Annotated in this window: 415 protein-coding genes, 9 tRNA genes, 1 other RNA gene and 1 riboswitch (2 of these 426 running past the window's edge); of the genes, 195 read left to right on the plus strand and 230 right to left on the minus strand. The window is 72.6% G+C overall.

Translation table 11 applies throughout. The features are described from left to right. A protein-coding gene (locus J4G33_RS17900; RefSeq protein ID WP_372434951.1) for a putative leader peptide crosses the window boundary here: on the minus strand, positions 1-10 show its 5' portion. It extends 62 nt beyond the left edge of the window; 10 of the gene's 72 nt are visible here — the first part of the coding sequence; its start codon is at positions 8-10; its stop codon lies beyond the left edge, outside the window. Between the two features lie 66 nt (positions 11-76). Here J4G33_RS17900 and J4G33_RS00550 point away from each other — a divergent pair, with 66 nt between their 5' ends. The 4 genes from J4G33_RS00550 to J4G33_RS00565 all read left to right on the plus strand — a co-directional run bounded on the left by J4G33_RS00550 (position 77) and on the right by J4G33_RS00565 (position 6,313). After that, the gene (locus J4G33_RS00550; RefSeq protein ID WP_307793619.1) at positions 77-880 is read left to right on the plus strand and encodes an alpha/beta fold hydrolase; all 804 of its coding nucleotides are present in this window, start codon (positions 77-79) and stop codon (positions 878-880) included. A 160-nt stretch (positions 881-1,040) separates the two neighbouring features. Next, the gene (locus J4G33_RS00555; protein ID WP_208053956.1) at positions 1,041-1,511 is read left to right on the plus strand and encodes an FAD synthase family protein; all 471 of its coding nucleotides are present in this window, start codon (positions 1,041-1,043) and stop codon (positions 1,509-1,511) included. A gap of 141 nt (positions 1,512-1,652) precedes the next feature. Continuing rightward, positions 1,653-5,099: a PKD domain-containing protein gene (locus tag J4G33_RS00560; RefSeq protein ID WP_208053957.1), complete on the plus strand. Its 3,447-nt coding sequence runs from the start codon at positions 1,653-1,655 to the stop codon at positions 5,097-5,099. Positions 5,100-5,131: 32 nt separating this feature from the next. After that, complete coding sequence (locus J4G33_RS00565) at positions 5,132-6,313, plus strand: glycosyltransferase family 4 protein (protein ID WP_208053958.1); 1,182 nt, start codon at positions 5,132-5,134, stop codon at positions 6,311-6,313. Here J4G33_RS00565 and J4G33_RS17675 read toward each other — a convergent pair. The 10 genes from J4G33_RS17675 to J4G33_RS00615 form a co-directional block, all read right to left on the minus strand. After that, positions 6,274-7,491, minus strand: coding sequence for a glycosyltransferase (locus tag J4G33_RS17675; RefSeq protein WP_208053959.1), 1,218 nt, complete (start codon positions 7,489-7,491; stop codon positions 6,274-6,276). The genes J4G33_RS00565 and J4G33_RS17675 overlap by 40 nt on opposite strands. 13 nt (positions 7,492-7,504) lie before the next feature. After that, the gene (locus J4G33_RS00575; RefSeq protein ID WP_208053960.1) at positions 7,505-8,242 is read right to left on the minus strand and encodes a CDP-alcohol phosphatidyltransferase family protein; all 738 of its coding nucleotides are present in this window, start codon (positions 8,240-8,242) and stop codon (positions 7,505-7,507) included. A 2-nt stretch (positions 8,243-8,244) separates the two neighbouring features. Continuing rightward, the gene (locus J4G33_RS00580; RefSeq protein ID WP_208053961.1) at positions 8,245-8,907 is read right to left on the minus strand and encodes a hypothetical protein; all 663 of its coding nucleotides are present in this window, start codon (positions 8,905-8,907) and stop codon (positions 8,245-8,247) included. Positions 8,908-8,939: 32 nt separating this feature from the next. Then, a complete protein-coding gene (locus J4G33_RS00585; protein ID WP_208053962.1) occupies positions 8,940-10,289 on the minus strand; it encodes a hypothetical protein in 1,350 nt (449 codons plus the stop codon). Then, complete coding sequence (locus J4G33_RS00590) at positions 10,270-11,931, minus strand: GumC domain-containing protein (protein ID WP_208053963.1); 1,662 nt, start codon at positions 11,929-11,931, stop codon at positions 10,270-10,272. Before J4G33_RS00590 ends, J4G33_RS00585 begins: the two co-directional genes overlap by 20 nt. Before the next feature lie 26 nt (positions 11,932-11,957). Next, positions 11,958-13,220 carry an MATE family efflux transporter gene (locus tag J4G33_RS00595; protein ID WP_208053964.1) on the minus strand — a complete coding sequence of 421 codons (1,263 nt, stop codon included), beginning with the start codon at positions 13,218-13,220 and terminating at the stop codon, positions 11,958-11,960. Continuing rightward, complete coding sequence (locus J4G33_RS00600; RefSeq protein ID WP_208053965.1) at positions 13,217-13,975, minus strand: WecB/TagA/CpsF family glycosyltransferase; 759 nt, start codon at positions 13,973-13,975, stop codon at positions 13,217-13,219. The genes J4G33_RS00595 and J4G33_RS00600 overlap by 4 nt, the downstream gene beginning before the upstream one ends. Next, on the minus strand, positions 13,972-14,934 hold the full coding sequence (locus J4G33_RS00605; RefSeq protein ID WP_208053966.1) for a GDP-L-fucose synthase family protein: 963 nt from the start codon (positions 14,932-14,934) through the stop codon (positions 13,972-13,974). The genes J4G33_RS00600 and J4G33_RS00605 overlap by 4 nt, the downstream gene beginning before the upstream one ends. Then, entirely contained in the window at positions 14,931-15,971 is a 1,041-nt protein-coding gene (gene gmd / locus J4G33_RS00610) for a GDP-mannose 4,6-dehydratase (RefSeq protein WP_307793620.1), read from the minus strand. The genes J4G33_RS00605 and gmd overlap by 4 nt, the downstream gene beginning before the upstream one ends. Before the next feature lie 214 nt (positions 15,972-16,185). Further along, positions 16,186-16,259 (minus strand) — tRNA-Leu (locus J4G33_RS00615). A 122-nt stretch (positions 16,260-16,381) separates the two neighbouring features. Between J4G33_RS00615 and J4G33_RS00620 the strand changes: the two genes are divergently transcribed. Further along, positions 16,382-17,005, plus strand: a complete 624-nt coding sequence (locus J4G33_RS00620) for an ANTAR domain-containing response regulator (protein WP_307793735.1) — start codon at positions 16,382-16,384, stop codon at positions 17,003-17,005. Between the two features lie 261 nt (positions 17,006-17,266). Continuing rightward, positions 17,267-18,538 carry an ABC transporter substrate-binding protein gene (locus J4G33_RS00625; protein WP_208053968.1) on the plus strand — a complete coding sequence of 424 codons (1,272 nt, stop codon included), beginning with the start codon at positions 17,267-17,269 and terminating at the stop codon, positions 18,536-18,538. Positions 18,539-18,860: 322 nt separating this feature from the next. Here the strand turns inward: J4G33_RS00625 and J4G33_RS00630 are convergent, their stop codons facing one another. Genes J4G33_RS00630 through J4G33_RS00645 form a run of 4 tightly spaced genes read right to left on the minus strand, consistent with a single transcriptional unit; the run spans position 18,861 to position 22,958 of the window. After that, complete coding sequence (locus J4G33_RS00630; RefSeq protein WP_208053969.1) at positions 18,861-19,664, minus strand: ABC transporter ATP-binding protein; 804 nt, start codon at positions 19,662-19,664, stop codon at positions 18,861-18,863. Further along, on the minus strand, positions 19,648-20,616 hold the full coding sequence (locus tag J4G33_RS00635; RefSeq protein ID WP_372434935.1) for an ABC transporter ATP-binding protein: 969 nt from the start codon (positions 20,614-20,616) through the stop codon (positions 19,648-19,650). The genes J4G33_RS00630 and J4G33_RS00635 overlap by 17 nt, the downstream gene beginning before the upstream one ends. Next, entirely contained in the window at positions 20,606-21,592 is a 987-nt protein-coding gene (locus J4G33_RS00640; protein ID WP_208053970.1) for a branched-chain amino acid ABC transporter permease, read from the minus strand. The genes J4G33_RS00635 and J4G33_RS00640 overlap by 11 nt, the downstream gene beginning before the upstream one ends. Before the next feature lie 10 nt (positions 21,593-21,602). Then, on the minus strand, positions 21,603-22,958 hold the full coding sequence (locus J4G33_RS00645; RefSeq protein WP_208053971.1) for a branched-chain amino acid ABC transporter permease: 1,356 nt from the start codon (positions 22,956-22,958) through the stop codon (positions 21,603-21,605). 340 nt (positions 22,959-23,298) lie between these two features. On the opposite strand from J4G33_RS00645, the gene J4G33_RS00650 reads away from it, so the two are divergent. Next, positions 23,299-23,988 carry a GNAT family N-acetyltransferase gene (locus J4G33_RS00650; protein ID WP_307793621.1) on the plus strand — a complete coding sequence of 230 codons (690 nt, stop codon included), beginning with the start codon at positions 23,299-23,301 and terminating at the stop codon, positions 23,986-23,988. Here the strand turns inward: J4G33_RS00650 and J4G33_RS00655 are convergent. Continuing rightward, entirely contained in the window at positions 23,901-24,335 is a 435-nt protein-coding gene (locus tag J4G33_RS00655) for a PaaI family thioesterase (protein WP_208053973.1), read from the minus strand. The two genes, J4G33_RS00650 and J4G33_RS00655, sit on opposite strands and share 88 nt — an antisense overlap. Before the next feature lie 72 nt (positions 24,336-24,407). Between J4G33_RS00655 and polA the strand changes: the two genes are divergently transcribed. Further along, positions 24,408-27,038, plus strand: coding sequence for a DNA polymerase I (gene polA / locus J4G33_RS00660; protein WP_243758418.1), 2,631 nt, complete (start codon positions 24,408-24,410; stop codon positions 27,036-27,038). 69 nt (positions 27,039-27,107) lie between these two features. Here the strand turns inward: polA and J4G33_RS00665 are convergent, their stop codons facing one another. Then, a complete protein-coding gene (locus tag J4G33_RS00665) occupies positions 27,108-27,938 on the minus strand; it encodes a class I SAM-dependent methyltransferase (protein WP_208053974.1) in 831 nt (276 codons plus the stop codon). A gap of 172 nt (positions 27,939-28,110) precedes the next feature. On the opposite strand from J4G33_RS00665, the gene J4G33_RS00670 reads away from it, so the two are divergent. The 10 genes from J4G33_RS00670 to J4G33_RS00715 all read left to right on the plus strand — a co-directional run bounded on the left by J4G33_RS00670 (position 28,111) and on the right by J4G33_RS00715 (position 41,213). Continuing rightward, the gene (locus tag J4G33_RS00670) at positions 28,111-29,742 is read left to right on the plus strand and encodes an ABC transporter substrate-binding protein (RefSeq protein ID WP_208054618.1); all 1,632 of its coding nucleotides are present in this window, start codon (positions 28,111-28,113) and stop codon (positions 29,740-29,742) included. Positions 29,743-29,758: 16 nt separating this feature from the next. Further along, entirely contained in the window at positions 29,759-30,763 is a 1,005-nt protein-coding gene (locus J4G33_RS00675) for an ABC transporter permease (protein ID WP_208053975.1), read from the plus strand. Continuing rightward, positions 30,760-31,710: an ABC transporter permease gene (locus tag J4G33_RS00680; protein ID WP_208053976.1), complete on the plus strand. Its 951-nt coding sequence runs from the start codon at positions 30,760-30,762 to the stop codon at positions 31,708-31,710. Before J4G33_RS00675 ends, J4G33_RS00680 begins: the two co-directional genes overlap by 4 nt. After that, the gene (locus J4G33_RS00685; protein ID WP_307793622.1) at positions 31,707-33,458 is read left to right on the plus strand and encodes a dipeptide ABC transporter ATP-binding protein; all 1,752 of its coding nucleotides are present in this window, start codon (positions 31,707-31,709) and stop codon (positions 33,456-33,458) included. The genes J4G33_RS00680 and J4G33_RS00685 overlap by 4 nt, the downstream gene beginning before the upstream one ends. Before the next feature lie 137 nt (positions 33,459-33,595). Continuing rightward, entirely contained in the window at positions 33,596-34,621 is a 1,026-nt protein-coding gene (locus J4G33_RS00690; protein ID WP_208053978.1) for a 6-phosphofructokinase, read from the plus strand. 170 nt (positions 34,622-34,791) lie between these two features. Then, positions 34,792-36,294: a 30S ribosomal protein S1 gene (gene rpsA, locus J4G33_RS00695; RefSeq protein ID WP_208053979.1), complete on the plus strand. Its 1,503-nt coding sequence runs from the start codon at positions 34,792-34,794 to the stop codon at positions 36,292-36,294. Positions 36,295-36,485: 191 nt separating this feature from the next. Continuing rightward, entirely contained in the window at positions 36,486-37,118 is a 633-nt protein-coding gene (coaE, locus tag J4G33_RS00700) for a dephospho-CoA kinase (protein ID WP_208054619.1), read from the plus strand. Further along, positions 37,115-37,822: a pyroglutamyl-peptidase I gene (locus tag J4G33_RS00705; RefSeq protein WP_208053980.1), complete on the plus strand. Its 708-nt coding sequence runs from the start codon at positions 37,115-37,117 to the stop codon at positions 37,820-37,822. Before coaE ends, J4G33_RS00705 begins: the two co-directional genes overlap by 4 nt. 41 nt (positions 37,823-37,863) lie before the next feature. Further along, positions 37,864-39,969, plus strand: a complete 2,106-nt coding sequence (gene uvrB, locus J4G33_RS00710; protein WP_208053981.1) for an excinuclease ABC subunit UvrB — start codon at positions 37,864-37,866, stop codon at positions 39,967-39,969. 212 nt (positions 39,970-40,181) lie between these two features. Continuing rightward, complete coding sequence (locus tag J4G33_RS00715; protein ID WP_208053982.1) at positions 40,182-41,213, plus strand: TerC family protein; 1,032 nt, start codon at positions 40,182-40,184, stop codon at positions 41,211-41,213. Positions 41,214-41,319: 106 nt separating this feature from the next. Here J4G33_RS00715 and J4G33_RS00720 read toward each other — a convergent pair whose 3' ends face one another. Beyond that, entirely contained in the window at positions 41,320-41,670 is a 351-nt protein-coding gene (locus tag J4G33_RS00720; protein WP_208053983.1) for a YciI family protein, read from the minus strand. Positions 41,671-41,825: 155 nt separating this feature from the next. Here J4G33_RS00720 and J4G33_RS00725 point away from each other — a divergent pair, with 155 nt between their 5' ends. Next, positions 41,826-43,127 carry a serine/threonine-protein kinase gene (locus J4G33_RS00725; protein ID WP_208053984.1) on the plus strand — a complete coding sequence of 434 codons (1,302 nt, stop codon included), beginning with the start codon at positions 41,826-41,828 and terminating at the stop codon, positions 43,125-43,127. Next, positions 43,124-43,702: a hypothetical protein gene (locus J4G33_RS00730; RefSeq protein WP_208053985.1), complete on the plus strand. Its 579-nt coding sequence runs from the start codon at positions 43,124-43,126 to the stop codon at positions 43,700-43,702. Before J4G33_RS00725 ends, J4G33_RS00730 begins: the two co-directional genes overlap by 4 nt. 3 nt (positions 43,703-43,705) lie before the next feature. On the opposite strand, the gene J4G33_RS00735 is transcribed toward J4G33_RS00730, so the two are convergent. Continuing rightward, on the minus strand, positions 43,706-44,440 hold the full coding sequence (locus tag J4G33_RS00735) for an MBL fold metallo-hydrolase (RefSeq protein WP_208053986.1): 735 nt from the start codon (positions 44,438-44,440) through the stop codon (positions 43,706-43,708). A gap of 101 nt (positions 44,441-44,541) precedes the next feature. On the opposite strand from J4G33_RS00735, the gene uvrA reads away from it, so the two are divergent. Then, entirely contained in the window at positions 44,542-47,415 is a 2,874-nt protein-coding gene (gene uvrA / locus J4G33_RS00740; protein WP_208053987.1) for an excinuclease ABC subunit UvrA, read from the plus strand. A 43-nt stretch (positions 47,416-47,458) separates the two neighbouring features. On the opposite strand, the gene J4G33_RS00745 is transcribed toward uvrA, so the two are convergent. After that, the gene (locus J4G33_RS00745) at positions 47,459-47,965 is read right to left on the minus strand and encodes an OsmC family protein (protein ID WP_208053988.1); all 507 of its coding nucleotides are present in this window, start codon (positions 47,963-47,965) and stop codon (positions 47,459-47,461) included. A gap of 87 nt (positions 47,966-48,052) precedes the next feature. On the opposite strand from J4G33_RS00745, the gene uvrC reads away from it, so the two are divergent. The 9 genes from uvrC (at position 48,053) to J4G33_RS00790 (ending at position 57,141) form a co-directional block, all read left to right on the plus strand. After that, a complete protein-coding gene (uvrC, locus tag J4G33_RS00750; RefSeq protein ID WP_208053989.1) occupies positions 48,053-50,107 on the plus strand; it encodes an excinuclease ABC subunit UvrC in 2,055 nt (684 codons plus the stop codon). Positions 50,108-50,153: 46 nt separating this feature from the next. Next, entirely contained in the window at positions 50,154-51,092 is a 939-nt protein-coding gene (gene rapZ, locus J4G33_RS00755) for an RNase adapter RapZ (protein ID WP_208053990.1), read from the plus strand. Then, positions 51,089-52,081: a gluconeogenesis factor YvcK family protein gene (locus J4G33_RS00760; protein WP_307793624.1), complete on the plus strand. Its 993-nt coding sequence runs from the start codon at positions 51,089-51,091 to the stop codon at positions 52,079-52,081. The genes rapZ and J4G33_RS00760 overlap by 4 nt, the downstream gene beginning before the upstream one ends. A 16-nt stretch (positions 52,082-52,097) precedes the next feature. After that, on the plus strand, positions 52,098-53,078 hold the full coding sequence (gene whiA, locus J4G33_RS00765) for a DNA-binding protein WhiA (RefSeq protein WP_208053991.1): 981 nt from the start codon (positions 52,098-52,100) through the stop codon (positions 53,076-53,078). A 172-nt stretch (positions 53,079-53,250) separates the two neighbouring features. Then, positions 53,251-54,258, plus strand: a complete 1,008-nt coding sequence (gene gap / locus J4G33_RS00770) for a type I glyceraldehyde-3-phosphate dehydrogenase (RefSeq protein ID WP_208053992.1) — start codon at positions 53,251-53,253, stop codon at positions 54,256-54,258. Positions 54,259-54,378: 120 nt separating this feature from the next. Then, on the plus strand, positions 54,379-55,569 hold the full coding sequence (locus tag J4G33_RS00775) for a phosphoglycerate kinase (RefSeq protein WP_208053993.1): 1,191 nt from the start codon (positions 54,379-54,381) through the stop codon (positions 55,567-55,569). Then, positions 55,566-56,360, plus strand: a complete 795-nt coding sequence (gene tpiA / locus J4G33_RS00780; protein ID WP_372434952.1) for a triose-phosphate isomerase — start codon at positions 55,566-55,568, stop codon at positions 56,358-56,360. The genes J4G33_RS00775 and tpiA overlap by 4 nt, the downstream gene beginning before the upstream one ends. 172 nt (positions 56,361-56,532) lie before the next feature. Further along, a complete protein-coding gene (gene secG, locus J4G33_RS00785) occupies positions 56,533-56,778 on the plus strand; it encodes a preprotein translocase subunit SecG (RefSeq protein ID WP_208053995.1) in 246 nt (81 codons plus the stop codon). A 15-nt stretch (positions 56,779-56,793) separates the two neighbouring features. Then, positions 56,794-57,141 carry an RNA polymerase-binding protein RbpA gene (locus tag J4G33_RS00790; RefSeq protein ID WP_208053996.1) on the plus strand — a complete coding sequence of 116 codons (348 nt, stop codon included), beginning with the start codon at positions 56,794-56,796 and terminating at the stop codon, positions 57,139-57,141. A 36-nt stretch (positions 57,142-57,177) separates the two neighbouring features. Here J4G33_RS00790 and J4G33_RS00795 read toward each other — a convergent pair whose 3' ends face one another. From J4G33_RS00795 to tkt, 6 genes are all read right to left on the minus strand, one after another. Next, the gene (locus J4G33_RS00795; protein WP_208053997.1) at positions 57,178-57,876 is read right to left on the minus strand and encodes an O-methyltransferase; all 699 of its coding nucleotides are present in this window, start codon (positions 57,874-57,876) and stop codon (positions 57,178-57,180) included. Positions 57,877-57,890: 14 nt separating this feature from the next. Further along, on the minus strand, positions 57,891-58,640 hold the full coding sequence (gene pgl / locus J4G33_RS00800) for a 6-phosphogluconolactonase (protein WP_208053998.1): 750 nt from the start codon (positions 58,638-58,640) through the stop codon (positions 57,891-57,893). Beyond that, a complete protein-coding gene (locus J4G33_RS00805) occupies positions 58,637-59,557 on the minus strand; it encodes a glucose-6-phosphate dehydrogenase assembly protein OpcA (RefSeq protein WP_208053999.1) in 921 nt (306 codons plus the stop codon). The genes pgl and J4G33_RS00805 overlap by 4 nt, the downstream gene beginning before the upstream one ends. A gap of 31 nt (positions 59,558-59,588) precedes the next feature. Next, positions 59,589-61,130, minus strand: a complete 1,542-nt coding sequence (gene zwf, locus J4G33_RS00810) for a glucose-6-phosphate dehydrogenase (RefSeq protein WP_208054000.1) — start codon at positions 61,128-61,130, stop codon at positions 59,589-59,591. 40 nt (positions 61,131-61,170) lie between these two features. Next, positions 61,171-62,322 carry a transaldolase gene (gene tal / locus J4G33_RS00815; protein WP_208054001.1) on the minus strand — a complete coding sequence of 384 codons (1,152 nt, stop codon included), beginning with the start codon at positions 62,320-62,322 and terminating at the stop codon, positions 61,171-61,173. Between the two features lie 73 nt (positions 62,323-62,395). Then, positions 62,396-64,570: a transketolase gene (gene tkt, locus J4G33_RS00820; RefSeq protein WP_208054002.1), complete on the minus strand. Its 2,175-nt coding sequence runs from the start codon at positions 64,568-64,570 to the stop codon at positions 62,396-62,398. 232 nt (positions 64,571-64,802) lie between these two features. Between tkt and J4G33_RS00825 the strand changes: the two genes are divergently transcribed. The 17 genes from J4G33_RS00825 (at position 64,803) to J4G33_RS00905 (ending at position 80,629) form a co-directional block, all read left to right on the plus strand. Beyond that, positions 64,803-65,810 (plus strand): heme o synthase, encoded by a 1,008-nt coding sequence (locus J4G33_RS00825; RefSeq protein ID WP_307793626.1) that lies wholly within the window; start codon positions 64,803-64,805, stop codon positions 65,808-65,810. A 2-nt stretch (positions 65,811-65,812) separates the two neighbouring features. Next, on the plus strand, positions 65,813-66,769 hold the full coding sequence (xerD, locus tag J4G33_RS00830; protein WP_208054004.1) for a site-specific tyrosine recombinase XerD: 957 nt from the start codon (positions 65,813-65,815) through the stop codon (positions 66,767-66,769). Between the two features lie 103 nt (positions 66,770-66,872). After that, positions 66,873-67,748 (plus strand): ParA family protein, encoded by an 876-nt coding sequence (locus tag J4G33_RS00835; RefSeq protein WP_208054005.1) that lies wholly within the window; start codon positions 66,873-66,875, stop codon positions 67,746-67,748. Next, complete coding sequence (locus J4G33_RS00840; protein ID WP_208054006.1) at positions 67,732-68,649, plus strand: segregation and condensation protein A; 918 nt, start codon at positions 67,732-67,734, stop codon at positions 68,647-68,649. Before J4G33_RS00835 ends, J4G33_RS00840 begins: the two co-directional genes overlap by 17 nt. Continuing rightward, positions 68,646-69,284, plus strand: a complete 639-nt coding sequence (gene scpB, locus J4G33_RS00845; RefSeq protein WP_208054007.1) for an SMC-Scp complex subunit ScpB — start codon at positions 68,646-68,648, stop codon at positions 69,282-69,284. Before J4G33_RS00840 ends, scpB begins: the two co-directional genes overlap by 4 nt. Then, positions 69,281-70,066, plus strand: a complete 786-nt coding sequence (locus tag J4G33_RS00850) for a pseudouridine synthase (protein ID WP_250447157.1) — start codon at positions 69,281-69,283, stop codon at positions 70,064-70,066. The genes scpB and J4G33_RS00850 overlap by 4 nt, the downstream gene beginning before the upstream one ends. Positions 70,067-70,136: 70 nt before the next feature. Beyond that, on the plus strand, positions 70,137-70,499 hold the full coding sequence (gene aroH / locus J4G33_RS00855; RefSeq protein ID WP_208054008.1) for a chorismate mutase: 363 nt from the start codon (positions 70,137-70,139) through the stop codon (positions 70,497-70,499). Positions 70,500-70,523: 24 nt separating this feature from the next. Beyond that, entirely contained in the window at positions 70,524-71,654 is a 1,131-nt protein-coding gene (locus tag J4G33_RS00860; RefSeq protein ID WP_208054009.1) for a prephenate dehydrogenase, read from the plus strand. A 72-nt stretch (positions 71,655-71,726) separates the two neighbouring features. Beyond that, entirely contained in the window at positions 71,727-72,449 is a 723-nt protein-coding gene (gene cmk, locus J4G33_RS00865) for a (d)CMP kinase (protein WP_208054010.1), read from the plus strand. Positions 72,450-72,535: 86 nt separating this feature from the next. Continuing rightward, on the plus strand, positions 72,536-73,141 hold the full coding sequence (locus J4G33_RS00870; protein WP_307793628.1) for a lysophospholipid acyltransferase family protein: 606 nt from the start codon (positions 72,536-72,538) through the stop codon (positions 73,139-73,141). Between the two features lie 78 nt (positions 73,142-73,219). Further along, positions 73,220-74,734 carry a ribosome biogenesis GTPase Der gene (der, locus tag J4G33_RS00875; RefSeq protein ID WP_208054012.1) on the plus strand — a complete coding sequence of 505 codons (1,515 nt, stop codon included), beginning with the start codon at positions 73,220-73,222 and terminating at the stop codon, positions 74,732-74,734. Continuing rightward, positions 74,731-75,852 (plus strand): hypothetical protein, encoded by a 1,122-nt coding sequence (locus J4G33_RS00880; protein ID WP_208054013.1) that lies wholly within the window; start codon positions 74,731-74,733, stop codon positions 75,850-75,852. Before der ends, J4G33_RS00880 begins: the two co-directional genes overlap by 4 nt. A gap of 36 nt (positions 75,853-75,888) precedes the next feature. Next, positions 75,889-75,962 (plus strand) — tRNA-Pro (locus J4G33_RS00885). A gap of 126 nt (positions 75,963-76,088) precedes the next feature. After that, positions 76,089-76,748, plus strand: a complete 660-nt coding sequence (locus J4G33_RS00890) for an NADPH-dependent F420 reductase (RefSeq protein ID WP_208054014.1) — start codon at positions 76,089-76,091, stop codon at positions 76,746-76,748. Positions 76,749-76,878: 130 nt separating this feature from the next. Continuing rightward, complete coding sequence (locus J4G33_RS00895) at positions 76,879-77,943, plus strand: extracellular solute-binding protein (RefSeq protein ID WP_307793629.1); 1,065 nt, start codon at positions 76,879-76,881, stop codon at positions 77,941-77,943. Positions 77,944-78,011: 68 nt separating this feature from the next. Continuing rightward, positions 78,012-79,553 (plus strand): ABC transporter permease, encoded by a 1,542-nt coding sequence (locus J4G33_RS00900; RefSeq protein ID WP_307793630.1) that lies wholly within the window; start codon positions 78,012-78,014, stop codon positions 79,551-79,553. Then, positions 79,550-80,629, plus strand: coding sequence for an ABC transporter ATP-binding protein (locus tag J4G33_RS00905; RefSeq protein ID WP_208054015.1), 1,080 nt, complete (start codon positions 79,550-79,552; stop codon positions 80,627-80,629). The genes J4G33_RS00900 and J4G33_RS00905 overlap by 4 nt, the downstream gene beginning before the upstream one ends. A gap of 28 nt (positions 80,630-80,657) precedes the next feature. On the opposite strand, the gene J4G33_RS00910 is transcribed toward J4G33_RS00905, so the two are convergent. After that, positions 80,658-81,500, minus strand: a complete 843-nt coding sequence (locus J4G33_RS00910; protein WP_208054016.1) for a MerR family transcriptional regulator — start codon at positions 81,498-81,500, stop codon at positions 80,658-80,660. 78 nt (positions 81,501-81,578) lie between these two features. Between J4G33_RS00910 and J4G33_RS00915 the strand changes: the two genes are divergently transcribed. The 7 genes from J4G33_RS00915 to J4G33_RS00945 all read left to right on the plus strand — a co-directional run bounded on the left by J4G33_RS00915 (position 81,579) and on the right by J4G33_RS00945 (position 87,786). Continuing rightward, a complete protein-coding gene (locus J4G33_RS00915; protein WP_208054017.1) occupies positions 81,579-81,935 on the plus strand; it encodes a nuclear transport factor 2-like protein in 357 nt (118 codons plus the stop codon). 171 nt (positions 81,936-82,106) lie between these two features. Then, positions 82,107-83,375 (plus strand): PP2C family protein-serine/threonine phosphatase, encoded by a 1,269-nt coding sequence (locus tag J4G33_RS17680; protein WP_208054018.1) that lies wholly within the window; start codon positions 82,107-82,109, stop codon positions 83,373-83,375. Positions 83,376-83,566: 191 nt separating this feature from the next. After that, positions 83,567-83,734, plus strand: coding sequence for a CBS domain-containing protein (locus J4G33_RS00925; protein WP_307793632.1), 168 nt, complete (start codon positions 83,567-83,569; stop codon positions 83,732-83,734). Positions 83,735-83,749: 15 nt separating this feature from the next. Further along, entirely contained in the window at positions 83,750-84,025 is a 276-nt protein-coding gene (locus J4G33_RS00930; protein ID WP_208054019.1) for a hypothetical protein, read from the plus strand. A 48-nt stretch (positions 84,026-84,073) separates the two neighbouring features. Next, complete coding sequence (locus J4G33_RS00935) at positions 84,074-85,462, plus strand: UTP--glucose-1-phosphate uridylyltransferase (RefSeq protein ID WP_208054020.1); 1,389 nt, start codon at positions 84,074-84,076, stop codon at positions 85,460-85,462. 68 nt (positions 85,463-85,530) lie between these two features. Next, on the plus strand, positions 85,531-86,880 hold the full coding sequence (fucP, locus tag J4G33_RS00940; RefSeq protein WP_208054021.1) for an L-fucose:H+ symporter permease: 1,350 nt from the start codon (positions 85,531-85,533) through the stop codon (positions 86,878-86,880). A gap of 54 nt (positions 86,881-86,934) precedes the next feature. Next, entirely contained in the window at positions 86,935-87,786 is an 852-nt protein-coding gene (locus J4G33_RS00945; protein WP_208054022.1) for a hypothetical protein, read from the plus strand. A gap of 14 nt (positions 87,787-87,800) precedes the next feature. Here the strand turns inward: J4G33_RS00945 and J4G33_RS00950 are convergent, their stop codons facing one another. Continuing rightward, positions 87,801-89,036, minus strand: coding sequence for an APC family permease (locus tag J4G33_RS00950; RefSeq protein ID WP_256436030.1), 1,236 nt, complete (start codon positions 89,034-89,036; stop codon positions 87,801-87,803). A gap of 85 nt (positions 89,037-89,121) precedes the next feature. On the opposite strand from J4G33_RS00950, the gene J4G33_RS00955 reads away from it, so the two are divergent. The 4 genes from J4G33_RS00955 (at position 89,122) to J4G33_RS00970 (ending at position 91,970) form a co-directional block, all read left to right on the plus strand. Further along, positions 89,122-89,502 (plus strand): YchJ family protein, encoded by a 381-nt coding sequence (locus J4G33_RS00955; RefSeq protein WP_208054023.1) that lies wholly within the window; start codon positions 89,122-89,124, stop codon positions 89,500-89,502. An 83-nt stretch (positions 89,503-89,585) separates the two neighbouring features. After that, positions 89,586-90,104, plus strand: a complete 519-nt coding sequence (locus tag J4G33_RS00960) for a DUF421 domain-containing protein (RefSeq protein WP_208054024.1) — start codon at positions 89,586-89,588, stop codon at positions 90,102-90,104. A gap of 82 nt (positions 90,105-90,186) precedes the next feature. Beyond that, on the plus strand, positions 90,187-91,152 hold the full coding sequence (locus J4G33_RS00965) for an ATP-binding cassette domain-containing protein (RefSeq protein WP_208054025.1): 966 nt from the start codon (positions 90,187-90,189) through the stop codon (positions 91,150-91,152). Then, positions 91,149-91,970: an ABC transporter permease gene (locus tag J4G33_RS00970; protein ID WP_208054026.1), complete on the plus strand. Its 822-nt coding sequence runs from the start codon at positions 91,149-91,151 to the stop codon at positions 91,968-91,970. Before J4G33_RS00965 ends, J4G33_RS00970 begins: the two co-directional genes overlap by 4 nt. 10 nt (positions 91,971-91,980) lie before the next feature. On the opposite strand, the gene J4G33_RS00975 is transcribed toward J4G33_RS00970, so the two are convergent. Beyond that, complete coding sequence (locus tag J4G33_RS00975) at positions 91,981-93,483, minus strand: helix-turn-helix transcriptional regulator (protein WP_256436014.1); 1,503 nt, start codon at positions 93,481-93,483, stop codon at positions 91,981-91,983. 115 nt (positions 93,484-93,598) lie between these two features. Here J4G33_RS00975 and J4G33_RS00980 point away from each other — a divergent pair, with 115 nt between their 5' ends. Beyond that, positions 93,599-95,557, plus strand: coding sequence for a phosphoenolpyruvate carboxykinase (GTP) (locus tag J4G33_RS00980; RefSeq protein ID WP_208054027.1), 1,959 nt, complete (start codon positions 93,599-93,601; stop codon positions 95,555-95,557). A gap of 25 nt (positions 95,558-95,582) precedes the next feature. On the opposite strand, the gene J4G33_RS00985 is transcribed toward J4G33_RS00980, so the two are convergent. From J4G33_RS00985 to J4G33_RS00995, 3 genes are all read right to left on the minus strand, one after another. Next, positions 95,583-96,692, minus strand: a complete 1,110-nt coding sequence (locus J4G33_RS00985) for a carboxylate-amine ligase (protein ID WP_208054028.1) — start codon at positions 96,690-96,692, stop codon at positions 95,583-95,585. Positions 96,693-97,002: 310 nt separating this feature from the next. Then, positions 97,003-97,437: a DUF4395 domain-containing protein gene (locus J4G33_RS00990; RefSeq protein ID WP_256436015.1), complete on the minus strand. Its 435-nt coding sequence runs from the start codon at positions 97,435-97,437 to the stop codon at positions 97,003-97,005. Beyond that, the gene (locus tag J4G33_RS00995; RefSeq protein WP_208054029.1) at positions 97,430-97,936 is read right to left on the minus strand and encodes a thioredoxin family protein; all 507 of its coding nucleotides are present in this window, start codon (positions 97,934-97,936) and stop codon (positions 97,430-97,432) included. Before J4G33_RS00995 ends, J4G33_RS00990 begins: the two co-directional genes overlap by 8 nt. Positions 97,937-98,025: 89 nt before the next feature. Between J4G33_RS00995 and J4G33_RS01000 the strand changes: the two genes are divergently transcribed. Continuing rightward, the gene (locus J4G33_RS01000; protein ID WP_208054030.1) at positions 98,026-98,724 is read left to right on the plus strand and encodes a LiaI-LiaF-like domain-containing protein; all 699 of its coding nucleotides are present in this window, start codon (positions 98,026-98,028) and stop codon (positions 98,722-98,724) included. 23 nt (positions 98,725-98,747) lie between these two features. Here the strand turns inward: J4G33_RS01000 and J4G33_RS01005 are convergent, their stop codons facing one another. Beyond that, positions 98,748-100,358, minus strand: a complete 1,611-nt coding sequence (locus J4G33_RS01005; protein ID WP_208054031.1) for a M15 family metallopeptidase — start codon at positions 100,356-100,358, stop codon at positions 98,748-98,750. 295 nt (positions 100,359-100,653) lie between these two features. Between J4G33_RS01005 and J4G33_RS01010 the strand changes: the two genes are divergently transcribed. Continuing rightward, a complete protein-coding gene (locus J4G33_RS01010) occupies positions 100,654-102,060 on the plus strand; it encodes a threonine/serine exporter family protein (RefSeq protein ID WP_208054032.1) in 1,407 nt (468 codons plus the stop codon). Between the two features lie 3 nt (positions 102,061-102,063). Here the strand turns inward: J4G33_RS01010 and J4G33_RS01015 are convergent, their stop codons facing one another. Beyond that, positions 102,064-103,308: a sensor domain-containing phosphodiesterase gene (locus J4G33_RS01015; protein WP_208054033.1), complete on the minus strand. Its 1,245-nt coding sequence runs from the start codon at positions 103,306-103,308 to the stop codon at positions 102,064-102,066. A gap of 229 nt (positions 103,309-103,537) precedes the next feature. Between J4G33_RS01015 and J4G33_RS01020 the strand changes: the two genes are divergently transcribed. The 3 genes from J4G33_RS01020 (at position 103,538) to J4G33_RS01030 (ending at position 105,549) form a co-directional block, all read left to right on the plus strand. Continuing rightward, positions 103,538-104,167, plus strand: coding sequence for a PilZ domain-containing protein (locus tag J4G33_RS01020; RefSeq protein WP_208054034.1), 630 nt, complete (start codon positions 103,538-103,540; stop codon positions 104,165-104,167). A 72-nt stretch (positions 104,168-104,239) separates the two neighbouring features. Further along, on the plus strand, positions 104,240-104,881 hold the full coding sequence (locus J4G33_RS01025; protein WP_208054035.1) for a thioredoxin-like domain-containing protein: 642 nt from the start codon (positions 104,240-104,242) through the stop codon (positions 104,879-104,881). Continuing rightward, positions 104,878-105,549 carry a DUF305 domain-containing protein gene (locus J4G33_RS01030; RefSeq protein ID WP_307793634.1) on the plus strand — a complete coding sequence of 224 codons (672 nt, stop codon included), beginning with the start codon at positions 104,878-104,880 and terminating at the stop codon, positions 105,547-105,549. The genes J4G33_RS01025 and J4G33_RS01030 overlap by 4 nt, the downstream gene beginning before the upstream one ends. 11 nt (positions 105,550-105,560) lie before the next feature. Here the strand turns inward: J4G33_RS01030 and J4G33_RS01035 are convergent, their stop codons facing one another. After that, complete coding sequence (locus tag J4G33_RS01035; protein ID WP_208054036.1) at positions 105,561-107,405, minus strand: DEAD/DEAH box helicase; 1,845 nt, start codon at positions 107,403-107,405, stop codon at positions 105,561-105,563. A gap of 248 nt (positions 107,406-107,653) precedes the next feature. Beyond that, positions 107,654-109,201, minus strand: a complete 1,548-nt coding sequence (locus J4G33_RS01040) for an SDR family NAD(P)-dependent oxidoreductase (protein ID WP_208054037.1) — start codon at positions 109,199-109,201, stop codon at positions 107,654-107,656. Positions 109,202-109,327: 126 nt separating this feature from the next. Here J4G33_RS01040 and J4G33_RS01045 point away from each other — a divergent pair, with 126 nt between their 5' ends. Next, positions 109,328-110,401 carry a threonine aldolase family protein gene (locus J4G33_RS01045; protein WP_208054038.1) on the plus strand — a complete coding sequence of 358 codons (1,074 nt, stop codon included), beginning with the start codon at positions 109,328-109,330 and terminating at the stop codon, positions 110,399-110,401. 36 nt (positions 110,402-110,437) lie between these two features. Here the strand turns inward: J4G33_RS01045 and J4G33_RS01050 are convergent, their stop codons facing one another. After that, positions 110,438-111,595, minus strand: coding sequence for an App1 family protein phosphatidate phosphatase (locus J4G33_RS01050; RefSeq protein ID WP_307793635.1), 1,158 nt, complete (start codon positions 111,593-111,595; stop codon positions 110,438-110,440). A gap of 93 nt (positions 111,596-111,688) precedes the next feature. On the opposite strand from J4G33_RS01050, the gene J4G33_RS01055 reads away from it, so the two are divergent. Then, complete coding sequence (locus tag J4G33_RS01055; protein ID WP_208054040.1) at positions 111,689-112,699, plus strand: TIGR03885 family FMN-dependent LLM class oxidoreductase; 1,011 nt, start codon at positions 111,689-111,691, stop codon at positions 112,697-112,699. Continuing rightward, the gene (locus tag J4G33_RS01060; RefSeq protein WP_208054041.1) at positions 112,696-114,372 is read left to right on the plus strand and encodes an alpha-amylase family protein; all 1,677 of its coding nucleotides are present in this window, start codon (positions 112,696-112,698) and stop codon (positions 114,370-114,372) included. The genes J4G33_RS01055 and J4G33_RS01060 overlap by 4 nt, the downstream gene beginning before the upstream one ends. 74 nt (positions 114,373-114,446) lie before the next feature. Here J4G33_RS01060 and J4G33_RS01065 read toward each other — a convergent pair whose 3' ends face one another. Continuing rightward, positions 114,447-115,475: an LLM class F420-dependent oxidoreductase gene (locus J4G33_RS01065; protein WP_208054042.1), complete on the minus strand. Its 1,029-nt coding sequence runs from the start codon at positions 115,473-115,475 to the stop codon at positions 114,447-114,449. A gap of 155 nt (positions 115,476-115,630) precedes the next feature. On the opposite strand from J4G33_RS01065, the gene J4G33_RS01070 reads away from it, so the two are divergent. The 10 genes from J4G33_RS01070 to J4G33_RS01115 all read left to right on the plus strand — a co-directional run bounded on the left by J4G33_RS01070 (position 115,631) and on the right by J4G33_RS01115 (position 124,858). Then, a complete protein-coding gene (locus J4G33_RS01070; RefSeq protein ID WP_307793736.1) occupies positions 115,631-116,245 on the plus strand; it encodes a CDP-alcohol phosphatidyltransferase family protein in 615 nt (204 codons plus the stop codon). Then, positions 116,242-117,138, plus strand: coding sequence for a DUF881 domain-containing protein (locus tag J4G33_RS01075; protein ID WP_208054043.1), 897 nt, complete (start codon positions 116,242-116,244; stop codon positions 117,136-117,138). Before J4G33_RS01070 ends, J4G33_RS01075 begins: the two co-directional genes overlap by 4 nt. Then, positions 117,135-117,467 carry a small basic family protein gene (locus J4G33_RS01080; RefSeq protein WP_208054044.1) on the plus strand — a complete coding sequence of 111 codons (333 nt, stop codon included), beginning with the start codon at positions 117,135-117,137 and terminating at the stop codon, positions 117,465-117,467. Before J4G33_RS01075 ends, J4G33_RS01080 begins: the two co-directional genes overlap by 4 nt. A 121-nt stretch (positions 117,468-117,588) precedes the next feature. Beyond that, entirely contained in the window at positions 117,589-118,251 is a 663-nt protein-coding gene (locus tag J4G33_RS01085; RefSeq protein WP_208054045.1) for a DUF881 domain-containing protein, read from the plus strand. 82 nt (positions 118,252-118,333) lie between these two features. Further along, a complete protein-coding gene (locus J4G33_RS01090; RefSeq protein ID WP_208054046.1) occupies positions 118,334-118,822 on the plus strand; it encodes an FHA domain-containing protein in 489 nt (162 codons plus the stop codon). Positions 118,823-118,974: 152 nt separating this feature from the next. Then, positions 118,975-119,643, plus strand: coding sequence for a transcriptional regulator FtsR (gene ftsR / locus J4G33_RS01095; RefSeq protein ID WP_208054047.1), 669 nt, complete (start codon positions 118,975-118,977; stop codon positions 119,641-119,643). A gap of 102 nt (positions 119,644-119,745) precedes the next feature. Further along, positions 119,746-120,261 (plus strand): bifunctional nuclease family protein, encoded by a 516-nt coding sequence (locus tag J4G33_RS01100; protein WP_208054048.1) that lies wholly within the window; start codon positions 119,746-119,748, stop codon positions 120,259-120,261. Between the two features lie 191 nt (positions 120,262-120,452). After that, positions 120,453-121,040: a MerR family transcriptional regulator gene (locus J4G33_RS01105; RefSeq protein WP_208054049.1), complete on the plus strand. Its 588-nt coding sequence runs from the start codon at positions 120,453-120,455 to the stop codon at positions 121,038-121,040. A gap of 101 nt (positions 121,041-121,141) precedes the next feature. Then, complete coding sequence (locus tag J4G33_RS01110; protein ID WP_208054050.1) at positions 121,142-124,540, plus strand: pyruvate carboxylase; 3,399 nt, start codon at positions 121,142-121,144, stop codon at positions 124,538-124,540. A 147-nt stretch (positions 124,541-124,687) separates the two neighbouring features. Beyond that, a complete protein-coding gene (locus J4G33_RS01115; protein ID WP_208054051.1) occupies positions 124,688-124,858 on the plus strand; it encodes a hypothetical protein in 171 nt (56 codons plus the stop codon). Positions 124,859-124,924: 66 nt separating this feature from the next. On the opposite strand, the gene J4G33_RS01120 is transcribed toward J4G33_RS01115, so the two are convergent. Beyond that, a complete protein-coding gene (locus J4G33_RS01120) occupies positions 124,925-125,272 on the minus strand; it encodes a DUF8129 domain-containing protein (protein ID WP_208054052.1) in 348 nt (115 codons plus the stop codon). 78 nt (positions 125,273-125,350) lie between these two features. Further along, positions 125,351-125,617 (minus strand): hypothetical protein, encoded by a 267-nt coding sequence (locus tag J4G33_RS01125; RefSeq protein ID WP_208054053.1) that lies wholly within the window; start codon positions 125,615-125,617, stop codon positions 125,351-125,353. A gap of 43 nt (positions 125,618-125,660) precedes the next feature. Here J4G33_RS01125 and J4G33_RS01130 point away from each other — a divergent pair, with 43 nt between their 5' ends. The 4 genes from J4G33_RS01130 (at position 125,661) to J4G33_RS01145 (ending at position 129,560) form a co-directional block, all read left to right on the plus strand. Then, complete coding sequence (locus J4G33_RS01130; RefSeq protein WP_307793637.1) at positions 125,661-126,176, plus strand: GNAT family N-acetyltransferase; 516 nt, start codon at positions 125,661-125,663, stop codon at positions 126,174-126,176. A gap of 201 nt (positions 126,177-126,377) precedes the next feature. Further along, complete coding sequence (locus tag J4G33_RS01135; protein ID WP_208054055.1) at positions 126,378-126,881, plus strand: heme-degrading domain-containing protein; 504 nt, start codon at positions 126,378-126,380, stop codon at positions 126,879-126,881. Positions 126,882-126,912: 31 nt separating this feature from the next. Continuing rightward, positions 126,913-128,985 carry an ABC transporter ATP-binding protein gene (locus tag J4G33_RS01140; RefSeq protein WP_307793638.1) on the plus strand — a complete coding sequence of 691 codons (2,073 nt, stop codon included), beginning with the start codon at positions 126,913-126,915 and terminating at the stop codon, positions 128,983-128,985. Positions 128,986-129,215: 230 nt separating this feature from the next. After that, entirely contained in the window at positions 129,216-129,560 is a 345-nt protein-coding gene (locus J4G33_RS01145; protein ID WP_208054057.1) for an RNA polymerase-binding protein RbpA, read from the plus strand. A gap of 20 nt (positions 129,561-129,580) precedes the next feature. On the opposite strand, the gene J4G33_RS01150 is transcribed toward J4G33_RS01145, so the two are convergent. From J4G33_RS01150 to J4G33_RS01195, 10 genes are all read right to left on the minus strand, one after another. After that, a complete protein-coding gene (locus J4G33_RS01150) occupies positions 129,581-130,390 on the minus strand; it encodes a polyprenol monophosphomannose synthase (RefSeq protein ID WP_208054058.1) in 810 nt (269 codons plus the stop codon). Further along, on the minus strand, positions 130,380-131,948 hold the full coding sequence (lnt, locus tag J4G33_RS01155) for an apolipoprotein N-acyltransferase (RefSeq protein WP_208054059.1): 1,569 nt from the start codon (positions 131,946-131,948) through the stop codon (positions 130,380-130,382). The genes J4G33_RS01150 and lnt overlap by 11 nt, the downstream gene beginning before the upstream one ends. Positions 131,949-132,294: 346 nt before the next feature. Continuing rightward, positions 132,295-133,941, minus strand: a complete 1,647-nt coding sequence (locus tag J4G33_RS01160) for an amidohydrolase (RefSeq protein ID WP_208054060.1) — start codon at positions 133,939-133,941, stop codon at positions 132,295-132,297. A gap of 37 nt (positions 133,942-133,978) precedes the next feature. Beyond that, on the minus strand, positions 133,979-136,825 hold the full coding sequence (locus J4G33_RS01165; RefSeq protein ID WP_208054061.1) for a DEAD/DEAH box helicase: 2,847 nt from the start codon (positions 136,823-136,825) through the stop codon (positions 133,979-133,981). Between the two features lie 108 nt (positions 136,826-136,933). Beyond that, positions 136,934-137,851 carry a diacylglycerol/lipid kinase family protein gene (locus J4G33_RS01170; protein WP_208054062.1) on the minus strand — a complete coding sequence of 306 codons (918 nt, stop codon included), beginning with the start codon at positions 137,849-137,851 and terminating at the stop codon, positions 136,934-136,936. Beyond that, positions 137,851-138,585 (minus strand): twin-arginine translocase subunit TatC, encoded by a 735-nt coding sequence (gene tatC / locus J4G33_RS01175; protein WP_208054063.1) that lies wholly within the window; start codon positions 138,583-138,585, stop codon positions 137,851-137,853. Before tatC ends, J4G33_RS01170 begins: the two co-directional genes overlap by 1 nt. Positions 138,586-138,634: 49 nt before the next feature. Beyond that, positions 138,635-138,970, minus strand: coding sequence for a Sec-independent protein translocase subunit TatA (tatA, locus tag J4G33_RS17360; RefSeq protein WP_305852911.1), 336 nt, complete (start codon positions 138,968-138,970; stop codon positions 138,635-138,637). Positions 138,971-139,108: 138 nt separating this feature from the next. Next, the gene (locus tag J4G33_RS01185) at positions 139,109-139,435 is read right to left on the minus strand and encodes a hypothetical protein (protein ID WP_208054065.1); all 327 of its coding nucleotides are present in this window, start codon (positions 139,433-139,435) and stop codon (positions 139,109-139,111) included. Between the two features lie 29 nt (positions 139,436-139,464). Further along, the gene (locus tag J4G33_RS17685) at positions 139,465-140,424 is read right to left on the minus strand and encodes a helix-turn-helix transcriptional regulator (protein WP_208054066.1); all 960 of its coding nucleotides are present in this window, start codon (positions 140,422-140,424) and stop codon (positions 139,465-139,467) included. Continuing rightward, positions 140,417-141,427 (minus strand): helix-turn-helix transcriptional regulator, encoded by a 1,011-nt coding sequence (locus J4G33_RS01195; protein ID WP_208054067.1) that lies wholly within the window; start codon positions 141,425-141,427, stop codon positions 140,417-140,419. Before J4G33_RS01195 ends, J4G33_RS17685 begins: the two co-directional genes overlap by 8 nt. 34 nt (positions 141,428-141,461) lie before the next feature. Here J4G33_RS01195 and J4G33_RS01200 point away from each other — a divergent pair, with 34 nt between their 5' ends. Next, positions 141,462-142,613, plus strand: coding sequence for a DUF3866 family protein (locus tag J4G33_RS01200; protein WP_208054068.1), 1,152 nt, complete (start codon positions 141,462-141,464; stop codon positions 142,611-142,613). 11 nt (positions 142,614-142,624) lie between these two features. Here the strand turns inward: J4G33_RS01200 and J4G33_RS01205 are convergent, their stop codons facing one another. The 23 genes from J4G33_RS01205 to pyrR form a co-directional block, all read right to left on the minus strand. Continuing rightward, entirely contained in the window at positions 142,625-143,110 is a 486-nt protein-coding gene (locus tag J4G33_RS01205) for a PH domain-containing protein (protein ID WP_208054069.1), read from the minus strand. A gap of 19 nt (positions 143,111-143,129) precedes the next feature. After that, complete coding sequence (hisG, locus tag J4G33_RS01210; protein WP_208054070.1) at positions 143,130-143,978, minus strand: ATP phosphoribosyltransferase; 849 nt, start codon at positions 143,976-143,978, stop codon at positions 143,130-143,132. 96 nt (positions 143,979-144,074) lie between these two features. Then, positions 144,075-144,338: a phosphoribosyl-ATP diphosphatase gene (locus J4G33_RS01215; RefSeq protein WP_208054071.1), complete on the minus strand. Its 264-nt coding sequence runs from the start codon at positions 144,336-144,338 to the stop codon at positions 144,075-144,077. A gap of 88 nt (positions 144,339-144,426) precedes the next feature. After that, positions 144,427-144,894, minus strand: coding sequence for a 6,7-dimethyl-8-ribityllumazine synthase (gene ribH, locus J4G33_RS01220; RefSeq protein WP_208054072.1), 468 nt, complete (start codon positions 144,892-144,894; stop codon positions 144,427-144,429). Beyond that, positions 144,891-146,207, minus strand: coding sequence for a 3,4-dihydroxy-2-butanone-4-phosphate synthase (gene ribB, locus J4G33_RS01225; protein WP_208054073.1), 1,317 nt, complete (start codon positions 146,205-146,207; stop codon positions 144,891-144,893). Before ribB ends, ribH begins: the two co-directional genes overlap by 4 nt. Further along, positions 146,204-146,887 carry a riboflavin synthase gene (locus J4G33_RS01230; protein ID WP_208054074.1) on the minus strand — a complete coding sequence of 228 codons (684 nt, stop codon included), beginning with the start codon at positions 146,885-146,887 and terminating at the stop codon, positions 146,204-146,206. Before J4G33_RS01230 ends, ribB begins: the two co-directional genes overlap by 4 nt. Continuing rightward, entirely contained in the window at positions 146,887-148,026 is a 1,140-nt protein-coding gene (gene ribD, locus J4G33_RS01235; RefSeq protein WP_208054075.1) for a bifunctional diaminohydroxyphosphoribosylaminopyrimidine deaminase/5-amino-6-(5-phosphoribosylamino)uracil reductase RibD, read from the minus strand. The genes J4G33_RS01230 and ribD overlap by 1 nt, the downstream gene beginning before the upstream one ends. A 100-nt stretch (positions 148,027-148,126) precedes the next feature. Beyond that, a riboswitch (FMN riboswitch) is annotated at positions 148,127-148,269 on the minus strand. A 44-nt stretch (positions 148,270-148,313) separates the two neighbouring features. After that, positions 148,314-148,982, minus strand: a complete 669-nt coding sequence (gene rpe / locus J4G33_RS01240) for a ribulose-phosphate 3-epimerase (protein ID WP_208054076.1) — start codon at positions 148,980-148,982, stop codon at positions 148,314-148,316. Positions 148,983-148,986: 4 nt separating this feature from the next. Next, positions 148,987-150,492: an RsmB/NOP family class I SAM-dependent RNA methyltransferase gene (locus J4G33_RS01245; protein ID WP_208054077.1), complete on the minus strand. Its 1,506-nt coding sequence runs from the start codon at positions 150,490-150,492 to the stop codon at positions 148,987-148,989. Further along, on the minus strand, positions 150,489-151,421 hold the full coding sequence (gene fmt / locus J4G33_RS01250; RefSeq protein ID WP_208054078.1) for a methionyl-tRNA formyltransferase: 933 nt from the start codon (positions 151,419-151,421) through the stop codon (positions 150,489-150,491). The genes J4G33_RS01245 and fmt overlap by 4 nt, the downstream gene beginning before the upstream one ends. Positions 151,422-151,462: 41 nt before the next feature. Then, a complete protein-coding gene (locus tag J4G33_RS01255; RefSeq protein WP_208054079.1) occupies positions 151,463-153,652 on the minus strand; it encodes a primosomal protein N' in 2,190 nt (729 codons plus the stop codon). 84 nt (positions 153,653-153,736) lie between these two features. Further along, a complete protein-coding gene (gene metK / locus J4G33_RS01260; protein WP_208054080.1) occupies positions 153,737-154,939 on the minus strand; it encodes a methionine adenosyltransferase in 1,203 nt (400 codons plus the stop codon). A 70-nt stretch (positions 154,940-155,009) separates the two neighbouring features. Then, the gene (gene coaBC / locus J4G33_RS01265) at positions 155,010-156,224 is read right to left on the minus strand and encodes a bifunctional phosphopantothenoylcysteine decarboxylase/phosphopantothenate--cysteine ligase CoaBC (protein WP_208054081.1); all 1,215 of its coding nucleotides are present in this window, start codon (positions 156,222-156,224) and stop codon (positions 155,010-155,012) included. A 13-nt stretch (positions 156,225-156,237) separates the two neighbouring features. Further along, on the minus strand, positions 156,238-156,501 hold the full coding sequence (rpoZ, locus tag J4G33_RS01270) for a DNA-directed RNA polymerase subunit omega (RefSeq protein ID WP_208054082.1): 264 nt from the start codon (positions 156,499-156,501) through the stop codon (positions 156,238-156,240). A gap of 122 nt (positions 156,502-156,623) precedes the next feature. After that, positions 156,624-157,199, minus strand: coding sequence for a guanylate kinase (gene gmk, locus J4G33_RS01275; RefSeq protein ID WP_208054630.1), 576 nt, complete (start codon positions 157,197-157,199; stop codon positions 156,624-156,626). A gap of 60 nt (positions 157,200-157,259) precedes the next feature. Continuing rightward, positions 157,260-157,571: an integration host factor, actinobacterial type gene (gene mihF / locus J4G33_RS01280; protein WP_208054083.1), complete on the minus strand. Its 312-nt coding sequence runs from the start codon at positions 157,569-157,571 to the stop codon at positions 157,260-157,262. Positions 157,572-157,668: 97 nt separating this feature from the next. After that, positions 157,669-158,583: an orotidine-5'-phosphate decarboxylase gene (pyrF, locus tag J4G33_RS01285; RefSeq protein ID WP_307793641.1), complete on the minus strand. Its 915-nt coding sequence runs from the start codon at positions 158,581-158,583 to the stop codon at positions 157,669-157,671. Next, complete coding sequence (gene carB / locus J4G33_RS01290) at positions 158,580-161,933, minus strand: carbamoyl-phosphate synthase large subunit (protein WP_208054084.1); 3,354 nt, start codon at positions 161,931-161,933, stop codon at positions 158,580-158,582. Before carB ends, pyrF begins: the two co-directional genes overlap by 4 nt. Further along, the gene (gene carA, locus J4G33_RS01295) at positions 161,933-163,123 is read right to left on the minus strand and encodes a glutamine-hydrolyzing carbamoyl-phosphate synthase small subunit (RefSeq protein ID WP_208054085.1); all 1,191 of its coding nucleotides are present in this window, start codon (positions 163,121-163,123) and stop codon (positions 161,933-161,935) included. Before carA ends, carB begins: the two co-directional genes overlap by 1 nt. Further along, entirely contained in the window at positions 163,120-163,686 is a 567-nt protein-coding gene (locus J4G33_RS01300) for a PH-like domain-containing protein (RefSeq protein ID WP_208054086.1), read from the minus strand. Before J4G33_RS01300 ends, carA begins: the two co-directional genes overlap by 4 nt. Continuing rightward, a complete protein-coding gene (locus tag J4G33_RS01305; protein WP_208054087.1) occupies positions 163,683-165,023 on the minus strand; it encodes a dihydroorotase in 1,341 nt (446 codons plus the stop codon). Before J4G33_RS01305 ends, J4G33_RS01300 begins: the two co-directional genes overlap by 4 nt. Further along, on the minus strand, positions 165,020-166,006 hold the full coding sequence (locus tag J4G33_RS01310) for an aspartate carbamoyltransferase catalytic subunit (RefSeq protein ID WP_208054088.1): 987 nt from the start codon (positions 166,004-166,006) through the stop codon (positions 165,020-165,022). The genes J4G33_RS01305 and J4G33_RS01310 overlap by 4 nt, the downstream gene beginning before the upstream one ends. Further along, positions 166,003-166,617 carry a bifunctional pyr operon transcriptional regulator/uracil phosphoribosyltransferase PyrR gene (gene pyrR, locus J4G33_RS01315; protein ID WP_208054089.1) on the minus strand — a complete coding sequence of 205 codons (615 nt, stop codon included), beginning with the start codon at positions 166,615-166,617 and terminating at the stop codon, positions 166,003-166,005. Before pyrR ends, J4G33_RS01310 begins: the two co-directional genes overlap by 4 nt. Before the next feature lie 206 nt (positions 166,618-166,823). Here pyrR and J4G33_RS01320 point away from each other — a divergent pair, with 206 nt between their 5' ends. Then, positions 166,824-169,094, plus strand: a complete 2,271-nt coding sequence (locus J4G33_RS01320; protein WP_208054090.1) for a putative bifunctional diguanylate cyclase/phosphodiesterase — start codon at positions 166,824-166,826, stop codon at positions 169,092-169,094. Positions 169,095-169,104: 10 nt separating this feature from the next. Here J4G33_RS01320 and nusB read toward each other — a convergent pair whose 3' ends face one another. The 27 genes from nusB to J4G33_RS01455 form a co-directional block, all read right to left on the minus strand. Beyond that, complete coding sequence (gene nusB, locus J4G33_RS01325; protein WP_208054091.1) at positions 169,105-169,521, minus strand: transcription antitermination factor NusB; 417 nt, start codon at positions 169,519-169,521, stop codon at positions 169,105-169,107. Between the two features lies 1 nt (position 169,522). Continuing rightward, the gene (gene efp / locus J4G33_RS01330; protein WP_208054092.1) at positions 169,523-170,086 is read right to left on the minus strand and encodes an elongation factor P; all 564 of its coding nucleotides are present in this window, start codon (positions 170,084-170,086) and stop codon (positions 169,523-169,525) included. Between the two features lie 216 nt (positions 170,087-170,302). Next, positions 170,303-170,830: a hypothetical protein gene (locus J4G33_RS01335; protein WP_208054093.1), complete on the minus strand. Its 528-nt coding sequence runs from the start codon at positions 170,828-170,830 to the stop codon at positions 170,303-170,305. Continuing rightward, the gene (locus J4G33_RS01340) at positions 170,827-171,438 is read right to left on the minus strand and encodes a hypothetical protein (RefSeq protein ID WP_208054094.1); all 612 of its coding nucleotides are present in this window, start codon (positions 171,436-171,438) and stop codon (positions 170,827-170,829) included. The genes J4G33_RS01335 and J4G33_RS01340 overlap by 4 nt, the downstream gene beginning before the upstream one ends. Positions 171,439-171,476: 38 nt before the next feature. Further along, positions 171,477-171,929 (minus strand): type II 3-dehydroquinate dehydratase, encoded by a 453-nt coding sequence (locus J4G33_RS01345; RefSeq protein ID WP_208054095.1) that lies wholly within the window; start codon positions 171,927-171,929, stop codon positions 171,477-171,479. A 65-nt stretch (positions 171,930-171,994) separates the two neighbouring features. Continuing rightward, complete coding sequence (aroB, locus tag J4G33_RS01350) at positions 171,995-173,143, minus strand: 3-dehydroquinate synthase (protein WP_208054096.1); 1,149 nt, start codon at positions 173,141-173,143, stop codon at positions 171,995-171,997. Beyond that, a complete protein-coding gene (locus J4G33_RS01355; protein ID WP_208054097.1) occupies positions 173,140-173,700 on the minus strand; it encodes a shikimate kinase in 561 nt (186 codons plus the stop codon). Before J4G33_RS01355 ends, aroB begins: the two co-directional genes overlap by 4 nt. Next, entirely contained in the window at positions 173,697-174,917 is a 1,221-nt protein-coding gene (gene aroC, locus J4G33_RS01360; RefSeq protein ID WP_208054098.1) for a chorismate synthase, read from the minus strand. Before aroC ends, J4G33_RS01355 begins: the two co-directional genes overlap by 4 nt. 102 nt (positions 174,918-175,019) lie before the next feature. Next, on the minus strand, positions 175,020-175,829 hold the full coding sequence (locus tag J4G33_RS01365) for a hypothetical protein (protein WP_208054099.1): 810 nt from the start codon (positions 175,827-175,829) through the stop codon (positions 175,020-175,022). Position 175,830: 1 nt separating this feature from the next. Further along, complete coding sequence (locus J4G33_RS01370) at positions 175,831-176,523, minus strand: PilN domain-containing protein (protein ID WP_208054100.1); 693 nt, start codon at positions 176,521-176,523, stop codon at positions 175,831-175,833. Continuing rightward, positions 176,520-177,581, minus strand: coding sequence for a type IV pilus assembly protein PilM (gene pilM, locus J4G33_RS01375; protein ID WP_208054101.1), 1,062 nt, complete (start codon positions 177,579-177,581; stop codon positions 176,520-176,522). The genes J4G33_RS01370 and pilM overlap by 4 nt, the downstream gene beginning before the upstream one ends. Before the next feature lie 134 nt (positions 177,582-177,715). Beyond that, the gene (locus J4G33_RS01380; protein WP_208054102.1) at positions 177,716-178,537 is read right to left on the minus strand and encodes a prepilin peptidase; all 822 of its coding nucleotides are present in this window, start codon (positions 178,535-178,537) and stop codon (positions 177,716-177,718) included. 1 nt (position 178,538) lies between these two features. Beyond that, positions 178,539-180,143, minus strand: coding sequence for a DNA-directed RNA polymerase subunit beta family protein (locus J4G33_RS01385; RefSeq protein ID WP_208054103.1), 1,605 nt, complete (start codon positions 180,141-180,143; stop codon positions 178,539-178,541). Beyond that, the gene (locus tag J4G33_RS01390) at positions 180,140-180,760 is read right to left on the minus strand and encodes a PulJ/GspJ family protein (RefSeq protein WP_208054104.1); all 621 of its coding nucleotides are present in this window, start codon (positions 180,758-180,760) and stop codon (positions 180,140-180,142) included. The genes J4G33_RS01385 and J4G33_RS01390 overlap by 4 nt, the downstream gene beginning before the upstream one ends. Before the next feature lie 8 nt (positions 180,761-180,768). Then, complete coding sequence (locus tag J4G33_RS01395) at positions 180,769-182,613, minus strand: Ig-like domain-containing protein (protein ID WP_208054105.1); 1,845 nt, start codon at positions 182,611-182,613, stop codon at positions 180,769-180,771. 118 nt (positions 182,614-182,731) lie between these two features. Continuing rightward, entirely contained in the window at positions 182,732-183,190 is a 459-nt protein-coding gene (locus tag J4G33_RS16940) for a type II secretion system protein (RefSeq protein ID WP_307793646.1), read from the minus strand. A 174-nt stretch (positions 183,191-183,364) separates the two neighbouring features. Beyond that, on the minus strand, positions 183,365-184,594 hold the full coding sequence (locus J4G33_RS01405; RefSeq protein ID WP_208054106.1) for a type II secretion system F family protein: 1,230 nt from the start codon (positions 184,592-184,594) through the stop codon (positions 183,365-183,367). Between the two features lies 1 nt (position 184,595). Further along, positions 184,596-186,257: a type IV pilus twitching motility protein PilT gene (locus tag J4G33_RS01410; RefSeq protein ID WP_208054107.1), complete on the minus strand. Its 1,662-nt coding sequence runs from the start codon at positions 186,255-186,257 to the stop codon at positions 184,596-184,598. 127 nt (positions 186,258-186,384) lie between these two features. Then, positions 186,385-188,058, minus strand: a complete 1,674-nt coding sequence (locus J4G33_RS01415) for a GspE/PulE family protein (protein WP_208054108.1) — start codon at positions 188,056-188,058, stop codon at positions 186,385-186,387. A gap of 187 nt (positions 188,059-188,245) precedes the next feature. Continuing rightward, complete coding sequence (locus J4G33_RS01420; protein ID WP_208054109.1) at positions 188,246-189,175, minus strand: shikimate dehydrogenase; 930 nt, start codon at positions 189,173-189,175, stop codon at positions 188,246-188,248. After that, on the minus strand, positions 189,172-190,332 hold the full coding sequence (gene mltG, locus J4G33_RS17375; protein WP_307793647.1) for an endolytic transglycosylase MltG: 1,161 nt from the start codon (positions 190,330-190,332) through the stop codon (positions 189,172-189,174). The genes J4G33_RS01420 and mltG overlap by 4 nt, the downstream gene beginning before the upstream one ends. A 133-nt stretch (positions 190,333-190,465) precedes the next feature. Further along, positions 190,466-191,020 (minus strand): Holliday junction resolvase RuvX, encoded by a 555-nt coding sequence (gene ruvX, locus J4G33_RS01430; protein ID WP_208054111.1) that lies wholly within the window; start codon positions 191,018-191,020, stop codon positions 190,466-190,468. Between the two features lie 5 nt (positions 191,021-191,025). Next, a complete protein-coding gene (gene alaS, locus J4G33_RS01435) occupies positions 191,026-193,692 on the minus strand; it encodes an alanine--tRNA ligase (protein ID WP_208054112.1) in 2,667 nt (888 codons plus the stop codon). A 77-nt stretch (positions 193,693-193,769) separates the two neighbouring features. Further along, positions 193,770-194,108 carry a hypothetical protein gene (locus J4G33_RS01440; RefSeq protein ID WP_208054113.1) on the minus strand — a complete coding sequence of 113 codons (339 nt, stop codon included), beginning with the start codon at positions 194,106-194,108 and terminating at the stop codon, positions 193,770-193,772. Further along, entirely contained in the window at positions 194,108-194,470 is a 363-nt protein-coding gene (locus tag J4G33_RS01445; protein WP_208054114.1) for a DUF948 domain-containing protein, read from the minus strand. The genes J4G33_RS01440 and J4G33_RS01445 overlap by 1 nt, the downstream gene beginning before the upstream one ends. Before the next feature lie 153 nt (positions 194,471-194,623). Beyond that, positions 194,624-195,250: a 30S ribosomal protein S4 gene (rpsD, locus tag J4G33_RS01450; protein ID WP_208054115.1), complete on the minus strand. Its 627-nt coding sequence runs from the start codon at positions 195,248-195,250 to the stop codon at positions 194,624-194,626. Between the two features lie 130 nt (positions 195,251-195,380). Continuing rightward, complete coding sequence (locus J4G33_RS01455) at positions 195,381-196,748, minus strand: replication-associated recombination protein A (protein WP_208054116.1); 1,368 nt, start codon at positions 196,746-196,748, stop codon at positions 195,381-195,383. Between the two features lie 73 nt (positions 196,749-196,821). Here J4G33_RS01455 and J4G33_RS01460 point away from each other — a divergent pair, with 73 nt between their 5' ends. After that, complete coding sequence (locus J4G33_RS01460) at positions 196,822-199,056, plus strand: MMPL family transporter (RefSeq protein ID WP_307793648.1); 2,235 nt, start codon at positions 196,822-196,824, stop codon at positions 199,054-199,056. 68 nt (positions 199,057-199,124) lie between these two features. Here J4G33_RS01460 and J4G33_RS01465 read toward each other — a convergent pair whose 3' ends face one another. Further along, positions 199,125-199,838, minus strand: coding sequence for a GNAT family N-acetyltransferase (locus J4G33_RS01465; RefSeq protein ID WP_208054118.1), 714 nt, complete (start codon positions 199,836-199,838; stop codon positions 199,125-199,127). A 128-nt stretch (positions 199,839-199,966) separates the two neighbouring features. Continuing rightward, complete coding sequence (gene aspS, locus J4G33_RS01470) at positions 199,967-201,736, minus strand: aspartate--tRNA ligase (protein WP_208054119.1); 1,770 nt, start codon at positions 201,734-201,736, stop codon at positions 199,967-199,969. A 183-nt stretch (positions 201,737-201,919) separates the two neighbouring features. Here aspS and J4G33_RS01475 point away from each other — a divergent pair, with 183 nt between their 5' ends. Further along, entirely contained in the window at positions 201,920-202,384 is a 465-nt protein-coding gene (locus tag J4G33_RS01475; protein WP_208054120.1) for a PPOX class F420-dependent oxidoreductase, read from the plus strand. A 45-nt stretch (positions 202,385-202,429) separates the two neighbouring features. On the opposite strand, the gene J4G33_RS01480 is transcribed toward J4G33_RS01475, so the two are convergent. The 3 genes from J4G33_RS01480 to J4G33_RS01490 all read right to left on the minus strand — a co-directional run bounded on the left by J4G33_RS01480 (position 202,430) and on the right by J4G33_RS01490 (position 205,655). After that, a complete protein-coding gene (locus tag J4G33_RS01480; RefSeq protein ID WP_208054121.1) occupies positions 202,430-203,461 on the minus strand; it encodes an Rv2578c family radical SAM protein in 1,032 nt (343 codons plus the stop codon). A gap of 84 nt (positions 203,462-203,545) precedes the next feature. Continuing rightward, complete coding sequence (gene hisS / locus J4G33_RS01485) at positions 203,546-204,940, minus strand: histidine--tRNA ligase (protein ID WP_208054122.1); 1,395 nt, start codon at positions 204,938-204,940, stop codon at positions 203,546-203,548. 19 nt (positions 204,941-204,959) lie between these two features. Further along, complete coding sequence (locus J4G33_RS01490; RefSeq protein ID WP_208054123.1) at positions 204,960-205,655, minus strand: MBL fold metallo-hydrolase; 696 nt, start codon at positions 205,653-205,655, stop codon at positions 204,960-204,962. A 175-nt stretch (positions 205,656-205,830) separates the two neighbouring features. Here J4G33_RS01490 and J4G33_RS01495 point away from each other — a divergent pair, with 175 nt between their 5' ends. Both J4G33_RS01495 and J4G33_RS01500 read left to right on the plus strand, forming a co-directional pair. Further along, positions 205,831-206,556 (plus strand): peptidylprolyl isomerase, encoded by a 726-nt coding sequence (locus J4G33_RS01495; RefSeq protein WP_208054124.1) that lies wholly within the window; start codon positions 205,831-205,833, stop codon positions 206,554-206,556. Beyond that, the gene (locus tag J4G33_RS01500; protein ID WP_208054125.1) at positions 206,553-208,142 is read left to right on the plus strand and encodes a DUF349 domain-containing protein; all 1,590 of its coding nucleotides are present in this window, start codon (positions 206,553-206,555) and stop codon (positions 208,140-208,142) included. The genes J4G33_RS01495 and J4G33_RS01500 overlap by 4 nt, the downstream gene beginning before the upstream one ends. Here the strand turns inward: J4G33_RS01500 and J4G33_RS01505 are convergent, their stop codons facing one another. The 19 genes from J4G33_RS01505 to J4G33_RS01595 form a co-directional block, all read right to left on the minus strand. After that, the gene (locus tag J4G33_RS01505; RefSeq protein ID WP_208054126.1) at positions 208,143-210,461 is read right to left on the minus strand and encodes a RelA/SpoT family protein; all 2,319 of its coding nucleotides are present in this window, start codon (positions 210,459-210,461) and stop codon (positions 208,143-208,145) included. It lies immediately after the preceding gene. 105 nt (positions 210,462-210,566) lie between these two features. Continuing rightward, positions 210,567-211,115: an adenine phosphoribosyltransferase gene (locus tag J4G33_RS01510; protein WP_208054127.1), complete on the minus strand. Its 549-nt coding sequence runs from the start codon at positions 211,113-211,115 to the stop codon at positions 210,567-210,569. Then, complete coding sequence (secF, locus tag J4G33_RS01515) at positions 211,112-212,227, minus strand: protein translocase subunit SecF (protein ID WP_208054128.1); 1,116 nt, start codon at positions 212,225-212,227, stop codon at positions 211,112-211,114. The genes J4G33_RS01510 and secF overlap by 4 nt, the downstream gene beginning before the upstream one ends. Beyond that, positions 212,227-214,110 carry a protein translocase subunit SecD gene (secD, locus tag J4G33_RS01520; RefSeq protein WP_208054632.1) on the minus strand — a complete coding sequence of 628 codons (1,884 nt, stop codon included), beginning with the start codon at positions 214,108-214,110 and terminating at the stop codon, positions 212,227-212,229. Before secD ends, secF begins: the two co-directional genes overlap by 1 nt. 130 nt (positions 214,111-214,240) lie before the next feature. Next, complete coding sequence (gene yajC, locus J4G33_RS01525; protein WP_208054129.1) at positions 214,241-214,705, minus strand: preprotein translocase subunit YajC; 465 nt, start codon at positions 214,703-214,705, stop codon at positions 214,241-214,243. Between the two features lie 118 nt (positions 214,706-214,823). Then, complete coding sequence (gene ruvB / locus J4G33_RS01530) at positions 214,824-215,909, minus strand: Holliday junction branch migration DNA helicase RuvB (protein WP_208054130.1); 1,086 nt, start codon at positions 215,907-215,909, stop codon at positions 214,824-214,826. Continuing rightward, the gene (gene ruvA, locus J4G33_RS01535) at positions 215,854-216,477 is read right to left on the minus strand and encodes a Holliday junction branch migration protein RuvA (protein ID WP_208054131.1); all 624 of its coding nucleotides are present in this window, start codon (positions 216,475-216,477) and stop codon (positions 215,854-215,856) included. Before ruvA ends, ruvB begins: the two co-directional genes overlap by 56 nt. 85 nt (positions 216,478-216,562) lie before the next feature. Further along, the gene (gene ruvC, locus J4G33_RS01540; RefSeq protein WP_208054132.1) at positions 216,563-217,147 is read right to left on the minus strand and encodes a crossover junction endodeoxyribonuclease RuvC; all 585 of its coding nucleotides are present in this window, start codon (positions 217,145-217,147) and stop codon (positions 216,563-216,565) included. A 54-nt stretch (positions 217,148-217,201) separates the two neighbouring features. Continuing rightward, complete coding sequence (locus tag J4G33_RS01545; RefSeq protein WP_208054133.1) at positions 217,202-217,960, minus strand: YebC/PmpR family DNA-binding transcriptional regulator; 759 nt, start codon at positions 217,958-217,960, stop codon at positions 217,202-217,204. 12 nt (positions 217,961-217,972) lie between these two features. After that, positions 217,973-218,596, minus strand: coding sequence for a pyridoxal 5'-phosphate synthase glutaminase subunit PdxT (pdxT, locus tag J4G33_RS01550; RefSeq protein WP_208054134.1), 624 nt, complete (start codon positions 218,594-218,596; stop codon positions 217,973-217,975). A 19-nt stretch (positions 218,597-218,615) separates the two neighbouring features. After that, positions 218,616-219,152: an NUDIX hydrolase gene (locus J4G33_RS01555; RefSeq protein ID WP_307793652.1), complete on the minus strand. Its 537-nt coding sequence runs from the start codon at positions 219,150-219,152 to the stop codon at positions 218,616-218,618. 38 nt (positions 219,153-219,190) lie between these two features. Further along, positions 219,191-220,093, minus strand: coding sequence for a pyridoxal 5'-phosphate synthase lyase subunit PdxS (gene pdxS, locus J4G33_RS01560; protein WP_208054135.1), 903 nt, complete (start codon positions 220,091-220,093; stop codon positions 219,191-219,193). 148 nt (positions 220,094-220,241) lie between these two features. Further along, positions 220,242-220,865: a hypothetical protein gene (locus J4G33_RS01565; RefSeq protein WP_208054136.1), complete on the minus strand. Its 624-nt coding sequence runs from the start codon at positions 220,863-220,865 to the stop codon at positions 220,242-220,244. Further along, complete coding sequence (locus tag J4G33_RS01570; protein WP_372434937.1) at positions 220,862-222,076, minus strand: glycosyltransferase family 4 protein; 1,215 nt, start codon at positions 222,074-222,076, stop codon at positions 220,862-220,864. The genes J4G33_RS01565 and J4G33_RS01570 overlap by 4 nt, the downstream gene beginning before the upstream one ends. Further along, the gene (locus tag J4G33_RS01575) at positions 222,073-223,068 is read right to left on the minus strand and encodes a phosphatidylinositol mannoside acyltransferase (RefSeq protein ID WP_307793653.1); all 996 of its coding nucleotides are present in this window, start codon (positions 223,066-223,068) and stop codon (positions 222,073-222,075) included. The genes J4G33_RS01570 and J4G33_RS01575 overlap by 4 nt, the downstream gene beginning before the upstream one ends. Beyond that, positions 223,065-223,676, minus strand: a complete 612-nt coding sequence (pgsA, locus tag J4G33_RS01580; protein ID WP_208054137.1) for a phosphatidylinositol phosphate synthase — start codon at positions 223,674-223,676, stop codon at positions 223,065-223,067. The genes J4G33_RS01575 and pgsA overlap by 4 nt, the downstream gene beginning before the upstream one ends. Next, complete coding sequence (locus tag J4G33_RS01585) at positions 223,670-224,257, minus strand: HIT family protein (RefSeq protein WP_208054138.1); 588 nt, start codon at positions 224,255-224,257, stop codon at positions 223,670-223,672. Before J4G33_RS01585 ends, pgsA begins: the two co-directional genes overlap by 7 nt. Positions 224,258-224,259: 2 nt before the next feature. Next, complete coding sequence (thrS, locus tag J4G33_RS01590) at positions 224,260-226,260, minus strand: threonine--tRNA ligase (RefSeq protein ID WP_307793654.1); 2,001 nt, start codon at positions 226,258-226,260, stop codon at positions 224,260-224,262. Between the two features lie 238 nt (positions 226,261-226,498). Next, positions 226,499-226,570 (minus strand) — tRNA-Val (locus J4G33_RS01595). 191 nt (positions 226,571-226,761) lie between these two features. Here J4G33_RS01595 and J4G33_RS01600 point away from each other — a divergent pair. Further along, a complete protein-coding gene (locus J4G33_RS01600) occupies positions 226,762-227,151 on the plus strand; it encodes an SsgA family sporulation/cell division regulator (protein WP_243758359.1) in 390 nt (129 codons plus the stop codon). A gap of 12 nt (positions 227,152-227,163) precedes the next feature. On the opposite strand, the gene J4G33_RS01605 is transcribed toward J4G33_RS01600, so the two are convergent. Both J4G33_RS01605 and J4G33_RS01610 read right to left on the minus strand, forming a co-directional pair. Next, positions 227,164-228,018, minus strand: a complete 855-nt coding sequence (locus J4G33_RS01605; RefSeq protein WP_208054141.1) for an aminotransferase class IV — start codon at positions 228,016-228,018, stop codon at positions 227,164-227,166. A 54-nt stretch (positions 228,019-228,072) separates the two neighbouring features. Then, the gene (locus tag J4G33_RS01610) at positions 228,073-229,197 is read right to left on the minus strand and encodes a chorismate-binding protein (RefSeq protein ID WP_372434938.1); all 1,125 of its coding nucleotides are present in this window, start codon (positions 229,195-229,197) and stop codon (positions 228,073-228,075) included. Between the two features lie 139 nt (positions 229,198-229,336). Between J4G33_RS01610 and J4G33_RS01615 the strand changes: the two genes are divergently transcribed. From J4G33_RS01615 to J4G33_RS01625, 3 genes are all read left to right on the plus strand, one after another. After that, positions 229,337-229,408, plus strand: a tRNA-Gly gene (locus J4G33_RS01615). A 51-nt stretch (positions 229,409-229,459) separates the two neighbouring features. Continuing rightward, a tRNA-Cys gene (locus J4G33_RS01620) sits at positions 229,460-229,530 on the plus strand. 25 nt (positions 229,531-229,555) lie between these two features. Then, positions 229,556-229,630, plus strand: a tRNA-Val gene (locus J4G33_RS01625). Positions 229,631-229,757: 127 nt separating this feature from the next. Here the strand turns inward: J4G33_RS01625 and J4G33_RS17380 are convergent. The 3 genes from J4G33_RS17380 to J4G33_RS01640 form a co-directional block, all read right to left on the minus strand. Next, positions 229,758-230,945 carry a tyrosine-type recombinase/integrase gene (locus tag J4G33_RS17380; RefSeq protein ID WP_208054142.1) on the minus strand — a complete coding sequence of 396 codons (1,188 nt, stop codon included), beginning with the start codon at positions 230,943-230,945 and terminating at the stop codon, positions 229,758-229,760. 114 nt (positions 230,946-231,059) lie between these two features. Continuing rightward, complete coding sequence (locus J4G33_RS01635; protein ID WP_208054143.1) at positions 231,060-231,314, minus strand: helix-turn-helix domain-containing protein; 255 nt, start codon at positions 231,312-231,314, stop codon at positions 231,060-231,062. 577 nt (positions 231,315-231,891) lie between these two features. After that, a complete protein-coding gene (locus J4G33_RS01640) occupies positions 231,892-232,305 on the minus strand; it encodes a VOC family protein (RefSeq protein ID WP_307793655.1) in 414 nt (137 codons plus the stop codon). Between the two features lie 108 nt (positions 232,306-232,413). Here J4G33_RS01640 and J4G33_RS01645 point away from each other — a divergent pair, with 108 nt between their 5' ends. After that, a complete protein-coding gene (locus J4G33_RS01645) occupies positions 232,414-232,668 on the plus strand; it encodes a hypothetical protein (RefSeq protein ID WP_208054144.1) in 255 nt (84 codons plus the stop codon). A gap of 74 nt (positions 232,669-232,742) precedes the next feature. Here J4G33_RS01645 and J4G33_RS01650 read toward each other — a convergent pair whose 3' ends face one another. Then, positions 232,743-233,246 carry an SRPBCC domain-containing protein gene (locus J4G33_RS01650; protein WP_307793656.1) on the minus strand — a complete coding sequence of 168 codons (504 nt, stop codon included), beginning with the start codon at positions 233,244-233,246 and terminating at the stop codon, positions 232,743-232,745. Between the two features lie 127 nt (positions 233,247-233,373). Then, on the minus strand, positions 233,374-234,282 hold the full coding sequence (locus J4G33_RS01655; RefSeq protein WP_208054145.1) for a hypothetical protein: 909 nt from the start codon (positions 234,280-234,282) through the stop codon (positions 233,374-233,376). Positions 234,283-235,158: 876 nt separating this feature from the next. On the opposite strand from J4G33_RS01655, the gene J4G33_RS01660 reads away from it, so the two are divergent. Together J4G33_RS01660 and J4G33_RS01665 are read left to right on the plus strand one after the other, a co-directional pair. Further along, complete coding sequence (locus J4G33_RS01660) at positions 235,159-236,049, plus strand: L,D-transpeptidase family protein (RefSeq protein ID WP_208054146.1); 891 nt, start codon at positions 235,159-235,161, stop codon at positions 236,047-236,049. A 429-nt stretch (positions 236,050-236,478) separates the two neighbouring features. Then, positions 236,479-237,384, plus strand: coding sequence for a M15 family metallopeptidase (locus J4G33_RS01665; protein WP_208054147.1), 906 nt, complete (start codon positions 236,479-236,481; stop codon positions 237,382-237,384). Between the two features lie 21 nt (positions 237,385-237,405). Here J4G33_RS01665 and J4G33_RS01670 read toward each other — a convergent pair whose 3' ends face one another. Further along, positions 237,406-238,299, minus strand: a complete 894-nt coding sequence (locus J4G33_RS01670) for a LysR family transcriptional regulator (RefSeq protein WP_208054148.1) — start codon at positions 238,297-238,299, stop codon at positions 237,406-237,408. A 138-nt stretch (positions 238,300-238,437) separates the two neighbouring features. Here J4G33_RS01670 and J4G33_RS01675 point away from each other — a divergent pair, with 138 nt between their 5' ends. Continuing rightward, a complete protein-coding gene (locus tag J4G33_RS01675) occupies positions 238,438-241,911 on the plus strand; it encodes a bifunctional proline dehydrogenase/L-glutamate gamma-semialdehyde dehydrogenase (RefSeq protein ID WP_208054149.1) in 3,474 nt (1,157 codons plus the stop codon). Positions 241,912-242,003: 92 nt separating this feature from the next. Here J4G33_RS01675 and J4G33_RS01680 read toward each other — a convergent pair whose 3' ends face one another. Next, positions 242,004-242,861, minus strand: coding sequence for a formate/nitrite transporter family protein (locus J4G33_RS01680; RefSeq protein ID WP_208054150.1), 858 nt, complete (start codon positions 242,859-242,861; stop codon positions 242,004-242,006). A 139-nt stretch (positions 242,862-243,000) separates the two neighbouring features. Between J4G33_RS01680 and J4G33_RS01685 the strand changes: the two genes are divergently transcribed. Further along, positions 243,001-243,756: a SurA N-terminal domain-containing protein gene (locus tag J4G33_RS01685; RefSeq protein WP_208054151.1), complete on the plus strand. Its 756-nt coding sequence runs from the start codon at positions 243,001-243,003 to the stop codon at positions 243,754-243,756. Here J4G33_RS01685 and J4G33_RS01690 read toward each other — a convergent pair. After that, positions 243,746-244,249, minus strand: a complete 504-nt coding sequence (locus J4G33_RS01690) for a MarR family winged helix-turn-helix transcriptional regulator (protein WP_208054152.1) — start codon at positions 244,247-244,249, stop codon at positions 243,746-243,748. The genes J4G33_RS01685 and J4G33_RS01690 overlap by 11 nt on opposite strands. Before the next feature lie 127 nt (positions 244,250-244,376). Between J4G33_RS01690 and J4G33_RS01695 the strand changes: the two genes are divergently transcribed. Further along, on the plus strand, positions 244,377-247,481 hold the full coding sequence (locus J4G33_RS01695; protein ID WP_208054153.1) for an efflux RND transporter permease subunit: 3,105 nt from the start codon (positions 244,377-244,379) through the stop codon (positions 247,479-247,481). 12 nt (positions 247,482-247,493) lie between these two features. Here the strand turns inward: J4G33_RS01695 and J4G33_RS01700 are convergent, their stop codons facing one another. Then, positions 247,494-247,871 (minus strand): hypothetical protein, encoded by a 378-nt coding sequence (locus J4G33_RS01700; protein ID WP_307793658.1) that lies wholly within the window; start codon positions 247,869-247,871, stop codon positions 247,494-247,496. Positions 247,872-247,972: 101 nt separating this feature from the next. Between J4G33_RS01700 and J4G33_RS01705 the strand changes: the two genes are divergently transcribed. Continuing rightward, positions 247,973-249,511 carry an alanine/glycine:cation symporter family protein gene (locus J4G33_RS01705; protein WP_208054155.1) on the plus strand — a complete coding sequence of 513 codons (1,539 nt, stop codon included), beginning with the start codon at positions 247,973-247,975 and terminating at the stop codon, positions 249,509-249,511. Positions 249,512-249,575: 64 nt separating this feature from the next. Here J4G33_RS01705 and J4G33_RS01710 read toward each other — a convergent pair whose 3' ends face one another. Next, positions 249,576-250,415, minus strand: a complete 840-nt coding sequence (locus J4G33_RS01710; protein WP_208054156.1) for an SMP-30/gluconolactonase/LRE family protein — start codon at positions 250,413-250,415, stop codon at positions 249,576-249,578. 72 nt (positions 250,416-250,487) lie between these two features. Here J4G33_RS01710 and J4G33_RS01715 point away from each other — a divergent pair, with 72 nt between their 5' ends. Beyond that, positions 250,488-250,796 carry a hypothetical protein gene (locus J4G33_RS01715; RefSeq protein WP_208054157.1) on the plus strand — a complete coding sequence of 103 codons (309 nt, stop codon included), beginning with the start codon at positions 250,488-250,490 and terminating at the stop codon, positions 250,794-250,796. Between the two features lie 34 nt (positions 250,797-250,830). On the opposite strand, the gene J4G33_RS01720 is transcribed toward J4G33_RS01715, so the two are convergent. Further along, on the minus strand, positions 250,831-251,565 hold the full coding sequence (locus J4G33_RS01720) for a spermidine synthase family protein (RefSeq protein ID WP_208054158.1): 735 nt from the start codon (positions 251,563-251,565) through the stop codon (positions 250,831-250,833). A gap of 367 nt (positions 251,566-251,932) precedes the next feature. On the opposite strand from J4G33_RS01720, the gene J4G33_RS01725 reads away from it, so the two are divergent. Continuing rightward, entirely contained in the window at positions 251,933-253,390 is a 1,458-nt protein-coding gene (locus J4G33_RS01725; protein ID WP_208054639.1) for a SulP family inorganic anion transporter, read from the plus strand. Positions 253,391-253,527: 137 nt separating this feature from the next. Beyond that, complete coding sequence (gene glsA, locus J4G33_RS01730; RefSeq protein ID WP_208054159.1) at positions 253,528-254,535, plus strand: glutaminase A; 1,008 nt, start codon at positions 253,528-253,530, stop codon at positions 254,533-254,535. On the opposite strand, the gene J4G33_RS17690 is transcribed toward glsA, so the two are convergent. From J4G33_RS17690 to J4G33_RS01760, 6 genes are all read right to left on the minus strand, one after another. Continuing rightward, a complete protein-coding gene (locus J4G33_RS17690; RefSeq protein ID WP_208054160.1) occupies positions 254,422-255,480 on the minus strand; it encodes a GGDEF domain-containing protein in 1,059 nt (352 codons plus the stop codon). The two genes, glsA and J4G33_RS17690, sit on opposite strands and share 114 nt — an antisense overlap. A 117-nt stretch (positions 255,481-255,597) precedes the next feature. Continuing rightward, the gene (locus J4G33_RS01740) at positions 255,598-257,286 is read right to left on the minus strand and encodes a ribonuclease J (RefSeq protein ID WP_208054161.1); all 1,689 of its coding nucleotides are present in this window, start codon (positions 257,284-257,286) and stop codon (positions 255,598-255,600) included. A 176-nt stretch (positions 257,287-257,462) separates the two neighbouring features. Next, a complete protein-coding gene (locus J4G33_RS01745; protein ID WP_208054162.1) occupies positions 257,463-259,055 on the minus strand; it encodes a peptide chain release factor 3 in 1,593 nt (530 codons plus the stop codon). Then, complete coding sequence (locus tag J4G33_RS01750) at positions 259,052-259,465, minus strand: MerR family transcriptional regulator (RefSeq protein ID WP_208054163.1); 414 nt, start codon at positions 259,463-259,465, stop codon at positions 259,052-259,054. The genes J4G33_RS01745 and J4G33_RS01750 overlap by 4 nt, the downstream gene beginning before the upstream one ends. 118 nt (positions 259,466-259,583) lie before the next feature. Further along, positions 259,584-259,757: a CsbD family protein gene (locus J4G33_RS01755; RefSeq protein ID WP_208054164.1), complete on the minus strand. Its 174-nt coding sequence runs from the start codon at positions 259,755-259,757 to the stop codon at positions 259,584-259,586. A 76-nt stretch (positions 259,758-259,833) separates the two neighbouring features. After that, positions 259,834-260,676 carry a UbiA family prenyltransferase gene (locus J4G33_RS01760; RefSeq protein ID WP_208054165.1) on the minus strand — a complete coding sequence of 281 codons (843 nt, stop codon included), beginning with the start codon at positions 260,674-260,676 and terminating at the stop codon, positions 259,834-259,836. A gap of 93 nt (positions 260,677-260,769) precedes the next feature. Between J4G33_RS01760 and J4G33_RS01765 the strand changes: the two genes are divergently transcribed. The 7 genes from J4G33_RS01765 (at position 260,770) to J4G33_RS01795 (ending at position 270,858) form a co-directional block, all read left to right on the plus strand. Next, entirely contained in the window at positions 260,770-261,852 is a 1,083-nt protein-coding gene (locus J4G33_RS01765; RefSeq protein WP_208054166.1) for a type III polyketide synthase, read from the plus strand. Beyond that, entirely contained in the window at positions 261,849-262,388 is a 540-nt protein-coding gene (locus J4G33_RS01770; RefSeq protein WP_208054167.1) for an isoprenylcysteine carboxyl methyltransferase family protein, read from the plus strand. The genes J4G33_RS01765 and J4G33_RS01770 overlap by 4 nt, the downstream gene beginning before the upstream one ends. 7 nt (positions 262,389-262,395) lie before the next feature. Further along, complete coding sequence (locus tag J4G33_RS01775; protein WP_208054168.1) at positions 262,396-263,418, plus strand: NAD(P)/FAD-dependent oxidoreductase; 1,023 nt, start codon at positions 262,396-262,398, stop codon at positions 263,416-263,418. Between the two features lie 135 nt (positions 263,419-263,553). Next, positions 263,554-265,671, plus strand: a complete 2,118-nt coding sequence (gene glgX / locus J4G33_RS01780) for a glycogen debranching protein GlgX (RefSeq protein ID WP_208054169.1) — start codon at positions 263,554-263,556, stop codon at positions 265,669-265,671. Positions 265,672-265,673: 2 nt separating this feature from the next. Next, positions 265,674-268,226, plus strand: coding sequence for a malto-oligosyltrehalose synthase (gene treY / locus J4G33_RS01785; protein WP_208054700.1), 2,553 nt, complete (start codon positions 265,674-265,676; stop codon positions 268,224-268,226). Continuing rightward, positions 268,223-270,010: a malto-oligosyltrehalose trehalohydrolase gene (gene treZ / locus J4G33_RS01790; protein ID WP_208054170.1), complete on the plus strand. Its 1,788-nt coding sequence runs from the start codon at positions 268,223-268,225 to the stop codon at positions 270,008-270,010. Before treY ends, treZ begins: the two co-directional genes overlap by 4 nt. Continuing rightward, on the plus strand, positions 270,010-270,858 hold the full coding sequence (locus J4G33_RS01795; protein ID WP_208054171.1) for a PPK2 family polyphosphate kinase: 849 nt from the start codon (positions 270,010-270,012) through the stop codon (positions 270,856-270,858). Before treZ ends, J4G33_RS01795 begins: the two co-directional genes overlap by 1 nt. A 75-nt stretch (positions 270,859-270,933) precedes the next feature. On the opposite strand, the gene zapE is transcribed toward J4G33_RS01795, so the two are convergent. Further along, complete coding sequence (gene zapE / locus J4G33_RS01800) at positions 270,934-271,956, minus strand: cell division protein ZapE (protein WP_208054172.1); 1,023 nt, start codon at positions 271,954-271,956, stop codon at positions 270,934-270,936. Between the two features lie 49 nt (positions 271,957-272,005). Between zapE and J4G33_RS01805 the strand changes: the two genes are divergently transcribed. After that, positions 272,006-272,809, plus strand: a complete 804-nt coding sequence (locus J4G33_RS01805; RefSeq protein ID WP_208054173.1) for a dihydrofolate reductase family protein — start codon at positions 272,006-272,008, stop codon at positions 272,807-272,809. Here the strand turns inward: J4G33_RS01805 and J4G33_RS01810 are convergent. Continuing rightward, positions 272,783-274,441, minus strand: a complete 1,659-nt coding sequence (locus J4G33_RS01810; RefSeq protein ID WP_208054174.1) for a cation:proton antiporter — start codon at positions 274,439-274,441, stop codon at positions 272,783-272,785. The genes J4G33_RS01805 and J4G33_RS01810 overlap by 27 nt on opposite strands. A 120-nt stretch (positions 274,442-274,561) precedes the next feature. Here J4G33_RS01810 and J4G33_RS01815 point away from each other — a divergent pair, with 120 nt between their 5' ends. Then, the gene (locus tag J4G33_RS01815) at positions 274,562-275,047 is read left to right on the plus strand and encodes a hypothetical protein (protein WP_208054175.1); all 486 of its coding nucleotides are present in this window, start codon (positions 274,562-274,564) and stop codon (positions 275,045-275,047) included. A gap of 36 nt (positions 275,048-275,083) precedes the next feature. Here J4G33_RS01815 and J4G33_RS01820 read toward each other — a convergent pair whose 3' ends face one another. Both J4G33_RS01820 and gnd read right to left on the minus strand, forming a co-directional pair. Beyond that, the gene (locus J4G33_RS01820) at positions 275,084-276,409 is read right to left on the minus strand and encodes a carboxylate--amine ligase (RefSeq protein ID WP_307793662.1); all 1,326 of its coding nucleotides are present in this window, start codon (positions 276,407-276,409) and stop codon (positions 275,084-275,086) included. Then, a complete protein-coding gene (gnd, locus tag J4G33_RS01825) occupies positions 276,406-277,842 on the minus strand; it encodes an NADP-dependent phosphogluconate dehydrogenase (RefSeq protein ID WP_208054176.1) in 1,437 nt (478 codons plus the stop codon). Before gnd ends, J4G33_RS01820 begins: the two co-directional genes overlap by 4 nt. Before the next feature lie 123 nt (positions 277,843-277,965). Here gnd and J4G33_RS01830 point away from each other — a divergent pair, with 123 nt between their 5' ends. From J4G33_RS01830 to J4G33_RS01850, 5 genes are all read left to right on the plus strand, one after another. Further along, positions 277,966-278,547, plus strand: a complete 582-nt coding sequence (locus J4G33_RS01830) for a DUF3000 domain-containing protein (protein ID WP_307793663.1) — start codon at positions 277,966-277,968, stop codon at positions 278,545-278,547. An 86-nt stretch (positions 278,548-278,633) separates the two neighbouring features. Beyond that, positions 278,634-279,170: a helix-turn-helix transcriptional regulator gene (locus J4G33_RS17695; protein WP_243758360.1), complete on the plus strand. Its 537-nt coding sequence runs from the start codon at positions 278,634-278,636 to the stop codon at positions 279,168-279,170. Between the two features lie 65 nt (positions 279,171-279,235). After that, positions 279,236-280,489, plus strand: a complete 1,254-nt coding sequence (locus J4G33_RS01840; protein ID WP_208054177.1) for an HRDC domain-containing protein — start codon at positions 279,236-279,238, stop codon at positions 280,487-280,489. Positions 280,490-280,545: 56 nt separating this feature from the next. After that, on the plus strand, positions 280,546-281,769 hold the full coding sequence (locus J4G33_RS01845; RefSeq protein ID WP_208054178.1) for a thiolase family protein: 1,224 nt from the start codon (positions 280,546-280,548) through the stop codon (positions 281,767-281,769). Then, complete coding sequence (locus tag J4G33_RS01850; protein WP_208054179.1) at positions 281,766-283,934, plus strand: 3-hydroxyacyl-CoA dehydrogenase NAD-binding domain-containing protein; 2,169 nt, start codon at positions 281,766-281,768, stop codon at positions 283,932-283,934. The genes J4G33_RS01845 and J4G33_RS01850 overlap by 4 nt, the downstream gene beginning before the upstream one ends. A gap of 33 nt (positions 283,935-283,967) precedes the next feature. On the opposite strand, the gene pflA is transcribed toward J4G33_RS01850, so the two are convergent. The 3 genes from pflA to dxs form a co-directional block, all read right to left on the minus strand. Continuing rightward, positions 283,968-284,912 carry a pyruvate formate-lyase-activating protein gene (gene pflA / locus J4G33_RS01855; RefSeq protein WP_208054180.1) on the minus strand — a complete coding sequence of 315 codons (945 nt, stop codon included), beginning with the start codon at positions 284,910-284,912 and terminating at the stop codon, positions 283,968-283,970. Between the two features lie 178 nt (positions 284,913-285,090). Next, positions 285,091-287,364, minus strand: coding sequence for a formate C-acetyltransferase (gene pflB / locus J4G33_RS01860; protein WP_208054181.1), 2,274 nt, complete (start codon positions 287,362-287,364; stop codon positions 285,091-285,093). 135 nt (positions 287,365-287,499) lie between these two features. Next, positions 287,500-289,380 (minus strand): 1-deoxy-D-xylulose-5-phosphate synthase, encoded by a 1,881-nt coding sequence (gene dxs, locus J4G33_RS01865; RefSeq protein WP_208054182.1) that lies wholly within the window; start codon positions 289,378-289,380, stop codon positions 287,500-287,502. A 90-nt stretch (positions 289,381-289,470) separates the two neighbouring features. On the opposite strand from dxs, the gene J4G33_RS01870 reads away from it, so the two are divergent. From J4G33_RS01870 to J4G33_RS01885, 4 genes are all read left to right on the plus strand, one after another. Continuing rightward, positions 289,471-290,919: a GuaB1 family IMP dehydrogenase-related protein gene (locus J4G33_RS01870; protein ID WP_208054183.1), complete on the plus strand. Its 1,449-nt coding sequence runs from the start codon at positions 289,471-289,473 to the stop codon at positions 290,917-290,919. 4 nt (positions 290,920-290,923) lie between these two features. After that, positions 290,924-291,646 (plus strand): NUDIX hydrolase, encoded by a 723-nt coding sequence (locus tag J4G33_RS01875; protein WP_372434939.1) that lies wholly within the window; start codon positions 290,924-290,926, stop codon positions 291,644-291,646. A gap of 79 nt (positions 291,647-291,725) precedes the next feature. Continuing rightward, entirely contained in the window at positions 291,726-292,007 is a 282-nt protein-coding gene (locus J4G33_RS01880; protein WP_208054184.1) for a hypothetical protein, read from the plus strand. Then, entirely contained in the window at positions 292,000-292,704 is a 705-nt protein-coding gene (locus tag J4G33_RS01885) for a type 1 glutamine amidotransferase (RefSeq protein ID WP_208054185.1), read from the plus strand. The genes J4G33_RS01880 and J4G33_RS01885 overlap by 8 nt, the downstream gene beginning before the upstream one ends. A gap of 147 nt (positions 292,705-292,851) precedes the next feature. Here J4G33_RS01885 and acnA read toward each other — a convergent pair whose 3' ends face one another. The 3 genes from acnA to J4G33_RS01900 form a co-directional block, all read right to left on the minus strand. Next, on the minus strand, positions 292,852-295,671 hold the full coding sequence (gene acnA, locus J4G33_RS01890; RefSeq protein WP_307793665.1) for an aconitate hydratase AcnA: 2,820 nt from the start codon (positions 295,669-295,671) through the stop codon (positions 292,852-292,854). Positions 295,672-295,845: 174 nt separating this feature from the next. Beyond that, positions 295,846-297,084, minus strand: coding sequence for a class I SAM-dependent RNA methyltransferase (locus J4G33_RS01895; protein WP_208054187.1), 1,239 nt, complete (start codon positions 297,082-297,084; stop codon positions 295,846-295,848). After that, positions 297,081-299,135, minus strand: a complete 2,055-nt coding sequence (locus tag J4G33_RS01900; protein ID WP_208054188.1) for an APC family permease — start codon at positions 299,133-299,135, stop codon at positions 297,081-297,083. Before J4G33_RS01900 ends, J4G33_RS01895 begins: the two co-directional genes overlap by 4 nt. A 70-nt stretch (positions 299,136-299,205) precedes the next feature. On the opposite strand from J4G33_RS01900, the gene J4G33_RS01905 reads away from it, so the two are divergent. Beyond that, entirely contained in the window at positions 299,206-299,856 is a 651-nt protein-coding gene (locus tag J4G33_RS01905) for a potassium channel family protein (RefSeq protein WP_208054644.1), read from the plus strand. After that, positions 299,856-300,530 (plus strand): potassium channel family protein, encoded by a 675-nt coding sequence (locus J4G33_RS01910; RefSeq protein WP_208054189.1) that lies wholly within the window; start codon positions 299,856-299,858, stop codon positions 300,528-300,530. The genes J4G33_RS01905 and J4G33_RS01910 overlap by 1 nt, the downstream gene beginning before the upstream one ends. Here J4G33_RS01910 and J4G33_RS01915 read toward each other — a convergent pair. The 4 genes from J4G33_RS01915 to dut are packed head-to-tail and all read right to left on the minus strand — an operon-like array spanning position 300,457 to position 302,862. Then, complete coding sequence (locus J4G33_RS01915; protein WP_208054190.1) at positions 300,457-301,191, minus strand: DUF3159 domain-containing protein; 735 nt, start codon at positions 301,189-301,191, stop codon at positions 300,457-300,459. The two genes, J4G33_RS01910 and J4G33_RS01915, sit on opposite strands and share 74 nt — an antisense overlap. Before the next feature lie 7 nt (positions 301,192-301,198). Beyond that, complete coding sequence (locus J4G33_RS01920) at positions 301,199-301,597, minus strand: OB-fold nucleic acid binding domain-containing protein (RefSeq protein WP_307793666.1); 399 nt, start codon at positions 301,595-301,597, stop codon at positions 301,199-301,201. Further along, positions 301,597-302,301, minus strand: coding sequence for a DUF3710 domain-containing protein (locus J4G33_RS01925; protein ID WP_208054191.1), 705 nt, complete (start codon positions 302,299-302,301; stop codon positions 301,597-301,599). Before J4G33_RS01925 ends, J4G33_RS01920 begins: the two co-directional genes overlap by 1 nt. Positions 302,302-302,361: 60 nt before the next feature. Then, on the minus strand, positions 302,362-302,862 hold the full coding sequence (dut, locus tag J4G33_RS01930) for a dUTP diphosphatase (RefSeq protein WP_307793668.1): 501 nt from the start codon (positions 302,860-302,862) through the stop codon (positions 302,362-302,364). A gap of 56 nt (positions 302,863-302,918) precedes the next feature. Between dut and J4G33_RS01935 the strand changes: the two genes are divergently transcribed. Next, positions 302,919-303,422 (plus strand): DUF3093 domain-containing protein, encoded by a 504-nt coding sequence (locus J4G33_RS01935; RefSeq protein ID WP_208054193.1) that lies wholly within the window; start codon positions 302,919-302,921, stop codon positions 303,420-303,422. Here the strand turns inward: J4G33_RS01935 and J4G33_RS01940 are convergent. Together J4G33_RS01940 and J4G33_RS01945 are read right to left on the minus strand one after the other, a co-directional pair. Next, complete coding sequence (locus J4G33_RS01940; RefSeq protein ID WP_208054194.1) at positions 303,392-303,691, minus strand: DUF4193 domain-containing protein; 300 nt, start codon at positions 303,689-303,691, stop codon at positions 303,392-303,394. The two genes, J4G33_RS01935 and J4G33_RS01940, sit on opposite strands and share 31 nt — an antisense overlap. 146 nt (positions 303,692-303,837) lie before the next feature. Beyond that, complete coding sequence (locus J4G33_RS01945; protein WP_208054195.1) at positions 303,838-304,776, minus strand: inositol monophosphatase family protein; 939 nt, start codon at positions 304,774-304,776, stop codon at positions 303,838-303,840. A gap of 125 nt (positions 304,777-304,901) precedes the next feature. Here J4G33_RS01945 and sepH point away from each other — a divergent pair, with 125 nt between their 5' ends. Further along, the gene (gene sepH, locus J4G33_RS01950) at positions 304,902-306,065 is read left to right on the plus strand and encodes a septation protein SepH (protein ID WP_208054196.1); all 1,164 of its coding nucleotides are present in this window, start codon (positions 304,902-304,904) and stop codon (positions 306,063-306,065) included. A gap of 11 nt (positions 306,066-306,076) precedes the next feature. Here sepH and J4G33_RS01955 read toward each other — a convergent pair whose 3' ends face one another. From J4G33_RS01955 to J4G33_RS01970, 4 genes are read right to left on the minus strand one after another with little or no spacing between them, the layout of a single operon-like run. After that, the gene (locus tag J4G33_RS01955) at positions 306,077-306,727 is read right to left on the minus strand and encodes a thymidine kinase (protein WP_208054197.1); all 651 of its coding nucleotides are present in this window, start codon (positions 306,725-306,727) and stop codon (positions 306,077-306,079) included. 10 nt (positions 306,728-306,737) lie between these two features. Continuing rightward, positions 306,738-307,904, minus strand: coding sequence for an alkaline phosphatase family protein (locus J4G33_RS01960; RefSeq protein WP_208054198.1), 1,167 nt, complete (start codon positions 307,902-307,904; stop codon positions 306,738-306,740). After that, positions 307,901-308,476, minus strand: coding sequence for a DUF5998 family protein (locus J4G33_RS01965; RefSeq protein ID WP_208054199.1), 576 nt, complete (start codon positions 308,474-308,476; stop codon positions 307,901-307,903). The genes J4G33_RS01960 and J4G33_RS01965 overlap by 4 nt, the downstream gene beginning before the upstream one ends. A gap of 47 nt (positions 308,477-308,523) precedes the next feature. Then, complete coding sequence (locus J4G33_RS01970; protein ID WP_208054200.1) at positions 308,524-311,235, minus strand: bifunctional acetate--CoA ligase family protein/GNAT family N-acetyltransferase; 2,712 nt, start codon at positions 311,233-311,235, stop codon at positions 308,524-308,526. A gap of 146 nt (positions 311,236-311,381) precedes the next feature. Between J4G33_RS01970 and J4G33_RS01975 the strand changes: the two genes are divergently transcribed. Continuing rightward, entirely contained in the window at positions 311,382-313,826 is a 2,445-nt protein-coding gene (locus J4G33_RS01975) for a DNA gyrase/topoisomerase IV subunit A (RefSeq protein WP_208054201.1), read from the plus strand. A 15-nt stretch (positions 313,827-313,841) separates the two neighbouring features. On the opposite strand, the gene J4G33_RS01980 is transcribed toward J4G33_RS01975, so the two are convergent. Both J4G33_RS01980 and J4G33_RS01985 read right to left on the minus strand, forming a co-directional pair. Next, entirely contained in the window at positions 313,842-314,873 is a 1,032-nt protein-coding gene (locus J4G33_RS01980; protein WP_307793670.1) for a GNAT family N-acetyltransferase, read from the minus strand. Between the two features lie 64 nt (positions 314,874-314,937). Next, positions 314,938-317,064 (minus strand): DNA gyrase/topoisomerase IV subunit B, encoded by a 2,127-nt coding sequence (locus J4G33_RS01985; protein WP_208054202.1) that lies wholly within the window; start codon positions 317,062-317,064, stop codon positions 314,938-314,940. A gap of 131 nt (positions 317,065-317,195) precedes the next feature. On the opposite strand from J4G33_RS01985, the gene J4G33_RS01990 reads away from it, so the two are divergent. Next, positions 317,196-317,414: a DUF7455 domain-containing protein gene (locus tag J4G33_RS01990; RefSeq protein WP_208054203.1), complete on the plus strand. Its 219-nt coding sequence runs from the start codon at positions 317,196-317,198 to the stop codon at positions 317,412-317,414. 92 nt (positions 317,415-317,506) lie between these two features. Then, positions 317,507-317,995, plus strand: a complete 489-nt coding sequence (locus J4G33_RS01995) for a DUF456 domain-containing protein (protein ID WP_208054204.1) — start codon at positions 317,507-317,509, stop codon at positions 317,993-317,995. A gap of 16 nt (positions 317,996-318,011) precedes the next feature. On the opposite strand, the gene J4G33_RS02000 is transcribed toward J4G33_RS01995, so the two are convergent. The 3 genes from J4G33_RS02000 to J4G33_RS02010 form a co-directional block, all read right to left on the minus strand. Next, the gene (locus J4G33_RS02000) at positions 318,012-319,436 is read right to left on the minus strand and encodes an RNA polymerase sigma factor (RefSeq protein WP_243758362.1); all 1,425 of its coding nucleotides are present in this window, start codon (positions 319,434-319,436) and stop codon (positions 318,012-318,014) included. Between the two features lie 180 nt (positions 319,437-319,616). Further along, positions 319,617-320,015, minus strand: coding sequence for a universal stress protein (locus tag J4G33_RS02005; RefSeq protein ID WP_208054205.1), 399 nt, complete (start codon positions 320,013-320,015; stop codon positions 319,617-319,619). Between the two features lie 67 nt (positions 320,016-320,082). Continuing rightward, complete coding sequence (locus J4G33_RS02010; RefSeq protein ID WP_208054206.1) at positions 320,083-321,204, minus strand: DUF4192 domain-containing protein; 1,122 nt, start codon at positions 321,202-321,204, stop codon at positions 320,083-320,085. 140 nt (positions 321,205-321,344) lie between these two features. On the opposite strand from J4G33_RS02010, the gene J4G33_RS02015 reads away from it, so the two are divergent. Continuing rightward, complete coding sequence (locus J4G33_RS02015) at positions 321,345-321,932, plus strand: hypothetical protein (RefSeq protein ID WP_208054207.1); 588 nt, start codon at positions 321,345-321,347, stop codon at positions 321,930-321,932. A 43-nt stretch (positions 321,933-321,975) separates the two neighbouring features. Then, positions 321,976-323,121 (plus strand): polyprenyl synthetase family protein, encoded by a 1,146-nt coding sequence (locus tag J4G33_RS02020; RefSeq protein ID WP_208054208.1) that lies wholly within the window; start codon positions 321,976-321,978, stop codon positions 323,119-323,121. On the opposite strand, the gene J4G33_RS02025 is transcribed toward J4G33_RS02020, so the two are convergent. Further along, positions 323,118-323,513 (minus strand): Rv2175c family DNA-binding protein, encoded by a 396-nt coding sequence (locus J4G33_RS02025; RefSeq protein WP_307793673.1) that lies wholly within the window; start codon positions 323,511-323,513, stop codon positions 323,118-323,120. The genes J4G33_RS02020 and J4G33_RS02025 overlap by 4 nt on opposite strands. A 148-nt stretch (positions 323,514-323,661) precedes the next feature. Between J4G33_RS02025 and J4G33_RS02030 the strand changes: the two genes are divergently transcribed. After that, entirely contained in the window at positions 323,662-324,867 is a 1,206-nt protein-coding gene (locus tag J4G33_RS02030) for a lytic transglycosylase (RefSeq protein ID WP_208054209.1), read from the plus strand. A gap of 36 nt (positions 324,868-324,903) precedes the next feature. Continuing rightward, positions 324,904-326,907: a Stk1 family PASTA domain-containing Ser/Thr kinase gene (pknB, locus tag J4G33_RS02035; RefSeq protein WP_208054210.1), complete on the plus strand. Its 2,004-nt coding sequence runs from the start codon at positions 324,904-324,906 to the stop codon at positions 326,905-326,907. A 106-nt stretch (positions 326,908-327,013) separates the two neighbouring features. On the opposite strand, the gene J4G33_RS02040 is transcribed toward pknB, so the two are convergent. From J4G33_RS02040 to J4G33_RS02050, 3 genes are read right to left on the minus strand one after another with little or no spacing between them, the layout of a single operon-like run. Then, positions 327,014-328,366 carry a class II 3-deoxy-7-phosphoheptulonate synthase gene (locus tag J4G33_RS02040; protein ID WP_208054211.1) on the minus strand — a complete coding sequence of 451 codons (1,353 nt, stop codon included), beginning with the start codon at positions 328,364-328,366 and terminating at the stop codon, positions 327,014-327,016. Beyond that, a complete protein-coding gene (locus J4G33_RS02045; protein WP_208054212.1) occupies positions 328,363-329,583 on the minus strand; it encodes a pyrophosphate--fructose-6-phosphate 1-phosphotransferase in 1,221 nt (406 codons plus the stop codon). The genes J4G33_RS02040 and J4G33_RS02045 overlap by 4 nt, the downstream gene beginning before the upstream one ends. Positions 329,584-329,629: 46 nt before the next feature. Further along, positions 329,630-330,430: a lysophospholipid acyltransferase family protein gene (locus J4G33_RS02050; RefSeq protein ID WP_243758363.1), complete on the minus strand. Its 801-nt coding sequence runs from the start codon at positions 330,428-330,430 to the stop codon at positions 329,630-329,632. Positions 330,431-330,498: 68 nt separating this feature from the next. On the opposite strand from J4G33_RS02050, the gene J4G33_RS02055 reads away from it, so the two are divergent. After that, positions 330,499-331,101: a hypothetical protein gene (locus J4G33_RS02055; protein WP_208054213.1), complete on the plus strand. Its 603-nt coding sequence runs from the start codon at positions 330,499-330,501 to the stop codon at positions 331,099-331,101. 48 nt (positions 331,102-331,149) lie between these two features. Here J4G33_RS02055 and J4G33_RS02060 read toward each other — a convergent pair whose 3' ends face one another. Further along, complete coding sequence (locus J4G33_RS02060) at positions 331,150-332,097, minus strand: ROK family glucokinase (RefSeq protein WP_208054214.1); 948 nt, start codon at positions 332,095-332,097, stop codon at positions 331,150-331,152. 128 nt (positions 332,098-332,225) lie between these two features. On the opposite strand from J4G33_RS02060, the gene J4G33_RS02065 reads away from it, so the two are divergent. Further along, positions 332,226-334,046, plus strand: a complete 1,821-nt coding sequence (locus J4G33_RS02065; protein ID WP_208054215.1) for an AMP-dependent synthetase/ligase — start codon at positions 332,226-332,228, stop codon at positions 334,044-334,046. 84 nt (positions 334,047-334,130) lie between these two features. Here J4G33_RS02065 and J4G33_RS02070 read toward each other — a convergent pair whose 3' ends face one another. Beyond that, positions 334,131-334,334: a hypothetical protein gene (locus J4G33_RS02070; RefSeq protein ID WP_208054216.1), complete on the minus strand. Its 204-nt coding sequence runs from the start codon at positions 334,332-334,334 to the stop codon at positions 334,131-334,133. An 83-nt stretch (positions 334,335-334,417) separates the two neighbouring features. On the opposite strand from J4G33_RS02070, the gene J4G33_RS02075 reads away from it, so the two are divergent. Together J4G33_RS02075 and J4G33_RS02080 are read left to right on the plus strand one after the other, a co-directional pair. Continuing rightward, positions 334,418-336,175 carry a DEDD exonuclease domain-containing protein gene (locus J4G33_RS02075; protein ID WP_208054217.1) on the plus strand — a complete coding sequence of 586 codons (1,758 nt, stop codon included), beginning with the start codon at positions 334,418-334,420 and terminating at the stop codon, positions 336,173-336,175. A 31-nt stretch (positions 336,176-336,206) separates the two neighbouring features. Next, positions 336,207-336,488, plus strand: a complete 282-nt coding sequence (locus J4G33_RS02080; protein WP_208054218.1) for an Lrp/AsnC family transcriptional regulator — start codon at positions 336,207-336,209, stop codon at positions 336,486-336,488. Between the two features lie 31 nt (positions 336,489-336,519). On the opposite strand, the gene trpD is transcribed toward J4G33_RS02080, so the two are convergent. Further along, positions 336,520-337,575: an anthranilate phosphoribosyltransferase gene (gene trpD / locus J4G33_RS02085; protein WP_208054219.1), complete on the minus strand. Its 1,056-nt coding sequence runs from the start codon at positions 337,573-337,575 to the stop codon at positions 336,520-336,522. After that, positions 337,572-338,021, minus strand: coding sequence for a hypothetical protein (locus J4G33_RS02090; protein WP_243758364.1), 450 nt, complete (start codon positions 338,019-338,021; stop codon positions 337,572-337,574). The genes trpD and J4G33_RS02090 overlap by 4 nt, the downstream gene beginning before the upstream one ends. Before the next feature lie 159 nt (positions 338,022-338,180). Between J4G33_RS02090 and ctaE the strand changes: the two genes are divergently transcribed. The 5 genes from ctaE (at position 338,181) to J4G33_RS02115 (ending at position 343,156) form a co-directional block, all read left to right on the plus strand. Continuing rightward, on the plus strand, positions 338,181-338,819 hold the full coding sequence (gene ctaE, locus J4G33_RS02095) for an aa3-type cytochrome oxidase subunit III (protein ID WP_208054220.1): 639 nt from the start codon (positions 338,181-338,183) through the stop codon (positions 338,817-338,819). 103 nt (positions 338,820-338,922) lie between these two features. Then, positions 338,923-339,702, plus strand: coding sequence for a cytochrome bc1 complex diheme cytochrome c subunit (qcrC, locus tag J4G33_RS02100; protein WP_208054221.1), 780 nt, complete (start codon positions 338,923-338,925; stop codon positions 339,700-339,702). Beyond that, the gene (gene qcrA / locus J4G33_RS02105) at positions 339,699-340,733 is read left to right on the plus strand and encodes a cytochrome bc1 complex Rieske iron-sulfur subunit (RefSeq protein ID WP_208054222.1); all 1,035 of its coding nucleotides are present in this window, start codon (positions 339,699-339,701) and stop codon (positions 340,731-340,733) included. Before qcrC ends, qcrA begins: the two co-directional genes overlap by 4 nt. Continuing rightward, positions 340,730-342,427, plus strand: a complete 1,698-nt coding sequence (qcrB, locus tag J4G33_RS02110) for a cytochrome bc1 complex cytochrome b subunit (RefSeq protein WP_307793674.1) — start codon at positions 340,730-340,732, stop codon at positions 342,425-342,427. Before qcrA ends, qcrB begins: the two co-directional genes overlap by 4 nt. A gap of 102 nt (positions 342,428-342,529) precedes the next feature. Beyond that, entirely contained in the window at positions 342,530-343,156 is a 627-nt protein-coding gene (locus J4G33_RS02115; protein ID WP_208054223.1) for a superoxide dismutase, read from the plus strand. A gap of 446 nt (positions 343,157-343,602) precedes the next feature. Here the strand turns inward: J4G33_RS02115 and J4G33_RS02120 are convergent, their stop codons facing one another. Genes J4G33_RS02120 through ctaC form a run of 3 tightly spaced genes read right to left on the minus strand, consistent with a single transcriptional unit; the run spans position 343,603 to position 346,705 of the window. Next, positions 343,603-344,001, minus strand: a complete 399-nt coding sequence (locus tag J4G33_RS02120) for a cytochrome c oxidase subunit 4 (RefSeq protein ID WP_208054224.1) — start codon at positions 343,999-344,001, stop codon at positions 343,603-343,605. Beyond that, positions 343,998-345,815 (minus strand): aa3-type cytochrome oxidase subunit I, encoded by a 1,818-nt coding sequence (gene ctaD / locus J4G33_RS02125; RefSeq protein ID WP_208054225.1) that lies wholly within the window; start codon positions 345,813-345,815, stop codon positions 343,998-344,000. Before ctaD ends, J4G33_RS02120 begins: the two co-directional genes overlap by 4 nt. Next, positions 345,815-346,705 carry an aa3-type cytochrome oxidase subunit II gene (gene ctaC / locus J4G33_RS02130; RefSeq protein WP_243758365.1) on the minus strand — a complete coding sequence of 297 codons (891 nt, stop codon included), beginning with the start codon at positions 346,703-346,705 and terminating at the stop codon, positions 345,815-345,817. Before ctaC ends, ctaD begins: the two co-directional genes overlap by 1 nt. 166 nt (positions 346,706-346,871) lie before the next feature. Between ctaC and J4G33_RS02135 the strand changes: the two genes are divergently transcribed. Continuing rightward, positions 346,872-348,068 carry a cysteine desulfurase family protein gene (locus J4G33_RS02135; RefSeq protein ID WP_307793675.1) on the plus strand — a complete coding sequence of 399 codons (1,197 nt, stop codon included), beginning with the start codon at positions 346,872-346,874 and terminating at the stop codon, positions 348,066-348,068. Then, complete coding sequence (locus J4G33_RS02140; protein ID WP_307793676.1) at positions 348,065-348,331, plus strand: sulfurtransferase TusA family protein; 267 nt, start codon at positions 348,065-348,067, stop codon at positions 348,329-348,331. The genes J4G33_RS02135 and J4G33_RS02140 overlap by 4 nt, the downstream gene beginning before the upstream one ends. A gap of 86 nt (positions 348,332-348,417) precedes the next feature. Here J4G33_RS02140 and J4G33_RS02145 read toward each other — a convergent pair whose 3' ends face one another. Continuing rightward, the gene (locus J4G33_RS02145) at positions 348,418-348,768 is read right to left on the minus strand and encodes a HesB/IscA family protein (RefSeq protein WP_208054227.1); all 351 of its coding nucleotides are present in this window, start codon (positions 348,766-348,768) and stop codon (positions 348,418-348,420) included. Between the two features lie 88 nt (positions 348,769-348,856). Further along, the gene (locus J4G33_RS02150) at positions 348,857-350,047 is read right to left on the minus strand and encodes a glycerate kinase family protein (RefSeq protein WP_208054228.1); all 1,191 of its coding nucleotides are present in this window, start codon (positions 350,045-350,047) and stop codon (positions 348,857-348,859) included. 77 nt (positions 350,048-350,124) lie between these two features. Between J4G33_RS02150 and nadA the strand changes: the two genes are divergently transcribed. The 3 genes from nadA to J4G33_RS02165 all read left to right on the plus strand — a co-directional run bounded on the left by nadA (position 350,125) and on the right by J4G33_RS02165 (position 352,538). After that, positions 350,125-351,339, plus strand: a complete 1,215-nt coding sequence (nadA, locus tag J4G33_RS02155) for a quinolinate synthase NadA (RefSeq protein ID WP_307793677.1) — start codon at positions 350,125-350,127, stop codon at positions 351,337-351,339. A gap of 1 nt (position 351,340) precedes the next feature. Next, positions 351,341-351,940, plus strand: coding sequence for a DJ-1/PfpI family protein (locus tag J4G33_RS02160; protein WP_208054229.1), 600 nt, complete (start codon positions 351,341-351,343; stop codon positions 351,938-351,940). Between the two features lie 70 nt (positions 351,941-352,010). Beyond that, entirely contained in the window at positions 352,011-352,538 is a 528-nt protein-coding gene (locus J4G33_RS02165; protein WP_208054230.1) for an acyl-CoA thioesterase, read from the plus strand. Here the strand turns inward: J4G33_RS02165 and J4G33_RS02170 are convergent. Then, positions 352,492-353,895: a dipeptidase gene (locus J4G33_RS02170; RefSeq protein WP_307793678.1), complete on the minus strand. Its 1,404-nt coding sequence runs from the start codon at positions 353,893-353,895 to the stop codon at positions 352,492-352,494. The two genes, J4G33_RS02165 and J4G33_RS02170, sit on opposite strands and share 47 nt — an antisense overlap. Positions 353,896-353,934: 39 nt before the next feature. Between J4G33_RS02170 and J4G33_RS02175 the strand changes: the two genes are divergently transcribed. Further along, positions 353,935-354,534, plus strand: a complete 600-nt coding sequence (locus J4G33_RS02175) for a DUF3043 domain-containing protein (RefSeq protein ID WP_208054232.1) — start codon at positions 353,935-353,937, stop codon at positions 354,532-354,534. A gap of 49 nt (positions 354,535-354,583) precedes the next feature. After that, entirely contained in the window at positions 354,584-355,594 is a 1,011-nt protein-coding gene (locus J4G33_RS02180) for an aldo/keto reductase family protein (RefSeq protein ID WP_208054233.1), read from the plus strand. A gap of 14 nt (positions 355,595-355,608) precedes the next feature. On the opposite strand, the gene yczE is transcribed toward J4G33_RS02180, so the two are convergent. After that, entirely contained in the window at positions 355,609-356,247 is a 639-nt protein-coding gene (yczE, locus tag J4G33_RS02185; protein ID WP_307793679.1) for a membrane protein YczE, read from the minus strand. 224 nt (positions 356,248-356,471) lie between these two features. Between yczE and yczR the strand changes: the two genes are divergently transcribed. Beyond that, positions 356,472-357,941, plus strand: coding sequence for a MocR-like transcription factor YczR (gene yczR, locus J4G33_RS02190; protein WP_208054235.1), 1,470 nt, complete (start codon positions 356,472-356,474; stop codon positions 357,939-357,941). 9 nt (positions 357,942-357,950) lie between these two features. On the opposite strand, the gene J4G33_RS02195 is transcribed toward yczR, so the two are convergent. The 4 genes from J4G33_RS02195 to J4G33_RS02210 are packed head-to-tail and all read right to left on the minus strand — an operon-like array spanning position 357,951 to position 359,977. Continuing rightward, a complete protein-coding gene (locus J4G33_RS02195) occupies positions 357,951-358,172 on the minus strand; it encodes a hypothetical protein (RefSeq protein WP_208054236.1) in 222 nt (73 codons plus the stop codon). Continuing rightward, the gene (locus J4G33_RS02200; protein ID WP_208054237.1) at positions 358,169-359,197 is read right to left on the minus strand and encodes a quinone-dependent dihydroorotate dehydrogenase; all 1,029 of its coding nucleotides are present in this window, start codon (positions 359,195-359,197) and stop codon (positions 358,169-358,171) included. Before J4G33_RS02200 ends, J4G33_RS02195 begins: the two co-directional genes overlap by 4 nt. A 10-nt stretch (positions 359,198-359,207) precedes the next feature. Then, complete coding sequence (locus tag J4G33_RS02205) at positions 359,208-359,621, minus strand: hypothetical protein (protein WP_208054238.1); 414 nt, start codon at positions 359,619-359,621, stop codon at positions 359,208-359,210. Next, positions 359,618-359,977 (minus strand): hypothetical protein, encoded by a 360-nt coding sequence (locus tag J4G33_RS02210; protein WP_208054239.1) that lies wholly within the window; start codon positions 359,975-359,977, stop codon positions 359,618-359,620. Before J4G33_RS02210 ends, J4G33_RS02205 begins: the two co-directional genes overlap by 4 nt. 86 nt (positions 359,978-360,063) lie before the next feature. Between J4G33_RS02210 and J4G33_RS02215 the strand changes: the two genes are divergently transcribed. Beyond that, the gene (locus tag J4G33_RS02215; RefSeq protein WP_208054240.1) at positions 360,064-361,536 is read left to right on the plus strand and encodes a leucyl aminopeptidase; all 1,473 of its coding nucleotides are present in this window, start codon (positions 360,064-360,066) and stop codon (positions 361,534-361,536) included. Positions 361,537-361,581: 45 nt separating this feature from the next. On the opposite strand, the gene J4G33_RS02220 is transcribed toward J4G33_RS02215, so the two are convergent. Beyond that, complete coding sequence (locus J4G33_RS02220; protein ID WP_208054241.1) at positions 361,582-361,920, minus strand: oxidoreductase; 339 nt, start codon at positions 361,918-361,920, stop codon at positions 361,582-361,584. 238 nt (positions 361,921-362,158) lie between these two features. On the opposite strand from J4G33_RS02220, the gene lpdA reads away from it, so the two are divergent. From lpdA to J4G33_RS02235, 3 genes are all read left to right on the plus strand, one after another. Next, on the plus strand, positions 362,159-363,541 hold the full coding sequence (gene lpdA / locus J4G33_RS02225) for a dihydrolipoyl dehydrogenase (protein ID WP_307793682.1): 1,383 nt from the start codon (positions 362,159-362,161) through the stop codon (positions 363,539-363,541). 24 nt (positions 363,542-363,565) lie between these two features. After that, a complete protein-coding gene (gene sucB / locus J4G33_RS02230; RefSeq protein WP_208054242.1) occupies positions 363,566-365,398 on the plus strand; it encodes a 2-oxoglutarate dehydrogenase, E2 component, dihydrolipoamide succinyltransferase in 1,833 nt (610 codons plus the stop codon). Between the two features lie 160 nt (positions 365,399-365,558). After that, on the plus strand, positions 365,559-366,461 hold the full coding sequence (locus tag J4G33_RS02235; protein WP_208054243.1) for a TIGR01777 family oxidoreductase: 903 nt from the start codon (positions 365,559-365,561) through the stop codon (positions 366,459-366,461). On the opposite strand, the gene J4G33_RS02240 is transcribed toward J4G33_RS02235, so the two are convergent. The 3 genes from J4G33_RS02240 to J4G33_RS02250 form a co-directional block, all read right to left on the minus strand. Beyond that, positions 366,436-368,007, minus strand: a complete 1,572-nt coding sequence (locus tag J4G33_RS02240) for a protein kinase domain-containing protein (protein WP_208054244.1) — start codon at positions 368,005-368,007, stop codon at positions 366,436-366,438. The genes J4G33_RS02235 and J4G33_RS02240 overlap by 26 nt on opposite strands. Positions 368,008-368,105: 98 nt before the next feature. Then, complete coding sequence (locus J4G33_RS02245) at positions 368,106-369,137, minus strand: Gfo/Idh/MocA family protein (RefSeq protein WP_208054245.1); 1,032 nt, start codon at positions 369,135-369,137, stop codon at positions 368,106-368,108. Next, the gene (locus J4G33_RS02250) at positions 369,113-371,272 is read right to left on the minus strand and encodes an MMPL family transporter (RefSeq protein ID WP_307793683.1); all 2,160 of its coding nucleotides are present in this window, start codon (positions 371,270-371,272) and stop codon (positions 369,113-369,115) included. Before J4G33_RS02250 ends, J4G33_RS02245 begins: the two co-directional genes overlap by 25 nt. A 93-nt stretch (positions 371,273-371,365) precedes the next feature. Here J4G33_RS02250 and J4G33_RS02255 point away from each other — a divergent pair, with 93 nt between their 5' ends. Genes J4G33_RS02255 through J4G33_RS02270 form a run of 4 tightly spaced genes read left to right on the plus strand, consistent with a single transcriptional unit; the run spans position 371,366 to position 374,440 of the window. Then, a complete protein-coding gene (locus J4G33_RS02255) occupies positions 371,366-371,917 on the plus strand; it encodes a MarR family winged helix-turn-helix transcriptional regulator (protein ID WP_208054247.1) in 552 nt (183 codons plus the stop codon). Between the two features lie 9 nt (positions 371,918-371,926). Beyond that, entirely contained in the window at positions 371,927-372,634 is a 708-nt protein-coding gene (gene lipB, locus J4G33_RS02260) for a lipoyl(octanoyl) transferase LipB (protein ID WP_208054248.1), read from the plus strand. A 9-nt stretch (positions 372,635-372,643) separates the two neighbouring features. After that, positions 372,644-373,645: a lipoyl synthase gene (gene lipA / locus J4G33_RS02265; protein ID WP_208054249.1), complete on the plus strand. Its 1,002-nt coding sequence runs from the start codon at positions 372,644-372,646 to the stop codon at positions 373,643-373,645. 57 nt (positions 373,646-373,702) lie between these two features. Next, positions 373,703-374,440 (plus strand): DUF4191 domain-containing protein, encoded by a 738-nt coding sequence (locus J4G33_RS02270; protein ID WP_208054250.1) that lies wholly within the window; start codon positions 373,703-373,705, stop codon positions 374,438-374,440. A gap of 72 nt (positions 374,441-374,512) precedes the next feature. Here the strand turns inward: J4G33_RS02270 and J4G33_RS02275 are convergent, their stop codons facing one another. Further along, a complete protein-coding gene (locus tag J4G33_RS02275; protein WP_208054251.1) occupies positions 374,513-375,007 on the minus strand; it encodes an RDD family protein in 495 nt (164 codons plus the stop codon). 166 nt (positions 375,008-375,173) lie between these two features. Here J4G33_RS02275 and glnA (J4G33_RS02280) point away from each other — a divergent pair, with 166 nt between their 5' ends. The 10 genes from glnA (J4G33_RS02280) to J4G33_RS02325 all read left to right on the plus strand — a co-directional run bounded on the left by glnA (J4G33_RS02280) (position 375,174) and on the right by J4G33_RS02325 (position 390,268). After that, positions 375,174-376,598: a type I glutamate--ammonia ligase gene (gene glnA / locus J4G33_RS02280; RefSeq protein ID WP_208054252.1), complete on the plus strand. Its 1,425-nt coding sequence runs from the start codon at positions 375,174-375,176 to the stop codon at positions 376,596-376,598. Positions 376,599-376,883: 285 nt separating this feature from the next. Further along, the gene (locus tag J4G33_RS02285; RefSeq protein WP_208054253.1) at positions 376,884-377,315 is read left to right on the plus strand and encodes a DUF1801 domain-containing protein; all 432 of its coding nucleotides are present in this window, start codon (positions 376,884-376,886) and stop codon (positions 377,313-377,315) included. A gap of 174 nt (positions 377,316-377,489) precedes the next feature. Beyond that, the gene (locus J4G33_RS02290; RefSeq protein WP_208054254.1) at positions 377,490-378,860 is read left to right on the plus strand and encodes an MFS transporter; all 1,371 of its coding nucleotides are present in this window, start codon (positions 377,490-377,492) and stop codon (positions 378,858-378,860) included. A 255-nt stretch (positions 378,861-379,115) separates the two neighbouring features. Continuing rightward, complete coding sequence (gene nirB / locus J4G33_RS02295; protein ID WP_208054255.1) at positions 379,116-381,809, plus strand: nitrite reductase large subunit NirB; 2,694 nt, start codon at positions 379,116-379,118, stop codon at positions 381,807-381,809. Continuing rightward, positions 381,806-382,204 carry a nitrite reductase small subunit NirD gene (nirD, locus tag J4G33_RS02300; protein ID WP_208054256.1) on the plus strand — a complete coding sequence of 133 codons (399 nt, stop codon included), beginning with the start codon at positions 381,806-381,808 and terminating at the stop codon, positions 382,202-382,204. Before nirB ends, nirD begins: the two co-directional genes overlap by 4 nt. Beyond that, on the plus strand, positions 382,201-383,430 hold the full coding sequence (gene cobA, locus J4G33_RS02305) for a uroporphyrinogen-III C-methyltransferase (RefSeq protein WP_208054257.1): 1,230 nt from the start codon (positions 382,201-382,203) through the stop codon (positions 383,428-383,430). Before nirD ends, cobA begins: the two co-directional genes overlap by 4 nt. 20 nt (positions 383,431-383,450) lie before the next feature. Continuing rightward, on the plus strand, positions 383,451-384,566 hold the full coding sequence (locus J4G33_RS02310) for a uroporphyrinogen-III synthase (protein WP_208054656.1): 1,116 nt from the start codon (positions 383,451-383,453) through the stop codon (positions 384,564-384,566). Then, positions 384,559-385,332, plus strand: a complete 774-nt coding sequence (locus J4G33_RS02315; RefSeq protein WP_208054258.1) for a sirohydrochlorin chelatase — start codon at positions 384,559-384,561, stop codon at positions 385,330-385,332. The genes J4G33_RS02310 and J4G33_RS02315 overlap by 8 nt, the downstream gene beginning before the upstream one ends. 86 nt (positions 385,333-385,418) lie before the next feature. Further along, positions 385,419-387,338, plus strand: coding sequence for an HSP90 family protein (locus J4G33_RS02320; protein WP_208054259.1), 1,920 nt, complete (start codon positions 385,419-385,421; stop codon positions 387,336-387,338). Further along, positions 387,335-390,268 (plus strand): hypothetical protein, encoded by a 2,934-nt coding sequence (locus J4G33_RS02325; RefSeq protein ID WP_208054260.1) that lies wholly within the window; start codon positions 387,335-387,337, stop codon positions 390,266-390,268. Before J4G33_RS02320 ends, J4G33_RS02325 begins: the two co-directional genes overlap by 4 nt. A gap of 44 nt (positions 390,269-390,312) precedes the next feature. Here J4G33_RS02325 and J4G33_RS17905 read toward each other — a convergent pair whose 3' ends face one another. Continuing rightward, a complete protein-coding gene (locus J4G33_RS17905) occupies positions 390,313-390,699 on the minus strand; it encodes a transglutaminase domain-containing protein (RefSeq protein ID WP_243758367.1) in 387 nt (128 codons plus the stop codon). Here J4G33_RS17905 and J4G33_RS02335 point away from each other — a divergent pair. Next, on the plus strand, positions 390,698-392,704 hold the full coding sequence (locus J4G33_RS02335) for a S16 family serine protease (protein ID WP_208054262.1): 2,007 nt from the start codon (positions 390,698-390,700) through the stop codon (positions 392,702-392,704). The genes J4G33_RS17905 and J4G33_RS02335 overlap by 2 nt on opposite strands. 13 nt (positions 392,705-392,717) lie before the next feature. On the opposite strand, the gene J4G33_RS02340 is transcribed toward J4G33_RS02335, so the two are convergent. After that, positions 392,718-394,562 (minus strand): hypothetical protein, encoded by a 1,845-nt coding sequence (locus tag J4G33_RS02340; RefSeq protein WP_208054263.1) that lies wholly within the window; start codon positions 394,560-394,562, stop codon positions 392,718-392,720. 268 nt (positions 394,563-394,830) lie between these two features. On the opposite strand from J4G33_RS02340, the gene J4G33_RS02345 reads away from it, so the two are divergent. Both J4G33_RS02345 and J4G33_RS02350 read left to right on the plus strand, forming a co-directional pair. Then, positions 394,831-395,145: a DUF6343 family protein gene (locus J4G33_RS02345; protein ID WP_208054264.1), complete on the plus strand. Its 315-nt coding sequence runs from the start codon at positions 394,831-394,833 to the stop codon at positions 395,143-395,145. Positions 395,146-395,170: 25 nt separating this feature from the next. Then, a complete protein-coding gene (locus J4G33_RS02350) occupies positions 395,171-395,485 on the plus strand; it encodes a putative quinol monooxygenase (protein ID WP_208054265.1) in 315 nt (104 codons plus the stop codon). Between the two features lie 30 nt (positions 395,486-395,515). On the opposite strand, the gene J4G33_RS02355 is transcribed toward J4G33_RS02350, so the two are convergent. Together J4G33_RS02355 and ku are read right to left on the minus strand one after the other, a co-directional pair. After that, on the minus strand, positions 395,516-396,571 hold the full coding sequence (locus J4G33_RS02355; RefSeq protein WP_208054266.1) for a PHP domain-containing protein: 1,056 nt from the start codon (positions 396,569-396,571) through the stop codon (positions 395,516-395,518). A 3-nt stretch (positions 396,572-396,574) separates the two neighbouring features. Next, a complete protein-coding gene (ku, locus tag J4G33_RS02360; RefSeq protein WP_208054267.1) occupies positions 396,575-397,630 on the minus strand; it encodes a non-homologous end joining protein Ku in 1,056 nt (351 codons plus the stop codon). 207 nt (positions 397,631-397,837) lie between these two features. Between ku and ligD the strand changes: the two genes are divergently transcribed. After that, entirely contained in the window at positions 397,838-398,722 is an 885-nt protein-coding gene (ligD, locus tag J4G33_RS02365; RefSeq protein ID WP_208054268.1) for a non-homologous end-joining DNA ligase, read from the plus strand. 91 nt (positions 398,723-398,813) lie between these two features. Continuing rightward, entirely contained in the window at positions 398,814-399,242 is a 429-nt protein-coding gene (locus J4G33_RS02370; protein ID WP_208054657.1) for a CoA-binding protein, read from the plus strand. Positions 399,243-399,253: 11 nt separating this feature from the next. Here the strand turns inward: J4G33_RS02370 and J4G33_RS02375 are convergent, their stop codons facing one another. Both J4G33_RS02375 and glnA (J4G33_RS02380) read right to left on the minus strand, forming a co-directional pair. Then, positions 399,254-402,295, minus strand: coding sequence for a bifunctional [glutamine synthetase] adenylyltransferase/[glutamine synthetase]-adenylyl-L-tyrosine phosphorylase (locus tag J4G33_RS02375; RefSeq protein ID WP_208054269.1), 3,042 nt, complete (start codon positions 402,293-402,295; stop codon positions 399,254-399,256). Continuing rightward, positions 402,292-403,629: a type I glutamate--ammonia ligase gene (gene glnA, locus J4G33_RS02380; RefSeq protein WP_208054270.1), complete on the minus strand. Its 1,338-nt coding sequence runs from the start codon at positions 403,627-403,629 to the stop codon at positions 402,292-402,294. Before glnA (J4G33_RS02380) ends, J4G33_RS02375 begins: the two co-directional genes overlap by 4 nt. A 107-nt stretch (positions 403,630-403,736) precedes the next feature. Between glnA (J4G33_RS02380) and J4G33_RS02385 the strand changes: the two genes are divergently transcribed. Beyond that, positions 403,737-405,389, plus strand: coding sequence for an NAD+ synthase (locus tag J4G33_RS02385; RefSeq protein WP_208054271.1), 1,653 nt, complete (start codon positions 403,737-403,739; stop codon positions 405,387-405,389). A gap of 9 nt (positions 405,390-405,398) precedes the next feature. Then, entirely contained in the window at positions 405,399-406,229 is an 831-nt protein-coding gene (panB, locus tag J4G33_RS02390) for a 3-methyl-2-oxobutanoate hydroxymethyltransferase (RefSeq protein ID WP_208054272.1), read from the plus strand. Between the two features lie 30 nt (positions 406,230-406,259). On the opposite strand, the gene J4G33_RS02395 is transcribed toward panB, so the two are convergent. Beyond that, on the minus strand, positions 406,260-406,490 hold the full coding sequence (locus J4G33_RS02395; RefSeq protein WP_208054273.1) for an SPOR domain-containing protein: 231 nt from the start codon (positions 406,488-406,490) through the stop codon (positions 406,260-406,262). Between the two features lie 102 nt (positions 406,491-406,592). Here J4G33_RS02395 and map point away from each other — a divergent pair, with 102 nt between their 5' ends. Continuing rightward, positions 406,593-407,483, plus strand: coding sequence for a type I methionyl aminopeptidase (map, locus tag J4G33_RS02400; protein ID WP_208054274.1), 891 nt, complete (start codon positions 406,593-406,595; stop codon positions 407,481-407,483). Next, a complete protein-coding gene (gene ppgK / locus J4G33_RS02405; RefSeq protein ID WP_208054275.1) occupies positions 407,480-408,265 on the plus strand; it encodes a polyphosphate--glucose phosphotransferase in 786 nt (261 codons plus the stop codon). The genes map and ppgK overlap by 4 nt, the downstream gene beginning before the upstream one ends. A 48-nt stretch (positions 408,266-408,313) precedes the next feature. On the opposite strand, the gene J4G33_RS02410 is transcribed toward ppgK, so the two are convergent. Next, complete coding sequence (locus J4G33_RS02410) at positions 408,314-408,685, minus strand: STAS domain-containing protein (protein ID WP_208054276.1); 372 nt, start codon at positions 408,683-408,685, stop codon at positions 408,314-408,316. Positions 408,686-408,867: 182 nt separating this feature from the next. Between J4G33_RS02410 and J4G33_RS02415 the strand changes: the two genes are divergently transcribed. Beyond that, positions 408,868-409,002, plus strand: coding sequence for a chromosome partitioning protein (locus J4G33_RS02415; RefSeq protein ID WP_208054277.1), 135 nt, complete (start codon positions 408,868-408,870; stop codon positions 409,000-409,002). 41 nt (positions 409,003-409,043) lie between these two features. Here J4G33_RS02415 and rnpB read toward each other — a convergent pair. Continuing rightward, an RNA gene (gene rnpB, locus J4G33_RS02420) (RNase P RNA component class A) lies at positions 409,044-409,440 on the minus strand. Between the two features lie 97 nt (positions 409,441-409,537). On the opposite strand from rnpB, the gene J4G33_RS02425 reads away from it, so the two are divergent. Beyond that, complete coding sequence (locus J4G33_RS02425) at positions 409,538-410,338, plus strand: YaaA family protein (RefSeq protein ID WP_208054278.1); 801 nt, start codon at positions 409,538-409,540, stop codon at positions 410,336-410,338. 3 nt (positions 410,339-410,341) lie between these two features. Here the strand turns inward: J4G33_RS02425 and J4G33_RS02430 are convergent, their stop codons facing one another. The 7 genes from J4G33_RS02430 to J4G33_RS02460 all read right to left on the minus strand — a co-directional run bounded on the left by J4G33_RS02430 (position 410,342) and on the right by J4G33_RS02460 (position 414,651). Beyond that, positions 410,342-411,097 (minus strand): histidine phosphatase family protein, encoded by a 756-nt coding sequence (locus J4G33_RS02430; protein WP_208054279.1) that lies wholly within the window; start codon positions 411,095-411,097, stop codon positions 410,342-410,344. Next, positions 411,094-411,834 (minus strand): zinc ribbon domain-containing protein, encoded by a 741-nt coding sequence (locus tag J4G33_RS02435; protein ID WP_208054280.1) that lies wholly within the window; start codon positions 411,832-411,834, stop codon positions 411,094-411,096. Before J4G33_RS02435 ends, J4G33_RS02430 begins: the two co-directional genes overlap by 4 nt. Next, positions 411,831-413,057, minus strand: coding sequence for a Nif3-like dinuclear metal center hexameric protein (locus J4G33_RS02440; protein WP_208054281.1), 1,227 nt, complete (start codon positions 413,055-413,057; stop codon positions 411,831-411,833). Before J4G33_RS02440 ends, J4G33_RS02435 begins: the two co-directional genes overlap by 4 nt. A gap of 75 nt (positions 413,058-413,132) precedes the next feature. After that, positions 413,133-413,206: transfer RNA gene (locus J4G33_RS02445), tRNA-Val, on the minus strand. A 17-nt stretch (positions 413,207-413,223) separates the two neighbouring features. Then, complete coding sequence (locus tag J4G33_RS02450; protein WP_208054282.1) at positions 413,224-413,733, minus strand: Imm26 family immunity protein; 510 nt, start codon at positions 413,731-413,733, stop codon at positions 413,224-413,226. After that, positions 413,730-414,200 (minus strand): peroxiredoxin, encoded by a 471-nt coding sequence (locus tag J4G33_RS02455; RefSeq protein ID WP_208054283.1) that lies wholly within the window; start codon positions 414,198-414,200, stop codon positions 413,730-413,732. The genes J4G33_RS02450 and J4G33_RS02455 overlap by 4 nt, the downstream gene beginning before the upstream one ends. Before the next feature lie 19 nt (positions 414,201-414,219). Then, positions 414,220-414,651 (minus strand): DUF3052 domain-containing protein, encoded by a 432-nt coding sequence (locus J4G33_RS02460; protein ID WP_307793686.1) that lies wholly within the window; start codon positions 414,649-414,651, stop codon positions 414,220-414,222. Positions 414,652-414,981: 330 nt separating this feature from the next. On the opposite strand from J4G33_RS02460, the gene aceE reads away from it, so the two are divergent. Further along, positions 414,982-417,723 (plus strand): pyruvate dehydrogenase (acetyl-transferring), homodimeric type, encoded by a 2,742-nt coding sequence (gene aceE, locus J4G33_RS02465; RefSeq protein WP_208054284.1) that lies wholly within the window; start codon positions 414,982-414,984, stop codon positions 417,721-417,723. A 137-nt stretch (positions 417,724-417,860) separates the two neighbouring features. Here the strand turns inward: aceE and J4G33_RS02470 are convergent, their stop codons facing one another. Continuing rightward, complete coding sequence (locus J4G33_RS02470) at positions 417,861-418,544, minus strand: hypothetical protein (RefSeq protein ID WP_208054285.1); 684 nt, start codon at positions 418,542-418,544, stop codon at positions 417,861-417,863. Between the two features lie 148 nt (positions 418,545-418,692). Here J4G33_RS02470 and J4G33_RS02475 point away from each other — a divergent pair, with 148 nt between their 5' ends. The 5 genes from J4G33_RS02475 (at position 418,693) to J4G33_RS02495 (ending at position 423,679) form a co-directional block, all read left to right on the plus strand. Then, entirely contained in the window at positions 418,693-419,892 is a 1,200-nt protein-coding gene (locus J4G33_RS02475) for a PucR family transcriptional regulator (RefSeq protein ID WP_243758368.1), read from the plus strand. Between the two features lie 123 nt (positions 419,893-420,015). Beyond that, complete coding sequence (locus J4G33_RS02480; protein ID WP_208054287.1) at positions 420,016-420,999, plus strand: ACP S-malonyltransferase; 984 nt, start codon at positions 420,016-420,018, stop codon at positions 420,997-420,999. Further along, positions 420,996-422,000, plus strand: coding sequence for a beta-ketoacyl-ACP synthase III (locus J4G33_RS02485; protein ID WP_208054288.1), 1,005 nt, complete (start codon positions 420,996-420,998; stop codon positions 421,998-422,000). The genes J4G33_RS02480 and J4G33_RS02485 overlap by 4 nt, the downstream gene beginning before the upstream one ends. A gap of 97 nt (positions 422,001-422,097) precedes the next feature. Beyond that, a complete protein-coding gene (locus J4G33_RS02490; protein ID WP_208054289.1) occupies positions 422,098-422,346 on the plus strand; it encodes an acyl carrier protein in 249 nt (82 codons plus the stop codon). An 88-nt stretch (positions 422,347-422,434) separates the two neighbouring features. Then, positions 422,435-423,679 (plus strand): beta-ketoacyl-[acyl-carrier-protein] synthase family protein, encoded by a 1,245-nt coding sequence (locus J4G33_RS02495; protein ID WP_208054290.1) that lies wholly within the window; start codon positions 422,435-422,437, stop codon positions 423,677-423,679. A 51-nt stretch (positions 423,680-423,730) separates the two neighbouring features. Here the strand turns inward: J4G33_RS02495 and J4G33_RS02500 are convergent, their stop codons facing one another. Together J4G33_RS02500 and def are read right to left on the minus strand one after the other, a co-directional pair. Then, the gene (locus J4G33_RS02500; protein WP_208054291.1) at positions 423,731-424,231 is read right to left on the minus strand and encodes a DUF3145 domain-containing protein; all 501 of its coding nucleotides are present in this window, start codon (positions 424,229-424,231) and stop codon (positions 423,731-423,733) included. Positions 424,232-424,369: 138 nt separating this feature from the next. Next, the gene (gene def / locus J4G33_RS02505; RefSeq protein ID WP_208054659.1) at positions 424,370-424,861 is read right to left on the minus strand and encodes a peptide deformylase; all 492 of its coding nucleotides are present in this window, start codon (positions 424,859-424,861) and stop codon (positions 424,370-424,372) included. Between the two features lie 404 nt (positions 424,862-425,265). On the opposite strand from def, the gene J4G33_RS02510 reads away from it, so the two are divergent. Then, positions 425,266-425,571 carry a YtxH domain-containing protein gene (locus J4G33_RS02510; RefSeq protein WP_208054292.1) on the plus strand — a complete coding sequence of 102 codons (306 nt, stop codon included), beginning with the start codon at positions 425,266-425,268 and terminating at the stop codon, positions 425,569-425,571. A 99-nt stretch (positions 425,572-425,670) separates the two neighbouring features. After that, positions 425,671-425,862, plus strand: coding sequence for a hypothetical protein (locus J4G33_RS02515; RefSeq protein ID WP_208054293.1), 192 nt, complete (start codon positions 425,671-425,673; stop codon positions 425,860-425,862). A 39-nt stretch (positions 425,863-425,901) separates the two neighbouring features. Here J4G33_RS02515 and J4G33_RS02520 read toward each other — a convergent pair. Next, positions 425,902-425,975 (minus strand) — tRNA-Ile (locus J4G33_RS02520). Between the two features lie 112 nt (positions 425,976-426,087). Here J4G33_RS02520 and J4G33_RS02525 point away from each other — a divergent pair. The 3 genes from J4G33_RS02525 (at position 426,088) to J4G33_RS02535 (ending at position 427,904) form a co-directional block, all read left to right on the plus strand. After that, the gene (locus J4G33_RS02525) at positions 426,088-426,588 is read left to right on the plus strand and encodes a hypothetical protein (protein WP_208054294.1); all 501 of its coding nucleotides are present in this window, start codon (positions 426,088-426,090) and stop codon (positions 426,586-426,588) included. A gap of 113 nt (positions 426,589-426,701) precedes the next feature. Then, positions 426,702-426,774: transfer RNA gene (locus tag J4G33_RS02530), tRNA-Asn, on the plus strand. A 143-nt stretch (positions 426,775-426,917) separates the two neighbouring features. Further along, positions 426,918-427,904 (plus strand): glycosyltransferase family 2 protein, encoded by a 987-nt coding sequence (locus tag J4G33_RS02535; RefSeq protein WP_208054295.1) that lies wholly within the window; start codon positions 426,918-426,920, stop codon positions 427,902-427,904. A gap of 37 nt (positions 427,905-427,941) precedes the next feature. Here the strand turns inward: J4G33_RS02535 and dnaG are convergent, their stop codons facing one another. The 6 genes from dnaG to J4G33_RS02565 all read right to left on the minus strand — a co-directional run bounded on the left by dnaG (position 427,942) and on the right by J4G33_RS02565 (position 437,155). Continuing rightward, positions 427,942-429,906, minus strand: a complete 1,965-nt coding sequence (dnaG, locus tag J4G33_RS02540) for a DNA primase (protein ID WP_208054296.1) — start codon at positions 429,904-429,906, stop codon at positions 427,942-427,944. A gap of 83 nt (positions 429,907-429,989) precedes the next feature. Next, positions 429,990-431,273 carry a deoxyguanosinetriphosphate triphosphohydrolase gene (locus J4G33_RS02545; RefSeq protein WP_208054297.1) on the minus strand — a complete coding sequence of 428 codons (1,284 nt, stop codon included), beginning with the start codon at positions 431,271-431,273 and terminating at the stop codon, positions 429,990-429,992. A 58-nt stretch (positions 431,274-431,331) separates the two neighbouring features. Continuing rightward, the gene (locus tag J4G33_RS02550) at positions 431,332-433,224 is read right to left on the minus strand and encodes a glycoside hydrolase family 13 protein (RefSeq protein ID WP_208054298.1); all 1,893 of its coding nucleotides are present in this window, start codon (positions 433,222-433,224) and stop codon (positions 431,332-431,334) included. Between the two features lie 2 nt (positions 433,225-433,226). After that, a complete protein-coding gene (locus J4G33_RS02555) occupies positions 433,227-434,114 on the minus strand; it encodes a sugar ABC transporter permease (RefSeq protein WP_208054299.1) in 888 nt (295 codons plus the stop codon). A 1-nt stretch (position 434,115) separates the two neighbouring features. Next, positions 434,116-435,729 (minus strand): ABC transporter permease subunit, encoded by a 1,614-nt coding sequence (locus tag J4G33_RS02560; protein WP_208054300.1) that lies wholly within the window; start codon positions 435,727-435,729, stop codon positions 434,116-434,118. A 178-nt stretch (positions 435,730-435,907) separates the two neighbouring features. Next, positions 435,908-437,155, minus strand: a complete 1,248-nt coding sequence (locus J4G33_RS02565; protein ID WP_208054301.1) for a sugar ABC transporter substrate-binding protein — start codon at positions 437,153-437,155, stop codon at positions 435,908-435,910. A 196-nt stretch (positions 437,156-437,351) separates the two neighbouring features. Between J4G33_RS02565 and J4G33_RS02570 the strand changes: the two genes are divergently transcribed. Together J4G33_RS02570 and J4G33_RS02575 are read left to right on the plus strand one after the other, a co-directional pair. Next, a complete protein-coding gene (locus J4G33_RS02570) occupies positions 437,352-438,365 on the plus strand; it encodes a LacI family DNA-binding transcriptional regulator (RefSeq protein ID WP_307793688.1) in 1,014 nt (337 codons plus the stop codon). Positions 438,366-438,432: 67 nt separating this feature from the next. After that, entirely contained in the window at positions 438,433-440,205 is a 1,773-nt protein-coding gene (locus J4G33_RS02575) for a glycoside hydrolase family 13 protein (protein WP_208054303.1), read from the plus strand. A 40-nt stretch (positions 440,206-440,245) separates the two neighbouring features. Here the strand turns inward: J4G33_RS02575 and J4G33_RS02580 are convergent, their stop codons facing one another. Next, entirely contained in the window at positions 440,246-441,685 is a 1,440-nt protein-coding gene (locus J4G33_RS02580) for an outer membrane protein assembly factor BamB family protein (RefSeq protein ID WP_208054304.1), read from the minus strand. 37 nt (positions 441,686-441,722) lie between these two features. Continuing rightward, a complete protein-coding gene (dusB, locus tag J4G33_RS02585) occupies positions 441,723-442,886 on the minus strand; it encodes a tRNA dihydrouridine synthase DusB (RefSeq protein WP_208054305.1) in 1,164 nt (387 codons plus the stop codon). Positions 442,887-442,944: 58 nt separating this feature from the next. On the opposite strand from dusB, the gene J4G33_RS02590 reads away from it, so the two are divergent. After that, complete coding sequence (locus J4G33_RS02590; protein ID WP_307793689.1) at positions 442,945-444,183, plus strand: YibE/F family protein; 1,239 nt, start codon at positions 442,945-442,947, stop codon at positions 444,181-444,183. Here the strand turns inward: J4G33_RS02590 and J4G33_RS02595 are convergent. Both J4G33_RS02595 and J4G33_RS02600 read right to left on the minus strand, forming a co-directional pair. Then, complete coding sequence (locus J4G33_RS02595) at positions 444,113-445,285, minus strand: YibE/F family protein (RefSeq protein WP_208054307.1); 1,173 nt, start codon at positions 445,283-445,285, stop codon at positions 444,113-444,115. The genes J4G33_RS02590 and J4G33_RS02595 overlap by 71 nt on opposite strands. 35 nt (positions 445,286-445,320) lie before the next feature. Beyond that, entirely contained in the window at positions 445,321-446,709 is a 1,389-nt protein-coding gene (locus J4G33_RS02600; RefSeq protein WP_307793691.1) for a glycine--tRNA ligase, read from the minus strand. A gap of 149 nt (positions 446,710-446,858) precedes the next feature. Between J4G33_RS02600 and J4G33_RS02605 the strand changes: the two genes are divergently transcribed. Genes J4G33_RS02605 through J4G33_RS02625 form a run of 5 tightly spaced genes read left to right on the plus strand, consistent with a single transcriptional unit; the run spans position 446,859 to position 450,639 of the window. Next, positions 446,859-447,989, plus strand: coding sequence for a metal ABC transporter substrate-binding protein (locus J4G33_RS02605; protein ID WP_243758370.1), 1,131 nt, complete (start codon positions 446,859-446,861; stop codon positions 447,987-447,989). Continuing rightward, a complete protein-coding gene (locus tag J4G33_RS02610) occupies positions 447,986-448,768 on the plus strand; it encodes a metal ABC transporter ATP-binding protein (protein ID WP_208054310.1) in 783 nt (260 codons plus the stop codon). The genes J4G33_RS02605 and J4G33_RS02610 overlap by 4 nt, the downstream gene beginning before the upstream one ends. Further along, complete coding sequence (locus J4G33_RS02615; protein WP_208054311.1) at positions 448,768-449,679, plus strand: metal ABC transporter permease; 912 nt, start codon at positions 448,768-448,770, stop codon at positions 449,677-449,679. The genes J4G33_RS02610 and J4G33_RS02615 overlap by 1 nt, the downstream gene beginning before the upstream one ends. A 42-nt stretch (positions 449,680-449,721) precedes the next feature. Then, entirely contained in the window at positions 449,722-450,114 is a 393-nt protein-coding gene (locus J4G33_RS02620; protein WP_208054312.1) for a Fur family transcriptional regulator, read from the plus strand. After that, entirely contained in the window at positions 450,115-450,639 is a 525-nt protein-coding gene (locus J4G33_RS02625; RefSeq protein ID WP_208054313.1) for a DedA family protein, read from the plus strand. It abuts the gene before it with no gap. 17 nt (positions 450,640-450,656) lie between these two features. On the opposite strand, the gene J4G33_RS02630 is transcribed toward J4G33_RS02625, so the two are convergent. The 8 genes from J4G33_RS02630 to J4G33_RS02665 form a co-directional block, all read right to left on the minus strand. Beyond that, positions 450,657-451,484, minus strand: a complete 828-nt coding sequence (locus J4G33_RS02630; RefSeq protein WP_208054314.1) for an isoprenyl transferase — start codon at positions 451,482-451,484, stop codon at positions 450,657-450,659. Continuing rightward, on the minus strand, positions 451,484-452,215 hold the full coding sequence (gene recO / locus J4G33_RS02635) for a DNA repair protein RecO (protein WP_208054315.1): 732 nt from the start codon (positions 452,213-452,215) through the stop codon (positions 451,484-451,486). Before recO ends, J4G33_RS02630 begins: the two co-directional genes overlap by 1 nt. A gap of 43 nt (positions 452,216-452,258) precedes the next feature. Then, positions 452,259-453,965, minus strand: coding sequence for a 2-isopropylmalate synthase (gene leuA, locus J4G33_RS02640; protein ID WP_243758526.1), 1,707 nt, complete (start codon positions 453,963-453,965; stop codon positions 452,259-452,261). Between the two features lie 276 nt (positions 453,966-454,241). Then, a complete protein-coding gene (locus J4G33_RS02645; RefSeq protein WP_307793692.1) occupies positions 454,242-455,735 on the minus strand; it encodes an alpha/beta hydrolase family protein in 1,494 nt (497 codons plus the stop codon). A 58-nt stretch (positions 455,736-455,793) separates the two neighbouring features. Further along, positions 455,794-456,729 carry a GTPase Era gene (era, locus tag J4G33_RS02650; RefSeq protein WP_208054317.1) on the minus strand — a complete coding sequence of 312 codons (936 nt, stop codon included), beginning with the start codon at positions 456,727-456,729 and terminating at the stop codon, positions 455,794-455,796. Positions 456,730-456,787: 58 nt separating this feature from the next. Continuing rightward, entirely contained in the window at positions 456,788-457,240 is a 453-nt protein-coding gene (gene ybeY / locus J4G33_RS02655) for an rRNA maturation RNase YbeY (RefSeq protein WP_208054318.1), read from the minus strand. Next, positions 457,237-458,259, minus strand: coding sequence for a PhoH family protein (locus J4G33_RS02660; RefSeq protein ID WP_208054319.1), 1,023 nt, complete (start codon positions 458,257-458,259; stop codon positions 457,237-457,239). The genes ybeY and J4G33_RS02660 overlap by 4 nt, the downstream gene beginning before the upstream one ends. Beyond that, positions 458,256-458,376 carry the 3' end of an HIT domain-containing protein gene (locus tag J4G33_RS02665; RefSeq protein WP_208054320.1) on the minus strand. 248 nt of this gene lie beyond the right edge of the window, so only the last 121 of its 369 coding nucleotides appear in the window; the start codon falls outside the window, past its right edge; the stop codon is at positions 458,256-458,258. The genes J4G33_RS02660 and J4G33_RS02665 overlap by 4 nt, the downstream gene beginning before the upstream one ends.

A 458,376-nucleotide genomic window follows, 5' to 3' on the forward strand; every position in this document is an offset into this window, starting at 1 on the left:
CCAGAGGCATGGCAGCAGGTTACCCGCTCCGGCGCCCTGGGGCGCGCACCCGTCCGCCGTCCTAGGCTCGGTCCTCGTGAGCACCGCGACCGCACCCATCAGCACGACCGCCGTCGGTGACGCGGGCGTCCCCGTGGTGTTCCTGCACGGCCTCTTCGGCCAAGGGCGGAACTTCATGCAGATCGCGAAGGCCCTCCAGCCCGAGGCCCGGTCGCTGCTGGTCGACCTGCCCAACCACGGGCGCTCGGTGTGGACCGAGCGCTTCGAGTATGACGAGATGGCCGACCTCGTCGCGGAGGCCCTCGCCACGGGCATCGCCGCTGACGGGCCCGTGCACGTCGTCGGGCACTCGATGGGCGGCAAGGTCGCCATGGTGCTCGCGCTGCGCCACCCCGACCTCGTCGACCGGCTCGCCGTCGTCGACATCGCCCCGACGTCCGGCGGCTCGCTCGGGGAGTTCGCCCACCTGCTCGACGCCCTGGCCGCGATCGACACCTCGACCCTCTCCGGGCGCGTCGAGGCGGACGAGCGCCTGGCCGAACGGGTCGACGACCCGCGCGTCCGAGGGTTCCTCCTGCAGAACCTGCGCCCCGAGGGGGGGACCTTCCGCTGGCTGGCCAACCTCGAGCTGCTGCGGAACGAGCTCCCGGCCATCGGTGGCTTCCCCGCCACCGGTGGGGCCACGTTCGACCACCCGGTGCTGTGGGTCGCCGGTGAGCGGTCCGACTACGTCCGGCCCGAGCACGGCCCCCTCATGCGAGGGCTCTTCCCGCGGACGACTCTCGTGACCGTGCGGGACGCCGGGCACTGGGTGCACTCGGAGCAGCCGGAGACGTTCGTGTCGACCTTGCGTGCCTTCCTCGTCGCACCCGCACGGTGATCGTTCCGCCTGAACCTCCGGTCGATGAATCGTGACGAAGGCATGTTCTTCGGGGGCCTGGTGCATATACCCTGAAACGGACACATCAGGCAAACCCTGACAGAGGCCCTCGCGGACGCGGGCCTCAGGACGTCGTGTCAGGTCGGCAGCGGAGGGCCGCATGGTCCACTCGGAGGGCAGGGCGCGCACGGGCGTGGTCGGCTACGTCCCTGGTGGATTCGACATGCTCCACGTGGGCCACCTGAACATCCTGCGAGCCGCGCGTGCGCGCTGCGAGCGCCTGGTCGTCGGGGTGGCCACGGACGAGGCCCTCGTGGCCATGAAGGGTCGCGCGCCGGTGATCCCGCACCGCGAGCGCCTCGAGCTCGTCGCGAGCGTCAGGTTCGTCGACGACGTCGTGACGGACTTCTCGCAGGACAAGCGGATCGCGTGGCGTCACCATCCGTTCGACGTCCTCTTCAAGGGGGACGACTGGCTCGGCACGCGCAAAGGAGAGCGTCTTGAGGCAGAGATGGCCGAGGTCGGTGCTCGCGTGGTCTACCTGCCGTACACGCCGTCCACGTCGTCGACGATGCTGCGCCAGTTCCTGACGACGGACATCGCGGGGGGCGGCCGTGCGACCGGGGGGTGAGTCGACACGGCAGGGGCGACGGGGCGGCCCCTCCCGTCCTGGCGCGCGGCTGACGGCACGGACGAGATGTGCAGGACGACCGACCGACCGGCCGGCCGACCGAGGTGGACAGGTCGCGGCTGGCCGCGGAACGGAGTCGAGATGAATCCCTCACGGCAGCTCGGCAGTGCCCCGGCGGACGCGCCCCGGCGGAAGCTCGGTCACGCACGGCGGTGGTCTCGGCTCCGTCGGACCACGGTCCTGGCCATCGTCCTGGCCATGGCGGTCGTCGGCCTGCCCACGGTCGCCCAGGCCCAGGAGTCCACCGTCTCGGCCACGGCGTCGAGCCTCTGGCAGACGAACGGCATCGTCCGCACGGTGGCCTACGCGAACGGCAAGATCTTCGCCGGCGGAGAGTTCAGCACCGTGCGGCCCCCGGGGGCGAGTGCCGGGTCGCACGAGGTGCCCCGCCCGTTCCTGGCGGCGTTCGACGCGCAGTCCGGCGCCCTGATCGCGTCCTGGAACCCGGCTCCCAACGCCCGCGTGTTCTCCTTGGCCGCGTCGCCGGACGGGTCACGCCTCTACGTCGGCGGTGACTTCACGAGCATCGCCGGTGCGGGCCGTGGCCGCATCGCAGCCTTCGACACGAGCACCCTCGCGCTGCAGCCGAACTTCGCCCCGTACGTGAGCTATCGGGTGACCGCACTGGCCGCCGACGCCGACACGGTGTACCTCGGAGGCTCCTTCGGACTCGTCGCGGGGCAGACGCGCAACCGCCTGGCAGCGGTCGCGCGCAGCAACGGCAGCCTCCGCGCCTGGGACCCCAACGCCAACTGGGACGTCTACGACCTCGACGTGTCACCGTCCACCAGCACCGTCTACCTCGGCGGCAACTTCGACACCATCGGAGGGACCCCGAGCCGTGCCGTGGCGGCCGTCGACACCGACCTCGGTGCTCAGCGCGCGTTCCCCGCCAGGTCGGCGATGCCCCGCGTCACCTCCTCGTGCAACTCCAAGGTCCGCGACGTGCTCGTCGACCCCTCGGGCGTCTACTTCGCCGCGGCGGGTGACGGCGGGGGGTGCTTCGACGGCACCTTCGCCGCCGAGCTGGACGACGGGAGCCTGCGCTGGCGCAACGCGTGTCTCGGGGCGACCGAGTCCCTCGCCATGGTCAAGGGATCCCTCTACAAGGGTGCTCACGTGCACGACTGCAGCTCCGAGGGGGAGTTCGGGGAGTCCCGGCCGCACCGCTTCCTCATGGTCGCCGACCCCGCGACGGGCAAGAACGGCCCCTGGTGGCCGAACACCAACGCCGCGGGGTCCACCCAGGTGGGGCCGTTGGGCATGGCCACCGACGGGACCCAGCTCGTCGTGGGAGGTGACTTCACCCTCGTCAACGGCCAGGGGCAGCAGGGCCTGGCCCGGTTCGCCGCCGGTCCGGACACGCCTCCGCGTCGGCCGGCGACCCCGAGCGCCAGGACCGTCGGCGTCGGCAAGGTCAAGGTGGTCTTCCCCGCGACGCTGGACAACGACGACGAGAACCTCACCTACCGGCTGTACCGGGCGGGTCGGAGCACCCCGATCTGGACCACCACCATGCGCTCGATCTGGTGGCAGGTGCCCACGGCATCGTTCGTCGACACGGGGCTCACGCCGGGGACCGACGTCGCCTACCGTGTCGAGGCCACGGACGGCACCACGACCGTCCAGTCCTTCTGGACCAACTACCTCACGGTGTCCGCGACGGAGCCGACGTACCCGGAGCTCGTCGAGGCCGACGGCGCCGCCTCGCTGTGGCGGTTCGAGGACTCCTCGGGTCCGGTGCTCGACGCGATCGGCACCAACGACGCCACCGCGACCTCCGTCGTGCGTGGCACCGACGCGGGGGTCCTGGCCGGCACCTACGGGGGACGGTTCAGCTCGAGCAGCCGGGTCGTCGCGCAGCAGCGGATGGCGGGACCGCAGCAGTTCACCGCCGAGGGCTGGGTCAGGACGACCAGCACCCTCGGAGGCAAGATCCTCGGCTTCGGCAGCAGCGCGACCGGCAGCAGCTCGAGCTACGACCGTCACATGTACCTGGGGACCGATGGTCGGGTGACGGCGGGCGTGTACAGCGGGGCCACCCGCACCGTGCGGTCGACGGCGCGTGTCAACGACGGTCAGTGGCACCACGTCGCGATGACCTTCACCCCCGGGAGGCTCGAGCTCTTCGTCGACGGGGTCTCCCAGGGCACGACCCCGGCCCCGTCCGCAGAGAGCTACCAGGGCTACTGGCGCATCGGCAACGACAACCTGAACGGGTGGCCGAACGCCGGGGCCGTGAACGGGCTGAACGGCACCATCGACGAGGTGGCCGTGTACCCGCACGCCCTCTCGGCCGCCGACATCGCGCACCACCACCGTCTCGGAGCGGGCCTGCCCGCGCCGGAGAACGTGGTGCCGGTGGCCTCGTTCACCTCTTCGGTGGACGAGCTCACCGTGTCCGTGGACGGGTCGGCGTCGAGCGACCCCGACGGTCAGGTCGTCTCGTACGCGTGGTCGTGGGGTGATGGGCAGTCCACGCCTGCGTCCTCGTCCTCCACGGCGACCCACACCTACGCCGAGCCCGGTGAGTACGTCGTGCGGTTGACCGTGACCGACGACCGTGGGGGGACGGCGCAGCAGAGCAAGGACGTCGTGGTCACGGCGCCGGAGAACGTGGTGCCGGTGGCCTCGTTCACCTCCTCGGCGGACGAGCTCACCGTGTCCGTGGACGGGTCGGCGTCGAGCGACCCCGACGGTCAGGTCGTCTCGTACGCGTGGTCGTGGGGTGATGGGCAGTCCACGCCCGCGTCCTCGTCCCCCACGGCGACCCACACGTACGCCCAGCCCGGTGAGTACGCCGTGCGGTTGACCGTGACCGACGACGACGGGGTTACCGGGGAGGTCACCGAGGCGGTGGTCGTCACGGGCCCGCCCGCGACGACCACCCTCGTCGAGGACACCTTCGAGCGCACGGTGACCAACGGGCTCGGGTCCGCCGAGACCGGCGGTGCGTGGTCGGTCGCCGGGACGGTGTCGCGCTACGGGGTCGGCGACGGGCTCGGGTGGTTGTCGATGGCGAGCCCGGGCAACGCGCCCAACGCGTACCTGCGGGCCGCCGAGTTCGACACCGCGTCCATCGTCACGACGTTCCAGCTCGACAAGCCGGCGACGGGCGGCGGGGTGTACGTCTCCTTCGTGGCGAGGTCGGTGCCGGGGGCGGGCGACTACAGGGTCAAGACGCGGGTGATCGCCAACGGCAGCGTCTACGTGTCGATCAGTCGTGTGGTGGGTGGTGCCGAGGCGGTGCTGGTCTCCGAGCAGCGGGTCGACGGCCTGAGCATGACGCCCGGGGTCGCGATCCCGGTCCGCATCGACATCACGGGGGCTGGCACGACCACGATCAGGGCGGCGGTGGGTCCCGAGGCCCTGGCTGCCTCGCCGCAGTGGGTCGCTGAGACGTCCGACTCCCTGCCTGCGTTGCAGGTGGCCGGCAGCTTCGGGCTCGCGGCCCAGCTCTCCGGATCGGCCACGAATGCGCCGGTCCGGGCGTCCTTTACCGAGCTCCTCATCGGGAGGGCACCCTAGGCGGCTCGCACCACGGGACTGTGAGGCAGCGCATGAGGATCCTGGTCGTCCACAACCGGTACCGGACCGGTCAACCGAGCGGCGAGGACGTCGTCGTCGACCAGGACCTGCGCGTGCTCGCGGACGCGGGCCACGACGTGCGGACCTACCAGCGCGAGAGTGACGACATCGCGACGTGGGGCCTGGCGGCCCGGGGGGTGCTTCCCGCCCGCGTGCTGTGGTCCCCCGGGGATGCGGCGGCCGTCCGCCGGTCGATCGAGGACTCACGGCCCGACGTGATGCACGTGCACAACACCTTCCCGGTGATCAGCCCGTCCGTCCTCGGAGCGGCGCGACGGAGGGGCGTGCCCGTCGTCGCGACGCTGCACAACTACCGGCTCTTCTGCGCCTCCGGGACGCTGCTGCGCGAGGGGCGGCCGTGCACCCGGTGCATCGACCGCTCACCGCTCCCGGGACTGGTCCACGGGTGCTACCGAGGTTCCCGCCTCGCGACGGCGCCGGTGACGGCCTCCGTCGCCCTGCACGGTGCGCTGCGCACCTGGACCCACGGTGTCAACCGGTTCGTGGTGATGACCGAGTTCGCCCGGTCCATGGTCACCCGTGCCGGGCTCCCGGAGGCCCAGGTCGTCGTGCGGCCCCACGGGGTCTCCGAGGCGCCGCAGGTGCGGGACGGTGCGGGAGACGGGTTCCTGTACGTCGGTCGCCTGTCCCACGAGAAGGGCATCGACCTCCTGATCGACGCCTGGGACAACCGCCTCGGCCGGCTCGAGGTGATCGGGGACGGTGACCTCGCCACCGATCTCCGGCGCCGCGTCGCCGACCGTGCCCTGGACGTGGTCTTCCTGGGTTCGCTGCCGCAGGCCGAGGTGAGGTGCCGCATGGCCTCCGCGCGCGCTCTGGTGGTGCCCTCCCGCGCCTACGAGACGTTCGGCCTCTCCGCGGTGGAGGCGATGGCGGCGGGGGTGCCGGTGGTCGTGGCCGGGCACGGCGCCCTCGCGGAGCTTGCAGAGCGGACAGGGGCCGGGGTCACGCACCTGCCGAACGACGTCGAGGACCTTCGGCGAGCGCTCGGTCGGATGGACCCTGAGACCGCCGTCGCGCTCGGACGACGCGCCCGCGCGGCCTACCTGGCCCACTACTCGATGGCCGGGGCGGTCGGGGCCCTCGAGGCGATCTACCGGGACGTCGTCCGTGAGGGCGCGGAGGCTCGCTGAGCCAGCGCGTACCACGCGTCGAGGAGGGCAGGCAGGCGCGACTCGAGCCACCGGGTGGACCGGCGCCGTGGAAGCAGCGCAGCGGTGTCGAGTGCGCGGGCGAGGTCCTCGGTGACCCGTGGTCCCGGGGTCACGGCGACCCCGTACCCGTCCATCACCAGGGGAGGCCCCCCGATGTCGAGGCAGACGACCGGGGTTCCCAGGGTCACCGACTCGGCCGTGACCCACGAGGCCGAGTCGTGCATGGAGGGCAGGAGCAGGGCGTCGGCGCGGGCGATCTCGACGAGGGTGTCGGCCCGTGGCAGCGGTCCACGGAGCCGGACCCGGTTCGCGACCCCGGCCCGCGCTGCGCGTGCGACCAGGTGCTCGCGCTCCGGTCCGGCGCCGATGAGGTCGAGGGTCCAGCGGGGGTTGCGCGCGATCGCGTCGACGGCGAGCCGGGTGCCCTTCCACGAGACGAGCCTGCCGACGAAGACCGCGTGCAGCGACGCGGGGTCGCCGGAGGTGGCGCCCACGCGTGCGGCGTCGAGCTCCTGCGAGGTCAGGGCCGGGTTCGGCTCGACGAGGGTGGTCGCGTAGGCGAACCGCGTCGCGACGTCCTCGTTGTGGGTCACGACGAGGGCCGCGCGCCTCGCCGCGGCATCACCCCAGACCCGTCGGGCCACCCTGGTGGCACGCTCCCGGACGGCCTCGAGGAGGCGTGCGCGCCGACCCAGCCAGCCACGGACGGCGCGGGGGGTGTAGGTCGCGCCGCCGACGGGTCCCCAGACGATCGGCACGCCCGGCGGGAGCCGGAGCAGGCCCACCGGCAGCCAGTCGGAGGCGAAGGTGGCGTGGTGCGCCAGGTCGAGGTCCAGCTCGGCGTGCAGCTGGCGCGCGAGCCGCCCCAGCCGCCGTTGCCAGAGGACGTAGTACCAGTAGACGCCGAGGCTTCCGCGCTTGAGACGCAGGGCTCGGTCGCCGAGCTCGAGGTAGGTCACGTGCAGGTGCTGGGCGAGCGAAGGGTCGGTGCGTCGCTGCTCCTCGATCGCGGTCGCGAACCGGCGGCGCGTGACCAGCCAGACGTCGTTCGTCACCGCGGCCGCGCGGACGATCTGCCACCCGCTGCCGGGCTCCGACCCTTCACCCGGTCCGCAGGCGTACGCACTGATCAGGACGCGGCGTCGGCCGGCTCCCACCGTGGCCCCCTGCTCAGGCCGCGGGGTGCGCAGCGCCGAGCTCGCGCCACCACTTCCGCCAGGCAGCGAGCAGCACGAGCGTCGTGACGACGGCGAACAGACCGTAGAGCAGGGAGAACAGGGGACGTGCCCCGAAGGTGAGGAAGGCGAGGCACAAGGCGCCGTAGTCCGTCGGAAGGAGCAACCAGGGCCGCCAGGGGTTCTCACGGCTGGCGGTCCTGGGGCCCGCCGGAGCGCGACGGAGCTTCGGCGTGAGGATCAGACCGAAGTAGAGGACGGTGGCGACGAGCGTGTACGCCAGGGGCAGCAGCAGTGGGGCGTCGGGTGACGGGTGACGGTAGAAGCTCACGAGGACCGCCAGGTGGAGCGCGGTCGTCTTGACGCAGTCCACCGTGTGGTCGAGCCACTCACCGCGCGGGGATCCGGTCGCCGTGAGCCGGGCGAGCTGCCCGTCGACGGAGTCCCACACGTAGCCGGTCGCCAGCAGGAGCGCGATCCCGCCCCCCACGGCGGGCGTCGGGTCGGCGAGGGCGACCAGGGCGATCGCCGCCGTGGACAGGACCGCACTGATCGCCGTCGCGCCGTTCGGTGTCAGCCCGGCGCGGAAGGCGAACGCGGTGACGCGCCTGGCCAGCGGGCGGTTGACCCAGCGCGAGTACGCGGGGGTACCGGCCGACGGCTTCTGCGCCAGCCGCAGCGCCGCGATGACGTCGCGGGCCGGGGTGCGGCGCTCGAGGACGTGCTCGGCCATGGTCAGTCCTCGCCGCCGCTCGCGACGAGCTCGAGGAGTGCGGTGCCCTGCTCACGCGCCTCCCGGACCGAGGCCGGCAGGGCCAGCTCCCAGGTGACGACGGTGGCACCCAGGGCGACCTCCGCGGTGACGTAGCGCATGCTCCCCCCGGCGTCGACCACGATGACGATCGCGCCGTCGGCGATGTCGGGGCGGCTGACCTGGTCGTCGTCCGGCTGGGTCGCGACATAGGCGTCCCAGGTGGTGTAGTCCTCCGGCACCCGGGCGGTGACGCGACCGAACGTTCCGTCCGCCTCCTCCGGCACGTAGTCGCACTGCAGCTCGTCGGCCGCCTCGGCGACCGTGACCGGGATGTCCGTGATGGCCGTGAAGTCGGCAGCCGTCACCTGAGCGCACAGGGCCTCGGGGGAGGAGACCGCCGGTTCGACGTCCTCCGCGGCGCGGTCGTCGTCCTCGGCCGCCACCCTGTCCTGGCTCGCGGGCTGGTCCTGCCCAGGCTCGCCGCCGGGCGAGGCGGCCGGTTCTGCGACCGGGAGCTGCGGGGGAGCGGCCTGGACCGGCTCGTCGTCCCCGTCGCCCGCGGTCGGGAGAGTGGCGAGCAGCAGCCCGCCGACGGCGAGGGCCGCGACGCCCCCGCCCACGACGGCTGCTCGAGCTCTGCGCATGTGAACCTCACATTTCGCCCTGAACGGACAGCCTACGGTGCCGGGGACGGCCTGACGATCGGCACAACGGGTGATATCGGGCGGACGGTCTCGCCCGGCGCTGGTCGTCGTCGTCGCCCGTCCAGCTCGTCCTGCCGCCCCTGCCCGTGACGATCGGCGTGGACCGCGACGGCGGCGACCACCAGGGAGAGCGTCTGCGAGGAGACGTCACTGAGGCCGGACTCGCTGAACGTCGATCCGAGCACGAAGACCACGAGGAATGTGCTCGTCGCGCGGACATAGGCCCCCGGGCTCGTCACGGCGAGATACCCCAGCACGAGCACGGCCAGCACGATGAGCACGACGGCCACGACCCCGGCCTCCCAGTACGCGCCGAGCCAGGTGTTGTCGATGGCCATGACGTCGATGTCCCCCTCACCGCGACGGAGCACCACCCGCTTCTGGCCGAGGCCGCGGCCCCACCAGAGCTCCGACGCGGTGGTCTCTGACCTCGCGATGAACTCCCACACCGTGGTCCGGCCGCTCAACGTCGCGATCTGCTCGACGCTCTGGGCGCGCGTGAGCCAGCCCCCGACGAGCGGGGCGACCGGGATGGTGGCGATCGCCGTCACCGTGATGATCCAGAGGCCGCGCCGGCCCAGGGCGCTCCTCCTCGCGACGACGAAGGCCAGGAGGAGGGCGAGCACCAGGGCGACCGCGGCAGTACGTGTGCGACTCAGGACGAGGAGGGTCAGACCGGCCCCGACGAGCGCCACGCCGAGGGCCGGACGGACTCGCCTCCCGAGCACTCCGAGCACGGTGAGGCCGACGAGCACGGCGCCGATCTCCCCGACCCTCGGCGGCATCATCGGGAGGATGGCCCCCATGAGGCGGTCACCGCCGCTGCCTGTCGTCTGGTGCCAGGCACGGTCCGGGACGACCACGGCCCCGACGAGGACGAGTGCGGCGAGAAGGCTGTACGCCACGAGGTGGGCGTCGACCATCAGGGCCGGACGCCGGCGGACCAGGGGCCACGCCAGGATCGGGACGAGCATCGCGATCGTCAGCCGGGCGGCACGCACGACGGTCTCGCCCGGGTGGTCCAGGGCGATCGACGCCACCGTGAGCACTGTGCCGTAGACCATGTAGATCGCCACGAACGGGGGGACCCTGAACCGGGTGGTGGTCGTCGCGCGCGCAGCGAGCAGGCCGATGCACGCGAGCAGGAGAGCCCCCTTGAGGGCCCCTCCCGAGTCCGCGGTCGTGGAGCGCTCGGCGGAACCCGACCACGGCTGGACCGTGAGGACGACGAGGATCCAGGCGACGAGGAGCGGGGCGGCCGAGAACCGCGAGCGAGCCCCCGGGCGCGCACTGCGCTCGTTCTCAGCGCGAGCCGGGTGCATCGCTGCCCACCCCGGGCTCGACCAGAGGGCTGGCGGGATTCGTCACCGCTGCGTCCTCCGCGGCGGGACGCTCGGCCCTCGCCCTCGTCGTCGTGCTCCTGGCCTTCGTCGGCGTCTTCCGGGGAGTCTTCCTCTGCGTGGCCGTGGTGGTGACGTCGGGGCCGGCCTCCGGCGGGGCGACCGTCTCCGGCGGGGCGACGGTCTCCGGCGGGGCGACGGTCTCCGGCGGGGCAGCGCTGTCCTCGGGCGCCGGGGCCGCCTCGGCGCTCCCGTCATGCCTGAGGTTCGCCAGGGCCGCGGACACCCGGGGCCACCGGCGCGGACGGGGGACCAGTGCCACGGCGAGGACCTTGAGACCCGCCCCGTCGAGATCGTCGACCGTTGCGCGAAGGGTCACGGTCGAGTCGACGCCTCGCGTGACGACGAGGACGACCTCGTCGCCCCCGCCATGGCTCCGACCCTCCATGACGCACAGGGTCGGCACGTCCGGGTACTCCCAGAGGACGACGTCCAGCTCCTCGCCCTGCGCCGAGAGCGCGGGGCCCGCGGGGATGTGGGCGGTTCGGTGGCCGATGGCTCGGAACCCGGACGCCAGCCAGGCGCAGGTCTGCGCGACGTCCGACCCCGGTCGCGCCGGGACGACCGAGACCTCCCACGGCCCGGTGCGCCCCCCTGGTCCCTGACCCTGGGAGCGGTGCCACAGTCGACGGGCGTCGACGACGGGTACCTCGGTCGCGCCCGACCGCTCGATCGCGAGGTCGGTCGAGCTGACGGACAGGACGTCGTCCGCGGTGCGCACGGGGGAGCGGAGCCGCTCGACCACGAGGGCGGCGGCCAGCCCGAGCACGAGTCCGCTCAGCAGCCCCACGGCCAGCCATCGCCCGCTCGACGTGCCTCCGTCGACATCCGCGACGTTCGCCGGGCGCACGACGGTGCCACCGCCACCGAAGGTCTCCAGGGCCGTCGCGATCGCCGACCCCCGGGCGGACTCGGCGTTCGCGTCACGCAGGTGCTGCTGCTGCGCCTCCGTGAGGGTGGTCGCCTGCGTGCTCTCCTCTCCCTCGGCCGCGTCGATGCGTGACTGGAGGTCGGCGGCCGCTGCGGTGGCCCGCTCCGCGTTCTCCTGGGCGTCCACCTGCAGCGGCTCGAGCCTCTCGGCTGCGCGGCTGTCGCGGTACGTGAGGTACGAGGCGGCCAGCGCATTCGTCCGCTCGACGGCTTCTTCGGGCGTGCGACCGCTCGCTGAGACGGTGAAGACGTTGTCGGTGTTGGCGGTCGCCGAGACCGACCGCAGGAGATCGCTGCCCGCTGCCTGGTCCAGGTCGAGCGAGTCGATGGCGATCGAGACGACGGCGGGACTCACGATGATGCGGGCCTGGGTCTCCGCCGGGAGCTCGAGCCCGAGGGGCCCTGCGCCGTCGAGCGCGTCGCGGAGCCCGATGTCGAGCGGCAGGCTGTACGTGCCGGTGACGAGCTCGGCCGAGGCGCGATAGCTCGGCACGACCTGAGCGGCGTACGCGGCCGCGAGGGTCATGCCAAGGACGACAGAGGTCAGGACGAGGACCTTGTGACCTGCGACGACGCGCCGGATGACGTCGGCGACGCTCCATCCCTCGCCGACCGCGTCGTCCTGGTTCCTCATCGTTCCACCCCTTCGCTCGGTGTTCTTCAGGTACGGCCCGCCAGGGCGGTCGCCCTGTGCGCAGCGACCGTCCTCGCGTACTGGATCCACCACACGACCGTGTTGACGAGAGCGGCCCCCGCGAGCGCCCAGGCGGCGCCGAGGACACCCTCACCGAGAGCGACCGCCGTCGTCGGCGCGGCGACGAGCAGGCACGAGGTCGCGACCCGGGTGCGCAGGCTGCGCTGCGCGGCCTGCATCGCGCGGAGCCCGACGTGTGCCCCTGTGTTCGCGCCGTTGAGGATCTGGTGCAGGGACATCGGTGCCAGGATCGCTGCGGCGGCGACCCACCCGGCACCGGCGAGCCACGTCCACCAGTCGGCCGGTGTGAGCATCACGAGTGCCCCCCAGGCGAGCGCTCCGCCGGCGATCAGGCCCGAGACCAGCACCGCGTGCACGGTGAGCTGTCGGCGTCCACGGGCGAGCGCACGGACGCCCTCGGGCAGCGCGACGAGCCCGATGCCCTGGATGAGGACGTGGACGGGGCCCAGGACGATGAGGACGAGGCGGATCTGGCCCGCCGCCACGAGACCGGCGAAGGCGGCGACAGTGATCGCGTAGAGCTGGGGAGCCCCGGCGATCAGGATGCTCTCGCCGGCGAACCGCGGCCAGAGGTCGCGGTGCGTGCGCAACCAGGCGGCCGTCGCGCCCGGCTGCGGTGCGGTGCGCAGCTGCCAGCCGCCGACCAGGGCCGCGGCGGTGGCCGCTGCTCCCCACGCCAGGACGAGCCGGGTCGACGAGGTCTCCCCGGACCCCAGGGCCAGTGCGACGAGCGGGACCATGGCGAGCAGCCAGACGAGGTCGTTCACGAGGGCGCTGTGCCCCCGCCCCAGGCCGAAGAAGATCTGCCGCCACGCGTCCTGCACGAGGAGGCCGGGAAGGCACAGGCTCAGGGCCAGCAGCACAGGACGGACCTCCTCGGGCAGGAGGAACGAGGCGAGTGCTCCGAGGACCCCGACAACGACACCGAGGACGAGCGCGGTCCCCGCTGCACCTCGCGCCGCCGTCGACGACAGTGTCGCGGGGGTCGCCGAGAACCTCACGAGGAAGGGTTCGGTGGCCACGGCGCGTGACAGGCTGACCGCGATCGCGAAGAGGGCGAAGACGAGTGAGAACGCCCCGAAGTCGAGGGGTGACACCGACCGGGCGACGACGACGCCGACGGCGAAGTTGGTCGCGCTGCTGAGTGCCTGGTCGGAGATCCCCCACGCGAGTCGGCGGCTGCGACGGACACCAGGTGCGGTTCTCATCCGGGCACGATGCGCGGTCGTCGTCTCGCGACCCCCAGGAGGAACGCGGGGATGCCGAACACGTAGCGCCGCCAGAGCCTGCGCGGCTCCTGGAGGAGACGGTAGGACCACTCGAGGCCGGCGCGCTGCATCCAGCCGGGGGCGCGCGCGACCCGTCCGGCGTGCATGTCGAAGGCGGCTCCGACGCCCACGAGGAGTGCAGCGTCGAGACGGGACCGGTGCTCCGCCATCCAGCGTTCCTGCTTAGGTGCCCCGAGGCCGACCCACACGATGTCGGCGCGGCTCTCGTTGATCGTGCGGACGACCTCCTCGTCCTCCTGCGCGCTGAGGGTCCGGTACGGCGGGGACATGACTCCGGCCGTCGGGAAGGGGCCGATCAGCCTCGTGAGCCGCTCGACCATCTCGACGGCGACCCCGTCGGCGCCGCCGTAGAAGTAGGACCGCCACCCCTGCTCGAGGGCGACGGCGAGGAGGGAGGGGAGCAGGTCCGGGCCGCAGACGCGCTGCATGGGTGCACCGGCCCGTCGGCCGCTCCAGACCAGCGGCATGCCGTCGGGAAGGGTCAGGGTGGAGCTGTTGTGGATCTCGAGGAGGTCTGGGGAGCGCGAGGCGTTGAGGACGGCGTTCACGTCCGAGACGCACACGTAGCCCCGCTCGCCGCTCGCGATCAGCGCTGCCGCCACCTGCGCGACCTCCTCCTGCGAGGTCACGCTCACGTGCACGCCGAGGATGTCGACGCGGGTCCCGGCAGTCATCGGCGGGGCGCCCCTGCGTGGTCGCGATACCAGGCGTAGGTCGACCGGAGGCCGGCCTCCAGGGGGATCCGCGGACGCCATCCGAGGGTGGACAGCCGCGTGACGTCCAGGACCTTGCGAGGGGTGCCGTCGGGTCGCGAGGTGTCCCACTCGACGCCGCCCTCGTAGCCGACGACGTCGGCGACCATCTGCGAGAGCTGCCGGATGCTCACGTCCTGACCCCAGCCCACGTTGATGTGCTGGTCGGCGTCGTAGCTCTCGAGCAGGAGCACGCACGCATCGGCGAGGTCGTCGACGTGCAGGAACTCGCGTCGAGGGGTCCCGGTGCCCCAGTTGACGACGTGGTCGCTCGCGTGGGTGACCGCGTCGTCGAACCGCCGGATCATCGCCGGCAGCACGTGGGAGGTCGTGGGGGAGAAGTTGTCCCCGGGGCCGTAGAGGTTGGTCGGCATGGCCGCGATCCACGGGAGCCCGAACTCGCGCCGCACGGCCTGGACCTGGTGGATGCCGGCGATCTTGGCGATGGCGTAGGCGTCGTTGGTGGGCTCGAGGGGGCCGGTCAGCAGCGCCTCCTCGACGATGGGCTGCGCCGCGTGCTTGGGGTAGATGCACGAGGACCCGAGGAAGAGCAGTCGCTCGACCCGGTGCTCGAGTGCGGCGTCCAGGACGTTCGTCTGGATCCGGAGGTTGTCGGAGAGGAAGCCCACCGGGTGCCGCGCGTTGGCCAGGATCCCGCCGACGCGCGCGGCGGCGACGACCACGTAGCGGGGGCGGGTCTCGGCGAAGAAGTCGAAGGTGGCTTCCCGGTCGCGCAGGTCCAGCTCGGCGGACGAGCGCCCGACGACATGGGTGTGGCCCCGGTCCCTCAGGTGGCGCGCGACCGCCGAGCCGACGAGCCCGGTGTGGCCCGCGACGTAGAAGGTGGCGGTCGGGTCGAGGGGCCCGGGCCGCGAGGTCACGCTCCCACCCGCCAGGACGGGACGTCGGGCGTGTCGTGCCAGCTGCCGGCCTCGTGCTCGAGGGCCTTGAGGTCGGCGTCCACCATGATGCGGGCGATGTCGGCCGCACAGACCGTCGGGACCCACCCCAGCTCGGTGCGTGCCTTCGTCGCGTCCCCGACCAGCGCGTCGACCTCGGTGGGCCGCAGGTAGCGCTCGTCGAAGCGGACGTGGTCCTGCCAGTCGAGACCGACGTGGGAGAAGGAGGCTTCGAGGAAGTCACGGACCGTGACCCCGACACCGGTCGCGAGGACGTAGTCCTGGGGTGTGTCCGCCTGGAGCATCCGCCACATGCCCTCGACGTACTCCGGGGCGTACCCCCAGTCCCGGACCGCGTCGAGGTTGCCCATGAAGAGCTCCTTCTGCGTGCCCAGCGCGATCCGCGCGGCCGCCTGCGTGATCTTGCGCGTCACGAAGGTCTCCCCGCGTCGGGGGGACTCGTGGTTGAACAGGATGCCGTTCACCGCGAAGAGGTCGTAGGCCTCGCGGTAGTTGCGCGTCATCCAGTACGCGTAGACCTTCGCGGCGCCGTACGGCGACCGGGGGTAGAAGGCCGTCGACTCGTTCTGCGGGGGCGGGCTGCCCCCGAACATCTCGGAGCTCGACGCCTGGTAGTAGCGGCAGCTGATGCCGACCGCACGCACCGCCTGGAGCAGCCGCATGGAGCCCAGTCCCGTGGTGTCGCCCGTGTAGGTCGGTTCGTCGAAGCTCACGCGGACGTGCGACTGGGCCGCCAGGTTGTAGATCTCCGTGGGTCTGATCGCGGCGATGAGGGTGTTGAGCCGCGAGCCGTCCCCGAGGTCGCCGTAGTGGAGGGTCAGCCGGGGACCCACGTCGTGCGGGTCGACGTAGAGGTGGTCGATGCGGGCCGTGTTGAAGGTCGAGGCCCGGCGGATGATCCCGTGGACCTCGTACCCCTTCTGGAGCAGGAGCTCAGCCAGGTACGAGCCGTCCTGGCCGGTGATTCCGGTGATCAGCGCGACGTTGTTCGTAGTCACTTGGCGCTCCCTGTCCGGGGTGATCATCGGAGGGTCTCAAGCGAGAAGCGCCATGTCTAGGGAGCAAACGGGTGAACCGCCCATATCGCCCATGTCGGGACAGGACGGCCGAGAACGGACGGGTGTCGTGGGGACGCGCTCCCCGGCCTCGGCGGGCCGGGGTCGTGGGCGTGGGCGTGGTGGACGCTGCGTCGCGCCCGCACGCGGCGGTGGGTGCCCCGAGTGGGATTCGAACCCACACTGGATCGGGTTTGAGCCGAACGCCTCTGCCGGTTGGGCTATCGGGGCAAGCCGGGCCCTCGCGCGACCCGAGGGGTGGCGCCACAAGGAGCCCGGCACGCATTAGGCTAGCGTGCGTGAGCCAGAGCGACGCCCCGCAGACCCCAGACCTGGACCTTCCCCTCGGTGGGGTGGGCGAGGAGCAGCCGAGCGAGCCCCAGAGCTCGGGCCGACCCCAGCGACGCGCCGTCGTCGCCGAGGACGAGGCCCTGATCCGGATGGACGTGGTCGAGACCCTCCGCGAGGCAGGGTTCGACGTGGTCGGGGAGGCCGGGGACGGCGAGACCGCGGTGGACCTCGCGGTCGAGCTGCGGCCCGACATCGTCGTGATGGACGTGAAGATGCCCGTCATGGACGGCATCTCGGCCGCTGAGCGGATCGTCAAGGAGCACGCTGCCCCCGTCGTCCTGCTGACCGCCTTCTCCCAGACCGAGCTGGTCGAGCGCGCGCGCGACGCGGGGGCCATGGCCTACGTGATCAAGCCCTTCACCCCCGCGGACCTGCTGCCGGCGGTCGAGATCGCCATCTCCCGCTACAGCCAGATCAGTGCGCTCGAGGCCGAGGTCGCGGACCTCGCGGACCGGTTCGAGACCCGCAAGCGGGTCGACCGGGCCAAGGGGCTGCTGATGACCAAGATGGGCCTGAGCGAGCCCGAGTCCTTCCGGTGGATCCAGAAGACCTCGATGGACCGGCGCCTGACCATGCGCGAGGTGGCCGACGCGGTGATCGAGCAGGTCGGCGGCGCGGCCTCCTGACCTCACCCCGGGACCTCGTGCGGCTCGGCTGACCTCCCCGGGAGCGCTCGGGGGCCACTCTCTGAGACGCCGGGGCCGGCGCCCCGCCCCCGCGCTCGAGCTCCGAGTGGGACTTTGGTCACAACTCGGCAACGACCTTTGATGAGATGCCCGATGTCACACTTCGGACACACTCGGGGGGTACTTTCCTCAGCACAGTCCCTCGCCGGGCGCTGTTCCTCGGTGCGGGAGATCAGAGTGCTCAACACGAGGAGTGCCCGCATGAAGAGAACGACCCACGCGGCTCGCGCCGCTGCGCTGGCCGGAGCCGTCGCCCTTGTCCTGACGGCATGTTCGGGCGACGCAGACGAGAGCTCCGACGACGACGCCGCTGGCGGCGAGAGCGACGGCAGCCCCCTGGTCATCGGTTCGCTGCTGCCGGTCACCGGCAGCCTTGCCTTCCTCGGCCCGCCGGAGATCGCCGGTGTCGACCTCGCGATCGAGGAGATCAACGAGGCCGGTGGCGTCAACGGTGGGGACATCGAGGTGGTGCACGGTGACTCCGGCGACGCCGAGAACCTCGCCGTGGCGATCCAGACGGTGGACGACCTGCTCAGCCAGAGCGTCCACGTCATCGTCGGCGCGGCCTCCTCCTCGGTGACCTTCGGTGTGATCGACACCGTCACCGAGGCCGAGACCGTCATGTTCTCACCGGCCAACACCTCGCCCGGGCTGAGCGGCTACTCCGACTTCTACTTCCGCACCGCCCCGCCGGACTCCGTCCAGGGCAACGCCCTGGGCAACCTCGTCGCCGGTGACGGCCACGAGAGGGTTGGCATCCTCGTGTTCAACGACGACTACGGCACCGGGCTGCGGAACGTCGTCGAGGAGACCCTCGTCGCCGAAGGCGTCGAGGTGACCTACGGCGGGGCCGCCGACAACGAGGAGTTCGCTCCCAAGCAGAACAACTACGAGGCCGAGGTCCAGGCCGTCATGGCGACGGACCCCGACGCGATCGTGCTCATCGCCTTCGAGGAGACCGCGGTCATCGTCCCGCAGCTCTTCCAGGCGGGTTACGACACGTCGAACCTGTACTTCACGGACGGCAACACGGCCAACTACCCGGACCTCGACGGCGGGGTGCTCGAGGGCGCCAAGGGCACCATCCCGGGCGCCTTCCCGAGCGACGAGTTCCAGGAGCGGCTGCTCGGCGTCGACCCGGACCTGACCGAGTACTCGTACTCGGCCGAGTCCTACGACGCGGTGATCCTCTCGGCCCTTGCCGCCCAGCTCGGCGGTACGAACGACGCTGCGACCGTCCAGGCGAACCTGCCCGCGGTCTCGGGGGCAGAGGGGGGCACCGAGTGCACCTCCTACGCCGAGTGCGTCGAGCTCATCGATGGCGGCGAGGACATCATGTACGTCGGCCAGTCGGGCGTCGGTCCCTTCAACGAGGACAACGACCCGTCGTCGGCCTTCATCGGCATCTACGAGTACGACGCCGAGAACGCCATCACCTGGACCGAGGCCATCTTCGGTGAGGTTGCTGGGTGACGACAGCATGACGGGCCGCTGAGGCCCAGGTGAGGCCCGGCGGGGGATTCCCCGCCGGGCCTCACTGCTGTGCCTGGAGAGGGGCTGGCCGGGGGGCATCGGAGACTGCCGTGCCTGCCGTGCCTGCCGTGCTCGGGTGGGAGGACCCTGCTCGGGCGCCGGTGCGCGGGCCGTGCTCGCTCGTGCTGGTGGCCGACGAGGCCGTCTGGTCCGGCCTCGCTGTGCCGACCTGGCCGAGGGAGTCGTCAGCCCCGGGACGCAGAACGGCCGGCCATCCTCCGGAGAGGTGGCCGGCCGTGCTCCCGCGGCGACGCGCTGCGGATCAGGCGTGGTTCTCGTGCGCCGCGTCCTCGACGTCGGTCGCGAGGGTGCCCAGGTAGAGCTCGATCACCTTGGGGTCGTTCATGAGCTCCCGACCTGACCCCGTGTAGGCGTTGCGACCCTGGTCGAGGACGTAGCCACGGTCGCAGATCTGCAGGCAGCGCCGGGCGTTCTGCTCGACCATGATCACCGAGACGCCGGCCTTGTTGATGCGACGGGTGCGGATGAAGGTCTCGTCCTGACGGACGGGGGACAGGCCCGCCGAGGGCTCGTCGAGCAGGAGCACCGAGGGCTCCATCATGAGGGCGCGGGCCATCGCGACCATCTGCCTCTCGCCCCCGGAGAGGGACCCTGCTCGCTGCCGACGCCGCTCGGCGAGGTTGGGGAAGATGTCGGCGATGAAGGCGAACCGCTCGGCGAACGCCTTGGGACGCAGGTAGAGCCCCATCTGGAGGTTCTCCTCGATGGTCAGGCTCGGGAAGACGTTGTTCGTCTGCGGCACGAACCCGACCCCCTTGCCGACGAGCGCGTTGGGCTTGAGCCCGCCGATCTCCTGGCCCTCGAGGGTCACCGAGCCCGAGCGGATGTTCACCAGCCCGAACAGCGCCTTGAGCAGGGTCGACTTGCCGGCCCCGTTGGGCCCGATGATCCCGATGAGCTCGCCGGGGTACAGGTCCAGGTCGCAGTTGTTGAGGATGTTGACCCCGGGCAGGTAGCCCGCGACGAGGTCCGCGGCGCGCAGCAGCGGCTCGCCCCGGTCGAGCACAGCGGGCGCGCCTCCGGTGGCCTCAGGACTGCTTGCCATGGTGCTCCTCCTCCTCGACCTGGGCCTCGTGCTCGAGCTGTTCGATGACCTCGTCGGCCAGCAGGGCGTCGTCGCCCAGGTCGGTGTCGTGGTGCGCGCCGAGGTAGGCGTCGATCACCGCGGGGTCCGCCATCACACCCTCCGGGGGGCCTTCGGCGACCACGCGTCCCTCGGCCATGACGACCACCCAGTCCGAGATGTGCCGGACCATGTGCATGTCGTGCTCGACGAAGAGGACGGTCATCCCCTCGTCGCGCAGGGCCTGCACGTGACCGAGGAGGGACTGCGTGAGGGCCGGGTTGACCCCTGCCATGGGCTCGTCGAGCATGACCATGACCGGGTCGGACATCAGGGCCCGCGCCATCTCGAGGAGCTTGCGCTGACCCCCTGAGAGAGAGCCCGCGAACTCGTCCCGCAGGTGGTCGAGCTTGAAGCGGACCAGGAGCTCGTCGGCCTTGGCGGTGATCTCCTGCTCGCGCCGCCGCCAGAGGGGTCGGGCGAGAGCCGCCAGCATGTTCTCGCCGGGCTGGTCCCGGGCACCGAGCCGCATGTTGTCCAGGACGGTCATCCGGGACAGGGCCTTGGTCAGCTGGAACGTCCGGACCATGCCGGCCCGTGACGTCTTGGCCGCGTTGACGTTGGACATCGAGCGACCGTCGAAGGTCCAGCTCCCGCTGCTCGGACGGTCGAAACCCGTCACCAGGTTGAACAGGGTCGTCTTGCCGGCACCGTTGGGGCCGATGAGGGCAGTGATGACCCCGCGCTGCACCTCGAGGTGCTCGACGTCGACCGCCGTGAGTCCGCCGAAGCGCCTCTCGACGTCGTCGACCACGAGGATCGGGTCGGGCTTGGGTACGCCCGGTCGTGGGTCGAGGCCGACCAAGGCGGTCGACGGACTGGCCATCGCGGGGCTGCCGGGCCCCGAGGGCGCGGCGGTGGGGTCAGCGGACATGGAAGGTCAGCTCCTTCTTGTCGCCCATGATGCCTTGAGGTCTGAAGATCACCAGCAGCATGAGGAAGACGCCGATGAGGATCCCCGAGAGGGGCTCGATCTGGGCGGGGCCGAAGATGTCGGAGGGCAGCAGCTCGCGCATGCTCGTGCGGACCACGGAGAGGGCGACGAAGAAGATCATCGCCCCGAGGATCGGCCCGAAGATCGTCGCCGCTCCGCCGAGGAGCAGGACCGTCCAGACGAAGAACGTCATGGCTCTGCCCATCGCATCGGGTTGCACGGAGGTCGGGAGGACGTAGACCACACCACCGAGGGCTCCGAGCACACCACCGAGGACGAGAGCTTGCATCTTGTAGGCGTAGACGCTCTTGCCCAGCGCGCGGACGGCGTCCTCGTCCTCGCGGATCCCGCGCAGGACGCGTCCCCACGGGCTGCGCACCAGGAGATAGACCACCAGGACGGCCAGGAGCACCAGGGCCCAGGCGGCGATCCGCACCCACCACCCGTTCGAGAGGTTGTTGCCGTACTCGAACGGACCGATGGCCGTGGTGCCGTCGGGCAACGGGGAGAGCGCTTGGAAGGTCGCCTTGTACGTGTTGCCCCGCAACCCCGACGAGGCCCCGGTCAGGTCGGTGAACAGGGTCGACCTGCCCAGGAGCCGGATGATCTCGGCCGCGGAGATCGTGACGATCGCCAGGTAGTCCCCGCGGAGCTTGAGGGTCGGGATGCCGAGGATGAGCGCGAAGAGGATCGCGGCCACGATCGCCACGAGGAAGGCGAGCCAGAACGGCGCCCCGGCGATGGTCGAGATCGCGAACCCGTAGGCGCCCAGGAGCATGAAGCCGGCGTGGCCCATGTTGAGCAGCCCTGTGAAGCCGAAGTGCACGTTGAGTCCGATGGCGGCCAGGGCGAAGGCGGCCGTCTGGGGTGCGATGAGCTCGCCCGCGGCGAGCGTGAGCATTCTCTGCCAGTCCATGCTGAACCCCTTAACCGATCCGCTCAGCGCGTCCGAGGATGCCCTGTGGGCGGACCATCAGGACGAGGATGAGGATGACGAGGGCGGCCGCGTACTTGAGGTCGGTCGGGATCACCAGGTTGGCCATCTCGACCACCATGCCGATCACGAGGGACCCCACGAGGGCGCCGAAGGCCGTGCCGAGGCCGCCGAGGGTCACGGCGGCGAACATCAGCAGGAGCATCTGCATGCCCAAGGTCCAGTTCGCGCCGTTGAAGATCAGGGCGAGGAGGACTCCGGCGAGGCCGGCGAGGCCGGTGGCCATCACCCAGACGAGCCGGATGATCCGGTCCACGTCGATGCCCGAGGCCGCCGCGAGGGCGGGGTTGTCGGAGACCGCGCGGGTCGCCCGGCCGGTCCGCGTGCGCAGCAGGAACCACCCCACAGCCAGCAGGACGACGATCGAGATCCCCATCGAGTAGTAGCTCGGGATGTTCAGCCGCACCGGCCCCAGGGTCCAGGTCCCCGGGATGTAGCTGAGGATGCTGACCGTGCCGCCGCCGAAGACGAGCTGGAAGAGGTACTGCAGGGCCAGGGCGAGGCCGATCGTCACGATCATGCTCTGGACCAGTCCGACACCGCGTCGCCGGAGCGGTCGCCAGATCCCGACGTCCTGCAGCCAGCCTGTGCCCGCGCAGATGAGCACCGCGAGGATGATCGCCGGGACGAGCGGCCACCCCATGAGGGACACGAAGACGTAGGTGAGCAGCGCGCCCAGGGTGACCTGCTCGCCGTGCGAGAAGCTCGACAGCCCCGTCGTGCCGTAGATGAGCGACAGGCCGACCGAGGCGAGGGCGAGCACGAGCCCGAAGCGCAGGCCGGCGGCGGCCTGCTGGGCGACGCGCTCCGGGGTGATGCTCGAGGTGCTCACGTCGTCGCCGAGGATCACGTCCCCGCCGTCGTCCTCTCCTGCGAGGGAGTCGGTGCCGCCCTCGCCGCTCTCGGCGGAGGGGGCCTCGGCCTCGGGCTCGCCGAGCTCGAAGTTGACGGTCCGGGTCGCTCCCACGACCGCCCGCAGCTGCCGCGGGTTCTGGTCGGGGTCGGCGAGCTGCTCGCCCTCGGGCAGGGTGCCCACGTCGAGGGTGAGCGTGTAGCTGCCGTTGGCGGGGATCTCGACCGACCACGAGCCGTCATCGCCCGTGGTGATGGTCTCGGTCTCGCCCTCAGGGTCCTCGACGAGGATCACCACGCCGTCGGCTGGCCCCGCTCCGCCGCGCACGCTGCCGGACAGGCAGCCGAGCTCGGGGCTCGCCACGCACTCCTCGGCTGCGGCTGCGGCTGCGGCCGGTGACATGGCGAGCATCAGCCCGCCCAGTGTTGCGGCCATGATCGAGAGCGCTCCCGCACGGGCTCGCCATCGTCCGGCCCACGTCCCAGCTGGACCCACCGGGGGCCTCCATCCGCTCGTGTGGTTCAAGTCACACCTCTGTACTTGGGTCGGGAGCCTACTGGCCCGTCCGGAGTGGGGTGCGCACCGTGAGGGTAGGAGGTGCATGTGTCGACGACGTTTCGCGTCCTCGTGCGGCGCGGTGCCGAGAGCGCCTGTGCAGGTGACGCCCGCTATGTCCACGTTGGGCGGCACTTCACAGGCTCGGTCCTGGCCGTTATCGTTTCGTCATCTACCGGGCCGCACCCCCAGCGACCCGGAAGCATGTCGGAGGAGGCCCGTGGTCGTGCGCCCAGGCATCGTGGTCGGTCAGGCTCAGCCGGAGGACATCCAGGCGCTCGTCGCGCTCTGCCTCGCGGCGCGGCGTGAGTCGGTCGTCGGGCCCCAGGTCTGCAGCCCCGACGGGCGCGCGCTGGCCCAGCAGCTCGGCGCTCTCATGTCGGCCCCCGGGGGAACGGTCCTCGTCGCACGGGAGGACGGCGGTCCGACGGGCCTGCTGCTCGCCCGCGTGCTCGGCCCGACCCCGTTCGCCGACGACGTCAGCCTCGCGGTCGAGGCCGTGTACGTGGACCGGGCGCACCGGCGCCGAGGCGTCGGTCACGCGCTCATGGCAGCTGCGGCGCAGGTCGCCGTCGAGGCCGGGGCGGACGTCGTCTACGCAGCGCCCATCCCGGGTGCTCGCGGCATGCAGCGGTTCTTCGTCCAGCTCGGGTTCGCCCCCGCCGCCACCCACCGCGTCGTGACGACGACGGCCCTGCAGCGGCGGCTCGCGATCGACGCCACCGCGGCGAGCAGGGCGCCGGGGCGCGGCCTGGACGACCTGATCGCGCGCCGCCGGCACCTGCGCCTGGCCCTGCCGGGCGAGGAGCCCGGGGAGGGTCGTCAGTCCGCTCGTCGATCGATCAGCAAGCAGGTGAGGCGAGCCGTGCAGACCAGACGGGACGCCGAGTCCTCCACGACGATCTCGTAGGTCGACAGGGTCCGGCCGCGGTGCACGGCCCGCGCCGTCCCGGTCACGAGGCCGTCGCGCGCCGAGCGGTGATGGGTCGCGTTGATCTCGATGCCGACCGCCTGACGGTCCTCGCCGGCGTGGAGCATCGCGCCGTAGGAGCCGAGGGTCTCGGCCAGGGCCGCCGAGGCGCCACCGTGCAGCAGCCCGTAGGGCTGGGTGTTCCCCGCGACAGGCATGGTGCCGACCACCCGGTCGGCCGAGGCCTCGACGATCTCGATCCCGAGCCTCTCGATCAGCGTGCCGACGTTGGCCCGCCGGATGGCGTCGAGGTCGGCGAGGGCTGGGGCGTCGCTGGTGTCGGTCATGGCCGATAGGTTGGCACCGTGAGCGACCTGGCGCGAGACCGACCCCTTCTGCTCCTGATCGACGGCCACTCGATGGCGTACCGCGCGTTCTTCGCGCTGCCGGCCGAGAACTTCTCGACGAGCACCGGCGAGACCACCAACGCGGTGTACGGCTTCACCGCGATGCTGGCGAACCTGCTGCGGGACGAGGGGCCGACGCACGTCGCCGTGGCCTTCGACGTCGGTCGCACCACGTTCCGCACCGAGAGGTTCCCCGAGTACAAGGCCACGCGGGATGCGACGCCGAGCGAGTTCAAGGGCCAGGTGCCGCTGATCAAGGAGATCCTCACCACGATGCGGATCCCGACCCTCGAGCGCGCGGGCTTCGAGGCCGACGACGTCATCGCGACCCTGGTCACCGATGCGGTCGCGGCCGGCATGCAGGTCCTGGTCTGCACCGGGGACCGTGACGCCCTCCAGCTCGTGACCGAGGACGTCACCGTGCTGTACCCGCGCAAGGGCGTGTCCGACCTCGTGCGCTACACCCCCGACGCGGTCGTCGAGAAGTACGGCGTCCCGCCCGAGCGCTACCCGGACGTGGCGGCGTTGGTCGGCGAGTCGAGCGACAACCTGCCTGGCGTCCCGGGGGTGGGTCCCAAGACCGCGGCCAAGTGGCTCACGGCCCATGGCGACCTGGACGGCGTCCTGGCGGCCGCCCCCCAGCTGACGGGCAAGGCCGGCGAGAGCCTGCGTGCCCACCTGGACCAGGTCCGTCTCAACCGGGAGCTCAACGCCGCCGTCCGCGACGTGAGCCTTCCCCTCGGTGCGGCAGAGCTCACGGTCCAGCCCTGGGACCGCGAGGCGATGCACCGCGTCTTCGACGCCCTCGAGTTCCGGACCCTGCGTGAGCGGCTGTTCGCGATGGTCCCCGAGGAGGCCGGAGAGGCCTCCGGGTTCGAGCTCGACGTGAGCACGCCGCCCCCCGGGGGGCTGGCCGCGTGGTTGGCCGAGCGTTCGCGTACCACCCTCGCTGTCGACGTGACGGGGCGGGGCGCCCCTGCGGAGGGGGACGCCTGGGCCCTGGCCGTGGCGGACGGTGCCGACAGTGCGATCGCGCTCGACCTCGCCGCCCTCACCCCGGCGGACGAGCAGGCCCTCGCCGCCTGGCTCGCCGACCCTTCGGCGGGCAAGGCGGTGCACGGCGCCAAGGACGGCTGGCACGCCCTGGCCGGACGCGGGCTCGAGCTGGCCGGCGTGCGGTTCGACACCCTGCTGGCGGCCTACCTGTGCCACCCGGACCAGCGGTCGTACGACCTGGCGGACCTCTCGATCCGCCACCTACGACGCGAGCTGCGCACCGAGGGCACGTCGTCCTCGGGCCAGGGCGCTCTCGACCTCGACCTCGACGGCGGGTCCGAGGCGCAGCGCGCCGGCGTCCGCGCCGCTGCGGTCGCGGAGCTGTCGGAGGTCCTCGCGGCCGAGCTCGCGGACCGAGGGTCGGCGCACCTGCTCGAGGAGGTCGAGCTCCCTCTCGTGCAGGTCCTCGCGCGGATGGAGAGCACGGGGATCGCGGCGGACCTGGACTACCTCACCGAGCTCGAGGCGCACTTCGCCGCGGGGGTGGCTGACGCGGCCGCCGAGGCCTACGCGGTGATCGGACGGGAGGTGAACCTGGGGTCCCCCAAGCAGCTGCAGGAGGTGCTGTTCGACCAGCTGGAGATGCCCAAGACGAAGAAGATCAAGACTGGGTACACCACGGACGCCGCCTCCCTGACGGACCTGTTCGAGCGGACTCAGCACCCCTTCCTGGCGCACCTCCTGGCCCATCGTGACGCCTCCCGGCTGCGCCAGACGGTCGAGGGTCTGATGCGATCGGTCGGCGCCGACGGGCGGATCCACACCACCTTCCAGCAGACGATCGCTGCCACCGGGCGGCTCTCCTCCACCGATCCGAACCTGCAGAACATCCCGATCCGCACCGAGGCCGGCCGCCAGATCCGTCGGGCCTTCGTCGTCGGCGCTGGCTTCGAGACGCTGCTGACCGCGGACTACAGCCAGATCGAGATGCGGATCATGGCCCACCTGTCGGGGGACGCGGGGCTGATCGAGGCCTTCCGGTCGGGTGAGGACCTGCACAACTTCGTCGGGGCCCGGGTCTTCGGCGTCGGCACCGACGAGGTCACCCCGGCCATGAGGTCGAAGATCAAGGCGATGTCCTACGGTCTCGCCTACGGACTGTCCTCCTTCGGGCTGTCCAAGCAGCTGGCGATCTCGGTGGGTGAGGCCTCGGGACTCATGGAGGACTACTTCGCCCGCTTCGGCGGGGTGCGGGACTACCTGGCGGGCGTGGTCGACGAGGCGCGACGCACGGGGTACACGGCGACGATCCTCGGGCGCCGTCGCTACCTGCCGGATCTCACCAGCGACAACCGTCAGCGGCGCGAGATGGCCGAGCGCATGGCCCTCAACGCCCCCATCCAGGGCAGTGCGGCCGACCTGATCAAGGTCGCGATGCTCGGCGTGGACGCGCGGCTGCGCGAGGGAGGTCTGCGGTCCAGGGTGCTGCTGCAGGTGCACGACGAGCTCGTCCTCGAGGTCGCACCGGGAGAGCGGGAGCAGGTCGACACCCTTGTCCGCGCCGAGATGGGGTCGGCAGCCGATCTCTCGGTCCCGCTGGACGTCTCGGTGGGGACCGGGTCGAGCTGGCACGACGCCGGCCACTGAGCCCCGCTCGACGGACCCAGCCATCGCGCCATCGCCGCACGCGCGACACGTCTCGCAGGGCCCGGTCCCTCAGGTGCGGGCTCGGGCAACGGTGTCGGGTAGGCGACAGCGCATGATCATGGTTCCGGGAAGGTAGGCGCCGCGCACGGGCCCCCACCCTCCCCAGGTGCGGTCGTGGCCAACGGGCCAGGGGGGCTCGACGATCCCCTCGACGAGAAAGCCGGCTCCGACCACCTCGGCGACGTGGTCGCCGACCGTCCGGTGGTACTCGGCGTACGCGACACGCCCCTCGGCGTCGGTCTCGACGTAGGGGCGCCGGTCGAAGTAGGACCGGATCGCTGTCAGGCCGTGCCGCGAGGGGTCGTCCGGGAACGCCCACCGCAGGGGATGGGTGACGGCGAAGACCCACCTGCCGCCCGGCCGGAGCACCCGGGCGACCTCGGCGTGCACGGCAGCCGCGTCGGGGACGAAGGGGATGGCGCCGAAGGCCGTGAAGGCGGTGTCGACGCTCGCACCAGCGAGGGGCAGGGCGCGGGCATCGGCGACCACGGCCGGGGTGCGCACCCCGGCCGCTCGGTCCAGGTGTGCGCCGGCGGCCAGCATCCCCGGGGAGACGTCGCTGGCGACCACGTGGGCGCCCTGGGCGGCGAGCCAGCGTGAGCACTGAGCCGCACCCGCACCGATCTCGAGGACCCGGCGCCCGGCGACCGGCCCGAGCAGTCTCGCGTCGGCCTCGCGGAGCCCTTCGGGGCACCAGCAGAAGTCTGCGGGGCCCAGGAACTCGCCGTGCTCCTCGAGGTACCCCTGGGCGTTCTGGTCCCACCATCCGCGTGCGGCACGGCCGCCGTCCTGGTCGGGGACCTCGAAGAACCCGGCCTCGCTGGGCGGACGACGGGTCATACCAGTACCTTTCTCTGGGTCACGGCTGTCACGGCCCGGTAACACCCTGGACACAGGGTGCCCCTAGCCCCAGCCCAGTCCCGAGCTGACCAGCTCGTCGACGTGCACATCGACAACGGGAGATCGTGTGAGGACCATACTCAAGGTGACCGCGGTGACGGTCGCAGCCGCCATGGCGCTGAGCGCCTGCGCAGCGAGCGACCGGGACGAGCCCGAGGCCGAGGACGGGGGTGGGACCACCTCGTCAGGTCGGGACACCTTCATCTTCGCGGCGTCCGCGGACCCGGCCTCCCTGGACCCCGCCTTCGCCAACGACGGCGAGTCCTTCCGCGTGGCCCGGCAGATCTTCGAGGGTCTCGTGGGTACCGAGCCGGGCACGGCCGACCCGGCCCCCCTGCTCGCCGAGTCCTGGGAGGTGAGCGAGGACGGCCTCGAGTACGTCTTCGACCTCAAGCGGGACGTGACGTTCCACGACGGCACGCCCTTCGACGGCGAGGCGGTCTGCGCGAACTTCGAGCGCTGGAACAGCTTCACGGGCGTGCTCCAGTCCGAGAGCCTCTCCTACTACTGGCAGAAGGTGAACGGCGGGTTCGCGAGCAGCGACGTCGAGTCCCTCGACGGGACCGGCAAGTACGAGAGCTGTGCCGCGCCGGACGAGCACACCGCTGTCATCACCCTTGCCTCGCCCCTGCCGGAGTTCATCTCGGCCCTCTCCCTGCCGTCCTTCTCGATGCAGTCCCCGACGGCCCTCGAGGAGTACGGTGCGGACGACGTGGGCGGCGACTCCGCCGCGCCGGTGCTCCCCGAGTACGCCACGGAGCACCCCACAGGTACCGGCCCGTTCGTCTTCGACTCGTGGACCCGCGGTCAGGAGATCGTGCTCGCCGGGAACCCGGACTACTGGGGCGAGCAGGGCCAGGTGCAGCGGATCGTCTTCACGGTGATCGACGACCCGACCGCTCGTCGCCAGGCTCTCCAGGCCGGGGACATCGACGGCTTCGACCTCGTCGGGCCGGCGGACGTCGTCGCCCTCGAGGAGGAAGGGTTCCAGATCGTCGACCGGGAGCCCTTCAACATCCTCTACCTCGGCATGAACCAGGCCGACCCGGACCTGGCGGACCTCACGGTGCGCCAGGCGATCGCCCACGCGATCAACAAGGAGGCTCTCGTCGCGCAGACCCTCCCCGAGGGCACCGAGGTCGCGACGAACTTCGTCCCGCCGTCGGTGGCCGGGTGGAGCTCCGACGTCGAGACCTACGAGTACGACCCCGACCGGGCGCGCGAGCTCCTCGCCGAGGCGGGCAAGTCCGACCTCACCATCGACTTCAACTACCCGACCAACGTCTCGCGGCCCTACATGCCGACCCCTGAGCAGGTCTTCCAGTCGATCAGTGCTGACCTCGAGGAGGTCGGGATCACGGTCAACGCCGTGCCCGAGCCGTGGGCGCCGGACTACCTCGACCGCATGCAGGGCACGCCGGACCACGGCCTGCACCTGCTGGGGTGGACGGGTGACTACAACGACACCTACAACTTCATCGGCGTGTTCTTCGGTGCCGAGTCGAACGAGTGGGGCTTCAGCGACCCCGAGCTGTTCGAGATGATCGGCGACACCCGGTACCAGACGAGCGTCGACGAGCAGACCGCGGCCTACGAGGCGGCCAACGAGGCGATCCTGGAGCGCCTGCCCGGCGTTCCGCTCGCTCACCCCGTGCCCTCCCTCGCGTTCAGCCCGTCCGTCCAGGGATACCCGGCCTCGCCGGTCCAGGACGAGGTCTACAACGTGATCTCGCTCGACGACTGAGGGCCGGCCAGGATCGATGCTCCGTCTTGTCATGCAGCGCCTGGCGCTGCTGGTCCCGACCCTGCTCGGGTTGTCGGTCCTGCTGTTCCTCTGGGTTCGCGCTCTCCCAGGAGGGCCTGCCACGGCCCTCCTGGGCGAGCGCGCCACCCCTGACGCCGTCGAGCGCATCAACGCGCTCTACGGGTTCGACCGCCCCCTGGTCGAGCAGTACCTGACGTGGCTGGGCCAGCTCCTCCAGGGCAACTTCGGCACCTCGACCCGCACCGGGCGTCCGGTGCTGGACGAGTTCCTCGTCCGTTTCCCCGCGACGATCGAGCTCACGCTGCTGGCCCTGGTCATCGCGGTCGGGGTGGGGATCCCGCTCGGCTACCTCGCGGCACGGCACCAGGGACGGGCCCTGGACCACACCACGGTCGGTGCGTCCTTGCTCGGCGTGACGATCCCGGTCTTCTTCCTCGCGTTCCTGCTCAAGTACCTCTTCGCGGTGCAGCTCGGGTGGTTCCCCTCCGCCGGGCGTCAGAACCCCGCGATGATCTCGACGCATCCCACGGGCTTCTACGTCCTGGACGGACTGCTCACCCGCGAGTGGGACGCAGCGTGGGACGCGATGGCCCATCTGGTCCTGCCGGCGGTGGCCCTCGGCTCGATCCCTCTGGCGATCATCACGAGGATCACGCGCGCGTCGGTCATCGAGGTCCAGAACGCGGACTACGTCCGGACCGCGCGGGCCAAGGGGCTGCGGCCACCACGTCTGCGCCGACGGGTCGTGCTCCGCAACGCGATGCTGCCGGTCTCGACCACCATCGGCCTGCAGGTCGGACTGCTCCTGTCGGGGGCGGTCCTGACCGAGACCGTCTTCGCCTTCAACGGGATCGGCAGCTTCCTCGCCAACGCGGTCTTCAACCTCGACTACGCCGTGCTGCAGGGGTTCATCCTCTTCATCGCCGTGGTCTACGCCCTGGTGAACCTGGCCGTGGACGTGTCCTACGGCCTCATCGACCCGAGGATGCGAGTGCGATGAGCACCGACCCCAGCGCCCAGCCCCTCCTGCACGCGACGGCCGGAGCTGCGACAGGCTCACCCGGGCCCTCCGGCCGGGACGCGGGCGCCAGCATCTGGCGCGTGGCGGTCCGCAGGCTCCGCCGCAACCCGGGAGCGATCCTGGGGGGCGTCATCGTGCTGGTGTTCGTCCTGGTCGCGCTCCTGGCCCCGGTCCTTGCGGCCTACGGGCCCGAGGCGCTGCCGGGGCGTGCCGAGATCCGGCCGACCTACATCCCCGGGCCATCGTCCGAGTACCCGTTGGGGCTCGACCGCTACGGCGGGGACCTGCTCTCCAAGCTCATCTGGGGCGCCCGGGCCTCGTTGCTGATCGGCGTGCTCTCCACCCTGCTGGGGCTCCTCGGGGGCGCTCTGCTCGGCCTCGTGGCCGGGGCGTTCGGTGGCTGGGTCGACTCGGCCACGATGCGTCTGGTCGATCTGATGCTGTCGGTGCCTTCGCTGCTGCTCGCGGTCTCGATCGCCGCGGTGATCGGTCAGTCCTCGACCGCGGTGATCATCGCGATCGGCGTGGTGCAGGTGCCGATCTTCGCGCGCCTCCTGCGAGGCACGATGCTCGCCCAACGTGGGCAGGACTACGTCCTCGCGGCGCGCTCGTTGGGTCTGTCCCGCCGGACCGTGACGATGAGCCACGTGCTGCCCAACAGCCTCGGCCCGGTGATCGTGCAGGCCACCCTGATGCTCGCCACGGCGGTGATCGAGGCAGCTGCTCTGTCCTTCCTGGGTCTCGGCGGCGGGTCGCCCACGACGCCCGAGTGGGGTCGGATGCTCACCGCGGCGCAGAACGAGCTCGAGGTCGCGGCTCGCCTCGCCCTCCTGCCCGGGGCGTGCATCGCGGTGACCGCCCTGGGCTTCACCCTCTTCGGCGAGGCGCTGCGCGAGGCCCTCGACCCCAAGACCAGGAAGCGGTGACCACCGTGGCTGATCCGCTGCTGAGCATCCGCGACCTCGAGGTGACCTTCACGACCGAGGAGGGCCCGACGACGGCGGTCCGCGGGGCGCGCTTCGACGTGATGGCCGGCGAGACCGTCGCGGTGGTGGGGGAGTCGGGCTCGGGCAAGTCGACCACGGCCATGGCCGTCATCGGTCTGCTGGCCCAGAACGGCCGCGTCTCGGGTGGTCAGGTCCTGGTCGACGGCCACGACGTCGCGACCCTGGGCGGAGCCGGCATGGCGCGCATGCGCGGCCGCGTCATCGGCATGGTGCCGCAGGACCCGATGTCCAACCTCAACCCGGTCGCGCGGGTCGGGGACCAGATCGTCGAGGCCCTCGAGGACAACGGGGTGGCTCGCGGCGGTGCGGCGCGGCGGCGGGCGGTCGAGCTCCTCGAGGAGGCCGGCCTGCCGGACGCCGCCCGCCGTGCCGGCCAGTACCCCCACGAGTTCTCGGGGGGGATGCGGCAGCGGGCCCTCATCGCGATGGGGCTGTCCTGCCGCCCGAGGCTCCTCATCGCCGACGAGCCGACCTCGGCCCTGGACGTCACGGTCCAGCGCACCATCCTCGACCGGCTCGAGGCGTTGACCACCGACCTCGGGACGGCGGTCCTGCTCATCACCCACGACCTGGGGCTCGCCGCGGAACGCGCCGCCAAGATCGTGGTCATGTACCGCGGCGAGGTGGTCGAGGTGGGCCCCGCCGCCCAGCTGCTGACCGACCCTCAGCACGAGTACACGCGTCGGCTGCTGGCCGCGGCTCCCTCCCTCGCCTCGCGACGCATCCAGCTCGCGCGGCGCCTAGGAGCGACCTCGGCGGTCGGCGACGACCTGCTCGCCATGTCTGCCGAGACGCCTACGGACGAGAAGGCCGCGGTGGACGCCCGGGCAGGCGAAGCGTCCACGGAGCATGACGACTCACCGATCGTCGAGGTCAAGGACGTGAGCAAGGTGTTCAGCCTGCGTGGGTCGAGCCTGTTCTCCCGGGGGCAGCGCTTCACGGCCGTCGACGGCGTCAGCTTCCAGATCCCCCGGGGCAAGACCGTCGCGATCGTCGGTGAGTCGGGTTCGGGCAAGTCGACCGTGGCCCGGATGATGCTCGACCTGATCCCACCCACCTCGGGCGAGATCACGTTCAACGGCCGCGCGGTGGGGGGCACCGACCGCGCTGCCGAGGTGCGCTTCCGACGCCAGGTGCAGCCCATCTTCCAGGACCCCTACGCCTCGCTCGACCCCCTCTACACGATCCACCGGACGATCGAGGAGCCGTTGAGGGCGCATCGCTTCGGCACCGCAGCTGAACGGCGGGACCGGGTGCACGCCCTGATGGCGGACGTCGCGCTGCCCCTCGACCTGCTGGGCCGCTACCCGGCCGAGCTCTCGGGAGGCCAGCGCCAGCGGGTCGCGATCGCCCGGGCCCTCGCGCTGAACCCCGACCTCGTGGTGTGCGACGAGGCGGTCTCGGCCCTCGACGTCATCGTCCAGTCCCAGATCCTGCACCTGCTCGCGGACCTCCAGCACCGACTGGGCCTGAGCTACCTGTTCATCAGCCACGACCTGGCCGTGGTGCGTCAGATCGCGGACCATGTCTGCGTCATGGAGCGCGGCAGGATCGTCGAGCAGGGCACGGTCGACGACGTCTTCGACCGTCCGCAGCAGGAGTACACCCGGGTGCTCCTGGATGCGATCCCGGGCAGGGACCTCCAGCTCGGCCTCGAGGCGGGCTGAGTGCTCCGAGAGCCCGTTCCCTGCCGACGGTCGGGACCCAGGGCCTGATCGGCTCCCCGTCGAGTGGCTAGGGTGGGCATCACGGGCGCGCGACGACGCGTCAGACCCGGCCCCCGAGCGATGAAGGAGTGTCACGCGTGCGTGTCGGACTACTGACGGGTGGCGGGGACTGCCCCGGCCTCAACGCGGCGATCCGCGCCGTCGTCAAGCACGGCGAGGGGCGCTACGGCCACTCGATCATCGGGTTCCGCAACGGGTGGAAGGGCGTGGTCGACGGAGACGTCCTGCCCATGGGACGTCAGCACATCCGCAACGTCCTCCCGGTCGGAGGGACCCTGCTCGGCACGGCACGCTTCCACCCGAAGGCCGAGGACGGAAGCCTGGACGCCGTCATGGCGACCCTCGAGGCCGAGCGGATCGAGGCACTCATCTGCATCGGTGGCGACGGCACGCTGCACGCTGCGAGCAAGGTGGCCGAGGCAGGAGTCAAGATCGTCGCGATCCCGAAGACGATCGACAACGACGTCGCGGGCACCGACCTCTCGATCGGGTTCCACACCGCCGTCAACATCGCGACCGAGGCCATCGACCGCGTGCACACCACCGCCGAGAGCCACAACCGCGTCATGGTGGTCGAGGTGATGGGTCGACACGCGGGATGGATCGCGGTCAACTCCGGGATCGCCGGCGGGGCCGAGCTCGTCCTGGCCCCCGAGGAGCCCTTCGACATCGATCAGGTCGTCAAGTTCCTCAAGCACCGCCATCGTGCTCACGCCAACTTCTCGATCGTCGTGGTGGCCGAGGGGGCCGAGCCGCGCGAGGGCGGCTCGATGGACTACACCACCCAGGTGGGCAAGTACGGGGAGATCATCGCCGGGGCCATCGGGGACCGGCTCGCCCACGAGATCGAGCAGCGCACCGGGTTCGACACGCGCGTCACGATCCTGGGACACGTGCAGCGTGGCGGGTCACCGACGCCGACCGACCGGATCCTCGGCAGCCGCTTCGGTGTCGCGGCGATGGACGCCATCTCGGAGGGGCAGAGCGGCGTCATGACCGCTCTGCGGGGCGAGCGCGTCGAGCTGGTCCCGCTCGCCGAGGTCGCGGGCAAGGTCAAGCACGTCCCGCTGGACCTGCTCCGCGTGGCACAGACCCTCGCCTGAGCACCCGGCGGGCGGACGGTCGGCGGGTGCTTTGACCGTGGCTTCCTCTCGCGCCTAGGATGGGATGAGGCGTGGCACGTCTGCGCGCCCGGATCTCGATCCCATGATCCTGCATCCCGCACCACTCCCTGTCCGCACTACTCCCTGTCCGCATCGGAGCTCGAAACTCAATGACCATCTCCACCCCTACGAAGTCGAGCACGCCGCAGGTCGCGATCAACGACATCGGCTCGGCCGAGGACTTCCTCGCCGCGATCGACGCGACCATCAAGTACTTCAACGACGGCGACATCGTCGAAGGAACAATCGTCAAGGTCGACCGTGACGAGGTCCTGCTCGACATCGGTTACAAGACCGAGGGTGTCATCCCCTCGCGCGAGCTCTCGATCAAGCACGACGTCGACCCGGACGAGGTCGTCAAGGTCGGCGACGAGGTCGAGGCCCTGGTCCTCCAGAAGGAGGACAAGGAGGGTCGTCTGATCCTGTCCAAGAAGCGTGCGCAGTACGAGCGCGCCTGGGGCACGATCGAGAAGATCAAGGAGGAGGACGGCGTCGTCACCGGCACCGTCATCGAGGTCGTCAAGGGTGGGCTCATCCTCGACATCGGCCTGCGTGGGTTCCTCCCCGCCTCCCTCGTCGAGATGCGGCGTGTCCGCGACCTCCAGCCGTACGTCGGCAAGGAGATCGAGGCCAAGATCATCGAGCTCGACAAGAACCGCAACAACGTGGTCCTGTCGCGCCGTGCCTGGCTCGAGCAGACGCAGTCCGAGGTGCGGTCGACCTTCCTGCAGACCCTGCAGAAGGGCCAGGTCCGTCCCGGCGTCGTCTCCTCGATCGTCAACTTCGGTGCCTTCGTGGACCTGGGCGGCGTGGACGGGCTCGTGCACGTCTCGGAGCTGTCCTGGAAGCACATCGACCACCCCTCCGAGGTCGTCGAGGTCGGCCAGGAGGTCACGGTCGAGGTCCTGGACGTCGACTTCGACCGCGAGCGGGTCTCGCTGTCGCTCAAGGCGACGCAGGAGGACCCGTGGCAGGCGTTCGCCCGGACGCACGCCATCGGACAGGTCGTGCCCGGCAAGGTCACCAAGCTCGTCCCCTTCGGCGCCTTCGTGCGCGTCGAGGACGGTATCGAGGGCCTCGTGCACATCTCCGAGCTGGCCGTCCGCCACGTCGAGCTGCCCGAGCAGGTCGTCAACGTCGGTGACGAGACCTTCGTCAAGGTCATCGACATCGACCTCGAGCGTCGTCGGATCTCGCTCTCGCTGAAGCAGGCCAACGAGGGGCTCGACCCCACGAGCGAGGACTTCGACCCGGCCCTGTACGGCATGGCCGCGGAGTACGACGAGAAGGGGAACTACAAGTACCCCGAGGGCTTCGACCCCGAGACCAACGAGTGGCTCGAGGGCTACGAGTCGCAGCGCGAGGCCTGGGAGGCGCAGTACGCCGCCGCCCAGTCGCGTTGGGAGTCGCACAAGAAGCAGGTGCTCGAGGCTCAGCAGGCCGACGCCGACGCGGCCAACGCACCGGCCGCGACCGCCACGAGCAGCAGCAGCAGCTCGAGCTCGCCGGCGCCGGCGAGCAACTACTCCTCGGCTCCGGTCGACCAGGGGAGTGGCACCCTTGCCTCGGACGAGGCCCTCGCGGCCCTGCGCGAGAAGCTCACCGGGAACTGACGCTCGTCGTCACCCCCGGCTGCGGGCCGGTCACCTTCGGGTGGCCGGCCCGCAGCCGTCCCCGGGTGTCTCACGGGTCCCGCACCCGCGGCAGGCCGCCTACATCCGCGGGGTCGGGCGGTGGGGCGGGCATCGGCCACGACTAGGCTCGAGTCATGAGCACTCGGACTGGGCCCGGGCCCGAGCCCCACGTGCTGCGTGTGGGCCTCACCGGAGGGATCGCGTCGGGGAAGTCGACCGCCGCGGCGCGGCTCGTGGAGCTCGGGGCTGCGGTCGTGGACCACGACCTGCTGGCCCGTGAGGTCCTCGGGCCCGGGACGCGGGGCCTCCGTGCGGTGGTTCACGCCTTCGGCCCGGAGGTTCTCGACGCCGACGGAGCCCTCGACCGCGCGGCCCTCGCCGCCGTGGTCTTCGGTGACCCCGCTGCTCGTGAACGCCTCAATGCCGTGGTCCATCCGCGGGTGAGATGGTCGGCGGGGGAGCGCGAGGCCGAGCTCCTCGCCGGGGGGCACCACGTGGTCGTGCACGACATCCCGCTGCTCGTCGAGACCGGGCAGGCGGGGCACTTCGACGTCCTGGTCGTCGTCGACGCGCCGGCCGAGCTGCGGGTCGACCGCCTCGTGGACGGTCGAGGGCTGACCGAGGAGGACGCGTGGGCCCGGATCGCCGCCCAGGCCGCCGACGACGAGCGCAGGGCCGCGGCTGACGTCGTGCTGGACGGGTCACGGCGCATCTCGGACCTGCACGCGCAGGTCGACGAGCTCTGGCGAGGCTGGACCCAGCACGCCCCCGCAGGGCCCACGGCCCCCCACCCCCAGGCATGAGCGGCCACGAGCCGCGTGCTCGACCTGGCCCCGGGACGAGCACCTCCCGCATCCTCGTCACGGCCTTCGCGCCGTTCGGTGGTCGCGCCACGAACACCTCGGCCCTCGTGGCTGACGCGCTGGCCGCACGGTGGGCAGGGCCCGAGCCGCTGAGGATCGAAATCCTCCCGGTCTCCTTCGCGAGGGCACGTGCCGAGCTGACCGCCGTGGTCGAGGACCACCGCCCAGCGGTGGTCCTCTGCCTCGGTGAGGCCGGTGGACGGAGTCGCCTGGGACTGGAGCGGGTGGCCCTCAACCTCATGGACGCCAGGATCCCGGACGAGGACGGTCGCTCTCCGGTCGACCTCCCCGTCGAGCCCGGGGGGCCGCTCGCCCTGATGGGCTCGCTCCCGGTCAAGGCGTGCTTCGCCCGCCTGCGGGAGCGTGGGTTCCCGGTCGAGGTGTCGATGACGGCAGGCACCTACGTGTGCAACGCGACCTTCTACACCCTCATGCACCTCCTGGCCGGACGTCCCGAGACCCGGGGCGGGTTCGTGCACGTGCCTGCGTTGCCCGAACCGGACCAGACGCCCGGCGCCTCGCCGCAGCTCGCGACCTCGCCGGGGCGAGAGGTCGACGCCCTGGCAGAGGCTGTCGAGACGGTCCTGCTGACCTCGTTGTCCGTCGCGGAGGACCTCGCCCTCGCCACGGGCCGGGAGGACTGAGCCCGCGGGCCGGTGTCGGTGCTTGGACGTACGGTTGTCCCATGCGTCCTGTCACCGACCTGCAGCGTTCGGCCGCCCCGTTCGAGGTTGTCTCGGACTACTCGCCCTCGGGGGACCAGCCCCAGGCCATCCACGAGCTCACGCAGCGGGTGCAGGCGGGGGAGAAGGACGTCGTCCTGCTGGGTGCCACCGGGACCGGCAAGTCGGCCACGACCGCGTGGCTCGTCGAGAAGCTGCAGCGTCCGACGCTCATCATGGCGCCCAACAAGACCCTGGCAGCGCAGCTCGCGACGGAGTTCCGCGAGCTCCTGCCCCACAACACGGTCGAGTACTTCGTCTCCTACTACGACTACTACCAGCCCGAGGCGTACATCGCGCAGTCGGACACCTACATCGAGAAGGACTCCTCGATCAACGAGGAGGTCGAGCGTCTGCGTCACTCCGCGACGAACAACCTGCTGACTCGGCGGGACGTCGTCGTCGTGGCCTCGGTCTCGTGCATCTACGGCCTGGGTACCCCGCAGGAGTACGTCGACCGGATGGTGCACCTGTCCGTCGGCGACCAGATCGAGCGGGACCAGCTGCTCCGGCAGTTCGTCACGATGCAGTACACCCGCAACGACATGGCGTTCACCCGCGGGACCTTCCGGGTCCGGGGGGACACGGTCGAGATCATCCCGGTCTACGAGGAGCTCGCGATCAGGATCGAGTTCTTCGGGGACGAGATCGAGGCGATCCACGCCCTGCACCCGTTGACCGGTGAGGTGCTCCGGTCCCAGCAGGAGACCTACGTCTTCCCTGCCTCGCACTACGTCGCCGGCCCTGAGCGGATGGAGCGCGCGATCGCGAGCATCGAGGCCGAGCTCGAGGACCGGCTCGCTGAGCTCGAACGGCAGAACAAGCTGCTCGAGGCTCAACGACTGCGCATGCGCACCACCTACGACATCGAGATGATGCGGCAGGTCGGCAGCTGCTCCGGGATCGAGAACTACTCACGTCACATCGACGGGCGTGAGCAGGGCACCCCGCCGCACACGTTGCTCGACTACTTCCCCGAGGACTTCCTGCTCGTCATCGACGAGTCCCACGTCACCGTCCCGCAGATCGGAGCCATGTTCGAGGGGGACATGTCCCGCAAGCGGGCGCTCGTCGAGCACGGCTTCCGGCTCCCGAGTGCGATGGACAACCGCCCGCTGCGGTGGGAGGAGTTCGTCGAGCGGATCGGCCAGACGGTCTACCTCTCGGCGACCCCCGGCGCCTACGAGCTCTCCCAGTCCGACGGCGTCGTCGAGCAGATCATCCGCCCGACAGGGCTGATCGACCCGGAGGTCGTCGTCAAGCCGACGACGGGGCAGATCGACGACCTGCTCGAGGAGATCCGGCAGCGGGTGGACCGGGACGAGCGTGTCCTGGTGACCACCCTGACCAAGAAGATGTCGGAGGACCTGACCGACTACCTCCTCGAGAAGGACGTGCGGGTCCGCTACCTCCACTCCGAGGTCGACACCTTGCGACGCGTGGAGCTGCTGCGCGAGCTGAGGCTCGGGCAGTACGACGTGCTGGTCGGCATCAACCTGCTGCGCGAGGGCCTCGACCTCCCGGAGGTGTCTCTGGTGAGCATCCTGGACGCCGACAAGGAGGGGTTCCTCCGGTCGGGCACCTCGCTCATCCAGACCATCGGCCGCGCCGCACGCAACGTCTCGGGCCAGGTCCACATGTACGCGGACAAGATCACCCCGGCGATGGCGACCGCGATCGACGAGACCAACCGCCGCCGCGAGAAGCAGGTCGCCTACAACCTCGAGCACGGGATCGACCCGACGCCGCTGCGCAAGCGGATCAGCGACGTCACGGACATGCTCGCCCGGGAGGACATCGACACCGCCCAGCTCCTCGAGGGCGGCTACCGCAACGCGGGCAAGGGCAAGGCCCCGGTGCCGGGCGGCGGCAAGGGCAAGGCCGTCACCTCGGAGCGCGCCCGCATGGCGGCGGTCCCCGCGAGCGAGCTCGCCGATCTCATCCAGGAGCTCAGCGAGCAGATGCGGGGGGCCGCCGCGGAGCTCCAGTTCGAGCTCGCTGCGCGGCTCCGGGACGAGATCTCGGGGCTCAAGAAGGAGCTCAGGGACATGCAGGCCGCGACAGCCTGAGGTGCTCGGGGACACGGCCTGACGGGCGGGTGCCGTGCCCGGTCCCGGCGTGACCTATCGTGGGGGCCGTTGGAGGGGAGTACTCCCGTCGCGGTGGTGTCGTCATCACGGCCGACCCCGTCGTCGACCCGGTGCCATCGGTTCGCGCGTCCGTCGACGCCTGGGCGGAGGAGACCTCCGGTACCCCGTTGCTACGTACCGGAGGATCACCTGTGGACGTCCCCACCTGGATCTGGGCCGCGACCGTCGTCGGCGTGCTCGGCCTGCTCGTCTTCGACTTCTACGCCCACGTGCGAACCCCGCACGAGCCGACATTCCGCGAGTCGGCGACCTGGTCTGCGGTGTACATCGCTCTCGCCGTCCTGTTCGGGTTGGGGCTCCTGGTGGTCTGGGGGCCTGCGCACGGGGGTGAGTACTTCGCCGGGTACGTGACCGAGAAGAGCCTCTCCGTCGACAACCTCTTCATCTTCCTCATCATCATGACGAGGTTTGCCGTCCCGCGTCCCTACCAGCAGAAGGTCCTGCTCGTCGGCGTCGCGATCGCGCTGTTCCTGCGTGGGCTCTTCATCTGGGCCGGTGCCGCGGCCATCGAGCAGTTCTCCTGGGTCTTCTACGTCTTCGGGGCCTTCCTCGTGTACACGGCGGTCAAGCTCGCTCGTGAGCACCACCAGGACGACACCCCGGCCGAGTTCCACGAGAACCGGATGCTGCGCCTCGCGCGCCGCGTGCTCCCGACGACGACCGAGTACCACGGCGACCGACTGACGGTCGTCCAGCACGGTCGCCGCCTCGTCACCCCGATGCTCCTCGTGATGATCGCGATCGGCACGACCGACGTGCTCTTCGCCCTCGACTCCATCCCGGCGATCTTCGGCCTGACGAAAGAGCCGTACATCGTCTTCACGACCAACGCCTTCGCCCTGCTGGGGCTGCGTCAGCTGTACTTCCTGATCGGCGGGCTGCTCGAGCGCCTCGTGTACCTCTCGCAGGGGTTGTCGTTCATCCTTGCCTTCATCGGCGTCAAGCTCGTGCTCGAGGCGTTGCACACCAACGAGGTGCCCTTCATCAACGGCGGGGAGCACGTCGCGTGGGCTCCTGAGATCCCGATCTGGCTCTCGCTCACCGTGATCCTCGGCACGCTGGCCGTCGCGACCGCGGCGAGCCTCCTCTCCACCCGTCGAGCGCGGGTCGTGGCGGCCGCGCAGCGCCAGGCCGAGGAGCGGGGTCTCGGCACCCCTGTCTAGGAGCTCGACGGCCAGGCTCCCGTGCTGCCCGTGGGGGGCTCGGTGGAGGACGGGGCGGACGAGACGTCTCGTTGACCTGGCCGCCCCGCCCTCCGTCCGAGCCTGCTCAGCCCCAGGGGCCCAGCACGGGGTCCCAGGCACGGACGGTCCGTGCTGCGACCAGGCCCTCGACCCAGAACGGGTCGGCGTCCAGGAGCGCGGCCACCGCGGCCGTATCCGCCGCGCGCAGGACGAGGAGCGCTCCGGGGGCCTCGGCCCCGGGTGCGGCTGCGGGCGGCGCCGTCTCTGGACCGTCGTCGCGTCGGGTCGTCGGTTCGGCGGCCCCGACCCACGGCCCGCTCGCGAGGAGGTCGCCCGCATCGAGCAAGGTGCGCAGGTACTGCCGGTGGCGTGGTCGGAGCTCGTCCCGCAGGCCAGCGCGGTCGTCGTAGACGTAATGGACGCAGTAGGTCGTCATGGCGCCATTCTCCCGCCTCGGACGGGCGGGTGAACCTGGACCCGCCGGGGTGCGCGACCCGTCGCCCCGCTCTACCGTGCTGAGGAGCCGGAGGGGCGGCCCGCGATGCTCCGGGAACCCGCCTGGCCGCGCACGACGAGGACGAGGAGGCGATGGTGGGCTTGGTCGATGTCGCCCGTGGAGTCGTCCTCGACGGCAGGTACCGCGTCGAGGAGATCCTCGGCCAAGGGGGCATGGCCACGGTCTACCGCGCGCACGACGAGGTGCTCGGTCGGGACGTCGCCGTCAAGCTCTTCCCGCCCACGCCGGACGCCGACGAGGTCCTGCGGCACCAGGCGGAGATGCGGGTGCTCGCTCGCCTGAGCCATCCCGGACTGGTCACCCTGCACGACGCCGGATCGGCCTACGCCGGCGGGCCGATGCACCAGACGTACCTGGTCATGGAGCTCGTCCGCGGTCCTACCCTCGCGGACCGCCTGGTCGCGGGGCGGTTCCCTGCGACCCATGTGGCCAGGGCCGGACGTCAGCTCGCCGAGGCCCTCGCCACGGTGCACGACGCCGGGGTGGTCCACCGCGACATCAAGCCGGCCAACGTCCTGATGGTGGAGGCGGAGGAACCCGAGGACGAGTCTGCGGACGCAGCTGTCACGACGGGCCCGATCGTCAAGCTCGCCGACTTCGGGATCGCCCGGTTCGCGGACGGCGCCCGGCTCACGATGACCGGGACCACGCTCGGGACGGCCACCTACCTCGCCCCCGAGCAGGCCGCCGGTGCCGAGGTCGGCCCGGCCGCCGACGTGTACGCCCTGGGGCTCGTCCTCCTGGAGTGCCTCACGGGCCGCCGGGCGTTCACCGGGACGGTCGTCGAGGTCGCCGCCGCCCGCCTGACCACCTCCCCTCAGGTCCCCGGGGAGCTGGGGTCGGAGTGGGTGTCGCTGCTCGAGAGCATGACGGCGCGGCGCCCGGAGGACCGCCCGAGCATGTCCGCCGTCGCTGTCGCCCTCACCGCGCTCCTCGGGGAGTCCACCGGTGAGCTGTCCCTGGTGAGCGCGGACCTCGACAGCACGCGGGCGCACCCGGCCCCGACCGAGGGCCCGGCTGCCTCCGAGGAGCCGCGTCCGGCCGTCCTGCGCCCGGCAGGGCCGACCCGACGGCCCGAACCCGCGACGGAGACCCGGCCGCTGCGGACCGGCGACGTGGTGGCGGCCCAGATGCGCCGCACGCGCGAAGCCGGAGGTCCTGGCGCTCTGGAGCCGGGGGAGGAGCGGGTCGATCCGCCAGCCCGGTGGACGGCCGCCCACACCCTGCTCGCCGCTCTGGGGATCGTCGTGCTCCTCGGCATCGGGATGCTGCTCTCCCGGTCGACCACCTCGACCCCCGAGCCGCCGACCTACCCCGCCGTCGAGGGTTCGCTCGGGGACGCCCTCGACGACCTCGCTGCGAGCGTGTCCCCATGAGGCGTCGACTGCTCGGCCTCCTGCTCCCCGCCGCCCTGGTGCTGGGCGGCTGCGCAGCGCCCAGCGACCTGTCGGAGGACGCGGCCGGCGCCCTCCAGGCTGCTGTGCTCGACCTGCACCGGGCCGCGGCGGAGGAGCGCTACGACGCGGCCGAGGTGGCGGCGACCGAGGTCCGGGCCGCTCTGGACGCCGCCGCGGAGGCGGGCGAGGTCTCCGTCGCGCGCTACCGCCAGATCGACGCCGCGCTGGTCGCCGCCGAGGAGGAGCTCGCCGTGGTCGCAGGTCGCGGTGGGGAGGAGCGCGAGACGGACGAGGTGGCGACGGACGGGGAGAGGCCGACGGGCGTGCCCGCCCCGACGGAGGAGTCAGGACCGGCAGGGGACGAGCCGGCCCAGGCGCCAGCCACGGCCCCGGCGACGGACCCGGCGAGCGCTGTGGACGAGGTGACGCGGGAGGACGCCCCTGCTCCGGCGCAGGGCAACGGCGGCGGTGCCGGCTCGAACGGCCGCGACGGCGCGCCGGGCCAGCAGAAGGTGCCGCCGGGCCAGGAGAAGGGGCCGGGCAAGGCTCCCTGAGCCTCACCAGCCGCGAGATCGCCAGGCGTCGAGGTGCGGGCGCTCGGCGCCGAGCGTGGTGTCTGCGCCGTGGCCCGGATACACCCAGGTCCGGTCGTCGAACCGGTCGAAGACGCGCTCGACGAGGTCGGTCATGAGGCTGTCGAAGGCCTCCGGGTCCTCGGTCTTGCCCGGCCCCCCGGGGAACAGGCTGTCGCCCGTCAGCAGGTGCACCCGTCCTGCGACGGTCCCGGCTCGCCTCGTGCGCGCCGGCTCGCGGTAGGCCAGGGCGATCGAGCCCGGGGTGTGGCCGCGCAACCCGATCACCTCGAGGGTCAGGTGCCCCACGGGCAGCACCTCGCCGTGCCGGAGGGGACGCACCCCCGTGACGGGCAGGACGGCGGCATCCTCCTCGCCGGCGACGGCCTCGGCTCCGGTGACGGCCAGGATCGAGGCCAGGGCACCGGTGTGGTCCGGGTGGCGGTGCGTGGTCACCACCGTGGTGAGCCGGGCCGACCCCGAGCCCTCGCGGACCAGCTGGAGGAGGCGGTCGGGGTCGGCCGCCGCGTCGACGAGGACCTGGGAGCCACTGGCTCGGCAGGTGATGAGGTACGCGTTGTTGTCCATCGGCCCGACCGAGAGCTTCCGGATGACGACCTCGTCCAGCTCGCGGGTCTGGGTGGGGCCGCCGGTCAGGGTGCGGCCGTCGTAGGGCTGCTGCTCGGTGCTCGCCCCAGGCGTGCTCGGCGTCTGGTCCATCGCGCCAGTGTGGCGCGACGGCCACCCAGGCGCGCGCGGGCGCCGACCGGCCGATCTTCGAACAACTGTACGGATCCGTCACGGCGACCTACCATGGTGCGGTGAACGACCGTCTCCGCGTCCAGGGCGCCCGCGAGCACAACCTCCGCAACGTCGACATCGACCTCCCTCGGGACAGCCTCATCGTCTTCACGGGCCTCTCGGGCTCGGGCAAGTCGTCCCTGGCCTTCGACACGATCTTCGCCGAGGGGCAGCGACGCTACGTCGAGTCGCTCTCGGCCTACGCCCGCCAGTTCCTGGGCCAGATGGACAAGCCTGACGTCGACTTCATCGAAGGGCTCTCGCCCGCCGTGTCGATCGACCAGAAGTCCACCAACCGCAACCCGCGGTCGACCGTCGGGACGATCACCGAGGTCTACGACTACCTGCGACTGCTCTTCGCCCGAGCGGGCACCCAGCACTGCCCGGTCTGCGGCGAGCAGGTGAGCCGTCAGACGCCCCAGCAGATCGTGGACCGGCTCCTCGAGCTCCCCGAGGGCACCCGGTACCAGGTGCTCGCGCCGGTGGTCCGCGGCCGCAAGGGTGAGTACGCCGACCTCTTCACCGAGCTGCAGTCCAAGGGCTTCGCCCGCGCACGGGTCGACGGCGAGGTGGTGCAGCTGACCGAGCCGCCCACCCTCGAGAAGAAGCTCAAGCACACGATCGAGGTCGTGATCGACCGTCTGGTGGCCCGGGACGGCGTCCAGCGCCGACTGACCGACTCGGTCGAGACGGCCCTCTCTCTCGCGGGTGGCCTCGTCGTGGTCGAGCTCGTCGACGCCGAGGAGGGGGATCCTGAACGGGAGCGCCGGTTCTCCGAGCACCGGGCCTGCCCGAACGACCACCAGCTGGCCCTCGAGGAGATCGAGCCCCGCACCTTCTCCTTCAACGCCCCGTACGGCGCGTGCCCCGAGTGCACCGGTATCGGCAGCAGGCTCGAGGTCGACGCGGACCTCGTGATCCCTGACGAGGACGCGACCCTGGCCGACGGAGCGGTAGCCCCGTGGTCGCAGACCTCCTCGGAGTACTTCCAGCGGGTGCTCACGGCCCTGGCCGGCGAGCTCGGCTTCGGCATGGACGTCCCCTGGCGGGCGCTGCCCGAGCGTGCCCGGTCCGCGATCTTGTACGGCCAGGACCACAAGGTGCACGTCAAGTACAAGAACCGGTGGGGCCGGGAACGGCAGTACAGCACGGGCTTCGAAGGCGTCGTCACCTTCATCGAGCGTCGGCACTCCGAGACCGAGTCGGACTGGTCCAAGGAGAAGTACGAGGCCTTCATGCGGGAGGTGCCGTGCCCGGTCTGCGAGGGGGCCCGGCTCAAGCCCGAGGTGCTGGCGGTCCGCGTCGGCGGCCGCTCCATCGCGGACGTCTGCCGCATGCCGTTGCGTGAGGCACGGGACTTCCTCGACGCCCTCGAGCTCGGCTCCCGCGAGCGCGCGATCGCGACCCAGGTGCTCAAGGAGATCCAGGACCGCCTGGGCTTCCTGCTGGACGTGGGCCTGGACTACCTGTCCCTCGAGCGTCCCGCCGGCACGCTCTCGGGCGGCGAGGCCCAGCGGATCCGTCTCGCGACCCAGATCGGGTCCGGGCTCGTCGGCGTTCTCTACGTGCTCGACGAACCCAGCATCGGCCTGCACCAGCGGGACAACCGGCGACTGATCGACACCCTCACCCGTCTGCGCGACCTGGGGAACACCCTGATCGTCGTCGAGCACGACGAGGACACCATCCGCACCGCGGACTGGATCGTCGACATCGGTCCCGGCGCCGGGGAGCACGGTGGGCGCGTCGTCCACTCGGGTGACCTCGAGGGCCTGCTCGCCTCGGACGAGTCGGTCACCGGCGCGTACCTCGCGGGGCGTCGCTCGATCCCGATGCCGGCGGACCGCCGCATCCCGGACCCCTCCCGGGAGATCACCGTCGTCGGGGCGCGTGAGCACAACCTGCGCGGCATCGACGTGAGCTTCCCGCTCGGCTGCCTCGTCGCGGTGACCGGTGTCTCCGGGTCCGGGAAGTCCACCCTGGTCAACTCGATCTTGCACACGGTGCTGGCGAACGAGCTCAACGGTGCGCGGCAGGTGCCCGGCCGGCACACCCGCGTGACCGGCCTCGACCATCTCGACAAGGTCGTGCACGTCGACCAGGGCCCGATCGGCCGTACGCCGCGGTCCAACCCCGCGACCTACACCGGGGTGTGGGACCACGTCCGTCGCCTGTTCGCCGAGACGACCGAGGCCAAGGTCCGCGGCTACATGCCGGGGCGGTTCTCCTTCAACGTCAAGGGCGGGCGCTGCGAGGCGTGCTCGGGGGACGGCACCATCAAGATCGAGATGAACTTCCTCCCGGACGTCTACGTGCCCTGCGAGGTGTGCCACGGCGCGCGGTACAACCGCGAGACCCTCGAGGTGCACTTCAAGGGCAAGACGGTCGCCGAGGTGCTCGACATGCCGATCGAGGAGGCCGCCGAGTTCTTCGCGGCGGTCCCGGCCATCTCGCGGCACCTCAAGACCCTCGTCGACGTCGGGCTCGGCTACGTCCGGCTGGGCCAGCCCGCGCCGACCCTGTCCGGGGGCGAGGCCCAGCGGGTCAAGCTCGCCAGCGAGCTGCAGAAGCGGTCGAGCGGACGCACCATCTACGTGCTCGACGAGCCCACGACGGGCCTGCACTTCGAGGACATCCGCAAGCTCCTCGGGGTGCTCCAGTCCCTGGTCGACAAGGGCAACTCGGTCATCGTCATCGAGCACAACCTCGACGTGATCAAGAACGCCGACTGGGTGGTCGACATGGGCCCCGAGGGAGGCTCGGGGGGTGGTCTCGTCGTCGCCGAGGGGACCCCCGAGGAGATCGCGGCTGCTCCGGAGAGCCACACAGGACGCTTCCTGGCGGAGGTCCTGGAGCCGGCCAAGGACCTCGTGGAGGCCCGCGCGAGCGCGTGAGGCCGCCGACGAGCGGGTCGGTCCGCGGGACGGCCCGGGGAGGTCAGGAGGAGGCCTGCGCGACGCGCAGCGGTGCTGGGTCGTGGCGGACCGGGAAGCTGACGGACCGTGCGATGAAGCAGTGCTCGTGGGCCTTGGCGTGCAGGGCTGCCAGGTCATCCTCCGTCACCTCGCGGCCGTCCTCCCGGTCCGTGGTCGCGACGGTGACGAGGGGGTGCAGGACGACGTGGGTGAACTGCCCGGCCCCGGCCGCCTCCACCCGCATCGTGCCCACCGCGTTGTCCACGTAGCCCACCACCACGACGCCGTCGAGGCTGGCGAGATGCAGGAACCAGAGCATGTGGCACTGGGAGAGTGCGGTGACCAGGAGCTCCTCCGGGTTGAACCGGGCCGGGTCGCCGCGAAAGCTGGGGTCCGCGGAGCCCAGGAGCACGGGCTTGCCCTCGAGGGAGACCTCGTGATCTCGGCTGTAGGCGGTGTAGGTGCGGGTCCCGGCCTCACCCGCCCCGGTCCAGGTGACGGTGGCGTTGTACGTGTGCAGGAGGCCCATCCAGCAACGCTAGCGGTGCCGCGGCCGGACCACCATGGCCCCGTCTCGTGGCGCACGAGGTCGGTGGGCTGAACTACCCTCGACGGCATGGCCGATCCGGCGAGCTACCGTCCCCGCCCCGGTCAGGTGCCCGACTCCCCGGGGGTCTACCGCTTCCGCGACGAGCACGGCCGCGTGGTCTACGTCGGGAAGGCCAAGAGCCTCCGGTCTCGCCTCGCGAGCTACTTCCAGGACCTGACCGCCCTGCACCCGCGCACCCAGCAGATGGTGACCACCGCTGCCTCGGTGGAGTGGACCGTGGTGGGCACCGAGGTCGAGGCCCTGGCGCTCGAGTACTCCTGGATCAAGGAGTACGACCCCCGGTTCAACGTCAAGTACCGGGACGACAAGTCCTACCCCTACCTCGCGGTCACCCTGGGGGACCAGTTCCCTCGGGTCCAGGTGATGCGCGGGGCCAAGCGACCGGGAACGAGGTACTTCGGCCCCTACGCCCACGCCTGGGCGATCCGGGAGACGGTCGACCTGCTGCTCCGCGTCTTCCCGGTGCGGACCTGCTCGGCCGGGGTGTTCAAGCGGGCCGAGCAGGCCGGCCGGCCGTGCCTGCTGGGGTACATCGACAAGTGCTCGGCCCCCTGCGTGGGCCGGGTCTCTCCCGAGGAGCACCGGGGCCTGGCGGAGGACTTCTGCGACTTCATGGCGGGGGACACCGCCAAGTTCGTCCGTCGGCTCGAGCGACGCATGGCGGAGGCGGCCGAGAACCTCGAGTTCGAGGCGGCGGCACGGCTGCGGGACGACGTCGCGGCCCTCCAGCGGGCCACCGAGAAGAACGCCGTCGTGCTGTCCGACGGGACGAGCGCGGACGTCTTCGCCCTGGTCGGCGACGAGCTCGAGGCCGCCGTCCAGGTCTTCCACGTCCGGGACGGACGCATCCGGGGGCAGCGCGGGTGGGTGGTCGAGAAGGTCGAGGACATCGGTGACGCCGAGCTCATCGAGCACCTCCTCCAGCAGGTCTACGGCGACGGGCTGCCGGCCACGCCGGGGCGCAGCTCGCAGGGGTCGGCCCGCCCGGAGCGAGAGCTCGACCCGGGCAGTCCGGTCCCGCGCGAGGTGCTGGTCCCGGTGCTGCCCCCCGACGTCGAGCAGGTCCAGGACTGGCTGGGCTCGTTGCGGGGGGCGCGGGTCCAGGTGCGGGTGCCCCAGCGCGGGGACAAGAAGGACCTCGCCGCGACCGTGCGGCGCAACGCCGAGCAGGCCCTCGCCCTGCACCGGACCAGGCGCGCCGGCGACCTGACCACCCGGAGCCAGGCGCTCCGGGAGATCCAGGAGGCCCTCGACCTCCCGTCGGCGCCGTTGCGGATCGAGTGCTACGACATCTCGACCACCCAGGGGACCCACCAGGTCGGGTCGATGGTGGTCTTCGAGGACGGCCTGGCCCGCACCTCCGAGTACCGCCACTTCGTGGTGCGCGGGCCCGAGGGGGATGGTGCCCGTGACGATACCGCGGCGATGTACGAGGTGATCACGCGTCGCTTCCGGCGGTACCTCGAGGACCAGGCACGGGCCGCGGGTGCGGGGGAGGTGCCGCTGGGCGGCCCGACCACGGGGGAGGTCGGGGCCGAGGTCCCCGAGCAGAAGGGTCGCTTCGCCTACCCGCCCAACCTCGTCGTCGTCGACGGGGGGGCCCCCCAGGTCGCTGCCGCGGCCCGTGCCCTGGCCGACCTCGGGATCGAGGACGTCGCGCTCTGCGGGCTCGCCAAGCGGCTCGAGGAGGTCTGGGTGCCAGGAGAGGACTACCCGGTCATCCTGCAGCGGTCCTCCGAGGGCCTGTACCTGCTCCAGCGCCTGCGCGACGAGGCGCACCGCTTCGCCCTGCGTCACCACCGCTCGCGGCGCAGCAAGGGCATGACCTCCTCGGCCCTCGACGAGGTCCCGGGGCTGGGACCGACGCGGCGCGCAGCCCTGCTCAAGCACTTCGGGTCGGTCGCGCGCATCCGCGCCGCCGAGGTCGAGGAGATCGCCGCGGTCCGGGGCATGGGGCGGCGGACGGCCGAGACCGTGCTGACAGCGCTGCGACCTGCTCCGCCGGAGGACGCTGCCCCGGCCCCCGGCGCCGAGCCCACGGGGGAGCGGTCCTCCACCTGAGCCTGCCGAGCGGTCACGACGCCGCAGGGCCTGGCATGCTGGACGCATGACGCACGAGCCACCACCCGAGACGGTCCCGCGCGGCATCCCTGCCCTCGAGGCCACCACTCCCAGGCCCACCTCCGAGCCGCCCGAGCTCCTGGTCATCACCGGCATGTCCGGCGCGGGCAGGTCGCAGACGGCGACCGTGCTCGAGGACCTGGACTGGTACGTGGTCGACAACCTCCCCGCCCAGCTCCTCACCCAGATGGCCCGGATGATGAGCGCCGGCCCGGGCGGGGTCAACCGCCTCGCCGCCGTCGTCGACGTCCGGGGGCGTGAGTTCTTCGCCGACCTCGCCCACGTGATCGACGAGATCCGTGCAGCCGGGTACGCCTACCGCGTCCTGTTCCTCGACGCCTCGGACGCCAAGCTGGTGCAGCGCTTCGAGGCCGTCCGACGGCCTCACCCCCTGCAGGGCGACCGCGGCATCCTCGACGGCATCACGGAGGAGCGAGCGCTGCTCCAGGGCATCCGCGAGCGGGCGGACGTCGTGATCGACACGACCGAGCTCAACGTCCACGACCTGGCCCGGGAGGTCCGCATCGCGGTCACCGGCGGGGACGACGAGGCCCTGCGCCTGCACATCCTGTCCTTCGGGTTCAAGTACGGCCTGCCGCTCGACGCCGACCACGTCGTGGACATGCGATTCCTGTCGAACCCGTACTGGATCACCGAGCTGCGGCACCTCACCGGCCGGGACGAGCCGGTCCGGGACTACGTGCTGGCCCGGGACGGCGCGATGACCTTCATCGAGCGTTACGTCCTGGCTCTCGAGCCCGTGCTGGCGGGCTACCGCAACGAGAACAAGCGGTACGCGACGATCGCCGTCGGGTGCACGGGTGGCAAGCACCGGTCCGTCGCGGTGTCCGAGACCTTGGCGACCGAGCTGCGCGAGCGGGGGCACCGCGTCGTCGTCTCGCACCGCGACCTGGGGCGCGAGTGACCCTCCTGGACCCCGGTGGTCGCGGCCCCGCGGTGGTCGCGCTCGGGGGAGGGCACGGCCTGTTCGCGAGCCTCTCGGCCCTCCGGCTGATGTCTGACCGGCTGACCGCCGTCGTCACGGTCGCCGACGACGGCGGCTCCTCGGGGCGTCTGCGGGCCGAGATGGACGTCCTGCCCCCGGGCGACCTGCGGATGGCGCTGTCGGCCCTGTGCGACGACACCGAGTGGGGCAGGACCTGGCGCGACCTGCTGCAGCACCGGTTCCACTCGCAGGGGTCCCTCGACCAGCACGCGGTGGGCAACCTGCTCATCGTGGCGCTGTGGGAGCTCCTGGGGGACACCGTGACCGGTCTCGACTGGGTGGGCCGGCTGCTCGGTGCGCGCGGGCGGGTGCTGCCGATGGCCTCGGTGCCGCTGGCGATCGAGGCCGACCTCGTCGATGTCGCGGCCGGCCCCGAGGCGGCACCCCACGTGGTGCGGGGGCAGAGCGCGGTCGCCACGGCACCGGGACGGGTCCGGGAGGTCCGTCTCATCCCGGACGACCCACCGGCCTGCCCCGAGGCCGTCGCCGCGGTCGACGCCGCGGACTGGGTGGTGCTCGGCCCGGGCTCGTGGTTCACCTCGGTGATGCCGCACCTGCTCGTGCCCGAGCTCTCGGCTGCGCTGCACCGTACGACCGCCCGCCGGTGCCTGACCCTCAACCTGAGCGACGAGTCGGGCGAGACCCACGGCATGACGGCCAACGACCACCTGTCGGCCCTCCAGGCGCACGCCCCCGAGCTGCGGTTCGACGTGGTCGTCGCGGATCCGACCGTGATCGAGGACATCGAGCAGCTCCAGGCCCACTGCACCGCCCTCGGCGCACGCCTGCTCCTCCGGCAGGTCGGCGTCGGCGACGGAACGGCGCGCCATGACGCCCTGCGCCTGGCTGCCGCCTACCGCGACGCCTTCGAGGGATTCCTCGGCGACGTCGGCACCTCGGCCCGGTGACTGGCAGGATGACCGCATGGCGTTGACGGCACAGGTGAAGGACGAGCTCGCGCGGCTCTCCGTGGACAAGACGTCGTGCCGCAAGGCCGAGGTGTCAGCGATGCTCCGCTTCGCGGGTGGGCTGCACATCATCTCGGGTCGCATCGTCATCGAGGCCGAGCTCGACACCGGGGTCGCGGCCCGGCGGCTGCGCACCTTCGTCGCCGAGGTCTACGGGCACTCGAGCGACGTCGTGGTCGTGAGCGGGGGCGGCCTGCGCCGCGGCACCCGCTACGTCGTCCGGGTGGTCAAGGACGGCGAGTCCCTCGCCCGCCAGACGGGACTGCTCGACAACCGCGGTCGCCCGGTGCGTGGTCTCCCGCCCCAGGTCGTCTCGGCGGGCGTGGGTGAGGCCGAGGCCGCCTGGCGCGGGGCGTTCATCGCGCACGGCTCCCTGACCGAACCGGGGCGCTCGGCCGCCCTCGAGGTCACCTGCCCGGGCCCCGAGGCCGCGCTGGCGCTGGTGGGCGCTGCGCGGCGGCTCGGCATCGCGGCCAAGGCCCGCGAGGTCCGGGGCGTGGACCGTGTGGTGATCCGCGACGGCGACGCGATCGGTGCGATGCTCACGAGGCTCGGTGCGCACGACGCAGTCATGGTGTGGGAGGAGCGTCGGATGCGGCGCGAGGTCCGCGGGACCGCCAACCGGCTCGCGAACTTCGACGACGCCAACCTGCGCCGGTCGGCGCGGGCCGCGGTGGCGGCCGGTGCACGGGTCGAGCGGGCCTTCGAGATCCTGGGCGAGGACCTGCCCGAGCACCTCCGCGAGGCCGGGGAGCTCAGGCTCGCGCACAAGCAGGCCTCCCTCGAGGAGCTCGGCCAGCTCGCCGTGCCGCCCCTGACCAAGGACGCCGTCGCGGGGCGGATCCGTCGACTGCTGGCCACCGCGGACAAGCGCGCGCAGGAGCTCGGCATCCCCGACACCGAGGCCGGTCTGTCGGCCGACATGCTCGACGTCTGAGAAGGCCGCTGCCCGGGACGGACGTCCCTGCGCGCCATGTGTCAGGCGTGTAACCTGGCTCATATCTGGGGATCGAGAAGTTGCGGTCCGACCAGGCGCGTACAGCGCCGTACGCAACGTCAAGTGACCACATGAGCGTGTCGGCGATACCGGCGCGCCACGAGGAGGCATTGTGACCATCCGCGTCGGTATTAACGGCTTCGGTCGTATCGGACGTAACTTCTTCCGCGCTGTTGTCGAGTCGGGCGCTGACATCGAGATCGTCGGTGTCAACGACCTGACGGACACCAAGACCCTCGCGCACCTGCTCAAGTACGACTCGGTGATGGGAGTGCTCGCGCACGACGTCTCGTACACCGAGGACACCCTCACCGTCGGGTCCTCGACCTTCAAGGCCCTCGCCGAGCGCGACCCCGCCAAGCTCCCCTGGGGCGAGCTGGGCGCTGACGTGGTCATCGAGTCCACGGGCTTCTTCACCGACGGCACCAAGGCCAAGGCGCACATCGAGGCCGGCGCCAAGAAGGTCATCATCTCGGCCCCCGGCAGCAACGTCGACGCCGACTTCGTCGTCGGTGTGAACCACACCTCGTACGACGCGCAGAACCACAACGTGGTCTCCAACGCCTCGTGCACCACCAACTGCCTCGCCCCGATGGCCAAGGTCCTGGACGACGAGTTCGGCATCGTGCGCGGTCTCATGACGACCATCCACGCGTACACGGCCGACCAGAACCTGCAGGACGGCCCGCACAAGGACCTTCGTCGTGCGCGCGCCGCGGCCATCAACATGGTCCCGACCTCGACGGGTGCCGCCAAGGCCGTGTCCCTCGTGCTTCCCCAGCTCAAGGGCAAGCTCGACGGCTACGCCATGCGCGTCCCGACCCCGACCGGTTCGGCGACGGACCTGACCTTCACGGCCTCCCGTGAGGTCACGGTCGCCGAGGTCAACGCGGCGATCAAGGCCGCTGCGGAGACCGAGGAGCTCCAGGGCATCCTCGTCTACACCGAGGACCCGATCGTCTCGAGCGACATCGTCGGGAACCCGGCCTCGAGCATCTTCGACGCCGGCCTGACCAAGGTCATCGGCGACCAGGTGAAGGTCGTCTCCTGGTACGACAACGAGTGGGGCTACTCGAACACCCTCGTCAAGCTCACCACCTACATCGGTGAGCGTCTCTGAGCGAGGCACGTCCGACGAGCACGGCTCGATGACCGACGTCCGCGTGCGCCGCAGCCTCCGGGCCTGCGGAGCACGCGGACGTCGTCGCGTCTGACCCCTGACCAGACCTGAGGAAGGCACATGAAGACCATCGACGACCTGGGCGACCTGCGCGGCAAGCGCGTGCTCGTCCGCTCCGACTTCAACGTCCCCCTGGACGGCACGACCATCACCGACGACGGCCGTATCCGCGCCGCGCTGCCCACGCTCTCGGCCCTGCTCGAGGCGGGCGCCCGCGTGGTCGTGACCGCCCATCTCGGTCGCCCCAAGGGTGCACCCGAGGAGAAGTACTCCCTCGCGCCGGTGGCGGCCCGGCTCTCCGAGCTCCTGGGCCAGCCGGTCCCGCTCGCGCAGGACGTGGTCGGCGACTCGGCCAAGGCGACGGTCGCAGCGCTCGAGGACGGGCAGATCGCCCTCCTGGAGAACATCCGCTTCGACGCCCGCGAGACCTCGAAGGACGACGCCGTCCGCGGGGAGCTCGCCGACGAGCTGGCGGCCCTGGCCGACGCGTTCGTCTCGGACGGTTTCGGCGTGGTGCACCGCAAGCAGGCCTCGGTCTACGACGTCGCGCAGCGACGTCCGCACGCAGCCGGGTCCCTCGTGCTCGCCGAGGTCCAGGCGCTGCGCAAGGCTGTCGAGGACCCCGAGCGCCCCTACGTGGTCGTGCTCGGCGGCTCCAAGGTCTCCGACAAGCTCGGCGTCATCGCGAACCTGCTGACCAAGGCCGACAAGCTGCTCATCGGGGGCGGCATGGTCTTCACCTTCCTCAAGGCCCAGGGCCACGAGGTCGGCTCCTCGCTTCTCGAGGAGGACCAGGTGGAGGCGGTCAAGGGCTACCTCGCCCAGGCTGACGAGTCGGGCGTCGAGATCGTCCTCCCGGTCGACATCGTCGCCGCCGACTCTTTCGCCGCCGACGCGCCGCACGAGACGGTCGGCGCGGACGCCATCCCCGCGGGGAAGATCGGCCTCGACATCGGTCCGCGGTCGGGGGACCTCTTCCGCGAGGCGATCCTCTCCGCGAAGACCATCGCGTGGAACGGCCCCATGGGGGTCTTCGAGTTCCCCGCCTTCGCCGAGGGCACCCGCGCGGTGGCCCAGGCCCTGGTCGACACCGACGGCTTCTCGATCGTCGGCGGTGGCGACTCCGCCGCCGCCGTCCGCAAGCTCGGCTTCGACGAGGCCGGCTTCGGCCACATCTCGACCGGCGGTGGCGCGAGCCTCGAGCTGCTCGAGGGCAAGACCCTTCCCGGCATCGCAGTTCTGGAGGACTGATGGCACGCACACCGCTCATGGCCGGCAACTGGAAGATGAACCTGGACCACCACCAGGCCACGCATCTCGTCCAGAAGCTCGCCTGGACCCTGAAGGACGCCAAGCACGACTACTCCGCGGTCGAGGTCAGCGTGCTGGTCCCGTTCACGGACCTGCGCTCGGTCCAGACCCTCGTGGACGCCGACAAGCTCGAGCTCTCGTACGGTGCGCAGGACGTCTCCGCGCACACCGAGGGGGCGTACACGGGGGAGATCTCGCCCGTCATGCTCGCCAAGCTCGGCGTCACCTATGTGGCGGTCGGTCACTCCGAGCGTCGCCAGTACCACGGCGAGGACGACGCGCTCTGCGCCGCCAAGGTCGCCTCGGCCTTCGGTCAGGGGCTCATCCCGATCCTCTGCGTGGGCGAGGGCCTCGACATCCGCAAGGCGGGGGAGCAGGTCGCGTACACCCTCGCCCAGCTCGAGGGTGGGCTCGCCGGCCTCTCCCGCGAGCACGCCGCCCAGGTCGTCATCGCGTACGAGCCTGTGTGGGCCATCGGCACGGGTGAGGTCGCGACCCCCGAGGACGCCCAGGAGGTGTGCGGTGCGATCCGGCAGAAGCTCGCCGAGCTGTACGACGCCGAGCTGGCCGAGGGCGTCCGTGTCCTCTACGGCGGCTCGGTGAAGTCCGGGAACGTCGCGTCGATCATGAGCCAGCCCGACGTCGACGGCGCGCTGGTCGGCGGGGCGAGCCTCGACCCCGAGGAGTTCGCCAAGATCGCCCGCTACCAGTCCCACCAGGTGGGCCTGTAGCGGCCCCGGTCCCGTCCGACCACCGAGGTGCGTCCGCGTCCGTGCAGGGCGCAGGCGCACCTCGGTGGTCTCCGCAGGGTGGCGTGTTCGTCGGATCACACCCCTGTCGCCTATCCTTGACCGGGCGCCCGCCGGCGCCTGGCACGCGAGTCGAGTAAGGACGTACGAGCACGTGGACGCACTGCGCATCATCTTGCAGATCCTGCTGGTCCTGACCAGCTTCCTCGTCGTCCTCCTCGTGCTGCTGCACAAGGGCAAGGGTGGCGGGCTCTCGGACATGTTCGGTGGCGGTGTCACGAGCAACGCGAGCAGCTCGGGGGTGGCCGAGCGCAACCTCAACCGCATCACCATCGGCCTGGCAGTGCTCTGGGCCATCGTCATCGTCCTGCTGGGCCTGATCCAGCGCGTCAGCGCCTGACAACGGAGGTTCACCATGGCGAGCGGAAGTGCAATCCGGGGTTCCCGTGTCGGGGCCGGCCCCATGGGAGAGGCCGAGCGAGGGGACTCCGCACCGCGGTTCTGGGTGTCCTACTGGTGCGCCAACGGGCACGAGACCAAGCCGAGCTTCTCCCAGGAGGCCAACGCCGAGGCCCCTGAGACCTGGGACTGCCCGCGCTGCGGCTTCCCCGCCGGCCAGGACAAGGCGAACCCGCCGTCCCGCACGCGCAACGAGCCCTACAAGACGCACCTCGCCTACGTGAAGGAGCGCCGTAGCGACGAGGACGGTCAGGCGATCCTCGACGAGGCCCTCGCTGCGCTGCGCGCACGCCGCGGCTCCTAGGCCTGAGGGCGCCAGAGCTCCTCGAGCCGGGGGGGCTCAGCGACCGGAGAGGGCGTCTGGCCCCTCGTCCTCGTCGACGCGGACCAGCATGAAGCCGTCGTAGCCCTTGCTGCCGACGGTCTGCAGGACCGTCGCGCTGAGCCGAGGGTCGCTGGCGACGCGCTCGACGACCTCGCGGCTGCCGCGCACCCGTTCGTCGGTGCTACCGACGTCGGCGAGGGCACCCTGCCGGACCACGTTGTCCACCACGATCACCGCCCCGGGTCTCACCAGGCGCAGAGCGGCGTCGAGGTAGCGGGTGTTGGACGGCTTGTCCGCGTCCACGAAGACCAGGTCGAAGGGCTCGGTGCCCGACGCCTCGAGCTCGGCCAGGGTCTCGACGGCCGCGCCGACGCGGACCTCGACCACGTCACCCAGACCGGCCGCGTCGATGTTGGCCCGGGCGACCTCGGCGTGGTGGGGGTCACGTTCGAGGGTCGTGAGGTGGGGTTGCGGCCCGGACAGCCCGCGGGCCAGCCAGATCGTGCTGTACCCAGCCAGGGTGCCGATCTCCAGGGCGCGACGCGCCCCGTGGATCTGTGCGATGAGCTGCAGCATCCGCCCCTGCGGTGCGGACACCTGGATCGGTGGCAGCCCTTCCTCCCGGGCCCGGGCGTTGGCAGCCCGCAGCACCTCGTCCTCCTGCGTCAGAGGGGCGAGGTAGTCGTCGACCGCTGCCCACGTCGTCGGATCCATGCTGGTCCTCCTGGTCAGCCTGCGGCCGCGACGTCCATCAGCCACAGGGTCCGACGTCGGCCCAGGGCGCCCGCGGCGGGGGTGGTCCGCACCGCCTCGCCTGCCAGGGCTCGAGCTGCTGCGGGGGCCTTGTCAGCCCCGCCGACGACGAGCCACACCTCCTCGGCGGCCTCGATCGCGGGGAAGGTGAGACTGACGCGCTCCGGGGGAGGCTTGGGGGAGCCGTGCACGCCCACGGTGGTGGTGGCGGTGACCTCGAGGGCGTCGTGCTCGGGGAAGAGGGACGCGACGTGCCCGTCAGGCCCCATGCCCAGGAGCAGGACGTCGAACCGGGGAACTGCAGGTCCCGACTCGTCGCTCGTCCCGGGGGCATGGCGCGCGAGCTCGTCGGCGTAGGACCGCGCGGCTTCCTCAGGGCTCTCCGCCATGTCCGAGGGAGGCATCGCGTGGATGTTCTCCTCGGGCACGGGGAGCGCGTCGAGCAGGGCGGCCCTGGCCTGGGTCTCGTTGCGGTCGGGGTCCCCTGCGGGGAGGAACCGCTCGTCGCCCCACCACAGGTGAACGCCCGTCCAGTCGACGGCGTGGCGCAGCGGCGCCTCGGCGATCCGCGCCAGGGTCTTGATCCCGACCGTCCCCCCGGTGAGCCCCACGTGCAGCGGCCGGTGGGTCGACTGAGCGTCGAGCAGGTGCAGCAGCAGGCGCGCTGCAGTGGCCTCGGCGAGGGTCTCAGCGTCAGGATGGACGACGACGGTCCGTGTGCTCATGCGTCCTCCAGCAGGGCGAGGCCCTGGGCGAGGACCTCGCCGTAGACCTCGTCGGGGTCGAGACGGCGGAGCTCCTCAGCCAGGCAGTCCGTCAGCGGACGCAGGGGCAGCGCGGCCGTGCGCTCGGGCTGCCCCGGCTGGTTGAGGATGGCCACACGGCCGTCCGGTCGGTCGATCACGATGGGTCCGGAGGTGCGGTGCAGCACCACCCGGGTCACTCCCTGGACGCCCTGCTCGCGGTGCAGGTCCACGGGGGACTCGAGCATCATGCCCAGCCACGCCGCCAGCAGGGTCACCGAGGGGTGCGTGCCCTCCCCGTGGACCTCGACCGAGGTGACGGCCTCGTACGGAGGCTGATCCAGGGCGGCGGCCAGCAGTCCGCGCCAGGGCGTGATGCGCGTCCAGGCGAGGTCGGTGTTGCCCGCGGTGTGCCCGTCGCGCAGACGGTGCAGGGCAGCCACGGTGTCCGTGCAGGACACCGAGTCGGTGATCCTCCGCTGGGCCATCGACCCGATGGGGTGCTCGGCCGGTGCGGAGGGCACCTCCTGGGGCCACCACACGACGATCGGGGCGTCGGGGAGCAGCAGCGGCATGACGAGGGTGTCGGAGTGCTCGAGCATCTCGCCGGACGCGGTCAGGACGACGACCTCGCTCGCGCCGGCGTCGCCACCCACCCGGATCTGCGCGTCGAGGCGGGCGGTCTCACGCTGCTCGTCGCGGGCCAGGACGATCACCCGGCAGGGGTGCTCACGGCTCGCGATGTTGGCGGCCTCGACCGCCCGCTCGACATCGGAGGCCGAGGCGTCGATCACGAGGGTCAGCACGCGACCGAGCGCGACCGCGCCGCCCTCGTCGCGAAGACGGACGAGGGCCTTGGCCACGGCCGCGGTCGAGGTGTCGGGCAGGTCGGTGATCATCGGGTCCCCTCCGGAGCGGTCACGGGCGTGGTCATGGTCGGCGCCAGGACCGGCCGTCGCGGGCCATCATCTCGTCCGCCGAGTCCGGCCCCCAGGTGCCTGACCGGTAGGCCTGCGGCTGGCCCTGCTCGGCCCAGAACGCGGTGATCGGGTCGAGGATCTTCCACGAGAGCTCGACCTCCTCGTGCCGGGGGAAGAGCGGCGGGTCGCCCAGCAGGACGTCGAGGATGAGTCGCTCGTAGGCCTCGGGCGAGGTCTCCGTGAACGCGTGCCCGTAGCCGAAGTCCATCGTGACGTCCCGGACCTCCATGGCCGTTCCCGGCACCTTGGAGCCGAAGCGGATCGTCACCCCCTCGTCGGGCTGGACGCGGATCACGAGGGCGTTCTTGCCGAGCTCCTCGGTGGCCGTGGACTCGAAGGGGAGGTGCGGCGCGCGCTTGAAGACCACGGCGATCTCGGTCACCCGACGGCCGAGACGCTTGCCGGCCCGCAGGTAGAACGGCACCCCCGCCCAGCGGCGCGTGTCGATGTCGAGGCGGATCGCGGCGTAGGTCTCGGTGATCGACTCCGCGGCGATCCCGGCCTCGTCGAGGTACCCCACGACCTCCTCGCCACCCTGCCAGCCGGCCTCGTACTGCCCGCGTGCGGTGTGCACACCGAGGTCCTTGGGCAGGCGGACGGCCGAGAGGACCTTCTCCTTCTCGGCGCGCAGGTCGTCGGCGTCGAAGGAGACCGGCTCTTCCATCGCGGTCAGCGCCAGCAGCTGCAGGAGGTGGTTCTGGATGACGTCGCGCGCCGCTCCGATGCCGTCGTAGTACCCGGCCCGGCCGCCGATGCCGATGTCCTCGGCCATGGTGATCTGCACGTGGTCGACGTAGTTCGCGTTCCAGATCGGCTCGAACAGCTGGTTGGCGAACCGCAGCGCCAGCATGTTCTGAACCGTCTCCTTGCCCAGGTAGTGGTCGATGCGGAAGACCGACTCGGGGCTGAACACCTCCGACACCACGTCGTTGAGCTCGCGGGCGCTGGCCAGGTCGTGACCGAAGGGCTTCTCGATGACGACGCGGCGCCAGGCGTCCTCGCGCTGGTCCGACAGGCCGGAGCGGGCCAGCTGGCGGCACACGAGGGGAAAGGACCCGGGCGGGACCGAGAGGTAGAAGGCGTGGTTCCCGCCCGTGCCACGCTCGGCGTCGAGGTCGGCGACGGTGCGGCTCAGACGATCGAAGGCGTCGTCGTCGTCGAACTCTCCCTGGACGAAGCGGATGCCCTCGGCGAGCTGGTCCCAGGTGCTGTCCCGGAAGGTCGTGCGGGCGTTGGCCTTGACCGCCTCACGGACCACCTCGGTGAAGTCCTGGTCGTCCCACTCCCGGCGCGCGAAGCCCGTGAGTGCGAACCCCGGGGGCAGGAGGCCGCGGTTGGCGAGGTCGTACACCGCCGGCATGAGCTTGCGCTTGGCGAGGTCACCGGTGACGCCGAAGATGACGAGCCCGCAGGGGCCCGCGATCCTCGGCAGGCGGCGGTCGCGCGGGTCGCGCAGCGGGTTGTGCTGCTCGGAGAGCTCGGCGGGGCTCACCGTGCCCGCCCCGTGGTCGCGGCGGGGGTGCTCGGCTGGGTCACTGGTCGGGCTCCTGGTCGGTCGGGGACGGCGTGGCGCCGGCGAGCCCGTCGCGGACGGTGTCGAGGAGCTCCTGCCAGCTCGCCTCGAACTTGCTGACTCCCTCGGTCTCGAGGGAGGTGGTGACCTCGGTGAGGTCGATGCCGAGGGCGCCGAGGCGCTCGACCTGCTCGTGCGCGTCCTGGTAGCTGCCCGTCACGGTGTCGCCACGCACCTCACCGTGGTCGGCGACGGCCTCGAGGGTCTTGCCCGGCATCGTGTTGACGGTCCCGGCGGCCACGAGCTCGTCGACGTACAGGGTGTCGGGGTACGCGGGGTCCTTGACCCCCGTCGAGGCCCACAGCGGACGCTGCTCCTGGGCCCCGGCCGCCGCCAGCGCCTGCCACCGGGGCTCGGCGACCGTCCGGGCGAAGAGCTCGTGGGCGAGGCGGGCGTTGGCGATCGCGATGCGTCCGCGCAGCGCGGCCGCCTCGGGGGTCCCGATCTCGTCGAGCCGGGGGTCGATCGCCCCGTCGACGCGAGACACGAAGAACGAGGCCACCGACGCGATGGTCGACAGGTCCTTGCCGGCGGCCTGAGCGGCCTCGAGGCCGGCCTGGTGGGCGTCGAGGACCGCGGCGTAGCGCTCGAGGGAGAAGATGAGGGTCACGTTGACGCTGATCCCCTCGGCGAGCACGTCCCGGATCGCGGGGATGCCCTCGACCGTGGCCGGGATCTTGATGTAGAGGTTCGGTCGGTCGACGGTGGTCCACAGCCGCTTGGCCGTCTCGACGGTCCGGTCCGTGTCCCGGGCGAGGCCAGGGTCGACCTCGATCGAGACGCGCCCGTCCTGGCCGCCCGAGGCGCGGTGCACCTCGGCCAGGGCGTCGCAGGCCTCGCGGACGTCGTCCGTCGTGATGGTGAAGACCGCTTCGTCGACCGAGGTGCCGGCGGCGGCGAGGTCGCGGAGCTGGTCGTCGTAGGCCTCCCCCTGGGAGAGGGCCGAGGCGAAGATGGTGGGGTTCGTGGTCACGCCGACCACGCCGCGCTCGGAGACGAGCCGGGCGAGGTCGCCGCCGCGCAGCAGCTCGCGCGAGAGGTCGTCGAGCCAGATCGCGACGCCTGCGTCGCGCAGCTGGGCGATCGGGGTGGGCAGGGGGCTGACAGTCATCTCGGGCTCCTCAGGGTCGCCCTCCCCGGGCGGCCGTCGCGGGCCGCCCGGGGAGACGGATGGTGCGTGCAGATCAGACGTCGGCCGTGCCACCCGACGTCGGCTTGGCGGGACCGCCCGGGGCAGCCGGCCCGCTCGCGGCCGAGACGGACTCCTTGGCCGCGGAGACCACGGCCTCGGCGGTCAGCCCGAACTCGGTGTAGAGCCGCTCGTAGTCGGCCGAGGCGCCGAAGTGCTCGATCGAGACGATCCGACCGGCGTCGCCGACGATCTCGCGCCAGCCCTGGGCGACGCCTGCCTCGATCGAGACACGCGCCCGGACGGCCGGCGGCAGGACCGCAGAGCGGTAGTGCTCGTCCTGGTCGTCGAACCACTCGCGGCACGGCATCGAGACGACGCGGGTCCCGATCCCTTCGGACTCGAGGGTCGTGCGTGCCTCGAGGGCGATCTGGACCTCGGACCCCGTGGCCACGATGATCACCTGCGGCTCCCCGCTCCCGGCCTCGGCGAGGACGTAGGCGCCGCGGGCGGTGCCCGAGGCCGCCGCGAGGGTCGAGCCCTGCGCGTCACCCGCGCCACGCTCGAAGGTCGGTACGTTCTGCCGGGTCAGCACCACGCCGGCCGGCCGGTGCGTGCGCTCGAGGACGGTGCGCCAGGCCCAGGAGACCTCGTTGGCGTCCGCGGGGCGGACGACGTCGAGACCGGGGATCGCCCGCAGCGAGGCCAGGTGCTCGATCGGCTGGTGGGTCGGCCCGTCCTCGCCCAGCCCGATCGAGTCGTGGGTCCAGACGAAGGTCACCGGGATCTGCATGAGGGCGGCGAGCCGGACGGCGGGACGCATGTAGTCGCTGAACACCAGGAAGGTGCCGCCGTAGGGACGGGTGCCGCCGTGCAGCGCCATCCCGTTCATGATCGACCCCATGGCGTGCTCGCGGATCCCGAAGTGCAGGGTGCGGCCGTAGGGGTTGCCGGCGAACTTGTCGGTGCTGCGGTGGGCCGGGAGGAACGACGGCTCGCCGTCCATCGTGGTGTTGTTGGACCCCGCGAGGTCGGCCGACCCGCCCCAGAGCTCGGGCAGGACCGGAGCCAGGGCCGTGAGGACCTTGCCCGAGGCCGCACGGGTCGCGACGGCCTTGCCCGCGGGGAACTCGGGGAGGGCGTCCGTCCAGCCCTCGGGCAGGCTGCGCTCGGCCATGCGGTCGAAGAGCTCGGCACGCTCGGGGTTCGCCGCACGCCACCGGGAGAAGGTCTCGTCCCAGGCTGCGTGGGCCTCGGCGCCGCGGTCGACGATCTTGCGCGCGTGGGCCAGCACCTCGTCGGCGACCACGAAGCTCTGCTCGGGGTCGAAGCCGAGGAGCTCCTTGACGGCGGAGAGCTCGTCGCCGCCGAGGGCCGAGCCGTGGATCGCCCCGGTGTTCTTCTTGGTGGGCGCGGGCCAGCCGATGATGGTGCGCAGCGAGATGATCGAGGGCTTGCCGGTCTCGGCCTTGGCCGCAGCGAGCGCACCGGCGAGGGCCTGCACGTCCTCCACGTAGCCGTCCTTGCCCTCGGTCCAGTCGACCCGCTGGGTGTGCCAACCGTAGGACGCGTAACGGGCCAGGACGTCCTCGCTGAACGACACGTCGGTGTCGTCCTCGATCGAGATCTTGTTGTCGTCGTAGATCACGACGAGGTTGCCGAGCTCCTGGTGGCCGGCGAGGGAGGAGGCCTCCGAGGTCACGCCCTCCATCAGGTCGCCGTCGCTCGCGATGACCCACACCGTGTGGTCGAAGGGGCTCTGGCCCTCGGGGGCGTCGGGGTCGAGCAGACCCCGCTCGCGCCGCGCAGCCATCGCCATGCCCACGGCGGAGGCCAGCCCCTGGCCGAGGGGACCGGTCGTGATCTCGACACCGTCGGTGTGCTGGTACTCGGGGTGGCCCGGGGTCTTCGACCCCCAGGTGCGCAGGCTCGCGATGTCCTCGAGGGACACGTCGTAGCCGGACAGGAAGAGCTGGAGGTACAGGGTCAGCGAGGAGTGACCGGCCGACAGGACGAACCGGTCGCGCCCCGTCCAGTGCGAGTCACGCGGGTCGTGCTGGAGGAAGCGCTGGAAGAGCAGGTAGGCCGCGGGGGCCAGGCTCATCGCGGTCCCTGGGTGACCGTTGCCGACCTTCTGGACCGCGTCGGCCGCGAGGACGCGGAGCGTGTCGACCGCGCGTGCGTCGAGATCCGACCACTCGAGGTCGGGGGTGGGGGCGGACGCGTTCAAGTGGACCTCATTCCTGCCCGGGAGGTCGCCCGGGCCGTCGCCTGGTGCGTGCCGGCCGTCACCGCGGCGGGACTGGCCGGAGCCGGACACCGGTTTCCACCGGCGGCCACGCCAACGAGGAGCCTACCTGCGTCCGGCACCCGAGGAGCGGTGAGCCGACAGGTGGACGCCAGGTCCGGGCGACGGGGGCCGTACCATGGTCGGAGCCACCACAGAACGGAGCCGCCTCGCCGTGCGCACAGCCAGTCATGCCTCGACCGACGGACCGACCTCCTCGCGGGTCGTTGCCGAGGTCGGGGGAACTCCGCGGTCGGTCGAGCCCTCGGCCGTCGCGGTCCCGACCGGGCTGGCCCACGTGAGGTCGCGGGTCGCCGCCTACGTCGCACTGACCAAGCCCCGGATCATCGAGCTCCTGCTCGTCACGACGCTTCCCACGATGCTGCTCGCCGAGCGCGGGTTCCCGTCGGTCGGGCTCGTCCTGGCGACCCTCGTGGGCGGCGCCGCGGCGGCGGGGGCGGCGAACGTCCTGAACTGCTACCTGGACCGGGACATCGACGAGGTCATGAACCGGACCAAGCGCCGGCCCCTGGTCACCGGGGAGGTGACCCCGCGGGCGGCCCTGGTGTTCGGGTACGGCCTGGGGGCGTTCTCGTTGGTCTGGTTCGCGGCACTGGTCAACCTCGTGGCCGCAGGTCTCGCCCTGCTCGCGATCGTCCTGTACGTCGTGGGCTACACCATGCTGCTCAAGCGACGGACCCCGCAGAACATCGTGTGGGGAGGTGTCGCCGGCTGCATGCCCGTCCTCATCGGATGGTCGGCGGTGACCGAGGGGCTGGCCTGGGCCCCGGTCGCACTCTTCGGCGTCATCTTCTTCTGGACGCCGCCGCACTACTGGCCGCTGTCGATGAAGTTCCGGCGCGACTACGCCGCCGCCGGGGTGCCGATGCTGCCCGTCGTCGCGAGCGACGCGCGGGTGTCGCGCGAGATGCTCGGGCACACGCTGGCCATGGTCGCCTGCTCGCTGGTACTCGTTCCCCTGGCCTCGATGACGTGGGTGTACACCGCGGTCGCCGTCGTCCTCGGGGCATGGTTCCTGGGGGCCACGATCGCGTTGCTGCGACGGGCCCACCGCCCGCGGCCCGGGGTCCGGCTGGGCGAGATGCGCCTCTTCCACGCATCGATCACCTACCTGACCCTGCTGTTCCTCGCGGTGGGCATCGACCCGTTCCTGCCGCTCTGACCATGGCTCTCCCGGACGAGTCAGCAGTGGTGGCTGAGCTCGACCAGGCCATCGCCGGCTATCTCGACCACCTCGCCGTCGAGCGCGGCCTCTCCGGGAACACCCTGACGGCCTACCGGCGGGACCTGCAGCGCTACCGGTCCTACCTCGTCGCGCGCGGGAGGACCGCGGCTGACGAGGTCGAGGAGTCCGACGTCCGGGCCTTCGTCACGACCGTGCGCACCGGGACGGACGGCGGTGCACCGCTGGCTGCCTCCTCGACGGCGCGCATGCTCGCCGCTGTCCACGGCTGGCACCGGTTCTGCGCCCTCGAGGGGCTGGCCGACCACGACCCCTCCCTCGTCGTCCGGCCCCCCGCGCAGCCCCGGCGCCTGCCCAAGGCCATCTCGACCGACGACGTCGAGCGGGTCCTGCAGGCCGCGGCGCAGGGGGAGGGACCCGTCCCCCTGCGGGACGCGGCTCTGCTCGAGCTCCTCTACTCGACGGGTGGCCGCATCAGCGAGGTGGTGGGGCTCGACGTCGACGACCTCGAGCTCGACCCCGGGGCGGTCCGCCTGGTCGGCAAGGGCAGCAAGGAGCGGGTCGTGCCCGTCGGCTCCTACGCCTGCGAGGCTGTCGAGGCGTACCTCGTCCGCGGTCGCCCGGCCCTCGCGGGCGCGGGGCGCGGCGGCCCGGCCCTCTTCCTCAACACCCGAGGTGCCCGGCTGAGCCGGCAGACGGCATGGGCGGTGCTCCGCCAGGCAGCCCAGCGCGCGGGCATCCCGCGGGCCGACGACGTGTCCCCGCACACCCTGCGGCACTCCTTCGCGACCCACCTGCTGGCGGGCGGCGCCGACGTGCGGGTGGTGCAGGAGCTGCTCGGGCACGCCTCGGTGACGACCACGCAGATCTACACGCACGTGACCCCTGACACCCTGCGCGAGGTCTACGCCGCCGCGCACCCCCGGGCCCGCGCCTGAGGACGGCGGTCCACGGGGGGGACGGGGAGGGGCTCGATCAGCGGACCAGCCCTCACGGAGCGCGGGCACGGCCCGTGGCTGTTCCCTGCGGTAGCCTCGCCGCGTGACTCGCCAGGACCCGGACGGACCCACCACGCACCCCACGGACCCCGTCGGACGACCCCTGCCCGAGTTCGGCGACCCCGTCCCGCTCGCCTCGCACGGCCCGGCCCGGATCATCGCCCTGTGCAACCAGAAGGGTGGGGTCGGCAAGACGACGACCACCATCAACCTGGGTGCTGCGCTGGCCGCCTACGGGCGCCGTGTCCTGATCGTGGACTTCGACCCGCAGGGGGCGGCGTCCGTGGGCCTGGGCATCAGCCCGCACGAGCTCGACCGCACCGTCTACAACCTCCTCATGGAGCGCGGGGTCGACGTCGGTGAGGTCATCCAGGAGACGGCCGTGCCGGGCCTGGACCTGCTCCCCGCCAACATCGACCTCTCCGCGGCCGAGGTGCAGCTGGTGGGGGAGGTCGCCCGCGAGTCGATCCTCGCGCGGGTGCTGCGCGGGGTCGAGGACGACTACGACGTCGTCCTGGTCGACTGCCAGCCCTCGCTCGGGCTGCTGACGGTCAACGCCCTGACCGCGGCCCACGGGGTGCTGATCCCCCTCGAGTGCGAGTTCTTCGCCCTGCGCGGGGTGGCCCTGCTCGTCGAGACGATCGAGAAGGTGCGAGACCGCCTCAACCCGCGGCTCGAGGTCGACGGGATCCTGGCCACGATGCACGACCCGCGCACCCTGCACTCCCGGGAGGTGCTGGCGCGGGTGCACGAGGCCTTCGGGGACCAGCTGCTCCACACCGTCATCGGCCGCACGGTCAAGTTCCCCGACTCGTCGGTCGCGGCCGAGCCGATCACCACCTACGCCCCGTCGCACCCGGGGGCGACGGCGTACCTGCAGCTCGCCCGGGAGCTGGTGGCCCGTGGCGACGCGGCCTGAGGGCGCGACCGCCGCACCGGACGAGGTCGAGCAGGCCCGCAGCGTCAGCAGCCCCTTCGAGGTGCACCTGGAGAACTTCACCGGGCCGTTCGATCTGCTCCTGGGGCTGATCTCGAAGCACAAGCTCGACATCACCGAGGTCGCCCTGGCCCAGGTCACCGACGAGTTCATCGCAGCGGTCCGGGCCGCCGAGGCCGGTGACGAGCCGTGGGAGCTCAACCGGATCAGCGAGTTCCTCGTGGTCGCGGCGACCCTGCTCGACCTCAAGGCCGCGCGCCTGCTGCCCGCGGGGGCGGTCGAGGACGCCGAGGACCTCGAGATGCTCGAGGCCCGCGACCTCCTCTTCGCCCGGCTGCTGCAGTACCGGGCCTACAAGGACGTCGCCCTGGGGCTGGGGGAACGCCTCCTGGCCCAGTCTCGGAGCGTGCCCCGCGAGGTCGGGCTCGAGCCTGACCTCGCGGCGCTGCTGCCCGAGCTGGTCATGGAGATCGGACCGACCGAGCTCGCGGTGCTCGCCGCCCACGCCCTGCGGCCGCGGACCGCCCCCACGGTCGACACCGGTCACCTGCACGCCCCGGCGGTGAGCGTGCGCGAGCAGGCAGCCGTCCTCGTCGACCGGCTGCGCAGGTCGGGCTCGGGGTCCTTCCGCACGCTGGTCCAGGACGCGGAGTCGAGCCTCGTCGTCGTGGTGCGGTTCCTGGCCCTGCTCGAGCTCTACCGTGAGGGGGCGGTCGGCTTCGACCAGGTCAGCCCCCTCGGCGACCTGACCGTGCGGTGGACGGGCGGGCAGGACGACGAGATCGACGTGGTCGACGACTACGGCGACCTCCCTGCCGAGGAGGCGGGCGCCGTCGTGGCCGGTCCGGCGAGCACCGAGACCCCTGAGGAGGGACGCGCATGAGCACCGCGAGCACCGCGGCGAGCCCCGACCCGCGGCCAGGCCCGGCCCCCGACGAGCTCGCCTTCGACGTGACCGACCTGCCCGGCGGGGCGCGCGGCGCGCTGGAAGCGGTGCTCATGGTCGCCGACGAGCCGCTGCCCGCCCTGCGCCTCGCGACCGTGCTGGGCCTGCCGACCGCGCAGGTCGAGGACCACCTCGCCGACCTCGCGACGGAGTACCGTGAGCACGGTCGCGGCTTCGAGCTGCGGCACGCGGGCGCGGGCTGGCGCTTCTACTCCGCGCCGGCCTACGCCGACGTCGTCGGGCGCTTCGTGCTCGACGGCCAGACGGCACGGTTGACGCAGGCGGCCCTCGAGACCCTCGCGGTCATCGCCTACCGCCAACCCGTGACCCGCGGGCAGGTGTCCGCCGTGCGCGGCGTCAACGTCGACTCGGTGGTGCGGACCCTCGCGGCCCGCGGCCTCGTGGTCGAGCTGGGTACCGAGCCAAGTGGTGCCGTCCTCTACGGCACCTCCCCGTACTTCCTGGAACGGATGGGCATGACAAGTCTGGACGAGCTGCCACCCCTGGCCCCCTACCTGCCGGAGATCGACACGATGTCGGGCGTCGACGGCGAGCCGGAGGCCACCCCGTGAGCCGGGGAGGGCGCCGCAAGCCCGCGCACCAGCCGCCGGCCCGCGACGTGCACGACCCCGAGGGCGTCCGGCTGCAGAAGGTCCTTGCGGGGGCGGGCCTCGGGTCGCGCCGGGCCTGCGAGGAGATCATCGCCAAGGGCCGGGTGACCGTCGACGGGGTCCCCGTGCGCGAGCTGGGCATCCGGGTGGACCCGCGCACCGCCGTGGTGCACGTCGACGGGATGCGCCTGCAGCTCGACAGCTCGATGGTCACCATCGCCCTCAACAAGCCCGCGGGTGTGGTCTCGACCATGCACGACCCGATGGGCCGGCCGACCCTCGAGCAGTTCGTGGCGGACCGTCCTGAGCGGCTCTTCCACGTGGGACGCCTCGACGCCGAGACCGAGGGCCTGCTCCTCATGACCAACGACGGCGAGCTGGCCAACCGCCTGGCCCACCCGTCGCACGGGGTGCCCAAGACGTACCTGGCCACGGTCGAGGGCCGCGTCAAGGGGCTGCTCGCGCAGCAGCTGCGGTCCGGGGTCGAGCTCGAGGACGGCGTGGTCAAGGTCGACGACTACCGCCTGGTCGACACCACCCCGCAGACGAGCATGGTCGAGGTCGTCCTGCACGAGGGGCGCAACCACGTCGTCCGGCGTCTGTTCGAGGAGGTCGGCCACCCGGTCACGCGTCTGCTGCGGACGCGGGTCGGGCCCATCCGGCTGGGCAACCTGCCGCCGGGCCGCACCCGCGTGCTGGGCCGGGAGGAGCTCGGCTCGCTGATGTCCTCGGTCGACCTGTGACCCTGCCTGCGGCTGCCCGGGGCGGACGGGTACGCTCGCGGGCGGTCAGCAGTCGACGGAGGGGTGCAGCATGACGGTCCGAGCGATCCGCGGGGCGACCCAGCTCGAGAGCGGGGACCGCGAGCACCTGTTCGAGCGGACCGCGGAGCTGGTGCGTGAGGTCATCACCGCGAACCGGCTGGCGACCGAGGACCTGGTCTCGATCATCTTCACGTGCACCCCGGACCTCACCGCGGACTTCCCCGCGGCGGCGGCCCGCGAGATGGGCATGGGGGACGTGCCGCTCATGTGCGCCGTCGAGATCGACGTCCCCGGCGCCCTGCCGCGCGTCGTGCGGCTCATGGCCCACGTGAACCTCGAGCGCCCGCGCTCGGAGATCCAGCACGTGTACCTGCACGGCGCCACGGTGCTGCGCAAGGACCTGGCCCAGTGAGGCAGACCCAGTGAGGCAGACCCGATGAGCACGAGCCCACCCCGGCCGGCGGCCGCGACGCGCGGGCCGGTGCGGGTGGTCGGCACGGGCCTGCTCGGCGCGAGCATCGGCCTGGGCCTGCGGGCCCTGGGGGTCGACGTCGTGCTGCACGACCCCTCGCGGACCACCCTGCTGCTCGCCCGCGACGTCGGCGCAGGCCGGCTGCCCACCCCCGAGGACCCCCCGGTCGAGCTCGTCGTGGTCGCCGCCCCGCCTGACGTGACGCCTGACGTCGTGCTGGCCGAGCTCGAGGCGCACCCGCACGCCGTGGTCACCGACGTGGCGAGCGTCAAGACCGCTGTCGAGGGCCCGCTCCGGGCTGCCGGAGCGGACCTCGACCGCTACGTCGGGTCGCACCCGATGGCCGGTTCGGAGCGCAGCGGCCCGACGGCGGCCCGCGCGGACCTCTTCGCCGGTCGCCCCTGGGTGGTGGTGGGCTCGGAGGCCTCGGCCGGGTCGGCGGTCCTCGCTGTCCGCACCCTCGCGACGGATCTCGGTGCCACGCCGGTCATGCTCGACGCCGCGACCCACGACGACGCCGTGGCCCTCGTCTCGCACGTGCCGCAGATCGCGGCCTCGCTGGTGGCTGCCCGGCTGGTCGACGGGGAGCCAGCGGCCCTCGAGCTCGCCGGGCAGGGCCTGCGGGACGTCACCCGGATCGCGGCGAGCGACCCGGGGCTGTGGACGTCGATCCTCGGGGCCAACGCCGAGGCCGTGGTCCCGCTGCTCCGCAGCCTGCGCGGTGACCTGGACGTCCTCATCGAGGCCCTCGACCACGCCTCGGTCGCGACCGCTGCCGAGGAGGTCGCCACGGGTGCCCTCGGCACCGTCGCGGCCGCGATCGCCGCGGGGAACACCGGGGTCAGCCGGATCCCTGGCAAGCACGGCGGGACCCGCCGGGCCTACGACGTCGTGACCGTGCTCGTGCCGGACGAGCCGGGCTCCCTGGCACGGCTGCTGGCCGAGGTCGGGGCCGCGGGCATCAACCTCGAGGAGCTCCAGCTCGAGCACGCCCCGGCCCAGGCCGTCGGACTGGCCTCGATCTCGGTGCTGCGGGGCCTGCGCTCCCGGCTCGAGGAGGAGCTGACCACCCGGGGCTGGCGGGTCGCGGGCTGAGGCCGCACCGGGGCCCCGCGCCCACCCCCACGCACCGCCCCCCGGTGCTGACGCACGATGACAGGAGCAGTGATGGACGACGGCACCTCGGGACCCCTCGTGGTCGCGGTGGACGGACCTTCCGGGTCGGGCAAGTCGAGCGTGTGCCGGCAGGTCGCTGCTCGGCTGGGCCTCGCCTACCTCGACACCGGCGCGATGTACCGGGCGGCCGCGTGGTGGTGCCTCGACCAGGGGGTCGACCTCGAGGACGCCGAGGCGGTCACCGCCCAGGTCCGAGCCATGGTGCTCGACCTGGGTCTGGACCCGCGGTTCCCGACCTTCGCCATCGGCGGCACGGACATCGCCACGGCGATCCGCGCCGGGGGGATCTCGGCCGTGGTCAGCAAGGTCGCGACCAACCTCGAGGTGCGTGCCGACCTCGGGCAGCGGCAGCGTCGGGTCATCGAGGTCGAGCGCGGGACCGAGGGCTTCAGCCGGGGCAGAGGGGTCGTCGTCGAGGGGCGTGACATCACGACGGTGATCGCCCCGGACGCCGACGTGCGGATCCTCCTCACCGCGAGCGAGGAGGCCCGGCTCGCCCGCAGGTCCCGCGAGCTGCACGGGGACGCCGGGGCAGAGAGCATCGCGGCGACCCGCGACCAGGTCGTGCGCCGGGACCGGGACGACTCGACGGTCGTCGACTTCATGACCGCGGCAGACGGCGTCGTCACGGTGGACTCCTCCGAGCTGGACCTCGAGCAGACCGTCGAGGCGACCCTGGGCGTCGTGGGCCGGGTGAGCGGCAGGACCGCGTGAGCCCGGGGACCTCACCCTCGGACGGGGATCCCGGGCCTGGCGGCCCACGCTGGTCGAGGTGGGTCGGCCGGTTCCTGGCCCGGGTCGTGTGGAGCACCACCGTCGTGGGTGCGGAGCGCGTGCCGCGTCAGGGGCCGGTGATCCTGGCGGCCAACCACATCGGTGTCGTCGACGGCCCGCTCGTCCACGGCTGCGCGCCACGCGGGACCCATGTGCTGGTCAAGGTCGAGATGTTCCGGGGACCGGTCGGAGCGGTGCTGCGGGCTGCGGGCCAGATCCCGGTCGACCGGCGCAACGGCCGTCCTGCCCTCACGGCGGCCCTCGCGGTGCTGCGACGTGGGGGAGCGGTGGGGATCTTCCCCGAGGGGGTCCGGGGCCGCGGGGATGCGAGCAGCGCCCGCGCCGGGGTCGCGTGGCTCGCGGTGGCCTCGGGGGCGCCGGTGGTCCCGGTGGCGGTGCTCGGGACCCGTCGCACCGGCGAGTCCGTCGGTCACCTCCCGGGGCTGCGACGTCGGCTCGTGGTGGAGTTCGGCGAGCCGGTGTCCTTGACGGACGGCGAGCCCCTCGCGGGGCGGCAGGCGGTGGCTCGGGCACACGAGCGGGTCGGTGCAGCCCTGCGGACCCACGTGAGAGCGGCGAGCGAACGCGCGGGAGTCCCCCTCCCCACGGATGGTCCCGCCGCGGAGATCTGAGCCTCCGCGGGACGGTCGTCGGTCCACCGTGCAGGCGACAGTTCGTCGCGGGACCCCTCGGCAGGGGAGGATGGGCCCATGAGCGAGCAGAACCCCACCGGGCAGGACCCGGCAGGGCAGACCCCCACCGAGCACGACGTCGTCCAGGAGGCCGCCGACGACGCGGCCCGCGAGCAGTCCCTGCGGGCGGGCCTTGCCGAGTACGAGCTGCAGGAGGAGGACCTCGCGCTGCTCGACGGCGGCGAGGGAACCGCCGGCGATGCAGGGCCGACCGGCCCCCTCCCGGTCCTCGCCGTCGTCGGTCGCCCCAACGTCGGCAAGTCGACCCTCGTCAACCGCATCCTCGGGCGCCGCGAGGCCGTGGTCGAGGACAAGCCCGGGGTCACGCGAGACCGGGTGAGCTATGAGGCCGAGTGGGCCGGACGCCGGTTCACCCTCGTGGACACCGGCGGCTGGGAGGTCGACGTCGCCGGCATCCACGCCCGGGTGGCCGAGCAGGCCGAGATCGCCATCGAGCTCGCCGACGTCGTGCTCTTCGTGGTGGACGCGACCGTCGGGGCGACCTCGACCGACGAGCAGGTGGTGCGCCTGCTGCGCAAGGCCAAGAAGCCCGTGGTGCTCGCCGCCAACAAGGTCGACGGTCCGCGGGCCGAGGCCGACGCGGCAGCGCTGTGGAGCCTCGGTCTGGGCGAGCCCCGCCCGGTCTCGGCCCTGCACGGTCGGGGCACGGGTGACCTGCTGGACGCCGCGGTCACCGAGCTGCCGGCGATCTCCGCAGCCGGCGGCGCGATCCGTGAGGGCGGGCCGCGGCGGGTCGCGCTGGTCGGCCGCCCGAACGTGGGCAAGTCGAGCCTGCTCAACAAGATCCTCGGTGAGGACCGCGTCGTCGTCGACGCCGAGGCCGGGACCACGCGGGACCCCGTCGACGAGCTGGTCGAGCTCGGCGGCAAGACCTGGTGGTTCGTCGACACCGCGGGCATCCGACGCCGGGTGCACCAGACCTCCGGAGCTGACTTCTACGCCTCGCTGCGCACCCAGGCGGCCATCGAGAAGGCCGAGGTCGGGGTGGTGCTCGTCGACGCGAGCGTCACGATGACCGAGCAGGACACCCGCGTCATCTCCCAGGTGGTCGAGGCCGGGCGTGCCCTGGTCATCGCGTACAACAAGTGGGACCTCATGGACGAGGACCGCCGCCCGTTCCTCGAGCGGGAGATCGAGAAGGACCTGGTCCAGGTGCAGTGGGCCCCCCGGGTCAACCTCTCGGCGCAGACCGGGTGGCACACCAACCGGATGGTCCCGGCGATCGAGACGGCCCTGGAGTCCTGGGACACCCGGATCCCCACGGGACGGCTCAACGCCTTCCTCGGTGAGCTCGTCGCGGCCCACCCGCACCCGCTGCGCGGTGGCAAGCAGCCCCGCATCCTCTTCGCGACCCAGGCTGACACGCGGCCCCCGCGGTTCGTCATCTTCGCCACGGGGTTCCTCGAGGCGGGCTACCGGCGGTTCATCGAGCGTCGTCTGCGCGAGACCTTCGGCTTCGAGGGCTCGCCGATCTCGATCTCGGTCCGCGTCCGGGAGAAGCGCCACCGGTGACCCAGGACGGCGCGGCGGCGGGGCGACGCGCACCGGAGGACCGGCCGCGCAACCCGTTGCTGCGGTGGGGCCTGCCGCGAGACCCGGCCGCGACCTCGCACCTCGCGGGGTTCGTGGTCGCGTCGGTCGCGACCGTGCTGCTGACCCGCGGCTACCTCGCGGTCATGGACTACCCGCAGATCGGCGGTGGTGGGCTGCACGTCGCCCACGTGCTGTGGGGCGGGCTGCTGATGGCCCTGGCCTTCGTCCTGCTGCTGTCCTTCGCGGGTCCCGTGGTACGCCCGGCAGGGGCGCTCCTCGGCGGCGTCGGCTTCGGGCTCTTCGTCGACGAGGTCGGCAAGTTCGTCACCTCCGACAACGACTACTTCTACGAGCCCACCGCTGCCTTGATCTACGTGGTCACGGTCGCGCTCGTCCTGCTCGGTGAGGCCCTGCACGGGCGGACCCCGCACCACCCGGTCGAGTACCTGGCCGGAGCGGCCGACCACGCGGTGGCCGGGCTCGCCGGGGGGTTCACCACCCGGACCAGGGCCGAGGCTCACGCACTGGTCGACCGCGCCGGGCCCGTCCCGGGCGAGGCAGAGGTCCGGGCCCTGCTCGACGTGGCGGAGACGGACTCCTCCGAGCTGCCGAACCCCATCGAGGCGGTCGGGCGTGCGGTGGTCGGCCTGATGCGCCGCGTGGTCTCGACCAGCTGGGCACCGTGGCTGACGGTCGGCGTGCTGCTGCTCTCGACGGTCGGGACCGTGGGCCGTGGGGTGCTGGCGTGGGTCCAGGGTGCGCAGGTGCCTGCGTGGATCATCGCGGGGCTCCTCGTGAGCGCAGCGATCGGCACGGGGTTCGCGGCGCTGGGGCTGTGGTGGGTACGAGGCGACCGAGCCCGCGGCTACCGCTGGTTCCGGCGCGCGGTGCTCGTCAACCTCCTGGTCACCCAGGTGTTCCTGTTCCGGGTCGAGCAGTGGAGCGCCACCACCGGGCTGGTCGTCGATCTGCTGCTGCTGGGGCTCGTCGCGGCCGAGCTGAACCAGATGAGCGAGGCGGGTCGGCTGCGGGAGCCTCTGCGTCGTCGGGGGAGCAGGCCGTCCACGGACGCGACAGATGCACAGGGCACCCCCTGAGGTGGGGTAAAGTACAGGCGGCCCGCAGGGGCCGTTCGGGATGTGGCGCAGCTTGGTAGCGCACTTGACTGGGGGTCAAGGGGTCGCAGGTTCAAATCCTGTCATCCCGACAGTGAAAGAGCAGGTCAGAGGCCCGCACCGCTTCGGCGGGGCGGGCCTCTTCACGTGACGCATGAGCCGGCGTGCGGCTCGGGTGGAGCTGCTCGCCGCACGACGCAGCACCCTGGAGGTGGCTGGTGACCGGACGCACGACGACACTGACGGTCGGCATCCTCGGAGCTGGCAAGGTGGGCACCGTGCTGGCCCGGCTCGCCCTCGCAGCCGGGTACCGGGTCCTCGTCGCCGGGTCGGGCGACCCCGGCAAGATCGCCCTCACCGTCGACGTCCTGACGCCCGGGGCCACCGCCGTCCGCGCCTCCGAGGCAGCCCGGGAGGCCGACGTCGTGATCCTCGCCCTCCCGCTCGGCAAGTACCGCGGGCTGCCGGTCGAGGAGCTGCGCGGCAAGCTCGTCATCGACGCCATGAACTACTGGTGGGAGGTCGACGGCCCCCGCGAGAGGCTCCTCGAGCCCGGGGTCTCGTCCAGCGCGCTCGTGCAGGGTTTCCTTGACCGAGCCCGTGTCGTCAAGGCCTTCAACCACATGGGCTACCACGACCTCGAGGGTGGGGCCCGTCCCGGCGGGGACCCGGGGCGCAAGGCGATCGCGGTCGCCGGGGACGCCGAGGGCGACGTCGCGCAGGTCGCGGGGCTCGTCGACGACCTCGGGTTCGACCCGGTGCTCATCGGGTCCCTCGCCCAGGGTGTCGCGCTCGAGCCTGGAACGCCGTCCTTCGGCGCCAACGTCGATGCTGCCGAGCTCCGCCGCCTGGCCCAGGGTGTCGCCCTGGAGCCCTGACCAGTGGCGTGTCCTGGCGGTGGCGGACGCGTGAGCACCACCGCTGCGTCCAGCCCTGGGACGAGCGAACCGAGGTAAGGCTTACCTGAGTTACCGTGGGGCCCCTGCCCCGACCTCTGAGGAGTCTTCTGTGCACCGTCCCCGCCTGATCGGTCCCGTTCTTGCCGTGAGCCTCGTGGCCTCGCTCGCCGCATGCAGCCCGTCGGAGGGCTCGACCGACAGCTCTGCTGACGGGGGCGCCGGTGCGACGACGGCCGAGGACGGGACCCTGCTCATCTACTCCGGACGCAACGAGAACCTCGTCGAGCCTCTCCTCGAGCAGCTCGAGGACGCCGTGGGGGTGGCCGTCGAGGTGCGGTACGCCTCGACCAGCGAGCTCGCCGCCCAGCTCCTCGAAGAGGGCGACGCGAGCGACGCCGACATCTTCTTCGGCCAGGACGCCGGGGCTCTCGGGGCCCTCGCCAAGGCGGGGATGCTCGCCGAGCTCGACGGGTCGGTGACAGACCTGGTCCCCGAGGCCTACCGCGACTCCGACGGGCGCTGGGTCGCGACGTCCGGCCGCGCCCGCGTGCTGGCGTACGACCCCGAGCAGGTCCCGGAGATCGAGGAGATCACCGTGATCGACCAGATCCTCGACCCCGAGTACGCGGGCACCGTCGGCTACGCGCCCTCCAACGCGAGCTTCCACGCGTTCGTCACCGCCCTGCGCGTCGAGCGCGGCGAGGACGGCGCCCGGCAGTGGCTCGAGGACTTCGCGGCCCAGGACCCGCAGGCGTACGAGAACAACAACGCGGTGCTCGACGCGGTCGACGGTGGGCAGGTCGCCCTGGGGCTGATCAACCACTACTACTGGTTCCAGAAGGTCGCCGAGCTGGGCGAGGACGAGGTCTCCGCCGAGATCCACTTCCTCGACAACGACGACCCGGGCGCCCTGGTCAACGTGGCGGGCGCTGGCGTCCTGGCCTCGACGGACATGCCCGAGGCGGCCGCCGCCGCGATCGCCTTCCTCCTGTCCGACGACGCCCAGCGGTTCTTCGCGGACGAGACCGCCGAGTACCCCGTGGTCGAGGGCATCACGAGCTCGACCTTCGACCTCGAGCCGCTCGCCGAGCTGGACGCGCACCAGATCGACCTCAACGACCTCGACTCCCTCGACGAGACCCTGGCGCTGCTCGACGAGGTGGGCCTCACCTGAGCGCCCCGTCCGTCCCGACGAGGAGGCCCGGCCGCTCGACCGCCGAGCGGCCGCCGGCCCTCCTCGTCGTGCCCGCGCTCCTGGCCGCCGCCGTCGCCGTGCTGCCCCTGGGGTACCTGGCGGTCCGTGCCGGGGAAGGGGGCCTGAGCACGGCGGTCGAGGTGCTCCTGCGTGAGCGGACTCTCTGGCTCGTCCTGCGCAGCCTCGGGCTGACGGCAGCCGTGACCTCGGCCTGCCTCGTGGTCGGCGTGGGGCTCGCGTGGCTCACCACCCGGACGGACCTGCCGGCGCGACGGACCTTCGGGGTCCTGGCGGCACTGCCGCTCGCCGTGCCGAGCTACGTGGCCGCGTACGCATGGATCTCGGCCTTCCCGGGGCTCGCCGGGTTCTGGGGCACGTTCCTCGTGCTGACCGCCTGCACCTACCCGTACGTGTACCTCCCGGTGGTCGCGGCGCTGCGACGCTCCGACCCGAGCCTCGAGGAGGTCTCGCGGTCGCTGGGCCGCTCGGCCCGGGCGACGTTCCTGGCGGTGACCGTCCCGCAGCTGCGCCCGGCCGCGGCGGCCGGGGCCCTCCTCGTGGCGCTGTACACGCTGTCTGACTTCGGGGCGCCGTCGTTGTTGCGCTACGACGTCTTCACCCGCGTCATCCACAGCTCGTACCGGGCGAGCTTCGACCGCACCCCCGCAGCGATCCTCGCGATCCTGCTGGTGGTGATCACGGTCGCCATCACCGTCGCCGAGTCCCGGTCCCGGAACCGCGGCGGCACGGCCCGGCTCGGGGGCGGTGTCGTGCGACCGGCGGTGACGGTCACGCTCGGTCGCCTCCGCGCGGTGGCCATGGGCCTCTGCCTCGCGGTGGCAGCGGTGGCCCTCGCGTTCCCTGCCGGGTCGCTCGGCTACTGGTTGGTCCGTGGCGCGTCCGCCTCCTTCGACGTCGACCGGCTGGTCAGTGCTGCCACGTCGACAGTCGGCGTCTCGTTCCTCGGCGCCGTGGTCACCACCGCCCTCGCCATCCCGGTGGGGGTCCTCGCCGCGCGGTACGGGACGCGGACGGTCCGGCTCGTCGAGCACGCCGCATACGCCGGCCACGCCCTGCCGGGCATCGTCGTGGCCCTGGCACTGGTGTTCTTCGGCATCCGCTTCGCCCGACCGGTCTACCAGGAGACGCCCCTGCTGGTCCTCGCCTACGCGGTGCTCTTCCTGCCGGTCGCGGTCGGGGCCGTGCGGGCCTCGGTGGCGCAGAGCCCTCGCCGGCTCGAGGAGGTCTCCCGCTCCCTGGGGACCGGGGTCTGGACCACCCTGCGGCGCGTGACGCTGCCGCTCGCCGGGCCGGGCGTCGCGGCGGGGGCAGCCCTCGTGCTGCTCACGTGCATGAAGGAGCTGCCGGCCACCCTCCTGCTGCGACCCACCGGCACGGACACCCTCGCGACCCGCCTGTGGACCGAGACCGGGTCCGGCGCCTACGCCGCCGCTGCGCCGTACGCTGCGATGCTGGTGCTGCTGGCTGCTGTCCCCACCTTTCTGCTGACCCACGCCCAGACCCACCGCGCAGCGCGATCCACCGACGGCGTCGACCCCCGCGACGTCATGGAAGGAGGTTCCCGATGAGCCTGCTCGAGGTCCGCGGAGTGACCAAGGCCTTCGACCGGACCCCCGTGCTCCAGGGCGTGGACCTGGACGTCCCCTCGGGGGCCCTCGCCGCGGTCCTCGGCCCGTCCGGCTGCGGCAAGACGACCCTGCTGCGCGTGATCGCGGGTTTCGAGCGTGCGTCGGGTGGGACGGTCACGGTGGGCGACCGGCTGCTGGCCGGACCGGGCCGGCACGTCGCCCCGGAGAGGCGCCGGGTCGCGGTGGTGCCGCAGGAGGGTGCGCTCTTCCCGCACCTGTCCGTCGCGGGCAACGTCGCCTACGGCCTGCCGCGCTCGGCCCCGCGGCGGGATCGTCGCGTCGCCGAGCTCCTCGAGCTCGTGGGCCTGCAGGGCTACGAGCAGCGCATGCCCGCTGAGCTCTCGGGCGGTCAGCAGCAGCGCGTCGCGCTCGCCCGAGCGCTCGCCCCCGACCCGGTCGTGATCCTGCTGGACGAGCCGTTCTCAGCCCTGGACGCCGGCCTGCGCGCGAGCGTTCGCGCCGACGTCCGCAGCGCCCTCCACGCCTCGGGCGCCACGGCGGTGCTCGTCACGCACGACCAGGAGGAGGCGCTGTCCACCGCCGACGTCGTGGCCGTGATGCGCGACGGACGGGTGGTCCAGGCCGGCACGCCGCAGGAGATCTACCGCACACCTCACGACATCGACGTCGCGCGCTTCGTCGGGGAGGCCGTCATCATCCCCGCGACGGTGCGCGACGGCGTGGTGTGGACCACGCTCGGAGCCCTGCCCCTGGCCGGCGCGGCGGCTGACGGGGTGGGGATGGCGGTGCTCCGGCCCGAGCAGGTGATCCTCGTCCCGGAGGCTGACGGCCTGCCCGCCCGCGTGCTCGACACGGTGTTCTACGGGCACGACGCCAACGTGATGCTCGAGGTCCGGTGCCCGGGCGACGTGCTCATGCCCGTGATGTGCCGTACGCAAGGGGATCTGCCGCGCAGCGAGTCGGTCGGCGTGAGGATCGTCGGACCTGTCACGTGGTTCCCCAAGCGCCCGTACGACGTGATGCCGGCGGGTGCGCAGGACGCGGCCTCGGCGTGAGGGCATGGCCTCTCTCCTCGACGTGACGCTAGCGCTGACCGCGCGTGGGCGCCCGGCTCGGGATCGCGGGCGAGGGGGACTGGGCCACCCGGAAGACGGGCCAGCCGATCTCGGTGCGCCAGGACGCCGGGTCGGGGGAGTCGCGGGGACCGACGAGGTAGGTCTCCCGCACCGGTCCTGCGACGGTCAGCATCGTGGCCACGACCCAGGCGCCCAGCTGCCCGTACGTGACGTCGATGTCGTGGTGCTCGCCGACGTGCGTCGTGACAGCCAGCTCGACGGCCGGGAGGGTCGCGGGGTGCACGCGGCCGGTGTGGGGCGGTCGGGCTGTCGGTCTGTACAGAAGGGCATGACCGCGACCATCCTCGAACAGGGCGTTGTCGAACAGCCCGCCGGGGACCCCGGTCGGCGTGTCGACCACCGCGTCCAGCTCAGCGATGGCGCCCGCGTACCAGGCCATCACGTCGTGGTGGGCCACGTCACCCTCGACCGCGGCCACCGTGGTCGCCGGGACAGCCCGGAGCTCGACATCCAGCGGTGCGGGCGCGGGCTGCAGCAACCGGCGCAACGAGCTGACCGCGGTGCGGGTCCGATCGAGCTCAGCCTCGAGCCGCTGCAGGTGCTCGGCGACCAGGCCGGCGCGGGTCGCGGGATCGGGGGACCGCAGGATCTGCTGCACGTCGGAGAGCGGGACGTCGAGCTCGCGCAGACGGTGGACGACCTGCGCGGTCGGGATCTGGTCGGGCCCGTAGTAGCGGTATCCGGTCACGTGGTCGACGGTCGCCGGTTCGAGCAGCCCGGCCTCGTGGTAGCGACGCAGCGTGCGCACGCTCAGGTGGGTCACCCGGGAGAACTCGCCGATGGTCAGCACGTCGCCATGATGCTCCCTCCCCCTGGGGGAGGGTCTAGTGCTTGACCCTCCCGCGCCGCGAGGGCGCACGCTCGACGCATGACGACGACGCCGAACGACTCCCGCACCAGTGAGCTCCCGCCGACGATCCGTGGCTACCTCGTCGCGCACGCCGCCCGGGACACCGACGCAGCGCTGCGCGCCTTCACCCCGACCGCCGTGGTGGTCGACGACGGCACGACCTACCAGGGGCAGCAGGAGATCCGACGTTTCCTCTCCCGGGCCGGCGCCGAGTTCAGCTACACGACTGAGCTCATCGCCGTCCAGCGGCTCGATGACGCGCACTGGGTCGCGACCCACCGCCTGGAGGGCGACTTCCCCGGCGGGGTCGTCCACCTCGACTACCGGTTCGCGATGGCCGGCGACCTCGTCACCGAGCTCGTGATCGGGACCTGACGCGGCCGGCAGCCGTCGCGCCCACGGCCGTCGTCCAGCAGCGCGTTCTCGCCGAGGTCCGCCGTCCAGCAGCCTCAGGCCCGCTCGGGCCTTGGTCTCCACGGGGTCCGCGTCCCACGTCGCTCACACTTTCCGACGTGTGGAGTCCGGGTGCCATGACATCCTCGGGACGTGACGACACCCGATGTGAACGTGGCCAAGCTGCTGGTCGCGGCCGAGGACGCATCCCCGGCCGCGGCGGTGCTCACCGCCACGCAGGAGCTCCGACGGGTGCTCGGCACGGGGGCCGTGTCGTTCCTCATCGCCGATGCAGGTGGCAACGCCCTGATCGACCATCTCGACAACGCCGCGCGGGAGGACCTCAACTCCACCATCCCCGGTAGGGCGTGGCGCACCCAACGGATCGAGACCGACGCGGAGCACCGGTGCGCCTATGTGCCGGTCACCGTCCGCGGCGACGCCCTGGGCGTCCTCGTCGTGGACCTGCCGGAGGACAGCAGCTGGGCGAGTGCCGCGGCGCCGTCCGAGGCTGCGGTCCTGGACGAGGAGGTCGCCGTCCAGCTGCGCGCGATGGCTCACGCCCTCGGGTACGTCGTGATCGCGAACCAGCGGCACACGGACGTCTACCAGACCGCCATGCGGTCGACCCCCTTCGCGCTGACGATGGAGATCCAGCGCCGTCTGCTGCCGGCGGCCTTCGTGTGCGAGGGCGGGGCGTTCACCCTGGCTGGCTGGCTCGAGCCCTCGGCGAGCGCCGGTGGGGACACCTTCGACTACGTCGCCTCGAGCGACCGGCTCACGGCGAGCCTGACCGACGCCGTCGGGCACGACGTCACCGCAGCACTCCTGGCCACCCTGACGGTCAACGCCCTGCGCAACGCCCGACGCAGCGGCGCGACGCTCGCGGAGCAGGCCCAGGCAGCTCACCAGGCCATGGTCGACCACGCCGAGGCCGGGCAGTTCGTCACGGGGATCCTGCTCGAGGTCGACCTGACCACGGTCCACGCGTCCCTCGACCACGCCGTGACGACGGAGGACCCCTCCGAGGAGGGCACCACCGTCCGGCTGATCAACGCCGGTCATCCCGGGGGGCTGCTGCTCCGCGGTGACGAGGTGACCAAGGTCGTACCAGCCCGCAGCCCGGCCCTCGGCATCGGCCCCGGCGCCTTCGAGCACCAGGACCTGCGCCTGCTGCCGGGGGACCGTCTCCTGCTGATGACCGACGGCATGTTCGAGCGCAGCGCCGCGGCCTTCGACCTTGCCGGCTTCTTGCGGGATTCCGCCGACAGGCATCCACGCAACGTCGCGCAGGACCTCTCCCGCGCCTTCCTCGAGGCGACCGGCGGGACCATCAAGGACGACGCAGCGCTCATGCTCCTCGAGTGGCACGGGGGCACCACGAGCCGGACGACGGTCAGCGGGGCCGACGCGACCCGGTAGGCGTCGTACGTCCCCTCGTCTCGTACCGGGCCGGACCGGGTCCGGGGCCCAGCGCCACGGATCCTCCCTCCACCGCCCACGTGAGGGACCTCGTCTACGATGGCGCAACCCGGACCCCGTCGTCCGTCGATGCGCCAGGAGAACCCGTTGCACGCACCACCTGACAGACCCGGGCTCGATGACAGACCCCCGTGGACGAGGCGCTCGCGCGGATGCGCGCGACCAACGCGCACCTCGCGGTGATCCGCGCCGACGGGGACGTCCTCGGCGTCGTGACGCTGGCCGATGTGCTCGCGCGCGTGCTGCCCACGGACGACGGCACCCTGCGACGGGGCACTTCCCGTCCGACCCTGCCCTGACCAGCGGCACCGTCGATGAGTCACAAGGACCAGCACGGAGCACCTCAGGGCAGGGCAGGGGAGTGGGCCCTCTCCTCGGGCATCGTGGGCCTCGTCGGGTCGGTGGTGCCCGTCGTCGGAGAGGTCGTCGCCGCGCCGGCGTCCTTGCTCGCCGTCGGCCTCGGTCTGCTCGGGCTGCGGCAGTACGAGACGCGACGGGCCGACCACGTGGTGCCAGCCGTGGTCGGCACGATCCTCGGCGGGCTCGGACTGGCGCTCACGATCATCGTCGTCGTCGCCATGCACGTGTAGCGGCTCCTGCCCTGGCGACATCCCATGACTCACCTTTACGCTCCAACCATGACTGCTGACGGACTGACCCAGGCCCGGACCAAGATGACCGAGGCGGGGGTCGCCCCGACGGCGATCGACGTCTTCTCCCGCTTCTACGGGCTCCTCGAGTCCGGGGAGACGGGCGTGGTCCCCGAGACCGACGTCGCCCCGCTGCGCGACGTCCCGCACCTGGCCGACCTCGAGGTGGACGAGCAGGCCGCGCGCGAGGCCCTCGCCGTCACCGCCGTCATCAAGCTCAACGGCGGCCTCGGCACCTCGATGGGCATGGACCGGGCGAAGTCGCTGCTGCGGGTGCGGGGGGACCAGACCTTCCTCGACGTCATCGCGCAGCAGGTGCTCGCCGCCCGTGCCGAGACCGGCGCGCGCCTGCCGCTCGTCCTCATGAACAGCTTCCGCACGCAGGAGGACACCCTCGAAGCGCTGTCCCGCTACCCGGACCTCGCGGTCGACGACCTGCCGCTGGACTTCCTGCAGAACCGCGAGCCCAAGCTCCGCACCGCAGACCTCACCCCTGTCGAGTGGCCCGCCGACCCGAGCCTCGAGTGGTGCCCGCCCGGCCACGGGGACCTGTACGCGGCCCTCTACGCCTCGGGCACCCTGGGCAGGCTGCTCGACGCGGGCTTCCGCTACGCCTCGGTCTCGAACTCGGACAACCTCGGTGCGGCTCCGGACGCCCGCATCGCCGGCTGGTTCGCCGCCTCGGGGGCGCCCTTCGCGTCGGAGGTCGCGCGCCGTACCCCCGCCGACCGCAAGGGCGGTCACCTGGTCGTCCGCCGCTCCGACGGGCGGATCATCCTGCGCGAGACGGCGCAGACCCTTCCCGAGGACGCCAGTGCGGCGGCAGACATCGAGACCCACCCGTACTTCAACACCAACAACCTGTGGCTCGACCTGCGTGCCCTGGCCGAGGAGCTCGAGCGCACCGGGGGGGTCCTCGACCTGCCGCTGATCCGCAACGACAAGACGGTCGACCCCACCGACCCTTCGTCGACCCCCGTGGTGCAGATCGAGTCCGCGATGGGAGCCGCGATCGAGGTCTTCGACGGCGCGGCGGTCCTCGAGGTCGACCGGTCCAGGTTCCTGCCGGTCAAGACGACCAACGACCTTCTCGTCCTGCGCTCGGACGTCTACCGCAGCACCGAGGAGCACCGCCTCGTCGCCACCGTGGACGCCCCCCTGGTCGACCTGGACCCGAAGCACTACAAGACGATCGCGGCCTTCGACGCTCGCCTGCCGAGCACCCCGTCCCTCGCCCGGGCCTCGGCGCTGACCGTGCGCGGGGACTGGACCTTCGGCCGGGACGTCGTCGTGGTCGGGCAGGCCGAACTCACCGACGCGGGATCGTCGGCCCAGGTGCCCGACGGTGCGACCGTCACGGCCGACGGCGTCGCCTGACGTGGCCGACGCGCGCCCCCGGGTGCCCTCTGGTTGACTGCTGAGGACATCGGGCGAGGGGGCCTGCGATGACGGGACACGGACCGGCGAGCACGTCGGAGGACGACGGGGGTACGACCGAGCCCGAGACCGGCGGGCGTCGGCCCTTCCTGCACCCCGGGATGCGGTTGCCGTTCATCTCGGTGGTGGCGTGCTTCGCCGCGTGGGGCACCGCCGCCAACATGACCGATCCGCTGGTCAGCGTGTTCCGCACCGTGTTCTCGATGGACACCCTGCAGTCGACCCTGGTCCAGTCGGCGTACTACGGCGCGTACTTCTTGCTCGCCATCCCGGCGGCCTTCATCAACCACCGCTTCACCTACAAGTTCGGGGTGCTGCTCGGTCTGGGGCTCGCCGCCGTGGGCGGGCTCCTGTTCATCCCGGCCGCGAACGTCATGGTCTACGGGGTCTTCCTCGCGGCCCTGTTCACGCTCGCCGCGGGGCTGTCCATCCTCGAGACCTCGGCCAACCCGTACGTGATGTCGATGGGCCCGGTCGAGAACGCGACGCGGCGCCTGAACTTCGCGCAGGCCTTCAACCCGGTCGGGACCAACCTCGGCGTCCTCCTCGCGGCGACGCTCATCCTTCCTCAGCTCAGCAGCGCAACTGCCGAGGAGCGGGCGGCGCTCTCCGCGGCAGAGCTGCGGGCGGTCCGCAGCGACGAGCTGACGGCCGTCATGACCCCCTACGTAGGCCTGGCCGTGGTGCTCGTCCTGATCTGGGTGGCCATCGCCGTCGTGAGGGTCCCGGACCAGCCCGTCGGTCAGACCTACGTGGTCGACCCGCGCGGCTCAGGCTCACGCATCTCGCGCTTGATCAAGAACAGGCACTACAGCTTCGGCGTCGTCGCCCAGTACTTCAACGTCGCCGCCCAGACGTGCATCTGGACCTTCACCCTGCCGTACGTCGCGCAGGCGGTGGACGCCACGCCGAGCGAGCAAGGAGCCTGGCTCCAGGCGAGCCTCCTCGTCTTCCTCGTCTTCCGCTTCGTGATGGTCGGGCTGATGGGTCGGATCGACAGTCGCGTGCTCATGCTGGTGATGTGCTGCCTCGGTGTCGTCCTGTGCCTGGTGGCCGTCACGGCGCCGACCCTGGTCGGCGCGGTCGCCGTCGTGTCGCTGTCCGCCTGCCTGTCGCTGCTCTTCCCGACCATCTACGGCATCGCCCTCCAGGGCCTGGGGGAGGACACCAAGTTCGGCGCCGCCGGTCTCGTGATGGCCATCGTCGGGGGAGCGACCGTACCTTTGCTCCAGGGGGCGTTGATCGACGCGACGAGCGCCGCGTTCTCCTACGTGGTGCCGGCCGTGTGCTTCGGCGTCGTCATCGGCTACGCCGTGTACGCGCTGCGCAGCTCGCGCGGTGCCGACCAGCCGGCCTGACGAGCACGGCCCGCAGGACGCCGGACGACGCCCATCGAGGAAGGAGCACGGCGCATGGTGTACACGCTCTCGAGCCCCACCGTCCTGGCGAGCGACGCCGCCTGCCAGCCGCGCGCGGTCGAGCTGCTCGACACCCTGAGCGGCGTCTTCCGCCTGACCGATCGCGGGGTCACCCACCTCGGTCTGCACGCTCTCGACCTCGACGCGCCGACTGTCGCCACCGCGTGGGAGAGCGTGGTGGCGGCCGACGCCGCTGGGCTTTCGACCGTCGACGAGCTGACCCGGGTCGCGAGCGACGGGCCCGAGCACGGCGTGACCCTGGCCCTGAGCCGGCTCGGCACCGTCGCGGACGTGGTGCGTCTCGTGGTGACCGAGGCGCACCCCTGGCCGGACCCGGCGACCGTCGACGTGCCGGGGTGCGGGAGATTGCCTGCCTCGGCTGCTGCGGCGGCCGGTGCGGTCGCGCAGGAGTGGGTCGGCCCTGCGGCGCCGGCACGGGCTGCTCAGACCCTGGCCGGACCGTGGCGGCACATGCACGGGCATGCGGGGGTGGTCGTGGAGACGACCGGGGCGCACGGACCGCGGGGGGCGGGCGTCCAGCAGCTCTGCGAGTCGATCCGGCGCCGAGCACTGACGCTCGACGACCTGGCATCCGTCGAGTGGGAGACCGGTGAGTGGTCGGGGGCCATGCACGTGGCCGCGTGGGCCGCGCACACCGCGGACCTGCTCCGGGAGCAGATGGTGGCGGTCCTCGACGTCACCGCCGAGGTGGTCCGGAGCGCCCCCGGTGCTGCGCCCCACCAGCTGCGCCACGGCCTCCTCGCGGCCCAGGCGCTCGCCGTCGCCGCCGTGGTCGACGACCTGGTCGACCCACTCGCCGCGGGGGTCCTGCGCCGCGCGGCCTGACCGCCGCACGGGTCTCAGGGGCGGGCTGCTCGTCGGCCGACGCCGCGCAGCAGCGCGCCGACGACCAGGACCACGGCTCCGGCCACGACCGAGCCCAGCGGGAGGGTCAGGGTGAGGGTCGCGCACCCCAGGGCCCCGACCACCTGCAGCACCCTGGGGGACCGGCGGAAGGAGGTGCCTTGGCGCGCGGCCGCGAGGTTGGCCACGAGGTAGTACACCAGCACCCCGAACGAGGAGAAGCCGATGGCGCCACGGAGGTCCACGGTGAGCACCAGGGCGCAGACGAGCCCGGCCAGGACCAGCTCGGCCCGGTGCGGTACGCGGTAGCGCGGGTGCACCGCGGCCAGCCATCGAGGCAGGTCCGCCTCGCGGGCCATCGCCAGGGTGGTGCGTCCGATGCCCGTCATGAGTGCGAGCAGAGCCCCCAGGGCAGCCGCCGCGCCTCCCACGCGCACCACGGGCGACGCCCAGGCGTAGGTGCCCTGCTCGACGGCGGCGGCCACCGGGTCGGCCTGCTGGGCGAGCCCGTCGCTGCCGAGGACGACCAGGAGGGTCACCGCGACCACGGCGTAGACCGCCACCGCGACACCTAGGGCCAGCCGGATGGCACGGGGGATGGTGCGGCCCGGGTCGCGGACCTCCTCGCCCAGCGTCGCGATGCGGGCGTACCCCGCGAAGGCGAAGAAGAGCAGCCCAGCCGCCTGGAGCACCCCGTACGTCCCCGGTGCCTCGTCGCCGAGTGCCAGGTTCGACCACGCGGGGGTGGTGCCGGCGAGGCTCGTGACCACGGCGACGGTGAGCGCCAGGAGCACGACGGCCACGATGATCCTGGTGAGTCGTGCGGTTCGGGTCACCCCTCGGTAGCTCGTCGCCGCGAGGACGAGCACCGCGAGGACGGCCACGGCTCGTTCCCAGCCGGGTGGCGCGACGTACGCGCCGAACGCGAGCGCCATCGCGGCGCAGCTCGCCGTCTTGCCGATCACGAAGCCCCAGCCGGCGACGAACCCCCACCACGGGCCCAGCTGCTCGCGCCCGTAGACGTACGTGCCTCCGGACGTGGGGTACTGGGCCGCGAGCTGCGCGGAGGCGGTCGCGTTGGCGTAGGCGACCAGTGCGGCGACGGCGAGCCCGAGGAGCAGCCAGGAGCCAGCAGCCTGCGCCGCCGGGGCGAAGGCCACGAAGACCCCTGCGCCGATCATCGAGCCCAGCCCGATCACGACGGCGTCGAGGGTGCCGAGCCTGCGCACCAGTCCGGGCCCGTCGTCCTGCGGGACAGGTGGCGGTCCGGTCGGGGATCCGGTGGACGATGACGTCACGGCGTCGATACTGGTGGATGTGGAGACCGCGCGCTGCCCCTGCCTGAGTGGTGAGACCTACGGGGAGTGCTGCGGTCCGCTGCACCGTCAGGCCGTGACGGCGCCGACCGCGGTGCAGCTCATGCGGTCCCGCTACTCCGCCTTCGCCCTCGGCGACGCCGAGCACCTGGCACGCACGTGGCACTCCTCGACACGACCGCCCGTGGTCGATGTCGACCCCGAGGTGCGGTGGACGAGGCTCGACGTGCTGCACACCGAGGGGGGTGGTCCCTTCGACCAGACCGGCACGGTCGAGTTCCGCGCCCACCACCGCGGTGCTGCGGGGGCCGGCAGCCAGCACGAGGTGAGTCGGTTCGTCCGTGAGGACGGGTGCTGGGTCTACCTCGACGCGGACGGCTGACGCCGCGCGGGCGTCGACCGGGCCTGACATGCTCCGAGGACGGGCGCGCCGACGACGCGCCGCTCAGGAGAGGTGGGACGTCGATGTGGTGGGACTCGTGGTCGGACCTCGCGCGGGTGGTCCTCGTGGGGACCTCGGCCTACGCGGCGCTCGTGCTGCTCCTGCGGGTCTCGGGCAAACGCACCCTTGCCAAGCTCAGCGCCTTCGACCTGGTCGTGACCGTGGCCCTCGGCTCGACCCTCGCGACGATCCTGCTCAGCGCGGACGTCTCCTGGGCCGAGGGCGTGGTGGCTCTCGCGCTGCTCGCAGGGCTCCAGCTCGCGGTCTCGTGGGCCACGACGTGGCTGCCCGGAGGTCGGTCGGTGGTGACGGCCCGACCGAGTCTCGTGCTGCGCGACGGCGTCCCCGACACGACCGCGATGAGACGCCAGCGCCTGACCCTCGACGAGGTGCGCCAGGCGGTGCGCGCCACCGGGGCGGGTGGGTTCGACCAGGTCGCGGCTGTGGTGCTCGAGAGCGACGGGACGTTGAGCGTGGTCACCCGTGACCAGGTCGGCGACGGCTACGCCCTGAGCGGGGTGCCCGGCTGGGACGCTCGCTGACGGACCGGTGGCACCGGGGCGTGGAGCTGTCCTGCCCGTCGATCCGCGCCGCGTGTCGGTGCTCGGGTGCAGACTGCTCTGCATGGCGACGATCGCGGCCCACGGGCTCGTCAAGAAGTACGGAGAGCTGCACGCCCTGGACGGTCTCGACCTCGAGGTCGAGGCGGGCACCGTGCTCGGGCTGCTCGGCCCGAACGGTGCAGGCAAGACGACGGCCGTCCGTGTGCTGACGACCCTCCTGGTGCCTGATGAGGGCGAGGCGACGGTGCTGGGCCTCGACGTGGTGCGGGAGGCCAAGCAGCTGCGCCGCCGGATCGGTGTCTCGGGCCAGTACGCCGCGGTGGACGAGAACCTGACGGGCCTGGAGAACCTCGACATGGTCGGTCGGCTCTACCACCTCGGGGCGAGGCGGGCCAAGGAACGTGCCTGGGAGCTGCTCGAGCGCTTCGACCTGACCGAGGCGGCTCGGCGCCCCGTGAGCGGATACTCGGGCGGCATGCGTCGGCGGCTCGACCTCGCCGGCGCCCTGGTCGCCGAGCCGGAGGTGCTCTTCCTCGACGAGCCGACGACGGGTCTGGACCCGCGCAGCCGGCTCGGCATGTGGGACGTGATCGGCGAGCTCGTCGCCTCGGGGACGACCCTGCTGCTCACCACCCAGTACCTCGAGGAGGCCGACCGTCTCGCGGACCGGATCGCGGTCATCGACCGTGGCCGGGTGATCGCTGAGGGGACCTCCGACCAGCTGAAGGCCCAGGTCGGTGGCGAGCGCCTCGAGGTGACGGTCGGCACCTCGTCGGAGATCGGCGCGGCCCGGGAGGCTCTCAGACCGCTCTGCGAGGGGGAGGTCGCCGTGGACGAGCACACCCGGACACTGACCGGGCCGGTGCGTGGGGGCACAGGTGCCCTGGTCGAGGCGCTCCGGGTCCTCGGAGCCGCACAGGTCGAGGTGCTGGACGTCGGCCTGCGCCGTCCGACCCTCGACGACGTGTTCCTGCGCCTGACCGGGCACGAGGCGGAGGCGTCGACGACCGCTGAGGAGCAGTCATGACCGGGCCAGGGCAGGCGTTGGTGGACGGCTGGACCGTCACACGGCGGAACCTCATCAAGATCAAGCGTGTCCCTGATCTCCTCGTCGGCTCGATCGTCTCGCCGATCATGTTCGTCCTGCTCTTCGCCTTCGTCTTCGGCGGCTCGATCTCGTTGCCGGGGGCTGCCGAGGTCGACCCGGCGCTCTACCGCCAGTTCCTCATCGCGGGGATCTTCGCGCAGACCATGATCTTCGGGGCGACGATCACCGGGTCCGGTATGGCCCAGGACCTCAAGACGGGCATCATCGACCGCTTCCGCTCGTTGCCGATGGCGCCCTCGGCGGTCCTCGTGGGTCGCACGACGGCCGACGTCGTCAACAACGTCCTGACCATCCTGATCATGACCTTGACCGGTCTGGCCGTGGGCTGGCGCATCACCAGCTCGGTGGGAGAGGCCCTGCTGGGTTACGCGCTGCTGCTGTTCTTCGCCTACTGCGTCAGCTGGATCATGGCCTACGTCGGTCTCCTGGTCCGGACCCCCGAGGTCTTCAACAACGCGTCCTTCGTGGTGATCTTCCCGTTGACCTTCATCGCGAACACCTTCGTCCCCTCCGAGAACCTGCCCGGACCGCTGCGGACCTTCGCCGAGTGGAACCCCGTCTCGAGCGTCACCCAGGCCGCGCGCGAGCTCTTCGGCAACGTCATCCCGGGCACACCCCCACCGACGGCCTGGCCGCTGCAGAACCCGGTGCTGTACACCGTGCTCTGGGGAGTCCTGCTGCTGCTCGTCTTCGTCCCGCTCACCGTGCGCCAGTACCAGCGCGCTGCGGCTCGGTGACCCCGTCCGGTCAGCGGTGGGCGTGCCGGTCGAGGAAGGCGTAGACCTCCGTCTCGTCCACCCCGGGAAACGTCCCGCTCGGCAGCGGCGCGAGGATCTGGGCGTGGACCGCCGCGCTCGGCCAGGCGTGAGGTGACCAGCGATCGGCGAGCTCGGGGGCAGGGGTCCGGCAGCACGTCGGGTCCGGGCAGCGTGACGTCGTCCGCGTGGTCGTCTCCCGACCACGGAACCACTTGGCCGACCCGAAAGGCACGCCCACGCTGATCGCGAAGCCCCCGGCCGCGGCGACCCCCGTCTGGGTCGAGGACCAGTAGGTCCCTGCCGGGGTGTCGGTGTACTGGTGGTGCTCGGTGGTGCGGTCCCCGCGGGTGAAGGCCATCCTGGCGGGCCACGCCCGGCACACGAGCTGGCCCTCGATCGCCCCCGTGCCGTCCGTGGGAAGGGGCAGTCCGTCGTTCTCGTACCCCTTGTAGATCGCACCGTCGTCCCCGACCCGCAGGAAGTGCAGGCGCAGGTCGAGATGCGTGGTGAGCAGGTTCGTCATCCGCTGTGCCGCCGTCTCGTGGGTCACGCCGAAGGCGTCGCGGAAGTCCTCCACGGCCAGGTCCTTGGCCCGCTTGGCGTCCGTCAAGAAGGCGACCGCTGCCGCGCGCGGCAGCAGGCAGGCCGCCGCGAAGTAGTTGATCTCGACGCGCTGCCGCAGGAAGTCGGCATAGCCCTGGGGGGTCGAGTGCGCGAGGACCCGGTGCGCGATGGCCTGCAGGGCCAGGGAACGCAGGCCGTGCCCGCCGGGGATCGACGCGGGAGGCAGGTAGATCCGTCCGTTCGCCAGGTCGGTCACGGTCCGCGTCGAGTGCGGGAGGTCATCGACATGGATGAGGGTGAAGCCCAGGTGCTCAGCCATGCGTGCGACGGCACGGTGGGTCAGGGCCCCGGACACGTAGCCGGCGTGACCCAGGGCTTCCTCGGCGAGGTCCTCGATCTCGGGCAGCTCGTTGTTCCGCTCACGCATCCACCGCCGGAGCGCGGTGTTGGCCCGGCGCGCCTCCTCAGGGGTGGCGATCGCTGCGTTCGCCCGCCGGTCGAGCTCGGCGTGCAGACCCACGATCGCCTCCAGGGCCTCGGTGGGCGTGCCCTTCGTGGGACGGACCTGCGGCAGTCCCAGCCCCGCGTAGAGGGTGCTGCGCTGGGCACGCTCGAGAGCCACCTCGAGGGCTGCTCGTCGCGTCGGGGGCTCCGGGGCCAGCAGCTCCGCCACGGGGACCTCGAGGGCAGCGGCGATCGCCTGGAGCAACGAGACCCGAGGCTCACGGTGTCCGTTCTCGACCAAGGAGAGCTGGCTGGCGCCGCTCCCGACCGCAGCCCCGAGCTGGTCCAGGGTCATGCCCCGCAGCGTGCGGACGTGCCGGATGCGCCGCCCCAGGGTCAGCCCTGCCGCCTCGGGCGGTGCGGCATCGCCGACGGCGGGTAGCGCGATGACGGGCCTCGACGGTGACGAATCGACCATCTTCATGACGATAGCGAAAGAACGACGACTCTTGTCGTACGGGACCCGTTGAAGGAGGCGCACACTCCGAGGATCGTCGAGCACACGGCCCGTCCCGGGCGCCGCCGACGAGAGGGACACGATGACCACGCTCGACCGCCCACGGTTCACGACCGGCTCGGCCGACCCCGCGACGACGGGCCTCGACCGGTCCCTGCGTGCTGGCCAGGAGGTGAGCACGACCGCCACGGCCGGCGGGCTCGGCGGCACAGCACGACATGCGGCTCTCCACGCGTGGGTCGCCTCCATGGCTGAGCTCACCCGGCCCGACACCGTCGTCTGGGCCGACGGCTCGCACGAGGAGTACTCCCGGCTGTGCGAGCTGCTCGTCCGTGACGGCACGTTCCTGCGGCTGGATCCCGTCAAGCGCCCCCGCAGCTTCCTCGCACGATCCGCACCGGACGACGTCGCCCGCGTCGAGAGTCGGACCTTCATCTGCTCCGAGCGGCAGGAGGACGCCGGACCGAGCAACAACTGGCGTGCGCCGGGAGCGATGCGCGCCGAGCTCGAGCAGGTGTTCTCGGGCTCGATGCGCGGGCGGACCATGTACGTGGTCCCGTTCGCCATGGGGCCCGTCGGCTCGCCCCTGGCACGCTACGGGGTCGAGCTGACCGACTCGCCCTACGTGGTGGTGAGCATGCACGTCATGACCCGCGTGGGGGAGGCGGTGCTCACCGAGCTCGGGACCGACGGTGCGTTCGTCCCGGCCGTGCACAGCGTCGGTCTCCCCCTGCTCGACGGGCACGGGACGCGGCGGCCCGACGTGCCCTGGCCCTGCAACGCGACCAAGTACATCGCGCACTTCCCCGAGACCCGCGAGATCTGGTCCTACGGCTCGGGCTACGGGGGCAACGCCCTGCTGGGGAAGAAGTGCTTCGCGCTGCGGATCGCCTCGGCCATCGGGCGGGACGAGGGCTGGCTCGCCGAGCACATGCTGCTGCTGCGGCTGACCTCCCCCGAGGGCAGGGCGGTGCACCTGGCGGCAGCCTTCCCCTCGGCCTGCGGCAAGACGAACCTCGCGATGCTGACCCCGAGCCTCCCCGGCTGGCGCGCCGAGACGCTGGGCGACGACATCGCCTGGATGTTCCCGCCGGGCGCCGGGGACGCCGGGGATGCTGACAGGGACGGACAGGACGGGAGGCTGCGCGCGATCAACCCCGAGGCGGGCTTCTTCGGCGTCGCGCCCGGCACCGGGGAGAGCACCAACCCGACCGCGATGCGCATGGTCGCGAGCGACACGATCTTCACCAACGTCGCCCTGACCGACGACGGCGACGTGTGGTGGGAGGGCATGACCCCCGACCCCCCTGCTCACCTCGTCGACTGGCAGGGCCAGGACTGGACCCCCGGGTGCGGGCGGCCCGCGGCACACCCCAACTCCCGGTTCACCGTGGCGGCCGAGAGGTGCCCGACGCTCGCCCCGGACTGGGACGACCCCGCTGGGGTGCCGGTCGACGCGATCCTCTTCGGCGGGCGCCGGGCGAGCACGATTCCCCTCGTGACCGAGGCCACCGACTGGGCGCACGGCGTGCTGCTCGGCGCGACAGTCTCCTCCGAGCAGACCGCTGCCGCGGAGGGCACCGTCGGGGCCCTGCGGCGCGACCCCTTCGCGATGCTGCCCTTCTCGGGCTACGCGATGACGGACCACTGGGCGCACTGGCTCGAGGTCGGGGCACGGCTCGGGAGCGCGGCTCCGCGCGTCTTCAGCGTCAACTGGTTCCGCAAGGATCAGGACGGCAGCTACCTGTGGCCCGGGTTCGGCGAGAACGCGCGCGTCCTGGCCTGGGTGCACGGTCGGGTCCTGGGGGAGGCCGAGGCCGTGCCGAGCCCCGTCGGGCTGCTGCCGGCCCCGGGGTCGCTCGACCTCTCGGGCCTCGACCTGCCCGAGGCCGACCTCAGGGCGGTGCTCGCGGTGGACCCCGTGGAGTGGTCCACGGAGGTCGAGCTGACCAGCCGGTGGTTCGCAGAGCTCGGTGACGGGGTACCCGGCGAGATGCTCGAGCGGCTGGACCGCGTGCGGCGGCTCCTGCCCCCGCGCTGAGGTGCGTGGAGCGGCCTGCAGACCGTCAGCCGACGGTGCGCCGTGCAGCGAGGTCCGCGACCCCGGAGAGGTCGGTCTCGGTGAGCCAGCGCAGCTGCTGCTCGGCTCCGGTGCCGCCCGCGAGAAGGTGGGCGACCCGCTCGCGGACCCGACCGAGGTCGCCGCTGGCATCCAGGGCGTCGGCGACATGGTCCACGAGCTCCGCGACCGCCTGGTGGGCTGTGACGGGGCGCAGGCTCGACGGGCTGACCAGCTCCCCGCCGAGGCCGGACCGCGCGGCGCGCCAGGTCGCCGCGCGGAGCTGCTCCACCCGCACCGCGGGAGCCGGCCGCCCGCGAGCAGCGTCCGCGGCCGCGGTGTCGACCAAGCCCCGGGCGAGCGCCGCGACGAGGACCGCATCCTCGGCGTCGAGGCACACGTCGGCCACCCGGATCTCGACGGTGGGGTAGTGGTCCGAGAGTCGTGCGTCGAAGTAGACCATCCCCGTGTCGAGGATCGTGCCCGTCGCGACCAGGTCCTCGACCGCCGCGTGGTAGGCCGCTGCCGAACCGAACTGCGCCGTCGGGCCCGCGCTCGGCCACCGGTTCCACACCTGCGAGCGGTAGCTGGCGTAGCCGCTGTCGGCGCCGTGCCAGAACGGCGAGTTGGAGCTCAGGGCCAGGAGGACCGGGAGCCAGGGGCCGATCCGGTCGAGGACCTGGACCCCCTCCTCGTCGGAGTCGATCCCGACGTGGATGTGGCACCCGCAGGTCAGCTGCTCCCGGGCGGTCAGCGCGAACCGGCGGATGAGCTCCTCGTACCGAGGGTCGGGCGAGGTGGTGGGCTCGACCGCCACGGGCGACGTGCCCAGGGCCGCGATGCGGGCCCCGCCTCCCCGCGCCGCGCGCTCGGCCCGCGACCGGGCGTGCCGCACCTCGTCCAGCACATCGTCGAGCTCGGTGCGGGGCCGGGTCCCTGACTCGAGCTGCTCCTGGGTGAGCTCGACCTCGACACCGGGGCCGTCGGTCGAGGGTGCGGGGGTGCCCGGCGGGCGGGGGCTGGGGGTGATGGCCTTGATCGCAGCCCCGCTCGACGCGACGGGGGTTCCCTCGGCATTCAGCAGGAGGTACTCCTCCTCGATTCCTACGGTGCGCATGCCCAGCAGTGTGGGGGCTGGTGCGCGCGCTGTCCTCTCGGGCCGACCGGTGCACCGGCTCACCCAGGTCCCACGTCGTGCCGCCCTGCTCAGCCCACGCTCGTCGTGCCGGCACGAGTGAGGAAGGTCTCATGCGCGGAGCGCGCCTGGACGGGGTCGGCGACCTCCGCGTGACCGAGGAACCACCCCCGCTCCCAGGCCTGGGGAGAGCCCGGTCGAGCTGGTCCTCGACGACGTGTCCCAGGCTCTCGAGACGCGCGGCTGCGCTCGGGGATCGAGGTCGTCGTGGACCCCGCTCGGTAGCCCTCGCTCAGGCCCGGTGCAGCACCCGCCTGCCGAGCACGTACATCTCACAGCCGAGGCAGAACCCGAAGGCCGCGTTGAGGAACGCGGCGACGAGGGCGACGCCGGCCGCGACGGGGACCGCTGCGTCGAGCCCGAGGACCGCGAGCACCACGCCGCTCCCGGTGATCACGAGCCCGACCACCTGGGCGAAGCGCGGCGGACGCGGGTCCTCGCGCTCGGCGGTCGGACGGAGCCGGGGGCGGATCCAGCGGGAGAAGACGACGCCCTGCACGGTGCCCTGGGCTCCGCGGACGGCACCGACGGCGAAGAGCAGTGCGGCGACCGCGAGGGCAGCGGTCGCCGCTGGTCCCGCACCGAGCAGCAGGGTGACGACCAGGAGGCCCGCCATGACGCCGGCGCCGAAGCGTGGTCCCCGAGGGTCGATCCCGGTCTCAGTCAAGGCGCTCTCCTGCGGTCGGTGCGGTGCTGTCGGTCGGGGCCGCGCCCGTCACGGCGTGGATCGCGGCGCGGGCCGTCTCCCGGTCCAACGGGCCCGACATCCGCGAGGCCAGGCCGCCGTCCGCATCGAGCAGCAGGACGGTGGGGGTCCGCAGCACACCGTAGCGCTCGACCAGGTCCATGCGGTCCTCGACCCGAAGCTCGACGTGCGCGACCCCCGGCAGACCAGCGGCGGTCGAGCGCAGGACTGCGGCCACCCGTGGGCAGATGCTGCAGGTGGCTGCCGAGAGCTGGACGAGGGTCGCCCGCGCACCGAGGGGACTCCCGAGCTGCTGCGCCGTCAGGAGATCGCCCCCGTCGTGGCGAGCCGGACGGAAGCGGGAGGTGCGCGTCGTCAGCGCCCACCACGCCAGGGCGCTGACCGCGAGGAGGGCGGCGACGAGGGCCGCGCGGGTCATGAGGTCCACGGTGGAGGAGAACGGCGTGCGCAGCGTCGCCATTCCCTCCGCCCGTCCGCGCCGCGTGGAGAGGGTCGAGGAGCCCGGGCAGACCGCCCCCGGGCGGCACCCGGCGGCGCTAGCGTGAGCCCATGTCCCAGCCCTCTCCTCAGTCCGCCCGATCGCAGGCGGGGCGTCCGCTGCCGCAGGTCTTCCTCGGCGCGCTCCTGGTCGCGGCGGGGGTCCTGGCACTCCTCGGGCAGGCCGGCGTCGTCGACGTCAGCCTCGGCCAGCTGGTCCGGACCTGGTGGCCCCTGGCTGTGATCGCGGTCGGGCTCGCTGCGCTGCTGACCGTTCCCCGGGCCTGGGCGGGGCCGAGCGTCGTCGTGGGTCTCGGAGTCCTGCTCCAGCTGATCACCCTCGACCTCCTCGACCTCGATCTCTGGGAGGTGCTGTGGCCGGTGGTCATCATCCTCGTGGGTCTGTCGCTCCTGACCCGGGTCGGTTCGCGCGGCGCGGACGACCAGACGGTCAACGCCGCGGTCATGTGGTGGGGGACCCAGCGACGGAGCACCTCGCAGGACTTCCGGGGCGGCAGCCTGAGCGCAGTGATGGGAGGGGTCGACCTCGACCTGAGGCACGCAGGGATCGTCGAGACGGCTGAGCTGTCGATCTTCACGCTCTGGGGCGGCGTCGAGGTCAAGGTCCCGCCGACCTGGCGGGTCGTCATCGGCGGCCTGCCCGTGCTGGCCGGGTGGGAGGACAAGACCGCGCCCCCGGCAGACCCCGACGCCCCCGTCCTGACGATCCACGTCACGGCGATCATGGGCGGGCTCGAGGTCAGGAACTGAGGCTGGGGCAGGCGTGACCGCGGTCAGTAGCCGTCGGTGCCGTACTCCCAGTGCCACGGCTCGAGCGGGCCGCTGCCACCGGGCTGCATGACTCGCGGGTGGTACCAGCCGTACTCGGCGCCGTTCTCGACCATCCAGCGGTAGTTGCGCGAGCTGAAGTCCCCGAGCCCTCCGAAGCCACCGAAGTCGACGGCGATGCCGGCGCCGTGGTTCGAGCTGCCCGCCGGTGCGGCCAGCGACGGGCGGGACTCCCGCAGAGCGGCCTGCTCGGCGAAGGTGCGGTACGTGCTCACCACGTCAAGATCGCGCCCGACGTCGGCACGGTAGGCCTCGTTGAGCCGGTCGAGGGCCTCGGCGGCGTCGCACCGCAGGAGCTCCCCGGGCGCGGACTCCGGCTCGCAGAGGAGGGAGGTCGGGATCGCCCCGTTGGGTGCTGCCTCGACGGCAGCCACCTTCCGGGCGAGCTCGGCCGCCGCAGCTGCCTCGGCGGCCTCGCGGGCCTGCGCCTCGGTGATGGCCGCGTCGGCGCTCGCCCGGACATCGGCCGACAGGGACGAGACGAGCTCGGCCGCAGCCTCCATCCGCTCGCTCACCTCGAGATCCAGCAGCTCGACCGCGGTCTCTGCATCGACGGGCTGCTCGTCCGGGGTCGGGCCCTGCGCCGTGGTGGTCTCCGGGGTCGGCGTGCGCGTGGCCGAGGACCGGGAGGTCGCGGGGGCCCGCCGGGCTGCCTCGAGGGCCTCCGCCGCGGCCGTCTCCGGGGCGGGCTCGGCGCCGGCAGCCTCGGCGACCGAGGTGGTGCCTGCGCCGGTGGAGGCACCGGAGGCCGTCCCCGGCGTGGGGAGGGTCGAGGAGGCCGTGGCCGAGAGTCCGGCCGGGTCGGGGCTCTGGTCGATCAGCTCGGTGAGGTCCGCCACGGCCTGGTCGAGGGTCGCGAGGGCTTCGTCGCTCAGGACGGGGGTCGCGGTCGCGACGACCGAGTCGGCGTCCTGGACCGCTGCCAGAGCGGCGTCGAGGGCCTCGGTCCGTCGGTCGGCGGCGTGGGCGGCCGCCTGGCCGGTCAGCCGGGAGGCCGCCGTGAGGTCGACCCGGGCCCGACGTTCGCCCTCCTCGATCCGCATCGCCTCGGCGGACTCCACGGCCTCGGCCTGGGCCCGCGCGGTGTGGTCGGCGCTCGCCTGGACGAGGCCGGAGGTCAGCAGGGCACCAGCGGCGACCGCCGCGGCGACGGGGGAGAGCATCGCTGCGCGGGACCGCGGCGGACGGGCGGCGCGACGACGGCCGTCGCCCCGGGGACGCCCGACCGACGGCCGGGTCGGGGTCGGATGCGCCGCACCCGCGACAGGCCCGGGCAGGGGAAGGGCGGGCAGGACGGCGAAGGGCGCACGGCAGGCGGCGCGCTCGGCCTCCCTCAGGGCCCGGCGGGTGAGCGGGGGCGTCGGCGCGACCGGGGGAGCAGCCCGCACCACGGCCGGCTCGGCAGGCGTGGTGGGCGCGGGAGGCGCGGCGGGGGCCGAGGCAGGCGTCGCAGCCGCGCTGGGGCGCGCGGTGCGGTCGGTCGCCGCTGCCGAGGCGGCCTCGCGGGCCAGGCGAAGCTCGCGCCGGGTCATCGGCGCGGGGGCCTGCTCCGTCATGCGGGGGTTCCTTGCTGTCGTCGAGTCACGGTCGAGTCGGGTGGGGGGATCCACTGCGAGCCGTAACGAGGAGGTCGGCGCGTCTGATCCCGAACTCAAGGGTCTGTACGGGTGAATCACAGGACCTCCACATCGATCCGGTCAGCTGCCGGTCAGGACCGGGGCGCGATGCCCCTCGACCGCGTCAGCCCGCCGCACCACCGCAGGACGTCGGTCCAGCCGACCGGTCGGCATCCCCGGCGGGCCACGCCGACCGCCTCGGGCCCGAGCGCCGGAGCGCAGATAGGCTCGCGCCATGCGTCGACGGTGGGAGGTCCGGCAGCTCGCCCGTCGGGCGATGGGCGGGTCTCAGGGCATCCAGGTGGGGGCCAGGGCCTACGACGCGGGGATCGACGACATCGTGGCTCGCGGAGCCCTCGAGCTGGGACTGCGGATCGGTGAGGCCATGCTGTCCCTCGGGGCCGCGGCGGCCGACGTGACCGCGGCCATCCAGCGGGTGGTGCGCACCTTCGGCCTCGACGGGTGCCAGGTCGAGCTCACGTTCACCGCGATCACCGTGTCCTACGACCGGGGGGTCCTCGTCGCGCCGGTCACGGTGATGCGCCTCGTGCGGGACCGGGTCGTCGACTACGGCAGGCTCGCGGGGGTGATCGCCGTGGCCGACGAGGTGGCCGGGGACGACCTCAGCGGCGAGGACGCCGTCGACCGGCTCGAGTGGGCGCACGGCGAGCTCGACAGCGTCATCGCGGCCCCGCGCTCCTACCGGCGCTGGGTCGTGACCTTGGCCCTCGCCGCCCTGGCCGGAAGCGTCGCGCTGCTGCTCGGCGGTGGGGCGAGCGTGGCCCTCGTGGCGGGTGCGACGACAGCGGCGATCGACCGGGTCACGTGGGCCTTGTCCCGCTGGGGCCTGCCCCCGTTCTACGTGCAGATCGTCGGTGCAGGGCTCGTGACGACCGTCGCGGTCGCGCTGCTGGTGGTGGTCCCGCACCTGCCTGTCGAGCTCGAGGTGCTGCCCCCGGCCCTGGTGGTCGCCTCCGGCATCGTCGTCCTCCTGGCAGGGCTGTCGCTCGTGGGGGCCGCGGAGGACGCGCTGAGCGGCTTCCCGCTGACGGCCGCCGCGCGGTCCTTCGAGGTGGTCGTGCTGACCCTCGGCATCGTCGTGGGCATCGGTGGCGTGCTCGACATCGCACGGCGGGCCGGGGTGCAGCTCGAGGTCATCCAGGTACCCCCGACGACGACGCCCCTGCTCCTCCAGGGGTTCGCGGCGGCGGTCGTCGCGCTGTCCTGGGCGATCGCCTCGTACGCGCGCCCGAGGGCGGTCCTCGTCGCCGGGGCGGCCGGGGCGATCGCGTGGATCGTCAGCACCCTCCTGCTCGGCTCGGGCATCGGGCCCGCAGTGGCCGGCGCGGTCGCGGCCCTGGTCGTCGGCTTCCTCAGCGAGACCTTCGCCCCGCGGTTCGGCGTCCCGGCGATCGTGGCCTCCGTCTGCGGCATCGTGCCGCTGCTCCCGGGGCTCGCCGTCTACCGAGGGATGTTCCAGATCGTCAACGACCCCCAGGCCGGCCTGATCGTGGGGGCCACCGTCCTTCTCGGTGCGGCGATGATCGGTCTGGGGCTCGCCGCAGGTGTCACCCTCGGCGAGTTCCTCGCGTCCCCGCTGCGCCTCGGCACCCGGAACCGTCGTGCGCCGAACGAGCAGTAGGGGTCACGCCGGCGGGATGCGACCGATGATCGCCTGGGCTGCGGCCGTGACGCGGGCCCTGTCGTAGGTGACCTGGAAGTCGAACTCACGGTCGCGGTCAGCGCCACCGTCCCCGCGGTCCCGGGCCACCAGCGCGACGGCGTCGTGGGCGCCGAGCATCACGACGGTCCACTCGTCGGCCAGAGGATCCGAGGCGGCGAGCCCCACCCCCCGCACGCCGGGGACAGGAGTCGGCGGCATGTCGCGACCGAGGGCGCTGACCAGGGGGAGCTCGGCAGCGAGCTGGGCGTAGCGTCGTGCCGTCGCGGGGGTGAAGTGGCGCGCGTCCTGGAAGCACGCGAGGAGCAGCGGGGGGACCCGGGCCTGCCGTGCCGTCTGCTCGACCGTCATGGACAGCGGGAGGAGCAGGTGCTTCGGCGCCCGCCGCAGCGCGCCGGTCGCGCGCAGCTCGAACGGGGTAGCGCGCAGTCGCTGCGCCACGGGGTTGGGCTCGAACCTCGAGGCCTCGTGGTGGGTCTCGTGCAACGCCGCACCCGGTCGGCCCCAGTACCAGCCCTGACCGAGGGTCGCGCCCAGCACCAGCGCGCGGGTCAGGTCCGCGGTCGTCTCGATCCCCTCCGCGACGACCTCGGCCCCGGTGGACTCGGCGTAGGCACGGACGGCGCCCGCGACCGCGATGGTCCGCATGTCCTCGACGCTGCGCAGCAGGCCGAGATCGAGCTTGACGACCTCGGGCTGGAGCACCGGGATGAAGGCCAGCGACTCGGGAACCGCGCCGACGTCGTCGAGGGCGATCGCGCACCCTGCGGCACGCAGCCGCTCGGCCAGGGCGAGCATGCCGGCCGGGTCAGCCGCCAGGGCACGCTCGGTGATCTCGACGACCACCTGCACCCCAGGTCCCCGCCGGGCGAGGGCGTCGAGCACGGTCTCAGGGCTCTGGCTCAGAGTGGAGGGCTCGACGTTGACGAAGAGCGTGGTGGGGGAGTGCCACGCGCTCGCGGCGGCCAGCGAGTGCCGCAGCGACAGGCGCTCGAGCTCGGCCAGCTGCCCGCCGGCGCGGGCGCCGTCCAGCAGGGCGACGGGGGACTCGTAGGCGCTGCCCCGAGGGCCGCGGAGCAGCGCCTCGTGCCCGACCTTGGCCCCCGAGTCGAGGTCGACCAGCGGTTGGTACACGCAGCGCAGCGCCTCCGGGCTGAGGACGTCCGCCGGCAGCGCGGGAGGAGGATCGATCAGGTCGAGGTCAGCCACATCGCTCCCATCGGCCGTCGGGGCCCAGGCATGACCCATTCTCGCGCGCCGACCGTCGGCCGTCCTGCTGGGGCCAGCCCCCTCCGGGCTCGGCCGGACCGGGTGAATCCTCGGCTGGCCGGTCCTGGCACGACGAGGCAGGCTTGCCGGGACGTCTATAGTCGCGGCTGCAGGGCGACGCCGGGCCGCCCCCGGAGCCGAAGGCACCGCAGCCGTAGGAAGGGGAGCCGTGTCGTTCGACCTCGACCCGTGTCGTGTCTTCGCCGAGTCCGGCGAGCTCCTCGCCGAGGGGTTCGTGCGGGAGCAGGAGGACGACGGGCTGCTCGTCGAGGCCGACCACTTCACCGGGTCCTGGCTCGAGGAGGGGGATGCCGCCGTGGTGCAGGTGATGAGCGCCGTACGGGGCGAGGTCACCTACGACGCCGTGGTGACCCTGAGCGTGGCGCGGCGTATCGGCCTCGGAGGGCTGCGGCTGCGGGAGGCCGTGCAGAAGCGCTCGGCGGTCCGGGTGCCCACCTCGCTGCCCCACCGGGTGACCCATCGCTACGAGGGCCGCGAGCGGATCGAGCTCGACGAGCCGCTCGACGTGGTGGTGATCGATGTGAGCGCCCACGGGCTGCGGCTGCAGTGCGGCCAGCAGATCGAGGCCGGCACCGACCTCGAGCTCGAGCTGACTGCGACGGGGACTCCGATGACCGTCATCGTGCACGTGCTGCGCAGCATGGACAACCGTCAGGGGTATGCCCACGGCTGCACCTTCGTCCGGATGAGCGAGAAGGACGAGGACGATCTCTTCACCTTCGTCCTCGCCGAGCAGAGGCGCCAACGGGCGCAGCGGATGGACGCCCTCGAGGGGTAGTTGATCGCTCACGTATCCTGCGAGGCGCGGCAGCCGTGCGGCTGGATGCGGAACCGTCCCAGGAGGAGACCGATGAACGGCCCGAAGCGACCGAGCGCAAAGGATGAGCGGCGTGCCCGGCTCGCCGAGATCCAGGCCGATCAGCGTCGCGCCGAACGACGACGGACCCGGATCATCGTGGGGGTCTCGGCGGGCGTCGCCCTGGCACTGATCATCCCGGCCGCGTTCGTGATCGTCGACGCGCAGCAGCGTCAGAACGAGCTCCAGGCCCGGGCCGAGCAGCCGATCGAGGGTGTTGCCGAGTTCGAGGACCTCACGGCGAACCACGTCACTGGGCCGGTCGACTACGACCAGACGCCGCCCGTGGGCGGGGACCACGACGCGACATGGCAGAACTGCGGCTTCTACGAAGAACCCGTCACCGACGTGCACGCCGTGCACTCCCTCGAGCACGGGGCGGTCTGGATCACCTACTCGGCGGACCTGCCCGAGGACCAGATCGACACCCTGCGCAGCCTCAGCGACCAGCACCCGTACCTGCTGGTGAGCCCCTACGAGGGTCTGGCCACGCCAGTCGTGGCAAGTGCCTGGGGCCTGCAGCTCGAGCTCGACACCGTCGACGACGAGCGCCTCGAGCCCTTCCTGCTGCGGTACCTGCAGGGCCCGCAGACCCTCGAGCCCGGAGCCGCGTGCCAGGGTGGCGTCGGCGCGTGACGGAGTCGGCCGCCCTGGACGAGGCCGTCCCGACGCCGGGGCCGCGGTCGGTCGCGGTGGTCGCGGTGGCCGTGGTCGCCCTCGCCGCGGGCGTCGCGCTGGGACTGCTCGCCGCGGGCGGTCTGCTGCGTCCCGCGGTACCCGCCGAAGGGTCTGCCGACGTGGGCTTCGCCCGGGACATGCAGACCCACCACGACCAGGCCGTGCAGATGGCCGTCCTCGTGCGCGAGGGCTCCGAGGACGAGGTGGTCCGCACCCTCGCCCTCGACATGCTGCTCACCCAGCGCCAGCAGCAGGGTCAGATGTTCGGATGGATATCGACCTGGGGCCTGCCCCAGGCCTCGACGTCGACCATGGCCTGGATGGGGGAGGAGCACCACGCCGCGGGGTCGACGGCGCAGGACATGCCCGGCATGGCCACGCAGGCGCAGCTCGACGCCCTGGGCTCAGCCGAGGGCGTCGAGGCGGAGCGCATCTTCCTGAGCCTGATGATCCCGCACCACCGGGGCGGCGTCGAGATGGCCGAGGTCGCGCTCGAGCGGGCGCAGCAGCCCGAGGTGGTGCGCCTCGCCGAGTCCATCGTCGTGGCGCAGGAGGCCGAGATCGCCGTGCTCGAGCGCATGCTGGACGAGCGGGGCGGTCCTGCCGAGGTGCCCTCGGCCCCCTGAGCGGCTGACCGTCAGGCCTGCTGGCGCGGGCGACGGGCCCGCTCGTCCTCGGGCCGACCACGATCCCGACGAGGTCCGGCACCGGCCGGGCGGTGCTGGGTGCCCGGGTGCGCGGTGGTCCGGGCCGCGGTGCGCTGCCGGGGCCCCTGGTCGACCGCGATGCGCAGCGGGCGACCGGCGACCCGGGCGCCGCCGATGCGGCGGAGGACCTCGGGGGTCATCTCGGCGCTGATGTCGACGAGGCTGAACGTGGCGAAGATGTCGATCTTGCCCAGGTCCTTGCCCGTGAGACCGCCCTCGCCCGTGATCGCGCCGACGATCGCCTCGGGACGTGCGCCGTGGGTGTGGCCGACGGCGATGCGGTACCGGGTGCCGGTCGCTGCCTTGCGCACGGCGGTGCGGGCCCGCTCCTCGCTCGTGAACGAGATGCGTCCGTCGTCTGACTGGGCGGAGCCCCGTCCGGCCTGGAGCGGCGAGGGCTCGATCTCCTCGCGCGACCCCGGGCCCTCGTCACCGACGGCGAGGGCCGCGAGGACGGCCGCCAGGTCGATCGGGTCCATGCCGGTCTCGGCGAGGTGCGCGGTGACCTGCTCGCGGTACATCTCGAGCCGGCCCGCGGTGCGGCGGTCGCTCGACCGGCCGAGGAGCTTGGCGACCCGGTGCGCGGACACCTCGGCGGGGGAGGGGACGGTGATCTCCTCGAGCCGCTGACGCGTCGTGCGCTCGATCGCCCGCAGGCGGCCCTGCTCGTTGGGGGTGACGAAGGTCAGCGCCTCACCGGTGCGCCCTGCGCGGCCGGTACGGCCGATGCGGTGCACGTAGGCCTCGGGCTCGCCCGGCACGTCGAAGTTCACGACGAGCCCGATCCGCTCGACGTCCAGGCCACGGGCGGCCACGTCCGTGGCGACGAGCACGTCCAGGGCTCCGGCGCGGAGCCGCTCGACGATCTTCTCGCGGTCCTTCTGGGCGACGTCTCCCGAGATGGTCGCGGCTGAGATGCCCTTGGCGACCAGCGCGGTGCCCACCTCCTCGGCCGCACCCCGTGTCCGGGTGAAGACGATGGCCGCGTCAGCGTCCGAGGTCGACAGCACTCGGGTGAGGGCGCCGATCTTGTGCCGGAAGGGGACGACGGCGTAGCGCTGCCGCACGTTCGTCACGGTCGAGGACTGGCGTGAGGTGGCGATCTGCACGGGGTCGTTCAGGTGCTGAGCGGCGACGCGGACGATCGGCGGCGGCATCGTGGCCGAGAAGAGCGCGACCTGGCGGCCCTCGCGCGGCGCGGCACCGAAGATCTTCTCGACGTCCTCGGCGAAGCCCATGCGCAGCATCTCGTCGGCCTCGTCCAGCACGAGGAATCGGATCGCGTCGAGGCGGAGGGTGCGGCGCTCGAGGTGGTCGATCACCCGGCCGGGGGTGCCGACCACGACCTGGGCGCCGCGGGCCAGGGCGCGCTGCTGGGGCAGGAAGGGCGAGCCGCCGTACACCGGGACCACGGTCAGGCCGGGCAGGTGCTTGGCGAAGGTCTCGAGGGCCTCGGCGACCTGCATGGCCAGCTCCCGGGTCGGCGTCAGCACGAGGGCCTGGACCTGGCCGAGCGTCGGGTCCACGGCGGCGAGGAGCGGCAGCCCGAAGGCCGCGGTCTTGCCGGTCCCTGTCTGGGCGACGCCGGTGATGTCCCGACCGGCCAGGAGGGCGGGGACGGCCGCGGCCTGGATCGGGGTGGGGCGGGTGAAGCCGAGGTCGAGCACCGCGCGCAGCACGGGCTCGGGGAGCCCGAGGTCGACGAGGTCGAGCTCGCGCTCGGCCTCGGGGGCGTGGGTCGCGGTCGCGGGCGTGCTGGGCGCAGCAGAGGGCATGAGGTGTCCAGTCGATCGTCGGAGGGAGCGGCCGGGCCACGAGGGCCCACGGGTCGCCGTCCCGAACCTTCGAGATCGGCCGGTGCCAGGCACCGGCTGCACACAGCCGTCGACGTCGAGACGCGGACGATTACACACAGGGGAAGCGACAAACTCCACAGGGAACGACCCAGTCTAGGGGGCCTCGAGCCTCGTGGTCCGGCGCGGGACGGTGAGGAGGGCCACAACGTCAGGCCTTGTGCCGCGTACTACCAGCCCGACGGCTTGTAGTCCTTCAGGAAGACGCCGTAGAGGTCCTCCCCGGCCTCGCCTCGCACGATCGGGTCGTACACACGGGCGGCACCGTCCACGAGGTCCAGGGGGGCGTGGAAGCCCTCCTCGGCGAGCCGCACCTTGGTGGGGTGCGGACGTTCGTCGGTGATCCACCCGGTGTCGACGCTCGTCATGAGGATGCCGTCCTCGGCGAGCTCGGCGGCGCTCGTCCGGGTCAGCATGTTGACCGCTGCCTTGGCCATGTTGGTGTGCGGGTGCCCCGGGCCCTTGTAGCCCCGGGAGAACACCCCTTCCATGGCCGAGACGTTGACCACGTAGGTCCGCCGCGCGGGCGAGGCCGCCATCGCGCGCCGGAGCCGGCTGACGAGGATGAAGGGGGCCGTCGCGTTGCAGAGCTGGACCTCGAGCATCTCGAGGGCGTCCACCTGGTCGACGGTCGCGACCCAGCTGTTGGTCCGGGCCGTGTCCGGCACCAGGCCCCCGGCGTCGATGGCGTCCCCCTGGGCCAGCCTGGTGAGCGAGGAGGACCCCGCCTGGAGCGCCTCCGCGGTGAGTCGCTCCGCTCGGCCGACGAGCTGGCCCGACTCGTCGTGGCCGACGGCTCCGCTCCCGACCGAGCCCACGAGGGCCGCAGGGTGGGCGTCGCTGGCGTGCTCGAAGGTGATCAGGTGCGGCAGGGGGCCCTCAGGGAGGTCGGCCTCCTCGGCCGCGACAAGAGGAGCGTAGGAGCCTGCGGAGCGCCGGACGGTCTGGGCCGCGTTGTTGATCAGCACGTCCAACGGGCCCGCCGAGGCGACCTCGTCCGCCAGGGCCACCACCTGCGCCGGGTCGCGCAGGTCCAGACCGACGACCGTGAGCCTCTCGATCCACTCGTCGGCGTCGGGCATCGCACGGAATCTCCGCACCGCGTCCCGCGGGAAGCGGGTGGTGATCGTCGTGTGCGCCCCGTCTCGCAGCAGGCGCAGGGCGATGTACATCCCGATCTTGGCGCGCCCTCCGGTCAGCAGCGCCCTGCGGCCCGTGAGGTCGGTCCGGGCCTCACGCTTCTCGTGGTGCATCGCGGCGCAGTCCGGGCACAGCTGGTGGTAGAAGGCGTCCACCTGGCTGTAGGGCTCCTTGCAGACGTAGCACGGGCGTGCGCGCTGCAGGCTGCCGGCGCTCGCCCCCCGCGCGGTCGAGACGAGGGGCAGCCCTGCCGTCTCGTCGTCGATCCGGCGGGGGGATCCCGTCGCGGTGGCCGCGACGACGGCCTCGTCAGCCGCCTGGATCGCCGCCCGGCGGTCCAGGCGGCGCTGCTTCTTGACGGCCTTGAAGAGCCGGGCGGTGGCGCGCCGCAGCTGCAGGGCGTCGGGGTGGTCGGGGTCGAGGGCCTCGGCGTGGCGCAGGACCTCCAGGGCTCGGGCGAGCTCGGCGGGGTCGATCCCGGAGGCGCCGGAGCCGGCCGGGGCGACCCCAGCAGGCTCGATCTCGTCGGGAGGCAGCACGGCGGGGGCGGGCTGCGGGCCGCGGTCGTCTGATCTCATGTCGGGAGAACTGTACGCACGCCGCCGCCGTCGGGCGGCCGTGCTGGTCAGGGCGGGTCGAGCAGGGCACGGTGAGCAGGGTGGGCTGAGCAGGGCGGGCCGGGCCGACCGCCGGCTGGTGAGAGGATGACCCGCGTGACCGAGAGCGCCGTCCCCCTCCTGCACGACCCGGACCGCCGCGGCTTCGCCTCGGACAACTACGCCGGTGCGCACCCCGAGGTGCTCGCAGCCATGAGCACCGCGAACGGCGGCCACGAGTCCGCCTACGGCGCCGACCGGTACACCGCGAGGCTGCACGAGGTCATGGCCCGCCACCTCGGTCGTGAGGTCCAGGTCTTCCCTGTGTTCAACGGCACGGGCGCCAACGTCCTCGCCCTGCAGTCGATGCTGCCGCGATGGGGGGCGGTGGTCTGCAGCGAGACCGCCCACATCAACACCGACGAGAACGCCGCCCCCGAGCGGGTCGGTGGCATCAAGCTCCTGACCGTCCCGACCCCAGACGGCCGGCTGACCCCCGAGCTCGTCGACCGTCAGGCACGCGGCCGCGGGGACGAGCACCGTGCCCAGCCGCTGGTCGTCTCCCTCACCCAGAGCACCGAGCTCGGCACCTGCTACAGCCCTGAGGAGATCCGCGCGCTGTGCGAGCACGCCCACGGGCTGGGCATGCGGGTGCACATGGATGGCGCTCGGCTGGCCAACGCTGCCGCGAGCCTCGACCTGCCGCTCCGTGCTCTGACGAGCGACGTCGGTGTGGACCTGCTCTCCTTCGGGGGCACCAAGAACGGACTGCTCGGCGCAGAGGCTGTGGTGGTCATCGACCCTGCTGCCTCGGTCGGGCTCACGTACCTGCGCAAGATGAACATGCAGCTCGGCTCGAAGATGCGCTTCGTCTCGGCCCAGCTCCTCGCCCTGCTCGAGGGCGACCTGTGGCTGCGCTCAGCCCGGCACGCCAACGCGATGGCGCGTCGCCTGCGGGACGCGGTCGCGGGGGTCGAGGGCGTGGAGGTGGTCCGGCCCGTCGAGGCCAACGCCGTCTTCGCCGTCCTGCCGGCCGGGGTCGCCGACCGGCTGCGCGAGCGATTCCGCTTCTACGACTGGGACCCCTTCACGGGGGAGGTGCGGTGGATGTGCTCGTTCGACACCACCACCCAGGACGTCGACGCCTTCGCCGCAGCCATCATCGCCGAGGTGGCCCGCTGAGCAGACCCGTCGGCGGGTGTCCCGGTGCGGGGTGCTTCACCCGCGGTCGGTGCGCTGCTGCACCGTGAGCAGGTCGGCGTCGATGAGGCGCAGCGCGAGGGCGTTGCCGTCTCCGCCCTGGACGACCATCGCGCCGCCCGGGGTCGATCGCGGCTCGGTGTGGTCTGTGGGCACGGGTGTTCCGTGGGCGAGCACCTGCTCGGCAGGGGTGAGCTGACGGAGCGCGATGACGTCCACCCTGCCCGGGTGCTCCTCGGCGATCTGCCGGTACACCACCGGGTCGCGCTGCCCGTCGTCCCCGACCAGGACCCAGCGCACCTGCGGGAGCTCGTCCATCAGACGGCGCAGGGCCTGGAGCTTGTGCTCCGAGCCTGACCGGAACCAGCCCGAGTTGGTGGGGCCCCAGTCCGTGAGGAGGAGCGGGCCCGAGGGGTACCCCGAACGCTCGAGGAAGCGGCGCAGGGCGGGAGCGACGTTCCACGCGCCCGTCGAGAGGTAGAAGGTCGGCGCTCCGGGGTTGGCAGCGTGCCAGCGGCTGTACAGCTGAGCCATCCCCGGCACCACCCGGCGCGCGCTCTCGTGCAGGACGAGGCTGTTCCAGGCCGCGAGGAGAGGACGGGGGAGCGCGGTGACCATGACGGTGTCGTCGATGTCGCTGAGCAGCGCCGTGCGCTGGTCAGCAGCGATGACCAGGACGGGCGCCTCGACCTCTGCGCCGCCCGCCGAGAGCGTGACGTGGTGCCAGCCCGGGTCCAGGTCGGCCTCGAGGACGGAGTCCACGTACCCGCCGCGGTCGCTCGTCACGGTGTGGCGCCGCCCTCCGACCGTCACGGTGACCCGCGCCGAGGGGATCTGGGCGGTCACGAAGCTGCGCCAGCCCCGGACCGCGTGGCTGGCGGCGACCTCGCCGGTCTCCGCAGCCTCGTCGGCCTCGGTGGTCGGCGGGGCGAGGAGGGCGCGCCCCATGACCCGCACCCAGCCCGCCGACCCGTACCCGGTGTAGGGCTCGACCCGGGGCACCCACCCTCGGTCGCGCAGCCGACGGGCGACGAAGCCCGTGACGCGGTCCTCGAGGCGCGCCGCCCGGTGCGGGCGACTCGTGCGCTGCGCATCGTGCTCCGCGGCCGGGTCGAGCCGGGGGGCGCGGTCCGCTCGGACGACAGGAGTCTCGGGCTGCTCAGGCTGAGAGGTCACACGACCAGCCTCGCACCCGTGGTGTCGGTCCGCGCGTCGGCCAGGAGGCGGTTGGACGCGCGCCGTGACCGGCTCGGCGGTAGGAAAGGGGTCGTGACGACCTACGGATTCCATGCCTCCCACGAGCAGGTCCATCCCGCTGAGCTCCTCACCGCGGTGCAGCTGGCCGAGCAGGCCGGCTTCGAGGCGGCGATGTGCTCGGACCACTTCGCCCCGTGGAGCGAACGCCAGGGGCACTCGGGCTTCGCCTGGTCCTGGCTCGGCGCCGCCCTGGCCACGACCTCCCTGCGCTTCGGCGTCGTCAACGCCCCGGGGCAGCGGTACCACCCGGCGATCGTCGCGCAGGCCATGGCCACCCTCGGGGCGATGTTCCCCGGCAGGTTCTGGGCGGCTCTCGGGTCCGGGGAGAACATGAACGAGCACATCACGGGGGACCCGTGGCCGAGCAAGGCCGTGCGTGACCTCCGCCTCGAGGAGTCGGTCGACGTCATCCGCCGGCTCCTCGCCGGGGAGGAGGTCTCCCACGAGGGGACCTTCACCGTCGACCGGGCTCGTCTGTGGACGCGGCCGGAGGCCCCGCCCGCGATCGTCGGGCCCGCCGTCACGGTGGCGACCGCCCGACGCGTGGCCACCTGGGCCGACGGCCTGATCACCATCAACCAGCCCCTCGACGTGCTGCGCGAGATCGTCCCTGCCTACCGCGAGGCCGGCGGGCGTGGCCCGGTGGCCCTGCAGGTCCACCTGTCGTGGGACCCCGACCCCGCCGTCGCGGAACAGCTCGCCTTCGAGCAGTGGCGGACCAACCTCTTCCCGCCGCCGGTCTGCTGGGACCTCGAGAGCCCCGAGCACTTCGACATCGCGAGCGCTCACGTACGCCCGGAGGACGTGCACTCGGCGGTCGTCGTGTCGAGCTCCTTCGTCGAGCTCGTCGACCGGATCGGGGAGCTCGCCTCGATCGGGTTCGACGAGGTGTACCTGCACCACGTGGGCCGTGAGCAGCGTCCGTTCGTCGAGGCCTTCGGCGAGCACGTCCTGCCCCAGCTCACCGCGACCCGGCGGACCGAGGACGGTGGAGTGGCAGCACCCGTGGAGGCGCTCCGGTGAAGACCACCGACACGGGTGACCTCTGGTGGAAGAACGCCGTCATCTACTGCCTCGACGTCGAGACCTACCAGGACTCCGACGGCGACGGCACGGGGGACTTCGCCGGACTGGCCGAACGCATCGACCACCTGGCCGACCTCGGGGTGACCTGCCTGTGGCTGATGCCGTTCTACCCGACCGCCGACCGTGACGACGGCTACGACGTCACCGACCACTACGGGGTCGACCCGCGGCTCGGCACCCACGGGGACCTCGTCGAGCTGATCCGCACGGCCAAGGACCGCGGCATCCGGGTGATCGCCGACCTGGTGGTCAACCACACCTCCGACAAGCACCCCTGGTTCACGGCGGCCCGCAGGAGCAAGGACAGCCCGTTCCGCGACTACTACGTCTGGCGCTCGGACCCGCCGCCGGACACCTCCGGCGAGGTGATCTTCCCCGACCAGGAGAGCAGCATCTGGGAGCTCGACGAGCGGACCGGCGAGTACTACCTGCACCGCTTCTACCGGCACCAGCCCGACCTCAACGTCGCGAACCCGAAGGTCCGTGACGAGATCGTCAAGGCGATCGGGTTCTGGCTCGAGCTGGGCCTGTCCGGGTTCCGGGTCGACGCCGTGCCGTTCTTCATGGAGACCCTGGGCACCGCGGAGTCCGAGGCCGAGCGGTTCGGCGACCCGCACGACCACCTCCGCGCCATCCGCTCGTTCATCTCGCGTCGCGCAGGGAGCGCGGTCCTGCTCGGGGAGGTGAACCTGCCGTACGAGGAGCAGCTGCGCTACTTCGGCGACGGCCAGGGTGACGAGCTCACGATGATGTTCGACTTCATCGGCAATCAGGCCATGTACCTGGCCCTCGCCCGCCGCGACGCCGGCCCGCTCGTCGACGCCCTGCGGGCACGCCCCGAGATCCCGCCCGACGCGCAGTGGGCCACCTTCGTGCGGAACCACGACGAGCTCACCCTCGACAAGCTGTCCGCCGAGGAGCGCGACGAGGTCTTCGCGGCCTTCGGTCCCCAGGAGGAGCACCAGCTCTACGGGCGTGGCCTGCGACGCCGCCTGCCACCGATGCTCGACGGGGACCCCCGCCGCACGAGGATGGTGTACTCGCTGCTCTTCGCCCTGCCCGGGACCCCCACGCTGTTCTACGGCGAGGAGATCGGGATGGGGGAGAACCTCGAGGTACCCGGCAGGCTCGCGGTGCGCACCCCGATGCAGTGGTCGGGTGACCGCCACGCCGGCTTCTCACCGGCTGCCCCGTCCCGCCTGCCGAGCCAGGTGACGACGGGGGGCTTCGGCCCTGAGCACGTCAACGTGGCAGACCAGCGCAGGGACCCGGACTCGCTGCTGACCTTCATCCGGACACTGGTGGCCCGTTACCGCGAGTCACCCGAGCTCGGATGGGCCCCGGTGGAGGTGCTCGACCAGCCCCACGGATGCGTCCTGGCCCTCTGGAGCGAGGTCGACGGCGAGGCCGTCGTCACCCTGCACAACCTCGGGCCGGACGCCGTGGTCGTCCCGGTGGACCTCACGCGTGCCCCGGGGTGCGAGCGCCTGGTGGATCTTCTCAGCGAGGGTCAGGTCGAGGTCGATGGTGACGGGGTCGAGATCGCTCTCGAGGGCTACGGGTACCGGTGGCTGCGGGTCGTCTCGGACGGCAGCCGACGACTGCCCTGACGGCACGGTCCGGCCGCGGGCGCTCTCGCCCCACCGCGACGAGCCACGACCCCGAGCTCAGCCGAGCCCCGAGATCAGCCGAGGAGGTCGGCGACGGCGCGCAAGGCGCTGGCGTCCCCCTGCACCAGCACCGAGGTCACGACGCTCTCCTCCCACTGCGCGAGCCGGTCCCGCACCGCCTCGACCGGACCGACGAGGGCGATGTCCTGGACCAGGGCGGTCGGCACCGCCGCCGCAGCCTCGGCCCGTCGGCCCTCGGCGAACAGCTCGGCCACGCGGGCGCACTCCTCGACGTAGCCCAGTCGCTCGACCATCTCGCGGTGGAAGTTGGCCCGGGTAGCCCCCATCCCGCCCACGTAGAGGGCGACGAAGGGCCGGACCTGGTCCGCGGCGCGCTCGACGTCCTGGTCGATGACGACCGGGACGGTCGCGCTGACCTCGAAGTCCTCGGGGCGGCTCAGGTCGGGCGAGCGGCGCCCGAACCCCTCGGCGAGGGCGGCACGGTAGAAGTCGTCGACCGAGGGCGCGAAGAACAGGGGGAGCCAGCCATCGGCGATCTCGGCGGCCAGCGCGACGTTGCGCGGCCCCTCGGCGGCCAGGTGGATGGGCAGGTCCCGACGCAGCGGGTGCACGGTCGATCGCAGCGGTCGGCCCAGGCCCGTGCCCCCGGGATGGGGCAGCGCGTAGAACTCGCCCTCCGCGGTCACAGGGTGGTCCCTGCGGAGCACCTGCCGCACGACGTCGACGTACTCCCGGGTGCGTGCCAGCGGACGGGGGTAGGGCGAGCCGTACCAGCCCTCGACGACCTGGGGACCCGAGGCACCGAGCCCGAGCACGAAGCGTCCCCCGGAGAGGTGGTCGAGGGTCATGGCGGCCATCGCCGCCGCCGTCGGGGTGCGCGCCGAGATCTGCGCGATCGCGGTCCCCAGACGGATCCGTTCGGTGCTGGCGCCCCACCAGGCCAGCGGGGTGAGGCAGTCCGAGCCGTAGGCCTCGGCGGTCCAGATCGAGTCGAAGCCGAGCCGGTCCGCGGTCCGGACGGCGTCCAGGGCGCCGTCGGGCGGACCTGCCGCCCAGTACCCGAGGTGGTAGCCGAAGCGCATGGATCCTCCGTGATCGGTGCGGGCGGGACGTCACGACCGTCGGGACGTCGACGGTCAGCATCTCACCTGGTGACCATCCGGGCGGGTGCTTCGGTCCCGGCTGGGCGGCAGCGGCCCTAGGATCATGGTCGGACGAGTGCAGGAGCGGGGGAGTGGTGACGGAGCAGGGGACACCCGAGCACGCTGGGGGTGAGACCACGAGCCTGAGGGCCGAGGTCCTGACGATCCCCAACGTGATCAGCGGCCTGCGCCTGCTGCTGGTCCCGATCTTCGCCGCGCTGCTGCTCGCCGACCAGGACCTGTGGGCCCTCGGGGTGCTCGCGGTGGCCGGGGCCTCGGACTGGCTCGACGGCGTGCTCGCGCGCCGACTGGGCCAGTGGTCTCGCCTGGGCGAGCTGCTCGACCCTGCGGCCGACCGTCTGTTCATCCTGGTGACCCTCGTCGTGCTGACCCTGCGTGACGTCGTCCCGTTGTGGCTCCTCGTGGCGATCGTCGGGCGCGACGTCCTCCTGAGCCTGGTGCTGTCCATCCTCACCTCGCGTCATCTTGGTCCCCTACCGGTCCACTTCGCCGGCAAGGCGGGCACCTTCGCGCTGCTGTATGCCTTCCCGCTCCTGCTCCTCGCCCAGTGGGAGGGTGGTGTGGGCACCGTGGCCGGGGTCGTGGGCTGGGCCTTCGCCTGGTGGGGGGTCGGGTTGTACTGGCTCGCAGCCGGCATCTACCTCCGCCAGGCGATCCAGGAGCTGAGACGGCACAGGCAGGTCTCGTGACGTCTTCCCAGCGGCACCAGCACGCGCGTCCAGCCGTCGACGCCTCGATGAGCCTGCTCAACGAGGTGATGTACCGACCGGTGGACCCCTCCTACGAGGAGGCGGCCCGACGGCCGCGCGAGGAACCGGGCGGCGCCGCGGCGCGCGGTCTGCGCACCGGCTGGTACCTCGGGCTCGCGGTGGTCCTGGGCCTGGCGACGACGACCGCGATCGTGACGCTCCGGGTCCCGCAGCCCGCGGCGACCGAGGGGCGGAGCCTGCTCCAGGAGCAGATCGCCGAGCGGTCCGCTCACGTGGAGGAGCTCCGCGCGGAGAACGCCGCCCTCGGCGACGAGGTCGCGGCGCTGCAGGACGCAGCCCTCGCCGGCGCGGACCCCGCACTGATCGAGCAGCTCGAGCGACTCGAGCTCGCCTCAGGCGCAGCCGCGGTCCAGGGCCCCGGGCTGGCCGTGGAGCTCGACGACCCCGACGCCGACCCGCAGGACGCGCGGACCCGGGTGCAAGACGTGGACCTGCAGATCGTGACGAACGCCCTCTGGGCGGCAGGGGCCGAGGCGATCGCCATCAACGGTCAGCGCCTGACCGGCCTGAGCGCGATCCGCGGGGCCAGCGAGGCGATCCTGGTGGACCTGCAACCCCTGGTCGCGCCCTACCGCGTCGAGGCGATCGGTGACCCGCGCGGGCTGCAGACCGACCTCGCCCGCTCCTCGGCGGCCAACCACCTCACCATGCTGTCCGGCTCGTACGGCATCGACGTGACGATCGAGGCGTCGACGGACCTCGCGCTGCCTGGTGCGAGCGGCACCGAGCTGCGCCACGCCTCGGTCCCCGATTCCGCTGTGACCGACGAGGTGGCATCGTCACCCCCACCTGACGACGGAGGAGAGTCATGATCGCCGTGATCGGCCTGCTCGTGGGCGCCCTGGTCGGGGTGTTCCTCGAGCCCACCGTGCCCTCGGCGCTGCAGCCCTACCTCCCCATCGCCGTGGTGGCAGCGCTGGACGCTCTCTTCGGTGGCCTGCGCGCCCTCCTCGACGGCATGTTCGACGACCGCGTCTTCCTCGTCTCGTTCCTGTCGAACGTCGTCGTCGCTGCGCTGATCGTCTTCCTCGGGGACCAGCTCGGCGTCGGCACCCAGCTCTCGACCGCCGTGGTCGTCGTCCTCGGCATCCGCATCTTCTCCAACGCCGCAGCGATCCGCCGTCACCTCTTCCGGGCATGACATGACCCCCGATCACCGCAGAGGCCCTGAGGCCGCGCCCCGGCGCCCGCAGCCGGCGCCGGTCTCCCGGTCCTGGCGGACGCTGTGGCGAGCCCTGGCCCCTCGCGCCACCCGAGCGCAGATGCTCTCCGCGCTGCTCTGCGCCCTGCTCGGCTTCGCCCTGGTGGTCCAGGTCCAGCAGAACCGCGACGGTGGTCTCAGCACCCTCCGTCAGGACGAGCTCGTGCGGATCCTCGACGAGACCACGCAGCGCTCCGACGAGCTCGAGCAGCAGGCGGCCTCGCTGCGCGCCCAACGGGCGGAGCTCGCCTCGGGCAACGACACGGAGCGCGCCGCGCGCGAGGCGGCCGAGGAGCGGGCGATCGTGCAGGGCATCCTCGCCGGGCAGCTCCCGGCCGAGGGGCCCGGGGTCGAGCTGGTCATCCGCGAGACCAACGACCAGATCCCGGCCCTCGTCCTCTACAACCTGCTCGAGGAGCTGCGCAACGCCGGTGCCGAGGCCGTCCAGCTCGGGGAGCTCCGGCTGACCACCTCGAGCTACTTCATCGACACGGTCGACGGCATCGTGGTCGACGGAACCCTGGTCGAGCCGCCGTACCGGTGGCGGGCCATCGGCAACCCGGACACGATCTCGCCCGCCCTGAACATGCCGGGCGGCGCCCTCGCGTCGGTGCGCAACGCCGGGGGGACCACCGACCTGCGGTCGGTCGACCTCGTCCAGGTGGATGCCACGGCGAGCCTGGTGCCCCCCGAGCACGCCTCCCCGGCACCCGATCCGGGGTGAGGACCTGCCGTCCGGGGCGCGCTCCGCATAGGCTGTGCGCCACGAGCGTGTGGGAGCTGCCCAACGACGCGAAGGAGGAACGATGACTGACGAACGAGCGTCCGAGCAGCGTTGGGCCGCGGCCGACACCACGATGACCTTCGGCGAGGGAGTGATCGGTGCGGTCGAGCACGACGCGCCGTCCCCCGTGGGCCTCAGTGCCGAGGAGCAGGCCGCGGTCGACGCCCTGCCCGCCACCTCGGCCCTGCTGATCATGCAGCGCGGGCCGAGCGTGGGCGCTCGATTCCTGCTGGACGCCGAGCGCACCGTCGCGGGCCGAAGCCCCTCTGCCGACATCTTCCTCGATGACGTCACCGTCTCGCGCAAGCACGTCGAGTTCGTCCGGGAGGACGGCGGGTTCGTGGTGCGCGACGTCGGCTCGCTCAACGGGACGTACGTGAACCGGAGCCGGATCGACCAGGCCCTGCTGCGGACCGGCGACGAGGTGCAGGTGGGCAAGTTCCGGATGACCTTCCACCCGAGCCCGGCCCGCGAGGCCACGGCCGAGGGTGCCCCGGGCCTGCCGTCGTGAGCCCGGTCGGCGGCCCGGCCCGGGCCGCGCGACCGGTCCGGAGCGACCCGAGGAACGGTGGGCCGGAACGGGCCGAGCCGAGGGACGACGCCCCGCGCGGGACGGACGTCCCCTCCGAGCCATGGCCCCAGGGGGTCTCTCGCGAGCCGTCCATGCGCATCTCGGACGTGCTGTCCTCCCTGTGCGACGACTTCCCCGCGGTGACACCGTCCAAGCTCCGCTTCCTCGAGGAGCAGGGACTCGTCGAGCCCCGGCGCACCCCGGGGGGCTACCGGCAGTACAGCCCCGCAGACGTCGAGCGCCTGCGGTTCGTGCTGCGCCAGCAGCGCGACCGGTACCTGCCGCTGCGGGTGATCGGTGAGCAGCTGGCCGCCCTCGACGCGGGGGTCGAGGAGGAGCCCGTGCTGCCCCGGCTCGCGGCGGCCGACGGCGAGCGCACGGGGTCGGCGGTGCCGGCCGGGTACTCGGTGGCGAGCCTCACGGCGGAGACAGGTGTCGAGCCCGAGGTGATCGCCCAGCTCCTCGAGGCTGGCCTGCTGCGCGAGTCGCGTCCCGGCCACCTCGACGCCTGGGCCCGGGACGTGATCGTGGCCGCTGCGGCCCTGACCGAGCACGGGGTCGACCTGCGCCACCTCCGGTCCTTCCGTGCGGCTGCTGATCGGCAGGTCTCGGTCGTCGAGCAGATCGTCGCGCCGTTGCGCAGTCAGCGCGCGGTCGCGGCCGAGGCGCATGCCAGCGCCCTCGCCGGAGAGGTCGGCGAGCTGTGCGGGCGTCTGCACACCGCGCTGGTGCGTTCGGGTGTGGCCGGCCTGACGCCGTGAGCACGGCCGGCGGTCGTTGCCGCCCGCGGCCCTCGACCGGCGACGCGCCGCGCCGTCCGCCCTCAGCCTGCCGGGGCTGCAGGCCCGTCGTAGCGTGGGTCCATGGGTGACGAGGAACTCGTGCAGCTCGACGTCCTGGGGGTCCGGCGGCAGGCGCCGAGCGACCAGGTCGTGGTGCTGCTCCTCGACCTGGACGGTCATCGGCTGCTGCCGATCGTGGTCGGCGTCGCCGAGGGCTCGTCGATCGCTGCAGCCCAGTCGGGGATCACGGCGCCGCGACCCATGACCCATGACCTCCTGGTCTCCGTCGTCGAGGCCTCCGGACGGTCGGTGGCCCGGGCCGAGGTCGTGTCCTTGGTCGACGGCGTCTTCCACGCCGCGCTGGTGCTCGACAACGGCGTCCGCGTCGACTCCAGGGCCTCGGACGCGATCGCGGTCGCGGTGCGCACCGGCAGCCCCGTGGTGTGCGCTCCCGCCGTCCTCGAGGAGGCAGGCCTCGAGGTGGAGCACCGGGAGCCGGAGTCCGAGGTGCAGGAGTTCCGAGCCTTCCTGGACACGGTCAACGCCGACGACTTCGGCTCGGAGGAGGACGATCCGGGGTCCCGTCCGCCGTCGTGAGGACCTGGGCGGGCGGGCTCCACCTTGAGGTTCAGGTCAAGATTGAGACACGCCTAGACGACACGCCGGTCGTTCGTCAGCGTGGCGTCGTTGACGGCCCCCATCGGCAGGCCTAGCGTGACTGTTGAGCATCCAGAGGCCCCCGGAACGACGGTGTGGATCCCATCGAGGATGGACCGAGGGGAGTGGCCGTGAGCGGCACCGGAGAGACGATCGAGGAGTCGGTCGGCGTCCCGCAGCGCGCGCAGGGCCTCCTGTTCGGCGACGAGCTGCCTGACCTGGACACGACGACGGGCTACCGCGGCCCGACGGCGTGCGGAGCGGCAGGCATCACCTATCGTCAGCTCGACTACTGGGCACGGACGGGACTCGTCGAGCCGACCATCCGGCCTGCCTCGGGCTCGGGCACCCACCGTCTGTACAGCTTTCGCGACATCCTCGTGCTCAAGGTGGTCAAGCGACTCCTCGACACCGGGGTGTCGTTGCAGCAGATCCGCACCGCGGTCGGCCACCTGCGCGAGAGGGGCGTCGACGACCTCGCGCAGATCACGCTGATGAGTGATGGTGCGAGCGTCTACGAGTGCACCTCGGCCGACGAGGTCATCGACCTGGTCCAGGGCGGGCAAGGTGTCTTCGGCATCGCCGTCGGTCGCGTCTGGCGCGAGGTGGAGGGCACCCTCGCCGCGCTGCCGACCGAGCGGGCCGACGAGGACCAGGACGGTCCCGCCTCCGTCTCCGACGAGCTCGCCCGACGCCGGCGGTCACGCACCGCAGGTTGATCGCCCCGCCCGTGTCCCGCCGGTCCGGAGCGCGGGACGGGCAGGCCGCACGACACCGTTGCCGCTACGGTGCTGGTGCCCCCTACCCGATGAGGTGAGACGTGTTCTCGAAGGTCCTGGTCGCCAACCGCGCTGAGATCGCCGTGCGAGGTTTCCGCGCTGCGTACGAGCTGGGAGCTCGCACCGTCGCGGTCTTCCCCCACGAGGACCGGAACTCGGAGCATCGCCTCAAGGCCGACGAGGCCTACCCGATCGGCCAGCCCGGGCACCCGGTACGCGCCTACCTCGACATCCAGGAGATCCTGCGTGTCGCCCGGGAGGCCGACGCCGACGCGATCTATCCCGGGTACGGCTTCCTCTCCGAGAACCCCGCCCTTGCCCGTGCGTGCGAGGAGGCGGGACTGACTTTCGTGGGCCCCCCCGCCGACGTCCTCGAGCTCGCCGGGAACAAGGTCCGGGCCCTCAAGGCCGCCCGTGAGGCCGGCATCCCGGTGCTGGCCTCGACCGAGCCGTCCTCCGACGTCGACACCCTTGTCGCAGCTGCCGAGGAGGTCGGCTTCCCGATCTTCGTCAAGGCCGTCGCCGGCGGCGGCGGCCGCGGGATGCGTCGGGTCGACACCCGCGAGGAGCTCCCCGACGCCCTCGCGGCCGCGATGCGCGAGGCGGACAGCGCCTTCGGGGACCCGACCGTGTTCCTCGAGCAGGCCGTGCTGCGCCCGCGCCACATCGAGGTCCAGATCCTCGCGGACAGCACCGGCGAGGTCGTGCACCTCTTCGAGCGCGACTGCTCGGTCCAGCGGCGTCACCAGAAGGTCATCGAGATCGCCCCGGCGCCGAACCTCGACCCCGCGATCCGAGAGGCCCTGTGCCGCGACGCCGTGGCCTTCGCGCGCAGCATCGGCTACGTCAATGCGGGCACCGTCGAGTTCCTGGTCGACACCGTGGGCGAGCGGGCCGGCAAGCACGTCTTCATCGAGATGAACCCGCGCATCCAGGTCGAGCACACGGTCACCGAGGAGGTGACGGACATCGACCTGGTCTCCTCGCAGCTGCGGATCGCCGCGGGGGAGTCCCTCGCGGACCTCGGCATCACGCAGGACGCCGTACGGGTCAACGGTGCGGCCATGCAGACCCGCATCACCACCGAGGACCCGGGCAACGGCTTCCGCCCGGACACCGGCCGCATCGTCGCCTACCGTTCGCCGGGTGGCGCGGGGGTGCGTCTGGACGGCGCCACGGCGAGTGCCGGGGCGGAGATCAGCGGCCACTTCGACTCGATGCTGGTCAAGCTCACCTGCCGGGGGCGTGACTTCCCGACAGCGGCCCGGCGAGCCCGTCGAGCCCTCGCCGAGTTCCGCATCCGTGGGATCAGGACCAACATCCCGTTCCTCCAGGCCGTCCTCGACGACCCGGCCTTCGTGGCCGGGGATCTCTCGACCTCGTTCATCGACGAGCGGCCCGAGCTGCTCGCAGCCAAGGAGAGCGCGGACCGCGGGACCAAGCTCCTGGCCTACCTGGGCGACGTGACCGTCAACCGCCCGCACGGCGCCCCTCAAGGCATCCTGCTGCCGCAGGCGAAGCTCCCGGACGTCGACCTCGCCGCGGAGCCCGCACCCGGGAGCCGCCAGCGCCTGCTCGAGCTGGGCCCGGACGGGTTCGCCAGGGCGCTGCGCGAGCAGACAGCCGTGGCGGTCACCGACACGACGTTCCGCGACGCCCACCAGTCGTTGCTCGCGACCCGCGTCCGCACCTACGACCTCGCCGCGGTGGCGCCGCACGTCGCGCGCACCACCGGCGGTCTGCTGTCGGTCGAGGCCTGGGGCGGTGCTACGTACGACGTCGCGCTGCGCTTCCTGGGGGAGGACCCGTGGGACCGCCTCGCCACCTTGCGCGAGTCCCTCCCGAACGTCGCCATCCAGATGCTCCTGCGCGGTCGCAACACGGTCGGCTACACGCCGTACCCGACCGAGGTCACCCAGGCGTTCGTCCGCGAGGCCACGGCCACCGGGATCGACATCTTCCGCATCTTCGACGCCCTGAACGACGTCGAGCAGATGCGCCCGGCGATCCAGGCGGTCCGGGAGGGCGGCACGGCGGTGGCGGAGGTCGCGCTCTGCTACACGGGCAATCTGACCGACCCGGGGGAGAACCTCTACACCCTCGACTACTACCTCGGGCTCGCCGAGCGGATCGTCGAGGCGGGTGCGCACGTGCTCGCGATCAAGGACATGGCGGGGCTGCTCCGCCCGGCCGCCGCCCACACCCTCGTGACGGCGCTGCGCGAGCGGTTCGACCTGCCGGTCCACCTGCACACCCACGACACCGCCGGGGGCCAGCTCGCGACCCTGCTCGCCGCGGTGGACGCCGGGGTGGACGCGGTGGACACCGCAAGCGCCGCGATGGCGGGCACCACGAGCCAACCGTCGATGTCAGCCCTCGTCGCAGCCCTCGAGCACACCGAGCGGGACACCGGCCTGAGCCTGCGGGCGGTGTGCGACCTCGAGCCGTACTGGGAGGCCGTCCGCCGGATCTACAAGCCCTTCGAGTCCGGGCTGCCCGGTCCCACGGGGCGCGTCTACGACCACGAGATCCCCGGCGGTCAGCTCTCGAACCTGCGCCAGCAGGCCATCGCACTGGGCCTGGGCGACCGTTTCGAGGACATCGAGGCCATGTACGCCGCTGCCGACCGGCTGCTGGGCCGACTGGTGAAGGTCACGCCCTCGAGCAAGGTCGTGGGGGACCTCGCCCTGCACCTCGTGGCCCGTGGGGCGGACCCTGACCACTTCGCCCGGGAGCCTCAGGAGTTCGACATCCCTGACTCGGTCATCGGGTTCCTCGGTGGCGAGCTCGGTGACCCGCCCGGAGGGTGGCCCGAGCCGTTCCGCAGCCGTGCGCTCGAGGGTCGCCCCCCGCACCGCGAGGTCGCGACGCTCACCAACGAGGACCACCAGGACCTGGGCGCGGACTCGGCGACGCGACGCGACCGGCTCAACCACCTCCTGTTCCCCGCACCGACCAAGGAGCTCGAGCAGGTCCGGGCCAGCTTCGGGGACGTCAGCGTCCTCGACACGGCGCGCTACCTGTACGGCATGTTCCCGGACACCGAGGTCGAGGTCGAGCTCGAGCGCGGGGTGCGCCTGCTCGTGGGGCTCGAGGCCGTCGGCGAGCCTGACGAGCGTGGGATGCGCTCGGTGATGTTCACCCTCAACGGTCAGATCCGCCCGCTGCAGGTTCGCGACCGAGCCGTCGAGGTCGATCAGGCGACCGCCGAGAAGGCCGATCCCGGTACCCCGGGACAGATCGCGGCGCCCTTCGCCGGGGCCGTGACCCCCGTCGTCCAGGAGGGGCAGAAGGTCGAGGCGGGGCAGGCGGTGGCGACGATCGAGGCCATGAAGATGGAGGCGTCGATCACCACCCCGGTCGCCGGCACGGTCCAGCGCCTGGCCATCGGTGCGGTCCAGCAGCTCGAGGGCGGGGACCTCGTCGTCGTCATCGCGTGAGGTCGACGACGCGCCCGTCGTCTCTCGGCCGAGGGTGACGGGCGTGTCGTCGCTCGAGAAGCATCGACCGCGAGCCGCGCGTACGGTCGTGTCAGGACGGGTCGAGACCCCTCGCCCGACCGTTCACGCCGCACCCTGGGAGGCCTGATGACCCACGAGAGCACCGACCCCGCACCGCGCGAGGGGACCGAACCGACGCCCCCCGATCACGACCAGATCCTGCGCCTCGAGGTCGACGAGACGGTGCCGCCGCGACCCGAGGAGGAGGTCGCCGACGTGACACGCAGCGAGCCGGGGGAGTGGACCGCGTCGCCCTGAGGGCAGGATGACGTAGCCGTCCTCGGCGGTGGCCCCCAGGTGCGACCTGCGGGCCACCGCCGAGGCTCATCCGCGCATCGGCGGCTTCGCCTCGTCGGACTCGGTGGGCGGGATGTCCGGACCGGGGGCGGTCGCCGGAGAGACCGACGAACCGGCAGAGGGCGCCGGGGAGAGCTCAGGGGCGAGAGCGGACGGATCGCCCCCGCTCGGCTCTGCGCCTGCTTCGAGCTCGCTCGCCCGGGTCTGCAGCACCTGAAGTGCCGGCACCCGGCGCGCGTGCGCTTCCTCGTACTCGATCACGACCCGAAGCTGCGCCAGGTCCAGGGACCGGATGCGGTGAGCGAGCCCGGTGATGGGCAGATGGTCGTAGTCGGGGAACGGGAGCTCCTCACGGGTAGGACCGTGATCCGTCATGGTGCCTCCAGGTCTCGACGTCGTCGGACCCTTCGACCGTAGGTCGAGGCGGGCGGGCTCGCACGGCGGACCGAAGGATCAGCTGGTCGGCTGCTCGTCCTGGCCCGCGGCACGGTGGGCCGCGTAGTCCTTCCGCAGGCCCGCCAGGCCCCAGAGAGCCACCGCGCCGCCCAGGGCGATCATCGCGCCGTTGGCCCAGGTGCCGACACCGTCGGTGAAGGCGCTGACCTGGTATCCGATCACCACCAGGCCGACGATCACCGGCAACGAGGACGACCACCACCAGCGCGCATCAAGAGATCGTGAGGCGGGGGTGGGGGAGTCCGAGGAGTGCGGCTCAGGCATGAGGTCAGCATCTCACGCCCGCACCATCGGGCAGGATGAGGCCGTGGCGACCATCGACGAGCTCAGCGAGGACGACTGGGCCAGGCTGGCGGCGATCCGCCTCCGTGCTCTCGAGCAGGATCAGGCGGCTTTCGGGTCGTCCCTCGAGCGCGAGCGGGGCTTCGGCGAGAGGCACTGGCGCATGAGACTGCGGTCCAGCGTCTGGCTGGTCCTCGGGGAGCCCGGCCGGGATGTCGGCGTGGTCTGTCTGATCGAGGAGCCGGGGGCGCCCAGGGACGAGCGGCACGTCGTGAGCCTGTGGGTCGACCCCGAGCGGCGCGGACGGGGGTACGGCCACGCCCTCCTCGACGCGGCGACGGCACGAGCCGCTGAGCTCGGCGGGGTGCGGCTCACCCTCTGGGCGATCGACGCGAACCACGCCGCGACCGCCCTCTACCGTCGTGCGGGCTTCGTGGCGACAGGAGTCACCATGCCGTTGCCCCGCGACCCACGGCTCACCGAGCACCGCTGGGAGAAGCCCGTCGGGTCGGAGACCCTGGGCGCGCCGCCGCCACCCTGAGGCCCGACCTACGCTGGTCGGGGAGACCGCATGTCACGGTCGACGAGGTCGATGAGCCACAGATGCGGCGCAGGGGCCCCCGTAATGACATAATGTCCCTTATCGGCGATAGGTGGTCGGTCCGGGAGTGCCTGGACCTCGGGGCCTCACGTCGGCGGCGTGCCCTAGCGTGGGAGCGCCCAGCGTCGACCAGGAGGTCCCATGTCCAGCCACGCACCGTCCAGCGACCTCGAGCGGCTCATCGCGGAGGTCGCCGAGCAGCAGCGAGAGCTGGTGCTCGACCACATGGACTACGACGACGCTTGGCGCCTCGGAACGCTGCTCATCGAGCTGGCTCGGGAACGCGACCTGCCCGTGGTGGTCGACGTGCGCCGTCACGGCCAGCAGCTGTTCCACTCGGCCCTGCCGGGCACGACGCCTGACAACGACACCTGGGTCGAGCGCAAGGTCCGGGCGGTGGACCGCTTCGGTGCGCCGTCCTTCCTGCTGGGCCTGCAGGCCAAGGCCAAGGGCCACTCCTTCGCCGACGCGACAGGCCTGTCGATCCAGGAGTACGCCGGCCACGGCGGCTGCTTCCCGCTCACGGTGGCCGGGGTCGGCCCCGTCGGCACGGTGACCGTCTCGGGCCTCCCCCAGGCCGAGGACCACGCCCTGGTGGTCGAAGGGCTGCGCATCCTGGTCGCGGAGCAGCGGGCCACCAGGTAGGGCAGGCTTGCTCCGATCCCGAGGAGGTCCTGTGCCCGACACGCGTCGGCCGTCGGCGGACGGCGCCCTGCTCCGCCGCATCTGGGCGCTGCTGTCCCCGTACCGCGCCACGCTCGTGCTCGTGGCGGTGACGATCGTCGTCGGCGCCGGGCTCGGCATCGTCACTCCCTTCCTCACGCAGGCAGTCTTCGACGAGGCGCTCTTCCCGGCGGACGGCACCGGGGTCGACCTCGAGCTCCTCGGCTGGCTCGTCGCCGCGATGATCGCCGTGCCGCTGCTCACCGCGGCGATCGGCATCGGGCAGACGTACCTGACCACCCGGGTCGGCAACGAGGCCATGGCCGACCTCCGTGGCCGGCTCTTCGAGCACCTCGAGCGGATGGAGCTCGCCTTCTTCACCGCGACGCGGACAGGGTCCATCCAGTCCCGGCTCGCGAACGACGTCGGCGGTGTCCGCTCGGTCCTGACCACGACGGCCTCGAGCATCCTCTCCAACGCGGTCACCGTGATCGCGTCGTTGATCGCGATGCTCCTGCTCTCCTGGCAGCTGACCCTCATCGCGATCGCCCTCATGCCCGTCTTCCTGGTGCTCCAGCGCCGGGTCGGCGCGCGTCGACAGGTGCTGGCGCGCAAGACCCAGGAGTCCCTCTCGGACATGACGGCCATCACCGAGGAGGCGCTGAGCGTCTCGGGGGTGCTGCTGTCGAAGGTCTTCAACAGGGCGGACGCCGAGATCGCTCGCTACGACGAGGAGAACAAGCGCCAGGTCAGCCTCCAGGTGCGCCAGGCGATGGTGGGACAGGGGTTCTTCGGCATGGTCACGGCCTTCATGGCCGTGACCCCGGCCCTCGTCTACCTCGCGTCGGGCTACATGATCGTCGGCGGTTCGGAGGTCTCGGCCGGGACGCTGGTGGCGTTCTCGACCCTCCAGGCGCGCCTGCTCATGCCCCTGGTCCAGCTGCTCCGGGTGGCCCTGGACGTGCAGACCTCCCTGGCCCTGTTCCGACGGATCTTCGAGTACCTCGACCTCGTCCCGGCGATCCAGGACCGCCCCGGCGCCGAGGACCTGCCCGAGGTGCGCGGCGAGGTCGAGCTCACGGACGTCTGGTTCGCGTACCCGCCTCCCACGCGGCTCAGGACCCCCGACCCGTCCCCCGGCGACGGCATGGGTGGGCACGGTGGCGGGCGAGGCATGTGGGGCGCGATGGGGATGGTCGCGCAGCCCGGGACTCGTGGGGGTGGAGCCGCCGTCGTCCGGGACCGGCCTCCTGGCGCCGCTCCCCCGCCGGCCCGGCCCGGTTCCTCGGTCGACGACGGCGCGGGTGCCGCGCCCGAGCCCGTCTGGGCCGTGCGCGGGGTGTCCCTCCACGTCCCCGCGGGATCCCTCGCGGCCTTCGTCGGACCGTCGGGAGCCGGCAAGACGACCCTGACGTACCTGGTCCCCCGCCTCTACGAGGTCGACCGCGGCGCGGTGCTCCTCGACGGGCACGACGTGCGCGACCTGCGCCTGGGCTCCCTGGCGGACGCCGTCGGCATGGTCACCCAGGACCCGTACCTGTTCCACGCGAGCATCGCGGACAACCTGCGGTACGCCAGACCCGAGGCCACCGACGCGGAGCTCGTCGAGGCCGCACGGGCAGCCAACATCCACGACCGCATCGCGGCCTTCGCCGACGGCTACGACACCACGGTGGGTGAGCGGGGATACCGCCTGTCCGGCGGGGAGAAGCAGCGCCTGGCGATCGCCCGGGTTCTGCTCAAGGACCCCCGCGTGCTGATCCTCGACGAGGCGACCTCAGCCCTCGACTCGAGCTCGGAGAGGCTCGTGCAGCGCGCCCTGACGCGGGTGATGGCCGGCCGCACCACCATCGCGATCGCCCACCGGCTCTCGACCATCCAGCACGCCGACGTCATCTTCGTGGTCGACGCAGGTCAGGTCGTCGAGCAGGGCACCCATCCCGAGCTCCTCGAGATCGGTGGCCTGTACGCGCGTCTGCACGCCGAGCAGTTCGGCGGTGGTCGGGTCGAGGCACGCTTCGCCGACGGCGTGATGTTCACCGACGGGGTGGTCCTCAACCAGGCCGGACAGGGCGGGGCGTCCTGAGCAGTTGCGGCCCGACCCTGCTCACGGGACCGTAGTGGCGCACCGGCGGCACGTCGCCCGCCCGCTGCGGTCCATGTTCACGGTACCTTCACGGGTCGCCTGGAACACCGGCCCCCGGGAGCGCGTTGTGCCAGGTGGAACGACAGATCGACTGACGTACCGCATGACAGAGACATTCGAGCCGAGCATCCCTCGTCGCTCGTCCCAGCGGCCAGAACGGAGGCCACACGATGGCTGACCGATCCTTGCGCGGCATGCGCATCGGCGCGAACAGCATGGAGTCCGACCAGGGGGTCGAGTTCGCCCCGCGGTTCCAGGCGTACTACGACTGCCCCGACGGGCACACGATCATCCTCCCCTTCGCCGCCGAGGCGGACGTCCCCGTCGTCTGGGAGTGCCGGTGCGGCAAGGAGGCGCTGCTCCGTGACGCCAGCAAGCCTGAGCCCAAGGCCGGCAAGCCGCCGCGCACCCACTGGGACATGCTGCTCGAGCGCAGGACCGTGGGCGAGCTCGAGGACCTCCTCGCCGAGCGGCTCGAGCTGCTCCGGGCCGGGAAGCTCCGCCGCTCGGCCTGAGCCCGACCCATGCACGTGAGCTACGGCCGTCGCCCTCGGGCGGCGGTCGTCGTCGTGCGCCTGAGCTGCGCCCACCGGTGCTGGACGCCCCACACGCAGACCCGCCAGAACGCCTCGAGAACGATCTGGCGGCTCATCTTGGACAGGCCCTGAGTCCGTTCGACGAAACGGATCGGCACCTCACGCACCTCTCCCCCGTGCCGGACCACGCGCCAGGCCATGTCGACCTGGAAGCAGTAGCCCTGCGAGGCGACCTCGTCGAGGGGCAGAGCCCGCAGCGCCGACGCCCGGTAGGCACGGAACCCAGCCGTCGCGTCGCGGAGCGGAAGGCCGAGGACCAGTCGGGTGAAGGAGTTGCCGCCGCGGGAGAGCAGCACCCGCCGCCGGGGCCAGTTCTCGACCGACCCGCCGGGCGTCCACCGCGACCCCAGCACCAGGTCGGGCCCGTGCAGGTCGTCAGCAGCGAGGGCCGACAGCAGACGCGGGAGGTCCTCGGGCTGGTGCGAGCCGTCCGCGTCCATCTCGACGAGCACCTCGTACCCGCGGGTCAGCCCCCAGCCGAAGCCCTCGACGTACGCCGAGCCCAGGCCGTGCTTGCCGGTCCGGTGCAGCACCTGGACCTGAGGGTCCTCGGTCGCCAGGTCGTCCGCGATCCGGCCGGTGCCGTCCGGGCTGGCGTCGTCCACCACCAGGACGTCGGCGGCCGGCACAGCCAGGCGGAGCCGGCCGAGGGTGCCCGGCAGGGTCGTGGCCTCGTCGTAGGTGGGGATGACGACCAGGACGCGTGGAGCGACGGCGCGGCCCCCGGTAGCGGAAGGCTCAGCCCTCACCCGGAGCGACCCTCTCCGCACGTCGCACGCGCACTGCTCCGGCCATCCCCGCCACCGTGACGACCACGGCCAAGCCCCGCAGGGCCCAGCTCAGGTGGCTGCCGTAGCGCGTCGCCGGAGTGAGCTCGCTGCGCAGCGGGACCGAGGCGACCATCTGCTCGGCGGTGAACAACCCGGTCTCCTCGCGGACCAGCCCGGTCGGTGAGATCACGGCGCTCACGCCCACGGTCGAGATCTGCACCGTCGCGCGACCGTGCTCGATCGCGCGCAGCCGGGACATCGCGAGCTGCTGGGTGGACTCGTCGGTGCGTCCGAAGGTCGCGTTGTTCGTCGGGATCACGAGGACCTCGCCCCCCTCCTGCACCGCCTCCCGGATGAGCACGTCGTAGGCGACCTCGAAGCAGATGCCCAGGGCGAGGGTGACGTCCCGCTCGAGGCGAGGCACGGCGACGGCCATGGCACCCACCTCCTCGCCGCCGATCATGTCCGTCCGCACCCTGTCGACGGCGTCGGAGAACTGGCGAGCGATCTCCCGCATCGGGATGTACTCGGCGAAGGGCGCCGGGCGCCGCTTGGCGTACGAGGCCCCAGCGCCGTCCTCGGGGTCCCAGAGGAGCGCCGTGTTGAGCCGTCCGCCCGTCTCGGGGAAGTTGTCGGTCCCCACCAGGATCGGGGCCTCGACCGCACGGGCAGCCTCGCTGATGGCCTCGGCCGCGTCCGCGTCGGCGCGGGGGTCGATGTCCGAGCCGTTCTCGGGCCAGAGCACCACGTCGAGCTCCCCCGGCTCGACCTGGTCGAGCAGGGCGTGGGTCCCTGACACGTGGTTGTCGAGCACCTCTCGGGCCTGCTGGAAGGAGTCCAGCCCGCGGTCGGGGACGTTGCCCTGCACGGCCCCGACGGCGAGGGTGCCCTCCTGCGCGCGGCTGTCCAGGGGGACCAGGAGCCCGCCGATCACGAGCACGACAGCCAGGACCAGGTAGCCGCTGGCACTGCCCACGTCGATGCGCCGCAACGAGATCAGGGCCAGGGCCACCACCGCCCCGACGACGGCGACCGCGGCGGAGACGAGGGTCGCCCCACCCAGCCAGGCGAGCGCCCCGAGCGGTGAGTCTGCCTGGGAGAAGGCCAGCCGTCCCCACGGGAAGCCGCCGAAGGGCCACACCGAGCGGGCCTCCTCGAACCCGACCCACAGGATCGCGAAGACCGGGACCTGCAGGCGGGCCCGCTGCCAGGTGACGGCCCCCCTCCGGGCCCACGTCCAGGCGGCACCGAAGGCCGCGACGAAGCCCGCCTCGACCACCGACAGGGCCAGCCAGGGCACAGCGCCCACGGCGCCCTCGGTCCAGGTGATGTGCGGCAGGAAGAAGGCGAGCCCGAACACCAGCCCGACCAGCGTGTTCCACCAGGCGCGGTCCCGGCCCAGGGCGACGAACAGCAGGGCCATGGCGAGGAAGGTCAGCGGCCACCAGCCGAGGCCGGGGAACCCTGCGTCGAGCACGAGCCCGCCGACGACGGCGAGGAGGAGGGTCGTCCTGCGGCGGGGTGGGGCGAACGGCACCGGCACAGCCTAACCGCGGTTCTCGGACCGACCGACTGGCCCGCGTGTCCTTCGGACCGGACGACGGCGTCCCCGCAGGGGCGTCGCCCGTTGTCTACTGAACACGCGGGCCAAGCCGGTGCCCTCCGCCTGGCGGTTGCCCGTCAGGGCCCGGTCGGGGTGCGGCCCAGCTGGCGCACAACCCGCATCGACCGCGGGGAGGAACAGGACGAACTTACCGAGTCCCCAGCGCGAGTCAAGGCGGTGTTCCTCCAGGTCAGCGCCATCGACGCAGGTCAGCGGCGACTGCTCCGATGGGGTGAGCCGGAGGGCGACGGCGTGTCGCGCGGCGTGTCGGGAACGTGCCTCAGGAGATGGCGTCGTGGAGCACGACACCCTCGCGCAAGGTTCGCACGCAGGTCGGGCGCGGCACGTCCGCACCCAGCACCGGCAGGAGCGGCGTACCAGCCCTCGCGTCGGTGCTCCAGGCCGAGACCCGCCCGTCCGGGACCTGCACCGCCAGGGACTCCACCTGCCACATCGCAAGGGTCGCAGGTGCTCCCAGACGGATCTCCCCCGCTCCCGTGTGGTCCAGCCGGGCGGCACGCCAACCACCGCGGGTGTGGGCCCGGAAGGCGGCCCGTGCGGAGATCCGCTGGCTCGGCTCGTGATGCTCGACGGCCCCGCGCACGGCCCCCCACGGGTCGAACGGGGTCACCGGGGCGTCCGAGCCGAAGGCGAGGGGCACCCCCGCGCCGGCGAGGTCCGCGAAAGGGTTGAGCGAGGCCGCCCGCGCCGGGCCCAGTCGCTGGGCGTACATCCCGGCGTCTCCGCCCCACGCGGTGTCGAAGGCGGGCTGTGCGCTGATCGTCAGCCCCAGCAGCACGAGGGTCCCGAGTGCCTGGGCGTCCACCATCTCGCCGTGCTCGATGCGGTGCCCCGCCGCCCGGACCCGGTCGAGGCCCTCGACGTCGGCCGCCGCGCGGAAGCCCACCAGCACCTCGTCCATCGCCCGGTCGCCGATCACGTGGAAGGCCGCCTGCGAACCCGCGCGTGTGACGGCTGCCACGTGGTTGGCGACCTGCTCGGCGCTCAGCTGCAGGGTGCCCGCGGCCGTCGCCGGCCCCGTGTCGGCGTACGGAGCACGCAGCGCTGCGGTGCGCGAGCCGATCGAGCCGTCGACGTTGAGGTCCCCGCCGATCCCGGTCAGCCCCGGGATCACCTCGAGGAGGGCACGGGCGTCGTCTGCGGTCTCGCAGAGCTCACCGCGGTAGCCGATGACCGCCGCGAGACCACTCGCCGGGTCAGCGGTCATCGCGAGCAGACCCGCGAGGCCCTCCCGCGTGTCGATGTAGGGGCCGCTGTGCTCGTGCAGCGCGGCGATCCCCTCACGGGCCGCGGCGACCAGTGTCGACCGGTAGAGCTCGGCACGGTCTCCGTCGGACACGTCACGGGCAGCGATCCTGGCCCGGTGGTGCGCGTCGGCGACGACGAGCCCGGTCGGGGACCAGCCCGGCAGGTCCGCGCAGCCCGAGATCTCCGCGAAGGAGCTGGAGACCACAGCCGAGTGGACGTCCACCCGGGCGAGGTAGACGGGGGCGCCGTCGGTGGCGTTGTCGATCTCCTCGCGCGAGGGCGGCCGCCCCTCGGGCCAGGCGGTCTCGTCCCAGCCGTGGCCCAGGAGCGGGGCCCGGCGCCCGGCGGCTCGGGCGGCCCGGGCCGCAGCGGCGATCCGGTCCAGCGCCTGGGCCAGGCTCATCACGCCCGCGGCGACCGAGAGGTCGACGCCGCTGAGCGCGAGTCCCGTCTCGAGCACGTGGGCGTGGGCGTCGACGAAGGCGGGGGTCACCAGCGCGCCGTCGAGGTCGACCACCTCGTCGGCGCCGTCCATGACGGTGTGGATCGTCTCCTCGCTGCCGAGCCAGGCGACCTGGCCGTCGGCGACGAGCAGTGCCTGGGCGAAGGGGTCCGTGCGGGAGTGGATGACGCCGTTGCGGTACAGGGTGGAGCTCACGGCCCGAACGTAGCGCAGCGAGGCGCCCGCAGCAGCGTCAGACCGAGCTGTAGGCGACCACCCCGCGCCGCAGCAGGTCGACTGCCCGCCGCGCCGTTCCACGCGTGTCGGGACGCGGTGCCGACTGGGCGATCTGGTCGAGCAGGTCGATCACCTGCTTGCACCACCGCACGAAGTCCCCGGCCGCGAGGTCGGTGTCCTCCAGGACGCTCCCGAGGGACCGTCCCGAGGCCCAGCGGTGAACCGGCTGGACCAGGCCCAGGTCGACGGGCCGGGTCGCCTGCAGACCGCGCTCGGTCTCGAGGTCGTCGAGCCGGGACCACAGGCGCACCTGCTCGTCCAGGGCACGCGCCAGGCGGCCCTGCGGCCCACCCGGGACCTGCGGCGCGTGCTCGGGGTCCTCCCGGCGCGCCTCGTAGACCATCGTCGAGACCGCGGCGGCGAGGGCGGGGGCGTCCAGGTCGTCCCAGACCTGACGTCGCAGGCACTCGGCGACCAGCAGGTCGGACTCGGCGTAGAGCCGGCGCAGCCCTTGCCCGGCATCGGTCACCCGGGTGCGGTCACGGCCGTCAGCGGAGACCTGCTCGAGGTACCCGGTCACGGTGAGCACGTCGCAGATCTTGTCGAAGACCCGCGCGATGGACGAGGTCCGGCCCTCGATGCGGCGGGTCAGGCCGTCGTGCTCGCGGCGCAGCCGGTGGTACCTCTCGGCCCAGCGGGCGTGGTCCTCGCGCTCGGAGCACCCGTGGCAGGGGTGGCTGCGCAACCTGCGCCTCAGGTCGGCCGCGGTCTGGTCCTGGTCAGCGGTGCGCTCCTGGCGCGTGCCTCGTGCTGCGGAGGCTGGACGAGGACGGCCGTCCCGATCCCGGGGCGGGGCGGCCAGTGCGCTGCGCATCGCCGAGGCGAGGTCACGCTTGGCCCCGGCGTTGCGCGGCGAGAACTGCCGGGGCACCCGCACGCTCGTGATCCGACGCACCCCCTGGGTGAGGTCGGCCGCGGTCAGCGTGCGCACCTGGCGCTCGGAGGTCAGCACCGTGGGTCGTGGCCCGTCCAGGCCCGCGTCCTTGCCCGTGTCGAGGACGACGGCGTGCCCAGCCCGTCGACCGGCGGTGATCTCCACCACGTCGCCGACGCGCAGCCCCTCGAGGCTCGCGACGGCCTCACGCCGTCGCGCACGGGCCGCGTCGCGAGAGAGGTCCTTCTCACGGTCCGCGAGGCGCCGGCGCAGGGCGGCATACTCCTCGAAGTCCCCCAGGTGGCAGCGCATGGCCTCGGCGTACCCCTCGAGCGCCTCGGCATGGGACTGGGCCTGGCGGGCGAGCCCGACGACGGCGCGATCGGCCTGGAACTGGGCGAAGCTCGTCTCGAGCACCTCGCGGGCCCGGTCCCGGCCCACCTGGGCGACGAGGTTGACCGCCATGTTGTAGGTCGGTCGGAAGCTCGAGCGCAGCGGGTACAGGCGACGCGAGGCAAGACCAGCCAGGGCCACGGGGTCCATCGCCCCGTGATCGACCACCACGGCGTGACCCTCGACGTCGATCCCCCGACGTCCGGCGCGCCCGGTGAGCTGGGTGTACTCCCCCGGGGTGAGGTCGACGTGGGCCGAACCGTCCCACTTGGTGAGCTTGTCCAGGACCACCGAGCGAGCTGGCATGTTGATCCCCAGAGCCAGCGTCTCGGTCGCGAACACCACCTTGACCAGTCCCCGCGAGAAGAGGTCCTCGACGGTCTCCTTGAACAGCGGCAGCAGCCCCGCGTGGTGAGCCGCGATGCCTCGCCCGAGGGCGTGCGCCCAGTCCCAGTAGCCCAGCACGGCAAGGTCCTGCGGAGGGATCGCCGCGCACCGCTGCTCGACGACGGCGCGGATCTCGGCCTCCTGCTCGGCCGTGGTCAGGCGCAGCCCCGCGCGCAGGCACTGCTGCACCGCGGCGTCGCACCCTGCCCGCGAGAAGACGAAGAAGATCGCCGGGAGCAGGGCCGAGCGGTCCAGGACGTCGACCACCGCGAACCGTGGGGCCGGGCGGCGGGGCGGACCCGCCGCCCGGTGCCCCCCTCCCCCGCGCTGGCCGCGGCTCCCCCGGCTGCCCCGGCCGCGGTCGCCGCCCCGGGACGACGGGGCCCCGCCGCTCCGATCGGCACGGCGCAGGGCCTCGGCGAGCTCGGGGTTGATCGGGGGGTCGATCCCCGGGGCGGTCGGGTCCACATGACCCGCGTACAGGTCGAAGAGGTCGTCGCGGGTCATCACGTGCTGCCACAGCGGCACCGGACGGACCTCGCTGACCACGACCGCGGTGTCTCCCCGGACCATGGTCAGCCAGTCGCCGAACTCCTCGGCGTTGGAGACCGTCGCCGAGAGCGAGACCAGCTGGACGTCGGCAGGCAGGTGGATGATCACCTCTTCCCACACCGGGCCGCGGAACCGGTCGGCGAGGTAGTGGACCTCGTCCATCACCACGTACCCCAGGCCGTCGAGGGTCGAGGACCCCGCGTAGAGCATGTTGCGCAGCACCTCGGTGGTCATGACCACCACGGGGGCCTCACCGTTCACCGTCGTGTCACCGGTGAGCAGGCCCACCCGGTCGGCACCGTGACGGCGCACCAGGTCGGCGTACTTCTGGTTGCTCAGCGCCTTGATCGGCGTGGTGTAGAAGGCCTTCCGCCCCTGGGCGAGGGCCAGGTGCACCGCGAACTCGCCCACCACGGTCTTGCCCGCACCGGTCGGGGCGGCCACGAGCACCCCGCGGCCGCCCTCGAGGGCCGCGCAGGACTCCGCCTGGAACGGGTCGAGCTCGATCTCGAGGCCCGAGCGGAAGACCCCCAGCTCGGATCGGTTCTCGACGGCTCGACGGCGGGAGGCGGCATAGCGCTCGGCCGGGGATGACATGCCCTCAGCCTAGGCACACACCTGCGGCGCGACCCGACGGGGCCAGGCCTCGGCGAGCCCTCGGGCAGGCACGGACCTCAGCCCTGCACGGGCCGCCCGGCTCGAGCCTCAGACCAGGACGCGGAGAGCGCGGGGCTGGAGCTCGACCAGGAGCGGCAGCGACCCGACCGGCTCGCCGTCGGCGAAGGCGACCGGTGGAGGCGGCCCCGACGGCCCTGCCTCGAGCAGCACGGTCCTGCTCCGGCGGACCTCGCAGACCCGGTGCCGGAGATGGGTCCCCGCCGCCAGGCGGGGGAAGAGCCCGACCACACCTCGACGGCTCAGAGGTCCGGCGAGCACCACGTCGAGGAGGCTGTCGTCGAGGCTCGCGTCCGGGGCGATGCGCAAGCCACCCCCGAAGGTCGGGCCGTTGGCCACCGCGACGAGCGTCCCCGGTCCGGCCCAGACGCCGTCGTCGAGGGTCACGCGGTAGTCGTAGGGGCGGAACCCCGCCAGCTCGCCGGCCAGGGCGCGGACGTAGCGCGCCGTCCCCCGAGGACGGCGCAGCGTGTTGGCCCGGGCGTTGACGGCTGCATCGACCCCGGCGGAGAGCACCGCGACGTACCACTCGGGAGTCCGCGTCCCCGGCGTCCCGACCGTCACCGCATCGATCGACCGGCCACCTGCCACCAGTCCGCGGTCGAGGGCCTCCACCGCCTCGTCGACGTCATGGCGCGGCAGACCGAGGGCGCGGGCGACGTCGTTGCCGCTCCCCGCCGCCACGATGCCGAGGGGCAGACCGGTGCCGGCCACCAGGTTGGCCCCGAGGTGGACCATGCCGTCCCCGCCCACCACCACGAGGGCGTCGAGGCCTACGAGGACCGCCCTCCGCGCCCGGTCGGCCGCGGTCGTCGCGTCCGAGGCGGTGAGCACCTGCACGGCGTGCCCACGCGCTCGAAGGGCGTCGACGGCCCGCTCCCCCCGACGGCGGCCACGTCCGCTGCCGGCCGTGGGGTTGACCACCACGCCGAGCCGGGCTCGGGGCATCAGACCTCGAGCTCGCGGCGCGCCCGGCGACGGTCGACGAGAGCGCAGATCCCCACCGCGCCGAAGTACAGGGCACAGATCGGCAGGGCGAGGGCGAAGAGGGAGATCGCGTCGGCGGTGGGGGTCGCGACCGCGGCGAAGACGAAGGCGATCATCACGGCCCACCGCCAGCCCGCCCACCAGGTACGGCCGGCGACCAGGCCCGCCAGGTTGAGGCCGACCATCACCACCGGCAGCAGGAAGGCCAGCCCGAAGGCCAGGACCATCCGCATGAGGAAGGACAGGTAGGTCTGCGCGCTCAGCACGTTGACGGCGTTGGCCGGGGTGAACCCGGTGAGCAGCTCGACGGCCAGCGGGAAGACCGTCCACGCGAGCCAGGCTCCGGTCAGGAACAGAGGAACCCCTGCGAGGACGAAACCGATGCCGTACCAGCGCTCGCGGCGGGTCAGCCCGGGGGTGATGAAGGCCCACATCTGGTAGAGCCACCACGGGCTCGAGACCAGGACGCCCACCAGGAGGGAGAGCTTGATCTGCATGTCCAGGGCGGTGGCGAGGCCGTCGTAGTTGAGGGCCACGAGCCCCTCGCGTTCCGTGGCGATCCGCACCAACGGGGCCTGGACCCGTTCGATCAGGGAGCCGTACGCGAACCATCCGAGCGTGGCGCCGACGGCCAGACCCGCGGCAGCGAGGAGCACCCGGGTCCGCAGCTCACGCAGGTGGTCGCGCAGCGGCATGCGTGCACCCGGGCTGCGGCGGGTTCGGCCGCGCGGAGCACGGGCCGCGTCAGTGCGGGCGGTCACCGTCGTCGGAGGCCGTGCCTGCAGGTCCCGCGGTGGATCTCGAGCCGGTGGTCGTGGGCTCCGCCCCGGTCGCCGCGCCCGGGGCCGACGTCCCTCCAGCCGGGTCCCCTGCCGTGCGCGCCCCGGACGCGGACGCGGCAGGGGGCGGCGTGGTGGGGTTGGTCGACCCGGCCGGGTCGCTCACGGAGTCGTCCTGACGGATGTCCTTGACCTCCGAGCGGAGGATCTTCATCGACCTGCCGACGCTGCGCGCGAGGTCGGGCAGGCGACGCGCCCCGAAGAGCAGCAGCACGATGACGAGCAGGATGATCCACTCCATGCCCCTGAGGTTGGCAAGCATGAGCTTCCTCCATCCGTACGCGGTCCGTCCTGGAACCATCGTAACCGTCGGCCGCACCGGTCCCGTGACGGCACCCGCAGGCAGCCGGTCCGGCCGGCCCGCCGGGTCCCCTCGTCCTCAGTGCGAGAAGGCCCGCCAGCGTGCGTAGGTGGCCTCGTGCCGCGCCGCCCGAGCAGCGCGCCGTCGCGCGGTGGCGAGCCGGGCTGCCGCCCGCCTGGCCCGTGCCGGCCCGGGATCGCTCAGCTCGACGGGCTGCACCGGGTGCAGGGCGAGGGCGAGCCGCTCGAGCTCCTCGGCGCGCTCGGCCACGGCACCCATCACCTCGCCGGCACGCTCGAGCTCGACGAGCAACGCGCGGCCCGACCGGTAGACGTGGCGCAGCAGGAAGAAGGCCCCCACGAGGGAGCCCAGGACCAGAGCTGTCCAGACGAGGAACCAGAGCACGGCCCCAGGCTAACGGGTCCGTGGGTGGATCAGGCCTCGTAGGCCTCGAGGGCGCGAGCCGCCGAGCCCGCGGCCTCGTGGGCCAGGGCCGCCGGGTCGACCGCGCGCACGTGGTCGGCGAGCCGCAGCAGCAGGTGCCGCAGCCAGGCCGGCGAGGCCAGGCGCAGGGTGACCTCGAAGCTGCCGTCCTCACCCTCCACGATCTCCTCGACCGGGAGCTGCTCGGCGACCCACCGGGCCCGCCCGTCCAGGGCGATCCGCACACGGTCGTGCTCCTCGGTGGGGCGGAAGGTGCCCGCCTCCCGGCTCGCGGACGGCCGGGTGCTCGTGGGCTCCTCGAGCTCGGTCAGCTCGAGGATCCGGTCCAGACGGAACTGCCGCTCGCCGCGCGCCGCATGGCACCAGGCCACGAGGTAGGAACGCTCGTCACCGGTCAGCAGGTGCCACGGGTCCACGTCCCGCACCGTCACCGCGTCAGCCGCATCGACGTAGCGCAGGCGGACGCGGCGCCCGCTCGTGAGCGACGCGCGCACCCGGCTGAGCACCTCGGGCGCGGCCTCGACCGCCAGGTGCACGTCCATGGTGGCCGCGGCATCCCCCGTGGCCGCCGTGAGGACCTCGAGGGTGCTGCTCAGCACGTCCCGCTGGGCCGGGTCCAGGGCGTCGCCGAGGGCCTCGCTCAGAGCACGTAGGGCCGCGACCAGGGTCACGGCCTCCCTGGTGCCCAGCCGCAGCGCGTGCTCCATCCCGCGCGCCTGGGTGAGCCGCACCACCCCGGACTCGAGGGAGCCCGCGTCGAAGTCGATCAGGTCGTCGGGCCAGTACCCGGGCGTCCCGGACATCCACAGCGTGTCGACGTCGCGCAGGACCTGCTCGGAGCTGACGGCGAAGTGGCCGGCCACCTGCTCCACGCTCACGCCCGGGTTGCGGTCGAGGTAGGCCACCATACCGAGCAGACGCACGAGGCGTTCGGGGGTGCGCTCAGCCACGGATCTGCCCTCCCAGCCGGTCGCCCATCTCGACTGCTGCTCGCAGCCGGGCGACGACCGCCTCGCGCAGAGGAGGTGGCTCGAGCACGACGACGGCGTCGGTGTAGCCGGTGATCTCGTCGGCCAGGGCCGCCGTGCGGTCGTAGGGGACGGCGATCAGGTCCATGCCCCGAGGGACCGGGCGGGCGGGTGCCTCGGGCGGCTCCGGGTGCGCACGGGCACGCAGCGCGCCGGCTCGGTCCTGGGCCACCGCGAGGACCGCGACCCGTGTCTCGCGGGCCTGGGCGCTGTCGACCAGGGCACGCGGGTCGGCGTCGGCGGGGACCTCGAAGGCGCCGGGCGCTCCGAGGGTGCGGACGGACCCGTCGATGCGGCTCAGCCGGAAGACCCGCGGCGCCCCGCGGTCGAGGTCGTGGCCCACGAGGTACCACCCACCGCGGGCCGCGACGATCCGCCACGGCTCGACCCGTCGTCGTCGGACCTCACCCGTGCTCGCGGCGCGATAGGTGAACTGCACGCGGCGGCGTTCCTGGGCCGCGTCGAGGAGCGGCACGAGGGCGGGACCGGCCGGGTGCATCCGTGGGGAGAGCCCCGCGACGGTGTCGGTCGAGCCCGGGGTCGCACCGACCACACGCAGCTTGGTCAGGGCCCGGGCCGCGTCGCTGCTCAGGGTCTGCCCCTGCCAGAACTCCGCCGCGAGGGCCAGCACGCCGAGCTGGGCGGCGCTCAGGTCCATGGGTGGCAGCGCGTAGGCGTCGGTGTCGACCCGGTACCCCTGGTCGTCGCCGTGGGCGGCGTTCGCGACGGTCACGACCGGGACCCCGAGCTCACGCAGGGTGTCCTTGTCTCGCTCGAACATCCGCTCGAAGGCCTCGACGGACCCGGTCGCGTCGTAGCCCGCGACCGAGCGGCGGATCTGCTCCTTGGTCATCCTCCCGCTCGTGTTGACCAGGGCGATGACGAGGTTGAGCAGCCGCTCGGCGGGGGGCAGGGAGTCTGACATCACCCCCCACGCTAGCGGCCGGTACCGTGCTCGGGTGATCACGTGGCGCGCAGGGACCGTGGTGTCGCTCGGCCGGACCTGGTCCGGGGCCACCGAGCTCCTCGTCCGGGACGAGGACGGCCCGGAGCGCAGGGCTCTCGCCTACACCGACGTGGTCGGGTCCCCGACCGTCGGCGACCGGGTCCTGCTCAACGTGTCCGCCCAGGCCCGTGGGCTCGGCACGGGCGGCTACGCCCTCGTCGTCGCGCTGCCCGACGCGCTGCCGGCCGACCCGCCCGCGGGCCCGGGGCACCTGGTCAAGGCGCGGTACACGCCGTTGCAGAGCATGGTCCTGGGGGTCGACGAGCAGGAGTCCCCCCATCACGAGACCCTGCGCGAGGCCGACGACCTGGCTGGCATGCCCGTCGTCGTCGCGGACCTGCACTCGGCCGTCCCGGCCGTGGTGGCGGGCGTGCGCCGGGCGGCTGCCGACGCGGGCCGAGGACTGCGGGTCGCGTACGTCATGACCGACGGAGGGGCGCTGCCTGCAGCCTTCTCGCGCACGGTCGCGGCCCTGCGTGAGGCGGGCTGGCTCGAGGCGTGCGTGACGGTGGGCCAGGCGTACGGGGGGGACCTCGAGGCCGTCACCGTGCACACCGGACTCCTCGCCGCGCGGCACGTCGTCGGGGCGGACGTCACGGTGGTCGCCCAGGGGCCGGGGAACCTCGGCACGGGCACCCGCTGGGGCTTCAGCGGAGTGGCTGCTGGCGAGGCCCTCAACGCCGCGGCCGTGCTCGGTGGGCGACCGGTCGCGTCCCTGCGCGTCTCGGGGGCGGACCCCCGCGAGCGGCACCGTGGGGTCTCGCACCACTCGACCACCGCCTACGGGCGGGTCGCCCTGGCCCCGGCCGAGGTCGTCGTCCCGGTCCTGCCCGTCGCGCAGCGCGACCGCGACGCGTCCGGCGAGCTCTCGGCCGCCGAGCACCAGCTGCTCGCCCAGGTCCGCGAGCAGGCCGCGGCCCTGTGTCGACCCACCGGCCGGCACGAGCTGGTCGAGGTCGAGGCCGGCGCCGCCCTCCGGGCCGACCTCGCCGACGTCCCGGTCCGGCTCAGCACCATGGGGCGCGGCCTCGAGGAGGACCCGCTGGCCTTCGTGGCTGCGGCCGTCGCCGGGGTGCACGCGGGGCGGGTCGCTCCGGGGGCCTGAGGCTGAGGTGGTCAGTCGTCCCGCGCGGTCCGTGAGTGGTAGGCCACCAGGGTGGCCATCCGCTGAGCCTCGGCCGCCGCGAGGGCACCGTCTGCGGACTGCACGGCCATGACCGGCAGGACGTCGCCGTCGGCCAGGTCGAGCTGCACCCAGGGGCGGCCCTGACCGAACCGCACCGAGACGATCTCGGCCCAGGTCACGTGCCGGGTCACGGCCAGGTTGCGCACCGTCAGCCCCGACTCGTCGGGACGGGCGACCACCCCGGCCTGCCGGGCCAGGAACCACACGATCAACGCTCCGAAGGCCAGGATGCTCACCCGGCTCGCCGGGGTGTCCCAGGAGGGGGCGACCGAGGGCAGCCCGAGCACCAGGGCGACCGAGGTCAGGGCCACCAGCACGGCCAGACCGAGGCTGACGACCCGTGCCAGCCGCGGACGGAAGGGTCGGTGCAGGCCGGGTGGGCCCGGTGGACCCTGCGGGGCCGAGCGGTCGGTCATCGCGTGCAGCAGACGGTCGTCAGAGCCGGCAGGCGTGGATCGAGGTGACCAGGATCGCCCGCGCCCCCACGTCGTACAGGGCGTCCATGACCCGGTTGGTGTGGTCGCGGCGGACCATGGCGCGCACTGCAGCCCACTCCCGGTTGTGCAGGGGGGAGACCGTGGGCGACTCGAGGCCCGGGGTGATCGCGACGGCGGCGTCGACCAGCTCGAGGGGGACGTCGTAGTCCATCAGGACGTACTGGCGCGCGGTCAGCACCCCCTGCAGTCGTCGGGTCAGGACGTCGAGGCCCACGGGCTGGGGCCCTTCCTCGCGCCGGACGAGCACGGCCTCCGACCGCAGCAGGGGCTCCCCGAAGACCTCGAGCCCGGCAGCGCGCAGGGTCGAGCCGGTCTCCACGACGTCGGCGATGACGTCGGCGACACCCAGGCGGATCGCGGTCTCCACCGCGCCGTCGAGCCGGACGACCTCCGTGGGTGTCACCCCCTGGGACCGCAGGTGCTCGGCGACGAGCACCGGGTAGGAGGTCGCGACCCGCAGGCCGTCGATCTGCGAGACCTGGCTCAGGCGGCCCGCCGGGGCCGCGAAGCGGAAGGTCGAGCCGGCGAAGCCGAGCTCGAGGTGCTCGACGGCCTCGGCCCCCGAGTCGAGAAGCAGGTCTCGGCCCGTGATGCCGGCGTCCACGGTGCCCTTGCCCACGTAGACGGCGATGTCCCGCGGGCGCAGGAAGAAGAACTCGACGTCGTTGTCGGGGTCGGGCAGGACGAGCTCGCGCGAGTCGCGGCGCTGGCGGTAGCCCGCCTCACGCAGCATCGCGGCGGCGGGCTCGGACAGGGAGCCCTTGTTGGGGACGGCGATCCTCAGCACGGTGGCCTCACGGGGTTGGGTTTCTGCAGGAGGTGGGGGACGGAGCGTGCCGCACGGGCCGGGCGGTGGGCCCGGGATGCGGCGGCGGTCACCGGATCACAGGTGGGCGTAGACGTCCTCGAGGGTGAGGCCGCGGGCGAGCATCAGCACCTGGAGGTGGTACAGGAGCTGGGAGATCTCCTCGGCGGTGCGCTCCTCCCCCTCGTGCTCGGCGGCCATCCAGACCTCGGCGGCCTCCTCGACGACCTTCTTGCCGATCGCATGCACCCCCGCGTCGAGCTGGGCGACGGTCCCCGACCCCTCGGGGCGGGATGCGGCTTTCTCAGCCAGCTCGGCGAACAACGAGTCGAAGGTCTTCACGGTCCAGAGCCTAGACGCCCGAGCCGGGCGGGCCCGTCCTCGTCCAGGAGGCGGAGGGCCCGCCCGTGCGTGGCACGGTGGGGAGGACTCACACGCGCCGCAGGGTGAGGGCGGTCGCGACGGCGGCCTGCGCCGCCTCGGTGCCCTTGTCCTCGCGCGAACCAGGCAGGCCGGCGCGATCGAGGGCCTGAGCCTCGTCGTCGCAGGTCAGGAGCCCGAAGCCGACGGGCACCCCCGAGCGCACCGAGACGTCCGTGAGCCCCTGGGTCGCGGCCGAGCAGACGTACTCGAAGTGGGGGGTGCCACCGCGGATGACGACTCCCAGGGCCACCACCGCGTCGACGCCGTTGCGTGCGACCCGGGCGGCGGCCACCGGCAGCTCGAAGGAGCCCGGGACGCGCACCTCAGTGACGTCGGTCACCCCTGCCTCGGCCAAGGCCCGCCGGGCGCCGTCGAGCAGCCCGTCCATCACGGTCGTGTGCCAGCTCGCGGCGACGATCGTGACGCGCAGCCCGCGGCCGTCGAGCTCGAGGGTCGGTGCTCCGGCTCCGCTCATCGTGGGTCCTCCTCGTGGTGGGACAGCAGGTGGCCCATCGCCACCGCCTTGGTGTGCAGGTATGCCGCGTTCTCGGTCGTCCGGCCGACCTCGAGGGGCAGCACCTCGTCGACCTCGACGCCATGGGCCGTGAGCCCGGTGACCTTGGCCGGGTTGTTGGTCAGCAGGCGGACGGCGCCCAGACCGAGGTCGTGCAGGATCGCCGCAGCGGCTCCGTACTCGCGTCGGTCGGCCGGGAGCCCGAGCTCGAGGTTCGCCTCGACCGTGTCACGCCCCGCGTCCTGGAGGGCGTACGCGTCGATCTTCGACAGCAGGCCGATCCCGCGCCCCTCGTGCCCCCGGAGGTACACGACCGCTCCGCCCTCGCGCGCGGCCTGCGCGAGCGAGGCGTCGAGCTGTGGCCCGCAGTCGCACCGCAGGGACCCGAAGGCGTCACCGGTGAGGCACTCGGAGTGCACCCGGACGACGGGCAGGGTCGTCGGTACCCCGATCCCGTCCGACACGAGGGCCACGTGCCCGGCCCCCGTGCGCAGGTCCCGGTACCCGTGGACGCGGAAGTGCCCGTGGCGGGTCGGCAACGTCGCGACCCCGGTGGCGTGCACCCGTCGATCGGCGTCGACGGGCTCGGCCACGGCGGGCAGGTCTCCGTGGCGGCGACGCCAGGCGACCAGGTCGGCGATGGTGAGCAGCACCAGGTCGTGCTGCTCGGCGAGCTCGGCCGTGGCGTCCAGGCGCATCATCGACCCGTCGTCGTGGACCAGCTCGGCGATGCCCGCGACGGGCTCGAGCCCGGCGAGCCTGCACAGGTCGACAGCGGCCTCGGTGTGACCGGCTCGGTGCAGCACTCCCCCGGGCACGGCACGCAGCGGCAGCACGTGACCTGGGCGGATGACGCTCTGCGGACCGGCCGCCCGGTCGGCCAGCACCCGCAGGGTGCGGGCCCGGTCCGAGGCCGAGATGCCCGTGGTCACGCCGTCGGCGGCATCCACCGTCACGGTGTACGCCGTACGCCGCGGGTCCTGGCTGTGCGGCACCATCAGCGGCAGCTCGAGCGCGTCGGCGCGCTCCGAGGGCATCGGGGCGCACAGATAGCCCGAGGAGTGCCGGATGGTCCAGCCGACCCACTCGGCCGTGGCGGACTCGGCCGCGAGGATCACGTCGGCCTCGTTCTCGCGGTCCGGCGAGTCGGCCACGAGCACGGGGCGGCCGGACCGCAGCGCCTCGAGGGCCTCCTCGACGGTGCCCAGGCTGATCGGGCGGGCGGGCGCGTCCTCGACGTGCTCGGTGGCCGCGGTGCTGGTGCTCTCGCTCATCGTGCTGGTGCTCCGTCCTGCTGCGAGACCCGCCCGGCCGGGCCGTCCTCGGGCTCGGGGGCGTCGGTGGTGCGGGCGTCGTCCCTGAGCCGGGCGCCCAGCAGGCGCTCGACGTACTTGGCAACGACGTCGACCTCGAGGTTGACCGGGTCGCCGGGCTCGAGCCGCCCCAGGGTGGTCGCCTCGAGGGTGGTCGGGATCAGCGAGATGCCGAAGCTCTCCTCGGTCACGCCGGTCACGGTCAGGGACACGCCCGACACGGTGATCGACCCCTTCTCGGCCACGTAGCGGCCCAGCTCCGCGGGGCACGAGATCACGAGGTCGTCCCAGCGGGGGCCGGGGTCACGGCTCACGAGCCGGCCGACGCCGTCCACGTGGCCCTGGACGAGGTGGCCGTCGAGCCGGCCGTCGGCCCGCACAGCGCGCTCGAGGTTGACGGCCGCACCGGGCGCGAGGGACCCCAGGGTGCTGCGCCGCAGGGTCTCAGGCATGACGTCGGCGGTGAAGGTCGCGTCGACGACCTCCCCGGTGACCGTCAGGCACACGCCGTCGACCGCGATCGAGTCGCCGACGCGGGTGCCCGGGGCGACCAGGGGGCCGCGCAGGGTCAGGCGCGCGTCCTGCTCACCCTGCACGACGGCCAGGACGGTGCCGATCTCCTCGACGATGCCGGTGAACATCAGCTCTCCTCCGTGGGGATTCGATGGGTCGTGCGGTCAGAAGGCAGAGGACGGGCGACGACGAGGACATCCGGCCCGAGACGCGCGGTGCTGACGGTCTCGAGCCGGAGCGCCTCGGCGATGGTCGAGATGCCGAGCGGCCCGACGGCTCCGGGTCCGGCCCCGAGCAGCACGGGCGCGAGATAGGCGTGGAGCTCGTCCACCAGCCCCACCCGGAGCAGTGCCGAGCTCAGGGTCGGCCCACCCTCGACCAGCAGGTGACGCACCTGCCGCCGACCGAGCTCGTGCAGGGCCTCGGCGACGTCGTGGGTGGTGAGCTGCACGAGCTCCCCCCCGGGGCCGTGCAGCCTCGCGGTGGCCGGGATCTCACGGGCGCCGAGCACCACGCGCAGCGGCTGATGGGCTCTCAGGGCGCCGCCCGCGTCGCGCGCCGTGAGGGCGGGGTCGTCGGCGAGGGCGGTCCCCGTCCCGACCGCGATCGCGTCGACCTGGGCACGCACCGCGTGGGCGTGCTCCCGCGCGGCCCTGGAGGTGATCCACCGGCTGGTCCCGTCCGCGGCTGCGACCCGACCGTCGAGGGTGGCCGCGAGCTTGAGCGTGACCCATGGGCGGCCGAGGCGCACCGCGTGCAGCCAGGTGCGCAGCAGGTCCTCGCCCTCGTCCCGGAGCACCCCGCCGCGCACCTCGACCCCCGCGGCACGAAGGGTGGCGGCACCACCGGCGGCAACGGGGTCGGGGTCCTCCACGGCGTGGACGACCTGGCGGACACCGGCAGCCAGCAGCACCTCGGTGCACGGACCTGTCCGTCCGGTGTGGGAGCACGGCTCGAGGCTGACGACGGCGGTCGCCCCCCGGGTGTCAGCCCCTGCCTCCTGGGCGGCGCGCACGGCAGCGGGCTCGGCGTGAGGCGTCCCCGCGCCACGGTGCCACCCCTCCCCCAGCACCTGGCCGTCCGGGGAGAGCAGGACGCAGCCCACCCGCGGGTTCGGCCCGTGGGCGGGCCCCCGGCGAGCCAGCTCGAAGGCGCGGCGCATGCTGGTGGTGAGGTCGGCGGGAGTCCGCCCAGCGGCGGTCTCCTCGGCAGTGCTCGACCGAGCGGCGTCCGGCCCCGTGGGCCCGCTCTCGCGCGTGCTGTCCATGCGTGCCCACCTCCGGTCGCTCAGGGCTCCGGGGTCGCACGACGGGACGTCGCGACACGACGTCGCGTCGGCGCGGGCTCGACGGCCTGCACGACGGACGCCACGTGCTTCCTCCCATCCGGACTTTCACCGTCGGTCCTGGAGTTCCACCAGGTCAACCGGTCCTGACGCCGTGAGGCGCCGTGGACCGGGTCGCGGACTGTCACCGCCGGCTCGGACTTTCACCGACCCCGGAGCACGTACGTGTTCTGCGCCAAGTCTGCCACAGCGCTCCTGCGCGCACGGACCTACCGGTGCGTGTGCGCGTCCCGAGCCCTCTGACGCAGCTCGTCGATCGCCGTGGCGGCGTCCTCGGCCCCGTACACGGCCGAGCCCGCGACGAAGACGTTGGCGCCGGCCTCGGCGGCCCTCTCGACGGTCTCGGCGGAGATGCCGCCGTCGACCTGCACCCACACGTCGAGCCCGGCCTCGGTGATCGCCTGGCGGGTCCGACGGATCTTGGGCAGGGTCGCGTCGAGGAACGACTGGCCGCCGAAGCCGGGCTCCACGGTCATCACCAGGAGCATGTCGAGCTCGGGGAGCAGGTCGACGAAGGGCTCGACGGGGGTCGCCGGACGCAGGGCCATCCCGGCCCGTGCTCCGAGTCCTCGCAGCTCCCGGGCCAGCCGGACCGGCGCCTGGGCGGCCTCGGCGTGGAAGGTGACCGAGGCTGCGCCCGCCTCGGCGAACCCGGGAGCCCACCTGTCGGGGTCCTCGATCATGAGGTGGGTGTCGATCGGCACCGGCGACACCTGGACGAGCCGCTCGACCACCGGCAGACCGAGGGTCAGGTTCGGCACGAAGTGGTTGTCCATGACGTCGACGTGGGCGTAGTCGGCCGTGCTGATCCGGCCGAGCTCCCCGGCCAGGTCGGAGAAGTCGGAGGCGAGGATGCTCGGCGAGACGAGGATGTCCATGGGGTCAGTCTCCCGCGCCGGTGGTCGTCCCGTCCTGAGGACGGCGTCGCAGCAGCGCGAGGAACATCGCATCCGTCCCGTGCACGTGGGGCCACAGCTGGACGTGGGGCCCGGGGCCGAGCGGCAGGTCGTCTCCGGCGACAGCACGCACCGCGTCGCGCGCGTCGAGCTGGTCGACGTCGGTGCGGCGCCGGAGCACGTCACGGACGACGAGCGTGGTCTCTGCGACGTGCGGCGAGCAGGTGACGTAGGCGACGACGCCGCCGGGGCGCACGGCGTCGAGAGCAGCTCCGAGGAGGTCTCGCTGCAGGGCGCTGAGTGGGCCGAGGTCCGAGGGCTGCCGGCGCCACCGGGACTCGGGCCGACGGCGCAGCGCGCCCAGGCCCGTGCAGGGCGCGTCGACCAGCACCCGGTCGAAGGTCGCCGGGAGCTCCTCACCCAGGGTGCGTCCGTCGCCGAGGCGGACCTCGACCGTGCCGGGCGGCACCGCCTGGACGCTCCGCTCGACCAGCCGCACGCGGTGCGGCTGGAGCTCGTTGGCCAGGACCGTGGCACCCTGCCCGGCCGCGATCGCGCCGAGCAGGGCAGCCTTGCCCCCGGGACCCGCGCACAGGTCGAGCCACCGTCCCCCGTCCCGGTCGACGGGGACCTGAGCCAGGGCGAGGGTGACGAGCTGAGAGCCCTCGTCCTGGACACCGACGGTGCCCTCCGTGACGCCGGGCACCGCGGTGGGGTCCCCGCGGTCGAGGACGGCCGCGGTGGGTGTCCAGCGTCCGGCGACCGCCTCGGAGCCGGCCACGACCTCGTCGCGGTCCGCGAGCCCCGGCCGGGCGACCAGGGTCACGGCCGGGGCCGCGTTGTCCGCCTCGAGCAGGGCCTCGAGCTCCTCGGGTGCACGCTCGTCGGCCACGAGGGCCTGCCGCAGGCCACGGGCCACCCATGCCGGGTGGCTGTGCTGCAGCGCGAGACGCTCGACGGGGTCCTCGAGCGTCGCGCCGATCCGCTCGAGCCACTCCTCGACGGGGGTCGCGCCGATGCTGCGCAGGACGGCGTTGACGAACTGCGAGGCGCCGACCCCCGACCGGGAACGGGCCAGCCCGACCGTCTCGGAGACAGCGGCGTGCGCCGGGACCCTCATGCCGAGCAGCTGGTGAGCACCGAGCCTGAGCAGGTCCAGGACAGGCGGGTCGATCCGCTCGGTGGGGCGCTGGGCAGCGAGCTCGATCACGGCGTCGTACCGGGCCTGGAGGCGCAGCGTCCCGTAGGCGAGCTCGGTGGCGAACCCCGCGTCACGCCCCCGGATCCCCCGGGACCGGAGCATCGGGGGCAGCACGAGGTTGGCGTAGGCGTCCGAGGCCGCGACCTCGCCCAGCACGTCGAGGGCCGCGGTGCGCGCGGGATCGCCCGTGCGGCGTCGCTCGGCGGGGGTTTGGGCAGTCCGTGCCGCACGGCCACCGGCACGTGCAGGTCCCCGTTCGCGGCCGCGCTGGTCGCGCCGGTCCCCCGTCACGAGCCCAGCCTCGCGGCCGAGGCGAGCCGCGCGCCGCGGGCCCAGTCGGTGGCGGCCATCATCCGTCGGCCCGCCGGTGCGACCTCGCCGAGGGCCACCGCGTGGGTCGCCGTCCCGACGAGGACCTCGGAGCGCTCGACGCGCACCTCCCCCGGCTCGAGATCGGTGACCTCGGGCCGCGGGCGCACGGGACCGAGCTTGAGTCGCGTACCGGCCGGGTCGGTCGTCCACGCCCCGGGGGCGGGGGTGCAGGCGCGGGCGCGTCGATCGACGGCCAGGGCGGGCTGCTCCCACCGCAGGCGCCCGTCCTCGGTGGTCAGCCGTGGTGCGTGACTGACCCCTTCGGTCGTCTGGGGCACGGGGACCAGGCTCCCGGTGGCGAGACCGTCGAGGGTCGCGGTCAGCAGCCCGGCCCCCGCGGCGGCGAGGCGGTCGAGCAGGTCCCCCGCGGTGTCGGTGGGCAGCACCCTCTCGGTGAGGGTGCCCAGCACGGGACCGGTGTCCAGGCCCTCCTCGATGCGGAAGGTCGTGGCTCCGGTGACCTCGTCGCCCGCGAGCAGCGCGTGCTGGACCGGTGCGGCCCCGCGCCAGGCGGGCAGGACGGAGAAGTGCAGGTTGATCCAGCCGTGGGTCGGCAGGTCGAGCAGGTTCGGCGGGATCAGCCCGCCGTAGGCCACCACCGGTGCGCAGTCCACCGCGAGCTCGCGGAGCCGCGGGGGCACGCCCTCCGCACGCAGGCTCGTCGGCGTGAGGACCGGGAGGCCGGCCTCGAGGGCTCGCTCCTTGACGGGGCTCGCGGCGAGTCGACGGCCGCGACCGGCGGGGGCGTCCGGCCGGGTCAGCACCGCGACGACCTCGTGCTCGGAGTCGAGAAGGGCGTCGAGGGCCGGGAGGGCGACCTCTGGGGTCCCGGCGAAGAGCAGGCGCATCCGACGATCCTAGGCCGCGTGGCCGGCCGGGCCTGCCGGGGTCACAAGATCTCGGTCGGTTCGACCCGGAGCCGGACCGCGCCCGGCTCCCGGCGTGCGCTGCGCGTGGCCACCGCGGCAGCCAGGGCAGCCGTGACCTGCGGGGCGAGCGTCCAGGGTGAGCGCACCAGGGCACGGACCGGACGTTCCTGCTCCGGGTCCAGCACCGGGGTCCGGTCCACCTCCCCCGCGTGGCTCGGCTCGTGGACGTGCGGGCCCAGGACTGTGACCTCGGGGGGCAGCGCGAGGCCCTTGACGAACCCCTCGACCGCGTGGCGCGGGCCGTCGACCGCGACCATGTGCACCGCCGGGGGCAGGGAGAGCTCGGTGCGCTCGGCCAGCTCTCGCTCGGCCAGTCCCACCGGGTCCCAGCGCACGAGGGCCTGGGTGGGCACCGGGGCGCCGTCGCCGACCAGGACGACGACCCCTCCCTCGGGCGCCGGCCGCACCAGGGCGGCAGCCCCGATCCACGTGCGCAGCCCCTGCTCGGCCACGTCGAGGGCAGGGCGGTTGGTCACGACGGCGGCATCGAGCAGTACCGCGGCAACGTAGCCCTCGCTCGCCCTCGGCTCGGCCCCTGGGGTCGCGACGACCAGGGCCGGACGGGGCCCGACCGCCGCGACCACCCCCGCCGTGGTGCCGGCCCCCGAGCTGACGACCGGCACCCCCGGGAAGGCGCGGCCCAGCTCCTCGGCGGTGCGTCCTGACCCCACGCGGACCGAACGCAGGTCCGCTGCCCCGCACTCCTCGCACCGCCATGCGCCGGCCAGGTGCCCGCACCATCGGCACTGGGGCGGTCCACCACGCTCGTCCACCGCGAGCGGGCCGTGGCAGGCGGAGCACCGGGCCAGGGTGCGGCACCGGGAGCAGGCGACGCTCGGCAGGTAGCCCGCTCGCGGCACCTGCACGAGCACGGGGCCCCGCTCGAGCCCCGCACGGATCACCCGCCAGGCCGCACTGGGGAGGCGGGCTGCCGCCCCGGCGCCCTCGGCCGCGAGCTCCGTGCTCGTCAGGGCACGGACCCGCGGTGCACGACGCCGGACGACCTCGCGCGGCGCCACGAGCGGATGGGCCCACCCGGCAGCGACCCAGCGTTGGACCACCGAGGAGCGGACGTGGCCGCCGACGAGCAGAGCGGCCCCCTCGAGGGTGCTGCGCAGCGCCAGGACCTCGCGCACATGGGGGTAGGGGGCCCGTGGCTCGGCGTGCAGAGGATCGGCCTCGTCCCAGCACACCACCAGGCCGAGGTCGCGGACCGGGGCGAAGGCGGCCGCGCGGGTGCCGATCACGACCTGGGCCGCTCCGCGTGAGCACGCCAGGAAGGCCCGGTAGCGCGCGGACGGACCGTCGTCGGCCACCAGACGGACCCATCCGCCCTGCTCACCGCGCTGCCACGGCGTCAGACCGTTCGCCTCGAACGCCTGCTCGAGGACGGTCACGTCAGCCAGCGAGGGCACCACCAGGAGGGCACCGCGGCCACCGGCGATCGCGGCGGTCACGACCTCGACCAGCTCGGCGGCCCAGCCGGTGCCCGAGGACGAGGGCAGAGCGGTCCACACGGCACGCGGCGCCTCTCCTGCGGCGACGCGACGCAGGAACGCGGGGCCACCGGTGTACGCCTCCCACGGCGAGACCGGGCCGGTGGACACGCTCTGGTGGCGGGTCCCGGGCGAGGACTCCTGCCCGTGGGCGGCGGGCCGGTCCTCAGCGGTCGCCGCCGTGCGCGTCTGCCCCCCGGCGGCCCACGCCTCCTGCTCGGTCCGGGCGTGCCGCGGCGGCACGGCGAGCCGGAGGACGTCGGACCGGGTCCCCGCGTAGCGCCGCGCGACCGCGTCCACGAGCTCGCGGACCCGGGGAGTGAGGACGACCTCGGCCGACACGACCTTCCGCAGCGACGCCAGCTCCCCGTCGTGCTCGGCCTCGTCGCGGCGCTCGAGGACCAGGCCGTCGACGTCCTGGTGACCGAAGCGCACCTTGACCCGGGTACCCGGCTGCGCGGCCTCGTCCAGCGAGGCCGGGACTGCGTAGTCGAAGGCGTGGTCGAGGTGGGGCTGCGGCCTGTCGATCGCGACCGAGGCGACCGGTCGAGCGGCGGCGAGCGGCCCGGTGGCCCGGGGTCGCGTCCGGCGGGTTTTCGGTGCGGGCAGACCAGCCAGGGTCGGCTGGTCCTCCGTCCCGCTCCCCTCGCTCACGGCGTCATCCCATCACGTCGCGCCGACACACGGTCCTGGCCGGGCGCACGCCGTGCCCGTCCGCCCAGACCTCGGTCGAGGGGGTCAGGACAGCGCGTCGTGCAGGTCGAGCACGCGGTCGGTCCGCTCCCAGGTGAAGTCCGCGAGCTCGCGGCCGAAGTGCCCGTAGGCCGCGGTGCGCGAGTAGATCGGGCGCAGCAGGTCGAGGTCCCGCACGATGGCGCCCGGACGCAGGTCGAAGACCTCCTTGATGGCCGCGGTGAGCCGGTCCACCGGGACGGTCTCGGTCCCGAAGGTCTCGACGTACAGACCCACCGGGTGGGACGCCCCGATCGCGTAGGCGACCTGCACCTCGCACCGGCGGGCCAGACCCGCCGCGACGACGTTCTTCGCCACCCACCGCATCGCGTAGGCGGCCGAGCGGTCGACCTTGGACGGGTCCTTGCCCGAGAAGGCGCCGCCGCCGTGGCGGGCCATGCCGCCGTAGGTGTCGACGATCACCTTCCGCCCGGTGAGGCCGGCGTCGCCCTGGGGCCCGCCGATGACGAAGGTCCCGGTCGGGTTGACGAGCAGCCGGAACCCGGTGGTGTCGATCCCGACCTCCTCGAGCACCGGCGCGACGACGTGCTCGGCGACATCGGGGGCCAGGGTGCCGTCGAGCGAGACGCCCGGGTCGTGCTGGGTGGAGAGCACCACGGTGTCGAGACGCACCGCGCGGTCACCCTCGTACCCGATGGTGACCTGGGTCTTGCCGTCGGGACGGAGGTACCCGAGGGTGCCCTCCTTGCGCACGTTGGCGAGCCGCTCGGCGAGCCGGTGGGCGATCCAGATGGGCAACGGCATCAGCGAGGGTGTCTCGTCGCTCGCGTAGCCGAACATCAGGCCCTGGTCGCCCGCGCCCTGGGCCTCGATCGGGTCGAGCACCTCGGTGCCCTGGCGGGCCTCCCAGGCGACGTCGACCCCGGCGGCGATGTCGGGAGACTGCTGGCCGATCGAGACCGAGACCCCGCAGGACCGCGCGTCGAACCCGATGGTCGAGGAGGTGTAGCCGATCCGCTGGAGGACGTCACGGACGACCTGCGGGATCTCGACGTACGCCTCGGTGGTCACCTCACCGGCCACGTGCACCAGGCCGGTGGTGACCATCGTCTCGACCGCTACCCGCGCCGCACGGTCCTGGGCGAGCATGGCGTCGAGGATGCCGTCCGAGATCTGGTCGCAGACCTTGTCGGGGTGCCCCTCGGTGACCGACTCGGAGGTGAACAGGCGCAGTCCGTTGGAGCTCATCGGCACAGCCTAGCCAGGACCCGTGGGATCGCCCCGGCGTCCGCAGGGTGAACCGTGGGCGGGCGAGGGCTCAGGCCTGCAGCAGGTCGACGACTGCGTCCCAGACGGCGTCGGCCACCTCGTCCTTGGTCCCTGCTGCGGACCTGACCGTGGCTCCGTCGGAGTCCAGGACCGTCACCTCGTTGGTCACCTCGCCGAACCCGCGTCCGCCGCCGACGGCGTTGACCGCCAGGAGGTCCGCGCCCTTGCGGCGAGCCTTCTCGCGGCCGTGGGAGAGCACGTCGCCCGACTGGTCCCCGGTCTCGGCGGCGAAGCCCACCACCACCTGACCGACGCGCAGCCGGTCCTGGGCGAGCTCGGCGAGCACGTCAGGGTTGGTCGTGAGCTCGATGAGGGGTGGGCCCGAGTCCTCGGCCTTCTTGATCTTGTGCTCGGAGAGCGCGACGGGACGGAAGTCCGCGACAGCAGCGGCCATGACCACGACGTCGGCCTCCTCGGCGGCGCCGCGGACAGCGGTGCGCAGCTCGGCGGTCGTCTCGACCGGGACCTGACGGACCCCTGCAGGGAGCAGCCCGAGGACCTCGGAGCCGATGTTCGCCCCGACCAGGGTCACGTCCGCACCCCGGCGGTGGGCCGCACGCGCGAGGGCGACGCCCTGACGGCCGCTCGACCGGTTGCCCAGGAAGCGGACCGGGTCCAGGGGCTCGCGGGTCCCGCCGGCAGAGACCACGACCCGGCGTCCGACGAGGTCCCGGGGGGTGGGCTGGACGAGTGCGAGGGCCGCGGCCGCGATCACCTCGGGCTCGGGCAGGCGGCCCGGTCCGGTGTCGGCCCCCGTCAGCCGCCCCGACGCAGGATCGAGCACGTGCACCCCGCGGCTGCGCAGGGTGGCGACGTTGGCCACGGTGGCAGGGTGCTGCCACATCTCGGTGTGCATGGCCGGCGCCAGCAGGACGGGGCACCGGGCCGTGAGCAGGGCAGCCGTCAGGAGGTCGTCGGCACGGCCGGTCGCAGCGCGCGCGAGGAGGTCGGCGGTGGCCGGGGCCACCACGACGAGCTCGGCGCCCTTGCCCAGACGAACGTGGTCGACCTCGGTGACGCCCTCGAAGACCTCGGTGGTCACCGGCTGGCCCGACAGGGCCTCCCACGTCGCGCGTCCGACGAACTCGAGGGAGGCGCGGGTCGGCACGACGCGCACCTCGTGCCCGGACTCGGTCAGCTGACGCAGGAGCAGCACGGCCTTGTAGGCCGCGATCCCCGCACTGACACCGAGCAGGATCCGCACGGGTGGAGTCCGGTCAGGAGTCGGTCGGCTGGACCGTGAGCAGGCCGGAGTTGATCTCGCGCATCGCGATCGAGAGCGCCTTCTCCTGGTGCCGGGCCTCGACGAGCGGACCGACGTACTCGAGGAGGCCCTCGTTCAGCTGCGAGTAGTACGCGTTGATCTGACGGGCCCGCTTGGCCGAGTAGATCACCAGCGCGTACTTGGAGTCGGCGGCTGCGAGCAGCTCGTCGATGGGGGGGTCGGTGATGCCCTCGGGGGCGGCGACGGTTCCGGACATGTCAGCACTCCGTGGTCGGTGGTGGGGGGCCGGGACGGCCGTGGTCGGCGGTCCTGGGTCGGTGTGGCGCCGTACGGCGGGGACTCCACCGGAGGCGCCAGGCCCCGGTCAACCCGTCGATCCTACCGCCTCGACAGACCCATCACCTCGACGAGCTCGTCCGTGGCGCGTTGGACCTCGTCGTTGACGACCACGTGGTCGAACTCGCTCGCGGCGGCGAGCTCGACCTTCGCGGTCGCGAGCCGACGCTCACGCTCGGCCTCGTCCTCGGTGCCACGGCCCACGAGCCTCCGCTCGAGCTCCTCCCAGCTGGGGGGGGCGAGGAAGACGAACCTCGCCTCGGGCATCGCGGCACGCACCTGCCGGGCCCCCGCGAGGTCGATCTCGAGCAGGGCGGGCCGACCCGCCGCGAGTCGCTCGAGAACAGGCCCCCGCGGGGTGCCGTAGCTGTTGCGCCCGTGCACCACGGCCCACTCGAGGAGCTCGCCCTCGGCAACCATGCGCGCGAAGGCCTCGGGGCCGACGAAGTGGTAGTGCACGCCGTCGACCTCGCCCGGGCGGGGTGTCCGCGTCGTCGCCGACACCGACAGCCACACCTCGGGGTACCGCTCGCGGATGTCTGCCGAGACGGTGCCCTTGCCGACGGCCGTGGGCCCGGCGAGGACCGTCAGCCGCGCGGGCCCGTCCCCGTCGTCCAGCGGACCGGGCTCGGCGGCCGTCGAGTCGTTCTCTGCGATGTGTCGTGGCACGTGTCGTGCTCAGCCGAACCGCTCGACCAGGGCCTGCGCCTGGTGCGGGCCCAGGCCACGGAGCCGACGGGTCTCGGAGATGCCGATCTCGGCCATGATCGCGCGGGCCTTGATCTTGCCGACGCCCGGCAGGGACTCGAGCAGGGCGGAGACCTTGAGCTTGCCGATCACGTCATCGGTGCGGCCCTGCTCGATCACCTCGGCGAGGGAGCCCTGGGAGTACTTGAGGCGGTTCTTCACCTCAGCTCGTGCCTGACGGGCGGCAGCAGCCTTCTCGAGGGCTGCTGCACGCTGCTCGGGGGTCAACGGGGGTAGAGCCACGCGGGGTCACCTTCTTCGCAGAGGGGCATGGCGGTCGGGGTCGAACCTAGCGACCTGAGGCGGTCGTCGGCAACGCGAGATCCTCGGACGCCGCAGGTCAGCGCACCGCGGCGGCCACCTCGTCGGCCGCGCGGCGGGCCGCGTCGAGGAGGGAGCGAGCATCAGGGCCTGCGCCGAGCACCGCGCGCGAGGTCGAGGCGAGCACGCCGTGACGCGCTCCGCCGAAGACCTGCGCGATCTCTGCCGCCCCGGCGCCCTGGGCGCCCACACCGGGGGCGAGGAACGGGCCGCCCACCTGGTCCAGCGCCATCTCGAGCTCGTCGGCCGCGGTCCCGATGGTCGCACCCACCACGAGTCCTACCGAGCCGAGGGCCGCGCCCGTGCGTGCCGTCTCAGCGGCGTTGAGCTCGCCTGCGGCGCGGGCGATCGTCCTGGCCACCGCGCTGCCTCCAGCGGCATGCCCTGCCGGGAGGACGGCGTGCTGGACCTCGGGGCCCTCGGGGTTCGAGGTCAGGGCGAGGACGAACAGGCCGCGCCCGGTCCGGGCCGCGGCCTCGACGGCCGGACCGAGCGAGCCGAACCCCAGATAGGGGCTCACCGTGAGCGCGTCGCAGGCCAGGGGTGCGTGCTCGCCCAGGTACGCGTCGGCGTACCCCGCCATGGTCGACCCGATGTCACCTCGCTTGGCGTCGAGCACGACCTGGGTGCTCCCGGCTCCGCGTGCTGCCGCGAGGACCTCCTCGAGCACCGCGATGCCCGCGGACCCATGGCGCTCGAAGAAGGCCGACTGCGGCTTGAGGGCCGCCACCCGACCGCCCAGGGCCTCGACGACCGTCATCGCGAAGGCCCTGACCCCGGTGGCGTCGTCAGGCAGTCCCCAGGCGGACAGGAGTCCCGGGTGCGGGTCGATGCCCACGCAGAGCGGCCCGTGCTCGGCCATCGCCCGGCCGATCCGCTGACCGAAGGTCGTGGTCGGCGTCCGGTCCGCGGAGAGCGCCGGGGCGGTGGTCACGGCGTCACGCCGCCCAGGCCCTGCGCCGCGGGGCGCAGCTCGAGGACGTGGTCCTGCAGGCTCCGGACACCGAAGGGCCCCTGCCGCAGCGACTCGATGCCCTGGACCGCAGCAGCCAGCTGCTGGACCGTGGTGACGATCGCCTTGTCGGCCGAGACGGTCGCGGTGCGGATCTCGTACCCGTCGGCGCGGGCGCCCTGCCCGGACGGGGTGTTGACCACCATGTCGACCTCCCCCGCGACGATCAGGTCCACGATGGTCGGCTCCCCGTCGGGCCCCTGGCCCGAGGAGAACTTCCGCACCACCCGCGAGCTGATCCCGTTGCGACGCAGCACCGCGGCGGTCCCCGCGGTGGCGAGGATCTCGAAGCCGAGCTCGCTCAGCCGCTTGACGGGGAAGGTGATGGCTCGCTTGTCCCGGTCGGCCACCGAGATGAACACGCGACCGCTGGTCGGCAGCCCGCCGAAGGCCGCGGCCTGGGACTTGGCGAAGGCGCTCGGGAAGTCCACGTCGAAGCCCATGACCTCACCGGTCGAACGCATCTCGGGGCCGAGGATGGTGTCGACCACGGCCCCCGAGGCGGTGCGGAACCGCTTGAAGGGCAGCACGGCCTCCTTGACGGCGATCGGTGCGTCGAGGCTCAACGTGCCACCGTCCCCGGTCGAGGGCAGCACGCCCTCCTCGCGGAGCTCGGCGACGGTGCGTCCGGCCATCACCAGGGCGGCAGCCTTGGCCAGCGGCACGCCGGTCGCCTTGGAGACGAAGGGCACGGTTCGCGAGGCCCGCGGGTTGGCCTCGAGGACGTAGAGCACGTCGCTGACCAGCGCGAACTGGACGTTGAGCAGCCCCCGCACCCCCACGCCACGGGCGATTGCCTCGGTCGAGACACGGATCCGGTCGAGCTCGGCGGTCGAGACCGTCACGGGGGGCAGCACGCAGGCCGAGTCCCCCGAGTGGATGCCGGCCTCCTCGATGTGCTCCATGACCCCGCCGAGGTACAGGTCGGTGCCGTCGTACAGGGCGTCGACGTCGAGCTCGATCGCGTCGTCGAGGAAGCGGTCGATGAGCAGTGGTGGGATCTCGTTGTTGGGTCCTGTGGCTGCCGCGCCCAGCAGGGCGCGCTCGACGTACTCGGTGAGCTGCTCGTCCGAGTACACGATCTCCATCCCGCGCCCGCCCAGCACGTAGGACGGACGGACCAGGACGGGGTAGCCGATGTGACGGGCGACCGTCGTGGCCTCGGCCAGGGTGCGTGCCGTCCCGAAGGCCGGGGCCGGCAGCCCTGCCTCGCCGAGGACCCGGCCGAAGGCGCCGCGGTCCTCGGCCGCGTCGATCGCAGCGGGGGGCGTGCCCAGGATCGGCAGCCCGGCCGCCTCGAGCCGCTCGGCCAGGGCCAGCGGGGTCTGTCCGCCGAGCTGCACGATGATGCCCGCGACCGGCCCGACGGCGAGCTCGGCCTGGTAGACCTCGAGGACGTCCTCGAAGGTCAGCGGCTCGAAGTAGAGCCGGTCGGAGGTGTCGTAGTCGGTCGAGACCGTCTCGGGGTTGCAGTTGATCATGATCGTCTCGTACTCGCCCTTGAGGGCCAGGGCCGCGTGCACGCACGAGTAGTCGAACTCGATGCCCTGGCCGATGCGGTTGGGCCCCGAGCCGAGGATGAGGATCGCGGGCCGCTCGCGCGGCTGCACCTCGGTCTCGTCGTCGTACGAGGAGTAGTGGTACGGCGTCCGGGCGGCGAACTCGGCGGCGCAGGTGTCGACCGTCTTGTAGACCGGCCGCAGGCCGAGGGCGTGACGCACCTGCCGCACGGTCTCCTCCCCCAGCCCGCGCAAGGAGCCGATCTGCGGGTCGGACAACCCGTGCCGCTTGGCCCTCCGGAGCAGGTCCGCGCCGAGCTCGGGTGCCTGGGCGACCTCGTCGGCGATCTGGTTGATGAGGGCGATCTGGTCGAGGAACCACGGGTCGATCCCGGTCACCCGGGCGACGTCCTCGACGCTCGCGCCGCCCTCGTGGCCTGCTGAGCGCAACGCCTGCTGGACGTCGATCAGGCGGTGCTCGGTGGGGACCGCGGTCGAGGCGAGGAGGGCAGCGAGCTCCTGCCCGGCCGGGACCGGGCCCTGCCAGTGGAAGCTCGAGCCGGCGCGGTCGATCGAGCGCATGGCCTTGCCCAGGGCCTCGGCGAAGTTGCGGCCCATCGCCATGGCCTCGCCGACGGACTTCATCGTGGTGGTCAGCCGCGGGTCGGCCGCCGGGAACTTCTCGAAGGCGAAGCGCGGGACCTTGACCACCACGTAGTCGAGCGAGGGCTCGAAGGAGGCCGGGGTCGAGCCGGTGATGTCGTTGGGGATCTCGTCGAGGGTGTAGCCGACGGCGAGCCGCGCGGCGATCTTGGCGATCGGGAAGCCGGTGGCCTTCGAGGCCAGGGCGCTGGACCGGGAGACGCGGGGGTTCATCTCGATGACGACCACGCGTCCCGTGGCGGGGTCGACGGCGTACTGGATGTTGCAGCCGCCGGTGTCGACGCCGACCTCACGGATGACGGCGATGCCGATGTTCCGCAGGTTCTGGTACTCGCGGTCGGTCAGGGTCAGCGCCGGGGCCACGGTCACCGAGTCGCCGGTGTGCACGCCCACGGGGTCGACGTTCTCGATCGAGCAGACCACGACCACGTTGTCCGCGTGGTCGCGCATGAGCTCGAGCTCGTACTCCTTCCAGCCGAGGATCGACTCCTCGAGGAGCACCTCGGTCGTGGGCGAGTAGTGCAGCCCTGCGCCCGCGATCTGGCGGAGCTCGGCCTCGTCGTAGGCGATGCCCGAGCCCAGGCCGCCCATCGTGAAGGAGGGCCGGACGACGACGGGGTAGCCGAGGTCCTCGGCGGCCGCGAGCACCTCCTCCATGCTGTGCGTGATGTGGCTGCGCGCGCTCTCGGCCCCGCAGCGCTCGACGACCTCCTTGAAGGCCTGGCGGTCCTCGGCGAGGTGGATCGAGGCCGTGTTCACGCCGATCATCTCGACGCCGTAGCGCTCGAGCACCCCGGCCTCGTCGAGGGCGATCGCGGCGTTGAGGGCGGTCTGGCCCCCGAGGGTCGGCAGGATCGCGTCCGGGCGCTCCTTGGCGATGATCGCCTCGACGACCTCGGGGGTGATCGGCTCGATGTAGGTGGCGTCGGCGAACTCCGGGTCGGTCATGATCGTGGCCGGGTTGGAGTTGACCAGGATCACGCGGATCCCCTCGGCCCGCAGCACACGGCAGGCCTGGGTGCCCGAGTAGTCGAACTCGGCGGCCTGGCCGATGACGATGGGCCCCGAGCCGATGACCAGGACGCTCGAGATGTCGGTGCGACGAGGCATCAGGGGTTCTCCTCGGTGGTGGTGCTGGCGGCCATGAGCTCGACAAAACGGTCGAAGAGGTAGCCCGCGTCGTGCGGGCCGGCCGCGGCCTCGGGGTGGTACTGGACGGAGAAGGCCGGACGGTCGAGGCACTCGAGGCCCTCGACGACCTGGTCGTTGAGCGCCACGTGGGACACCACGACACGGCCGTACCGTCCGTCCTCGTGCGGGGCTGTGGACTCCCCCTCGATCGGGGCGTCGACGGCGAAGCCATGGTTGTGCGCGGTGATCTCGACCTTGCGCGTCCGACGGTCCAGGACCGGCTGGTTGACCCCGCGGTGGCCGTAGGTCAGCTTGTAGGTGCCGAAGCCCAGGGCGCGGCCGAGGAGCTGGTTGCCGTAGCAGATCCCGAAGAACGGGATGCGACGGTCGAGGACGTCGCGGAGCAGCTCGATCTCGTGGACGGCGGCCGCGGGGTCCCCCGGTCCGTTGGAGAAGAAGACGCCGTCGGGCTCGAGGGCGAGCACCTGCTCGGTGGTGGCCGTGGCGGGCAGCACGTGGGTCCGGACCCCTCGCTCGGCGAGGCGCTGCGGGGTCATCGACTTGATGCCGAGGTCGAGGGCGACCACGGTCGCGACGGGCTCGGCCCCGCTCGCGGGTCCGCGGACGGGCTCGACCGTGTACGGCTCGGCGATCGTCACCTCGCCGGCGAGGTCCGCCCCCGACATCGCGGGGGCCGAGGTGACCTCGTCGAGGAGGTCCTGCTCGGCACGCCGACGGCCCGAGGAGTCGAGCAGGGCGGGTCCCGAGAAGATCCCTCCACGCATGACCCCCCGCTCACGCAGGTGACGGGTCAGGGCGCGGGTGTCGATGTCGCTGATGCCCACGACCCCCTCGTCGGCGAGCCCGTCGGCGAGGGTCCGCGTCGAGCGCCAGCTCGAGGGCCGGATCGCGGGGTCGCGCACCACGTAGCCGGCGACCCAGATCCGGGTCGACTCGGGGTCCTCCTCGTTCACTCCGGTGTTCCCGATGTGCGGGGCCGTCATCACGACGATCTGGCGGTGGTACGACGGGTCGGTGAGGGTCTCCTGGTAGCCGGTCATGCCGGTGTTGAAGACGATCTCGCCGACCGTCGAGCCCTGGGCCCCGAAGGCGAGGCCGGTGAAGGTGCGGCCGTCCTCGAGGACCAGGACGGCGGTCGGGTCGGTCATGGCTGCTCCTCGGTGGGGGCGACGGTGGTCGAGGGTGTGCCGGCGACAGGCACGAGGGAGGTCAGGGCCGCGGTGAGCGGCTCGCGGTCGGCCCGGCGTCGGGTGCGCAGCCCGGTGTCGAGCAGGGCGGGCCCGCGGTCGGCGGTACCGGGCACCTCCCAGGTGAGGACGACCAGGCCCTCGCCGCCGACGTACTTGCCCGCGATGCCCGGGGCGCGTCCGACGCGACGCACCCCCGAGGCCGGGACGAAGACGTCGGTGGCCCCGCGCCGGGCGAGGAGCACCCCGGTCTCGTGGACGCTGACGGTCGCGGCGGCGCGCACCCCGAGGTCGTGGGCCACGACGCGGTCGAGCCAGTCCCCCGCCCTGGTGCTCGAGACGTAGACGACCTCGATCGGGGGGCACCGCAGGGCTCCCCGGTCCGCCTCGGCGGGGACCGCGGGGGGCGGAGGGACGGTGGCACCGGTGCGTGCCCCGCGCCGGTGCCACCCCCACCACATGGCGAGCAGGATCACGACGAAGAGGCCCGCGAGGACCGCGATCGAGGACTGGGTGGTGGTCACGGCAGGGCCCCCGCATCCCGGACGGGCTCGACGGCCAGCCCGTCCAGCACCGTAGGACGACCGCGCAAGAACGTCGCGCGGACCTGGCCGACCAGCTCGCGGCCCCCGTAGGGGGTGTTCGTGCTCGCGCTGGCGAGCCCCGCCGGGTCCACGGTCCACCGGGCGTCGGGGTCCACGAGGGTCAGGTTGGCCGGCTCGCCGACCTCGAGCGGGCGCCCCTGGGCGCGCTCGCCCTGGTCGATCCGGCCGATCCTGGCCGGGGCGCTCGAGAGCACCCGGGCGACGTCCGCCCAGTCCATGCGCCCCGCGGTGACCATGACGCTCGTGACGATCGCCAGCGCCGTCTCGAGGCCGGTCATGCCGAAGGCGGCAGCCGCCCACTCGCAGTCCTTGTCTTCGCGGGTGTGCGGGGCGTGGTCCGTCGCGACGATGTCGATGGTCCCGTCGGCGAGCCCGGCCCGGACGGCCTCCACGTCGGCGTCGGTCCGCAGCGGCGGGTTGACCTTGTAGAGCGGGTCGTAGGTGCGGGCGAGCTCGTCGGTGAGCAGCAGGTGGTGGGGGGTGACCTCAGCCGTCACGGGGATGCCCCGGGCCTTGGCCCAGCGGATGATCTCGACCGAGCCAGCCGTGGACAGGTGGCACACGTGCAGCCGGGAGCCGACGTGCTCGGCCAGCAGCACGTCGCGGGCGATGATCGCCTCCTCGGCGACAGCCGGCCATCCGGCGAGCCCGACCTCGGCCGAGACGATCCCCTCGTGCATCTGGGCGCCCTGGGTGAGCCTCGGCTCCTGGGCGTGCTGGGCGACCACGCCGTCGAAGGCCTTGACGTACTCGAGGGCGCGACGCATCAGCACCGGGTCGTCGACGCAGTGGCCGTCGTCGGAGAAGACGCGGACGCGGGCCGCGGAGTTCGCCATGGCCCCGAGCTCGGCGAGGTGGGTGCCCGCGAGCCCGACGCTGACCGCCCCGACGGGGTGCACGTCGACCCAGCCTGCGTCCCGGCCGAGCCGCCAGACCTGCTCGACCACCCCGGCCGTGTCCGCCACGGGCGAGGTGTTGGCCATCGCGTGGACCGCGGTGAACCCGCCCAGGGCGGCGGCCCGGGTGCCCGAGGCGACCGTCTCGGCGTCCTCTCGGCCCGGCTCGCGCAGGTGGGTGTGCAGGTCGACCAGGCCGGGCAGGGCCACGAGCCCCGCGGCCTCGACGACCTCGGCGGAGGAGGCCCGGTCGTCCTCGGCAGCCGAGGCGCCGAGGGCGAGGATCCGTCCCTCCCCGAGGAGGACGTCGGTCGGTGCGCCACCCAGGAGGCGGGCACCGCACAGCAGGTACGTCGTCATGCGAGGGTCTCTCTCTCCTGGGCGAGCAGCAGGTACAGCACGGCCATGCGGACCGCGACACCGTTGGCGACCTGCTCGAGGATCACGGCCCGGGGCGAGTCGGCGGCCTCCGCCGAGATCTCGAGCCCCCGGTTCATCGGGCCCGGGTGCAAGACGATCGCGTGGTCGGGCAGCATCCGCAGACGTCGCGCGTCCAGCCCGAAGGACCGGGTGTACTCGAGCGGGCTGGGGAAGAACCCCGTGGCACCCGTGCGGTCACCCCCCATCCTCTCCCGCTGGACCCGGAGCATCATGATCGCGTCCGGCTGCTGGTCGGCCAGCACGGCGTCCAGGTGGTAGGAGATCGAGCACGGCCAGGCCTCAGCCCCCACGGGCACCAGGGTCGGGGGTGAGACGAGGGTCACCTCCGCGCCGAGCGTGTGCAGCAGCTGGACGTTCGAGCGCGCCACCCGGGAGTGCAGCACGTCCCCGACGATCGCGACACGAAGCCCGGTGAGGTCGTTCCCGACGCCGTCGGGGTTGCCCGTGGTGCCGGTCAGGTGACGGCGGATCGTGTACGCGTCGAGCAGGGCCTGGGTCGGGTGCTGGTGCGTCCCGTCCCCCGCGTTGACCACCGAGGTGCCGACCCAGCCCGAATGGGCGAGCCGGTGCGGGGCGCCCGAGGCGGGGTGGCGGATGACCACGGCGTCAGCCCCCATGGCCTGGAGGGTCTGGGCGGTGTCCTTGAGGGACTCGCCCTTCGAGACGCTCGAGCCCTTGGCGGCGAAGTTGATGACGTCGGCCGACAGCCGCTTGGCAGCCGTCTCGAACGAGATGCGGGTCCGGGTCGAGTCCTCGAAGAAGAGATTGACCACGGTGCGCCCGCGCAGGGTCGGCAGCTTCTTGATCTCGCGGGCCTGGGTCGCGGCCATCTGCGCGGCCGCGTCGAGGACCTCGATGGCCGTCGCGCGGTCGAGGTCCGCCGCGCTGAGCAGGTGCCTCATCGCGTTCCCCCGTCGATCCGCACCGAGTCGACGCCGTCGGTCTCGACGAGCCGGACCCGCACCTTCTCGACGAGGGAGGTGGGCAGGTTCTTGCCGACGTAGTCGGCCCGGATCGGCAGCTCGCGATGGCCCCTGTCGACCAGCACGGCGAGCTGGACGGCACGGGGGCGGCCGAGGTCGTTGAGGGCGTCGAGGGCGGCGCGGATCGTGCGTCCCGAGAACAGCACGTCGTCGACCAGCACGACGACGCGGTCGTCGATGCCTGCCGCAGGCAGGTCCGTCGCTCCGAGCGGACGGGTCGGGTGCTTGTGGAGGTCGTCCCGGTACATCGTGACGTCCAGGGAGCCGGCCACGGCGGCGGGGTCCAGACCGGGCTCGACCTCCGCGAGGCGCGCCGCGAGGCGCTGGGCGAGCGGCAGACCGCGGGTCGGGATGCCCAGCAGGACGAGGTCGGCGGCGCCCTTGTTGCGCTCGAGGACCTCGTGGGCGATACGGGTCAGGGCGCGGGCGATCTCGGGCTGGCCGAGGACCTCGGCACCCGAGTCCTCGCCACCGGAGCCCCCAGGCTCGACGGGTGGGACGGGATCGGGCAGAGCGGGGCCAGAGGACATCTGGCGACCTCCTTCCCCGCCTCACAGGACGGGTCGTTAAAGGATGTCTGACGCCGTGAACACTAACGCACCCACCCCGGTGCGACCGCCCAGGACGGGACCCTCGGGTCCGGGCGCGCAGCTCTCAGGTCCTGCGAGGGCGTCGACGCGCCGGCCCGCGGTGCGCCGATGTCCCGTTTTGCGCGTTCTGGCACGATACTTCCCTTGTGTCTCCTCTCGCGCCGCCGACCCTGACGATCATCCAGTGCGTCGTCGCGGGCCTCATCGCGGGACTGTGCATGCTCCACCTGGGCTGGTGGCGGGGGGAGCTCCGACGGGCCGGAGCAGCCTGGACCCTGGTCTGGACCGCGGCCCTGGCGGTGCTGTGCCTGGCGAGCGGCCTGACCGGGGTGGTCGTGCCCGGGACAGGGACGGAGGCCCTGCTGCTGGTCCGGTTCTGCGCCTTCGCCGCCGCTGTCGTGCTCGCCCTGCCCGCGATCCGCGCCCTGACCGACGGCCCCGGCGTCCGTGGCCTCGTCGTGGGGACCCTCGCCTGGTACGGCACGGCCGTCGTGCTCTGGTCGACCACGGACCTCGTCTACACGCACACGATGGCCGACGGGGTGCCCGCGTACGGCCCGATCGCCCCGGCCGTGGAGCTGCTGCCGGTGGCCGTCGTCGGGGTGTACGTCGCGGTGGCGGTGCGCTCCCAGCCGATGACCATGGTCGGCGCGGTCGTGACGGTCGCCGGCTTCACCTCGGCCCTGATGCTGCTGGCCTCCTCCCTCCAGCCCACGAGCCCCACGACCGAGCTGCTCGCCGGGCTCTGGGTGCTCCCCCTGGTGGGCGGGCTCCAGCTGCTCGCCACGACGCGCATCGCGGCCGTGCGTCGCGAGGCGATCCGGCACGCGAGCCGACGTGACGCCCTCGCCCGCGTGGCGAACGCGGCGTGGTACCTGCGCAGCCCGGAGGCCATCCTCGAACGCGCCCGGGACGAGTGCCGCGCGGTCCTCGAGGACCCGACCATCGAGGGGACCCTGCGCCCCCTCGCCCGCGATCGCTTCGTCGCGGAGTTCGGACCGGCCGACGGCCACGACCAGGACGAGGACGCCCGCGCCTTCCAGCGAGACCTGGCGCGGGTGGTCTCGGGCGCTGCCGAGCGGATCACCCTGACCGACCGGTTGACGCACGCGGCCTTCACCGACTCCCTCAGCGGCCTGCACAACCGACCCGCGCTGGACCGCCGGCTCGTCCAGGCGCTCGAGAGGGCCAACGTCGAAAGGTCCCGCGTCAGCCTGCTGTTCTGCGACGTCGAGGGGCTGCGCAGGGTCAACCACCGGCGCGGTCGGCGCGGCGGCGACGAGGTGCTGGTCCACACCGCGAGGCACCTGCAGGCCGTGGCCGGGCGGCTCGGGTACGTCGCGCGGCACGGCGGGGACGAGTTCGTCGTGCTGGTCGAGCGCTCCGGCTCCGACGTCGAGCTGCGCGCCCTCGCGCACCGGCTCCGCGACGGCTTCAGCCCCCCGGGATCAGACGTCCTGGGCCCGCACCTCGCCGTCGGCGTCGCGACCTGGCAGCCCGGGGACCTCGTCGACCCGGACGCCCTGCTGCGGGACGCGGACCTCGCGATGCTCGAGGCCAAGCGCTCCCACGCCGGAGTCGCCCTGTACGACGCCGAGCTGCGCGAGAAGGTCGCCGCGCAGCTGCAGCTGCGCCGCGAGCTCGAGCAGGGCCTCGGTGAGCAGGAGATCATCGGCTACTTCCAGCCGTTGAGCGACGCGGTCACCCTGGAGGTCACGAGCCTCGAGGTGCTCGCGCGCTGGCGCCGGAGGGGCACGGTGCTCCAGCCCGCCGAGTGGCTGCCCTTCGCCGAGGAGAGCGGCCTGATCGTCGAGGTCGGGCGGCAGGTGTTCCGGGCTGCCAGGGCGGGCATGGAGCGCTTCGACCTGCCCGTCGCGGTCAACGTCGCGGCCCGCCAGCTCGACGAGCCGGACTTCGTCACGCACGTCGAGCAGTCCTGGGGCACCGACGGGTGGGACCGGCTCACGATCGAGGTCACCGAGAGTGCCCTGCTGTACGACGCCGAGCACGTGCGGAGCTCGCTCGAGGCCTTGGCCGAGCGCGGGGTCCGGATCGCGATCGACGACTTCGGGACGGGCTACAACTCCCTGTCCCGCCTCGGCGAGCTGCCCCTGCACGTGCTCAAGATCGACCGGACCTTCGTCCAGGAGGTCCGCAGCCCCGAGGGGGCCGCCGTGCTGAGGGCCATCATCAGCCTCGCCGAGGCGCACGGGCTGGACGTGGTCGCCGAGGGGGTCGAGCACGCCGACGAGCTCATGGCCCTCGTCGAGATGGGCGTGCGCACCGTGCAGGGCAACATGCTCGGTGCGGCGCGGGCGGGGCTGCCGATCCGGGGCGCGCGCGCCGAGTCCGCGCGCACCTCCCCCGCCGCGGTGCACCTGGCGGCCGTGCACCGGGTGCGGCCCGCGAGCGTGTGAGGGCGACCCCTCAGGCGAGAAGGGTGGGCTTGAGGTCCACGAGCCGCCCGAGGAGCCCGTTGATGTAGGTGGGCGACTCGTCCGTCGACAGCGATCGCGCGAGCTCGACGGCCTCGTCGACCGCGACGGCGTCGGGCACCTCGTCGTTGAAGAGGATCTCCCAGGCGCCGATGCGCAGCACCGCGCGGTCCACGGCGGGCATGCGCTCGAGGGTCCAGCCGTGGGCATAGGTCGAGAGGAACTCGTCGATCCGCGCCTGCTGGGCCAGCACCCCCTCGACGAGGTCCACCGAGTACTGGGGCAGGGACGCCTCCGTCCCGGGCTGGGCGATTCGAGCCGCGAGGATCTCGACCGGGGCGGCCCCGCGCTGGTCGGCCTCGAAGAGGACGTCGACCGCGCGCTTGCGCGCCTTGCTGCGGGCGCTCACCTCAGTCGTTCACACGGCCGAGGTACGACCCGTCGCGGGTGTCGACCTTGACGCGCGTGCCGCCCTCGACGAACAACGGGACCTGGATCTCGGCGCCGGTCTCGACGGTCGCAGGCTTGGTGCCGCCGGTGGAGCGGTCGCCCTGGAGGCCGGGCTCGGTGTAGGTGATCTCGAGCACCACCGAGGGGGGCAGCTCGACGTACAGCGGCGTGCCGTCGTGGGTCGCCACCATGGCCTGCTGGCTCTCGAGGAGGTAGTTCGCGGCGTCACCCACCGTGGCCTCGGAGACGTTGATCTGGTCGTAGGTCGAGATGTCCATGAAGACGTAGTCGGCGCCGTCCTTGTACAGGTACTGCATGTCGCGCTTGTCGACGTTGGCCGTCTCGACCTTGGTGCCGGCGTTGAAGGTCTTGTCGACGACCTTGCCCGACAGGACGTTCTTCAGCTTGGTCCGCACGAACGCGCCGCCCTTGCCAGGCTTGACGTGCTGGAACTCCACGACGGTCCAGAGCTGCCCGTCCAGGTTGAGGACGGTGCCGTTCTTCAGGTCATTGGTCGTGGCCACAGTGGATCTTCCTGTCGAGTTCAGAGGGGCGAGCCTCGCGTCTCACCCGAGGTGCCCGGTAGATGGACGAGCAGGTCGGTGAACAGCTGGTCCGTGGACCAGCGCTGTCCGTGGACCAACGGCCCCGGGTCATGGCTCCGGCGGGCCCGCGCGGGCGGACCGCCGTCCAGTGTAGCCGTCGAGGCACCACAGCCCGCGCTGCCGCTCCGGGCGCGCTCAGCCGGAGACGAGAAGGCGGGCGACCGCGCCGACGGCCACGGCCCACAGCATCGAGGCGAGGGTGCCGATGACGAAGCGCTCGGAGGTCTCCGGGTGCTGCCGGATCTCGGGGTACCGCCCCAGGCCCTTGACGGCGATGACGAAGGCGATCCCGGCCGGGTATCCGGCAACGAGGCAGGCGGTCACCGCGAGCCGCTCGAGCACGCCGATCCATGTACCCCCGCGCAGGCTCGAGGAGCTGGTGGGGTCAGCCCCGGGACCCGGTGCCCGGGCAGGGTCCGGCTCGGCAGCAGCCGCGAGGTCGGGCTCGAGCGCGGGCCCGGCGGGCGCGTGCACCCCCTCCCCGGTCAGGTCCGGCTCGGCGTCGGGCCGGACCTCCGGGTCGACGGCGCCGCGGGTGGTCTCGTGACGGGCGTCGTGTGACCGCGCCGCGACGCGGAGCACCGCGGCGGTCAGGGGCCAGCCGCCGAGGGCGCTGAGTGCCAGCGCGGCCAGGACCACGAGGACCACGAGGGCGTCGTTCATGCGTCTCCTTCGGCGAGCAGTCGTGCGGCGGCGGGGCGGACCGCGAGCTCCTCGGCCCACAGCGCGGTACGCAGACGCTGGCTGACGGCCTGCTGGGTGATGCCCAGGCGGTCCGCGACAGCGTCCTGGGTCGCGTCGCCGAGCGCGGTGAGGGTGTCGATGACGGCCCACCCCTGCTCGGTGCGCCGGGCCATGATGGCACCGACCAGGGTCAGCACCGCCTCGCAGTCCGCCCCCGCCAGGGCGTGGGTGGCCTCGACAGCGATCGGGACGGGGCGGGCCCGGCTCTTGGCCCGCTCGACCGCCTCGCGGGCCAGCACGAAGGCAGGCCCGGAACCGGCGCGGGCGGCGGTCGGCAGCGGCTCGTCGACGGGTCCCGCGCCCACCCCGACCGTCCACTCCCCCAGGCGGAGCGCCTCGAGGGCGGTCTCGACGGCGAGGCGAGGGTCGTCGAGCACGGCCTGGACCTCGTCGCCCACGGTCCGCTCGAAGGGACGCACCACACCGGGCTGACCGGCGACGACGCGGTCCTCGAGGTGGGAGAGCAGCTGCTCCACACGGTCACCCACGCGGCGGCTGCCCTGCTGGTCGATCGTCAGGACGAACATGGAACAAACCTAGAGCCTTGTCCTCATAACCACAAGCCCTAGGTATTGTTCTGCAGCCGGCCTGCGAGGGCGGCGAGAGCCAGGCGGTAGGAGTCGAGGCCGAAGCCGGCGACGGTCCCGGTCGAGACGGCGGCGACGACGCTCGTGTGCCGGAACTCCTCGCGGGCCGCGGGGTTGGAGAGGTGGACCTCGACGAGCAGCAGGCCCGAGGTGGTGACCTGGGCGGCGGCGTCGCGCAGGGCGTACGAGTAGTGCGTGAAGGCCGCGGGGTTGAGGACCACGTGGGCCCGGGAGTCGACGGCCTCGTGGAGCCAGCCGACGATCTCGGACTCGTCGTCCGTCTGGCGCGTCTCGGCCGCGAGGCCGAGCTCGCTCGCCCAGGCGTCGACGGCCGAGGTGAGGTCGGCGAGGGTCGCGGAGCCGTAGACCTCGGGCTCGCGGACTCCGAGCCGCCCGAGGTTGGGTCCGTTGAGCACGAGCACGCGGGTCATGGCGCGAGCCTAGAGCAGCGCGGGCCTGCCTCGATCAGCTGACCGGACCTGGCGCGTGACCGGACCTAGAGCATGACGGCCGTGCCACCGGCCTCACGGCTGACCTCGGCGTAGGCCGCGGCGAGCAGGGACGGGTCGGGGCCCTCGAGCCGGCTGGGTCGGCCGACGTCGTCCAGCACGACGAAGCGCAGCAGGTCGCCGCGGGTCTTCTTGTCGCGGCGCATCGCGCTCTGGAGCTGCTCCCAGCGGTCCCCGCGATAGGTGGTGGGCAGGCCGACGGCGGTGAGGATCGCGCGGTGCCGGTCGACGACCTCGTCCGAGAGCCGGCCGGCGAGGCGGGCGAGCTCGGCGACGTAGACCATGCCCACGGCGACCGCGGCTCCGTGCCGCCACTGGTAGCGCTCGACCAGCTCGATCGCGTGACCGAAGGTGTGCCCGTAGTTGAGGATCTCGCGCAGGCCGGACTCGCGCAGGTCCTGCCCGACGACCTCGGCCTTGACCTGGACGGCGCGTTCGATGAGCTCGCGGAGCACGGGCCGCACGGCCTCGGAGAGCTCGGGGGCGGTCAGGGCGGCGGCGTGCTCCTCGACGAGCTCGAGGATCCGCGGGTCGGCGATGAACCCGCACTTGATGACCTCGGCGAGACCCGCGGTGCGGTCGTGCACGGGCAGCGAGTCGAGGCTCGCGAGGTCGCAGAGCACCCCCGCGGGCGGGTGGAAGGCTCCGACGAGGTTCTTGCCCTCGGCGGTGTTGATGCCGGTCTTGCCCCCGACGGCGGCGTCGACCATGGCGAGCAGGGTGGTGGGCACGTGGACGACGCGGATCCCGCGGAGCCAGGTCGCGGCGACGAACCCGGCGAGGTCGGTGGTCGCTCCCCCGCCGAGGCCGACGACGGCGTCGCTGCGGGTGAAGTCCGCCTGGCCGAGCACCTGCCAGCAGAACGCGGCCACCTGGGCGTGCTTGGCCTCCTCCGCCTCGGGGATCTCGGCGAGGAAGGCCTCGTACCCCTGGGCCACGAGGTCCTCACGCACGGCCTCGGCCGAGGTGGCCAGGGCCCCCGGGTGGATGACGAGGACCCGCTGCACCCCGGCTCCGAGCAGGCGCGGCAGCTCGCCGAGCAGGCGGTCCCCCACGACGACGTCGTAGGGGGCGTCCCCGGAGACGGTCACCACGGTCGGGGCGTCGGCCGAGGGCGTGGTCGGGCGGTCGGTCATGCGATCTCCTCACGGATGCGCTCGGCGACGTCCCCGGGACGCAGGCCGTCGGTCACCACGCGCAGGTTGGCGACGCGCTCGTAGATCGGGCGGCGGGCCTCCATGAGGGCCTGCCACTGGGCCCGCGGGTTGCCCAGCAGGAGGGGGCGCGCGGTGTTGAAGCCGACGCGGGGCGCGGCGTGGGCGAGGCTCACGTCGAGGAAGACGACCAGGCCCCCGGCCTCGCGGTACTCGACCAGTCCCTGCTCGGCGCGCGGGTCGAGCACCGCGCCGCCCCCGAGGGCGAGCACGCCGTCGTGCTCGCGCAGCGCCGTGAGGACGGCGTCGAGCTCGAGCTCGCGGAAGTGGGGCTCGCCCTCGTCGACGAAGATCTCGCGGATGGGCTTGCCGGCGCGCTGCTCGACGTCGTTGTCGGTGTCCCGGCCGTGCACGCCGAGGGCGAGGGACAGCGCGCGGGCGACCGTGGACTTGCCCGAGCCGGGCGGGCCGATCAGCACGGCGCGGGGACGCAGGGTCGGGGTCGGGCCCCCGGCACCCTCCCCGTGGGGGGCGGTCATCGCTGCAGCTCGGGGATCGCGTCGAGGTAGGCCTGGTGGTTGCGGGAGACCTCGGCGACGCTGTCCCCGCCGAACTTCTCGATCACGGCCTCGGCGAGCACCAGGGCGACCATCGCCTCGGCGACGACGGCCGCAGGGGGCACCGCGCACACGTCGGAGCGCTGGTGGATGGCCTGGGCGGTCTCCCCCGTGCTGACGTCGACGGTCCCCAGGGCGCGGGGCACCGTCGAGATGGGCTTCATCGCGGCCCGGACCCGGAGCACCTCGCCGTTGGACATGCCGCCCTCGACCCCGCCCGCACGGTTGGTGCGGCGGCGGATGAGGCCGGTCTCGGGGTCCCGCTCGATCTCGTCGTGGGCCTGCGAGCCGCGGCGCTGGGCCGTGCGGAACCCGTCGCCGATCTCGGCGCCCTTGATGGCCTGGATGCCCAGCAGGGCCGCCGCGAGCCGCGCGTCGAGCCGTCGGTCCCAGTGGGTGTAGCTGCCGAGCCCGGTGGGGACGCCGTAGGCGAGCACCTCGACCACGCCGCCCAGGGTGTCGCCGTCCTTCTGGCACTGGTCGATCTCGGCGACCATGGCAGCGGAGGTCTCCGCGTGGAAGCAGCGCACCGGGTCGGCGTCGAGGGCCGCCAGATCCTCGGGGGTCGGCAGCAGGGCCTCCTCCGGCGCGTCGACGGGGCCGATGGCCACGACGTGGGAGACCAGACGCAGGCCGACGGCCTGCTCGAGGAAGCGGGCCGCGACGGTGCCGAGAGCCACCCGGGTCGCGGTCTCACGGGCCGAGGCGCGCTCGAGCACCGGCCGGGCGTCGGGGAAGCCGTACTTGCGCATGCCGACCAGGTCCGCGTGACCGGGACGGGGGCGGGTCAACGGCCGGTTACGGGCCACCTCGCGCTCGTCACCCGTGCCCGCGTCGACCAGCAGCCGCTCGGGGTCCACGGGGTCGGCCGCCATGACGTCGACCCACTTGGGCCACTCCGTGTTGGCGATCTCGATGGCCATCGGGCCACCCTGGCTCACGCCGTGCCGCAGGCCCGCCAGGACGCGGACCTCGTCCTGCTCGAACTTCATCCGGGCGCCGCGCCCGTACCCGAGCCGCCGTCGGGCCAGAGCTGCCTGGACGTCGGCGGTCGTGACCTCGACCCCGGCCGGCAGGCCCTCGATGATCCCCACCAGGGCGGGACCGTGGGACTCCCCGGACGTCAACCAGCGCAGCATGGCGTCATCCTCCCACGGGGCCCGGACGCACCTCGGCCCGCGTCCGGGCTGCGGACGCGGGCCGAGGTGCCCGGACGGTGCCGACCGAGCCCTTCCTGGGGCTCAGGACCCCGCGACCGGGGAGAAGGGGTTGCGGTCGCTCGAGGGGAGCTCGACCACCGGGTCCTCCGTGGGTTCGTCACCCTCGGCAGGCTCGTCGGCGGGCACCGGCACCGACTCGTCCGTGAGGACGTAGATGTTGCCGTCGATCGTCGCCTCGAGGTCCCCGGCCGCCGTGGCGGGCCGCCCACCCGAGGCCTCGGTGGCCTGCTGGGTGGTCGTGCTGAGCGCCGTGACGAGCAGCAACCGGTCGGTGCCCTGCTGCAGCCCGTCGAGGAAGGCAGTCACGTTCTCGTACGTTCCCACGACGGTCAGGGACACCGGGATGCCCACGAGCCTGGTCGCCGGAGCCGGTTCGGGCTGCGCGCTCTGCGCGTCAGGGTCCGCGGTGATGTCCTCACCCTCTGCCTCGGCGGGCTCCTCGGCCGCGACGGGCGCGGCGGCAGGCGCGGCAGCCGGCAGCTCGAGGGTCGCGGCCGCGCCGGGGCTGACGCCGACGATCGTCACGCCGTGGGTGGTCGCGAGGCCCTGGAGCTCGCGGAGGTACTCCGGCAGGGACGCCGCGACCGGGATCTGCTCCTGCAGGCCAGCCAGCTCGGCCTTGTAGGTGTCGAGCTCGGCGAACTGCTTCTCGAGGGTCGCGAGCTGGAGGCGCAGCGTGTCCTCGCGGGCCCGCTCGTCCTCGATGTAGGTGCGGGTCTCCTGGGTCTCGGCCAGCTTGGGGGTGACGGCGAGGAACCAGGCGCCCACGAGGATCAGCAGGCTCAGCACCACGGTGCCGATGACCCAGGTACGTGCGGAGGAGGTACTCATGTCAGCTGTTCTCCTCGTCGATGAATCGCTGGGCGTAGGCCTCGTCGGTGATCTGCACCGTGCCCGTGAGCTGGTAGTAGACCCCCGACTCGTCAGTGATCTGCGCCGAGCCCAACCACGGGTCGGAGAAGCCGGGCACCTGGGCGAGCTGCTCGAGCCAGTCCGCGGTGTCCGGAAGGGTGAGGGAGCGGGCCGTGAACGTGAGGGTCCCGACGCTGGGCATCTGCAGCGGGTCGATGGGCGCGGCCGCCGGGGAGGTCGGGGTCGCCGCGCTCACGCCGAAGGTGTCGAAGCTGACGCCGGCCGGTGCGGTGGCCGCCACGGCGCGCAGGTACGGGCGCCAGAGCACCTCGGTGGACATCCCGAGCTCGCGGGCCTCGGTGGCCTCCGAGAGCTGGCCGAGGACCCTGGGCACCTCGGCGTACTGGGCCTGCTCGGCCAGGAGCGCCTGGTTGGTGTCCTGCACCTCGGTGAGCTCGTTCTGGGCCTGGGTCGCGGCGAACGAGGCCGACACGAACAGGAGCCCTGCGACGAGGATCACGACCAGCACGGTGATCCCGAGCCAGGTCTTGACCCGGCCGAGCTGTCGACCCGCCCGGACCTCGGGGGGCAGCAGGTTGACCTGGGGCAGCGGGGAGGCACCAGGGACCGCGGCACGCGTGCGCACGGGAGCTGGTGGGGCGGTGGTGGTCACGCGGCAACTCCAAAGGCCAGGCCGACGGGGATCGCCAGCATCGAGCTCGAGGACGGCAGGTTCCGCTCGGCGGCACCGGAGACCTTGAGCGTGGCGAGCGGGTCGCCGAAAGCCACGGGGAGCCTGCTCGCGGTCGACAGGTACTGCCCGAGCCCGGGCAGCAGCCCACCGCCACCGGTGAGCAGAGCCACGTCGATCCCGGCGCCCGGGTTGTTGCCCGCGTAGTAGACGAAGGTGTTGCGGACCGCCTCGACCAGGGTGCGGGTGACCTCGCCCACCGCCGCGGCACCCGCGGAGAGCTCGGGGGCGACCGAGTACCCGACGCCGATCTCGGACTTGAGGCGCTCGGCCTCGGGGCCTGCGATCTGCATCTGGCCGGCCAGCGCGTCGGTGACGTCCTGCCCGCCCGAGGGCAGGGTCCGGGCGAAGCGGGGCACACCCTGCGCGGAGATGATGACGTTGGTCGTACGGGCGCCGACGTCGACGAGGGCGACGACCTTCTCGGCGTTCTCCCCTCGAGCCATGGCACGCAGCAGCGCGAAGGCGTTGAGGTCCACCATCTGGGGGTGCAGGCCCGCGCTCTCCGCGGCCATGACGTTGGACCGCACCGTCTCGCGCGAGGCGGCGACGAGCATGCCCTGCACGGTCCGCCCCGAGGTCCCGACGTACTCGCCCACGGGGTAGTAGTCGAGCAGCGCGTCCTCGACCGGCATCGGCAGGAGCTCCTGCACGTGGAACGGCAACGAGGCCCGCAGCTGGTGCATCGGCAGCCACGGGAGGTCGAGCTCACGCACGATCACCCGCGGGTTGCCCACGCCGAGCACGACGTCCCGGGTGCTGAACTTCGCCCTCCGCCACAGGTCGCGCAGCGCCGACGCCACCGTCTCGGGCTCGGACACCTCGGCGTCCATGACGGCGCCAGCAGGCAGGCCGACCTCGGCGTACCGCACGAGCGTCGGCTGGTGCTTGCCCGTGGGGCCGCCTGGTCCGAACTCGACCTCGGCCGCCCTGACAGCGGTCGAGCCGATGTCGAGACCGACCACTCGCGATTTCGCCATGGATTCTCTCCGCCTCTGATGGTTGTCCAGCACGCATGCAGATTCCTTATCGGTGCAGGCGTGTGCATCCTTGAGGAAAACCACCCGATCGCCTCGGCCGCCGTGGACCCGGCTGCTCGACGGGGCCCCGGGCTCTAGAGGATGAGTCCGAGATAGGCCGACCAGAGCGTGTCGCCCCAGGCGATCCCGATCGCCGCTCCGGCCACCATCCACGGGCCGAACGGGATGCCGGACTTGCGGCCCGCGCGGCCAGCCAGGACGAGACCGACGGCGAAGGCGCCGCCGACGAGGAAGGCCGAGAAGGCTCCGATGACGAGGGCGCCCCAGCCGAGCCATGCGAGACACAGACCCAGCACGCCGGCGAGCTTGACGTCCCCGAACCCCATGCCGCGCGGGTACACCACGAGCAGCAGGAAGTAGAGGAGGAACAGGATGAGGCCGCCGATCCCCGCGCGCAGCAGGCTGCCCCACTCCCCCGTCGCCCAGCTCGCCACCGCCAGGAGCACCACGGTCACACCGTAGGAGGGGAGCACGATGACGTCGGGCAGCCGGTGGACGTCGATGTCGATCACCGTGAGCACCAGGCCGACCGCGGCGAGGTACAGGAAGGCCGGCAGCGCCCACACGCCCGGCGCCTCCACGCCGAAGCGCAGCGACACGAGCACGAAGAGGACCGCAGTGGCGAGCTCGACGAGCGGGTAGCGCCGCGAGATGGGCGCCCCGCAGTCCCGGCAGCGTCCGCGCAGGACCAGCCAGGAGAGGACCGGGATGTTGTCCCGCCGCCGGAGCGCGTGCCCGCACTGGGGGCACGCGCTCGGTGGCGAGACGATCGACTCCCGTCGCGGGACGCGCCACGCCACGACGTTGAGGAAGGAGCCGATGAGCAGGCCGAGCAGCCCGATCAGGACGTGGGCGGCGACGAGCGTCGGCCCGGTCAGGACGGGCAGGTCGGTCATCTCAGGGGATCTCCTGGTATCCGTCCAGGGAGGCCTGGATCGAGGTGGGCGGCGCGTTCCACTTCTGCCCCAGCCCCGAGTTGCACTGCGTCACCGTGATCTTGGACCAGGCGTCGTACTTGTCCCCCAGGGAGATGCAGCGGCCCCAGTGGTCACGGAAGGTGTAGGAGTCACCGTAGTTCCCGGTATTGGCGTAGCGGACCCATTTCTGGTTGTTCGCCGCAGCGTTGCACGCGTTGGTCAGGGTGACGTAGCCACCGTCGACGTTGGGTGAGACCAGGCATCGACGATCAGAGGCACTCCCTCCGTTGCGGACGTAGATCTGCTGCGGAGCAGACACCCCGACCTCGTCCGTCGGTTCTGCGTAGTACCACTTGTGGTTCCAGTTCAGACGAGAGCCCCCCGACGGGTCCTGCTTGCACGGGTAGACGATCATGAAGGCCTTGAGCGGGTCCTGATCCGTGACGTCGAAGCAACGGCCGAACTCGAGGTAGTTGACGATCTGGATCGTCTCGATCCCTGCAGCGCCCGCACCGACACGCGGGTCGGGGTTGAAGGACCCCCACTCGTTGTTGCTCGCAGCCTGGTTCCACACGTACAGGTAGCGCCCGTTGACGACGTCCGATCGCACCCCGCTCGAGAGCCAGAAGTTGCTGTACCCGCCCGAGATGGGGTTCTGCTGACCGCGCCAGATCGCACCGCCCTCCCAGCTGAACAGCTGGTTCCATCGTGACGAGGACGTGTCGGGTACGCACACCTGCAGGGTCGCGAGCACAGGCGTCGCGCCGTTCGGGGTACCGGTCACGCACAAGGGCTCCTGGCCCGTGCCGGGGACGGTCGTGCTCGCCAGCTTGATCCGGTAGTCCTTGGCGTAGAGCCAGAGCTGGTGCACGTCATCCGTCCCGCAGGTCACCGACGGGACGTACTTGACCAGGGCGCCGACCGTCGCCGACTCGGCCTCGAGGCAGAAGCGGTCGGGGGTGTAGGCCGGCCGCCTGTCGTAGCTGTAGATCAGCCCGCCCGGGATGTTGTTGTTGGTGATCTGGAACTCGTAGACCACCTGGACGGTGCGGTCCCCCGCGCCGGCCGCCATACCGGCGACCCCTTCGCCCAGACCCTCCGAGGTCACCAGGGCGTAGGTGGGATCCCCCGTGGGTCCCGACCCCGGGGTGCAGCCCATCGCGTTGCTCGCGAGCCATGACTCGCTGCGTCCCGTGGGGCTCTCGAGGTAGTACCGGATCGTCGCGGCGTACCGCAGACCGTCGTCCGCGCCGCCGACCGGCCCCTCGGCGGTGCAGGGCAGCTTGTTGGTGTCTCCGTAGACGGTGTTGGTCACGTCAGGAGCTGAGTCCGCGGTGCGGATCTGCCCGACGACGGCGTTCACCCCGGCCTCTGCGGCGAAGACCGTCTGGCTGCTCGTCCGGGCGAAGGAGGTCGGCACGAGCTGGGAGAGCAGGACCCCGAGCAGGAGGATGCTGAGCATGGCTGTGAGCATGATGGCGATCAGGGTCGTCACCATCGCCATGCCGGAGTCGTCGCGCCGCAGAGCCCGGCCCATCCCCGCGCACCGCGCAGCACGGGCGGCGGGGGTCGTCAGAGTGATCACGGTCGCTCCAGGAGGTTGGTGCACACAGAGGTCTCGGTCGAGGCCGCGCCGCTGTTCCGGGCGACGAAGACCGTGCTGATGTCGGCACCGGGTTGGGCGTCGTCGCCGCCCTCCCCGAGACCGGCGTCGAGGGACACGGCGAGCTGCTGACGGCTCCGTCCGCCACCGACCGGGTACAGGGTGAACGGGGGGTGCGTCGTGAGGTCGTTGCGGATCTCGGTCGCGACGGTGCTCCAGCTGCTGCGGGTCGCCGACGGAGTCTCCCGCCAGGTGCGCTGCTGCAGGACCCGGTTGGTGGGGTCCACCCGCCACTGGGTGCACAGCGGGGCGAGCCCGTTCGGCTGCGCCTCGGTCCGGAACTCGACGTAGTGAGCCCCGCTGGCACCGACGCCGGGGAGGTTCACCGCGGAGGCGTACCGGATCTGACGGTCCATCGTCTGGAAGGCGCGCCGGACGGAGTCCCCCGCCGCGGTGATGTCCTGCGCCCGGGACGTGCTGCGGGTCATGGTGATGAGCCCGCCGAAGAACACCGCGAGGACGACGGTGAAGATGCCCATCGACACCAGCAGCTCGATGAGGGTCATGCCCTCGTCACGCGCGCGGAGGCGCCTGCGCATACCGCTCATCAGGGTCTCCGGAAGCTGTAGGTCACGGTCACCGTCTCGGAGCGCAGCTGCGACAGCGCACCGCTGCCCTCCAGGTAGTAGGTGAAGGAGCAGTTCCGCTGCGCCCCACCCTGCGGGATGGTCGGCAGCACCACCTGGATCTCCCCCTGGGCGAGGCGTGCCTGGGTGGGGAACGTGCCGCAGTCGGCAGGGACGGGCGGCGAGGTACGCACCGTGACGGCCGAGGCCGTCGTGTAGACGCTCGGGGCGTCGTTGAGCCCCACTGCGAAGCCGGTCGTCTGGTTGTGGTTGCGCACCGGGAACACATCGGGGCGCGCGACCGGGACCACCCGCAGGGTCACCGTCTTCGGGTCCGAGGTCGCCCCACCCTCACGCGACACCACGTACCGGAAGGTGTACTCACCGACGACGTTGAGCATGGGGCTGAACTCGACGTTCGCCCCCCGGTTGCTGGTCCCCGCTGCTGTCGTCTGGGTGTAGGGGACCCCGTCCACCCGAAGGCTTCCTGCGGCAGGTCGAGGGCCCGTGATCGTGATGCCGACCCGGGACCTGTCGTCGACCCCGGTGAGCAGGGTCTCCGTCAGGGAGGTCCACACGTCGGCGGTCGACGACCGCGCATTCATCACGATGGTGTGGTCCTGGGTGTTGAGCGAGTCGATCAGGATGGTCACCCGTGCCGGCTCGCTGACCTGACCGGAGGCGTCGGTGTAGGTGTACATGAAGGAGTCCGTCCCGGTCGGGACGCTCGGGGTGTACGTCACCGTGAGGCCCGAGACGGCGACGGTGCCGCTCGTCGGCGCGGAGGAGATCTGGATGCTCGCGGGGGTGCCGTTGTCGTTCGCGAGGAGGTTGAGGGTTGTGCCGACCCCGGAGCGCACCTGGTAGGAGTCGTTCGCGGCGAGCGGCTTGACCGAGACGCGGACCGTCGCCGGGTCCGACTGCCTGCCGGCACGGTCCTTGATCCGGTAGGTGAAGGGGTAGATCCCCGAGCCCGTCGCCGGGGCCCGGTAGGTGACGACCCCGTTGCTGGCCACCGAGACGGTGCCCTGTCCCGCAGCCGGGTACGTCATCAGGAGGACCGGGTTCGAGGTCACCGGCCCGATGACGTCGTTGTCGAGCACGGGGATCGCGATGGTCTCGCCGTGCAGCGCGTCGGCGAAGTCCTCCACCGCGATGGGGTCGACGACCTGGTTCCAGGTCAGGTCCGAGGAGCGGTCGATCAGACCGCTCAGCTGGTAGGTGCACACGCCGCTGGTGCACTCCCCCGCCGTCGGTGCCCAGGTGACCACCGTGATGACACGGAGCAGGCGGATCATGCCTGCCGGCGTGCTGTCCTCCGGGAGGACGCTCGCCACGCTGGGCAGGGTCGTGCACGGCTGGTCGGGGGCGAGGACGTCGCCCTTGCGGTAGCAGACACCGACCAGCGTGGTGGCGAGGTACTTCTGACCGGAGTGCGTGTACTCGTCTTCGATCGGCACGGCCGCGTTGTTTGAGTTAGTCAGGCTCAGGGACGGGTCCCAGATCGGGTAGGTGTCGTCGAGCCCCTCAGCGCCAGCTGCTTCGAGGCGGTTCCATGCCGCCTCGACGTCCGCCTGGCGGCGCCCGGCGGCCAGGGCCGAGCTCGTCGTCCCGAGGCTCGCGACCGGGTTGACCGCGTAGGCCCGCTCCATGGCCTCGTTGGCGACCGCAACCGCGTTCTGGGACCGCTGCAGGTGGCTCGTGGTGCGGGTGCCCTCGATGAAGAAGTACAGCGCTGCCGTGGCGACGATCCCCAGCAGGACGAGCGAGACGATGACCTCGATCAGCGTGAAGCCGGCGTCGGCGGGTGCGCGCCGGTCTCGCATGCAGCGGTTCATCGTCCGTCCTTCACTGGATGTGACAGGCCTGTCGACCGAGTCTTCTTCCGTACGCCGGATGGGCCGGGGCCGCATGTGTGGCCCCGGCCCATCCGTACCTGTCAGATCAGGGAGCGGTGCAAGGGGCGCTGCCCAGGCCCCCGGTCAGGCTGTTGTAGGTGATGACCGTGCTCGCCGTGGTCGACGAGGCGTTGCCGTCCGGGTTGGTGCCACGCAGGCAGTAGCCCCCGCTGAGCGCGGTGTAGGTCACGGTGTTGCCCGAGCTGATCGCAACCGAGGTGGGCGTTGCACCGGTTCCGGGCGGCGTCAGGGTGACGTCGGCGCCGGAAGCACCGCCGCCGAAGGTCGGGTAGGCCTGGTGGTCGACGTAGATGGTCTCGACCGAGGTGGCGATGGTGCGCAGGTCGGACTTGATCGAGGCGTCGACCGCCGACTTGCGCTGGTTGAGGAAGACCGGGATCGCGATCGCCGCGAGGATGCCGATGATGATCATGACGACGAGGAGCTCGATCAGGGTGAAGCCCTGGTCCTTCTCCTCGATGGACTTGCGGATGCGAGCAATCACGAGATGCTCTCCTTCGGTGTCAGGACGAATGGTGTGAGGAATCGGGCCAGCCGATTCAGGCCTGCGGGGTACTGCGCTTCCTGCCTTGCATGTCCTTCATCGGGCGCAGGACTGGCCACCTTGAGCGGTTCTGGCCGTTTCGCCAGATCTTCACCCGATAGGCCGAGCGAGTGGCTAGCCGATGAGCTCGAAGATGTTGAAGATGGGCAGGTACAGCGCGATGATCATGGTCCCGACGATGCCACCGAGCACGGCGATCATGATGGGCTCGATCATGGCCGTGAGCTGCTCCGTGGTGGCCTCGACCTCTTGGTCGTAGAAGTCGGCGATCTTGGCCAGCATCGTGTCCAGGGCGCCCGTGTCCTCACCGACGGCCATCATCTGCACCACCATGGCCGGGAAGACGCTGTGCTGAGACAGGGGACCCGTGAGGGACTCACCGCTGCGCACGGACTCCTGGATGTCCCGGGTGGCGCGCTCGATGACGATGTTGCCGCTCGTCGCCCCGACGATGTTGAGGGCCTGCAGGATCGGCACACCGGCGTGGATCATGGTGCCGAAGTTGCGGGAGAAACGGGCGACAGCGATCTTCTGGAAGAGCTTGCCGAAGATCGGTGCTCTCAGCTTCCACGGGTCGACCTTCTCCCGCACGGACTGCTTGTGCTTGTTCTTGCTCCACCAGACCGCGAAGAGCACCAGGCCGACGAGGATGATCGGACCACCGATCTTCATCCACTCCGACAGCACCACGAGGATCTGGGTGGGCAACGGAAGGGTGCCACCGAGGTTCGCGAACATGTTCGCGAAGATGGGCACGATGAACAGCAGCATGCCGACCACGGCGAGAATCGCGATGATGAACACGACCACGGGGTAGGTCATCGCGGACTTGACCTTGCCGCGCAGCTTGACCTCGGACTCGAAGTTCTCCGCGATGGAGACCAGCACCCGGTCGAGGAACCCCCCCACCTCGCCGGCCTTGATCATGTTGACCATGAGCGGCGGGAAGACCGCAGGGTGCTTCTGCAGCGCCACCGACAGGGCGATCCCGGTCTCGACGTCGCTGCGGACCTGGGCCACCACCTTGGCGAGCGGCTTGCTCTCGGTCTGGTCCGCGAGGATCGACAGCGCCCGCAGGATCGACAGACCCGAGTCGATCATCGTCGACAGCTGCCGGGACAGGATCGCCAGGTCCTTGAGGGTGATCCGGTCGGACATGCCCGGGATCTTGATCTCGGTCTGCAGCCCGCCCGTGCTGACCTCGTTGAGGGAGATGGGCGCCATGCCCATGGTGCGCAGACGCGTCACCACCGCGGCCTGGCTGCTGGCCTCGATCCGGCCCTTGACGATCTTGCCGCCGTTGTCGCGGACGGCGTACTCGAAGACCTTGGTCTCCGTGGCCATGTCAGGCTCCCATCCCGGCGTAGCCGGCCGAGGTCGGATCGGCCTGCATGGCCGCGGTCATGCCCTGGCCCACGCTCGAGCTACGGCCCACGAGGCGGTTGAAGTCCTCCACGTGGTGGCACTTCTCGAGGCCGGCCTCGTAGGTGATCTTGTTCGCACGCACCAGGTCCGCGATGTGCTGATCCATGGTGTGCATGCCGAGCTTCGCGCCGGCCTGCATCGCCGAGTAGACCTGGTGGGTCTTGCCCTCGCGGATGAGGTTGCGGATCGCGGGGGTCGCGATCATGACCTCGGTGGCGACCGCCCGCCCTCCCCCGACCCGCTTGCACAGGGTCTGGCAGACGACGCCCTGCAGCGCGCTGGCCAGCTGGGTGCGCACCTGAGACTGCTGGTGGGAGGGGAACACGTCGATCACACGGTCGATGGTCTGGGCGGCGTCCTGCGTGTGGAGGGTCGCGAAGACCAGGTGGCCGGTCTCGGCGGCCGTGAGGGCGACCGAGATCGTCTCCAGGTCACGCATCTCACCGACCATGATGATGTCGGGGTCCTGCCGCAGCACGTGCTTGAGGGCGTTGGCGAAGGACAGGGTGTCCGCCCCGACCTCACGCTGGTTGATCAGCGACTTCTTGTGGCGGTGCAGGAACTCGATCGGATCCTCGACCGTCATGATGTGGTCGTTGCGGGTCCGGTTGGCGAGGTCGACGATGGCCGCCAGGGTCGTCGACTTGCCCGACCCGGTCGGGCCGGTCACGAGGACCAGACCGCGGGGCAGCCCCGCGAAGTTCGCCACCGACGCTGGCACGCCCAGGGTGTCGAGCGGCTTGATCTCGTACGGGATCATGCGGAACGCCGCGCCGACCGAGTCGCGCTGCTTGTACATGTTGACGCGGAAGCGCGAGACCCCGCGGACGGCGTACGCGAAGTCGAGCTCGAGGTGCTGCTCGAAGGTCTCGCGCTGCTTCTGGCTCAGGACCGCGTAGAGGCTGCGCTGCAGCGACTCGGCCAGCAGCACCGGGAAGTCCTCGAGCGGCCGCAGACCGCCGTCGCGCCGGACCATGGGCTGGGCGCCGGAGGTGAGGTGGAGGTCGGACGCCCCCAGGTCGATCATCACCCGCAGGGCGTGGTCCAGGTCCAGGTCCCCCTCGTGCACGACCTGGGCGAGGCCGACGCGGGCACTGCGCTCGGGCCCGCGGCCGGCGGCCGGGGGCCGCGGCGGCGTGCCGGGGGCGGAGGTCGGCCCGGTCGGACCGCCCTGGGACGGGGGGCCACCCGGAGACCTGGTCTGCTGAGTCGCGGGGGCCGTCTGCTGCTGAGGCGGCCTGGGGGGATGCGCGGCGTAGCCCTGCTGCTGCGTCGGCTGCTGAGGTGCCTGCTGCGCCGATGCCGGCGCGGGGTGGGCGAGCTGGGAGACACCGGGCTGCTGACCCGCGTGCGCCGCCTGGGCCGCCTGCGCTGCGCGGCGTCCCTGCAGCGGCGCGGCCTGTGGCGCGGCAGCCAGCGGCGCCGCCGCGGGTGCACCCGCACCCGGGCCGGGCTGGGCTGGATAGGCCGTGGGGAGCTGCGTCGGGGCGAACGGCCGCGCCGGCGCGGGACCGGAGGACGGGGTCTGCGCGGTCGGCGGGCGCTGGGCCTCGCCGTCCGTCGACGGGTAGTAGTCGTTCACAGCACTGGCCTCCGGTCGCGGCGCTCCAGCACAGAGCGCTCCGTCGTCTTATCGACCATGGGCCCGGTCCTCTTGAGGAGAAGAACGGACTGATCCACGGCTCGTCCTGGTCGGTGCGTCCGTCGCGTCAGGCGACGACGCGCAGGATCTCCTCCACGGAGGTGTCGCCGAGCAGCACCTTGGTCCAGCCGTCGTCGCGCAGCGAGATCATGCCCTGCTCGCGTGCGGTGCGGGAGATGTCCGCCGCCGAGGAGTGCGCCACGGCATGGCGCTCGATGTCCTCGGTCACGCGCATCACCTCGTGCACCGCCAGCCGACCGCGGTAGCCCGTGCCTGAGCACGAGGAGCACCCGTGAGGACGGTGCAACGTGGGGATCTCCTCACCGGGGCTCCACGGGAAGCGCGCAGCGATGAGCTCGACCTCGCTCGGTACGTACGGCTCCTTGCACTTCTTGCAGAGTCGCCTGGCGAGGCGCTGGGCGACCACGCAGTCGAGCGCCGACCCGACGAGGAAGGGCTCGATGCCCATCTCGACGAGCCGGGTGACGGCGCTGGGTGCGTCGTTGGTGTGCAGGGTCGAGAGCACGAGGTGGCCCGTGAGGGCGGCCTCGATCGCGATCTGAGCTGTCTCGTGGTCACGGATCTCACCGAGGAGGACCACGTCCGGGTCCGACCGCAGGATCGACCTCAGCGCCCCCGAGAAGGTCAGTCCTGCCTTGGGGTTGACCTGGACCTGATTGATGCCCGGGAGGCGGTACTCGACCGGGTCCTCGACCGTGATGACGTTGATCTCGGGGCGGGACACCGCGTTGAGGGTCGCGTACAGGGTGGTCGACTTGCCCGAGCCCGTCGGGCCCGTCACGAGGATCATCCCGTAGGGCTTGCTGTACGACTCGGAGTACGTCTCGAGGTTGTCCTCGAGGAAGGAGAGGTCCCGCAGGTCCAGGCTCGCGGTGGAGTTGTCGAGGATTCTCATGACGACCTTCTCGCCCCACACCGTCGGCAGGGTCGCCACGCGCAGGTCGATCTTGCGGCCGTTGTGCGTGACCGACATGCGGCCGTCCTGGGGCTTGCGGCGCTCGGCGATGTCGATGTCGCTCATGATCTTCAGCCGGGAGATCACGCCGCCCTGGATCTGCTTGGGTGAGCGCTGCATCTCGTGCAGCACGCCATCGATCCGGTACCGGACCCGCAGGTCGTTCTCGGCGGGCTCGATGTGGATGTCCGAGGCTCGGTCCTGGATGGCCTGCGTCACGAGCAGGTTGACGAACCGCACGATGGGGGCGTCGTCGTCTCCGTGATCGCTCAGGCCCGACAGGTCGTCGAGGGGCTGAGGCTCACTGCTCTCGAAAGCAGAGGTCAGGTCGTCGATCTCGTCGTCCGCGCGGCAGTACCGGTCGATGGCCTGGATCACGTCGTCGTGGGTCGCGATCACGGGGTGGACAGGGACCCCGGCCGCGGTGCGGATGTCGTCGACCGCCAGGACGTTCCCCGGGTCGGCCATCGCGAGGATGAGGTGCCCGTCCAGCAGGGAGACCGGCAGCACCGTGTACCGCCGGCACATCGATCCGGGCACGAGGGACACCGCGTTGCGGTCCACCGGGTACTCGGCGAGCTCGACGAAGTCCATGCCGACCTGGGAGGCGAGCGCCTGAACGAGCTGGGACTCGCTGAGCATCCCGATCTCGACCAGGACACGCCCGAGGGACTCCCCGCGCTCGGCCTGCTCGTCCAGGGCCGCCATGAGCTGGCCCTCGGTCACGAAGCCTTGGTCGAGCAGGATGTCACCGAGGTGCTTCACGGAAGTCCTTCCCCAGGGCCGTGCCGCCACTCCCTCCGGGGGTAGGGGGGCCGCATGTGTCAGACCACCTATCGGCAGGACAGGCCCTGGTCTAAAGGACTCGTCGGGCCCTCTTCCCTCGGCACCCCTGCTCCCCGGGCGCGTTCGTCAGCCCTCGTCGCGGACCACGAGCCCCGACGGGAGCGCCTCACGCCAGGGCCACGCCCAGCGCCGCGTCCATGGCCCCGACCGGCGCCGGGCGCCCGGTCATGAGCCGCACCTGCTCGGTCGCCTGGTGCAGGAGCATGCGCTCCCCGCCCACAACCGTGCCGCCGGCGGCCTGCCACGCGGCACCCAGGGCCGTCGGGCGCGGGTCGTAGGCGCAGTCGAGCAGCACCCCGAGCCGGTCCTGGGCGCCGTCCTCCGGGACGTCGGCCTCGCGGCCCTGCTCCCCCAGCTCCGAGGCGATCTCGTCCGCGGCCCGGGGCGGGAGGGTCGAGACCACGACGTCGGCCGTCCGCATCGCGGTCAGCAGCCGGTCCCAGGGCTCGAGGGTGAGGAACTGCGGCTCGACGCCCATGCGGTGGGCCGCGCGCATGGCGGCCCCGGCTCGCGCCATCGAGCGCACGTGCACCTGGGCCGTGGTGCAGCCGAGCTGGGCGAGGGCGGCCAGGGTCGAGGCCGCCGTCGCCCCGGCGCCGATGACCACCGCGGATCGCACCGGACCGGAGTCCCCGCGGGTCACGCGCCCCTCGCTGAGGGCTGCGACCAGCCCGTGCACGTCGGTGTTGGCCCCGACGAGGACCGGACGGTCCCCGGCCCCGGCCTGCACGAGCACCGTGTTGACCGCCCCGACCACCTCGGCGAGCGGCTCGACGTGGTCGAGCAGCCCGAGGACCGTCTTCTTGAGCGGCATCGTCAGGCTCAGCCCCGCCCAGGAGCGGTCCAGGTCCGCGAGGACCGTCGGCAGGGCCTCCTCGGTGACGTCGAGCCGGTCGTACCGCCAGCCCTCGAGCCCCAGGGCCGCGTAGGCGGCACCGTGCAGCACCGGGGAGAGCGAGTGCGTGACGGGATGCCCCAGCACCGCGGCTCGCCGCCCCCGGGGCGTCGGGCTGGCGTCGACCGCTCGGTCCGTCACCCCTGCTCGGCCTGCCACTGCCGCAGCTCGGCCACGTTCCGCTGGTGCTCCTCGTAGGTCTCGGCGAACTTGGTCTCACCGGTGTCCAGGTTGACCGTCGCCCAGAAGATCCACGGGCCGTCCGCGGGTGAGAGCACCGCGTCGATCGAGGCCTCGCCCGGGGAGGCGATGGGCGTGGGCGGGAGCCCGCTGTGCGCATACGTGTTGTAGGGGTTGTCCGTCGCGTCCGAGCTGATGTCGGCCGAGGTGAGCTCGGTCCCGGACTTGTTCAGGCCGTACGCGACCGCCGCGTCGATCTGCAGCGGCATCTCGCGGTCGAGGCGGTTCTCGATCGCCCGAGCCATCTGCGGGCTGGCCTCGGCGTTGGGCGACTCGCGCTCGACCAGGGACGCCTTGGTCAGGACAGCCTGCCGGTCGCCCTCGGGGACCTCGCGCTCGTCGAGCACCCGGACGGTCTGCCTGACCATCGCGGCGATCATCTCGACGGGCTCCGTGCCCGGCTCGTAGGTGTAGGTCAGGGGGAACAGCCACCCCTCGTAGCTGCCGCCGGCCGCATCGGGCAGGCCGGTCGCCGCGGTGTCCTCGAGGGCCGTCTCGAAGTCCTCGACGCTCACCCCGGTGACCGAGGACAGGCGCTCCAGGATCTGGTCGACCCGCTGGCCCTCGGGGATGGTCACCTGGGTCTGGACGCGGTTCTCGGCGTTGAGCAAGGCGGTGACCGCGTCGGCCGCGGGCATCTCCAGCAGCAGCCGGTACGTGCCGGGCTGGATCCCCGCGGCGTCGGGATTGGCCGCGAAGGCACTGGTGAAGGCGCCCGTGCTGGCCACGACCCCGGCCTCCTCGAGGGCCGTCGCCATCTGGACCCCGGTCGCCCCGGCGGGGATGGAGACCTCGGCGCTGCCGTGGCCCGGTCCGGCGTAGTCGGTGATCTCCTGCTCGCCACCGCGCAGGTCGGTGATGACCGGCAGGGCGTACTCGACCACGGCGTAGGCGGCCCCACCCAGCAGGCCGAGGGAGACCACCAGCGCGATCACGTTGCGCACCCGGCGCTTGCGACGCTTGCGGGCTCGCTCCTCACGGCTCGCGCGTCGGTCCGAGCGGCGGCTGGGCCCCGAGGCCTCGGGCCTGATCACCTCGTCGAGGAACACGTCGTTCACAGCCCAGCCTCCTGTCGCGCGACTCCCGGCCAGCGTGCCATCGCTCGGTCCTCCCGTACGTCCGTGTCTACCTGCGCGCCCCCGCAGTGCTCTGGCCAGACGGGCCCGTGCCCGTCCTGGCCGGTGTCCAGCCCTACGTCCCCGACCGCGCCGGGGCCCCCTCGGAGGGTGGGTCGCTGGTGACCAGCTCCCCGCTCCGTGCCCCCGTCGTACGTTCCGCATCCATCGCTGACTGCAGGATCACCACCGCGGCCGCCTGGTCGACGACCGCACGGTGGCGACGCCCGGACCTTCCGGCCGCATGCAGCGCCTGATGGGCGGAGACCGTGCTCAACCGCTCGTCCACCAGCCGCACCGGCACCGGTGCGACGGCGTGCGCCAGCACCCCAGCGTACGTGCGCGCCGCCTGGGATGCCGAACCCTCGGCCCCAGACAGGTGCCTCGGCAGACCGACATACACCACGGCGGCACTCCGCTCCCGCACGATCGCCGCGACCTGCAGGACGTCGGTGGAGGCAGGTCCGGGCTCGCCCTCGCCGCGTCGGACGGTCTCGACGGGCGTCGCGACGAGTCCGTCGGGGTCGCTCGCCGCGACACCCACCCGGACCGAGCCGACGTCGACGCCGACCCGGACACCCCGCCCGACACCGACCTGTCCCGGCCCGTTCCCCGACTCCCTGACGTCCACCGGGCTCACCCCTGGGCGACCGCTGACCGGACGGCCTCGAGGGCCGCAGGCAGGGCCGAGGCATCGGTGCCGCCCCCCTGGGCGACGTCGTCCTTGCCGCCCCCGCCCCCGCCGAGGGCGGTCGCGGCCAGCTTGGCGAGGGCACCGGCCCGCAGGCCGCTCTCCCGGGCACCGGCGTTCGTCGCGACGAGGACCACCGGGCGGTCCTTGGCCACGCCACCGAGAGCGACCAGCGCAGGCTCCTCGCCCAGCCGGCCCCGCACGTCGAGAGCGAGGGTGCGCAGGTCGTCGACCGACGCGACCGTGCCGACCTCGTGGGTCACGAGGCGCGCCGGGCCGACACGGGCCGCACCCTCGGCGAGCCCGGCCGCGGCCTGGAGCAGCTGCCCCTGGCGGAGTCCGGCGAGCTCCTTCTCGGCCTCGCGCAGCCGCGAAACCACGCCAGCCACCCGCTCGGGCAGCTCCTCGGGCCGGACCTTGAGGGTCTCGGTCAAGGTGGAGACCAGGGCCCGCTCGCGGGCGAGCTGGTGGAAGGCCTCGAGGCCGACCAACGCCTCGACGCGGCGTGCGCCTGAGCCCACCGAGGACTCGCCCGTCAGCGCCACGATCCCGATCTGGCTCGAGTGGTCGACGTGGGTGCCGCCGCACAGCTCGCGGGACCAGGGCCCACCGATCTCGACGACCCGGACCTCCTCGTCGTAGGTCTCGCCGAAGAGCGCGATGGCCCCCCACTCCCTGGCCTCGGGCAGGGGCATGTACTGCCAGCTGACGCCGAGGTCCTGCCGGATGGCCCGGTTGGCCACCTCCTCGACCTCGCTGCGCGTGGCGGGAGAGAGAGCCTGGTTCCAGGCGAAGTCGAGCCGCAGGTACCCAGGCTTGTTGTAGGAGCCGGACTGCAGCGCGTCCGGGCCCAGCACCTCGCGCAGGGCGGCGTGCACCACGTGGGTGCCCGAGTGCGCCTGACGCGCGCCGAGGCGCCACTCGGGGTCGACCTGCGCGAGGGCCTCAGCCCCCGCACGCACCTCCCCCTCGAGCACCCGCACGGTGTGCACGACGAGGCCCTTGATCGGGCGCTGCACGTCGAGGACCTCGAGCCGGGCGCCGTCCGCGGTGATGAGACCCGCGTCGGACTCCTGACCGCCGGACTCGGCGTAGAAGGGGGTCCGGTCCAGCACGAGGTCGACGGTCTCGCCCTGCTGGGCCACGGAGACCAGGACGCCGTCGCGGACCAGCCCGCGGACCGTCGACGAGGTGGAGAGCTCGGTGTAGCCCGTGAACTCGGTGGCCCCCGGCTCGCGCAGCTCGCGCAGCGCCGTCGAGGAGGCGTGCGCCCCCTTCTTGGCCTTGGCATCGGCCCGGGCGCGCTCGCGCTGGGCGGTCATCAGGTCACGGAAACCCTGCTCGTCGACCGTGAGGCCCTGCTCGGCGGCCATCTCGAGGGTCAGGTCGATCGGGAAGCCGTAGGTGTCGTGGAGGGCGAAGGCCTGGTCCCCCGCGAGGGTGCTGCCTCCCGAGGACTTCACCTGGGCCACCGCGGTGTCGAGGATGGTGGTCCCCGAGACGAGGGTGCGGCGGAAGGCGTCCTCCTCGCCGTAGGCGATGCGCGAGATCCGGTCGTAGTCGGCAGCCACCTCGGGGTACGACGCGGCCATCGCGTCGCGCGAGACCGGCAGGAGGTGCGGCAGGGCCGGCTCGTCGACGCCGAGCAGGCGCATCGACCGGACCGAACGGCGCAGCAGGCGTCGCAGCACGTACCCACGACCCTCGTTGGACGGGGACACGCCGTCACCGATGAGCATCAGGGAGGAGCGTACGTGGTCCGCGACCACGCGCAGCCGCACGTCGTCCTCGCCGCTCGCCCCGTAGCGCCGGCCGCTCATCTCCTCGGCCGCGGCGATCACGGGGTAGACCTCGTCGATCTCGTACATGTTCTGCTTGCCCTGCAGCAGGAAGGCGATCCGCTCGAGGCCCGCGCCGGTGTCGATGGCCTTCTGGTCCAGCTCGCCGAGGAGCGGGTAGTCCTTGCCGCTGCCCTCGCCGCGCAGGAACTGGTCGAAGACGAGGTTCCAGTACTCGAGGTAGCGGTCGCCGCCCGGGTCGACCGAACCCCCCTCGGCCTCGGGGCCGTACTCGGGCCCACGGTCGTAGTGCAGCTCGGCGCAGGGCCCGGCCGGTCCGGGCTGCCCGGTGTCCCAGAAGTTCTCCTCGCGCGGCAGACGCACGACGTGCCGCGGGTCGACACCGATCTCACGGGTCAGGACGTCGTAGGACTCGGTGTCCTGGTCCCAGAGGGTGACCCAGATGCGGTCGCCGTCGAGACCGTACCCGCCACGCTCCTGGGGAGCAGTCGACAGCTCCCAGGCGTAGCGGATCGCCCCGGCCTTGAAGTAGTCGCCGAAGGAGAAGTTCCCGTTCATCTGGAAGAACGTGCCGTGCCGCGCAGTGCGCCCGACGTTCTCGATGTCGTTGGTGCGGATGCACTTCTGCACGCTCGCAGCGCGGGGCCACGGGGCCTTCTGCGTGCCCAGGATGTACGGGATGAACGGCACCATCCCGGCGATCGTGAAGAGGATCGACGGGTCGGGCGAGATGAGCGAGGCGCTCGGGACGACGGCGTGCTCGCGCTCCCCGAAGTAGTCGAGCCAACGTCGTCGGATCTCGGCGGTCCGCATGGTGTCCTCACTCCGCAGGGAAGGTCCGGGCCGGGCCCGGGGTCAGGGTCGTGGGCGCACGCGGGGCGTGCGCGGGGTCAGAACTCGTACAGGGGCTCGTCGGTCAGGTCCTCGGCCGGGCGACCCGACGCCCCGGGCCGGCGCTGGCCCGACGTCCGGCCACGGCCGAAGACCGCACCGGCGTCCCCGGACTCGGGGGTCACCAGCAGCTGGTCGACCAGCTCGGCCTCACGGGTGGCACGTGCTGTCCGGAAGCGGGTCGCGGCGTCGCGCAGCGCCGAGGAGGTCGCGTCTCCCGCCGCCTCGACCTGGTCGGCCAGGCCTGCCGGGGAGTAGCGCCGCGCCGCACGCTCGAGGCGACGGGCGAGGAGCACGGCTCCGGTGGCCCCGACGCCGACCCAGAACAGCCGACGCATCAGCCCTTGACCTTCGCGGCCAGGCCTCCGAGCGCCTCACGGACGCCGTAGGAGAACGCTGCGACCTTGATCAGCGGGCCACCGACCGTGGCCGAGACCAGCGCGGTCAGGGCCGAGAGGTTCTGGCTGATCTCGGCGGCCGAGGTGGTCATGGCGTCCACCTTGACCAGCTGGGCGTTGGTCGTCGCGACCGTGGTCGCGGTCTCGTCGAGCACCGGCACGGTGTGGTCGGTGATCTCCTTGACCGTGGTGCGGGCCTCGTCGAAGACCTGGGACAGCCGGAACAGGGGCAGGGCGAGGAACCCGACGAGGGCGACGAACGCGATCGCCGCGATCAGTCCGGCGACGTCTCCGAGGGACATCCGTGAGCTCCTTCTGTGGCTGTGACGCGGTGGACGTGCTGACCCTACCGGGCCGCGTTCCGTGAGCAGTGCGACCGGGGAACGACGACGCCCCGCACCAGGCTGCAGCCGTGGGGCGGGGCGTCGGTCAGGCGTGCGGCGAACCGCGGAGGATCAGCGCGAGTAGTACTCGACGACGAGCTGGACCTCGCAGGTCACGGGGACCTCGGCGCGCTTGGGGCGGCGCGTGAGGACCGCGCTGAGCTTCTCGAGCTGGACGTCGAGGTAGCCCGGGACGGCCGGGAGCACGTCGCGGTGAGCCCCGGCGGCGGAGACGCGGAACTGGTCGCTCGTCTGGCTGCGCGGCTTGACCTGCAGGGTCTGACCCGGCTGGACCTTGAAGGACGGGCGGTCGACGATCTTGCCGTCGACGAGGATGTGGCGGTGCACCACGACCTGACGCGCCTGGAGGATCGTGCGGGCGAAGCCCGAGCGGAGCACCAGGGCGTCGAGGCGGGTCTCGAGGTTCTCGACGAGCGCCTCACCGGTCAGGCCGGGGGTCTTGCGGGCGTCCTCGAAGGCGCGAGCCATCTGCTTCTCGCGGAGGCCGTACTGGGCGCGCAGCCGCTGCTTCTCACGCAGACGCACCGCGTAGTCCGACTCGGTGCGGCGACGGGCACGGCCGTGCTCGCCGGGCGGGTAGGGACGCTTCTCGAAGTGCTTGACAGCCTTCGGGGTGAGCGCGAGGCCCAGGGCGCGGGAGAGACGCACCTGGCGGCGCGCGCGGGTGACCTTGGTCATGGAGATGCTTCCTGTCGTCGTCGTGGCACGACCCGCAGCGGCGTGGACCGGCGGGTGTGGGACCAACCTTCGTGGTGCGGCTGAGGTCCCCAGGTGGCTGCCCGCGTGCGGGCAACCCGTCGACCCTACCTCATGCCTCGCCCAGGATCTGTCGGATCCTGGCGAGCCGGGTGCTCACGTCACGCTCGTAGCCGCGGTCGCTCGGCTCGTAGTAGCGCGCACCGACCACCTCGTCCGGGGCGTACTGCTGCGGCGCGACGGCGTGCGGGGCGTCGTGGGCGTAGCGGTACCCGGCTCCGTGCCCCATCCGCTCGGCCCCTGCGTAGTGCGCGTCCCGCAGGTGCATCGGCACCACCCCCACGCGGCCGGCCCGCACGTCCGCGATCGCGGCGTCGACCGCCTTGTAGGCGGCGTTGGACTTGGGGGCGGTCGTGACGTGCACGACCGCCTCGGCGAGGATGATCCGCGCCTCGGGCATCCCGATCAGCGCCACGGCCTGGGCGGCGGCGACCGCCGTCTGCAGGGCCGAGGGGTCCGCCATCCCGACCTCCTCGGCCGCGGCGATCACCACGCGGCGGGCGATGAACCGCGGGTCCTCCCCCGCCACGACCATGCGGGCCAGGTAGTGCAGTGCGGCGTCGACGTCCGAGCCGCGCATCGACTTGATGAAGGCGCTGATGACGTCGTAGTGCTGGTCCCCCGCGCGGTCGTAGCGCACCGCGGCGACGTCGATGGCGCGTTCGATCGTCGGGAGGTCCACGACCGGGAGCTCTGTCGAGGTCTGCTCCTCGAGGGCTGCTCCGGCGGCCGCCTCGAGCACCGTCAGGGCCTTGCGCGCGTCGCCCCCCGCGAGCCTCAGCAGGTGCCCCTCGGCCTCCTCGTCGAGGCGGACGCTGCCTGCCAGGCCACGGTCGTCGGCGACCGCGCGGTGGACCAGGTGCCGCACGTCCTCGGTGGTGAGGGGCTGCAGGGTCAGCAGCAGCGAGCGGGACAGCAGCGGCGAGTTGACCGAGAAGCTCGGGTTCTCGGTGGTCGCGGCGACCAGGGTGACCCACCGGTTCTCGACGCTCGGCAGCAGCGCGTCCTGCTGGGTGGTCGAGAAGCGGTGCACCTCGTCGATGAACAGGACGGTCTCCCCACCCCGCGTCGCGAGGCGTCGCCGGGCCTCCTCGACCACGGCGCGCACGTCCTTGACCCCGGAGGTCACGCCCGAGAGCTCGACGAAACGTCGCCCCGAGGTCGCCGCGATGAGGTAGGCGAGCGTCGTCTTGCCCGTGCCGGGCGGCCCCCAGAGCACCACGGAGGACGGGGCCGCACGGCGCGAGCCCTCCTCGGCGGGCTCGACCAGGCGACGCAGCGGGGACCCCGGTCCCAGCAGGTGCTGCTGGCCGGCGACCTCGGCCAAGGTCTGCGGCCGCATCCGCACGGCCAGCGGCGCACCCTGCCCGATGCCCGGACGCCCGTCCCCGGTCGCGGTCGTGGCGTCGAACAGGTCCATGCCCGCAGCCTACGGCGCCCCTCCGACGGGACCGACATGCGGATCCGGGCCGCGACCTGGGATGCTTCTCCGCGTGTTCGACACCCTGGGCCGAGTGATCGCCCGCGCACCACGGCTCACCGTCCTCCTCTGGGCCGTGTTCGCGGTCGCCTGCTTCGCCCTCGCCGTGGTCGGGGTCGGTGGGCAGACCCTCTTCGAGCGGCTCTCGACCGGTGCTCCGTCGGTGCCCGGGGCCGAGAGCAGCGAGGCCGACGAGATCCTCTACGAGGGCTCCGAGTCCGGGGCGAGCCTGACGCTGGTCTTGGACGACGTCGACCCGTCCGCCGAGGACCTCCCCGCCGCCCTCGCCACGCAGCGTGACGGACTCGCCACGATCGACGGCGTCGCGTCGATCATCGATCCTTTCGTGCTGCCCGAGGGACCCGACGACCCCGCCGCGGCACCCCTGCTCGCCGCCGACGGCAACGGCTTCCTCGTGGTCGTCGAGCTCGAGGTCGACCTCGAGGAGCAGGCCGAGCGCGCGGCCCTCGACGAGCTGGAGGCGGCCCTCACGGCCCTGCCGAACGCCCTCGGGGACGCAGCCCCGGGGGCGAGCGGCCAGGTCGGTGGCACCTCGCTGATCGTCGACGAGATCACCCACCAGGTCGAGGAGGACCTCGCCACCGGCGAGGCCATCGCCCTGCCCATCGCGCTGCTGATCATGGTGATGGTGTTCGGCGGGTTCCTCGCGGCCTCGATGCCCATGGCCGGTGCGATCGCCTCGATCGCGGGCGGGCTCGGGGCGGTGTACGCGATGTCCCACTGGCTCGAGCTCGACGCCTCGACGGTCAACGTGGTGACGATCCTGGGGCTGGGCCTGTCGATCGACTACGGGCTCCTCATCGTCTCGAGGTTCCGTGAGGAGCTGCACGCCCTGGTCGACGAGGACGGCGGGGCCTCGGTGCGCCGACGTCGGGGAGACGGAGCGGTCGAGGCCGCGCTGCGGCGCACGATGCAGACGGCCGGGCGGACCGTGGCCTTCTCGGCCGTGACGGTCGCGATCTCGATCGCCGGCCTCATGGTCTTCGAGCCTGAGATCCTCCGGGCCTTCGGCGCGGCCGGGGTCGCCGTGATCCTCGTGGCTGTCGCGACCGCGCTCACCCTGGTGCCCGCCCTGCTCCAGCTCGCCGGACGCCGCCTGGTCCGCCCCGGGATGGTGGACCGGACCCCCGGCCTGCGCTGGGTGCTCCAGCGCACCGGGGACGTCGCCGCCGAGGAGGGCGTGTTCTCCCGGCTCGCGACCAGGGTGCAGCGCCGGCCGTGGTGGGTGCTCGGCGGGTGCCTCGCGCTGCTCGGCGTGCTCGCCATCCCCCTCGCCCACATCGAGCTCCGGAACTCGACCATCGAGCTGCTGCCAGCGGGCTCCGAGCAGCGCAGCTACGTCCAGGCGATCGCCGAGCAGTACCCGGCCTCGGCCCAGGCTCCCGTCACGGTCGTGGCCGAGGGGTCCCTCGAGGAGGTCGCGATCTGGTCGGCCGAGCTCGCCGAGCTCCCCGAGGTGGCGGGGGTCGACGTCCCCGCCCCCTTCGGCTCCTACGTGGTGGTCGGCGTGCGCCCGGACAGCGACGACCCCGGCGGTGAGGTCGCGCGCGACGTCGTGACGGCGGTCCGTGATCTCGACGCACCGTTCACCACGTGGGTGACCGGGCAGGCAGCCAACCAGATCGACTTCACCGAGGCCCTGGTGGACCGTGCTCCGTGGGCGCTGGCCGTCGTGGTGCTGGCCACCTTCGTCCTGCTCTTCCTGATGACCGGGTCTCTGGTGATCCCCGTCAAGGCCCTGCTCACCAACGCGATCTCGCTGAGCGCCTCCCTCGGCGTGCTGGTCTGGGTGTTCCAGGACGGCAACCTGTCCGGGCTGCTGAGGTTCACCTCCACCGGGGGGATCGAGACCTACGTGGTGGCCCTGGTCATCGCCTTCGGCTTCGGTCTCGCGATGGACTACGAGGTCTTCCTGCTCTCCCGGATCAAGGAGCTCTACGACCGAGGGGCCAGCAACGACGAGGCGGTGCGGCTCGGCCTGCAACGGTCGGGACGGATCATCACGGCAGCGGCCGTCATCATCATCGTGGTGTTCACCGGGTTCGTCTTCGGCGAGCTGCTGGTGATCAAGGAGGTCGGGTTCTCCTTGGCGGTCGCGGTGCTCATCGACGCGACGATCGTCCGGATGCTCCTGGTGCCGGCGACGATGACCCTGCTGGGCCGCTACAACTGGTGGGCACCCGCCCCGCTGCAGCGGTTCCAGCGCCGCTTCGCCATCAACCACTGACCCGGGGCTCCCGCACTCAGCGACCCACCCGGCACCGCGCCGGAGCGTCGACCGTCCCGCGGTGGCGTTCAGGCCGGCGGTCGGTCCGCCCCCGCAGGGCCGAACGAGGCGAACTCGGCGTCGACGGCAAAGCCCAGCCCCTCGTACACCCGGCGCGCAGCAGCGTTGTCGGCGTACATGCCGAGCGAGACCCAGTCGGCCTCGGGGGCGGCGCCGTCGTGCGCTGTCAGGGCTGAGCGGAGCACGGCAGCGGTCAGGGCACGCCCCCAGCCGGCGTTGCGGCTCTCGGGGCGGACGCTCAGGCCGCGCAGGTGCCACGAGCGGTCCGTCGCGTCGGGATCGCCGGGACGGTGGACGACGCTGAGGACCCCGAGGAGCCGCCCGTCGACCGCGTCCGGGGCGCGCACCCCCCACCAGGTGCCGAGGCCCGTCCCGGGGCTCGCGCTCGTGGTGGGGTTCGCGGCGTCGAGGCAGTCGCGGATCGCAGCGTCGTCCTCGGGTTCGAGCAGCTCGACCTCGCTCTCGCCGGGCACCACCGGGGGCGGGCTCGCGCAGGACAGCCAGTCCCAGGTGGAGAACGGACGCAGGCCGAGGTCGTCGAGCAGGGCAGGGGGGACGTCGACGGGGCGCGGCAGGCTCATCCACCCGGCCCTGCCCGTCTGGGCGGCCCACCGCGCGGCGAGCCCTACGGCCGCCGACGCGGTTCCCCGGCCCATCAGCACGGTCGCCTGCTCGCGCTCGAGGGTGACCAGCACCGCGGCCTGGTCGGGGGCGACCAGCACCCCCGACCAGGCCTGTCGTTCACCGAGCAGCAGACGGTCCCCCCGCCAGGCGAGAGGCAGCTGTTCGACCCGGCCCGTGACGCCGGGGTCCGGGTCCTCCCCCGCCGAGCAGGCGAGGTCGCGGGTCGTCAGCCCTCACCCCGGGGCTCGGGCTCGGCGTCCACGCCGGCCTCCTTGCGCTGCTCGGGGGTGATCGGCGCGGGGGCACCCGTCAGCGGGTCGAAGCCGCCCCCCGACTTGGGGAAGGCGATGACGTCGCGGATGGACTCCGAGCGCGTGAGCAGGGCGACGATCCGGTCCCAGCCGAAGGCGATCCCACCGTGAGGCGGGGCACCGAAGGCGAAGGCCTCGAGGAGGAAGCCGAACTTCTCCTGGGCCTCCTCCGCGCCGATGCCCATCACCTGGAAGACACGCTCCTGGACGTCGCGGCGGTGGATACGGATCGACCCGCCGCCGATCTCGTTCCCGTTGCAGACGATGTCGTAGGCGTAGGCCAGGGCCTCGCCGGGGCTCTCCTCGAACCGGTCGATCCACTCGGGGGTCGGCGACGTGAAGGCGTGGTGCACCGCCGTCCACGACCCGGTGCCCAGGGCGACGTCGTCGTCCTCACCGGTCGGCTTGAACAGGGGGGCGTCGACCACCCACACGAAGGCCCACTGGTCCTCGTCGATGAGACCGCCGCGGCGACCGACCTCGAGGCGGGCCGCGCCCAGCAGGGCCCGAGCCTCCGACGTCTTGCCTGCGGCGAAGAACACCGCGTCCCCGGGAGCGGCCCCGACGGCCGCGACCAGGCCGGCCCGCTCCTCCTCGGAGAGGTTCTTGGCGACGGGACCACCGAGCTCGCCGTCCTCACCGACCGTGACGTAGGCCAGGCCCTTCGCGCCACGCTGCTTGGCCCACTCCTGCCAGGCGTCGAAGCCACGGCGCGGGGTCGAGGCTCCCCCGGGCTGCACGACGGCGCCCACGTAGGGGGCCTGGAACACACGGAAGGGCGTGTCGCGGAAGTACTCGGTCAGCTCGACGAGCTCGAGGCCGAAGCGCAGGTCGGGCTTGTCGGTGCCGTACCGAGCCATGGCGTCGGCGAAGGTCATCCGCGGGATGGGCGTGGGGATCGTGTACCCGATGAGCTCCCACAGGCTGGTGAGGATCTCCTCGCCGACCGCGATGACGTCGTCCTGCTCGACGAAGCTCATCTCGACGTCGAGCTGGGTGAACTCGGGCTGCCGGTCCGCGCGGAAGTCCTCGTCGCGGTAGCAGCGGGCGATCTGGTAGTACCGCTCCATCCCGGCGACCATGAGGAGCTGCTTGAACAGCTGGGGCGACTGAGGCAGGGCGTACCAGGACCCGGGCGCGAGCCGGGCCGGGACGACGAAGTCGCGCGCGCCCTCGGGCGTGGACCGCGTGAGGGTGGGGGTCTCGATCTCGACGAAGTCCTGCGCGTCGAGCACACGGCGGGCTGCGGCGTTCACCTTGGCGCGCAGACGCATCGCCGCCGCCGGCGCCGGGCGACGCAGGTCGAGGTAGCGGTGCTGCAGACGCGCCTCCTCGCCCACGTGCTCGTCGAGGGCCGAGGAGACCTGGAACGGCAGGGGCGCGGACTCGTTGAGCACCACGACGTCGGCCGCGGTCACCTCGACCTGGCCGGTCGCGAGGTTCGGGTTCTCGTTGCCCTCGGGGCGACGCCCCACCTCACCGGTGACCTGCAGGACGTACTCGTTGCGCAGCCCGTGAGCGACCTCCTCGTCCCGGATCACCACCTGGGCCACTCCCGAGGCGTCACGCAGGTCGATGAAGGCCACTCCTCCGTGATCGCGCCGGCGGTCGACCCAGCCCGTGAGGGTGACGGTCTGGCCGATGTGCTCGGCTCGCAACGAGCCGGCGGTGTGGGTGCGGAGCACGAAGGGTCCTTTCGGGGCGTCCTCGGGGAACGGCGGCGGTCAGCCGTCGCCGATCGAGTCTAGTGCCGCTCCCCCGCCGTCCTCGCGTCCGGGACACGGTCCGCAGGCCGCACCCGGACCGGCGGAGGAGGCGACCGCGTGGGAGCCTGGTCGCGGCCCTGGCAGCGAGCACCGGAGGAACCCATGGCACGCAAGGTCGCGACGTCCGACCGGATCGACCGCGAGGCACTGCTGGACTTCCTGCGTCCACGGCACCACGCCGTGCTGCTGACCCGACGCCGGTCGGGCGCCCCGCAGATGTCCCCGGTGACCTGCGGGCTCGACGACGCGGGACGGATCGTGGTCTCGACGTACCCCGAGCGCGCCAAGGTCCACAACCTGCGTCGCGACCCCACGGTCAGCCTGTGCGTGGTCTCCGAGGAATGGGACCCCTGGGTGCAGGTCGACGGCACCGCGGAGGTCCTGGACCTGCCCGAGTCGATCGAGCCCCTGGTCGAGTACTACCGGAACATCGCCGGGGAGCACCCCGACTGGGACGAGTACCGCGCCGCGATGACCGCGCAGGGCAAGTCGATCATCCGGGTGACGATCGACAGCTGGGGACCGGTCGCCACCGGGGGCTTCCCGGCCCGCCTCGTCGAGGACTGAGACCGCCACCGCTGCACCACAGGCTGGGGCCGGCACCCCGGCACGTCAGAACAGGGCCGGTTGCAGGTCGGGCGGGCTCGGGACCGTTCCCCCGCGCCAGTCTCGCGGCGCGGCGCCGTCCCCCTCGAAGGCCGTGCGGGCCAGACCGTGACGTCGAACCAGCGGGGCGACCCGCTCGGCGAGCCAGCGACGGTACTCGCGGGGCACGTAGGCCCCGTCTCCGTAGAGCCGCCGGTAGCGACCGACGAGAGCAGGGTGCTCACGGGCCAACCACTGCAGGTAGTAGGGCTTGACCGGGCCCCGCAGGTGCAGAGCCATCACCGACACCCCGGTGGCCCCCGCCGCCGCGATCGCGCTGAGCAGGGCCCCGAGGTGCTCGGTCGAGTCGGTGAGCCAGGGCAGGACGGGCGCGACGAGGACGTCGCAGGGCAGGCCGTGCTCCCGGATCGCACGGACCAGGTCCAGCCGCGCCTGCGGCAGGGGCGTCCCGGGTTCGACCGACTGCTGGAGCCCCGGGTCGAGGACCGCGAGGGAGACGGCGACGCTCACCGGCACCTGCTCGGCGGCCGCGCGCAGCACCGGGAGGTCGCGGCGCAGCAGCGGGCCCTTGGTCAGCACCGACAAGGGGGTGCCCGAGCCGGCGAGGGCATCGATGATCCCCGGCATGAGCCGGTACCGACCCTCAGCCCGCTGGTAGGGGTCGGTGTTGGTGCCGAGGGCCACGTGCTCGCGGCACCAGGACCTGCGTGCCAGCTCGGCGCGCAGCACCTCGACCACGTTGGTCTTGACGACGATCTGCGTCTCGAAGTCCCTCCCCGCGTCCAGGTCGAGGTACTCGTGGGTGGGTCGCGCGAAGCAGTAGGTGCACGCGTGCAGGCAGCCCCGCATCGGGTTCACGGTCCAGCCGAAGGGGACCTTCGAGGCGGCGTGCACCTTGTTGAGGGCCGAGCGAGCTGCGACCTCGTGGAAGGTCACCCCGTCGAACTCCGGGGTCCGCACGCTCCGGACGAGCCCTCGGAGCGCGAGGCCGGGCAGCGCCTGCTCGGGCGCCTCGGCCCGCTGACCGTCCCACCTCATGGCAGCAGTCGAACACGTGTTCGACTGCGGGTCAAGCGACCGGTCGGTGGCCGGACGTGGCCGACCGGCGGTGACGTCCCGCGGCTACGCGGCCCCCGGACCGCCCCCACCAGGGACGGCCCGGGGGTGCAGGTCCTGGGCCGGGGGCTGCCACGTCGTGGGGTCCGCCTCGGCCTGCTCCCCCGAGCGGATGTCCTTGACCTGGTGCGCCGCGGGCTCGTCCCCGGCAGAGGGGAACCAGACGAAGGGGATGCCACGGCGGTCGGCGTACCGGATCTGCTTGCCGAACTTGGCGGCGGTCGGCGCGACCTCGACAGGGATCCCTCGTCCGCGGAGCCCGGCTGCGACCTCGTCCGAGGCTGCCCGGCTCTCCTCGTCCACCACGGCGACGAGCACCGCCGACGGGACCGCACGCGTCGCCTCGACCAGCCCTGCCGAGAGCAGTCGCGAGACGAGCCGGGAGACCCCGATGGACAGCCCGACCCCGGGGTACGTCGTCGAACCGTCGGTCGCCAGGGCGTCGTAGCGCCCCCCCGAGCAGATCGATCCCAGCTGCTCGTGCCCCACGAGCACGGTCTCGTAGACCGAGCCCGTGTAGTAGTCGAGCCCACGCGCGATCTTCAGGTCGGCGACCACCGTCCCCGGCGCACGGCGCGACGCGGCGGAGATCAGCTGGTGGAGCTCGGTGAGGCCGAGGTCGAGCATCTCGTCCTGGATCTCGAGGCGCCGGGCGAGGTCGCGCACCCGGTCCACGACCGTGGCGTCGTCCCCGTGCACACCGGCGAGCTCGAGCATCGCTGCCGCCTGGTCGGGGCTCGCGCCGGCCTCGGCGGCGAGCAGCGCGGTGACCCCCTCGGGCCCGACCTTGTCGAGCTTGTCCACCGAGCGGAGCACCGCCTCGACGTCCTCCAGACCCAGCCCGCGGCTGAACCCCTCCATGACCTTGCGGTTGTTGACCAGGATGCGCACCGGCGGAACACCGATCTCGGCCAGCGCCGCAAAAGCCGCCGCGATCACCAGGGGCAGCTCGACCTCGAGGTGGTAGGGCAGCGTCGACTGCCCGACGACGTCGATGTCGGCCTGGGTGAACTCGCGGAACCGACCGTCCTGGGGGCGCTCGCCCCGCCAGACCTTCTGGATCTGGTAGCGACGGAAGGGGAAGGTCAGCCGGCCGGCGTTCTCGATGACGTAGCGCGCGAGCGGGACCGTGAGGTCGAAGTGCAGCCCGAGGCCGGCCGCGGCCTGCTCCGCGCCGCCGTCGGCCGTCCCCTCCTCCTGCAGGCGTCGGAGCACGTAGACCTCCTTGGAGGTCTCCCCCTTGCGCAGCAGCTGGTCGAGGGGCTCGACCGCACGGGTCTCGATGCCCGCGAAGCCGTGGAGCTCGAAGGTGCGACGCAGCACGTCCAGGACGTGCTGCTCGACGACGCGACCGGTGGGCAGCCACTCGGGGAATCCGGACAGGGGGGTGGGACGGGCCATGGGGCGTGATCCTTCCAGGTCACCGCGCGGTGCGCAGGTACGGGTTGCTCCGCAGCTCGGCGCCGATGCTGCTCGAAGGCCCGTGGCCGGGCAGGAGGACCGTCTCCTCGGGCAGGGTCGCCAGGTGCCCCAGGGTGCGCTCCATCGCGGCCCCGTCCCCTCCGGGCAGGTCGGTACGGCCGATGGTCCCGGCGAAGAGCACGTCCCCGGTCAGCGCTGTGCCGTCCTCGAGGACGTAGACCGTCGACCCCGCGGTGTGGCCAGGGGCGTGCAGCGCCGCGACGGCGAAGGGCGCCTCCCGGTCCCCCAGGTCGAGGTCCGCACGCGCGGCGCCCGCGCCTGCCTCGGCGCAGGTGAAGGGCTCGACCCGGCCGGCCGGGTCGTACTGCATGCCGGCCGACGCGGCGGTCTGCGCGAGCTGCCCACCGAGGGGGCCGAGGGCGCCGAAGGGGTCCGCGACCTGCGGCAGGTCGGCCTCGTGCAGGTGCAGGGCCACGCCGTAGGCCCCGCAGAGCTCCGCCGCGGACCAGGTGTGATCGACGTGCCCGTGGGTGACGAGCACCGCGACCGGGGTCCAGCCAGACTCGTCCACGACCTGACGGACCTCGTCGACGACCCCCGCGCCGGGGTCGACGACCAGGCAGCGGGCGGCGTCGTCGGCGACCACGTAGCAGTTGGTGCCGAGCAGCGGGGAGACGACGGTCCGGATCAGCACCCGGGCAGCCTAGCCGCCCCTCCACGAGGACCGAGACCAAGCCGTGACATGCCTGGCCACCCCCAGGTGGGGGTCGGGCCACGCCCTTGCCTAGACTGTGCGGGGCCTGGACGGTGCAGTCGCGTCCCCGGGCACTGCCGCACGTCCAGCGGCACCACGAGACGGGAGCGCCACGGTGGGGTCGAGCAAGCGCGAGCGTGAGTACGCGCGCAAGCGCCATGAGCGTTGGCTCGAGCACCAGGCTGCCGCCAGGGGCCGCCGTCGGCGCCTGCTCGTGATCGCGGCCTCCGTGGTCGGGGTGCTGGTGCTGGGAGGGGCCGTCGCCCTCGCCCTGCAGACCACGGGTGGCTCGGCGGAGGGAGACGGCGCGACGCCGAGCACGGCCCCCGACCCTGCCCTCGCCGAGGACCGTGCGTGGGAGGTCGACCTGACCACCTCCGCGGGAGACCTCACGCTCGAGCTCGACGGCGCAGCGGCACCCCAGGCCGTCGCCTCCTTCGTGACCCTCGCCCAGGCGGGCTACTTCGACGACACCACCTGCCACCGCCTGACCGTCGAGGGGATCTTCGTGCTGCAGTGCGGGGACCCGACCGCGACGGGGACGGGCGGGCCCGACTACACCTTCGGGCCCGTGGAGAACGCCCCGGCCGACGACGTCTACCCGGCCGGCACGGTCGCGATGGCGCGGCTGGGCAACGACGGATCGAGCATGGGTAGCCAGTTCTTCCTGGTCTACGCCGACTCGACGATCCTCTCGGACAGCGCCGGCGGCTACACCGTCTTCGGCGAGGTCACCGAGGGGATGGACGTGCTGCGCAGCGTTGCCGAGGCCGGCATCGCCGAGGGCAGCCAGCAGACCCCGGCCACCGAGGTCACCATCGAAGGAGTTGAGACGCAGTGAGCGACCACGAGCAGACCCCCCAGGACGAGACCGCCGACGCACCGGCCGTCGCCGCGACGCCCGAGGCGGACGTGCCCGAGGCCGCCACACCCGCGGACCCGGCCGCCACACCCGCCACACCCGCGGACCCGGCCGCCACGCCCGCGGACGCGGACGCTGCGCCGACCCCGACCCCGACCCCGACCCCGGCCCCGGCCCCGAGCCCACGCCCGGTCCCCCGGCCCGTGCCGCGACCGTCGGCCATCCGTCCGGCAGACCCCGCGACCCAGGCGACAGCGGCGGCGCCGACGCCTGCCGTGCCTGCGCCCCCCGCCCTGACCGAGGCGGAGAGCGCCGAGGCCGCCCGCTGGGGTCGGGTCGAGGACGACGGCACGGTCTGGGTCCGTGAGCCCTCCGGTGAGCGGTCGGTGGGCCAGTACCCGGGGGCCGACCAGGCCGACGCCCTCGCGTTCTACGTCCGCCGCTACGCCGACCTGCACGCCAAGGTGCTCCTGTTCGAGACCCGGCTCGCCGCGACCGACATCGCCGTCAAGGAGATCGACTCGACGCTGGCACACCTCGCCGAGGAGCTCCGGGAACCGGCCGCGGTCGGGGACCTCGAGGCGTTGCGCACGCGGCTCGAGAGCCTGCGAGGCGTCGCCACCGAGCGCCGCGCGGCGGCCGAGGCGGAGAGGGCCGCAGCCAAGCAGGCAGCCCTCGAGTCACGCACCGAGATCGTCGAGGCCGCCGAGAAGCTCGCCGCGACCGACCCGGACCGGATGCAGTGGCGCCCCGCCGGCGACCAGCTCCGCACCCTGCTCGACCAGTGGAAGGACGCCCAGCGTCACGGGCCGCGCCTGGACCGCGGTGCCGAGGACGCGCTGTGGAAGCGCTTCAGCCACGCACGGTCGACCTTCGACCGGGAGCGCCGCCGGTTCTTCGCCGACCTGGAGAAGCGCAACGCCACCGCCAAGGAGGAGAAGGCGCGCCTCGTGGCGGAGGCCGAGCGACTGGCCTCCAGCACGGACTGGGGCGCCACCTCGGGGGCGTACCGCGACCTGATGGCCCAGTGGAAGGCCGCGGGCCGGGCGAGCCGCAAGGACGACGACGCCCTGTGGGCACGCTTCCGCGCCGCGCAGGACACCTTCTTCCACGCGCGGGACGCCTCGCAGCGCGAGACGGACGCCGAGTTCGCCGCGAACCTCGAGGTCAAGCTCGGGCTCCTCACCGAGGCCGAGAAGCTCGTGCCCGTCACAGACCTCGGGGCCGCCAAGGCCGCGCTCCGCGACCTGCAGGACCGGTGGGAGGCCGCAGGGAAGGTGCCCCGCGGGGAGATCCAGCGGGTCGAGGGACGCCTCCGGGCGGTCGAGCAGGCGATCCGTGACGCCGACCAGGCGAAGTGGACCCGGACCAACCCCGAGACCCGGGCCCGGGCCGAGGGCGCTGCCGCTCAGCTCCAGGCCGCGATCGCCGGGCTCGAGGCCGATCTTGTCGCCGCCCAGGAGGCCGGGGACGCTCGCCGGATCTCCGAGGCCCAGGCCGCCCTGGACGCCCGCCGGTCGTGGCTCGAGCAGGTCGAGCGAGCCGCCCAGGACGCCCGCGGGTGATCAGGCGGGCTCGTGGGCCTCGGCCCGCGAGCCCGTGATCCGGTAGACGTCGAAGACGCCGTCCACCTTGCGGACCGCCGCGAGGACCGAGGTCAGGTGGTTGGGCTCGGCCATCTCGAAGACGAACTTCGAGATGGCCACCCGGTCCCTGGAGGTCGCGACCGAGGCCGACAGGATGTTGACGTGGTGGTCCGAGAGGACCCTCGTGACGTCCGACAGGAGCCTGCTGCGGTCGAGGGCCTCGACCTGGATCTGGACCAGGAAGAGCGTGTTCGCGCTCGTGGCCCACTCGACGTCCACCAGGCGCTCTGGCTGCGCCCGCAGCCCGTCGGCGTTGCCGCAGTCCGTCCGGTGCACGCTCACCCCGGCGCCACGGGTCACGAAGCCCATGATCTCGTCCCCCGGCACGGGGGTGCAGCACTTGGCCAGCTTGGCCCAGACGTCCGACACGCCCTTGACCACGACCCCGGCGTCCCCGCCCCGCGGCCGGCGCGTCTGCTGACCGGGGCGTGCGGTCTCGGCGACGTCCTCCTCGGTCCCCGACTCGCCGCCCATGGACTGCACGAGCCTCTGCACCACCGTCGAGGCCGTGGCCTGGCCCTCGCCGATCGCCGCGTAGAGCGACGAGACGTCCGCGTAGCGCATCTCGTTCGCGAGGGTGACCAGCGACTCGTGGGACAGCAGGCGCTGGATCGGCAGGTTCTGCTTGCGCATCGCCTTGGCGATGGCGTCCTTGCCGTGCTCGATCGCCTCCTCGCGACGCTCCTTGGAGAACCACTGACGGATCTTGTTGCGCGCCCGGGGGCTCTTGACGAAGGTCATCCAGTCCCGGCTGGGGCCGGCGGTCTCCGACTTCGAGGTCAGGACGTCGACCACGTCGCCGTTCTCGAGGGTCGAGTCGAGCGGCACGAGCCGCCCGTTGACCCTGGCGCCCATCGTGCGGTGGCCCACCTCGGTGTGCACCGCGTAGGCGAAGTCCACCGGGGTCGAGCCCGCCGGCAGGGCCATCACGTCGCCCTTGGGGGTGAAGACGAAGACCTCCGCCCCACGGATCTCGAAACGCAGGGACTCGAGGAACTCGTTGGGGTCAGCCGTCTCGCGCTGCCAGTCGACGAGCTGGCGCAGCCAGGCCATGTCCCCTGCGGCGTCGACCGGGCCGCCCGCCTGCTGCTTGGCGACCTCCTTGTACTTCCAGTGGGCAGCGACCCCGTACTCGGCCCGCCGGTGCATCTCATGGGTACGGATCTGGATCTCGACGGGCTTGCCGCCGGGCCCGATCACGGTGGTGTGCAAGGACTGGTACATGTTGAACTTCGGCATCGCGATGTAGTCCTTGAACCGGCCGGGCACCGGGTTCCATCGCGCGTGCAGGGCGCCGAGGGCCGCGTAGCAGTCCCGTACCGAGTCGACCAGGACGCGGACACCCACCAGGTCGTAGATGTCACCGAAGTCGCGTCCCCGGACGATCATCTTCTGGTAGATCGAGTAGTAGTGCTTGGGCCGGCCGGTCACCGTGCAGCGGATCTTCGCGCTGCGCAGGTCGGCGTTGACCTGCTCACGCACCACCGAGAGGTACTCGTCCCGGGCCGGGGCGCGCTCGGCCACGAGGTGCACGATCTCCTCGTAGACCTTGGGGTACAGGGCCGCGAAGGACAGGTCCTCGAGCTCCCACTTGATGGTGTTCATGCCGAGACGGTGCGCGAGGGGGGCGTAGATCTCGAGGGTCTCGCGGGCCTTGCGCTGGGCCGAGGCGGCCGGCACGAAGCGCCAGGTGCGCGCGTTGTGCAGCCGGTCGGCGAGCTTGATCACCAGCACGCGGATGTCCCGTGACATCGCGACGACCATCTTGCGCACGGTCTCGGCCTGGGCGGCGTCCCCGTAGACCACCTTGTCGAGCTTGGTCACACCGTCGACCAGCATCGCGACCTCGGGACCGTAGTCCGCGGTGAGGTCGTGCAGGGAGTAGGACGTGTCCTCGACGGTGTCGTGCAGCAGCGCTGCGGCGAGGGTCGGCGGGGTCATCCCGAGGTCGGCGAGGATCGTCGCCACCGCGACGGGGTGCGTGATGTACGGGTCCCCGCTCTTGCGCACCTGGCCCCGGTGCGCCTTCTCAGCCGTCTCGTAGGCACGCTCGAGGACCGACAGGTCGGCCTTCGGGTGGTTGGCGCGCACCGCGAGCATGAGCGGTTCGAGGGCAGGGGAGCCTGCCGGGCTCCGTGCCCCGAAGCGTGCGAGGCGCGAACGCACCCTGCTCCCCGTGACCGCGGGCTCGGCGGGGCTGCCGGGCGCAGGCGGCGGCGTGGTGCCCTTCTCAGCCATGGAGTACCTCCTGCCGCGCGACGATGCGTAGAAGTCTAGGTCGCTCGACGGGATGCCGCGGACCATGCCGCGACAGGGGTGCGTGTGGCCGGCCGGCGCCGCGGCTCAGTAGCTGAGGAGCACGTCGAGCTCCCGGCCTGCGAGCCGAGCCCTCCCGCCGAGGGCCGTGAGCTCCATGAGGAAGGCGAGCCCCACCACGACGCCGCCGGCCGACTCGAGGAGCTCCACCGTCGCGGCCGCCGTACCTCCGGTGGCCAGCACGTCGTCGACGACGAGGATGCGCGAGCCGTCGGGGATGGTGTCAGGGTGCACCTCGAGCACGGCGCTGCCGTACTCGAGGTCGTAGGCGCCGCTCAGTGTCGCCCGAGGCAGCTTGCCCTCCTTGCGTACCGGGACGAAGCCGGCCCCGAGCCCGACGGCGACCGGGGCACCGAGGATGAACCCGCGCGCCTCCATGCCGACCACGAGGTCGATCGGGGTGTCGGCCCGCTCGACGAGGTGCTCGACGGTGAGGGCGAATGCCTGGGCGTCAGCCAGCAACGGCGTGATGTCCTTGAAGGTCACCCCGGGCTGGGGGTAGTCGGGCACGTCGTGCACCAGCGCGGCCAACCGGTCGTGCAGGTCCCCGGGCACCGAGGACAGCTCGCGGCTCACGACGTGCGTCCCGGTGGGCGTCCCTGCTTGCGACGGCGAGGCTGGGCGCGCGCGCCCAGGTGCTGCCCCGGGACCAGGGCCCCGACGCGCACGGGGGGCGCGCCCGCGGCGACGTCACCCTCGGTGACCCCGGCAGCGGCCCTGCGCTCGGCGAGCCGCGCGCGGGTGTGCTCGGCGACCCGCGGCTCCTTCTCGCGCAGCCACACGAGCAACGGGGTGGCGAGGAAGATCGAGGAGAAGGTCCCCGCGATGATGCCGACGAACAGGGCCAGGGCGATGTCCCTGAGCGTGCCCGCCCCGAGCAGGAAGGCGCCGATGAAGAGGATCGCCCCCACCGGGAGCACCGCGACGATCGAGGTGTTGATCGACCGCACGAGGGTCTGGTTGATGGCCAGGTTGGCCATCTCCGCGTAGGTGTACCGGCGTTGGTCGAGGGTGTGCTCGACGTTCTCCCGGACCTTGTCGAAGACCACGACGGTGTCGTAGAGCGAGTACCCGAGGATCGTGAGGAACCCGATGACCGTGGCCGGGGTCACCTCCCACCCGACGGCGGCGTAGAGACCGACGGTGATCACGAGGTCGTGCAGCAGCGCGACCACCGCGGCGGCGGCCATCCGCCAGTCGCGGAAGTACACGGTCATGACCACCGAGACCAGGGCGAGGAAGATCACCAGGCCGCGGAGGGCCTTCTCGGTGACGTCCTGGCCCCAGATCGGGCCGATGAACGTCGAGGTCACCTGGTTGCTCTCGAGCTCGTAGGCCGAGGCGAGGGCGGCCGAGAGCTGCTGGGTCTCGACGTCGGTGAGCTGCGAGGTCTGCACGCGGACCATGTCGTCGCCGACGGTCGACACCCGCGGGGTCTCGGCGTCACCGATCGAGGCGACCGCGTCGATCGCCGGCTGCTCCTCGCTGTCGGCGACCCCCGAGAGCATGAACTCCGAACCTCCGCGGAACTCGATGCCCGGGTTGAGTCCACGGACCCCCAGGAGCACCGCGGAGATGAGCAGCACAGCACCGGCGAGCATGAACCAGCGCCGCTTGGTGCCGACGATCTCGTACGACCGTCGACCCGTGTAGAGGTCGTTGCCCCACTGGGACATGCGGGTGGCCATCAGGCGTCCTTCCCGTCGTCGCGCCGGTCGGCATCGCCCTCGGGCTCGACCGACGGCTGTGCTGCGCGGCGTTCCGCCGCGCGGCGCTCCGCGATCGTCATCCGCGGACCACCGGAGCTCACGGGCACCGTGACCGGGGTCTGCTCCGACCGCTCCCCCTCGCGGAGGCCGGGGGCGGCAGCAGGTGACGTCCCTCGACCACCACGCTGCGACGGGTCGGTGACACGGCCGCGGCCCGCGTAGCGGACGCCGCTCCGCAAGGCGCTCGCGTCGAGGCCCGAGAGACGGTGCCCCTCGGCGAAGAACCGGGTCCGTGCGATCAGCTTCATCACCGGGTGGGTGAACATGAAGACCACGAGGAGGTCGATCACGGTCGTGAGGCCGAGGGTGAAGGCGAACCCACGAACACCGCCGACAGCCAGGAAGTACAGGACCACGGCAGCCAGGAGGCTCACCGCGTCCGAGATGAGGATGGTCCGCCGCGCTCGTCTCCAGGCCTCGTCGACGGCCGCACGCAGGCTGCGCCCGTCGCGGAGCTCGTCCCTGATGCGCTCGAAGTAGACGATGAAGGAGTCAGCCGTGATGCCGATGGCGACGATGAGCCCGGCGACGCCGGGAAGGCTCAAACGGTAGCCCTGGGCCCAGGAGAGGAAGGTGATGAGCCCGTAGGCGAACAGCCCCGCGATGACGAGCGAGCTGATCGTCACGAGGCCGAGGGCGCGGTACTGGACGAGCGAGTAGACGCCGACGAGGATCAGACCGATCAACCCCGCGAGCAGACCTCGCTGGAGCTGCTCGGCCCCGAGCGTCGCGGAGATCTGCTGCTCGGACTGCACGACGAAGGTCAGCGGCAGCGCGCCGAAGTTGAGCTGGCGAGCCAAGGTGCCCGCTGACTCACGGGTGAAGCTGCCGGTGATCTCCGCGTTGCCGTCGATGATGATCGAGTTGACCTGGGGCGCGGAGATCACCAGGCCGTCGAGGACCATGGCGAACTGGTTGCGTGGGGACTCGAGGCTCAGCAGCCGCGTCGTGACGTCGCGGAACTTCCGGGTTCCCTCGCCGTCGAAGTCGATCGTCGTGGCCCACTCGGTGGTCTGGATGCCCTGGGCGTTGACCCGCAGGCCCGAGCTCGCGCTCGCGACGTCCTGGCCCTCGACCTCGACCGGCCCGAGCACGTACTTGGCGGAGCCGTCGGCCCCGCACGCGACGACGGGCTCGTCGGGCTCACCCACCAGCTCGGCCCCACCGGTGAGGTTGGCCGGGTCGGTGCAGTCCAGGGCGCCGAGCTCCTCGAGCACGGCGTCGGTGACCCATGCGAAGTCGCTCGGATCCGTCGGCTCGACGGCAGACCCTTCGGCATCGCCCTCGGGCGAGCTCTCGGTGGCCTCGTCCTGCGTGGCCTCGTCCTGCACGGCCTCGTCCTGCACGGCCTCGTCCTGCGAGGCGCCCTCCTCGTCGGTGGCACCGGCGTCGGCGGACTCGTCGGTGGCTGCTGCCTCCTCGTCGGAGGCACTCTCGGCGTCCTCAGCGACCTCGTCGGGGGTAGGTGCGGTCACGACGATCACCGGGCGGAAGAGCATCTGAGCGGACTCGCGGACCAGGTCGAGGGTGTCCTGGGTGGGCTCGCCCGGCAGTCCGACAACGATGTTGGTGCCGCCCTGGCTCGAGATCTCCGCCTCGGCCACGCCCGAGGCGTCGACGCGCTGGCGGATGATCTCGATCGACTGCTCGATCGTCTCCTCCGTCACCCGCTCGTCGTTCTCCGAGACCGGGGTCAGGATGATCTGTGTCCCGCCCTCGAGGTCGAGGGCGAGGTCTGGGGTCATCGAGGCGTCGGACCAGTGGGTCCCGGCCAGGAGACCGCCGAACAGCGCGCTGACCATGACGGCGAGGACCACGAGGGTCCGCGCAGGGCGTTCACGGCGGGCAGGTGCCACGTCTTCGTCTTCTCTCGTTCCCGCCCGGCACGCGACCGGACGTCAGCACGCCGGGGCCTGGGGCCCCGGGGGGTGCTCAGCGGAGGGGCTTGTCGTCCTCGTCACGGGGCGAGGTGAGGCTCGAGGCGTCGTCCGGGACCTCGAGCACGGGCTCGTCCCGGTCCGCGGACGTCTCGTCCTCGGACAGGTCCTCGTCGTCGTACTCGTCGTCCTCGTACTCGTCCTCGCCGAGCTCGTCGTCCTCGTACTCGTCGTCGTCCAGCTCGTCGTCCTCGTCGAGCTCGTCGTCCACGGGGGGCTCGACGAGCTTGGCGATCGCGGGACGCAGCCAGCGCGTGGTGATGCCCTCGCCGACCTCGAGGGTCACGACGTCGTCCTCGACCGCGACGATCGTGCCGAAGAGGCCGGACCCGGTCATGACCTCCTGCCCCGGGGCGAGGTTCGCCCGGAAGTCCGCGGCGGCCTTCTGCTGCTTGCGGCTGCGGCTCGTCATGAGCCACATCGCGCCGAGGAAGAGGGCAAGGATGAGCACGAGTTCCATGGGGTCTTCTCACGTCCTGTGTCGGGTGCAACGGCCCGCAGTCTAGGTGACGGGCACTCCCCGCCCTAACGACCCCACGCCGCAACAGGTTCCGTGCGGCTGAGCCCGAGAGCCTTGGTCAGCCGAAGAGCGTGCCGCCGACCTCGGGCGGGACGAGCCCGAGGTGGTCCCACGCGCGCGCAGTCGCGACACGACCCCGAGGCGTCCGGCCGATGAGACCCTCACGGACGAGGAAGGGCTCGGCGACGGTCTCGACGGTCTCGGGCTCCTCCCCCACGGCCACGGCCAGCGTGGTCAGGCCGACCGGGCCGCCACCGAACCGGGTGCACAGGGCGGTGAGCACCGAGCGGTCGAGGCGGTCCAGGCCGAGGGAGTCGACCTCGTAGACGGCGAGGGCGCTGCGCGCCGCGGCGAGGTCGAGGGTGCCGTCGGAGCGCACCTGCGCCCAGTCGCGGACACGGCGCAGCAGACGGTTGGCGATGCGCGGTGTCCCTCGTGAGCGACTGGCGATCTCCCCCCCGGCGTCGGCGTGCAGGTCCACCTCGAGGAGCCCGGCCGACCGGCTGAGCACCTGCTCGAGCTCCCCGTCGTCGTAGAAGTCGAGGTGGCCCGTGAACCCGAACCGGTCCCGCAGCGGGGCCGGGAGCAACCCGGCCCGGGTGGTCGCGCCGACGACGGTGAAGGGCGGCAGGGCGAGGCCGATGGCGTTGGCCCCCGCGCCCTTGCCGACGACGACGTCGACCCGGAAGTCCTCCATCGCGACGTACAGGAGCTCCTCGGCCGGGCGGGCGAGGCGGTGGATCTCGTCGATGAAGAGGACCTCGCCCTCCTCGAGGGAGGACAGCACCGCGGCCAGGTCACCCGCGTGCTGGATGGCCGGACCCGAGGTCACGCGGACCGACGTGCCGAGCTCCGCGCCGATGATCATCGCCAGCGTGGTCTTGCCGAGCCCGGGCGGACCCGACAGCAGCACGTGGTCCGGGGTGCCACCCCGCCCGAGCGCGGCGTGCAGCACGAGCTCGAGCTGCTCGCGAACCACCCGCTGACCGACGAACTCGGCGAGCCGGCGCGGGCGCAGAGCCGCCTCGGCGGCACGCTCGAGGTCCTCGGCCCCGGGGGCGACGACCCGCTCGGTCGCGGTGTCCTCCTCAGCCACGGCCACCTCCGAGCACCCGGAGCGCTCCACGGAGGACCGCAGCCACATCAGCCGCCTCGACGGCACCGGCATCGGCGGGCACGACCGTCGCCACGGCGTCCTCGGCCGCCCGCTGGTTCCACCCCAGGCCCACCAGCGCCTCGACGACCTCACCTCGCCGGTCGGCCTCCTCGAGGGCGGCGCGGGAGCCCGAGCCGTCGGCGGCCACGTCCCCCGGACGGCCGAGCCGGTCGGCGAGCTCGAGCACGATGCGCTGGGCGCCCTTGCGCCCGATGCCCGGGACGCGCTGGAGGGCCGCGAGGTCCTCGTCGGCCACGGCACGGCGCAGACCGTCCGGGGTGTGCACCGCGAGCATCGCGAGGGCGAGGCGCGGGCCCACGCCGCTCACCGTCTGCAGCGTCTCGAAGACGTCGCGCTCGTCGGCGTCGGCGAAGCCGAAGAGCGTCAGCGAGTCCTCCCGCACCACGAGGGAGGTCGCGAGCGTGCCCTCGTGCCCCAGGCGCAGGCCCGCGAGGGTGGCCGGGGTCGCGTGCGCCAGCAGCCCGACTCCCCCGACCTCGAGCACCGCCGCGTCCAGACGCAGTCCGACCACCTGGCCGCGCAGGCTCGCGATCACGTTCCGCTCCTCATGCCGACCCGAACAGGTGTACGAGCGATCACGCTAGCACCCGTCCGCACACCCACGGCACGCCGCGCGGGGCTCACCGGGCCCCGCCGCGGGCCGCGGCCTCGGCCTGGGCCCACGCCCGCTGGGCAGCGGTCGCGCCCGGGACCGCACCCGCGGCGCTCGAGGCGGCGGTGCGCCCGGCGGCACCCCCGGGACGCCACAGGTGGCAGATCCCCAGGGCCAGGGCATCGGCGGCGTCGGCCGGCTGGGGCAGCTCGGCCAGCCCGAGGATGCGCGCCACCATCTGCTGCACCTGGGCCTTGGGGGCACGGCCCGTCCCGGTGACCGCGGCCTTGACCTCGCTCGGGGTGTGCAGGGTGACCGGGAGCCCGCGGCGGGCCGCCGCGACCATCACCACCCCCGAGACCTGGGCCGTGCCCATCACGGTCCGCAGGTTGTGCTGGGCGAAGACGCGCTCGAGGGCCACGCCGTCGGGCCGGTGCTCGTCCAGCCAGCGCTCGACCTCGATCTCGATGTGGTGCAGACGTGTCGCGACCTCGGCGTCCACCGCCGACCGCGCGACCCCGACGTCGACCAGCACGACCTTGCGTCCCGGGCGGGACTCGACCACGCCGAGACCGCAGCGGGTCAGACCCGGGTCCACTCCGAGGATGCGCACGCGGTCAGTCTGGCACCGTCCCCGGTCCCGACCGGGACCGGCGTCGGGGTGTCGTCAGTCGTCCTCGAGCTCGGCCATGACCTCGTCCGAGGCGTCGAAGTTGGCGAAGATCTCCTGGACGTCGTCGCTCTCCTCGAGGGCGTCGATGAGGCGCAGGATCTTCCGGGCACCTTCGGCGTCGACCTCGACCTGCATCGCGGGGACGAAAGGGGTCTCGGCCGAGTCGTAGTCGATCCCCGCCGCCTGCAGCGCGGTACGGACGGCGACGACGTCGGTGGCCTCGCTCATGACCTCGAAGGACTCGCCCAGGTCGTTGACCTCCTCCGCACCGGCGTCCAGGACGGCCGCCAGGACGTCGTCCTCGCCCAGCCCCTCGGCCTTGGGCACGATCACCACGCCGCGCCGGGAGAACAGGTAGGAGACCGAACCGGGGTCGGCGAGGGAGCCACCGTTCCGCGAGAAGGCGACGCGGACGTCCGAGGCGGCACGGTTCTTGTTGTCGGTCAGGCACTCGACGAGCACCGCGATGCCGCCGGGTCCGTAGCCCTCGTACATGATCGTCTGGTAGTCGGCGCCCCCGGCCTCCTGGCCCGAGCCCCGCTTGACCGCACGGTCGATGTTGTCGTTGGGGACCGAGGACTTCTTGGCCTTCTGGACCGCGTCGAAGAGCGTCGGGTTGCCAGCCATGTCACCGCCACCGGTGCGGGCCGCGACCTCGATGTTCTTGATCAGCTTGGCGAAGAGCTTGCCTCGCTTGGCGTCGATGGCAGCCTTCTTGTGCTTCGTGGTGGCCCACTTGGAGTGACCGGACATGCGTTGAACCCCTCAACCGCGATCGGCGACGATCTGGACGAACATGCGGTGCAGGCGAAGGTCACCCGAGATCTCCGGGTGGAACGACGTGGCCAGCACGTCCCGCTCACGCACCGCGACGATCCTACCGGCGGCCGGACCGGACCCGACCGTGGCCAGCACCTGGACACCGGGGCCGACCTCCTCGACCCAGGGCGCCCGGATGAAGACCGCGTGCACGGGCAGGTCGCCGTCGGGCAGTCCCGCCACCTCGAGGTCGGTCTCGAAGGAGTCGACCTGGCGGCCGAAGGCGTTCCGTCGGACGGTCACGTCCAGGCCGCCCAGGGTCTGCTGACCCTCGACCCCGCCCTCGAGACGGTCGGCGAGCAGGATCATCCCTGCGCAGGACCCGTAGACCGGGAGCCCGGCGCGGATCGCGGCCCGGATCGGGTCCCGCAGCTCGAAGATCCCGAGGAGCTTGTCGATGGTCGTGGACTCCCCGCCGGGGATCACGAGGCCGTCGACGGCCTCCACCTCGCGCTCCCGGCGGACCAGGACCCCGCGGGCCCCGCAGGTGTCGAGGGCTGCGACGTGCTCACGGACGTCACCCTGGAGGGCGAGGACGCCGATCGCCGGTGGGGTGGTCGGTGCTGTCACGAGGGGCGAGTCTAGGTGCTCAGCGCACCCGCCTCTGCTCGACGAGCTGGCGCACGGCGCCGTCCCACCCGGCGAGGAGATCCGTGGCGAGGGAGACGAGCTCGGAGGGGAAGATCTCCAGCCCGCTCCGCCCGAGGTCCTCGAGGTGCCACCAGCGCGCCTCGTCCATGAAGCTGCGCTCGACCGCGGTCCAGCCCTCGTGGCTCAGCGCACCAGGCCGGGCCACCCGTGCCACGAAGAAGAGCTCGTGCTGGCGGACAGCCTGACGGAGGAAGTCGAAGACGGCTGTCCGCTCGGCCACGGGGCCGAGGAGCCCCGCGGGGTCCAGGTGCAGGCCGGTCTCCTCACGCACCTCGCGGACGGCCGCCTGCCGGGGGCTCTCCCCCGGGTCGATGCCACCCCCGACGGTGAACCACCAGGTGCGCTCGGGCTGGTCCTGGTCGTGGCCCCGGACGAGCAGGACGCGGTCCTCCTCGTCGAAGAGCAGGACCCGGGCGCCACGGCGGAAGGGCATCCCGTCCTCGCCCGGGACCCAGTCGGGCCCGAGCTGCTGCACCGGAGCTCGGCCCGGGCCTTCGCCCGGACCGGTCGCCGTCACCAGCCGCGCTCGGCCAGACGGTGCGGCTCGGGCACGTCCTCGACGTTGATCCCGACCATCGCCTCACCCAGACCGCGCGAGACCTTGGCGACCACGTCGGCGTCGTCGTAGAACGTCGTGGCCTTGACGATGGCCGAGGCCCGCTCGGCCGGGTTGCCCGACTTGAAGATGCCCGAGCCGACGAAGACGCCCTCGGCCCCGAGCTGCATCATCATCGCGGCGTCCGACGGCGTCGCGATGCCGCCCGCGGTGAACAGCACCACCGGGAGCTTGCCCGTGCGCGCGACCTCGACGACCAGGTCGTACGGTGCCTGCAGCTCCTTCGCGGCGACGAAGAGCTCGTCCTCGGGCAGCGAGCCGAGGCGGCGGATCTCGTCGCGCAGGGTGCGCATGTGGGTGGTCGCGTTCGACACGTCGCCCGTGCCGGCCTCGCCCTTCGACCGGATCATGGCCGCGCCCTCGGTGATCCGACGCAGGGCCTCGCCCAGGTTGGTCGCACCGCAGACGAAGGGCACCGTGAAGGCCCACTTGTCGATGTGGTGGGTGTAGTCGGCCGGGGTCAGCACCTCGGACTCGTCGACGTAGTCCACGCCGAGGGACTGCAGCACCTGCGCCTCGACGAAGTGCCCGATGCGGGCCTTGGCCATGACGGGGATCGAGACGGCCTCGATGATGCCGTCGATCAGGTCGGGGTCGCTCATGCGCGCCACGCCGCCCTGGGCCCGGATGTCCGCGGGGACCCGCTCGAGGGCCATGACGGCCACAGCCCCGGCGTCCTCGGCGATCTTCGCCTGGTCGGCCGTGACGACGTCCATGATGACGCCGCCCTTGAGCATCTCGGCCATGCCGCGCTTGACCTTGGCGGTGCCGGTGATGTTCTCGGTGCTCTCGGTGCCCACGTCGGTCCTTGCTGCTCGGGGTCAGGGTGCTGGTGTCACGCCGTGCTCGTGCCGCGGTGTGCTGGCGCAGCGGTGTGCTGATGCGACGATGCGCGGCTCGCCCGGCGACCTGCCCATCCTAGACCGCGGGCTCGGCCCGCCCGACGCCTCAGGCCTGGTGGCCGGGACGACGCAGCGCCTCGGGCCAGGTGTCGTCGATCTCGACGGTCTCCGGCATCGGGGCGCGCCCCGCGAGGCGGACCGCCCGGACGAGGGCCTTGCGCCGCAGGCGCTGGGCCTGGGCGACCGCTTCGTTGTGGAACCGGCGCGAGAGCTCGACCCGGTACCAGGCCGCCGCCAGGGCCTCGAGCAGCTCGCTGCCGGGGGACGCCGCGGCGATCTCGGCGACGTCCTCGGCGTCGGCCAGGACGGTGCGCAGCGTGCGCGAGAGGTCCGACTCCGCCAGGTCGCGCGGGACCGAGTCCCGTGCCGGCGGCGCGGCTCCGTCCGCGACGGCCTGGGCGGTGGTGGGGTCCACACCGAGGTCGAGGCCCGCCTCGAGGGCCGACCACGCGGTCTCCCCGACCAGCACCGAGCTGACCGGGTCCAGGCAGGCGCTCGCGGCGAGCTCGGCCGCCACCGAGGCACGGCGCACGAGCTGGTTCTCCAGGGTGGCTCGCGTGGCGGCGACCTTGCGGTGCAGGCGATCGAGCCGGTTGGCCGCGGCCCACAGCCACCAGGCCAGGAGGAGCACGACCGCCACGACCAGGACCGCGACCTCGGACCAGGTCATGACCGCCTCCCGCTGGCCCAGGTGCCGAGCCGAGCGGCAGCACCCCGGCGCGACCTCGGGTCCTCGTGGACGCGCTCGCGCGGCGAGGCCCCGGCGAGGGCCATCTCGTAGACGGTCAGGACCTGATGGGTCACGGTGGACCAGTCGTACCGGCGCACCACGGCCGAGGCGTGCTCGGTGATCCGTCCTCGCAGCTCGGGGTCAGCGAGCACCGCGTTGATCGTGCGGGCGAGGTCCGCGCTGTCCCCGGTGCGGAAGAGGACGCCTGCCGCGCCCTCGTCGAGGACCCGGCGGAAGGCGCCGAGGTCGCTCGCGACGACGGTCGCCCCCGCGCTCATGGCCTCCACCAGGACGATCCCGAAGCTCTCGCCGCCCGTCTGAGGGCCCACGTACACGTCGACCGACCGGAGCAGGGCAGCCTTCTCCTCGTCGCTGATCCCGCCCAGGAACTCGACCGAGCTCGCGGCCTCGCCGAGGGCGTCACGGGCCTCGGCCGCGCCGGTCTCCCCGCGCCCGGCGACGAGGAACCGCGCCCCAGGGTGCTCGGCGAGCACCGCGCGCACCGCACCCACCAGGACGGGCAGGCCCTTGCGGGACTCGTCGAGGCGACCGAGGAAGGCGACGGTCGGCGCCTCGGGGGTCCCGCGCCACCGCTCGTCGGGCACGGCCCGCGCGAACTGGTCGACGTACACGCCGTTGGGGATCACCACCGCGTCCCCGCCCATGTGCTCGACGAGGGTGCGGCGCGCATCCTCCGAGACCGCGATCCTGGCCGAGATCTTCTCCAGGCTCTGGCGCACGATCGGGTACGCCATCTGCAGGGGTCGCGAGCGGATGAGCGCGGTGTGGAAGGTCGCGACGATCGGCCCGGAGGCGATCCACAGGGCGAGCATCCCGAGGCTCGGTGTGACCGGCTCGTGCAGGTGGAGGATGTCGAAGTCGCCGTCGGCGAGCCACCGGCGGACCCGCGTCGCGCTCAACGGGCCGAAGGTCATCCGCGCGACCGCCCCGTTGTAGCGCACCGGGACCGCGCGGCCGGCGGCGGTCATGTAGTCGGGGATCGGGGTCTCGTCGTCGGCCGGGGCCAGGACGGACACCGTGTGCCCGAGCTCCTGGAGGGCCTCGGCCAGGTCCCTGACGTGGAACTGGACCCCTCCCGGCACGTCGAAGGAGTACGGGCACACCAGCCCGATGCGCAGCGGCTCGGTCATCGCTGCCTCGCGAGTCGGTCGGGGTCCAGGTCGGCCACGAAGACCTTCTGCAGCATGTGCCAGTGCGTCGGGTCCTCGGCGATGTCGCGCGAGAGGGCCGCGACCCACTGCTCGGTGAGCCGCGCGACCTGGACCGACCGCGCCACCCCCGCCTCGGGACGGATCGGGGGATGGAAGCGGATGACGATGCCCCACCGTGCCCCGGCCGCGCGCCGTCGCGCTCCCCGCAGCCGCTCGTGCCGGATCGTGGTGGGGACCAGCAGAGACCCGGTGCTCGCGGACAGGGCCGCCGGACCGGCCGCGACCCGGGCGGTCTCCCCCAGGAGCTCGACCTCGATGCCCCGCGAGGTGAGGTCGCGGTCGGCGAGCAGCGGGACGAGGGCACCCCCGGCCCGCACCGCGCGGACGAGGTCCCGGAACACCTCACGACCTGCGTCGAGCGGGATGATCGTCAGGCCGATGCCCTCGCGCAGCCTCACGAACTCCTCGAAGACCTCGGCGGGCTCGAGACGCTCGGCCACCGTGGTGACCGGGGCGAGGTGGACCGTGGCCCACGCTCCGGCGAGGTCCCAGTTGCCCTGGTGCGCCAGGGCGAGGACGACCGACCGTCCGGCGTCGGTCTCGGCACGGACCGGTTCGGCGCCCTCGGCACGGACCCGCGCCGAGACCTGCTCCGGCGTGAGGCGGCCCAGGGTGAAGGCCTCGCCGTAGTAGCGCAGGTAGGTCCGCATGCCGGCCCGACCGAGCCGTCTCAGCTCGGCGCCGTCGGCCTCGGGACGCGCCCGGGCCAGGTTGCGCTCGAGCCTGCGCACTCCCTCGGTCCGGCGCAGCCAGGTCACCTCGGCCGCGACGTGCATCACCCCACGGACGAGGTCCTCGGGCAGGCGCCCGGCCAGGTGCCATCCCGCCAGCAGGAGGCGCGCCGGGTCGAGCATGCTGCGCAGCGCGTCCACCGCGGTCCGGACCCGGCGTGTCTCCCCCCTCTCGCTCACGGCACCGCCCGCATGATCTGACGGCGCACGGTGGCCATCCGCTGCACCACCGTGACCAGGCTCGCGACGGCGAGCAGGCCGAGGACGACCGTGAGCACCGCGGTCGGTGCACCGAGCCCCACGACCCCCGTCGCGACCAGGACGGCCGCCAGCCGGTCGGCGCGCTCGGCGATGCCGACGTTCGCGGTGAGCCCGAGGCCCTCGGCCCGGGCCCGGGCGTAGGGCACGATCGACCCGAGGACCAGGCAGGCCAGGGCGAGTCCGGCGATGAGCGGCGCCTCGCCCCGTCCGGCGAAGTAGAGGACGAGCCCGCTGAAGATCGCGGCGTCGCCGAAACGGTCGAGGGTCGAGTCGAGGAACGCCCCCCACGGACCGGCACGTCCGGAGCGGCGAGCCATCGCCCCGTCCAGCAGGTCGCTCAGCACGAAGACCGTGATCACCAGGGTGCCGGCCAGGAGGTGCCCCTGCGGGTAGAGCAGGAGGGCCGCGAGCACAACGCCCAGGGTGCCGACCACGGTCACGACGTCGGGGGACAGACCCGCACGCAGCAGGGCCCCGGCCACCGGGTCCAGGGCGCGGCCGACGACGCCGCGCAGCCGGCTCAGCACGTCTCCTCCGGGAGACTGACCGCCGCGGCGTCGGGCCAGGCCGCGGCGAGCCGTGCCCGCGTGTCACCGAGGAGCTCGGGCAGGGCCTTGGTCCGTCCGATGATCGGCAGGAAGTTCGCGTCCCCACCCCACCGGGGCACCACGTGCTGGTGCAGGTGCGCGGCCATCCCCGCCCCGGCCACCGCGCCCTGGTTGAGCCCGATGTTGAAGCCGTGCGGTGCGGAGATCGCGCGGAGCACCCTCATCGCGGTGCGGGTGAGCGCAGCGATCTCGTGCGTCTCGGCGAGGTCCAGGTCGGTGTAGTCGGCGACGTGGCGGTAGGGCAGCACCATGAGGTGTCCCGGGTTGTACGGGTAGAGGTTGAGCACCGCGAAGGCGCGCTCCCCGCGTGCCACGACCAGCCCGTCCTCGTCGCGCCGGTCCTGGGCGCGGCAGAAGGGGCACTCCCCCGCGCCGTCGTCGGCAGGCTTGTCCTCGCCGGTGATGTAGGCCAGGCGGTGCGGGGTCCACAGCCGTTCGAAGCCGTCCGGGGTGCCGGGCAGCGACGCAGGGTCCTCGGGGCCGCCGTCGTGCTCGTCCATGCTCAGACCTGCACCCGGTCGGCCACCGCAGCCACCACGCGGGCGATCGCCTCGTCGACCGGGACGCCGTTCTCCTGGCGACCGTCGCGGTACCGGAAGGAGACCGCGCCGGCCTCGACGTCCTCGCCCCCGGCGATGAGGACGAAGGGCACCTTCTGGGTGCTCGCCGTGCGGATCTTCTTGCCGAACCTGTCGTCCGAGAGGTCCAGCTCGGCACGGATCCCCTGGGCACGCAGGCGCCCGACGACGTCGCTCAGGTAGTCGTTGAAGGGCTCCGCGACGGGGACCGCGAGCACCTGGACCGGGGCGAGCCAGGCGGGGAACGCCCCCGCGTAGTGCTCGGTGAGCACCCCGAAGAACCGCTCGATCGAGCCGAAGAGGGCACGGTGGATCATGACCGGCCGCTGCCGCGAGCCGTCCGAGGCGGTGTACTCGAGCTCGAAGCGCTCGGGCAGGTTGAAGTCGAGCTGGATGGTCGACATCTGCCAGGTCCGCCCGATCGCATCCTTGGCCTGGACGGAGATCTTGGGGCCGTAGAAGGCCGCGCCGCCCGGGTCCGGGACGAGCTCGAGCCCCGAGGCCTGTCCGACCTCGGCCAGGGTGCGGGTGGCCTCGTCCCAGATCTCCTCGCTGCCCACGGACTTGTCCGGGTTGCGGGTCGAGAGCTCGAGGTAGAAGTCGTCCAGCCCGTAGTCCTTGAGCAGGTCCAGGACGAACTGCAGGGTCGTGGTGAGCTCGTCCTTCATCTGCTCACGGGTGCAGTAGATGTGCGCGTCGTCCTGGGTCATGCCCCGGACGCGGGTGAGCCCGTGGATCACCCCGGACTTCTCGTAGCGGTAGACGCTGCCGAACTCGAAGAGCCTCAGCGGCAGCTCCCGGTAGGACCGTCCCCGTGAGCCGAAGATGAGGTTGTGCATCGGGCAGTTCATCGGCTTGAGGTAGTAGTCCTGCCCGGGCTTGCGCACCACGCCGTCGTCGTCGATCTCGGCGTCGACGTGCATCGGTGGGTACATGCCGTCGGCGTACCAGTCGAGGTGGCCCGAGACCTCGTACAGGCGCGACTTGGTGATGTGCGGGGTGTTGACGAAGGAGTAGCCGGCCTCCTCGTGCTTGCGGCGCGAGTAGTCCTCCATGACGCGACGGATCGTGCCGCCCTTGGGGTGGAAGACCGGCAGACCGGAGCCGAGCTCGTCGGGGAAGGAGAACAGGTCGAGCTCGGCCCCCAGGCGTCGGTGGTCGCGGCGCTCGGCCTCGGCGAGCCGGTCCAGGTGGGCGCGCAGCTCGTCCTTGGTCGGCCAGGCCGTCCCGTAGACGCGCTGCAGCTGGGGGTTCTTCTCCGAACCACGCCAGTACGCGGCGGCCGAGCGGGTGAGCTGGAACCCGTTGGCGATCAGACGGGTGCTGGGCAGGTGCGGTCCTCGGCAGAGGTCCTGCCAGGCGACCGAGCCGTCGCGGCGCAGGTTCTGGTAGATGGTCAGGCCGCCGAGCCCGACCTCGACCGAGGCGCCCTCGCCGGCCTCCTCGGCGGTCCCCTTGAGACCGATGAGCTCGAGCTTGTACGGCTCGGCAGCGAGCTCGGCACGGGCCTCGTCCTCGGAGACGTCGCGGCGCCGGAAGGTCTGCCCTTCCTTGACGATGCGTTGCATGGTCTTCTCGAGGGCCTTGAGGTCCTCGGGGGTGAACGGGGTCTCGACGTCGAAGTCGTAGTAGAAGCCGTCCGTGATCGGTGGGCCGATGCCGAGACGGGCGGCGGGGTTGACCTGCTGCACCGCCTGGGCGAGCACGTGCGCGGCCGAGTGACGCAGGACGTCGAGGCCGTCGGGCGAGTCGATGGTCACCGCCTCGACCGTCGCGCCCTCGGGGAGCTCCCGGTCGAGGTCCCACAGCTCGCCGTCGACGCGCACGACGACGACCTCGCGACGCTCGCCGAACAGGGCGGCACCGGTGGTCTCGCGACCGACGCTGCGCTCGACGCCGTCGACGGTCAGGGTGATCTGGGACACAGGTGGTTCTCCTCGATTGGGGCGGCGCACCGATGCTACCGACGCCCAGCCTGTCCGAGGTGCAAGACGACCCGGGACGAGGACTGCGCCAGACGGGTGACCTGCGGCCGGCCGACGGGGCCGGCTGCGGGGGGTCGAACGTCCCGGGTCAGGCGAACTGACCTGCGGTGTCATGACAGTCACACGGAGCGAGACCTCACCGAACGCCCGTTCGGCGGATCCTCAAACCCCCACAAGGTGGGCGATACTGGGTTCGAACCAGTGACCTCCTCGGTGTGAACGAGGCGCTCTACCACTGAGCCAATCGCCCGTAGTGCTGGCGAGAGGACTCGCTCGCACGACGTGGTGAGGATGCTACCGAATCCACAGCCGTTTGCCGAAACCTGGCGCTCGGAGGGGTCGAGCGAGCACCATGTGGAGGCTGTCACCGGACCGCGGACGACATTGGAGAGAGGGGTGATGATGACCGGACCTGTTCGGGACGCCTGCGAGGTCGTTCCCATGCATCTGGTTCTCTCCGACGCGAGCGTCCTGCCGATCAGCGCAGAGCTGAGCTTCGAGGCGAGCGACCCGTACACCGTGCGCATCGCCTTCACGGGGGCCCACTCGACCTCGACGTGGCTCATCGGCCGCGAGCTCATCGCCCACGGCCTCCTCTCCGACTCCTCGGCCCCCGCGGGCACGGGTGACGTCCGGATCTGGCGAGACGAGGACCCCTCCTACCTCTTGGTGGCGCTCAGCGGGGTCGAGGGCGACGCCCTGCTCGCCGGCCCGGCCGAGTCCTTCGTCAGGTTCCTCAACGCGACCGTCTCGGTGGTCCCCTTCGGCAACGAGAGCGCCCGCATGGAGGACGAGATCTCCGCGCTCATCGTGAGCCTGCTGGACGCCTGAGGCGCCCGCCCCTCAGGGGTCGAGGTCCCGCGCCGCGCGATCGGCGTACACGGCGCACAGCTGCTCGGACAGCGGTCCCGGCGACACCTCGTGGCCGTCGACGGCCACGACCGGCACCGCGGTGCGGACCGACCCGGACAGCGCCAGGTGCGCCGAGCCGGCGACCACCTCGTCGAGGACCGTGTAGGGCAGCTCCCCCGGCTCCGCCTCGCGCACGGGCAGGCCGGCCTCCCTCCCCCACTCCAGGACCAGGGCACGGGTGATCCCGGCGAGGCACCCGCTCGTGAGGGCCGGGGTCAGCACCTCGCCCCCGGTCTCGACGAACACGTTGCTGCCGGTGCCCTCGCACAGCTCCCCCGCGGTGTTCGCGAGCAGCGCCTCGTCGGCCCCCGCCCGGACCGCCGCGGCGAGGGCCACCACGTTCTCCGCGTAGGACGTCGTCTTGAGGCCCGCGACGGCCGAGCGCTCGTTCCTGGTCCACGGCACGCGCGCGACCCGCCCGGCGGTCGGTCGCGAGCCGGGCCCAGCGGCGACCACGACCGTCTGGGGTCCGTCGCCGCGCGCCGAGCCGAGCGGACCGCGCCCCGCGGTCACGGTGATGCGCAGCCGCGCCGCGTCGGGGGCCGCGGTGAGCACCTGGGCCACCCCCGCACGGACGAGGTCGACGTCAGGGGTCGCCAGCCCCAGCCCGTGCGCCGAGCGGACCAGTCGCTCCAGGTGCCGGGTCAGCGCGAAGGCCGTGCCGTCCACCACGCCACAGGTCTCGAAGATCCCGTCGCCCACGGTGATCCCGTGGTCGACGGCGCTGATCGCCTCGTCCCCGCTCCCGCGCAGCCTGCCGTCCACCCACACCAGCACGTCCTGCATGACCCCACCTCTCCTCGCCGACCCGTGCGCGGGCCGTGCTCTCGATCCTGCCCGTCACCCGGACGGCGCACCACCGCGGCTCGCCAGTCCCACGAGGTGGCGGGCCTTGAGCTCGGTCTCGGCCCACTCGCCTGCGGGGTCGCTGCCCCAGGTGATCCCCGCCCCGGTGCCGAACCGGAGCAGCCCTCCGGACTCCGGCGTCCACCAGAAGGTGCGGATCCCCACGGCCAGCTCGGCCCGTCCCTCGTCCGCGTCGATCCAGCCGACCGCACCGCAGTAGGGCCCGCGGGCCACCGGCTCGAGCTCGGAGATCACCCCGAGCGCGGCAGCCTTCGGGGCCCCGGAGACCGACGCGGGCGGGTAGCTCGCGTCGAGGATCGCGGCCCAGTCGGCCCGGCCGTCGAGCAGATCTCCCTGCACCGTCGTGACGAGGTGGACCAGACCAGGGTGCTGCTCGAGGGCCAGCAGGGCGGTCACCTCGACCGAGCCAGGCCGCGAGACCCGTTGCAGGTCGTTGCGCACCATGTCCGCGATCATCACGTTCTCGGCGCGGTCCTTGTCCGTGAGCCCTGCCGCGGTGGGCGCGGTGCCCTTGATCGGGCCCGAGGTCACCACGCCGGCCTCGAGACGCAGGAAGAGCTCGGGGGACGCCGTCACGACCCACGTCCTCGCCAGGTCGCCGCCCTCGGGGACGTGCACTCCCCCGGACCACGGCGCAGGGTTCCCCGCGGCCAGCACGGCGGCGAGCGCCTGGGCATCGGGTTCGGCCCCGGCGACGGCGGGCAGTTCGGCCTCGAGGACCCGGCAGAGGTTGACCTGGTAGACCTCGCCCGCCCGGATCCGCTCCCGGATCGTCGCGACCGCGGCGCAGTACTCCTCGCGACCGATCGAGCTCCGCCAGCCACCGATCGGCGGACCGCTCCACGGGCGGGGACGTCCTGGCGGAACGGAGGGCCCGCGGACCACTTGGGCGAAACGCCACGCACGCACGGTCCCGTCGAAGTCACCGACCACGGCCCAGAACCCACCGCCATCCAGGCGGTGCGCCTCCCGACGCAGGTCGATGCACTCGACCGGGTCTCGGGCCTCGATCCCGGCGAACCACGCAGCGCCCCCGGCCGCGCCGGGGCCCGTCACGGTCCCCCGGACACGCGACGCGCTGCTGCTCTCGCTGGACACCGGGCCACGGTAGCGGTGGCCTGCGCGTCTGCCGTCAGGCCCCGCAGGACCCGCGCCGCGGGGCCAGTTGGACGACCGTCCCGGCGTTCGGTTAGAGTCTGGGACGCGCACGGCGCCGGGGTCACCCGGAACGTGTCGCGCGGACGTGGCTCAGTGGTAGAGCATCACCTTGCCAAGGTGAGGGTCGCGGGTTCGAATCCCGTCGTCCGCTCGAAGGCGAAGACCCGTGACGGTCAGCACCGGACGTGGGCTTGAGCCTTGCGGTGGAGTGGCCGAGAGGCGAGGCAGCGGCCTGCAAAGCCGTCCACACGGGTTCGAATCCCGTCTCCACCTCGCATCACCACCCTGAGCACGGCACGGGCGATTGGCGCAGCGGTAGCGCGCTTCCCTGACACGGAAGAGGTCACTGGTTCGATCCCAGTATCGCCCACCAGCATCACCGCAGGTCAGAGGCCGTTCCGGACATCGTCCGGGGCGGCCTTTCGGCTGTCGTAGGACGAGGTGTAGCAACGGGTGTAGCAACGTCCCAGCGGTGCGGAACGGCACAGCACATCAGTTGGTCAGTCGCTCGCCAGCATCCGGTCGCCGAGGGATTCCATCGCCGCCCGGGTGACCTCGGTGCTCACGTGGCCGTACACGTCAGCAGTCACCCGGATGTCCGCGTGGCCGAGGATCTCCGAGACGGCCTTGAGGTGCACGCCGGCCTCGAGCATCACGGTCGCCGCCGAGTGCCGAAGCGTGTGCACCGTCACGCCGTCGAGTCCGGCCTTTGCCGCCGCCACCTTCGCCGCGCGCAGGACGTTGCGCGGATCGATCGGGCCGCCGGTCTCCGTGGTGAAGACGAAGCCCGTCTCGACCCAGAGGTTGCCAGCGTGGGCGCGCTCAGCCTCCTGCGCCGTCGCCAACCTGCGCAGCAGCTCCACCACGGGCGGCGACAGGGGCAGCGTCCGACGGGAGCTGGCCGTCTTCGGCTCGCTGGCGACCAAGGTGCCGTCGACGCGTGCGAGGGTCGCGCGGATTAAGACTTGTCGCCCGTCGAGGTCGACGTCGCTCCACCTCAGGGCCAGCGCCTCCCCTTTCCGCACGCCGGTGGCAGCGATGAAGGCAAGCAGCGGGTAGGCCCGGGTAGGGCGTGCGGCCTCGAGGAAGGCCTCCATCTCCGTTGCGCTCAGGAACCGTGCGGCGTGCCTACGAGCCCTCGGTGGCCTGACGACCAGGGCGGGGTTCCGACCTAGAAGCCCTTCGCGCACGGCGCCGTTCAGAACCAGGCGCGTCACGTAGAACACCCGTTGGACGGTGGCCGGAGCGAGGAGCGGAGCCTGTGCGTCTTCCGTCCTCCGATGCCGGCTCCGAGAGGAGCTGAGCTCGATGATGAACTCGTCGACGTGGGACGGGCGCAGCTGGTCGAGCCGGCGTCGTGCGAGCCGGGTGGGCAGCAGGCAGGTCAGCACGAGGCGGCGGTACAGCTCCTTGGTGGTGGCCTTCCGCGGACTGGCGCGCAGAGTCGTCTCCAGCCAGGTCATGGCCCAGTCGCCGACCGTCATCGAGGCGTCAGTGACGGGCATCCCGCTGTCACGTCGCTCGACGGCTGCGGCGAGCTTCGTGCGTACCTCTGCGCGGGTGGACCCGTAGTACGTCTTGCGGCGGGTCCGCCCAGTCTCGGGGTCGCGCCATGTGACGGCCGCGGCGTACCTGCCGTCGCTCGCGCGACGGTAGATCGAGCCCTCCGAGTTCGCCCTCTTCGCCACCTCGACCACCTCGCTGGAAGTGCGCCCATCCAAGCTCGCCCGACCGCGCCGAAGCCACGATGGCGGCGGCTCTCTGTGGACAACGGGACCGACGCTGGTTGTGGACCCCGCCGGTTACACGCTCGTGGAGACGTACGAGCGGCAGCGCTCGACGAAGTCCCTGAGCGCTTCGGCCGGGATCTTTCGGAGTCGGCCGACGTGAACCGACTCGAGCGCCCCGCTCTTCATCAGCTCGTAGACGCGGGTCCGGCCGATTCCCAATAGGTAGCCGGTCTCCTCGACGGAGAGCAGGATCCGCGGGGGCTCCGCCGCCCTCCCAGCGGTGCGGCTCGTACGGCGGTCGAAAGACGGGTACGGGTCTCTGGTCATGGCTCCTCCTAGATGAGGACCCCACCCTCCCCAGGACCAATAGCCGGAGCGATGACGGCCAACCGCTGTCGCAATACGGCGGACACCATCGGACGGCCGTCATCGGTGATTGCTCTCGCGTCATCGGAGCCACGGCTCTGGCGGCCGATGACGACGTCCGCGTCATCGGCCTGTGTCCGCACCATGCCCGATGACGGCCGTGGTTTGCCGCCGTGCGTCGACGTCTGGACCGATGACGCCTTCCCGCAAACCTGCCCGCCGGAGCAACGTGCCGAGCACGCGTGGTCTCGCGTCGCGGGAACGGCTACGCGCCGGCGAGCACCTCGAACTTCTGCTCGGTCGTCGGGCCACGGAACTCGCAGCGTGGCGAGAGGCGCAGCGAGGACGGACCCGTCGATGGCTGCCAGCACGGGGAGGATCGGTAGCGGCGTCTGCATGGCGACCGTCCGCGGACGTCCGGCTACGAAGAGTGCCAGAAGTGTCCCTACTCTTGATCTTGTCTTTGGCGTGGACCCGGGCGGGCCTTGCCTGAACGCGACGTGTGAGGGGCGCGCCGGCCAGCGGCTACCGTGCGCTGCTACGCGGTGTCGTCGGGCGACTCGGCAACCAGCTCCACCTCGAACCCTGCTGCGTCTTCGAGGTAAGCGGCGTAGGTGTCCGGCCCGCCAGCGTGCGGATGCTGGTCCGCGAACATCAGGGTCCAGCCGTGCTCCACGGCGTCGGCGACCAGGGCGTCGAGGTCGGCGCGCGAGCCCGCCCAGAACGCCACGTGGTTGAGGCCGCTGCGCAACCGGTTCTGCGGTCCTCGCACGTGAGCCGAGCCGGACTCCAGCGCGACGTAGGCGTCCTCGAGCGTCCAACTGCGGCCGGTCTCCCAACTGCTGGCCAGGCGGTAACCCAGCCGCTGCAGCAGCCAAGGCCAAGGTCCATCGGTCGAAGTCGCATCGTCCATCCACAGCTCGAGGTGGTGCAGGCGGCCAGGGGTGCTCACGCACGCATCCTGTCGGCCTCCCGGGCCCGAGCGCACATCCGGCCCGAGTCGGGTGCGGCATGAGCGCGCGCGCCGGACACCCCCGTGACGCGCCCGTACGCTCAGATGATGGAGCCCTCGGACGAAGCCACCATCACGGTCACCCGCGGCGAGTTGATGCTGCTGACCGCCGGCCTGACGGCGTACCTGACAGCCTTCGCTCGGCATCGCGACGAGGACGGCGGGGCGTCCCATCCGGAAGCGGAGTGGGTCGAGTTGCAGCGCCGAACCGGTGAGCTCATCTGGCGGCTCGAAGAAGCGGGCGGGCCGCCTGGGGCCCGCATCATCCACAGCGCTGAGGCTGTTGAGCCGGGCAGTCCGTAGCGAGAGCCATCTGCGGCTGCATTTGCCTCGCAGCGGCATGAGCGGGATGAAGCCGAGCAACGTTCTCGTGGCGCTCAGGGCTCCGATGTCGGCGCGCTGGATGCGTAAAGCTCGACGAGGTCGTCGTAACCGGACCAGAAGTCGTCGATCGGGAGGTCGTCACCCCGCAGGTGCCCGTGGAGGTACTGGAGGTGACGGTGCCAGCCAGCGGCGTAGGAGACGGCGTCCTCCAGATCCTCGTGATGCAAGGTCAACCTTGAGGTGGAAGGGCTCTCCTCGGCGAGAGTGAACGTGACGCGGCTCGTCCGTTCCTCCGGAAAGTCCCACGTCAGAGACAGCAGGTGTCCGGAGTGCCACTTCGTCACGGTGTGCCGGGACCGGACGGTCTTGTCATGCCACAGGTCGAAGCGACCACCCTCGGCGATCGCGACGGTGTCGAGTCGTCCCAGCCAGCTCACAGTGCGCTGGCTGTCTGTGAGTGCGAGCCATGCCTGCTCCACAGGCGCCGGCAGCGTGACCCGCATGCGTACCTCGCCGCCCACGGCGTCGGCACGGCCGACGATTTCGGGAAGTCGCACGCCGACGATTGTGCCGGAGCAGGAGATGAGAAGGCACCCCGATCGCGGCGCGCGGGCCGCGGCATGAGCGTGCGGAGTCAGCAGCGAGGCCGTACAGCAGGCACTTGATGCTGCGCAGGCTGTGAGCTCACGGCTCGACGAACCAGGCGTGCCATCGCGCAGTGACCGTGCCATTGGGCTCAGGCGTGACCCCTCGCAGTGCGGGCATTTCGTCGTAGAGGTCCGGGGGCGCGGGACGGCCGCGCCACACGAGACCGTCGGCGACCTGGACGTCGGCATGAACACCCCACCTGTAGCTGCTTCGACCGGTGAGGCGGTAGACCACACGGGGAATCGCAGCGAGGGTCAGCCCGGTGAGGCGCTCCGGCCACTGCGGCCAGACGGCGACGTAAGAGCCGGCTCGCGTGGTCGGGTGAGTCCCTCCGGCGGTCATGGTCCAGCGCCGCGGCCATGCGGCGTGCTCGATGATGGCGACCGCACCGCGCGCAGCCGCCAACGCGTCCACGTCGGCCCAGAACGACGCATCCACCACTCGTGCGCTGTGGTCCATGTCGTCGAGGTCACGCTCGTAAGGAGAACTGCTCATCGGTTCTGGGAACACGCCGAGCGCTGACGCGGCTTCGACCGACTTGGGGCACGGCTTGCTGGCGACGATGTACATGTAGAGGTCGTAGCCGACGTGGATTGCGAAGCCAGAGAAATGCTCCAGACGGCACCAGACATCCCCGCGGTGCATCCACCGCACGACCTCTATGGCGTCGGCGGCTGAGAGGGCCGCGCCGTCCACCCATCGCTCCAGGCCGGTCCCGAGAATCCGTGCGAGGGGATGGGCGGCGGCGAGCGGCTCACGGTCGGGGTCGGCCTCCAGGTGCGACTCGGGATCTCGAACGGTCAGCTCAGTGACGCCGCACTCCTCCATGAAGCTCCGGGCGGCCTCAAGGTAGGCGCGCTCGACTGGGCCACGATCGCTGACCGAATCCAAGGCGCCGTGGTACACGCCCTCGGTATCGCGATCACGAGGGTCGTACTGCGTCACGCGGTAGACGTGGGAGCCGGGAGTCACGGCAGAAGCCTCTCAGTCGACGCACCGAACCTGGGCCCCGCCGAGCCGCCCACCGGGCCCAATCCTCGCTCGCTCATCGGCATGAGCGTGCGTGACATCACATGACGGCGCAGCGTTTGGACGTACTGAGGAGCGCCGTGTAGCAACCGGTGTAGCAACGTCGCGGCATTCGCCTACGTCCGCCACCAGTCGTCGGCGACCGCGCGTCGTCTTGACCAGGCCAAGCGCTCGCGAGCGGCCCGTCCCGGACACCCTTCGCGTCCCTGACACGGAAGAGGTCACTGGTTCGATCCCAGTATCGCCCACCAGCAAAGCCCCAGGTCAACGACCTGGGGCTTTCACATTGGAGAGGGAAGCGCAGCAAGGGGTCCCTGCTCGTCGCGGACCGACACGCCCGCTGACCCTGACAGGGTCGGCGGCCCTCGCCCGGGGTCGCCACCCAGACCCGATCTCGCAACGGTCGGTGCACCTCTCATCCGCCTCGGGTGAGGCGGACCGAGCCGCCGTTCGGCTGACTGAGGCACATGAGCACCGAGGTCTCTCCCACCGTTCTTCGCCAGCATGCCCATCTGCGGGCCACCCTGCCCTTCGACGACACAACCGACGACGAGTCCGCAGCTCGCGGGTTCCTGGGGACACTGGACCCGCCCGTCGTGCGGGACGCTGACGGCCGCGTCGTCTGGGATGCGCAGTCCTACGCCTTGCGCTGCCCAGGCGATCGGCGAGTCCGTCCCGACCCGAGGTTCCCCGACATCGGATCCGAGACCAGGTCGCACCCAACACTTCGTGCCTGACAGGCGTCTTCCTTGATGTGGGGGTCGTCAGACCTCCCGACGAGGGGGAACCACCATGTCCGCACCTGATGTCCATGCCGTACGGCTCAGCGCCCAGGGCCTCACCCGCTTGGTCCTCTCCGGGGTGACGGTGACCGCGCTGATCGGAGGCCTGATGTCCGCCTGCTCGACGGGATCATCCGCCGAGACGAGCTCGGCGGATCGTCGGGCCGCACCGATCGAGGCCGCGCCCGCGCCGCCCGAGGACGCCGGGGCGGGCGCCGTGCCCGCGGCGACTCCCGAACCGACGCCGATCTCAGTGCCGACCCCCGGCCCCACGTCGAGCCCGGAGCCTCCTGCGGAACCCACGACGCTGCGCCGGGGCGACGAGGGGGACGCGGTGCGCGAGCTGCAGGAGCGCCTGATCGAGCTCGACTACTTCCTGCCCTCCGCCGACGGCACGTTCGGCGCCGCGACCGAGCAGGCCGTCTGGGCGCTGCAGAAGGCCGCCGGCACGACCCGGGACGGCCTGGTCGGGCCCGCGACGCAGGAAGCCCTCGACGCCGGGCTCCGACCGACACCACGTACGGTGAGCGGTCGGGTCCTCGAGGTCGACCTCGAGCGCCAGCTCGTGCTCGCGGTCGAGGACGGCATCCTCACGCGGACCTTCAACGTGTCCTCCGGCAACGGTGAGACGTATCGGGCCCTCGGTCGGACGCAGCGCGCCGACACCCCGACCGGGGACTTCGCGGTGGTGCGCCAGGTCGATGCCGTGCACGAGTCGACACTCGGCCTGGGCTCGATGTATCGGCCGAAGTACTTCCACGGGGGCTGGGCGGTGCACGGCTCGGACGAGATCCCGCCGTGGCCCGCGTCCCACGGCTGCGTGCGGATGGCGAACGAGGCCATCAACTGGATCTGGGACGTGTGGGACGCGCCGATCGGCACCCGGGTGCTGGTGTTCTGAAGGTCACGCGGGCGCCACCTCCTCGGGGCGGTGCGCGTCGCCGAGCCCTTGCCGAAACGCCGTCCGGTTGTCACTGTAGAGGGGCCGTCGACGAGGACGCGCGCGTCGGCGCCCAGTCCCCGCGTGCACCGCAAGGTCCGGCCCGAAGGGCAGCCCATGGCACCTCCGTCGCGATCCGCCCGACGTGAGCTGCACCGAGCAGCGGGCCCTCGATCGCCGCGTCACCGCGCCGAGCCGCCAGCCCCTCGCCATCTCGTCGAGACACCACGAGGTCGACGCGGGACGGCGGTGCTCGCGGGCTCCGCAGTCCTCGGCGCCCTCGTGCTTCTCGCAGGCTCTGCGCCGGGAGGACCGGTCGACGGAGCGCCGGACGTGGTCGTCAACGGTCCGGGCCACGGAGAGGGCAAGGCGACCGAACGGTCCCCACGGGTGGCGGCGGCACGCCTCTCGGCCCAGGGCTCTGCGTACCTGCGGCTCGAGCGTGCCGAGGCTGTCGCCCTCGCCGAGGCCGCCATGGCCTCGGCCGCCGTGCTGACGGCCGCCCGGTCGACGACGACCGCCCACCCGAGAGATGTCGGCGCGACCGCCCAGGACCCGGTGAGCGACCGGCTCCAGGCCGCGGTCGACGTCCTGTCCCGGGTCGCCCCTCGCTCGATGGCCCTGCTGGACGACGAGGACGCGCCACGCCCGGACGACTCGACCGCGTCGGTGCGGGCCGCTGCCGCCGTCGTCTTCGCCTTGTCGGTCGAGGAGGACCTGGCCGCGCGGCCGACGGCCACGGCAGACCTCCAGGCGACGGAGGCCGCGCTGTCCGAGCTCGAGGCAGGGCTCGCGGCCGCGAGCACCGCGGCGGCCGCCGTCACGTCGACCGTCCTCGAGCCGACGGTCTTCGCCCCCGTGCCCCCCGGCCCGACGGCCAGCTCGGGGGACCTATGGCCCAACGGCGAGATCCCGCTCGAGCTGCTGTGCAGCCCGGAGGTCGCCCCGGACGCCCTGCTGCGCTGCGACGCCGCTGCCGCGCTCGACCTGCTCAACACCGCCTACCGGGCCGAGCTCGGTCGCGACCTCGACGTCGTCAGCTCCTACCGCAGCGTCGAGCAGCAGGTGGTCGTCAAGGCGGCGCGGGGATGGCTCGCGGCGACCCCGGGGACCTCGAACCACGGTCGAGGGATCGCCGTGGACCTCGGCGGCTTCGGCTCGGTGGGAGACTTCAGCAGCCCGTCGTTCCGGTGGATGGAGGCCCACGCGCACGAGTTCGGCTGGTTCCACCCGGACTGCATGAAGGCCGGGGGCAGCGGCCCGGCCGAGCCGTGGCACTGGGAGTACGGAGGCTGAGGCCACGTCCGGCACGTGCGGTCAGGCCGACGCGACCTCGTCGAGGATGCGTCGCAGCGCGTCCAGAGCCGGACTTCCGAGGCCGGAGGTCCGCTGCGCGGTGAAGACGGTCCGGCGGGGGGCGCCCGCCAGGTCGACCAGGCGGCAGGTGGTGGTCCGGTCGCGCCAGACGAGGTCGGGCAGCAGGGCCACCGCGTTGCCGGACTCCACCAGCCGGATCTGCGCCTGGAGGTCGGCCGTCTCGTAGCGGACGTCGGGCTCGAAGCCTGCGGACCGGCAGGTCTGCTCGGCGAAGTGCCGCGAGGCCGCACCAGCAGGCTCCATCGCCCACGGCAGGTCTCTGCAGCTCGCCAGCTCGGACGCGGGCCAGGGGGCGTCGGCGCGGGGCGGCAGGGCGAGTCGGATGGCGTCCTGGGTCAGGTCGCGCCGGTCGAGGCCGGGCCACCACGGTGCCGCGTGCGCCGGGTACTCCTCGGCGACGACGAGGTCGAAGCCTCGGGCCCAGGTCTCGTGGAGGGCCTGCTCGGGCTCCCGCTGGACCATCTCCACCCGCACCTGCGGATGGAGACGCCCCATCTCGCGCAGGGCCGTGGGCATGAGGGCGAGGGCCGCCGACTGGAAGACCGCGACCCGGACGCGTCCCCGGACCTCGCTGTGGGAGGCCTGGACCTCGGCCTCTGTCCGCTCGAGCACGTCCAGCAGCTCGCCGGCGGCTGCGACGAGCACCTCGGCCTGGGGGGTGAGCCGGACGCCCCGACCTGCCTTGCGCAGCAGCTCGAGCCCGGTCTCCTTCTCGAGCAGGCTCAGCTGCTGGGAGACCGCCGAGGGGCTGTAGCTCATCGACTCGGCGACAGCGGCCAGGGTGCCGCGGATCGAGACCTCCCGCAGGATGAGCAGACGACGCAGGTCCAGCACGGCTCACCTCCAGGAATCATCAGCTGAGGTGACGAATATAGAACTGTTTCCTTCGCTTTTCATCACCTCTCGCCGATACCGATACTGACGCACGACGGGGCCCGTGCCCGGGCGCCGTCCGTGACAGCGAGGAGTCCCATGACGCAGCCCCCGGCCGCACCCGTCCCGCCGAGCACCTCCGCGGGGGTCGACGCCGTCGACCCGGCCCTCGCCGAGGAGGCCGTCGCCCTGGTGCAGCGCTGGCTACGCGAGGCGGCCCAGCACCCCGTGGACCCGTCGGCGGCGCACCTGGCCGCTGCCCTCAAAGACCCGCGCGGCCTGCCCTTCGTCGTGGGCTTCGTCGACGGGGTGATCCGCCCCGAGGACGAGCGCGTCGCCGCGGGGACCCTGCGCGACCTCTCCCGCGCAGCACCGGCGTTCCTGCCGTGGCCGCTGCGGGCCGCCCTGCGGCTGGGCGGCACGGTGGCGCCCGTGCTGCCCGACGTCGTCGTCCCGGTGGCACGCAAGGTCCTCCGGCGCATGGTCGGGCACCTCATCATCGACGCGAGCGACCGGCGACTGGGGCCTGCCATCGCGCACGTCCGTCGCGAGGACGTGCGCCTCAACATCAACCTGCTCGGCGAGGCCGTCCTGGGTCGGCGCGAGGCCGCCCGTCGGCTCGCGGGCACCGAACGTCTGCTGGCCCGCCAGGACGTCGACTACGTCTCGATCAAGGTGTCCTCGACCGTCGCCCCGCACGCGGCCTGGGCCTTCGAGGAGTCCGTCGAGGAGATCGTCGAGCACCTCACCCCGCTGTTCGAGCGCGCTGCGGCCTCACCCACGCCGAAGTTCATCAACCTCGACATGGAGGAGTACAAGGACCTCGACCTCACGGTCGCCGTGTTCACCCGGCTGCTGGACCGGCAGGCCCTGCTCGACCTCGAGGCCGGCATCGTGCTGCAGGCCTACCTGCCCGACGCCCTCGCAGCGATGATCCACCTCCAGGGCTGGGCAGCGGCACGACGGGCCAGGGGCGGCTCCGGGGTCAAGGTCCGGCTGGTCAAGGGCGCGAACCTTCCCATGGAGCAGGTCGAGGCCACGGTGCACGGGTGGCCGCTCGCCACCTGGCACTCCAAGCTCGAGACGGACGTCAACTACAAGCGCGTCCTGGACTGGGCGCTGACCCCCGAGCGTGTCGCGAACGTGCGGCTCGGCGTCGCGGGGCACAACCTCTTCGACGTCGCCTACGCGTGGTTGCTGGCCGGGCGGCGCGGGGTCCGGGACGGCATCGAGTTCGAGATGCTGCTGGGCATGGCACAGGGTCAGGCCGAGGCCGTCCGTCAGGAGGTCGGCGGGCTGCTGCTCTACACCCCCGTGGTCGCCCCGGCCGAGTTCGACGTCGCGATCGCGTACCTGATCCGGCGGCTCGAGGAGGGCGCCTCGACCGAGAACTTCATGTCGGCCGTCTTCGACCTGGACCGTGACCCAGGCCTCTTCGCCCGGGAGCGCGACCGCTTCCTCGCCTCCCTCGCCGCCCTCGACGGCTCGGTCCCCCCGGCGCACCGGGTCGGCGACCGCTATGCCGCCTCCCCGGTCCCCTCCCCCGGAGCCTTCGTCAACACGCCGGACACCGATCCCTCGGTGGCCCAGAACCGCACGTGGGTCCGGGCCCTCCTCGAGCGGGTACCGACCTCGACCCTGGGCATCGCGACGATCGACGGGGCCCGGATCTCCGATCCCGCCCTGCTGGACGAGACCGTGCGCGGGACGCAGGAGGCGGGCAGGGCGTGGGGCTCCCGCCCAGCTGCCGAGCGTGCCGCGATCCTGCACCGCGCGGGCCAGGCTCTCGAGGCCCACCGTCCCCGGCTGCTCGAGGTCATGGCGGCCGAGACCGGCAAGACCGTCGACCAGGGCGACCCGGAGGTCTCCGAGGCGATCGACTTCGCCTACTACTACGCAGAGCTCGCCCGTGGTCTCGAGCAGGTCGACGGCGCGAGGTTCGTCCCCGCTGCCCTGACCCTCGTGACCCCGCCGTGGAACTTCCCGGTCGCGATCCCCGCCGGCTCGACCCTGGCGAGCCTCGCCGCCGGGTCCGCGGTGGTCCTCAAGCCGGCCGGGGAGGCCGAGCGGTGCGGGGCGGTGCTCGCGGAGATCCTCTGGGAGGCGGGGGTCCCCCGGGAGGCCCTGCGCCTGGTGCAGGTGGACGAAGGGACCCTCGGCGCGTCGCTCGTCGCCCACCCGGCGATCGACCGGGTCGTGCTCACCGGGGCCTACGAGACCGCCGAGCTGTTCCGCTCCTTCCGGCCGGACCTCCCGCTCCTGGCCGAGACCAGCGGGAAGAACACGCTGATCGTGACCCCGAGCGCCGACCTGGACCTGGCGGTCAAGGACGTCGTCCAGTCCGCCTTCGGCCACGCCGGCCAGAAGTGCTCGGCTGCGTCGCTGGTCGTCCTGGTCGGATCGGTCGCGACCTCCCGCCGGTTCCGCGACCAGCTCGTCGACGCCGCGTCGTCCTTGGTCGTCGGGTACCCGGACGACCCCCGGACCCAGATGGGCCCCGTGATCACCGCTGCCTCGGGCAAGCTGCTCTCAGGCCTGACCGAGCTCGACCCCGGGGAGCGCTGGGCCCTCGAACCACGACGGCTCGACGACACGGACCGGCTGTGGAGCCCCGGGATCCGCACCGGGGTGGTCCCAGGCTCCCGGACGCACCGGACCGAGTACTTCGGCCCCGTCCTCGGCGTCATGACGGCCGCGACCCTCGAGGAGGCCGTCGCGATCGCGAACGACGTGGACTACGGCCTGACGGCGGGCCTGCACTCCCTGGACCGCACCGAGATCGCGACCTGGCTCGAGACGATCCAGGCCGGCAACCTGTACGTCAACCGAGGCATCACCGGGGCGATCGTGCAGCGCCAGCCCTTCGGTGGCTGGAAGCGCTCGGCCGTCGGCCCCGGGACCAAGGCCGGTGGGCCCTCCTACCTCTTCGGCCTCGGCTCGTGGACCTCGGCACCCGCCCACCACGGCGTCCCACCGCGCCACCCCGCCGTCGTGGGGGTCCTCGCCGCGGCGCGGTCGGCCCTGACCGCCGACGAGGCCCTGCGGCTCGAGCGGGCGGTGAGCAGCGACGCCGCGGCGTGGACCACCGATCTCGCGCCGCAGGACCCGACGGCCCTGGGGTGCGAGCAGAACATCCTGCGGCACCTCCCGGTGCCCGACCCGGTCCACGTCCGGCTGGCGGCCCCCGGGACGGTGGCCGACCTGGTACGCGTCGTCGCGGCCGGGCTGCTCGTCGGGGCCCGTGTCGTGGTGTCGAGCGAGGCGCCGCTCCCCGAGGTCGTCCGCACCTCGGTCGCGGCCGCCGGGGTGCCGAGCCACGTCGAGGACGAGGCGGCGTGGACCGCACGCGTGGGGCGCCTGGACGGCGGCCGGGTGCGCCTGGTCGGCGGCCAGGCCGGCGGGCTGACCACGGCCCTCGGCGGACGGCCCGACGTCGCGGTCTGGGACCACCCCGTCACGGAGGCCGGTCGCGTCGAGCTGCTGCCCTTCCTCCGGGAGCAGGCCGTGAGCATCACGGCGCACCGGTTCGGCACCCCCCACCCGCTGACCGCGGGACTCATCCCGCTCGCCTGAGCCGGTCCGCCCGAGCCGCTCCGGCCGAACCACCGGTCACCGGGGGCTCGGCCGGGGCCCGGCACGCCGACCCGCCGGGGCGGGCCGGGGCCTCACTCGGCGTCGGCCCGCGCGCGCAGGTACCGGGCGTCGTCGTTCGCGTAGGCGTAGTAGAGGCCGATGAGCAGGCCGCCGCCGATGAAGTTCCCCACCAGGGCGATCCCGACGTTCGCCGCTGCCAGCCCTGGGTCGATCCCGCTCTGGAGGCCCACGATCGTGAACAGGACCGTGTTGGCCACCGAGTGCTCGAGCCCCAGGAAGGCGAAGATGAACACCGAGATCACCATCACCAGGCTCTTGGTGAGGTCGTCCTTGATCAGACCGTTGTAGACCAGCAGCATCGCGACGTTGATCATGAAGTTGCACAGGATCGCACGGACCATCAGGTCGCTCCAGCCCGTGGCACCCGCCGTGATGAACTCGAGCTTGTGCTCGACCGAGGACTCCATCTGCGCGAGCGGCGCCCCGGCGACCAGGGTGCTGAAGCGGACCAGGGCTGCGACCAGGAGCCCGCCGAGCGCGTTCCCCAGGAAGCACAGCCCCAGCAGCCGCAGGGCCTTGGCCCAGCCGGTCCGGCGGTAGTACGCCCCGATCGAGACGACCATCATGTTCGAGGTCAGCAGCTCGGACTTCGTGTAGTAGATGAAGACCAGCGCCGAGCCGAAGACCGCTGCCCCCACGAGCCGTCCCAGCGGCTCGAGGGTGGCGTCCCCCGCGGGGACGGCGTCGAAGGCGGCGACCACGGCGTAGTGCGTGACGTAGAGCAGGCCGATGATGATGCCGGCCATGGCGGCACGCTGGAGGTAGCGCCGAGCCAAGCTCCCGGACATCGCCGTCTTGGTCTCGAGAGCCTCGAGGATGGTGCTGATGAACTGCTTGCCGGGGAACAGCTGCGAGGAGTCCGCGCTCATGGGCCCTACGGTCCCACGCCCAGCGCCCCTCCAGCGGCACGAGGGTCCCAGGGGGGCGCGGGCAGCCAGGGCCCACGGTGGGACGCCCAGGCCTCCGTGCTAAGTTGGCGCGCTTTCGCCTGAGCGAGGGAGAAGCACCATGACCAGGACCACCAGGCTCGGCGCCGGCCTCGCGATCACGCTGCTGGCGGTCGCCGGCTGCAGCGCCACCGACGAGGGCGACCCTGGGGAGACCACCTCGCAGGAGACAGCCGCCCCGGACGAGGCCCCCGACACCGACGCGCTCGAGCCGGACCTCGAGGGCATCCCCGAGGTCGTGGCCCAGGTGGACGGCCACGAGATCAGCCGAGACGAGTTCGTCGAGGCCTACCAGGGCCAGTTCCAGCAGCTCGCCCTGCAGGCCCAGAGCACGGGCCAGCCGGTCGACCAGGAGCAGCTCCGCCTCGAGGTCGCGGACACCCTGGTCGGGACCCAGCTGCTGATCCAGGAGGCCGAGGCCCGCGGCTTCGAGGCGACCGACACCCAGGTCGACGAGACTCTCGCCGAGCTCGCCGAGGTCAACGGCCTCGGCTCGGCCGACGAGGTGGTCGAGGCCCTCGCCGCCCAGGGGCTCAGCGAGGACGAGGTGCGCTCCGAGCTGCGTACCCAGGTCAAGGTCGACCAGCTCGTCGACGACGCCGTCGGGGACACGACCCCCACCGACGCCGAGGTCCAGGAGCTCTACGACGGCCTGGTCGAGCAGCAGGAGGCCGCAGGCGGCGAGGCCGAGGTCCCGCCCCTCGACGACGTCCGCCCCCAGCTCGAGGAGCAGCTCACCTCGACGGCCCGGTCCGAGGCGATCGGGGCTCTGCTGACCGAGCTGCGCGAGTCCGCCGAGGTCACGATCAACCTGTGAGCTGAGCCGACCCGGGGTCGGGCGGCGGGCCGCCGAGCTCACGCATGACGCGCAGCACGGCCCCCACCCCTGTCGACAGCTGCGCGAGCTCGTCCAGGGTGAGCCGGTCGAGCAGTGCGACCTCGAAGGCGTCCGGGCCCAGGACCGTGACGCGAACGGCCCGGGCCCCGGCGGCCGTCGCCGAGACCAGCCGGACCCTGCCGTCGTCGGGGTGGGCCCGTCGCGCCGCCATGCCCGTCGCGACGAGCCGGTCCACGAGCCCCGAGACCGTCGCGGCCGTGATCCCGAGCACCCCCGCGAGGTCGCTCGAGGTCCGTTCCCCGTCGAGCACGAGCACGGCCAGGGCGCGGAGCTGCTGGGCCGTCAGCCGGCTCTGGGCGAGCTGCTCGAGCCGTCGGCCGACGAGGAGGTCCGCGAGGTCCTCCTGGTGCGCCAGCACCTGCTCGACGTGCCGTCGCCGGTCGCCGTCCGCCTCGTTCGGGTGCGCCGTCACGGCACGAGGCTATCGCCGTCAGCCGGAGAGCCGGTGCCGCTGCGACGGGCGCGAACTACTTCGGGTTAGGCTAAGCATCCGCGACGGCGCAGTCGCCCCCACCTGACCCGTCCCTTGCGGAGGACCTGTGTACCGCCTCGCCCGCCTCTCCCTGGGCCACCGTGCCGTGACGGCCCTCGTGACCGTCGCGGTCGCCATCCTCGGCGTGCTGAGCCTCGGCTCGCTCAAGCAGGAGCTCATCCCCTCGGTCCAGCTCCCCGCCGCCGCCGTCGTCGCGGTGTATCCCGGCTCCTCCCCCGAGGTCGTCGAGGACCAGGTGAGCGTCCCGCTCGAGAATGCCGTGCGGGGGGTGCGCGGCGTCGACGAGGTCGCCTCGACCTCCTCGACGAACCTCTCGGTGACGAGCGTCACCTTCGACTTCGGCACCGACATGGATCTCGCCGCCCAGCAGCTGCGGACCGCGGTCGACCGTCTCGCGAGCAGTCTCCCGGAGGACGTCCAGCCCGAGGTGGTCACCGGGTCGGTCGACGACCTCCCGGTGGTCCAGCTCGCCGTCGCCGGCAGCACGGATGCCGCCACCCTCGCCACCACGGTGCAGGACGTCCTGGTCCCGCGGCTCGAGGAGGTCGCCGACGTCCGAGAGGTGTCCGTGACCGGGGCCGCTGAGCGCGAGATCACCCTCGCGGTCGAGCTCCCCGCGCTCGTCGCTGCGGGACTGAGCCCCGAGGCCGTGCTCACCGTGCTCGACGACCACGGGATCACCCTGCCCGCCGGGACCGTGACCGAGGGGTCGCAGGCCTTCTCGGTCGAGGTCGGCTCCCCTGTGACGAGTCTCGAGGAGCTCGCCGCGCTCCCGCTGCGCGGCGAGCAGGGCACGATCCCCCTCGGGGAGGTCGTCGACGTGGTCGACGGCGAGGCCGCGAGGACCTCCCTCTCGCGGCTCGACGGTGCACCTGCCCTGGCTGTCGCCATCACCAAGACCCCCGAGGGCAACACGGTCGACGTGTCCCACGAGGTTCAGGCGGCGGTGGACGAGGCCTCCGCCACCCTCGACGCGGCGCAGGTCGAGGTGGCCGTGGTCTTCGACCAGGCACCGTTCATCGAGGAGTCGATCGAGAACCTGGCGACCGAGGGGGCCCTCGGCCTCGTCTTCGCCGTGCTGGTGATCCTGCTCTTCCTCGCCTCGCTCCGCTCGACCCTCGTCTCGGCGATCTCGATCCCGCTGTCCCTCCTCGTGGCCTTCACGCTCATGCAGGTCACCGGGTACACCCTCAACCTCCTCACCCTGAGCGCCCTCACCGTGGCGATCGGGCGCGTGGTCGACGACTCGATCGTCGTCATCGAGAACATCAAGCGGCACCTCTCCTACGGCGAGGCCAAGGGCGAGGCCGTGCTGGGGGCGGTGCGCGAGGTCGGCGGGGCGATCACCTCCTCGACGGTCGCGACCGTCGCCGTCTTCGTGCCGATCGGGCTCGTCGGCGGGTTCGTCGGGGAGCTCTTCCGTCCCTTCGCGATGACGGTCGCGATCGCCATGGGCGCCTCCCTCTTCGTCGCCCTGACGATCGTCCCGGTCCTGGCCTTCTGGTTCATCCGCGCCCCGCACGACGCCGACGAGGACGCTGCCCAGGCCCGCCGGCACGAGGCCGAGACCAAGGAACGCCGCGGGGTCTGGCAGCGCGCCTACGTCCCCACCCTGGCCGCGAGCCTGCGGCACCCCGGGCTCACCCTGCTGGTCGCCGTCGTCATGCTGGGTGGCACGCTGGCCCTGGTCCCCCGCCTGGAGACCAACCTGCTCGGGGACAGCGGCCAGGACACCGTGACCGTGACCCAGCAGTTCGAGCCGGGCACCTCGCTCGAGGCCCAGGACTCCGCCTCGCGCGCGGTCGAGGACTCCCTGCTCGACATGCCCGAGGTCGCCACGGTCCAGACGACGGTCGGCTCGGACAGCTCGACCGCGGCCTTCACCGGTGGTGGCGGCCAGCCCGAGGCCACCTTCTCCCTCACCCTGGCCGCGGACGTCGACGGGGTGGTCGGCCAGGACGCGGTACGTGTCGCCGTCCAGGACCTCCTGGCGAGCCCGGCCACCGCACTCACGGTCTCCGGGGCGGACGCCGCCTTCGGCAGCTCGACGGTCGACCTGGTCGTCACCGCGGAGGACCTCGACGCACTGACCCAGGCCGCCCAGCGGACGGCCGACGCCGCTGTCGAGGTCGACGGGGCCCTCGCCGTGACCAACAACCTCGCGAGCGACCAGCGGATCGTCGACGTGACCGTCGACCGCGCCGCAGCCGCGGCCGCGGGACTCACCGAGACCGCCGTCGCCGGTGCGGTGTCCTCGCTCATGTCGCCGTCCTCGATCGGGTCGGTCGACCTGGGCGAGGGGCCGGTGACGGTGCGTGCGGTGCTCGGAGAGGCGCCGGCGACCGTCGCCGAGCTGGAGACCGTGCCGCTCTCCGGCCCCCAGGGCCCGGTGCCCCTCGCGCAGGTCGCGAGCGTCGAGCTGATCGAGGTCCCCTCGGCCATCACCCGCGTGGACGGTGGTCGTTCGGCGACCGTGTCCGTCACCCCCGCGGGCCAGGACATCGGTTCGCTCTCCGCCGAGCTCACCTCGGTCGTCGCGGATCTCGACCTGCCCGCCGGGGCCGAGGTCACGATCGGAGGTGTCGCCTCGGACCAGGAGGAGGCCTTCGCCGACCTGGGTCTGGCCCTGCTGCTGGCCGTGATCATCGTGTACATCGTCATGGTGGCCACCTTCAACAGCCTGGTGCAGCCGCTGATCCTGCTGGTCTCGGTACCCCTCGCCTCGACCGGTGCCCTGGTGGCCCTCCTCGTGACCGGCACACCCCTGGGTGTGCCGGCGCTGATCGGGCTGCTCATGCTGGTGGGCGTGGTCGTCTCGAACGCGATCGTGCTGATCGATCTCGTCAACCAGTACCGCGCGCGGGGCCGGAGCCTGCACGAGGCGGTCACCGAGGGCGCCCGCAAGCGGCTGCGCCCCGTGGTGATGACCGCCGCCGCCACGATCTTCGCCCTGGTGCCGATGGCTCTCGGGGTCACCGGTGGCGGAGCCTTCATCTCCCAGCCGCTGGCCCTCGTCGTCATCGGCGGGCTGATCAGCTCGACGGCCCTCACCCTGCTGGTGGTCCCGGTGCTCTACACCTTGTACGAGGGTCGCCGGGAGCGGGGGCGGGAGGGCCGCACGCGCACGAGGCGCGCTGCCGCCGAGGCCTGAGAGCCTGTCACCTCAGGCCGGCTCGGTTCCGCGCTCCACGCGGTACTGCTCGAGCGGCGTCGGGACAGCGGCGTCCCCCGGCCCGCCTCGGGTGAGCCATCGCCCGAGCTCGGCCGTCGCCTCGTCGCCGGCGAGCCGCTCGAACCAGACCGGGCCGCTCCGGGCCCGGGCCGCACGCCTCCGCCGGGCGACCACGACGTCTCCACGCTCGCACTCGTCGAGGCACTCGACCAGGGTCAGGCGCACGACTCCGTCTCGCTCGAGGCGGCGCAACCGACCCAGCTGGCCCCCGGGGGCCGCGTCCGTCCCGGCCAGGGTCTCCCCCGTGCAGAGCGAGCAGACCGTGAGGCCGGGGACCTGACCTGGTCGCGCGTCCTGGGTGGGCTCCACGCGAGGACCGTACATTCCCACGGCGGGTGTCGCGCGACGCGGCTCAGGTTCACGGCACCCCTCCTATTGTGCGGTGGATCACATACGTGTGGAATGTCCCGATGAACTCGGACCCAGCGATCCACGCCGCAGTCCCTACCAACACGATCAGCAACATCGAGGACGCGATCAACTCGTCCTTCGAGCCGATATCCACCTTCGTCTCGAACATCATCTTCTTCTCGATCACGATCGGCGGCGTCACGTTCCCCGTCGTCGTCGCCTGGCTCGTGGCTGCCGCGATCTTCTTCACCATCGCGCTCCGAGGCATCCAGTTCCGCGGCTTCGGTCACGCCCTGGCCCTCGTCCGAGGGCGGTACGGCAAGCGGGACGACCCCGGTGAGGTGACCCACTTCCAGGCGCTCTCCTCGGCGGTCTCCGGCACGGTCGGCCTCGGGAACATCGCGGGTGTGGCGATCGCCGTGACCATCGGCGGAGCAGGGGCGACGTTCTGGATGATCATGGCCGGCCTCCTCGGCATGTGCACCAAGTTCGTCGAGTGCACCCTGGGGGTGAAGTACCGCCAGGAGCACGAGGACGGCACGGTCACCGGCGGCCCGTTCCGGTACCTGCCCGTGGCCTTCGCCCGGTTCGGCAAGATCCCCGCCAAGGCCCTCACCGGGCTTTTCGCGATCTCGATCTTCTTCTTCGGGGCGATCGGCGGGAACATGTTCCAGGCGAACCAGACGTACGCCCAGGCGCGGAACGTGACCGGCGGCGCGGACGGACCGCTCGGCAGCGACGGTGCCGCGCTCATCTTCGGCATCATCCTCGCCATAGGGGTGGGCGTGGTCATCATCGGTGGCATCACCTCGATCGCCCGGGTCACGAGCAAGCTCGTCCCCTCGATGGCGGTCGTCTACGTCCTCGCGTGCCTGACCGTCCTCATCGTCAACCTCGACCAGATCGGCCCAGCCTTCGGCGAGATCTTCGCCGGTGCCTTCGCCCCGGAGGGCGTCGGCGGTGGCATCGTCGGCGTGATCATCGTCGGGTTCCAGCGCGCGGCCTTCTCGAACGAGGCCGGCATCGGCTCGGCCCCCATCGCCCACTCCGCGGTCAAGACCCGCCGCCCGGTCACCGAAGGCTTCGTCGCGACCCTCGAGCCCTTCATCGACACGGTCGTGATCTGCACCATGACGGCCCTTGCCATCATCATCGCCCGGCCGCAGTCCTGGATCGACGGTCGGGCCGACGTCGCCGCCGGGGGCCCTGGCCCGGGTGACGGCGTGACGCTCACCTCGGACGCCTTCGCGACCGTCCTGCCGTGGTTCCCCGTGGTCCTGGCGATCGCGGTCGCGCTGTTCGCCTTCTCGACCCTAATCACCTGGGCCTACTACACGCAGAAGGCGTGGACGACGATCTTCGGGCGCACCCCGCGCACCGAGCGTGCCTTCCAGATCATCTTCGTGACCTTCACCGCCGTCGGGTCGGTCGTGACCCTCGGGGACGTGGTGAACCTCGCCGACGCGATGCTGTTCCTGTGCGCCTTCATCAACATCCTCGGGCTGTACCTGCTCTTCCCGGTGGTGCGGCGCGAGCTCGACGAGTACTGGGCCGACCGCAAGGCCGACCGCCTCGTGCACGCCGACCCCGACCACTGACGAGCGCTCGGCGCACGGACCGACCGACGAGGGCGCCCCGTCCGAGCAGGCCAGCCCGGCCGGCTCAGCCGCCGAAGGGCAGGACGGGGCGCCCCGGCACGTCGACCCGGACCCGGAACAGGGCGCCGGCCTCGGGCTCGGGGTCCTCGAGGTTCTCGCGCGAGGTCGTGACGTAGAGATCGCGCAGGTCCTCCCCGCCCAGGGTGCAGGCGGTGGTGAGGCGGGCCGGGAATCCGACCTCGGCGATGACCTCCCCTGCCGGGGAGTAGCAGCGCACCAGACCGGCGCCGTTGAGCGCGACCCAGACGTTGCCCGCAGAGTCGACCGTCAGCCCGTCAGGATGGCCTGTCTCCCCGGCGTGGAACACCCGGCGTCCCGTGAGTGCGCCGTCGACCACGTCGAAGACGTCGGTACCACCGGTCGGGGTGTCGTTGTAGTAGGCACGGCTCCCGTCAGGAGAGAAGTCGATCCCGTTCGAGATCGTCACGTCGGGCAGCACCGTGGTGACCTGACCGTCGGGGGTGATCCGGTAGAGGCTGGCTCCTCCGGGGGTGCCGTCGTAGGGCATCGAGCCCGCGTAGAGGTCGCCCGCGGGGTCGCAACCGCCCTCGTTCATGCGCACCGAGTCCTCCTCCCACAGCTCGAGCCAGGGTGCGGGCACGTCATCGGGACCGTCGGCGAGCCCGAGACCCCGCTCGAGACCCACCACGTAGCCACCGCGGCGACGGGGCCTGACGAAGGCGGCGACCGAGCCCACGTGCAGCCGGTCGACCCGGCCCCCGCGCAGGGTGAGCAGATCCCCTGCGAGCATGTCGACCCATCGGAGGCCACCCCACGTGGGTGACCACACGGGCCCCTCCCCGTGATAGGTGACGGCATCCGTGACCTGCTCGACCGTGCTCATGGTGCTCCTTCGTCGTGGGACCAGAGGCGTGCCGCGTGGGAGGTCCCGGCGGCTCGACCTAGCATGCCCTGCGTGCCCTCCTACCGCCTGACGCTCACCATCGGCGCCCTGAGGCCGGGGGTCGCGCCCGAGCAGGTGCTCCCGGCAGCTGCCGAGGCGGCGCGGGAGCGCACCACGGTCGAGGCCTGGGCCCTCACGGTGGTGCGCGGCGAGCCACGGATCAGCGTCCGCTACACGGCGCAGGACGACGGCCAGTCGGCCGATCTCGGACGCCGGGTCCGGGCCACGGTGAGCACCCTGGCCGACGTCGGGGCCTCCCGGCTCGACCGCCGCTACGGCCCCCGGTGGCACCGCCTGGCACGGTTCGACCCCTCCTACTGACCTGCTGAGCCGAGAGGCGGGCGCGGCCGGTGCCTCAGTCCCCGACGGGGCGTCGGGCGAGGTAGACGGTGTTCGTCGCCGGACCGTCCTGGAGGGGGTTGGCGAAGGGGACGACCTCGGCCCGGCAGTCCACCAGACCGGTGCGGAGGACCTCGAGGTAGTCCACGTCGGGCGGGTCGTTGGACCAGAGGGCGAACACACCGCCCGGCCTCAGCCGCCGCACCACCTCGTCGACGCCCTCAGGCGTGTAGAGGCTCGCGTGGTCCGGGTGCAGCACGTGGCGCGGCGAGTGGTCGATGTCGACGAGGATCGCGTCGTAGGCCCGGTCGACCGGGTGGCCGGCACGGTCCTGCGCCGCGAGCTCGCCCGACATGAGGGCGAAGAAGCTCCCGTGCACCAGCGAGCAGCGTCGGTCTGCCGTGAGCCCGGGGCCGAGGGGCACGAGCCCCTGCTCGTGCCACCCGATCACCTCGGCGAGGGCATCCACGACGACCAGGGAGGCCACCCGAGCCTCCTCGAGCACCGTCCGCGCCGTGTAGCCCAGCCCCAGGCCGCCCACGAGCACCTCGTGCTCCGTCCCGTCGAGCTCGGCCAAGGCGCGGCGGGCGAGCTCCTCCTCGGCCGCCGTGAACAGCGAGGACATGAGGAACTCCTCGCCGAGCTTGACCTCGTGGATCTCCTGCCCGGAGACCGGGTCGATTCGGCGTCGCAGGGTGAGCTCGCCCAGGGGCGTCTCGTGCCAGGCCAGCTCCTGGAGACGGCGGCTCATGCCACGCTCCTCACCTCGGTCGTGACGGCGCGCCCGGGCGGGACCGCGGGCGCCTGCGACCCGCACCCTATCCGTGGCGGGTGGGCACCTGCGGCGCTGCGCGGAGGAGCCGCGCCGGTCGGTAGGACGGTGCGAGACTCTACGCTTACGTCACGGTACGATAGCCCCGCCGGACGCGACCTACCGGCTGTGCTGTGCCGTCGCGGACGCCCTCGTCGCGCAGCGTCGCGCCCCCAGTTCCTGACCCGCCGTCCCGGACGGCTCCTTCCGGGGCGCGCGACGCCCCACGACGACGAACGGACCTTGCGTGTCTGAGACCACCCACGCCTCGCCGCGGATCCCCGAGGCCGACGAGACCCACTCCGTCATGAGCGCCCTGCGCTCCCCCGCCCGGCTGCGCACCGAGGTCCTGGCGGGCCTGGTCGTCGCCCTCGCCCTGATCCCCGAGGCGATCGCCTTCTCCATCATCGCGGGGGTCGACCCGCGCATCGGGCTCTTCGCCTCCTTCACGATGGCCGTCTCGATCGCCTTCCTCGGCGGGCGCCCGGCGATGATCTCCGCTGCCACGGGGGCGATCGCCCTCGTCATCGCCCCGGTGGCTCGGGAGCACGGGCTCGAGTACCTCATCGCCACGGTGATCCTGGCCGGCGTCTTCCAGGTGCTCCTCGGCGTGATCGGTGTCGCCAAGCTGATGCGGTTCATCCCGCGGCAGGTGATGGTCGGCTTCGTCAACGCCCTGGCCATCCTCATCTTCACCTCGCAGCTGCCTCACCTCGTCGACGTGCCGTGGCAGGTGTACCCGCTCGTCGCCGTCGGGCTGATCATCGTGTTCGGGCTGCCGTACCTGACGAAGGCCGTCCCGGCCCCGCTGGTCGCGATCGTCGTGCTGACCGGCGTGACCGTCCTCATGGCGATCGCGGTGCCCACGGTGGGCGACGAGGGCGAGCTGCCCCGCAGCCTGCCCTCGCTCGTCGTCCCCGACGTGCCCTTCACCCTCGAGACCTTCCAGATCATCGCGCCCTACGCGCTCACGATGGCCCTGGTCGGACTGCTCGAGTCGCTCATGACGGCCAAGCTGGTCGACGACGTCACGGACACCCACTCGAACAAGGTCCGTGAGAGCTGGGGCCAGGGCGTGGCCAACATCATCACGGGCTTCTTCGGCGGCATGGGCGGCTGCGCGATGATCGGCCAGACCATGATCAACGTGAAGGCATCGCGGGCTCGGACCCGGATCTCGACCTTCCTCGCGGGCGTCTTCCTGCTCGTCCTCGTGGTGGGCTTCGGGGACGTCGTGGCGATCATCCCCATGGCGGCCCTCGTCGCCGTGATGATCTTCGTCTCGGTCGCGACGTTCGACTGGCACTCGATCAGCATCGGCACCCTCAAGCGGATGCCGCGGAGCGAGCTGGCCGTGATGGTCGCGACCGTCGCCGTGACCGTCGCGACCCACAACCTCGCGTACGGGGTCATCACCGGGGTCGTCGTGGCCATGGTCCTGTTCACCCGACGGGTGGCTCACCTCACGAGGGTGGAGCGCATCGACCAGGTCGACGACGACGTCCGCGTCTACGCCGTGACGGGAGAGCTCTTCTTCGCCTCCTCGAACGACCTCGTCTACCAGTTCAACTACGACGACGACCCCGAGAACGTCGTGATCGACCTCTCGCAGGCCCACATCTGGGACGCCTCGACGGTCGCGACCCTGGACGCGATCACCACCAAGTACGCGTCCAAGGGGAAGAAGGTCACCATCCTCAACCTCGACGACGACAGCGCCAAGCGCCACGAGCTCCTGGCGGGTCAGCTCGGCGCAGGGCACTGAGGATCTCCCCCGCCCCGCCCATGGGCCGGCAGGGCGCGTAGGGCCGGTCCCTGATCCAGCGGCCGGCCCGTCCTCGTGGGAGGCTCGGTCGACCGAGGGACCGCCGTCCTCGTCCCCGCCCGAGCTAGGAGTCCTCGATGGATCAGCCGACCGTCACGGACCGGGGCGAGACCCCGCCCGTCTCGACGGGCCGACTGCCCGAGGACGCCACGGTCGACCGGCTCGTCCACGCGGTCCACGAGGAGCACCGTTCCGTGGGAGAGGGCGAGATCCCCGCCGGCATCCCGGCCATCGAGGAGGCCGACCCCGACCTGTTCGGGATCGCCGTGGTCGGGACGGCGGGGCGGGTCTTCTGCGTCGGTGACGCGGAGCACGCCTTCTCGATCCAGAGCGTCTCCAAGCCCTTCACCTTCGCCCTGGTCTGCCAGGCCCTCGGGCACGAGGAGGCCCGTGAGCGCCTCGGCGTCAACAACACCGGGCAGCCCTTCGACAGCGTGATGGCTGTCGAGCTCAACGACCACCGCACGATGAACCCGATGGTGAACGCCGGGGCGATCGCCACCACGAGCCACCTGCCCGGGTCCACCGCCGAGGACAAGTGGCAGCACCTGCACGAGGGGCTCTCGGCCTTCGCCGGGCGTGACCTCGAGGTCGACGAGGCGGTCTACGAGGCCGAGGTCCGGTCCAACCAGCGCAACCGGGGCATCGCGCACCTCCTCGAGGCCTACGACCACCTCGGCTTCGAGCCCGACGCCGCGGTGGACCTGTACACCCGGCAGTGCGCGCTGCTCGTGACCGCCGTGGACCTCGCCGTCATGGGTGCCACCCTGGCCAACGGCGGGGTGAACCCACGGACCGGCGATCGCGTGATCGACCCCGCCCACTGCCAGCACGTGCTCGCCGTCCTGGCGACCTCGGGGCTGTACGAGCGATCGGGCGACTGGCTCTACGAGGTGGGGCTGCCGGGCAAGAGCGGTGTGAGCGGCGGGATCGTCACGGCCTCCCCCGGCAAGGCAGGGCTGGCTACCTACTCACCGCCGCTGGACCCCGCGGGCAACAGCGTCCGAGGGCGCCTCGCGACCACCGAGCTGGCCGAGAGCCTCGGTCTCAACCTCTTCGCCTCGAGGCCGTTCTCCGACGACTGAGCCGGCCCGGGCGCGCTTCGCCCGGTAGAGGGCGTCGTCGGCGCGCGAGATCCACTCGTCCAGGGAGTCGGCCGCCCCGGCGGCCACCCCCGCCGACCACGAGCACCGCTGGTCGGCACCGGCCAGCCTCGCCACCACCCGACGGGCCTCCTCCTCGCCCGTCGCCGGGAGAAGGACCGCGAACTCGTCCCCGCCCCATCTGCCCAGCACGTCACCCGCGCGCAGCTCGGTGCGCCAGGCAGCCGTGAGCCCGACGAGCACCTCGTCCCCGGCCGCGTGCCCCTGGGTGTCGTTGATGATCTTGAAGTCGTCGAGGTCCAGCAGCACCAGGCTGACGGGACGTCCCGTGCGACGCGACCAGGCCAGCTCTCGCTCGGCGGCGTCCAGGAGGCTGCGTCGGGTCGCGGCCCCCGTGAGTGCGTCCTGGGCCGCGATCGCGCGCAGGCTCGTCACCTTCCTGTGGAGCACCCACGAGGTCCCCGCCATGGTGCCGAGGTAGAACACCCACGTCTGCACCGGCGAGGGGGAACCCGCCTGGGCCAGCCCGAGGGCCAGGCCACCACCGATGCCGACCAGGTAGGCGAGGAAGGGCGTTCGCGTCAGGAAGACGGCCGCGAAGACGGCCAACCAGAAGAAGCCCGCGGCCGTGACCACGGCCCCGACCGGGGTCGTGGACCGCAGGACGGCCAGGGTCATGAGCCCGAGGGCGAGCACCAGCACCGCGTGCATCGCCAGCACGGTCACCCGTGGGGCGAGGCGGAGCAGCACGGCCCCCAGCGCGAGGGCGACAGCGGCCAGCACCGCACCGAGGGCCCGGGGGGCGGTCTCGCTGAAGGGCACGACCACGGTGAAGCCGCAGAGCAGCCCGACGAGGAGGCACGCCGTGCCCAGGGTGGTGACCGCGGCCCGCGGCGCGGGTCGTCGAGCTGCGTCGACGCTCTGCACGAGACCCTCCTCCGACCATGCCGCCTCGGCTGGCCCCAGCACAAGGATCGGCATCTCACCCCAGGCGTTGAGCGGCCCGGCCGTGACACAGGTCACGACCGGGCCGCTCCGCACCGCCTACGCGTCGATGACGACCGCGATCACCACCGGCTCACGTCGATACTTGCGGCGCACGAAGCGGCTGACGGCCCGCGCGACGATCCCCTCGAGGGCCTCGAGGTCCTTGGTCTGCGCGGGGGTGGCCTTCTCGAGGGCCTTCTCGACCTCGGCCTGGACCCCGTCGAAGGTGTGGTCGTCGTGCACGAGCCCCTTGGTCAGGAACTCGAGCGGCTCGGCGAGGGTGTTGTTGGCCGGGTCCACGAGGGCGACGACCGTCACGACACCGCCCTCGCGCAGCAGGCGCCGCTCCTTGAGCGTGTCCTCGGTGGCCCGACCGACGGTCTGGCCGTCGACGTAGACGAGCCCGGCCGGGACCCGACCGGCGATCGTCGCGCGCCCCTTGACGAGGTCGACCGCGACGCCGTCGGCGCCGATGATGACCCGGTCCTCAGGCACCCCGGTGCGCACCGCGAGGGCGCCGTTCGCGTGCAGGTGCTTGGACTCCCCGTGGACGGGCAGCACGTTGCGCGGCTTGACGATGTTGTAGCAGTAGATGAGCTCGCCGGCGCTGGCGTGCCCCGAGACGTGCACCTTGGCGTTGCCCTTGTGCACGACGTTCGCACCGAGGTCGGTGAGCTTGTTGATGATGCCGTAGATCGCGTTCTCGTTGCCCGGGATGAGCGAGCTCGCCAGGAGCACCGTGTCCCCGTCACCGACCGCGATCTGGTGGTCGCCGTTGGCCATCCGGGCCAGGGCAGCCATGGGCTCGCCCTGAGAACCGGTGCAGATCAGGGTGACCTTGTCGTCCGGCATCGACTCGAGCTTGCCGAAGTCCACCACGAGGCCGCGGGGGATGTTGAGGTACTCCAGGTCGCGCGCGATGCCCATGTTGCGGACCATCGACCGCCCGACGAAGGCGACCTTGCGGCCGTTGCGGTGGGCGGCGTCGAGCACCTGCTGGATGCGGTGCACGTGGCTCGCGAAGCTCGAGACGATGATCCGCCGCGGCGCCGTCGCGAACACGTGGTCGATCGCCGGGGTGAGCTCGCGCTCCGAGGTCGTGAAGCCTGCCACCTCGGCGTTGGTCGAGTCGGTGAGGAACAGGTCCACACCCTCCTCGCCGAGCCGGGCGAAGTGCCGCAGGTCGGTGATCCGGTCGTCCAGGGGGAACTGGTCCATCTTGAAGTCCCCGGTGTGCAGCACCAGGCCGGCCTTCGTCCGGATCGCGACAGCCAGCCCGTCGGGGATGGAGTGGTTGACGGCCACGAACTCGAGCTCGAACGGTCCGGCCGTGTGGGTGTCCAACGCCTCGACGTGGACCGTCCGCGGCCGGATCCGGTGCTCCTTGAGCTTGGCCGAGATGAAGGCGAGGGTCAGCTCGGAGCCGATGACAGGGATGTCGGCGCGCTCCTTGAGCAGGTACGGGACCCCTCCGATGTGGTCCTCGTGGCCGTGGGTCAGCACGATCGCGACGATGTCGTCGAGCCGGTCCCGGATCGAGGTGAAGTCAGGCAGGATCACGTCGATGCCCGGCTGGTGGTCCTCGGGGAAGAGCACGCCGCAGTCGACGATGAGCAGCTTGCCCTGGTGCTCGAAGACGGTCATGTTGCGACCGATCTCGCCGAGGCCGCCCAGGGGGGTGACACGCAGGGCGCCGCGCGCCAGGGGCGGCGGCGCGGGAAGACTCTCGATGTGGGGTGATGCCATGGGTGTGTTCAGCCTCCTGAGATGAGGGCTGGTGGCCCTCGGGCGGGTGATGCAGGTTGTGGTCGACCTAGCTGTCGGCGAGATCGTTGATCACGTGGTCGTCCCTGGCGTCGCCGGGACCTGAGGACGAGTGTGCCAGTGCAACGGGTCGGCGCCCGCGAGGGCTGCCCCCTGGCTCACTCGGTCCCTGCGGGCAGGGGCTCGAGGCTCAGCTCGGGGTTGTCGCGCTGCAGCGCCCGCAGCCGCCACACGCTCTCGAGCAGCGCGAGGGTCACGCCGTCGGCCCGGCGCGCGATCTCGACCCCGGCGCGCCCGGCCAGGGCCTGCACGTCCTCGGGGGTCGCGAGACGGGCGATCGAGTAGCTCAGCTGGTCGACCCGGATCGGCGCGTTGAACTCGTGCTCCATGCGGAAGGTCGCCACCTCGAACTGCAGGGGGCCGACGGCCGCGAGGATCGGCGAGCCGTCACCGCGCGCCTCGGAGACCAGGACCTGGACGACGCCCTCCTGCTCGAGCTGGGCGATGCCCTTGCGGAACTGCTTGGAGCGACCGGGGTCGGCGGCCCGGGCCGCGACGAAGTGCTCGGGGGCGAACACGGGCATCGGGGGGAAGACGACCGGGGGCCCGCCACCGTCGTAGAGGCTGTCGCCGACAGCCAGGTTCGTCGCGTTGACCAGGCCGACGACGTCGCCCGGGTAGGCCGTCTCGATCGTGTCGCGCGAACGCCCGAAGACCGAGAGGGCGTACTTGGTCGCGAAGGGCCGGCGGGTCTGGCCGTGGGTCACGACCATCCCCCGCTGGAACTCCCCCGAGCACACGCGGACGAAGGCCACGTGGTCGCGGTGCTTGGTGTCCATGCCGGCCTGCATCTTGAACACGAACCCGCTGAAGGGGGCGTCGACGGGCCGAGGTGCGCCGTCGAGCCCGGGACGGTCGTCCGGGGCCGGGGCGAGCGTGCCCACCACGTCGAGGAGCTGACGGACCCCGATGTTCGCCAGAGCCGCACCGAACAGGAGCGGGGTCGTCGTCCCGGCGAGGAACGACTCCCGGTCGACGGCGTCGAGCAGCCCGACCGAGTCGACGGCCTCCTCGACCAGCTCGGGCAGCGCGGACCGAGCCGCGTCGGCCCCGAGGTGCTCCTCCTCGGCGAGGGCTGCACCCCCCGGCGCGCGGCGGTAGAGGGTGACCTCCTCGGTCACCGGGTCGAGCAGACCGCGGAAGTTCCCCGCCTCGCCGACGGGCCACGTCACCGGGGTGGGCCTGAGCTGGATGCGCTGCTCGAGCTCGTCGCACAGCTCGAGGGCGGTCCGCCCGGGGCGGTCCCACTTGTTGACGAAGGTGATCACCGGGATGCCCCGGCGGCGGCACACCTCGAAGAGCTTGAGGGTCTGGGGCTCGAGCCCCTTGGCCGAGTCGAGAAGCATCACCGCGGCGTCGACCGCGGTGAGCACGCGGTAGGTGTCCTCGGAGAAGTCAGCGTGACCCGGGGTGTCGAGCAGGTTGATGACCAGGTCGTCGACCTCGAACTGCAGGGCCGCGGAGGTGATCGAGATGCCGCGCTTCTGCTCCATCTCGAGCCAGTCGGACACGACGCCGTCGCGCCCCTGCTTGCCGTGCACGGCCCCGGCCTCGGTGATCGCACGGGCATGCAGGGCGAGGGCCTCGGTCAGGGTCGACTTGCCCGCATCAGGGTGCGAGATGACAGCGATGCTCCGCCGCCGTCGGGTCTCGAGGGCCAGGTCGGCCCCGGTGGTGGTCGTCGCCGTCATCGTGAGGACCTCGCTCCGCTGCGGCGCCCCAGCTCGGTGCTCAGGCTGTCGGCGAAGCTCTGCGCCTGGTCGAGCTGACGACGCAGGCTCACGCACCTCTCCTCCGCCGCCAGGCGGTACATCTCGAGTCGCTCGAGCAGGGCGTCCTGGGGACCAGGACCGGCGGCGGCGTCCTCGATCTCGTCCAGGGTGGTCAGCAGGTCGCGCATCTCCTCGAGGGTGAAGTCGAGGGGCTTCATCTGCTTGATGAGCTCGAGCCGGGCGATGTCCGCCTCGGCGTAGAGGCGGAAGCCACCGTGGGACCGCGAGGCCGGGCTCACGAGGCCGACCTCCTCGTAGTAGCGGATGGTGCGCAAGGACAGCCCGGTGCGCTCGGCGACCTCACCGATCTGGCGGTGCCCGTGTCCCATCCGTTCCCCTCTCGACCGACCCACTCTACCGGCGCGGCAGGGCGGCGACGCCCGGCCGCCCTCCCCAGGCACGGCAACGGGCGGCGACCTCGTGGTCGCCGCCCGCGCGTCAGGCTGGTCAGCTCTTGAAGGCGTCCTTGACGTTCTCGCCAGCCTGCTTGAGCTTCGACGTCGACTGGTCGGTCTTGCCCTCGGCCTCGAGGTCACGGTCGCCGGTCGCGGAGCCGGCGGCCTCCTTGGCCTTGCCCTGCCAGTTCTCGGCAGTGTTGCGAGCCTTGTCATCCGTGCCCATGGTCAACTCCTTGCGTCGGTGATGCCTTCGACGGTACGACGACGTCCGCCTCCTCGCGAGGCGAACGCCCGTCCGCTCAGCGCGCGAGGAGGTCGGGACCCGCTGCGACCAGGAGAGCCACGCAGATCACCGCGACCGCCATGGTCACGGTGAACGGAAGACGGCTCCGCTCTCGCAGGACGGCGACCACCCCGGCCGCGACGCTCAGCACCCCGGCAGCCACGAGGGCCAGGACCTCCAGGGCCCCCACGGGGCCACGGGGAGCGAGGACGACGAGGGCCGCCGCGGCCAGCAGCACGACGGGGGCGAGGACGCTCGTGGCCCGACGTCCGAGCCGATGGGGCAGTCCCCGGATCCCGGTGGCTGCGTCGTCGTGCAGGTCGGGCAGCACGTTGGCGAGGTGCGCCCCGAGCCCGAGGAGCCCCCCCACGGCCACCACCCAGGACGACGGGCCCGCCTGTCCCGGCAGAGCCAGGACGAGGAAGGCGGGCAGCAGCCCGAAGGACACGACGTACGGCAACCAGGACCAGATCGTGGCCTTCAGACCGAGGTTGTAGGCCCAGCCCCCGGCGACCGCGAGGACGTGCACGCCCCCGGAACGGATCCCGGTCAGCAGGGACAGCACGACGCAGACGCCCAGGGCCACGACCGCCGCGGCCCGCAGCAGGCGCGGGGTGACCGAGCCACGGACCACCGGCTTGTCCCTCCGCGCGACGGCGAGGTCGCGGTCGGCGTCGACGGCGTCGTTCGACCAGCCGATCGACAGCTGGCCTGCGAGCACCGCGGCGGTCGCGGTCGCGGCCGTCGCCGCGGGGGCGTCGAGCGCGAGGAGGAGCGCGGCGGCGAGGCAGGTCACGACGGCGGTCGGGCCGGCGTGGCTGGCCAGGAGCAGGCCGCGGACGCGCTGATGTGCGGGCACGTCGTCTCCTCTTCTCGGCGCGGGTCCCGTGGCGGCCCGTCCCGAGACGCTAGCGCCCGCGCCGGATCTCGACCGGCATGGCACGATGCGGACATGTCGCGCCTCGTCGCAGTGGCCCCCGCACTGCCCGCGAACGTCTACCCCCAGGAGCGGATCACCGAGATCATCGGGCCGCTCCTGACCCCTGCCGGGACGGACGCCGGTCGTCGGACGGCCCTGGACCGGTTCCATGCCGCGAGCGGGGTCACCAGCCGGCACCTCGCCCTGCCCCTCGAGCAGTACGCGGAGCTCACCACCTTCCGCGCGGCCAACGACCACTTCGTCCGCCTGGGCACCGACATCGCGGCCCGGGCCTGCCTCGAGGCGCTGACCGCGGCCGGGCTGCGGCCCGAGGACGTCGACTACCTCCTGTTCACCTCGGTCACGGGGGTCTCTGCCCCGTCCGTCGACGCTCTGCTCGTCGAGCGGATCGGGCTCCGCCCGGACATCACGCGCATGCCCTCCTTCGGTCTGGGCTGCGCGGGCGGGGCCGCCGGCCTGGCCCGCGTCGCCGACCACCTGACCGGCCACCCGGACCAGGTGGCCCTGCTGGTCTCGGTCGAGCTGTGCTCCCTCACGCTCCAGCAGGGCGACCACTCGACCGCGAACCTCGTCTCGAGCGGACTCTTCGGGGACGGCGCCGCGGCCGTCGTCATGGTCGGCGACGCGCACCCGGCCGCGACCCCCCAGCACGCCGTCGTCGTGGACTCGCGCAGCCGGCTCTACCCGGGGACCACCGACCAGCTCGGGTGGGACGTGGGTGACACGGGCTTCCGGATCGTCCTCTCGGCCGGCCTGCCGCGGGTCATCGAGCAGAACCTCGCGGAGGACGTGACCGCGATGCTCGACCGGCACGACCTCAAGGTGCGTGACGTCGGGGCCTGGGTGGTGCACGCGGGTGGTCCGCGGGTCCTCGACGCGGTGCGCGACTCCCTCGACCTGGACGAGTCCGTGCTGCACCTGAGCCGTGAGGTGCTCGCCGCCGTCGGCAACCTCTCCTCGGCCTCGGTGCTGCACGTGCTGGCCGCGACCCTGCGCGACGCACCCCCGCCGGGCACACCGGGGGTGGTCCTCGCCTTCGGTCCGGGCGTCGGGGTCGAGATGGTCCTGCTGCGCTGGCCCGAGGAGGCCTCATGATGTGGCTGCTGGGGGTCGTGATCGGCGCGACGGCCCTCGAACGGCTCGCCGAGCTCGTCGTCTCGGCGCGCAACGCGCGGTGGTCCTTCGCCCGCGGCGGCGTCGAGTCGGGCCGAGGGCACTTCCCCGCGATGGTCGCCCTGCACACGGCGCTGCTCGTCGCGTGCGTCGTGGAGGTCGTCGTCGCCGACCGACCCTTCCTCCCGGCCCTGGGGTGGACCGCCCTCGCCGTGGTGGTCGCGAGCCAGGGCCTGCGCTGGTGGTGCATCACGACCCTCGGGCCGCGGTGGAACACCCGGGTGATCGTCGTCCCCGGGCTCCCCCTCGTGACCGGCGGCCCCTACCGCTGGTTCCGCCACCCCAACTACGTCGCCGTGGTGGCCGAGGGCATCGCCCTGCCCCTGGTCCACACGGCATGGGTCACGGCCGTCGCCTTCACGGTGCTCAACGCGATCCTGCTGCTGGGCTTCCGGGTCCCGGCCGAGGAGCGCGCGCTCGAGGGTGCCGGCGGGGCCGTCGTCGACCCGCGGGCGTGACGCCCCCGTGAGGACCGACGCCGAGGTCGTCGTCGTCGGAGGCGGGCCGATAGGGCTCGCCGCAGCCATCGAGGCCCGGCTGGCCGGTCTCTCGGTGGTGGTCGTCGAACCTCGTGAGGGACCGGTCGACAAGGCCTGCGGGGAGGGGTTGATGCCGGGGACCCTGGCCGCGCTGCAGCGGCTCGGGGTCGACCCCCAGGGCCATGTCGTGGCAGGCATCAGCTACCGCTCGGGCGCCGGCCACGTCGACCACCGCTTCACCACGGGCCTGGGACGGGGGGTGCGCCGTACCGTGCTGCACGCGGCGCTCCTCGAGCGCGCAGCCGCCCTGGGCGTCGAGCACGTGGTGGGGCGAGCCGAGACGGTCGAGGTCATGGCGGACCACGTCGTCGCGGGCGGGGTCGCGGCGCGCTGGCTCCTGGCCTGCGACGGTCTGCACTCGAGCACGCGCCGCACCCTGGGGCTCGAGCGGCGTGCCCGCGGCACGGGACGGCGGTTCGGGCTGCGTCGCCACCACCGGGTCGAGCCGTGGACCGATCTGGTCGAGGTCCACTGGGGCCCGACCGCCGAGGTGTACGTGACGCCGGTCGACGCGACCACCGTCGGAGTCGCCGTGCTCGGTCCACGGGGAACCTCGGTCGACGAGGCGGTGGCGGCCGTCCCCGAGCTCGCCCACCGGCTCGCCGGGACGGCGACGACGTCGACCCTGCGCGGTGCCGGGCCGCTCGAGCAGCGGACCACCCGGCGCACGTCGGGCCGTGCCCGTCTGGTCGGTGACGCCTCGGGCTACGTCGACGCCCTCACCGGCGAGGGCCTGCGGGTCGGGTTGGCCCAGGCCCGGGCTGCCGTGGCGACCCTCGACGACCCGGGCGCCTACGAGCGGGAGTGGAGCCGCGCCACGCGCGACTACCGGGTGCTGACCCGCGGGCTCGTGCTGTGGGCACGGTCGCCGGCTCGCGCGGCGGTCGTCCCCGTGGCACGGACAGCCCCAGGGGTCTTCGCCGGGGCGGTCGAGCGCCTGGCCCGGTGAGGGCGCCGGACACGGCGGACGACCTCGACCACGGGATCCCCTCACCGAGCCCGCCACGACCACCAGTGATCTTCGACACAAGCGCTCGTCGACCGCTGGTGCGCGGGATCGGCCCCATGCTGGCACTCTTGGCCCATGCAGATCTGGCCAGGCAAGCCCTACCCGCTCGGTGCGACCTTCGACGGCACCGGGACCAACTTCGCCCTCTTCTCGGAGGTGGCTGAGCGCGTCGAGCTGTGCCTGATCTCGGAGGACGGCACCGAGGAGCGCATCGACCTCCCCGAGGTCGACGCCTTCGTGTGGCACGCGTACCTCCCGAGCGTCCAGCCCGGTCAGCGTTACGGCTACCGCGTGCACGGACCCTTCGACCCGTCGAACGGCCACCGGTGCAACCCGGCCAAGCTGCTCCTCGACCCTTACGCGAAGGCCATCGACGGGCAGATCGACGGGCACCAGGCGCTGTTCTCGTACGACTTCGGCGACCCGGACTCCGTCAACGAGGACGACTCGGCCGGGCACACGATGGTCTCGGTGGTCATCAACCCCTACTTCGACTGGGGCCACGACCGTCCGCCGAACCGTGAGTACCACGAGAGCGTCATCTACGAGGCACACGTCAAGGGCCTGACCCAGCTGCACCCGAGCGTCCCGGACGAGCTGCGCGGCACGTACGCGGGCCTCGCGCACCCGGCGATCATCGACCACCTGGTGGACCTGGGCATCACCGCGATCGAGCTCATGCCCGTGCACCAGTTCGTCAACGACCCGACGCTCCAGGAGAAGGGCCTGTCGAACTACTGGGGCTACAACACGATCGGGTTCTTCGCCCCGCACAACGGCTACGCCTCCTCGGCCTACCCGGGCCAGCAGGTCCAGGAGTTCAAGCAGATGGTCAAGGCGATGCACGAGGCGAACATCGAGGTCATCCTCGACGTGGTGTACAACCACACCGCCGAGGGCAACCACCTGGGGCCCACCCTGTGCTTCCGCGGGATCGACAACGCGGCCTACTACCGCCTGGTCGACGAGGACCAGGCCCACTACTACGACACGACCGGCACCGGGAACTCGCTGCTCATGCGCAACCCGCACGTGCTGCAGCTGCTCATGGACTCCCTGCGGTACTGGGTCAACGAGATGCACGTCGACGGGTTCCGCTTCGACCTCGCCTCGACCCTGGCCCGCCAGTTCCACGAGGTGGACCGCCTCTCGGCCTTCTTCGACCTGGTCCAGCAGGACCCGGTCATCAGCCAGGTCAAGCTGATCGCCGAGCCCTGGGACGTCGGCGACGGCGGCTACCAGGTCGGAGGCTTCCCTCCCCTGTGGAGCGAGTGGAACGGCCGCTACCGCGACACCGTGCGCGACTTCTGGCGCGGCGAGCCGTCGACCCTGGGTGAGTTCGCGAGCCGCCTCTCGGGCTCCTCGGACCTGTACGAGCACAGCGGCCGCAAGCCGATCGCCTCGATCAACTTCGTCACGGCCCACGACGGCTTCACCCTGACCGACCTCGTGTCCTACAACGAGAAGCACAACGAGGACAACGGCGAGGACGGGCGGGACGGCGAGAGCCACAACCGGTCCTGGAACTGCGGGGCCGAGGGCCTCACGGACGACCCCGAGATCAACGCCCTGCGCCGCCGCCAGGTCCGCAACTTCCTGACCACCCTCCTGCTCTCCCAGGGCGTGCCGATGATCGCCCACGGGGACGAGCTCGGGCGCTCCCAGGGGGGCAACAACAACGGGTACTGCCAGGACAACGAGGTGACCTGGGTGGACTGGGACCTGGACGAGGAGGAGGCCGCGCACCTCGACTTCACGCGTGCGCTGGTCCACCTCCGTCGCGACCACCCCGTGCTGCGACGACGTCGGTTCTTCTTCGGCAGCGCAGACCACGGCGGTGAGTCCGAGCTGGGCGACATCGCCTGGTTCACCACGACCGGCGAGCACATGACCGACGCCGACTGGCGCGAGGGCCATGCCCGGGCCGTCATGGTGTTCCTCAACGGCGAGGCCATCGCCGAGCCCGACGTGCGGGGCGAGCCCGTGGTCGACGACAGCTTCCTGGTCATGTACAACGCCGACGCCGACCCGGTCACCTTCACCCTGCCCCCGGCCGAGTTCGGCCAGGCATGGACCTGCGTCATCGACACCGACCACACCCTCGACATCGGCGACCAGGTCGAGGCCGCGAGCACCATCAAGATCACCGGACGCAGCACCCTCGTGCTCACGCGTGCCGTCGAGGACGACTGAGCGTGGTCGCCTCCCCCGCCGTCGACGACCAGCAGCAGCCGACCGAGCGCCAGGGGCCGTCGCGGCGCCGTCCGCCCGAGGGCCGGCCGGTGCCCGTCTCGACCTACCGGCTGCAGCTCAACGCCGACTTCACGCTGGACGACGCCGCGGCCCAGGTGGGGTACCTGGCCAGGCTCGGGGTCACCCACCTGTACCTCTCCCCCGTCCTCACCGCGGCGCCGGGCTCGACGCACGGCTACGACGTGGTGGCCCACGACGAGATCTCCCCCGTGCTGGGCGGCCGCCCCGCCCTCGAGCGCCTCGCCGCAGCCAGCCACGAGGCCGGGCTCGGTCTGGTCCTGGACATCGTGCCCAACCACATGGCCGTGCCCACCCCGGTATGGCACAACCGTGCCCTGTGGTCGGTCCTGGCCCACGGACCGGAGTCGCCCTACGCCGCATGGTTCGACGTCGACTGGTCCGCGGGGGACGGCGCCCTCCTCATGCCCGTGCTCGGCAGCAGGATCGGGGCGGTGCTCGGCTCGGACGAGCTCACGGTCGACGAGGCCGTGGTCCCCGGCCAGGAGGACCAGGGCCCGCAGCCGGTGCTGCGCTACTACGACCACGTCTTCCCGGTCCGCGCCGGGACCGAGCAGCTGCCCCTGGCTGACCTGGTGGACCGCCAGCACTACCGGCTCGCGTACTGGAAGGTCGCCAACGAGGAGCTCAACTACCGACGGTTCTTCGACGTCGGGACCCTCGCCGCCGTCCGGGTCGAGAACCCCGAGGTCTTCGACGCGACCCACGCCCTGGTCACGGACCTGCTCCGGACCGGCGTGATCGACGGGCTCCGGATCGACCACCCCGACGGCCTCGCGGACCCCCAGGGCTACCTCGATCGTCTCGCCGAGGCCACCGACGACGCCTGGGTGGTGGTCGAGAAGATCCTCGCCCCGGCGGAGGACCTCCCCGAGGACTGGACGACGGCCGGGAGCACCGGCTACGAGGCCATGTGGCGCGTGCACTCGACCTTCGTCGACCCGGGCGGCGGCGCCGAGCTCGGAGCCCTCATGCACCGCCTGACAGGTGACACGACGGACGCCCTGCCCGGCCTGGTCGAGGAGGCCAAGCGCGAGATCGTCGGTGGCCCCCTCTACGCCGAGGTGCACCGCCTGGCAGACCTCGCGGCAGACATCTGCCGCGACGACGTCCGGCTCCGGGACCACACCTGGAGGTCCTTGCACGACTGCCTCCTCGAGCTCCTCGTCGCCGCGGACCGCTACCGGTACTACGTCGTGCCGGGCGAGACCGCGCACCCCGACTCGCAGGCAGCCTTCGCCGAGTGCGTGGCCCACGCCCGCGGGCGGCTCGCCGACGACCGGCTCGAGACCCTCGAGCTGCTCGCCGAGATGCTGCTGGGCAAGGAGATCGGCTCGGCGGGGCGGACCCGTGAGGCCCGCCGGGACGAGCTCGTGGTCCGGTTCCAGCAGACCTGCGGTGCCGTCATGGCCAAGGGCGTCGAGGACACCGCGTTCTACCGGTGGAGCCACCTGATCAGCCTGTGCGAGGTCGGCGGGGCGCCCGAGCGCTTCGCGATCAGCCCCGAGGAGCTGCACGCCTGGGCCGGTCGCGCCCAGCACCACGCCCCCGTGGCGATGACAGGTCTGTCGACCCACGACACCAAGCGCAGCGAGGACGTCCGCGCCCGGCTCGGCGTGCTGTCCGAGCTCCCCGTCGAGTGGGCCGAGCTGGTCGACCGGCTGCGCACGACGACGGCCGAGCTGCGTCCGTCGGTCCTGGACGGACGCACCGAGAACATCTGGTGGCAGACCCTCGCCGGGACCTGGCAGGGCGAGGAGCCGCTGGCCCTCGACCGCCTCACCGAGTACCTGACCAAGGCCGTGCGGGAGGCCAAGTCGCACACCTCGTGGACGGCGCAGAACGAGGCCTACGAGCAGGCGGTGCTGGGCTGGGCCGCGGCAACCCACGCCTCCCCGGCCGTGCGTGAGGCCTTCGCCGGGTGGGACCGGCGGACGGCCGTGGGCGTGCGGGCGGCCACCCTGGGCACCAAGCTCGTCCAGCTCTGCCTGCCCGGGGTCGCGGACGTCTACCAGGGCACCGAGGTGCCCGCCGTCGCCCTCGTCGACCCGGACAACCGCCGGCCCGTGGACTACACGACCCTGGACCGCTCCCTCGACCGCCTCGAGACCGAGGGACCGCGCGGGCTCGAGGACGAGAAGATGATCGTCACCTCCCGCGCCCTGCGGGCACGTCGTGACCACGCCGGGGCCTTCACCGGGCTCGGGGCCGGCTACCAGCCCCTCCCGGCGTCCTCGGGTCACGCCCTGGCCTTCGCCCGCAGCGAGGACGGTGAGCCGCGTGTCCTGTGCGTCGCGACCCGGCTGGCCCTGTCCCTCGACCGGCTGGGGGGCTGGGGAGAGCACACCGTGACCTTGCCCACGGGCCGGTGGCGCGACGTCCTGACCGGGAGCACCTTCGACGAGGGCAGCGCGCGGCTGGCCGAGATCCTCGCCGACCTGCCCGTCGCCCTGCTCGTCGAGGAGGACCACCGATGACGACCCGCCCCCGCGTCTGGGCCCCCACGGCCGAGTCCGTCGAGCTGGTGACCGGAGGCCCGGACGGCCCCACCGACCGCCACGCCATGACCCAGGACCCCGGGGGGTGGTGGGTCGCCGCGCTGTCCCTGCCGCACGGCGCCGACTACGCCTTCGCCGTCGACGGGAGCGACCCGCGCCCCGACCCGCGCAGCGCCTGGCAGCCCCACGGGGTGCACGGCCCCAGCCGGGTCTTCGACCCTGAGCGCTACGACTGGGCCGACGGCGCCTGGGCCGGGTGCGACGCGCGCGGAGCCGTCATCTACGAGCTCCACGTGGGCACCTTCACCCCGGAGGGCACCCTGGACGCCGCTGTCGCGCGCCTGGACCACCTGGTCGACCTCGGGATCGACATGGTCGAGCTCATGCCGGTGGCCGCCTTCCCGGGCGTCCACGGCTGGGGGTACGACGGGGTCGCGATCTACGCGGTCCACGAGCCCTACGGCGGCCCCGCCGCCCTGCAGCGCTTCGTGGACGCCGCCCACGCCCGCGGCCTCGCCGTGTGCCTGGACGTGGTGCACAACCACCTCGGTCCCTCGGGCAACTACCTGGGCGTCTACGGCCCGTACTTCACCGACCGGCACGAGACCCCGTGGGGCTGGGCCGTCAACCTCGACGGACCCGACGCGGCCGAGGTGCGCGCCTACCTGGTCGACAACGCGACCCGGTGGCTCCGCGAGTTCCACCTCGACGCCCTCCGGCTGGACGCGGTGCACGCCCTGGTCGACGACTCGCCACGGCACGTCCTGGCCGAGATGGCCGACGCCGTCGCCGGGCTCGCCGCCGACGTCGGCTGTCCGCTGTCCCTCATCGCGGAGTCCGACCTCAACGACGTCGCCATGGTCACGCCCACGGCTCAGGGGGGCCAGGGCATGACGGCGCAGTGGGCCGACGACGTCCACCACGCGGTCCACGCCTTCCTCACCGGCGAGCGGCACGGCTACTACGTCGACTTCGGCAGCCCCGAGGTCCTGGCCAAGGCCCTGACCTCGGCCTTCGTGCACGACGGCGGGTACTCGACCTTCCGCGGGCGCGACTGGGGGCGGCCTGTGCCTCCCGAGACCGACGGGCACCGCTTCGTCGTCTTCGGTCAGGACCACGACCAGGTCGGCAACCGCGCCCTGGGCGACCGTCCCTCCGCCCGGCTCGACGACGGCGCCCTCGCCGCCTCGGCAGCCCTGGTGCTGACCTCGCCCTTCACCCCCATGCTCTTCATGGGCGAGGAGTGGGGCGCCCGGACCCCGTGGCAGTACTTCACCGACCACGCCGAGCCCGAGCTCGTGGAGGGCATCCGCCGCGGCCGCCGCGAGGAGTTCGGCGGGCACGGCTGGGCCGAGCTCTACGGCGGGGACGTGGACGTGCCGGACCCCCAGGCCCCGTCGACGGTCACCGTGAGCCGCCTGGACTGGTCCGAGCCCGAGCAGGAGGCCCACCGTCGCCTGCTGGACTGGTACCGGGACCTCATCGCGCTGCGCAAGGCCCAGCCCGACCTCGCCTCGGGGGACCTCGCGGCGGTCGGCGTGGACCACGCCCCCGACGGGTCGTGGCTCGTGGTGCGGAGGGGCGCCGTGCGCACCGTCTTCAATCTCGCCGAGACCCCGGCCGAGGTGCCGGGCGGCGGGGCCGGGGCGGTGCTGCTGCGCTGGGGGCCGGTCGAGCAGGGGCAGGACGGCACCCTGAGGCTCGGTGCCCGCGGCGTCGCGGTCCTCGGCCCAGACCCTGGCCGTCCCGCCGGGACCTCCTGATGGGCTGGAGCGGGCCTGCTGCCGACGCCCTGCGCGTGGCTCCCGGCTTCGACCTTGCCGACCTCGACACACGGTCGACCCCCGGGTGGCGCGGGAAGAAGAGGGCGGGCCGGGACGCGACGGCCGCCCGGGGCCGCGAGCTCGCCGACCTCCAGGAGAAGCTCTACGCCCACGGCCGAACCGGTGGTGATCGCTCGGTCCTGCTGGTGCTCCAGGGCATGGACACCGCGGGCAAGGGGGGCGTCGTGCGCACGGTGCTCGGCATGGTCGACCCTCAGGGCGTGGCGCTGACGGCCTTCGGGGTCCCGACCCCCGAGGAGGCCGCCCAGCACTACCTGTGGCGGATCCGCCGGGCCCTGCCCGCACCGGGAACCCTCGGGGTCTTCGACCGGTCGCACTACGAGGACGTCCTGGTGGTCCGGGTCGAGGGCCTCGTCCCCGTCGAGACCTGGGAGCCGCGGTTCGAGGAGATCAACGCCTTCGAGCGTGAGGTCGTCGAGAGCGGCACCACGATCGTCAAGGTGCTCCTCGCGATCTCCCCCGAGGAGCAGGCCCACCGGCTGCGCCGGCGCCTGGAACGGCCGCACAAGCACTGGAAGTACGTCCCGGAGGACATCGACGCCCGGGAGCGGTGGCGCGACTACCAGCAGGCCTACCAGGAGGTGCTGGACCGCACCTCGACCGAGCACGCGCCCTGGCACGTCGTCCCGGCCGACCGGAAGTGGTTCAGCCGTCTGGCCGTCACCGAGCTCGTCGGCCGGGCCCTCGAGGGCCTCGACCTCGACTGGCCCGTCACGGAGGTCGACGTGGAGTCCGAGCTGGCACGGCTCGAGGCCTCCGAGGTCTAGGGCGCCGTCAGGACCGGCCGCCGCCGTACGCCGGTCCTGAGGGCCGGGTGCAGGGCCCTGCTCGGGCTCGGCAGCCTACGCTCGGCCGAGCTCGGCAGCGCGGACCCGGCCGAGCTCGGCCAGGACCCCGAGCCGGGACAGCGACCGCAGGTACTTCTTGCGGTAGCCCCCGCCGAGCATGGTCTCGCTGAACAGGCCCCTCGTGCCGCAGCCGCCCAGGAGCACCGGGACGTCGAGGTCGTAGAGCCGGTCCACGAGCACCACCAGGCGCAGGGCGTCCGCCTGGTCCGTCACGGCCCGCACCTCGGTCAGCCCCACCGCGCCGACACCCTCGAGCATGGCTCCGTAGCGGCTCGGGTGCACGTGGTGCAGGTGCTCGAGGACCTCGACGAACGCGTCGCAGGTCGCCGTCGACTCCTGGGCGCAGGCCGCCCGCACCTCCTCGTCGGGCAGGCCCTCCTCCGGGTGGGGTGCACCACGGTGCCGGTAGTCGGGCCCGTCGATGCGCAGCACCTCGAACCGGGCCGCGAGGGCCTGGATCTCCCGCAGGAAGTCCTCGGCCGCGAAGCGCCCCTCCCCCAGGGACTCGGGAAGCGTGTTGGAGGTGGCCACCAGGGCCACCCCCGCGTCCGCCAGCTCGCGCAGCAGGCGTGACATGAGGACCGTGTCGCCCGGGTCGTCGAGCTCGAACTCGTCGATGCAGACGAGAGGGCGCCCGCTCAGCTCGCGCACCGTGGTCGCGAAGCCGAGGGCACCCACCAGGTGCGTGTACTCCACGAAGGTGCCGTAGACGGAGCCCTCGACCCGGTGCGCCAGCGCCGCCAGCAGGTGGGTCTTGCCGACCCCGAAGCCCCCGTCGAGGTACACCGCGACCGGCGCGGTCCTGGCGCGGCCTCCCCACCAGCGTCGCGCGGGGCGGGCCTCGAGGATGTCTGCCACCTCGGCCAGCCGGGTGCGTGCGTCCTCCTGGCTCGGATGCCCGGGGTCAGGACGGTAGGAGTCGAAGCTCGCCTGCACGAAGTGCCGCGGTGGGACGAACCCCGCGAGCAGGCGGTCGGCCGGGACCTCAGGGCGGCGTGCGGTCAGCGAGCTGGTCACGAGCCGAGAGCCTAGGCGACGTCGGTGGGCCGGGGGCTAGCGTGGAGCGGTGAGCAGCCCCCCACCCCTCGACGTGCTGGTGCCGACCTCGTCCGGGCGGGAGAGCCGCGAGATCCTGCCCGACCCCGCCGAGGTCGAGCTGACCGCCCTGTACGGCGCGCCCGCCGGGGGCCTCGCCCGCGCCAACATGATCGCCACCGTCGACGGCGCGACGGCCGGGCCCGACGGCCGGTCGGGGTCGATCAACGGCCCCGCGGACCTGCGCGTCTTCACCACGCTCCGGGCCCTGGCCGACGTCGTGCTGGTGGGGGCGGGCACGGCCCGGACCGAGGGCTACGGCGCACCGCGCACCCCGCTCCCGCTCCGGTCGGGCCGCCGAGCCCGCGGTCAGCGCGACCATCCCGACCTCGCCCTGGTGACGCGCTCCGGCCTGCTGCCCGCCGAGCTGCTGGTCGAGGACCCTGCGCCCTGGGTCTTCACGACGGGGCGGGCCCCCGGTCTCGACGAGCTGCGCCGCGCCCTGCCGGCCGAGCGCCTGCACGTGCACGACGACGAGGTCGACCTCGGGGAGGCGCTCAGGACCCTGAGGGCGGCGGGACGCACGAGCGTGCTCGCCGAGGGCGGACCGGCCCTCCTGGGGGCGCTCGTCCGGCGCGGCCTCGTGGGTGAGCTGTGCCTGACGACCAGCCCCGTGCTCGTGGGGTCCCCCGTGGGGATCCTGGGCCCGGGCAGCGAGCTCGCCCCGCCCCGCCCCGGCGCGCTGGCCCACCTCCTGCACGCCGAGGGCGTGCTGCTCGCACGCTGGCTCCTGGGGACGCCGGCGAGCTCAGTCCAGCCCGCCGTCGCCCCCTGACCCACGGCCGCGCTCCCGGCTGAGCCGTGGCAGCACCTGGTCCGCGGCCTCGGCGAAGGGCCGGAGGACCGTCACCCCGGGCTCGGCCTCCAGGACCATGGACTCGTGGCTGCCGAGGGCGGTCAGGGCCACCACCCCTCGGAACTCGAGGCGACGCAGCGAGTCCAGCAGGGTCAGGTTGACCGAGAGCTCGGGCACCGTGCACACCACGGCATGGGTCTCGTGCAGCGGGAGGGCCAGGGTGAGCTCGGGCTCGGTGATGTCGCCGTACAGGGTCTCGACCCCGGCCTCGCGCAGCCCTGCGAGGACGTGCGGGTCCAGGTCGACCACGAGCACCCGCCCACCGGCCGTCCGGAGCCCGTCGACGACCGCTCCGCCGAACCGCCCTCCGCCGATGACCACGGCGTCGTAGGGCTCGCCCTCCCCGTCGTCCTCGACGCCGCGGTGCGGGGAGGCGCGCTCGAAGACCGAGAGGGCCGGGGCGATCCGGGCGTAGATCTCCTTCGAGTACAGGATCAGGTACGTCGACAGACCGATGGTGATCACCCCGACCATCGTGACCAGGCTCAGCGCCTCGCTGCCGATGTGGCCGACGCTCATGGCCAGGGCCGCGAGGATCAGGGAGAACTCGCTGATCTGGGCCACCGCGAGACCCGCGAGGAAGGACACCCGCTTGCGGTAGCCCATCACCCCCATGATGACCATGACGATGACCGGGTTGCCGATCAGCACGAAGGCCGAGAGCAGCAGGGCGGGCACGACCTGGGCCCGGGCCTCGGCGAACTCCATCGTCGAGCCGAGGTCGATGAAGAAGAAGAGGATGAGGACGTCGCGCAGGCTCACGAGCCGCGCCCCGAGGGCCTCGCGGTAGGAGGTCGAGGCGAGCGAGACCCCGGCGAGGAAGGCACCGACCTCCATGCTCAGGCCGATCGCGTCGCTCGCGGCGGCCACGGCCACGGCCCACACCAGGCCGAAGAGCACGATGAGCTCGCCCGAGCTCGCGAGCCGGTCGAGGAGCCTGGGCAGCACGTAGCGAGCGAGAAGGGCGATCCCCACGAGGAACGCCGCGCCGCGCAGCGCCGTCCACGCGACCTCGGTCCCGACGTCCTGATCCGTCCCCACGCCGATCGCGGTGATCACGATCATCGCCAGCACCACGACGACGTCCTGGACGATGAGGAACCCGACCGCGATCCGCCCGTGCAGCTCGTCGAGCTCGCGCTTGTCGGACAGGAGCTTGACGATGATGATCGTGGAGGAGAACGTCAGGGCCACCGCGACGTAGACCGCCGTGACGACGTCGTACCCCAGGGCCCACGTGATCCCGAAGCCGATCACCGAGGTGAAGACGACCTGGCCCAGGCCCGTCACCAGGGCCACCGGGCCGGTGGTCCGGATCAGGTGGAGGTCGAGCTTGAGACCGACGAGGAAGAGCAGCACCGCGATGCCGACCTTGGCGAGCAGGGCGACCTGCTCGGTCGCCGTGATCAGGCCCAGAGCGGCCGGACCCACGAGGATGCCGACGGCGATGTAGGCGACGACGAGGGGCTGCCGCAGCATCTGGGCGAGGGCTCCCGCGGCGGCGGCGATGATGAGGATCGCCGCGATCTGGCCGAAGTCGCTCTCGAGCATCTGGGCCCCCCGGTGACCACGCGGTGCTGCCACCACCCTAGCCCGGGGGTGCTCGCCGGGTCAGGGGCCGAGGTCCTCGCTGGACCGGCGCACCACCGCGGTGGCAACTAGGCTCGGGCCGTGAGCGAGATCATCCTGGTCCTCAGCGAGGACGCCCTGACCGAGGTCGACGTCGACCACATCACCGCCCTGCACGTCGAGCGAGACGTCCGCTACCACGTGCTCGTCCCGGCCGACACCGAGCGCAACGTCCTGGTGTCGCTGGTGGACCACCTGAGCCTGGGCGAGCTGCGGGAGGCTCTCGACACCGTTCTGGGTCGCGAGCCTGAGCCCGAGCGGGCCCATCACGACGCCGAGGCCCAGCTCGAGGCGAGCGTCGCAGCCTTCACCACCGCGGGGAGCACGGCGGACGGGGCCGTCGTCTCGGACGACCCGCTCCCGGCCCTGCGGGCCGCGGTGTCCTCGCAGGACGTCCGCGAGGTGGTCGTCGTGACCTTCCCGCACGCCCTCGAGGACACCTTCCACACCGACTGGGCCTCCCGCGCCCGGGACGAGCTCCAGGTACCCGTGCTCCACCTGTACGCGGGCACCAGCCGGGTCGGCTGAGCCTGGCCCCACTGACGGGGCCAGGCTCCTCCGGCGTCAGAGGCCGCTCTCGGTCACCCTCGGGTAGTGGCGACGGAACTTGCGGACCTGGTTGACCGAGGCGAGGGCCACGTACAACCGGCGTCGCCACCGCCGCTCGGGCCGGTACCGCAGGGGGTGCGCGGTCGCCCGGCGTCGCACCAGGGAGTCGGCGCGGGCACGCAGGGCCGGGTCCACGAGGTACCGGCGCAGGAGCCGGTACGGGACGATCGAGTACAGCACCTCGCGCTCGACCACGACCGGCGCGACGGCGGTGCCGTCGACCCTGTCCTCGACGAGGAAGCGCACCGGGTTCGCCCCCGCCGCCGTCACGTAGTAGCTGTTGCGGCCGATGCGCGGGTTCACCTCGAAGAACTGGGCCGACCCGTCTCGGGGGTCGACCTTGACGTCGAAGTTCGCGAAGCCCACGTACCCGATGCTGGTGAGCAGCCGCTGGGCCTGCTCGAGCATCGCGTCCGAGCGTCCCGTGATCATCGCCGCGGGGTTCCCCAGCCCGCTCGGGGTGTGCTCCTCGAGCAGCACGTGGGCGCAGCACGAGAGGGTCACCACGCCGCGGGTGTCGACGTAGCAGGTGATGCTGCGCATCTGCGTGTCGTCCCCGGGGATCATCTCCTGGATCACGAACCGGCCCGTGAACCCCGCGCGGACCAGGGTCGCGTACAGCTCCTCGAGCCCGGCACGGTCCTCGACCTGGTAGACCTTCCGCTTTCCCGGGAAGCTCAGCCGCTCGTAGTCGGCGCTGTTCGCCGCCTTCGCGATGACCGGGAAGTCCAGCTCGACGGGCACCGGCACCCACCCCGGGGACGCCGCCGCGGCGAAGTCCTGGACGACCGTGGTCGGGGTCGCGATGCCGAGCTCGTGGCAGAGCTCGGCGAAGCGGGCCTTGTCCGCGAGACGGTCCAGCAGCGGCTCGTCCAGGAACGGGACCGTGTACCACTGCTCGAGCTCGTCGCGGTGCTGCACCAGGAAGCGCACCAACCAGTCGGTGTTCGCCAGGAGCAGCAGCTCGGGCCGATCACCACCGGAGGGCGACCCGTCGGCAGACCCGGTGAACCGGGCCGCGACCCGGCCCAGGGCGCGGACCATCTCCTCGGGGTCGGCCTCGGGCCCGAGCACGACGTTCTCGATGATCGTCGAGTCCGCGACCGGGCCCGTCACGGTCAGGCTGACCACGATCGAGCGAAGGCCGTACTGCTCGTGGAAGGAGCGGGCCAGGGCGTAGACCCCGATGTCGGCCCCGAGGATCACCGGCTGGAAGGCCACACCCCCGGGGGAGCGTCCCTCGGCCCGCAGGACGGGTTCCCCCGCACCGGTCTGGGTCACTCCTGGACCTCGGCGCGGTCGGTGGTCCACTGGGTGTGGAAAGAGCCCTCACGGTCGGTGCGCCGGTAGGTGTGGGCACCGAAGAAGTCGCGCTGCGCCTGGATGAGGTTGGCCGGCAGACGCTCGGCCCGCACACCGTCGTAGTAGGCCAGCGAGGACGAGAAGGCCGGGGTCGGCACCCCGTTGAGCGCGGCCTGGGCGACGATCCGTCGCCAGGCCGTCACCCCGTCGCCCACGGCCTGGGTGAAGTACTCGTCGGCGAGCAGCAGCGGCAGGTGGGCGTCGCGCTCGTAGGCCTCGGTGATGCGGTTGAGGAACCGCGCGCGGATGATGCAGCCGCCCCGCCAGATGCGCGCCATGGCGCCACGGTCGATGTCCCAGCCGAACTCCGCGCTCGCCGCGGCGATCTGGTCGAAGCCCTGCGAGTACGCCACGACCTTCGAGGCGTAGAGGGCACGACGCACGTCCTCGACGAAGGCATCGCGGTCGATCACGTCCCAGGTCCCGGCGTGCGCGGGCAGCGTCCCCGCCGCGGCGGCACGCTGCGGCACCGAGCCCGACAGGGCCCGCGCGAAGGTCGCCTCGGCGATCCCGGTGATGGGAACGCCCAGGTCGAGGGCGTTCTGCACGGTCCAGCGCCCGGTGCCCTTCTGCTCGGCCTGGTCGAGCACCACGTCGACGAAGGCCCCACCGGTGACCGGGTCGGTGTGGGCGAGCACGCCGGCGGTGATCTCGATGAGGAAGGACTCGAGGTCCCCGGTGTTCCACTCGGCGAAGATCTCGCCGATCTCCGCCGCGGAGGCCCCGAGCCCTTGCTTGAGCAGGTCGTACGCCTCGGCGATCAGCTGCATGTCCGCGTACTCGATGCCGTTGTGCACCATCTTGACGAAGTGGCCGGCACCGTCGGCCCCGACGTAGGTGCAGCACGGCACCCCGTCGACCTGCGCGGCGATCTTCTCGAAGATCGGCCCCAGCCAGGTGTAGGACTCGGCCGAGCCGCCAGGCATGATCGAGGGCCCCAGGAGCGCCCCCTCCTCCCCGCCCGAGACACCGGTACCGACGAAGTGGAGGCCGTGCTCGCGCAGGGCGGCCTCACGGCGCCGGGTGTCGGGGAAGTGCGCGTTGCCGGCGTCGATCACGATGTCCCCCTCCTCCAGGAGCGGGACGAGGTCGTCGATCACGGCGTCCGTGGGACCGCCGGCCTTGACCATGACGATGATCTTGCGAGGCCGCTCGAGGGAGGCCACGAAGTCCGCGAGGCTCTCCGAGCCGATGAACTCCCCCTCGTCCCCGTGGTCGGCGAGGAGGGACTGCATGCGCCCCGCCGAGCGGTTGTGCACGGCTACCGTGAAGCCGTTGCGGGCCAGGTTCCTGGCGAGGTTGCGACCCATGACGGCCAACCCGGTGACACCGATCTGCGCGCGTGCGGACATGCTGGAGGGGTTCCCTTCCGACGGAGAGACGACCTCGCCAGGGTAGTGCGGTCGGGCCCACCCGGCAGATGTGTCCGCGCGCCGGTCCCCGCCGGTGTCACCGCGTCGCTCTACGCTGCGACGGTGATCACTGCGGATGCAGACGTCCCCGCCGAGTTCGTGCGCGCCCTGGGCGCCCTGCGCGACCGTCGGCTGCGCCCCGAGATCCGGCTCACCGAGATCCCCGCCCCCGCCCGCATCGCGCCCTACGCGGTGGCCCTGACCGGCGAGCTCCTGGGCGGTCCCGGCGACGAGGTCGAGGAGGATCCCGCCTCGGGCCGGTTCGTGCTGCTCCACGACCCGCGCGGCCAGGAGGCCTGGGAGGGCACCTTCCGCGTCGTCACGCTCGTCCGCGCGACCCTCGACCCCGAGGCAGGCGCCGATCCTCTGGTCTGCGAGGCGGCCTGGAGCTGGGTCACCGAGGCGCTCGAGGCCGCCCCCCGGGGCTGGTCCGCCCTCGGCGGCACCGTCACGCGCGTGGTCTCGGAGTCCTTCGCCGCGCTGGCTGAGCGGCCCGACGAGGTCGAGATCGAGATCCGTGCCTCCTGGACGCCGCCCGACGGCGCCGTGGGCGACCACCTCGAGGCCTGGGCGACCGTGCTCTGCCACTCCGGCGGTCTGCCCCCACTGCCCGAGGGCGTCGCAAGCCTCGGGCGCCGCCGCTGAACCGGCGCGAACTGCTCCTCAAGGTCCCTGACCTTCGCGCCGATATCTCGGGTGACACGCCTCACACGCACCCCGGGAGCACTCCCTTGACCGTCGAGCACGTCAGCACCGCACCGGACCGGACGGCCGTGCGGGTCGCACCCGGAGCAGCCTCCGAGCGGCCTCACCCGCCGTCGCAGCGCACCCGGCGATCCCGCGAGGGCGCCCCGCTGTGCCTCGTCGTGCCCGAGCTCGGGGACGGGGACGGCCACGTGCTGGTCCGGACCCTGCGCCGCCGGGAGTCCACCCGGGCCGTGCTGCTGACCCGCAAGGCCGGGCGTCGCGAGCTGGTGGTCCTGCTGGGCAGCGGCATCCGCGGCGCCGTCGCGGCCGAGCCGCCCGGGGCCGTGCGGATCACCGGCCGGCCCCAGCCGACCAGCCGTGCGAGCAGCGAGCTGACCGCTCGCGAGCTGGGCGTCCTGCGCCTCGTCGCCGACGGCCGCACCAACCGCCAGATCGGCGAGCACCTCGAGCTCTCCGCCCTCACGGTCAAGAGCCACCTCGCGCGCATCTCGCGCAAGGTGGGCACGGGCGACCGCGCCGAGATGGTCGCGTACGCGATCCGCAACGCCCTCCTCGCCTGATCACCCGCGCCCCCGACGGCGCCGCCTGCGCGGCCAGCCGGGTGCGAGCGTCTAGCGTGGTGGGCATGTCCAGCGCCCATCCCGACGTCACCGGTCCGGCGAGCGACGAGGACGCTCCCGAGATCACCCCTCTGCGCGAGCCCCGAGAAGGGGTCCCCGCCGTGGTCGACACCCCCGAGGCCCTGGCCGAGGCCGTCGAGCGCCTGCGCTCGGCCTCCGGCCCCGTGGCGGTCGACGCGGAGCGCGCCTCGGGCTACCGGTACGGGCAGCGGACCTTCCTGGTGCAGATGCGCCGCGAGGGCGCCGGCACGGTGCTGATCGACCCCGTCCCCCTGCCCGACCTGAGCTCGGTCGACGAGGCCCTCGGCGACGCCGAGTGGGTGCTCCACGCCGCCTCGCAGGACCTGCCTGGCCTGTCCGAGCAGAGGCTCCGGCCGGCCGCCGTCTTCGACACCGAGCTCGCGGCCCGGCTGCTGGGGCTGCCCCGTGTCGGGCTCGCCGCGGTGGTCGCCGAGATCCTGGGCCTGGGCCTCGCCAAGGAGCACTCGGCGGTCGACTGGTCCACCCGACCGCTGCCGCAGGACTGGCTGCTCTACGCGGCGCTCGACGTCGAGGTGCTGCTCGACCTGCGCCGCGAGCTGGGCGACCGTCTGGACGCCGCGGGCAAGGGCGAGTGGGCCCGGCAGGAGTTCGAGGCCGTGCGCCTCGCCCCGCCGGCGCCGCCGCGCGTGGACCCGTGGCGTCGCACCTCGGGGCTGCACGCGATCCGCGACCCCCGGCGCCTGGCCGTCGTCCGCGCGCTGTGGCAGGCCCGTGAGCACGACGCGCGGCGCCGTGACGTCTCCCCCGGCCGGGTGCTGCCCGACGCCGCGATCGTGGCCGCCGCCCAGGCGATGCCGACGAGCGTGACCGCGCTGACCGAGCTGCCCCAGTTCAAGGGCAAGGCGACCCGCCGACGGGCCGAGCACTGGTTCGCCCCCGTCGCCGAGGCCCTGGCCCTGCCCGAGGGCCAGCTGCCGTCCTCGCGCGGGCCGCGCACCGACGCACCGCCCCCGCCGCGCACCTGGTCCGACCGCGACCCCGCCGCGGCCGCGCGGCTCGCCGTGGCGCGGACCGCCGTCGCCGAGATCGGCGAGGAGCACCAGGTCCCCGTGGAGAACCTGCTGACCCCTGACCTGCTGCGACGCCTGTGCTGGTCACCGCCGGCACGGATCGACGAGGTCTCCGTCGCCGAGACGCTGGCGGCCGCGGGGGCCCGGCCGTGGCAGGTCGAGCTCGTGGCCCCGCGTCTCGCCGCGGCCTTTGTTACTCTCCAGTAGCTTCGTCACTCGGCAGCAGCACCACCCGGACAACGCCGTCCACCTCAGGAGAGCCCATGAGCACCTCGCGCCGCACGGTCCAGGACGTCGTCTTCGTGGACGGGGTGCGCACCCCGTTCGGCCGCGCCCGCCCGGACGGGATCTACGCCCACACCCGGGGTGACGACCTCGCCGTCAAGGCGACCCGTGAGCTCCTGCGGCGCTCCCCCGGCCTGCCACCTGAGCGCGTGGACGACGTCGCGCTGGCCGCCACGAGCCAGAGCGGTGACCAGGGGCTCACCCTGGGACGATCGGTCGCCGTGCTCGCGGGGCTGCCGCGCACCGTGCCAGGGTTCGCCGTGGACCGGATGTGCGCGGGGGCCATGACCGCGGTCACCGCGACGGCCTCGGCGATCATGGCCGGGGCGCAGCAGGTCGCCGTCGCCGGCGGGGTCGAGCACATGGGGCACCACCCGATGGGGGCGGACACCGACCCCAATCCCCGCTTCGTCGCCGAACGGCTCGTCGACTCCTCGGCCCTGGTCATGGGTGCGACCGCAGAGAACCTGCACGACCGGTACCCGGCCCTGACCAAGGACCGGGCGGACGCGTACGCGGTACGCAGCCAGCAGCGGTACGCAGCAGCCCTCGCGGCCGGGCACATCTCGGCCGACCTGGTGAGCATCGCCCTGCGCGACCCCGAGCGGGGGTGGGGGCTCGCGACCGCCGACGAGCCGCCCCGCCCAGGAACGACCCTGGCCGACCTCGCAGGGCTGGCCACCCCGTTCCGGCCGGGCGGCCGGGTCACCGCGGCGACCTCCGCCCCGCTCACCGACGGGGCCGCCGTCGCGCTGCTGGCCTCCTCCGAGGTCGCGTCCGAGCTCGCGCTGCCCGCACGGATGCGGCTGGTCAGCTACGCGTACGCCGGGGTCGACCCCGAGGTCATGGGCATCGGCCCCGTCCCGGCCACCGAGAAGGCCCTGCGCCTCGCCGGCCTCGGGATCGAGGACATCGGGCTGATCGAGATCAACGAGGCCTTCGCGGTCCAGGTCCTCGCCTTCCTGGACGGGATGGGGATCGAGGACGAGGACCCGCGGGTGAACCCCTTCGGCGGTGCGATCGCCGTCGGGCACCCGCTCGCGGCCTCCGGGGTACGGCTGATGTCCCAGCTCGCCCGGTCCTTCGCCCTGCACCCCGAGGTCCGGTACGGCATCACGACGATGTGCGTCGGTCTCGGCATGGGCGGCACGGTCGTCTGGGAGAACCCCCACCACCACGGCAGCACGGAGGAGCAGGCATGAGCGCGACGCACGGCACCCCGCCCGGCCCCGACCAGGAGGCCACCCGCCGTCTCGCCGGGCTTCCCGGCGAACGGGTCGCGCACGCCCTGGTCCGTGACGTGCCGCTGCCCGACGGCGGCGTCCTGGCCCTGCTGACGATCGACAACGGCCTCGACCACACCAAGCCGACGACCCTCGGGCCGGGTGGCCTGGCCGAGCTGCACACGGCGCTCACGACCCAGCGGGACCGCGCAGCGGCAGGTGAGATCCAGGCCCTCGCCGTCACCGGCAAGCCGTACTACCTCGCTGCCGGGGCGGACCTCGGCTACATGGCCGCGATCGCCGACGCCGCCGAGGCGCGGGCCGTGGCCCAGGCGGGGCACAGGACCCTCCGGCTGCTGGGCGAGCTCGGCGTCCCGACCTTCGCCTTCGTCAACGGGGCGGCCCTGGGCGGTGGGCTCGAGGTCGCCCTGCACTGCACGTACCGGTCCGCGGCCGCCGACGTCGGTGCCCTGGCCCTGCCCGAGGTCTTCCTCGGCCTGGTGCCCGGGTGGGGCGGGTGCTACCTGGCTCCGCACCTCCTGGGTGTGCGCCGGGCCGTAGACCTCGTGATCCAGCGCCCCCTGGCGAACAACCGGACCACCTCGGCCGTCGCAGCCCTCGACATGGGCCTGGTCGACACGGTCCTGGACCCCGCGGACTTCCTCGAGCAGTCGATCCGCTGGTGCGCCGAGGTCCTCGCGGGTCGCGTCGTGGTCCCGCGGCCCGAGCTCGAGGACCAGGGCACCTGGGACGCGACCGTCGCCGCTGCCCGCACGGCCCTCGACCAGCGCCTGCACGGATCGCGGCCCGCTCCCTACCGTGCCCTCGACCTGGTGGCAGCGGCACGCACGGCGAGCCGGGACGAGGCCTTCGCCGCCGAGGACGAGGTCCTCACCGAGCTCCTCATGACCGACGAGCTGCGCGCCGGGCTCTACGCCTTCGACCTGACCACCCGCAAGGCACGCAAGCCCGCCGGGGCGCCCGACGCGGCTCTGGCGCGACCGGTGCGCCGGGTCGGGATCGTCGGCGCCGGGCTCATGGCCGGGCAGCTCGCGGTGCTCATCGCCCGGCGGCTCAAGGTCCCCGTCGTGATGCGCGAGGTCGACGAGGACCGGGTCGCCGCTGGCCTGGCCGGGGTGCGCCGGCTCGTCGAGGGCATGGCCTCGAAGGGGCGTGTGAGCGAGGACGAGGCGCACCGGCTGCTCGCCTCGATCACCATCAGCACCGACCTGGGCACCCTGGCGGGGGCGGACCTGGTGATCGAGGCCGTGACAGAGGTGATGTCGGTCAAGCAGACCGTCCTGGCCCAGCTCGAGGGCGTGGTCGACGCCGAGACCGTGCTGGCGACCAACACCTCGGCCCTGTCGGTCGCCGAGATGTCGGAGCAGCTCGAGCACCCCGAGCGCGTCGTCGGGCTGCACTTCTTCAACCCCGTCGCGCAGATGCCGCTCATCGAGGTGGTCCGGACCGCGCAGTCCTCCGACGCCGCGCTCGCGACAGCCTTCGCGGTGGCCAAGGACCTGCGCAAGACCGCGGTCGGGGTCGCCGACCGCCCCGGGTTCGTGGTCAACCGGCTGCTGCTGCGGATGCTCGCCGACGTGGCCGCGACCGTCGAGGCCGGGACCCCGGTCGGCGTCGCCGACCGGGCCCTACGGCCTCTCGGGCTCCCGATGGGTCCCTTCGCCCTCATCCAGCTCGTCGGGCTGCCCGTCGCCCTGCACGTGCTGGGCTCCCTGCACGCCGAGCTCGGCCCGCGCTACCCGCTCTCCCCCGGGCTCGAGCGACTGGCCGCCGAAGGGCGCCGGGTGGTCCCCGAGCCGGACGGCACCGGGGCCGAGACCGAGGTCGACCCCGCGATCCAGGAGGCCTTCGGCGAGCCTGGTGGGCCCGGGGCCCTCGACGAGGCCGGGGTGCTCGACGTCGTCCGGCGGGGCCTGGCGCAGGAGATCGGGTTCATGCTCGAGGAGCAGGTCGTGGCCGGGCCCGAGCAGATCGACCTGTGCATGGTGCTCGGCGCGGGCTGGCCGTTCCACCTCGGCGGGATCATCCCCTACCTGGACCGCACCGGGGTGAGCGAGGACGTCATCGGTCGCCGTCTGCTCGCGCGCGGGACCGCGGACCTCCCGGAACGCGTCAGCTCCTGACCTTGCGCCCGGTGGTCTGCTCGGCCCCTGCCCTCAGCGGACGGTGAGGCCCCTGCTGCGGAACTGCTCGCGCACGCGTTCGACGAGCTCGGGGGTCGGGGCCGGGGTGTCCTCGAGCTCGTAGCGCAGGCCCAGGCTCGCCCACTTGTCCCGGCCCATCTGGTGGAAGGGAAGCACCTCCACGCGCGAGACGCTGCTCAGGCTCGCGACGTAGTCGGCGACCGCGTCGACGTTCTCGGGGGCGTCGGTGAGCCCCGGGACCAGGACGAAGCGCACCCAGATCTCGGTGCCGCGGGCTGCGAGGCGTCGGCCGAACTCGAGGGTCGGCTCGAGCTCGCGCCCGGTGACCCGACGGTAGGTCTCGGGGATGCCGGACTTGACGTCGAGCAGCACCAGATCGATGTCCTCGAGCATCGCGTCGGTGCAGTGCGCACCCAGGTAGCCCGAGGTGTCGACGGCGGTGTGGATGCCCATCTCCTTGGCCCCGCGCAGGATGCGTGCGACGAAGGCCGGCTGCATGAGGGGCTCTCCCCCGGAGATCGTGATGCCGCCGCCCGTGACCTCGAAGATCGAACGGTAGCGAGTGATACGGGAGAGCAGCTCGTCAGCGGTCACCGGCTCGCCCCGACGCATCTCCATCGTGTCGGGGTTGTGGCAGTACAGGCACTGCAGGGGGCACCCGGACAGGAAGGTCGTGAGTCGGGTCCCCGGACCGTCCACCGCGGTCACCAGCTCCCACGAGTGCAAGGACCCGAGCTCGCCGGCCCGCATCTGCGCGAAGCGCTCGCTCCGGTCGGCCTCGCTGAGCTCGAGCCCTGAGGTGCCCGAGGAGGACCGGCCGTACGCACCGCCGACCACGGGGACGCCGAGCTCCACGATGGGGGCGCCGTCGGGGCCCGCGGGCACGGCGTGATCAGCGGCCCGCGTCGAGCCGTCGCCCTGCACCCTGGAGGCCGCTGTGCTGGCTGCTGTGGTCATGAGCCCAGTGTGCCCCGCGGCCCCGGCCAAGTCGTAGGACGAATGTCCGCCCTCCTCGGTCCCGCGCAGACCAGCCGTCGCCTCCCCCGCCCCGCCGCGGGACGCACGAGGGCGCGGCCCCAGATGACCTGGGACCGCGTCCTCGTGCGGTGCGGGTGCCGGAGCCCGCGTGGTCGGGTCAGAGCCCGCCGTGGAAGGTCCGCGACAGCACGTCGAGCTGCTGCTCACGGGTCAGCCGGACGAAGTTCACCGCGTACCCCGACACGCGGATCGTCAGCTGGGGGTAGTTCTCGGGGTGCTCCATGGCGTCCTCGAGGGTCTCGCGGTTGAGCACGTTGATGTTCACGTGGAACCCGTGCGACACGTTGTACCCGTCGAGCAGCCCCACCAGGTTGGTGATCTGCTCCGGCCGGTCCCGCCCCAGCCCCGAGGGCACGACCGTCGAGGTCAGCGAGATGCCGTCCATCGAGTCCTCGTACGGGAGCTTCGCCACGCTGAGCGCGCTCGCGAGCATGCCGTGCGTGTCCCGCCCGTTCATCGGGTTGGCCCCAGGCGCGAACGGCTCACCGGTGCGGCGTCCGTCGGGGGTGTTGCCCGTGTGCTTGCCGTAGACCACGTTCGAGGTGATCGTGAGCACCGACTGCGTGTGCAGGGCACCCCGGTAGGTGGGCTGCTGACGGATCTTGTCCATGAAGCTGCGGACGAGCTCGACGGCGATCGCGTCCACCCGGTCGTCGTCGTTGCCGAAGGTCGGGTAGTCCCCCTCGACCGTGTAGTCCACGACCAGGCCGGTCTCGTCGCGCACCGGGCGCACGGTCGCGTACCTGATCGCCGAGAGCGAGTCGGCCGCCACCGAGAGCCCCGCGATCCCGCAGGCCAGGGTCCTCAGCACAGCACGGTCGTGCAGGGCCATCTCGAGCCGCTCGTAGGCGTACTTGTCGTGCGACCAGTGGATGCAGTTGAGGGCGTCCACGTAGGTCTGCGCAAGCCACTCGAGCAGGGTGTCGTACGCCGAGTACACCTCGTCGTAGTCGAGCACCTCGCCCTGCAGCGGCATGGTGACCGGGCCGATCTGCTTGCCCGACACCTCGTCACGACCACCGTTGATCGCGTACAGCAGCGCCTTGGCCAGGTTCACCCGGGCCCCGAAGAACTGCATCTGCTTGCCGACCCGCATGGCCGAGACGCAGCACGCGATCGCGGCGTCGTCGCCCCACGCGGGGCGGATCAGCTCGTCGGACTCGTACTGGATGGCCGAGGTGTCGATCGACACCTGGGCGCAGAAGCGCTTGAACCCGTCGGGCAGCTTGTGGCTCCACAGGACGGTCAGGTTCGGCTCGGGGGCCGGGCCCAGGTTGTAGAGGGTCTGCAGGTAGCGGAAGGAGGTCCGGGTGACGAGCGGACGCCCGTCCTCACCGACGCCGCCGAGGGACTCGGTCACCCACGTCGGGTCGCCCGAGAAGAGCGCGTCGTACTCGGGGGTGCGCAGGAACCGCACGATGCGCAGCTTGATGACGAAGTCGTCGATCAGCTCCTGGGCCTGCTCCTCGGTCAGCACGCCCGCCGCGATGTCGCGCTCGAGGTACACGTCGAGGAAGGTCGAGGTCCGGCCGAGGGACATGGCCGCACCGTTCTGCTCCTTGACCGCACCCAGGTAGGCGAAGTAGAGCCACTGCACGGCCTCGTGGGCATTCGCCGCGGGCCGCGAGATGTCGAAGCCGTAGGAGGCCGCCATGCGCTTGAGCTCGCCCAGGGCACGGACCTGCTCGGCGATCTCCTCACGCTCACGGATGACGTCCTCGGTCGAGCGCTCCATGTCGAGCTCGGCCCGCTCGAGCTTCTTGGCCTCGATGAGGGCGTCGACGCCGTAGAGGGCCACGCGGCGGTAGTCGCCGATGATCCGGCCACGACCGTAGGCGTCCGGCAGCCCGGTGATGAGGTGGGAGCTGCGGGCGGCCCGGACGTCGGGCGGGTAGACGTCGAAGACGCCGGCGTTGTGGGTCTTGCGGTACTCGGTGAAGATCCGCTTGACCTGGTCGTCGGCCTCGTAGCCGTAGGTGGTCAGGGCGTTCTCGACCATGCGCCAGCCGCCGTAGGGCATGATCGCGCGCTTGAGGGGGGCGTCGGTCTGGAGCCCGACGATGAGCTCGTTGTCCTTGTCGATGTACCCGGGCGCGTGGGCCGTGATCGACGACGGGGTGTTGGCGTCGACGTCGTAGATGCCCTTGGCCCGCTCCTCGGGGAACATGTCGGCCAGTCGCTGCCAGATCCCCGTGGTGCGGGCGGTGGCCCCCGCGAGGAACTCGGCGTCGCCGGTGTAGGGGGTGTAGTTGCGCTGGATGAAGTCACGCACGTCGACGTGGTCCTGCCACGGACCACTGACGAACCCGCGCCAGGCGGGGGTCGGGCCGTGCGGCGTGACCGTGGTGCCTGCATCTGTCGTGATGGCCATGGGACTGCGCTCCTCGTGGTCGGGCTCCGGTGTCCTCGACGCTACGCGCGCAGTCATGGGACGACCTGGGACCTTCGGCTCGACCTCACCGTACCGAGCGTGACCCCGGTCACACCGGTGGTCGAGGGGAGAAGCTCAGACCGCGGGGCCGCGCACGAGCGCCAGCACGTCGTGGGCGACGTCCTCGGCACGCAGACGCAGGGTCTCGAGGAGCTGGGCCCGGGTCGCGTGGTCGAGGAAGGTCAACGGGATCCCCACGGCCTGGACCGGCACGCCGACGCCCGCCTCGGCGCACCGCTGACCCAGCACCGCGCCGACCCCGCCCTCGACGAGCCCGTCCTCGACGACCACCACGTGGTCGTGCTCCCCCGCGAGCTTGACGAGCGCCGCGGGGACCGGGAGCACCCATCGAGGGTCCACCACGGTCGTCGGGAGACCCTCGGCGTCGAGCATCCGACCGACCTCGACGGCGAGGTGCGCCATCGGACCGATCCCCACGACCAGGACCGACGCCCCGTCCCCGGCGTGCCGGGCGAGCACGTCGACCCCGTCGACCGTGTCCACGGCCTCGAGGGCGTCGGGCAGGGGCCCCTTGGGGTAGCGGACGACCGTCGGGGCGTCGTCGACGTCGACCGCCTCCCGGAGCGCGCTGCGCAGGGTCGGCTCGTCCCGCGGGGCGGCGAGGTGCAGGCCCGGGACCATGCGCATCAGCGACATGTCCCACATCCCGTTGTGGCTCGCCCCGTCGTCCCCCGTGAGACCCGCACGGTCGAGCACGAAGGTGACCCCCGCACGGTGCAGCGCGACGTCGAGCAGCACCTGGTCGAAGGCACGGTTGAGGAAGGTCGCGTAGACCGCGACCACGGGGTGCAGCCCCGCGAAGGCCATCCCGGCCGCCGAGGTCACGGCGTGCTGCTCGGCGATCCCGACGTCGAAGGCGCGGGCAGGGAACTCGGCGGCGAACGGGGCGAGCCCGACGGGCTGGAGCATCGCCGCGGTGATTCCCACCACGTCGGGCCGCCGACGTCCGATCCGGACCATCTCGTCGGCGAAGACCGAGGTCCACCCGAAGCGCGAAGGGGCCACCGGCAGGCCCGTCTCGGGATGGATCTTGCCGACCGCGTGGAAGCGGTCCGCGACGTCCTGCTCGGCCGGGACGTAGCCCCGGCCCTTCTCGGTGATCACGTGCACGATCACGGGCCCGCCGAAGGCCTTGGCCCGGCGCAGCGACTGCTCGACCGCCGTGACGTCGTGGCCGTCGACCGGGCCCACGTACTTGATGCCGAGGTCCTCGAAGAGTCCCTGGGGCGCCACGACGTCCTTGAGGCCCTTCTTGAGGCCGTGCAACGCCTCGTAGGCCAGACGCCCCGGTGGGCCCGAGCGCCGCAGGGTGCGCTTGCCCCACGCGAGGAAGTTCTCGTAGCCGCGGGTCGTGCGCAGGGTGTCGAGGTGGTGGGCGAGCCCGCCGATGGTGGGGTCGTAGGAGCGGCCGTTGTCGTTGACGACGACCACCAGCCGCCGGTCCTGCCCCGCGGCGATGTTGTTGAGCGCCTCCCAGGCCATGCCCCCCGTGAGCGCGCCGTCGCCGATCACCGCGACCACGTGCCGGTCGACGTGCCCACGCAGCTCGTTGGCCTTGGCGATCCCGTCAGCCCAGGACAACGCCGTCGAGGCGTGGGAGTTCTCCACGACGTCGTGGACGGACTCCTCCCGGCACGGGTAGCCCGAGAGCCCGCCGCGCTGGCGCAGGCCCGCGAAGTCCGACCTTCCCGTCAGCATCTTGTGCACATAGGTCTGGTGCCCGGTGTCGAAGATCATGGTGTCCCGCGGGGACTCGAAGGCCCGGTGCATCGCGAGCGTGAGCTCGACGACCCCGAGGTTCGGGCCGAGGTGGCCCCCGGTGCGGGAGACCGAGGCGACCAGGAAGTCCCGGATCTCCTGCGCGAGCCCCTCGAGCTGGGCAGGACGCAGGGCCCGGACGTCGGCGGGCGAGCTGATCCGCGGGAGGATGGCCATCAGAGCATGGTACGTCCTGGGTGCCCTCGCGGCCGTGCGGCGAGGCCGTCGCGCTCCGTGGGCCCCGGTCGGCAGCCGTAGGCTGGGAGCATGCGCTTCCTGCCCGGGCACGAGCCCTCGACCGACCTCACCTACGGCGACGTCTTCCTCGTCCCGTCCCGCTCGGAGATCACCTCGAGGTTCGACGTCGACCTCGCCAGCGTGGACGGCACGGGCACGACGATCCCGCTGGTCGTGGCGAACATGACGGCCGTGGCCGGCCGGCGCATGGCTGAGACCCTCGCCCGTCGCGGAGGGCTGACCGTCCTGCCCCAGGACATCCCGACCGACGTGGTCGCCGACGTCGTCGCCTCGGTCAAGGCCCGGCACACGGTGGTCGAGAGCGCCGTGGTCGTCGCACCCACGGACACCGTCCACACCGCGCTGACCCTGATCGGCAAGCGGGCCCACGGAGCCGCCGTGGTCGTCCTCGAGGGCCGTCCGGTGGGCGTCGTCTCGGACGCCGACTGCCAGGGCGTCGACCGCTTCACCCAGGTCTCCGAGGTCATGACCCCCGACCCGACGGTGGTCGAGGCCGGCCTGCTCACCGGCCCGGCCGGGCTCGAGGCCGCCTTCGAGAAGCTCCACGCCTCGCGCCGGCGCTTCTCCCCCGTGGTCCAGGACGGCACCCTGGTGGGCGTCCTGACCCGGACCGGCGCGCTGCGCAGCTCCATCTACTCCCCCGCCCTCGACGCGCAGGGGAACCTGCGCGTGGCCGCCGCGGTGGGCATCAACGGCGACGTCCGTGCCAAGGCCGCGGCCCTCCTCGAGGCCGGGGTCGACACCCTGGTCGTGGACACCGCCCACGGCCACCAGCGCAAGATGCTCGAGGCCCTCTCCGCCGTGCGCGGACTCGACCCCTCGGTGCCTGTGGTCGCCGGGAACGTCGTGACCGCGGAAGGGACCCGCGACCTCGTCGAGGCCGGGGCCGACATCGTCAAGGTGGGCGTGGGCCCCGGGGCCATGTGCACCACCCGCATGCAGACCGCCGTCGGTCGGCCGCAGTTCTCGGCGGTGCTCGAGTGCGCCGCCGAGGCCAGCCGCCTGGGCGCGCACGTGTGGGCCGACGGCGGGGTGCGGCACCCGCGGGACGTCGCCCTGGCCCTCGCCGCCGGGGCCTCGCAGGTCATGATCGGCTCCTGGTTCGCGGGCACCCACGAGAGCCCGGGAGACCTGCACGACGACGGCACGGGCCGCCTCTACAAGGAGAGCTTCGGCATGGCCTCGGCGCGGGCAGTCGCCGCCCGCACCGCGGCGGGCTCGGCCTTCGACCGCGCCCGCAAGGCCCTGTACGAGGAGGGCATCTCCTCGTCGCGCATGTACCTGGACCCGCGTCGGCCCGGGGTCGAAGACCTGGTCGACCAGATCACCTCGGGCCTGCGCAGCGCGTGCACCTACGCGGGGGCCGCGAGCCTGGTCGAGTTCGCCGAGCGCGCCGTCGTCGGTGTGCAGTCCGCCGCGGGCTTCGACGAGGGGCGGCCCCTCCCGGCCGGCTGGTGACCCGGTGAGTGCGGGCCCGCCCCACGGTGGCGAGGCCGGCCCGGGCCGGCCCCCCCGGGGCCAGCTCGAGGACCTGGTAGCCCGCGGCGTCGACTGGGGTCCCTGGGCCCGGCAGGCCCTGCGGACCCAGCAGGACGCCCGGCCCGCCGCGGTGCTCATCCTCCTGGGCGCCCTCGACGGCCGACCCGCTCATCACCCGAGCCCGGCCGTGCCGCAGGACCTCGACGTGCTGCTCCTGGGGCGCTCCCCGGCGCTGACCCACCACCCCGGGCAGGTCTCCTTCCCTGGCGGGCGCCTCGACCCGGGGGACGACGGACCCGTCGCCGCCGCCCTGCGGGAGGCCGTCGAGGAGACCGGCCTCGACCGCACGGGGGTGGACGTGCTCGGCACGCTCGCGCCGGTGCCCGTCCCGGTGAGCAGGCACCTGGTCACGCCGGTCCTGGCCTGGTGGGCAGCCCCCTCCCCGGTGGGGGTCGTCGACCACGCCGAGTCGAGCGTCGTGTTCCGCGCCCCGGTGGCCGACCTCATCGACCCGGGCAGGCGGCGATCTGCCACCACGTACCGGGGCCGTCCCGTGGGGCGGACCCCGGCCTTCCTGGTCGACTCGCTCGACGGCGGCGCCCCGCACGTGGTCTGGGGCTTCACGGCCCTGCTCCTCGACAGGGTCCTCGACGCCCTGGGCTGGGCCGAGCCCTGGGACCCGTCCCGCACGATCGAGGTGCCCTGAGCCGCACGCCGTGGCATGACGGGCAGGACGGGACGGGACGGGCCGTGACGTAGCCGGGGGCTCCTGCGACGATGGCTCCATGAGCGACACCCCGACAGCTGCAGCCCGGGCGAGCGCTGGCCCGACCGACTGGGTCAGCGGCGAACGCGTCTTCGCGCCCCCGGCGGGCACCCTCGACCCGGACTGGCTGGTCCCCGCCGTGCTGGAGGCCGTCCCCGGTGCGACGCCCGGCCAGGCGCAGACCGCCGTGGTCGCGGCATGGCAGGCGACGCGGGCCGCCGAGCCCGTGCCTGGCGGCACGCCGCTCGAGCGGGCTGCGGCCGGTGCGGTCGCCGAGGCGGTCAGGGCCTTCGGTGCCTGAGCCCCGTCGCCTGCTGGTGCTGCGCCACGTGCCCTGGGAGGGGCCGGGCCTGGTGACGACCGGCCTCCAGGACGTGCCGACCGAGGACCGGCTCGTGGTCGACGAGGCCGATCCCGAGCTGCCGCCGGCCGCAGACCTCGCAGGGCTCGTCGTCATGGGTGGCCCGATGGGGGCCGACGACCTCCTCGAGCACCCGGGGCTCGTCGCCGAACGACGCATCCTGGCCGACGCCGTCGACGCCGAGGTCCCCGTGATCGGGATCTGCCTGGGCATGCAGCTCCTCGCCTGCGCCCTGGGTGCGTCGCTCCACCCCGGGCACGGCACGGAGATCGGTCTCGGTCCGGTGGACCTGCTGGCCCCCGACCCCGTGCTCGACCCGCTCGGCCCTCGGCCCGAGGTCCTGCACTGGCACTCAGACGCGGTGGACCTGCCCGCGGGCGCAGCGCTGCTCGCCTCGAGCCCGCTGACCCCGGTCCAGGCCTTCCGAGCAGGTAGTGCCCTGGGGCTGCAGTTCCACCTCGAGGTCGACCGCTCGCTGCTCGGCGCCTGGCTCGCCGAGCCCTTCATGCAGGCCGACCTGGCGGCCCACGGCATCAGCGGGATGGCCGAGGCCGGGGAGCGGGTCCTGCCCTCCCTCACGCCCGCAGCGATCCGCGGCCTCGGCACCTTCGCCGAGGCCGTCCGCGCGCGGGCCTGATCGGCACCCGGGTCTGATCGGCACCCGGGTCTGATCGGCGCGGACCAGACGACCTGCGCCGGACGGACGCAGCCCGGGGCACCTCCCGTCAGGAGGTACCCCGGGCTGCGTCGCGCTGCTGAGCCTCAGGTGTCGCGCTGCTGGGCCTCAGGCCTCGACGAGGGACCGCAGCACGTACTGGAGGATCCCGCCGTTGCGGTAGTAGTCCGCCTCGCCGGGGGTGTCGATCCGCACGACGGCGTCGAACTCGACGACCGCACCGTCCTGCTTGGTCGCCGTCACCGCGACCGTGCGCGGCGTGGTCCCGTCGTTGAGCGCCGTGACCCCGGAGATGTCGAAGGTCTCGGTGCCGTCCAGACCGAGGGAGTCGGCCGACTCCCCGGCCGGGAACTGGAGCGGCAGCACGCCCATCCCGATGAGGTTCGACCGGTGGATGCGCTCGAAGCTCTCGGTGATCACCGCACGGACCCCGAGCAGCCTGGTGCCCTTGGCCGCCCAGTCGCGCGAGGAGCCCGAGCCGTACTCCTTGCCGCCCAGGATCACCAGGGGCACCTCCGCCTCGGCGTAGGCCTGCGCGGCGTCGTAGATGGCCGCCTGCTCCCCCGTGAGGTGGTTGACCGTGAAGCCGCCCTCGACCCCCGGGACGAGCTGGTTGCGCAGCCGGATGTTGGCGAAGGTGCCACGGATCATGACCTCGTGGTTGCCACGGCGCGAGCCGTAGGAGTTGAAGTCGCGCCGCTCGACCCCGTGCTCGGCGAGGTACGCCCCGGCGGGGCTGTCGGCCTTGATCGCCCCGGCCGGGCTGATGTGGTCGGTCGTGACCGAGTCGCCCAGCTTCGCCAGGACCCGGGCCCCGGCGATGTCCGTGACGGCCTCGGGGGTCGCGCCCATGCCGTCGAAGTACGGAGGCTTGCGCACGTAGGTCGAGTCGGCGTCCCACGCGAAGGTGTCGCCCTCGGGGGTGTCCAGCCCGCGCCACCGCTCGTCCCCCGCGAACACGTCCGCGTAGTCGTCGGTGAACATCTCGCGGTCGATCGACGAGTCGATCGTCGCCTGGACCTCGCTCGCCGCGGGCCAGATGTCCCGCAGGTAGACGTCCTCACCGGCCTCGGTCCGGCCCAGGGGCTGGTTGTCGAAGTCGAAGTCCATCGTCCCGGCCAGCGCGTAGGCGATCACCAGGGGCGGGGAGGCGAGGTAGTTCATCTTGACGTCGGGGTTGATCCGGCCCTCGAAGTTGCGGTTGCCCGAGAGGACCGAGACGACCGAGAGGTCGTGCTCGTTGACCGCGGCCGAGACCTCCTCGGGCAGGGGCCCGGAGTTGCCGATGCAGGTCGCGCACCCGTACCCGACGAGGTGGAAGCCGAGCTTCTCGAGGTAGGGCCACAGGCCGGCCTTCTCGTAGTAGTCCGTGACGACCTTGGACCCGGGGGCCATCGACGTCTTGACCCACGGCTGGGCGACGAGGCCCTTGGCCACGGCGTTCTTGGCGAGCAGGGCTGCCGCGAGCATGACCGAGGGGTTCGAGGTGTTCGTGCACGAGGTGATCGAGGCGATCACCACGGCGCCGTGGTCCAGCTCGGTCTGCGTGCCGTCGGCCAGGGTGACCGGGACGCGCTTGTGCGGGCGCCGGGTGCTGTCCCCCGCCGGGGTGCGGGCCGGGGCCTCCGCACCGTCGGCGTGCTCCCCCGCGGCGATCGGGTCAGAGGCCGGGAAGGTCTCGTCGACCGAGGCGTCCAGGCCGTGCAGGTCGCCGTGCTGGTGGTCGACGTAGTCGAGGATCGAGGTCGCGAAGGACTCCTTCGCCTCGGTCAGGGCGATGCGGTCCTGCGGACGCTTCGGCCCGGCGATCGAGGGGACCACGGTCGACAGGTCGAGCTCGAGGTACTCGGAGAAGACCGGCTCGACGTACTCCGGCGAGGACGGGTCGTGCCACAGGCCCTGCTCCTTGGCGTAAGCCTCCACCAGGGCGAGCTGGTCCTCCGCACGCCCGGTCAGACGCAGGTAGTCCATGGTCACGCCGTCGATCGGGAAGATCGCGCAGGTCGAGCCGAACTCGGGGCTCATGTTGCCGATGGTCGCGCGGTTCGCGAGCGGGACCTGCGCCACGCCCTCGCCGTAGAACTCGACGAACTTGCCGACCACACCGTGCTCGCGCAGCTGCTCGGTGATCGTCAGCACGACGTCGGTCGCCGTGACGGCCGGCGGGATGGTGCCGGTCAGGCGGAAGCCCACCACGCGCGGGATCAGCATGGAGACCGGCTGGCCGAGCATCGCGGCCTCGGCCTCGATGCCGCCGACGCCCCAGCCGAGCACGCCGAGCCCGTTGACCATCGTGGTGTGGGAGTCCGTCCCGACGCAGGTGTCGGGGTAGGCGCGCGTGACGCCCCCGACCTCGCGGGTCATGACGCCGCGGGCCAGGTACTCGATGTTGACCTGGTGGACGATGCCGGTGCCGGGCGGCACGACCTTGAAGTCGTCGAAGGCCGTCTGCCCCCACCGCAGGAACTGGTAGCGCTCGTGGTTGCGCTCGTACTCGAGCTCGACGTTGCGCTCGAAGGCGTCACGGCGGCCGGCGACGTCGATCTGCACCGAGTGGTCGATCACGAGCTCGGCCGGGGCGAGGGGGTTGATCCGGGCAGGGTCGCCCCCGAGGTCGACCACGGCCTCGCGCATGGTGGCGAGGTCGACGATGCACGGCACGCCCGTGAAGTCCTGCATGACGACGCGGGCAGGGGTGAACTGGATCTCCTCGCTCGGGTCCGCGGCGGCGTCCCAGCCGGCGAGCGCTCGGACGTGGTCGGCGGTGATGTTGGCGCCATCCTCCGTGCGCAGGAGGTTCTCGGCGAGGATCTTGAGGCTGTAGGGGAGGCGCTCGAGACCGGGGACCGCGGCCAGCCGGTAGACCTCGTAGGAGGTCCCCCCGACCTCGAGGATTCCCTTCGACCCGAACGTGTCGACGCTGCTCACGGTGGCTCCATTCAGTGGTGTGTCCGAGGGTGGTGGCGACCGCCCGCAGGGGACGCTCGTGACCCTCTCCGAGACTATCGACTGGTCGTCGCCGCCGACCGCCCGGGATATCTTGACGTCAAGATACATCCTACCCGACGTGGACCCCGGCCGGGGCCCCGACCTCCCCGCACCTCAGCGGGAGGACCGCCGCAGGACTGCCACGCACTCCACGTGGTGGGTCATCGGGAAGAGGTCGAAGGCACGCAGCCCGCCCACCTCGTAGCCGTGGTCGGAGAAGTACGCGAGGTCGCGGGCGAGGGCCGCGGGGTCGCAAGCCACGTAGACCACCTGGTCGGGCGCGACGGCAGCGACCTGAGCCACGACCCGTCGGCCTGCGCCGACCCGGGGCGGGTCCAGGACCACGACGTCGGCCCGGCCGACGACGCCCCCGGCGAGGGCGTCCGCGACCGGCGCGTGGTGCAGGGCGACCTGCGGCTGGTCGTGCAGGTTGCGACGCGCGTCGCGCACCGCACGCGCGTCGCCCTCGACCGCGACGACGCGCCCCCCGCCACCGACCCGGTGGGCCAGAGGCAGGGTCAGCAGGCCGGCCCCCGCGTACAGGTCGACCACCGTGGCCCCGCCACGATCCCCCACGGCGTCGAGCACCGCCTCCACGAGGACCACGGGGGCCTCGCGGTGGACCTGCCAGAATCCACCGGCGGCGACACGCCACGTCAGGCTCCGACCGTCCAGGACGGCCCGCTCCCGGACGGCTGCCCGTGCGTTGGGCCGCAGGTCCGGGCCACGGTCGGTCCAGGGGACACCGTCCACGAGCACGAGGGGCTGATCCCCGCCCACCGGGGCGACCGCCGTGATCCGCGCCCCGGCGGGCCACCGTCGGTCGAACAGCCCCATGGCACCGATCTGCTCGACGGCCAGGGGCATCGCGTCCAGCGCGAGGACCTCGTGCGACCGGACGCGGTGCATCCCCGCGCGGCCCTCGGCATCAGCGACGAGATCGATCCTGGTCCGCCAGGCGAGGCCCTCCCGCACCGTCTCGGTGGGGCACGCCTCGACCTCGAGGTCCGGGGCCGGGAGCCGGGCGAGCCGCTCGAGCTGCTCGGCCACCACGGCGGCCTTCCAGCGCCGCTGGGCGTCCAGGGCGACGTGGGCGAGCTCACCGCCACCGACCCCGCCCGCACCGGCGGCGGGCCAGGCCGAGGGGACGCGGTCCGGGGATGCCTCGAGGACGTCGACAGCCTCAGCGCGCCAGAACCGGGCCGCGCTCGACGCCTCGACGAGACGCGCGACGACCCGCTCACCGGGAAGGGCGTGACGCACGAAGACCACGCGGCCCTCGTGCCTCGCGACGCAGTGACCGCCGTGAGCGACCGGCCCGACGTCGAGGGTGACCAGGTCCTCCGCGCTCACCCCTGACCGCCGTCCTGGACGCTGCCGTGCTCGGTCGGACCACCCGGGGGCGGCTCGATCGGACCACCCGGCGGCGGGGTCGAGGAGACCCCGTCGACCGCGACCGAGGAGCTCAGCTGCCACGGCACCGACGCGACGACCACCCCCGGGCTGAACAGCAGGCGCCCCTTGAGCCGCGTCGCGCTCTGGTTGTGCAGCAGCTGCTCCCACCAGTGCCCGACGACGTACTCGGGCAGGTAGACCACGACGAGGTCGCGCGGGCTCGCCCGACGGATCGACTTGACGTACCCCAGGACCGGACGCGTGACGTCGCGGTACGGCGAGTCGAGCACCTTGAGGGACATCGGCAGGTCCAGGGCCTCCCACTGCTCGCGCAGCTCGGTGAGCTCGGCCGGGTCGACGCCCACGGTGACCGCCTCGATCACCGAGGGCCGGGTCGCCCGGGCGTAGGCGATCGCACGCATCGCCGGCTTGTGCAGGCGCGAGACGAGCACGATCGCGTGCACCCGGCTCGGCAGGGCCCGCGCCGCAGCCGGGTCCTCCCCGAGGGCCAGCTCCTCGCGCACCGCCTCGTAGTGCCGACGGATGCCCTGCATGACCAGGAAGAGGACCCCGATCGCCAGCACGGTGACCCACGCCCCACGGGTGAACTTGGTCACGAAGACCACCAGCAGCACGGTCGCTGTCAGGACGAACCCCGCGCTGTTGATGATCCGGGACCGCAGCATGCTGGTTCGCGTCGCGGGGTCGGGCTCGGTCCGCAGCAACCGGTTCCAGTGCCGCACCATGCCGAGCTGGCCGAGGGTGAACGAGATGAAGACGCCCACGATGTAGAGGTGGATCAGCCTCGTGACCTCGGCGTCGAAGGCGATCACCAGGACGATCGCGCCGGCCGCGAGGGAGATGATCCCGTTGGAGAACGCGAGGCGGTCCCCGCGGGTGTGCAGCTGGCGCGGCAGGTGACCGTCGCGGGCCAGCACCGAGCCGAGGTTAGGGAAGCCGTTGAAGGCCGTGTTCGCCGCGAGCACCAGGATGAAGCCGGTCACCACGGTCACGACGTAGAAGGCCGGGGGGAACCCCGAGAAGACGACCTCGGCGAGCTGGCCGAGCACCGGGTCCTGGACGTGGTCCTCCCCGACCGGCTGACCGTCCCGCAGCAGCTGGGTCGACGGGTCCTCGACGTAGTGGACCCCCGCAGCGGTCGCGAGCACCAGGATCGACATGATGAAGGTCGCGGAGAGCCCGCCGAGCAGCAGCAGGGTGGTCGCGGCGTTGCGGCTCTTGGGCCGCCGGAAGGCCGGGACACCGTTGCTGATCGCCTCGACGCCGGTCAGGGCGGCGCAGCCCGAGGCGAAGGCACGCAGCACGAGCAGCGCCCCGGCCAGCCCCACGAGCCCCTGCTCGAAGGCCGCCGCGGGGACCACTTCGAGGTCTGCGCTCTCCGCCGCGGGCAGGGTGCCCGTCGCGTACCTCACGAAGCCGACCAGGGCGGTGAGCCCGAGGGCGAGCATGAACAGGTACACGGGGAGGGCGAAGGCCCGGCCCGAGTCCCGCACGCCGCGCAGGTTGACCACCGTGAGCAGCACGATGAGGGTCACCGCGACGAGGGTCTCGCGGTCCCGCAGCGCCGGCACGACCGCCGCGGCGTACTGCGCGCCCGCCGAGATCGAGACCGCGACCGTCAGCACGTAGTCGACGAGCAGCGCGCCCGCGACCGTCACCCCGGCCCGCGGGCCGAGGTTGACGGTCGCGACCTCGTAGTCCCCGCCCCCGGAGGGGTACGCGCGGACGTTCTGCCGGTAGGCCGCGACCACCACGAGCAGCACGACGACGACGGCGAGCCCCACCCACGGCGAGATCACCACCGCGGTGATCCCCGCGAGGGACAGGGTCAGCAGGATCTCGTCGGGGGCGTACGCGACCGAGGAGAGCGCGTCCGAGGCGAAGGCCGGCAGGGCCAGCCTCTTGGGCAGCAGGGTGCGGCCCAGGCGCTCGGAGCGCATCGGTCGGCCCAGGAGAAGACGCTTGGCGGCGTCGGCGACATCGGACACGAGAAGCCATGCTAGGGCCGACACCGACCCTCTGGACGGTATAGCGTCGTCGACCGTGCACTTCATCATCATGGGATGCGGCCGGGTCGGCGCGACCCTCGCCCAGTCCCTCGAGGGCCGCGGCCACTCCGTCGCGGTGATCGACCAGAACGCGGACGCCTTCCGCCGCCTCGAGGCCGGGTTCACCGGCAAGCGGGTGACGGGCCTGGGATTCGACCGCGGGACCCTGGTCCAGGCCGGTGTCGAGGACGCCTACGCCTTCGCCGCGGTCTCCGACGGGGACAACTCCAACATCCTGGCAGCGCGAGTGGTCCGCGAGACCTACGGGGTGACCAACGTCGTCGCCCGGATCTACGACCCGCACCGGGCCGAGATCTACCAGCGCCTGGGCATCCCGACGGTGGCGACCGTCCGGTGGACCTCCGACCAGGTGCTGCGGCGGATGCTCCCCATGGGAGCCACCGACGAGTACCGCGACGCCTCGGGGCAGATCCTCATGGCTCAGATGGACGTGCACCCGGGCTGGGTCGGGCGCGCCCTGGGCGACATCGAACGCGCCACCGGGGCCCGGGTGGCCTACCTGACACGGTACGGGGACGGCGTGCTGCCCGGCCCGGGGGCCGTGCTCCAGGAGAACGACCTGCTGCACGTGCTGGTCACGGCCGCCGACCTGCCGCGCGTCGAGCGCGTCCTGACCCACCTGCCGACGGGAGTCGAGTGATGCGCGTCGTCATCGCGGGGGCCGGTTCGGTCGGCCGCTCGATCGCGAACGAGCTGCTGACCGCGGACCACGAGGTCACGCTGATCGACAAGCAGCCCTCGGCCATGCGCGTCGCCTCGGTCGCCGAGGCCGAGTGGTTGCTCGCCGACGCGTGCGAGCTCGCGACGCTCACGGCCGCCAAGACCGACGAGTGCGACGTCATCGTCGCGGCCACCGGGGACGACAAGGTCAACCTCGTCGTCTCGCTCCTGGCGAAGACCGAGTACGGCGTCCCGCGCACCGTGGCCCGCGTGAACAACCCCAAGAACGAGTGGATGTTCGACGAGGCCTGGGGGGTCGACGTCGCGGTCTCGACCCCGCGGATCATGACGGCGATGGTCGAGGAGGCCGTCGCCGTCGGCGACCTCGTGCGGATCTTCACCTTCCACCAGTCCGGGGCGGACATCCTCGAGCTCACCCTGCCCGAGGACTCGCCGCTGGTCGGGACCAGGGTCGGTCAGGTCGTCTGGCCCCCTGACACCGTCCTCGCGGCGATCGTCCGTGGCCCGCGGCCGATAGCCCCGAGCGTCGACGACACCCTCGAGGCCGGGGACGAGCTGCTCATCGTGGCGGGCTCGGAGGCTGACCGGGACGCTCTGCACGACCTCCTGGTGCGGCCACCAGCAGCCACGTGACCCACAGCCCCAGGGCGAAGAGCGGCACGCCCATCGCGAGCCGCGCGGTACCCAGCCACCCCACGGCCGACTCCCCCTGCAGGTAGAGCGGGACCTGCACCGCGAGGCGCGCACCGAAGAGCCCCACCCAGAGCCACGTGGCGAGGGTGTACCGACGCCGCAGCGCCCGGCGCCCGGGGTCGGTGCGCCAGCTCTGGTCCTCGCCCCGCAGCAGGCTGACGATCACCCCGACCGCCGGCCAACCCACCACGACGGACACCATGGCGCCCAGGCCCCAGGCGATGTTGACCCACAGACCCCAGACGAAGTAGTCCGAGGCGTCGCCGGTCCGCCACGCCCACACCACGCCGATGGCTACGCCGAGCAGGCCCGAGAAGGCCTGGGTCACCGGGGTGCGCTGCGCCAGGCGGATCAGGACGGCGAGCACCGCGAGCGAGGACGAGGCGACCAGCGCGGGCACGAGCTCGCGGGTCGCGATGTAGACCACGACGAACAGGAGCCCGGGGGCGCCGGACTCGACGACCCCCCGCACGCCGCCGACCGCCTGGGCGAAGGAGAACTCCTCCCCCGCGAGCACCCCGACGCCGCGTCGTGCCTCCTCGGGGCGCCCCGGCCCGGCCTGGGTCTCGGGCTCGCGCTCGTCCTCCGGCGCGCCGGTCACGAGCGCCTCACTCCGCCGCTCGCGCACTGAGCTCGTAGCGCGGGTTGAACATGGTGCGCTCTCCCTCCTGGAGGCAGACGAAGCCCTCGAGCCGTGCGCGGCGGCCCGGCTCGATGCCCGCGATCCGCCGCTGGCCGAGCCACACGACGCGCAGCGAGCCGCTCCCGTCGTACAGCTCCGCCTCGAGGGCCGGGACGTTCTGCCGAGCCCGCAGGGTGACGCTGCGCAGCACCCCCGAGACCTGCGCCCGCTGCCGGTCGCCGAGCTGGGCCACCTCGGTGCATCCGACCCGTCGGCTCTCGCGCCGCTCGTCAGAGGCCTCGAGCTCGGCCCGTGAGGTGATCAGCCCCCGCAGCCCCGTCCGCTCCTGGGCGGCGCGGGACCGGGTGGTGCGCTCCTGCGCCACTAGTGGATCTCCGTGATCTCGGGCCCCCGGGTGAGGGGGTCGGGGGTCGCCGCCGGGGCGGGGGCGGGCACGGCTCGCGAGCCGGGGACCGTCAGGGCGAGCAGCTCGCGGGGAGCCCGGGGCTCACCGCCGCGCACCACGACCGTGTCCGCGAAGACCTCCTCGAGGGCCACGGCCTCGCTCGGCTCGATCGCGGCTCGCCCGGTCAGCACGCCACGCAGGAACCACCGCGGACCGTCGTACCCGATGAAGCGGGCCGGACGGTGCCCCGTCCGCCCCTCCGCGGTGCGGACCGGCAGGCGGGCGAGGAGCTCGCGGCCGAAGGGGCCAGGCAGGTCGTCGACCGACCCGCCCTGCTTGGTCACCGACTCGGCGATCTCCGACCGGATCTCGTCCCAGATGCCGGCGGTGCGCGGGGCGGCGAAGACCTGGAGCTGGAGGGCCGAGCCCTCGAGGCTGACGGCCGCCGCGGTGACGATCTTCGAGGACTTCTCGACCTCCATGCGCAGCTGCATGCCGTCCCGCCCCGGCACCCAGAGCGCACCGAGGTCGACGCGGCGTCCCCGCTCGGCCACCTCGGCCCGGTCCCACGGGCCACGATCGCGGTCGGTCAGGGAGTCGGCCGCGCCCGGCGACACCTCGTCGACGGCCGGACCGGCCTCGACCTCCCGGTCCCCCCGCTTGCCTCGACGGAACACGCTCACGCCACCTGCCTCCTGATCGGGATCCTGCCTTGCACGATAGACGGCGCCAGGGCGCCGGTCCTAGACGCCTGCCGCGCCCCAGCCACCGCTCGACCCGAAACCGCCCTCGCCCCGGTGGGACCCAGGAAGCCGCTCGGCCCGGACGAACCGCGCCCGCTCGACGCGCTGCACGACCAGCTGGGCGATCCGGTCCCCGCGCCTCAGCTCGACCGCCTCGGAGCGGTCGGTGTTGAGGAGGGTGACGCGGATCTCCCCGCGGTACCCCGCGTCGACCGTGCCGGGGGCGTTGACCACGGTCAGCCCGTGGCGCATCGCCAGGCCCGACCGCGGATGGACGAAGGCCGCGTAGCCGTCCGGCAGGGCGATGCTGACGCCGGTGGGGACGGTCGCCCGGCCGCCGGGCGGGAGCGTCACGTCCTCGCGGGCGACCAGGTCGGCCCCGGCGTCACCGGGGTGGGCGTAGGTCGGTGGGGGGAGCTCGTCGTCGAGCATCACCAGGAGGACCTCGACCGCGCCGGCGGGACCTGAGGCCCGGTCGGCGCTCTCGTTGTGCTGCGTCACGCGGCCGACTCTAGTGCGCGCAGCGCCCATCCCTGCACGGGTGGGATGCTGGTGGGATGACCGCCAGCCCCTCGCCGTCCCCGCCCTCCCACGCCGAGCGCCTGTGGCCAGGCCCTCTGGGCTGGGCGGCGGTCGTGGGCTTCGCCGTGCTCGTGCTCATCGCGCTGCTGCCCGTCCAGCCGCTCCTCGCGGTGGTCGTGGGCGCCCTGGCCCTCGTGGTCCTCACGGTGGCGGCCGTGCGCACCAGTCCACGGGTCGTCCTCCAGCACGGTGAGCTCCGTGCGGGTCCGGCGCGGATCCCGGTGACCGACCTGGGCGTGGCCCGGGTCCTCGACAAGGCTCAGGTGCGCGACGCGATGGGACCCGGCTCGGACGCCCGGACCTACGTCTGCCTGCGTGCGTGGATCCCCACGGCGGTGCACGTCGAGGTGGTCGACCCGCGCGACCCGACGCCGGGTTGGCTGGTCTCCAGCCGCCGCCCGGACGAGCTCGTCGCGGCGATCACCCGGGCGCAGGGTCGGGACAAGGATCAGGCGGCGCACTCCGAGCAGATCGGCTGACCGTTCTTCTCCCCCGCGAGCTGGCTGCGGTGGTGCACCAGGAAGCAGCTCGCGCAGGTGAACTCGTCGGCCTGGCGCGGCAGCACCCGGACGGAGAGCTCCTCACCCGAGAGGTCGGCCCCGGGGAGCTCGAAGCCCTCAGCGGCCTCGGTCTCGTCCTCGTCGACCACCCCGGAGTTCTTGTCCGCCCGGCGCGCCTGGAGCTCCTGCAGCGAGTCCTCGCTGAGGTCCTCCTCGGTCTTGCGCGGGGCGTCGTAGTCGGTTGCCATCAGGCGGTTCACACTCCGTGTCGTCCAGGATCGGCGAGCGGCGCAAGGCAGGATCCCGACGCCGGTACGTACTCAATGCACGGCGCCCCGCAGTTGTTCCCGCAGGCGCCAGGCGTGGGGATTGTGCCCCATCCCGGCGCTGAGCGCTAACTGCCGCCCGGCTCTGCCTCCTCAGGCCCCGCCACCACGTCCCGGTCGGCGTCGAGGCGCTCCAGCAGGGCGACCAGGCGGGCGACGGTACCCGCGGGCCCCGAGACCGTCATGGCCTCTCCGGCACGGGCTCCGCGCAGCCCTGTCACGACGGCTCCGGCCTCCTGCGCCACGAGTGCCCCTGCCGCCAGGTCCCAGGGCTGCAGGCCGCGTTCGTAGTGGGCGTCGAGGGAGCCGTCGGCCACCGCGCACAGGTCCATCGCGGCGGACCCGATCCGGCGCAGGTCCCGGACCTGCGGCAGCAGCTCGGCGACCACCCGGGCCTGCTCGCGCCGACGCGACGCGACGTACCCGAACCCCGTTCCCACGAGGCTCTCGACCAGGGGGCGCTCGGGGTTGACCGACAGCCTGCGGCCGTCCCGGTAGGCCCCCTGGCCGCGCCCGGCGACCCAGGTGCGGCCGTCGGCGACCGCGTGCACGCACCCGGCGACCGCGGTCCAGCGTCCCGGCTCGGGCGGGCCGACGACGGCGGCCACCGAGACCGCGTAGGCGGGGATGCCGTACAGGTAGTTGACCGTCCCGTCGATGGGGTCCAGGACCCACGTGACACCGCTGGACCCGGCGACGTGACCCTCCTCCTCACCCAGGACGCCGTCCTGGGGCCGTTCGGCCGCGAGAACACGCCGCAGCAGGGCCTCCGAGGCGTAGTCCATGGCCGTCACGACGTCGATCGCGCTCGACTTGGTCGCAGCCACGTCGACCTGGTCGGGCCGTCCCTCGCGCACGAGGGCACCGGCCTCGCGGGCGAGCCGTTCGGCCAGGGCGACGAGCTCGGCGACCGTGGCCGCGTCGGGCAGCTGCTCTCCCTCGTGACCGAGGACTCCTGTCCCGTCGAGGTCGAGGCGGTCGGGGTCGGGCTGCGGGTGGAGGCTCATCCCGCTCATCCTGCCCCACCCCGCAGGGTGGGCTGCGGACGTCACCGCGCGACGGCACACCGGGGCACCTCCCGGCGCCACGCCCGGGAAGGTGGCACCCTCGTGCTCAGGGCGTAGGAGGTGTCATGAGCGAGCTCAGTCTCGTGGGTCTGCACGACGACGGCGAGCACGTCGTGCTCGAAGGACCTGACGGTCAGCGGTTCCGGCTGCCCATCGACGAGGCCCTGCGTGCTGCGGTCCGGCGCGACCGGCCCCAGCTCGAGCAGGTCCGTGCCGAGGCGACGGGCGCCCTCCCCCCACGAGAGATCCAGGCTCGGGTCCGTGCCGGGGCGAGCGCCGAGGAGGTCGCGGAGGACTCGGGCATGCGGGTCGAGATCGTCCGCCGCTACACCGGTCCCGTCCTCGCCGAGCGTGAGTACGTCGCCCAGCAGGCACGGGCCACCCGCATCGGGCACGACCCCGGGGCCCCCGAGCTCGGTGACCTGGTGACCGACCGTCTGGCGACCCGCGGCGTGGAGGCGGCCACGATCAGCTGGGACGCCCACCGGCACGGCAGCGCGCCGTGGACGGTCGAGATGCGCTTCGAGGTCGGCGGGGCGGTCCGCTCGGCCCGGTGGACCTACGAGGCCGCCACCCGCACGGTGCGCGCGGTCGACGACGAGGCCCGCTGGCTGTCCGAGACCGAGCTCGCGGACAGCCCCATCCCGCGGCGCCACCTGGCGGCGGTCCGCAGCTCCCTCGAGGTCGACGTCGACGCCGCCCTCGGGCCGTTGCTCGCCTCGATCGACCCGCCGGTCGAGCCCGAGCCCGCCGAGGCGGACCCGCACGAGGAGACCGCAGCCCTGCTCGACGACCTGACCGATCGCCGGGGGGTGCGCCAGCAGCTCGACCTCGACGAGGAGGAGGACGACGCCTTCGAGGGATTCGGTCCTCAGCACACCTTCGACTTCGACAACCCGGAGCTGTTCGGCCGCGACCTGGGCCCCGTCCCGGCAGCCCACCCCCCGCACTCCCGACCTGAGGAGGCGACCGACGCCCGGGTCCTCCGGCTTCCACCGGTGCTGTCCCTCGGAGCCACGCAGGACGAGGAGCCGCCGACCCCCGAGGCCCTGGAGCCCGAGGAGCCCGGAGACGCCCCCGCCCCTGCCCCGCGGGGCGCCGTGGACGGGGACGACCCCACCGACGTCACCGAGCCCCGGACGACCACGGCACCCCGGGCGCGATCCCGCCGTGGTCGCGCGTCGGTCCCGAGCTGGGACGAGATCGTCTTCGGCGCCAAGCCCGAGTAGCGCCCGAGGGATCAGTCCTCGAGCGGGAACGGCAGGGTGTCAGGGGCCGAGGAGGTCGCCCGTGCCGCGGCGACGGTCATCCGCCGCATGTGGTGCCGTCGGCAGAGCACCTCGTACCCGACCTCGGCCGCGGCGTCGGTGTCTCCGACGACGACCTGCTCGCCCTCGACGACCATGATCCCGCGCACCGTGCGCGCGTTGTGGGTCGCCCGCGCCCCGCACCAGCACAGGGACATGACCTGGAGCACCTCGACCCGGTCGGCGAGCTCGATGAGGCGGGCCGAGCCGGGGAACAGGCGGGTGCGGAAGTCCGCGGTGATGCCGAAGGCGAAGACGTCGACACCCATCTCGTCGACCAGCGCTGCCAGCTGCTCGACCTGGACCGTGGTGTAGAACTGCGCCTCGTCGCACACCAGGTAGTCCACCCGCTCGCCCCGGGTCCGGCGCTGGACCACGTCGTCCCAGAAGTCCGTCGCGTCGGTCACCTCGGAGGCCGGGTGCCTCAGCCCGAGTCTCGAGGAGAGCACGTCGACCCCCGCGCGGTCGTTGCGCGTGAAGACCACGCCCCCGCGCCCACGGGCCGCATGGTTGTGATCGAGCTGCAGCGCCAGGGTGGACTTCCCGCAGTCCATGGTGCCGCTGAAGAAGACGAGCTCGGCCACCGCGCCTCCCTCAGGCCACCACGACGAGGGGGACCTGCATCTCCCCCGGAGTGAACGAGCCGTGCATGCCGCGCAGCGCGATCGAGCGGGGAGTCTGGGTCCGCGAGTCGACGATGCCGGCGACCCCGGTGGCGGCCACGACCAGGTCGCCGATCATCGGCCGGACGTGCTCGGCCACGGGGCCGAACCAGCCTGAGGCGATCGCCTCGTCCCGCGTGGCCACGACGGCCGCCCCACCCAGGGTGGTCCTCCAGCGGTCCACGACCTCGGGGCCGGCACCGGGGCGGGTGTGCACGTGCGTGGCCCGCGGCTCCCCGGCGACGACCTCCACCCCGGCGGCCAGGGCCGGGGTCGTCGCGACGTCGACGAGGGCCCTGCGGTCGACGTCGACCATGCCGTGGTCCGCCGTGATGAGGATCAGCGTGTCCCGGGGCACCGAGCGGGCCAGACGTGCGAGCTCACGGTCTGCCGCCGTCAGCTCGTCGGCCCAGGCCCGGGACTGCCATCCCTCGTGGTGGCCGACCTTGTCCACCTCTCCCCAGTACAGGTAGACCAGCCCCGGGGCGGTGAGCTCGTGCAGGGTCGCGTCGACGCGGTCGGCGAGGGGTTCGGCCGCGACGAACCTCGCACCCCGCAGGGCGGCCTCGGTCAGCCCCGACCCCGCGAAGCGACCAGGACCCACCGAGGTCACCTCGACCCCGGAGGCGGCCAGCTGCGCGAAGAGCGATGGCTCACGCTGCCAGCTCTCGGCCGGGCCGGCCCCCTCCCACGCGACGAGGTTGGCCAGCCCCCCGGTGTCCGGGTTGCGCACGCTGTACCCGACCAGACCGGTGCGCCCGGCGGCACACCCGGTGCCGAACAGCCCCATCGAGGTCGCCGTGGTGGACGGGAACCCTGCGGTCAGGACCCGGGCATCGTCCAGGCGACCACGCAGGAACGGTGCGTGACCGCGACGTTCGCTCAGCATCGCGTGGCCGAGGCCGTCGACGAGCACCACGCAGACCCGTGAGGCCCGAGGCACCCCCAGCCGCACCCGGGCTGCCTCGTGGTGCTCGTCCTGCGAGCCGACCGCCGCCGCCGCGGCCGGCAGGACCCCGTCGAGGCACAGGCCGCCGTAGTCCGGCGCGAGGAGCCCCGCGGCGTCGAAGGCCCCGGCGAGGTCGTACGCGGACGTCATCGGGTCCGGGCCACCGCGGTCGACAGCGCGCGGGCGAAGTCCATCGCGGCACGGACGGCCTCGAGGCCCTCGGCGTGGGCCGAGACCCGGACCACGGCGTCGTCGGGGGCGCTCGTCCCGGTCAGGCCGTGGTCGGCCTCGCAGGCGGGGTCGGCGCAGCTCGCGGGCTCGAGGTCGATGCGGCGCATCGCCCCCCAGCCGAGCACCAGGGTGAGCTCGGCGGGCAACGTACCGCTGCGGTGCGTCGCCGGGTCGTGGACCACATGGGTCAGGCCGACCGACTGCAGGCGCGCCAGCGGGACGGACTCGGTGGTCGCCGAGGCGCTCGCCGAAGGGTGCTCGCTGTCCGCGGGGTGGTCGTCGACGTGGGCGAGGACCAGTCGCGTGGGGGTCAGGACCAGGACCGTCAGGTGGCGACGCACCTCGACCGAGTCGAAGGTCGTCTCGGGGTGGACGAGGTGGGCGACCACCTCCTCACCGGCCAGCGCGACGTCGACGACGTCCGCCACCAGGTCCGGGTAGTAGCCCGCATGATGCAGGCTCCGGCGCAGCTCCTTGGTCGTTGCAGGCACCACGCCATCCTTCCATCCTCCGGGCCGGGTGCCCGCACCGGAGCAGGCTACTCGGGCAACGCCCGACGAGCGCCGTCGGCCCGGCCGGCGCCGGCGAGCTCGATGCGGCTGCCCAGCACCGCGGCCCCGTGCTCGGCGACCACCACGGGGTGCAGCTCGAGGCTGTAGACCTCGGGCAGGTCCTCGGCGAGGGTCGCGGCACGGGCGAGGACCTCCTCGAGAGCGCCCACGTCGAGGGCCGGGAGCCCGCGGTACCCGAACAGCCGCGGACCCGCGCGCACCGCGCGCACCATCTCGCTCACGTCGACGTCGGTGAGCGGCGCGACGCCGTAGCTCACGTCCCCGAGGAGGTCGACCGCGTCCCCCGCGAGGCCGAAGGCGACCACGGGACCGAACCGCGGGTCCTCGCTCGTGCGGATGACGCAGGCCACCCCGCCCGGGGCCATGCGCTGGACCTCGAACCGCGCGTCCCCCGCTCCGAGGTCGGTGAGGTGCTCACGCATCTGGGTGAGGTCCTCGGCGAGCTCTTCGGGCCCGGCGATGTCCAGGCGCACGCCGCCGAGGTCGATCCGGTGCCGCAGGTGGTCGGCAGCAGCCTTGAGCGCGACCGGCCAGCCCAGGCGCTCGGCGGCCGCGCGGGCCGACTCCACGTCGTCCGCGGGCAGGGCCGGCCACAGGTGCAGCCCGTAGCAGGCGAGCAGCTCAGCGGTCTGATCCTGGTCGAGCCGCACCGGGCCGCTGGCCCGGCTGAGGGCTGCCTCGACCAGGGACCGGGCCCGGGCCCGGTCCACCCCCTCAGGATCGAGCGGCCGACCCCGGTCGGTCGCGCGCCACGCCCCGTAGCGGGCGGCCGCCGCCAGCGCGAGCACGCCGTCCTCGGGGGCCGCGTAGGCCGGGACGGTCCGTGGATGGCCGTCGGCGTCGGGGGCGGTCAGCTCAGGCACCATGCCGTGCAGGCCCGCGACGCAGGCGACCGTGGTACGGCCAGAGCCCGCTGCGGCCCGCGCGACGAGCGGCCCGACCCGCGGGTCGACCTCACCGAGGGTCGGGACGTGCACCACCACGACCGCGTCGCAGGCAGGGTCGGCGTAGACCGCCTCGAGCTCCTCGGCCAGACGCTCGAGGTCGGCCGACCCGTCAGCGGCGATCGCCGGCACGGCGCGCTGCTCCCCCACGGTCAGCCCCGCGGAGAACGCCGCCTCGGCGACGAGCGCGGCGAGGGGCTCAGAGCTCGCGACGACGTTCACGCGCCTCCCCGCGGGCAGCGGCTGGTGCGCGAGGAGCTGGGTCACGTCGAGGAGCTGGTGCGTGCTCTCGACCCGGATCACCCCGGCCTGCCGCATGACCTCGTCGAGGGCGCGCCGCGGGGCCCTGGTGCGGCGCACCGCGTGACCGGCGGGCACCACGTGGCCCGAGCGGCCCGCGGTCAGGACCACGAGCGGCTTGACGGCGGCGAGCCGACGCGCCACCCGCGAGAACTTCCGCGGGTTGCCGATCGACTCCAGGTAGAGGCCCACCACCGAGGTCCGGTCGTCCTCGGTCCAGAACTGCATGACGTCGTTGCCCGAGACGTCGGCCCGGTTGCCCGAGGAGACGAAGGTCGACAGACCGAGCCCTCGCCGACGCGCGGAGGCGAGGATGCCGACCGCCATGGCGGCCGACTGGCAGAACAGCCCCGTGGTCCCGGCCTCGGGCAGCCGTGCGGCGAGGGAGGCGTTCACCGTGGGGTGGTCCTCGTCCCCGTGCCGCAGGAACCCGTACGAGGCCGGGCCCAGCACCCGCATGCCGAGGGCGTGGGCGCTGCGGACGAGGTGGCGTTGCAGGGCCACGCCGTCCGGCCCTGTCTCGACGAACCCGCCCGAGAGCACCACCACCGCGCGGGCCCCGAGGCTCGCGGCGCGCCGGAGCACGTCCACGCTGCTCGCCGCGGACACCGCCAGCACGAGGAGGTCGACAGGGCCCTCGGCCTCGGCGAGGTCCGACCTCGCGACGCCCCCCTGGGGCACCGCCACCGGACCGACGACCTGGACGGGCAGCCCGGCGCCGGCGAGATGCTCGGCTGCGGCCCCCGCGAGGCGGCGGCCGTCACCGTCCGCCACCACGAGCGCCGAGCGCGAGGTGAGCATGCCGTGCACGCTGCGCGCCTCGGCGCGGTGCTCGCGGTCGGCCATCACGGCACGCGACCTGTCCGTCGGGTCGATGTCGAAGGACACCGTGACGATCCCGTCGTCCAGGTGCTGGTCCAGGACGTAGCCCGCCTCCCGGAAGATCGCGAGCATCTGGGAGTTCTGGGGCAGCACCTCGGCCGTGAAGCGGGTGATGCCCCGCTCTCGCGCTGCGGCTGCGACGTGCTCGAGCAGCACCGAGCCCAGCCCGCGGCCGTGGTGCCCGTCGGCGACGTTGAAGGCGACCTCAGCCATGGTCGGCTCGGTGCGGTCGTACCTCGCGACGGCGATGATCTGCTCGGACTCCTGCTCCCCCGCCACGGCGACGAGTGCGACCCGGTCGACGTGGTCCACGTGCGTGAACCGGGCCAGGTCGCGGTCAGGGAGCCGCTCGAGGGGGGCGAAGAAGCGGAAGTACGTCGACCGCTCGGACTGCCCCACGTGGAAGGCCTGCAGCGCGTCGCCGTCACCGACGCGGATCGGACGCACGTGCGCCGTGCCGCCGTCGCGCAGGACGACGTCGGCCTCCCAGTGGACGGGGTACGCCTCGCCCTCCGGTCCGGTGGCGGTCGCCGCGTCCTCGTCGGTGCCCATGCCCTCACCCTAGGTCGCCGCCGCCGGGCGGCGCAGGGTGGTGCAGGGTGCCGACCCGGCTCGGGCGCGTCGTCGTCGGCCCGACCCGCGCGGCAGGGGACAATGGGACGCCCGCGTCCCACCACCGCCGAGGAGCACCCCCACCGATGGCCCGCCAGACCACCGGACCGTCCGACGCCCCGTTCACCGAGACGATCGTCGACATCGACGTCGCCGCCGAGATGGAGGGCTCGTTCCTCGAGTACGCCTACTCGGTGATCTACGCGCGCGCCCTGCCCGACGCACGCGACGGCCTCAAGCCCGTCCAGCGTCGGATCCTGTTCCAGATGGCTGACATGGGCCTGCGTCCGGACCGTGCCCACGTGAAGTCCGCGCGGGTGGTCGGCGAGGTGATGGGCAAGCTCCACCCGCACGGTGACACGGCGATCTACGACGCCCTCGTCCGCATGGCCCAGCCCTTCTCGCTGCGCCTGCCCATGGTGGACGGTCACGGCAACTTCGGGTCCCTCGACGACGGCCCCGCGGCCCCGCGGTACACCGAGGCGAGGCTCGCCCCCGCCGCGATGGCCATGGTGCGAGGCCTCGACGAGGACGAGGTCGACTTCGTCCCCAACTACGACAACAAGCTGACCCAGCCCGAGGTGCTCCCCGCCGCCATCCCCGGGCTGCTCGTCAACGGCGGCTCAGGCATCGCCGTCGGCATGGCGACGAACATGGCCCCGCACAACCTGGTCGAGGTGATCGGCGCCGCGCGGCACCTGGTCGCCCACCCCCAGGCCTCCCTCGAGGACCTCATGCGGTTCGTGCCGGGCCCCGACCTGCCCACCGGCGGCAAGATCGTCGGGCTCGACGGCGTCCGGGACGCCTACCGGGCCGGGCGCGGCAGCTTCCGCACCCGGGCGACCGTCAAGATCGAGAACGTCACGCCACGCCGCAAGGGCATCGTCGTCACCGAGCTGCCGTACCTGGTGGGCCCCGAGAAGGTGATCGAGAAGATCAAGGAGGGCGTCCAGGCCAAGAAGCTCTCCGGGATCACCAACGTGGTCGACCTGACCGACCGTGCCCACGGGCTGCGACTGGTGATCGAGGTCAAGACCGGCTTCAACCCCGACGCCGTGCTCGAGCAGCTCTACCGCTACACGCCGATGGAGGACTCCTTCGGCATCAACAACGTGGCCCTGGTCGACGGCCAGCCCCGGACCCTGGGCCTGCGCGAGATGCTCGTGGTCTGGGTCGACCACCGTCTCGACGTCGTCCGTCGTCGCTCCACCTATCGCCTGGCCCGCCGGCTCGAGCGGCTGCACCTCGTCGAGGGCCTGCTCGTCGCGATCCTCGACATCGACGAGGTCATCCAGGTCATCCGCACCTCGGACACTGCCGAGGCCGCGCGCGGCCGGCTGATGGACGTCTTCGACCTCTCCGAGGCCCAGGCCGAGTACATCCTCGAGCTGCGCCTGCGACGGCTCACCAAGTTCTCGCGGATCGAGCTCGAGAAGGAGGCCGAGCAGCTGCGCGCCGAGATCGCCGAGCTCGAGGAGATCCTCGCCGACGACGCCCGGTTGCGCAGCGTGGTGAGCGCAGAGATGTCCGAGGTGGCCGCGACCTTCGGGACCCCACGTCGCACGATCCTGCTCGAGTCCGCGGGCGGCACCGGCCCGGTCCCGACCCGCAGCACCACCCCGCTCGAGATCGTCGACGCCCCGTGCCGCGCGCTGCTCTCGGCCACCGGGCTCCTGGCCCGCACGGCCGACGAGAGCCCTGTCGTCCGCTCGGACCGTCGCTCCTCGCACGACGTCCTGACCAGCGAGGTCCTCGCGAGCACCCGGGGCGAGATCGGCGTCGTGACCTCGCGGGGCCGCGCGCTCCGGCTGTCCGTGCTCGACCTGCCGGGCCTGCCCCCCACCGACGGGCCGCCGTCGCTCTCAGGGGGGGTCCCCGTCGGTGAGGTCCTGGACCTGGAGCCCGGCGAGCGGGCCCTCGCTCTGGTGCCCCTCGGCGCTGATGCCCCCACCCTCGCCCTCGGGACCGCAGGCGGGGTCGTCAAGCGGGTCACCTCCGAGGCCGCGCCCAACCGCCCGGCCTGGGAGGTCATCGGCCTCAAGGACGGCGACGAGGTGGTCGGCGCGGTCAGCGTCACCGACGCCGACGAGCTCGTCTTCGTCACGACCGACGCCCAGCTGCTGAGGTTCGGCGCCGGGGTGGTGCGCCCGCAGGGACGTGCCGCCGGCGGGATGGCCGGGATCAAGCTGGGTGCCGGGCAGCGCGTGGTGCACTTCGGCTCGGTGCGCGCAGGCGCCGAGGAGGCCGTGGTGGTCACCGTCGCCGGGACGGCCGACGCCCTCCCCGGGACGCAGGCCGGCTCGGCCAAGGTCACCCCCTTCGAGGCGTACCCGGCCAAGGGTCGCGCCACCGGTGGGGTGCGCGTGCAGCGCTTCCTGCGGGGCGAGGACACCCTGCTCCTGGCGTGGGTCGGCGCAGCCCCCGCCCGGGGCACCGGGTCCGCCGGTCAGGCCGTCGAGCTGCCCGAGACGGACCCTCGGCGCGACGGCTCAGGTGTCCCGCTCACCGCACCGGTGCACGCCGTCGGGTGAGGGGGCCCGTCCGGGTCAGAGCTCGACGCTGTAGAGGACCTCGCCGTGGGTGGCCTCGAACCCGAGCCGCCGGTACAGCTCGTGGGCCCCGCTGGGGTTGTCGGTGTCGACCGTGAGGCACGCGTACTGGATGCCGTCCTCGCGGTAGGCGTGCATCGCGCGCGCCAGCAGGGCCGGGGCGAGCCCGCGGCCGCGCCAGGGGGCCCGGACGCCGAGGAGCTCGGTCTCGCCGTAGGAGTAGCCCAGGAGCGGCCAGTCGTGCTCGTACCGCCCCGAGATGAGGTATCCCGCGACCTGGGGCTCGTCGCCCGACACGTCGAGGGCGACGAAGCTCCACGCGGGTGCAGCGTGCGGTTCGGGACGGTGCCAGGTCTCCGGCGTGTGGGGCTCGGAGCCCCAGTGGTCGATGAACGCGTCGTTGTGGGCCTCACGCACGCCGTCGTCCAGGGCGTGGGTCCAGCCGACGATCTGCAGCTCCGGCGGGAGATCGACCCTCGGCAGGGGGGCCCGGAGGTCCCGGCGCATCGCCGTGTACCAGCGGACCGGGCTGAAGCCGGCAGCGGCGTACAGGCGGCGCTGGTCGCGCGCTGCCTCGTCGACGTAGACGGCGAGGCGCCCGGGCAGGTCCTTCCCGCTCTGGGCGAGCTTCTGCCGCCCCCGGCCCTCCATCCACGCGAGCACCGCCCGCCCGATCCCCCGACCGCGCCAGACCGGGTCCACCCCGCCCCGCAGGAAGGCCCGCACCGTGCGCAGGTCCCCCGGCCGCACCTCGACCAGGGCGTAGGCGCGCAGCGTCCCGCTGTCGTCGAATCCCCCCAGGCTGTCGCGCTCGAGGTCCTTCCAGTCGCCGACGAGGAGCTCGGAGACCTTGGCCTCCGAGTGACGACGTGGAGCTCCCTCGACGGTCTCGACGGTCCGCACGAGGGTGAAGAGCGCCGAGGCGTCCGCCGGGGTCAGGGGTCGCCAGCGCAGCTCGAGGTGCATGGGCGGCTGCTCGAGCACCGCGGGCGGGTCCGCACGCACGGCGAGGGGTTCACGCGAGCTCACGGGACCAACCTAGGCGATCGGGCGCCCCCGTCGGGACCGCGCCCCCACCGGCAGACCGTGCCGCTCACGCGTCGATGCGGGCCCGGTCGAGCTGCGCTGCGCCCGCGACGATGAAGTCGCGTCGCGGCGCGACCTCAGACCCCATGAGCAGCTCGAAGACCGACTCGGCAGCGGCAGCGTGCTGGGCCGTGACCCGACGCAGGGTCCGGTGCCGCGGGTCCATGGTGGTCTCGGCGAGCTGGTCGGCGTCCATCTCCCCCAGGCCCTTGTACCGCTGGATGTCCTCCTTGTAGCGGCGACCGGACTTCTGCAGCTTCTTGATCGTGGCGGCGAGCTCGGCCTCGGAGTAGGTGTAGATGTACTCGTTCTTGCGCGAGCCGGCACCGATCACCTCGACGCGGTGCAGCGGAGGGACCGCGGCGAACACGCGCCCGGCGTCGACCAGCGGACGCATGTAACGGAAGAACAGCGTCAGCAGCAGGGTCCGGATGTGCGCGCCGTCGACGTCGGCATCGGTCATCAGGACGACCTTGCCGTACCGGGCCGCCTCGAGGTCGAAGCTGCGCCCCGACCCGGCACCGAGCACCTGGATGATGGCCGCGCACTCGGCGTTGCGCAGCATGTCCGAGATCGAGGCCTTCTGGACGTTGAGGATCTTGCCGCGGATCGGCAGGAGGGCCTGGAAGTCCGAGCTCCGGGCGAGCTTGGCGGTGCCCAGGGCGCTGTCCCCCTCGACGATGAAGAGCTCGCTGCGTTCGACGTCGTCGCTGCGGCAGTCCGCGAGCTTGGAGGGCAGGGCCGAGCTCTCGAGGGCGTTCTTGCGTCGCGAGATCTCCTTCTGCTTGCGGGCCGAGAGCCGGGCGCGCATCTCCGCGACGATCTTCTCCAGGACCAGCGCGGACTGACCCTTGAGGTCGCGCTTGGGGGAGGTCAGCAGGGCCGACAGCTCACCCTCGACGACCTTCGCGACGATCCCGCGCACCGGCCCCGTGCCGAGGACCTCCTTGGTCTGGCCCTCGAACTGCGGCTCGGACAGGCGCACCGTCAGCACGGCCGTGAGCCCCGCCATGATGTCGTCCTTCTCCACGCGCTCCGAGGAGTCCTTGGTCGAGACCTTCAGCCGGCGCGCGTTGAGCTCGATCTGCTTGCGCAGGGTCTTGACCAGGGCCTGCTCGAGGCCCGCGAGGTGGGTCCCGCCCTTGGGCGTCGAGATGATGTTGACGAAGCTGCGCAGCTCGGTCTCGTACCCGGTCCCCCAGCGCAGCGCGACGTCGACCTCGCAGTCCCGGGTCACCTCCTGGGAGGTGAGGTGGCCTCGCCCGTCCAGGACGGGGACGGTCTCGGTGAACGAGCCGCTGCCCGTCAGCCGCCACGTCTCGGTGATCGCGGTGTCGGGGGCGAGGAAGTCCACGAAGTCGACCGTCCCGCCGTGATGGACGAAGGTCTCCTCGTGCGGGCCGTCGGCCCCGGGCGTGCCCGGCAGCCCGCGCTCGTCGCGCACGGTCACCGTGAGGCCCGGCACCAGGAACGTCGTCTGCCGCACGCGCGAGACGAGCTCGTCGTAGGAGAAGACGGCGGTCTTGGGGAAGACCTGACGGTCAGCCCAGTACCGCACCCGTGTGCCGGTACGCGCCTTGGGCACCTTGCCGACGGTGGTCAGCTCGGAGGCCTCGAGGAAGGGCGTGAACGGGGACTCCGGTCCGCGGCCGGCGGCGTCGTCGAAGGTGCCAGGCTCGCCGCGGTGGAAGGTCATGCGGTGGGTGCGGGCGTTGCGGTCCACCTCGACGTCGAGCCGCGAGGACAGTGCGTTGACCACGCTCGCGCCGACCCCGTGCAGCCCCCCTGAGGCCGTGTAGGAGCCACCACCGAACTTGCCGCCGGCGTGGAGCTTGGTGAACACGACCTCGACGCCGGTGAGCCCGGTCTTGGGCTCGACGTCGACGGGGATGCCGCGACCGTTGTCGTGGACCTCGACCGAGGAGTCGGCGTGCAGCACGATGTCGATCCGGTCGCAGTGGCCGCCGAGGGCCTCGTCCACCGAGTTGTCGATGATCTCCCAGAGGCAGTGCATCAGCCCCCGGGAGTCCGTGGTCCCGATGTACATGCCGGGTCGCTTGCGGACCGCCTCGAGGCCCTCGAGGACGGACAGGTGGCGGGCGTTGTAGCTCGACTCGGACAGCGTGCTGGTCACGAGGACCGAGCCTAGACGCTCGTGACGCACCGCCCGGGTTGCCATGCCGCGGGCCCGCGGGCGACTACGCGGTGAGCGAACCACCCGCCCTGGACCGTGCCGTACCGCGGACGAGGTGGTTTCATGGTCGCGTGACTACGACGACGACCTCCCCGCTGACTGCGGCCGACCGCTGCGACAGCTGCGGCGCCCAGGCCTACGTCCGTGTGGTGCTGGCGACCGGCGAGCTGCTCTTCTGCGCGCACCACGCCCGCGCCCACGAATCCGCCTTCACCGATCTCGCGGTGCACGTCCAGGACGAGACCGACCGGCTCCTCGAGGAGCACGGCGCAGGCGCTGCCACCCGCTGATCCACGACCGACACACGAAGGGCCCGGTCCACGCACCTCGGACCGGGCCCTTCGTCGTGCGTGAACCCGACCGCTGACCCGAGGAGTGCCCCATGGATCTCACCACCGTGCTGGTCGGCGTGGCGGTCCTCGTCGGCCTGGTCGGCATCGTGCTTCCCGTGCTCCCGGGGTCGCCCACCATCGCCGTCGCGGTCCTCGTCTGGGCGATCTCGGTCGGCACGACCGGCGGGTGGGTCGTGCTGGGGGTGGTCCTCGTCCTGCTGGCCCTCGGCTGGTCGACCACGTACGTGCTGACCGGCCGCCGTGTGCATCAGGCAGGCGTGCCGCGACGCTCGATCGTCGTCGCCGGGATCGCCGGGATCATCGGGTTCTTCGTGATCCCGGTGCTCGGGCTGTTCCTGTTCTTCGCCGGCGGTCTCTTCGCGGCCGAGTACCTCCGGCTACGCGATCTCGACACCGCCCGCCGGACGGCTGTGGCAGCCCTCAAGGCCACCGCGTGGGGGATGCTCGTCGAGCTCACCCTCGCGCTGGTCGCCGCTGGTACGTGGCTGGTGGCCGTGCTCATCGGGGTCGGGGGCTGACCCCGACCCCGCGAGATCAGTCGAGGTAGTCGCGCAGCACCTGGGAACGGCTGGGGTGGCGCAGCTTCGACATCGTCTTGGACTCGATCTGCCGGATGCGCTCACGCGTCACGCCGTAGACCTTGCCGATCTCGTCGAGGGTCTTGGGCTGACCGTCGGTGAGACCGAAGCGCATCGAGACCACACCGGCCTCGCGCTCGGAGAGGGTGTCGAGAACCTGGTGGAGCTGCTCCTGGAGCAGGGTGAAGCTGACCGCGTCGGCCGGGACGACCGCCTCGGAGTCCTCGATGAGGTCGCCGAACTCGCTGTCGCCGTCCTCGCCCAGGGGGGTGTGCAGCGAGATGGGCTCACGGCCGTACTTCTGGACCTCGACGACCTTCTCGGGGGTCATGTCGAGCTCCTTGGCGAGCTCCTCCGGCGTGGGCTCGCGGCCCAGGTCCTGGAGCATCTGCCGCTGGACGCGGGCGAGCTTGTTGATGACCTCGACCATGTGGACCGGGATCCGGATGGTGCGGGCCTGGTCGGCCATGGCGCGGGTGATGGCCTGGCGGATCCACCACGTGGCGTAGGTCGAGAACTTGTAGCCCTTGGTGTAGTCGAACTTCTCGACCGCACGGATGAGCCCGAGGTTCCCCTCCTGGATCAGGTCGAGGAACAGCATCCCGCGGCCGGTGTACCGCTTCGCCAGCGAGACCACGAGGCGCAGATTGGCCTCGAGCAGGTGGTTCTTCGCGCGGCGCCCGTCCGAGGCGATCCACTCGAGCTCGCGGCGGAGCTTCGGCTCGAGCTTGGGACCGCTCGCGAGCTTCTCCTCGGCGAAGAGGCCGGCCTCGATCCGCTTGGCGAGCTCGACCTCCTGCTCGGCGTTGAGCAGGGCGACCTTGCCGATCTGCTTGAGGTAGTCCTTGACCGGGTCAGCCGTCGCGCCGGCCGTCACGACCTGCTGGGCCGGAGCGTCGTCGTCGTCGGCGTCCGAGACCGTGAAACCGGTCTCCTCGGTCTCCTCGGTGGCAGGCGTCACCACCGCGACGGTCTCGCCCTCCTGAGGCTCGGCCTCAGGGATGCCGTCGGGCTCGGGTGCCGGGGCAGGGGCCTTGGCCTTGGCGGCGGGCTTCGCCTTCGCCGCGGGCTTGGCCTTGGCGGCGGCCTTCGTCGTCGAGGTCGCAGCGCTCTTGGTGGCCGAGGTCTTGGTGGCCGAGGTCTTGGTCGTGGTCTTCGTGGTGCTCTCCTCAGCGTCGGCAGGAGCCTTGGCGGTGGCAGTGCTCGACCGTCGGGTGGTGGCCGCGGCGACCGCCGTCCGGGCCTGAGGCTCCTGGACGGTGATGCCGGCGTCGCTCAGACCGCGGACCACGGAGCGCAGGCGCTTGGGGGCGACCTCCGCGCTCTCGCAGGCGTTCCGGAGGGACTCGGCATCGACCGAGCCGTGGGTGCGGCCACGCATGACGAGCTCCTGCAGAGCAGGGTGCTCGAACTCACGGGGCAGGGCAGGACGTGAAGACAGGGATGACACAGAGAACCTTTCGGCAACGCCAGGCTCGGAGAGAAGGTCCGGGGGTAGACCATCATTGTAACGTCCGGGGGCGCCCCGGGGCACGACCTGGCGGAGCGAGCAGGTGCCCGGTCAGGTCCTGACCGGCTTGACCGCCAGGACGGGGCACGGTGCGTCGAGGAGGATCCGCTGCGCGTTCGAGCCGAGGATCAGCTTGCCGACCGGGCTGCGCCGACGCAGTCCCATGACGATGAGCTCTCCCCCGCTCGACTCGGCGGCCGAGATGATGTCGTCGGCGACGTCTCGCCCGCGCACGGTCTGCCGTACGTCGTAGGGGACGTCGGCCTCGTCGAGCCGACGTCGAACCTCCTCGACCTGCTCCTCGAGCGCCCCGGGCTCGGAGCCGAACCGGCTGCTCCGCTCACTCAGGACCACCACCAGACGACCTCCGCGCCGACGGACCTCCTCGACCGCGGCAGTCAGGGCGGCGTCGCCCTCGGCAGTCGCGACATAGCCGACGACGACACTCATCGATCCTCCAGGTGACGCAACGGGAACGTTTCGTCGACGCTACCTGATCGTCACCTTCCGCGATCGGTCAACCGGCCTCGCGCTGGGCGGCGCGGAGCCAGCCCGGCGGCATTCCCTGGACCAGGGCCTCGTGGACGAGCAGTGCCAGCCGGTGGTGCTCGTCGGCCTCGAGCGCGCGCTCGCACAGCACCGAGGCACGCGCGCCGTCCCCGTTCCACCACGCCAGGACCGCGAGCAGGGTCGACGCCGGGGCCTGGGACCGCCGGGGGGCGTGCGCGACCACGGCCTCGAGAACCGTGCGGGCCGCGCTCGTCCGGTCCTGCTCGGGCGCTACCCCGACCTCGGGGTCGATGATCACCCTCAGGGCCTGCCCGACCTCGTCGCCACCTCCACCGGCCACGACCCGATCGGCGACGCGCTCGGCACCCGGGACGAGTCCCAGCAGCACCCCGTCCCGCACGAGCACGTCGTCGAGGGCGGCCAGCAGCCGGCCGAGGACGGTGGCCGCCGCCTGGGTGGACCCGTCGACTGCCGCTCGACCGACCTCCTGACGCCACAGGGCCAGGCCCTGCTCGCGCCAGCGCTGCGCGGTCGCGCTGTCCGGAGCCCCGGCGAGCCGCGCGGCCCAGCGGGCAGCGGCCCTCCGTGCCGAGCGGCGCCGGGCATCCGTCGCCCGGGGTATGCGCCCCAGGTCGGTCCTCGAGGGCAGCACCTGGCTCCCCTCGAGGACCATCTGGGCGCTCACCGCGGTGGACTCGAGCTCGGTCCGTGGCCTGCCGCCCGGCGGGCAGCAGGTCAGGTCCTCGCAGGTGGGGTCGTAGTACCCCTCTGGCCCGACCGCCCAGCACGCCACCCCCGTGAGGAAGGGCTCCGCCGCACGGCCGAGGTGGGCTCGTGCGGCCCGGGCGAGGCCGGCCCCCTGCGCAGCGCGGAGCTCGCGCGAGGAGTAGAGCACCAGGACGGCGCTGCGGGCTCCGTCCTCGACCAGGTACGTCACCAGCGAGCGAGCCAGCTGGGGGCCGTCCTCGGGGTCGGTCAGGTCCTCCAGGTCGACCCGGGCGACCAGGCCGACGCGCCCCGAGGACCGGAGGCTCACGACCACGGCGCTCTCGTGCGGCTCGAAGCCCAGCTGGAACGGGATGAAGGCCAGGAGCTCTCGCGGCTCCCCTACTCGGATCGTCGTCTGCATGACCCGATCCGACACCCACAGCCCTCGGCCGAGGCGCCAGGGCCTGGTGCCCTGTGGACCGCCCGTCGCCGGGTGACGCTGTGGATTTCACCCGGGTGGCGCTCTCGGTGCCAGGGCCCTTCCGGGACTACCGTGGGGGCATGGCCACGGTGGCGGCACGAACCCGACCGAGGCGCACAGCGCGCCTGGTCTCCGTGCTGGCCGCAGGAGCCGTGCTGACGGGGCTCACCGGCTGCACGAGCGGCGGCGAGGACAGCGGCGATGCCGCCGGGGAGACCCTGGTCACCACCTCCGCGACGGCCGAGGCCTCCGCCGGACCCACCCCCGAGCCGACTGCCACCGAGTCCGAGACCTGGTCCCTTCCCGGACCCGACGGTCATGCCGAGGTCGGCGACCTCGTCGAGGGCTTCCCGACCGACCTCCTTCCGGTGCCGAGCGACGCGATCGTCCTCGTGACCTCGGCCGTCCCCGTCGGCGACGCCGACGTGCAGGAGGTGTCCCTGAACCTCCGCACCCAGGCCACGGCGCAGGACCTCGTGCGGCTGTACCGCACCGCGCTGCTCGAGGCCGGCTTCACCGAGACCGAGCAGCCGGGCACCCAGTCGGACCTGGCGGCCGAGTCGGTCTTCACCCGCTCGGGCGGGGACGAGATCGTCTCGATCGGGGTGCTCGAGGTCGACGGCGGACGGACCGTGACGATCGGCGGGCGGATCCGCACGACCAGCTGAGCCCGGGGGGCGCCCGCGCCCCGACCTGGGGCGGCCGTAGGGTATGGCGGTGGCCTCCTCCCCCTCCTCGCTCGTCGACGTCGACCGGGTCCGTCAGGACGTCGACGAGATCCTCGCCGGGCACGTCGCCGACCTGAGGCTCGAGCTCGAGCACCTCGGGCCGGCTGTCACGCCCCTCGTCGAGGCGGTCGAGCGCATGCTGAGCGGCGGCAAGAGGCTGCGCGCGGCCTTCTGCTACTGGTCCTGGCGAGCTCACGGTGGGACCGACCTCGGCACGGCTCCAGGAGCTGCCGGTCGCGTGGCTGCGTCCCGGGCCACCGTGCTCCGGGTGGGTGCGGCGCTCGAGCTCTTCCAGGCAGCAGCCCTGTTCCACGACGACGTGATGGACGACTCCGACACCCGGCGGGGCAAGCCCTCGGCGCACCGCCACTTCGCCGAGGTGCACCAGGGGGCGGGGTGGGCAGGCTCGGCCCGACGCTTCGGCGAGTCAGCAGCGATCCTGCTCGGCGACCTGAGCCTCATCGCGAGCGAGCGAGAGCTCGCCCTCGCCGTCGCCGGGCTCCCGGAGGCGGCACGCCTGCGGGTGCGCGGGGTCTTCGACCGGATGCGCACCGAGGTCACCGTGGGCCAGTACCTCGACGTGCTCGTCCAGGCGACACCGTGGGGCGAGGACCCGGTGGCCGACGAGGAGCGCGCGCGCCAGGTGATCCGGGCCAAGAGCGCCCGGTACAGCGTCGAGCACCCGATGGCGCTCGGAGCGACCCTTGCCGGGGCCGACGACGGCGCCGTCCGCCGGTGCCGAGGGATCGGCCTGCCGCTCGGAGAGGCCTTCCAGCTGCGCGACGACCTGCTGGGCGTCTTCGGGGACCCCGGGGTGACCGGCAAGCCCGCAGGAGACGACCTGCGCGAGGGCAAGCGGACCGTGCTGGTCTCCCGCGCCCTGCGCGAGGCAGACCTTGACGCGCGCCGCCTCGTCCTCGGGCGCCTGGGCGCCCCCGACCTGACCACGGACGGCATCGACGAGCTTCGCGCGGTGATCGTGCGTACCGGCGCCGACCGGCAGGTCGAGCAGCTCATCGCCGAGCTCGCCGACCCGGCGCTCGCCACGCTCGAGGGCGCTGCCCTCGAGGAACCGGGTCGGTCGATGCTCGTCGAGCTGGGCCGAGCCGCGGTCGACCGACAGACCTAGAAGGCCTCGGCCTGGGCCCGGCGCCGGATCTCCGTCTTGTGCCCGGCGGCCAGCGCCTCGATCGGCGTCCGCACCGGCACCGGGCCGTTGCCGAGACCCTCGAGAGACGGGTCCGGGGTGAACAGCCACCGGATCGCTTCCTCGTCCCCCAGCCCGGCGTCGCCGAGGAGCACGAGCGTGCCCTGCAGCGAGGGGACGATCTCCCAGCCGCCGTCGGCGCGCTCCACGAGGAACCGCTCGGGAACGCTGAGGATCCGCCGTTCACCGTGGCGGACGGCGATGAACCGCCCTTCCTGCATCTGACGTCGGACCTTGCCGACGTCGAGGCCGAGTCGTTCGGCGACGTCAGGGAGCGGAAGCCAGTGGTCGACGAGGGCATCGAGATCAGTCACCTCGCCAGCCTAGAGCCTGCGGATCACCCGCACGGCCCAGCCCTCGACCTTCCCCCGGGGGCCGGAGTGGGCTACGTTCACTTCTGTCACACCAGTCACACCAGTACCTCGAGCACCTTCAGCCCCACGAAACACCCCGGGATGGACCATGACCCACGCTGCCGCGCCGTGCGCAGACCTGACCTCGATCCGCCGACGCCGCACCGCAGGCGGGACCGGGATGGGCCTCGCCCTGGCCGTCGCGTCCGTGGCGGGCACCGGGACCGCGGCCCATGCCGAGGACTACACGGTCAAGGAGGGCGAGACCGTGAGCCACATCGCGCTCCGGACCTCCGCCTCGGTCTCGCAGATCGTCGCCGCGAACGGCCTGGACCAGCGCGCGTTCGTGCGGGCCGGTCAGACGCTCACGATCCCTACGCCCACGAGCTCCGCGACCCCCGCCGCCCCGGCGGCACCCAGCGCCACCTCCCACACCGTGGTGCGCGGGGACACGGTCTCGGCACTCGCCACCCGGTTCGGCACGACCACCGAGGCGATCGTCGCGGCCAACGGCCTGGACAGCACCGCCCTGATCCGCATCGGCCAGGACCTCACCATCCCCGCCCCCGGTGCTGCGAGCACGTCCACGGCACCAGCGACGACGAGCACCACGAGCTCCACCCAGCACACCGTCGCCCGGGGCGAGACGGTCTCCGGCCTGGCCACCCGCTACGGCACGACGACCGCGGCGATCGTCGCGGCCAACGGCCTGGACAGCACCGCCCTGATCCGCATCGGCCAGGACCTCACCGTCCCCGGCCCGGGCGCTGCGAGCACCACCGCCGCGGCCCCGACCTCCTCGGCGGCGAGCACGGCACCGTCGACCACCCTCGTCGGAAACACCTTCCTCGGGCGCACCTACCCGGCCGCGACCGTGGCATCGGCCAACGAGAACAAGGCCACGCTGCTCAGCGTCGGCGTGCCGTCGACGACCGAGATGCAGGCCCTCGTCGCCCGCACCGCGCGGGACATGGGCGTCGACCCCGCCCTCGCCCAGGCCATCTCCTTCCAGGAGTCCGGTTTCAACCACACCTCGGTCTCCCCCGCGAACGCGATCGGCGCGATGCAGGTGATCCCGTCCTCGGGTGACTGGGCCTCCGACCTGGTCGGGCGGGAGCTCAACCTGCTGGACCCGCAGGACAACGTCGTCGCCGGCGTCGCGATCCTGCGTCAGCTGGTGAGCACCAGCCCTGACCTGGGCACCGCGATCGCGAGCTACTACCAGGGCCAGGCCGGTGTGCGGAAGCACGGCATGTACCCGGACACCCGTCGGTACGTCGCCAACGTCCAGACGCTCATGTCGCGGTTCGCCTGATGGGTTCTGCGCCCCCCCGACCGTAGACTGCGCCACGTGGCAGCGACTCTGACCGACCCGCTCCTCGGCCATGTCGTCGACGGACGGTACGAGGTGCTGTCCAGGATCGCCCGCGGTGGGATGGCCACGGTCTACCTCGCCAACGACCGCCGCCTCGACCGCGAGGTCGCCCTCAAGGTCATGCACGCCCACCTCGCCGAGGGCGGGGCCGGCTCCGAGTTCGTCGCCCGGTTCCGCCGCGAGGCGCGCGCCGCGGCACGCCTGACCCACCCCGGCCTGGTCGGCGTCTTCGACCAGGGGGTCGACGGCGAGACGAGCTACCTGACGATGGAGTACGTCGACGGGACGAACCTGCGACGGCACCTCGGCACCCAGGGATCCCTCACGGTGGACGAGGCGTTCTCGATCGCCGAGTCGGTCCTCGACGCCCTCGCTGCGGCGCACCGCGCAGGCCTGGTCCACCGGGACGTCAAGCCCGAGAACGTCCTGCTCGCCTCAGACGGCCGCGTCAAGGTCGCCGACTTCGGGCTCGCCAGGGCGGTCACCGAGGTCACCTCGACCACGACAGGCACCGTCCTGGGCACGGTCGCCTACCTCGCCCCCGAGCTCGTCGCCCACGGCAGCAGCGACGCCCGCACCGACGTGTACGCCGTGGGCATCCTGCTCTTCGAGATGCTCACAGGGCAGCAGCCCTTCACGGGAGCGACCCCCATCCAGGTCGCCTACCAGCACGTCCACTCCGACATCCCGGCCGCCTCCGACGTCGTCGACTGGCTGCCGATGGAGGTCGACGAGCTGCTCGGCGCCCTCGCGGCCCGTGAGCCCGAGGAACGCCCGGCCCACGCAGCGGCTGCGCTGGACCTCGTGCGCCGGACCCGCGGCTCCCTCGACGAGGCGACCCTCACGCGCCGGCACGAGGTCCCCGGTGCCGCGCCGGTCGAGGACGAGCACGACGACGAGGAGCCCGAGGCCCCGGACGCCGACCGTGACGCGACAGCGGTCCTGAGCACCGGGCGCCCGTCCAGCCCTCGTACCCGCGGGGGCACCGACGAGGACGGCCCCGGCCGCACGATGGCCCTGCGGATCGGCTCTGGCCTCGACGAGGGACCTGCACCGGTCGACGCCCCAGCGCCGCAGGACGCCCGGTGGCGGCGCACGGTGCTCGTCGTGCTGACCGCCGTCGCCGTGGCCGCCCTGGGGGGCCTCCTTGCCATCTGGTACACGGTCTACGGGCCGGGTGCCTACACCGACGTCCCGGACGGGCTGGTCGGCACGGAGGCCTCGGTCGCCGAGCAGACCCTCGCCGCAGCGGGCCTGGCGGCGACCACCGCCGAGGCCTTCGACCCCGAGGTACCTGCCGGGCTCGTCGTGGCCACCGACCCGGCGAGCGGGGAACGCATCGCCGACGACGGCAGCGTCGAGCTCACGGTCTCCCTGGGCCCGGACCTCCGGGCCGTCCCCGAGGGCATCACCGGCGTGCCGGCCGAGGAGGCCACGGCCCTGCTCACCGACGCCGGCTTCGTCGTCCCCGACCCCACGACCGACCACCACGACGAGGTGCCCGAGGGGCACGTGATCTCGGCCACCGCCGAGGCCGGGGACCAGCTCCCGGTGGACTCCGAGGTGTCCCTCACGGTCTCGGACGGCCCCGCCCCCGTGACCGTGCGCTCCCTGGTCGGCCTGACCCGCGACGAGGCCGTCGCGTTCCTCGAGGAGGACGGCCTCCGGGTCGCCGAGGAGCAGGACTTCAGCACCGAGTACCCCGAGGGACAGGTCATGGCCCAGTCCCCCGCTCCGGACTCCCCGGCACGTCGCACCGATGTCGTGACCATCACCATCTCCCAGGGCCCTCCCCTGGTCGCAGTCCCCGACGTGTTCGGCATGCAGTACGCGGAGGCGCAGGAGATCCTCGAGGAGCTCGGGCTCGTCGTCGAGCGCGAGGACTTCCTCGGCGGCGTCTTCGGCACCGTCCGCAACCAGGATCCCGAGGCGGACGAGCGGGTGCGGGTCGGCAGCACGGTCACCCTGCGCGTCGTCTGACCCGAGGCCACGTGCCAGCCCTCGTCCCGGGGCCCCCTGCCCTTCGACGACGAGCAGAGCCCCGCACCGCGATCAGCGGTACGGGGCTCTGGCGTCGTGCGGGCCCTCAGCCCTGACGGATCATCTCGGCGACCTGGAAGGCCATCTCGAGGGACTGCTGGTGGTTGAGCCGAGGGTCGACCAGGGTCTCGTAGCGCAGGGCGAGCCCCGCGTCGTCGATCTCCTCGCTCCCCCCGAGCACCTCGGTGACGTCGTCGCCGGTGAGCTCGACGTGCAGGCCGCCGGGCACGCTGCCCACGGCACGGTGCACCTCGAAGAAGCCGCGGACCTCGTCGAGCACGTCGGCCAGGCGACGGGTCTTGTAGCCGCTGTCCGAGGTGATCGTGTTCCCGTGCATCGGGTCGCAGACCCACGTGACCGGACGCCCCGAGGCGGTCACCTTCTCGACGAGCTGGGGCAGGGCCTCACGGATCCGGCCCGCCCCCATGCGGGTGATGAAGGTGAGCCGACCGGGGACGTCCGACGGGTTGAGCTTGTCCATCAGCGCGAGGGCGTCGTCGGCCGAGGTGGTCGGCCCGAGCTTGACGCCGATCGGGTTGCGGACCCTCGACAGGAAGTCCACGTGCGCACCGTCGAGCTGACGGGTCCGCTCCCCGATCCACAGGAAGTGGGCCGAGCAGTCGTAGGCCGTGCCGGTCCGCGAGTCGATCCGCGTGAGCGCCCGCTCGTAGTCGAGCAGGAGGGCCTCGTGGCTCGAGAAGAACTCGACCGTCCGCAGGGCGTCGAAGTCCGCACCGCAGGCCGCCATGAAGCGGATCGCCCGGTCGATCTGCTCGGCCGTCGCCTCGTACTGCGCGTAGGCCTTGTTCGCGAGGAAGCCGCGGTTCCACTCGTGGACCCGACGCAGGTCGGCGAACCCACCCGTCGTGAACGCGCGGATGAGGTTCAGCGTCGCCGACGACCGGTGGTAGGCGTCGAGCAGCCGTCGGGGGTCGGGGATGCGCTCCTGCGGCGTGAAGGCGTGCGCGTTGACCGCGTCCCCCCGGTACGCGGGCAGCGTGACGCCGTCACGCGTCTCGTCGTCCGAGCTCCGGGGCTTGGCGTACTGCCCGGCCATCCGGCCCATCTTGATGACGGGCAGACTCGCGCCGTAGGTGAGCACGACGGCCATCTGCAGGATCGTCTTGATCTTGTTGCGGATGTTGTCCGCGGTGGCCTCGGCGAAGGTCTCGGCGCAGTCCCCTCCCTGCAGGAGGAAGGCCTCACCGCGCCCGGCCGCGGCCAGACGGGCGGTGAGGACGTCCGCCTCCCCCGCGAAGACCAGCGGAGGCAGGGCGGAGAGCTCCCGCGACACCTGCTCGACCGCGGCGGCGTCGGGCCAGGCCGGCTGCTGGCGAGCCTGCATCGAGCGCCAGCTGTCGAGTCCCGCGACGAGGGCGGGATCTGGCGCGACGCTCATGAGGTGCTCGCGGGGACCAGCGGCTGCCCGAGGTCGGAGAGCATCGCGCCGAACCACGGCTGCGAGACGTCGAAGGCCTTGCCGCCGGCGATGCGCGGGAACGCGATCGCCTTGAGCCGGTCGCCGTCCTCCTCGTCGTGGCCGATGACGCCCGACTCGGCCCGCAGGGCGCACTCCACGGCCAGGTCGGTCATCGACTTGATCAGGCGCAGGTCCTCGGCGTTGGCCGCGGCAGCACGCGAGTAGTAGCCGCTCTTCTGCACCATGACCTTCTCGGCCCCGAGACGCTCCGCGAACTGCTGGGCGAACCACTGGCCCGGGTTGATGGTGTCGAGCTTGACGTGGCCGAAGGGGTCGCGCTGCACGGTCTCACCCGCGGCCTCGAGCTGCTCGACGATCTCGTGCATCCCGGCGCCCTCGGAGAGGAAGATGTTGACGTTGCCGACCTCGTCCATGATGGTCCGCAGACGCGCGGCCTCGGCCTCGATGTCGAGGGCGAGCTCGGGCACGAAGACCGCGTGCACGTCCCAGCGCTCCCGGGACAGGCCGATGCTCGGCACCCACTCCTGGGTGTCGAGCCAGCGACGGTAGTCAGCAGCGGAGGCGGCCGTGAGCCAGCCGCAGTGCCGCCCCATGACCTCGTGCACGATCAGCATCCGGTTGCCCGAGCGGTGCTCGCCGATGACGTTGCGCGCGAACCCGGCGGCCTCCTCGGCCGCGGTCCACGCCCCGAGGGACTGCTTGATCGGCACGACGTCGTTGTCGATCGTCTTGGGCAGGCCGACGACGGTCAGCTCGTAGCCGTTCTCGTGGAGGTAGGCGGCGAGGTCGGCAGCCGTCGTGTTCGTGTCGTCGCCACCGATGGTGTGCAGCACGTCGACGCCGTCGGCCTTGAGCCGCTCGGCCGCGACGTGCAGCGGGTCCTGGCCCTCCTGGACCAGACCGCGCTTGACGCAGTCGGCCGCATTGGTCAGCTTGACGCGCGAGTTGCCGATCGGGCTCCCGCCGAAGCGGTGCAGCAGACCCGCCTTGGCGCGCGCCTCGTCGTCGACCACGATCGAGGTACCCGTCAGCAGGCCGTGGTACCCGTGCTCGTAGGCGATGATCTCGATCTCGGGCGCGATCTCGGTGTATCGCTCGATGAGACCGCCCACCGCGGAGGAGAGGCAGGGGGCGAAACCGCCCGCGGTCAGCAGGGCGACACGACGAACCGACATGGTGAACCTTCCGTTGGGACATCCCCGCCCCGAGCGGCGGACGCGATCATCCTAGTGGCGTGGGCGTGCCGTCCTCGGGCGGGCCCGGAACCTGGACGTCCGGCGCGGGCCGCCCACCGGGAGCGACCGGTCCGGCCTCCCCCGGCCGCGGGGCGTCGGGGGTGTGGCCGGCCGCGATCCTGGCCTTGGCGGTCGCCGCGTAGATGTCGACGTACTCCTGGCCCGAGAGGCTCATCAGGGCGTACATGATCTCGTCGGTCACCGAGCGCAGGATGAACCGGTCGTTCTCCATGCCCTTGTAGCGGCTGAAGTCCAGGGGCTCGCCGACGACGATGCCGAGGCGCATGGGCTTGGGGATCACCCGCCCGATCGGCTGGGCGACGTCGGTGCCGACCATCGCCACGGGGATCACCGGCACACCAGACTCGAGGGCCAGCCGGGCCACTCCCGTCTTGCCGCGGTACAGGCGGCCGTCAGGGCTCCGGGTGCCCTCGGGGTAGATGCCGAACAGGTTCCCCGACTCGAGCACCCCCAGGCCGGTGTTGAGGGCGGCCTCGCTGGCCTTGCCGCCGCCCCGGTCCACGGGGATGGTCCCGACCCCGCGGAAGAACCCGGCCTTGAGCCGACCCTTGAGGCCTGTGCCGGTGAAGTACTCGGCCTTGCCGATGAACCGGATCTTGCGGGACAGCACTAGGGGCAGGACGAAGGAGTCGATCACCGCGAGGTGGTTGCTCGCGAGGATGGCGCCACCGGTCTCCGGGATGTTCTCGATCCCCCGGACCCAGGGGCGGAACATCCCGCGCAGCAGCGGACCCGCGAGGACCCGCTTCATGAACCAGTAGAACAACCCATCACCTCCGCCGCTGCGTCGACGCACGCCGCACGCAGCGTCCTTCCGACTCTAGAGTGCTCTGCATGGCCTCACGTCCGCACTCCGCCGATGAGCCCGCCGACGACGCCCACGACCATCTCGACGACGACCTCTCGGTCGACCCGGCCGATGCCCCCGACCCGACCGACGTCCAGACGCGCTGGGAGGAGATCGTCGCACAGCTCGGCGACCTCGACCTCGACGTCGACGCGACGGAGGACCCGACGCGGCCCGCCGAGGCTACCGCCCCCGGTGACGACCCCGAACCACCCCGTGGACGACGCGCCGAGCCACCGGCCCGGGCCGGCGACGGGGACACCCCGCCAGCCGAGCGGGACGCACCGGTGCCCGCACCGACCGGGCCACGGGCGTGGAGCCTCGACCCAGCCGTCGAGGAGGCGGAGGAGCACTTCACCCCGCCCGAGCCCGGCCCCGTCCTGGGAGGTGACCCGTTGCTCACGATGGCGTGGGTCGCCGCGGTCGGCGTACCCGCCCTGGTCCTGCTGGGCATCGTGCTCTGGCGCGACATGCCGACCGTCCTGCTGCAGGTCGCCGCCGCCGTCTTCGCGGTCGGTCTCGGGATCCTCGTGTGGCGGATGCCCCACGAGCGCGGGGACGACGACCGCGGGAACGGCGCCGTCGTCTGAGCAGGGGGGCGCCGGCGTGGCCCGGCGCCCGCGCGCACGGCTCTGACCTCAGAGCCGCGCCAGGTCGGCCGCTCCGACGATCCCCGCGTCGTTGCCTGCCGCAGCGAGCTCGATGCGGGCCTCGGGACGGAAGCCGCGCCCGGAGAGCTGCGCGAGGAACGCCTCGCGCGCGGGCTGGAGGAGCAGGTCGCCCGCCGCGCCGACTCCGCCGCCGACCACGACCAGGGCAGGGTCGAGGAGGGCCGCGACCGAGGCAGACCCGGCACCGATCCACCGCCCGAGCTCAGCCAGCAGCTCGACGGCCAGGGGGTCGCCCTCCTGCGCCGCGACCGTGACCGACGGCCCGCTCACCAGGGCCGCCTCGCCTCCCGCGAGCTCGAGGAGGCGAGCAGCACGACTGGGGTCCGCTGCGGCGGCCTGCCGAGCCTCACGCACCAGGGCGCTGCCCGAGGCGTACTGCTCCCAGCACCCTCGCAGCCCGCACCCGCACAGGTGCCCCTCGGGGACCACGCGGACGTGCCCGACCTCGGCAGCCACGCCCCAGGCCCCGCGCACCAGCTGACCGCCGACCACGAGGGCACCGCCGAGCCCCGTGCCGACCGTGAGAAGCAGCATGTCGTCCACGTCGCGGCCCGCGCCGAAGCGGAACTCCGCCCACCCGGCGGCGTTCGCGTCGTTCTCGACCACGACGCGCAGGTCGGGGTCGCCGACGAGGGAGGCGATGCGGTCCCGCAACGGGTAGTCGCGCCAGGCGATGTTCGCACCGAAGAGCGCTGTCGCACGGTCGGAGCTGATGAACCCCGCCGCGGCGACGCCGAGCGCGTGGACCTCGTGACCTGCAGACAGCTCCCGATAGAGGTCCGCGACAGCGCGGTCGATCTCAGCGGCGTCACCGGCGACGGTGCTGCGCTTGGCCTGGGCCAGGATGACGCCGGCCTCGTCGACCAATCCGGCGGCGATCTTCGTCCCGCCGATGTCCACACCGATCGCGTACATGTCCGTCCTTGCTGCCGAGGGGGTCCTGCAACGTGTCCAGGCGCAGGCTACCCACGTCGCGCCCTCCCAGGTCGGGACTCTCAGACTCTGTATGGTCGAGCCATTATCCGTCTGCCACTGGAGTCAGCATGGACGAGTTCCACAGCCCCCCCGTCGTCGAGATCGACCCCTCCGAGAACCTGAGCACCCTGCTCGCCGGTCGCGTGCAGTCGAAGCCCGACGCTCCCCTCATCGAGCACAAGGCGACTCCCGACGGCCCGTGGCAGTCGATCACGGCCCGCGAGTTCGACGCGCGGGTCGTCGCCGTGGCCAAGGGTCTCGTCGCCCGCGGGGTCGAGCCCGGTCAGAGCGTCGGCATCATGAGCCGCACCCGGTACGAGTGGACCCTTCTCGACTTCGCGATCTGGGCCGCCGGCGCGGTCCCGGTGCCGCTGTACGAGACCTCCTCGGCCGAGCAGGTCGAGTGGATCCTCACCGACGCCGACGTCCGCCTCCTCGTCGTCGAGACCTCCGAGCTCGCCACCACCGTCGAGCAGGTGCGCCCCAAGGCCCCGCACCTCGGGGACGTCCTGGTGCTCGACGACGGCGCCGTGGACATGCTCGTGAGGGACGGCCAGGAGGTCGCCGAGACCGAGATCACCCGCCGACGCGCCCTGGCGACCACCGCCGACGTCGCGACGATCATCTACACCTCAGGGACCACGGGTCGCCCCAAGGGCGCTGAGCTCACCCACGGCAACTTCGTGTCCCTCACCCGCAACGCCGTCGCCAAGCTCGGCGAGAAGGTCTGCCCGCCCGGGTCCCGGACCCTGCTCTTCATGCCCCTCGCCCACGTCTTCGCCAGGTTCATCGAGGTCCTGGTGATCCCGGCGGGAGCGGTCCTCGGACACACCCCCGACACCAAGAACCTGCTCGCCGACCTCGGCACCTTCCAGCCGACCTTCATCCTCTCCGTGCCGCGGGTCTTCGAGAAGGTCTACAACTCCTCGGAGCAGAAGGCCGCGGCGGGTGGCAAGCGAGGCATCTTCCAGCGCGCCGCCAAGACCGCCATCGTCTACTCACGAGCCCTGGACACCCCCGGCGGCCCCGGACCGTGGCTCAAGCTCCAGCACAAGGTCGCCGACGTCCTGGTCCTGTCCAAGCTCCGCAAGGCGCTCGGCGGACGTGCCGAGTGGGCCATCTCCGGCGGCGCTCCCCTGGGGGAGCGGCTCGGCCACTTCTACCGGGGTGTCGGGCTCCAGGTCCTCGAGGGCTACGGCCTCACCGAGACGACGGCCCCCGTCTCGGTGAACCTCCCTGACGCGACCAAGATCGGCACCGTCGGCCCACCGCTTCCCGGGCTCGCCCTGCGAGTGGCGCCGGACGGCGAGATCCTCGCCAAGGGCGACGGTGTGTTCCTCGGCTACCACAACAACACCGAGGCCACGCAGGCCGCCTTCGAGGACGGTTGGTTCCGCACCGGCGACCTGGGGTCGATGGACGAGGACGGCTTCGTCCGGATCACCGGCCGCAAGAAGGAGATCATCGTCACGGCCGGGGGGAAGAACGTCGCCCCCGCCGTGCTCGAGGACCGCCTGCGCGGACACCCCTTGGTGAGCCAAGTCGTGGTGGTCGGCGACGAGAAGCCGTTCATCGGTGCCCTGATCACCCTGGACGCCGAGGCCCTCCCCGGCTGGCTGTCGACCCACGGCTTGCCGGAGATGGACGTCGCGACCGCTGGCGAGAACCCTGAGGTGCGCGCTGCCCTGGACCGGGCGGTCGACCGCACCAACCAGGCCGTCTCGCGGGCGGAGTCCATCCGCCGGTACACGGTGCTCACGACCGACTTCACGGTCGAGAACGACTACCTGACACCGTCGATGAAGGTGAAGCGCTCGCTGGTCATCAGCGACTTCACCGCGCAGATCGAGGAGCTCTACGCGAACGTCGGTGACCACGACCACTCCTGAGCTCTTCCGGGGGGTCGGTGCGGACCGGCCCCCCGGGCAGGGCAACCCGCACCTCGACCGGGGCTGAACGCTCCCCCGTCCGGCTCATCCCGCGCGCACGAGCCGGAGCGGCGGGACGAGGCCGCCGCGGGCGAGGACCCCGAGGGCCGCCTGCTCTGCCTCGTCGAGGTCGACCGGGGCCGGTGGCGGCGGGGCCGCACCCGGCCGCACGGGCACGGTGAGAAAGGTCACCACGCAGTCGGTGCAGGCGGCTCCCCGCACGGTGCAGCTTCCGCAGTCGATCATCATGCGACGCACGCTAGGGGCCCCCACCGACACGCCCCCGGCGAGCCGCGGCGACCGTGTCGGTGGGGGCCCCTAGCGTCGCCGTCATGCAGCAGCCAGGCACCCTCGCGCTCCAGCCGACCCTCGAGGAGATCGGCACCCCGCTCGCCGAGGTGACCTTCGTCGTCCTGGACCTCGAGACCACCGGAGGCAGCCCGGCCACCTCCGCGATCACCGAGGTCGGCGCCGTGAAGGTCCGTGGCGGCGAGGTCCTCGCCGAGCTGCAGACGCTGGTCGACCCCGGTGGTCCCGTGCCCGCGCACATCGCGACGCTGACGGGCATCACCACCTCGATGGTCCACGGTGCGCCACGGATCGAGCAGGTCCTGCCCGACCTCCTCGAGTTCCTCCGAGGCGCGGTCCTCGTGGCACACAACGCAGCCTTCGACGTCGGCTTCCTCAAGGCGGCGGCCCGCGACCACGGGTACCCCTGGCCCGCGCCCCAGGTCCTCGACACGGTGGCCCTGGCGCGGCGAGCCGTCGGTCGCGACGAGGTGCCCAACCACAAGCTCGGCACCCTCGCCGGCTACTTCCGTGCCACGGTCACCCCAGATCACCGTGCCCTGTCGGACGCGCGCGCCACGGTCGACGTGCTGCACGCGCTCCTGGGTCGTCTGGCCCCGCTCGGGGTGACCCATCTGGAGGACCTCGCGACCGCGACCGACCCGGTCCCCCCCGCTCGCCGCCGCAAGCGCCACCTCGCCGACGGCCTGCCCGACGCCCCGGGGGTCTACCAGTTCCGTGACGCCCGGGGCGAGGTGCTCTACGTCGGGACCTCGACCTCGATCCGCACCCGGGTGCGCAGCTACTTCACCGCGGCCGAGCACCGGAGACGGATGAACGAGATGGTCATGCTGGCCGAAGAGGTGGTCCCGGTGGTCTGCGGGACCACCCTCGAGGCCAGGGTCCGCGAGCTGCGTCTCATCGCCGAGCACGGCCCGCGCTACAACCGACGCTCGCGCTTCCCCGAACGCATGCCGTGGGTACGCCTGACGGTCGAGCCCTTTCCGCGGTTGAGCATCACCCGCGAGGTCCGGCCCGAGGGTCAGCCCCCGGGCCGGGCCGAGGCGCACATCGGCCCCTTCAGCAGCAGGTCGACCGCCCAGCGTGCGATCGAGGCCCTCCACGCGACCTTCCCGGTGCGACAGTGCTCACCGCGCCTGCCGCGCATCCCGGGCCCGGGCGCGAGCTCGTGCGCCCTCGCCGGCATGGGACGGTGCGGTGCGCCGTGCACAGGGGGGCAGGACGAGGTCGGGTACGCCGCCGTGGTCGAGGCCGTCAGGGCCGCGATGCTCACCGACCCAGGGCCTGTGCTCGACGTCCACGCAGCGCGCATCGCCGCCCTGACCGGCGAGGAGCGCTACGAAGAAGCGGCTGCGTGGCGCGATCAGCTCGCGGCCTTCCTGCGAGGGACCGCACGCGCCCAACGGTCCGCACGCCTGTCCGCCCAGTCCGAGCTCCACGCCGCGCGTGCGGTGCCGGGAGGCGGCTGGGAGCTCGTCGTCGTGCGTCACGGCCGGCTCTGCGCCACGACCACGAGCCCAGCGGGAGTGGATCCCCGTCCCCTGCTGGCGGCGCTCGTAGCCACCGCGGAGCAGCCCGACGCACCGGTGCTGCCCGCCTCGGCGGCCCACCCCGAGGAGACGGACCTGGTGCTCGCGTGGCTCGAGCAGCCCGGCGTGCGGCTGGTCGCGGCCGGGGACCACTGGGCGTGCCCGGTCCGGGGGGCCGAGCGCCTGACGGACCCGGCAGCGACGGCGGCGGCCGTCGCCGCGGCAGGTCCAACCGGTCTGGTCGCGGCATGATGAGGCCACCACCACTCTCGGAGGACCACCCATGATCACCGCCATCGTCATGATCGACGCCGACCCCTCACGCATCCCGGAGATCTGCGCCGAGGTCGCCGAGGTCCCCGGTGTCTCCGAGGTCTACTCGGTGACCGGCGAGGTCGACCTCGTGGCGATGGTGCGCGTACGAGAGCACGACCAGCTCGCCGAGGTCATCGCCGACCGCCTGAGCAAGGTCGAGGGCGTGGTCCGCACCCAGACCTACATCGCCTTCCGTGCCTACTCCCAGCAGGACCTCGACCAGGCCTTCGACCTCGGTCTGGACGGCTGAACCACCCGCCGACCCGCACCGCTGCGGCCGGTCAGCGCTGCGAGGCCTGGATCCAGCGCTCCAGCAGCTGCGCGGCGCGACCGTCGTCCACGGCCCGGGCCGCGATCGCGATGCCGTGACGCAACCGCTCGACGAGGGTTCCCTCCCCCGTGCCTGCGTGCGTCCCGTCGGCGACCAGTCCGGCGGCGGCGTTGAGGAGCACCGTCTCGCGCACGGGCCCCGGCTCACCAGCCAGGACCCTGCGGACCACCTCGGCGTTGCTCGCGGCATCACCGCCACGGAGCTGCCCCACGTCGATCGGCGTGAGCCCCAGCTCGGAGGCAGGGTCGACCTCGTGCTCGGTCACCCCGCCCTCCCGCACCCACCACAGCCGGGCGGGCCCGGTCGCGGCGAGCTCGTCGAGCCCGTCGTGCCCCCGGAAGACCAGCGCCTCCCGCCCGCGGGCTGCCAGGACCCCGGCGATCAGACGCGCCATCGACGCCTCGGGGACCCCGATCGCCGAGGCCGCGGGCTGGGCGGGGTTCGTCAGCGGGCCGAGGAGGTTGAAGGCTGTCGGCACCCCGAGGCCTCGGCGGGCCGGGGCGGCGTGGCGCATCGCCGGGTGGAAGACCTGGGCGAAGCAGAAGGTCATGCCCACCTCGGTCGCGAGCTCGGCGACCCGCTCAGGTGACTGGTCGAGACGGAGCCCGAGCGCCTCGAGCACGTCGGCCGTACCGCTCGAGGACGAGGCCGCGCGGCCTCCGTGCTTGACGACGCGCACGCCCGCCCCGGCGACGACCAGCGAGGCCATCGTCGAGATGTTGACGGTGTGGTGCATGTCGCCGCCCGTGCCGACGACGTCGACGCAGCGACCGGGGACCTCGATCCGGTGCGCGTGGGCGAGCATCTCCTCGACGAGTCCACGGACCTCCTCGACCGTCTCTCCCTTGGCCCGGAGGGCGACCAGGAACCCGGCGAGCTGCACGGCCGAGGACTCCCCCGCCATGACCTGACCCATGGCCCAGCGCGCCTGCGGGGCGGTCAGGTCTTCACGGGCGAGGAGCCCGCGGATCAGGATCGGCCAGGTCGGCGCACCCGCACCTGTCATCCGACGACAGCACCGCCGCGCACGAGCGACGCGACGGCCTTCTGGAGCGCGATCGGGTCGAGCGGACGGGACACGACCGCGTCGGCCTGCGACCACGAGGCCAGCCAGGCGTCCTGGGGCCGACCGGTGAGAGCGAGGGCGGGCGGGCAGCCGAAGATCTCGTCCTTGAGCTGCCGTCCGAGGCCCAGGCCGCCGTTCTTGCCCGTCTCGCCGTCCAGGACGAGGAGGTCGAGCCCGCCGGCCTCCACGGCGGCGACCGCCGCGGCAGGGGTCGCGACCTGGAGCCACTCGACAGGAGGCAGGTCCTTGGCGACGCGTCGGCCTACCGCGAGGATCACCGCGTCCCGGGTCCGGACGTCGTCGCTGTAGAGCAGGATCCGCATCCGTGAGGGCTCCTGCCCGTCGTCGATCGCGTCCCACTCGTCGTGCTGCTCGGTCGCGGCCATGCTCGCCTCACTCGTCGGTCGACATCACGGCACCTGCAGGTGCCGACACCACCCAGCATCTTGGCACGGACACCCCTGCGTGCGGGCTCAAGGTCACGGAACCACGCCGATTGTGGGCCCTTGGACCCACGCACCGCCGACGTCAGCCATAATGACAACGTGTCAACCGCTACAGCCGCCTCCACCTCGCGTCCACACCTGAGCGTCAACCGGCCGAACCCGGTGTCGGTCGGGACGATCGTCTGGCTCGCGAGCGAGCTGATGTTCTTCGCGGGCCTCTTCGCGATGTACTTCACGATTCGCTCGACGGTCCCTGAGATCTGGGCCGAGGAGACCGCGAAGCTCAACCTGACCTTCGCCGCGGTCAACACCACGATCCTGGTCCTCAGCTCGATCACCTGCCAGATGGGGGTCTGGGCCGCCGAGCGGTTCCAGCCCGCACGGACCGGTGGCCTGCTGCAGTTCACGCGCTGGGGCATGAACGAGTGGATGACCATGACCTTCGTGATGGGGGCCATCTTCATCGGCGGGCAGGTCTTCGAGTACGCCGAGCTCGTCGAGCACGGCCTGACCATCGCCTCGAGCCCCTACGGCTCGGTGTTCTACCTGACGACGGGCTTCCACGGCCTGCACGTGATCGGCGGGCTCATCGCCTTCCTGTTCCTGCTCGGCCGCTCCTTCGCGGCCAAGCGCTTCGGCCACCACGAAGCCACGACCGCGATCGTGACCTCGTACTACTGGCACTTCGTCGACGTCGTGTGGATCGCGCTGTTCGCAGCGATCTACCTCATCCGTTGACGCACCACCGCAGAGATCGTGGGCCGGTGACCGGCCTGCCGACGACCGGTTCGACCCGTACGACCGCTCGGCCCGCCGGGCGCAACGAGATGAGGGTTAGTTCGTGAAGGCAATCGCCGCCCGCAGGCACCACCGGCTCGCCCCGGTGGCCCTGCTCCTGCTGGCGCTCCTCGTGACCGGAGGGCTCTACGCAGCCCTCGCACCCAGCGCCGCCAGCGCGTCGGCCCCGTCTGAGGACGACATCGCGGCGGGGCGCGCGCTGTTCCAGGCGAACTGCGCCACGTGCCACGGGCCGAGCGCGGAAGGGCGCGAGGGAGCGCCGTCGCTCATCGGGGTCGGTGCGGCGGCCGTGGACTTCCAGGTCTCCACCGGACGCATGCCGATGCAGATGGACGGGGCGCAGGCGATGGCGAAGCCCCCGCAGTTCAACGCCGAGGAGACGAGCCAGCTCGCCGCCTACGTGGCATCCCTGGGCGCCGGCCCGGCCATCCCGTCCGCCGAGCAGGTCGACCCCTCCCTGGGCGACGCGGCGAACGGCGGCGCTCTGTTCCGTACCAACTGCGCGATGTGCCACGGGGCGATCGGCAAGGGCGGAGCGCTCTCGGAGGGCAAGTACGCCCCGAACCTCGGCCCGAGCACCCCCACGCAGATCTACGAAGCCATGCAGACGGGGCCTCAGTCGATGCCCGTCTTCAACGACGCGAACCTCACCCCGGAAGAAAAGCGGGACATCATCGCGTTCCTAGGAGAGCAGGACGCCGGCTCGCCGGGCGGCACCGACCTCGGTGCCATCGGGCCGGTGGGTGAAGGCATCTGGGTGTGGGTCGTGGGTATGGGCCTGCTGATCGCGTGCGCCGTCTGGATCGGAGCGAAGTCCTCATGAGCAACGAGCACAGCTCGACCGACCTCACGGTCAGCGGCGCGGGCACGTCCCCGGCGACCTTCCAGGACCCCGGCATGCCACCGCACCAGGAGCGGATGGCGGACAAGGACCCTGCTGCAGCCAAGCGGGCCGAGCGCCAGGTCGTGGTCCTCTTCGCCGTGTCCGTGCTGGGCACGGTCGGCATGCTCCTCGCGTACTTCCTGGTCCCGTCCGGGGACACCGTCGAGTCGATGCGCACCTCGAACCTGCTGCTCGGCCTCGGCCTCTTCCTGTCGATGTTCGGCATCGGCGCTGCTGCCGTCCACTGGGCCAAGACCCTGATGTCCGACCACGAGCAGGCCGAGGCCCGCCACCCGCAGAAGAGCGACCCCGAGACCCGCGCGGCCGCCCTCGCCGCCCTCGAGGCCGGTGCGCAGGACTCCGGGATCGGCCGTCGCGGTCTCCTCAAGGGAGCCGTCGTCTCGGCGGTCGCCCTCGCACCGCTGACCTTCGCGGTCCCCCTCGTGGGGCAGGTCGGTGGCGACTGGGACGTCTCGAAGTTCCGTCACACCCTGTGGGAGCGCGGGCGCCGACTCGTCCGTGACCCGTCGGGCGACCCGATCCGTGCCGCCGACGTCACGATCGGCTCGGCCTACCACGTGATCCCTGACGGACTGCGCGAGGGCGAGCACGCCACGCACTGGATCGAGGAGAAGGCCAAAGCGGTCGTGCTGATGGTCCGCATGGATCCCCGTGACCTCACCGAGGCCGAGGACCGTCGCGACTGGTCCTACGAGGGCATCGTCGCGTACTCGAAGATCTGCACCCACGTCGGCTGCCCGGTCGCCCTCTACGAGCGTCAGACGCACCACCTGCTGTGCCCGTGCCACCAGTCGACCTTCGACATGGCGGACGGCGCGAAGGTCGTCTTCGGGCCCGCCAAGCGGCCGCTCCCCCAGCTGCCGATCACCGTGGACGACGAGGGGTATCTCGTCGCCCAGAGCGACTTCACCGAACCCATCGGTCCGAGCTACTGGGAGCGTCTCAAGTGAGTACTCGAGCGACCACCGGGCAGCGTGCCGCTGCCGGCACGGCTGACTACCTGGACCAGCGCACGGGCGTCGGGACCGCGGTCAAGGGCTTCGCCCGCAAGATCTTCCCCGACCACTGGTCCTTCCTGCTCGGCGAGATCGCCCTGTACTCCTTCGTGATCCTGATCCTGTCCGGGTTCTTCCTCACGATGTTCTTCGTGCCGAGCATGACCCTCATCGTGTACGAAGGCCCCCTCGCAGCCATGAACGGCGTCGAGATGTCCGAGGCCTTCGCCTCGACCCTCGACCTCTCCTTCGAGGTCACCGGTGGCCTGCTCATGCGGCAGATCCATCACTGGGCCGCGCTGCTCTTCATGGCCGCGATCGTCACCCACATGATGCGCGTGTTCTTCACCGGGGCCTTCCGCAAGCCGCGCGAGATCAACTGGGTCGTCGGCTTCGTCCTGATGATCCTGGGTCTCGCGGCCGGCTTCACCGGCTACTCCCTGCCGGACGACGTGCTCTCCGGCAACGGGCTGCGGATCACCGACGGAGTCGTGAAGTCGATCCCCGTGGTCGGCAGCTACATGTCGTACTTCATCTTCGGTGGCGAGTTCCCGGGCGAGCACATCATCCCGCGCCTGTTCACCCTGCACATCCTGCTGATCCCCGGTCTGATCCTGGCCCTCATCGGCCTGCACCTGTTCCTCGTCGTGCTGCACAAGCACACGCACTTCCCCGGACCCGGTCGCACCCAGCGCAACGTCGTCGGCTTCCCCCTGTTCCCCGTCTACGTCGCGAAGGCCGGTGGCTTCTTCTTCATCGTCTTCGGCGTGCTCGCCCTGATGGCCGGCACCATGACGATCAACCCGGTGTGGAACTACGGGCCGTACGACCCGTCCCCGGTGGCGGCGGGTGCCCAGCCAGACTGGTACATGCTGTTCCTCGAGGGTGGGCTACGGCTCATGCCCGGGGCGACGGAGTTCGTGATCGCGGGGTACACCCTGTCGCTCAACGTGCTCATCCCCGCCGTGGTCATCCCGGGGCTGCTCTTCACGGCCCTTGCTGCCTACCCGTTCATCGAGGCCTTCGCGACCGGCGACAAGCGCGAGCACCACCTGCTCGACCGCCCCCGCAACGCCCCGGTCCGTACGGGCATCGGCGTCGCGATCCTCACAGCCTTCTTCATCCTGCTTCTCGCCGGCGCGAACGACCTGATCGCCACGCACTTCGCGATGTCGCTCAACGACATCACGTACATCTTCCGCGTGCTGTTCTTCGTCGCACCGGTGGTCGCCTTCTGGGCCACGAAGCGGCTCTGCCTAGGCCTGCAGCGCAAGGACCGCGAGCTCGTGCTGCACGGGCACGAGACAGGGCGGATCGTCCGGTTCGCGGACGGCGAGTACATCGAGGTGCACAAGCCTCTCGACGAGTACGAGCGGTGGATCCGCGTCCAGCACGAGCCGCGGCGGCCCCTCGAGATCCTCCCGGAGCACGACGAGCGCGGCGTGCGCCGCAAGGGCTACCACCGCGACGCCCTGCGCGCCCGGGTCTCCCGCTTCTTCTACGAGGACCGGATCGAGCCGGTCACCCCGGCCGAGCTCGCCGCCGCGCACTCCCACGGCGAGCACGACGCCCTCGAAGGGCGCCCCAGCAGCGACGGCGTGCCGGCTGAGATCGCCTCCGGGCCCTCGGTCGACGCGCGCGATCGCTGACGAACCACCACAGTGGTGGAGAGCGGTGGGGGGCCGGTGTGCCCCCCCCCCCCCCCCCCCCCGCCCGCGCAGACGACTGCGACCTGACCGGAGAGGCCATCCATGGCTGACTACACGTTGCCCGACCTTCCGTACGACTACGCCGCTCTCGAGCCGCACATCTCCGGCAGGATCATGGAGCTGCACCACGACAAGCACCACGCGGCCTACGTCACCGGCGCGAACACGGCCCTCGAGAAGCTTGCCGAGGCACGCGAGAGCGGGGACCTGGGGACCGTCAACCTGCACGAGAAGAACCTCGCGTTCAACCTCGGCGGGCACGTCAACCACTCCGCCTTCTGGCAGAACCTCTCCCCCGACGGCGGCGACCGCCCGACCGGCGAGCTGGGTGCAGCGATCGACGAGTTCTTCGGCTCCTTCGACGGCTTCCAGAAGCACTTCGCCGCCAATGCCGCGGGCATCCAGGGATCGGGATGGTCGATCCTCGCCTGGGACTCGGTCGGCGAGCGGCTCGTGATCGTCCAGCTCTACGACCAGCAGAGCAACATCGCCCTCGGGCTCGTCCCGATCGTGCTCCTGGACATGTGGGAGCACGCGTTCTACCTGGACTACGTCAACGTCAAGGCCGACTACATCAAGGCCTGGTGGAACATCGTGAACTGGGCCGACGCCGCTGAGCGCTTCACGCGGGCACGGACCCAGACCAAGGGACTGATCGTCCCCGTCTGATCGCCCAGCAGCGCCGCTGCGACACCGAGGCCCGGCTCCCGCACCACGCGGGGCCGGGCCTTCGTCGTCGCGCCGTCCGTGGCCCCGATCCGTCGAGACCCCCGTGCGCGCCGCTGGCCCCGAAGGGGCTACCCGACCGCGCAGGCCCTTCCTGGCTCGCTCGCCCACCCGTGGCAGCACCTGGACCGCCCTCGAGGGCACGAGAAGTCTGCGCAGGCCAGCGCCGCGTCTCCACGACACGCCCCGCGGCCGCGCTCCCGGTCCGCCAGGCCGACGAACTCACACGACCCTCCCCGCAGATGCCGGGATGCGCTCCCTGGCCCGTCAGAGGGGCCGGAGACAGCCGAGAGGCCCGGCACCATGGCGGTGTCGGGCCTCTCGGTCTCGCGTGTCAGGGCACCGAGCCAGTGAGGCGGGTCGGTGCGCCGGGTCAGAGCGCTGCGTCGTCAGTGCGCGTGCTGCCCGCGGGAGAACTCGAAGATCCACCCGACCAGGCCGATCACGGCGACGGCCGCCCCGATGTAGAAGAGCCACCAGCCGACAGCCATCCCGGCGAAGCACACGGCCGAGGCACCGCCGATGACGATCGGCCACCAGCTCCCGGGGCTGAAGACACCTTGCTCGCCGGCTCCCTGCTCGATCTCGCCGAAGGCGTCGTCCTCGGGCCGAGGGTCGATCCGCCGGGCGACGAGGGCCAGATACGCACCGACCATGCCGACGAGGCCGCCGACCAGCAGGAGCCCCACGGAGCCGACCGCTTCCCAGCTGCTCCAGAAGCCGTAGATCACCCCGACCACGATGAAGAACGGCGTGAGGTAGAGAAAGAGACGGGCCTCGAACTTCATCGCTTCTCCTCCTCGGTGTGGTCACCCTCGCCGTCAGGTCGCGGCCCGCGGCCGTCGTCGACGATCGTCGAGGAGGACTGCTCAGGCTCGGCGTCCCCGCTCGCGAGGCGCTCGGCGGCCGCCGAGGTCTGCCCACGGCGATCCGCCTCCCAGTCCAGGACGCCGGCGTCGGGCTCCACGTGGTCCATCGCCGCCACCTCGGGGTGGTGCAGGTCGAAGGCCGGGCGCTCGGACCGGATGCGCGGCAGCGACGTGAAGTTGTGCCGCGGCGGCGGGCAGGACGTCGCCCACTCCAGGGAGTTCCCGTAGCCCCACGGGTCGTCGACGGTCACCTTGGGAGCCTTGCGCCAGGTCACGTAGACGTTCCAGAGGAAGGGCAGCGTCGAGGCCGCGAGCAGCACCGAGCCCACGGTCGACAGCTGGTTCATCCAGGTGAAGCCGTCCTCAGGCATGTAGTCCGCGTACCGCCGGGGCATCCCCTCGACACCGAGCCAGTGCTGGACGAGGAAGGTCCCGTGGAACCCGAAGAAGAGCGTCCAGAAGTGCCACTTGCCCAGGCGCTCGTCGAGCATCGTCCCGGTGAACTTGGGCCACCAGAAGTAGAAGCCCGCGAACATCGCGAAGACGACGGTCCCGAAGACCACGTAGTGGAAGTGCGCGACGACGAAGTAGGTGTCCGAGACGTGGAAGTCCAGTGCCGGGCTCGACAGGATGATGCCGGTCAGGCCACCGAAGAGGAAGGTCACCAAGAAGCCGATCGACCAGAGCATGGGCGTCTCGAAGGTGAGCTTCCCGCGCCACATCGTGCCGATCCAGTTGAAGTACTTCACACCGGTCGGCACCGCGATGAGCATCGTCATCAGGGCGAAGAAGGGCAGCAGGACCGCGCCCGTCACGTACATGTGGTGGGCCCACACGGTGACGGAGAGAGCCGCGATCGCGATCGTCGCGTAGACCAGGCCCTTGTAGCCGAAGATCGGCTTGCGGCTGAAGACCGGCAGGATCTCGCTGATGATCCCGAAGAACGGCAGGGCGATGATGTAGACCTCGGGGTGGCCGAAGAACCAGAACAGGTGCTGCCACAGGATGGCGCCGCCGTGCTCCGGGTTGAAGACCTGCGCACCGAGGCGGCGGTCCGCGCCGAGGGCGAACAGCGCCGCCGCGAGCGGCGGGAAGGCCATGAGCACGAGAAGGCTGGTGACCAGCGTGTTCCAGGTGAACAGGGGCATCCGGAACATCGTCATGCCCGGCGCACGCATCGTGATGATCGTGGTGATGAAGTTCACCGCGCCCAAGATGGTGCCGAACCCGGTCAGAGCGAGGCCGAAGACCCAGAGATCACCGCCCAGCCCCGGGGAGAACGTCGAGCTCGACAGCGGGGCGTACGCGAACCAGCCGAAGGAGGCCGCCCCCTGGGGGGTCAGGAAGCCCGCCACGACGATCAGCCCGCCGAAGAGGTACAGCCAGTAGGCGAAGGAGTTCAGCCGAGGGAAGGAGACGTCCGGCGCACCGATCTGCAGCGGGACGAGCACGTTGGCGAACCCGGCGAAGAGAGGCGTCGCGAAGAGCAGCAGCATGATCGTGCCGTGCATCGTGAAGAGCTGGTTGTACTGCTCCTTGCTCTGGACGAACTGGATCCCCGGCTCGAAGAGCTCGGCCCGGATCACCAGCGCCATGAGACCGGCGATGCAGAAGAAGATGAACGAGGTGATCAGGTACAGGTACCCGATCTTCTTGTGATCGGTCGTGGTGATCCACTCGACGATCGAGGTCCCGAGGCTCTTTCCCTCGCGGCGTACGGTCTGCGTGGCCATCAGCCCTCTCCTGCCGCAGTGGCGTTGTCGTCCCCGCGGGTCTGCTGACGGTCGAGCTCGGGGCCCAGCTGGCCGGTCTGCCCGGCGGCCCGCAGGCTCTCGATGTGGGCGTCGTACTCCTCGCGCGAGACGACCGCGACGTTGAAGAGCATCCCTGCGTGGTGCTGGCCGCACAGCTCGGCACACTTGCCGGCGTAGACCCCCTCACGCGTCGGGACCACCTGGAAGGTGTTGATGTGGTTACCGGGGAACATGTCCTTCTTGTAGAGGAAGGCAGGGACCCAGAACGAGTGGATGACGTCGCGGGACCTGAGCTCGAACTCGACCCGCTCGTCGACCGGCAGGTAGAGGGTCGGCAGCCGCTCGGGGTTGCCCGGCTCGCCGATGTCGATCACGTGGACGCCGGTGTCGTAGACGTCCTCGTCGACGTAGTTGAAGTCCCAGCTCCACTGCTTGCCGTAGACCTGGACGACCACGTCGGGGTCCGCGTCGGTGTCCTCGATCGCGTCCATGTCACGCGCCGTGAAGAAGAACAGCACGCCGACCATGAGGATCGGGAGGATCACGTACATGATCTCGAGCGGGACGTGGTAGCGGAGCTGCACCGGGAGGGTGTCGTCGTCCTTGCGCTTCCGGTAGACGGCGACGCACCAGATGATCAGGCCCCAGGTGATGGCCCCCACGATGAGCGCGGCGATCCACGACCCGGTCCACAGGTTCGTGATGCGCTCGGTCATGTTGGTGACCTGCTGGCCGTCGTCGTAGCCGGGCATCCAGCCGCGGCTCACCTCGCCCGCCGAGCAGGCGGTGGTGGTGAGCGCGACGATCACGGCGGTCGCGGCGAGCCGCGCGGCGGTGGACCGCTTGCGGCCGGGGTTCTGCACGTCCAAGGGTGCCTCTCATGTACGCGCCCCGATGGGCACCGCTACGCGCGCCGCACCGTGGGACTTTCGTCCTCGACCCCTGCAGCCTAGCGTGCAGATCGCCGTCGTCCGCGCCGGGCCGGGTCCCGGGCGTGGCCAGGCGGTCGTGGCGCAGGCGGCTAGCGTGGCCAGGGTGAAGCGCACCTACCTGGACGCCGGTGGGCGGGCTCCCCTCCACCCGGCGGGGCTCGCCGCCCAGACCGCTGCCCTCGACGAGGGCTGGGCCGACCCGCGCAGGCTGCACGCGGAGGGACGGCGCGCGCGGATGCTCCTCGACGCAGCGCGTGAGGTCTTCGCCGAGGGCCTCGCGTGCCGGCCGGAGGAGGTGCACCTGGGCCCCTCGCACACCGTGGCCCTCCAGCACGGTCTCCTCGGGATCGCCCGTGGTCGTCGGCGGGCGGGCAGCGGCATCGTGCTCTCGGCCGTCGAGCGCGCCGCCCTGCACGCGGGTGCGCAGCTCGTCGCCGAGCGCCACGGCTCGTGGACCCGACCTGCGCGCCCAGGGCACGCGAGGAGCGAGGAGGCCGCCGCGCACCCTGGTGCACCGGTACCGGTCGACCGGGTCGGTCGGGTGGACCTCGAGGCGTGGCGCGCGGCCGTCGGTCTCCCAGGAGTCGCTCTCGCCGTCCTCCAGCATGCCAACGGCGAGGTCGGGACGGTGCAGCCGCTGACCGCCGCGTACGACGCGACGCAGGCCGCCGGGGTCCCGCTCCTGGTCGACGCAGGGTCGAGCCTGGGCCACCATGGGATTCCGCCGGCCTGGGACGCGGTCGTGGCCGATGCCGGAGACTGGGGAGCCCCGTCGCCCCTCGGCGTCCTGGCGGTCCGCACCCGCGTACGGATGGCCCCCGACTGGCCGGAGGACGAGGACCGGTGGTTCCCCGGCGGTGTCCCGGTCCCGGCGGCCCTCGGCGCTGCGGCCGCCCTCCGCGCCACGCTCGCGGACCAGGAGGAGGCCGAGCAGCGCCGCCGGAGGCTGATCGGTCGGCTCCGCGACCAGGTCGCACAGAGGGTGCCCGACGTGGACGTGGTCGGCGATCCCGAGGACAGGCTCCCGCACGTGGCCACGTTCTCCTGCCTCTACGTCGACGGCGAGGCCCTCGTGACCGAGCTCGACCGCCGCGGCTTCGCCGTCGGGTCCGGGTCGGCGTGCACCTCGAGCTCCCTCGAGCCGAGCCACGTGCTGGCCGCCATGGGCGCGCTGACCCACGGGAACGTGCGGGTGACGCTCTCGCGCGAGGTCACCGAGGCCGAGGTGGACCGCTTCGCCGACGAGCTGCCCGAGGCCGTGGCTCAGGTGCGTCGGTCCCTCGGCGTCCAGGGCCTGTGATCGTCGTCGACGCCCGGGGCCTGCGCTGCCCCCTGCCCGTGATCCGCCTGGCGTCCCTCGCGCGGGACGCCAACCCGGGTGACGAGGTCCTGGTCCGCTGGACCGACCCCGCGGCAGAGCACGACATCCCCGCCTGGGCCCGCATGCGCGGGCACACCGTCCTCGAGACCAGGCTCCCTCAGCCCGCGTCGGGCGAGGCAGGACCGGACGCCCTCGCTGACGAGCCCTCGGGCGCCACACTGGTGCGCCTGGGCCCCGGCTGAGCCGCACCCGGCCGCTGGCACGCCGCAGGGCCGGCACCCTGAGGCACCGGCCCTGCGGCGTCACGGGTCCGGGGGACCCGTGGAGGTCAGGCGAAGGAGCCCCCGCAGGCGCACGAGCTGCCTGCGTTGGGGTTGTCGATCGTGAAGCCCTGCTTCTCGATGGTGTCGGCGAAGTCGATCTTGGCGCCGTCGAGGTACGGGACGCTCATGCGGTCGACGACGACCTCGACGCCGTCGTAGTCCCGCAGCGCGTCGCCGTCGAGGACCCGCTCGTCGAAGTAGAGCTGGTAGATGAGGCCCGAGCAGCCCCCGGGCTGCACGGCGACGCGCAGCCGCAGGTCGTCGCGGCCCTCCTGCTCGAGCAGGGTGCGCACCTTGCCCGCGGCGACGTCGCTCAGCTCGACCCCGTGGGTCGCGGTCTCCGTGGTCTCGCTCATGGTGTCTCCGGTGGCTCTCGGGGGCTTGCACAGTCCGTCGATGGCAACACCGTCGGGTGCCGCCATGTTCCCGTCCAGCCTACGCCCCTCAGCGGGACCAGGTCCGGGCCACCCGGGCCACACGGGCCACGAGGGACTCGGCCGGGGCGGCCAGCGCCCGGGCCAGCTCCTCGGGTCGCTCGGCGAGCGCGTAGACGCCGGCGAGGCCGGCCGCACCCCACTCCCGTCGACCGATGGCCACCTGACCGGCCACGGCGACGACGGGGACCGCGTGCTCGAGCCCCTCGGCGGCGACCGCAGCGACGACCTTGCCGTGCAGGGACTGCCAGTCGAGGGTCCCCTCCCCCGTGAGCACGAGGTCGCTCTCGGCGAGACGAGCACCCAGCCCGACCGCCTCGGCCACGACCCGCGCCCCGGGCAGCACGCGGCCACCCAGCAGCGCGAGGGCGAAGCCCGCACCGCCGGCTGCCCCCGAGCCGGGCAGCTGCGTGAGGGAGCGGAAGGCCTCGCGCGCCGCAGAGCTCCCGGTGGCGGGGGCCAGCAGGCTGGGTCGCGGGGCCTCCTCGGCCGCCACGCCGGCGACCACCTGTGCCCAGTGCCCGAGGGCCCGCTCGAGCCGCTGGGCCTGCTCGGGGTCGGCGCCCTTCTGCTGGGCGAAGCCAGCGCTGGCGCCGTGCAGCCCGAGCAGGGGCACGTCGACGTCGGTCGCGATGACGAGGTCGATGCCGGCGAGCTCGCCGCGGAGGGCGTGCAGCCCGGCGAGGTCCTCGGGCACGGCGCGGGCAAGCGCCTCCCCCCCGTCCCGCAGCGTCGCGGCACCGAGGCCCAGGCCTGCGAGGAGCCCTGCGCCGGCGTCGTTGGTGGCCGAGCCCCCGAGACCGACCACGACGCGGGAGACGTCGAGGTCGATCGCGGCCCGCAGCAGGAGGCCGAGCCCGTAGGAGGACGTGCGCCCCGGGTCACGCCGGCCCGGGGGCACGAGGTGCAGGCCGATCGCGTGCGCGGACTCGACGTACGCGGTCCGCCCGCGCTCCCCCTCGACCAGCAGGACCGCGGCCGGTGCCGGCTCGCCGAGAGGGCCGGGGACCGTGGTCGGGACGAGCTCACCGCCCAGCCCTCGGCGCACCGCCTCGAGGAAACCGGGACCTCCGTCGGCCAGCGGGAGCAGCGCGATCTCGTCGTGCGGGGCGCCGCGCCTCCAGCCCTCAGCCATCGCCTCGGCGGCCTGCGGGGCCGTCAGGGTGCCGGTGAAGCAGTCGGGGGCCACGAGGATGCGCACCTCGCCATCCTGCCCCAGCCCGCCCGGGTAGGGCCGACGACGTGGGCTCGGCGGGCACCGTGTGGGATCATCGTGGGGTGAGCGCCGTCGCCCCTCCTCCGCCCTCCCCCGGCTTCGCCGAGCCCGCACCCTCGGCAGTCCTGGAGCTCCTCGGCACCCCCCGGGACCTCGCCTCCGAGCGAGGTGTCGAGTGCCCCGGTGACCTCCCGGCCCCGAGCGATCCCGACCTGGTCGCCCGGGCGCGCGCCGCCCGGGCGGCCCTCGGCGACAGGGCGTTCGTCCTCGGCCACCACTACCAGCGGGACGAGGTCATCGACTTCGCCGACGTGACCGGTGACTCGTTCAAGCTCGCCCGCGAGGCGGCCGCCCGCCCCGAGGCCGAGTTCATCCTCTTCTGCGGCGTGCACTTCATGGCCGAGTCGGCGGACATCCTGACCCACGCGAACCAGTCCGTCGTGCTGCCCGACCTCGCGGCAGGCTGCTCGATGGCCGACATGGCAGCGATCGACCAGGTCGAGGAGGCCTGGGAGGTCCTGGCCGACGCCGGGATCGCCGACCGGACCCTGCCCGTCACCTACATGAACTCCACCGCTGCCATCAAGGCCTTCACCGGTCGGCACGGGGGCACGGTGTGCACCTCGTCCAACGCGCAGGTCGCGCTCCGCTGGGCCTTCGACCAGGTGGGCGGGGTCGACGGGGACGGCAAGGTGCTCTTCATGCCCGACCAGCACCTGGGGCGGAACACGGCGGTCCTCGAGCTCGGACTCGCCCTCGAGGACTGCGTCGTCTTCGACCCGCGTCGGCCCGGTGGCGGCCTGAGCCAGGCCGAGCTCGAGAACGCGCGCATGATCCTGTGGCGCGGGCACTGCTCGGTGCACGGGCGCTTCTCGGCGCAGAACGTGACGGACGTGCGGGAGCGGGTGCCGGGGGTCAACGTCCTGGTGCACCCCGAGTGCAAGCACGAGGTGGTCACGAGCGCGGACCTGGTCGGCTCGACCGAGTTCATCATCCGCGCCCTCGACGGGGCCGAGCCGGGCTCCTCCTGGGCCATCGGCACCGAGCTCAACCTGGTGCGCAGGCTCGCGGCCCAGCACCCCGAGCTGGACGTGCACTACCTGGACTCCACGGTGTGCTTCTGCTCGACGATGAACCGCATCGACCTGCCGCACCTCGTCTGGGCCATGGAGTCGCTGGTCGCGGGACGGACGGTCAACCGCATCGTCGTCGATCCGGACGACGCCCACTGGGCCCGCGTGGCCCTGGACCAGATGCTGGCGCTCCCGGGGCTCTGAGGTGCCGACCGAGAGCCCGCTCTGCCTCGGCGTCCTCGTCTTCGACGGGGCCGAGGAGCTCGACGTGGTCGGCCCGTACGAGGTGCTCTCGGCCTGGGCCGAGCTCTCGTCGCTGCGCCCGACGGTCACGACCTTCTCGCACGACGGTGCCGGGGTGCGCCTCGCCAAGGGCCTCCGCATGGTCCCCGACGCCGCGCGCGAGGACCTCGGCCCGATGCACGTCCTGGTGCACCCCGGTGGGGACGGCACCCGCCGCCTCGTCGAGGAGGCCGACCACCTGGCATGGTTGCGCGCCGTGCGGGCGACGACGCCCCTCATGGCCAGCGTGTGCACCGGGGCCCTGGCCTACGCTGCGGCCGGCCTGCTCGCAGGACGCCCCGCCACGACGTACTGGAAGGCCTTCGACGAGCTCGCGAGGATCGACCCGAGCGTGCTGATCGACACCGAGGCCCGGTTCGTGGACGACGGCGACGTCGTGACCTCGGCAGGGGTCTCGGCCGGGATCGACATGGCCCTGCACCTCGTCGCGCGCCTGGAGTCGGTCGAGGTCGCACGCGAGGTGCGACGCGCGATCCAGTACGACCCCGCTCCGCCCGTCTGACCCTCGCGGCCCGAGCCGGGCCACCGATCTCCGTGGTCCAGGACGAGCCTCGCCTGGGTACCCTCCCGGGATGACTCGACAGCTCCAGCTGACCCTCGCGACCACCCGCCCGCGCCGGGCGGTGCCCGGGCTGGGGATCCTCGACGTCTCGGTCACGCGGATGCGCGTGCGTCCGGGAGACCTCGACTTCTACCTGCACGTCAACAACGGCGTGTACCTGCAGATGATGGACGTGGCCCGCAGCAACCTCCTCGCGGACCTCGGCGCCGTCGGGCTCCTGCGTCGTGCGCGGTGGTACCCGGTGGTCGCCGCCTCGACCATGACGTACCGTCGCTCGCTCCAGCTGGGCGACCGCTTCGAGATCCGCACCCGCGTCCTGGGCTGGGACCAGCGGGTGGTGTACCTCGAGCAGGCCTTCCTGCGCGGCGAGGAGCCGGTGGCACGGGGGCTCGTGGCGGGGCGCTTCCTCGCCCGCTCGGGCGAGAGGGTCCCTGCCCCCGAGGTCGCGGCCCTCCTCGGGGGCACGGAGAGCCCTCAGCTCCCCGAGGACCTCATGGCGTGGGCTCGGTCGGTCGACGTGGCCCACCGAGGCGGCTGAGCAGGAGGGCCTCGGCCAGCACGACCTTCTCCAGCTCGGCCAGGTGCACCGACTCGTCAGCTCCGTGGGCGCGGGAGTCCGGGTCCTCGACGCCCGTCACCAGGATCGCCGCGTGCGGGTACACCTCGAGCAGGTCGGCGATGAAGGGGATCGAGCCACCGACGCCGATGTCTACCGGCTCCGTGGCCCAGGCATCGGCGAAGGCCCGCCGAGCCACCTGCATCGCGACCGAGTCGGTCGGCGCCTGGAACGGCTTGCCGAGCTCGCCGTCGTGCACCGTGACCCGGGCGCCGAACGGTGCGTGCCCCTCGAGGTGGGCGCGCAGGGCTGCAGCGGCCTCGGCGGGGTCCTGGCCCGGCGGGATCCGCAGCGAGAGCTTGGCCCGGGCCCGCGGCGCGAGGGTGTTCGAGGCCTCGGCCACCGAGGTCGCGTCGATCCCGATGACCGACAGCGCCGGCTTCGTCCACAGCCGCCCGGTCAGGGTCCCGGTCCCCGCGAGCCGGACCCCGGGGAGCACCGAGGCATCCGCACGCAGGTCCGCCTCCTCGTAGTCGACCGTGGGCTCGGGAGCGGCCGCGAGGCCTGCGACGGCGACGTCCCCGGCGTCGTCGTGCAGGGTGGCGAGGAGGCGGGCGAGCAAGGTCGGGGCGTCGAGGATCGGACCGCCGAACATCCCGGAATGGACCGCGTGCTCCAGCACGGCGACCTCGACCTCGCAGTCGACGAGCCCGCGCAGGCTCGTGGTGAGGGCGGGGATGCCGATGCGCCAGTTGGTCGAGTCCGCCACCACGATCACGTCGGCCTCGAGCAGGTCGCGGTACTGGGCCAGGAAGTCGGTGAAGCTGGGCGAGCCGACCTCCTCCTCCCCCTCGACGAAGACCGTGACACCGACGGCCAACTCGTCGGCCAGCACCCGCAGGGCACCCAGGTGGGCCACGACCCCGGCCTTGTCGTCCGCGGCGCCGCGCCCGTAGAGCCTGCCCTCGCGCTCGACGGGCTCGAAGGGCGGCGTCGTCCACGCGGAGTCGGCACCGGGGGGCTGCACGTCGTGGTGCGCGTACAGCAGCACCGTGGGCGCCCCGGCGGCCGCGGGCCTCCGGGCGACGACAGCCGGCGCGCTCTGCCGCCCGTCGGCACCGGTCGAGGTGAGCACCTGGACCTCGGGCAGCCCTGCGCCCTCGAGCAGGGACGCGACGGCCTCCGCGCTGCGCCGCACGTGAGCCTGGTCGAAGGCCGCGCTCGAGACGCTCGGGATGCGCACGAGGTCCTCGAGGTCACGTCGCAGGGCAGGGAATGCCTCACGCACCCGGGCGCGCAGGACGTCGGTCTGGTGCTGGTCGTCTGGTGTGCTGTTCACGACGTCCACGCTACCGGCGGGCTCGACTACCCTGGGGCCGTGTTCTCCCGCCGCCGTTCGAACCCAGAGCCCACCCCTGAGACCCCTGAGGAGCCCACCGAGGTCCCCGGGACGGTCCAGAAGAAGGGGCGCCCCACGCCTCGACGCAGCACCGCCGAGGCTGCGCGCAAGCGCCCCCTGGTTCCGACCGACCGCAAGGCCGCGGCCCGGACGCAGCGCGCAGCCGCCCGCGAGCAGCGGGACCGCGAGTACAAGGCGATGCAGACCGGGGACGAGAAGAACCTGCCGCTGCGCGACCGCGGCCCGATCAAGCGGTGGATCCGGGACTACGTCGACGCCCGCCGCAACCTCGGTGAGTACTTCCTCCCGGTGGCGCTGGTCATGGTGTTCTCGACCTTCGTGACGGCCAACAACATCACCGCCGGGATCGTCGTGATCATGGTGCTGTACCTGGTCGTGGTCGTGACCATCGCGGACGCCTTCATCCTGTCCCGGGTCCTCAAGCGCCGGCTGAACGCCCGCTTCGGCGAGGGCAAGGTGCCGCGGGGATCACTGATGTACGGCGTGCTGCGCGCCTTCCAGATCCGCCGCACCCGCCTGCCGCGCCCCCAGGTCAAGCGCGGCGAGTACCCGGTCTGAGGACACCTCCCCGGTCGAACCGTTTCGAGGTGAGGCATAGGCTGCGGGCATGAAGCATCGATACCTCGGCAACAGCGGCCTCAAGATCTCCGAGATCGCCTACGGCAACTGGCTCACCCACGGCTCCCAGGTCGAGAACGACGCGGCCACGGCCTGCGTGCACGCCGCCCTCGACGCGGGCATCACCACCTTCGACACCGCCGACGTCTACGCGAACACCGTCGCCGAGAGCGTCCTCGGCGAGGCGCTCGCAGGCCAGCGGCGCGAGTCCCTCGAGATCTTCACCAAGGTCTACTGGCCCACCGGCCCCAAGGGACCCAACGACGTCGGGCTCTCCCGCAAGCACATCATGGAGTCGATCAACGGCTCGCTGCAGCGCCTCGGCACCGACTACGTCGACCTGTACCAGGCTCACCGATTCGACACCGAGACGCCGCTCGAGGAGACGATGCAGGCCTTCGCCGACGTCGTCCGGCAGGGCAAGGCGCTCTACATCGGCGTCTCGGAGTGGACCGCCGACCAGATCCGTGCGGGGCACGCCCTGGCCAAGGACCTCGGCGTCCAGCTGATCTCGAACCAGCCGCAGTACTCGATGCTGTGGCGGGTCATCGAGGGGGAGGTCGTACCGACCTCGGCAGAGCTGGGCGTCTCCCAGATCGTCTGGTCGCCGATCGCGCAGGGCGTCCTGACCGGCAAGTACAAGCCGGGCGAGGCGCTGCCGGAGGGGTCCCGTGCGACGGACGCCAAGGGCGGGGCACAGATGATCGACCGGTTCATGAACGACGAGGTCCTGGGCGCCGTGCAGCAGCTGACCCCGGTCGCGGCCGAGCTCGACCTGTCGATGGCCCAGCTCGCCGTGGCATGGGTGCTGCAGAACGAGAACGTCGCGGCCGCGATCATCGGCGCGTCGCGCCCCGAGCAGGTCCACGAGAACGTCGCCGCCTCGGGCGTCACGATCCCGGCCGAGCTCATGGCCCGGATCGACGAGACCCTCGCCGCGGTCGCAGTCACCGACGCGCGGAAGACCGCCGAGAACGCCCCTGCGGGCCGCCCGGTCTGAGGTTCGCCGCCGGCTCAGCGGCCGGTCAGCGCCACGGGCTCCGTGGTCCTGGCCGGTCGCGGGCCGGAGAGGGCCGTGAACCGCGGCAGGAGCAGGTGCACGATGAAGCCGATGGACACGGCGTAGGCGAGGGTGCCGAGGCCGACCGTGCCGCCCAGGGCCCATCCGGTCGCGACCACACCGATCTCGATCCCGGAGCGGACCCACCGCACCCGCCAGCCGGTCCTGGCGACCAGCCCCGTCATCAGACCGTCCCGCGGGCCGGGCCCCAGACGGGCCCCGATGTAGCAGGCCGTCGCGACACCGTTGACGACGATCCCGCCAGCGGTCATCAGGATCGCTCCCCACAGGGGCAGGTCACCCAGCAGGGCCGTCAGGGCCAGGAACGGGTCCACGAGCAGGCCGATGACCAGCACGTTCGCGACGGTCCCGATGCCGGGCCGCTGCCGCAGCGGGATCCAGCAGACGAGGACCGCGAGGCTGACGACGATCGTCGCCGTCCCCAGGCTCCACCCCAGCCGGCGACCGATGCCCTGGCTCAGCACGTCCCACGGCATGTTGCCGAGCGAGGCGTGCACGAGCATCGCGATCGATGCCGCGTACAGGACCAGCCCGATGACGAGCTGGGTGAGACGGGCTGCCGGACGCTCCACGACCCTCACCGTAGGTCCTCGAGGGTGGTCCCGGCTGCCCACGCCAGGTGCGACGGGGGCGGAGGACGCCGCCCGTGGCCATCGCCTCGGACGACCGCAGCGAGCGCGAGGATCAGCGCCACGACCAGTGAGCAGGCCACCAGGAGTACCACTACGAGGATCATGGCCCCATGCTCGCGTCATGTGGTCTGGTGATCCATGGCCACCTGAGGAATAGTGGCCTCATGAGTCACGCGGCCGGACCGATCGACCGACGCATCTCAGGCCCTGGGCTCGCCCGGGTGCTGGGGCGCCTGCCCACCGCCGGCCCCGGCTACACGGCCCTCGCCGAGGCGATCCGGCGCGCGGTGCTCGACGGCGCCCTCCCCCTGGGCACCAGGCTGCCCAGCGAGCGAGAGCTCGCGCAGACCCTCGGCCTCTCCCGCACGACGACCGGCGCCGCCTACCAGCGCCTGCGTGACCTCGGTCTGCTCACCACGCGCCGAGGCTCGGGCAGCGTGACCACCGTGCCGGAGGGCCTCACCGCCGGGGGCGTCGGCCTCGTCATGACGGCCAGCAGCGAGGACGGTCCGGTCGACCTCACCATCGCCGCCCCGTCGGCACCGCCCCAGCTCCACGGCGCCGTCGAGCGCGCCCTCGAGGCCCTCCCCGCCCACACCACCGGGCACGGCTACACGCACCAGGGACTGCTCGCGCTACGCGCCCGGATCGCCGAGCGGTACACCGCCCGCGGCACGCCGACCACCGCGGACCAGATCCTCGTCACCAACGGCGCCCAGCAGGCCATCAGCCTTCTCCTTGCCGTCACGGTCGGCCCCGGAGACCGCGTCGTCATCGAGCAGCCCAGCTACCCGAACGCGGTCGGGGCCGTGCGTGGCTCCGGGGCCCGCCCGGTGCCGGTCCCGGTCGGCCCGTCGGGACTGGATCTCGACCTCCTCGACTCGACCGTCCGCCAGGTGGCCCCTCGACTGGTCTACCTGACGCCCGACCACCACAACCCCACCGGGACGAGCCTGGACGACGCCGGGCGCCAGCACGTCCGGGAGATCGCCGGGCGTCACCGCACGCTCGTCGTCGCCGACGAGACGCTGACGGACCTGACCATCGAGGGTCCGCGACCGGCGAGCATCAGCGGCCCGTCCGCCGGGGCGAACCTGGTCGCGGTGGGCTCGGCGTCCAAGACGTTCTGGGGTGGCCTGCGCGTGGGCTGGGTACGCGGACCCCGCGAGCTCGTGACCCGGCTCGCGACGGAGCGGTCCCGCCATGACATCAGCACGGCCCTCCTCGACCAGCTCGTCACCTGCGCGCTGATCGACGTCGAGGAGGAGGTGCTCGCTGCCCGCCGACCGCAGCTGCGCACGCAGCGCGACACGCTGCTCGCCGCCGTCCGCGGCTCCCTCCCGTGGCAGGTCAGGAGCCCTCAGGGCGGCCTGTCGGTGTGGGCGGATCTCGGGGCACCGGTCTCCTCAGCCCTCGCTGCGGTGGCTCTGCAGCACGGGGTGCGCATCGTCCCCGGCCCCACGTTCGGGGTCGACGGCTCGCTGGAGTCGCGCCTGCGGCTCACGTTCAGCCAGGAGCCCGAGGTGATCGAGCGGGGAGTGGCCAGGCTGGCCGACGCGTGGACCACGCTGGGCCTCGCCGGGGACGCCGGCCACGAACGCGCGCTCGCCCGGACCGGGGCCGCGGTGATCTAGGACGTGGGCCTATCCGTGGCGCGGTCCGGGCACCAACGCCACCGGGCTGGCGACGGCCGCGCCCTGGTGCTGCAGCCTGGCCGTGCGGACATCCTCGTCCACCAGGCGCCGCCAGTGCTCCCCGAGCCAGGACTCGGCGTCGAAACGGCTCGTGAAGGCCGGGCTCAGCGGCCGGTCGAGCTCGGAGCCGTCGTCGTCCAGGAAGGCCCAGCCCCACTGCGGCCGGGTCACGGGGTGGCTCCCGAGACCAGGGCACGGTGCACGTGCGCGGCCCAGAACGGACCCTCGTAGACCAGGCCGGTGTAGCCCTGGACGAGGTCGGCCCCGGCGTCGAGGTAGGCCTGCGCATCCCGCCCGGAGGTCACGCCACCCACACCGATCAGGGTCGGGGTCGGCCCGAGCCGGTCCCGGAGGCGGCGTGTCACCTCCAGTCCCCGTGCCAGGAGCGGCGGCCCGGACAGGCCGCCCTCGCCGTGGTCGTGGTCGATGGTGGTGTTCACCGCGACGACGCCGTCGAGCCCGAGCTCGGTGACCAGGTCCGCCACGTCGTCTATCTCCCGGTCCTGGAGGTCAGGGGCGATCTTCACCAGGAGCGGGACGTGCCGGTGGCGCGGCGTCGCCCCGTCCGCCGCGGCGCGGACCGCCTCGAGGATGGGACGCAGGTGCTCGACCGACTGCAGGGCGCGCAGACCCGGGGTGTTGGGCGAGGAGACGTTGACCACCAGGTAGTCGGCCACGGGAGCGAGCAGCGCGGCGCTGGTCGCGTAGTCGCTCGCGGCCTCGGCGTCCGGGGTGACCTTGGTCTTGCCGATGTTGACCCCCAGCACGACGTCGCGGCCCCACCCCGTCCCGCGCAGGCCCCGCAGGCGCGCCGCTGCCACGGCCGCCCCGGCGTTGTTGAAGCCCATCCGGTTGCGGACGGCGCGCTCGTCGAGCACCCGCCACAGACGAGGTCGAGGGTTGCCGGGCTGGGCGTGCGCCGTGATCGTGCCGACCTCGACGAAGGCGAACCCGAGGGTCGTGAGCCCGCGGACACCGACCCCGTCCTTGTCGAAGCCCGCCGCGAGCCCGAACCGACCAGGCAACCGTCGCCCGAAGACCTCGACCTCTCCCCCCGTGGGCGGGGCGCACCGGCGTGCCAGCAGGTGCCGGACCCCCGGCACGACCGCCGCCGCACGGATCGCCGCGAACCCCAGGTGATCGGCGCGCTCGGGGTCGATGCGTCGCAGGACGTGGGTGAAGAGGAGGCGGTACACGTGCGCCAACCTATCGCCGCGGCTCGGCGGGGACGGAGGACGTCCGGCGCAGCCAGAGCAGCCCCAGCCCCGGCAGCACCAGCGGCACGAAGCCGTAGCCAGCGCCGAAGGTCGACCACACGGTCGGCTCGGGGAACAGCGAAGGAACCAGGAGCGAGAGCGTGCCGACGACCACCACACCGACCATCTCGATCGTGACAGCGACCCAGGCCACCCGTCGCGCCCGGGGGCCCGTCCGCGCGAGGGCCAGGGTCGCGACGACGTACACGAGAGCGGCGAAGGCCGAGAGGAGATAGGCGACGGGGGCGCGGTCGAGGTCCCGCAGGACCTGCACGAGCGAGCGGGCCGTGGCAGCCACGGCGAGCAGGCCGTAGACCGCGACGAGGGCCCGACCAGCCCCGGAGGTCACCCGTGGCCCGCTCACGGGCCCACCCAGACCTGGAGCAGGCGGTACTGCAGGAAGGCCACCGTGACGGTCGCGACCACCAGCACGACCGAGCTCCACCGGGTGCGCTCGGTGAAGGCCCAGACCGCGGCGACGGGCAGCACGAAGAGCGTGGTCACCAGGTAGCCCCAGTACGTGACGGGGTCGTCGGGCCCGTCCCCCGCAGCCGTCACCACGAGGCCCAGCACCACCTGGACCACCAGGACCGCCTCGATCACGGCACCCGCCAGGAGCTGCCGCAGGATCACCGGTCGGTCGGTCAGCGCCCGCCATCCGGCCCAGGCCGCCAGGCCGAGGCACAGGAGGCCGACGAGCAGGAGGAGAGGGATCCACACCCCGCGAGGATACGACCCCCGCAGGACCACCTCGGCCCGACCGGTGCCCATCCTCGGCCGTGGGTCCCGCCCGTTAGCATCGTGCGGTGACCTCCCTGAACCTGACATCCAAGGACCCTGCCCGCCTCGACGTCGACGTGGTGGTCGTGGCCGTCGCGCGGACCGCCTCGGGGATCGAGGTGCTCGGCGACGCCCTCCCGCCCACGACCGCCCGCGAGCTCGTGGCCGCGGCTCAGGGCCTGGGCCTGACCGGTGCTGCGGACTCTCTGCACCGCCTGCCGAGCCACGGCGAGCTCCGCGCCCCCGTCGTCGCGCTGGTCGGCGTGGGCGAGGCCGGTCGGCCGCTCGCTCCCGAGGCCCTGCGCCGCGCGGCAGGTGCCGCGACCCGCGGCCTGACCGGGGTGGGCGCCGTGGGCCTGGCCCTGCCCGCCGAGGACGCCCAGCAGGTCGCCGCGGTCGCCGAGGGAGCCCTGCTCGGCGCCTACGCCTACACCCGCTACCGCAGCAGCGAGAGCCAGCCGGTCACCCGCATCGACCTGGTGACCCCCCGCGCCCGCGAAGCCGCGGCCAAGAAGGCCGTGGCCCGGGCCGCGATCCTCGCCGAGGCCGTGCACGGGACCCGCGACCTGGTCAACGCCGCGCCGCTCGACCTGTTCCCCGGCGCCTTCGCCGACCACGCCAAGGCCCTCGCCAAGGGCACCAAGGTCAAGGTCACCGTCCTGGACGAGAAGGCCCTGGCGGCCGGTGGCTACGGCGGCCTGGTCGGCGTCGGGCAGGGGTCGACCCGCCCCCCGCGCCTGGTCAAGCTCACCTGGGCCCCAGCGCGAGCCAAGCGGTCGGTCGCCCTGGTCGGCAAGGGGATCACCTTCGACTCGGGCGGCCTGTCCATCAAGCCCGCCAAGGGCATGGAGGCGATGAAGTCCGACATGGCCGGGGCCGCGGCGGTGCTGCACACCGTCCTGGCCGCGGCAGCCCTCGAGCTCCCGGTCAAGGTCACCGCGTGGCTCTGCCTCGCGGAGAACATGCCCTCGGGCAGCGCCCAGCGCCCGTCGGACGTCATCACCCAGCGCGGCGGCACGACGGTCGAGGTCCTCAACACCGACGCCGAGGGACGGCTCGTGCTCGCCGACGGGCTCGTCGCGGCCTGCGAGGAGAGCCCCGACGCCGTCATCGACGTCGCGACCCTCACCGGGGCTCAGGTGGTGGCCCTCGGCACGCGGGTCGGCGCCGTCATGGGCACCGAGGAGCTGCGTGACGCCGTCGTCGAGGCCGCAGGCGACGCGGGTGAGCAGTTCTGGGCGATGCCGCTGCCCGAGGAGCTCCGGGCGAGCCTGGACTCCAAGGTGGCCGACCTCGCCAACATCGGGGACCGGATGGGCGGCATGCTCGTCGCCGGGCTCTTCCTGCGGGAGTTCGTGGGCGAGACGCCGTGGGCGCACCTGGACATCGCCGGCCCGGCGTTCAACGACGGTGGGGCCCACGGGTACACCCCGGTCGGCGGCACGGGTGTCGCCGTCAGGACCCTGCTGCAGCTGCTCGAGGCACCGACCACACCCTGAGGCCCCGCGGCTCTCGCGCGTCGCGACGCCGCCCGTCGCTCGGGCTCAGCTCGAGCGACGGGCGCGCTGGCGCGAGTTCCAGTCCCGCATGCGCTGCGGGTACCCGGTGAGCTGCACGTCGTAGACAGGGATGCCCAGGTCCTTCGCGATGGCCCGGGCCGCGCGCTCGTCGGGGACGCGGCGGCGGGTCCACTCACCCGTGGTCGCGATGAGCACGACGGTCGCCTGCGTCACGTTGGTGACCGGCTCGAGGTACGCCTCCACGCCGACGCGGGTGCGCACGAACTCGGCCATGTGCTCGACGGCGGCCTCACGGGCCTGGCGTCCCGACACGGGCGCGCCGTCGGGCGTCGGGGCGGCACGTCGCCGGCGGAACAGTCCCATCCCCTTAGCGTACGGCGCCACGGACCCGGGCCCGGCAGCGGCCGACGCGGCGTCAGGCGCGGTGACGCGCTGCGCGAGGGCCGCCCGGGCCAGCCGCACCGAGTCATGGGATGAATAGTTGCGAGCGTCACACGCGCCGCGATCGTCTCCTGTTCACGCTCTCGCGCCGGTGATGACAAGATGGCACGAGAGCCCGACGCGCCGACACGCGCCACCACCGTCCGAGGAGAGTCTTATCGTGGCTGACAGCCCCACCGTCTACGACATCGTGGTCCTGGGCGGAGGGAGTGGCGGCTACGCCACCGCTCTGCGCGCGACCGAGCTCGGCCTGAGCGTCGCCCTCGTCGAGGCCGGCAAGCTCGGCGGCACCTGCCTGCACAACGGCTGCATCCCGACCAAGGCCCTGCTGCACGCGGCCGAGGTCGCCGACTCGACCCGCGAGAGCGAGAAGTTCGGCGTCAAGGCCTCCCTCGAGGGCATCGACATGGCCGGGGTCAACTCCTACAAGGACGGCGTGATCGGCCGCCTGTACAAGGGGCTCCAGGGCCTGGTGAAGGCCCACGGCGTCACCTTCGTCGAGGGCTACGGCAAGCTCGTCGCCCAGGACACCGTCGAGGTCGACGGCCAGCGCTACCAGGGCCGCCACGTGGTCCTCGCGACCGGTTCCTACTCACGCACCCTCCCGGGCCTGGAGATCGGCGGCCGGGTCATCACCTCGGACGGCGCCCTCGAGCTCGACCACGTGCCCTCCTCGGCGATCGTCCTCGGCGGCGGGGTGATCGGCTCCGAGTTCGCGAGCGTGTGGAAGTCCTTCGGAGTCGACGTCACCATCATCGAGGCACTGCCCAACCTCGTCCCGAACGAGGAGCCCGTCATCTCCAAGGCCTTCGAGCGGGCGTACCGCAAGCGCGGCATCGCCTTCTCGACCGGCGTCCGCTTCCAGGGCGTCACGCAGGACGACGACGGCGTGCACGTCACCCTGGAGGACGGCAAGACCTTCGACGCCGACCTGCTGCTGGTGTCCGTCGGTCGCGGTCCGCGCACCGAGGGCCTGGGCTACGAGGAGCAGGGCGTCACCCTCGACCGTGGGTTCGTGACGACGAACGAGCGGCTCCACACCGGCGTCGGCAACATCTACGCGGTCGGCGACATCGTCCCCGGGCTCCAGCTCGCGCACCGCGGCTTCGCCCAGGGCATCTTCGTCGCCGAGGAGATCGCGGGCCTGTCCCCCGCTCCGATCATCGAGTCCGGCATCCCTCGCGTCACCTACTCCGAGCCCGAGGTCGCCTCGGTCGGCCTGACCGAGGCCGCCGCCAAGAAGGAGCACGGGGACGACGCGGTCGAGACCCTCGAGTACAACCTGGGGGGCAACGGCAAGAGCCAGATCCTCGGGACGGCGGGCTTCGTCAAGCTGGTCCGCCAGAAGGACGGCCCGGTCCTGGGCGTCCACATGATCGGTTCCCGCGTCGGCGAGCTCATCGCCGAGGGGCAGCTGGTCGTCAACTGGGACGCGTACCCGGAGGACGTGGCGTCGTTGGTGCACGCGCACCCGACGCAGAACGAAGCACTCGGCGAGGCCTTCATGGCCCTCGCCGGCAAGCCCTTGCACGCCCACAACTGACCCCACCGAAGGAGGCGCGAGGTCATGTCTGACTCCGTGCAGATGCCGGCGCTCGGCGAGAGCGTGACCGAAGGCACCGTCACCCGCTGGCTCAAGCAGGTCGGTGACCAGGTGGAGGTCGACGAGCCCCTGCTCGAGGTCTCGACCGACAAGGTCGACACCGAGATCCCCTCCCCCTTCGCGGGGACCCTCACCGAGATCCTCGTCGAGGAGGACGACACGGTCGAGGTCGGCACCGCGCTGGCCACCATCGGCTCCGCCGACGAGGCCGGCGGCTCAGGTGACGCCCCGGCCAAGGCCGAGGAGGCACCGGCCGAGGAGGCACCCGCCGAGGAGCCCGCCACCGAGGAGCCCCAGGTTCCCGAGGAGGTGACCGAGGCCCCCGCAGAGCAGTCCGACGAGGCACCGGACGCCCCCCAGGAGTCCGCGGCCCCGGCCGAGGGCTCGCAGGGCGGCGGCGAGCAGGTCGAGATGCCGGCGCTCGGCGAGAGCGTGACCGAAGGCACCGTCACCCGCTGGCTCAAGCAGGTCGGTGACCAGGTGGAGGTCGACGAGCCCCTGCTCGAGGTCTCGACCGACAAGGTCGACACCGAGATCCCCTCCCCCTTCGCGGGGACCCTCACCGAGATCCTCGTCGAGGAGGACGAGACCGTCGAGGTCGGCACCGCCCTCGCGCGGATCGGCGGCTCGGCGTCGAGCGGCGGCGAACCTGCCCAGGCGGAGAAGGCGCCCGAGCCTGAGCCCGAGAGCACGTCCCCGGAGCAGGCCTCCACCCAGAGCACGGCGGCTCCTGAGGAGCCGGCGCAGCAGGAGCAGCCGGTCCAGGAGCCTCAGCCCTCGCCCGAGGCCTCGAGCACCACCGCGCCGGGTCAGACCGGCGACCGTGAGGCGCAGGACACCTCGGCGGCCGGCGGCGCGGCGCGTGCCGGTGGCTACCTCACCCCTCTGGTGCGCAAGCTCGCAGCGGAGAAGGGGGTGGACCTCGACGGGCTCACCGGCACCGGGGTCGGCGGGCGCATCCGCAAGGAGGACGTGCTCGAGGCGGCCGAGAAGGCAGCGGCTGAGAAGCAGAAGAGCGCCCCTGCTGCGGAGACCCCGGCTGCTCCCGAGGCCACCGAGCGCAAGGCCGAGGTCTCGCCGCTGCGCGGCACCACCGAGAAGGCCAGCCGCCTGCGCCAGATCATCGCCGAGCGCATGGTCGACGCGCTGCACAGCATGGCCCAGCTCACCACCGTGGTCGAGGTCGACGTGACCGCTGTCGCCAAGCTGCGCACCCAGGCGAAGAACGACTTCAAGGCTCGTGAGGGCGTCAACCTCACCTTCCTGCCGTTCTTCGTGCTCGCGGCGACCGAGGCGCTCAAGGCCCACCCCAAGGTCAACGGTGTGCTCGAGGGCAAGGAGATCACCTACCACGGTCAGGAGAACGTCGGCATCGCGGTCGACACGGAGCGTGGCCTGCTCGTGCCCGTGATCCGCGACGCCGGAGACCTCAACCTGGCCGGGATCGCACGCAAGATCGCCGACCTCGCCTCCCGGACGCGGGACAACAAGGCGACGCCGGACGACCTGAGCGGGGCGACCTTCACGGTGACCAACACCGGGTCGGGCGGGGCTCTCATCGACACCCCGATCGTCCCCGGCGGGACCTCGGCCATCCTCGGCACCGGCGCGATCGTCAAGCGTCCTGTCGTCGCGACCGACGAGTACGGCCAGGACTACATCGCCATCCGGTCGATGTGCTACCTGTCGCTGTCCTACGACCACCGCCTGGTCGACGGGGCCGATGCCTCGCGGTACCTCATGGCCGTCAAGAAGCGCATCGAAGAGGCGGACTTCGAGTCCGAGGTCGGCCTCTGAGCAGCAGCACCGCATGACGAGCACCGCGTCGCACCTAGACGCGTCAGCCGGGTCGGGCCCGGGTCCCTCAGGGGCCCGGGCCTGACCCGTCCTCGGCCGGGGGGCGCCCGCACCGCGACGGCCCCTCGCCGGGTGAGGCCCCATCCCTTACGGTGAGGCCATGCAGGTGATCATCGCGGGCTCGCACGGTCTGATCGGCACGGCCCTCGTCGAGCACCTCGCCGCCCACGGGCACCAGGTGCGACGGCTGGTGCGCCGCCCCGCGCGATGCTCCCGGGAGATCTCCTGGGACCCTGACGCGGGCGTCCTGGACCCGGAGGAGCTCCGCGACGCGCAGGCCGTCGTCAACCTGGGTGGCGCCGGCCTGGGCGACGCACGCTGGACCGCGCAGTACCGACGGACGATCCTGGCCTCCCGCACCGCGCCGACCGCGCTGCTGTCCCGCACCCTGGCCGACATGGACGGCGGCCCGCGGGTGCTCCTGCAGGGGTCGGCCGTGGGCTACTACGGCGACCGCGGGGACGCATTCCTCACCGAGGGCTCGGCTCCGGGAGAGGGCTTCCTCGTCGACGTCGTGCAGGCCTGGGAGGACGCCACGGCCCCGGCGGAGGCAGCCGGCGTGCGTGTCGCCCACCTGCGGACGGGCATCGTGATGTCTCGCAGCGGTGGCTCCTTCGGGCGACTCCTTCCCCTCATCCGCCTCGGTGTGGGCGGGCCGCTCGGCCGCGGGGACAACTACTGGCCCTGGATCACCCTCGCCGACCAGGTACGCGCGATCGAGCACCTCCTCGGGACCGAGGTCTCGGGACCGGTCAACCTCACGGCCCCCTCCCCCGCCCCTCAGCGCGAGATCATCCGCGCCGTGGCTCGCGCCCTGCGTCGCCCAGCCGTGGTGCCTGTGCCACGCCTGGCGCTCCGGATCGCCCTCGGTGAGTTCGCCGACGACATCCTCTCCTCGCAACGCGCGCTGCCCGCCGCCCTCACGGCCCACGGCTTCGAGCACGAGCACCCCGACCTCGCCTCCGCCGCCGCCTGGGTCACGCGCCGGCCAGCACCTCGCTGACCCGCCACCCTGCGGCCGACCGCTGGAGACGGAGCACCACCGTCGTCGGCTCGACCGACCCTGGAACCGCCCCGGCGGTGACGGTCCGCGCGCGGACCCGTACCTGAGCGGTCCGCCCGTCCCCGGCGCAGCAGCTGGGAGCCGGGTGGGCCGCCATGACCTCGACCTCGGCGTCCAGGCGCCCCTCGCCGTCGAAGATCCCCGCAGCCGCCAGGCCGGAGTACGTCCTCGCGTCAGCCTCGGAGGCCGGGGACCCCGGGACGGTGACCATCGCGAGGGCCCGGGTGTCCCCCTCGGCAAGGGCGGCGACCCGGCGCTGGGTCAGCTCGACCGCGGCGCCCACCGGGTCCACGACGACCGGTCCCCGCGGCACGGACGTCTGGGGACCGGAGGCCGGCGTCGAGACGGCGCCCTCGCCCCCGTCCCCGACCGCTCCGGCCCCCTGGTCCGTCGGCGCTCCTGCGCCGAGGACCGCCCCGGCGGTCGTCGCTGCCCCCGGCACGGCCTGCGCCCCGCTGCCGGTCACCATCTCCTCGTCACGGGCAGCGCTGGCACCGACGACGATCGAGCAGACCATGAGGCAGCCCACCAACGTGGCGCCCAGCGCGGGGGTGCGCAGCCGTCCCGGCCGACGGTGCCGGCCCCGCACGGCCCTCTCCCGGCGCACAGTCTCCTCGACGGCAGTTCCCGCCCCAGCGGGCGTGTCGGCCAGGAGCACGCGCGGCCGCACCGGGCTCGCGGGGGCCACCTCGACGATCCTGCGCGCGAGGTCACCGGGCGCAGGACGGCCTGCCGGATCCTGGGTCGTCGCCTGGCGCAGCACCTCGACCAGGCTGCCGCGGGCTGCGGCCCACGGGTCAGGCGGCGCACCCTGGGTGTCGAGCTCGTCGATGGCCAGGAGCTGGAGGCCGATGAGGGCGAGGGCGTGGACGTCCCCCGCTGGTCCGGCACCGTGGACCCGCTCGGGGGCGACGAAGCCGGGGGTGCCCTCCTCCTCGGGGTCGGCGCCGGAGAGCAGGTCGATCAGCACGGGTGACCCGTCGGGGGTGATGACGACGTTGCCCGGGGAGACGTCGCCGTGCACGAGGCCACGACGGTGCATCGCTGCGACCGCCTCCGCCAGGGGAGCGACCACCGAGACGACCTCGCCGACCGACCAGCGTCCCCGCTGGCCGCGGAGACGGCGCAGGTCGACCCCGGGCACCTCCTCGTAGGGGACCGCGAGGAGGCCGGGGGCGATCTCGACAGCCGTGCGGACCGTGGCCACGTGCGAGGAGTCGACGGCCCGCAGGCGTTCGACGCGTTCGCGGGCCCGCGCGGCCCGCCCCTCGGAGCCGACCCGGAGCAGGGAGACGACCAGGGTCCTGCCGTCGAGGTCCCGGGCGCGCCATCCGCGCTCCGGCGCGGGACCGGCCCCGAGCAGGACGAGGCCGTGCTCCGCGAGACGGACGGGTAGCTCTGGGGGTACGGCGCACGCCCCTGGGGCCGAGGTGCGGGCGGCTCCCGGCACAGGTCGTCCGGGTTCGAGGGGGACCGAGGTGATCACCTGCCCATCGCACCATCACCAAGCTGGCTCGCCGAGGTTGTCCACAGGCTCGGTCGGAGCAGCACCGCGAGGGTCGGTCATCTGGCCAGACACGAGCCTCAGTCGACGGAGAGGCGACGGCCCTCGGTGGCGCTGCGTCGCGCGAGGTCGAGCACGGCCGCGGTGCGGACCGCATCGGCGGGGTCGACGGGCACCGGTCCACCGGACAACACCCACTCGGCCACAGCGCGGTAGTAGTCGGCGTGGGTGCCTGGTGCGCGACGCACGGGCTCGCGGTCCTCCCCGTGCACCAGCCACCCCTCGTGGTCGGGCCCCGGGTCGAGCTGCGCGAAGGGGGTGGGCTCTCCCTCGAAGCTCGTCACCAGGTAGGCGCCCGCGCTGCCCAGGACCCGCGTCCGTGGCCCGGGCGCGCCGACCACCCCACCGGCCCACAGGTGGCTCAGGGTGCCGCCCGCGTGCTCGAGGGCCAGGAAGACGTCGTCCTCGGTGGGGGTCGTCAGCGCGCGCAGCTCGGCGTAGACGCTGGTCACCGGGCCGAACAGATCGGTCGCCGAGTCGACGAGGTGGGCTCCGAGATCCAGCAGCAGTCCCCCGCCGTCACCGACGGCGTTCTCCTTCCACCGGTCCTTGGGCACCGGGCGCCACCGCTCCCAGCGCCGCTCGAACCGGTGCACGGTGCCCAGGGACCCCTCGTCCAGGAGGCGCCGCAGGGTGCGCTGCTCGGAGTCCCACCGGCGGTTCTGGAAGACGGTGAGCGGCACCCCGGCCTCCTGGGCAGCCCGCAGCACGGTCCCTGCTCCGTCGGCGTCGAGCCCGAGCGGCTTGTCCACCACGAGGGGTCGGCCCGCGGCGACGACCTCGAGGGCGTTCTCGACGTGCCGCCCGGTGGGTGAGGCCACCACCACGAGGTCGAGCTCGTCCCCTCTGCCCAGCAGGCCCGCGAGGTCCGGGTGCACCCGGACCCCTGGCCAGTCCTCGCCTGCGGCCGCGATACGGGCCGGGTCGCGGGTGACGACGTCGGTCACCCGGTGACCGGCCTCCCGCAGCAGACGTCCATGGATCCCACGACCGGCGTCGCCGTACCCGACGACCCCAACGCGGAGGCTCAGCTCGTGATCTTCGTGTGCCATGGCCACCAGGATGCCCGACCCAGGTCGTGGACGAGACCTGGGACCAGCAGCGTGCGCACGATCAGCGTGTCGATCAGCACGCCGAGCGACACGAGGAAGGCCAGCTGGACCAGGAAGAGCAGCGGGAGCACCGCGAGCGCACCGAAGGTCGCGGCGAGCACCACGCCCGCACTGGTGATGACCCCTCCGGTGACCGAGAGCCCTCGTCGCACGCCGTCGCGGGTGCCGTGCACCAGGGACTCCTCCCGGACCCGGGTCATGAGGAAGATCGAGTAGTCGATGCCGAGGGCCACGAGGAAGACGAAGGCGTACAGGGGCACCGAGGCGTCGGCCCCGGGCATGTCGAGGACGTGGTTGAACACCAGGGCCGCGATGCCGATGGTCGCCCCGAGGGAGAGCAGGTTCGCCAGCAGGATGAGCACCGGGGCCACGACGGACCTGAGCAGTCCGACGAGGACCACGAGGATCACCGCGAGCACGGCAGGAACGATGACGCGAAGGTCGCGGGCGCTGGTCACCTGGGTGTCGAGCCTCTCGGCGGCGGCGCCCCCGACCAGCGCCTCGGGCGAGAGGTCGTGGGCCACGGCCCTCACCTCCTGGACGACGTCGAGGGCCTCCTGGCTGTCGGCACTCACCGCGGTGACGGCCTCGATCTGCACGCGACCGTCGACCTCGACCGGCGGGGCCTGCGGGTCGGAGGGGGCCCCGGGGGGTCCTGCCTCGGTGAGGGGTGCAGCCGCGATGACGCCCTCGATCTCGCCGATCGCCTCGGTGAGGTCGGTGAGGTCGGCGGCCGGGGCGATGACGACCACGGGCTGGACCTGCCCCGCGTCGAAGTGCTCGGCGAGCACCTCCTCCCCCGCGACGGACTCGACCTCGGTGAGGAAGATGTCGCTCTCGCTCGTGCCGCTGGCCTGGAAGGTCGGCAGGAAGGCCGCGGCGCCCAGGAGCGCGACGGTCGTGAGGACCCAGACCCGACGCGGTCGACGGCCGACGACCCTCGAGACCCGGCCCCAGACCCCCGAGCGGGCCTCGAGGTCGGCGAGGCTCTCGTGCTGGTCGAGCGGGGCGTCCGTGGGGCGGGGAACCCGCGGCCAGAAGACCGCCCGGCTGCGTCGGCCGCCCACCAGGAGCAGGGCCGGGAGCAGGGTGGTCGCGGCGAGGAAGGCCCCGACGATGCCGATCGCCGCGACGGGCCCGAGGCTCGAGTTGGACGTGAGGTCGGACAGGAGCAGGCAGAGCAGGCCGGCGATCACGGTCCCTGCGCTCGCGGAGATGGGTGCGATCGAGGCGCGCAGGGCGCGTCGCATGGCGGTGTGCGGGGACTCGACGCGTCGGAGCTCCTCGCGGTACCGGGCCACGATGAGCAGCGAGTAGTCGGTCGCCGCTCCGACGACGAGGATGAAGAGGATCCCCTGGCTCTGCCCGTTGAGGACCACGGCCCCGGCCTTGGCGAGCTGGTAGACGGCGAAGGCCGCCGCCGCGAGGCCGAAGACGGAGGTGAGGAGGACGGCGAAGGGCAGCAGCGGAGAGCGGTAGACGAGGACGAGGATGACGAAGACCACGACGAGTGCGACACCCAGCAGCAGACCGTCGATCCCTCCGAAGGCTTCGACGAGGTCGGCGATGGCTCCGGCGGGACCGGTCACCCAGGCCTCGAGCCCGTCCTGGCCGAGCTGGTCGGAGGCAGCCGCGCGCAGCTCGGCGACGACCTCGTTGACCACGCGCTCCTCGCCGACCTGCTCGTTGGCCCGGTCGGCGTCGAGGGCCACCGCCACGAGCACGGCCTCGCCGTCCTCGGAGGGGACGGGCACGACGGGGGCGAGCAGCAGGTCCCCGATGGTGAGGCCCTCGCCGAGCTCGATGGCCGGGATGCCCTCGGCGAAGGCCTCGACCTGCGAGAGCTGGTCCGCGGTGAGCTCCCCCTCCCCCTCGACGACGACGACGGCGGGCAGGCTCGCGTCCTGGACGAAGTCTCGCTGGGCCTGCGAGGCCTGCGTGGACTCGGCCCCCTCGGGCAGGAAGGACGCGGCATCGTTCTCCTGGACCTCGGAGAGCATGCCCATCGAGCTCCCACCCAGGCCGGCGAGGGCCAGCCAGACGACGAGGACTCCCAGCACACCCAGGCCGCGCACGGCACCTCGACGGGCACCACTCCCATTACTCAGCATGCTGAGTATCATGAACCCCTCTAGCCTGCTGGCACAACCTGGCAGCGAGGACGACCTTTGACGAAGCAGCGGGACGGCCGATCCGGCACCGACCAGTGGCCCACGGGCCGCCTGGTCTCCGCCGTCGCGCGCCGGATCGAGCGCGACTGGAACGCCCACCTCGCCCTCTGGGACCTCAACCACGCCAGTCTGCCGGTGCTCTTCATGCTGGCCCGGGGGCCGCGGTCGCAGCGCGAGCTCGCCGCCGCGTCCTCGGTGACCGAGCAGACCATGAGCCGGGTCCTGGCGCGCCTGGAACGCTCGGGGTACATCGAGCGACGCGCACACTCCGCCGACCGCCGTCGCTACGAGGTCGTGCTCACAGCCGCCGGCAGGACCGCGCTCGCCGAGGCGGGGGACGCCCGGCTCGCCGAGGAGATGAGCGTGCGCGGGCTCGAGCCCGCGCAGGTCGCCCAGCTCCGCGGGCTGCTCATGCAGATGATGACCGCCCGACCCCACCCCGGGGACCCCGTCCTCGCCGAGGTGGAGGCCGAGCACGCTCAGCGTGCCCGGGGTGCGCAGGGCCCTGCCTCCGGCCCGGCCGAGGACGGGCCCGCCGACGACGAGTAGCGTGCTGCCATGGAGTTCGTGGACCTGCGGCAGGGCGGGCGCCTGACCGAGTACGCACCGGTCTGGCACCAGCAGCGCGAGCTGCACGCCGCCGTCGTGGCGGGCCGCGCCCCCGACACGGTGCTCCTGGTCGAGCACGAGAGCGTCTACACCGCAGGCCGCCGCACCGCGAGCTGGGACCGCCCCACCGACGGCACCCCCGTGGTGGACGTCGACCGCGGCGGGCGCATCACCTGGCACGGGCCGGGCCAGCTGGTGGCCTACCCGGTCGTGCGGCTGGCCGAGCCGGTCGACGTCGTCGCCTACGTCCGGGCCCTCGAGCAGGCGGTGATGGACACCTGCGCCGAGCTCGGGCTGCCCACCCAGCGCGTGGAGGGGCGGTCAGGGGTCTGGCTCGGGGCCGAGGGCGGGCCCGGGGCACGGCGCGAGCGCAAGGTCGCGGCGATCGGGGTGCGCGTCGCGCGCGGGGTGACCATGCACGGCCTCGCCCTCAACTGCCGCCCCGACCTCGGCCCCTTCGGGCGGATCGTGCCCTGCGGCATCACCGACGCCGACGTCACCTCCCTCACGGCCGAGCTGGGGCGCGAGGTCACGATCGAGGAGGTCGAGCCAGTCCTCCGTGCCCACCTGGGCGACGCCCTCGCCCCGCTGCTGCTGGTCGGCCCCCAGACCAGGGGCACGTCGCCCGGCCCTGACGCGCACCTCACGCTGACGTAGGGTGATCGGGTGACGATCGCACCCGAGGGCCGCAAGATGCTGCGCGTCGAGGCCCGCAACGCCGCCACCCCCATCGAGAAGAAGCCCGAGTGGATCAAGACCCGGGCCACCATGGGGCCCGAGTACTCCGAGCTCAAGCAGCTCGTGAAGCGCGAGGGGCTGCACACGGTCTGCGAGGAGGCTGGTTGCCCCAACATCTTCGAGTGCTGGGAGGACCGCGAGGCCACCTTCCTCATCGGGGGCGACCAGTGCACGCGGCGCTGCGACTTCTGCCAGATCGACACCGGCAAGCCCGCGGACTTCGACGCCGACGAGCCGCGCCGCGTGGCCGAGTCCGTCCAGGCGATGGGCCTGCGCTACTCGACCGTGACCGGCGTCGCCCGGGACGACCTGCCCGACGGCGGCGCGTGGCTCTACGCCGAGACCGTCCGGCAGATCCACGACCTCAACCCCGGGACGGGGGTCGAGCTGCTGATCCCCGACTTCAACGCCCTCCCGGACCTGCTCGCCGAGGTCTTCTCCTCGCGCCCCGAGGTCCTGGCGCACAACCTCGAGACCGTGCCGCGGATCTTCAAGCAGATCCGCCCGGGCTTCCGCTACGACCGCTCCCTGTCGGTACTGACCGCGGCCCGAGACGCCGGGCTGGTCACCAAGTCCAACCTGATCCTGGGCATGGGCGAGACCTACGAGGAGGCCGCTGAGGCCCTCGCCGACCTGCACGAGGCGGGGTGCGACCTGGTCACGATCACCCAGTACCTGCGCCCCTCGGTCCGCCACCACCCGGTCGACCGATGGGTCAAGCCCGAGGAGTTCGTCGCCCTCTCCGAGGAGGCCGAGCGGATCGGGTTCCTCGGCGTGATGTCGGGTCCGCTGGTGCGCTCCTCCTACCGCGCCGGCCGCCTCTGGGGTCAGGCCATGCGCCGCCGCGGTGAGCGGATCCCTGAGAACCTCGCGCACCTCGCGGTCGAGCAGACGGCCCGTCAGGAGGCCGCGAGCCTGCTGCTGCGCTGAGCCACGCAGCGCAGGCCCGGTGAACCCCGACCGGCCGGGCCACTAGACTCCTTGCCCATGGCCCGTCAGAAGTCCGCAGCGTCCTCCCCTGCCCCCGACCAGGGCGGCAAGCCCGCCAAGGTCAAGAAGACCCGGTGGTACCACCAGATCTGGCAGGCCTACCAGATGACCCGCCGGGCAGACCCGGCCGTCACCTGGTGGATGCTCGCGGTCTTCGTCGGCGTCCTCGCCGTCGCGCTGGTCATCGGCCTCCTGGTCAACATGGTGATCTACCTGCTCGTGGTCGGTCTGCCCTTCGCCTTCCTCGGCGCCCTCTTCCTCCTCGCGCGTCGAGCAGAGGCCGCGGCCTACAGCCAGATCGAGGGCCAGCCCGGCGCGTCGATCTCGGCCCTGCGGACGATCCGCCGCGGGTGGGACTTCCCCGAGGAGCCCACCGCCGTCGACCCCCGCACCCAGGACCTCGTGTTCCGCGGCATCGGCCGTCCGGGCATCGTGCTCGTGGGCGAAGGACCCGCGCACCGCATCCCGAAGCTGCTCGAGGCCGAGCGGCGCAAGGTCAGCCGCGTCCTGCCCAACGTCCCGGTCATCCTCATCCAGAGCGGGCGCGAGGAGGGCCAGGTCCCCCTGCGCAAGCTCCCTCGGACCGTGCAGAAGCTGAAGCCGTCGCTGACCAAGCAGGAGGTCAGCGAGGTGACCAAGCGGCTCAAGGCGCTGGGCGGAGCCCGCCTGCCCGTGCCCAAGGGCGTCGACCCGTACAAGGCCCGCCCGGACCGCAAGGGGATGCGCGGGCGCTGAGCCCGTCCTGCCGCTGAGGCCCGTCCTGCCGCTGCGGCCTGTCGTCCCGCTGACCTGGGTCGTACCGCCGCGTCAGCGTCGCAGGATCGCGGTCCCGGCCGCCACGTCGTGCATCCCGCGGCCGTCACCGTCCCAGATCACGGCCGGGATGACCAGGGCGAGCAACGCGGTGCGGACCGCCGCGGACAGCAGACCCGGAGTGCCCGGCTGAGCACCTCCGGGACGCGGCGCCTGTGAGCCGGTCGACACCGAGACCCCCTGCGGGACGCACCGGACGACCGTCAGGCCCAGCATCCGGTGCCCCACGGTGTGCCCGAGGGTCGCGACCAGCACGAACGTCGAGACGGCGAAGATCGCCAAGGTAGCCATCGGGTGCCCTGCGAAGAACGCATTCGCGATGAGCAGCGAGAGCATCCAGTCCACGGCGAGGGCGACCATCCGGCGCGAGACCGGGGCCATGGACCCCGAGCCCTCCTCGGGCAGACCGAGACGAGACCTGCCCGCGGGCCCCTGACCGCCCGGGGTACCCTCCAGCCAGGACCCGAGGTCCTCCCGACGTGGTGTCATCGGGTCAGCCTAACGCCGTGGGCGTCAGGCTCCCGTGCTCCGCCCGGGGGCTCAGGTGCCGCGGAGTAACCCAGCCGAAACATGAGGTACACGGCGGAGAAACCCCCGCGGCCTACCGTCGAGTCGACGCCGCACACGCGCCTGCCGAGAGCAAGGAGAACACCGGATGTTCAGTTCCGCCGATGACGTCATGGCCTTCATCGAGAAGGAGGACGTCAAGTTCGTCGACGTCCGGTTCTGCGACCTGCCGGGCGTGATGCAGCACTTCAACGTCCCCGCCAAGACTGTGGACGCGAGCTTCTTCACCGAGGGCCAGATGTTCGACGGCTCGTCGATCCGTGGCTTCCAGGCCATCCACGAGTCGGACATGAAGCTGATCGCCGACCTGAGCACCGCCTACCTCGACCCGTTCCGGACCGAGAAGACGCTCAACATCAACATGTCGATCGTCGACCCGTACACGGACGAGCCCTACAGCCGTGACCCGCGCCAGATCGCCGCCAAGGCCGAGGCGTACCTCAAGTCGACGGGCATCGCGGACACCGCGTTCTTCGCCCCCGAGGCCGAGTTCTACATCTTCGACGACATCCGCTTCCACACGAGCCAGTCGGAGAGCTACTACCACATCGACTCGATCGAGGCGGCGTGGAACACCGGGCGCAAGGAGGACGGGGGCAACCTCGGCCACAAGACGCCCTACAAGGGTGGCTACTTCCCCGTCCCCCCGGTCGACCACTTCGCCGACCTGCGTGACCAGATCTGCCTCGAGCTCGACAAGCTGGGCCTCGAGGTCGAGCGCTCGCACCACGAGGTCGGCACCGCCGGTCAGGCCGAGATCAACTACCGCTTCGACGAGCTCGCCAAGTCCGCGGACAAGGTCATGCTCTTCAAGTACGTCGTGAAGAACGTCGTGCACGCCGCCGGTCGCACCGCGACCTTCATGCCCAAGCCCCTCTTCGGGGACAACGGCTCGGGCATGCACGTGCACCAGTCGCTGTGGAAGAACGGCGAGCCGCTCTTCTACGACGAGAAGGGCTACGGCGGCCTGTCCGACACGGCCCGCTGGTACATCGGCGGCCTGCTCAAGCACGCGGGCTCGCTGCTGGCCTTCACCAACCCGACGGTCAACAGCTACCACCGCCTGGTCCCCGGCTTCGAGGCCCCGGTCAACCTCGTCTACTCGGCCCGCAACCGCTCGGCCTGCGTCCGCATCCCGGTGACGGGGTCGAGCCCCAAGGCCAAGCGCATCGAGTTCCGCGTGCCCGACGCCTCGTCGAACCCCTACCTCGCCTTCTCGGCGATGCTGATGGCCGGCCTGGACGGCATCAAGAACAAGATCGAGCCCCCGGAGCCCGTCGACAAGGACCTGTACGAGCTGCCCCCCGAGGAGCACGCCTCGATCCAGCAGGTGCCCGCGTCGCTCGGCGAGGCCCTCGACGCCCTCGAGGCCGACCACGACTACCTGACCGAGGGCGGCGTCTTCACGCCCGACCTCATCGCGACGTGGATCGACTTCAAGCGCACCAACGAGATCGACCCGATCCGTCTGCGCCCGCACCCGCACGAGTTCGAGCTCTACTACGACGTCTGATCCTCGGGTCTCAAGGGCGCGCCCCTGAGCCTCTGACCTGCAGTTCCGGCACCCCCGTCGCCCTCGTGGCGGCGGGGGTGCCACTGTCTGTGCCACACGTGCGAGCGGCGGTCGACGCCCCCGGAGGGCCTCGGACGGTCGCCGGCATGCACCCGCGCATCTCCCGCGCGGCGCCGCGCACCGCGGCCCGCGCCGTCCACGGGGTGGGCCGCCGCCGGGCGCGCGGGGCGACCTCTTCGCGCACGCTGGCTCCCCCGGCACACCTCAAGGCCTACGATCCACGTCATGGCCAAGGCCCCGGCGATGTCCCCGTCCGACACCCCGGTCGAGACCGTCCTCGACGGGCTCGCCGAGGTCAAGCGTGCCGAGGCTGAGCAGCTCATGGGGCTCATGGCCGCGGTCACGGGTGAGCAGCCGCGGCTGTGGGCCTCCCGCATCATCGGCTACGGGCAGTACCACTACCGGTACGAGAGCGGCCGCGAGGGTGACGCCCCTCTGGCGGCCTTCGCCACCAACCAGCGGCAGCACACCATCTACCTGACGGCCGGCTTCGCCGAGCTCCACGCCACGCAGCTGGCCCGGTTGGGCAAGGTCAAGCACGCCACGAGCTGCCTCTACGTCACCCGGCTCACGGAGGTCGATCTCGACGTCCTGCGTGAGCTGGTCGAGCTCGGTGTCCAGGACGCCCGGCGCAACCACCACGAGCCGTCGGAGTAGCGAGACCTCACCACCCGCGTCGCCGACGGAGGCGCCCGTTCTCACAGCCGGCTCCCCCGGTGTGTGCGGGAAACGTTCCGCTGCGGAAACTCCTGGGCCCCTCCGGGGGAAACACGACCTTCCTAACGTCGTGGTCACGAGCCCCAGCAGGGGGGCGGGCACCCAGGAGGAACCATGGCGACACCGACGATCACCCGCTCAGACGGCACCGGGGACGCAGGTGGTCCGACCACGACGACCGCCGGCCCGACGGCGCTCGCGTACCGGCGAGGTCGCTGGATCGACAACTGGGACCCCGAGAACCACGAGCAGTGGACGACGGTGGGCCGACCGACCGCGCGCCGGAACCTGGGGTTCTCCATGGTGGCGGAGTTCCTGGGCTTCGCGATGCTCGCCCTCTGGGGCATCGTCACGCCACAGCTCCCCGCCGCGGGCTTCGCCTACACCGCCGACCAGCTCTTCTGGCTGATCGCCCTGCCCGGGCTCACCGGTGCGCTGATGCGGTTCGTGTACTCGTTCACCGTGCCGATCTTCGGCGGGCGCAACTGGACGGTGGTCTCGGCGCTGCTGCTGATCATCCCGGCCGGAGGGCTCGCCTGGGCGGTGAGCGACCCCGAGACGCCCTTCGGTCTCATGCTCGTCATCGCGTCGCTCGCGGGCCTCGGCGGAGGCAACTTCACCTCGTCGATGGTCAACATCTCGTTCTTCTACCCCGAGCGGGAGAAGGGCAAGGCCCTGGGCCTCAACGCCGCCGGCGGCAACCTCGGGACGGCCTGGGTGCAGTTCACCGTGCCGTTGGTCATCGTGGCCGCCGCGGGAGTGGCCCTCGAGCGGGCCGGGCTCATCTTCATCCCGCTGTGCGTCATCGCGGCCATCCTGGCGTGGCGCTACATGGACAACCTGTCCTGCGCGAAGTCGGACGTGAAGAGCTACATCCTCGCCACCCGCAACCCCCACACCTGGATCATCTCCTTCCTCTACATCGGCACCTTCGGCTCCTTCATCGGGTTCGCCAACACCTTCCCGACGCTGATGCGGATCCAGTACCCCGAGGTCACCGCCAACATCGTGTTCCTCGGAGCACTCATCGGGGCGCTGGTACGCCCGATCGGCGGGATGCTCTCGGACAAGGTCGGCGGAGCACGGGTCACCATCGCGGCCTTCACCCTCATGGCCATGGGCGTGATCGGGCTCCTCGCGACCTTCGACGTCCACTCGCTGCCCCTGTTCCTCGGCCTGTTCCTGCTGCTGTTCGCCGCGGCGGGGATCGGCAACGGCTCGACGTACCGGATGATCCCCGCGGTGTTCCAGATGGGCGTGACCGACGAGGGCGGCGCCCTTCGAGGGCGACGCGCCGCCGCCGGGTGCATCGGCCTGGCCGGGGCGATCGGGTCCCTCGGGGCGTTCTTCGTCCCCCGGATCTTCGCCATGGCGGGCATCGAGGGCGGGTTCGCCGTCTTCATCGGGATGTACGTGGTGATGGGCGCCCTGGTGTGGGCCGTCTACCAGCGTCGCGGCTCGGCCCTTCGTGCGGCCGCCATCTGACTCCCGGCGTCACGCGACTCGCCGCACCATCGGAGTCCAGCACCCGACCGGGGTCCTCGACACGTCGTCGAGGGCCCCGGTCCTCGTGCGCCCGCCGGGCGAGCCTGGACCGCCGGCGACCTCACACCCGGACCGTCTCGGCCGTGAGGTAAGTGTTTCGGACCGGAAACCTCCTCGTGTCCGCCCGAGAAACATGCGGTCCATAGCGTCGTCGCCAAGCCCCTCGTGGGGCAGACGACGCTGGGGGGAACCACCATGAGCGAGCACCCGACGCAGGCCGAGAGCACCACGACGACACCCGACGACGCGCGCCGGCACCTCGTGGTCGTCGGGGGCGGGATGGTCGCCCAGCGACTCGTCGAGGCCCTCCGGGACCGGGACGGTGCCGGGACCTGGCGGATCAGCGTCTTCGCGGAGGAGCCGCGGCCGCCCTACGACCGGGTCGCCCTGACCTCGTACTTCTCCGGGCGCGACGCCGAGGACCTCGCCCTCGGCGACCCCGCGCTGTGGGAGGACCCCCTGGTGACCCTCCACCGTGGGGTCGCCGTGACGGGCCTGGACCGCGAGGCCCGCACCGTCACCACGTCCACCGGACGGGCCGGCGCCGACCGGACGATCCCCTACGACGAGCTGGTGCTGGCCACCGGCTCGGGTGCCTTCGTCCCGCCGATCCCGGGCACCGACCTGCCGGGGGTCTTCGTGTACCGGACCGTCGACGACGTCGCGGCCCTGCGCGGATGGGTCGAGGAGCAGGGACGACGCTGGAACCGACCGGTGCGCGGCGCGGTGATCGGCGGTGGCCTGCTCGGCCTCGAGGCTGCTGGGGCCATGCAGGCCCTCGGCGCGCAGTCGACGGTCGTGCAGTTCGGCACCCACCTCATGTCCGCGCAGGTCGACCTCGGTGGTGGGGAGGCGCTGCGGCGCCTGATCAACCAGCTGGGGGTCGCCGTCCGCGTCAGCACCGCCACCACGCGCCTGCGCCCCAACCGGCGCGGCACGGTCGGTGGCCTGGAGTTCGCCGACGGCGGGCGGCTGGACGTGGACGTCGTCGTCGTCGCCACGGGCATCACCCCTCGCGACGAGCTCGCCCGCACGAGCGGCCTCGCCGTCGGCGCCCGGGGAGGCGTGGTGGTCGACGAGTCCTGCCGCACCGCGGACCCTCACGTGTGGGCCGTCGGGGAGGTCGCATGCATCGGCGGGTCCTGCATCGGCCTGGTCGCCCCCGGCTACGCGATGGCCGAGGTGGTCGCCGACCGGCTGCTCGGTGGTCAGGCGGTCTTCCCCGGGGCGGACACCGCGACCAAGCTCAAGCTCGCCGGGGTCGACGTCGCCAGCTTCGGTGACGCCTTCGCCCAGACCCCCGGTGCCCTCGAGCTCGTGCACTCCGACCCTGTCGCCGGGGTCTACACCAAGCTCGTCCTGTCCGACGACGCGCGCACCCTGCTCGGCGGGGTGCTGGTCGGGGACGCCTCCGCCTACGCCACCCTGCGCCCCATGCTCGGCCGGGAGCTGAGCGGGGACCCGTCGGCCTACCTGCTCCCCGAAGGGGTCTCGGGCCTCAGCCGGGGGGACGGCGACCTGCCCGACGACGCGACGGTCTGCTCGTGCAACAACGTCAGCGCCGGGACGGTCCGGGGCGCCGTCACCGAGCACGGCTGCACCGACGTCGCCTCGGCCAAGGTGTGCACGCGCGCCGGGACGAGCTGCGGCTCCTGCCTGCCGCTGGTCAAGAAGCTCGTCGGGGCCGAGCTCGCCAAGGCCGGGCTCGACGTCAGCACGGCCCTGTGCGAGCACTTCGCGCTGTCCCGCCGCCAGCTCTTCGACGCGGTGCGCATCACAGGTCTCCGGACGTTCAGCGACGTCCTGGGACGGCACGGTCACGATCAGGCCCCCGTGGGCTCCCGCGGCTGCGACATCTGCAAGCCGGTGGTCGCCTCGATCCTGTCCTCTCTGGACGACGGGCACGTCCTGGACGGGGAGCGCGCGACCCTCCAGGACACCAACGACCACGTCATGGCCAACCTGCAGAAGGACGGCACGTACTCGGTGGTCCCCCGGATGCCGGGCGGGGAGGTGACGCCCGAGGGCCTCATCGCCGTGGGTCAGGTGGCCAAGGACTTCGACCTCTACACGAAGATCACCGGAGGGCAGCGGGTCGACATGTTCGGGGCCCGCCTCGAACAGCTGCCCCTCATCTGGCGTCGGCTGGTGGACGCGGGCTTCGAGTCCGGACATGCCTACGGGAAGTCCTTGCGCACGGTGAAGTCCTGCGTGGGCTCGACCTGGTGCCGGTTCGGCGTCCAGGACTCCACGAGCCTCGCGGTCGCCCTCGAGCTGCGGTACCGCGGGCTGCGAGCCCCGCACAAGTTCAAGCTCGGCGTCTCGGGCTGCGCCCGCGAGTGCGCCGAGGCCCGCGCCAAGGACGTCGGGATCATCGCGACGGACCAGGGCTGGAACGTCTACGTGGGGGGGAACGGGGGCTTCACGCCGCGGCACGCCCAGCTGCTCGCCGAGGACCTCGACACCGAGACCCTGGTGCGGACCGTCGACCGGTTCCTCATGTACTACATCCGCACCGGCGACCGCCTGCAGCGGACGGCGCCGTGGATCGAGGAGGTCGAGGGCGGCCTCGGGGGCGTCCGCGAGGTGATCATGGAGGACAGCCTGGGCATCGCGGCTGAGCTCGACGCGGCCATGGCTGCCCACGTCGACCGGTACGAGGACGAGTGGCGGGCCACCCTGGACGACCCGGAGAAGCTCCAGCGGTTCGCCTCCTTCGTCAACGCCCCCACCGAGCCCGACCCGTCCCTGGCCTACGTCACCGAGCGCGGTCAGCGACGGCCGGCGACCGCCGAGGAGCGCGCCGCGGGGCTGGCCGTCGCGTCGAGCCCGACCCCCGCCGACGAACCCATGCTGGTCGCAGGGCCGACCCTGGAGGTGCGCGCATGAGCATCGAGGCCGACCCCGTCACGGCGCAGGACGCCTCAGGACCCGTGAGCCCGTGGATCGCTGTCTGCCAGCTGCAGGACCTCGTGCCCGAGCGTGGCGCGGCTGCTCTGGTCCGGGGTGAGCAGGTCGCCCTGTTCCGTCTGGTCGACGACACCGTCCGAGCGGTCCAGCACCAGGACCCCTTCACCGGGGCGCACGTCCTGGCCCGCGGCATCGTCGGTACCCGCGGCACCACTCCCACGGTCGCCTCACCCCTGCACAAGCAGGTCTTCGACCTCAGGACCGGCGGGTGCCTGGACCCCGCGGACGGGCCCACCCTGCGCACCTGGGACGTCCGGGTCGAGGAGGGCGTCGTCCTCGTCTCGGCCGCCCCCGAGTCCGGGGGGCCGTCATGACCGCCCTGATCGGCCTGGACCTCACCGACCGGCAGGTGCTGGTCGTCGGTGGCGGACCGGTCTCCGCCCGGCGGGCGACAGCGCTCCTCGCCGAGGGGGCGCGCATCCGCCTCGTGGCGCCCTGCCTGTGCGAGGACCTCGCCGCCCTCGCCGATCTCGGGGCCGTGGACTGGCGGGCCCGCGACGTGACGGCCGCCGACCTGGCCGACGTCTGGCTCGTGCACACCGCCACCGGGGACCGAGCGGTCGACGCGGCCGTCGCGCGCTGGGCCGAGGAGCGGCGCGTCTGGTGCGTGGTGGCCTCCGAGGCCACCGCGGGTACCGCTCGCACCCCTGCCACCGCACGGGAGGGCGACCTCGTGATCGGCGTCGTCTCCGAGGGCCTCCCCGACCCGGCCCGGGTGGCTGCGGTGCGGGACTCGGTGGCCGAGCACCTGCGCGACGGGGCAGACCTGCGTCGGCGACGGCGCGTGCCCGGCGCCCCCGGGCACGTGGTCCTCGTGGGTGGCGGCCCGGGTGCGGTCGACCTGCTGACCCTGCGGGCCCGACGCGCCCTGGCGGAGGCCGACGTCGTGGTCACCGACCGCCTGGGGCCGCGCTCGGTGCTCGAGCACCTGCCCTCGGCCGTCGAGGTGATCGACGTCGGCAAGACCCCCGGCCACCACCCCGTGCCCCAGCACGAGATCAACCGGATCCTCGTCGAGCAGGCCCAGCGCGGGCGCTCGGTCGTGCGGCTCAAGGGCGGAGACCCGTTCGTCTACGGACGGGGCGGGGAGGAGGTCCTCGCGTGCCGCGAGGCCGGGGTGCCGGTCGAGGTTGTCCCGGGCATCAGCAGCGCCCTCGCCGTGCCGGCGGCTGCCGGGATCCCTCTGACCCACCGCGGGACCGTCGCCGCCGTGCACGTGGTCAACGGTCACGACGGGCTCGACGAGTCCGCGCGCGTCGCCATGCGGGAACGCTCCGCCACCGTCGTCGTCCTCATGGGTGTCTCGGCCCTGGGGACGATGGCGGCCGAGGCCCTCGAGCACGGCACCGACCCGCAGACCCCGGTGGCCATCGTCGAACGGGGCACCACCCCCTCGCAGCGCGTGACCCGCGGCCCGCTGCAGGAGATCGCCGAGCTGGCACGGGAGGCCGGGGTGCGGGCGCCGGCGATCGTCGTGGTCGGAGACGTCGCCGCGCCGGGGCTGCTCGATCCGCCGCCAGCGGCCATGCTGGTCTCGTGACGGAGCAGCTCGCGCAGACGATGGCCGGCTGTGTCGTGCTCGTGACCGCCGAGAGGCGGTCCGGCGAGCTCGGCGCCGCCCTCGAGCGTCGGGGCGCCGTCATCCGGCACGCTCCCTCGTTGAGCATGGTCCCCCACCAGGACGACGCGGAGCTGGTCCGCGGGACCCGCGATCTCCTGACCACCCCGCCCGACGTCGTCGTGGTCACCACCGGGATCGGTTTCCGTGGGTGGATCGAGGCCGCCGATGCCGCCGGGGTCGCGGACGACCTCGTCGCGGTGCTGGGGGGAGCCCGGATCGTGGCGCGTGGGCCCAAGGCCCGCGGAGCGATCCAGGCCGCCGGTCTCCAGGCCGACTGGGTCGCCGAGTCCGAGACCTCGGCCGAGATCGTCGAGGCGCTCCTGGACGACGGCGTGGACGGCCTCCGGATCGCGGTGCAGCACCACGGCGCCGGCTCGACCGACCTCGACGAGGCCTTCAGCGCCGCGGGGGCCGACGTCGTGAGCCTGGTCGTCTACCGGTGGGGCCCGCCGCGCGACCCCGAGGCCGTCGCGGCCTCCACGCGGGCCACGGCCGCCGGTGAGGTGGACGCCGTCGTCTTCACCTCGGCGCCCGGGGCCGCGGCCTGGCTCGACTCCGCACGCGAGACCGGCGTGCTGCCCGAGCTCGTCGAACGGTTCCGCACGGGTTGCGCGGTCGCCGCCGCCGTCGGGCCCGTGACCGCGCAACCCTTGCGCGACGTCGGGATCGAGCCGATCGTGCCCGACCGCGGGCGCCTCGGATCCCTCGTGCGGACCCTCGTCGGGCACTTCGGCGGGACCCGGACCGTGGAGACGGTCGCGGGCTCCCTGGTCGTCCGCCGTGGCCACGCGGTCCTGGGCGGCCGCGTGCTGCCGCTCTCGCCCTCGGGGCTCGAGGTGCTGCGCCTCCTCGCCGACCATCCCCGCGAGGTGCTGACCCGCGCCCGGGTCCTCGAGGCCCTCCCCGGCGAGTCGCGTGACCCGCACGCCGCCGAGGTCGCGGTCGCCCGACTCCGCGAGGCCGCAGGGCGCGGCCTCGTCCGCACCGTGGTCAAGCGCGGCTACCGCCTCGACCTCGCCGAACCCACCCCCACGCAGGAGAGCACCCATGCCTGACCCGGTCCTCGTCGGCTGCTCGCACGGCACGGACGACCCGGACGGGCGGCTCGCGGTCGCCTCGATCCTGACCGAGGTCCGACGACGCCGCCCCGACCTGGACGTGCGCGAGGCGTTCGTCGACGTGCAGCGGCCCGAGGTCGCCGACGTCGTCGCCGACGCGATCACCGAGACCAGCAGGGCTGGTGCGCCCGGGACCGCCGTGGTCGTCCCCCTGCTGCTCTCTGCCGGGTTCCACGTGCACGTCGACATCGCCGCGGCGGTCGCCGGGCGCACCGCCACCGCCTCCGGGGCCCTCGGGCCAGACCCCCGACTGGTCGAGGTGCTGGTAGACCGCCTGCGCGAGGTCGGGGCGACCCGAGGGGACGCCGTCGTGCTCGCTGCGGCCGGCTCGAGCGACGGGCGTGCCTCGCTCGCCGTCGAGGACGTGGCCGGGCTGCTCCGGGAACGCTGGACCGAAGGCCCCGTGACGGTCGGCTACGGGTCCTCCGCGAGCCCCTCGGTCCCGGAGGCCGTCGCCGCGGCGAGAGCAGAGGGCCGCCGCGTGGTCGTGGCCGCCTACCTCCTCGCTCCGGGATTCTTCCACGACCGGCTCCGACGGGCCGGCGCGGACCTCCTCACCGACCCCCTCGCCCCCGACCCGCGGCTCGCCGACGTGGTCCTGGACCGGTACGCGTGCGCTGCACGCGCCGTAATCGGGCCTTGTCCGGGAGCGTGCCCCGCGCGCAGCGGCTGCGGCCGGGTCCGGGACCTGAGCGTCGTCTGAGCGCGGGTCGACCGGGCCAGCACCGGTCGACCGATCCCACCCCATCGGAGCAGCCCCGAGATCAGCGCGGGCCCTAAGGTACTTCCGTGCACAAGGCCAGCGGACCTGTCGAGGCGACTGAGGACGACGGTTCCGCCGGCCCTCCCGACCCTGCTGGGGACGGGATGTTCCAGGTCGACCTGCGGGGCATGGTCGACCTGCTGAGCCACCACCTCTACTCGGGGCCGCGCGTCTACCTGCGTGAGCTGCTGCAGAACGCGGTCGACGCCGTGACCGTCCGCGGGACCTCCGACGACCGTCCCGCGCTCCGCCTCGTGCCGTGCGACGTCGCGGTCGACGGCCGCCTGCACGCCATGGACTCCGGCGTGGGGCTCGACGCGCACGACGTGCGGACGTTCCTCGCGACCATCGGCCGTTCGAGCAAGCGCGACGAGCTGGGGCTCGCGCGGTCCGACCTGCTCGGCCAGTTCGGCATCGGCCTGCTGAGCTGCTTCATGGTCACGGACGACATCGAGGTCGTGACACGACGCGCAGACGGCCCCTGGGTGCACTGGGTGGGCCGCGCGAACGGGTCCTACGACCTCACGGTCCTGGCCGACGGTCTGCCTGCCGAGGACGAGCGGGCAGCGTGGTTGGCCGACGGCCCGGGCACCTGCGTCACCCTGACCCCTCGCCGAGGCACCGCAGAGCTGCTCGACACGAGAGCCGTCCTCGAGCTGGCACGGCACCACGGCACGTACCTCCCGCACCCCGTGGTCGTCCGCACGGCCTCGGGAGAGGTCGAGACGAGCGGCAAGACCCCGCCGTGGCGCCTGACGGACCCTGAGCAGCGCCGCACGGCCTGCCGTGAGCTGGCTGAGGCCGAGCTCGGCGGCACGCCGTTCCACGTGCTGCCGATCCGGGTCCCCGAGGCCGGGCTCGACGGCGTCGCCGTCATCTCGGGCCAGCGCACGACCGCCGGGCGCGCCGGCCGGCACCGTGTCCACCTCAAGGGCATGCTCCTGTCGGACTCCGTGCCGGACCTCGTGCCCGAGTGGGCCTTCTTCGTGCGGTGCGCGCTCGACGCCCACGGGCTGCGACCGACCGCCAACCGCGAGGCGCTGTTCGAGGACGACCTGCTCGAGCACACCCGCGCCGCGATCGGCGACCAGGTCCGCACCTGGCTCGTCCGCATGGCGACGACGCAGCCGCAGCGGATGCAGCGCTTCCTCGACCTGCACCACGTCGCGGTCAAGACCATGGCGCTCGAGGACGACGAGCTGCTCCGGATCGTCCTGCCGCTCCTGCCCTTCCGCACCAACCAGGGCACGTCGACCCTTCCGGACCTGCTGGCCACGACCGACGTCGTCCGTGTCACGGCCGCACGGGACGACTTCCGTCAGGTCGCGAGCGTGATGGCCGCGCAGGGCGTCGCGGTCGTCGACGGCGGCGCCTCCATCGATCTCGAGCTGGTGCGACGCCTGGCGGACGTCGATCCGGGGGCCCAGGTCGAGGTCATCACCGCCGCCGACGTCGAGGGGCACGTCCGGCTCGCCGCCGAGGACCGCCACCGGGAGGTGGCCCACGCCCTCGCCGACGTCCGGGTTGTGCTCGACGGGGTCGGGGTGGACGTCGACCTGCGCGTCTTCGCTCCCCCGTCGGTCCCGGCGCTCCTCGTCGACGACGGGGCGGCCCGCGAACGACGCGAGGTCCGTGCGGTCGCCGCCGAGGTCGACGACGTGTGGGGGGCGCTGCTCGGGGCGTTCGACGACGGCGGCTCGGAGCGGCCCCGGCTGCTCCTCAACGACGCGAACCCCACCGTGCGCCGCGTGCTCGCCCTGTCCGACGTCCACGTGCGCCGTGTGGCTGCCGAGTCGCTCTACGGTCGAGCCCTGCTGTCGGGCAGCCACCGGCTGCGCCCGGTCGACACCGCCCTGCTCGAGCGCTCGTTCAACGCCCTCCTCGACCGCGCGGTCGGGACGGCGGGCGAGCCTGAGACCACGACGACCCCGAGGAGCACCCCGTGACCGTGACCCGAGCCGAGATCGACGAGCTCATGGAGGTCATGTCCGACCTCCCCGAGCTAGAACGGGCGGCACCGGGGGCAGAGCTCGTCCGGATGGCTGACGAGCTCGGTGACGTCGAGCTGCGCTTCCGGACGCGGCTCGAGCTCGTCGAGGCGTACCACTACACGGCCGAGCGCCATCGGATGTTCGCGCCCTTCGTCTACGTGCTGCAGCAGTACGACGGCGCGCCCTCGTGGCTCACGCCCTCAGACAGGTTCCGTGTGCTCTGGGCGCACAAGTGGATGGTCACACTGCTGACCGACCACCCCCAGGTCCCGCTCGAGCAGCTCGAGACGACCCTCGAGGGGATGCGGCAGCGGTACGCCCTGGCCGGTGAGGACCTGGCCCCCGTGCTCGGTTGCGCGTTCGTCCTGCAGGCGCACCGGCACGGCGCGGCTGCGGCCGACCGCGAGTTCGATGCGTGGCGCCGCGCTCCCCGGACCAGCCTCTCGGACTGCGACGGGTGCGAGCCGACCACGCGGATCATGCACCACGCCGCGCTCGGGCGCCACGAGGAGGTGCGTGATGAGCTGATGCGCGTGATGCGGGGTGACATCGGGTGCTCCGAGCAGCCGCACAGCGCGATCAGCGAGTCCCTCGCATCCCTCGTCGAGCTCGGTGACGTGGAGGGCGCCGCCTCGCTCCACCGCAGCGCGTACCGCGCGTGCCGCCGCAACCCCGCCGCCACCGGCGAGGTCGCGCGCCACCTGCACGTGCTGGCCCGCACCGGCGCCGTGGCGCGAGGGCTCGAGGTGCTCGCTGAGCAGCTCGACGCCGTCGAACGCCCCTCGACGCCCGCCGCCGGCATGGAGCTCGCCGCAGCCGCCGCGCGCCTGCTCGAACCGGTCGTCGCGGAGGGCGACGGTGACCTGCCCGTCCGCGGTCCCGGGCGCACGCCCGAGCGTGTCGCCGACCTCCTGGTCCGTCTCCGCGAGCACGCGATCGCGACGGCGCGCCGCTTCGACCAGCGCAACGGCACGACGGCGGTGAGCGAGCGCGTGCACGCCATGCTGACCGCACCCGCGCTCCCGCCCCTCCCCCTCGGCGTCGTCGGGGCTGCGCCCACCACGGCGGTGGCCCTGCCCGCCCTGCCCGACGAGCCCGAGCACCCTGAGCTGCGACGCGACGCGGACCTCCAGGACGTGGACGTCCTCGGGCTCGCCGAGCGGGTCTCTCTCGCCCGGGCCACCGCCGGGAGGCCGACCTGCGAACGCCTGGCAGCGCACTGGGAGGCACGTCGGGAGGCGGTGCTCGTCGGCCTCGCCGTCCCCGCCACCGCGGAGGCCCTTCCCCCGGACACCGCCGCGCACCTGCGCGCCGTCGCCGACCTCGACGCCTTCGCCGCGTGGTCCTCGCCCGAGCCGCGGCCGGTCCTCACCGCGAGCGCCGCAGACCTGTACCGCCGGGTTGGCGACGGTGCCGAGGCGCTGCTGGCCGAGCTCCTCGACGGCCTGCGTGACGGACGGGCCGTCGACGCGCCTCGACTGCTCGGCCAGGTCGATGCGGTCGGGACGAGGGGGCAGCGCGCGCGTGCCAGGGCCCGGCTCGCGGAGGACGCCGAGCCGGGCCGCGCGAGGGAGCTGAACGACGAGGCCTCACGCATCCTGGCGGACGGCCCCCTCGCACCCGAGGACCTCCGCCTGGCGGCCCACCTCCGGTTGCACGCCGAGACCGGCGATGCCGGTCAGGACGTCCCAACCGAGGTGCTCACCCTCCTCGGTGACGCCGAGGCGCCGGACATCCGGGTGCAGCTCGAGCTCGAGCGGGCGAGCAGCGACGCCGCCGAGGGGGATCTGCTGGGTGCCCACGGACGTCTGGACCGCGCCGTCGAGCTCGGCCAACGCGCGGGGTCGCCCGAGCTCGTGCTGCAGGTCGAGTCCTCCCGGTGCCGGCTGCTCGCCGACACCGGCGAGGCGCCGGGGGCCGAGGCTCGGGCACTCGCGGTCGCCTCCGCGGCGCTGACCCTGGACCTGCACGAGATCGTGGTCGACTGCCGGACCCTGGCGGCCTTCCTGATGGCTCGGCACGGCCGTGAGGTCGAGGCCATCGAGCTCGCCGAGGCGACCCTCGGCCTTCCGTTCCCGGCCCACGCCGTCACGGCCGGGCACCGGCGTTACCGTGCAGGCCAGCGGCTCCGGCTGCTCGACCTCGCCGCGGAGCTGTGCGCCGTCCTCGAGGAGTCGGACCGCGCGCTGGCCCTCGCGCGCGAGGCGGTCGACCTCGCGACGGGGCCGGACGGTGGTGACGCCGTCGCGGCCCCCGCCCTCGGCCGCCTCGCCGGCCTCCTGACCCAGGGCGACGCCGTCGAGGCGACCCGCCTCTACCAGCAGGCCCTCGAGGCAGCGGTCGCGTCGGGGCAGCACGGGCTCGCCCTCGTCGTCCGTCGTGAACGCGTGACGGCCCGTCTGCACGCCGACGGCCTGGACGCCGCGCTCCTCGACGTCCAGGACGCCCGCCGCGCCAACGAGGAGGCGATGGTGCGAGCGAGCGTCGACCCGGCCGTCGCGGCGGACCTCAGCGACTGGGACGAGCCGCTCGAGCAGCTGACGCTCACGACGCTGTCGGCGCGACTCCACGCGTCGGCGGGGGACCACGAGCAGGCACTCACCGTGCTCGACGGGCTTGCGTCGCGCTGGACGGCGATCGGTGCGGACGGCAACGCGCTCGAGACCGAGCTGCTGCGTGGGAGCATGCTCCTCGACCTGGACCGCGAGGGCGACGGTCTGCCGACCCTCGCCGAGGTGGCCGAGCGGGCGAGCGAGCTCGGTTGGCCCGCACTGGCTCAGGCGGCCGCGGGGACGGGCGCCGCGTGGCTCGACGAGGCTGGTCGTCCCGAGGAGGCCGAGGCCTTCTGGCTCCGGTGCACGGGGGCCGACGGCCAGGAGGACTGACCGGGTCGAGGTGCTCTCCGTCCCCCCCACGGCCCGACGAGACCTCAGCTCGCGGCGTCGTCAGCGATGCGCGAGTCGACGAACCGCCACGTGCTACCGATGCGCACCTTGTTCCATGCGTGCCCCTCGTTGGTGGCGGAGGCGACGCCGTTCACGTACACCGCGTCCAGCCCGGCGGCATCCGCCAGGACCTTGAACGCTGCCGCGTAGGACGCGCACCCCCCTGCCGTCGAGAGGCACCCCTGCGGGGCTCCACGCCCGCGGGACGCGCGCGGTGGCAGGAACCCGTTCGGGATCGTTCGGAAACTTCCGGATGGCCCGCAGAGGTGTTCCAAGCAGGGGACGTATCGGGCATCCTGGTCCAGCGCACAGCGCCGGGCCCGTCCCGTGCCGCTCTGCTTACCCCTCCCTACGGCACAGAGGACCTCCATGCTCGGCCACCGCCCCAGTGCTCGGTGGGCGCTCGTCGCCACCACCGCGCTCCTTCTCGCCGGCTGCACCCCGTCCGCCGCTGACGACAGCGAGCGCGACGACGTCCAGGAGGCCGAGGAGGAGCGCGCCACGAGCATCACGGTCCAGCCCCTCTTCGCGCGCTCGGACGGCAGCGGAGGAGGGGTCGCGTCCGAGACGATCTCGCGCGAGCCCTCCCCGGACGGCTCGTTCAGGATCGACTTCTCCGAGGACGAGGTCGGCGGACTGGGTGAGGCGTCCCGTGCGGCCTCCTGGAACGCGGCCATCGTCGCGACGCTGCTGACCGGTGAGCCCCTCGACGGCCGCTTCGGGTTCGAGATCTCGGGACGCATCGACGGACCGAGCGCCGGAGCGCTGAAGACCGCAGCGCTCGTCGCGCTCCACCACGGCCACGAGATCGCCGACGACGTCACGATGACCGGGACGATCAACGCCACCGGCACCATCGGTCCGGTCGGCGGCATCCCCGAGAAGCTCCAGGGTGCGGCCGACGAGGAGATCACGACCGTGCTGGTCCCCCTCGGCCAACGGAACTCCCCGGACGCGGAGGGGAACGACGTGGACCTCGTGCGTGAGGGTGACCGGCTCGGCGTCGAGGTGATCGAGGTCGGGGACATCTACGAGGCGTACCCCTACCTGACCGGCGAAGAGATCCCGCAGCCCTCCCAGGCCGGGGAGCCCCGCCTGGACAACCGCTCGTACGACAAGGTCAACGCTCAGGTCGACGCCGCGACCAGCAGGTTCCAGACCGCGGCGAACCAGTTCACCGGCCTCCAGCACGACGTGCAGATCGCCCTGGCGGAGACCCTCCTGCTCCTGGAGGCGGAGGAGCTCATGGCCGAGAGCGCCGACCTCCAGCGGCAGGGCCTGGTCGCCGGTGCCTTCGTCAAGGCGCAGCAGGGCGCCGCGCTGATGGAGACGCTGCACGCGACGGGGAACGTGCTCAACCCGCTGTACACGCAGGGCGAGCAGGGCCTGACGGTCATGCTCAACAACGCCACCGACCTGGGCCCGGCCTCGCAGCGCTTCATGGCCTTCCTCGACCAGCTCTCCACCTACCAGGTCAGCACGCTCACCGACGCGGAGGCGCTGACCCAGGCCTATGCCGGCGCGTTCGACGCGTGGTCCCTCCTCGCCTTCGCGCAGCGTGAGATCGACACCATGAGCTCGAGGTGGGAGGCCGGGCAGTACGCCTCGCTGCAGGAGTTCTTCAACCATCTCGCCCTGCCCCTCGTCTACGCCGAGCTCGCGAAGGCGCAGCTGACCAACACGCAGGCGGTCTTCGAGGTCGGTCGCGACAACGTCGGCGCCCCTGTCATGGAGGACGTCGACCTGGCCCAGGTCGGTGACTTCTTCCGGCGCGGCGCGGAGGCCAACTTCGCGGCCTTCACGACCTCGGGTGAGGTGGCTGCCCTGAGCCGGTCCACGGGGATGTCGGCGGACGTCGTGGTCGGGCACCTGGCTCGCTACGACATGAGCATCGCGCTCTCGGTCGAGCAGGCCGCGGTCGTGACCGCGTTCGCCGACTACATCGGCGAGGGCAAGCCGAACGCGGACTACGCGGTGATGGGCTACGGGCTGAGCAACTACGTCCGCAACCAGATGCTCGTCGAGAAGTACCACAACAACGCGATCGTCGACGAGAACTACGAGGTGACGGGGCTGCGCTTCCAGGGAGCGCTCGACAACGCCCTCGATCTGGGCCGTGCCCAGCTGTCCACCGGCATCGCCGACCTCCAGGAGGAGGAGACCTCCCCGGTGGTCGCCGTCGCCCAGTACGAGGCCGGCGGCGTCTACCGCACCGGGACCCCTGCCGAGCGGTTCGACGCCCTCAGCTACTACAACGGGGGCTTCATCATGACGCAGCTGCTCGCCCGTCTGGGGGGCGTGGGAGAGCCGACCACGGCCGAGGACTCGGAGAGCGACGAGGCCGGCTCCTCCGCCCCCGAGGAGTCGCAGGACTGAGCGGAGGTCGGGCTCAGCCGACCGTGACCACCCCGTCCACCGTGATGCCGGGACGCCCGCTGGTCCCCTCGACCTCGACCCGGATGGTGCGTTCGGCGGAGCTCGGCCAGCTGCGGTTCCACACGACCTGCTGGGAGGCCTCGGGCCCGTTCAGGTCCAGGGCCGTGATGCGGGCCCCGTCCACGTAGATCACCGCACGCCCCGCATCGGGGCGGCGCTGGGCGACGAGGGCGACCGCGCGACCGGTGAAGGTGTGGGTGAGCGCGGACCCTGGCGTCTCCGAGCGCAGGGCGGCACCTCCGTGGTGGGCGGTGCCGCTGACGGTCGACCAGGTGCCTGTGCGCTGCATCGAGGTGTCCCGGACCACCGACACGGTCCGCGTGGTCGACGCGCTCCGGGTGTTCCCGGCCTCGTCCTCGGCGACCGCGGTCCACGTGCCCAGCCCTGCAGCGCTGCCGTAGGCGACGGTGCGGGCCGGCTCGAAGGTCCCCTGGGTCGTTCCGGCGAGGGACACGTGGCGCAGACGCACGTCGTCCTGAGCCTCCCACTGCACGGTGATCGGCGCGGTGCCGGAGGCGGAGAGCGCGCCGGTGCGCAGCGTGACCTCGGGGGCCCTGGTGACGGTCGGGGCGACGGTGTCCCGCACCACGGTGACGACCGGGGACGTCGTGGTCTGCCCCGAGGCGGACCGCGCCCGGACGGTCAGGTCGTTGGAGCCGGCGACCACCGGCACACGGGTACGGGTCGCCGGTGCTGCGGCCGTGGCGACGACCGTGCCGCCGCGCAGGATCTCGTACCCGGTGACGGCGGGGCCCGCATGGGCCCAGGTGAGCTCGACCGAGGAGTCCCGGGTGTAGTGCGTGCCGCCGGCGGCACGGGCACCGGTCACCATGCCGACCACCGGGCTGCGGAGCGGGGAGGGCGTCGTCGTGTACCCCGGGGAGACGTACCCGGTCCCGGCAAGCCCGGAGGGCACGAACTGGCCGCCGGGCGGGACGCCGACCGCAACCGAGGGCCAGGCCTGCGTGCCCGCCCCGGAGCCCCGCGGCCACAGATAGGTGTCCGGCGAACCCGTGCTGCTGGGCTGCACCCAGACGTCGGACAGGGTCAACGGCCACGACAGGCTGTCGCGCCAGACCATGTACCCGCTCGCGCTCGTGCCCCGCAGGTCCACCCGGCGCAGGTCCATGCGCTGCGGCTGGACCGCACCGTGCTGCTGGGGCAGGAGGAAGAGGCCCTGGTACGTCGTGGCCCCGCTCAGACCGTCGACGCGGAGCTCACGGGGGCCGTTCCACGTCTGGATCACGTCGGCGTGGTGCCCTGCCTGGCTGCCGTGCACGGTCTCGACGCGGATGTTCTGCAGCTGCACGACGGCGCCGTGCGGTTGGCTGAGGTTGATCCCCTCCCCCAGTCCCGCGCCCGAGATGCGCAGGCCCTCGACATGGACGGTGCCGGTCTGGTCCCGCAGGTAGAGCCCCCGGTTGGCGCCCTCGACCGTGCCGACGCCGGAGGGGATGGTGATCTCGCCGCCGATGAGGACGACGTCGTCGCCGCCGTTGACGATGAGCCCCCCGGCGCCGCTGAGGGGCGTGGAGGGCATCCGCAGGACGTAGTCCTGGCCGGGTGCGAGCCGCAGGTCACGGTTCGCCGACGTGACGTCGATGGTGATCGGGTCGGTCAAGGTGGGGGGCGCCCAGCTCAGACGGGGGCTCGAGGCGACAGCGGGGGGCGCCGTGGCGATCCCGAGCGCCGGGGTGGCGGCGAGGAGCGTCCCGCCGAGGACGAGAGCGAGCAGGGTCCGAGCCGGACGCGGCGCGCGCGAGCGGCGGACGGCCAGTGCTGGGCGGTTCGATGTCATGCGTGCTGGTCCCCCTGGGTGAACGTCCCGGGCACGGCGCCCGGCTGACCAGTGCATCGACAACTTCACCCGCTCCTTGAGTGGCGCGAGGCCCCGTGGATCGCCTAGGGCGTGACGAACCGGACACCACCCCTTCAAGAACTCCGGCATCCGATGGCGAACCAGGACGATTGGGCAGGTGTGGCGTGCGTCACATTCGGTCCTGCCCCGAGGTGCGGGACGCGCCGTCACCGGGGATGGTCGGTGGACGACCCGACGGAGGCACCCGATGAACGTTCCCGACCCGACGCGGAGATCGGCCGACCCGACCCCCGCCGCCAGGGCAGGCCGTCACCCCGCGGGCCGTCCGGACCACCACGACCCCACGGCCGGCCTCGGTGGTGCTCCACCCGCCCACAGCGCGCTGACCTTGCGCCTCGTCCTGGCGAGCTTCGGCCTCGTGGTGTGCACCGTCGGCGCCGTCCTGGCCGCGGGCGCCCCTGAGCTGCGAGGCATGATGATCCTGATGATCGTGCTGGCCGTCGTCGCAGCGGTCGACATCGTCGTCATCATCAGACGCAAGAGGCGGGGCGAGCCCGGTTGATCCTCACCACGAAAGAGAGCACCACGTGATCGGCATCGTCGTCCGCTTCGACCTCGTCGACCCGACCGCCGCCCGTCGGTTCGACGAGCTCACCGACGACGTGGTGCCCGCGATCACCGCGGGCGAGCCCGGAACCCTCGTCTACGCCACCCAGGCCGTGGTCGGGGATCCCCTCGCCCGGGTCTTCTACGAGGTCTACGCGGACGACGACGCTCTCCAGGCCCATGAAGACGCCCCGCACGTGCAGCAGTTCCACGCGCTCAAGGCACCGCTCCTGCGCGTCCCGCCCCGTGTCGAGCACGTGGTCCTCGGAGCTGCGACAGGGCTCCCGCCGGGCTGACGGCCACGGATCAGGAGCAGCCGGCCGAGGTCAGCGCCGCCCCGTCCACGCGAGCAGGCGGTCGACCGGCCAGGTGGTCACCACCCTGTCGGCATCGACCCCGTGGGCGGCGAGTCGGTCGCACCCGTCGACGAGCCAGTCGAGCTGACCCGGGGCGTGGGCGTCGGAGTCCACGGTGAACAGGCACCCCACCTCGACCGCGATCGCGATGAGCTCCTCGGGCGGGTCCCGACGATCAGGACGGCTGTTGACCTCGACGGCCACCTGGTGCTCGGCGCACGCCTCGAAGACGGCCCTCGCGTCGAAGTCGCTCGGGGGCCGCTCGCGCCCCAGCACGCGACGCCCGGTGCAGTGCCCGAGCACGTCGACCGACGGGCCCGTCACCGCGGCGACCATCCGCCGGGTCATCGCAGCACGGTCCATCCTCAGCTTCGAGTGGACCGAGGCGACCACCACGTCGAGCTCGTCGAGCAGGGCTGGTTCCTGGTCCAGCCCACCGTCGTCGAGCACGTCCACCTCGATGCCGCGCAGCAGCCGGAACGGCGCGAGGACCTCGTTCGCCTGGGCGATCCGGGCCATCTGACGGCGCAGGCGGGCCGGGGTGAGACCGTGGGCCACCGTCAGCCGGGGCGAGTGGTCGGTCACGGCCAGGTACTCGTGCCCGATCTGCACACCGGCCAGGGCCATGTCCTCGAGGGGTGCGCTGCCGTCGCTCGCCTCGGTGTGGGAGTGCAGGTCTCCGCGGATGGCCTCGCGCAGGTGACGGCCTGCCGCGGTGCTCCGCCCCTCACGCTCGAGCAGGTCGGCCTCGAGCTCGGCGAGGACGGTCGGGGTGGAGCCCGCGAGGACCTCGCGGACCACGTCCGCGGTCTTGGAGCCGACCCCCGAGATCTGCTGCCAGCTGTCCGCGCGGCGGTGCTGGTCCCAGTCGGCCTCGTCGAGCTCGCGCAACCGGTCCCCTGCCCCGCGGTAGGCGGCGCACCGGTAGGAGGAGGCCTGCTGACGCTCCAGGAGGAAGGCCACCCGGTGCAGGGTCGCGACCACCTCGTCCTGATCGACCTCGTCCCGACCGCGCTGGGGCGCCACGGGTCAGGAGGCCTTGCGGGGAGAGGCCTTCTTGGCCCTGGTCGCCTTCGCAGTGCTGGGCTTGGTACTGCCGGACGTGGCACTGCTGGACGTGGCACTGCTGGGCTTGGCGCTGCTGCCCTTGGCGCTGCCGGACTTCGCGGCAGCCGTCTTGGCAGGGCCGCTCGTGGTGGCGGAGCTCTTCTTCGCGGTGCCGCCCTTCGCGGTGGTGCTCCTGGAGGCGCCGCCGCCCCGCGCAGGGGCCTTCCCCCCGGAGGACCCCGCTCCGCCCCGCGTCCCGCGGGCCTTCTCGACGCTGCGCTGCAGGGCCGAGAGCAGGTCGACCACCTCGGCTCCCTCCGAGCTGTCCTGCTCCTCGGCCTTCTCGGGCACGACGGTCGTCCCCGAGCTGACCTTGGCCTCGATCAGCTGCTCGAGGGCCACGCGGTAGCTGTCCTCGAACTCCGAGGGGTCGAAGTCCGCCGCGAGGGACTCGACCAGCGAGGACGCCATGGTGAGCTCCTGGGGCCGGAGCTTGACGTCCGCGTCGAGGACCGGGAAGTCGGCCTCGCGCACCTCGTCGGGCCAGAGCAGGGTCTGCAGGCAGATGACGTCGTCGCGCACCCGCAGCACGGCCATCGACTCCCGCTGGCGCAGCGCGACCTTGACCACGGCCATCCGGTCGGTCTGGCGCAGGGCCTCGCGCAGCAGGGCGTAGGGCTTGGCCGCGGTCTTGTCCGGCTCGAGGTAGTACGTCTTGGCGAGCATGATGGGGTCGACCTGGTCCGCCGGGACGAACTCCTCGACGGCGATCTCGCGCTCGGTGGTCAGCGGCAGCTCGTCGAGGTCCTCGTCGGTGAGCACCACCATCTGCCCGTCGTCGGTCTCGTAGCCCTTGACGATGTCGTCGGGCCTGACCTCCTCGCCGTCGACGCTGCAGACCTTGCGGTACCGGATGCGCCCGCCGTCCTCGCGGTGCACCTGGTGCAGGGCCACGCTGTGCTCACCGGTCGCGGCATAGAGCTTGACCGGCACGTTGACGAGCCCGAAGGCCACGGCCCCCTTCCAGATCGCGCGCATCTCGCCCCTCCTCATCCGGTGCAGGGTCCCCCGGCGAGACCGCCGGCCCCCGCGACCCGACGCCCAGGGGCGCACCAGAGCCGGGGTGCCGGTCAGCACCTTCCTGGGCAGGATGGACCCGCACACCCCTGGTCCGCTACCCGAGAACGCAGGTCGGGCTCGGCGAACCGATCGAGCACGACGACGGCGCGAGGCGCGGGAGGACCGATGGGCGACCAGCCGCAGTGGGTCGAGGTCGAGGGCAGACGCGTCAAGCTGACCCACCTGGACCGGGTTCTGTATCCCGCCACGGGGTTCACCAAGGCCGAGATGATCCACTACTACACGCAGGCCGCCCCGGCGATCCTCGGGCAGCTGCGCGACCGGCCGGTCACGCGCATCCGCTTCCCCGAGGGAGTCGACGGCGAGCGCTTCTTCGAGAAGAACACCCCTCGTGGCGCCCCCGACTGGCTGAGGCACCACGAGCTGCGGGCCAGCCCCGGGTCGCAGGACGAGGGCACGATCGTGGACCTCCCCGTCCTGGACGACCTCCCCTCCCTGGTGTGGGCGGCCAACGCGGGCGCGGTCGAGCTGCACACCCCGCAGTGGCGGGTCGGGCCCCGCGGCGGGGTGCGAGCCCCCGACCGGCTCGTCGTCGACCTCGACCCGGGCGAGGGTGCGGGCCTGGAGGAGTGCGCCGAGGTGGCCCACCTGGTGGCCGAGCGGCTGGGCGACGCGGGGTTGGACGACGTCGTCCCCGTCACCAGTGGCAGCAAGGGGCTCCAGCTCTACGCCGTCCTCGACGGCCGTCGCACCGCGACGCAGGTCCGCGAGCAGGCCCATGACCTCGCGCTCGGGCTCGCGGAGGACCACCCGCAGCTGGTCGTGGCCTCGATGAAGCGCGCGCTGCGGCCCGGCAAGGTGCTCCTCGACTGGTCGCAGAACCATCCCGCCAAGACGACCGTGACCCCGTACTCCCTGCGCGGGCGTGAACGACCCCAGGTCGCCGCGCCGCGCCGCTGGGAGGAGCTCGGGCCAGGGCTCGCGCAGCTCGACCCCGGCACGGTCCTCGACCGGCTCGAGCAGGACGGCGACCTGCTCGCCCCCGACTGACCACCCGGCCCCTGACCGCGCCGGCCGGGCGGTCGGTCCGGGACCGAGCACCCAGGCACGAGCAGACCAGCTGTGGTTCCCTGGCCCAGTGCTGACCCCTGAGCCAGACCCCAGCCACGACGCCGACGCCCTCGCCGACCTGCTGCGCACCCCAGCGCGGTGGGCCGTCGTCGGGCTCTCGACCAACGCCGCCCGAGCGGCCTTCGGGGTCGCGGCCTATCTCCGGCGGCTGGGGCACGAGGTCGTCCCTGTCCATCCCCGTGCCGAGACGGTGCACGGTGCCCGGGGGTACCGCAGCCTCGGGGAGGTGCCCGGGGCCGTGGACGTCGTCGACGTCTTCGTGAACTCGGCGCGCGCCGGCACGGTGATCGACGAGGCCGTCGCGATCGGGGCTCGCGCGGTGTGGTTGCAGCTCGGCGTGCACGACGTCGCAGCCGAGGCCCGTGCCCGCGAGGCGGGCCTCACCGTGGTCAGCGACACCTGCCCCAAGATCGAAGGGGCGCGGCTGGGCCTGGCCTGACCCCCGCCCGCCTACTCGTAGAAGAGGCGCTCGACGACGACCCGTGCCCGACGACCGGTCCGCAGGTAGCTCTCCTCGAGCTCGGTGCCGGAGGCGGCCGGGTACCCGAGCAGACGCGCCAGCCCGCTGAGGGCACGCCTGTCGTGGGGCAGGACGTCGGCCCCCGCTCCCCCGGCGCGGCCCGAGAGCAGCACGAGGGCGTCGCGCAGCCGTGAGCACAGCACCCATGCCTCGCGGAGGATCTCGGCGTCCTCCTCCTCGACCAGGCCCTCGGCGGCCGCCGCGGCCAGCGCGTCCAGGGTCGACGTGGTGCGCAGCCCCTCGATCTCGTACCCGTGCTGGAGCTGGAGGAGCTGGACGGTCCACTCGACGTCGCTCAACCCGCCGCGGCCGAGCTTGAGGTGACGCGTGGGCTCGACGCCGCGGGGCAGGCGCTCGGCCTCCATCCGGGCCTTGAGCCTCCGGACCTCGCGCAGCGTCGCGGGGTCGGCCCCACCGCGCGGGTAGCGCAGCGGGGCGACGAGCTCGAGGAAGCGCTCGCCCAGGTCGACGTCCCCCGCGACGGGCCGCGCCCGGAGCAGGGCCTGGCTCTCCCAGGGCGAGGACCAGCGCTGGTAGTACTCGCCGTAGGAGGCCAAGGTCCGCGCCAGCGGCCCGTTGCGCCCCTCGGGGCGCAGGTCCGCGTCGACCTCGAGGGCCGGCTCGGGTCCCATCTCGCCGAGCAGCCCGCGGACCCGCATCGCGATGGCCATGGCCTGGGCCTGCGCCGCGGCGGCCTCGACCCCGGGCAGCGGGTCGTGGACGAAGAGGACGTCCGCGTCGGACCCGTACCCGGCCTCCTGACCGCCGAGGCGCCCCATGGCGATGATGGCCGACCGCGTGAGGAGCCCGGCGGCGGACTGGCGGACCTCGAACTCCGCGATCCGCAGCGCCCCGGCCAGCGCGACGTCGGCGGCCGCGGTGAGCGACCGGGCCGCCGAGACCACCGAGCGGGTGCCCAGCACCTCTGCGACGGCCGTCCTGGCGAGCTCACGGCGGCGCACCGCACGCAGCAGGGTCGCCCCTGCGGTGGCCTCGCCGGCCCGCGTCAGGACCGCGTCGACCTCGCTCGCCAGGCGTGCGACGTCACGCGGAGCCAGCTCGGCGTCGTCCGCGAGCCAGGCGACCGACTCCGGGGAGCGAGCGAGGGCGTCCGCGACGTATCTCGAGCTGGACAGGACGCAGGCCAGGCGCTCGGCCGCGACCCCCGAGTCGCGGAGCAGCTTCAGGTACCAGTGCGTCGTGCCGAGCTCGTCCGAGAGCCGACGGAAGGCCAGCAGCCCGCCGTCAGGGTCGCTGCCCTCGGCGAACCAGCCCAGCAGGACGGGCAGCAGCTGTCGCTGGATCGCCGCGCGACGGCTGACCCCCTCGGTCAGGCTGGCGATGTGCCGGACCGCACCCGACGGGTCCCGGTAGCCGATGGCCGCGAGCCGCGCCCGGGCGGCCTCCGGAGCGAGGCTGGCCTCCTCGCGGGTCAGGCTCGCGGTCGCGGGCAGGAGCGGTCGGTAGAAGAGCTCCTCGTGCAGGTGGCGGACGTCACGCCGGACGGTGCGCCACCGTTGCATCACCGCCTCCTGGTCGGGGGGCTGCAGCCGCGAGGCCCGTGCCAACCGGCGCAGGTCCACCTCGGCCTCGGGGAGCAGGTGGGTCCGGCGCAGGCGGTGCAGCTGGACCCGGTGCTCGAGGGTGCGCAGCAGGCGGTAGCAGACGCCGAGCCGCGCCGCGTGGTCCCGTCCGACGTACCCCGCGGCGGCCAGGGCCGCCAGGGCCGTCAGCGTGTTGGGGCTGCGGATCGACTCGTCGGCCCGCCCGTGCACCAGCTGCAGGAGCTGGACCGTGAACTCGACGTCGCGCAGGCCCCCCACCCCGAGCTTGAGCTGACGGTCGGCCTCGGCCGCCGGGACGTGGTCCTCGACCCGGCGCCGCATGGCCTGGGAGTCCTCGACGAAGTGCTCGCGCTCGACCGCGGTCCACACCATCGGGCTCAGCGCAGCGGTGTACTCGGCCCCCAGCTCGAGGTCCCCCGCGACAGGACGGGCCTTGAGGAGGGCCTGGAACTCCCAGGTCTTGGCCCAGCGCTCGTAGTAGGCGACGTGACTCGCGACGGTCCGCACCAGCGGACCGTTCTTGCCCTCGGGGCGCAGCGCCGCATCCACGGGCCACAGCGCGGGCTCGCTCGACGGACCCGAGCACGCCCGCGCCAGGGCTGTCGCGAGCCGGGCACCGACCCCCAGCGCCTCGGACTCCTCGTGGCCCTCGTGCGGCTCGACGACGTAGATGACGTCGACGTCGCTCACGTAGTTGAGCTCACGTCCACCGCACTTGCCCATGCCGAGCACGGCGATCCGGGCGGCCCCGTGGTCCTCCACCTCGGCCCGTGCGAGGGCCAGGGCGGCCTCGAGGGCCGCCGAGGCCAGGTCCGCCAGGGCCGCCCCGACCGCGGGCAGCAGCGAGAGCGGCTCGGTCGAGGCCAGGTCGACGCCGGCGATGCGCAGCAGGCGCCGGCGGTAGGCGCGCCGCATCGCGTCGACGCCCTCGGTCCCCGTCAGGCTCGCGACCGGGACGCCGTCGGGCTCGGCGCCGACGGCCGCGAGCAGCTCGGCGCGCACCAGGCGCGAGTCGGCGCCGATCGGGGTGGGCTCGGCCAGGGCGTCGAGGTCCTCGGGGTGGCGCACCAGGTGGTCGCCCAGGGCTGTCGAGGCCCCGAGCACCGCGAGCAGCCGCTCGCGTTCGGGGCTGGGCTGCTCGAGCAGGCTGCGCAGCGCTGCCCCGTCGTGCACCGCACCGGACAGCCGCGCGAGGCCGAGGAGAGCGTCGTCGGGCGAGGCCAGCCCGCCCAGCAGGTCGAGCAGAGGTGCGCTCTCGTCGACCGGCCCCAGGGCGCCCACGAGGTCGGGGTCCTCGACGAGGGTCGCTGCCCGGGCGGGGTCCACGAAGCCGAGGCGGGTCAGGCGCCCGTGCAGGCTCCGCGCGGGCCGCCGCGCGGAGCCTGAGCCGTCGGTGCCCGCGCTCACAGGACCGGGAGGAACCGCTTCAGCTCGAAGGGAGTGACCTGGGCACGGTAGGCGTTCCACTCCTCGCGCTTGTTGCGCAGGACGAAGTCGAAGACGTGCTCACCCAGGGTCTCGGCCACGAGCTCGGAGCTCTCCATGACAGCGATCGCCTGGTCCAGGGAGGAGGGCAGCGGCTGGATGCCCATGGCACGGCGCTCACCGTCGGTCAGCTCCCAGACGTCGTCCTCGGCCCCCTCGGGCAGCTCGTAGTTCTCCTCGATGCCCTTGAGGCCCGCCGCGAGCAGCACCGCGTACGACAGGTACGGGTTGGTGGCCGCGTCCACCCCGCGGTACTCCACGCGGCTCGAGTTGACCTTGCCCGGCTTGTACATCGGTACCCGGACCAGGGCCGAACGGTTGTTGTGGCCCCAGCAGATGTAGCTCGGGGCCTCGGCCCCGCCCCACATCCGCTTGTAGGAGTTCACGTACTGGTTGGTGATCGCGGTGATCTCCGCCGCGTGGTGCAGCAGCCCCGCGATGAACTTCCGCGCGGTCGAGGAGAGCTCGAACGGGGCCCCCGGCTCGTGGAAGGCGTTGCGGTCCCCCTCGAAGAGCGAGAGGTGGGAGTGCATGCCGGACCCGGGGTGGTCCGCGAGCGGCTTGGGCATGAAGGAGGCGTGCAGCCCCTGCTCGAGGGCGACCTCCTTGACCACGGTGCGGAAGGTCATGATGTTGTCCGCCGTGGTGAGGGCGTCGGCGTACCGCAGGTCGATCTCGTTCTGGCCCGGCCCGGCCTCGTGGTGCGAGAACTCGACCGAGATGCCCATCGACTCGAGCATCGTGATCGCGGCGCGACGGAAGTCGTGCCCCGTGCCGCGCGCGACGTGGTCGAAGTACCCGGCGGTGTCGACGGGGACCAGCGGCTTGTCGGGGTCGGCCGGGTTCTCGAAGAGGTAGAACTCGACCTCGGGGTGCGTGTAGAAGGTGAAGCCCTTGTCCCCGGCCCGCTGCAGGGCGCGCTTGAGCACGTGCCGTGAGTCCGCGAGCGAGGGCTCGCCGTCCGGGGTCTGGATGTCGCAGAACATGCGGGCGGTGCCGTGGCGCTCACCCCGCCAGGGCAGCACCTGGAAGGTCGAGGGGTCGGGCTTGGCGAGCATGTCCGCCTCGTAGACCCGCGTGAGCCCCTCGATCGCGCTGCCGTCGAACCCGATGCCCTCCGAGAAGGCGTTCTCGAGCTCGGCGGGGGCCACCGCCACCGACTTGAGGATCCCGAGCACGTCGGTGAACCAGAGTCGGATGAAGCGGATGTCCCGTTCCTCGACCGTACGGAGCACGAACTCCTGCTGCCTGTCCATGACGCCCATCCTGCCCCACGCAGGTGTCCGCCGGGTGACATGTCCGGGGTCCGGCACGTCGCACCGCCCGCGAGGAGGTTCCTGCGGCGCGTCGATAGGCTGGCCCGATGGCGCAGATCCGCATCGCACTGGCCCAGATCGACACCTGCGTCGGCGACCTCGCCGGCAACGCGGACCAGGTCCTGACCTGGACCCGCAGCGCCGTCGAGGCAGGGGCCGACCTCGTCGCCTTCCCCGAGATGACCCTCACCGGCTACCCGATCGAGGACCTCGCGCTGCGCGACTCCTTCGCCCGTGCGGCCGACCGCGCCCTGCACGACGTCGCCGAGCGGCTCGTGGCCGAGGGGCTCGGCGAGATCACGGTGGCCCTGGGCACGCTGGGCCGGGACAGCGACGACCGCGCGACCAACCAGGCCGTCGTGATCCGTGGCGGCACCGTGCTCGCCCGGTACGACAAGCACCACCTGCCGACCTACGGCGTCTTCGACGAGTTCCGCATCTTCTCCCCCGGTGACGAGGCCTGCGTGGTGCAGGTCGCTGGCCGCAGCGTCGGGTTGGCGATCTGCGAGGACATCTGGCAGGACGCCGGGCCGGTCGACAGCCTCGCGGGCGCCGGTCTCGACCTCCTGCTGGTGCTCAACGGCTCGCCCTACGAGGAGGGCAAGGGCCACGTGCGCTCCGAGCTCGCGGGGCGCCGGGCCCGCGAGGTCGGCGCCCCGGTGGCCTACGTGAACATGGTGGGCGGCCAGGACGACCTCGTCTTCGACGGGGGCTCCTTCGTGAGCGACGCCGACGGCCGGGTGGTCGCGAGCTCGCCGCAGTTCGTCGAGCACCTCCTGGTGGTCGACCTCGCCGAGGACGGCCGTCCCGGGGGCGGCATGGTCGCGGCTCCCCTGGACTCCGACGCCGAGGTCTACAGCGCCCTGGTCACGGGTCTGCGGGGCTACGCGACCAAGAACGGCTTCACCGGGGTGGTGCTCGGGCTCTCGGGCGGCATCGACTCGGCCCTCGCGGCCGCGATCGCGGCAGACGCCCTCGGCGGCCAGAACGTCGTCGGCGTGTCGATGCCCTCGCGGCACTCCTCGGACCACTCGCGGGACGACGCCGCAGACCTCGCGCGACGCATCGGGGCGGACTACCGCGTCCAGCCCGTCGCCCCCATGGTCGACGCCTTCGAGGGCCAGATGGACCTGCCGGGCATCGCCGGGGAGAACCTCCAGGCCCGGGTCCGCGGCGTGATCCTCATGGCCGTGTCCAACGTCGAGGGGCAGCTCGTCCTGGCCACGGGCAACAAGTCCGAGCTGGCCGTCGGCTACTCCACGATCTACGGCGACGCCGTCGGCGGCTTCGCCCCGCTCAAGGACGTGGACAAGTCCCGGGTGTGGGCGCTCGCGCGATGGCGCAACCAGTCGGCCCTGGATGCCGGGGAGCTCCCGCCCATCCCCGAGGCCTCGATCACCAAGCCGCCCTCGGCCGAGCTGCGCCCGGGACAGGTCGACACCGACTCGTTGCCCTCCTACGACCTGCTCGACGAGGTCCTCGACGCCTACGTCGAGCACGCCGAGGGGCGGGAGGAGCTGCTGGCCCGCGGCTTCGACCCCGAGGTCGTCGACAAGGTCCTGTCCCTCGTCGACCGGGCCGAGTGGAAGCGCCGGCAGTACCCCCCGGGGCCCAAGGTCACCGCCCTGGCCTTCGGACGGGACCGTAGGCTGCCCGTCACCAGCCGGTGGCGAGAGCCGCGCGGCCCCGTCGAGGAGTGAGGCAGCACGATGAGTGAGCCGACGTCGGCCACGCCGGCCCCCAAGCGCGTCCGCGTGCACCACCTGCGCGAGGCCAAGGAGCGTGGCGAGCGCATCACCATGCTCACCGCCTACGACGCGCCGACCGCGCAGATCTTCGACGAGGCGGGCACCGAGGTGCTGCTGGTCGGGGACTCGATGGGCAACGCCCTCTACGGGCACGCGACGACCCTCCCGGTCACGGTCGAGGACGTGCTGCGGCACGCCCGGGCCGTCGTGAGCGCCACGCGACGTGCCCTGGTCGTCGCCGACCTGCCCTTCGGGTCCTACGAGGCCTCCCCCGCGCAGGCTCACGCCGCCGGGGTGCGGATGCTCAAGGAGGCCGGGGCGCACGCGGTCAAGCTCGAGGGCGGGCGGCACGTCGCCGAGCACGTGCGGCTCCTCACCTCGACGGGCATCCCGGTGATGGGCCACCTGGGCTTCACCCCGCAGTCCGAGAACACCCTGGGGGGCAAGCGGGTCCAGGGACGCGGCCAGGACGCGGCCGAGCGTCTCACCGAGGACGCCCTCGCCCTCCAGGAGGCGGGGGCCTTCGCGATCGTCCTGGAGATGGTCCCGGCCCCGCTCGCCGCGCAGGTCACCGAGGTGCTCGCCGTCCCGACCATCGGCATCGGTGCCGGGCCGGACTGCGACGGGCAGGTGCTCGTCTGGATGGACATGGCCGGTCTGGGCGTGTGGTCCCCCCGCTTCGCGAAGAAGTACGCGGACGTCGGTGCGGTGCTGTCCGCCGCGGCACGGGCCTACAACGACGAGGTGCGGTCGGGAGCCTTTCCGACCGCCGAGCACAGCTTCACGGACTGAGCAGGCCGCGGCGGCCGCGGCCGCACCTCCTCAGGCGGGGTCCACTCCCCAGCTGTCGTCCTCCTGCCGCCGACGTCGGTCCTCCTCCTCCCACGCCTCGTTGCGGCGCCGGGCCTTCTCGAGGGCCTGCGTCGCCTCCTCACGGCTCTGGTAGGGCCCCATCCGGCCCTGCCAGGAGCTCTGCCTGCCCTGCTCGACCTCCCCGGTCGACGGGTCGTAGAACCACCGCGCTGCCTGGGTGGGGTCCTGGTCCTCGCTCATCGTCGCTCCCTCCGGTCCGTCGGGCTGGCTGCCCGTCCTGCTCACCCTGGCGACGATCCGGGTGCGACGCACGCCGGCCCGCCCGTCCGTAGACTGCCAGGCATGCCGACCGCCCATGCGCCGACGGGCACGCTCGTGCCCGGGACCCTCAGCCCGATCCGCACCGTCCCGAGCCACATCTCCCGCCCCGAGTACGTGGGCAAGGACCGTGAGCTGCCGTTCACGGGATCCGAGGTCAAGGACGCCGAGACCCTCGAGCGCATCCGTGTGGCCTCACGCATCGCGGCGCAGGCCCTCGCCGAGGTCGGTCGCCATGCGGCTCCCGGGGTGACCACCGACGAGCTCGACCGCATCGGCCACGAGTTCCTGTGCGACCACGGCGCCTACCCCTCGACCCTGCACTACCAGCCGCACCCTCAGCAGGTGCCCTTCCTCAAGTCGCTGTGCACCTCGGTCAACGAGGTGATCTGCCACGGTGTGCCCGACTCGACGGTGCTGCAGGACGGCGACATCGTGAACGTCGACATCACCGCGTACCTCGACGGGGTGCACGGCGACAACAACGCGACCTTCCTGGTGGGCGACGTCGACGAGGAGTCGCGCCTTCTGGTCGAGCGCACCCACGAGGCCATGATGCGCGGCATCAAGGCCGTGGCCCCCGGGCGCGAGGTCAACGTGATCGGCCGCGTGATCGAGAAGTACGCCTCACGCTTCGGCTACGGGGTGGTGCGCGACTTCACCGGCCACGGCGTCGGTGAGACCTTCCACTCGGGGCTGATCGTGCCCCACTACGACTCGGCCCCCCACCACGCCGACGTCATCCAGCCCGGCATGGTGTTCACCATCGAGCCGATGATCAACCTCGGCACCCACGAGTGGGACATGTGGGAGGACGGCTGGACGGTCGTGACCAAGGACCGACGACGCAGTGCGCAGTTCGAGCAGACCCTCGTGGTGACCGAGACCGGAGCGGAGATCCTGACCCTGCCATGAGCGATCAGACCCATCCTCAGCGGCACCCCTCGGGTGCCTTCGGCATCGACATCGGCGGGTCCGGCATCAAGGGCGCCCCGGTCGACCTCGTGGTCGGCGAGCTCAGCGCCGACCGGGTGCGCATCCCGACCCCGCAGCCCGCCACCCCGGACACCGTGGCCGCGACGGTCGCCGAGCTCGTGAACTCCTTCGACCTGCCCCGCGACGTCCCCGTCGGCGTGACGTTCCCCGCCGTCATCCAGCACGGCGTGGCGCGGTCGGCGGCCAACGTCGACGACTCGTGGATCGGCACCGACGTGAGCAAGGTCGTCGCCAGGGCCACGGGACGCCACGTGCTGGCGGTCAACGACGCCGACGCCGCTGGCTACGCCGAGACCCTGTTCGGGGCGGCGCGCGGTCGCGAGGGCACGGTCCTGGTCGTGACCCTGGGCACCGGCATCGGTTCCTGCCTCGTGGTCGACGGCACCCTCGTGCCCAACACCGAGCTGGGCCACCTCGAGATCGACGGGCACGATGCCGAGAGCCGCGCCGCGGACTCTGCGCGCGAGCGCGAGGACCTGAGCTGGGACCAGTGGGCCGAACGCCTGCAGCGGTACTTCCGCGTGGTCGAGGACCTCCTCTGGCCCGACCTCATCGTCGTGGGCGGCGGCGTGTCCAAGAAGCACGAGAAGTTCCTCCCGTTGCTGGACCTACGCACCCCGATCGTCCCTGCGGGCCTGCGCAACGCCGCGGGCATCGTGGGTGCGGCTGCGCTCGCCGCGCACGGCACCGTCCTGGACTGAGCGGAGGTCGGGCGGTCCGGTCGAGGTCTGCCGGCTGCCCTGGCTGCCTCAGGCGTCGATCTGCGTGTCGCGGCTCGACGCGGTCCGGTCGGCGGGCTCGGCGTCGAACATGTGGGTGAGGCCGAGCAGGTCCAGGACCTCGGTCACGACCGCGGGCGGATCGACCAGCGTGACGGCCAGCCCCTCCTCGCGCCCGATGGTGCAGAACTGGATGAGGAAGGCGATGCCCGTCGAGTCGATGAAGGTGACCTCGCGGGTGTCGATCACCACCGGAAAGCCGCGGTCCAGCGTGCGCGAGAGAGCGGCTCCGGCCTCGTGGCGCAGGGCCTCGTCGATCTCGCCCCACAGCCGGGCGATGGTGCTCTCCGGCGTCTCGCGCACGGTGATGCCACCGACGGGAGGCTTGCTGGTGTCACTCATGGGGTCGCCTTCGTCTCTCGATGAGCGTCGTCCACGCGGAGCTAGCCATCGCATCGTCTGGGGCGCCTCACCAGAGCAGGGTCCGGGCACGGGAGAAGGCGACCACCACGCTATCGCACGCAGGTCGGCGACGCACACATCCTCAGGATGCGGGAGACCGCGGGCGGTGTCACCGTGGGTCGATGAGTGACACGCTGCCCGAGTCCTTCGACCCCGCCCAGCCAGACCTGCCCACCAAGGCGGTCGACCCGGACCCCGTCCCGGAGAAGGACGAGTCCGCCGAGCACGAGCCCAAGCGGACCGCCGAGACCTCGTAGGTCGGTCCCCGCGGGCCCCTGACGCCGGTGTGCCCGGAGGGCGGATGAGTCGGCCGGTACGCCGGGTTCTGTCCCCGCGCGGGGTCTCCCCTGCGCGGGTGGCGGCCATCCCTCTACGACGTACGTTGCCGCACGCCTCCAGCGGCCTACCCGGGAGCTCGGGCGAGCAGCCCTCGAACGCTCCCTGTCTGGCCTTGCTCCAGGTGGGGTTTACCTAGCCGCACCGGTCACCCGGCACGCTGGTGGTCTCTTACACCACCGTTTCACCCTTACCGCTCGGGCCCGGCCGAGGCCGGACCGTCACGGCGGTCTGTTCTCTGTGGCACTGTCCCGCGGGTCACCCCGGGTGGGCGTTACCCACCACCTCGCTCTACGGAGCCCGGACGTTCCTCGGCAGGTGCGGCGGACCGCACCTGACGCGACCGCCTGGCCGACTCATCCGCATCACCAGGCTACCGCCCCTCGGGCGTGACGGCGGTCACCGACCCCGTGGGCGGCGTCCTGGCAGCTCTCCGTCGGGCCATAGCCTTCGACGGTGCTCGTGCTCCTCCCGCCCTCCGAGGGCAAGACCGCGCCCCGCCGCGGCAAGCCCGTCGACCTCAGCTCACTCAGCGCCCCGGGTCTCACCGAGCCGCGGACCCGCGTCCTCGAGGCCCTGCTCGAGGCGAGCGCCCGGCCCGACGCCGTCGACCTGCTGGGCGTCGGGCCCTCCCTGGCGGCCGAGGTCGAGCGCAACCTCGATCTCCGCGCGGCGCCGACCGCCGCGGCGCGGTCGGTCTACACCGGGGTGCTGTACGGCGCGGCCCGCCTGGACGACCTGCCCGCCGCGGCACGTCGTCGGGCACGGGCCTCGGTGCGCACGGTCTCCGCCCTGTGGGGTCTGGTCTCCCCCGAGGACCGCATCCCCGCGTACCGGCTCTCGATGGGCACCGACCTGCCCGGGATCGGCCGGCTCGCCCAGCACTGGCGCCCCGCGCTCCGCGCCGAGCTCGACCCCGAGGCCAGCCACCGCCTCGTCGTGGACTGCCGCTCGGCGGCCTACGCGGCGGCCTGGCCGGTCCCCGCGGGAGGCCCGGGCCACGTGAGCGTCGTGGTGCACCGCGAGGCCGAGGGGCGCCGGACGGTGGTCTCTCACTGGGCCAAGCACACCCGCGGGGTGCTGACCCGGCACCTGGTCACGCGGGAGGGCACCGCGCCCCGTTCCCCCGAGGAGCTGCTCGACGCGGCCGGGGAGCTGGTCGGCGGCGCGCTGCTCGACGCCGGGCTCACCGAGGGACCGCGCGGGTCGAGCACCCTGGCCCTCGTCGTGGCTGACCCGACCGGGGCCCCGGTCTGAGGCTCAGCGCGAGGTGACCGCGGGGCTCGCGCGACGCGCGTGCCAGGCGTCGCTGGGCATCCCGAGGGCGACGAGCTCCCTGCTGCCGTCGGGCCACCACCGCAGCACCGTCGCCGAGGCCGGCAGCACGCGCAGCCACGACCACGCCTCCCCCGGCATGCCGAGGGTCCGCCCGACCGCCGCTCGGATCGCCATCGCGTGGCTCACGACGACGACGGTCCGGCCGACCCCGCCGTCGAGCAGACCCTGCAGACCGGCCCCGACGCGCTCACCGACGTCGTCGAGCGACTCTCCCCCCGGGGCCCGCACCGCGGTGTCCTCGTACCAACGGCGCAGCTCCCCGGGCCGCCCGTTCTCGACCTCGGCGACGGGCAGGCCCTCCCAGTCGCCGAAGTGGCACTCGGCGAAGGCTGCATCGGTCTGCACCGGGAGCCCGAGACGCCGACCGACCGCCGTCGCGGTCTCCTGCGTGCGGACCATCGGCGAGGCGACGAGGGCGCTCGGATGGGGCAGGTCGGGCCACAGCTCACGACCCACCCGGAAGACGAGGTCGGCGGCCTGGGCAGCCTGCACGCGCCCGGCCGGGGCGAGGGGCGGGCCCGGCACCGAGGAGCCTGACATCGCCTTGCCGCGCGTCAGCGTGGTCTCCCCGTGCCGCACCAGCACCACGCTGACGGGCTCGGCGTCGTCGAACCGCATCGCGGCCCCCGAGGGCCTCCGCTCGCGCGCCCCCGCCGGGGTCGAGGCCCCAGCCGTCATCGAGGAGCGTCCGCCCCGCGGACCAGGATGCGGCTGCACTCCTCGCACCGCACGACCTGCTCCTCGGGGGCGGCCTTGATGTGCTCGACATCGCTCGGGTTGAGCTCGAGGCGGCAGCCCTCGCAGCGACGACCCCGCAGCGCCGCGACACCGACCCCGCCCTGCTGGGCTCGCACCCTGTCGTAGAGGGCGACCAGCCCCGCGTCGAGCCCTGCGGCACGCTGCTCCCGCTCGGCGGCCACCTGCGCGGCCTGCTCGTCGAGGTCGGCCAGGACCTTCTCGAGCTCGGCCGCGGCGGCCTGCTGCTGCTCGAGGATGTCGTCCCGGGCGCTCGTGAGGTCCGCCAGGGCGGTCTCGTGGGCCTCGAGCCGCTCCATGACCTCGAGCTCGACCTCCTCGAGGGCCGCCTGGCGCCGGGCCAGGGCCTCGAGCTCGCTGGTCAGGGCCTGGGCGTCCTTGGCGTTGGCCCCGGCGTCGAGTCGAGCCTGGTCCCGGTTCGCGCGGCTGCGCACCTGCTCGACGTCCTGCTCGGCCTTGGTGAGCTCGCGGCGCAGGTCGCTCACCGCGGTCCGTGAGGTGACGACCGCGCTCTCGACGTCCGCCAGGCGCGAGGAGAGCTCGGTCACGGTCTGGTGCGCGGGGTGCTTGGCGCGCTGGTGGGCGATCTGGGCCGCGCGGGTGTCGAGGGCCTGGACCTCGAGGAGCCGGTGCTGGTCGGCGACGGGGGCGGTGCTCACGGCTGGGATCCTCCAACGGACGGGTCGGCGGGTGAGGCGAGGCGCGCGGTCCACGGGTCGGTGCGGCGGGTGCTCACCCGGGTCTCCACCGTAGTGCCCGCCCCGTGGGCCACGTGCAGGTCTGCGGTGAGCCGCCGAGCGGCGTGCTCGAGCCAGGGCCACTCGCTCGCGAAGTGGGCCACGTCGACCAGGAACGGCCGCCCGTCCGCGGCCGGTCGCCCCTCGCGGAGGGCCTCGATCTCGGCCCGCTCGCGCAGCTCGGAGGCCGGGTGGTGCCGCAGGTCAGCGGTGAGGTACACGTCTGCCCCGCTGGCACGGACGGCGTCGAAGAGCGAGTCCCCCGACCCACCGACCACCGCGACCCGCTCCACCGGCGCGTCGAGGTCACCCGCGACACGCACCCCCTGGGCCGTGCCGGGCAGGGCCTCGGCCACGACGCGGGCGAAGGCGCCGAGGGTGGCGGGGCTCGCGAGGCGCCCGACCCGGCCCAGCCCGGTCTCCCCCGGCAGCGCTGCCGGCTCCAGGACGTCGAAGGCCGGCTCCTCGTACGGGTGTGCCGCACGGAGCGCGGCGAGGACCGCGGTGCGCCGCCGGCGCGGGGCGAACATCTCGACACGGGTCTCCGCGACCTGGGCCCGGACCCCGACCTCGCCGATCGCCGGCTCGGCGCCGGGACCGGGCACGAAGGTGCCAGCACCCGTCGTCGTCCAGGCGCACCGGCTGTAGTCCCCGAGGGCACCGGCGCCCGCCTCAGCCAACGCGTCCACGAGGGCCTCGGCGTCCTCGGCGGGCACCAGCACCACGTGCTTGTCGACCGGCGCGCCCGGGATCGGGACCAGGGGCTCGAGGTCCACCAGGCCGACGGCCAGCGCCAGGGCCTCGGCGACCCCGCCCGGGGCGGAGTCGGCGTTGGTGTGCGCGACGTGCAACGCGCACCCGGCCTGGATCAGGCGGTGCACCAGCCGACCCTTGAAGGTCGTCGCGGCGACCGAGTGGACGGGACGCAGCAGCAGCGGGTGGTGGGTCAGGAGAAGGTCGGCCCCCCAGGCGATCGCCTCGTCGACCACCTCGGCGGTCGGATCGACCGCGAGCAGCACCTTGGTCACCGGCTGGTCGGGGTCGCCGCACACGGTCCCGACGGCATCCCAGGACTCCGCCGTGCTGGGGGGGTAGCGGTGGTCGAGGATCGCGACGACGTCGGCGAGGGTCAGGTGCTCAGTCACGTGACCGACGCTACCGGGAGCGTCGCCAGCGCAGAGGCACCAGGAGCGAGCCGCGATGCGGCGGGGAGGTGCGGGTGGGCCCGGCCGGTCTCGAACCGACGACCTCCGCGGTGTAAGCGCGGCGCTCTGACCAACTGAGCTACAGGCCCGACGACGATCGCACAGCCTACCGGTGGGTCAGGGCTTCGCGGGTGCGCGCCTCGAGCCGCGCCTCGTTCCAGATGGTCCACGGCTCGTGCTCCGCCGCCGCGGTGGCGCTGACGGGCGCGCTCGCCCCGGAACCGCCGTGCCAGAGCCGCAGGTCGTCGTCAGCACCCATGACGAGGCGTACCTCGGACAGGCGCGAGTCCCTCTCGGCGTCGTACGCCGGGGACACGCCCATCAACGGCCAGCGCCTCTTGGAGATCCCGAGCCCGGAGAGGGCCACGGGGTCGAAGAGCCTCGGGGCCGCGGTCACCGCGGCGAGGTCGGTGGCCAGCGTCCCCACCAGGTCGAAGACCTCGACGAGGAACCCCGCTCCGCCGAGGTCGACGATCACCCTGCTGAAGGCGAACTCAGAGCCGCGTCCGGCGAAGGTCGCCGGGGCAAGACGTCGCGTGATCGGCTCGTCGGCCAGGAACAGCGGCACGGCGAAGACCGATCCCGGCTCGATCTCGACGAGGCGCCTGCGGCTCATGCGAGTCCGGCGAGGGCCGCCCGGTACGCCCCCAGCTCACGGGCGCGCCCCGGCGGGTTGACGACGCTCCAGCGGACGATCCCGTCGGCGTCGACGAGGAACGACCCGCGCCGAGCGAGCCCTCGGTCCCCGTCGAAGACCCCGAAGGCGCTCGCCGCCTCGCCGTGCGGCCAGAAGTCCGAGAGCAGGTCGAAGGTGAACCCCTGCTGCTCGGACCACGCCCTGAGGGTGTGCACCGGGTCGCACGAGACGGCGAGGAGCCGCACCCGTGCCTGCTCGAAGTCCTCGAGGTTGTCGCGCAGCTCGCACAGCTCCTGGGTGCAGGTCCCCGAGAAGGCGAACGGGAAGAAGACGACGGCGACCGCGCCCCCGCGCAACCCGGTGAGGCGCAGCGGTGTGCCGTGCGTGTCGAGCAGCTCGACGTCAGGGGCGACGTCCCCCGGACGCAGAGGCGTGGAGGACGTCATCGACGAAGGGCCTCAGACCTCAGCGCCCGCGGCCGCGGGTACCCAGGCGCGTGGCCGACCAGTCCGCGGCGATGGTCAGGGTGCTGGTCGCGTGCAGGCCCGCGGTCGTCGCGGCCTCCTCGATGTCGCTGTGCCCGACGGTGCCTGCACGCCCGGGCTTGAGCGTGAGGAGCCAGATCGAGCCGCCCTCGTCCAGGACGGTCCGGGCGTCGACGAGGGCGTCGGTGAGGTCGCCGTCGTCCTCACGCCACCAGATGACCACGACGTCGGTGACGTCGTCGTAGTCCTCGTCGACCATCTCGGACCCGGTGATCTCCTCGATCCCCAGGCGAAGGTCCTGATCCACGTCGTCGTCGTAGCCGAACTCCTGGACCACCTGGCCGGACGAGAGGTTGAGCCGGGCTGCGCCCGCTCCGCTCTGGCCGCCCGCAGGCTCCGCGGTCGATCCCACTGGTGTGCCGTTCCCTTCGTCCGTCATCTCGTTCCGCCGTGCCCGCACCCGGTGCTGGGTGGGCTGCGGCTGCCACACGGTAGCCCACAGCATCCCGCACGCGTGTGGCAAGCGCCACATGCGGGACGGGTGTCGCGGACGTCACGTCCCAATTGTCGGATCACCAGGGCCCTCGGTGTGACTTTCCCCCGTCCGACGGCAGAGAATGGTCGGACGACCGCGAACCACCGGTGCCTACGCACGCCCGGAGGCCGCGGGCCGACCCGAGCACCGAGCCGACGGCGTCCGACCGGACCCGGCGCAGGTGCGGACGACGAGGTGAGGTTGCTGGTGGCTGCACGTGACACGACGGGCCCGCTGATCAACGGTCTGCTCAGCCAGGTCCCGGACATCGATCCGGACGAGACCGGTGAGTGGATCGAGTCCTTCGACGGCCTGGTGGACGAGCGTGGTGGGCCCCGGGCCCGGTACGTCCTGCTCAACCTGCTCAAGAGGGCCCGGGAGCGCAACGTCGCCGTCCCGACCTCGATCAACACGCCGTACGTCAACACGATCGGCGTGCACGAGGAGCCCTACTTCCCCGGTGACGAGGTCGTCGAGCGCCGGTACCGGAGCTGGCTGCGCTGGAACGCGGCGGTCATGGTGACCCGCGCCCAGCGCCCCGAGATCAGCGTGGGCGGGCACATCTCCTCCTACGCCTCGGTCGCGACCCTGTACGAGGTCGGCCTCAACCACTTCTTCCGTGGCAAGGACCACCCGGGCGGCGGCGACCAGATCTACTTCCAGGGCCACGCGGCCCCCGGCGTCTACGCCCGCGCCTTCCTCGAGGGCCGGATGAGCGCCGAGCAGCTCGACGGCTTCCGCCAGGAGGTCTCCGCCGAGAGCGGCGGGCTGTCCTCCTACCCGCACCCGCGCCTCATGCCGGACTTCTGGGAGTTCCCCACCGTCTCGATGGGCCTGGGCCCCGCGTCGGCGATCTACCAGGCGTGGGTCAACAAGTACACGCACAACCGTGGCATCAAGGACACCGGCGAGCAGAATGTCTGGGCCTTCCTCGGCGACGGCGAGATGGACGAGCCCGAGAGCCGCGGCATGCTCCAGCAGGCCGCCCAGCAGGGCCTGGACAACCTGACCTTCGTCGTCAACTGCAACCTGCAGCGCCTCGACGGCCCGGTCCGCGGCAACGGCAAGATCATCCAGGAGCTCGAGGCCTTCTTCCGCGGGGCCGGCTGGAACGTCATCAAGGTCGTGTGGGGCCGTGAGTGGGACTCCCTGCTCAACGCCGACAAGGACCGCGCGCTGGTGAACCTGATGAACACCACGCCCGACGGCGACTTCCAGACCTACCGTGCCGAGAACGGCGCCTTCATCCGGGAGCACTTCTTCGGTCGGGACCCGCGCACCAAGCAGCTCGTCGAGAAGATGACCGACGACGAGATCTGGGCCCTCAAGCGCGGTGGCCACGACTACCGGAAGATCTACGCCGCCTACGCCGCCGCGCAGGCCCACACGGGCCAGCCGACGGTCATCCTCGCGCACACCATCAAGGGCTACGGCCTGGGCACCAACTTCGCCGGCCGCAACTCGACGCACCAGATGAAGAAGCTCAAGGCCGACGACCTCAAGACGCTGCGCGACTCGCTGCGCATCCCGCTGACCGACGAGCAGCTCGAGGCCGACCCCTACGCCCCGCCGTACTACCACCCGGGCGAGGACGCCCCCGAGATCCAGTACATGATCGAGCGCCGCAAGGCCCTCGGCGGGTTCGTCCCCGAGCGGCGCAGCCGGTACACCCCGGTGACCCTGCCCCCCGAGAAGTCCTACGAGGTGCTCGCCAAGGGCTCGGGCCAGCAGCAGGTGGCCACGACCATGGCCTTCGTCCGGCTCCTCAAGGACCTGATGAAGGACAAGGAGTTCGGCCACCGCATCGTGCCGATCATCCCGGACGAGGCCCGGACCTTCGGCCTGGACTCGATCTTCCCGAGCGCGAAGATCTTCAACACCCAGGGGCAGAACTACCTGGCTGTCGACCGAGAGCTGATGCTCTCGTACAAGGAGTCCGAGACCGGGCAGATCCTGCACACGGGCATCAACGAGGCCGGCTCGGCCGCGGCCTTCCAGTCGGTCGGCACGTCGTACGCGACCCAGGGCGAAGCCCTGGTGCCGGTCTACATCTTCTACTCGATGTTCGGCTTCCAGCGGACCGGGGACCAGTTCTGGGCCGCGGGCGACCAGATGACCCGCGGGTTCATCATCGGCGCGACCGCCGGGCGCACCACCCTGACCGGTGAGGGACTGCAGCACGCCGACGGCCACTCGCCGATCCTCGCCGCGACCAACCCCGCCGTGATCCACTACGACCCCGCCTACGGGTACGAGATCCGCCACATCGTGCGCGACGGACTGCAGCGCATGTACGGCGAGGACTCCCGCGACCAGAACGTCATGTACTACCTGACGGTCTACAACGAGCCGATGACCCAGCCGGCCGAGCCGGAGGACGTCGACGTGGACGGGATCCTGCGGGGCATCCACCGGGTGCACACCACCGAGGGCGAGGGCCCGCGGGCTCAGATCCTCGCCTCGGGCGTCGGGGTGCCGTGGGGCCTGGAGGCCGCCGAGCTCCTCGCCGAGGACTGGGGCGTGCGGGCCGACGTCTGGTCGGTCACGAGCTGGAACGAGCTGCGCCGCGACGGCATCGCCGCCGAGGAGCACAACTTCCTGCACCCGGGCGAGGAGCCGCGCACCGCCTACCTCACCGAGAAGCTGGCCGACGCGCAGGGCCCCTTCGTCGCGACGACCGACTTCGACCACATGGTGCCCGACCAGGTCCGGCAGTGGATCCCGGGCGAGTACGCCACCCTGGGCGCGGACGGCTTCGGCTTCTCCGACACGCGCCAGGCCGCGCGCCGTCACTTCAAGATCGACGGGCCCTCGACCGTGGTCAAGGTGCTGCAGCTCCTCGCGCGCCGTGGCGAGGTCCCGGCCGACGCCCCGGCGCAGGCCATCGAGAAGTACCGCATCCACGACGTGCGTGCCGGCTCCTCGGGGGTCGCCGGCGGCGACGCCTGAGCCCCTCGGGCCGGACAGGACGACCTCCTGTCCGGCCCGGGGCCGCGCACGGCACGCACGACGACGCCCGGTGCACCTGAGGGTGCACCGGGCGTCGTCGTGGCTGCGGGGTCAGCCCCCGTGACGGCCGAGGGGGATCAGGTGCCCGTGAGGTGCTGCTCGGCCTCGGCCACCGTCTGGGCGAGCTCGGCCTTGAGGTCCGCGACCTCGCGCTGGTCGGGGTAGAGGTCCAGGGCCTGCAGGTGCTGCTTGGCCTCGAGCGGACGATCCGCCTCGATCGCAGCGAGCACCAGGTGCCGGGCGATCTCGGGGGTCTGCTCGCGTACCCGCCAGTGGCCGACGCCGAGCCCGAGGGCGTCGACCGGCGCACCGGCCTCGCGCAGGACGGCGAGGCCCTCGGCCAGGCCGTGGCCCGAGGAGTCCCGCTCGGCGGCGGTGGCGAGCCGCCGGATCGCGCCCTCGTGGTCGTCGTGGATCGACAGCCGTGCGAGCTCGACCAAGGGGTACCAGGCGCGCGGGTGGCCGGCGAGCTCCTCAGCGAGGGCCCAGACCGCCAGGTCGGCCGCCCGCTGCTTCTCGACCTCGTCCTGCGGAGCGGTCAGCGGGTCGCCGTCGGGCCCGACCTCTGCCGCACGTCGACGCACGATCTCGGCGAGGGCCTGGAAGGCACGGACGTCGTTCGGGTCCTCCCCCAGCATCGCGCGCACGGCGTCCTCGTGGACGGTGTCGCGGCGTCGGACGGAGGTCGGGCGTCGTACGCCGACCCGCGACGCCGACACCGGTCGGCGGATGAGGCGACGGAGCCGTGGGAGCAATGCCATGACCCGACGATAGCCGCACTCGCCCCGCGGCACCGGTCGACGGGCACCCGGGTCCTGCTGATCTCCAGGACCCGGCACCGGGGCACCTTGTGCGCTCCCTACAACGGGGCGGCCCCGGGGCAGCCGTGCGGGCCCTATGCTCGCTGCCATGTCAGGGACGGCCTCGCGCGATCAGGCGCACACGCTGCGCCGGCTCCATGACGGCAGCGGCCTCCTCTCGGCGGCCGCCCTGCGCAAGCTCGACGAGACCCTGCCCTGGTACCGCGCCCTCCCGGCCGAGGACCGCTCCTGGGTCGGCCTGGTCGTCCAGGCCGGCATCTCGAGCTTCATCTCGTGGTTCTCCGACCCGAGCACCCCCCCGCACGGGGCGAGCGACATCTTCGCCGCCGCCCCCCCGGAGCTGACCCGCTCCATCTCTCTCCAGCACACGTTGCAGCTCGTGCGGCTCATCGTCGAGGTGGTCGAAGACCACAGCGACCGCCTGGCAGCCCCCGGTGGCGAACGGGACCTGCGCGAGGCGGTCCTGCGCTACTCCCGCGAGGTGGCCTTCTCCGCGGCCGAGGTCTACGCCCGGGCCGCCGAGGTACGAGGGGCGTGGGACGCCCGCCTCGAGGCCCTCGTGGTGGACGCCCTGGTCCGTGGGGACGCCGACGACGCCCTGCGCTCCCGGGTCGCTGCCCTCGGGTGGAGCGGGCACGGCAGCGCGATCGTCATGGTGGGCACCACCTCCTCCCCGCTCGACGAGGTCCGCGCGGCCGAGCTGCGCCGGGCGACCCGTCGCGCCGCGGACGACGCCCTGGTCGGGATCCAGGGTGAGCGTCTCGTCGTCGTGCTCGGCGGGGACGGGGACCTGCGCGCCGCGGCTGCCTCATTGCTGGGGCGCTTCGGCCCCGGACCCGTCGTGCTAGGACCTGCGGTGGCGAGCCTCGCCGAGGCCGGCCGGTCCGCCGCTGCGGCCCTCGCCGGCCTCGCCGCAGCGCCCGCCTGGCCTACCGCACCCCGGCCCGTCGCAGCCGACGACCTGCTCCCCGAACGCGTGCTGGTCGGGGACCTCGTCGCCCGGCGCACCTTGGTCGAGCAGGCCTACGAACCGCTCGTCGCCGCAGGCGGGGCGCTCCTCGACACCCTCGCCGCCCACGTCGAGCACGGCCGGTCCCTCGAGGCAGCCGCCCGCGTCCTCTACGTGCACCCCAACACGGTGCGCTACCGGCTGCGCAAGGTCGCCGAGGTCACGGGGTGGGACCCGCTCGACGCGCGCGAGGCCTACGTGCTGCAGACCGCCCTGGCCCTCGGGCGGCTCGACTCCCCCCGCCCTCCGGCGGCCCCCGCCGACCGGACGCGCCCGTGACCGCCGTCGTGAGCCGTGGCGGGCCGAGCCCGCACGACTTGTAGGTATCGGACAACACCACCGGGTGAGGTTGGTACCCGTCGTGGCCGGGGGGCGCCGCCGGGCCTGGGGCACAGTGGTCCCGTGCTCGCCGTCCTCTGCCCTGGTCAGGGCTCCCAGACCCCCGGCTTCCTCTCCCCGTGGCTCGAGCTCGAGGGGGTCGAGGACCGCCTCGCGACCTTCTCCGAGGCTGCGGGGACCGATCTGCGTACCCACGGCACCGTCTCGGACGCCGAGACGATCCGGGACACCGCCGTGGCGCAGCCCCTCATCGTCGCGGCCTCCCTGGTCGCCCTGCGCGCCCTCCTCGACGACCGCCCGGCCGTCGGGACCGTCGACGTGACCGCCGGCCACTCGGTGGGCGAGCTCTCGGCCGCAGCCGTCGCCGGGGTGCTGACGGACCGTGACGCGGTGTCTCTCGTCACCCGGCGCGCCCAGGCCATGGCCGAGGCCGCAGCCCTCGGACCGAGCGGGATGAGCGCCGTCGTCGGCGGTGACCCCGAAGAGGTCCTCGCCGCGATCGAGGCCGCTGGCCTGCACCCGGCCAACGTCAACGGCGGCGGCCAGGTCGTCGCGGCCGGGGACCTCGAGAGCCTGGCCCGCCTCGCCCAGGACCCACCTCCCCGAGCACGGGTGATCCCGCTGCAGGTGGCCGGGGCGTTCCACACCCCCTACATGCAGCCGGCCCACGCGGCCTTCGCCCCGGTGGCCGCCTCCTGGACGGCCTCGGCCCCCACCCTCGCCCTGCTCTCGGACGCCGACGGCACCGTGTACGGGTCCGGCGGCACGAGCGCCCCCGCGACCGGCCCGGCCGTGCTGACCCGGTTGGCCGACCAGGTGGTCGCCCCCGTGCGCTGGGACCTGTGCCAGACCACCCTCCTCGAGCTCGGGGTGACCGGTGTGGTCGAGCTCGCCCCGGCAGGGGTGCTCACGGGACTGGCGCGCCGTACGCTGCCTGGCGTGGAGACCGTGGCCGTGAAGACCCCGGCAGACCTCGAGGCCGCCCGCGACCTCGTCCAGCGGCACAGCACCGGCGTCGCCGGCACCGACCAGGAGGTCCAGGCGTGACCCGACCGACCCTGACCCAGGCCAGCGGCCCGGCCTTCTCCCGCATCCTCGGCCTCGGGGCCGTGCGCGGCGAGCACACCGTCACCAACGACGACGTCGCAGGCCCGATCGACTCCTCGGACGAGTGGATCCGCCAGCGCACCGGCATCGTGACCCGTCGCCGCGCCTCTGAGGGCAGCGACGTCCTCGACCTCGCCGAGGTGGCCGCCCGCGCGGCCATCGAGGACGCCGGGCTCACCGGGGCGGACATCGACGCCGTCATCCTCTCGACGGTGACCTACTTCCACCAGACCCCCGCCGGGGCCGCCGTGCTCGCCGACCGGCTCGGGGCGACCCCCGCGGCGGCCTTCGACATCTCCGCCGCGTGCGCGGGGTACGCCTACGGAGTGGGCCAGGCCGACGCCCTGGTCCGGTCAGGCAACGCCCGGCACGTGCTGGTGATCGGCGCGGAGAAGATGAGCGACTTCATCGACCCGAGCGACCGGTCGATCTCCTTCCTGCTGGGCGACGGCGCGGGGGCGGTCGTCATCGGCCCGTCGGACACCCCCGGCATCGGCCCGACCGTCTGGGGCTCGGACGGTTCGATGGCCCACACCATCCGCCAGACGCAGTCCTGGAAGGAGGCCTTCGCCCAGGACGGCACCTGGCCGACCCTGCGCCAGGAGGGTCAGTCTGTCTTCAAGTGGGCCGTGTGGCAGATGGCCCCGGTCGCCGAGAAGGCCATGGCCGCAGCCGGCGTGAGCGCCCACGACATCGACGCCTTCATCCCCCACCAGGCCAACATGCGGATCATCGACCAGATGATCAAGCAGCTCAAGCTGCCGGAGACCGTCGTCGTCGGGCGGGACATCGCGGACACCGGGAACACCTCGGCAGCCTCGATCCCGCTGGCCACGGAGCGGCTGCTCCGCGAGGGTCAGGTCGAGAGCGGGGCCCTGGCCCTGCAGATCGGCTTCGGGGCAGGGCTGGTCTACGCGGCCCAGGTCGTCGTCCTGCCCTGAGCCTCACGGCGAGCCCTGCGGGCGCGTCGCGACACGTCCGAGCACAATCGTCAGCGCCCGACCGGGCACCGACAGCCACCACAAGGAGACACACACCATGGCGTACAGCGAGCAGGAGATCCTGACCGGCCTGGCCGAGATCGTGAGCGAGGAGACGGGCCTGCCCACGGACTCGGTCTCGCCCGAGAAGTCCTTCACCGACGACCTCGACATCGACTCGCTGTCGATGATGACCATCGTCACCCTCGCCGAGGAGAAGTTCTCGGTCCGCATCCCCGACGACGAGGTCAAGAACCTCACCACCGTCGGTGACGCCGTCAGCTACATCAACGGGGCCCAGGGCTGACCCTGCCCCTCGACCGGGTCGGGGTCCGTCACCGCGTGGACCCCGACCCGTCGCCCCGCCCCGCAGCCAGCACCGCCCAGGAGGAACGTTGACCACCGCACGCGATGTCGTCATCACCGGACTCGGCGCGACCACGCCCCTGGGCGGGGACGTGGCGAGCACCTGGGCCGCAGCCCTCGCCGGCACGTCCGGGGCCCGCACGCTGGAGAACGACTGGGCGGATAAGTACCAGATCCCCGTCTCCTTCGCCGCGCAGCTCGCGGTCACCCCCGACCAGGTGATGCCACGTCCCGAGATCAAGCGCATGGATCCCTCGGCCCAGTACGCGGTGATCGCCACCCGTGAGGCCTGGGCCGACGCGGGTGCCCCCGAGGTCGCCCCCGAGCGGCTGGGTGCCGTGGTCTCCTCGGGCATCGGCGGGATCTGGACCACCCTGGATGCCTGGGACACCCTGCAGGAGAAGGGCGCACGCCGCGTGCTGCCCATGACCGTGCCCATGCTCATGCCCAACTCGCCCGCCGCCTACGTCGAGCTCGAGCTCGGCGCCCGCGCGGGGGCCCACGCCCTGGTCTCGGCCTGCGCTTCCGGAGCCGAGGCGATCGGCTACGCGGTCGAGATGATCCGCAGCGGCCGGGCCGACGTCGTCGTCGCTGGAGGTACCGAGGCGGCCATCCACCCGATGCCGATCGCGGCCTTCGCAGCCTCGCGCACCCTGTCCTTGCGGAACGACGACCCGCAGGGCGCCTCGCGACCCTACGACGTCAAGCGCGACGGCTTCGTGCTCGGGGAGGGCGCGGGGATCGTCGTGCTCGAGAGCGCCGAGCACGCCGCGGCCCGGGGAGCCACGGTGCACGCGCGCATCCCCGGGGTCGGGCTGAGCTCGGACGGCTACCACATGACCTCCCCCGAGCCCGAGGGTCGGGGGCAGATCGCCGCGATGACCGCGGCCCTGGCCGAGGCCGACGTCGCCGCCAAGGACGTCGTGCACGTCAACGCGCACGCGACCTCGACGGTCGTCGGTGACCTGATCGAGGCACGCAGCGTGCGCGGGGTGCTCGGCGCTGACGCGGACCACGTCGCCCTCTCGGCCACCAAGTCGATGACCGGCCACCTGCTGGGTGGGGCCGGCGCCCTCGAGACGATCTTCACGGTGCTCGCCCTGCGTGACCGCAAGGCACCCCCGACCATCAACGTCGACGAGCCCGACCCCGAGCTGGTGCTGGACCTGGTGCGCTCGACGCCGCGCGATCTCCCTGCGGGGCAGATCGCCGCCGTGAACAACTCCTTCGGCTTCGGCGGGCACAACGTGGCCCTGGTCGTCACCAGCGCCTGAAGACCTCCGCCCGTCCCCGACGGGTCGCGCGCGGCTGACGGGCTCCGCGAGTCAGCCGACGCGGTGGAGCCAGCGCACCGGCGCTCCGGCCCCCGCGTAGCGGAAGGGCTCGAGCTCGTCGTCCCAGGCCTGGCCGAGGGCCAGATCGAGCTCGCGACGCATCCGCTGGGGACTCGTCACGTGCTCGAGCGCGGCTCGGATGCGGTCCTCGGGGACCATCGTGTTGCCGTGCACGTCGGTCACGGCGTGGAAGATGCCGAGCTCGGGCGTGTGGCTCCACCGGGCACCGTCAGAACCGTGGCTGGCCTCTTCAGTCACCTCGTAGCGGAGGTGGGTCCAGCCACGCAGTGCCGAGGTCAGTCGCGCGCCGGTCCCCTGGGCGCCCTGCCACGAGTGCTCGGCCCGGTACATGCCCGGGGCAGCAGGCTGCTCGGTCCAGTCCAGGCTCAGGCGCGCGCCGAATATGCCCCCTGCCGCCCACTCGATGTGGGGGCACAGAGCTCGTGGTGCTGAGTGCACAAAAAGTACACCGCGGGTGATGGCACCGGCCATGACAGCCCTCCTGACGGGTCGAGGTTCGTCTTCCCCAACGACCTCATCCCGTTCCGGGAGAGTGCACGATCTTCGCGGCGTGCTCCGACAAGCATGCACGATCATGGGCGCCGGGCGCCACCCCGACCCGCCGTGGAGTCAGGCGAGCTGTTCGCGCATGTCCCGCATGGCCTTCTTGCGGACGGACCGCTCGAGGCGATCGAGGTAGAGCATCCCGTCGAGGTGGTCGACCTCGTGCTGAAGGCACCTCGCCATCAGCTCGGTGCCCTCGACCACGACCTCCTTGCCGTCGAGGTCCTCCCCCACGACCCGGGCGTACCAGGCCCTCTTGGTGGGGTACCACAGGCCCGGGACCGAGAGGCAGCCCTCGTCGCCGTCCTGGTACTCCTCCTCGGAGACCTCGACCAGCCGTGGGTTGAGCACGTACCCGAGGTCGTCGTCGATGTTCCAGGAGAAGGCCCGCAGGTTCACGCCGATCTGGTTGGCGGCCAGTCCGGCACGCCCTTCGGTGTCCACCGTCTCGAGCAGGTCCTCGACCAGCGAGCGCACGCGGGCGTCCACCTCGGTGATCGGCTCGCAGCGCGTGCGCAGGACGGGGTCTCCGACGGTACGGATCTCTCGCATGGCCATGGCGCCCATGATCCCACGGACCAGCAGCAGCCCGCCCACCGCCACGGCGTCCTCGCAGGAGGAGCCGTCAGGCCGAGGCCGCCCCGGGACGGCTCATCGCCGTGGCGGCGCGCCGCTCGAGCCGGTCCCCGAGGTACCCCGGCGACGTTGCCACCAGCGCCAGCCGGCAAGGACGAGAGGCAGCATGCGCAGAAGTCTTCCCATGCGGCCACTGTGCGGTCACGGCCCGGCTCGCGCCACCTGAGGAGCCGCTCGGTCGCCCTCGGTGCCCCCTCGGCACCGCGGGCCCTCGACGTGGGCCAGGTCGACGCGCGGGCTGGCGCCGGGAGTCCTAGTCTCGCAAGGAGAAGGCGCCGGACCAGCAGGCCGGTCGCCCCACCGGACGAAGGAGGCGCACCATGCGCATGAAGGCAGCATTCCTCGTCGGCGGAGCCGTGGGCTACGTGCTCGGGACCCGCGCCGGCCGGCAGCAGTTCGACAAGATCCGCAGCAAGGCCCAGGAACTGTGGGAGGACCCGCGCGTCCAGGACGGCATCTCGGACGTCGAGCACCGCGCGAGCGACCTCGTCCGTGAGAAGGGCCCCGAGATCAAGGAGAAGGTCACCGGCGCCGTGAAGTCGGCCTCCGAGCAGGTCCGCGGCGGCAAGGACCAGGACAGCGGCACCAACGGCACCGCGTCGAGCTCGACGACGGGTTCCGGCACCGTCTGAGCCGGACATCCTGAGGGCGGGGTCGCGCGCACCAGCGTGGTGACCCCGCCCTCGGCATGTGCCACGCCCGGTGACAGATCCGCACGGCACACTGGGCGCATGCTGCAGACCGCGACCCTGGCCCTCGGGGGCCTGCTGACCATCTCCGGCGCGGCCCTGCTCGTCCTCGCGTTCAGGCACGGGCAGGCGCGGCGCACCGACGAGGAGCGTCGTGTCTTTCGCTACGCCGTCGGCTGCCTCGCAGCGGGGTCGGCACTGTTCCTGGTGACGACCGTGACCAGCGGGCCCTGAGGACTGGTCGTCGGAGGATGAGCCGTGATCGGCGCGGGGTGGGCCAGGTGGGGCTTGAACCCACGACCGACGGATTATGAGTCCGCTGCTCTGACCGGCTGAGCTACTGGCCCTCGGGCGTACAGGCTATCGGCACCCCGGCTCGACCGGGAGGCGCCGGGTCCCGTGCGGGCGCCGGGGGCCTGCGCCGGTGGGCCGCCGCCACCCGCGGGTTAGGTTGGACTCATGGCAGCCCTCAGACGCCGCACGCGGCTCCCCGCCGAGATCCGCTCCGAGATCGGCCTGCCCCGGGACGAGCCGGTGCTCGCCGCAGCCCCCTGCTCGGGCGGGTGGGCGGTCGCGACCAGGTCCCGGCTGGTGGTGAGCGGCGGGGTGCTCGAGCACCCGTGGCACGAGGTCGACGGGGCCCGGCTCGACCCCGAGACGCGCACCCTCACCATCACATGGGTCGACGGCTCCCCGAAGGCCGAGGTCGTGCTCGAGGAGGAGGGGGCGCAACGGTTCGTCCGCGTGCTGCACGAGCGCGTCCAGGCCTCCGTGGTGCATCGCGAGCAGGTGTCCCTGCCGCGTGGGGCGACCGTCCGCGTGGCCCTACGACGGGGAGCCGACGGCGGCCTGCTGACCCAGGTGATCGGCGACGGGCGGGTGGACCTGTCCGACCCCGCGACGGCCGCCGCGGTCGACGCTGCCGAGGCACGGGTGCGCGAGGCGGCAGGTCTGCACTGATCCGACCGCCCTGGCGCACGCGGCAGGACGCGCCCGGCACAGCGCCCCGCGCCACGCGCGCCAGCCCGGTGTTCGAGGCACCCGGGGTCATCGGGTAGCATTGCGACCCGCGATCCCTCGTAGCTCAATTGGCAGAGCATCCGACTGTTAATCGGACGGTTACTGGTTCGAGTCCAGTCGAGGGAGCACAGGATCACCAGCAGAGGGGCCCCGCACGTGCGGGGCCCCTCTGCTGTTCGTGGTCGATGGGTCGGGTCGGCGTCAGACGAGCCCTCGCCCCCAGGGCGGCCCGGAATGCACCTCCCGCCCGCGCGAGGCAGACTTGCTCGGTGGTTGATCACTGCACGACGTCGGCGCCGCTGATCTCGATCGGCGTTCCCGTCTACAACGGTGCGGCCTTCCTCGTCCCGGCACTCGAGAGCCTGCTGGCCCAGACGGTGAGCGACCTGGAGATCGTCATCTCGGACAACGGGTCCACGGACGCCACCGAGCAGCTCTGCCGGGAGGTCGCCGCCCGGGACCCACGCGTCCTGTACGTCCGCCAGCCGACCAACTACGGAGGCGCGGCGAACTTCAACGCCGTGTTCGCCCTGCGGCACCCCGGTGCGCGCTACTTCAAGTGGGCTGCCGCCGACGACGTCCACGAGCCCGGCTACCTCGCAGCCGTCCTGCAGCTGCTGGAGTCTGACCCGACCGTCTCCGTGGCGCACAGCCGCACCGACGACGTCGACGAGCACGGGGGGCACGTGCGCGCGTGGGGTGATCAGTCGCTCGAGGCCGACCACCCCGACGTCGCGGTCCGGTTCGCCAGCCTGTCCCAGCGCAACTACCAGTGCTTCAGCATCTTCGGGCTCATGCGTGCCGAGGTGCTCGCGAGCACGCGGGGCCTCGGGCTGTACTCCGAGTCCGACCGGGTGCTGCTGGCTGAGCTGTCCCTGCGGGGGCGACTGGTGGACGTCCCTGAGGTCCTCTTCCACCGGCGCCAGCACGCTGGCCGTTCGGTGCGGCAGTACCGCACGGCGCGGGAGCGCATCGCCTGGTTCAACCCTCGGCTCGTCGGCCGCCCCGTGTTCCCGGAGTGGCGGTTGGGCCGGGGCTACCTCGAGGCGGTCCTCCGCGCACCGCTGTCGACGGTGGACCGGACCCGGTGCATGGCGCAGATGCTGCGCTGGACCCGCCTCCGCACGCCGCACCTCGTGCGCAACGTCCTGCGCAGCGCGCTGGACCTCGCCGCAGGACGGGTGGCCTGGAGAGGGACCCGTCCCCGCCCGGGCACCCCTGCAGGGCACCCGCCGACGCGCGCACTCCTGCCGTGAGCCCCCGCGCCGTGGGCGGCTCGTCGCCAGCCAGCGACTACTCGCGCGTGGCCTCGCGCAGCGCCCGCCGCGTCTTCTCGAGCTCGACCAGCTCGGCGAAGGCCGCCTGGTACTCCTCGGCCTGGGCCACGGCGTCCATCCGCTGGAGCCGCCCGCGGGCGTCGGCGATCTGGCGGGTCAGGCCCAGGTCCACCAAGGCGCCCACGACCCCGCGGACGTAGTCCTCGACGGCCTCGGGGCGGTCCTCGGGCAGGGGGGTCACGGCGAGCTCGGTCACCAGCGCGCCGATGGTCTCCCCCGCCTCGTCACGCACCCGCTCGACCCACGCGCCGTCGTCGGCCACCGCGGTCCCCAGACCACCCGCGGCGCGGATCGCCTCGTGCACCGCGCGGAAGGCCGGCACCGTGAAGGCGTCACCGGCCAGCGCGTCGAAGGAGCCCACGTCGACGGCGCGCGGGTGCTGCAGCACCACCTCGAGGGCGTTGCGCTCGAGCTTGGCCACGGGGTCCGTCCGGTCCGGGGCCAGCGGTCGGCTGCGCGACTCCTGCCCCGGGTCGGGCCGCTCCCCCGGGCCCGGCATGGTCGGGTGGCTGCCGCGCTGCCCCGCCCCCCCTGGGCCCCCGGAGCCGCCGCGGGGGCCCTGGCGCTCCGCGGCCGAGACCGCACGGCGCACCGTCTCGAACTCCATGCCGAGCCAGCCGGAGAGCATCCGCGCGTACTCCGGACGCAGCGCTGCGTCGCGGATCCCCGCGACGACGGGGGCCGAGGCGCGCAGCGCGGCGACCCTCCCCTCGACGGTCTCGAGGTCGTGCGCACGGATGGTGGACCGGATCACGAACTCGAACAGCGGCTGCCGTCCGGCGACCAGCGCGCGCACCGCGTCGGGACCGCGCTCCTGACGCAGCTCGCAGGGATCCATGCCGCTGGGCTCGACGGCGACGAACGTCTGGGCGTAGAACCGCTGGTCCTCGCCGAAGGCCCGGAGGGCTGCCTTCTGGCCGGCGGCATCCCCGTCGAAGGTGAAGATGATCTCGCCGCCGACCGAGGTCCCCGAGGCGAGCTGGACCCCCGCGCCGGCCGAGGAGTCCCCGACCAGCCGCCGCACGATGCGTGCGTGGTCCGAGCCGAAGGCCGTGCCGCAGGTCGCGACGGCCGTCGGCACCCCGGACAGGTGGGCCGCCATCACGTCGGTGTAGCCCTCGACCACCACGACCTGCTTGTTCCGGGCGATCTCCCGCTTGGCGAGGTCGATCCCGTAGAGCACGTGGGTCTTCTTGTAGAGCACGGTGTCGGGGCTGTTGAGGTACTTGGGCCCAGGGTCGTCCTCGTAGAGCTTGCGAGCCCCGAACCCCACGACGTCCCCCGTGACGTCCCGGATCGGCCACACCAGACGGCCGCGGAAGCGGTCGTAGGGCCCGCGGTTGCCCTGACTCATGAGCCCGGAGGCCGTGAGCTCGGCCTCGGTGAAACCACGCCCTCGCAGGTGCCGCAGCAGGTTGTCCCAGCCCTGGGGCGCGTACCCCACACCGAAGTGCTCGGCGGCCGACCGGTCGAAGCCCCGCTCGGCGAGGAAGGTGCGACCGACCGCCGCGCCGGGCGTCAGGAGCTGCTCGGCGTAGTAGGCCGCTGCGCTGCGATGGGCCTCGAGCAGCCGCTGCCGGCGACCTGGCTCTTCCCCGGGACGGGCTGCGCCGCCCTCCTCGTAGCGCAGCTGCACCCCCACCCGACCGGCGAGATGCTCGACGGCCTCGGTGAAGGCCATGCCGTCGATCTTCTGCAGGAAGGAGATGACGTCCCCGCCCTCGCCGCAGCCGAAGCAGTGCCACAGACCCACCTGGGGGCGCACGTGGAAGGAGGGGGATCGCTCGTCGTGGAAGGGGCAGAGTCCCTTCATCGAGCCCACGCCCGCCGGCTTGAGCGTCACGTGCTCGCCGACGATCTCGTCGATGGCCGCGCGCTCGCGGACGAGGGCCACGTCCTCGCGTCGGATCCGGCCTGCCACGCGCCGAGTCTAGGGCGTCGGCCCGGTCCCGCCGTCCGCCCGACCGCCCTGGCCGGAGCGGTCGAGGCCGACGGCCCAGCCGCTCACCGGCGGGGCGGGTGCACCAGACGGGCGTGCCACTCGGCTGCGCTCACGTCGGTCAGGGAGGCCACCTGGTCCACGACCACGCGCAGCCGGGCGGCGTCGTCCGCGGCCTGGGACCAGTCCTCGGCGAAGGGCTGCTCGAGGGAGACCGGGGCGCGGTCCGCCAGCACCTCGACGAGGTCGGTGATGATCTCGCGCTGGCGACCGTAGAGCGGCTCGTGCTCGCGCGGGGCCATGACGTAGGTGACCGCGAGGCCCTTGAGCACCAGCACCTCGGCGAGGGTCTCCTGGGGCACCACGAGCTCGGCCTCGTAACGGACGAGCGGACCGGGGCCGTAGCGCTCCCGGGTCGCGGCGATGGCCGCTCCGCAGAAGCGCCCGATGAGCTGGCTGGTCATGTCCTTGAGACCCGCGAGGGCCGGGCGCGAGCCGTCGTAGCCCCGCACCCATGGCTCGAGACCGAGGAGCCGGTCCATCGCGGCCTCGAGCTCGGCGGGGGCCACGGCGCGGCCGTACCAGTCCCCGACCTCTTCCACGACCCTGCGGCGGGCCTCGGCCCGGTCGAGGACCTCGAGCTCGAGGCGCCCACCCACCACGGCGTCCTCGACGTCGTGCACCGAGTAGGAGATGTCGTCGGCGAGGTCCATGACCTGGGCCTCGAGGCAGCGCACCCTGTCCGCAGCGCCGTCACGCAGCCAGGTGAAGACCTCGCCGTCGTCCTCGTAGACGCCGAACTTGGTCGCGGGGCGCGCCTCAGGGCCGGCCGAGGCCTCCCGCGCGCGCCACGGGTACTTGACCGAGGCGTCGAGGCTCGCGCGGGTGAGGTTGAGACCGACGGCGCGCCCGGTCACCAGGTCGGTGACCTTGGGCTCCAGGCGGGTCAGCAGCCTCAGGGTCTGGGCGTTGCCCTCGAAGCCGCCGATCGCGGCGCTCACCTCGGCCAGGGCGCGCTCCCCGTTGTGGCCGAAGGGCGGGTGGCCGAGGTCGTGCGCGAGACAGGCCGTGTCGACGACGTCGGGGTCGCAGCCCAGGGCCTTGCCGAGCTCACGACCGACCTGGGCGACCTCGAGGGTGTGGGTGAGGCGGGTGCGGACGAAGTCGTCGCTCGCGGGGCCGAGGACCTGGGTCTTCGCGCCGAGCCGGCGCAGGGCGGCCGAGTGGACGATCCGCGCCCGGTCGCGCTCGAAGGAGGTGCGCTGCTTGCTCTTGGGCTCCTCGCGCGCCCAGCGCTCACGATCAGCCTCGGTGTAGTCGCCGACCGGGCGGGAGGGGGCTCCTGGCACGGACCAACCCTAGTGGGCGACCGGGTGTGCAGGCCGATCGTCCTCAGGGACGGTGCCCTCAGGGCCCCGTGAGCCGCCAGACGCCGAGGACCGGACCCTCTGCGGGCAGGTGCAGGCCTGCCTCGTCCACGAGGAGGTCGGGGCCGTGCAGGGTCTGTGCGGTACCGGCAGGGAGGTGACGCGGGAGCAGGCCGCGCGGGAGCACCGCGCCGCGCCACGGGGCGCGCGAGGCGAGGACGAGGACGCGCTCCTGCGGCGTCTCGCGGAGGTAGGCGACGGCGTCCTCGGCGACGACGGCCCATCGCAGGCCGCCCTCGCGCAGAGCCGGCGAGGAGCGGCGGACCGTGATCAGACGCCGGTAGAGCTCGAAGGTCGCTCCGTCCCAGCGCTCGGGCTCGTCCCAGGGCATGGTCGTGCGCGCGTGCTCTCCGTTGCGCCCCGTCGCCCCGACCTCGTCCCCGGCGAAGACCATCGGTGTGCCCGGGTACGTCATGAGGAGGCCGACAGCGACCTCGACGAGACGCGGGTCCCCGACCACCGTGCGCAGGCGCGGGGTGTCGTGCGAGCCCAGCAGGTTCCACTGGTGGCTGGTGACCGCCCAGGGCAGGGCCGAGTCGAAGTCGCGCATGGTCGCGACCATGTCCTGACCGGTTCGGCGGACCTGCGGGACGGGCAGGCCGTGAGCGGGGAGCGTGGACCGGGGGTCGGCGAGCCAGCTCCAGACGGGTCGGCTGAACCCGTCGTAGTTCATGTTGGCGTGCCAGCCGTCGCCGAGCAGATCGGCCGAGGCGTCGTGGAAGTGCTCCGAGACGAGCAGCGCCTCGGGGTTCGCGGCCTGCATGGTCGCGCGGATGGTCCGGGCGACCTGGTGGGTCACGTCGACGTCGCGGTGTCGGCCGGTCATGTTGGCGACGTCGATGCGCCAGCCGTCGAGGGCGAAGGGCGGGGCGAGCCAGCGTGCGATGACCGAGCCGGGGCCGTCGACGAGCCGGCGGGCCAGCTCGGGGTCACGGTGGTCGAGCTTGGGCAACGAGGCGTGGCCGAGCCAGCTGACGTAGCCGGGGGGCGCCTCCTGCGCGAGGTAGAAGCGCGCCTCAGGGCTGCTCGGGTCCTGCTGCGCGCGCCGGAACCACTCGTGGGCGTCTCCGGTGTGGTTGGTGGTCAGGTCCCCCATGATCCGCATCCCCCGGGCGTGGACGGCTGCGGACAGGGAGGCCAGCGCGTGGTCGCCGCCGAGCACGGGGTCGACGTGGTCGAAGCTCGACGCGTCGTACCGGTGGTTGGACCGCGCCGGGAAGAAGGGGGTCAGGTAGAGCACGTCGACCCCGAGGGTCGCGAGGTGGTCGAGCCTCTCCTCGATCCCCGCGAGGTCCCCGCCGTAGAGCTGGCGCGGCGTGCTGGGCCCGGAGCCGACGGGCTCGTCCGACCACTGCGCAGGCTCGGCCCAGGCGGGCACCTCAGCGTGCTCCGCGGGCCCGCGCCCCGCCCGGGCGAAGCGGTCGGGGAACACCTGGTAGACCACCGCGTGCCGGGCCCAGGAGGGGGCCGGGGCGTGCACGGTGAGCCGGAAGTCCGCGGCGTCGGGCACGTGCCGCAGGTGCACCCCGCGGCCGGTGAGCCAGGCGTGACCGTCCGCGGTCTGGAGCAGGAAGCGGTAGGTCGTGACCGGGTTGTGCACCTCGACCTCGCCGACGTACCAGGCCTCCGACGGAGGCTGGCCCGCAGCCGGCGGCTCCTCACGTGCCATGGGCCCCACCCGCGGCTCGCCGTCGTGCACCACGCGCAGGTGGACGGCGGTCACCCCCGCCGCGGCGGGCACCCGGACGCGGACCCGCACCCGGTCCCCCAGGGCGTACGGGCCGGGCGCCACGTGCAGGGCGCTGCCGTCGTGGTGCGGCAGGTCGAGCAGGTGGGCACCCGGCTCCGGTTCCGCCTCGTGCCGTCCCGCCACGCTCACCCCTTGACCGATCCGGCCGTGAGGCCGCCGACGATGTACTTCTGCAGGAAGAGGAACAGGGCGAGGACCGGCAGGGCCGAGATCACCGCCCCGGCCGCGAACAGGCCCCAGTTGGCCTCGAGCAGGGCCGAGACCCAACCGTAGAGCCCGACCGCGAGGGTCCAGTTCGCCTCCGACTGGAGCACCACCCTGGCGATGATGAACTCCCCGAAGGTCGCGATGAAGGAGAGCAGCCCGACGACCGCGAGGATCGGCGAGACGAGGCGCAGGATGATCGTCCAGTAGATCTGGCCGTGGGTCGCACCGTCGATCTTGGCGGCCTCGTCGAGCTCGCGGGGCACGGTGTTGAAGAACCCGTACATGAGGAAGGTGTTGACCCCCAGCGCCCCGCCCAGGTAGACGCAGATCAGGGCGAGCTTGCTGTTGAGGCCCAGCTCGGGGACCACGTTGCCGATGCCGAGGAGCAGCAGGAAGATCGCGACGAAGGCCAGCATCTGGGGGAACATCTGGATGATGAGCAGGGCGGTGAGACCGGCCCGTCGCCCCGAGAAGCGGAACCGCGAGAAGGCGTAGGCCGCTGCCGCTCCCATGAGCACCGTCCCCACCCCGGTGACGACCGCGATGATGAGGGTGTTGGCGACCCAGGTCCAGAAGTACGTGTCACCCAGTGCCTCGTAGTTGGCCGTGCTGACCTGCGCGAACAGCTGGTTGGACCCGGTCAGGGTGCCGCGTTCGCTCAGGGATGCGGAGATCACGTAGACCAGGGGGAACCCCGCGTAGACGACCGCGACCACGCCCACGAGGTGACGCCAGCCGAGCTCGGACATGTAGCGCCGAGGGGTCATCCGACGACGGGCCGCGACGGCCGGTGCTGAGGTGGCCATGTCAGTTGATCTCCTCGAGAGAGCGGGTGCGCTTGAAGGCGATCGCCGAGACCGTCGCGACGATGAGGAACACCACGATCGACAGGGCGCTGGCCAGGCCGTAGTTCTTCGGGGCACTGCCGTCGACCCCCGAGACGGCGTAGACCATCGAGATGAGGATGTCGGTGTGCCCCAGCGGGACCGAGGCGTCCTGGAACCGTGGACCGCCCCCGGTGAGCATGTAGATCAGCGTGAAGTTGTTGAAGTTGAACGCGAACGAGGAGATCAGCAGCGGCGTCGTCGAGACCAGGAGGAGAGGCAGCGTGATGGACCGCCAGGTGCGCCAGCGGCCGGCGCCGTCGATCCGCGCAGCCTCCATCACGTCCCCCGGGATGGACTGCAGCGCGCCGGTGCAGATGAGGAACATGTACGGGAAGCCCAGCCAGAGGTTGACCCCGAGCACCGAGAGCTTGGCCAGCGTCGGGTCCGTGAGCCAGCCGATCTCCGCGCCGCCGAGGAGCACGTCGTTGATGAATCCGAACCGTCGGTTGAGGAGTCCGGACCACAGCAGGGCCGCGAGGAACCCGGGGATCGCGTAGGGAAGGATCAGCAGGGTCCGGTAGATCCGCCGTCCGTGCAGCCGCGGGTCGTTGAACGTGATCGCCAGGAACAGGCCGAGAAGGAAGGTCGTGATCACGGACAGCACCGCGAAGGCGACCGTCCAGGCGAGGATCTTGAGGAAGGGCGTCGCGTAGCGCGCGTCGGCGAAGGCGGTGACGAAGTTGTCGACCCCGACGAAGACCCGCCACCCGACGCCCAGGGTGCTGCCGTCCTCGGCCTCGAACTGACCGTCGTCGTTGGGACGGTAGACCGTGCCGGTGGCGACGTCGGTCATCGTGTCGGCCGCCTCGTCGTACTCGAGGGCCGAGAGGTAGACGTAGCCGCTGCGGGCGTCCTGGGTCCGGATCGAGCCGTCCTCGGGGTCCTGCGAGACGGGGACGCGCAGGGTCGTGACCTCGGCCTGCCGCTCGATGACCGTCGGACGAGGCAGCACCTCGAACCCCGGCACGGCCGTGACGACCCCGTCGGAGACCTCGGCCTCGGGGGCGTCCTCGAGGGGCTGCTCGGCCGTGCCGACCCGCACCTGCCCCCCGTCGGTGAGGATCGCGAAGCCGAGCTCCTCGCCGTCGGCGATCACCGTCAGGGGGTAGGCCGGCGAGTCCTCGACACGCCGCTCGTTCTGCACCAGCAGGGCCTCGACCGCCTGGCCCTTGGGTGAGTTGTGCCCGTCTCCGTAGTTGGTGAAGGCCACCCAGCCCGTGTACAGCACGACGAAGATCTGGAAGACCAGCAGGAAGATCAGCCCGGGCAGGATGTACTTGAGCGGCAGCGCCCGGCGGGAGAAGTACACCCAGTTCGCGACCACGAGGAGCACGACCAGCACCGCCAGGAGTCCGTGGGACTCGGCGCTCCACGCCGCGAGCACCCCGTACACACCGAGGGCGTCGACGGCGGCGAGCAGGGCGAGCTTGACGAGGAAGCCACGGCCCCAGGTGCTCGCGTGCGAGGTGCGGGGCTGGGTTACCGCCGACGGACGCTCGGGGGTGGTGAGCGTCGGCGGTTGGTGGGAGCTCATCGGGTGGCCCTCCAGGGGTCACGGGACCGCAGCAGTGCGGTCGGGCGAGGGGGTGTGCGGCAGCCCGCAGGGGGCGCGGCGCACAGAGGGAGCTGCGCAGGACGACGGCGCTGCGCAGCCGGGGGGCACGGCACAGGTCGGTGCGGGTCCGGTCAAGACCCGCACCGACCCGTCGCGCTCAGGACGCGTCGAGGGCGCCCTGGATGTCGCTGACCATCTTCTCCCAGCCGGCCACCGGCTCGAGAGAGCCACTGACGATGCCTGCCTCGGTCACGCCCCAGAACTCCCAGACCGATCCCATCTCGGGGATCGAGGGCATCGGCACGGCGTCGGCGCCCACCTCGCGGAACCCGGCGGTGATCGGGTCGGAGGAGGCCGAGTCGGCCGCGGCGACCAGGGCCGGCGGACGCGCCCCTGCCTCGTACAGGGCGAGCTGGGCCTCCTCGGTGGCCATGTAGTTCACGAGGAAGTCATTGGCGAGCAGGGTGTTCTCGCTCTGGCCGCTCACGTAGAAGCCCGCGACCCCGACGAACGGCTGCGCGGGCTCGGAGCCCGGCGCCGGGATCGGGTCGATCGCGAGGTCGAGGTCAGCGAAGCTGTCGAGCATCCACGGTCCCCCGATGATGAACGGGGACTGGCCGTTGGCGAAGGCCTCGACCGCGACGTCGTAGGTGATCGCGGTGTCGAGGGTTCCAGCAGCCCCCTGCTCGGCGAGCCACTCGGCGAAGGCCGTGCCGTTCTCCCCGCCCAGGGCGAGCTCGGGCGAGTAGGAGCCGTCCTCGTTCTGCTCGAAGACCGGGGCCCCGAAGGAGGTCTGCAGCGGGTAGGCGGTGTACGGGTCGCCGGTCTCGTCCATCTGCAGCAGGATCGGGTACTCGGTGCCAGCCGCTTCCCCGGCCGCGACGGCCTCGTCCCAGGTGGCGGGGGCCTCCTCCGCAAGAGCAGTGTTACGGATCAGGGCGATGTTCTCGACCGCGTAGGGCAGGCCGTAGACCTGGCCGTCCTGGGTGAAGGCCTCGACCGCGACGGTCTCGAACTCGCCGGCCTTCTCACCCAGCTCGATCGGGGCGACCACGCCGTTGGAGGTCAGCTCGCCGAGCCAGTCGTGAGCACCCACGGTGATGTCGGGCCCCTCCCCGGTGGGCACCTGGGCGTTGAAGTCCGCCCGGATGTCCTCGAAGTTCTTCAGCACGGTCTCGACCGTGCTGCCGGTCTCGGCCTCGAAGTCGGCCGCCGCGGCCTCGACCGCGGCCTGACGGGTCTCGTCGACCCAGATGGTGAGCGTGCCGCCGTCGCCGGTGGCCTCGCCCTCCGTCTCGGCGGGGGTCTCGACCTCCTCGCCGTTCTCTTCGGCCGAGCCGCCGCAGGCGGTCAGGGTCAGCGCGGTGCCCAGGGCAAGCGCGACCAGGGGGATGCTCCGTCGCATCGTCGGTCTCCCTACAGAGTCGTCCGTTCGGCCGCCGTCGGTCCGGCCGACGGCGGCCCTGATGGCGAGGACCGTAACCGCGCGGTTCGCCTCCGTGCAAGCCGTTGCGGTAACTTTCAGGCAACGCTTTCGTGAGACCGTCGCGGATGTCGGATCCCATCCCCAGGGAGGTGTCGTGTCCTCTACGCTGCCGCACGTGCGCACTCGTCTGAAGGACCTGGCCGAGCAGGCCGGGGTCAGCACCGCGACCGTCTCGCGCGTGCTTAACGGCAAGGCCGGGGTCGCCACCCAGACGCGCACCGCGGTGCTCGCGGCCCTCGACGTCCTGGGCTACGACCGGCCCGAGAAGCTGCGCACCCGCTCCGAGGGCCTGGTCGGCCTGATCGTCCCCGAGCTCGACAACCCGGTGTTCCCGGCCCTGGCCCAGGCTGTCGAGTCGACCCTCTCCGAGCGTGGCTACACCCCGCTCCTGTGCACCCAGTCCCCCGGGGGCACCACCGAGGACGAGTACGTGGAGATGCTCATCGAGCACGGGGTCGACGGCATCGTCTTCGTCTCGGGCCGCCATGCCGACACCGCCGCGAGCCACGACCGCTACCACCGCCTGCACAGCCGCGGCCTGCCGATCGTGCTGGTGAACGGCTTCGCCGAGGGGGTCGACGCCCCCTCGGTCTCGACCGACGACGCGGTCGCCGTCGACCTCGCCGTCCGGCACCTCAGCTCCCTGGGGCACTCCAGCATCGGTCTCGCGATCGGCCCGGACCGCTACATCCCGGCGCGCCGCAAGCTCAGCGCCTTCACCGCAGCCCTCGAGCGGCTGGGCCAGGCCGACCCCGCCTCTCACGTCGTGACCACCCTGTTCACGGTCGAGGGCGGGCAGGCCGCCGGGGGCGAGCTCGTCGACTCGGGGCACACCGCGATCATCTGCGGCTCGGACCTCATGGCCCTCGGTGCGATCCGGGCGGCACGGTCCCGCGGCCTGCGGGTCCCCGAGGACCTCTCCGTGGTCGGCTTCGACGACTCCCCCCTCATCGCCTTCACCGACCCGCCGCTGACCACCGTGCGGCAGCCGGTGGCCCCGATGGGTCGCGCCGCCGTCAGCGCCCTCGTCTCGGAGATCAACGGCGCGAAGGTCCCCCGCACCGAGCTCCTCTTCCACCCCGAGCTCATCGTCCGCGGCTCGACCGGGCCTGCCCCGGTCGTACGCTGATCGACGAGCAGCCCAGGCCCGTCCCCACCTGCCCGACCACCACCCGCCCCCGACCGACTGGAGCGTCGTGCCCTCCGCCCTGCCCGTGAGCCCCGCCGACACCTCGACGACGACCACCCTCGTCCACACCCCATCGGCCCGGACGTCCGAGTGGTGGCGCAGCGCCGTCATCTACCAGATCTACCCGCGCTCCTTCGCCGATGCGAGCGGCGACGGCATCGGCGACCTGCCCGGCATCACGGGACGGCTCAAGCACCTGGCGCGGCTCGGTGTCGACGCGGTCTGGCTCTCGCCGTTCTACCGGTCCCCCCAGCACGACGCGGGCTACGACGTGGCCGACTACCGCGACGTCGACCCGCTCTTCGGCACCCTCGACGACTTCGACGAGATGCTCACCAAGGCTCATGCCCTGGACATCCGGGTGATCGTGGACCTCGTCCCCAACCACACCTCGACCGAGCACGTGTGGTTCGGCCAGGCCCTGGCGGCCGACCCGGGCAGCCCCGAGCGCGCCCGGTACGTCTTCCGTGACGGTACCGGCCCCGAGGGCGCCGAGCCCCCCAACAACTGGACCTCGGTCTTCGGCGGGCCGGCATGGAGCCGGGTCACCGAGCCCGACGGCACCCCCGGGCAGTGGTACCTGCACCTGTTCGACGAGACCCAGCCCGACCTCGACTGGGACAACCCCGAGGTGCGCACCGAGTTCGAGCAGGTGCTGCGCTTCTGGCTGGACCGCGGCGTGGACGGTTTCCGGGTGGACGTCGCGCACGGGATGGTCAAGGCCGAGGGGCTGCCCGACTGGACCGGCACCTCCTCGATGATCGACGGCGCCCACGAGGGCACCGCCGGCTCGGAGGACGGCTCGACCGGAGCGGGGAACCAGGGTCCGATGTGGGACCAGGAGGGTGTCCACGAGATCTACCGCGCGTGGAACCAGGTCCTCGCCGAGTACGAGGGCGACCGTTGCCTGGTCGCCGAGGCTTGGGTCGAGCCCCTCGCGCGGCTCGCGCGCTACGTGCGCCCCGACGAGATGCACCAGGCCTTCAACTTCTCCTTCCTCACCACGCTCTGGGACGCCCGTGCGCTGCGCTCGGTGGTCAACGCCTCCCTCGAGGCCAACGACGAGGTCGGTGCGCCGACCACCTGGGTGCTCTCGAACCACGACGTCGTGCGGCACGCCTCCCGGCTCGGCCTGGAGATCCCGGGGTCCAAGCCCAACGGCATCGGCGCGGGAGATCCGCAGCCCGACGAGGAGCTCGGCCTGCGCCGCGCGCGGGCCGCGTCCCTGATGATGCTGGGACTGCCCGGCTCGGCCTACCTCTACCAGGGTGAGGAGCTCGGCCTGCCCGAGCACACCACCCTCGCCGACGAGGAGCGCCAGGACCCGACCTGGTGGCGCTCGGAGCACACCGAGCGGGGACGTGACGGCTGCCGTGTCCCGCTGCCCTGGGCCGCCGAGGAGCCCGGTTACGGCTTCTCGCCGACGGGCTCGACCTGGCTGAGCCAGCCCGACTCCTTCGCCCGCTACGCCCTCGACGTCCAGCGCGGCACCCCGGGCTCGACCTACGAGGTGTACCGCTCGGCCCTCAGGCTGCGCCGGGAGTTCTCGCTGGGCACCGGCTCCCTCGCGTGGGTCGACGGCCTGCCCGCGGACGCCGAGAGCACGGTGCTGGCCTTCGTCAACCGTGAGGTGCTCGTGGTGACGAACTTCGGCCCCGGGGCTCTGCGGCTCCCGGCCGACCTCGAGCTGCTGCACGCCTCGCAGGACCTGCCCCTGGCCGAGGACGACGCCGTGCTGGTGCCCGCCGACACGACCGTGTGGGCGCGGTTGCGCGGCTGACCCGGCCCGAGACCCGGGAGGTCGGCGCGGCAGCGGCCCGTCAGCCGAGACCGACGAGCCCGTCGTCGGTCCGCACGACGACGGCCTCCCCCACCGTGCTGATCCACCCCTGGCCCGAGGGGAGCGGGATGCTCCACGCCTCGGAGCCGTCCGCCACCGAGAGCGCGGTCACCCGCGGGCCACCACCCGAGGGCACGACCAGGACCCGTCGTCCGTCGGTGACCGTGGAGACCCTGGCGCCGACCTCCCAGAGGACCTCCCCGGTGCGCAGATCGATCGCGGAGGTGATGTCCTGACCGTGCGCGTCGAGACCTGCGGCCACGACCTTCCCGTCGATCCGCGCCAGCACCCAGCGGGAGCCCGGGGCCTCCCAGAGGTGCTCACCCGTGGCGGCGTCCACGCCGAGGAGGCTGCCGTCCTGCACGGCGTGCACCGCGAGGACCGCGGGGGCGCTGCCGTCGTCGACGGCAGGGGCGTCAACCGTCCCCGGGACCGTGTAGAGCTCCGTGCCGTCGGCAGCCGTCACGACCCCTTCGGCCCCCGACCCGTCCTGCGCGCTGGACTCGCGCCACAGGAAGGTCCGCCCCTCGGGAAGGGGCACCTCGTAGGCCATGCCGGCACCGGCACCCAGGTCCAGCTCACGGGCCTCGACCTCCTCACCGGTCTCCAGCGAGATCGTCACGGTACGGCTCCCGCGGATCTCGAGGTGCTCGAGGTCGCTGGTGACAGACCTGACGCTCGACGCCGCAGGGCCCAGGACGGGGCTCTCGCTCCGGTAGGACCACGTCACCTCGCCGGTGAGCGGCTGCCACCGCCGGACCTCGAGGTACCCGTCCTCGGTCCCGGTGGCGACCACGACGTCCTCGTCGACCGGCTGGAGCACGATGCGCTCGCCGTCGAGCACGGTCTCCTGGAGGGTCTCGCCGGTCTCGAGGTCGAGCGCGACCAGACGTACCGCCTTCGCCTCGCCGTCCACGCGGAGGTCCCCGTCGGCCCCGCGATCCCCCGGCAGCACGAAGCGCACGCAGACCAGAACGGGGTCGGCGGTGTCCCGGGTCGGGGCGCAGTCGGTCCGCCACGGCTCACCGGGGCCCTCGTCGTGCCAGCGCTCACCACCGCTGTGCGGGTCGAGGGCACTCAGGCGACCCGTCGCCTCGTCGAGGAGCACCAGGGAGTCGGCGGTCTCGGTGATGACCCACCCCTGTGCCTGCCAGACCTCGCGCAACGGCTCGTCGAGCCCCGCGTGGACCCCCGGCATCTCACGCAGGGCGTCGAGCCGCGCCTCGGCCCGACGGGCGTCCACCACGTTGACCGTGCCGACCGCGAGCGCGAGCGCTGCGACCGCGCCCGCGGTGATCCATCGCCGCCGTCGGGCTCCCGGCGACGCCGGTCGGCCGGGCTCGAGGGCGGCCTCCTCGGCGTCGACGTCGAGCACCACCTCGACCTCGTCGTCGCGTCCTCTGCGGCGCCGTGGGGTCATGCTCACGAGGCTAGCGGCGGGCCCGCACCACGGCGCCTCAGCCCCCCGAGACGCTCAGCTCGGCCTCACGGAGCTTGCGCTCGAAGGCCTCGCTCAGCTCGCGGGAGTCGAGCCAGCCCTCGGGCAGGGACGGCCGCTTGGGCGACCCCGCCCGCCCGCGCTGCCCCTCGGCGCCAGCCCCGGGGTAGGGCTGGTCGAGGTCGAGCTCGGCGAGCAGGTCGTCGAGGTGGCCGAGGCTCTCCACGAGGCCGAACCGGGCCCGGAGCTCCCCCCCGACCACGTAGCCCTTGAAGTACCAGGCCATGTGCTTGCGCAGCTCACGCAGGGCCTTGGACTCGTCGTCGAACTCCTCGACCATGAGCTCGGCGTGCCGACGCACCGCCGAGGCGACCTCGCGCATCCCGGGGCGCACCCGGACGTCCGAACCGTGGAAGGCCGCGGCCAGGTCGGCGAAGAGCCACGGCCGCCCCTGGCAGCCACGCCCGACGACGACGCCGTCGCACCCCGTCTGCTCGACCATCGCGAGGGCGTCCTCGGCGGACCAGATGTCGCCGTTGCCGAGCACGGGGATGTCGGTGACGGTCTCCTTGAGACGTGCGATGGCCTCCCAGTCGGCGGTGCCCGAGTAGTAGTCGGCGGCCGTCCGGGCGTGCAGGGCCACGGCGGCGACCCCTGCGTCCTGGGCCCTGAGCCCCGCCTCGAGGTACGTCAGGTGGTCCTCGTCGATCCCCTTGCGCATCTTGACGGTGACCGGCACCCCGTGGGGCGCGGCCGCGTCCACAGCCGCTCCGACGATCGCGGCGAAGAGGTCCCGCTTCCAGGGCAGCACGGCGCCACCGCCCTTGCGGGTCACCTTGGGGACCGGGCACCCGAAGTTGAGGTCGACGTGGTCGGCGCGGTCTTCCTCGGCCAGCACCCGCACCGCGGCACCCACGGTGGCGGGGTCCACGCCGTAGACCTGGACCGACCGCGGCCGCTCGTCCTCGTCGTGGCGGATGATGCGCATCGACTCGGGCGTCCGCTCGACCAGGGCCCGGGAGGTGACCATCTCGGCGACGTAGAGGCCCGCTCCGTGCTCGCGGCACAGCCGGCGGAAGGCCCGGTTGGTCACCCCGGCCATGGGCGCGAGGACCACGGGGGTCTGGACGGTCAACGGCCCGATGCGCAGCGCAGGCAGCACGGAGGAGGTCGTCGGTGTCATCCGAGGATCATCCCACCCTCGCTGGACCCGCACGGTCGCGGCGGGGATGATCCTCGACGTGCACCTGCCCCCCGCCGACCGCTCCCGCCGCACGTCCGTCGTCCTCGCCGCGATCCTGGTGCCGCTCGCCGTCGCGACCGTGGTCGGCCTCGGGCTGCTGTGGCCCTCAGGGTCCGCGCCGCAGACCGGCGTCGTCGCCGTCGACACCGAGTACCCGACCGCTCGCGTCCAGCAGGCCGAGGACACCGCCTGCGCGGGTGAGAACGAGGACCGCCTGCCCGACGGCTCGATCCCGCGCGAGGTGACCTGCACGCTCGTCACGGCGGTGGTCACCTCCTCCGAGGCCGAGGGGGAGGTCGTCGAGGTGTGGTCCCCGGCGACCGTGCGCGCCGACGAGGTCCCGGCAGGGACGACGGTCGTCCTGGCCCGGTACCTCGAGACCGCGACCGAGCCCGAGGTCTGGGCCTGGCACGACTACGCGCGCACCCTGCCCCTGACGACCCTGGCCGGGGCCTTCGCGATCGTCGTGGTCCTCGTCGCCGGGATGCGCGGGTTCCGCGCCCTGGTCGGCCTGGCGATCGCCTTCGGCCTCATCGCGACCTTCATGCTCCCCGCGCTGCTCGAGGGCGGTGACCCGCTCGTCGTCGGCCTGGTGGGCTCCTCAGCCATCATGTTCGTCGTGCTCTACCTCGCGCACGGCTTCTCCCGCAGGACGACGACGGCGCTGCTCGGCACCATGGCGGGGCTCGCGGTGACCGCGCTGCTCGGCGCGGTCGCAGCGCGGGCCGCACACCTCACCGGCATCTCGACCGAGGAGAGCTACCGGCTCGCGATGCTGACCGGGCAGCTCGACGGGACCGCCCTGCGCGGCCTCTTCCTGTGCGGCGTCGTGCTCGCGGGGCTCGGGGTGCTCAACGACGTGACGATCACCCAGGCCTCGGCCGTGTGGGAGCTGCGAGCGGCAGACCCGACGTCCTCCCGGCGCGAGCTCTTCGCCGGCGGCATGCGGATCGGTCGGGACCACATCGCCTCGACCGTCTACACCATCGCCTTCGCCTACGCGGGGGCCGCCCTGCCGATCCTTCTGCTGCTGCAGGTGTACCAGATGCCCCTGGCGCAGACCCTCGGCAGCGGAGAGTTCGCCGAGGAGATCGCCCGCACCCTCGTCGGGTCGATCGGCCTGGTCCTGGCGATCCCGCTGACGACGGCCATCGCGGCCCTCGTCGTCACGACCCAGGCAGCGCTGGCTCCTGGCGAGCAGGGTGGTCATCGGCACGTGGCGCCGGCCCCGCAGTGACCACCACCGCGGCGATGGCCGTGGTGAGCGGGATCGCGGCCACCAGCCCGATCGACCCGACCAGGGTCCGTACCACCTCCTCGGCGATCTCCCCTGCGGTCAGGGTGGACGCGAGGGACTGGTCGTACAGGCTGACGAGGAGCATCACGGGAAGGGCAGCACCGACGTAGGCGAAGGCGATCGTGTAGACGGTCGAGGCGATGTGGTCCCGGCCGATGCGCATGCCGCGGCGGAACAGGTCGACCCGGCTCAGGTCCGGCGCCAGGGTGCGCAGCTCCCACACGGCCGAGGCCTGGGTGATGGTCACGTCGTTCAGGACGCCCAGCCCCGCGAGGATGATCCCGCAGAGGACCACGCCGCGCAGGTCCATGTCGGGGGCGTAGGAGGGCAGCACGAGGGAGTCCTCCCCCGTCATGCCCGTGAGGTGGGCGGCCCCCGTGGCCCACCCGGCCAGCACCGCGGTGAGGGCGAGGCCGAGCAGGGTGCCCAGGAGGGCCGTCGTGGTCCGGGCGCTCAGCCCGTGGGCCAGGTAGAGAGTGACGAACAGGGCAGCCGAGGCCGTGACCAGCCCCACCGGCAGAGCGGGGTAGCCGGCCAGGAGCGCCGGCAGGGTGAAGCCCGCGATCAGGGCCAGGGACAGGCCCAGGCCCACGAGGGCCGCCAGGCCCCGCCACCGTGCGACGAGGACCACCATCCCGGCGTAGACCACGGCCAGGAGGCCCAGGGGCAGGTCCCGCACGTGGTCGACGTACACGTAGGGCACCCCGTCGCCCTGGGTGGCCTCGAGGGCCAGCAGCCGGACCTCGTCCCCGGCCGCGATCCCCCCGGCGATCGCCTCGGGCGGGACGTAGGCGAGCTCGAGGCCGTCGACCTCGACCTCGAGCAGCCCGGCCTCCGGCAGCACCCGCAGCACCTCGGTCTGCAGGTACGAGCCCTCCTCGTCGACCGTGGGCACCTTGTCGACTCGGTCCTGGGCACCGGGCCAGAGGAGGACCAGGCCCAGGACTGTGACGAGCAGGGCAGGGACCACCGCGAGGGTGAGCACGAGCCGCACCCGAGGGGTCGCCCGGGGAGCGGGTCCGTGCGTGTGGCCGTGGCTCATCGGCGTCCCCTCACCCGGACCGGAACGTGCGGGGGTCAGGCGCCCAGCAGCCGAGCACCCAGGTAGGCCGCGACCTGGTCGAGGGCGACCCGCTCCTGGGACATGGTGTCCCGCGAACGGATCGTGACGGCCTGGTCCTCGAGGCTGACGAAGTCGACCGTCACGCAGAACGGCGTGCCGATCTCGTCCTGGCGCCGGTAGCGACGCCCGATGGCTCCCGCGTCGTCGAAGTCGACGTTCCAGGCCTTGCGCAGCTCGGCCGCGAGGTTGCGGGCCACGGGCGACAGGTCCTCGTGGCGCGAGAGGGGCAGCACCGCTGCCTTGACCGGCGCCAGGCGGGGGTCCAGCCGCAGCACGGTGCGCTTGTCCACCCCGCCCTTGGCGTTGGGCGCCTCGTCCTCGGCGTAGGCCTCGCACAGGAAGGCCATCAGCGAACGGGTCAGGCCGGCTGCCGGCTCGATGACGTAGGGGACCCAGCGCTCGTTCTTGGCCTGGTCGAAGTAGGACAGGTCCTGGCCAGAGTGCTCGCTGTGCGTCTTGAGGTCGAAGTCGGTGCGGTTCGCGATGCCCTCGAGCTCGCCCCACTCGCTGCCGGTGAAGCCGAAGCGGTACTCGATGTCGACCGTGCGGGTCGAGTAGTGCGAGAGCTTCTCGGCCGGGTGCTCGTAGAGCCGCAGGTTGTCGCGGGACAGGCCGAGGTCGACGTACCAGTCCGTCCGCGCGTCGATCCAGTACTGGTGCCACTCCGCGTCGGTCCCGGGCTCGACGAAGAACTCCATCTCCATCTGCTCGAACTCGCGCGTGCGGAAGATGAAGTTGCCCGGGGTGATCTCGTTCCGGAAGGACTTGCCGATCTGCCCGATGCCGAAGGGTGGCTTGCGGCGCGCGGTGGTCATCACGTTGGCGAAGTTCACGAAGATGCCCTGGGCCGTCTCGGGGCGCAGGTAGTGCAGGCCCGACTCGTCCTCGACGGGTCCGAGGTGCGTCTTGAGCATCATGTTGAAGTCCCGGGGCTCGGTCCACTGCCCGCGGGTGCCGCAGTTGGGGCACGCGATGTCCCCCAGGCCGTTTTCAGGGGCGCGCCCCTTCTTCTCCTCGAACTCCTCGAGCATCTGGTCCTCGCGGAACCGCTTGTGGCAGCTGAGGCACTCGGTGAGCGGGTCGGTGAACACGCCGACGTGGCCCGAGGCGACCCAGACCTGGCGCGGCAGGATCACCGAGGAGTCCAGACCGACGATGTCATCACGGCTGGTCACCATCGAGCGCCACCACTGCCGCTTGATGTTCTCCTTGAGCTCGACGCCCAGGGGGCCGTAGTCCCATGCCGAGCGGGTTCCGCCGTAGATCTCCCCCGACGGGAACACGAACCCCCGGCGCTTGGCGAGGTTGGTCACGGCGTCGAGGCGGGACGAGCTGGCGGCCACGGGATCACTCCTGGTGTCGGCGGGTCCGCACGTGGCTCGTGCGGACGGGACTCCTGGCGCGCCGGGGCGCGCAGGCATCAGGTCAGGCTACCTGCGTCCGGGCTACCAGCGTTTGACAACGGTTATCACGACTCCTGAGAATGATCCTCATGCCCCCCCAGCGTCGCTCCTCCCTGCCCCGATCCGTCCACGGCCGCCGCGCCGCCGTCGTCGGGGCCGCCGTGGCCGGGGCCCTCGCCCTCACCGCGTGCGGGGGCAGCACCGAGGCCCCCGCCGCGCAGGAGGAGACGGACGCGACCCTCACGGTCCTCGCCTCGTTCTACCCGCTCCAGTACGTGGCCGAGCAGATCGGCGGGGACGCGGTCGAGGTGCTCAGCGCGACGCCGCCCGGGATCGACCCGCACGACCTCGAGCTGTCCCCGCGTCAGGTCCGCGAGATCGGGGACGCGGACGTCGTGGCGTACCTGTCGGGCTTCCAGCCCTCGGTGGACGAGGCGATCGCCGCCCGCGAGCCCGCGCTGGTCCTCGACGCGGCCACCACCGAGGCCGTGGCCGCCCACATGGAGCCCGCGGAGGAGCACGCCGAGGCGGAGGTCCATGAGGAGGACGACCACGCCCACGAGGACGAGCACGCCGACGACGACCATGCCCACGACGGCGAGGACGACCACGCCCACGACGGCCACGCTCACGAGGGCGAGGACGACCACGCCCACGAGGACGACCACGCCGAGGACGACGGGCACGACCACGACCACGAGCACGGCGAGGACCCGCACTTCTGGCTCGACCCGACCCTGCTCGCGGCCGTCGGCCAGGACCTCGCGGACCTCTTGGGCGAGGCGCGACCCGAGCTCGCCGAGGAGTTCGCGGAGCGGGCTGACGCCCTCGAGCGCGACCTGACCGACCTCGACACCGTCATGGCCGACGGGCTCGCCCAGTGCGACCGTGACGTCATCGTCGCGGCCCACGAGGCCTACGGCTTCCTGGCCGAGCGCTACGGCCTCGAGCAGGTCGGGATCTCGGGGCTGGACCCTGAGTCCGAGCCCTCCCCTGCCCGCCTGCGTGCGATCCGCGCCGTCGTCGAGGAGCACGGCGTGACGACGATCTTCACCGAGAGCCTGGTCAACCCGAAGGTGGCCGAGACCCTCGCCGCGGACCTCGGGATCGAGACCGACGTCCTGGACCCGGTCGAGAGCCAGGTCGACGACGCCACGGATTACCGTGGGGCCATGGAGAACAACCTCGAGGCACTGCGCACAGGCCTCGGCTGCGCATGACCGCTGCCGTCCTCGCCCGCGACCTGGAGGTGAGCCTCGGCGGCGCGACGATCCTGCACGGGGTCGACCTCACCGTGGACCACGGTGAGGTCGTCGGCCTCCTCGGAGCCAACGGGTCGGGCAAGTCGACCCTGATCCGCGCCCTGGTCGGGGTCGTCCCGCGCGAGCGAGGCACCGTCGAGCTGCTCGGCAAGCCGCTCGGACGGTCGGTGGCCTGGCAGAGGATCGGCTACGTCCCCCAGCGGACCACGGCCGCGACCGGCGTGCCCTCCACGGCGGCCGAGGTCGTGATGTCCGGGACCATCCACGGCCGGCGTCTGCTGCCCCCGCGCGACGCCCGCTCCCGCGCCCAGGCCGCTCTCGAGGGCGTCGGGCTGGCTGACCGGGCCGACGACGCCGTGCGCGACCTGTCCGGCGGGCAGCAGCAGCGGGTGCTCATCGCCCGCGCCCTGGTGCGCCGGCCCGAGCTGCTCGTCCTCGACGAGCCCGTCGCCGGGGTCGACCTGCCGAGCCAGGACGCTTTCGCCGGGGCGCTGCGCGATCTCTCCGACCGTGGCACGACGATCCTGGTGGTGCTGCACGAGCTCGGGGCCCTCACGCCCCTCGTGCAGCGAGCCGTGGTGCTCCGGCACGGTTCCGTCGTGCACGACGGTGCGCCGCCTCCGGCTCGCGGCGAGCACGCCGGGGCCGACCACGACCACATCCACCCCCACGCCGGGGACCGCGACCAGACCGACGAGACCCACGGGCTCGCCCCGTCGGTCCGGTGGAGGCCGTGATGGTCGACGAGGTGGCCGGGATGCTGGCCGACCCCCTCATGCAGCGCGCCCTGATCGCGGCTCTCCTGGTCGGGCTGGCGGCACCGGTGATCGGGACCTACCTGGTCCAGCGCCGACTCTCCCTCCTGGGGGACGGCATCGGGCACGTCGCCCTCACGGGGGTGGCCATCGGATGGCTCGTGGGCAACGTGATGGGACTCACCGAGAGCGACGCCCTGGCCGTCCCGGGAGCAGTCGTCGCAGCCATCATCGGCGCCGTCGCGATCGAGCTGGTGCGGGAGCGCGGCCGTACGAGCGGCGACGTCGCCCTGGCCCTGCTCTTCTACGGCGGCATCGCCGGCGGTGTGCTGATCATCTCCCAGGCCGGCGGGACCAGCGCCAACCTCATGGCCTACCTCTTCGGGTCCATCTCGACCGTGACCACTGGGGACGTGTGGCTGACCGTCGTGCTCTCGGCCCTGGTGCTGCTCGTTGGGGTCGGGCTGCGGACCGCGCTGTTCGCCATCTGCCACGACGAGGAGTTCGCCCGCGCCGCGGGCCTGCCGGTCCGAGCGCTCAACATCACCATCGCCGTGATCGCGGCCCTGACGGTCACCGTGGCCATGAGGGTGGTGGGGCTGCTCCTGGTGAGCGCACTCATGATCGTGCCCGTCGCGGTCGCGCAGCTCGTGACCTCCTCGTTCCGCCGTACGATGGCTACAGCCATGGGGCTGGGCGTCGTGGTCTGCGTGAGCGGGCTGTCGATCACCTACTGGCAGGATGTCTCTCCGGGGGCCATGATCGTGGTCCTCGCGATCGCGGTGTACGCCGTGGTCGCGGTCGGCGGGAGCCTGATCGGGGTGATGCGCCGCCGCAGCCCCCACGACCCGCACCCGCAGGTCGCGGACGACGTCCACCTCGCCCCGCGGTGAGGCTCATCGCGTCGGACCGGTGATCAGCACAGGAGGACGATGATGCAGCGCATGACCCGTCAACGGTCGGCCGTGACGGAGCTGCTCGCCGATGTCGAGGACTTCCGCAGTGCGCAGCAGCTCCACGAGCTCCTCCGCGGGCAGGGCAACGGCATCGGGCTCGCCACCGTGTACCGGACGCTGCAGTCCCTCGCCGACGGCGGCGAGGTCGACGTGCTGCGCACCGGTGACGGCGAGGCGCTCTACCGGCGGTGCGAGCGCCGCGAGCACCACCACCACCTCGTGTGCCGCCGCTGCGGGGCGACCGTCGAGATCGACGGACCGACGGTCGAGACCTGGGCCGCCCAGGTGGGCGCCGCTCACGGCTTCACCGAGATCGAGCACACCATCGAGCTCACGGGGACCTGCGCGCGCTGCGCCGCCGAGGGGCCCTGAGTGCCGGCGTGGATCCGGGAGGGTCCGTTCGCCCTGGTCTACGGGTTCCTCCTGGTCGTGGTCTTCTGCCGGGCGCAGGGCACCTACTGGCTGGGCCGTGCCATCGCCGCCGGAGCCCTCCGGTCACGGTGGTCCGCCGCGATGTCCGGACCGCGCATGACGCGGGCCGTGGACGCCATCGACCGGTGGGGTCTGCCGGTCATCCCGCTCTCCTTCCTGACGGTGGGCTTCCAGACCACCGTCAACGCGGCCGCGGGCTTCCTGCGGATCCGCTGGGTGCGCTACACGGTCGCGATGGTGCCCGGATGCCTGGCCTGGGCCCTCATCTACACCGTGGGCGGCCTCGCTGCCTTCGAGGCGGGCGCCGCCCTCCTCGCCCGCTCACCCTGGGCCCTGGCCGTCGGGGTGCTCCTCGTCCTTCTGGTGGGCGCTGCGCTCGTGCTGCGGCACCGTCGATCCCGGGAGCTGCGCGACGAGGTCGAGGAGCTGAGCGCGCCCAGCCCGGTGCCACCAGCGGCCCCGTGACGGCGAGCAGCTGAGGCTCAGCGGCTCGCGCGGTCGACCGCCCCGCCGTACCGGCGGTCCCGGCGAGCGTAGGTCTCGACCGCGCGCCACAGGTGGCGCCGGTCGACGTCCGGCCAGTACTCCTCGAGGAAGACCAGCTCGGCGTACGCGGCCTGCCAGATCATGAAGTTCGAGATGCGCTGCTCGCCCGAGGTGCGCATGAAGAGGTCGACGTCCGGCAGGTCGGGCTCGTCGAGGTGCCGCGCGATGGCTCGCTCGTCGACCCGCTCGGCCGAGAGACGGCCGGCGGCGACCTCACGGGCGATCTCCCGTGCGGCGTCGGCGATCTCGGCGCGGCCCCCGTAGTTGACGCACATGGTCAGGGTGCACACGTCGTTGTCGCGCGTGAGGTCCTCGGCGGTCTCGAGCTCGTTGATGACCGACCGCCACAGGCGAGGCCGACGACCTGCCCAGCGCACCCGGACGCCCCACGCGTGCATGGTGTCCCGCTGACGTCGTAGCACGTCACGGTTGAACCCCATGAGGAAGCGGACCTCCTCGGGGGACCTGGACCAGTTCTCGGTCGAGAAGGCGTAGGCCGAGACGTGCCGGACCCCGATCTCGATCGCCCCGGCGACCACGTCCAGCAGCGCGGCCTCACCTGCGGCATGGCCCTCGGTCCGGGGCAGCCCCCGGGCGTTGGCCCACCGGCCGTTGCCGTCCATCACGATCGCCACGTGCTGAGGGACCAGCTCGCGCGGCACGTCGGGCGGCGTCTCCCCCGACGGGTGCGGTGGGGGTGGGACGACCACGTGGGGCTCGGCAGCGCCACGCCCCGCGGCCCTGCCTCGTCGCCGCTCGGCCATCAGACCCTCTCCACCATGCGCAGGGAGCGCAGGCCGCGCTCGAGATGGAACTGCAGGAAGGCCGCGACCAGGCCGTTGCCCTCCCGACGGTGCCTCTCGTCGCTCGCGTCGGCGACCTCCCAGGTCCCGCTCAGCAGAGCAGCCAGGAGCACGAGGGTCTCGGGGGCGGGCGAGGCCGCTCCCGGCGGTCGGCAGGCCGAGCAGACCGCCCCGCCCGATCCCACCGCGAAGGAGCGGTGCGGGCCCTCGGCCCCGCACCGAGCGCAGTCGATGAAGGACGGCGCCCAGCCCGCCACCGCGAGGGCGCGCAGCAGGTAGGCGTCCAGCACGAGCCCGGCGGCGTGCTCACGCCCCGCCAGGGACCGCAGGGCCGAGGCGAGCAGGACGAACTGCTGCACCGACGGCTCGTGCTCGGCCTCGACCAACCGGTCGGCGGTCTCGAGCATGGCCGCCCCGGCCGTGTACAGCCCGTAGTCCCGGCCGATCACCTGAGCGAAGGAACCCAGGGTCTCGACCTGCGTCACGACGTCGAGACTGCGACCGGTGTAGAGCTGGACGTCGATCAGCATGAAGGGTTCGAGCCGCGAGCCGAAGCGCGACGACGTCCGCCGCACGCCCTTGCCGACCGCACGCACCTTCCCGTGGTGACGGGTCAGGAGGGTGACGATGCGGTCGGCCTCGCCCAGCTTCTGGGCGCGGAGCACGACGGCCTCGTCTCGGTACAGGCTCACCCGAGCATCATCCCTCCCCGAGGGCCACCGTGGTGGGAGGCGCTCAGCGCAGCGCCCGGTTCACGGCCGAGATGATCGCCTTGAACGAGGCCGTGGTGATGGAGGGGTCGATACCAGCCCCCCACAGGACCTCGTCCCCCACCGCGCACTCGACGTAGGCGGCGGCCACCGCGTCTCCCCCGGTCGAGAGCGCATGCTCGGCGTAGTCGAGGACCTCCACCTGCTGACCCACGCTCGCCAGCGCGTGCACGAAGGCGTCGATCGGGCCGTTGCCCTCACCTTCGAGGGTGCGGGGCGTGCCGTGGTCGACCACGTCGATCGACAGCCGGTCGGGCCCGTCCTCACTGCTGATGGTGCGGCTGCCGCGCAGGTCGAAGCGGCCCCAGGGCGCGAGGCCGCTGTCGGGCTCGACCGGCAGGTACTCGTCGGAGAACAGGCGCCAGAGGTGCTCGGCCGTGACCTCCTGCCCGTGCTCGTCGGTGTGCCGCTGGACCGCGTGGGAGAACTCGATCTGGAGGCGGCGCGGCAGGTCCAGGTTGCGCTCGGTGCGCAGCAGGTAGGCCATCCCGCCCTTGCCGGACTGCGAGTTCACGCGGATCACGGCCTCGTAGCTGCGACCGACGTCCTTCGGGTCGATCGGCAGGTACGGCACGGCCCAGGTCAGCTCGTCGACCGGGACCCCGGTGGCGGAGGCCCGGGCCGCCATCGCGTCGAGACCCTTCTTGATGGCGTCCTGGTGCGAGCCCGAGAAGGCCGTGAAGACCAGGTCTCCTCCGTACGGGTGACGTTCGCCGACCGGGAGCTGGTTGCAGTGCTCGACCGTGCGACGAACGCGGTCGATGTCCGAGAAGTCGATCTGCGGGTCGATGCCCTGGCTCGCCAGGTTCATGCCCAGGGTCACCAGGCACACGTTGCCGGTCCGCTCGCCGTTGCCGAAGAGACATCCCTCGATGCGGTCGGCCCCCGCCAGGTAGCCCAGCTCGGCGGCAGCGACCCCCGTGCCGCGGTCGTTGTGGGGGTGCAGGGACAGCACGACGCTCTCACGGTGGTTCAGGTGCCGGCTCATCCACTCGATCGAGTCCGCGTAGACGTTGGGCGTGGCCATCTCGACCGTGGCGGGCAGGTTGATGATGACCTTGCGCTCGGGGGTCGGCTCGAGGACGTCCAGCACCGCGTTGCAGATCCGCACGGCGAACTCGAGCTCGGTCCCGGTGTACGACTCGGGCGAGTACTCGTAGTAGACCTCGGTCTCGGGGATGGTCTCCTCGAACTTGCGGCACAGCCGGGCGCCCTCGAGGGCGATGTCGACGATGCCGTCCTCGTCGGAGCGGAACACGACCTCGCGCTGCAGGACCGAGGTCGAGTTGTACAGGTGGACGATCGCCTGCTTCGCCCCGGCGATCGCCTCGTAGGTCCGCTCGATGAGGTGCTCGCGGGACTGCGTCAGGACCTGGATGACGACGTCGTCGGGGATGCGGTCGGTCTCGATCAGCATCCGGACGAAGTCGAAGTCGGTCTGCGAGGCCGACGGGAAGCCGACCTCGATCTCCTTGTAGCCCATCGAGACGAGCAGCTCGAACATCTGGAGCTTGCGGTCGGGGCTCATCGGCTCGATCAGGGCCTGGTTGCCGTCCCGCAGGTCCACCGCGCACCAGCGGGGGGCCTGCTCCATGCGACGTGAGGGCCAGGTGCGGTCGGGGAGGTCCACGCGGATCTGCTCGTGGAAGGGTCGGTACTTGTGCACCGGCATGGGTGACGGGCGCTGCGCGTTGCGCTCGGCGTACGGCCGGGCCGACGACGGCCGGGCGGGGTTCTGCTGGTTCTGGGGTGCTACGGAGCTCATGGGACGTCCTTCGTGGCGGGAGTCGGGGGGCTGACCGGCACACCGACCACCGCGACGAGGGACCGGTCCGTCAGACCTCGTCGCGGCGACGAAGGAGCAGCCCAGGCTGCACGGTCACGCGCACGGCAGACACTCTAGCGCCTCGCCCCGGGATCTGGCCCCCGCCGTCTCAGCACAGGCGTCTCACCACAGGCTCGGGAAGACCCCCCAGTAGGCCAGCGAGAGCAGCAGCAGGACCGAGCCGACGACGGTGCCGGCCAGGGTCCACTCCCCCGCGAGCGTCTGCGCGGCGGACTCCGAGCCCCGCCGTCGGCCGTCGAGGATCCGGTAGATCAGCACCACGCCGGCCACCACGGTCGCGATCCCCAGCATCCGCAGCCCGAGCCAGCCGCCCTGCACCACGAAGGTGCTCGACCGGTAGTTCTGGGCCATGTTGGCGACGACCAGCAGGTACGCGACCAGCGCGAGGAAGGTGATCACCGACCCCGCCCCCATGGCCACCAGCGGGCCGAGCACGCCGTCGGCGAGGGTCCGACCGCGTCGACCGCGCAGCCGCCGGACCAGCCACGCCAGGGGACCGGTCAGGAGGGCCAGGAGCGACAGCACGAGGGCGGCGACGATGAGGTCCCCCTCGGCGTACCACCGCGGCCTCTCGACCGGCTCGGCCAGGAACCGCTGGTAGGGCTCCGCCCCCGCGACCTTGGGTGCGGCGTCCGCCGAGGCCGGCAGGGCCTGGACCCAGGCGCTGAGATCCCGTGCGAAGTCCGGGAGCAGCTCGCCGTCGACCCGGATGCCGTGGTCGGCACCCTCGTAGTAGCGCACCGTCCAGGCGTCGTTGTCGGCGACCTCGAGGTCCTCGATCAGCTCGAGAGCCCCCTGGACGGTCGGCATGGCCGCGTCCCCCGTGCCGTAGACCATCAGCACGGGCTGGCGCATCCGCTGCTGGAAGGGCGTGACGTCGAACCGCCCGTACTCGAAGCCACCCCCGGGGAAGTCCATCCCGACGAAGCGCGGGATGGACCGCAGCAGCTCGACGGGCACGCCCGTCTCACGCAGGTAGGAGTCGACCGCGAAGGCAGCCTGCTGGCGCGGGGGCACCACGGGGGCGGCGACGAGGACCACGAAGGAGACCGCGGGGTTGTCGGCGGCCATGACGGGCACGATCCACCCGCCTTCACTCTCCCCGTAGACGCCGACCCGGGCCGGGTCCACCCCGGGCAGGTCGCGCAGGATCGTGACGCTGCGCAGGTAGTCGTTGGCCATCGCGGTGTAGTCGCGGTCCCGCGTGGTGTACGTGTCCAGGCGCTTGTTGGGCACCATCGCGACGACCCCCGAGGAGGCCAGTGCCTCCGCCTGGGCGAGGAAGGCCCGCTCGTAGCGCCCGGTGCCGGCGCCGTGCACGAAGACCACCCCCGGCCGCAGGCCCGGGGCGCCGAGCGGCTCGCTGACCCTCGCCTCGACCTCGACCCCGGAGAGCTCGACCGAGACGATCGAGGTCGCGACCTCGTAGGTGCCGACGGGCTGCGTGCCCTCGGAGCCGCCGATGGTGGTGTCGGCGCCCTCGACGTCGACGGTCTCGGTCATCGGGACCGGGTCCCAGCCCGGCCCTGACACGGCGCCGAGGAGCCCGAGCACCACGACGGCGACCGCGCTGGACAGAGCGATCCGGTAGCGCACCCCGGGAGTCTAGTCAGTCACCCGAGCAGGACCGCCCCCTCGACCGGACCCGGGGCCCTCAGAACCCCAGGCGCCGCAGCTGCTTGGGGTCGCGCTGCCAGTCCTTGGCGATCTTGACGTGCAGGTCGAGGTAGACCTTGGCGCCGAGGAGGGCCTCGATCCCCCGCCGCGCCTGGCTGCCGACCTCACGGAGCCTCGACCCGGCCTTGCCGATGATGATCGCCTTCTGGCTGTCCCGCTCGACGAAGAGGTGCACGCGGACGTCGAGGAAGGGCGGCGAGCCGTCGGAGCCGTCCCGGCCCTCGCGCGGGGTGATCTCGTCGACGACGACGGCCAGGGAGTGGGGCAGCTCGTCGCGCACCCCCTCGAGGGCGGCCTCGCGGACCAGCTCGGCCACCATCACGGCCTCGGGCTCGTCCGTGAGCTCGCCGTCGGGGTACAGCGCCGGCCCCGGCGGCAGGTGCCCGACGAGGACGTCGACCAGCGTGTCGACCTGGTAGCCGCCGACCGCGCTGACCGGCACGATGTCTGCCCACTCGCCGAGCTCGGCGATCGCCATGAGGTGCTCGGCCAGGCGCCCCTTGGGGACCAGGTCGGACTTGGTCGCGACCGCCACCACGGGGGTCGCCGCACGGCTCTCGGCCAGGGCGGTCAGCTGCTGGGCGATGTAGCGGTCCCCCGGCCCGACGCGCTGGTCGGAGGGGAGGCAGAACACCACGGCGTCGACCTCGCTCAGGGTGTCGCGCACCAGGTCGTTGAGCCGCTCGCCGAGCAGGGTCCGCGGACGGTGCAGCCCGGGGGTGTCGACGAGGACCACCTGCGCGTCGGGGCGGTGCACGATGCCTCGCACGACGTGCCGCGTCGTCTGCGGCCGGCCCGAGGTGATCGCGACCTTCTGCCCGACGATCGCGTTCGTCAGCGTGGACTTGCCCGCGTTGGGGCGGCCGACGACGCAGACGAAGCCGGAGCGGAACGGTGGGGGCGTGCCCGTCATCAGAGGGCTCCTCGGGGGTCTGGTGGTGGTGTACGCGTGGGGGCGGGGCGGCCCGCGGTCATCGCCCGGCGAGGAAGGTCAGCAGGAGCTGGCGCTGCAGCGCGAACATCTCCTTCTCCTCCTCGGGCTCCGCGTGGTCGTAGCCGAGCAGGTGCAGGATGCCGTGGGTGGTCAGGAGCAGGAGCTCCTCGGCGGTCGAGTGACCCGCGGCGCGGGCCTGGGCGGCCGCGACCTCCGGGCACAGCACGACGTCGCCGAGCAGGCCGGCGGGGGTCGGGTCGCCGTCCGTCCCGGGGCGCAGCTCGTCCATCGGGAACGAGAGCACGTCCGTGGGGCCGGGCTCGTCCATCCACTGCACGTGGAGCTCGGTCATGACCTCGGTGCCGACCAGCAGGATCGAGAGCTCGGTCTGCGGGTGCACGTGCATCGCGTCCAGGACGTGCCGACCCAGGGCGGCGAACTCGGCCTCGTCGACCGCGAACCCTGACTCGTTGTTGACCTCGATGCTCATCGCGCCCTCCCTGGTCCTGACGCACGCTGCTCGTCCCACGTCGCGTAGGCGTCGATGATGTCGCCGACCAGGCGGTGGCGGACCACGTCAGCCGAGGTCAGGCGGCAGAACTCGACGTCCTCGACCGTGCCGAGGATGTCCTCGACGACCCGGAGCCCCGAGATGGTCCCGCCCGGCAGGTCGACCTGCGTGACGTCCCCGGTGACCACCATGGTCGAGCCGAAGCCGAGGCGGGTCAGGAACATCTTCATCTGCTCGGTCGAGGTGTTCTGAGCCTCGTCGAGGATGATGAAGGCGTCGTTGAGCGTGCGGCCGCGCATGTACGCCAGCGGGGCCACCTCGACCGTCCCCGCCTCCATGAGACGAGGGATCGAGTCCGGGTCGACCATGTCGTGCAGGGCGTCGTAGAGGGGTCTCAGGTACGGGTCGATCTTGTCGCTCAGGCTCCCCGGCAGGAAGCCGAGCCGCTCACCGGCCTCGACGGCCGGCCGGGTCAGCACGATCCGGTTCACCTGCTTGGCCTGGAGCGCCTGCACCGCCTTGGCCATCGCGAGGTACGTCTTGCCGGTGCCGGCCGGACCGATGCCGAAGGTCACCGTGTGCCGGTCGATCGCGTCGACGTACGCCTTCTGCCCGACGGTCTTGGGGCGGATGGTCCGCCCGCGGCTCGACAAGATGTTCTGGGTGAGCACCTCGGCCGGGCTGCTCGCCGTCGCCGCGGTGAGCATCGCGACCGAACGCTCCACGACGTCGGCCGAGAGCTGGGTACCGCTCGTGGCCACCTCGAGGAGCTCGTCCAGGAGCCGGGCCACGAGGGCGACCTCGGCGGGAGGGCCGTCGAGGGTGATCTCGTCCCCCCGGGCGTGGACCCTCACGGACGGGAAGCCCCGCTCGACGGCCCGCAGCACCTCGTCGCCCGGGCCGAGGAGGGCGACCGCAGGCAGGTGGGAGGGCACCACGATGCGGTGCTCGACGCGGGTGCGGGCGGCCGGGCGTCGCGCTGCTGATCCCTCGCTCACGCGTTGATCCGTCCGAGCTCGACGCCACCGAGCACGTGCGCGTGGACGTGGAAGACCGACTGCCCGGCGCTCGGACCGGTGTTGAACACGAGCCTGAACTGACCGCTGGACTCGTCC

Source organism: Actinotalea soli, assembly GCF_017565425.1.
Taxonomy (GTDB): Bacteria; Actinomycetota; Actinomycetes; order Actinomycetales; family Cellulomonadaceae; genus Actinotalea; species Actinotalea soli.

Excerpts from the sequence above, each read along its gene's own strand:
- pflB (WP_208054181.1), bottom strand. The coding sequence starts at position 287,364 with ATGGCCATCACGACAGATGCAGGCACCACGGTCACGCCGCACGGCCCG.
- J4G33_RS02610 (WP_208054310.1), top strand. The coding sequence starts at position 447,986 with ATGACCGCTGCCGTCCTCGCCCGCGACCTGGAGGTGAGCCTCGGCGGC.
- J4G33_RS01710 (WP_208054156.1), bottom strand. The coding sequence starts at position 250,415 with ATGAGCACGGTCGAGCAGGTCACGGATGCCGTCACCTATCACGGGGAG.
- J4G33_RS00985 (WP_208054028.1), bottom strand. The coding sequence starts at position 96,692 with ATGCGCACCGTAGGAATCGAGGAGGAGTACCTCCTGCTGAATGCCGAG.
- J4G33_RS00595 (WP_208053964.1), bottom strand. The coding sequence starts at position 13,220 with ATGAGAACCGCACCTGGTGTCCGTCGCAGCCGCCGACTCGCGTGGGGG.
- J4G33_RS02395 (WP_208054273.1), bottom strand. The coding sequence starts at position 406,490 with ATGAGCGAGGACCAGGACCCCACCCAGGCAGCGCGGTGGTTCTACGAC.
- J4G33_RS00665 (WP_208053974.1), bottom strand. The coding sequence starts at position 27,938 with ATGACCCGTCGTCCGCCCAGCGAGGCCGGGTTCTTCGAGGTCCCCGAC.
- aroC (WP_208054098.1), bottom strand. The coding sequence starts at position 174,917 with ATGCTGCGCTGGTTGACGTCCGGGGAGTCCCACGGTCCCGCCCTGGTG.
- J4G33_RS02290 (WP_208054254.1), top strand. The coding sequence starts at position 377,490 with ATGGCGACACCGACGATCACCCGCTCAGACGGCACCGGGGACGCAGGT.
- J4G33_RS02340 (WP_208054263.1), bottom strand. The coding sequence starts at position 394,562 with ATGACATCGAACCGCCCAGCACTGGCCGTCCGCCGCTCGCGCGCGCCG.
- dusB (WP_208054305.1), bottom strand. The coding sequence starts at position 442,886 with ATGACACCGACGACCTCCTCCGTGCTGCCTGCGCTGCGCATCGGGCCG.
- J4G33_RS02565 (WP_208054301.1), bottom strand. The coding sequence starts at position 437,155 with ATGCGACGGAGCATCCCCCTGGTCGCGCTTGCCCTGGGCACCGCGCTG.
- tatA (WP_305852911.1), bottom strand. The coding sequence starts at position 138,970 with ATGGAGTGGATCATCCTGCTCGTCATCGTGCTGCTGCTCTTCGGGGCG.
- J4G33_RS01165 (WP_208054061.1), bottom strand. The coding sequence starts at position 136,825 with ATGTCATCCCCGGCCGAGCGCTATGCCGCCTCCCGCCGTCGAGCCGTC.
- J4G33_RS01005 (WP_208054031.1), bottom strand. The coding sequence starts at position 100,358 with ATGACGGAGCAGGCCCCCGCGCCGATGACCCGGCGCGAGCTTCGCCTG.
- J4G33_RS00730 (WP_208053985.1), top strand. The coding sequence starts at position 43,124 with ATGAGGCGTCGACTGCTCGGCCTCCTGCTCCCCGCCGCCCTGGTGCTG.
- J4G33_RS02580 (WP_208054304.1), bottom strand. The coding sequence starts at position 441,685 with ATGACCCCACGGCGCCGCAGAGGACGCGACGACGAGGTCGAGGTGGTG.
- secD (WP_208054632.1), bottom strand. The coding sequence starts at position 214,110 with ATGGTCAGCGCGCTGTTCGGCGGTCTCCTGGCCGGGACCCACTGGTCC.
- J4G33_RS02000 (WP_243758362.1), bottom strand. The coding sequence starts at position 319,436 with ATGCGTGGCCGCACCCACGGCTCGGTCGATGCCGAGTCCCTCCGGAAC.
- J4G33_RS01195 (WP_208054067.1), bottom strand. The coding sequence starts at position 141,427 with ATGTCAGACTCCCTGCCCCCCGCCGAGCGGCTGCTCAACCTCGTCATC.
- der (WP_208054012.1), top strand. The coding sequence starts at position 73,220 with ATGAGCGAGCAGAACCCCACCGGGCAGGACCCGGCAGGGCAGACCCCC.
- J4G33_RS01440 (WP_208054113.1), bottom strand. The coding sequence starts at position 194,108 with ATGCGTCGGCTGTTCTGGGTCGGCGTCGGGGCCACCGGAGCCGTGCTC.
- J4G33_RS02220 (WP_208054241.1), bottom strand. The coding sequence starts at position 361,920 with ATGGGACTGTTCCGCCGGCGACGTGCCGCCCCGACGCCCGACGGCGCG.
- J4G33_RS02310 (WP_208054656.1), top strand. The coding sequence starts at position 383,451 with ATGGCCGGCTGTGTCGTGCTCGTGACCGCCGAGAGGCGGTCCGGCGAG.
- lipB (WP_208054248.1), top strand. The coding sequence starts at position 371,927 with ATGGAGTTCGTGGACCTGCGGCAGGGCGGGCGCCTGACCGAGTACGCA.
- glsA (WP_208054159.1), top strand. The coding sequence starts at position 253,528 with ATGGATCAGCCGACCGTCACGGACCGGGGCGAGACCCCGCCCGTCTCG.
- J4G33_RS01040 (WP_208054037.1), bottom strand. The coding sequence starts at position 109,201 with ATGAGATCAGACGACCGCGGCCCGCAGCCCGCCCCCGCCGTGCTGCCT.
- J4G33_RS00580 (WP_208053961.1), bottom strand. The coding sequence starts at position 8,907 with ATGCGCAGAGCTCGAGCAGCCGTCGTGGGCGGGGGCGTCGCGGCCCTC.
- J4G33_RS01505 (WP_208054126.1), bottom strand. The coding sequence starts at position 210,461 with ATGGCTGAGAAGGGCACCACGCCGCCGCCTGCGCCCGGCAGCCCCGCC.
- J4G33_RS00675 (WP_208053975.1), top strand. The coding sequence starts at position 29,759 with ATGCTCCGTCTTGTCATGCAGCGCCTGGCGCTGCTGGTCCCGACCCTG.
- J4G33_RS00935 (WP_208054020.1), top strand. The coding sequence starts at position 84,074 with ATGACTGCTGACGGACTGACCCAGGCCCGGACCAAGATGACCGAGGCG.
- J4G33_RS01910 (WP_208054189.1), top strand. The coding sequence starts at position 299,856 with ATGCGCGTCGTCATCGCGGGGGCCGGTTCGGTCGGCCGCTCGATCGCG.
- ftsR (WP_208054047.1), top strand. The coding sequence starts at position 118,975 with ATGCGCATCTCGGACGTGCTGTCCTCCCTGTGCGACGACTTCCCCGCG.
- J4G33_RS01600 (WP_243758359.1), top strand. The coding sequence starts at position 226,762 with ATGCATCTGGTTCTCTCCGACGCGAGCGTCCTGCCGATCAGCGCAGAG.
- J4G33_RS02555 (WP_208054299.1), bottom strand. The coding sequence starts at position 434,114 with ATGGCCACCTCAGCACCGGCCGTCGCGGCCCGTCGTCGGATGACCCCT.
- J4G33_RS02145 (WP_208054227.1), bottom strand. The coding sequence starts at position 348,768 with ATGAGCGAGACCACGGAGACCGCGACCCACGGGGTCGAGCTGAGCGAC.
- J4G33_RS02615 (WP_208054311.1), top strand. The coding sequence starts at position 448,768 with ATGGTCGACGAGGTGGCCGGGATGCTGGCCGACCCCCTCATGCAGCGC.
- J4G33_RS01100 (WP_208054048.1), top strand. The coding sequence starts at position 119,746 with ATGGGTGACGAGGAACTCGTGCAGCTCGACGTCCTGGGGGTCCGGCGG.
- J4G33_RS01940 (WP_208054194.1), bottom strand. The coding sequence starts at position 303,691 with ATGGCAACCGACTACGACGCCCCGCGCAAGACCGAGGAGGACCTCAGC.
- tatC (WP_208054063.1), bottom strand. The coding sequence starts at position 138,585 with ATGCCGCTGCGCGACCACCTGCGTGAGCTGCGGACCCGGGTGCTCCTC.
- map (WP_208054274.1), top strand. The coding sequence starts at position 406,593 with ATGCCGACCGCCCATGCGCCGACGGGCACGCTCGTGCCCGGGACCCTC.
- J4G33_RS01335 (WP_208054093.1), bottom strand. The coding sequence starts at position 170,830 with ATGAACGACGCCCTCGTGGTCCTCGTGGTCCTGGCCGCGCTGGCACTC.
- J4G33_RS02500 (WP_208054291.1), bottom strand. The coding sequence starts at position 424,231 with ATGGCCGGTGCCATCACCCGCGGTGTACTTTTTGTGCACTCAGCACCA.
- ribH (WP_208054072.1), bottom strand. The coding sequence starts at position 144,894 with ATGAGCGGAGCCGGAGCACCGACCCTCGAGCTCGACGGCCGCGGGCTG.
- J4G33_RS02385 (WP_208054271.1), top strand. The coding sequence starts at position 403,737 with ATGGCGCAGATCCGCATCGCACTGGCCCAGATCGACACCTGCGTCGGC.
- J4G33_RS02010 (WP_208054206.1), bottom strand. The coding sequence starts at position 321,204 with ATGCAGACGACGATCCGAGTAGGGGAGCCGCGAGAGCTCCTGGCCTTC.
- secF (WP_208054128.1), bottom strand. The coding sequence starts at position 212,227 with ATGGCCACCCGCATGTCCCAGTGGGGCAACGACCTCTACACGGGTCGA.
- J4G33_RS01340 (WP_208054094.1), bottom strand. The coding sequence starts at position 171,438 with ATGTTCGTCCTGACGATCGACCAGCAGGGCAGCCGCCGCGTGGGTGAC.
- cmk (WP_208054010.1), top strand. The coding sequence starts at position 71,727 with ATGGACGACGGCACCTCGGGACCCCTCGTGGTCGCGGTGGACGGACCT.
- J4G33_RS01080 (WP_208054044.1), top strand. The coding sequence starts at position 117,135 with ATGATCGCCGTGATCGGCCTGCTCGTGGGCGCCCTGGTCGGGGTGTTC.
- J4G33_RS01170 (WP_208054062.1), bottom strand. The coding sequence starts at position 137,851 with ATGCCCCGAGCCCGGCTCGGCGTGGTGGTCAACCCCACGGCCGGCAGC.
- J4G33_RS00705 (WP_208053980.1), top strand. The coding sequence starts at position 37,115 with ATGAGCGGCCACGAGCCGCGTGCTCGACCTGGCCCCGGGACGAGCACC.
- pilM (WP_208054101.1), bottom strand. The coding sequence starts at position 177,581 with ATGGCGAAATCGCGAGTGGTCGGTCTCGACATCGGCTCGACCGCTGTC.
- J4G33_RS01750 (WP_208054163.1), bottom strand. The coding sequence starts at position 259,465 with ATGGGACACGGGCACCGCCAGATCGGTGAGGTCGCCGAGCGCACCGGG.
- J4G33_RS01720 (WP_208054158.1), bottom strand. The coding sequence starts at position 251,565 with ATGAGCCGCCGTCTCCAGGAGCTGGCCTGGCACGAGACGCCCCTGGGC.
- J4G33_RS00735 (WP_208053986.1), bottom strand. The coding sequence starts at position 44,440 with ATGGACCAGACGCCGAGCACGCCTGGGGCGAGCACCGAGCAGCAGCCC.
- J4G33_RS01090 (WP_208054046.1), top strand. The coding sequence starts at position 118,334 with ATGACTGACGAACGAGCGTCCGAGCAGCGTTGGGCCGCGGCCGACACC.
- J4G33_RS01115 (WP_208054051.1), top strand. The coding sequence starts at position 124,688 with ATGACCCACGAGAGCACCGACCCCGCACCGCGCGAGGGGACCGAACCG.
- yczR (WP_208054235.1), top strand. The coding sequence starts at position 356,472 with ATGAGTCACGCGGCCGGACCGATCGACCGACGCATCTCAGGCCCTGGG.
- J4G33_RS01135 (WP_208054055.1), top strand. The coding sequence starts at position 126,378 with ATGTCCAGCCACGCACCGTCCAGCGACCTCGAGCGGCTCATCGCGGAG.
- J4G33_RS00585 (WP_208053962.1), bottom strand. The coding sequence starts at position 10,289 with ATGCACCCGGCTCGCGCTGAGAACGAGCGCAGTGCGCGCCCGGGGGCT.
- uvrB (WP_208053981.1), top strand. The coding sequence starts at position 37,864 with ATGCGTCCTGTCACCGACCTGCAGCGTTCGGCCGCCCCGTTCGAGGTT.
- J4G33_RS02235 (WP_208054243.1), top strand. The coding sequence starts at position 365,559 with ATGCAGGTGATCATCGCGGGCTCGCACGGTCTGATCGGCACGGCCCTC.
- J4G33_RS01945 (WP_208054195.1), bottom strand. The coding sequence starts at position 304,776 with ATGAGCCTCCACCCGCAGCCCGACCCCGACCGCCTCGACCTCGACGGG.
- J4G33_RS02490 (WP_208054289.1), top strand. The coding sequence starts at position 422,098 with ATGGCGTACAGCGAGCAGGAGATCCTGACCGGCCTGGCCGAGATCGTG.
- J4G33_RS01645 (WP_208054144.1), top strand. The coding sequence starts at position 232,414 with ATGGAGCCCTCGGACGAAGCCACCATCACGGTCACCCGCGGCGAGTTG.
- fmt (WP_208054078.1), bottom strand. The coding sequence starts at position 151,421 with ATGCGCCTGCTCTTCGCCGGGACCCCAGAGGTCGCCCTCCCGGCCCTC.
- aroB (WP_208054096.1), bottom strand. The coding sequence starts at position 173,143 with ATGACCGACCGCCCGACCACGCCCTCGGCCGACGCCCCGACCGTGGTG.
- J4G33_RS00775 (WP_208053993.1), top strand. The coding sequence starts at position 54,379 with ATGAAGACCATCGACGACCTGGGCGACCTGCGCGGCAAGCGCGTGCTC.
- J4G33_RS01975 (WP_208054201.1), top strand. The coding sequence starts at position 311,382 with ATGGCCCGCCAGACCACCGGACCGTCCGACGCCCCGTTCACCGAGACG.
- J4G33_RS02120 (WP_208054224.1), bottom strand. The coding sequence starts at position 344,001 with ATGAAGTTCGAGGCCCGTCTCTTTCTCTACCTCACGCCGTTCTTCATC.
- J4G33_RS01120 (WP_208054052.1), bottom strand. The coding sequence starts at position 125,272 with ATGACGGATCACGGTCCTACCCGTGAGGAGCTCCCGTTCCCCGACTAC.
- J4G33_RS01685 (WP_208054151.1), top strand. The coding sequence starts at position 243,001 with ATGACCAGGACCACCAGGCTCGGCGCCGGCCTCGCGATCACGCTGCTG.
- metK (WP_208054080.1), bottom strand. The coding sequence starts at position 154,939 with ATGAGCTCCAACGGACTGCGCCTGTTCACCTCCGAGTCGGTCACCGAG.
- pflA (WP_208054180.1), bottom strand. The coding sequence starts at position 284,912 with ATGACCACAGCAGCCAGCACAGCGGCCTCCAGGGTGCAGGGCGACGGC.
- J4G33_RS00790 (WP_208053996.1), top strand. The coding sequence starts at position 56,794 with ATGGCGAGCGGAAGTGCAATCCGGGGTTCCCGTGTCGGGGCCGGCCCC.
- cobA (WP_208054257.1), top strand. The coding sequence starts at position 382,201 with ATGACCGCCCTGATCGGCCTGGACCTCACCGACCGGCAGGTGCTGGTC.
- J4G33_RS00630 (WP_208053969.1), bottom strand. The coding sequence starts at position 19,664 with ATGGCAAGCAGTCCTGAGGCCACCGGAGGCGCGCCCGCTGTGCTCGAC.
- nirB (WP_208054255.1), top strand. The coding sequence starts at position 379,116 with ATGAGCGAGCACCCGACGCAGGCCGAGAGCACCACGACGACACCCGAC.
- J4G33_RS02165 (WP_208054230.1), top strand. The coding sequence starts at position 352,011 with ATGACTCGACAGCTCCAGCTGACCCTCGCGACCACCCGCCCGCGCCGG.
- rpsA (WP_208053979.1), top strand. The coding sequence starts at position 34,792 with ATGACCATCTCCACCCCTACGAAGTCGAGCACGCCGCAGGTCGCGATC.
- J4G33_RS00560 (WP_208053957.1), top strand. The coding sequence starts at position 1,653 with ATGAATCCCTCACGGCAGCTCGGCAGTGCCCCGGCGGACGCGCCCCGG.
- J4G33_RS01705 (WP_208054155.1), top strand. The coding sequence starts at position 247,973 with ATGAACTCGGACCCAGCGATCCACGCCGCAGTCCCTACCAACACGATC.
- pgl (WP_208053998.1), bottom strand. The coding sequence starts at position 58,640 with ATGAGCACACGGACCGTCGTCGTCCATCCTGACGCTGAGACCCTCGCC.
- J4G33_RS00945 (WP_208054022.1), top strand. The coding sequence starts at position 86,935 with ATGGTGTACACGCTCTCGAGCCCCACCGTCCTGGCGAGCGACGCCGCC.
- J4G33_RS01605 (WP_208054141.1), bottom strand. The coding sequence starts at position 228,018 with ATGCAGGACGTGCTGGTGTGGGTGGACGGCAGGCTGCGCGGGAGCGGG.
- J4G33_RS01870 (WP_208054183.1), top strand. The coding sequence starts at position 289,471 with ATGCGCTTCCTGCCCGGGCACGAGCCCTCGACCGACCTCACCTACGGC.
- J4G33_RS00640 (WP_208053970.1), bottom strand. The coding sequence starts at position 21,592 with ATGGACTGGCAGAGAATGCTCACGCTCGCCGCGGGCGAGCTCATCGCA.
- J4G33_RS02455 (WP_208054283.1), bottom strand. The coding sequence starts at position 414,200 with ATGACGTCCTCCACGCCTCTGCGTCCGGGGGACGTCGCCCCTGACGTC.
- J4G33_RS02415 (WP_208054277.1), top strand. The coding sequence starts at position 408,868 with ATGAGTGACACGCTGCCCGAGTCCTTCGACCCCGCCCAGCCAGACCTG.
- J4G33_RS01310 (WP_208054088.1), bottom strand. The coding sequence starts at position 166,006 with ATGAGGCACCTGCTCAGCGCGGCGGACCTCGACCGCGCGACGGCCATC.
- J4G33_RS00645 (WP_208053971.1), bottom strand. The coding sequence starts at position 22,958 with ATGGCCGCAACACTGGGCGGGCTGATGCTCGCCATGTCACCGGCCGCA.
- rpoZ (WP_208054082.1), bottom strand. The coding sequence starts at position 156,501 with ATGTCCGGAACCGTCGCCGCCCCCGAGGGCATCACCGACCCCCCCATC.
- J4G33_RS00680 (WP_208053976.1), top strand. The coding sequence starts at position 30,760 with ATGAGCACCGACCCCAGCGCCCAGCCCCTCCTGCACGCGACGGCCGGA.
- J4G33_RS02410 (WP_208054276.1), bottom strand. The coding sequence starts at position 408,685 with ATGAGTGACACCAGCAAGCCTCCCGTCGGTGGCATCACCGTGCGCGAG.
- J4G33_RS02430 (WP_208054279.1), bottom strand. The coding sequence starts at position 411,097 with ATGACGGCTGGGGCCTCGACCCCGGCGGGGGCGCGCGAGCGGAGGCCC.
- def (WP_208054659.1), bottom strand. The coding sequence starts at position 424,861 with ATGGCCATGCGAGAGATCCGTACCGTCGGAGACCCCGTCCTGCGCACG.
- J4G33_RS02015 (WP_208054207.1), top strand. The coding sequence starts at position 321,345 with ATGGCCACGGTGGCGGCACGAACCCGACCGAGGCGCACAGCGCGCCTG.
- J4G33_RS00555 (WP_208053956.1), top strand. The coding sequence starts at position 1,041 with ATGGTCCACTCGGAGGGCAGGGCGCGCACGGGCGTGGTCGGCTACGTC.
- J4G33_RS01845 (WP_208054178.1), top strand. The coding sequence starts at position 280,546 with ATGAGCACCTCGCGCCGCACGGTCCAGGACGTCGTCTTCGTGGACGGG.
- J4G33_RS02005 (WP_208054205.1), bottom strand. The coding sequence starts at position 320,015 with ATGAGTGTCGTCGTCGGCTATGTCGCGACTGCCGAGGGCGACGCCGCC.
- dxs (WP_208054182.1), bottom strand. The coding sequence starts at position 289,380 with ATGGCCATCCTCCCGCGGATCAGCTCGCCCGCCGACGTCCGGGCCCTG.
- J4G33_RS00860 (WP_208054009.1), top strand. The coding sequence starts at position 70,524 with ATGAGCACGAGCCCACCCCGGCCGGCGGCCGCGACGCGCGGGCCGGTG.
- rpsD (WP_208054115.1), bottom strand. The coding sequence starts at position 195,250 with ATGACCAAGGTCACCCGCGCGCGCCGCCAGGTGCGTCTCTCCCGCGCC.
- J4G33_RS00720 (WP_208053983.1), bottom strand. The coding sequence starts at position 41,670 with ATGACGACCTACTGCGTCCATTACGTCTACGACGACCGCGCTGGCCTG.
- yajC (WP_208054129.1), bottom strand. The coding sequence starts at position 214,705 with ATGGAACTCGTGCTCATCCTTGCCCTCTTCCTCGGCGCGATGTGGCTC.
- J4G33_RS02450 (WP_208054282.1), bottom strand. The coding sequence starts at position 413,733 with ATGAGCCGCAGGCGCCTCGTCGAGATCGAGCCGGGATCGGTCTTCGCC.
- J4G33_RS01475 (WP_208054120.1), top strand. The coding sequence starts at position 201,920 with ATGGCACGCAAGGTCGCGACGTCCGACCGGATCGACCGCGAGGCACTG.
- hisS (WP_208054122.1), bottom strand. The coding sequence starts at position 204,940 with ATGGCCCGTCCCACCCCCCTGTCCGGATTCCCCGAGTGGCTGCCCACC.
- J4G33_RS02560 (WP_208054300.1), bottom strand. The coding sequence starts at position 435,729 with ATGAGCTCCCACCAACCGCCGACGCTCACCACCCCCGAGCGTCCGTCG.
- J4G33_RS01205 (WP_208054069.1), bottom strand. The coding sequence starts at position 143,110 with ATGACCGACCGCTCGGCCCCGCAGGGTCCACCGGGCCCACCCGGCCTG.
- J4G33_RS00590 (WP_208053963.1), bottom strand. The coding sequence starts at position 11,931 with ATGAGGAACCAGGACGACGCGGTCGGCGAGGGATGGAGCGTCGCCGAC.
- leuA (WP_243758526.1), bottom strand. The coding sequence starts at position 453,965 with ATGCCGGTGCACAAGTACCGACCCTTCCACGAGCAGATCCGCGTGGAC.
- J4G33_RS02315 (WP_208054258.1), top strand. The coding sequence starts at position 384,559 with ATGCCTGACCCGGTCCTCGTCGGCTGCTCGCACGGCACGGACGACCCG.
- J4G33_RS01810 (WP_208054174.1), bottom strand. The coding sequence starts at position 274,441 with ATGCTCGAGAGCGACTTCGGCCAGATCGCGGCGATCCTCATCATCGCC.
- J4G33_RS01765 (WP_208054166.1), top strand. The coding sequence starts at position 260,770 with ATGTCGCGCCTCGTCGCAGTGGCCCCCGCACTGCCCGCGAACGTCTAC.
- J4G33_RS01995 (WP_208054204.1), top strand. The coding sequence starts at position 317,507 with ATGGATCTCACCACCGTGCTGGTCGGCGTGGCGGTCCTCGTCGGCCTG.
- J4G33_RS01795 (WP_208054171.1), top strand. The coding sequence starts at position 270,010 with ATGGGCTGGAGCGGGCCTGCTGCCGACGCCCTGCGCGTGGCTCCCGGC.
- J4G33_RS01755 (WP_208054164.1), bottom strand. The coding sequence starts at position 259,757 with ATGGGCACGGATGACAAGGCTCGCAACACTGCCGAGAACTGGCAGGGC.
- J4G33_RS01905 (WP_208054644.1), top strand. The coding sequence starts at position 299,206 with ATGGGATGCGGCCGGGTCGGCGCGACCCTCGCCCAGTCCCTCGAGGGC.
- J4G33_RS01405 (WP_208054106.1), bottom strand. The coding sequence starts at position 184,594 with ATGGCCACGGAGACCAAGGTCTTCGAGTACGCCGTCCGCGACAACGGC.
- pyrR (WP_208054089.1), bottom strand. The coding sequence starts at position 166,617 with ATGTCCTCTGGCCCCGCTCTGCCCGATCCCGTCCCACCCGTCGAGCCT.
- J4G33_RS01380 (WP_208054102.1), bottom strand. The coding sequence starts at position 178,537 with ATGACCGACCTGCCCGTCCTGACCGGGCCGACGCTCGTCGCCGCCCAC.
- alaS (WP_208054112.1), bottom strand. The coding sequence starts at position 193,692 with ATGCGGACCGCCGAGATCCGACGACGTTGGCTCGACTACTTCGGGGAG.
- J4G33_RS01395 (WP_208054105.1), bottom strand. The coding sequence starts at position 182,613 with ATGCGAGACCGGCGCGCACCCGCCGACGCCGGCTTCACGCTGATCGAG.
- aroH (WP_208054008.1), top strand. The coding sequence starts at position 70,137 with ATGACGGTCCGAGCGATCCGCGGGGCGACCCAGCTCGAGAGCGGGGAC.
- tal (WP_208054001.1), bottom strand. The coding sequence starts at position 62,322 with ATGACTGTCAGCCCCCTGCCCACCCCGATCGCCCAGCTGCGCGACGCA.
- ruvB (WP_208054130.1), bottom strand. The coding sequence starts at position 215,909 with ATGTGGCTGCGGTCCTCCGTGGAGCGCTCCGGGTGCTCGGAGGTGGCC.
- J4G33_RS01960 (WP_208054198.1), bottom strand. The coding sequence starts at position 307,904 with ATGACGTCCGCGTACGACCTCGCCGGGGCCTTCGACGCCGCGGGGCTC.
- J4G33_RS01455 (WP_208054116.1), bottom strand. The coding sequence starts at position 196,748 with ATGGACCTGTTCGACGCCACGACCGCGACCGGGGACGGGCGTCCGGGC.
- ybeY (WP_208054318.1), bottom strand. The coding sequence starts at position 457,240 with ATGAGCATCGAGGTCAACAACGAGTCAGGGTTCGCGGTCGACGAGGCC.
- glnA (WP_208054270.1), bottom strand. The coding sequence starts at position 403,629 with ATGGACAGGCAGCAGGAGTTCGTGCTCCGTACGGTCGAGGAACGGGAC.
- J4G33_RS00965 (WP_208054025.1), top strand. The coding sequence starts at position 90,187 with ATGGCGACGATCGCGGCCCACGGGCTCGTCAAGAAGTACGGAGAGCTG.
- J4G33_RS02515 (WP_208054293.1), top strand. The coding sequence starts at position 425,671 with ATGCTGCAGACCGCGACCCTGGCCCTCGGGGGCCTGCTGACCATCTCC.
- nirD (WP_208054256.1), top strand. The coding sequence starts at position 381,806 with ATGAGCATCGAGGCCGACCCCGTCACGGCGCAGGACGCCTCAGGACCC.
- J4G33_RS00980 (WP_208054027.1), top strand. The coding sequence starts at position 93,599 with ATGACCACGCTCGACCGCCCACGGTTCACGACCGGCTCGGCCGACCCC.
- J4G33_RS02605 (WP_243758370.1), top strand. The coding sequence starts at position 446,859 with ATGCCCCCCCAGCGTCGCTCCTCCCTGCCCCGATCCGTCCACGGCCGC.
- J4G33_RS01740 (WP_208054161.1), bottom strand. The coding sequence starts at position 257,286 with ATGGCATCACCCCACATCGAGAGTCTTCCCGCGCCGCCGCCCCTGGCG.
- J4G33_RS01880 (WP_208054184.1), top strand. The coding sequence starts at position 291,726 with ATGAGCGACACCCCGACAGCTGCAGCCCGGGCGAGCGCTGGCCCGACC.
- glgX (WP_208054169.1), top strand. The coding sequence starts at position 263,554 with ATGCAGATCTGGCCAGGCAAGCCCTACCCGCTCGGTGCGACCTTCGAC.
- J4G33_RS01065 (WP_208054042.1), bottom strand. The coding sequence starts at position 115,475 with ATGCGCTTCGGCTACCACCTCGGGTACTGGGCGGCAGGTCCGCCCGAC.
- J4G33_RS01570 (WP_372434937.1), bottom strand. The coding sequence starts at position 222,076 with ATGACCGAGCCGCTGCGCATCGGGCTGGTGTGCCCGTACTCCTTCGAC.
- J4G33_RS01000 (WP_208054030.1), top strand. The coding sequence starts at position 98,026 with ATGTCCCAGCCCTCTCCTCAGTCCGCCCGATCGCAGGCGGGGCGTCCG.
- ctaD (WP_208054225.1), bottom strand. The coding sequence starts at position 345,815 with ATGGCCACGCAGACCGTACGCCGCGAGGGAAAGAGCCTCGGGACCTCG.
- J4G33_RS00625 (WP_208053968.1), top strand. The coding sequence starts at position 17,267 with ATGAAGAGAACGACCCACGCGGCTCGCGCCGCTGCGCTGGCCGGAGCC.
- carB (WP_208054084.1), bottom strand. The coding sequence starts at position 161,933 with ATGCCTCGTCGCACCGACATCTCGAGCGTCCTGGTCATCGGCTCGGGG.
- J4G33_RS02115 (WP_208054223.1), top strand. The coding sequence starts at position 342,530 with ATGGCTGACTACACGTTGCCCGACCTTCCGTACGACTACGCCGCTCTC.
- carA (WP_208054085.1), bottom strand. The coding sequence starts at position 163,123 with ATGACCGACCCGACCGCCGTCCTGGTCCTCGAGGACGGCCGCACCTTC.
- J4G33_RS02180 (WP_208054233.1), top strand. The coding sequence starts at position 354,584 with ATGAAGCATCGATACCTCGGCAACAGCGGCCTCAAGATCTCCGAGATC.
- glnA (WP_208054252.1), top strand. The coding sequence starts at position 375,174 with ATGTTCAGTTCCGCCGATGACGTCATGGCCTTCATCGAGAAGGAGGAC.
- J4G33_RS02525 (WP_208054294.1), top strand. The coding sequence starts at position 426,088 with ATGGCAGCCCTCAGACGCCGCACGCGGCTCCCCGCCGAGATCCGCTCC.
- J4G33_RS00565 (WP_208053958.1), top strand. The coding sequence starts at position 5,132 with ATGAGGATCCTGGTCGTCCACAACCGGTACCGGACCGGTCAACCGAGC.
- panB (WP_208054272.1), top strand. The coding sequence starts at position 405,399 with ATGAGTGAGCCGACGTCGGCCACGCCGGCCCCCAAGCGCGTCCGCGTG.
- qcrA (WP_208054222.1), top strand. The coding sequence starts at position 339,699 with ATGAGCAACGAGCACAGCTCGACCGACCTCACGGTCAGCGGCGCGGGC.
- J4G33_RS01445 (WP_208054114.1), bottom strand. The coding sequence starts at position 194,470 with ATGTCCCTCGGAGACGTCGCCGGACTGATCGCGGCGATCGCGTTCGTC.
- xerD (WP_208054004.1), top strand. The coding sequence starts at position 65,813 with ATGGCTCTCCCGGACGAGTCAGCAGTGGTGGCTGAGCTCGACCAGGCC.
- J4G33_RS01770 (WP_208054167.1), top strand. The coding sequence starts at position 261,849 with ATGATGTGGCTGCTGGGGGTCGTGATCGGCGCGACGGCCCTCGAACGG.
- ribD (WP_208054075.1), bottom strand. The coding sequence starts at position 148,026 with ATGGACAGCACGCGCGAGAGCGGGCCCACGGGGCCGGACGCCGCTCGG.
- J4G33_RS01840 (WP_208054177.1), top strand. The coding sequence starts at position 279,236 with ATGTCCAGCGCCCATCCCGACGTCACCGGTCCGGCGAGCGACGAGGAC.
- J4G33_RS02620 (WP_208054312.1), top strand. The coding sequence starts at position 449,722 with ATGCAGCGCATGACCCGTCAACGGTCGGCCGTGACGGAGCTGCTCGCC.
- scpB (WP_208054007.1), top strand. The coding sequence starts at position 68,646 with ATGAGCACCGCGAGCACCGCGGCGAGCCCCGACCCGCGGCCAGGCCCG.
- J4G33_RS02595 (WP_208054307.1), bottom strand. The coding sequence starts at position 445,285 with ATGAGCCACGGCCACACGCACGGACCCGCTCCCCGGGCGACCCCTCGG.
- J4G33_RS02275 (WP_208054251.1), bottom strand. The coding sequence starts at position 375,007 with ATGACACCACGTCGGGAGGACCTCGGGTCCTGGCTGGAGGGTACCCCG.
- J4G33_RS01660 (WP_208054146.1), top strand. The coding sequence starts at position 235,159 with ATGTCCGCACCTGATGTCCATGCCGTACGGCTCAGCGCCCAGGGCCTC.
- J4G33_RS00805 (WP_208053999.1), bottom strand. The coding sequence starts at position 59,557 with ATGATCACCGACCTGCCCGACACCTCGACCGCGGCCGTGGCCAAGGCC.
- J4G33_RS01365 (WP_208054099.1), bottom strand. The coding sequence starts at position 175,829 with ATGAGTACCTCCTCCGCACGTACCTGGGTCATCGGCACCGTGGTGCTG.
- J4G33_RS00930 (WP_208054019.1), top strand. The coding sequence starts at position 83,750 with ATGAGTCACAAGGACCAGCACGGAGCACCTCAGGGCAGGGCAGGGGAG.
- J4G33_RS01125 (WP_208054053.1), bottom strand. The coding sequence starts at position 125,617 with ATGCCTGAGCCGCACTCCTCGGACTCCCCCACCCCCGCCTCACGATCT.
- J4G33_RS00970 (WP_208054026.1), top strand. The coding sequence starts at position 91,149 with ATGACCGGGCCAGGGCAGGCGTTGGTGGACGGCTGGACCGTCACACGG.
- J4G33_RS01025 (WP_208054035.1), top strand. The coding sequence starts at position 104,240 with ATGAACGGCCCGAAGCGACCGAGCGCAAAGGATGAGCGGCGTGCCCGG.
- whiA (WP_208053991.1), top strand. The coding sequence starts at position 52,098 with ATGGCGTTGACGGCACAGGTGAAGGACGAGCTCGCGCGGCTCTCCGTG.
- J4G33_RS00635 (WP_372434935.1), bottom strand. The coding sequence starts at position 20,616 with ATGTCCGCTGACCCCACCGCCGCGCCCTCGGGGCCCGGCAGCCCCGCG.
- J4G33_RS01680 (WP_208054150.1), bottom strand. The coding sequence starts at position 242,861 with ATGAGCGCGGACTCCTCGCAGCTGTTCCCCGGCAAGCAGTTCATCAGC.
- J4G33_RS02475 (WP_243758368.1), top strand. The coding sequence starts at position 418,693 with ATGTCAGGGACGGCCTCGCGCGATCAGGCGCACACGCTGCGCCGGCTC.
- J4G33_RS00600 (WP_208053965.1), bottom strand. The coding sequence starts at position 13,975 with ATGACTGCCGGGACCCGCGTCGACATCCTCGGCGTGCACGTGAGCGTG.
- J4G33_RS01565 (WP_208054136.1), bottom strand. The coding sequence starts at position 220,865 with ATGACCTGGTCCGAGGTCGCGGTCCTGGTCGTGGCGGTCGTGCTCCTC.
- J4G33_RS00905 (WP_208054015.1), top strand. The coding sequence starts at position 79,550 with ATGAGCCTGCTCGAGGTCCGCGGAGTGACCAAGGCCTTCGACCGGACC.
- rpe (WP_208054076.1), bottom strand. The coding sequence starts at position 148,982 with ATGGACATCCTCGTCTCGCCGAGCATCCTCGCCTCCGACTTCTCCGAC.
- J4G33_RS01635 (WP_208054143.1), bottom strand. The coding sequence starts at position 231,314 with ATGACCAGAGACCCGTACCCGTCTTTCGACCGCCGTACGAGCCGCACC.
- J4G33_RS01355 (WP_208054097.1), bottom strand. The coding sequence starts at position 173,700 with ATGACCGCCCCCCACGGGGAGGGTGCCGGGGGCCCGACCCCGACCCTG.
- J4G33_RS00995 (WP_208054029.1), bottom strand. The coding sequence starts at position 97,936 with ATGGCGACGCTGCGCACGCCGTTCTCCTCCACCGTGGACCTCATGACC.
- J4G33_RS01305 (WP_208054087.1), bottom strand. The coding sequence starts at position 165,023 with ATGACGACGTACCTGCTGTGCGGTGCCCGCCTCCTGGGTGGCGCACCG.
- J4G33_RS01725 (WP_208054639.1), top strand. The coding sequence starts at position 251,933 with ATGAGCGCCCTGCGCTCCCCCGCCCGGCTGCGCACCGAGGTCCTGGCG.
- J4G33_RS02065 (WP_208054215.1), top strand. The coding sequence starts at position 332,226 with ATGGACGAGTTCCACAGCCCCCCCGTCGTCGAGATCGACCCCTCCGAG.
- J4G33_RS01545 (WP_208054133.1), bottom strand. The coding sequence starts at position 217,960 with ATGTCCGGTCACTCCAAGTGGGCCACCACGAAGCACAAGAAGGCTGCC.
- era (WP_208054317.1), bottom strand. The coding sequence starts at position 456,729 with ATGACGGGCACGCCCCCACCGTTCCGCTCCGGCTTCGTCTGCGTCGTC.
- J4G33_RS02055 (WP_208054213.1), top strand. The coding sequence starts at position 330,499 with ATGGCCTCACGTCCGCACTCCGCCGATGAGCCCGCCGACGACGCCCAC.
- uvrC (WP_208053989.1), top strand. The coding sequence starts at position 48,053 with ATGGCCGATCCGGCGAGCTACCGTCCCCGCCCCGGTCAGGTGCCCGAC.
- ku (WP_208054267.1), bottom strand. The coding sequence starts at position 397,630 with ATGCGCGCGATCTGGAAGGGGGCCGTGGCCTTCGGGCTCGTCAACGTG.
- J4G33_RS02060 (WP_208054214.1), bottom strand. The coding sequence starts at position 332,097 with ATGTACGCGATCGGTGTGGACATCGGCGGGACGAAGATCGCCGCCGGA.
- J4G33_RS02030 (WP_208054209.1), top strand. The coding sequence starts at position 323,662 with ATGACCCACGCTGCCGCGCCGTGCGCAGACCTGACCTCGATCCGCCGA.
- J4G33_RS00915 (WP_208054017.1), top strand. The coding sequence starts at position 81,579 with ATGACGACGACGCCGAACGACTCCCGCACCAGTGAGCTCCCGCCGACG.
- J4G33_RS01935 (WP_208054193.1), top strand. The coding sequence starts at position 302,919 with ATGACCGCCAGCCCCTCGCCGTCCCCGCCCTCCCACGCCGAGCGCCTG.
- J4G33_RS02080 (WP_208054218.1), top strand. The coding sequence starts at position 336,207 with ATGATCACCGCCATCGTCATGATCGACGCCGACCCCTCACGCATCCCG.
- J4G33_RS01035 (WP_208054036.1), bottom strand. The coding sequence starts at position 107,405 with ATGCCCTCTGCTGCGCCCAGCACGCCCGCGACCGCGACCCACGCCCCC.
- J4G33_RS00655 (WP_208053973.1), bottom strand. The coding sequence starts at position 24,335 with ATGACCGACACCAGCGACGCCCCAGCCCTCGCCGACCTCGACGCCATC.
- J4G33_RS01970 (WP_208054200.1), bottom strand. The coding sequence starts at position 311,235 with ATGGGCACCGACGAGGACGCGGCGACCGCCACCGGACCGGAGGGCGAG.
- sepH (WP_208054196.1), top strand. The coding sequence starts at position 304,902 with ATGAGCGAGCTCAGTCTCGTGGGTCTGCACGACGACGGCGAGCACGTC.
- J4G33_RS02045 (WP_208054212.1), bottom strand. The coding sequence starts at position 329,583 with ATGTCGGTTCGTCGTGTCGCCCTGCTGACCGCGGGCGGTTTCGCCCCC.
- J4G33_RS02040 (WP_208054211.1), bottom strand. The coding sequence starts at position 328,366 with ATGAGCGTCGCGCCAGATCCCGCCCTCGTCGCGGGACTCGACAGCTGG.
- J4G33_RS02510 (WP_208054292.1), top strand. The coding sequence starts at position 425,266 with ATGAAGGCAGCATTCCTCGTCGGCGGAGCCGTGGGCTACGTGCTCGGG.
- J4G33_RS02020 (WP_208054208.1), top strand. The coding sequence starts at position 321,976 with ATGGCGGTGGCCTCCTCCCCCTCCTCGCTCGTCGACGTCGACCGGGTC.
- J4G33_RS01675 (WP_208054149.1), top strand. The coding sequence starts at position 238,438 with ATGACGCAGCCCCCGGCCGCACCCGTCCCGCCGAGCACCTCCGCGGGG.
- ribB (WP_208054073.1), bottom strand. The coding sequence starts at position 146,207 with ATGAGCGAGAGCACCAGCACCGCGGCCACCGAGCACGTCGAGGACGCG.
- gnd (WP_208054176.1), bottom strand. The coding sequence starts at position 277,842 with ATGTCCGCACGCGCGCAGATCGGTGTCACCGGGTTGGCCGTCATGGGT.
- J4G33_RS01045 (WP_208054038.1), top strand. The coding sequence starts at position 109,328 with ATGACCCGCGTGACCGAGAGCGCCGTCCCCCTCCTGCACGACCCGGAC.
- treZ (WP_208054170.1), top strand. The coding sequence starts at position 268,223 with ATGACGACCCGCCCCCGCGTCTGGGCCCCCACGGCCGAGTCCGTCGAG.
- J4G33_RS01745 (WP_208054162.1), bottom strand. The coding sequence starts at position 259,055 with ATGACGGCGACGACCACCACCGGGGCCGACCTGGCCCTCGAGACCCGA.
- ppgK (WP_208054275.1), top strand. The coding sequence starts at position 407,480 with ATGAGCGATCAGACCCATCCTCAGCGGCACCCCTCGGGTGCCTTCGGC.
- J4G33_RS00670 (WP_208054618.1), top strand. The coding sequence starts at position 28,111 with ATGGCGCTGAGCGCCTGCGCAGCGAGCGACCGGGACGAGCCCGAGGCC.
- J4G33_RS02335 (WP_208054262.1), top strand. The coding sequence starts at position 390,698 with ATGCTCGGCCACCGCCCCAGTGCTCGGTGGGCGCTCGTCGCCACCACC.
- J4G33_RS02470 (WP_208054285.1), bottom strand. The coding sequence starts at position 418,544 with ATGGCATTGCTCCCACGGCTCCGTCGCCTCATCCGCCGACCGGTGTCG.
- J4G33_RS00960 (WP_208054024.1), top strand. The coding sequence starts at position 89,586 with ATGTGGTGGGACTCGTGGTCGGACCTCGCGCGGGTGGTCCTCGTGGGG.
- ligD (WP_208054268.1), top strand. The coding sequence starts at position 397,838 with ATGGGCGACCAGCCGCAGTGGGTCGAGGTCGAGGGCAGACGCGTCAAG.
- J4G33_RS00795 (WP_208053997.1), bottom strand. The coding sequence starts at position 57,876 with ATGGATCCGACGACGTGGGCAGCGGTCGACGACTACCTCGCCCCTCTG.
- J4G33_RS01390 (WP_208054104.1), bottom strand. The coding sequence starts at position 180,760 with ATGCGCAGGCGCCTCCGCGCGCGTGACGAGGGCATGACCCTCATCGAG.
- polA (WP_243758418.1), top strand. The coding sequence starts at position 24,408 with ATGGCGTACCGCGCGTTCTTCGCGCTGCCGGCCGAGAACTTCTCGACG.
- J4G33_RS17905 (WP_243758367.1), bottom strand. The coding sequence starts at position 390,699 with ATGGAGGTCCTCTGTGCCGTAGGGAGGGGTAAGCAGAGCGGCACGGGA.
- J4G33_RS02270 (WP_208054250.1), top strand. The coding sequence starts at position 373,703 with ATGGCCCGTCAGAAGTCCGCAGCGTCCTCCCCTGCCCCCGACCAGGGC.
- J4G33_RS01480 (WP_208054121.1), bottom strand. The coding sequence starts at position 203,461 with ATGAGGTGGGACGGTCAGCGGGCCGAGGCGCCCGAGCAGGCGCTGCCC.
- trpD (WP_208054219.1), bottom strand. The coding sequence starts at position 337,575 with ATGACAGGTGCGGGTGCGCCGACCTGGCCGATCCTGATCCGCGGGCTC.
- J4G33_RS00975 (WP_256436014.1), bottom strand. The coding sequence starts at position 93,483 with ATGAAGATGGTCGATTCGTCACCGTCGAGGCCCGTCATCGCGCTACCC.
- rapZ (WP_208053990.1), top strand. The coding sequence starts at position 50,154 with ATGACGCACGAGCCACCACCCGAGACGGTCCCGCGCGGCATCCCTGCC.
- sucB (WP_208054242.1), top strand. The coding sequence starts at position 363,566 with ATGTCTGACTCCGTGCAGATGCCGGCGCTCGGCGAGAGCGTGACCGAA.
- J4G33_RS02345 (WP_208054264.1), top strand. The coding sequence starts at position 394,831 with ATGAACGTTCCCGACCCGACGCGGAGATCGGCCGACCCGACCCCCGCC.
- J4G33_RS02630 (WP_208054314.1), bottom strand. The coding sequence starts at position 451,484 with ATGGCCGAGCGGCGACGAGGCAGGGCCGCGGGGCGTGGCGCTGCCGAG.
- J4G33_RS01085 (WP_208054045.1), top strand. The coding sequence starts at position 117,589 with ATGCTCTCCGCGCTGCTCTGCGCCCTGCTCGGCTTCGCCCTGGTGGTC.
- J4G33_RS01010 (WP_208054032.1), top strand. The coding sequence starts at position 100,654 with ATGCGTCGACGGTGGGAGGTCCGGCAGCTCGCCCGTCGGGCGATGGGC.
- J4G33_RS00745 (WP_208053988.1), bottom strand. The coding sequence starts at position 47,965 with ATGGGCCTCCTGCACACGTACAACGCCACCGTCACCTGGACCGGGGCG.
- J4G33_RS01850 (WP_208054179.1), top strand. The coding sequence starts at position 281,766 with ATGAGCGCGACGCACGGCACCCCGCCCGGCCCCGACCAGGAGGCCACC.
- J4G33_RS02070 (WP_208054216.1), bottom strand. The coding sequence starts at position 334,334 with ATGATGATCGACTGCGGAAGCTGCACCGTGCGGGGAGCCGCCTGCACC.
- J4G33_RS01230 (WP_208054074.1), bottom strand. The coding sequence starts at position 146,887 with ATGTTCACCGGCATCGTCGAGGAGATCGGCACCGTCCTGGCCGTCGTG.
- J4G33_RS02285 (WP_208054253.1), top strand. The coding sequence starts at position 376,884 with ATGGCCAAGGCCCCGGCGATGTCCCCGTCCGACACCCCGGTCGAGACC.
- J4G33_RS02090 (WP_243758364.1), bottom strand. The coding sequence starts at position 338,021 with ATGGCCGCGACCGAGCAGCACGACGAGTGGGACGCGATCGACGACGGG.
- J4G33_RS00575 (WP_208053960.1), bottom strand. The coding sequence starts at position 8,242 with ATGGCCGAGCACGTCCTCGAGCGCCGCACCCCGGCCCGCGACGTCATC.
- J4G33_RS01585 (WP_208054138.1), bottom strand. The coding sequence starts at position 224,257 with ATGGACGAGCACGACGGCGGCCCCGAGGACCCTGCGTCGCTGCCCGGC.
- fucP (WP_208054021.1), top strand. The coding sequence starts at position 85,531 with ATGACGGGACACGGACCGGCGAGCACGTCGGAGGACGACGGGGGTACG.
- J4G33_RS01345 (WP_208054095.1), bottom strand. The coding sequence starts at position 171,929 with ATGACCCGCGTGCTCGTGCTCAACGGACCCAACCTCGGGCGGCTCGGA.
- J4G33_RS02075 (WP_208054217.1), top strand. The coding sequence starts at position 334,418 with ATGCAGCAGCCAGGCACCCTCGCGCTCCAGCCGACCCTCGAGGAGATC.
- J4G33_RS01145 (WP_208054057.1), top strand. The coding sequence starts at position 129,216 with ATGGCTGACCGATCCTTGCGCGGCATGCGCATCGGCGCGAACAGCATG.
- J4G33_RS02245 (WP_208054245.1), bottom strand. The coding sequence starts at position 369,137 with ATGGCACACGAAGATCACGAGCTGAGCCTCCGCGTTGGGGTCGTCGGG.